Genomic DNA, 455,496 nt, shown 5'->3' on the forward strand with positions numbered 1-455,496 from the left:
GGCCGGTGACCCGATCGGGTCACCGGCCGCTGGTGTGTCCGGCGCTCGTCGTCAGCTGGGGGCCGGGGCCGGCGCGCGCAGCGCGCGGGTGATGCCGCGCGCCGCGGACAGCAGCAGCGGGACCAGATCGGCGCCCCGGCCGTCGTTGGGCACGACGACCGACAGGGCGGCCACCACCTCGTTCCGAGCGTCCCGGACCGGGACCGCGACGCCCGTCGCGTCGGGGTGCTGGTGCCCGGCCAGCACCGCGGACTGGGTCCGCCGGACCTCGGCGAGCTGAGCCCGCAGCTGTGCGGGGGTGTGGAGGCCGGCCGGGGTGACCGGCCGCAGCGGGCCGGCCAGGACCCGTTCCTGCACCGGGTGCGGCGCGTGGGCCAGCAGCACCAGGCCGGACGACGAGGTGGCCAGCGGGAGCCGGCCGGCGATCCGCGAGAAGTTGATGACCGAGTCGCGGGCGCTCAGCCGCTCGACGAAGAGCACGTCCTCGGCGTCGATGATGCCCAGCTGCGCGTGGTGGCCGACGACCGCGTGCACGTCCTCGAGGAAGGGCATGGCGGCGTCCCGCAGCGACACCGTGGGGGAGGCGCGGGCGCCGAGCTCCCAGAGTCGGACGCCGATCCGCACCTGGCGCCCGGGGCCGCGTTCCAGCAACCCGTGGGCGACCAGCTCGGCGACCAGGCGGGACGCCGTGGCGACGTGCAGGCCGCTCCGCCGGGCGACCTCCCCGACGGCCAGCGTGGGTTCGTCGGCGGTGAACGCGTCGAGCACCCGCACCGCGCGGGCGAGCACCGACTCTCCGGTCGGGGTGCGGGCCACCCGGCGAGTGTGACACCGATCTCTCGTCCATTGAGAAGCGGCTGGGTCGGCGCGTGACCTGTGTCGCACGCTCGTCGCAACGACGACGAGGAGGTCGGTGTGCTCGGAGTGCAGCAACGGCGGGCTGGGGGCACGGGCGTGGACCGCGCGGTGGTCCGGGTGGAGGAGAAGACCCCGGTCGCCGACGGCGTGGTCACCCTCACCCTGGCCGCGCCGGACGGCGGGCGGCTCCCGGACTGGACGCCGGGCGCGCACGTCGACCTGACCCTGGACAACGGCCTGACCCGCCAGTACTCGCTGTGCGGGGATCGGTGGGACGCGCGCTCCTACCGGGTGGGCGTGCTGCTCGAGCCGGCCGGCCGGGGCGGGTCCGCCTACGTGCACGAGCAGCTCGAACCCGGGCACGTGGTCGGCCTCGGCGGGCCGCGGAACAACTTCCCCCTGGTGCCCGCGGACTCCTACCTGTTCGTGGCCGGGGGCATCGGCATCACCCCGATCCTGCCGATGGTCGTGCAGGCCGAGCTGCTGGGTGCGGACTGGCGGCTGCTCTACGGCGGCCGGCAACGCAGCTCGATGGCCTTCCTCGACGAGCTCGCGGCCCACGGCGGCCGGGTCCAGGTGCGCCCGCAGGAGGAGCACGGCCTGCTGGACCTGCCCGGCTTCCTGGGCGAGCCCCGGGCCGGGACGAGGGTGTACGGCTGTGGCCCCGCGCCCCTGCTCGGCGCGATCGAGAGAGCCTGCGCGGGCTGGCCGCCGCACACCCTGCACACCGAGCGGTTCGTCGCCGCCGAGCGGGGTGCACCCGTGCGGACGACGCCCTTCGAGGTCGAGCTGCACCGCTCCGGGCGGACCGTCGTCGTCGCACCGGGGACCTCGGTGCTGGACGCGATCGCCGGCGCCGGGGTCGAGGTCCTCTCCTCCTGCCGGCAGGGCACCTGCGGCACCTGCGAGACCACCGTGCTCGCCGGGCAGCCCGACCACCGGGACGCACTGCTGGACGACGAGGAGCGGGCCGCGGCCGACTGCATGTACCCGTGCGTCTCTCGCTCCTGCAGCGACCGCCTCGTCCTCGACCTGTGACCACCGACCCCGCCCCGACGAGGAGCTCCGCATGACCCGCACCGCGAGCCCGACGGCCGGCCTGCCGGTCAGCGACGCCGACCCCTTCAGTCACGAGGTCCTCGAGGACCCGCTGCCGCTGCACGAGCAGTTGCGCGAGGCCGGGCCGGTGACCTGGCTGAGCCGCTACGACGTCCACGCGCTCGCCCGGTACGAGGAGGTGCACGCCGCGCTGGTCGACTGGCAGCAGTTCCAGTCCGCGGCCGGGGTGGGCCTGAGCAACTTCCGCACGGAGGAGCCGTGGCGGCCGCCGAGCCTGCTGCTCGAGGCCGACCCGCCCCGGCACGACGCACCGCGGCGGGTGCTGACGGCGGTGCTCGGTCCGCGGGCCCTCCGCCAGCTGCGGGAGCGCTGGGCGGCCGACGCCGAGGAGCTGGTCGACCAGGTGCTCGCCGAGGGCACCGAGTTCGACGCCGTGCCGGCGCTGTCCCAGGCCTTCCCGCTGCGGGTGTTCCCCGACGCGGTGGGCCTCGGCCCGGACGGCCGGGAGAACCTGCTGCCCTACGGCGACCACGCGTTCAACGCCTTCGGGCCGCCCAACGACCTGGTGGCCAGGGGCGCGCCGCGGGTGGCGGAGCTGTCGGCCTGGGTGGGGGAGCAGTGCCGGCGGGAGTCGCTGGCCGAGGGCGGCTTCGGTGCGGCGATCTGGGCCGCCGCCGACCGCGGTGATCTCACCCCGCAGCAGGCGCCGCTGGTCGTCCGGTCGCTGCTGACCGCCGGCGTGGACACCACGGTGCACGGCATCTCCGCCGTCCTGTACGCCTTCGCCACGAACCCGGCCCAGTGGGCGCGGCTGCGCGCCGACCCCGGGCTGGCCCGGGTCGCCTTCGACGAGGCGATCCGGTGGGAGTCGCCGGTGCAGACCTTCTTCCGGACGACGACCACCGCCGTGCGGATCGGGGAAACGGTCGTCCCGGAGGGCCACAAGGTCCTGATGTTCCTCGCGGCGGCGAACCGGGACCCGCGGCGCTGGACCGCCCCCGACGCCTTCGACCTCGGACGCGACCCCTCGGGCCACGTCGGCTTCGGGATGGGGCTGCACCAGTGCGTCGGGCAGCACGTCGCCAGGCTGGAGGCGGAGTCGGTGCTCACCGCGCTGGCCCGGCGGGTCGCCAGGATCGAGCTGGCCGGCCCGACGCGGCGCCACCACAACAACACCCTGCGCGCATGGGACAGCCTGCCGATGTCGGTGGAGCTGGCCTAGCCCCCGGCTGCTGTGCACCCGGTTGCTGTGCTCCCGGTTGCTGTGGCCACGACCTTCCCCCCGGGTGAGTTGCCGACTGCGGTGGGTGACTGGCTCGGTGAATCCCGGTGTCACGGGGCCGAGCCGATTGACAGCGATGGGTGACGTCCCGACGATCGCAGTCCTGCGGCACCCCAGCGCACGTTCCTCTCCCACCTCCGAGGGGTGCCGAGGAGAGTGACTCGTGGACGCCTCCCCGACCACGCACGTGGCCCTGCTCGACGGGTTCGCCCTGCACCGGGACGGGTCGGGGCCCGACACCGCCCTGGGTGAGCTCCCGCACGGCGTCCAGCGGGTGGTGGCCCGGCTCGGCATGGTCGGCCGGCTGGCACGGACCGCCGCCGCCGGCCAGCTGTGGCCCGACGTCCCGGAGGAGCATGCGCTGGGGAGCCTGCGCTCGGCGCTCTGGCGCCTGCACAAGGTCGCCCCCGGCCTGGTGGTCGCGTCCGGGGGAGTCCTCAGCCTGGCGGCCGGCGTCCGCGTCGACGTCCGGGAGCTGACCGAGTGGGCGCAGGGCGTGCTCGGCCGGCAGGCCCCCGTGGACGGCGTCGCCGCCGTGCCGGACGTCGGGCTCCGCGGCGAGCTGCTCCCCGGCTGGTACGACGACTGGGTCCTGCTGGAGCGCGAGCGGCTGCGCCAGCTGCGGATCCACGCCCTGGAGGCGCTGGCCGACCGGCTGATCACCGCGGGCCGCTTCGGCGAGGCGTCCCAGGCTGCTTACGCCGCGGCCCAGGCCGAGCCGTTGCGGGAGAGCGCGCACCGCGCCGTCGTCCGGGTGCACCTGGCCGAGGGCAACGTGGTGGAGGCGGTGCGCGCCTACGACTCGTTCCGGGTGTTGCTCGCCGCCGAGCTCGGCGTCGCCCCCACCCCGCAGATGGACCAGCTGGTCGGCGCCCTCCGGCGGGTGCGGACACCTGCGGTCTGAGGGCCCGTCGGAACGCCCCTCCTGGTGCAGACGGGGGCGTGACGCGGTGCTCACGCCGCGGTGACGGGAGCGTGGCGGTCCCGGCCGATGCTGTGCCACGGACACCCGTCTGCCAGCCACCGGAGGGGGCACGTCATGGCCCGTGACGCCGACGACGTCGAACGACCCGACACGATCTTCCCGTCGATCACCACGCCCACGGAGCCGAAGCACCACGCCCGCCCCCTGCGGGGTGTGGACGTGCTGCCCTCGTCGTCCCACGCGAGCGGGCCGTTCGGGCGGATGTTCCGGCACCTGCCGGTGTTCGAGCACCAGCCGCAGGCGCTCGCCGCGCTCGCGGCCCGGATGAACCCCGGCGGGCGTCCGGTGGAGAACCCGGGCATCCCGTCCGGCTACACCTACCTGGGCCAGTTCATCGACCACGACATCACCTTCGACCCGGTCTCCAGCCTGCAGCGGCAGAACGACCCCGATGCGCTGCACAACTTCCGGACACCCCGCTTCGACCTGGACTCGCTCTACGGCCGCGGCCCGGCCGACCAGCCCTACCTGTACGACGACTCCGGCGGGCTCATGCGGTTCAGGCTCGGGGAGGACGTCGGGGTGGTGCCCGACGAGCCGAGCGGCGCCGGACCCGACCTGCCGCGCAACGAGCCGCGCCGGCGGGGTGAGGAGGAGGTCTTCTTCGGCCGCGCGCTGATCGGCGACCCGCGCAACGACGAGAACACGCTGGTCTCCCAGCTGCACTGCACGATGCTGCGGTTCCACAACCAGGTGGCCGAGCTGGTGGTGGCGACGACGCCGTTGACCGGTGACAACGCGTTCAAGGAGACCCAGCGGCTGGTGCGCTGGCACTACCAGTGGGTGGTGGTGCACGACTTCCTGACGCGCATCGTGGGCCGGGCGGTGGTCGACGACGTGCTGCGCCCGGAGACCCTCGTCGTCGGCACCCGGGGGGAGCAGGTGACCCTGCCCCGGCCGCACTTCCAGTTCTACGCACCGCAGCAGACCGCGTACGTCCCGGTCGAGTTCTCGGTCGCGGCCTACCGGTTCGGGCACTCGATGATCCGCGGCCGGTACGACATCAACCAGTTCGTCAAGGGCGCACGCGGTGACCAGGGACCGATCCCGGTCTTCGGGCCGGAGCTGCCACCGGACGAGCTGTCCAACCTCAACGGCTTCCGCCGTCTCCCGCCCCAGTGGGCGGTGGAGTGGGACCTGCTGTTCGACATGCCGGGATCGCAGGTCGAGGCGCAGCCGAGCCTGGCGATCGACACGTCGCTGGCCGGGCCGCTCGCCTCGCTGCCCGCATCGGTCGCCGCGGACCCGCCGCACTCGCTGGCCGAGCGGAACCTGCAGCGAGGCCTGCGCCTCGGGCTGCCGGCCGGCACCACGGTCGCCCGCGCGATGGGCATCACCCCGCTCACCGCGAAGGAGCTGGGCCTGGACGACCTGGACGGCGAGCTGGCGATGCACCCGCCGCTGTGGTTCTACGTGCTCAAGGAGGCCGAGCTGCTGGAGGGCGGCCGGGCGCTCGGGCCGGTGGGCGGGCGGATCGTCGCCGAGGTGCTCCTCGGGCTGCTGGCGCACGACCCGCTGTCCTACCTGAGCGTCGAACCGGCCTGGCGCCCGCAGCCGCCCCTGGCCCGGGACGACGGCTCGTTCGACATGCCGCAGCTCCTCCGTCTCGCCCAGCAGCCCTGAGCCGGAGCCACCGTGGCTCTGCTGGACGACGTCCGGGCCCTCTGCGACCGGCTGGCCCCGCACGGCTGGGCGGACCTGCTGGTCGCTCACGGCCTGGACATCGGCGCCGCGGACCTGGCCGCCGAGCTGGCCCGCCCGCTGCCCGGGGTCGACCGGGAGGTGCCCGGCTTCGAGGACTTCGCGGCGGAGGGGCGGCGCGGGGTGGAGCCCCGGTCGCCGGCGCGCAGCCTGCTCCTGCACGCGCTGGCCTCGCCGAACGTGACCCGGCGTCCGGACGGCCGGGAACTGACGGGGTTCGCGACGCCGGCCGAGCTGTCCGTGGTGGAGGACCACGTCTTCGGCGTGCGCCCACCGTCGCTGGCCGAGCTCCTCGTGGCGGCGGGCACGGGGAACCTGGCGATCGTCGTGTTCGCCACCGAGTACCGCCCGTCCGCGCAGACACCGCACCAGCGGCACGCCGACCTGGTGTTCGCGCGCACCGGGGTCTCCCGGGTCGGTACGGCCCCGCCGCGCTGGGACGGCCGGCTGCGCGGCTTCCTGCCCACCGTGGCGGACGACCCGCACGGGGTGCGGGTGCTGCCCGCCCGATACGCCCCCTACCTGGCCGTCCTGGTCCCCGGGGACCAGGCAGGCGCCGTGCCGATGCGGTTCCGGCCGGCGGACGGGTCGGGTCCCGGGGACGCGGGCCGACGGTTCTGGGTACCGCTGCACAAGCTGTTCCCGGGTGCCGAGTGCATCCGCGGGCGGACGCTGTCGGTCCGGCTGACGGTCACGCACACCAACGAGAAGCTCCGCCGGATCCACCTGGCCCTGGGGCCGGACGCCTCGTGGGGGCGCCCTGACGTCGACCGCCCGCCCTTCCGGTTCTCCGACGGCATCGCCGAGCTGTCCGAGGACCCCGGGCTCGGGCCCGGCACGGTCGTACCGGTGCCGCACGCGCGGCTGGTCGAGCCGGCCGAGTACCAGGGCCGGCCGCTGACCTTCCGGGTGCCGCCGAACCAGCCGCTGTCCTCCAGCCTCAACATCCCGGCCGAGGGGTTGTGGCGGCACGGGCCGGAGTACGTGCACGTGCGCTCCGCGGTCGCCGACGACGGGACCGAGACCGACCTCAACACCCGCCCCGACGTGGCCGGCGTGGTGGCCGCCGGGGGCTATCGGGCCCGCCACCACGTGGACTTCACCGGGGACGGCTGGGTCGCCGCCGTCGTCCCGGAGCTCGCGCCCGAGCTGCCGCGCAGCCGCAGCGCCTACTCGTTGGTGGCCGCGCCGGACTTCTTCCCCAGCACCGACCAGCGGGAGCTGACCGAGTGGGCCGCGACCCGCGTGCCGAGCCGGCTGCGGACGACGATCTGGCGGGTCCCACCCGATCCGCTGTCCGACGAGCGGTTCCCGGCCAACCTGACCCTGTCCGGCAGCGGTTTCCGCCCCGACGACGACACCGTGACCGCGATCGTGTGCCGGCCCCAGTCCCCGCCGGGGGAGCGGACCCGGCTGGAGACGTCCCACACCGAGCGCCACTCCCACCTGCCCGACGACGCCGCCGGCGTCTTCGCCCCCGGCTGGGACGTCAGCGTCGACGGCCGGGTCGGTGGCCCGGTGCACCTGGCCGCCTACGGTCTGGGCAGCCCGTTCCCCGAGGACTCGAAGCTGTGCGCCGCGCTGAGCGCCTTCTGGCCGGCGGTGGCCCCGGACGCCGCGCGCACCTTCCAGCCGATGCCGGACTGGCCGACCGTGGCACCGCTGACCGACGAGGAGATCGGGGTCGTCGGAGACCTGCCGTGGGACGGCGTGCCCGGTCCGCGCCCGGCCCGGGTCGACGGCGCCGACGTCGTGGACTACCCGAGCCTGGACCACGCCGACTACGTGGCCACCTCGCTGCGCGGCGCCATGACCCTGGCCCTGACCGGCGCCGTCCGGGAGGACGAGTACCGGTCCCGGGTGCTGGCCATGGCCCGCGCCTACGAAGCGCTGGGGGTCGACACCACCCAGGACTTTCGCACCGTCGTCCGGGAGAAGGCCCGGTGGTCGGTGCTGTCGTTCCGGGCCCTGGACCCGGCCGACGCCGAGGCGGTGTCGGCCGGGACGGCGGCCGGCGTGCGGCTCACCGGGCCGCTGTACCGGGTGGTGGTCTTCCTCCGCGGCGCGGTGCGCCCGCATCCCACCGCGGTCGACCGGGTGCACGTCGAGGTCCGCCGCCGGGTCGACCTGCTCGTCGACCCGGTGGTCGTGCTGACCCGGGAGGAGCCGGGCGGGTGGGCGAGCAGCGGCTGACCGGCGGGCCCGTCGACCTGGTGGTCGTGGGCGCGGGGCCGGCCGGGACCGCGGCCGCCGTCACGGCGGCGGTCGCCGGGCTGTCGGTGGTCCTGGTCGAGGCCTCGGCGGTCACCCGGGAGCGGCCAGGGGAGACCCTGCACCCGGGCGCCGAGGGGGTGCTGCGGCAGCTCGGGATCACCCGGGAGGTCGCGGCCAGCGGGTGGCTGCGGCACCCCGGGCACTGGGTCGCCTGGGGCGGACCGGCGCGTTTCGTGCCGTTCGGCGGGCCACCGGGAGCGCCCTGGACCGGGTACCAGGCGCCACGGCGGGAGCTGGCGGAGCTGCTGCTCGGGCGAGCGGCCGCGGTCGGGGTCACCGTGCACCGGGACTGCCGGGCCCTCCGGCCGACGGTGTCCCCGGCCGGGCGGGTCGACGGGGTGCACACCAGCCGGGGCTGGTTCCCCGCCGCCTGGGTGGTCGACGCCAGCGGTGGGCGGCACTGGTCGGCCCGTGCGCTCAGCCTCCCCGTCCACCGGGTCAGCCGGCCGCTGGTCGCGTCGTGGGGCCACCTCGCGGGCAGCTGGCCGGAGCGGGCCGTGCCCCACCTGCGGGCTGACCGGGCGGGCTGGACCTGGACCGCACCGGTGCGTCCGGACGTGCACGCCTGGGTCCGCCTGGACGTGCGCCAAGGCGCAGGCCTGCCGGGTCCGCCGCCGCACCCGGGTCACCTGCAGCCGGTCACCGGGCCGCACGCGGCCACGGTGACCTGGCGCCGCGCCACCGTCCCGGCGGTCCGGGGGCTGCTCGTCGCCGGTGACGCCGCGGGGCTGCTCGACCCGTGCTCCGGCTCGGGGGTGCTGCGGGCGCTGGTCACCGGGGCCGTGGCCGGTCGGGCGGTCGCGGACACGCTGCGAGGGCTGCTGCCGGAGGAGGCGGTGCTCGACGGGTACCGGCGCTGGCTCGCGGACTGGTTCGGCGCCGACGTGGCCCGGCTCGACCAGCGCTACGCCCTCTTCCCGGACTGGTCCCCGGCCCACCGGGCGGACTCCGACCCACTGCCTGACCGCGACCGGCCCGCCGTCAGGCCACGCACGGCAGCCGCACCGGGCGGTGCCCGGCGGGGTCCACCAGCGCGGTGAGCCGGACCCCGACCCGGTCGGCCAGCTGGGCGCCGAAGCGGATCGGCCGACCGTCGAGCGTGATGTCCCCGACCGCGTAGCCGCGCTCCGGGGGGACGGCGTAGCCGGCCCGCAGGGCGTGCTCGGCGTCGCCGCGCTCGATCGTCCAGAACGTGGCCGGGTCCTCCCCGTCGGGGGTGCGCATGCCGGCGGTGAGCAGGCCGTCGAGGTAGAGGCCCATCGGGTCCAGCAGCGACACCTCGGCACCGGTGGCCGCGGCGTCGTTGGTCGCCGCGGCGATCTGGGGGTCGCTGTTGCGCAGCGGCTCGCCGAGACCCCCGCACCGGACGAGGGCCTGGGCGGTGGTGACCGGCTCGCCGGCGGCGTCGTGCCGCAGCACGGTGGCCTCCGCGGCGAGCACGATCGCCGCGCCCAGGGTGTTGTTCCGCTGGACCAGGTGGACCAGCCGGCCTTCGGTGGAGCGGTTGTGCACGTTCTCCCGGACGTACCGGCCGCCCACGATCAGCTCGTCCGGCTGGACGTGCGGGCCGACGAGCTCCCGGTACAGCGCGAGGAGGCGGTCGGGGTCCTGCGCGGCCAGGTGCTCGTAGTACTCCGGCACCTCGGTGGTGAAGGTGACCCGGGTGACGGTGCCCGCGCCGTCGCGCTCGACGCTCCACTCGCAGTACTCGTCCTGGCGGTGCCGGCTGGCGTCGGCGGTCCGCCAGCGCTGCTCCTGCGAGGTCGCGGACTGGAGCAGGGTGGCGGGGAACGCGTTCCACACGATCGGCGGTGCCACGGCATCGGCCGACACGTCGGTGGCCGTGGGGTCGAAGAACTGCGTGAACCGGGCCGCCAGCGGGGCCACGAGCCCCGCGACGCGCGCGCTCCACGCGTCCCGGCCCGCGTCGTCCGGCTCCGGCAGCCGCGCCGGGGTGTCGAACCTGTCCAGCACCGGCACCGCTCAGCCCTCCACGATCGTGGCGTCGGCCCGCATCGTCCGGTCCCCGGGTGGGACGTCCGTGCGGGCGAACAGCAGGGGGGTCTCGGAGATCGGCATCGTGCGCACCCGGGCCCGTCGCGATTCCGCCAGCCGGACGACGTCGTCGTAGCCGTCCTGGGTCGCCAGCCGCGCCGTCACCGCTCCGTAGTAGTCCTGCAGCTCGGCGTCGAAGGACGCCTGGAAGTCCTCGCCGAGCGCCCACCGGGCCGCGAACTCCCGCTCCGGGCTGCCGGCCGGCGTGCCCTCCGCGGCTGCGGCCACCGCGTCGCCCATCTCCTGGGAGAAGCTGCTCGCCCCCTCGGTCACCACCGCACGCGCCGGCACGTGCGCCAGCAGGGCCTCCCGGCGGGCGGAGAACACGGGGTTGGGGAAGTCGGTCATGAGCAGGCAGGCGGCCAGCCGGCGGGTCAGCAGACCGGTGCGGAGGGCCTCCTCCAGCACGGCGCGGTCCTCGAAGGCCCGCTCCGGGACGGCGAAGGCGAAGTGCGTGTCGCCGGCGCGCTCGAAGCCCCGCCCGTCGGTCAGCCGCACCCGGAAGGAGGCCAGGTTGGCCGTGTAGAGGTCGCCGGAGACGGTGAACGGCGGCGGTTCCTGCAGTCCGAGCACCTCCGTCAGGCCCTCGGAGTCGACGAAGAACGTCTGCGGCAGGTCGACGACGCCGCCGGCGGCGGCCCGGCTCTCGGTCTGACTGCTGATGAGGTTGACACTCGGCGTGCCGAGCACCTGCACCATGACCCGGGCCGGGTCCTCGACGACGCCGCCGTCGGCCAGCAGCTGCTGGAACCGGGTCCTGGTCCACCGCAGGATGCCGGGCTTGGCGACCGCCACCTCACAGGTGAGCGCGCCCCGGGGGTCCCGGCCGGTGACCCAGGGGTGGTCGGCGAGCGGTGGGTCGCGGGGCAGCACCGAGGGGAGGACGTTGGCCGCCTGCGAGTGCCAGTGCAGCCACGGGAAGCGCAGCTCCTTCATGACGAAGTTGCCGCTGAGGTGGCTCTCGAACGGGCCCTTCCCCTGGGTCGGTGCGCGCAGCGCGTGCCGGGAGTTGCCCGCGAACACCCAGGCCGACGTCGCGCCCACCGTCTGGAAGTAGTTGAAGCCGCCGGTCCGCTGGTCCCAGGCCATCAGCTCGACGTCGCCCTCATCCGGGTGGAAGGCGCTGATCAGGACCTCCGCCCCGTCGGGCCCGGCCCCGCGGGTGGCCAGGAAGCGCAGCCGGCGGTCGACCGAGGCGGTGGCCGCGCTCATCGGGATCTGGCTGCCCTCACCGACCAGGAAGAAGAACCCCTGCCGCAGCGGGTCGTCCGCCGGGGTGGCCCGGTCGAGCTCGTCGAGCACCTCGCCGGCCGTCCGCGGGAACACGCCGCGCAGCAACAGCAGCGTGGCGAAGGGGTCCGCGAGCTCGGCCGCGGCCTCCTCGCCGGTCAGCACCCGCACGGCGTCGTCCTCGCCGACGACGAAGCGGTGCACGGCGCCGGGCCGCAGGGCCTCGGACGGCAGCCGCCGGAAGGCGGCGCAGCTGGTGTCGGTGGGAGCCGGGGAGCCCATGGCGATCGCTCCAGGTGGCCGACGTGGCGGCCGGCCGGTGGTCAGAAGAGCGGGACCCGGAGGACCTGCCCCGGGAAGATGAGGTCCGGGTCCATCAGGCTGTCCCGGTTGGCCTCGAAGACGTCGCCGACGGTGGTGCCCTGCCCCTGGTCCCGGGCGATCGCCGAGAGGGTGTCGCCGGGCACGACCTCGTGCAGCCGCCAGCCCTGCATGCCGGTGAAGAGCGTCACCCGGACCTGGTTCAGGTCGGTGCCCGGCGGGTTCTCGCCGGACGCGTCGTCGCCGAACACCTGGAGGAGCGCGTGCTCGCCGCGGGCCTGCACCCCGCCTGGCAGCGCGACCTCGAGGGCGAAGTCGTCGACCACCCCCATGGAGCCGACCCCGGGGACCAGCCCCTCGCCCAGCGGCGCCCCGCCGGCGCCGAGCAGCCGCCAGGTGACGGTGGCCTCGAAGCCGGAGCCGAAGCCGGCCAGGGCGAACCTGGCGGCCACGAGGTCGTGCTCCCGGGGCTGCCGCACCTCGATCAGACGGGCCACCGTCCACCTCCTTGTCGTCAGGACCAGGCTCCGGTCGCGACGTCACCGGGTCGTCACCCGGCCGTCATCCCGCGGGTCGCACGGTGAGCACCACGGCCGCCCGGGGGCCGAGGAACGCGCCACCCGCGGGCAGCGGCACCTCGGCCCGCCACGAGCCGGCGGCCGGGTCGAGGTCGGTCAGCGGTTCCCCGGCCGCCTCGTAAGCCCGCAGCGGGACCTCGATCCGGGAGCCCCACTCGGCCCAGGCGGCCAGGCCGCCACCGGGCCGTTGCCCCACGTCGACGACGAGGTGGTCCTCGAAGTCCAGGCTGCCCTCGGTGTGGTCGGTCCAGGAGAAGACCCGGTGGTCCTCGCGCAGGGACAGCAGCCGCAGCGAGATGGTGTAGCGCATGCGCGCGACGGGGCGGGCGGCCCCGCTCCACAGGTAGGTGGTGATCAGCGGCACCGGGCGGTCCGCGGGGTCCTCAGGTGCGGGCTGCTCGATGAGGATCGGGCAGTGGTGTGCGGCCTTCTGCGCGTGCAGCAGGACCGGGAGGCCACGCACCGAGACCCAGGCCTCGGCCTGCCAGGTCAGCTCCTCGTCGCAGGGCAGTCGCAGGCCCAGCAGGTCGGCGGTCACGCGCACGTCCCCGAACAGGAAGCGCACCAGGTTCTGGTAGCCCTCCTCGGAGTTCACCAGGCCGAACCGGCCGCTGTGGCTCCGGTGCACGTGGGCGGAGTTGGCCCCGGTCACCAGCGCGTTCTCCACCTGGACGAGGCCGTCGCTCTTCACGCCGACGACCCGGGCGGACAGCCCGTGGGCTGCGGCGTAGTCGGTGGCGTTGGTGCCGATCAGGCAGAAGATCCGTTCGGCCGGGAAGTTGTCCTCGTCCGGGTTGGTCCGCGGGTTCCAGTCGTCGGGCACCCGCGCCTGCCGCCGGGCGGTGGGGGTGAGGTACTCGTACATCCGCTCCCGGCCGAAGACGTCCCCGCCGCCGATGCCGAACTCGTCCCGCAGCGCCTCGAGCAGCCCGAACCCCACCTCGAACTCGATCCCGCCGTGCGGGGTGCCGTAGGTGAACAGCCGGTCCACCAGGTCCCGGGCCCGGACGCCGTCCCGACGGTCGGGCACCACCCGCTGGATCATCGAGCGGCAGATCAGCCCGCCCATCGAGTGCGCGACCAGGTGCACGCGGGGCGCCCCGGTCTTCGCCCGGACCTGCTCCACCAGGTCGAGCAGGTCCTCGGCCGCCTCCTCGATGGAGAACGGCTGCGGGCGGGGTGCGCGCCACGTCGTGGCGGAGCGGTCGTAGAAGCGGTGGATCCACAGGGTGGCCGGCTCCAGGGACCCGTCCGGCTGGCACGCCAGGAACGTCTCCTGGCCGCCATCGACGTGCAGCCGGTAGCCCCGCTCGCCGAGCAGCCGCAGCAACGGGCCCTCGAACTGGTAGAAGACCGGGTCACCCTCGCCGCCGACCCGGACGTGGGTGGAGCCGAGGTTGAAGCCGTAGAGCGGGTCGTCGACCGCCTTGTCGATGCCGGACGTGTCGCCGGCGAAGCCACGGACGTAGACGATCGGCAGCGTTCCGGGCACCGCGCACCTCCCGTCGACCGGGCTCCACGCCGAGCCGGTCGGGCACCGTGACGCGCACGCACACCGGCTGCCGCCCATGCTCGGTCCCGGCCGTCACCGATCCGTCACGGCCGCCGGAGGGCCCGGCGTGGCGTCCGGCGGGTCCCTCGCCGGCGCGTGCACGGGTCTGGCGCCGGCCCGGCCGGACGCGGACACTCCGGCCATGCCGCTGCCACAGCTGCAACCGACGGGCGGGCAGGTCGCCGTCCAGGAGACCGCGTTCAGCACCGACGCGCTCGGCCGTTTCGCGTGCAGCACCTGGGCCGAGGCGACCGGCAACGGGGGAGCGCCGTTCACCACCGTGGTCGTCGGCGGGGGTGCCTACGGCGCCCACCTCGCGGCCGCGCTGTACCGGGCCCGGCCCACCGCGCGGGTGCTGCTGCTCGACGCGGGCAGCCTGCTGGTGGCCGAGCACGTGCAGAACCTCGGCCGCCTCGGCCTGGACGTCCCGGCACCGGTCGAGGTCGACCCCGGCACGGCGCGCGACCTGGTGTGGGGCCTGCCGTGGCGGGGGAACGTGGCCTTCCCGGGGCAGGCCTACTGCCTCGGCGGCAAGTCGCTGTACTGGGGTGGGTGGTGCCCCCGGCTGCTGGACGGCGACCTGGCCCGTTGGCCGGCCGCGACGGCGGCGGACCTGCGCACGCGCTACACCCGGCTGGAGAGCGAGACCGGCGTCGTCCCGGGGACGGACTTCGTCTTCGGGGAGCTGCACGACGCGCTCTCCCCGGCGGTCGCCGCCGGCGTGGCCGCGGTCGACGGGCTGACCGCGGTGGAGCCGGCGCCGCTGGCCGTCCAGGGGAGCTCACCGGTCTCCGGGCTGTTCGGCTTCGACAAGTTCAGCAGCCTGCCGTTGCTGATCGACATGGTCCGCCGGGACGTGCGCACCGCGGGCGGCTCGGACGCCGCGCGCCGGCTGTTCGTCGTCCCGCGGGCGCACGTCCTCGCGCTGCACGCCGGCGGCGGCCGGGTGCAGACCGTCGAGGTCGACGTGGCCGGGGACCGGCAGCTGCTCGGCCTCGGGGCGGACTGCTCGGTGGTGCTGGCCGCCGGCGCGATCGAGAGCACCCGGCTGGCCCTGCACTCGTTCCCGACGCCGCTGATGGGGCGCAACCTCATGGCCCACCTGCGCAGCGACTTCGCCGTGCGGGTCCACCGGGACGCCCTCGGACCGGTGGGCGACCGGGTCCAGACCGCCGCCCTGCTGGTCCGCGGGCAGGCGCAGACCGGGGCGTTCCACCTGCAGCTGACCGCCTCGACCAGCCGCGGCGACTCCGACGACCTGCTCTTCAAGATGGTGCCCGACGTGGAGGAGCTCGAGGCGCACCTGGCCGACCCCGACCCGCAGTGGGTGCCGCTGACCCTGCGCGGCGTGGCGGAGATGACCGGCGACGCCGGGACGCCCGTGCCGCACCCGGAGCGCAGCTGGATCGACCTCAGCCCGTTCGAGCACGACGAGTTCGGCGTCCCCCGCGCGTTCGTGCACCTGATGACCTCCGGCGCCGACCTGCAGACCTGGCGGGAGATGGACGTGGCCGCGCTCGCGCTGGCCCAGCACCTCGCGGGCGGGCCCGGCCGCATCCAGTACCGGTACGACGGCGGCTGGCAGGACCAGCCCTTCCCGCTGGAGCGGCCTTTCCCGGAGTGGCACCGCGGGCTGGGCACGACCTACCACGAGTCCGGGACGCTGTGGATGGGCGAGGACGCCGCGACGTCGGTGACCGACCCACTGGGCCGGTTCCACCACCTCGCCAACGCCTACAGCTGCGACCAGGCCGCCTTCCCGACCGTCGGCTCGGCCAACCCGGTGCTGACCGGGCTGACCCTCGCCGACCGGCTGGCCCACCAGCTGCCGGTCCCCTGAGCGGACGCACCGGGCAGGCGGCAGCGCGAGGACCGGGACCGAGCTGCTGAGCCGGGATCAGGGGGCCAGGCGCTGGGCCTCGTACAGCTCTCCGTCCAGCCGGAAGGTGCGGTCGTCCAGGTCGAGGGGCGGTGCGGGGGCCTGCGCGCCGTCGAGGCTCACGATCCCGACCTGGCTGCCGTCCGGGAGCACGGCCCAGCCGACCCGGGTGTCGGCCCCGTCCACCTGGACGTCCGCCCGGTAGACCCCGGCCGGCTCCTCCGCCGCCCGCGCCACGAACGGGGTCGTCACGTCCGGTGTGCTGACCTCGCCGGAGATCAGCTCGCCGCTGACGGTGCCGGTCAGGGTGGCGCCGTCCCGCCCGGTCAGCGCCAGGCGGTCACCGACGACCGTGCCCGTCAGCCAGGCCTCGATCGCCCGGCCGTCGCACAGGTACGCGGCCGCCTCCCCGTCCCCGGTCACGATGGCCAGGCTGATCCCCGCCTCCGCCGTCCGGCCGCCGAACACGGCTTCGCCCACGGCAGCCGTGGGGGAGGGGGCCGGTCCGGCCGTCGGCGCCGGCGGGGCGGTCGGTGCCGGAGGCGCTGCCGGACCCGGCTCCGCCGCCGCCCCGGACATGCCACGGGCGAGCCCGACGAGCACGGCGAGCAGCAGGACGGCGGCGACGATCGGGACGACCGCCAGGCGCGCCGCGGAGTCCGTCCAGCGCCGGCCGGCCCGCGCGCCACCGCCGCCCGCGGCTGACCCCGATCCCCGGTCCTGCCACACCTCTCGGACGAAGGGGATCGTGGCCACGATCTCCCGGTACTCCGCGGCGGCGTCGGCGACCGCCAGCCCGCCGAACCGCAGCCGGGCGTCCAGGCCGTCCAGCAACGCGCCGGCCGTCTCCGCCGCGGCCAGCCGGGCGGTCAGGTCGTTCGCCTTGTTCAGGTTGGCCGAGACCGCGGCCGTCAGGGACACCGCCAGTGCGGCGAAGCACAGCACCCGCCACACCGTCTGCGACCGGTCCAGGGACAGGCCGTCCTGCACCGTCTCGGCGAAGCTCGGTCCGCCCAGCGCCGGTCCCGCCGTCAGCGCCGCCGCGACCGCGCTGCTGACGATGCTGATCGTCGACAGCCGCGAACTGGCGGGGGTCTTCTCGTCGACGTAGGCGTGGACGCCCTGGCGCCTCGCGCGGATGGCGTCGAGCAACCCCGCCTGCCCGTTCCCGCTCTGATCGTGCACGGCCAGCTCCAGCGGTCCGCCGGGATCGTCGCGCCGCCGGCGCTGCACCCGTCCTGCGCAGGATCCCGTCTCGGCGCGTGCGACCAGTGTGCGCCCGCGGTCGCCGGTGCGGGGCCGTTCCGCTCGCGGGCGCACGGCCCCCAGCCGCACTCAGCCGCGGGCGCCCTGGTGCTCGGCGAAGGTGTCGGCGACCCAGTCGGCGATGTAGGTGCTGACGTGCGGGAGGTGGTCCAGGCCGATGTGCTCGGTGGCCCCCTCCGCGGCGGTGAAGACGCGCAGCTCCCGCTTGGGGGAGTTGACCGCCTGGTCGTAGGAGCGGTGCGCCATGGACACCGGGATCTGCCGGTCGTCGGCGCCGTGGGCGACGAGGAACGGCACGGTGATCTGCTCGACCACGCCGTCGAGGTTCACCGCGTCGGCGAAGTCGAGGAACGCATCGAGGTGAGCCTCGTCGCCGTCGTGCCCCCACACCCAGAGCACGTGCGACCAGTAGTGGGGGACCGGCCGCTCGCCCTCACGCTCCCGCCGGCGGCGCTGCACCGCACCCCAGTCGTGGTTGGCGCCCCAGGCGACGCAGAGCGCGAAGCGCTTCTCGAAGGCCGCGGCCCGCGGGGCGTAGTAGCCGCCCAGCGACCAGCCGACGATCCCGATCCGGCTGGCGTCGACGTCGTTGCGCGTCTCCAGCCAGTCGATGCACGCACCGGCCCACACCTCGGCGTCGATCCGGGCGGTGAGCCCCTGCAGCCGCAGCGCCTCACCGGTGCCGGGCTGGTCGAGCATCAGGCAGGAGATGCCGCGGGCGGCCAGCTCCGCCCAGTGGTCGGAGGCGTACATGTGCTCCTTGGTGGAGTCCAGCCCGTTGACCAGGACGACGACCGGGGCCGGCCCGTCGTCGGTGGCGGGGGCGGCGCTGAAGTACGCCGGCAGCGTGGTGCCCTCGTACGGGATCTCCACCCGGCTGACCCGCGGGCTGTGCAGCTCGAACGCCTTCTGCGCGATCTCGAGCATCCGCCGGTAGGTGGGCACCCGGTTCGGGTCGGCGTGGGAGAGCATCCGCTCGGCCTGGGCCAGGTAGTTGCTGGCCCGGAACCACAGCTGGCCGGCGGTGCGGGTGTGCCCGGCCTTCTCCGCCTCCTCGGCCTGGCCGGCGAGCTGGTCGGTGAGTGCCCGCCAGGCGCGCAGGAAGTCCGGGGTCCCGGCGTCCTCGCCGGCGTTCGCGGCGTCCTTGATCGGCCGGCAGGCCCGGTCGACCTCGTCGATCAGGCCGCCGGAGTTCAGCGTCGCGACGACGCCGAGGTTCCAGGTGTAGGGGCCGGTGGGGAAGTACTCGAACACGGTGTCTCTCTTCCGGTCAGGGAGTGCGCTGGCGGGTGCGCGGGCGGGCTGGGGCCACCGGCGGCAGCTGCACGCCGGGGACGACGCGGTTGCGGACGGTGCCGATGCCCTCGACGGTCATCTCGACGACGTCGCCGGGTCGCAGCGGCGGCGGGGCCTGCTCGCCGCGGCGGCCCCACAGCTCGGCCAGGCAGCCGCCGTTGCCGCACGTGCCCGAGCCGAGCACGTCGCCGGCGCGGACGACGGTGCCGCGGGAGGCGTAGGCGATGAGCTCCTCGAACGGCCAGCCCATGTTGGACAGCAGGTCTCGGCCGATCTCGACGTCGTTGACACTGACCTGCATCTGCAGGGCCAGGAAGCCGTCGTCGTCCCGGTACGGCTCCAGTTCGTCGGCGGTGACCAGCCAGGGGCCGAGGGTCGTGGCCGAGTCCTTGCCCTTGGCCGGGCCGAGGTTCACCTTCATCTCCCGGGCCTGCAGGTCCCGGGCCGACCAGTCGTTGAGCACGGTGTAGCCGAAGACGTGCCCGCGGGCCTCCTCCGGCGTAAGGGACGCGCCGTCGATGCCGATGACGGCGGCGACCTCCAGCTCGAAGTCGAACCGCTGCGAGCCCGGCGGCACCGGGACGTCGTCGTGCGCGCCGACGAGCGCGTAGGGGTTGGTGAAGTAGAAGGTGGGCGCCTCGTACCACTCGGGCACCACGCCGCCGCCCTGTCCCATCCCCGCGACCACGCCCTCGACGTGCTCCTCGAACGCGACGAAGTCACGCACCGTCGGCGCCTCGAGCGGGGGGAGCAGCCGGACGTCGGCCAGCGCGACCGACGGGCCGTCCAGCGCGGCGGCGCCGGCCTCCAACGCGGCGGGCAACCCGGCCCGCACCAGGTCCAGCACGGAGGTCCCGGCAGGGAGGGCGTGGACGCCGGCGTCGGACACGACGCCCGCCCGGACCGAGCCGGCGTGTGCCCAGGTGGCGAACCGCATCAGACCGGCGGGGCCACGAACAGGCCCGTGTCGGGGTCGTTGAACGAGCGCTGGGCGACGAACTCGTTCATCGCGTTGGCAGTGCCCCACTGGTCGGAGACCTCGTGGTCGCTGAAGTCGTACACGTGCGGGTGCCAGGTGTCCTCGTCCAGCACGTCGAGCTCCGTCGTGTACTCGACGGTGTTGCCGTGCGGGTCGAGGAAGTAGCTGAAGGTGTTGTTGCCGGCCAGGTGCCGACCCGGGCCCCAGATCTTCTCCACGCCCTGGCGCAGCAGCCGGCCGGTGCCGCGCATGTACTCGTCGATGCCGCGCAGCTCGAAGGAGGCGTGGTGCAGCGAGGGGTGCGGGCCGCGGGCGACCGCCATGCTGTGGTGCCAGGCGTTGGTGCGCAGGAACCACATCATGCTGCCCATCCGCGGGTGCATCAGGGTGTCGGACAGGGCGAAGGCCAGGTGCTTCTCGTAGAAGGCGACGGTGCCCTCGGGGTCGGCGGAGTTGAGGACGACGTGACTCAGCCGCACCGGGATCGACTCGCCCTCCTCGACCGTCCGGTGCTGCCGCACGGCGACGTCGGAGCTGATCTCGACGGTGCGGCCCTCGTTGTCGAAGAACCGGAAGCCGTAGCCGCCGCCGGGGGTCTGCAGGGTGTCCGGCTCCCCGATCAGCTGCACCCCGTCGGCGGCGAGCTGCCCGGCGAGGGTGTCGACGTCGGCGGCGGCGGCCGTGCCGAAGGAGATCAGGTCGACCCGCTTGTCGGCCGACTGCCGCAGCCGCACGATGTACTGCTCCGGGGAGCCCTCAGCGGCGAGGAAGGCCAGGCCCGAGTCGGTGTGCTCGGTGCTCAGGCCCCAGGTGCCGGAGTAGAAGTCGAGCTGCTTGCCGAAGTCGGGCACGGCCAGGTCGACGTGCCGCAGGTGGGTGATCAGGCGCTGCTGGGTCATGATGGTCCTCCCGTTCAGGCGGGCTGGCTGGTGAGCGTGGCGATCTGGCGGAAGAGCGCGGGCGCATCGCCCTGCACGTGGTCGAGCTGCCACTGGGCGAGGGTGTTGGAGGCGTCGACGACGGTCTTCGCGCGCTCGTACCGCCGGGCGTGGAAGGCGTCCCAGAGGTCCTCGTCCAGCGCGGTCCGCTCGGTGAGCAGCTCGGCCAGGACGACGGCGTCCTCCAGGGCCATCGCGCCGCCCTGCGCAATCGTCGGCGGGCAGGTGTGCGCGGCGTCGCCGATCAGCACGACGCGGCCGCGGTTCCACGGCTCGTCGAGCACGTGGGTCTCGAACCAGGTGTAGTTGACCCGCGAGGGGTCGGTGAGCGTCTCGCGGATCTCGTCCCACGGGCCGTGGTAGGCCTCCGACAGCTCCCGCATGGTGGCCAGCTGCTCGTCCGGGGAGAGGCCGCTGCGGTCCTGGGCGGGCTCGACGATGTAGGCGTAGAGCGAGTCGTCGCCGGTGGGGCAGTAGCCGGCGATGAACGACGGCCCGCCGTAGTACAGGTCGGTACGCGTGACGCTGGCCGGACGCGGGCCGAACGCCCGCCAGATGCCCATGCCGATCGAGCGGGTCTCCAGGTTGATCCCCAGCGCCCGGCGGGTCCAGGACCGGAGTCCGTCGGCGCCGACCACCAGGTCGTAGCGGCCGGTGGAGTGGTCGGAGAAGGTGACGTCGACGCCGTCGTCGTCCTGGGTGAGCTCGGTGAACGTGGTGCCGTGGCGGAGCTTCACGCCGACCTCGGTGGCCCGGTCGCAGAGGATCCGGGCCAGCTCCGGGCGGGGCATGCCCATCGCCGCGGGCAGGTCCGGGCCGCCGGTCTTCGCGTCCGGGATCTCCGCGAGCACGGAGCCGTGCGGGTCGGGGGCCCGGATGCCGGTGACGTCGAAGGCGTAGCCGGCCGCGGCGACCTGCTCCCAGACGCCCAGCGTGCGGAGCTCCCGCAGCGCATTGCCCTGCAGGGTGATGCCCGAGCCGAGGGCGGCGACGTCCGGCTTGATCTCGAGCAGGTCGACGGCGACACCGCGGCTGGCCAGGTGGATGGCCGTGGCGGCACCGGCCAGGCCGCTGCCGACGACGAGGACGTCGTTCACTGCGGGCACGGGGGACTCCTTCGTCACTTGACCGCGATGGGGTTGACCGGTGCGCCGACGGCGCCGGTCACGGGCAGGGGAGCGGCGGTGAGGAAGAACTCCCAGACGCCGTCGGCCGCGCAGTCGGCGGCGAGCGCGTCGAGGTCCCACATCTCGCCGAGGAACAGGCCCATGTTGGGGATGCACACCTGGTGCAGTGGCTGGAAGGCGACGTCGAACTCGTTGGGCCGCACCTCGAAGCCCCAGGTGTCGGTGGCGATGCCGGCGATCTCGGTGCCGTGCAGCCAGTCGGCGGTGGTGAACGACAGGCCGGGGGCGTCACCGCCGGCGTAGTCGCCCCAGCCGCGGCCCTCGGCGATGTCCCGCCGGGCGCGGGCGAGCCGGCCGGTGCGCACCAGCAGCAGGTCGCCGCGGCCGACCCGAGCGGTCTCGCCCTGTGCGGCGATCGTGGCCGCCAGGTGCTCGGTGGTGATCGCGAAGCCGTCGGGCAGCTCGCCGTCGGTGCCGAGCGCCCGGCCGACGTCGAGCAGGACGCCGCGGCCGGCGAGGAGTGCGGCGACGGTCTCGATCCCGGTGACCGCGTCGCCCGCGCTGGTGACCACGTCGCCGGCGCGGCGGCCGTTCCAGGCCATGCCGTGGTCGAAGATGTGGCCGAGCCCGTCCCACTGGGTGGAGGCCTGCAGCGGCATCGAGATGACGTCATCGGCTCCGCCGATGCCGTGCGGGAAGCCCTGCACGCCACGCTCGGCATCGGTGCCGGTGTCCAGCATGGTGTGCACCGGGTTGGTGCGTCGCCGCCAGCCCTTCTGCGGGCCGTCCATGTCGAAGGACTGGGCGAGGGAGAAGCTCGCCCCGCGCCGGACCAGCCGGGCGCCCTCCAGACGCTTGGCCTCGTCGAGGAAGTTCAGCGTGCCGAGGACGTCGTCGGCACCCCAGCGGCCCCAGTTGGAGCAGCGCTTCGCAGCCGCGGCGATGGCGGACTCCGGGTCGGAACGGTCGAGCTCGGTCGGTGCATCGTGGGTCACGTCGGTTTCCTCCTTGAAGCGACTCACGTGACGTTCGGCGACGGCGAGCGATCAGGGAAGACGAGAGTGCTGATGCGCGGCATAGACGGCGTGGATACTCGCCGTCCATGAACCTGGCCCGGCTGGACCTCAACCTGCTGGTCTCCCTCGACGCCCTCCTGCAGGAGCGCAGCGTGACCCGGGCTGCGGCGCGGATGGGCCTGAGCCAGCCGGCGCTGTCGGCGTCGCTGGCCCGGCTCCGCCGGCACTTCGACGACGAGCTGCTGACCCGGGCGGGGAACGAGTACCGGCTGACCCCGCTCGCCGTCCAGCTGCGGGAGCTGTCCCGGTTGGCGCTCGCCGGGGCGGAACGGGTGTTCACCGCCCAGCCGGAGTTCGACCCGTCGTCCTCGACACGGGAGTTCACCGTGCTGGTCAGCGACTACGTGGTGGTGGTGCTGGGCGACACCCTCGCCGGGCTGCTCGGCGAGGAGGCGCCGCACACCCGGCTGCGCCTCACCCCGCACTCACCGGCCCTGGTCGAGCGGGCGGAGCAGACGCTGCTGGGCGCCGACGTGATGCTGCTGCCGCACGGCTTCGTCAGCGACCTCTCCCACCAGGACCTCTACCGCGACGAGTGGGTGTGCGTGGTCTCGTCGGACAACCCCGTGGCCGACGAGGGGCTCACCGTGGACCACCTGCGGACGCTGCCGTGGGTGGTGACCTACCACGGGCAGACCGCCTCCACCCCGGCCGCGCGGCAGATGCGGATGCTCGGGATCGAACCGCGGGTGCAGGTGGTGACCGAGGACTTCATCACCGTGCCGACCCTGGTCGCCGGCAGCAACCGGATCGCGCTGCTGCAACGGCGGCTGGTGGACATGCTCCCGCTCGGCGTCGGGATCCGGGCCCTGCCCTGCCCGTTCGAGGCCGGCCCGCTGGTCGAGGCCATGTGGTGGCACCCGGCACTGGACGACGACCCCGAGCACCGCTACCTGCGCGACGTCATCGCCCGGGCCGCCCGGCAGGCCGTCGACGGCCCGCTGGGCATCGACGGAGCTGATGGCCGACCCCAGGAGAAGTGATTTCCGCTCGCCCGGCGCCGTCCTGACACTCCTCGGTCAGTGCTGCCGGTCACCGCCGACCGGCGCCGAACCCGAGGAGACGCCCGTGTCCGAGTCCGCACCGAGCCGCCCGCGGCTGTCCGAGCCGCCCAGCCCGGGCCGGGCCGTCGACCCCGTCACGGGCCGGCCCGCCGGGCGCCCGCAGGTCGCGGTGCTCCTGCTCTCCAGCTGCCTGGCCGTGCTCGGCTCGGTGCTGCTGGCGCCGGTGCTGCCCGCGATCGAGGACGCCTTCGCCGGCACGCCGGGAGTGCAGGCGCTCGCTCCGATCGTGCTCACCGCGCCCGCCCTGGTGATCGGGCTGACCGCGATGATCGCCGGCCGGATCGTCGACCGGGTGGGCCGCAAGCGGCTCCTCGTCGGCGCCCTGGTCGCCTACGCACTGGTCGGGACGGCGCCGCTCTGGCTGGACTCGCTGGAGCTCATCGTGGCCAGCCGGGTGCTCGTCGGGCTGACCGAGGCGGCGATCATGACCTGCTGCACCACCCTGCTGGCCGACTACTTCTCCGGCCCGGAGCGGGAGCGCTACTTCGGCTACCAGGTCATGTGCACCACCGTCGCGGCGACGCTCTTCTTCGGGCTGGGCGGCGCCCTGGGGGAGAGCAGCTGGCGGGCCCCGTTCTGGCTGTACGCGGTGAGCCTGCCGCTCGCCGTCCTGGCCGCGCGGCACGTCTGGCAGCCGGCGGCCGGCTCGGCTGTGCGCACCGGGAAGCTGCCCGCGCTGCCCTGGCACCAGCTGGCTGCGCCGGTCGGCGTGACCCTCTTCGGTGGCCTGGTCTTCTACGTGCTGATCGTGGAGCTGTCGTTCAAGCTCGACGCCCTGGGCATCGAGTCCACCGCCACGATCGGCGCGGTCAGCGCGATCGGCTCGCTGGGCACCGCGGCGGGAGCGTTCGCCTTCGGCCGGCTCACCCGGCTGGGGCCGGTGGTCACCATCCCGGTGGCGTTCCTCCTCTCCGGCCTGGGCCTGATCGGCCTGGCGATGGCCTCGTCTGTGCCGGTGGTGGCGGTCTGCGCCGTCGTCACCGGGCTGGGCAACGGGCTGCTGCTGCCGGCGTTGCTCAGCTGGGCGCTCGGTTCACTCGGGTTCGAGCAGCGCGGCCGGGCCACCGGGGTCTGGACGTCGGCCCTGTTCCTCGGGCAGTTCGTCTGCCCGCTGGTGGTGCTGGCGCTCAGCGGCGTGCTCGACGGTCTGGGGTCCGCGCTCACGGTGCTCGGCGCGCTGTCCGTAGTGGCCGCGGTCGGCGTCCGGCTGGCCCGGCCGACGGCGGTGGCAGCGCACTGACCTGATCGGCCGGGGCGGGGCCTGTGTCGCGCAGGCCCCGCCCGCGCCGGGTTTAAATCTGCTGGAGCAGCCGGCCGAAGGCTGGGGACCGCCGGAGCGTGACCGTCCGCCCGCCCAGGGCAGCGACGTCCAGGTGGTCGCGGACGAGCTCCAGCGCCGCGCCGGACAACGAGGTCACCGACCCGGCGTCGATCACGTCCACCCGCACCGGCTCGCGGCCGTAGCGCCGCTGGAACGCCAGGACGACGTCGGCGTCCACCGCGCCGGCCAGGCACAGCGCCCGCCCATCGGCGGTGTTCAGCAGCCGGACGAGACCGCGCGGGCCCGGCGGGGACGACGTCACCCGGCCAGTGTGCGGCGGGATCGACGTCGGGGCTCGTCCGGTGTGACCTGCGCCCACCGACTAGGTTCACTCCGACGATTGCACGGTCGGCTCGATGAGGTGGGTGCAGTGGGCAGGTCGGTGCTGGTGACCGGTGGCAACCGGGGGATCGGGCTCGCCATCGCCCGCTCGTTCGCCGAGGCGGGTGACTCCGTGGCGGTGACCCACCGCGGCAGCGGCGCCCCCGAGGGGCTGTTCGGGGTGCAGTGCGACGTCACCGACGCCGCCGCCGTCGACCGCGCCTTCACCGAGGTCGAGGAGCACCAGGGCCCGGTCGAGGTGCTGGTCAGCAACGCCGGGATCACCCGCGACGGGCTGCTGCTGCGGATGGGCGAGGACGCGTTCACGGATGTCATCGACGCCAACCTGACCGCCGCCTACCGGGTCGCCAAGCGGGCGGCGCCGAAGATGGTGCGCGCCCGGGCGGGGCGGATGATCTTCATCTCCTCGGTCGTCGGGCTGCTCGGTTCTGCCGGGCAGGTCAACTACGCGGCGAGCAAGTCCGGCCTGGTCGGGCTCGCCCGCTCGATCGCCCGGGAGCTGGGCGGGCGCAACATCACCGCCAACGTGGTGGCGCCGGGGTTCGTGTCGACCGACATGACCGCGGAGCTGCCCGAGAAGCGGCAGCAGGAGATCCTCGGGCAGGTGCCGCTGGGGCGGCTCGCCGAGGCAGACGAGATCGCCGGCGTCGTCCGCTTCCTGGCGGGCGAGCAGGCGGGGTACATCACCGGGGCGGTCGTCCCGGTCGACGGCGGACTGGGGATGGGGCACTGATGGGCATTCTGGACGGCAAGAAGATCCTGGTCGCCGGCGTGCTGACCGAGCAGTCGATCGCGTTCTCGGTCGCACGGCTGGCGCAGGAGCAGGGCGCCACCGTCGTCCTGTCCAACTTCGGCCGGGCCCTGTCGCTGTGCCAGCGGATCGCCAAGCGGCTGCCGCAGGAGGCGGCGGTGGTCGAGCTGGACGTGACGAACACCGAGCACCTGGCCACGCTGGCCGACCGGCTGCGCCCGCACCTGGGCGACGACGGTGCTGTTCTCGACGGCGTCGTCCACTCCATCGGCTTCGCCCCGCAGGAGGCGATGGGCGACGGCTTCCCGGAGGTGGCGTGGGAGCACGCGGCGACCGCGTTCCAGGTCTCGTCCTGGTCGCTGGCCTCGCTGACCCAGGCCTGCCGCCCGCTGTTCGGCGACACCGCCTCGGTGGTCGGGCTGACCTTCGACGCTACCGTCGCGTGGCCGGTCTACGGCTGGATGGGCGCGGCCAAGGCCGCCCTGGAGTCGACCTCCCGCTACCTGGCCCGGGAGCTCGGTCCCGAGGGCGTCCGGGTGAACCTCGTCGCCGCCGGCCCGCTGCGCACCATGGCGATGAAGTCGATCCCGGGCAGCGCGCAGTTCGAGGAGGCATGGGAGGGCCGCGCGCCGCTGGGCTGGTCGGTCACCGACACCGAGCCGGCCGGCAAGGCCGTCACCGCGCTGCTCTCGGACTGGTTCCCGGCCACGACGGGTGAGATCGTGCACGTCGACGGCGGCTTCCACGCTGTGGGGGTATGACGGTCTCGTGACCGACCTCGCAAGCCCCGGGAACCCCCTCCCCGCAGGTGCCTCCATCACCCCTCCCGGCCAGCAGCCCGACCAGGAACCGTCGCTGGCCGTGCGCAACAACGGCGGCGTGGCCCCCTCGGCCGAGCCGGCCCCGGCCGGGCGCCGCGAGGCGCTACTGGTGCTCGGCTTCGGCGGCCCCGAGGGCCACGACGACGTGATGCCGTTCCTGCTCAACGTCACCCGCGGCCGGGGCATCCCACCCGAGCGGCTGGAGGCCGTCGCCGAGCACTACCACCACTTCGGCGGGGTCAGCCCGATCAACGACCAGAACAAGGCGTTGGTCGCCGCGCTGGAGGCCGAGCTCGCCGGGGCCGGCATCGACCTGCCGGTGTACTGGGGCAACCGCAACTGGGCGCCCTACGTGGAGGACGCCTGGCGGCAGATGGCCGAGGACGGCATCGAGCACGCCTACGTGCTCGCCACCTCCGCCTACGCCTCGTTCTCCGGCTGCCGGCAGTACCACGAGGACGTCGCCCGGGCCCGCGTCGCGCTGGAGCTCGACCCCACCGCGCCGACCGGCCCCACCGCCGAGAAGCTGCCGCACTACTTCGACGCACCGGGGTTCGTCCAGGCCAACGCCGAGGCGCTGGCCGCCGCGATGGCCTCGCTGCCCGAGGAGGTCCGCGGCACCGCCCGGCTGGTGGCGACCGCGCACAGCATCCCGAACGCGATGGCCGCGGTGGCCGGGCCGGACGGCGGGGCCTACGAGGCCGAGCTGCAGCGGGCCGCCGAGCTGGTCGTCGAGGCGGCGGCACCGGGGCGGGGCTTCGACCTGGTGTGGCAGAGCCGCAGCGGGCCGCCGTCGGTGCCCTGGCTGGAGCCGGACGTGAACGACCACCTGCGGGCGCTGGCCGAGTCGGGGGAGACCGCCGTCGTCCTCTTCCCGGTCGGCTTCATCTCCGACCACCTCGAGGTCATCTGGGACCTGGACAACGAGGCGGAGGAGACCGCCGGCGAGCTGGGGCTGACCTTCGCCCGGGCGGCGACCGCGGGCACGCACCCGGCGTTCGTGGCGTCGCTGCGGGAGCTGCTGGCCGAGCGCCGGTCCGGCGGAGAGCCCCGGCTGGGCACCAACTGCCCGGCCAGCTGCTGCTTCGTGAAGCGCCCGGCCCGCCCGGCCGCCTGAGAGTCGCTCTCGCGCACCCCCGCCCGCTCTGACGCGACTGAAGCGGCGTCAGAGCGGGTGGAACGGCGGGAGAGCGCCGCGGCTCAGCCGCGCGGGACCCAGTTGTAGGCGGCGACCGTCGCCTCGCGGACGGCGGTGGCCAGCGGGCGCAGCGCCTCGTCGCGGGCCGCTGCCTGGGCGTGGGTGACCGCAGCCCCCGGCGCGTCGGCCATCGCCAGGTCCAGCACCTGGGACAACCGCTGCGCCCGGCCCAGCACCGACAGCGCCACCGGGTCGTGGTCGGCTGGCAGCCCCGGGGCGTGCACCGTGCGGGCCAGCCCGGCCAGCAGCCCGGGGACCTCGGGGTTCCACCGCGCCAGGTCCAGCGAGGCGAGCGTCCGGGCCGCGTCACCGACGGCGAGGTCCAGTGCCCCGGAGACCGCCCGCAGGTTGCCCTCCGCCGGCGGCGCCAGGGGCGGGCCGCCGTCGAGGGAGACCGCCGCCCAGGAGACCGCCTCGGGCCCCAGCGCCTCCGGGACCAGGGCGAGCCGGGACCCCACGGCGGCCTGCCCGGACTCCAGGCCGAGCGCCACCAGCTCCGGCACCGCCGGCAGACCGCGGGTGTCACCGGGGACCGGCAGCACCAGCCGCAGCCGTTGCTCGCCCAGCCCGCGCAGGGCGCTCAGCGCCCAGCCCAGCGGCACCGCCTCGTCGGTGCCGGGCAGCCCGACGACCCGGTGGGCGGTCTCGCCCAGCAGGACGTCGAGCGCCTCGTCGTAGGAACTGCGGCCGGTGAGCCAGGCGGTGGCCCAGACGGCGAACCGGCCGGCGGCGATGTCGTGCACGGTGAACGAGGCTACGACGGTCCCGCCACCGTCCGGCACAGACCGATCACGCCGGTGCGCCGCCGCGGCGGAGCCCGGTGCACCGCCGGGCGTGGGACGGGAGCCGGATCGCGCCTCCTCGTGCCAGACTCGGAGCGTGCCCGCCTGGTTGCTCTGGTTGATCGCCTCAGGCCTGTTCGCGGCCGGTGAGGTCGCCAGCCTGGACCTGGTCCTGCTGATGTTCGCCGGTGGCGCGCTGGGTGGCATGGGCGTTGCGCTGCTGGGCGGGCCGGTGCTGCTGCAGGTGATCGCCTTCATCGTCGTCTCGGTCGGGCTGCTCGTGCTCGTCCGGCCGGTCGCGAAGCGGCACCTGGTCGACCGGACGCCCGAGCAGATCGACGGCGTCGCGACCTACGTGGGCCGCGAGGCCGTGGTCAGCCAGCGGGTCGACAACGACGAGGGGCGCATCCGGCTCGGCGACGACGAGTGGACGGCGCGCACCCAGCTCGACGACGAGGCCTACGAGGTCGGTGCCGAGGTCCGCATCGTGCAGATCGAGGGCCCGATCGCCTACGTCAGCCACCTCTGAGCCCGCGATCGGGTGACCGGGGGCCCCAGGGGTGCCCGCGGGAAGCCGGACGGGGGAGGATCGGTTCGCCGCACCACTCCTAGGAACGGAGCACCGCCCTCGTGGAACCCGCCCTCATCGCTCTGATCGTGATCGCCGTGCTCGTGGCCTTCATCCTGGCCAAGAGCGTGACGATCGTCCCCCAGGCGCAGGCGAAGGTGGTCGAGCGCCTGGGCCGGTACAGTCGCACCCTCTCACCCGGTCTGGCGCTCCTCGTGCCGTTCGTCGACCGGGTGCGCGCCACGATCGACCTGCGCGAGCAGGTCATCTCCTTCCCGCCGCAGCCGGTGATCACCGCCGACAACCTGCAGGTCGGCATCGACACGGTCCTGTACTTCCAGGTGACCGACCCGCGGCTGGCGGTCTACGGGATCGCGAACTACATCACCGGCATGGAGCAGCTCACCACCACGACGCTGCGCAACGTCGTCGGCGGGCTGAACCTCGAGGGGGCGCTGACCGGCCGGGACGGCATCAACTCCCAGCTGCGCGACGTGCTCGACGGCACCACCGGTCCTTGGGGGCTGAGGGTGGCCAGGGTGGAGATCAAGGCCATCGACCCGCCGGCCTCCATCCAGGACTCCATGGAGAAGCAGATGCGCGCCGACCGCGACAAGCGCGCGGTCATCCTGACCGCCGAGGGGCAGCGGCAGTCGGCGATCACCACCGCCGAGGGCCAGAAGGCCGCCTCGATCCTCTCCGCGGAGGGCAAGAAGCAGGCCGCGATCCTGGACGCCGAGGCCGAGCGGCAGAGCCGGATCCTGCGCGCCGAGGGTGAGCGCGCCGCGCTCTTCCTGCAGGCGCAGGGGCAGGCGAAGAGCATCGAGACGGTGTTCCAGGCCATCCACGACGGCAAGCCCGACCAGGGGCTGCTGGCCTACCAGTACCTGCAGACGCTGCCGAAGATCGCCCAGGGCGACGCCAACAAGATGTGGATCGTGCCCAGCGAGTTCAGCAAGGCGCTGGAGGGGCTGTCCAAGCTGGGTGGCGGCGACGACGGCGAGGGGCAGCGCAGCTGGCTGGACGTCGACGCTCCCTCCGGCGGGCAGGGTGCTGGGGCGACCCAGCCGCCGGCGTCGTCGCTGGACACCAGCAGCTGGTTCGACTCGAACCTGCCGCCGGCCGCCGACCAGCCCGAGGCCAAGATCTCGCTGTCCAGCATCGTCGACCAGGCGGAGGGGACGGCGCCGCAGATCCCCAAGCCGCCGCCGCTGTCCCAGGTCAAGCAGGACGTGCAGGAGAGCGGCCCGGCCGCCGACCCGCGCAACCGCCCCGCGGACGACGACCCGCTGGAGCTGCCGCCCTCCTGACGCACGGAGACGCCGATGGCCCAGGACTCGACGAGTCCTGGGCCATCGGCGTCCGGCCCCCTTGCAGGGTCCCGCCGCGAGCCTGCGAGCGGTGGGGGGCAAGGGGGTCCTTCGTCAGTCCTTGAGCAGGCCCTCGCGGAGCTTGGCCAGGGTCTGGCTGAGCAGCCGGGACACGTGCATCTGGGAGATGCCGATGTCCGCGGCGATCTGCGACTGGGTCATGTTGCCGAAGAACCGCAGGATCAGGATCCGGCGCTCCCGCGGCGGGATGGTGGCCAGCAGCGGCTGCAGCGATTCGCGGTACTCCACGCCCTCCAGGGCGGCGTCCTCCTCGCCGAGCGTCGCCGCCAGGGTGGGGGAGTCCTCCTCGCCGGAGAGGCGCTCGTCCAGCGAGCTGCTGCGGTAGGCGTTGGCCACCGCGAGGCCCTCGAGGACCTCCGCCCGGGGGATGCCGAGGTGCTCGGCGAGCTCGGACGGCGTCGGTGCGTGGCCGTTCTTCTGGGACAGCTCGCTGACCGCTGCGTTGAGCGAGAGGTGCAGCTCCTGCAGGCGCCGCGGCACCCGCACCGACCAGCCCTGGTCGCGGAAGTGCCGCTTGATCTCACCGGTGATGGTCGGCACGGCGAAGGAGAGGAACTCCACCCCGCGGCTCGGGTCGAACCGGTCGATCGCCGCGATCAGGCCGAGGGTGCCGACCTGGAGGAGGTCGTCGAACGGCTCACCACGGTTGCTGAACCGGCGGGCGAAGTGCCGGACCAGCGGGAGGTGCTCCTCGACCAGGATCTCCCGCAACCGCTCGCGGCGCGGGTCGCCCTTGTCCAGCGTGGCCAACTCGGCGAACAGGGGCGCGGTCCGTTCGGCCCGCTTCCGGTTGTCCGACATGGGCGCCGGGTCGGCGGCAGCCTCCGAGGCGACCGCAGGGGTCTCGGCAGCGGACTCCGTGGGGGTCGGCTCCGTGGGTTCCGTCGTCATCTGGGTCTCCGGGGCAGCGCCGGCGCCCGCAGGGGTCTCGGCGGCCGGGGTCGGGGACCCGGTGGGCTCACCCGGGCCGAGGACGGCGTCGTCGGCAGCCGGGGAGTCCGGAGCAGCCGACCGGGTCACCGTGCGACCGACACGTCGGGGTCGGACTGCTCGGGCAGGGCGTCGATCGGGCTGTAGCGCCGCAGCTTCTTGACCAGGCTGATGCAGGCGACCGGCGTGGCCTGGCCGTTGCCGGCCGGCACGGCCGACTGGTTGCTCGGCCCGGCCTCGACCGTGTCGACCAGGGTGTGCAGCACCGCCCAGCCGAAGCCGTCCCGCGGCACGTCGACACCGGGCGCCGTCGGCACCCAGGCATCGATCCGCAGGCCGTCGCGCGCAGCCTCGAACACGACCGTCAGCGGTGCATCGCCCAGGGCGACGGAGGAGAGCGTCGCGCAGGCCTCGTCGACGGCCAGGCGGAGGTCCTCGACCGCGTCGAGGTCGAAGTCCATCCGCATCGCCAGATCACCCGTCATCGCCCGCACCGCGGGCAGCTGGGTGGGCGAGGTGGGGACCCGCAGCTCCAGCCGCTCGGTGCGCCGCTCGCCGGTGGCGGCGCCCGTCGTGTCGACCATGCGTCGTTCGCTCCTTCTTTCGCCTCCGCACCCCCGGACGGGAGCGCGGCTGTTCGTCGTCGCGCACCCGCCCTCGCGGCTCCAGCTCGGAGCGCGAACGACGAACGGTCGCTCGGCGACGGGTGCCGGGCCAGGCCCGGCTCCCTTGACGGTAGACCGACCGCCTGGCTGCGTTGCCCGCTGGGGCATCTCGTCAAACGTCCCGCCGGCGGTCACCGTGCACGACGACCGCCCGACCGGGAAGCGTGGTGACCGCCCGTGTTTGGGCCGACCCGGTCGTGCGCATCCTCCGGTCGTGAGACTGCGGCGCAGTGACGTGAACGCCCCGGGCTGGACCCGGCGTCGCGCCGGCAAGGGCTTCTCCTACCTCGATGAGGCCGGTGTCCCCATCAAGGACGACCGGCTGGACCGGTTGCGGGCGCTGGCGATCCCCCCGGCCTGGAAGGACGTCTGGATCTGCCCCTGGCCCAACGGCCACATCCAGGCCGTCGGCACCGACGCCGCCGGGCGGCGGCAGTACCGCTACCACGACGAGTGGCGAGTCAAGCGGGACGCCGCCAAGCACCAGCGGGTGCTGGAGATCTCCCACCAGCTGCCCGACGTCCGGGACGAGGTGGCGTCCGCGCTGCGCACCCGGGGGCTCAACCGTGAGCGGGTGCTGGCGTGCGCCGTCCGGCTCCTGGACCTGGGCGCCTTCCGGGTGGGCAGCGAGCAGTACGCCGAGGACAACGGCACCTACGGGCTCGCCACGCTGCGCCGCGAGCACGTCGAGGTGCGCGGGGAGCGGGTGTTCTTCCACTACACCGCCAAGGGCGGCATCGACCGGGAGGTCGAGCTGCTCGACCGGCCGACCGCGACCGTCGTCCGGCAGCTGCTGGAGCGGCCGGCGGAGGAGGGCGAAGAGCTCCTCGGCTACCGGCTGGCGGACGGGAACTGGCACGACGTGACCAGCGACGAGGTCAACGCCTTCCTGAAGGAGGTCAGCGGGGCGGAGATCACCGCCAAGGACTTCCGCACCTGGACGGCGACGGTGATGATGGCCGCCACGCTGGCCGAGAGCCCCACGCCGAGCAGTCGGACAGCGCGCAAGCGGGCGGTGCGGGAGGCCTACGTCAAGGTCTCCGAGCAGCTGGGCAACACCCCGACGGTCTGCAAGAACAGCTACGTCGACCCTCGCGTGGTCGACCGCTACGAGCATGGCGAGACGGTCGCCGAGGCACTGTCGGACGCCGCGCAGGCCCCGGACGACCGGACCGCGCAGAGGAAGATCGAGGCGGCGGTCTGCCAGCTGCTCAGCGCCTGAAGAACGACCCCGGACACGACGACGGCGCCCCACCCGGAGGTGGAGCGCCGTCGTCGTGGTGTGTGCGGCCCCTGGAGAGGGGGCCTTCCTCAGGCCTTCTCGGCGATCGTGAACAGGTCGATGAGGCCGGTGACCTCGAGCGGCCGGGTCACGGCGCGGGTGTTGGCCACCAGTCGCAGGCCGACGTCGCGGGAGCGCGCCGACTTCTGGGTCTCCACGAGCACGGCCAGGCCGGCCGAGCCGAGGAACTGGACGCCGCACAGGTCGATGACCAGCGCGGTCGGCTGCTGCTCGAGCTGGGTGTCCAGGGACGCCCGGAGGACGGGGGCGGTGAAGGTGTCGACCTCGCCGACGACCGTCACGGTGACCGTGCCGTCGTCGTCGGTGGACGTCGACAGCGTGATCACGTCGTCGAAGGGCGCGTCGTTCGAGTCAGCCGGGGCTGACACGTCGCGCGAGCCCTCGGCGGGTGAGTCGGATGAGGTCACGGACTGCAGCTCCTCTCAGCGGCGATGCCTGGCGGGCACGCGGGTGCCCGGACAATGTACTGCGGTACACCGTCCGGACCAGACGCGGCCCGGGACACCGAGGTTCGTGAACACCTCCCGAGGAGTCCTCGGGCAGGCCACGGCTGGCTGCTCAACCGTGGCGCCCAACCTAGCCGCGTCATGATCGCGGCACCAATCCAGTGCTCAACCGCTCGACCGACCGGCCACACCGGGCCGGTCCGTCGGGCAACGGCAGGGCTCAGGTGCCCTCGACGACGTGCACCGCGCTCTCCTCGGGGCCCTCGCCCCCGACCGGCGCATCGGCGAACGCCTCGACGTCGTCGCCGGTGCGGTTGGTCCCGGAGTCGCTGAGCCGGTCGGTGTCCTCGTCCTGGTCCAGCTGGGCGACGGCCCGGTCGGGGTCCTCGGCGGGGCGCACGTCGGGCGCGTCCTCCGGGATCTCCCGCTCCAGCCGGCCGCTCAGCGACTCGCCCTCGGACTGCTCGCGTGCCGTCGTCCCGAAGTCGACGGCCTGGTGCGCGCGGTCGCCGGGCTCGGGGGCGAACTCCGGGTCCTCGGCGCGGGCCATGGTGGGGCTGTCGTCCTGGGAGACCTCGGGGATGCCGTTGTCCTCGGGGAAGACGTCGCGGGCGGTCTGACCCTCGGGGCCGACGTCGCCGCGGGGGCCGTCCGCCGTGCCGGTGAGCCCACGCTCGTCGTCGGGGAACTCGGCGTCGTTGAGTGCGGAGTCGCGGGCGGCGCGGTCCGGGTCGGTCATGGGAGTGCCTCCGTTCTGCGCGCCACAGGGGCGGGCGCGCTCGTCCGTCCGGGGGGACGGGGGAGCCGGTCGGGCGACCGGCGTCGTGGTCGGCCCCTACCCGAGGCCCTGCCGGGCATGCGTGATCTGCCTCCCGCCGCCGCATGGCACCGGGGGGCGCGGGTACCGGCGCGGCATGGCGATCACAGACGAGGTCCAGCGGATCGGGCGGCCGGTCCGCCGCTGGGCCCGCACCCAGCAGGAGGAGTACACGCAGGGAGAGGCCCGGCCGCTGGCCGCGGACCTGGGGGCGATGAGCGTCTACGTGGGCCTGGTGGGCGCGGCGGCCACGGCGATCCGGGTGTCGGGGCGCGAGCTCCCCAGCCGGATCCCCCTGGGTGACGCCGTCCTGCTGACCGTCGGCACCTTCCGGCTGGCCCGGCGGATCGCCAAGGACCCGGTCACCGCCCCGGTGCGCGCGCCGTTCGTCAGCTACCAGGGGACGTCGGGTGAGGCCGAGGTCGCCGAGGAGGTGCGCGAGCACGGGGGCGTCAAGCACGCCGTGGGGGAGCTGCTGACCTGCCCGTTCTGCATGGCGCAGTGGGTCGGCACGGGTTTCGTGCTCGGCTACGTGACCGCACCGCGGGCCACCCGGCTGGCCGCGCTGACGATGACCATGGTGGCCGGCTCCGACGTCCTCCAGTTCGTCTACGACGCCATCCAGAACGGCGGGCTGCGGCCCGGTGGCGACGAGGACGCGGAGAGCCTCACCGGCCAGGAGGTCTGACCACGAGGCGGGCGTCACGCTGCGTGGCCGCCGGGTGCCGGCGATCCGCGGCGTGCCGCCGGGCTCCGTGGTCCCCGACCGGGTGAGGCGCTGCGCTCCGTGACCGTCTCGGGCTGCCGCGCCGGCACCCGGGCACCTATCCTGTGATCTTGTCGAGACGGCGGGCGTCACCGGACCCCGCGGACAGGAGGCGGTCATGCGGTCGATCTGGCGCGGCGCGGTCTCCTTCGGTCTGGTCAGCATCGCGGTGAAGCTGTACTCGGCCACCGAGGACCACGACATCCGGTTCCACCAGGTGCACAAGGCCGACGGTGGCCGGGTCAAGTACCGCCGGGTCTGCTCGGTCGACGGCGAGGAGCTCGAGTACGGCGACATCGCCAAGGGCTACGAGCTCCCCGACGGCCAGCTGGTCGTGCTGACCGACGAGGACTTCGACCAGCTGCCGCTGGGCACCACGCACGAGATCGAGGTGCTCCAGTTCGTCGACCAGGAGCAGATCGACCCGATCCACTTCGAGAAGACGTACTACCTGGAGCCCGACGGCGTCGCGACCCGCCCCTACGTGCTGCTGCGCACCGCGCTGGAGAACGCCGGCCAGGTGGCGATCACCAAGATCGCCATCCGGCAGCGGGAGTCACTGGCCGCGCTGCGGGTCCGGGAGGGCGTGCTGGTGCTGCACACCATGCGCTGGCCCGACGAGATCCGCCGGCCCGCGTTCAGCTTCCTCGACGAGGAGGTGGCCGTCCGCCCGCAGGAGCTGGCCATGGCGGAGTCGCTGATCTCCACGATGGCCGGGGACTTCGACGCCACCCAGTTCACCGACGACTACCGCGAGGCGATGACCGCGCTGCTGGAGGCCAAGCAGTCCGGCGGTGAGGTCCAGCCCGCGCCCGACGCCGCCGACGACGGCGGTGGCGCGGTGGTCGACCTGATGAGCGCGCTGCGGCGGAGCGTCGAGCGCGCCGGCGGCAGCACCCCCGCCGCCGGTCCGGACGACGGCGCGGACGACGAGACCGACGCCGCCCCGGCGAAGAAGACGACCGCGCGCAAGGCACCGGCGAAGAAGGCGGCCGCCGGGGAGAAGACCCCGGCGAAGAAGGCCCCGGCCCGGAAGGCGGCGCCGAAGAAGGCCGCGGCGGAGGAGGGCGACGAGCCGGCGAAGCCGGCCAAGCGCGCCTCCCGCCCGCGCAAGACCGCCTGACCCGCGGTGGCCGCCGCCGACCCGCTGGCGTCCTACCGGGCCAAGCGGGACCCGACCCGTACCGCCGAGCCGGTCCCGCCGGCCGGGCAACCCCTGCCGATCGGGGACGACGACACCTTCGTCGTCCACGAGCACCGCACGCCGCGCGGCCGCACCGGCGAGCGGGTGCACTGGGACCTGCGGCTGGAACGCGGCGGCGTGCTGAAGAGCTGGGCGGTGCCGAAGGGTCCGCCGACCGAGCCGGGGGTGAACCGGCTCGCCGTCCCCACGGAGGACCACCCGCTGGAGTACGCGTCCTTCTCCGGCACGATCGCCGCCGGCGAGTACGGCGCGGGCGTGTCGACCATCTGGGACGCCGGCCGCTACGCCGCCGAGACGTGGAAGGACGACCACGTCACCGTGGCGTTCGACGGGCAGCGGCTGACCGGGCGGCACGTGCTGTTCCGGCTGCCCGACGGCAGCTGGGCGCTGCGCAAGCTCGATCCCGACCCGGTGGTCGCCGGGCCCGTCGCCGACGGCGTGCCGGAGGACCTGCCGCCGATGCTGGCCGCGATCGGGGAGCTCCCTGCGGCCGGTGACCTGCGCTGGGGCTACGAGTTCAAGTGGGACGGCGTCCGGGCGCTGGCGCACGTGCGCTCCGGGCGGGTCCGGCTGCGGGCCCGCAGCGGCAACGACGTCACCGCCAGCTACCCCGAGCTGGGCCCGCTGCCGGATGCCCTGGCCGGGCACGACGCGGTGGTCGACGGCGAGGTCGTCGCGCTCGACGCGCGGGGCCGGCCGGACTTCGGGCTGCTCCAGGGCCGGATGCACCGCACCGGGCCGGAGGTGGCCCGGCTGGCCGCGGCCGCCCCGGTCAGCTACCTGGTCTTCGACCTGCTGGCGCTGGACGGCGAGAGCCTGCTCGGGCTGCCCTACACCGCCCGCCGCGAGCGGCTGGACGCGCTCGGCCTGGGCTCGGACCGCTGGGTCACCACCCCCTGGTTCCGCGGCGACACCGCCGGCGTGGGGCAGCAGGTGCAGGCGGCCAGCCGGGAGAACGGGCTGGAGGGCGTCGTCGCCAAGCGGCTGGACTCCGTCTACCGGCCGGGTGGCCGCGGACCGGACTGGCGCAAGGTCAAGAACCTGCGCACCCAGTCGGTCGTCGTCGGCGGCTGGCGCCCCGGGGCCGGGCGGCGGGCCGGCGGCATCGGCTCCCTGCTGCTCGGGGTGCACGACGAGGAAGGCCGGCTGGTCTTCGCCGGGCACGTGGGCACCGGCTTCACCGCGAAGGCGCTGGCCGACCTCGAGCCGCTGCTCACCCCGCGGGGGTCCGCGCCGTTCGCCGACCCGCTGCCGCGCGAGGTGACCCGGGACGCGCACTGGGTCGAGCCGGTGCTGGTCGGCGAGGTCGCGTTCACCGAGTGGACCCGCGAGGGCAAGCTGCGGCACCCGGCCTGGCGCGGGCTGCGCGAGGACGTGGCCCCGGCCGACGTCGTGGTGGAGCCCGGATGAGCCGGCAGCGGGTGCAGATCGAGGGCCGCCAGCTGGAGGTCTCCAACCTGGAGAAGGTGCTCTTCCCCGAGGTGGGGTTCACCAAGGCCCAGGTGATCGACTACTACGTGCGGATCGCGCCGGTGCTGCTCCCGCACGTGGCGCACCGGCCGGTCACCTTCACCCGCTGGCCGTCCGGCGTCGAGGGCAAGGCGTTCTTCGAGAAGAACAGCGCCCGGCACGCCCCCGAGTGGGTGCGGTCGGTGACGGTGCCCTCGCCCGGCTCGTCCCGGGGGCGGGAGACGCTGGACATGGTGCTGCTCTCTGCCGTCCCGGACCTGGCCTGGTCGGCCAACCTCGCCGCGTTGGAGGTGCACGTGCCGCAGTGGCAGGTCGACGACGCCGGGACGGCGCAGCTGCCCGACCTGCTGGTCCTCGACCTCGACCCGGGCCCGGGAGCCGGGGTGGTCGAGTGCGCGCAGGTCGCGCACCGGCTGCGGGACCGACTGGTCGCCGACGGGCTGGACCCGGTGGTGAAGACGTCGGGGTCCAAGGGGATGCAGGTCTACGCGCCGATCGAGTGCGCCGACAAGGACCACCCCAGCCGGTACGCCAAGGCGCTGGCCCAGGAGCTCGCCCGGCAGACGCCGGAGGCGGTGGTCTGGCGGATGGAGAAGGCGCTGCGGCCGGGCAAGGTGCTGGTCGACTGGAGCCAGAACAACACCGCGAAGACGACGGTCGCGCCCTACTCGCTGCGGGCCCGGCCGTTCGCCACGGTGTCCACCCCGCTGCGCTGGGCCGAGGTCGACGCGCTGCGCGAGGGCGGCGACCCCGAGTCGGTTCGGTTCCGCACCGACGACGTGTTGGCCCGGGTCGCCGAGCACGGCGACCTGTTCGACGTCGCCGCCCGCACCCGCGCCGCCCTGCCCTGACCGACCCACCCAGCGGCGCGGCGCGTCGCTGTTGAGACCATCTGGTGCATGTCAGCGCCACGAGAGCCCCACACGACCGACCTGGGGCGGCTGGTCGTCCGCTGCCCCGACCGGCCGGGCATCGTCGCGGTGCTCTCCGGGCTGATGGCCGAGGCCGGCGCCAACATCACCGAGTCCCAGCAGCACTCCTCGGACCCGCTGGGCGGCACCTTCACCCTGCGGCTGGAGTTCGTCCTCGCCGACCTGGCGACCCGACGCACCGAGCTGGAGGCCGCGCTCGCCGGCCTGGCGGGGGAGTGGCAGTTCACCTGGCGGCTGACCGAGGCGGCCCACACCCCGCGACTGGCGGTGTTCGTCTCCAAGGCCGACCACGTGCTGCAGGAGCTGCTCTACCGGGTCGACGCAGGTGACCTGCGGGCCGAGATCGCCGCCATCGTGTCCAACCACCCCGACCTGGAGCCCGTGGCCCGGGCTCACGGAGTGCCGTTCCACCACGTGCCGGTCACCCCCGACACCAAGGACGCCGCCGAGGCCCGCGCCCTGGAGCTGATCGGCGACGTCGACCTCGTCGTGCTGGCCCGCTACATGCAGATCGTCTCGGCCGACTTCTGCAGCCGCTTCCCGGAGCGGCTGATCAACATCCACCACAGCTTCCTGCCGGCCTTCGTCGGCGCGAACCCGTACCGGGCCGCCCACGACCGCGGCGTGAAGCTGATCGGGGCGACCGCGCACTACGTGACCGCGGAGCTGGACGCCGGCCCGATCATCGAGCAGGAGGTGGCCCGGGTCGACCACCGCGCCACGGTCGAGGACATGCGCCGCATCGGTCGCTACGTCGAGCGCCAGGTGCTGGCCCAGGCGGTCACCTGGCACGTCGAGGACCGCGTCGTCGTCGAAGGCGACCGCACCATCGTCTTCGCATAGTCACGGCCGGCCCCGTGCAGGGCCACCCGAGTGGCAAGGGGCACGTCCGCTTGTCTTGACTGAGTCAAGACAAGAGCGTTCACTGGTTGCTGATGGAGACGACCTGGGAAGAGCAGCTGCGGACGGCGGGGCTGCGCGTCACGCGGCCGCGGCTGTCCGTGCTCGGGGTGCTCGCCGAGCACCCGCACGTCGACGCCGACACCATCGCCACCGCCGCGCGCACCGTCCACCCCTCGATCTCGCCGCAGGCGGTCTACGGGGTGCTCAAGGCGCTCGTCGGCAGCGGGCTCGCCCGCCGCATCGAGCCGGCCGGTGGGCCGGCGCTGTACGAGCTGCGGGTCGGCGACAACCACCACCACCTGGTCTGCCGGGGGTGTGGGCTGATCGCCGACGTCGACTGCGTCGTGGGCCAGGCGCCCTGCCTGGCGCCCTCGGACGCGGCGGGTTTCGCCGTGGACGAGGCCGAGGTCGTCTTCTGGGGACTCTGCGCGAGCTGTCAGGTGTCGCGCGGAACGCACGGGTACGGAACGAGCAGTGCCACCGAAGAAGGAGTGATCGCATGACCGACGTCGCATCGCAGGGCCCTGCGGCCACTGAGGCCGAGCGGGCCGTCCTGACCAACCGTCAGGGACACCCGATCTACGACAACCAGAACCAGCGCACGGTGGGCTCGCGTGGCCCGGCCACGCTGGAGAACTACCAGTTTCTGGAGAAGATCAGCCACTTCGACCGGGAGCGCATCCCGGAGCGTGTCGTGCACGCCCGTGGCGCCACCGCCTTCGGCGTCTTCGTGGCCGACGGCACCGTCGGCGACGAGCCGATCAGCAAGTACACCCGCGCCAAGCTCTTCCAGGAGCAGGGCAAGGAGACCGAGGTCGCGCTGCGCTTCTCCACCGTCGCCGGTGGCCGGGACTCCTCGGAGGCGGCGCGTGACCCGCGCGGCTTCGCGGTGAAGTTCTACACCGAGGACGGCAACTGGGACCTCGTCGGCAACAACCTGGGTGTCTTCTTCATCCGGGACGCCATCAAGTTCCCCGACTTCATCCACTCGCAGAAGCCCGACCCGGTCACCTTCGAGCGCCAGGTCGCCAACCGGGTCTTCGACTTCTGGTCGCAGTCGCCCGAGGCGCTGCACATGATGACGCTCGTCCTCAGCCCCCGCGGCCTGCCGGCGAGCTACCGCACCATGCAGGGCTTCGGCGTGAACACCTACAAGTGGGTCAACGCCGCCGGTGAGACCAAGCTGGTCAAGTACCACTGGCTGCCCAAGCAGGGCGTCAAGTCCTGGACCGAGGCCGACGCCGCGGTCGCGCAGGGCAAGGAGCTCGGCGTGCACACGAAGGACCTCTACGAGGCCATCGAGCGCGGCGAGTTCCCGTCCTGGGACCTGCACGTCCAGCTGATGGACGACCACGACCACCCGGAGCTGGACTTCGACCCGCTGGACGACACCAAGGTGTGGCCGGAGAACGAGTTCCCGCTGCGCAAGGTCGGCACCATGACGCTGAACCGCACGCCGCAGGACTTCTTCACCGAGAGCGAGCAGATCGCCTTCGGCACCGGTGTGCTCGTCGACGGGCTGGACTTCTCCGACGACAAGATGCTGGTCGGCCGGACGTTCTCCTACTCCGACACCCAGCGCTACCGGGTGGGCCCGAACTACCTGCAGCTGCCGGTGAACCAGCCCAAGGGCGTCAAGGTCGCCACCAACCAGCGCGACGGGGCGATGGCCTACGGCGTGGACCTGGGTCCCGGGCAGAACCCGCACGTCAACTACGAGCCGTCGATCCTGGGCGGCCTGCGCGAGGCCGAGTACCCCACGCACGACGAGCAGGGCCCGGAGATCACCGGCCGGCTGACCCGCAAGCGGATCGAGCGCACCGACGACTACACCCAGGCCGGCCAGCGCTACCTGCTGTCCGAGCAGTGGGAGAAGGACGACCTCGTCGCCAACCTGATCGCCAACCTGTCGCAGTGCGACCGGCCGATCCAGGAGCGGATGATGTGGCACCTCTTCATGGTCGAGGACGAGCTGGGTCAGCGCGTCGGCGAGGGCCTGGGCATCTCCGCGGACGACGTCCGGGGGATGCAGCCGCTGCAGACCCAGACGCTGACCGAGGCGGAGCTGCAGCGTGCGGCCAACCTCGGCAAGAACGGCCCGCGCGACGTCTCGAGCCTGACGATGACGCACTGCGTGCCCAACGAGCACGTCGTCCTGGCGGGGTGACCCACCGGGGCTGAGGCCCCATCGCAGGACCTGCGGGCCGCGTCCGGGAGTTCCGGACGCGGCCCGCAGTGCTGTGCAGGGTCGGTCAGGCCTGCGCGGCGACCGGGTGGGCGGTGGCGTCCGGCGTCGGCTCGGCGGCCAGGTCGGCCTGCCACAGGTCGGGGCCGAACACCTCGTACTGGATGTCCCGGCCCGGCACGCCGCGGTCGATGAGCGCGCTGCGCACGGCGCGCATGAACGGCAGCGGACCGCACAGGTAGTACGCCGCCCCCTCGGGCAGGTCGATCGCCCCGACGTCCATCATCCCGGCGTGCATGCCGGCGACGGGCAGCGAGCCCTCCGCACCCTGCTCGTACCAGACGTGCAGCGAGGCGTTGGGCAGCTGCTGCACATCAGCGCTGATCTGCTCCCGCAGGGCGAAGGAGCTCTCGTCGACGTCGGCGTGCAGCAGGGTGATCGGCAGCCGCGAACCGGCCGCGGTCAGGTGCGAGATCATCCCGGCCATCGGGGTGATCCCGATGCCGGCGCTGGCGAAGACGACCGGGCGGCCGGAGTCGTCGAGGACGACGTCCCCGAACGGCAGCGACATCGTGAGGACGTCGCCGACCTGGACCTGGTCGCACAGCAGGTTCGAGACCTCGCCGCCGGGCTTGTCGCCGCCGCGCACCCGCTTGACCGAGAACTGGCGGTGCTCGCCGTCGTCGGCCCGGGTCAGGCTGTACTGCCGGGGCTGGTGGACGCCGTCGGGCATCAGCATCTTCACCGAGACGTACTGGCCGGGCAGGGAGGTCTTCACCAGCCGGTCGTCGATCCGCTTCACCCGGAAGGTGACGACGTCGGCGGTCTCCGCGGTCTTCTCGGCGACCTCCCACTCGCGCCACACGGTCTCCGGCCGCACCCCGCGGGAGCTGTAGAGGCCGCGCTCCATGTTGATCAGCGCGTAGGCCATCAGCCAGTAGACCTCGTCCCAGGCTGCGGCCACCTCCGGGGTGACGGCCTCACCGAGCACGTCGACGATCGCCCAGAACAGGTTGTCGTGGACGACGTCGTACTGCGCCGGGGTGATGCCCAGCGAGGCGTGCTTGTGCGCGATCCGGGCCAGCAGGTGCTCGGGGACCTGCTCCGGGTCCTGGACGAGTGCGCTGGCGAAGACGGCGACCGAGCCGGCCAGGGCCACCTGCTGGGTGCCCTCGGCCTGGTTGCCGCGGTTGAACGTCCCGTCGAGCAGCTCCGGGTGGGCGCCGAACAGGTGCGCGTAGAAGCGCCGGGCGATCTCCTCGATGTTCTCGGCGACGACCGGCAGGGTCGCCTCGATGACCGGACGTGATCGATCGGACAGCAACATGAGCTCCTTGCGTCGGGGTCGTGCTCTTCCCGCCCACCGGGTCCCGGTGGGCGGGGGCACCCCGAGTCTGGTGGGGGTCGCCCGGTTCCGCAGCAGGTCTTTGGTCATCACCGACGGTGGGCGCTCCGGTCGGGACCTGCTGTGAGGGCCGGCGCCGACCGAACGGGTTGCCAGGACCGGCAGGCAGCGGGCATGGTCCGGGGCGGTGCCGGGCCCAGTCCTCGCGCCGGGCGCGGGTCGTACCGGCCGCCCGAGGTCCCGGACGATGGAGAGGACGCGCATGAACGGCGAACGACAGGACGTGTGGGGGATGACCCGTGACCTGGCCGCCGCGGCGGCCGACGCGCACAGCGGCCGGGCGGCACACACGGTCCACGGCGGCCACGAGGCGACCCTGCGGCAGACCGTGATCGCGTTGCGCGGGGGCACGGGGCTCGCCGAGCACGAGAACCCCGGCGAGGCGACCCTGCTGGTGCTGGAGGGGCGGGTCCGGCTGACCTCCACCGCCGCTCCCCAGGAGCTCGGGAAGGGCGAGCTGCTCGCCGTCCCGGCCGAGCGGCACGCCCTGGAGGCGCTCGAGGACTCCGTCGTCCTGCTGACGGTGGCGAAGCTCCCGGCCTGAGCGCCCACACGTTCCGGTGACCGACGGACCTCAGGGAGCGGAGACCGAGGCCATGGGCGACTCGGACGCGGCAGTGCTGCTGGCCGCAGCCGGCCGGCTCGAGGAGCTGGCGGCGCGGACCACCGGGGGCAGCTGGACGGTCGGCGGGTTGCTGGCCTCCCGGCCGGAGGTGGTCGCCCGCTCGGCGGACGGCAGCACCGAGCACGTGGCCGAGGCCCGGGCACGGACGGCGGAGTGGATCGTCACCCTGTCCCCGGTGGTGGCCGGCCCGCTGGCCGCCTGGCTGCGCTCGGCCGCCACCGGGACGCCGGTCGACCCGCAGGCGCTCGCGGTCGCCCGGGTGCTCGCCGGCTGAGCCGCGGCGTCACTCGGCGGGGCGGTCGCCGTCCTGCTCGGCGAGGAACCGCTCGATCTGCGCGCCGAGCTCATCGCCGGTGGGCATCTCGCCACTGAACCCGAGCAGCCCGGTCTCCTCGCGGGAGGCGGCGAAGGAGTCGAACTGCTCCTCCAGGGCGTTGACCACCGCGGTGTTCTCACTGGAGCGGGCGATCTGCTCGTCGACCTCGGTGCGGTGTGCCTCGGCCGCCTCGCGCAGCGTCTCGACCGGCACGTGCAGGCCGGTGAGCCGCGTCAGGTGCTCCAGCAGGGTGAGCGAGGCCGCCGGGTAGGTGGCCTGGGTCAGGTAGTGCGGGACGTGCGCGGCGATGCCCAGGGCGTCGACGCCGGCCTCCCCGAGCCGCAGCTCCAGCAACGCCCCGACGCTCCCGGGGATCCGCATCTCCCCCCAGTAGAGCGGATAGGACTCGATGAGCTGCCGCCGCGTCGCGTGCGCGGTCACGGTCACCGGGCGGGTGTGCGGCACCGGCATCGGGATCGCGTGCAGCGCGACCGCCGAGGTCACGCCCAGCCGGTCGACCAGCTGCAGCACGGCGGCGACGAACCGCTCCCAGGCGTAGTCGGGCTCGGCGCCGTGCAGCAGCAGGAACGGCGTCCCGCCGTCGTCCTCCAGCGCGTACAGCCCGATCTCGGGGGAGGAGATCGACACGTACCGGTCGCCGGAGAACGTCATCCGCGGCCGGTGGCCCCGGTAGTCGACCAGCGCGTCGACGTCGAAGCGGGCGATGAGCCGGTTGGGCAGCGCATCGAGCAGGTGAGCTCCGGTGAGCGCCCCCGCGTGCGCGGCGTCGAACTCACCGGCCAGGTCGTGGACGAGCACCAGGCCCGTGCGCTGCTCGGGCGCGGACACGGCCGCCTCGCGGGCGAGGAACGGCTCTGCCTCGGGGAGCACCTCGACGAGGTCCTCCGGTCGCTGCGGCACGGGGCGTCCTCCTGACGGCTGGTCGGGCTGCACGTGGTCACCAGCCCCGCGGGCGGCCGGTGCATTCCCATCGTCCTCCCGCCGGGGGAGGTCGGTCAGCTGCCGGGCGTCGTGTCGGCCGGTTCGCGCACCAGGTGGGTGCCGGCGGCGTCGCGGGTCAGCTGCCCCCGGGTGCCGTCGTCGTCGACCTCGGGGTTGTTGCCGTCGAGCACGTCGCGGCCGTAGCGGTAGGCGACCGCGATCAGCGCGGCGACCGGCACCGCCAGGAAGGCCCCGATGATCCCGGCCAGGCTGGCCCCGGCCGTCACCGCCAGGATCACCACGGCGGCGTGCAGGTTCAGGCCGCGGCCCTGCAGGATCGGCTGCAGCACGTTCCCCTCGATCTGCTGCACCACGATGATCAGGCCGAGGACGATCAGCGCCGTGGTCAGGCCACTGTCGACCAGCGCGATGAGGACGGCGAAGCCACCGGCGACGAAGGCACCGATGATCGGGATGAACGCACCGAAGAAGGTCAGCACGGCCAGCGGCACCACCAGCGGCACGCCGAGCACGAGCAGCCCGACGCCGATGAAGAAGGCGTCCACGAAACCGACGATCGCCTGCTGGCGGATGAACTCCGACAGCGTGCGCCACGTCTTCAGCGACAGCGCCGCGACGTGCGGGGCGGCCTGCGGGCCGGTCTGCGCCGCCAGCCACGGCACCCACTTCGGGCCGTCCTTGAGGAAGAAGAAGGTCAGCACCAGCGCGAGCACCAGGTTGATCAGCAGGCCGCCGATCGTGGTCGCGGTCGTGACGGCGTAGCCGGCGATGTTCTGCGCGTTGCTCTGCACCGAGTCGACGATGGAGTTGACGGCGTTGCCGATCTGGTCGTCGTCGACGTTGAACGGCGGGCCGGCCAGGTAGTCCTGCACCTGCTCCAGGCCCTCGGTCACGCCGTCGGCGACCTCCTCGACCTGCCCGACCACCTGGGGCGCGATGACGGCGACGATCCCGCCGAACGCGCCCAGGAAGAGCAGCAGGACGACCAGTGACGCCAGCGCCGGCGGCCAGGAGTGGTTGCGCAGGAAGCGGGCCACCGGCCACAGCACGGTGGTGAAGAGCAGCGCGAGGACGACGGGGAGCAGGACGACCCACAGCTCGCCGATGACCCGCCCGATGATGAGCAGGGCGACGACGATGAGGATCAGTTCGCCCGAGACGACCGCCACCCGGCGGCTCGCGGCCTGCAGGCGCCGGGCCCGTTCCGGACCGGGGATCGGCGCACGGGTCGTCGCCACGTCGGGATCGTCGGTGGGCCCCGCCGCGGTCTCGGTGCTGACCCGGCTCGCGCCGGTGTCCCCGCCGTGCTCGTCGTCGGGGATCTCGGCGGCGGGGTCGGGGCGGCGTTCGTCGGGCATGGCCTGATCCCAACACACCCGGCCGTGTCCCACCGATCGGCTGGACGTGATCCTGTGCGGAGTGCGGGCCGACGCCGGGGCGCGGACCGTCGGAGGCACGTCGTAGGTTCCGGGCATGCCGAAGACCGCCACCGCCGACCGGGTGGACCGTGACGAACTGCTCGCCTTCCTGCGCCCCCGGCACAAGGCCCTCCTGCTCACCCGCCGCAGCGAGGGGAGCCCGCAGCTGTCCCCGGTGACCTGTGGCGTCGACGACCAGGGGCGGGTGGTGGTCTCCACCTACCCGCAGCGGGCCAAGGCGGTCAACGCCCGGCGCGACCCCCGGGTCTCGCTCTGCGTGCTGTCCGACGACTTCGACGGCCCCTGGGTCCAGGTCGACGGCCAGGCCGAGGTGCTCGACCTGCCGGAAGCGCTCGACCCGCTGGTCGACTACTTCCGGTCGATCAGCGGTGAGCACCCCGACTGGGACGAGTACCGGGCGGCGATGCAGCGCCAGGGCAAGGCGCTGCTGCGGGTCACCATCGAGCGGTGGGGGCCGGTGGCCACCGGCGGCTTCCCGCCGGCTCCGGCCGACTCCTGACCCGACGCTCCGGTCCGCGCCGCGCCGACAAGGTCAGGAGCTTGCTTCCAGCCGAGCAAGCTGATGGACTTGCCCCATGCCCTTCGTGCTCACGGTCGACCAGCGGGACAGTCGCAGCAGCCCGGACCGGGTGCCCGAGGTGCTGAGCGCACTGGCTGACGTGCCCACCGTGCTCCGCTTCGAGCGCACCGCCGGTGACGAGTTCCAGGGCCTGCTCGACGACCCGGCCGTGGTGGTCGACGTCGTCCGCCGGTTGGCGCGGGACGGGGGGTGGAGCCTCGGGATCGGGGTGGGCCCGGTGCACACGCCGCTGCCGGGCAGCACCCGGGCGGGGGCCGGCCCGGCGTTCGTCGCCGCCCGGGCCGCCGTGGAGGCGGCCAAGCGCCGCCCCGTGCGGCTCGCCGTGCGGGGGCCGGTGCCCGAGTCGGCCGCTGATGCGCAGGCGGTGCTGAGCGCGCTCGCCGTGCTTGTCGAGCGGCGCAGCGACCAGGCGTGGGAGGCGATCGAGCTGGTCGAGGCCGGGCGCACCCAGGCCCAGGCGGCCACCGAGCTGGGGGTCACCCGGCAGGCGGTGGGGCAGCGGCTGGGCGCCGGCCTGTGGGACGTCGAGCGGGACCTGCACCCGACGGCGGCACGTCTGCTGGCCCGGGCGGCGGGATGAGCGCAGTGGGCGGTGGGATGGGCATCGCGGCACTCGTGTGCCTCGGCGTCCTGGCCGTGGCCGGAGGCGCACTGACCCCGCAGACCGACCGGCGGGGCAGCCGGTTCGGCGGGCTGCTGCTGGTCCTGCTGCTGGGCGCCGCGGCCGCGCTCGCCTGGCGGGCGGGTCGGGTCGGCGACGGGGCGGCGATCGGCGGGGTGCTGCTGGCGGTCGCCTCGGCCGCGTTGGGCGGGGGGCCGGTGGCCACCGCCGTCCTCCGGGCGGCCGACCCCGACCGGGTGCCCGGGCGGCGGCGCGCCTCGGACCCGGAGGTGCTCCGGGGCGGCGCCTGGATCGGCGTGCTCGAGCGCACCGCCATCGCCGTCACCGTGCTGGCCGGGTTCGCCGAGGGGCTCGCCGTGCTGATCGCGGTGAAGGGGCTGGGCCGGTTCAACGAGCTGAAGGCCCCGGTCGCGTCCGAGCGGTTCATCATCGGCACGCTGGCCAGCGGTCTCTGGGCCCTCGGCTGCGTCGGCGTCGCCGTCCTGCTGCGCGTCTGACCGGGCCCCCTGTGGGGGCTAGTCCGAGAAGACCTCGATCCGGGCGCCCATCTCGACCAGCCGCTCGTAGAGCTGCTCGTAGCCGCGGGCGATGATGTCCACGTTCCGCAGCACCGAGTCGCCCTTGGCCGCCAGCATCGCCAGCAGGATGCAGACCGCCGGGCGCAGCGCGGGCGGGCAGACGATCTCCGCCGCCGACCAGCGCGTCGGCCCCTCCACCAGCACCCGGTGCGGGTCGAGCAGGCGCACGTCAGCGCCCAGCCGGGTCAGGTCGGAGAGGTGGATCGCCCGGTTGTCGTAGACCCAGTCGTGGATCAGCGTGCTGCCGGTGGCGGTCGCGGCGATCACTGCGAAGAAGGGCAGGTTGTCGATGTTGAGCCCCGGGAAGGGCATCGGGTGCACCTTGTCGATGGGCGCCCGCAGCTGGGAGGGGTGCAGGGTGATGTCGACGAGCCGGGTGCGCCCGTTGTCGGCCGGGTACTCCGGGGACAGGTCGAACTGCAGCCCCATCTCGGCGAGGATCGCCAGCTCGATCTCCAGGAACTCGATCGGCGCCCGGCGCACGGTGAGCTCCGAGCTGGTCACGATCCCGGCGGTCAGCAGGCTCATCGCCTCCACCGGGTCCTCCGAGAGCGGGTAGTCGACGTCGGCGTCGAGCACGGGCTTGCCGGTGACCACCAGGGTCGTCGTCCCGAAGCCCTCGATCCGTACGCCGAGCAGCTCCAGGTACAGGCAGAGGTCCTGGACCATGTAGTTCGGGCTGGCGTTGCGGATCGTCGTCGTCCCGTCGTGCCGGGCCGCGGCCAGCAGCGCGTTCTCCGTCACCGTGTCGCCGCGCTCGGTCAGCACGATCGTCCGGTCCCGGGCCACGGGCGGGGCGACGGTTGCCCGGTACTCCCCGGCGTGCGCCTCGACCTCCAGCCCGAAGGGGCGCAGCGCGATCATGTGCGGCTCGACGGTGCGGGTGCCCAGGTCGCAGCCGCCGGCGTAGGGGAGCCGGAAGTCCTCGGCCCGGTGCAGCAGCGGCCCCAGGAACATGATGATGCTGCGCGTGCGCCGGGCCGCATCGGCGTCGATGGCGGAGAGGTCGAGCTGCTCGGGGACGACGAGGGTGAGGTCCCGGCCGGCGGCGTCCCAGGTGGCCGAGACGCCGATCGAGGTGAGCACGGCCAGGATCCGGTCCACCTCGACGATGCGGGAGACGTTGCGCAACGTCGTCCGGCCGCGGTTGAGCAGTGCGGCGCAGAGCAGCGCGACGGCGGCGTTCTTCGAGGACTTGACCGTGACGCTGCCCGACAGCGGCGTGCCGCCGCTGACCCGCAGGTGGGTGGGGCCGCTGCGGCCGACGGTGATCAGCTCGCTGTCCAGCGCGGCCGACAACCGGCCCAGCAGTTCCAGGGTGAGGTTCTGGTTGCCCTGTTCGATCCGGGCGATCGCGCTCTGGCTGGTGCCCAGGCGCTCGCCCAGCTGCGTCTGGGTGAGCCCGTGGTGTCGCCGGGCGTCCCGGACGAGCGCACCGATCTGGCGCAGGGACTGGGTCGTCGTCTCCTCGGTCAGCGTCATCGCGGGCCAAGGTATCTCACAGATGAGATCCGGCCGATCGAGGTGCGGAGCTGTCCGGTCGGTCAGGATGGGTCATGGTCTTCTGGGTGGTGGTCGGCGTCGTGGTGACCCTCCTGCTCGGGGCGGCCTGGTGGATGGACCACTCGGCCCGCCGGCGCGGATCCCGCTCGCTGCACCACTCCGACGTCTGGCGCGAGGTCCGGGAGGGCCGGCGGGACGCCGAGGTCGTCAGCCCCTTCATCCGGGACCACTCGTGGACCAGCTGGAACCGGCGGAACCGTCGCTAGGCCCTTCCCGAGGGTGCCGGGTGTCGAACCGGTGGTCACCGGACATGATGGGGTGGCCGGAAACGGCCCTGCCTGCGAGGAGAACCCCGTGACCCAGACCCCGGCGCCGACCGGTTCCGTGTCCCACCCAGAGCTGCTGGCCGTCTACGTCAACGACCACCTCGCTGCGGCCGCCGGTGGCATCGAGCTGGTCTCCCGGATGATCGGGGTGCACCGCGGGACGGAGCGCGAGCAGCCCCTCCGCCAGCTGCTCGACGAGCTCCGTGAGGAGAAGGCCGCGATCACCGGGGTCGCGCAGGCGCTGGGCTTCCCGGTGCGCCAGTACAAGCAGGTGGCCACCTGGATCGCGGAGAAGGCGAGCCGGGCGAAGCTGAACGGGCACCTGCTCAGCCGGTCCCCGTCCAGCGAGCTGGTCGAGTTCGAGTTCCTCGCCTCCGCGGTGCGGGGCAAGCGGAGCGGCTTCGAGACGTTGCGGATCGCGGCCACCGTGGACAGCCGGATCGACGCCGACCTGCTGGACCGGCTGATCCGGCAGGCGAACCGCCAGCACGACTGGGTCACCGAGGTGCGCCGGGACGTCGCGGCGAGCGTCTTCGGGGGCGACCCGAGCGCACCGGACCGTGCCGCCGACGGCGGCAACGGGGACGGCGGTGGCGGCGACGCCGGCGGCGGGGCCGGCGACCAGGGCTGAGCTCCGGCTGCGCGCCGCGGGGGGCGGCGGTAGACACGTCGGCATGTGCCACGACCACGACAGCCGCCCGCCCGCGCCGCCCACCGTCGGGGCGGTCGCCGAGCGGGGCACCCTCACGCTGACCGCCGCCGACGGCACCCGGTTCTCCGCCGCCTACGCCGCCCCGGCCACCGCACCGCGCGCCGGCGTCGTCCTGCTGCCCGACATCCGCGGCCTGCACCCGTACTACGTCGCCCTGGCGGAGCGGTTCGCCGAGGCCGGGCTGGCCGCGGTCGCGGTGGACTGGTTCGGCCGCACCGCGGGGATCGCCGAGAACGGCACCCGCGAGGAGGACTTCGACTGGGGGGTGCACATCCCGCAGACCACGTCGGCCGGCGTCGACGCGGACACCACCGCCGGGATCGAGTACCTGCGCAGCCGTACCGACCCGGCGCTGCCGGTGGTCACCGTCGGGTTCTGCTTCGGCGGCAGCCACGCCTGGCGGCAGTCGGCCGGGGACCTGGACCTGGCCGGCAGCGCCGGCTTCTACGGCCGGCCCAGCCTGGTGGGCGATGCCGCGGACGGCGCCCGCAAGCCGGTGGTGATGATCATCGCCGGGGCGGACAGCGCCACCCCGGTGGCGGAGCAGCAGCAGCTGGCCGCGCGGATGCGCGCGGCCGGGGCCGAGGTGGACGAGGTGGTCTACGAGGGGGCGCCGCACTCCTTCTTCGACCGGTCGTTCGACGAGTGGGCCGAGGCCTGCGAGGACGCCTGGCGGCACGTGCTCGCCCTCACCGATCGGGTGAGTGGCTCCTGAGCGGGCGGTCGACCCACGCCACCGGGCCCCTACGCTCGGTGGCGTGACCGAGCCGCAGCCTCCTCAGCAGCCCATCGACCCGGGCGTCATCGCGCTCGCCGCGAAGGTCTTCGACCTGGCGCGGGAGGGCGACACCGAGCAGTTGGTGGCCTACCTCGACGCCGGGGTGCCGGCCAACCTGACCAACGACAAGGGCGACACGCTGCTCATCCTCTCCGCCTACCAGGGCCGGGCGTCGACGGTCGCGGCACTGCTGGAGCGCGGGGCGGACCACATCCGGGCGAACGACCGTGGGCAGACGGCGCTGGCCGCCGCCGTGTTCAAGCAGTCGGCCGAGACGGTGCGCCTCCTGCTGGCCGCCGGGGCCGACCCGGACCACGGCCAGCCCAGTGCCCGGGCGACGGCGCAGTTCTTCGACCTGCCGGAGATGACCGCCCTGCTGGAGCGCCCCACCGCCTGACCGCCGCGCGGGCGATCAGCTCTCGTCGTCCTGCTCGCGCAGGGCCCGCAGGACGCCGGAGAGACCCCCGTGCAGGGCCGCGAGCTCGGTCGGGTCCAGGGCCTGCAGCACGGCTGCGTCGGTCTCCACGTCCGAGGCCATCAGCCGCCGGACCACCCGGACCCCGGCCCGGGTGGGGGTGAGCACCCGGCCCCGGCCGTCCCGGCTGTCCGGGGTCCGGTCGACCATGCCGGCGCGGACCAGCCGGTCGACCAGGCCGGTGATGGTGGCCGGGCTCACCTCCAGCAGCTCGCTGAGGTGCTGCGGGGTCATCGACTCCTCGATCACCAGAAAGGTCAGCCCGCGCAGCTGCTGGAGGGTGAGCGGGGTGTCCAACAGCGGCCCGAGGCGGCGACGCATGCTGTAGTCGCCGATCTGCGCGCCGAGGCACAGCACCGCCAGGACCTCGGCGGGGAGGTCGCGCCAGCCCTCGGGCCAGTCGTCGGGCACGTCCTTGGGGTCGGGCACGCGGGGCTCGGTGGTCATCGTCGCCTCCTTCAGAGGGGTCGCCGGCGTGGACGAGTAGTTTGCTCGAAGCTAACTACTCGGGGCAAGCTGAGCGGGAAGTCCACTCCCGACACCGGCCCCGGCCGTGGAGGAACGCGTGTCCCGTCTCGCCGTCCTGTCCTTGCGCAACCGAGCCCTGGTGGCGCTGGCCACCATCGCGGTGCTCGTGTTCGGACTGATCTCGGCCGGCTCGCTGAAGCAGGAACTGATCCCCAGCCTGCAGATCCCCGCGGCCGCCGTCGTCGCCGCTCAGCCCGGCGCCTCGCCCGACGTGGTGGAGCGCCAGGTCGTGCTGCCACTCGAGCAGGCGATCAGCACCGTGGACGGCGTGGTCGCCACGACCTCCACGGCCAGCACCGGGTTGGGCACGGTCACCGTCGAGCTGGAGTACGGGTCCGACCTCGACCGGGCCACCGCCGCGCTGCAGACCGCGGTCAGCCGGGTGCAGGCACAGCTCCCCGCCGACGTCGAGCCGCAGGTGCTCGCCGGGTCACTGGCCGATCTCCCCGTCGTGCAGCTGGCGATCGCCGCGCCGGGCGACGCCGCCGCCCTGTCCGACCGCATCGAGGCAGCCGTCGTCCCGCTGTTCGAGCAGGTCGAGGGGGTCCGCGACGTGACGGTCACCGGGGCCAGCGAGCCCCGGGTGCAGATCGCGCTGGACGCCGCCGCGCTCGCGGCAGCCGGGATCCCGGCTGCCGCGGTCACGACCGTGCTGGAGGAGAACGGCGTGGTGCTGCCCGCCGGCACGGTGACGGAGGGGGAGCAGACCCTCTCGGTGCAGGCCGGTGACCGGCTCACCTCGGTCGAGGAGCTCCGCGCCGTCCCGCTGACCGGCGCCGACGGTGCCGTCGTCCCGCTGGGCGAGGTCGCCACGGTCGAGCTGGGCGAGGCGCCGGCGACGTCCTACTCGCGGGTCGACGGCCAGCCCGCCCTCTCGGTCGGGCTCACCCAGACCCCGGACGGCAACACCGTCGACATCTCGAACGCCGTGGCCGACCTGCTGCCGCAGGTGCGGGAGCTGCTGGGTGCGGGCAGCACGGTCGCCGTGGTGTTCGACCAGGCGCCGTTCATCGAGGAGTCGATCGAGGGCCTGGCCACCGAGGGCGGGCTCGGGCTGCTGTTCGCCCTCGTCGTGATCCTGGTCTTCCTGGGCTCCGTGCGCTCCACGCTGATCTCGGCGATCTCGATCCCGGTGTCGCTGTGCGTGACCTTCATCGGCCTGCAGGTGGCCGGCTTCTCGCTGAACATCCTCACCCTGGGCGCGCTGACCGTCTCGATCGGCCGCGTGGTCGACGACTCGATCGTGGTCATCGAGAACATCAAGCGGCACCTGTCCTACGGCGAGGGGCGCACCCGGGCGATCCTCGGCGGGGTCCGCGAGGTGGCCGGGGCGATCACCTCCTCGACCATCGCCACCGCCGCGGTCTTCCTGCCGATCGCGCTGGTGGGGGGCCTGGTCGGTGAGCTCTTCCGGCCGTTCGCGCTCACCGTCGCGATCGCCCTCCTCGCCTCCCTGGTCGTCTCGTTGACCATCGTCCCGGTCATCGCCTCGGCGTTCCTCAAGGCGCCGGAGACCGACCGCGAGGAGACCGCCGAGCTGGCCCGGGAGCGGGAGGCGGCCGAGGCGGTGGAACGGCGTACCTGGTTGCAGCGGCTGTACGTCCCGGCACTGCGCGGCGTGCTGGCGCACCGCCGCTGGACCGTCGCCGGTGCGCTGGCCGTCTTCGTCGGCACCCTGGCGCTCACCCCGCTGCTGCAGACCAACTTCATCGGCGACGCCGGCGAGGACACCGTCACCGTGACCGCCGCCTACCCGGCCGGCACCAGCCTGGCCGCGCAGGACGAGCGGGCCCGCGTGCTGGAGGAGGCGCTGGGTGAGCTGGCCGGGGTGGAGACCGTGCAGACCACGGTCGGCTCGGCCGGCGGGTTCGCCGCGTTTAACGGGGGCGGCGGCACGCCCACGGCGACCTTCTCCCTGACCCTGGCCGAGGACGGCGGCCCCGAGGAGACCCGCGCGGAGATCCGGACGGTCGCCGGGGACCTCGCCGACGTCGGTGACGTGACGGTGGCGGCGGCCGGGTCCGGGTTCGGCAGCTCCACGGTCGACGTGCTGGTCCAGGCGGCCGACGCCAACGTGCTGGCCGACGCCGCCGACCAGGTGCAGCAGGCCGTGGCGGAGGTCCCCGGGGCCACCGACGTGACCAACGACCTGTCGGCCGGGCTGCCGGTTGTGCGGGTCGACGTCGACCCGGTCGCGGCGGCCCAGGTCGGGCTGACCCAGGCGCAGGTGACCCGCACCCTGGCCGGGCTGACCAACGCCGTCCCGCTGGGGGAGATCGACGTCGACGACGCGACCACCCCGGTCTACCTGGACCCGGTGCAGGCCCCGGAGACGGTCGAGCAGCTCCGCGCGGTCGTGCTGCCGACGGCCGGGGGCCTGGTGCCGCTGACCCAGCTGGCGACCGTCGAGGAGGCCCAGGCACCGAGCTCGATCACCCGGGTCGACGGCGAGCGCAGCGCGACCGTGTCAGCGACCCCGGCCGACGCCGACCTCGGCGCGCTGACCACCGCGCTGCAGGCGGCGATCGACGACCTGGAGCTGCCGGCCGGTGCCGAGGTGTCGATCGGCGGTGTCGCCGCCGACCAGGGCGAGGCCTTCGCCGACCTGGGCCTGGCGCTGGTGATCGCGGTGGTGATCGTCTACCTGGTGATGGTGGCGACCTTCCGCAGCCTGGCCCAGCCGTTCATCCTGCTCGTCTCCGTGCCGTTCGCCGCGACCGGTGCGCTGCTGATGCTGCTGGTCACGGGCACCCCGCTGGGCGTGCCCGCGCTGATCGGCGTCCTCATGCTGATCGGCATCGTGGTGACGAACGCGATCGTGCTGATCGACCTGGTCAACCAGTACCGCGAGCGCGGCCGCCCGCTGGCCGAGGCGGTCAGCGAGGGGGCCCGTCAGCGGCTGCGGCCGATCGTGATGACGGCGGCGGCCACGGTGCTGGCGTTGACCCCGATGGCGTTCGGGCTCACCGGCGGCGGGGTGTTCATCTCCCAGCCGCTGGCCCTGGTCGTGATCGGCGGGCTGATCAGCTCCACGGTGCTGACCCTGCTGCTGGTGCCGGTGCTCTACACCTCGCTGGAGACCCGCCGCGAGCGGCGGGCGGCGAAGCGCGCAGGTGCCGGGCAGTCGGAGCCGGCGGTGGAGGAGGAGCTGCAGCCGGCCTGACGCCGAGTGCGCAGTTCCGGTCGCCCGACGCGGCGTGTCCACGCGTGTCGGCGACCGGAACTGCTCACTCGGACGCGGAGGCGGCGGGGAGGGGTGCGGGCACCGGGTCGGCAGCGCGGGCCCGGCCGGGCAGGAAGGCGGTCAGTACCGCCAGCGCGAGGCACGCCCCGCAGCCGATCGCGGCCAGGGCGGTGTAGCCGCTGGACGGCGGGAAGTCGGCGCCGGCCGGGGTCAGCGCCTCCAGCACCGTCGCGCTCAGCGCGCTGCCGAGGGCGAACCCGATGTAGCGCAGCACCTGGTTCAGGCTCATCGCACTGCCGGTCTCCCCGGCCGGCACGGCGCCGACGATGAGCCCGGGCAGCGCCGCGAAGGTGAGGCCCACGCCGAACCCGGCGACCGCCATCGCGACGAACAGCTGCCACAGCTCCTCGCGCACCAGGCCGAACAGCACCGTGCCCAGCAGCAGGACGATGGCGCCGGCCGGCAGGACCACCCGCGGCCCGGCGGCGCGGTCCAGCGGCCGGCCGACCCGGCTGGCCAGGAAGCTGGCGACGGAGAACGGCAGCAGGATCAGTCCGGCCACCACGATCGAGGTGCCGAAGCCGTAGCCGGTGGACTCGGGGGTCTGCGCGAGTCGGGGCACCGAGGACAGCAGCAGGTAGTTGGCCAGGCCGACGAGCAGGGCGGCGCCGTGCGCGGTCGCCGGGACCCGGCCGCGGGCCAGCCGCAGGTCGACCAGCGGGGCCTGCGCGCGCAGCTGCCACACCACCCAGGCGACCAGGGCGAGGACGGCGACCACGGCCAGCCCGAGCACCGAGGGCGAGGTCCAGCCCCAGGTGCCGGCCTCGCCGAGGGCCAGCAGCCCGGTGGACAGCGCGATCCCGAGCAGCACCGCGCCGGCGACGTCGAGCCGGCGGGGCGGCACGTCGGGCGAGGGCGGGTACACCAGTGCCGCGGCGGCCAGCGCCAGCACGCTGGCGCCGGCGCCGAACCAGAAGGCGGCGTGCACCCCGCCGAACTCGGCGATCGCCCCGGTCAGCGGGTACCCCACACCGACACCGGCGGCGACGGTCACCGACAGCGCCGCGACCGTGGTCCGGGACCGCTCCCCGGTCAGGGCGGTGCGGGCGGTGGCGATCGCGAGCGGGGTCAGCCCCAGACCGACCCCCTGCAGCCCGCGGCCGGCGATCAGCCAGCCCAGGCCCAGCGGCAGCGCGGCGAGCACGTTGCCCAGCAGCACCACGGTGAGCACGACGAGCACCACCGTGCGCCGGTGCCGGCCGTCGCCGAGCCGCCCGATCACCGGCGTGGCCACCGCGCCGACCACGAGGGTGACGGTGAGCGACCACTGCGCGCTGGTGATCGAGACGTCGTTGGCCGCGGCGATCGCCGGGACCAGCGGTGCACCGAGGCTGCTGATGACCGCGACGAGCATGGCCAGGTAGATCAGCACCGGCACGAGGGCCGGCCGGGCCGGCGATGCGGGAGGAGCGCTCACGCCGGCGACGGTAGTTGCGTTCTGCACAGAAGAGGGGGTGTCGCTTCCGCCCAGCGGCGTACCGGTGCCGACCGCTGGGTAGCGTCGCCGGTGCTGGTGGAGGTCGACGACGAGGGAGCGGGATGCCGGACTGGGTGCAGGACGCGGTGTGGTGGCACGTCTACCCGCTGGGCTTCGTGGGCGCGGAGCGGGAGGCGACCGACGTCGTGACGCACCGGCTTGACCGGCTCACCGCCTGGCTGGACTACGCGGTCGAGCTGGGCGCCAACGGCCTGGCCCTGGGTCCGGTTTTCGCCTCCAGCACGCACGGCTACGACACCGTCGACCACGGTCGGATCGACCCGCGGCTCGGCGACGACGACGACTTCGACGAGCTGGTGGCGGCCGCCCACGAGCGCGGCCTGCGGGTGCTGCTCGACGGGGTGTTCAACCACGTCGGCCGCGAGCACCCGGCGTTCCAGGCGGTCGTCGACCGGGGGCCCGACGCGCCCTCGGCGGCCTGGTTCCGGCTGCGCTGGCCGGACGGCTGGCAGCCCGGCGTCGTCCCGGAGTACGACACCTTCGAGGGCCACGGCCAGCTGGTCGCGCTCGACCACTCCGCCCCCGTGGTCGCCGACTGGGTGGCCGAGGTGATGACGCACTGGCTGGACCGCGGCGCCGACGGCTGGCGACTGGACGCGGCCTACGCCGTCCCGTCCTCGTTCTGGGCGACCGTGCTGCCCCGGGTCCGCGAGCAGCACCCCGAGGCCTACCTGGTCGGTGAGGTGATCCACGGCGACTACGCGCAGGTGGTGCGTGAGTCGACTATGGACGCGGTCACCCAGTACGAGCTGTGGAAGGCGATCTGGAGCTCACTCAACGACGGCAACCTGCACGAGCTCGCCCACGCCCTCGGCCGGCACGACGGGTTCCTGGACACGTTCGTGCCGCTGACCTTCGTCGGCAACCACGACGTCACCCGGATCGCCAGCCGACTCGACGACGTCCGCCACCTGCCGCACGCGCTGGCGGTGCTGTTCACCGTGGGCGGCACGCCGTCGGTCTACGCCGGCGACGAACAGGCCTTCACCGGGGTCAAGGAGGACCGGGCCGGCGGGGACGACGCCGTCCGGCCGCCCTTCCCCGACTCGCCGGAGGAGCTGGCGCCCTTCGGCGAGCCCACCCGCCGGCTGCACCAGGAGCTGATCGGGCTGCGCCGGCGGCACCGCTGGCTGCACACCGCCCGGGTCACGCCGCTGCACCGGGACAACCGGCAGCTCAGCTACGCCGTGACCGGCGACGGGCAGCGGCTGGTGGTGGCGCTGAACCTGGCCGACGGCGAGGTGACGCTGCCGGCGGGCGGGGCGGGGGAGCTGTTGGCCGGAGCAGGCGCCGTGCGGCAGCCGGGCACCGACCGCGCGGCCGTCTCGCTGCCCGCGCACGGGTGGGCCATCCTGACCGGGTGAGCAAGTGCACAGCCCGGTTCGGGAAGGGTGGCGGGTGGGACGGCGTCGTCCCTGTACGTGACTGAGTCAGCGATCCGGACGCCCTCCCGCGCCTACGTGATCTGGCTGATCGGCCTGGTCGCGTACGCGGTCGCGATCTTCCACCGCGCCTCGCTCGGGGTCGCCGGGATCGAGGCGCAGGAGCGGTTCTCCGCCGGGGCGTCGGCGATCTCGCTGTTCCTGGTCCTGCAGCTGGCCGTCTACGCCGGCCTGCAGGTGCCGGTCGGTGTGCTGCTGGACCGGTTCGGCTCGCGGAAGATGATCGTCGCCGGCGCGCTCACGATGGCCGTGGGGCAGTTGGTGCTCGCCCTGGCCGACAGCGTCCCCACCGCGGTCGTGGCCCGGGTGCTGGTGGGCGCCGGTGACGCGATGACCTTCATCAGCGTGCTCCGGTTGGTGCCGCTGTGGTTCCCCGGCCGCACCGTCCCGGTGGTCACCCAACTGACCGGGATCCTCGGTCAGGTCGGCCAGATCGTGGCCGCCTACCCGCTGGTCGCGCTGCTGCACACCGCCGGCTGGACGCCGACCTTCCTGGGCGCCGCCGCGGTCAGCGTGCTGGTCGGCATCCTGGTGCTGGTCGCGCTGCGCGACGCCCCGCCCGGCACCCCGCCTCCGACCGTGGCCGGGATGGCCGCCGTCCGGGCGAACCTGGCGGCTGCCTGGCGCGAGCCGGGCACCCGGATCGGGCTCTACACGCACCTGGTCACCCAGTTCTCCGGCACCGTCTTCGCGCTGCTGTGGGGCTACCCGTTCCTGACCGTGGGCCAGGGGCTGGCGCCCGGGACGGCGGCCGGGCTGCTGACCCTGCTGGTGTTGGTCGGGATGGCCTTCGGTCCGCTGCTCGGCCGGCTGGTCGGGAAGTGGCCGTTGCGCCGCTCCAACCTGGTCTTCGGCATCCTCACCGTCACCGCGGCGATCTGGACCGTCGTGCTGCTGTGGCCGGGCCGTGCGCCGCTGTGGCTGCTCGTCATCCTGGTCGTGGTGCTGGGCACCAACGGCCCCGGCTCGATGATCGGCTTCGACTACGCCCGCACCGAGAACCCGGTCGAGCGGTCCGGCAGCGCCACCGGGTTCGTCAACGTGGGCGGCTTCTTCGCCTCGCTGTGCACCGTGCTGGCGATCGGCTTCGTGCTCGACGCGATGACCCCCGGCAGCTCCACCGACTACTCGCTGGACGCCTTCCGGGCGGCGTTCGCCGTGCAGTACGTCTTCTGGGCGATCGGGCTGTTCGGGGTGCTGACCCACCGGCGGCACCTGCGCGCCCGGATGGCCCGGGACGGCGTCGTCATGGTGCCGCTGGTGACCGCGGTGAACGCCCGGCTGCGCGGCCGGTCGGCCTACGACACCCCACCGCGGGAGAAGGACTGACCGCTCAGATCGAGCGGGTCTCCCCGGCCCGGTCGGCGTAGGCGGCCACCAGGTCGCCGTCCAGGGCCAGCTGCACCCGCCGGCGCATGTCCTGCACCGCGTCGGCGTCGTCCTGCGCCGCCTGTTCGGGCAGCTGCACGACGGTGGCCTCCGCCGCCCGGGCGATCTCGGCCCGCTGGACGTCGTCCCGGCAGGAGACGGCGACGTCCCGGAGCGTCTGCAGGATCGAGGTGAGGACGCTGGGCTCGGCGCCGCCGAAGCGGCGCAGCTGCCCGCAGGTCAGCTCCAGGTAGTAGTGCAGGTCCCGGTCGGGGACGACCGCACGCCCCACGCCGTCCGGGTCCCGGTGCAGCGTGGGGCCCAGGTGCGAGCCGACGACCCGGCTCAGCAGGTCTCCCATGTGGCCGAGTGCGGTGGCCGCCGTCACCGGGTCGTTGATGCTCGGGGACACCGCCTTGACCGCGATGTCCTCCAGCTGCCGGAACCCGAACCCGGCGTCCTGGTCCAGCGTCCGCTCGTAGCCCAGGTCGACCGCGGCCCGCACCTCGTCGGCGAGTCGGTCGGGCACGCCGCCGCCGGCACCGGACCAGACCGTCGCGATCGGGGTCAGCCGGACGACGTGGTCGCCCGGCCGGGTCTCGATCCGGACCACCGCGTCGTGCTCGCGGGCGAGCTGGACCAGCCGCTCGACGTCGACCGACCGCACGTACCCGCTGGCCGTCGCGTGCACCAGCTCACCGGCGGCCTGGTCCAGGTCCAGCTGGCCGGGGTCGTCGATCGGCTCGTCGTAGCGGGGGTAGAACTCCTCGATTGCCTTCTTCGTCTCGTCGTGCACCTTGAGCATCAGCGTGTCCACCCGCAGCAGCCGGGTCATGTGCGAGATGAACGTGAGGCCGGCGGCGAAGGCGGCGATGCCGAGCAGCAGGGCGACCAGCGCGCTGACCACCGGCACCGGTGAGCTGCTGTCCAGCTGGCGGATCGCCACGATGCTGAAGACGAACGCGGCCGTGAGCACCGACAGCACGCCCTTGGAGATGCGGTCCCGGGTGACCTCGCGCAGCAGCCGGGGCGAGAACTGCTGGGAGGCGAGCTGCAGGGCGACGACGGTGAGGCTGAACGTCAGGGTGGTCACGGTCACCACCGCGGTGGCCACCACCTCGAACATGCTCGACGCTGCGGCTTGGTCACCCGGCCAGAGGTGCGTCAGCCAGCCGTCGGTCGGGCGGATCCGGGTCAGCCCGAGCGAGGCGAGTGCGGCCACCACCCCGGCCACCGTCGGCCACAGCCACAGCGGCGACCGGGAGCTCTCCGCGCTGCCCCCCGTCACCGCTGTCCACCGGCCCGGCGGGCGACGGTGATCGCGTAGTCGAAGCGCCGGCCGTCACGCTGCACCGGCAGCACCAGGTGCGCGGCGTCGACCGCGTCGGGCAGCGCGGACAGCCGGCCGGCGAGCTCCGGCGCAGGGTCGCTGGACCAGACGGCCAGCACGCCACCGGGCCGCAGTGCGGCGATCGCGGTGGCCAGCCCGGCCTCCTCGTACAGCGGCGCGTTCGTGTGGTGGACGAGGAACGCAGGCCCGTTGTCGACGTCCAGCAGCACCGCGTCGTAGCGGCCGGGGGAGCCGGCGAGGTGGTCGGCCACGTCGGTCACGTGCAGCCTCAGCCGCCGGTCGACGCCGCTCAGCGCGGGCAGCAGGCCGCGGCCCGCCCACCCCACCAGTGCACCCTGCAACTCCGCCACGTCGACCGCGGCCACCCGGGGGTCGGCCAGTGCGGTGGCCGCGGTCCAGCCCAGGCCCAGCCCGCCGACCAGCACCCGGAGCCGGTCGCCGGCGCAGCGGGCCAGTGCCTCGGTCGCCAGCGCCCGCTCGGTCGAGGTGTCCACGTCGTCCATCGCGAAGACGCCGTCCACGATGAGCTCGAGGTGCGTGGCGCCGTCCTCGGCGGTGCGCCGGCGCAGGACGACCTCGCCGTGCGGGCCGCTCGCCCGGCCGAGCTCGGTGACCGTCATCGCGCGCTGCCCGGGCGGAGCCGGCCAGAGGAGGGTGCGGGGCGGGGGAGCAGCGGGGCCTCCGGGGGTGGTTCCGCGTCGGCGTGGCTGACCGAGCAGGACGGACTCTGCCACGGGGCCGACCCCCGCACCCACCGGCGTCGCGTGCCGGGGGCAGCTCAGCGGGCCGGGCGCAGCCGCAGGGTCTGGCCAGGGCGCAGCTGCGCGCACCGGTCGACGTCCGCGTCGGTGACGTACCCGATCACCGGGTAGCCGCCGGTCACCGGGTGGTCGGCGAGGAACAGCACCGGCAGCCCGGACGGCGGCACCTGCAGCGCCCCGCGGACCATCCCCTCGCTGGGCAGCTCACCCGAGCGCAGCCGGTCCAGCGGCGTGCCGTCCAGCCGCAGGCCGACCCGGTTGCTCTCGCTGGTGACCGCCCAGGCCTGACCGATGAGCGCGGCCCAGACGGCCTCGCCGAACCAGTCGGCCCGCGGGCCGGGCAGCACGGTGACGGTGAGCTCGCCCGCGGCCGGCTCGGGCACCGGGGCCAGGTCGACCCCGGGGGCCGGGTCGACCGGCTCGCCGACCGGCAGCACGTCACCGACGGCGACCACCGCGGGGCCGAGACCGGCCAGGACGTCGGTGGCCCGGGAACCCAGCACCGGCGGGACGGCGATGCCGCCGCGGACCGCCAGGTAGGTGCGCAGCCCGGCGACCGGTGGGCCGAGCCGGAGCTCCTGTCCCCGGCGCAGCACCGTCGGGGCGGCGTGCGGGGCACCGGGGCAGCGCGCCCCGGCGGTCACCACGAGCAGGTCGGCCTCGGCGCGGACGGCCAGCCCGCCGAACGTCACCTCGAGCACCGCGGCGTCGGTGCGGTTGCCGAGCAGCCGGTTGGCCAGTGCGGCCGACGCCCGGTCGCAGACGCCGGAGCGGCCGATGCCCAGTGCGGCCTGTCCCGGGCGGCCGAGGTCCTGCACGGTGGTCAGCGGCCCGGTGGCCAGCACGGTCAGGCTCATCGCGGTGCCGCCACGAAACGCACCCGGGTGCCCGGCCGGAGCAGCGCGGCCGGTTCACGACCGAGGTCGAACACGGCGACGTCGGTGCGCCCGATCAGCTGCCAGCCGCCGGGCGACTCGCGCGGGTAAACGCCACTGAACTCCCCGGCCAGCGCGACCGAGCCCGGCGGCACCTTGGTGCGCGGGGTGGCCCGGCGGGGCACGTCCCACTGCCCGCCGGGCTCGGTGAGGTAGCCGAAGCCGGGCGCGAAGCCGCAGAAGGCCACCGTCCACTCGGCGCCGGTGTGCCGCTCGACCAGCCCGGCCGGGGTGAGGCCGAGCAGCTCGGCGGCCTCGCTCAGGTCGGCGCCGTCGTAGTGCACCGGCAGCTCGACGGTGTCGCCGACGGCCTGCGCGTCCGGGCGCGGGGTCGTCGCCCGCACGGCGTCGGCGACCGCGGTCAGGGTGGTGACCGCGGGGTCGGTCATCAGCAGCACGGTGCGGGCGGCCGGCACGACGTCGACCACCCCGGGCGGCGGGTCGGCGCTGAGCGCCGCGTACAGCGCCAGGACGTCGTCCAGCCCGTCCAGCTCGACCAGCAGGGCGGCGCTCCCGCTGGGGAGCAGCCGCATCAGCTGGTGAAGGGGGCCAGCTCGACCCCCGCCGTGGTCAGCGCCGCGCGCACCTGCCGGGCGATCTCCACCGCACCCGGGGTGTCGCCGTGCACGCAGATCGACCCGGGGTGCAGCGTCAGCTCGCCACCCTCGACGTCGGTGATCGGTTCACCGGTGGCCATGGCCACGCACCGGGCGGCGATCTCGGCCGGGTCGTGCAGCACCGCGCCGGGCAGCCGGCGGGACACCAGGGTGCCCTCCGGGGTGTAGGCGCGGTCGGCGAACGCCTCGTGCACCACGGTCAGCCCCGCCTCGGCGGCCAGCCGCAGCCACACCGACCCGGGCAGACCCAGCACCGGGAGCGTCCGGTCGTAGGCCACGACGGCTGCGACCACCGCGGCCGCCTGCTCCTCGTGGTGGACGATCGCGTTGTAGAGCGCGCCGTGCGGCTTGACGTAGCGCACCCGGTCGCCGGCGATCCGGGCGAAGCCCTCCAGCGCGCCGATCTGGTAGACGACGTCGGCGGTCAGCGCCTCGGGCTCCACGTCGATGAACCGGCGGCCGAAGCCCGGCAGGTCGCGGTAGCCGACCTGGGCGCCGATCGCGACGCCGGACTCGACGGCCTTGGCGCAGACCCGCCGCATGATCGAGGCGTCACTGGCGTGGAAGCCGCAGGCGACGTTGGCGCTGGTGACCACGCCCAGCAGCGCGTCGTCGTCGCCGAGCGTCCACTGGCCGAAGCCCTCGCCGAGGTCCGAGTTCAGGTCCACACGGGTCATGTCGACAGCCTCCCTCACGCGAACAGGTCGATGACCGGGCGGATCGAGTTGATCGCCAGGTACAGCGTGAGCAGCCAGGCGACCCAGCCGATCACCAGCAGCCAGCGCGGGTAGCGGTAGCCGTTGAGCAGGTCGGCGCGGCGGGTGGCCACCCAGAGCAGGACGGCGATCCCGATCGGCAGCAGCAGCCCGTTGAACGCCCCGGCGAAGACCAGCAGCGTCGTGGGTGCGGTGCCGATCAGCACGTAGACCAGCGAGGTGAAGGCGATGAACCCGACGACCAGCAGGCTGCGGGTGCGGTCGGAGGTCGTCGTCCGGGAGGTCACGAAGGACACCGAGGTGTAGGAGGCGCCGATGACGCTGGTGATCGCCGCGGCCCACAGCACGATGCCGAACACCCGCAGGCCCACCTCGCCGGCGGCCTGCTCGAAGGCCGACGCCGCCTGGTTGGTCGGGTCGAGCGCTGCGCCGCCGGTGACCACACCGAGGATCGCCAGGAAGAGGACCACCCGCATCACGGCGGTGATCAGGATGCCGGTGACCGAGCCGCGGGTGATGTCCCGGACCCGGCCGGGCCCGGAGATGCCCGAGTCGAGCAGCCGGTGGGCGCCGGCGTAGACGATGTAGCCGCCGATCGTGCCGCCGACCAGCGTGGTGATCGCCAGGATGTCGATGTCCTCGGGCAGCACGACGTTGCGCAGCGCCTCACCCACGGGCGGCCCCGAGGTGATCGCGACGTACGTGGTCAGCACGATCATCACCAGCCCGAGGACGACGACGATCCGGTCGACCGCCACCCCGGCCCGCTTGCTCAGGAAGATGCCGATGGCGATCAGCGCCGACAGCGCCCCGCCGATCTTCGGGTCCAGCCCGAGCATGGCGTTGGTGCCCAGGCCGGCGCCGCTGACGTTGCCGATGTTGAACACCAGCCCGCCGATCAGCAGGAAGGCGGCCATCACCCAGCCCAGACCGGGGGCGACCAGGTTGCCCAGCTCCTGGGCCCGCCGGCCGCTGACGCCGATCACCCGCCACACGTTCAGCTGCAGCGCGATGTCGATCAGGATCGAGATGACGATCGCGAAGGCGAACGCGGCGCCCAGCTGCACGGTGAAGGTGGTCGTCTGGGTGATGAAGCCAGGGCCGATGGCCGAGGTGGCCATCAGGAACATCGCGCCGAGCAGGGTGGAGCGGGTGCTGGAGGCCAGCCGCCCGGGGGGCGCGGTGGACGGCTCGGCTGGGGTGGAGGCCATGGCTGCTCCCGGGTCGGGTGAGGTGCTCCGGCGGCGAGGGGTCGCTGCCCGCGGGCTGGTGCCGCTGGCGACCGAACCTAGAGAGTTGTTGAACAATCCCTCAAGGGGATCGGACGACATTTAACTGCGCGGACACATCAGGAGACGGCAGGATGACGGCATGCCCGAGCCCGCCGACACCGCCTGGCTGCGCACCGTGGCGCACGAGGTGCGCAGCTTCGACCGGTCCAGCACCGCCGAGCGGGTCGCCGAGCTGCTCCGCTCCCGGGTGATCGAGGGCGACCTGCCGCCGGGCACCCGGCTGTCGGAGGAGCAGCTGGTCGAGGTCCTGCACGTCAGCCGGAACACGCTGCGCGAGGCGTTCCGGCTGCTCACCCACGAGGGCCTGCTGGTGCACCGGCTGCACCGCGGGGTCTTCGTGCCCGAGCTGGACGAGGACGACCTGGTCGACCTCTACCGGCTGCGGCGGACGATCGAGTGCGACGTCGTCCGCCGGCTGGAGGGGCTGGACGCCGTCCGGCTGCGGCCGCTGTACGACGCCGTCGCCGCCGGCGAGGACGCCGCCCGGCGCGGCGACTGGGGGGCGGCGGGCACCGCCAACATGCGGTTCCACCAGCAGCTCGTGGCGCTGGCCGGCAGCCGCCGGCTCGACGAGACGACGGCCCGGCTGCTCGCCGAGCTCCGGCTCGCGTTCCACGCCATCGCCGTCCCGCAGCGGCTGCACGAGCCCTACGTCAGCCGCAACCGCGGTCTGCTGGACCTGCTGACCGCCGGGGAGGTCGAGCAGGCGGCCAAGGAGCTCGAGGCCTACCTGCACGACTCGGAGGCCGAGCTGCTGGCCGCCCACCGCGAACGCCCGAGGAGCTGACCGTGACCACGATCGTCCCCGCCGCCCGTCCCGCCGCCGCCCGGGCCGCGTTCCGCGCCGGGCTCGCCGTGCCCTCGTCGGGCTGGGCGCCCGGGCACACCCAGGCCAACCTCGTCGTCCTGCCCCGGGACTGGGCCTGGGACATGCTGCTGTTCGGCCAGCGCAACCCGCAGCCGGTGCCGCTGCTGGACGTGACCGACGCGGGCTCCTGGGAGACCACGCTGGCCCCGGGCGCCGACCTGCGGACCGACCTGCCGCGCTACCGGGTGTGGCGGGACGGCGAGCTGGCCGACGAGCCCACCGACGTCACCGACCTGTGGACCGACGACCTGGTCGCCTTCCTGATCGGCTGCAGCTTCAGCTTCGAGACCGCCCTGCTGGACGCCGGGGTGCCGGTGCGCAACATCGAGCAGCGCCGGAACGTGTCGATGTACCGCACCGATCGGGAGTGCCGGCCGGCCGGGCGGCTGTCCGGGCCGCTGGTCGTGTCGATGCGCCCGGTGCCCGGGCACCTGGTGGCCACCGCGGTGCAGGTGACCGCGCGGATGCCCGCGGTGCACGGGGCCCCGGTGCACGTGGGGTCGCCGGCCGCGCTCGGCATCGCCGATCTGGCCCGGCCCGACTTCGGCGAGCCGGTCGACCTCGCGGACGGCGACGTCCCGGTGTTCTGGGCGTGCGGGGTGACGCCGCAGGCAGCGCTGATGGCGTCGCGTCCGCCGTTCGCGATCACCCACGCCCCGGGGCACGTGTTCGTCACCGACGTCCCGGACGCGGTGTACCGGCAGCCCTGAGCCGGCTCAGGGCTCCGCCGCGCGGAAGCAGGCGGCGATCTCGTGTTCCCGTGCAGCCTCCTCCGCGCTGCTCAACTGCTCGGACTCTTCCCAGCTCAAGCCGGGCCGGGTCTGGACGTCGAGACCGAGCTGCTCCAGACACGGGGCGACGAGGGCCTCGTCGACCGGGCCGGTCGGGAACGCCGGCCACGACGGCAACGGACCGCTGAGCATCGGGGACAGCGACTGCTGCCCGACCGGGCTGGTGACCTGCACCTCCCCGGCGTTCCAGGTGACCGGGGTGATGACCACCCCCAGCGGGACCCCGTCGACCAGTGGCAGCGGGTCGAAGTCGCGCACCAGCTCACCGCCGGAGGTCCGGTCCAGACTGGGGGAGTACTCGGCCTCGAGTCCGGGCTCGCCGAGCACGACCAGCGTGCTGGTCTCCGCAGAGCCGTCCATCAGGGCCAGCGGATCGGCCCACAGCGGCACTCCGCCGATCACCGGCGTCATCTCAGCGGGCTCCGCGCCGCGCGGCCCGGTGAACCACGTCCAGACCCATTCCGTCCCGGCGCGGGCGACCACCACCGCCCACCGGTGACCGCCGGGGACGTCGGCGGCGTACACCACCCGCTGGGTGCCCGGGTCCGGCGACGGTCCGCCCCAGTCGACCAACTGGCCGTCCGGCGCGGTCGGGTCGGTCCAGTCGGCACCCGCCATCGCGGTCAGGAACTCCTCGTCGTCGGCGAGCGAACCGCGGACGGGCGCCTCGACCAGCCCCGGGGTCGGCGCGACGTACGTGCTGGTGACCGGGGCCGGAATCGGGGTCGCCGCCGGCGGTGCCGCGGTCACCGCCGTGCGGGCGAACGAGGCACCGGAGACCAGCAGCACGACGGCCAGGACGCCGGCGGCCCAGCCGGTTCCCCGGCGCCGGCGGTGCCGGTCCAGCGCGACGGCGCGGGCCGCCGTGGGACCGTCGTCCACCCGGTGCGCGCCCTCGGCGAGCCGGCGCAACCGCTCCGCGACGGCCTGGCCGGCGTCCGCGGTCATGTCGGCCTCCGGTAGATCGCGTACGGGTCGTCGTCCGGGTGCGGCCGGACGGCGGCCGGCCCGGGCACCGAGCCGGCCGTCGGGGCTGCGGACCGTGCCGGTCGGGGGGCCGGTCCGGCCGACGAGGCGGGTGACGTTGCGGCCGACGAGGCGGGTGACGGCGGGGGTGGCGGTCGCAGGTCCGGTCGCGGGGCCGGGGTCCCCGGGTGGCGGTAGATCGCGTACGGGTCGGCGGGGTCCGCGCTGGGGACGGGGGGCCCTGGCCGGTCCGGGACCGCCGGCGCCGGCTGCGGGTCGACGACCTGGTCGGCCGGCTCCGTCGGCGGTGCGGGCTCGTCCACGAGGAGGGGGCTCAGGGTGTCCAGGGCGTCGGCGAGGGCGGCCCCGACCTCGGCGGGCGAGCAGCCGAGCAGCATCGCGACGGCGTCCTCCTCCTCGCCCTCGTGCAGCCGGAGCACGGCCACCGCCCGGGTGCGCGCGTCCAGCTCGGCGAGCGCTCGCAGCCACCGCCGGTCGGGCTCGTGCTGACGTCCCGCGACCAGTGCGCTGCCCCGGCCGGCCGCCGGGAGCCGCGTGCGGCCGAGGGCGGCCGACAGCAGCGCCTCCCGGGCGTCGGTCAGCGCGGCCGCCGGCGAGCCGAACCGCCGCCAGCGCCGGTGCGTCCGCGCCAGTGCCGCCACCAGCAGGTCGTCGGCCTCGGCCGGGTCGGCGGTGAGGAGGAGGGCGGTGCCGCGCAGCTGCTGTTCGTGCTCGGCGACGAACGCCGGGAAGCCGTCCTGCCGCTGGTCCACGCCCACCCCTCCCGGTCCGCCGTCGATGGCGGCACCATATCGGTGCGATCGCGTTCCGTCAGCCAGGCGGCACACTGGCCGCCGATGACCACCGCCCCGGATCCTGCTGTCGTCGCCCGGCTGCGCGCGGCGGGGTGCGTGTTCGCCGAGGAGGAGGCGGTGCTGCTGGCAGAGGCCGCCGCGTCGGCCGGCCAGCTCGACGGCCTGGTCGCGCGGCGGGTGGCGGGCGAGCCGCTGGAGCAGGTGCTGGGCTGGGCGGAGTTCTGTGGGCTGCGGTTCGCGGTCGAGCCGGGGGTGTTCGTGCCACGGCAGCGCACCCGGCTGCTGGTCCGGGAGGCGGTGGTCCGGGCGGCGCCGGGGGCGGTCGTCCTGGACCTGTGCTGCGGGGTCGGCGCGGTGGGGGCGGCGGTGGCGGCCGCGGTCCCGTCGGTCGAGCTGCACGCAGCGGACCTCGACCCGGTCGCGGTCCGCTGCGCCCGGCGAAACGTGTCCGGGTCGGTCTACGTCGGGGACCTGTACGACCCGCTCCCGGAGGCACTCCGCGGCCGGGTCGACGTGCTCGTGGCGAACGCGCCCTACGTGCCGACCGACGCGATCGGGCTCATGCCACCCGAGGCCCGTGACCACGAGGCGCGGGCCGCGCTGGACGGCGGGGCCGACGGGCTGGACGTGCAGCGCCGGGTGGCGGCGGCGGCGCCGGACTGGCTGGCGCCCGGCGGTGCGCTGCTCATCGAGACGGGCCGGCAGCAGGCGCCCGGGACGGTGGCTGCGTGCACCAGCGCCGGGCTCACCGCCCGGGTGGTCGAGGACGACGACCTGGCGGCCACCGTGGTCGTCGCCGTCCGCGAGGCCTGAGACGCGAACGGCCCCCTCCCGGTGCGGGAGGGGGCCGTTCGCGGCAGTCGGATCAGGAGGGCTCGACGCCGAAGGCGGTGGCCAGCTTCTCGATCTTGCGGGCCCGGCCGAGGCGGGGCAGGTCACTGCCGTCGCGGATGACCTGGCCGCGGGCGTCGAAGTCGGCCAGGAAGTCCCGGGCCCAGGCGACGTCCGACGGTGCCGGGCTGATGACCTCGTTGATCACCGGCAGCTGGTCCAGCTGCAGGCAGAGCTTGCCGGTGAGGCCCAGGGAGACCGTCAGCGCCGACTGCTCGCGCAGGATCGGGTGGCTGGTGCCCACCGTGGGGCCGTCGATCGGGCCGGGCAGGCCGCCGACCCGGCTGGCGATGACCAGGCGGGAGCGGGGGTAGGCCATCGCCAGGTCGTCGGCGCTGGTGCCGGTGTCGCGCCGGTAGTCACCGCTGCCGAAGGCGAGCCGGAAGGCGCCGCGGGCAGAGGCGATCCGCACGGCCTCCTCGATGCCCAGCGCCGACTCGACGAGGGCGAGCACCGGGGTGGAGCCGCCCAGCCGGTCGTAGGTCTCGGTGACGTGCTCGGCGGCCTCGGTCTTGGCGAGCATCACGCCGGCCAGGCCGGGCAGCCCGGCGAGCGCGGCGACGTCGTCGGCCCAGAACGGGGTCGCGTGGTCGTTGATCCGGACCCAGGCCCGGTTGCCGGGGACGGAGAGCCACTCGACGACGTCGGCCCGGGCATCCGGCTTGCGGGCCGGGTCGACCGCGTCCTCGATGTCGAGCACGATCTGGTCGGCGCGCGACTCGTGCGCCTCGTCGAACAGTTCCGTGCGGGCGCCGTTGACCAGCAGCCACGAGCGCGCGATTCCGGGGTCTACGTTCCTGCCTCTGTGCACCGGGACATTGTGGGGCCCCGGGGTGCGCCGGTTCCCGCGGGGGTGCTGCAGGGTGCCGCTCGCGATGCCCGGCGCCGGCCGGTCAGGCTGCGCGCCGGCCGAGCAGGTCGAGCAGGCCCACCCGCCAGTCGACGTCGACCCGGCGCCCGGCCCAGTCGCGCGGACGGACCAGGTCGAACCGGACCAGTTCCGGCTCCCGGCCGAGCGTGCGTTTGTCGGCCCACAGCAGCGCCAGGTGGTCGCGCCGGCGCAGATCGGGAGCGCCGTCGATCGCCAGCTGCAGGCGCTGCTGGGCGACCGGCGCCTGCCGGTAGAAGTCCCGCAGGCCCTGGGTGTCGGCGGCCGGCAGCTCGCCGTCGTCGGAGTGCCACACCCGCAGCACCTCGGTGGGGGTGCGCAGGATCAGCCCGCTCATCGGCAGCCCGAGGTTCTCGTTGCCGGGGTCGAGCAGCTCCAGCTGGGTGCCGAACGGGTGGTCGTCGTGCTCGGCGTAGGGGCGCAACCGCTCCATCGCCTCCCGGCGGACCAGCTGGTGGTCCAGGTGGCGGTCGGCGGCCGGCTGCCAGCCGTGCGCCGCGTGGATCTCCCGGCTGACGGTCAGGCCTCCGAGGAGTGCGTCGCGCACCTCGACCAGCAGCGGGTGCAGTCGCCGGAAGGCGGCTTCGGGGCTGTTGTCCACGTCGGGCAGTCTGCCGGGCGGGGGTGACAGTCCCGGCTCGTGGCGCGGCAGGATCACCGCGTGTCCACCCCGCCGCCCGCGCCGTCCGCTCCGTCCCGCCCGGTCACGGTGGTGACCGGCGGCAGCCGCGGCATCGGTGCGGCCACCGCCGTCCACCTCGCCCGGCAGGGCCACGACCTGGTCGTCGGGTACCGGTCAGGCCGCCTCGAAGCCGAGGCCGTGGTGACCGCCGCGCGCGACCTCGGCGTGCGGGCGGTCGCCGTCCGGGCCGACGTGGCCGACCCCGATGACGTCGACGCGCTCTTCGCCGCCGCGGCCGAGCAGCTCGGGCCGGTCACCGGGCTGGTCGCCAACGCCGGCCTGACCGCGCACCTCGGCGACCTGGCCGACACGCCTGTCGAGGTCGTCCGGCAGGTGATCGACGTGAACCTGCTGGGCGTCGTCCTGTGCGTCCGCCGGGCGGCGCAGGTCATGTCCCGGCGGCGGGGCGGGCCGGGTGGGGCGATCGTCACCGTCTCCTCCAGTGCGGCGACGCTGGGCTCGGCGCACGAGTACGTGCACTACGCAGCGGCGAAGGCGGGCGTCGACGCGCTCACCATGGGACTGGCGAAGGAGCTCGCGGACGACGGGGTCCGGGTCAACGCGGTGGCGCCGGGGCTGGTCCGCACCGACATCCACGCCGGTGCCGGCGACGCCGGTCGGCTGGAGCGGGTCACGGCCCGCGTGCCGATGGGCCGTCCCGGGGAACCGGACGAGATCGCGCCGGCGATCGCCTGGCTGCTGGGGCCGGAGGCCGGCTACGTCTCGGGCGCGGTGCTGCGGGTGGCCGGCGGGCTCTGATCAGGAGGCCCTAGCCCGGCCGGCGGCGCGCGTCGGTCCTCCGACCTTGTCTCGCTGTCTCGCTGTCTCGCTGTCTCGCTGTCTCGCCGAGTCGCCGAGTCGCCGAGTCGCCGAATCGCCGTGTCGGGACGTCGACTCGACGAGTTGTCGACTCGTGGGCCCGCCGACTCGTGAGGTCGCCGACTCCGACCCCCGCTCTCGGGATGCGTCCCATCCGCTGAGAACTGTCAGACCCTCTCCGTAGGTTCGGGGTGTGTTCGAGACGGGCGGGTTCGGGGTCGCGGTGACGGTGTCACTGGCCGATCCGGGGCTGCCTGCTGAGCTGGATCCGGCGCCTGCTGGGGTGACGCGGCGTCGGACGCGGTTGTCGGAGGTGGTGGCGTCGGCGCGGCTCTCCGATGCCGGGCTGGCGGGGGAGCTGCGCGCGGTGGTGGACATCGGTGCGCAGCTGGCCGCCTACGAGGCGGTCGTGGTGGCCGAGTTGGCGCGGCGTCGCCCGGTGGAGTGGGACCTGACCGAGCAGGAGCCGGGGCACGGGGTGGAGGGCTGGCGTCCGGTTCGGGTGCCGGCGGGGGTGAGTGAGTTCCCCGCCGATGAGCTGGCACTGCTGAAGGGCATGTCCCGGACGGCGGCGACCCTGTTGGCGGAGCGGTCGCTGGTGTGGGTGCACGAGCTGCCGGCGACGTGGGCGGCGTTGGCTGATTCGCTGATCGACCCGCCGCGGGCAACGGCGATCGCGAAGGCGTTGGGTGGGCAGTCGCAGGCTGCCGGTGGCCGGGTCGAGCCGGCGATCGTGGCCGAGGTGGAGGCCCAGGCGCTGGGCTGGGCGGTGGCGGGGGAGACGCCGGTGCGGTTGCAGGAACGGACGGCGGCGGCGTTGATCGCGCTGGACGATGCGGCGGCCGATCGGCGGCGGAAGAAGGCCGAGCAGTGTGCTGATGTGACCACCCGGGCCACCGCCGATGGGATGGGTCAGCTGGTGGCGGACCTGCCGATGCCGGTGGCCGCGGCCTGCCGGGAGACAGTGGACAGCTATGCGCGGATGGCGAAGGCCGAGGGCGACGGGCGGCCGATCGGGCAGCTGCGCACCCAGGTGATGGCCGATCTGATCCTGCGCCCGTGGGACACCAGCCGGGAGCCGGTGACCGCCCATCTGACGGGTCCTGGCGCCGCTGCCGGCGCTGCACACCCGCCCGTTCGACGGTCCGACCCCGCCGGGTGAGGGCCACGGCACGTCCGAAGAGGGCCACCAGGCGCCGGGCGAGGATCTCCTTGTGTCAGGCGAGGGTCACGCCTCGGGCGAGGATCTCCTCGCACCGGGCGGGGGTCACGCGGCGGGCGAGGGCGGGCTCCCGCCGTGCGATGACCGGGACGCTGCGACGGTGGACGGGGCGCCGATCACCGCCGGGCAGCTCCGGCAACTGCTGGCCCAGCTGGACGCGATCTGCCCCGGCGGGCTGCAGGCCCCGACCGGGGGCACGCTGAACATCGACCTGGTCGATCCGGTCACCGGGGCGCTGCGGGCGACGGTGACCCGCCCGGAACTGGAGCGGCTGGCCCGCCGCGGCTGCCCCGCTCATCCCGACCGGGACTGCGGGTGCGGGGTGCTGGACCGGCCACCGCCGATCGACCGCTACACCCCGACCCCGGCCCAGGCGCGGTTCGTCCGTGCCCGGGACCGCACCTGCCGGCATCCGGGCTGCCGTCGGCCGGCCGCGCGCACCGACCTGGACCACGTCTGCGCCCACCGCGCTGGTGGGGCCACCGACTGCACCAACTTGTGCTGCTTGTGCCGGCGACACCACCGGTTGAAGACCCACGCACGCCGATGGCGGTTCGTGATGACCGCCGACGGCGCCCTGTCGGTCACCACCCCCTCCGGGGTCACCCGGACCACCCGACCACCGGGCCTCCACCTGCCCGGCCACCGAACACCGAGCTCCCGAACACCGAGCTCGCGAACACCCGGCCGCCAGCCGCCGGGTCCCCGGCTGTCCGCCGCCGGACAGCTGACCGGAGGCGGGAGCCCACCCGACCCGGAGGACCCGCCGCCCTTCTGAGGTCCATGGCCTGTGGCCGCCCCGCTTTCTGAGGCCCCATGACATGTGCCCCCGCTTCCTGAGGCCCCATGGCGTGGGGCCGCCCTGGGATGGGGGAAGCCGCGTCGACTGTCCTCGACAGCGCGCGAGGAGGTCGCCTGGCGGGTCCATCCGGGGGCGAGAAGGCGAGACCTCTGGGGCGGGTGTGACACGAGTGCCCGGAGAGGAAGAACGGCAGCTCAGGGGCGCCAGTGCGCCCTGTTCGAGTCACAGCGAGCACACAACGGGCCGATAAGCACAGCGTGATCCGTCACCACCTCGCAGCGAGTTCGCCGCGGAGCCCTCAGTGGTTCGACCCGGCGCACCAGGCCGACATCCTCGCGGCCTTCGACAGTCAGCTCGCCGCCGGGCTGCACGATCGGAAGCCGCACAGCCCGCGACCGGAACGGGTCCGCGAACTGGGCCAGCTGGCTGCGGCCAGTGCGCTCCCGGCCCGGGCGGCTCTGCTCCGCTGGGGTGCGCTGCCCGCCTCGGTCCGCGCGCACCTGCTCACCAGCTGGTACGGCAGTCAGGTCGCCAGGAGCTCCGCCGCCTGAGCCGCTCGGCGGCCAGCACCGGCGGCCGGCAGTGGCGGACAGATCCTCGGCGCCTCCGCTGCCCAGACCCGGCAGGGACCCGTCCGCTCACCTGCCGCCGTTGCGGGTGACCTGATCGGGGACGGTCAGTCCCAGGGCTCCCCGCAGGTGGCGCAGCGGCCCGAGGGCAGCCGCTCGGTCAGGCGGCCGCACACCGGGCAGACCTGGTCGAGCCAGCACGCCGGGTCACCGCCCTCCGGCTCCGGCTGCTCTGGCTCCCGCGTCACGGCGCCCGTCGGTCCTCGTCGGGGGGCGCGAACCGGGCCAGGGCGTCGATCGACGGGCACGTGTAGTACGCCCCGCTCAGCGGGGTCAGGAAGCCGGTCAGCCCGTCGCGCACCCCGTCGGTCGCCCCGGCCATCCGGCGGAGCATCTCGGTGAGGCGCCACTGATCGCGGGCGAACCCGACGAACGCCGTCCCGTGGTCGGTGACCCCGCCGTAGGCGACGTTGCGCCGGAAGATCTGCTTCTCCTCGCCGTCCACCTCGACGGTGGTGCGGGCGACGTGCGCGCTCGGCAGCATCACGTCGTCGGGCAGCTCGACGCTGTCCGGCTTGGTCCGGCCCATCATCATCTCCTGGCCGTGCATCCCCAGCGATTCCCAGGCGGCGCTGTCGTGCCGCCACACCTGGTAGAGCACGATGCTCGCCCCCGCACCCGGCTCGCCGGCCGGCACTGCCGCGACCTCGGCGGCGGTCAGCAGTGAGGGGTTCTCCGTGCCGTCGATGAAGCCGGTCAGGTCCCGGTCGTGCTGGTACAGCCAGCCGGTGACCTCCGCGGTCACTCGTGCAACGCCGGCGAGGGCGGCGAGCACGGCCCGGGCGTTGTCGAAGACCGCGGTGCGATCGCCCCCGGCGACCCAGATCCAGGCGTCGTGCTGGGTCGCCAGCATCCGGTAGCGGCCGGCGCCGACGAGGTCCTCGGTCCAGCTGGCGGCGTCCGCCGGGGCGTCGGCCGGGGCGACGGCGGCCCACAGCTCCGGCCGGAAGCCGACCACCAGGTTCACGCCACCGGTGGAGGAGAGCGGACCGGTGAGCCCGGCCACCCCGCGGACCAGGTCCTCCGCGGAGCAGCCGGGCTCGAGGTCGAGCTCCAGGTAGCAGTGCTCAGGGGTGCCGAGGGCGAAGATGCCCGGCTGCGTCGTCACGCCGTCCACCCTGCCCGATCGGGCCTCAGCTGGTCGGCGGCTCGTCCTTGCCGGCCTCCTCGAGCGCGTCGGCCTCCTCCTTGGTCTTGTGCACCGCCTTGTCGGCGTGCTCCGGCGGGCCGTAAACCGTGTAGAGCACCAGCGGGTTCACCCCGGTGTTGAGGAAGTTGTGCTTCTTGCCGGCGGGGACGACGACGAGGTCACCCTGGGCGACGTTCTTCTTCTGCCCGCCGACGACGGCCTGGCCGGTGCCGCTGACGAAGGTGAGGATCTGGTCGATGTCCTCGTGCACCTCCTCGCCGATCTCCCCACCCGGCGGGATCGTCATGATCACCAGCTGGGTGTGCTCGCCGGTCCACAGCACCCGACGGAAGTCGGCGCTCTCCTCGGCGACGGTGGCGATGGTGAAGTGCTCCATGGCTGCCGTTCCTCCTCGATCCAGTCGCTCCTGCCGGCGCGCGCCGGCTCATGATCAGTGAAGAGCAGAGTGGCCTCCGCCGCGATCCGAAGCCCTCGGGTCGGGCGACACGGGGGAACAGGCCCTCCGACTCTGCCGTCGACCGGCCGGGTGGGGGAGGCTTCCCGGTGCCGGGTACCGGCGGAGCACTTGCACACGAGCACAGGAGGACGGCGTTGACGCAGCAGCCAGCAGACCGGTCGGGGAACGCAGCACTCGCTGCCGAGCGGGACGAGGCGGCCACCGAGCTGGCCGCGGTCGAGGGCGAGGTGTCGACCCGCGCCGCCGTCGAGGGTGGCGTCGTCGTCGGTCACGACGGCTCGGACTGCGCGCAGGAGGCGCTGCAGTGGGCGGCGACGCTGGCCGAGCGCGCCTCGTGGCCGCTGCACGTCGTCCGCGGCTGGCGGATCGCCACCGCCCCGCAGCCGCCGAGCTGGGAGCTCGGCTACGTCCCGCCGATCGGTGAGTACGAGCAGGCGGTGCAGGCCGACCTGGAGGCCGACGTCCGGGCCGCGCTGGGCGCCGAGCGGGCCGGGAAGGTCACCTGCCACGTGGTGCACGCCGCGCCGGTGCGGTCGCTGCTCGAGGCCGCGCAGCACGCCGACCTCCTGGTGGTCGGGGCCCGCGGGCGGGGCGGCTTCGCCGGGCTGCTGCTCGGCTCGGTGAGCGACCAGGTCACCCGGCACGCCCCGTGCCCGGTCACCGTCGTGCGCACCGAGCGCAAGGCCTGACCGGCGTGGCGGTCCAGCACCCCGTGCCACCGGCCTTCCTGCGGGCGCACACCCGGCTGGACCGCCCGTCGCTCGTCCCCGAGGTGCAGCTGCACGTCGCCGACGACGTCGTCGCGCTCTGGGAGGCGATGGAGACCGAGGGCGGCGGCGCCGGCGAGGACCCGCCGTTCTGGGCTGCCGCCTGGCCCGGTGGCCAGGCGCTGGCCCGCCACGTGCTCGACCACCCGGAGCTCGTCGCCGGCCGCCGGGTGCTGGACCTGGGAGCCGGCAGTGGCCTGGTGGCCGTCGCCGCGCTGCTGGCCGGGGCGAGCAGCGTGCTGGCCAGCGACGTCGACCCGTACTCGCACGCCGCGGTCGGGCTGAACGCCGAGGTCAACGGGGTCGCCGGGATCGAGGTCGTCGGGGACGTCCTGGACGAGGAGCTCCCGGAGATCGACGTCGTCCTGGCCGGCGACGTCTGCTACGACCGGGAGATGACCGCCCGGGTGCTGCCCTTCCTCGGCGCGGCCTGGCTCCAGGGGGCCACCGTCCTGCTGGGCGACCCCGGACGGGCCTACGTCCCTAAGGAGGGGCTGGTGGCCCAGGCGGAGTACGACGTGCCGGACGCCGCCGGGGGAGCGGTGCGCCGGACGACGGTCTGGCGGCTCCCCTGAGGCCCACCGGCACCAGCCGTCCCGCTGCTGCCGCCCCGCCCCGCCACCGGATGGGAGACGTGGCACATGGCGACGAAATCCGCCTCCGGGCATTGTCACGCCCAGGCGACGGCCTCTACCGTGGCCAGGTCCGGTCGGACGTCTCGTCCCCACCCGGGGAGCCCGCACCGGATGCCGCCGAATCGCTGCACGCAGCGAACCGGGGACCCACCGCACCACTGGGGTGAATCCCGCCCGGGCAGCCGCCCGGCTGGGTAGGGCGACTTCCCGCCCGAACCCGTCAGCTGACTCGGTAGGCGGCCGCGGAAGACCCACGGAGCCCCTCTCTTCATGTCCCGTCGCACCACCGCGTCCTCGTCCGACGAGCAGCTGCCCGCCACCGAGGTGCTCCCCGTGCTCTCGACCGGTGCCGATGACGCCCCGGTCGCCCGGCGGGCTCGTCGTCAGCCCCCGGGGGGCCTCCGTCGGCCCACGCTGTACCTCGGCGTCGCCGCCGCCGGCGCGATCCTGGTCAACGTCCTCGTCGGCGGTGAGCCCGGCACGCGGGCCGAGGCCGCCGTCGAGCCCGCCAGCGTCGCCGCCCAGCTCGACCTGAGCTCGCAGCAGACCGGGACGGCCCTCGTCGACGGCCCGCTGGCCGACCGGCTCGGCCAGCTCGCCGCCAACCGCAGCCAGCGCGAGGCCGCGCAGGCCGCCGCCGCGCAGGCGCAGGCCGCCGCCGACCAGGCTGTGCTCGACGCGCAGGCAGCCGCGGCAGCGCAGGCCGCCGCCGAGGCACAGGCCGCGGAAGAGGCGCGGATCGCCGCCGAGGCCCAGGCCGCCGCCGAGGCGAAGGCCGCGGAGGAGGAGGCAGCGGCTGCCGCCGCTCGGGCGGCGACCCCGGCCCCGTCCAGCACCACCAGGACGCCGGCTGCGCCTGCCCCCGTCGCGTCCTCGGGGTCGGGCTCGTTCCAGGACTACGCCCTGGGCAAGCTCGGCGGCGACCAGACGCAGTTCTCCTGCCTGGAGAGCCTGTGGGGCAAGGAGAGCGGCTGGAACCCGAACGCGCAGAACCCGAACAGCACCGCGTACGGCATCCCGCAGTTCCTGGACTCCACCTGGAAGAGCACCGGGATCGCCAAGACGTCGGACGGCTACCGGCAGATCGACGCGGGGCTGATCTACATCAACAACCGCTACGGCTCGCCGTGCGCCGCGTGGTCGCACTCGAAGGCCACCGGCTGGTACTGATCCAGCGGCGGTGCACGGCGAGGCCCGGGTCCGGCTGGACCCGGGCCTCGCTGCGTCCGGTGCAGTGCTGGCGTGCCGGGCTGATGGCCCTCCTGTGCACCGGCGGGGGACCATCGGGGAGGATCGAGGGGTTCGACCACCGAGACGAGGAGCGCTGACCCGTGGGCAAGCACCGCGCACCCGAGGGCGCCGCGACGGACTTCGACGCCGCCACCAGCGCCCTGGCCGACGTGACGGGCGACTACACCGTCGACGTCACGCACACCCGGATCGGCGTCCGGGCCCGGCACGCCATGGTGACCACCGTGCGGGGTGCCTTCACCGACTTCTCCGGCACCGCCCACCTGGACACCGCGACGCCGGCGGCCAGCAGTGTCCGTCTGCGGATCGCCGCCGCCAGCATCGACACCGGGACGCCGGACCGCGACGCGCACCTGCGCTCGGCCGACTTCCTGGACGTCGAGCAGCACCCCGAGATGGTCTTCGTCTCCACCGCGGTCGAGCAGGTCGACCGGGACGTCTACCGCGTCACCGGCGACCTCACGATCAAGGCGGTCACCCGGCCGGTCTCGATCGACTTCACCCTCACCGGCTCGGCGCTGGACCCGTTCGGCAACATGCGGGTGGGCTTCGAGGGCGCGCTGGCGATCAAGCGCAGCGAGTGGGACCTCACCTGGAACGCGATGCTGGACACCGGCGGCGTGCTGGTCAGCGACCGGATCCAGGTGGAGTTCGACGTCTCGGCGATCAAGGACGCCTGACCGGCGCACTGTGTCCCACGCCACCGTCGGCCGCTAGGGTGGCACTCAGTGCCACGTAGGGCGCCGGGGGACCGGCCGGCCCGCGACGGCAACCCCGGCGACGACGGCGTCGCCCGGGACGAGTCGAGCAGCAGGGGGTCCGCAGGTGGCGAACGCGTGGTTCGAGTCGGTGGCGGAGGCACAGCGGCGGGCGAAGCGGCGGCTGCCCAAGGGCGTCTACGGGGCGCTGGTGGCCGGCTCCGAGCGCGGGCTGACCGCGCAGGACAACCTCGCCGCCTTCGCCGAGCTCGGGTTCGCCCCGCACACCGCCGGGCTCAGCAACGAACGGCAGCTGGCCACCACGATCATGGGCCAGTCGGTCTCCATGCCGATCATGATCAGCCCCACCGGCGTCCAGGCGGTCGACCCCGAGGGTGAGGTCGCCGTGGCCCGCGCCGCCGCCTCCCGCGGCGTCGCGATGGGCTTGTCCTCCTTCGCCAGCAAGCCGATCGAGGAGGTCGTGGCGGCGAACCCGCAGACCTTCTTCCAGATGTACTGGGTCGGCACCCGCGAGGAGATGCTCGGCCGCATGCAGCGGGCGAAGGACGCCGGCGCGGTCGGCATGATCGCCACGCTGGACTGGTCCTTCGCCTACGGCCGCGACTGGGGCAGCCCGTTCATCCCGGAGAAGATCGACTTCGAGGCGGCCCGCCGGTACGCCCCGCAGGTGCTGGCCCGGCCGCGGTGGCTGCTCGACTTCGCCCGCACCCGCAAGCTCCCGGACCTCACCGTGCCGAACATGGTGGCGAAGCCGGGGGACGAGCCCCCGACGTTCTTCGGGGCCTACGGGCAGTGGAGCGCCTCGCCGATGCCCTCCTGGGACGACGTCGCCTGGCTGCGGTCGCAGTGGGACGGGCCGTTCATGCTCAAGGGCGTCATGCGCGTGGACGACGCGAAGCGTGCCGTGGACGCCGGGGTCTCCGCGATCTCGGTGTCCAACCACGGTGGCAACAACCTCGACGGCACCCCGGCGGCGATCCGCGCGCTGCCCGCGGTCGTCCAGGCGGTGGGCGAGCAGGTCGAGGTGCTGATGGACGGCGGCATCCGGCGTGGCGGCGACGTCGCCAAGGCACTCGCGCTGGGCGCCCGGGCGGTCATGATCGGTCGGGCCTACCTGTGGGGCCTGGCCGCCAACGGCGAGGCCGGGGTGGGCAACGTGCTCGACCTGCTGCGTGACGGGCTCGGCTCGGCGCTGGTCGGCCTCGGCCACCGTTCGGTCGACCAGCTCAGCCCGGCCGACCTCGTCGTCCCGCCGCACTTCGAGCGGCACCTCGGTGAGGACGGCGCCGACGCCCCGGCGGCCCAGCGGTCCTCGGGCAAGGGCACCACCGCCTGAGGGTCCCGGTGGCGGTGCGATGACTTCCGCCGGCCGCCGCCGTCCTCCCTGCTGAGCGCACCGTCCCCCGGACGCGGGGTGCGCCACCCCTCGGACGCAGGAGGCCGGCATGACCCAGCTGTCCCGGTTCGTCACCGTGTGGTCGGCCCTGCAGGCCCAGGTGGAGAGCGGCCGGCTGCCCGGCTACGCCGCCGCCGTGCGCCACCACGGCGAGGTCGAGGTGCACACCGGCGGCTCCCTCGAGCTGGGGGGCCGCACCCGGGTACGGCCGGACTCGCTGTTCCGGCTGGCGTCGCTGTCCAAGCCCTTCGCCGGCGTGCTGACGCTGTCGCTGGTCGAGGACGGGCTGCTGGACCTCGACGACCCGGCCGGGCGGTGGCTCCCGGAGCTGGCCGAACTGCGGGTGCTGGTCGACCGGGCCGGCGCACTCACGGACACGGTGCCCGCTGATCGCCCGATCACCGTCCGCCACCTGCTCACCAGCACGCCCGGCTTCGGTGGGCTGTGGGACGGCTCGCCGCTGGACCAGGCTCTGTACCGGGCCGGCCTCGGACCGGGTCCGCTGCCGCCGGAGCTGACGCCGGAGGAGTACCTGGCCCGGTTGGGCGAGCTGCCGCTGGCCGCGCAGCCGGGGGCCAGCTGGCTGTACCAGCTCAGCACCGAGGCGCTCTCGGTGCTGCTGAGCCGGGTCACCGGGTGCCCGCTGCGCGACCTGCTGCGCGCGCGGGTCACCGGCCCGCTGGGCCTGGCCGACACCGGCTTCTGGGCGACCGACCCCGCGCGGCTCGGCCCGGCGTACCTGCCGGCCGGTGACGGGTTCGAGCTCCTCGACCCGGCCGACGGGCGGTCGTCCGTGCCACCGGTCTTCGAGGGGCTGGCGGCCGGGCTGGTCTCCAGCGCACCGGACGTGCTGGCCTTCTTCGGCGCGCTCGCCGACGGGGGCGGGCCGCTGCTGAGCCCGCGATCGGTGGCCGCCATGACCACCGGAGCGCTGACCACGGCGCAGCGGGTGGAGGCCGCCGACTTCCTCGGCGCCGGCCGCTCCTGGGGCCTGCAGGTCGGCGTGCAGGTCGAGCCGGGGGAACCGTGGGCGCAGCCGGGCCGGTTCGGCTGGGACGGCGGGACGGGCACGACCGCCTACGCCGATCCGGACCGGGACCTCGTCGCGGTGCTGCTCACCGCGCGCGGCATGGCCGGGCCGGGCGACGGCCTGGACACGTTCTGGCGGGCGCTGTACCGCTGCCTCTGACCCACCCCTGCGGGAGCTCGCCCGACGGCTCAGCGGGGTCGGTCAGCACCCAGCGCGAGCACCGTGCGCAGCGCGGTGACCAGGGCGAGCGGCTGGTCCAGCATCGGGTGGTGCCCGCTGTCGGGCAGGTCGACCACGGGCATCCCGGCTCGGGTCAGCCCGACCATCTCGGTGGCCATCTCCGGGCTGACCAGCCCGTGCTCGCAGCGCAGGAAGGTCAGCGGGACGGCGACGCCGGGCAGCAGGTCGCGCAGTCGCAGCCGGGTGCCGAAGAAGTCCGGGTCGAACTTCCACGTCCACCCGCCCTCGACCGCGCGCAGCGAGCCGGCGGCCACGTGCTCGCGGACGAAGGGGAGCAGGACCTCCTGCGGCGGCAGGGTCCGGAAGCGGGCCCGGGCCTCGTCCGGGTCCGGGTACACCCGGTGCGGCCGGCGGCGCTCCCGCAGCCGCCGCTCGTCCGGCGGCCGGTCGTTGAGCGGGGAGTCCACGACGACGACCGAGCCGATGTCGCCCGGGTGCTCGACCCCCACGGTCACCGCCACCCAGCCACCCATGCTGTGGCCGACGACGACGGGCCGGTCGAGGCCCGCATCGGCGGCGACGGCCACCACCTCACGCGCCCACAGCAGCGGGTCGTAGTCAGCGCGCCGGTCGCTGTCGCCGTGGCCGGTCAGGTCGAGGGCGACCACCCGGCGGCCGGTGAGCAGGGGAGCGACGTGGTCCCACCAGCCGGAGTGGGCCGCCCCGCCGTGCACCAGGACCACGCCCGGTGCCCCGGCCGGCCCCCAGGCCCGGTAGTGCACCCGGGACCCGGCGACGACGACGTCCCGGTGTTCCGGCTGCTGGGCGAGGGCCTGGGTGAACCACGTCGGCGGGGTCATCCCCGGATCCTGCCCGACGGCGGCAGCTCGACGAGAACGGGCTGGGAGCTGCCTCCGGGACGCGGAGGCAGCTCCCAGCCCGATGTCGAGCTGCGGTGCGGGTCAGCGGCCCTTCAGCAGCTCCTCGAACGAGGTGGTCGGGTCGGCGAAGGGGTCCGCCGGGCGGGTGGCCGCGGGACGGCCGCTGACCAGACCGGCGAGTTCGCCGGCTGCGCGGTCGATGCGGCCGGCCAGCGACCGGTCGACGCCGCCGCCGGCCCAGTCCTCCGCGGCGGCGAAGACGCCGGTGGGGACGACGACCGCCCGCAGGTAGGCGAACAGCGGGCGCATCGCGTGCTCTACGACCAGCGAGTGCCGCGGCGTCCCGGCGGTGGCGCCGAGCAGCACGGGCTTGCCGGTCAGCGCGTCCTTGTCCAGGACGTCGAAGAACGTCTTGAACAGGCCGCTGTAGGAGGCGGAGAACACCGGGGTGACCGCGATCAGCGCGTCGGCGCCGACGACCGTGTCGATCGCCGTCTGCAGCGACCCGTTGGCGAAGCCGCTGGTCAGGTTGTCGGCCAGGTCGCGGGCGTGCCCGCGGAGCTCCACCACCTCGACGGTGGCGTCCTCCCCGCGGGCGCGCAGCGCCTCGACCGTGGCGGCGGTGAGCCGGTCGGCCAGCAGCCGGGTCGAGCTGGGGTCGCTCAGCCCGGCGCTGACGACGGCGATGGTGCGGGTGGTCATGCCTGCGCCGCCGTCTCCACGGTCCGGCCGGTCACGTCGTCGGCGGCGTGCACGGTGCTGTCGTGCCCGCCGCCGGCGGCGGCGACCAGGCTGGCGTGGGTGGGCGCGTCCGGCACGTGTGCCGGCTTGAGCGCGGCGAACTCGCGGCGGAGCACCGGCACGACCTCCTCGCCCAGGATGTCCAGCTGCTCGAGCACCGTCTTCAGCGGCAGCCCGGCGTGGTCGATGAGAAACAGCTGCCGCTGGTAGTCACCGACGTAGTCGCGGAAGCCGAGCGTCCGCTCGATCACCTGCTCCGGAGAGCCGACGGTCAGCGGGGTCTGCGAGGTGAACTCCTCCAGCGACGGGCCGCCGCCGTACACGGGCGCCTTGTCGAAGTAGGGGCGGAACTCGCGGACGGCGTCCTGGCTGTTCTTCCGCATGAACACCTGGCCCCCCAGCCCGACGATCGCCTGGTCGGCGCTGCCGTGGCCGTAGTGCTCGAACCGGCGGCGGTAGAACTCGACCATCCGCTCGGTGTGCTCCGGCGGCCAGAAGATGTGGTTGTGGAAGAACCCGTCGCCGTAGTAGGCCGCCTGCTCGGCGATCTGCGGGCTGCGGATCGAGCCGTGCCAGACGAACGGTGGGACGCCGTCCAGCGGGCGCGGCGTGGAGGTGAAGCCCTGCAGCGGGGTGCGGAACTGGCCCTCCCAGTTCACGACGTCCTCCCGCCACAGCCGGCGCAGCAGCTGGTAGTTCTCCACGGCCAGCGGGATGCCGTCCCGGATGTCCTTGCCGAACCAGGGGTACACCGGGCCGGTGTTGCCCCGGCCCATCATCAGGTCGACGCGGCCGTCGGCGACGTGCTGCAGGGTCGCGAAGTCCTCGGCGATCTTCACCGGGTCGGTGGTGGTGATCAGCGTCGTGGACGTCGACAGGACCAGCTTCTCGGTCTTGGCCGCGATGTAGCCCAGCGTGGTGGTGGGGGAGGAGACCACGAACGGCGGGTTGTGGTGCTGGCCCTGGGCGAAGACGTCGAGCCCCACCTCCTCGGCCTTGAGCGCGATCGTGATGAGCGACTTGACCCGCTCGGCCTCGGTGGGGGCCCGGCCGGTGGTCGGGTCAGGGGTGACGTCGCCGACGGTGAAGATCCCGAACTGCATCGCGTGCTCCCTCTCGTCTGAGCCGCACTGGTTGAGAGCGCAACTACTGGCTCGTGGAACCGTACGGCACCCGGGCGCATTCCCGGCCCCGGACGCGGCAGCGCCCCCCGGCCGGGTGGGCAGAGGGGCGCTGTCGAGCGGGTGCTGGTTACTGCAGGGCGTCGACCGTCTGGTGCTCGCCCACCGAGCCGGCCAGCCGGGCCAGCGCCCAGTCGCCGTCACCGAGGAGGTGGTCGATCGCGGTGAGTCGGCTGGTGTAGTGGCCCACCTTGTACTCGGCGGTCACGCCGATCCCGCCGTGCAGCTGGATCGCCTCCTTGCCGATGTGCCGCGATGCCCGGCTGGTCTGCAGCCGGGCCCGGTCGGCGGCGGCGACCACGTCACCGTCGGCGTCGACGACCAGCGTCGCCCACATGACGGTGCTGCGGGCCAGCTCCAGGGAGACGTACATGTCCGCCGCCCGGAAGGTCAGCGCCTGGAACTTGTTCAGCGGCACCCCGAACTGCTTGCGGGCCTTGAGGTACTCCGCCGTCGTGGTCAGCGCCGTCTCCATCGCCCCCAGCGCCTCGTGCCCGTAGGCGACCCGGGCGCGGGCCTGCGCCTTCTCGATGGCCGGTGCCTGGTCGCCGGTGCCCTCGCCCAGCGGCTGGGCCGGGGTGCCGGCGAAGGTGACCTTCGCCGAGCGGGTGCCGTCGTGGTTGCGGTACCCGGTGCGGGTCAGCCCCTCGGCGTCGCCCGGCACCAGGAACAGCCGGGTCGCGCCGCCCACGAGCGCACTGACCACCAGCAGGTCGGCGCGGGCGCCGTTCGGCACCGGCTCCTTGACCCCGGTCAGCCGCCAGGAGCCGCCGTCCTCGGTCGCGGTGACCGACTGGGCGGACGCCTGCCAGCGAGAGCCGATCTCGGTGTGCGCGAAGGCCGGGAGCAGCGTGCCCTCGGCCAGTGCACCGAGCACCTCGGCGCGCTGGGCGTCGGTGCCGAGGTCGGCCACCAGCCCACCGGCGAGGACGACGGCCTCCACGAACGGCTCGGGCGCCAGCACCCGGCCGATCTCCTCGGCCACGATGGACACCTCCACCGGACCTGCGCCCATGCCACCGTCGGCCTCGGCGAACGGCAGCCCGAGCAGGCCCATCTCGGCCAGCTGGCCCCAGGTCTTCTCGTCGAAGCCGGGGTCGGTGCCGACCACCCGCCGGCGCTGCTCGCTGTCCCCGTAGGCCCGGGACAGCAGAGCGCTCACTGCCTCCCGGAGACCGTTCTGCTCGTCGTCGTAGCTGAACTCCATGGTCAGATCACAACCCCAGGATCGAGCCGGCGATGATGGTGCGCTGCACTTCGTTCGAGCCCCCGTAGATGGAGACCTTGCGGTAGTTCAGGTACGACGGGGTGGCCACCTGCGCCCACTCCGGCACGTCGGAGTCCTCGTCGGCGAACGAGGCCACCGACAGCGGGCCGGCGATGTCCACCAGCAGCTCGGTGGCCGCCTGCTGCAGCTCCGAGCCGCGCAGCTTGAGCACCGAGGACGCCGGGTGCGGGCGGCCGCCGGCGGAGTTGGCCACCACCCGCAGGGCGGTGAGCTCCAGGGCCAGCAGCTCGTTCTCCAGCTCGGCGATCCGGGCGGTCATGTACGGGTCCTCCGACAGCGGGGCGCCGTTGACCGTGATGCCACGGGCGTGCTCCTTGGCCTCGATCAGCATCCGCTTGGTCGAGCCGATGCGGGCGATGCCGACCCGCTCGTTGCCGAGCAGGAACTTGGCGTAGTCCCAGCCGTGGTTCTCCTCGCCCACCAGGTTCTCCGCCGGGACGCGGACGTCCTCGAAGAAGACCTCGTTGACCTCGAAACCGCCGTCGAGCAGCTCGATCGGCCGCAGGGTCACCCCGGGGGTGTCCATCGGGAACAGCAGCAGCGAGATGCCGCGCTGCCGCTTCTCGGCGGTGGGGTCGGTCCGGACCAGGCAGAAGATCCAGTCGGCGTGCTGGCCCAGCGTGGTCCAGGTCTTCTGGCCGTTGACCACCCAGTCGTCGCCGTCGCGCACTGCGGTGGTGCGCAGCGACGCCAGGTCGGAGCCGGCGTCGGGCTCGGAGAAGCCCTGGCACCACCAGATGTCGAGGTTGGCGGTGGCGGGCAGGAAGCGCTCCTTCTGCTCCTGCGAGCCGAAGGTGGCGATGACCGGGCCGATCATGCTGGTGTTGAAGGCGAGCGGCTCGGGGACGCCGGCCAGCTGCATCTCCTCGCGCCAGATGTGGCGCTGCAGCGGGGTCCAGTCCCGACCGCCCCACTCCACCGGCCAGTGCGGCACGGCGAGACCGGCGGCGTTGAGCGCGCGCTGGGCCTCGATGAACTGCTCCTTGGTCAGCTCCCGGTGGGCAGCGACCGCGTCCCGGATCGACTGCGGCACCGCGGTGCTGAAGAAGGTGCGCATCTCGTCCCGGAAGGCCCGGTCCTCCGGCGACAGGTGCAAGCGCATGGGTCCTCATTCCTGACGGCAACCCTGCCGTCTCGACGTGGGGTGTCGAACATCCCACATCCGCTACCCGGCAGTAACTCGGGGTCGGCGGCGGCGCCGGGGTCACCCGCCGTGGTCCCCGGGGACCCACCCCGCCCGAAGGAGGGAAGTCCCCCCGATCGGCTGGAGCACCGACCCCGGCAGGACGACGCTGTGGACAGGTTGCGCCGAGGCGTGCGGCTGGACGGCGGGAGGAGGGGCGGCATGTCGGCACGGACCCGAACGGTGAGCGAGCCCCACGCGTCCCCCGAGGTCGTCGCCGCCGTCTTCCACGGGGTGACCGTCAGCGATGCCGCGGCGGTGCTCGTGGTGGAGCAGGTGGGCGCGGTGCTGCGGGTGGGCTGGAGCAACGAGCGGGTCGCGACCCTGCTCGGCTACGGGCCCGAGGACCTGCGCGCGGTGGCCGTCGAACAGCTGCTGCCCTCGCTCGGTGGTGGGGAGCTGAAGCTGCTGCTCCGCCGCGAGCGGACGGTGCACATGACGCTGCCGGTCCGGTGCGCCAGTGGTGCGCTGCTGGACTGCGTGGTCTCCGCCGTCCCGGTGCCGCCACCGGCCGGGCGGCGCTGGACGCTCCGGGTGACCTCCACGGCCAACGAGACCGAGCGGGCGCTGCGGGCGACCGCCGACGCCTCCGAACGCCGCTTCGCCACCCTCACGGAGCGCTCGCCGGTGCCCACGCTGCTGTCCGAGCAGGGCATGCGGCTGGCGCACGTCAACGACGCGTTCTGCGCGCTGGTCGGCATGCAGGCCGAGCAGCTGCTGGGCACCGGCTGGCTGGACGCCGTGCACCCCGACGACCTCGAGACGGTGATCGGCCAGGCCGTCGCCGTCCTCGAGGGTGGCGACCAGACGGCGCAGGCGCGGCTGGTCCGCCAGGACGGCAGCGAGCGCAGCACCGTGATCCGCTTCGCGCACGTCTTCACCCCGGGCGTGGGCACGGGGTTCATCGGCACGATCGAGGACATCACCGACCGGCTGGCCTTCGAGGCGCGGTTGGCGCACCAGGCCAACCACGACCCGCTGACCGGGCTGCCCAACCGCACCCGGCTGGCCGAGCACGTGGCCGCGCGCTTCCGGCCCGGCGCGGGCGGCCTGGCGTGCATCTTCCTGGACCTGGACAACTTCAAGGTGGTCAACGACTCCCTCGGGCACACCGCCGGCGACGCCCTGCTGGTCGAGGTGGCCGGCCGGCTGCGCGCGACGGTGCGACCGGGTGACCTGGTGGCCCGGTTCGGTGGCGACGAGTTCGTCGTCGTCTGCCAGCAGGTGTCCGAGGACGACGCGGTGGCCCTCGCCGAGCGGATCGGGGAGGCGCTGCACCGGCCGCTCACCCTCGCCGGGGTCGAGCTGCACCCCCGGGCCAGCGTCGGCGTCACGGTGCAGACCGCCGAGCACACCGCTGCGGAGGAGTTGATCCGCGACTGCGACATCGCCATGTACCAGGCGAAGGCAGCCGGCAAGGGCCGGATCACCGTGCTCGACTCCGAGGCCCGGGCCCAGGCCCGGGACAAGCTGCGGCTGGTCGCCGACCTGCGCGAGGCGATCGACCACCGGGAGATCACGCTGATGTACCAGCCGATCTTCAGCACCACCGAGCGGACCGCCGTGACGGTGGAGTCGCTGGCCCGGTGGCAGCACCCCGAGCGCGGCGCGATACCGCCCAGCACGTTCGTCGCGCTCGCCGAGGAGAGCGGGCTGGTGTCGGCGCTCGGCCTGCTGGTGCTCGACGAGACGTGCCGGCAGCTGGCCGAGTGGGACGGCCGGCTGGGGTCGGCGGCGCCCCAGCGGGCCAACGTCAACGTCTCGGCCCTCCAGCTGGACGCCAACCTGCACGGCCACGTGCGGTCGGCGCTGCTGCGGCACGGCCTGCAGCCGTCCCGGCTGTCCATCGAGATCACCGAGTCCGCCCTGATGACCGACCCGGCCGCGGCCCGCGCCGTGCTCCTGCAGCTGCGCGAGCTCGGGGTGCGGATCTCCATCGACGACTTCGGCACCGGCTACTCCTCGCTGGCCTACCTGCGGCACCTGCCCGTCGACTGCCTCAAGGTCGACCGGTCCTTCGTGGCCGAGCTGGCCGACGGGCACCCCGAGATCACCACCGCGGTCATCGCGCTGGCCCGCAGCCTCGGTCTGGACACCGTGGCCGAGGGCGTGGAGACCGAGCAGCAGGCCGACGAGCTGGCCCGGCTGGGCGCCACCTACCTGCAGGGCTTCAGTCTCGCCGCGCCGCTGTCCGGCGACGACGCCGCCACCTGGTTCGCCGACGCGCAGACCGCCGCCACCGGACCCGCCCGACACCCCGACCTGGAGCTGACGTGACCCCGTCCGCGGCACCGTCCCTGACCGTCGCCCCGGTCTTCGACCTGGAGCGGGTGCTGGGCAGCATCGACAGCATGGCCGCCCAGCGGCCGGTCGCCGCCCAGGTCGTCGCCGAGACGAACTCCGACCGGTCGAGCGCCAAGGAGCTGTCCCGGTTGCTCGGCGCCGACGTCGCGCTGGCCGGCCGGGTGATGAAGCTCGCCAACTCCGCCTTCTACGGGATGCGGGGGCGGGTGACCTCGTTGCAGTTCGCGGTCACCGTCGTCGGGTTCGGCACGGTGCGCACGATGGCGACGGTCGCCCTGACCGACCTGGACGACGAGTCGCGGCTGCCCGAGGACTTCTGGGAGGTCAGCACCACCCTGGCGCTGGCCGCGTCCACCCTCGCGCCGCGGTTCGCCGAGCGCCCGCAGGACGCGCTCTGCCTCGGGCTGCTGGCCCAGATGGGCGTCGCGCTGCTGCACCACAACGACGCGGAGGGCTACGCCGAGCTGTGGACCACTCACCGGTCGGCGGTCTCCCGGCGGACGGCGGAGGTGCAGCGGTACGGCATCTCGGCGTTGCGGCTGACCTCGGTGGCGCTGGAGCAGTGGGGCTTCCCGGCGGGGATGCTCCTGCCGCTCCAGCAGGTGGACGACGAGACCTCCTTCCAGGGTGCCCTGCTCCGCTCCGCCCTCGAGGTCACCGGCCGGCTCACCGACGGCGCGCACGAGGAGACCCCGATCGAGCGGGTCAGCTGCGGCCAGCTGCGAGAGCGCGACGTCGCCCCGCTGCTCGCCCAGGTCCGCACCGACGCCGAGGAGCTGCGCGCCGCCCTGCTCGGCTGAGCAGGGCAGCGCGCAGCTCGCCGCTCAGGTGGCGGGCTCGGGGTTGTCCGGCTGCGGGTCCACGCCCACCGTGGGCAGGTAGCCCGGCGCCTCGCGCGCCGCGGCCTGGTCCTCGAAGTCCGCGGCGATGTCCAGCACCCGGGCGTCGTCCCAGCGGGTCCCGAAGAACGAGACGCCCACCGGCAGCGAGTCCCGCGGGCCGGCGAAGCCGGCCGGGACGGTGACGTTCGGGTAGCCGGCCACCGCGGCCGGGCCGGAGGTGCTGTAGACGAACGCGTCGGCCCTGCCGTCCAGGTACTCGTACTCGGTCAGCCACGCGGGGGTGTTGGTCAGCCCGACGATCGCGGCCAGGTCGTCCTCCGGGCCGGCGCCCTGGGCGAGCACCTCGTCGATCGAGGCGCGGGCCAGCGTCCGGATCCGGTCCCGGGTCTCCCGGATCGCCGGGTCCTCGGCCGGCACCGTGGCCGCCTGGGCCTGCTCGAGCAGCTCCTGGCCGAAGTAGGCCAGCTCCACCGGGTCCTGCTCGTTGAACTCGATGATGCCGGCGAGGTCGGCCGGGTGGTCACCGGGCGTGGCGGCCAGGTAGGCGTTCAGGTCCCGCTTGAACTCCGCCAGCAGGGCCGGCAGCTCACCGGCACCGATCTCCTCCTGGTAGGCCAGCTGCACCGGGACGGCGGTCGCGCCGGCGGCCTCGATCTGCTTCACCGCCGCGGCGAACACCTCCTCGGTCCGGTCGTCGACGGCCGCCGACTGTTCGGGGGTGAGCGTCCAGACGCCGATCCGGGCGCCCTCCAGCGCGTCGAGGTCCAGGTCGGCGAAGTCGGTGTCCAGGTCGGCGGGGATCTCGGCGGTGGCGGCGTCGGCGTCGTCGGAGCCGGCCAGCACCTCCAGCACCAGCGCCGCGTCGACGGCGTGCCGGGCCATCGGGCCGGCGGTGTCCTGCTCGGCGGAGATCGGGACGATGCCGGTCCGGCTGACGAGGCCGAGGGTCGGCTTGACGCCGATCACGCCGTTGGCCCCGGCCGGGCAGACGATCGAGCCGTCGGTCTCGGTGCCGATCGCCACCTGGGACAGCGAGGCGGCGACGCCGACCGCGGAGCCCGAGGAGGAGCCGCACGGGTTGCGGTCGAGCACGTAGGGGTTGGCGGTCTGGCCGCCGACGCCGCTCCAGCCGCTGGAGGAGGCGCTGCCGCGCAGGTTGGCCCACTCGGAGAGGTTGGCCTTGCCCAGCACGATCGCGCCGGCGTCCCGGAGCCGCCGGGTGATCTCGGCGTCGTCCGGGCGGCTGTCCAGCATCGCCCGGGAGCCCGCCGTGGTCGGCAGCTGCTCGGTGTCCACGTTGTCCTTCAGCAGCACCGGGATGCCCTCGAGCGGCCGGCGGTCCTGGCCCCGCTGCCGTGTGCGGTCGCTGGCTGCCGCGTCGCGCAGGGCGTCGGGGTTGATGCTGAGCACGGCGCCGAGGTCGTCGTTGACGGCGGCGATCCGTGCCAGGTAGGCCCCGGTGAGCTGGACGGCGGTCAGTTCGCCGGCGTCCATCCGCTCCTGCAGCTCGGGGATGGTCGACGCGTCGAGGTCCAGGCCGCGGATCGGCAGGGTCCCGGAGCCGGCCGCGTCGGCGACGCCGGGGCCGGCCTGGCCCGTGTCGGCCGGCGCGGCGACGGCGCTGGCCGGGACCAGCAGGGCGGCGGCGAACGCGGCGGTCACCGCGGCCCTCCGACGCAGGGGAAGGGCGGGAACGCGCATGGGTCCTCCGAGGCAGCCGGGGCTGGGGTAGCTGCACGCTAAGCCGACCGCCCGGAGTGCGCTCGGTCAACCCGGAGGGCCGACGTCACAGGCCCGCCGGGTCACCCCGACCGGCCGTGGGAGGGCATGGTGGAGGGGTGTTCGACAGCGACTTCGGTCCGGACCTGATGGCCCTGCTCAGCCGGGAGGTGCTCCGCGAGCGCGTCGGTGCGCTGATCGCGGAGGCCTGCGCCTGGTCGGTCGGCCTCTCCGACCACGACCACCACCTGCGGGTCCGCGGCCGCGTGACGGCCACCGGGCTGACCCTCGGCGCCCGGGCGGTGACCGGCCAGCCGCTCAGCGGTGAGGAGGACGGCCGCCTCGAGCTGGGCGACGCCCGCCCCGGGAGCTTCCAGGACGCGCTGAACGCGGTCACCGCCGACGGCACCCTCTACGCCGAGCACTTCGACCGGGAGGTCGTCGAGCCGTTCGTGCTCGCCACCTGCGTCGCTGCGGCCGAGCGCGCCCGGACGACCCGTTCCGCCGACTGGGCCGAGCTCCTCGACGAGCTCGGCGAGGACGACGGCGACCTGGTCGAGGTCGTCCGGGTGGGGGAGTGGGAGGCGCCGCTGCGGATCGAGGCCGAGCACCTGGTGCTGGCGGCGCTGGGCACGGTGCCGCTGGTCGAGGTGGAGGCGGAGGGGCTGCCGCTGTCGCTGGTCCGCGCCGCGGAGGCGGTCACCCGGGCGGCGGCGCCGGCCGCCGTCCCGGAGGTCGGGCCGGCGGCGGACGAGCTGGCGGGCGCCCTGTTCCTGGCCGAGGCGGCGATCAGCTCCGCCGGGCTGCCGGTCCCCGTGCCGGTGTCCACCGCCGACCGGTTGCTGGACGTGCTGCTGGCCGAGGGGCTGCTGCCCGAGGAGGTGCCGGCGCTGCTGCCGCACCTGCCGGTGGAGCCGGGCACGGCGGCCGAGGTCCGGGCGACGATCGCCGCCCTGGGGCGGGGGGCCTGAGTCAGCCGGCGGTGGGCGGGGGCAGCCGGACGACGTCGGCGGTGACCCCGTGCTCGTGCAGCCGACCGGGCGCCGGGCTGTCGTAGACGACCAGCAGCTGCGGGCCGGCCGGGTCGTCGTCCAGCAGGCCGATGCCCTCCGCGTGGTCGACGCCGACGCCGAACGGCAGGTCGACCTCGCAGCTGAGCAGCTCGTCGCGCACCACCTGCGGGGTGTCCGCGGTCAGGGCGCCGTGCCAGCGGAACACGTGCACCGGCCCGTCCAGGTCCATCGTCGGGCCGGCGAGCACGAGCAGGTCGGCGCCGTGCGGGCACAGGTCCCGCACCCCGAGCCCGGCGAGGTCCAGCACGTGCTTGCGGTAGCGGCGGCCGTCGGCGAACGGCTCGAGCAGCAGCCGGCCGGGATCGTCCGGGTCGACCGTGGGGCGGAGCTCGAGCACCATCGCCCAGCCGCGCAGCACCGGGCCGCGCAGGCCCAGGTACACCCGCTCCCTGGCCACCGCGATGCCCTCGACGTCCAGGCCGTTGTCCTTGCCCGGGATCGCCAGGAACGGGGCCAGGTGCTCGTCGTCGGCGAGCAGGTCGCGCAGGTCCGGGCCGTGCGCCCCGAACACGGCGGCCCGCTGCGTCCGGCCGGCGACGGTCGTCTCCCGCACCGGCGTGGGCAGGCCGTCGACGTCGATGACCGGGATCCGCACGAGCACCTGCCGGTTGGCCTGCCCGGTCACCCGGGCCAGCCGGCGCAGCGCCTTCTCCCCGTCGTGGCGTGGCTTGATCCGCTTGCGCCGCAGGCTGTGCGACCCGACAGCCCAGAGGAAGTCCCCGGCCCGGGCGATCCCCTCGATGTCGGCCTCCTCGTCGGCGTCCTCGCCCGGGAGCTCGACGAGGTCGGCGAGCCGGCAGCTGGTCTGGTCGGCGTAGTGCCGCGGCTCCCGGGGGTCGTCGGCGACGAGCCGCTCGATCGTCGCGGTCTCGTCCCCGGCGACCCAGAGCACCGGGCCGTCGCTGCGGACGGCGGAGAGGTTCGTGTGGGTGCCCGACTCCCGGGCCCCGGCGGTGAAGGACAGCCGGACGGTGCGCTCGATGCTCACGCCCGCCACCTTGGCACGCCGGCGACGGCGTGCACGGGGGACTTCTCCCGGCCGCCGTCCGGGGTGACCATGGGAGGGCACGCATCCTCCTGGAAGGACAGTGCCATGAGCACCTCCGCCGACCGCCCTCGCCGGCCGCACCCCGACCCGCTGACCATGACCCCCGCCGAGAAGGTGATCGCCGAGTGGGAGGCCCGCCACGACGTCGCGGCCCGGGGCTCCCGGCCGACCTTCGGGACGGTGCAGCACTATCTGGCCGAGACCCGGTCCCGGGAGCGCTGCGACGAGGCGGCCCGGCCACGCGCCGCCGAGCGGGACAAGCGGCGCTGAGCCGGTCGGGGAACTCCGGGACGGCCGGCCCCGTTGGCGGGCCATGGACCTGGTCTGCCCGAAGTGTCAGGGGACGATGCGCACGTACGAGCGCAACGGCGTCCACGTCGACCAGTGCACCGACTGCCGGGGCATCTTCCTCGACCGCGGCGAGCTGGAGCGCCTGGTCGACGCGGAGAACGCCTGGCACGACGGCCCGGCCCCGGCCGCCCCGCCCGCGGCCCGGCCCTCGGCCCAGCAGCCGTTCTCGCACGCGCCGGCGCAGCACCCGCAGTCATCCCCGTCGAGCTCCCAGCCGGCCTCGCTGGGCGCCGTGGTCAGCGAGGTGCTGGGCCAGGTGCGGGCCAGCAGCTCCGGCTCGGCGCACGGTGCGTACGGCAAGCCGCGCAAGAAGAAGTCGCTGATCAGCGAGCTCTTCGGCTGACAGGGGCGCGCGCCCACTGATCGGCGTCGAGATCGGGCTGGTGGCGGTCTTGCCGTGCGGGAGGCAGCCACCAGCCCGATCTCGGCGGGCGGGCGGGCCGTACGGTCGCGGGGTGGCTGACGACGACCTCACCCCGTTCACCCCTGCCGGGGCCGAGCGGCTGCGTGCCGCCGCGGCCGAGCTGGCTGCGGCGGTGACCGCGCACGCCGAGGCGGTGGCGGCGGTGACCGGGGACGCCGGCATGCCCGAGGTCTTCGCTGCCAGCGACCGGCTGCTCCCTGCGGTGCTGGCCTACGCCGACGCGCAGTTCGACCTCACCGGCAACGACTTCCCGTTCGGCGTCCTGCACGGCTACGCCGAGGACGACGAGCAGGACGACGAGCCGCAGGTCGGTGACGCCGCGGTCGGCGACGTGGCGGACGGCGGGGGGACCGCCTCCGGGACGACCGACGTCTCGGTCCTGCAGCGGCACGACCTGCGGGTCACCGACGAGGCCGCGGTGCTGGCCGCCGGCCGCCGGGCGTACCTGCGTTCGCGGCCCGACGGCGACGCCGCCGCGGCGGCCGCCGACGTGACGGACCTGGGCCGGGCGCTGTCCCAGCTGGCCGACGCCGACGGCTGGGACGCCGTGGGGGAGACGCCGGGGCTGCGGGCGACGGGCCGGTCGGTGCTGGTCATCGGTCGGGAGCTCGACCCTGGCGCCGACCCGGACGACGACACCGAGGACGACGGCGGCGAGCTGCTGTGGTCGCAGCAGGACGTGTTCCCCGGCTGACCCGCGTGGGGTAGGGGAGCGGCATGCCTGACTACGACGTGAACGAGGCCGGGGTCGCCCACGCCCGGGAGCTGATCGACGCCGGGGAGTACGACGACCAGACCGAGTGGTCCGACGCCGCGCCGTCGACCGACGAGGAGAACGAGGAGCGGGACGACGAGGGCCAGGAGGGCTACGCGCAGTGGCACCTGGCGGTCGACCCGGACAAGGGCGAGGGCACCAAGGGCCGCTACCGGTTCCCCTACGGCGACTTCGCCAAGGTCAACCGGGCGGCGCTGATCCACGCCAAGCAGCGGGCCAGCCAGAACGACCACCCGGAGATCGAGAAGGCCGCCGACGACCTGCTGCAGCGCCTGGACGCCAAGCGTTCGTGACCCCGCGCGGTCGAGGCGTCAGCCCGGCAGCATGCTGCCGGTCTCCAGGTAGCGGGTGTGCCAGCTGAGCGCCTCGGCCAGCAGGTGCGGGGTGTGCCGGCCGTACGCGCTGCGCTCGGCCCGCTCGTAGTAGTCGGCCAGCAGCGGCCGGTAGTCCGGGTGCGCGCACTTGTCGATCACCAGCTGCGCCCGCTTGCGCGGCGGCAGGCCGCGCAGGTCGGCCAGCCCGTGCTCGGTGACGACGACCGACACGTCGTGCTCGGTGTGGTCGACGTGGGACACCATCGGCACGATCGAGGAGATCGCGCCGCCCTTGGCCGTCGACGGGGTGAGGAAGAAGGAGACGTAGGCGTTGCGGGCGAAGTCGCCCGAGCCGCCGATCCCGTTCTGGATGCGGCTCCCCATCAGGTGCGTGGAGTTCACGTTGCCGTACAGGTCGGCCTCGATCATCCCGTTCATCGCCAGCACCCCCAGCCGGCGGACGATCTCCGGGTGGTTGCTGATCTCCTGCGGCCGCAGCACGATCCGGTCCCGGAACTCGGCCACGTGCGCGTTGAAGTCCGCGATCGCGGTGGGGCTCAGCGAGAACGCCGTCGCCGACGTGGAGGCGAGCGTGCCCGAGCGCAGCAGGTCCAGCATGCCGTCCTGGATCACCTCGGTGTAGGCGGTCAGCTGCTCGAACCGCGACTCCTGCAGCCCGGACAGGACGGCGTTGGCCACGTTCCCGACGCCGGACTGCAGCGGCAGCAGCTCGGCTGGCAGCCGGCCCACGGTGACCTGGTGCTCGAGGTACTCGATCAGGTGCCCGGCGATGGCCCGCGCGGTGTCGTCCGGCTCGCTGAACGGGGTGTTCCGGTCCGGGGAGTGGGTCTCGACGACGGCGACGACCTTGTCCGGGTCGACCCGCAGGTGCGGCACCCCGATCCGGTCGCCGGGCCGGGTCAGCTGCACCGGCCGGCGGTTCGGGGGCAGCGCCGTCCCGTAGTAGACGTCGTGCATGCCGTCCAGCCCGGCCGGCTGCCAGCTGTTGACCTCCAGCACCACCCGTTCGGCGAGGTCCAACCAGGTCTTGTTGTTCCCGACCGAGGAGGAGGGGATCAGCTGCCCGTCCTCGGTGATCCCGCTGACCTCCACGACGGCGACGTCCAGCGGGCCGAGGAACCCCTCCCAGGCCAGCTGGGCCACGTGGGACAGGTGGACGTCGACGTAGTCGATCTCCCCGGCGTTGATCTTCTGCCGGGCGACCGGGTCGGACTGGTAGGGCAGCCGCAACCCGATGCCGTCCGCGGCGGCGAGCGCGCCGTCCAGCTCCGGGGCGGTGGAGGCGCCGGTCCACAGGTCGACCTGGAACGGCTCTCCGGCGGCGTGTGCGGCGGTGATCCGCTCGGCCAGCAGTCCCGGGACCGCCTTCGGGTGCCCGGCGCCGGTGAACCCGCTCATCCCGAGCGTGTCCCCGGGCCGGATCAGCGCGGCCGCCTCGTCGGCCGGCACCACCTTGCGGGCCAGGGCTGCGTTGCGGATCCGACCGGTGTCCATCGTCCTCCGACCTCGTCGTGGCGGGCCGCTCCGGCCCACCCGGACGACGCTACGGGCGGGACCATGGTCCCGCCCGGGGAGGCCGGCGGACCCGCGCGGTCGGGTCCGCCGGCCGGTGCTCAGGCCGTCCGGGGGGTGTCGGAGCGCGCCCCCAGCTCGGCCGTCGGGCCGCTGACCTTGCGCGAGCCCTTCACCGTGGCGAACGAGGTCTCGTAGCCGACCGTCGCCTGCGGGTCCAGCCGAGGGTCCACGGCCAGGCCCTTGTCGCCGTTGCTGCGGATGAACCAGAAGTCCGCCTGCACCCGCTCCGGGGTCACGTCCAGGACGACGAAGCCGTGGCCGATGCCCTCGAGGTAGCGGACCCAGGGGTTGGCGCCCTGGAAGGCGGCGGTGGTGGCGGTGGCGGCGGCCGCGGAGCCGACGGCCTCCTTGAAGCCGTTGCTGGTCACCGACGGGCAGACGAACTCCACGCCGACCGAGTTGCCGTCGCCGGGGTAGTCGGCCAAGTCGGTGGGCAGGTCGTTGGCCCAGGAGGAGTGGATGTCGCCGGTCAGCACCACCGGGTCGGTGTGCTGCGCGGCGGCCATCGCCTCCAGCACCGCGCGCTGGTCGGCCTGGTAGCCGTCCCACTGGTCGGTGTTGAACACCGAGCCGGGCACCGTGCCGGGCCGGGGGACGGAGAACACCCGCGCGAAGACCGTCTGGTTGCCGACCAGGTGCCAGTCGGTGCGCCCGGTGCGGATGCCCTTCGTCAGCCAGTCCAGCTGCGGCGGCTCGGGCAGGTGCCGCCGCGGGTCGGTCAGGGCCGGGTTGAGCGCGCCGTCGACCGTGCCCGGGACCTGCTCGCTGCGGTTCTGCCGGGTGTCGATGACCGACAGCTCGGCCAGGTCGCCGAAGCTGAAGCGACGGAAGAACTGCCGGCCCTTGCTGGCGTGCGGCTGCCACATCGCGGGCTCGCGGATCGGCATCCACTCGAGGTAGGCCTGGAACGCCTTGGCCCGGCGGAACAGGAAGTCGCCCTCGGGCTTGATGCCGTCGGGCTTGCCCGGCTCGGTGTAGGGGGTGGCCGGGTCGTCGTCCCGCTCGTGGTTCTCCGCGCCGAAGTCGTAGGCGTCGTTGGTGATCTCGTGGTCGTCGAAGATGACGATCCACGGGTGCTGCTGGTGCGCCCGCTGCAGGTCCGGGTCGGTCTTGTACAGCGCGTGCCGGATCCGGTAGTCCTCCAGCGACACCATCTCGTGGACCGGCTCGTGGTCACGGATGCCGATCAGCGCGTTCGGCCCGTACCGGTCGCCGGAGCCGGCCACGCCCGCCACCCGCGGGGCGTTGCCGTACTCGTAGAGGTAGTCGCCCAGGTGCAGCACGAAGTCCAGGTCGTCGCGGGCGGCGATCCCGCGGTAGGCGGTGAAGTACCCACCGGTCCAGTTGCTGCAGGAGGCGAACGCCATCCGCAGCGCGTGGGTCTGGCCGGGCTCGTCCGGGGCGGTCTGGGTGCGGCCGGCCGGGGAGGTCTGACCGGCGCAGGTGAACCGGTACCAGTAGCGGGTGTAGGGGGTCAGCCGGTTCACCACGACCTTGACGGTGTGGTCGCGGCTGACGTCGGCGACGACGTTGCCGCTGCGCACGATGCGGGTGAACGCCTCGTCCGCGGCGACCTCCCAGCGGACCGGGACGGCGGGCCCGCGGCGGCTGCCGGGGAGGGACTCGGGAGTGGGCGTCACCCGGGTCCAGATGAGCAGCTCGGTGGCCGTCGGGTCGCCGCTGGCGACGCCGAAGCCGAAGACGCCGGAGCGGGCGGTCTCGGCCACGGCCGCGCGGGCGGCCTCGCTCGTGAGCCCACCGAAGGTCAGGGCGGCGGCGGTGACCGCGCCGCCCTTCAGGACGGTGCGGCGGGACAGGGGTGCTTCGAGGGACATGCGGGCACTGTGGTTGCACCGGGCGACGAGTTGGCGGTGCCTGCGTGAACGGCCGGCGTCCCCCGCTCGGCCGTTTCCCCTCCGGAGGGGGCGGGCACGTGCACGAGGCAGGCGAGCTCTGCCGGGCCGCCGGAGCGCCTTCCGCGAGCGCCGCCGTCCGGCACCGACCCGCGACCAGCACGACGACGGGAGACCCCCATGGCGATCGCCACGATCAACCCCACCACCGGGGAGACGCTGAAGACCTACGAGCCGCTGTCCGACGACGCGCTCGAGGAGAAGATCGGTCGCGCAGCCGCCGCGTACCGCAGCTACCGGCGCACCTCGGTCGAGGACCGGGTGCGCTGGCTGCGGGCCGCGGCCGACGTGCTGGACTCCGACACCGACGGCGTCGCCGAGCTGATGACCACCGAGATGGGCAAGACGCTGTCCTCGGCGAAGGCCGAGGTCGGCAAGTGCGCGAAGGCGTTGCGCTGGTACGCCGAGCACGGCCCGGCGCTGCTGGAGCCGGAACCGAAGGACGCCGAGGCCGTCGGCGCGCAGCAGGCCTACGTCTCCTGGCAGCCGCTGGGCGTGGTGCTGGCGGTGATGCCGTGGAACTTCCCGCTCTGGCAGGCGATGCGGTTCGCCGCCCCGGCGCTGATGGCCGGCAACGTCGGCCTGCTCAAGCACGCCAGCAACGTGCCGCAGACGGCGCTGTACCTGGAGGAGCTGTTCCGCAAGGCCGGCTTCCCGGACGACGTCTTCCAGACCCTGCTGATCGGCTCGGGCACGATCGAGCGGGTGCTGCGCGACGACCGGGTGGTCGCCGCGACCCTCACCGGCAGCGCGCCGGCCGGACAGTCGGTCGCCGCGATCGCCGGTGACGCGCTCAAGCCCACGGTGCTGGAGCTCGGTGGGTCCGACCCGTTCATCGTGATGCCCTCCGCGGACCTGGCGGCCGCGGCGGGGGTGGCGGTCACCAGCCGCAACCAGAACAACGGGCAGAGCTGCATCTCGGCCAAGCGGTTCTTCGTGCACCGCGACGTCGCCGAGGAGTTCACCCGGCTCTTCGCCGAGAAGATCGGTGCGCTGACCGTCGGCGACCCGATGGACCCCGACACCGAGGTCGGCCCGCTGGCCACGGAGTCCGGCCTGCAGGACGTGCACGACTACGTGGAGGACGCCCGCAGCAAGGGCGCCACCGTCGTCGTCGGCGGCACCCGACTGGACCGGCCGGGCTGGTTCTACGAGCCGACGCTGCTGACCGGCATCACGCCGGAGATGGACCTCTACGCCGAGGAGGTCTTCGGGCCGGTGGCCGCGCTGTTCACCGTCGACAGCCTGGACGAGGCGATCGAGATCGCCAACAGCCACCCCTACGGGCTCGGCTCCAACCTGTGGAGCGAGGACGAGGGGGAGCGGGCACAGTTCATCCGGGACATCGAGTCGGGCATGGCGTTCGTCAACGGCATGACGACGAGCTACCCGGAGCTGCCGTTCGGCGGGGTGAAGCAGAGCGGCTACGGCCGGGAGCTGACCGAGCTGGGCATGCGCGAGTTCATGAACGGCAAGACCGTCTGGATCGGTGCCCCGAGCAGCGAGCAGGGCACCGGCGACACCGCCGGCTCGGCGAACGAGTGACCCGAGGCTGCTGCTGTTCGTCGTCCGCCGGTCAGCGGGGGAGGGGGACCTTGTCGGGCCGGTCCACGGGCCGCACCGGGGTGGGAACGACGTCCGGCCCGTGTTGGAGGCTGCCACGGTGGGCCAGTCGGGCGACGCTGAGCACGGCGTACACGGCGACGGCCATCAGCACGATCGTGCCGCCCGAGGGCGTGTCGGCGTAGAAGGAGACGGCGGTGCCGCTGACCGACACGGTCACCCCGATCAGCGCGGCGATCACCAGGCTGCTGCGGAAGCTGCGGGCCACCAGCTGCGCGCAGCCGGCGGGCAGCACCATGAGCCCGCTGATCAGCAGCAGGCCGAGCACCCGCATGGACAGCGTCACGGTGACCGCGGTGACCACGGCCAGCAGCAGGTTCAGCCCCAGCACGGGCAGCCCGCTGGCCCGGGCGTGCTCCTCGTCGAGCGCCACGGTGAACAGCGACCGCCCGAGACCGATGGTGACCCCCAGGACGACGGCGGCCATCCCGGCGAAGACGACGAGGTCGGCGCGGGTGGTGGTGGTCAGCGCGCCGAACAGGTAGCTGTCCAGGGTGATCGGGGTGCCGGCCGGCGCGCGGGTGACGACCACGACCCCGCCGGCCAGGCCGCCGTAGAACATGATCGCCAGGGCGACGTCGGTGCCGGTCGACCGGCGGGCCCGCAGCACCTCGACGACGACCGCGCCGGCCACGGTGGCCAGCAGGGCGGTGAGCACGGGGGCCGAGCGGGTGGCCAGGCCGACCGCGACCCCGAGCAGCGCGACGTGGCCCAGCCCGTCGCCGATCAGCGACAGCCGGCGCTGCACCAGGTAGACGCCCACGGTGGGTGCGGTGAGGCCGACGAGCACGGCGGCGGCGAGGGCCAGCCGCATGAACTCGTAGCTCAGCACGGGGCGCCCGCGCCCGGCAGCGTCACCGTCCTGGTCACCACCTCGGCCAGCGGGCCCAGCTCGTGCACGACCACGACGACGGCCGCGCCGGTCTCCGCGAGCCCGGCCAGGGTGCTGGCGACCACCCGCTGGCTGGCTGCGTCGACCCCTGCCGTCGGCTCGTCGAGCAGCAGCAGCTCCGGGTCGCCGGCCAGCGCGCGGGCCAGCAGCGCGCGGCGCTGCTGGCCGCCGGAGAGCTCCGCGACCAGCCGGCGGTCGAAGCCGCCCAGCCCGGCGCCCTCCAGCGCGCAGTCCACGGCACACCGGTCGGCCTCACCGAACCGCTGCCAGGTCCGCAGCCGGCTCAGCCGGCCGGAGGAGACCAGCTCGCGCACGGTCACCGGGACGCCGCCGGCCACGGTGTGCCGCTGGGGCACGTAGCCGACCCGGTGCCAGTCGCGGAACCGAGCCCGGGGGACGTCGAAGAACCGCACCTCCCCGGCCTGCAGCTCGCACAGCCCCAGCACGCCGCGGACCAGCGTCGACTTGCCGGACCCGTTCGGCCCGCGGACCGCGACCACCTCCCCGGGGCGCACGGACAGGTCGACACCGGTCAGGACGGCGTCCCGGCCGTGACCGAAACCGCCGCCGCGCACCGTCAGCGCGCTGCCGCAGGCAGCCGGGGCCGCGGTGGGCGCCTGCCGGGGCCGGGTGCTCAGGAGCACTGCTGCCCCGCCTGCAGGCTGGCCAGGTTGGCCCGCATGAGCTCCAGGTAGTCCCCGCCCGCCGACTGGTCGGTCAGCCCCTCGATCGGGTCCAGCTGCCGGGTCTCCGCGCCGGTCTCCCGCGCCACGGTCTCGGAGACGGCGGGGCTGACCAGCGTCTCGAAGTAGATGGTGCGCACGTCGTGCTCGCGGACGAACCCGGTCGCCTCGGTCAGCGCGTCGGTGGAGGGCTCCTCGTCCGGTGCCAGCCCGCTGATGCCGAACTGCTCGAGGTCGAAGGCGTCGGCCAGGTAGCCGAAGGCGGTGTGGCTGGTGACCAGCTCCCGGCTGGCGCAGTCGGCCAGGCCGTCCCGGAACTCCCCGTCCAGCTCCTCCAGCTGTCCCCGCAGGTCCGCGGCGTTGGCGGCGTACTGCTCGGCGTTGTCCTGGTCCACGCCTGCCAGGTGCTCGGCCAGCGCATCGCCGACCGCGGCCATCCGCATCGGGTCGTGCCAGAAGTGCGGATCGGTCACCGGCTCGTCGGAGTGCTCCTCGTCGGCGTGCTCATCCTCGGCGTGCTCCTCGTCGGAGTGCTCCTCGTCGGCGTGCTCGCCGTCGGCGTGCTCGTGCTCGTGGGCCTCGAAGGTGAGCGACAGGTCGGCCGGCTCGCCGGCGTCGAAGGCCCGGTCCTCGGCCTGCTGCTCGACGGCGGCGTCCACGGCGGGCTGCAGCGTCGGCAGGAAGACCACGACGTCGGCCTCGGTCGTGGCGGCGACGTCGCGCGGGGTGAGCTCGTACTCGTGCGGCTCGGCCCCGTCCGGGGTGAGCGAGGTGACGTCGGCCAGGTCTCCCGCCACCTGCTCGCTCAGCCAGGCGAGGGGGTAGAAGGCCGCCACGACCGTCAGCCCGTCGTCGCCGGCGACCGCCGCGTCGGCGTCGCCCGTCCCGGAGCAGCCGGCCAGTGCGACCGCCCCCGCGCAGGCGAGGGAGAGCGCGGACAGTGAGCGGGCGGGACGTCGTCGGGACGGTGACTGCATGGCTCGATCATCCGTGTAATGACAATCGTTGTCAAAGCACCACGGGTCAGGGGGACGAGGCCTGCTGTCATCCGACCGCGGCGGGCTGCTCCGGGGACGGGGCCGTCGTCCCTGTCGGGACCGCGACCGGCCCAGCCGGCCGGCGCGGGCGGCGGCTGAGCCCGGACAGCGAGACGGCGAGCACCGAGGCGGTGACCAGGGCCCCGGTCGGGGCGAGCACCGCCCAGGGCGCCCGCTCGACGTAGGGCATCCCCTCGGCCAGGAGCAGCCCCCACTCCGGTGCCGGCGGGGTGGCGCCCAGGCCCAGGAAGCCCAGCGCCGCCAGGGCCAGCGCGATGCCGGGCAGTCGCAGCACCGCGTTGCGGGCGGCGGCGGGCAGCACGGTCGGCACGGCGTACCGCCAGGTGACCGCCGCCGGCCCCACCCCGAGCACCGGCAGCACGGTGACGTGCCGCTGGCGCCGGACCTCCGCCGACGCGGCCGCCACGTACGCGGCGATCGGTGCCCAGGCGACCAGCGCGACGGCCAGCGCAGCGCCGGCCTGCGAGGTGCCCAGGGCGGCGGCGACCAGGACGCCGACGATGACCGGGGGTGCGGCGTTGGCCACCTCCACCGGCCCGACCGACGCCCGGGGCAGCAGCCCCACCAGGACGCCGACGACCAGCGTGACCAGCACGACGAGTGCAGCCGTGCCGACGGTCTGCACCGCGCCGTGCGCCACCCGGGCCAGCAGGTCGCGCCCGCTGGCGTCGGCGCCGAAGGGCAGCGCGGCGCTGGGCGCGGCCAGCCGGGGGTGGGCGGAGGCGAGCGGGTCGCGGCCGAGCCCGGCGGCCACCACGACCACGAGGAGCGCGGCCGCCCCGCCCGGCAACAGCCAGTCGCGTCGCCGGGACGGGCTGGTCCGGGCCGGCACCGGCACGCTCCCGCTGCGCAGCGCCCGGCCCAGCAGCAGTGCCCGGGTCACCGCGGCCAGCCCGCCGAACAGCGCCGAGATCCCGAGGAGCAACAGCATCCCGGCCTGCAGGGCCGGCAGGTCCTGGGCCTCGGCGGCGCCGAGCACCGCACGCCCCAGTCCGGGGATGGCGAACACCTGCTCGACGGCCACCGCCCCGCCGGTGAGGCCGACGAGCACCAGCGCCACCTGGGTGGTCAGCGCGGGCAGGGTGCGGCGCAGCAGGGCGCGGCCCAGCTGCCCGGGCGACGCCCCGGCGACCTGCCAGGTGGCGACCCAGCGCTCGGTGCCGGTGACGGTGAGCCCGTCGGCGACCAGCCGGCCGATCAGCCCGCCCGCGGGCAGGCCCATCGCCAGCGCCGGCAGCACCACCGAGGAGGGGCCGGTCCAGCCGTAGGGGTCGAACCAGCCCAGCCACACCGCGCCGACCAGCAGCAGCACCGAGGCCAGCAGGAACTCCGGCAGCGCCGTGAGCGCGGCCCCGGCCGCGCCGCCGGTGCGGCCCCGCTCGCCTCGGGCGACCCGGTGCAGCGGCGGCCAGCACAGCAGCGCCGCCGTGACGAGGGCGACCAGCAGGGCAGCGCTCATCAGCGTGACCGAGACACCGAGGGCGTGGACCAGTCCCGGACCCACCGGTCCGCCGGAGATCCAGGAGGTGCCCAGGTCGCCGCGGACCAGCCCGGACAGCCAGTGCCCGAGCAGCCCGAGCGGGCCGGCGTCCAAGCCGAGCTCGGCCCGGATCGCGGCCAGGGCCTCCAGGGTGGCCTCCTGCTCGGCCGAACGTGCCCGCAGGATCGACAGCTCCGGGCTGCGCCCGGACAGCCAGGGCAGCACCCCGATCAGCGCCACCACGCCGAGGACGGTGACCGCCCGGGAGGCAGCGGTCACCCATCCCCGCCGTGGCACGGCTCAGTCCTCGCTGACGGTGGTGTCGGCGTTGATCAGCGCCCGCTCGCGCGGGTCGCGCACGGCACCGGAGACGCCGGCGGCCTCGCCCTGGATGACCCGCTCGTGCAGCATCGGCACCGCGGCGCCGGTGTCCAGGACGGCCTGCTCGGCCGCGATGACCGCCTGCTGGCGCTCCGGGCCGGGGGTGGCGGCCGCGGCCGTCTCCAGGGCGGCGTCCACCGCCGGGTCGCACAGCTGAGCGATGTTGAAGGAGCCCTCGCAGGCGAAGTCGCTGTACATGTAGGCGACCGGGTCACCGGAGTCCAGCACCGTGGCGCGGGACAGGATGAACGCGTCGAAGGCCCCGGCCAGGGCGTCGGCCTCGATGAAGGCGTACTCCCGGACGTCCTGCTCCACGGTGAAGCCCACTGCCTCCAGCTGCTGCTCCAGCAGCACCGCGACCTCGGGCAGCTCCGCCCGGTCGGTGAAGGTGCCCAGGGTGATCGTCGTGCCGGCCGGCACGGCGGGCGCCGACGGGTCCGCCTGGTCCGCGCGCAGGTCGGCGGCCCAGGGGATCGCCGGGCCGAGCAGTCCCTCGGCGATGTCGGCGCGGCCCTCGTAGACGGTCTCCACGATGGTCGCCCGCTCGACCGCGGCCCGGGCGGCGGCCCGCACGGCCGGGTCGGCGAACGGCCCGGAGGCGGTGTTCAGGTAGAGGGTGTTGGTGCGCGGCATCGGCACCTCGTGCACCAGCTCCTCGTCGACCAGCCCGGCCTGGGAGACCGGCACCGCCTCGACGACGTCGGCGGTGCCGGTGCGGAGCGCCGCGGCCCGGGCGGTGCCGTCGGGCACGAAGGCCACGTCGATGCCGGCGGCGGCCGCGGGGTCGCCCCAGTAGCCGTCGAAGCGGTCGAGGGTGGCGCCGGAGGTGCCGTCCACGGCGACCAGCTCGAAGGGCCCCGTGCCGGTGCCGACCGGGTCGACCCGGCCGTCCGCCCCGTACGCGGCCGCGGCGAGCACCGCCAGCTGCGGGCTGGACATCCGCTGCGGCACCAGTGGGTCGGGCTCGCCGGTGGTGACCACGACGTCGGAACCGTCGGCGGTCGCGGTCAGCTCGACGCCGTCCAGGATGCGCGGCCGCGGCGAGGCCTCGTTCGCGGCGGTCAGCGCGGCGGCGGCCTGCTCGGCGGTCAGCTCCGTGCCGTCGTGGAACTCGACCCCCTCGCGGACGGTGAAGCGCCAGGTGAGGTCGTCGGTCTGGGTCCACTCGGTGGCCAGCGCCGGCTGGGCGTCGCCGTCGGCGTCCAGCACGACCAGGGTCTCGGCGGTGCTCCAGCGGGAGAGCTTGAAGGCGTCGTCGGTCAGCGGGTTCAGGCCCGAGCGCGGCGGCTGCAGCATGGCCAGCGAGATCCGGCCCTCGGCGGCCGGGTCGCTGCTGCCGCCGTCGGCGGAGCTGCTGAAGCAGCCGGTGGTCAGCAGGGCGACGGTGGCGCCGAGCACGAGCAGGCGGGGGGTGCGGGAGGGAGACATCGTTCCGTTCTCGGATGGGCGGTGCAGGGCTGGGGTCAGGCGGGGAGGGCTGGGACGGCGGCGAGCAGCTCCCGGGTGCGGGGGTGGGCGGGACGGGTGAGCAGGTCGGCGGTCGGCCCCTCCTCGACGACGAGCCCGTCGGCGAGCACGACGGTGCGGTCGCAGAGCCGGGCGACGACGGCGAGGTCGTGGGAGACCAGGAGCAGCCCCAGGCCCTCGCGGGCGGAGAGGTCGGCGAGCACCTGGACCACCTGGTCGCGCACGGGCAGGTCCAGCCCGCTGACCGGCTCGTCGGCGAGCAGCAGGACCGGGCCCGGCGCCAGGGCACGGGCCAGTGCGACCCGCTGCGCCTGGCCTCCGGAGAGCTCGCCGGGGCGGCGGCCGGCGAGCTCCGGGTCCAGGCCCACCCGGGTCAGCGCCGTCGTCACGGCGGCGGCGTGGTCGCCGGGCACGTGCAGGTGCCGCAGCGGCACCGAGACCAGCTCGCGGACCGTCGAGCGGGGGTCCAGCGACCCGGCCGGGTCCTGCGGCACGTACTGCACCAGCCGGCGGTACCAGCGCAGCGAGGCCGTCGATCCCGGCCGGACGGTGCGGCCGGCGAGGGTCACCGTGCCCCGATCGGGGCGCTCCAGCCCGAGCAGGCAGCGCAGCAGGGTCGACTTGCCGGAGCCGGAGGTGCCGACCAGCCCGACCCGTTCGCCGACCGCCACCTGGAGGTCGACCCCCTGCAGCGCCGCAGCGACGTCCCGGGCGCCCCAGGGGCGCCGCCGATGCAGTGCGTAGTCGTGCTCGATGCCCGCCGCGCTGAGCACCGGACCCTCTACGGGTCGGCTCACGACGCGGCACCGGCCCGAGTCGGGAGCGCGCCGGCCCGCGCGGCGGCCACCAGGGCGGCGCTCTGCTCGTGCTGCGGCGCGGTCAGCAGCCGGGTGATCGGGGCGTCCTCGACGACGGCGCCCGCGTGCAGCACCACCGCGCGGTCGCACAACGAGGCGGCCACCGCGAGGTCGTGGGTGATGAACAGCAGTGCGGCGTCCCGGCTGGCCTCGCGCAGCACCGCGACGACCTGGGCTTGGGTGACGAGGTCGAGCGCGGTCGTGGGCTCGTCGGCGACCAGCAGCCCGGCCCGGGAGGCGAGGGCCATGGCGATGCAGACGCGCTGCCGCTGTCCACCGGACAGCTCGCCGGGGGAGCTGCGCAGCACCCGCTCGGTGTCGTCCAGGCCGACCGCCGACAGCAGCTGCGCGCGCTGGCGCGCCAGTTCGGCGCCGCGCAGCCCGCGGTGGTTGCGCAGCGGCAGGGCCAGCTGCGCGCCGACCGGCACCAACGGGTTGAGTGCGGCGGCCGGGTCCTGGCCCACCGCGGCCACCCGGGCGGCCGTGGACCGGCGGGCCGGCGGCAACCGGGACACGTCGGTACCGGCCACCCGCACGCTGCCCCGGACCTCGGCGCCGATCGGGAGGGTGCCCAGGACCGCTGCGGCGGTGAGCGACTTCCCCGATCCCGACGCGCCGATCAGCGCCACCCGCTCGGTCGCCGCCATCTCGAACCGGACGCCGCGCACCAGCTCCCGGCCGCCGAGGGAGACCGTGAGGTCGTCGACGACGAGGGCCGCGTGTCGCTCCGCACACGTGGCCGGACTGATAATCATTGTCGGCAACCTACCCGGCGCGGCCACGTGGTCGTCAGCCGCCCGTCACGGGCCGGTCGCATTGCTGCGAACGAGTTGCAATACGGTGCTCGACGCGAGACGCCGCTCGCACCCCGGCCGGGTGACCTCGTGCCGCTGTCCCGATCCACACCTTGGAGGACCCCTTGGCCGCACGCACGCCCTCCGGCCGCCGGGTGGGCGCCGTCCGCCCCGAGCTGTCCGACCTGCTCCGCAGCACCGGGGTGGTCCCGCAGTCGGCGAGCACCCCCGAGGAGGCCCGGGAGCTGCTGGCCCGGGACGGTGCGGTCGTCGTCGCCGAGCCGACCCCCGGCCCCGAGGCGCTGCCGATCGTGGCGGCCCAGGTCCACGGCGACCGGCTGCGTCAGCTGTTCGCCCTCCGCCCGCTGCGCCAGCAGTCCGGCGAGCTGCTGGGGCTGCACAGCGACGGCGCCCACGTCGTGGTCGACGTGCACGGCCGCACGGTCAACCTGCGCGACCCGGACGAGGACGGGCTGCTGCAGCGCTGCGTCCGGCCCGCGCCCGAGGGCGGGGACTCCTTCCTGGTCGACGGGTACGCCCTCGTCGACGCGCTGGCCACCGGGTGCCCGGAGCTGCACGCCTTCCTGACCGGCACCGACGTCGACTACTTCGGCGGCTGGACCTCCGCACCGCACGAGGTGCCGCGCACCCCGCTGGTCCGCCGGCTCGTCGAGCACACCCGGGCCGGCCGCCGGGTGGTCCGGGCCAGCGAGACCGCCGTCCCGGTGCCGCGCGAGCCGCGTGCCGCCGAGCACGACGCGCAGCTGGACCTGTGGGCCGATGTGCTGGCCACGGCGGTCGACGTCGTGCCGCACTTCCGGCTGGAGGCCGGCGAGGTGCTGGTCGTCGACAACTACCGCTGCCTGCACGGCCGCGACCCGTTCACCGGCCAGCGCGACGTCGACGTGCTGACGGTGATGACCGCGGACGCCTGGTGAACGACGTCCCACCTCTCCTGCGCGTCCGGGACCTGACCGTCGGGTTCGGCGGGCACCCGGTCGTCGCCGGGGTCTCCTTCGACCTCGCTGCTGGCGAGCGGGTCGCCCTCGTCGGCGCCTCCGGCTCGGGCAAGACGCTGACCACCCTGGCGCTGCTCGGGCTCCTCCCGCCGGGCGCCGTCGTCACCGGCAGCGTCCGGGTCGACGGCACCGAGGTGGTGGGGGCCGTGGAACGGGACCTCCGGCCGCTGCGTGGCCCGGTCACCGCCCTGGTGCCGCAGGACCCGGGCACGTCGCTGAACCCGCAGGTCCGGGTGGGGCGGCAGGTCGCCGCGCCGCTGCGCCGGGCGGGGGCGCGACGACGGGTGGCTGCCGCGCGGGCCGCCGAGCTGCTGGCCGAGATGCGGCTGCCGGTCGGCAGCGCACGGCGCTTCCCGGTCCAGCTGTCGGGCGGGCAGCGGCAACGGGCCGCACTCGCCCTGGCCCTGGCCGCCGGCCCGCAGCTGCTGGTCGCCGACGAGCCGACCTCCGCGCTGGACGCGACCGCGCAGCACGGCGTGCTCGCCGTGCTCGGCCGGGCCACCCGCGAGCGCGGCGCGGGGCTGCTGCTGGTCACCCACGACCTGGCTGCCGCGGCCACCACCTGCGACCGGGTGCTGGTGCTGGAGGAGGGCGAGCTGCTCGCCGACGGGCCGCTGCGCGAGGTGCTGGCCGGGCACGCGCACCCCGCGGTGCGCGCGCTGGTCGAGGCCACCGCCGCGCTGAGCCCACCGGCCCTGGTGGGGGCCCGGTGAGCGCCGAGCTGCTGCTCGCCCGCGGGCTGACCCGGTCGTACCGGGGAGCCGCCGCGCCGGTGCTCGACGGGGTCGACCTCCGCCTGACCGCGGGCCAGCGGCTGGCGGTGGTGGGGGAGTCCGGCGCCGGCAAGTCCACGCTCACCCGGCTGCTGCTCGGGCTCGAGCGGCCCGACGCCGGAGAGGTCACCTACCGCGGCCGGCCGGTGCGGCCGGGCCGGGCCAGCGCGCTGCACTGGTTCCGCCGCGCCGTGCAGGTGGTGCCCCAGGACCCGGGTCGTTCGCTCAACCCGCGGATGCGCGTCGGCCAGGCCGTCGCCGAACCGCTGCGCTGCCTGCAGGTGCCGGGTGACCACCGGGCCCGCGTCGCCGAGCTGCTGCTCGCCGTCGGTCTGGACCCCGACGCCGCCGGCCGGTTGCCGCACGAGTTCTCCGGCGGCCAGCGGCAGCGGATCGCGCTGGCCCGCGCGCTCGCCCCGCGCCCGGAGGTGCTGATCGCCGACGAGCCGGTCAGCGCACTGGACGCCGCCGTCCGGCTGCAGGTGGTGGAGCTGCTCCGGGCGGTCAGCGACGCCGAGGGCGTTGCGCTGCTCGTGGTGTCGCACGACCTGGGCGTCGTCGCCGCCCTCTGCTCCGAGGTCGTGGTGCTGGCCGGCGGCCGGGTGGTGGAGTCCGGGCCGGTGGGCCGCGTGCTCACCGAGCCGGCGAGCCGTGAGGCGCACGCGCTGGTGGCCGCCGTCCCGCGGCTGGTGCTGGCATGACCGGGCTCATCACCTGGGAGCCGTTCGTGCTGTTCCGGCGGCTGCCGGCCGTGCCCCGGCTGCTGCTGCTGTCCCAGCTGGCGTTCAACATCGGCTTCTACCTGGTGGTGCCGTTCCTGGCGGTGCACCTGACCGAGGACCTGGCGCTGGCCGGTGGGCTGGTCGGCCTGGTGCTCGGGGTGCGCACCTTCAGCCAGCAGGGGCTGTTCTTCCTCGGTGGCGGGCTGGCCGACCGGTTCGGCGTCAAACCCGTCGTGGTCACCGGCTGCCTCATCCGGATCGCCGGGTTCGGCGTGCTCGCCGTCGCCACCTCGTTGCCCGCCGTGCTCGCCGGCACGGTGCTGGTCGGCTTCGCGGCCGCCCTGTTCTCCCCAGCGGTGGAGTCGGCGCTGGCCGACCAGGGCCACCGGCTGGAGGCCGCCGGCGTCGTCACCCGGGCCGAGGTCTTCGGGCTGGACGCCATCGCCAGCAAGCTCGGCTCGGTCACCGGGCCGGCGCTCGGTGCCGTCCTGCTCACCGTGCCGTTCAGCGTCACCTGCTGGGTCTCCGCCGGCGTCTTCGGCGTGGTGCTCGCCGCGCACCTGCGCTGGCTGCCGCGGGACCTGCGCACCGAGGGCAGCGGGGAGGAGAGCGTGCTCGCCGGGTGGGGGCACGTGCTGCGCAACCGCACCTTCCTGGCCTTCACCGCCTGCTACTGCACCTACCTGCTCAGCTACAACCAGCTCTACCTGGCCCTCCCCGTCGAGCTCTCCCGGGCGACCGGCGGCCAGGGGGCGCTGGGCTGGCTGTTCGTGCTGGCCGCGGTGTCGGTGCTGCTGTTCCAGCTGCGGGTCACCGCCCGCGCCCGGCGGGCCGGGGTGCAGCGGGCCCTGCCGTTCGGCTTCGCGCTGATGAGCGCGTCGTTCCTGCTGGTCGCGGTCTGCGCCCCGCTCGCCCCGCCCGCCGGGATCTGGGCGCTGGCGCCGGCGGCCGGCATGGTGCTGTTGCTCTACACCGGCCAGATGGTCGCCGTGCCCCTCGCCCAGGACCTGGTGCCCCGGCTGGCCGGGGAGCGGCGGCTGGGCGCCCACTTCGGCTTCCTGGCCTCCGCCGGCGGCGCCGCGGTGCTGGTCGGCAGCACCGGGGTGGGCGCGCTGCTCGACCTCGCCGACCGGCCGCAGCCGGCCGCCGCCGTCCCGTGGCTGGTGCTCGCCGCCCTGCCCGCGGCCTCGGCCATCGGCCTTGCGGTGCTGACCCGCCGGATCGCCCGCACCCCGGCGGCGGGGCCACCGGCGCCCGCCGTCCCCGCCGAGGAACCGGCGCACCCGTGACCCACCCACCGAGAAGAGGGCCCATGTCCCGCCCCGCAGGTGCCCTGCTCGCGTTGCCCCTCCTGCTCGCCGGCTGCTTCGCCCCGGCTGCGGAGGGGTCGGCCGACGGCGGGCAGCGGCTGGCACTGGCGCTGGCCTTCCCCCCGGTCGCCGCGCTCTCACCGTTCTCCGACGACGCGGTGCTCGTCACCCGGATGGGCGTGGGGGAGACGCTGGTGGGGCTGGACGAGGCCGGTGAGCCTGCCCCGCTGCTGGCCGAGAGCTGGAGCCGGGTCGACGACCGCACCGTCACCCTCGACCTCCGCGCGGACGTGGCGTTCCACGACGGGACGCCGCTGGACGCCGAGGCCGTCGTCGGCGCCCTGGCGGCGGCGGCCGCTGCGGTGCCGGCCCCCCGGTCGATCGACGGCCTGGGGCTCACCGCCCGTGCGGTGGACGAGGACACGGTCGAGGTCCAGGTGGCCGAGCCCGACCCGCTGCTGGTGCACCGGCTGGCGGCACCCGGGCTGGTGGTCCTGGCCCCCTCGGCCTACGCCGACCCGGCGGCGCCGGACCCGGTGGGCACCGGCACCGGGCCGTTCGAGCTGACCGAGCTGCGCGGCGCGTCGGGCGCGACCCTCACCGCGGACGCCGACCACTGGGCGGGCGCGCCGGAGCTGGCCGGCGTGGACGTCACCTTCCCCGCCGACGCGGCCGCGCGCACCGCCGGGCTGCGCGCCGGTGAGCTCGACGTGGCGGTCAACCTGCCCATCGCCCAGCTGCCGACCCTCACCGACACCGAGGTGCTCTCCGTCCCGCTGCCGCGGCTGGTCTCCCTCTCCCTGGACACCGCGGACGGCCCGTTCGCCGATCCGGGCCTGCGCGCGGCCGCCGCCGCGGCGATCGACCCGCAGCCCGTGGTCGACGCCGTCTACGAGGGCCGGGCCGACGTCGCCGAGGGGCTGGTGAACGACGACACCGCCGGGGGTCTGGACCGGCCGGAGGTGACCCTGCCCCGGGCCACCGACCCGGCCGGTGCGAACATCCGGCTGGCCACCTACTCCGACCGGCCGGAGCTGCCCGAGGCGGCCGCGGTGCTCGCCGAGCAGCTGCGGCAGGCCGGGTTCACCGTCGAGGTCGTGGTGGCCGAGTACGCCACCCTGGAGACCGACCTGCTCGCCGGCACCTACGACGCGGTGCTCGCCAGCCGGCTGTACCTGGGTGACACCGGGGACCCGGTCGGCTACCTGGCCGCCGACCTGACCTGCGCGGGCAGCTACAACCTGGCCCGGCTCTGCGACCCGGCGGTGGACGCCGCCGTCGCCGAGGCCGCGACCCTGGCCGACCCCGAGGAGCGCCGGGCCGCGGCGCTGCGGATCGAGGCCCAGGTGCTCTCCACCGGCGCCGTGGTGCCGGTGCTGCACGAGCGCACCCACACCGGGTACGCCCCGACGGTCAGCGGTCTCGTCGTCGACCCGTTCGACCGGCTGCTGCTCGGCACCGAGACGACGGTCGAGGAGTGACCGCCGCCGGCCGGGTGCGGCCGGTGGCGACGGCCCGGCCGCGGCGCACTCCCGGACGGCGCCGGTCACGCTTGCTCCGCCCCGTGCTGACCGGGCTGGGCGCGGTCGCCGGCACCGGGCTGCTGGTCGGGGCGCTGCCCTGGCTGTCCGGGGACGACCTGGCGCGGACCGTGCTGCGGGCCCGGGAGGTGGAGCGCGAGCCGGACCCGGCCGTCCTCGACGCGCTGCGCGAGCAGCTGGACCTCCCGGCCGACCCGGTCCGCGGCACGGTGTCCTGGCTCGGGCGGGCGGTTTCCGGCGACCTCGGCACCTCCTGGGTCAGCGGGCAGCCGGTCGCCGAGGTCGTCCCGCCGGCGCTGGGCGTGTCGGGGACGCTCGCCGGGACGGCGGCGGCCGTGGCCGTCGTGCTCGCGGTGCTGTTCGCGTCCCCCGCCGTCCGCCGGGCCGCCGACGGCCGCGCCGACGGCGGCGGCGCGGCCGGGGTCCTGGCCGCCGCACTCGCCGCGCTGCCGGAGTTCGTGCTGGCCGTCGTCGGCGTCGCGGTGGTGGCCGTGGGCTGGGGGCTGCTGCCGACGTCGGGGTTCACCGGCCCGGAGCACCTCGTGCTGCCCGTCCTGGCCCTCGCCCTGCCGGCCGGGGGACTGCTCGGCCGGGTGCTGGCCGGCGCCGTTCGGGAGACCGCGGGGGAGGCCTGGGTGCGCAGCTGGCGGGCTGCCGGTGTCTCCCGCTCGGCGGTGCAGGGGGCGGTCGCCCGGCGGGCGCTGACCGTCGTCGTCCCGCAGGTGCTGCTGCTCCTCGTCGGCCTGCTCGGGGCCGGCGCCGTGATCGAGGCGGTGTTCGACGTGCCCGGGCTCGGCCGGGTCGCGCTGGCCGCTGCGCTGGCCCAGGACCTGCCGGTCGTGCAGGCCGCCGTCGCGCTGCTGGTGCTGCTCGGTCTGGCGGCCGGCGGGGCCGGGGTGCTGGTGCACCGGGCGCTGCTCGGGCCGGCGGGCACCGACGGCGGGCTGTCGCCGGAGCTCCCGCCCCCGGTGCCCCGCGCCGGCCGATGGGCGGCCGGGCTGCTCGCCGTGCTGGCGCTGGTGGTCCTCGCCGGCCTGCTGCGCGACCCCACCGCCCAGGACCTCGGCGACCGGCTGGCCGCGCCGTCGTGGGCGCACCCGCTGGGCGCGGACGCGCTCGGCCGCGACGTGCTCGCCCGGTTCGGCGCCGGTGCCCTGCCCTCGGTGGGGCTGGCCCTGCTGATCAGCGCGGTGGTCCTGGTCACCGGCGTCGCCGCTGGACTGCTCGGCCGGGGGCGGGCCGGGCTGGCCGACGTGCTGAACGCGCTGCCGGCGGTGGTGGTGGGCATCGCGGTCGCCGCCGTCGCCGGTCCCAGCCTGGCGGGCGCGGCCGTGGCGGTGAGCCTGGTCGCCTGGATCCCGCTGGCGGTGCACACCCGGACCCTGGCCGCCGAGGTGCGCGCCTCGGGCTTCCACCTCGCGGCCCGCACCAGCGGGGCCGGTCGCGGGCACCTGGTGCGGCACCACCTGCTCCCGGCGGTCCTACCGCCCGTCGGCCGGCACGCCCTGCTGCGCGTGCCGCACACCGCGCTGGCGCTGGCCGGGCTGTCCTTCCTCGGCCTCGGGGCCGGTGCCGAGTCACCGGAGTGGGGGCGCAGCCTCGCCGACGGGGTGGTCTACCTGGAGCGGGCGCCCTGGCTGGTGGCGGTGCCCGCAGCGGGGCTGGTGCTGCTCGGGGTCGCCGCCGGGCTGGTCCGCACCGGCCGCTGACCCGGCGGACCGCCCTCGGCCTCTCGGGCGGCGGCCCGCCAGGCCGAGGAGCGCAGCAGTCGCAGCCCGTTCAGCGCGACCAGCACGGTCGACCCCTCGTGCCCGGCCACGCCCAGCGCCAGCGGCAGCGTGCCGATCAGGTCCCAGGCCACCAGGGCCACGATCACCGTGCCGGCGATCACCAGGTTCTGCACCACCAGCCGGCGGGCCCGGCGGGCCAGCGCGATCACCGTGGGCAGCGCCGCCAGGTCGTCCCGGACGACGACGGCATCGGCGCTCTGCAGCGCCAGGTCCGACCCGATGCCGCCCATCGCCACGCCGACGTCGGCGGTGGCCAGGGCCGGGGCGTCGTTGACACCGTCGCCGATCAGCGTGACCCGGTGCCCGGCCCGCTGCAGCTCGCTGACCGCGGCGGCCTTGTCCGCGGGCAGCAGCCCGGCCCGCACGTCGACCAGCCCGGCCTGGGTCGCCAGCACGCGGGCGGCGCCGGCGTTGTCCCCGGTCAGCAGCACCGGTTCCGCACCGGTCAGCCGGCGCAGCGCGGCGACGGCATCGGCGGCCTCCGGGCGCAGACGGTCGGCGAGCGCCAGGACGCCGGCCGGGCGGCCGTCCACGGTGACGACGACGGCGGTCCGGCCGGCCGCCTGCTCCTGCGCCACCAGCTCGGCGACCGCCTCCTGCCCGGGCGCCGGCGCGGCGACGCCGACCGCGCGCCCCCCGACCGTGGCGGCGACCCCCGACCCGACGGCAGCCCGGAAGTCGGTGGCCGGGGCGGGCGGGAGCCCGGCGACCCGGGCGGCGGTGACGACCGCGCGGCCGATCGGGTGCTCGCTGGGCCCCTCGGTGGCGGCGGCCAGGGCGAGCAGCTCGTCGCCGGTTGTCCCCGGCAGCGGGCGGACGGCGACGACCGCGGGCGTGCCGTCGGTGAGGGTGCCCGTCTTGTCCAGCGCCACCATCGTGGTGGCGCCCAGCTGCTCGAGCACCACGGCCGAGCGGACCAGCACCCCGTGCCGGCTGGCGTTGGCGATCGCCGAGAGCAGCGGCGGCATGGTCGACAGCACCACCGCACACGGCGAGGCGACGATCATGAAGGTCATCGCCCGCAGCAGCGCCTCCTGCAGCGGCTCCCCGAACAGCTGGGGGACGCCGAACACGGCCAGCGTGCTGACCACGACGCCCATCGAGTACCGCTGCTCCACCTTCTCGATGAACAGCTGCGTGCCGGCCTTGGTGGCGCTGGCCTCCTCGACCAGGGCCGCGATCCGGGCGACGACCGCCTCGGCCGCCGGCCGGTCGACCCGGACGGTCAGCACACCGGTGCCGTTCGACGTCCCGGCCCAGACCTCGTCGCCGGGCGCCTTGTCCACCGGCAAGGGCTCGCCGGTGATGGAGGCCTGGTCGACGTCCGAGCCGCCGTCGAGCACGGTCCCGTCGGCCGGCACCCGCTCACCCGGCCGGACCAGCACCACGTCGCCGACGGCCAGGTCGGCGGCGGGCACCACCCGCTCCTGCCCGCCGGCCAGCACGGTGGCCTGCTCGGGGGCGAGGTCGGTGAGCCCGCGGACGGCATCGGCGGTGCGGCGGGTGGCCACCGTCTCCAGCGCCCCGGACGTGGCGAAGATGACGATGAGCAGCGCGCCGTCGAAGACCTGGCCCAGCGCGAGCGCGCCGATCGCGGCCAGCACCATGAGCAGGTCGACGTCCAGGGTGCGGTCGCGCAGCGCGGTGAGCCCGGCCCAGGCCGGCTCCCACCCGCCGGTCACGTAGCAGCAGAGGTAGAGCGCCCAGGCCAGCGGCTGCGGCCCGTCCAGCAGCTGCACCAGGCCGCCGGCGAGGAAGAACGCCAGCGCGGCGGCGGCCCAGCGCACCTCCGGTACCGCTCCCCAGCCGGGCAGCCGCGGTCGCCGAGCAGGAGCGGGGACGGCCTGCTGCGGGGTCTGCGTCAGGGTCACCGTGGCACCCTATCTGCGCAGATGCGCAGGCACGCAAGTCGACGTCCGGCCTAAGGTGCAGGCATGGCACACACCGGCATCGACGGCTTCTCCATGCCGTCGGGTGATGCCGCCCGGCGGGCCGCGGACGCGCTGCGGATGCTCGGTGACCCCACCCGGCTCAAGGTGCTGTGGGCACTGATGCAGGGGGAGACGTCGGTCGCCTGCCTCGCCGAGCTGGCCGGCACCTCGCCCACCGCGGTCAGTCAGCACCTGTCCAAGCTGCGTCTGGCCGGCCTGGTCACCAACCGGCGCGAGGGCACCTTCGTCTACTACCAGCTGGCCGACCCGCACGTGGGTGCGCTGCTGCGGCAGGCGCTGTCCCACGCCGGGCACCCGGCCGGCGACGACCGGGTGCCCGAGCCCCGCTGACCCGACGGCGAGGCACAGCCGACAGGAGGCTGGCCGTCGCCGTCCGGCCGGCTGCCGCACCAACCGGGTTGAGTTCACCGGTACGGCGACCGACGAGGTGTTGTGCAGCACGGCGGCAGGCGCGGGGGAGAGGGCACCGCCGCCGGCGACGGCCAGCCCGACCCCGTGGACTGCGATCGACGTGCCGTGGTCCTGCCGCACCGCGCCCAGCGTCCACCGCCCCCGTAGTCGACAACAGTTCTCACATGCTCCTATCCTCATGCGAAGACCGCCGGGCTCTTCCGCACGACCACGCGGGCCGCCTCGACGAGGAGACGACCAGATGATCCGCAACACCCGCCAGCGCACCGCCGTCAACGCCGTCTTCGACGAGCTCGAGGGCTTCCACAGCGCGCAGGAGGTGCACGCCCGGATGCGCGCCTCCGGCGACTCGATCGGGCTGTCGACGGTCTACCGGGCCGTCCAGGCGCTGGTCGACGACGGCGAGCTCGACTCGATCCGCACCGATGCCGGCGAGGCGATCTACCGCCGGTGCAGCACCCGGCACCACCACCACCTGGTCTGCCGGTCCTGCGGCCGCACCGAGGAGGTCGAGGGCCCCACGGTCGAGCGGTGGGCCGACCGGGTCGCCGCCGAGCACGGCTTCGTCGACGTCACGCACACGCTGGAGATCTTCGGCACCTGTGCGGCCTGCCACAGCGCCGGAGCGCCCTCGGCCGACCAGCCGGGCTGAACCACCCGGCCGGTCGACGCGGAGGGGGTCACATCGCACCCTCCCGGGCGGCCTGCCACAGGTCGATGCCGGCGTCGACGGCGTGCTGGTCGATCGCGGACAGCTCCTCGGCGGAGAACTCCAGGTTCTCCAAGGCGGCGACGTTCTGCTCCAGCTGCCGCACGCTGCTCGCCCCGATCAGCACGGAGGTGACCCGCGGGTCGCGCAGCGCCCAGGCCAGCGCCAGCTGCGGCAGGCTCTGGCTGCGGGCCTGGGCGAGCTCGTTGAGCGCGCGCACGTGGGTGACGTACTCGGGGGTGATCATCCCGGGGTCCAGCGACTTGGACTGGCCGGCCCGCGAGCCCTCCGGCACGCCGTCCAGGTACTTGTCGGTGAGCATCCCCTGGGCCAGTGGCGAGAAGGCGATGCAACCGGCGCCCACGTCGGCGAGGGTGTCCAGCAGCCCTTGGGTCTCGATCCAGCGGTTGAGCATCGAGTAGGAGGGCTGGTGGATCAGCAGCGGCGTCCCCAGGTCGGCCAGGATCTCCGCCGCCTGGGCCGTCATCTCCGGCGAGTAGGAGGAGATGCCGGCGTAGAGCGCCTTGCCCGACTGGACGGCCGTGTGCAGTGCGCCCATCGTCTCCACCAGCGGCGTCGTCGGGTCGGGTCGGTGGCTGTAGAAGACGTCGACGTACTCCACGCCCATTCGTTGCAGTGACTGGTCCAAGCTCGACAGCACGTACTTGCGGGAGCCGCCGCCCTGCCCGTACGGACCCGGCCACATGTCGTAGCCGGCCTTGGTGGAGAGGACCAGCTCGTCGCGGTACGGGCGGAAGTCGTCGGCCAGGTGCCGGCCGAAGTTCGTCTCCGCGCTGCCGTAGGGCGGGCCGTAGTTGTTGGCCAGGTCGAAGTGGGTGATCCCCAGGTCGAAGGCGCGCCGCAGGATGTCCCGCTGCCGGTCGAAGGGGACGTCGTCCCCGAAGTTGTGCCAGAGACCGAGGCTCACCGCCGGCAGGTCCAGGCCGCTGGCGCCGGTGCGCCGGTAGGTCATCGAGTCGTAACGGGTGCTCTCCGCGCTGTAGCCCATGACCTGATCGTGCCGGGCAGGCAGCAGGTCAGCGACGACGGGGGCGTCGGCGGCCGCGCTCGGTGGGTGGAGCTGCGGTGGAGGTCGACCAGTGTGCGGGCCGGGTCAGCGACTCCGGCAGTGTCGTGCCCGCGTCGCCGACGGCGGCGGTCAGCTGTGGCTGGGTGAGGAAGAGCGCGCCGGTGAGGTCGGCCCCGCGCAGGTCGGCGGCCCGCAGGTCGGCGCCCAGGAGGTCGGTGTGGCGCAGGTCGGCGCCGCGCAGGTCGGCCCCGATCAGGTAGGCGCCGCGCAGGCTGGCCCCGCGCAGGTCGGCGCCGCGCAGCGCGGCACCGATCAGGTCGGCGCTGCGGCGGTCCCGAGCCCGGCCGGGCACGTCGGCCCGGGCGACGTCGCTGACCCGGCCGAGCAGCTCACCGACCTCGCGCCGCAGCTCCCCGGCGTCCAGGCCGGTCAGCTCGTCGGCGGGTGCCCTCGTCAGCTCGTCGGTGCGGGCGTGGGCCGCGGCGACCTCGGCGGCCAGCGGCCCGGCCGGCAGCAGGGTGCGCGCCTCGGTGAGGTGCCACAGCAGTTCGGCCAACTGCCGCATGACCGGGAAGACCGCGAACACCGCCGTCCTGGTGGCCGGGTCCGTGCGCCAGTCCGCGCCGCCGAACACGTCCTGGGTGACCCGCTGGCCGGCGCCGAAGCAGTCGAAGACGACGCAGCCGGGGAACCCGCGGTCGCGCAGCTGGTCGTGCACGCCGCAGCGGAAGTCCGGCTGCAGGTTCGGGCAGGGGGTGCCGGCCGGCTTGTCGATCGCGAAGTCAGCGGAGGCGGCGAAGGCCGGCGCGACGCAGCACAGCCCGGTACAGCGACTGCAGTCAGCGGTCAGGTGTCGCCGTGCCTCCGCGAGCAGGGGGAGGGTGGTGCGCGGGTCGGACACGGGTCCCTCTCTGCAGCGTGAGCGGCTGCCGGGGTCAGCCGATGCGGCAGGCGCAGCCGCGGTCCAGCGTGCCCGCGGCGGTGGCCAGGCAGAACCGGGCCCCGATCGGGTCGTGGGCGTCCATCGGGTGGGCGCAGGCCGGGCAGCCGGGCTCGTCGCCGGTGCGGTCGGCGGGGGCCGGGAGGGCAGTGGTGGGCGAGGGGGCGTACGTGGGTGCGGTCATGGCGAGGGCCTGACTCCGCCGACGGCTCGGCGGTGGTGCCCCGGGAGGGGATCGCCGCCCCGGACGGCTGTCCGGGACCGGCGAGGTGACCGTGGGCCCGACGCTACGCCGGTGGCGAGGCCGGGCGCGCCCGCCGGGCCGCGCCACGGCACGCACCCGGGCGGGAGCACTGCCTCGGCCGGGTGGGGCGGCGTACCGTCCGGCCCCTGGAGCCGACCGGTTCTGCGATGAGGAGTGGTCATGGTCGACAAGAACGCATCGAAGAAGTCCGGCTCGAGCATCAAGGAGAAGCGGGCTGCCAAGAAGGCGTCCACGGACACCACCTCCGGCATGGAGAAGCTCACGCACGGCAAGAAGTGAGCCCCCGCCCGGTCCCCCCAGCCGGGGGACCGGGCGTCAGGTGGTCAGGCCGACTGCTGGGCGACCAGCTCGCGCAGCGCGGCGACGACCATCGCGTGGTCCTCCACCTGCGGCAGTCCGGAGACCACCACCACGCCCACCGGGCCGACGTCGCGCACCAGCAGCGGGAAGCCCCCGCCGTGCGCCACGTACTGCTGTGGGTCCAGCCCGAACTGCTCCTCGAACGTCGTCCCGGCCTCGCGGGAGCGCTGGCCGACGTAGAGCGAGCTGTGCCCGAACCGGTGCACGGTGGCGGCCTTGCGCGCGATCCAGGCGTCGTTGTCCGGGGTGGCCCCGGTCATCGCGGCGTGGAACAGCTGGTGGGAGTGCCGGGAGATCTCGATCGCCACCGGCAGCCGGCCGTCCCGGGCGCGGGCGACCAGTGCCGAGCCCAGCGCCCAGGCGTCGTCGTTGGTGAAGCCGCGCAGCTGCAGCTCCTCCTCCTGGGCGGCGAGCTCGGTCAGGGCGGGGAAGTCGCTCATGGTCAGACCTCGGTCACGTCGAAGGTGCGGGTGGGGTTGACGTACTCGTCCTGGGCGGCGACCAGGAGGATCTCTCGCGAGCCGGCGTCGGCGGTGCGCTGCAGCAGGCCGAAGACCGACGCCGCGGCCCGGGCCAGCGCCTCGCCGGCCGACCGGGTGCTCAGCCAGTGCGCCAGGAACAGCGCGGCGATCGCGTCGCCGGCACCGTTCACCGACAGGTCCAGGCGCGGCGTGCGGACCAGGAAGTGCCGGCCGCCCTCCGACGCCAGCAGGTCCACGGCGTCGTCCGGGGTGTCCGCGGTGACCAGCGAGGTGGTCAGCACCACGCGCGGGCCGAGCGCCTGGACGGCGGCCACCGCGTCCTTGACCGAGCCCAGTGACCGGGTCTCGGTCTGGGAGAGCAGGTCCAGCTCGTAGTGGTTCGGGGTGACGATGTCGGCGGCCGGGACGGCGACCTCGCGCATGAACTCCGGGATGCCGGGCCGGACGAACACCCCGCGCCCGACGTCGCCGATCACCGGGTCGCAGCACCAGACCGCCGCCGGGTTGGCGCTGCGCACCTTGGCCACCGAGCCGAGCACCGCGTGCCCGATGTCGGCCGAGCCCAGGTACCCCGACAGCACGGCGTCGCAGCTGCCCAGCACCCCGCGGTCCTCGATGCCCTGCACCACCTCGTCGACGGCCTGGCCGTCGAACACCCGGCCGGTCCAGGCGCCGTAGCCGGTGTGGTTGGAGAACTGGACGGTGTGCACCGGCCAGACCTCCACGCCCAGCCGCTGCAGCGGGAACACCGCCGAGGCGTTGCCGGCGTGGCCGTAGGCGACGTGGGACTGGATCGACAGGACGTTCACCATGCGGCAGAACATCGCACATCGATCCCGGGCGGGTCAGCCGCGGGGCTGGACCTCGCCCATCGGGCCCCAGCCGGCCAGGTCGGGGGAGTCGACGTACATGATCGACGGCGTCGCCGACACCCAGTCGGGCATCTCGGAGATCGCCTTCCGGAAGTGGTCGGAGGAGGTGTGCACCGCACCGGCCTCGGCGTCGCGGAACCCCTCCACGAGCACCCAGGTGTGCGGCTCCTCCACGCTGCGGGACCACTCGAAGAAGACGTTGCCCGGCTCGGCGCGCACCGCCTCGGTGAACTCCCGGACGAGCTCGGGCCAGCGCTCGTCGAACTCGGGGCGGACCGGCCACTTCACCACGATGAGGATCACCGGGTCAGCGTAGGTCGCTCTCGCGCGCCCCACCCGCCGGTGGCGTCCCACCCGATGGGACGCCGTTGACCGGTGCTCGTGTGGTGGGGTTCACTCTCTCGGGCCACTTCCGATAATTCTCGGAACTGGTCAGGTCACGCAGCAGCGCTGCTCGCGCACCGACCCGAGGAGAACGACACATGGGACGACGACGTCTGGGAGCCGGGGCAGCGATGCTCGGCATGGTCGCCACGGCGGGGGTGGTGGCGGCGCCGGCAGCCGGTGCCGCGCCCACGACCGTGCACACGGCCGACTTCGAGCAGGACACCGGCGGCTGGTCCGGCCGCGGGACGGCGCAGGTCGCACCCGCCACCGCCCAGGCGCGCAGCGGTGCGCAGAGCCTGGCGGTCACCGGGCGCACCGACACCTGGCACGGCCCGGCGCTGGACGCCGCCGCGCTGCTGCCGGCCGGCAGCTGGGAGGTCGAGGCCTGGGTGCGGCTCGCCGACACCACGCCGGAGCCGGAGACCGACGTCGTCACGATGAGCGCGGCGCGGACGCCCACGGGCGGCTCGACCAGCTACGACACCGTGGCCTGGCAGGTCGCCGTCTCCGACAGCGCCTGGACCAGGGTCAGCGGCACCTACGAGTTCGGCACCAGCAACAGCGGCCTGGAGCTCTACCTGGAGAGCCCCGACGCGACCCAGGCGTTCTTCGTCGACGACGTGACGATCACCGGCGAGGCGGCCGGGCCGGTCGAGCCCGGCACCCGGGTGGACCTGGCCACCGACTTCGAGAGCGGCGCCGGCGGCTGGGGTCCCCGTGGGGACGCCCGGGTCAGCACCACCACGGCCGATGCGCACAGCGGGTCCACGAGCCTGCTGGCGACCAACCGGCTGCAGGCCTGGCAGGGGCCTGCTCTGGACGTCACCGACGGGCTGGCCGTCGGCGAGACCGTGCAGGTGTCGGTCTGGGCGAAGCTGGCGCCGGGTCAGGCACCGGCGTCGCTCAAGGTCTCCGTCCAGCGGGACCGGGCCGGCGCGACGACCGCCTACGAGGGCGTCTCCGGCGCTTCCGCCGTCGTCACCGCCGACGAGTGGACCCAGCTGCGTGGCACCTACACGCTCGGTGCGGCGATCGACACCGCGCAGGTGTACGTCGAGGGCGACGCGGGGGTCGACTTCCTGATCGACGACTTCGCCCTGACCGGCTTCGCCGAGACCCCGCTCCAGGACGTCCCCGGGCTGGCCGCCGTGCTGGGCGAGGACGGCTTCGAGCACGTCGGCGTGGCGATCGACCAGCGGGAGACCGTGGGCCGGCCGGCGCAGCTGGTGCAGCGGCACTTCGACGCGATCACCCCGGAGAACGACGGCAAGCCGGCCGAGATCCAGCCGGTGGAGGGCACCTTCACCTTCGGCGACCTCGACGCGCTGCTCGACTTCGCCGACGCCACCGGCACCGACGTCTACGGGCACGTGCTGGTCTGGCACAGCCAGACCCCGGACTGGTTCTTCCTCGACGGCGACCGCCCGCTCACCGACAGCCCGGCCGACCAGGCCCTGCTGCGCGCCCGGATGGAGGCGCACATCAAGGCGATCGCCGACCACGTCGACGCCCGCTACCCGGACGGCGACTCACCGATCTGGGCCATGGACGTCGTCAACGAGGTCATCGCCGACGGCGACACCGCCAACCCGCACGACATGCGGGACAGCCGCTGGTTCCAGGTCCTCGGCGAGGGCTTCGTCGACGAGGCGTTCCGGCTGGCCGACCGGTACTTCCCGGACACCGCGCTGTTCATCAACGACTACAACACCGAGATGCCGACCAAGCGGGCCGACTACCTCGACCTGATCTCGAGCCTGGTCGAGCGCGGCGTGCCGATCGATGGGGTGGGCCACCAGGCACACGTCGACTTCGCCCGCCCGGTGGAGTGGTTGGACGACTCGCTGACCGCCGTGGAGCAGCTCAGCGCCCGGACCGGGACGCCGCTGCTGCAGGCGATCACCGAGCTGGACGTGAGCAGCTCCAAGGAGAACAACGGCGCCGACGTCAGCAACGGCACCGTGCCGCAGCACTCGCCGGCGATGGCCGACCAGGACGCCGCCGAGACCGAGCTCGGGTACTACTACCGGGACCTGTTCGACATGCTGCGGGGCCACGCCGACTCCATCGAGGCGGTCACCTTCTGGGGGATCAGCACCGGCCGCAGCTGGCTGCGCACCTGGCCGGCGGCCCGGCCGTGGGAGTCGCCGCTGCCCTTCGACGACGACCTGCAGGTCCTGCCCGCCTACTGGGGCATCGTCGACCCGGCGCAGCTGGCGCCGCGTCCGGCCGACCAGCTCCCGCCGCGGATCGCCGGCACCGACGACGTGGCCGCCGACTCCACCAGCCCCGCCGGGGCCGTGGTGCGGTACGCGCTGCCGGAGGCCGGGGACACCCGGGACGGCGACGTGACGGCGACCTGCGCTCCTGCGCCGGGGGCGGTCTTCCCGATCGGCACCACCGAGGTGAGCTGCACGGCCACCGACAGCGCGGGCAACACGTCGAACCCGAGCACCTTCGACGTGGTGGTCACCCCGCCGGCGACGGAGACGGAGCTCTACCAGCAGATCAACAACGGGCCGGTCGTGCGGGCGAACGCCAAGCAGACCGTCCAGCTGGTCGTGCAGTTCGGCAACCGGGGCGCAGGCGTGCTGCTGGGCAGCTCGTTCGAGTACTCCTGCACCCAGACGGCAGGCCCGGCCCTGGCGCTGGACCTGGCGCCCGGGTCGGCCCGGCAGGTCGGCAACCGCGACTACCCGGCGGGCCAGAACGGGAACTTCACCCTGCGGGCCCGCCCCACGCAGGTGGGGCAGGCGACCTTCGACTGCACGATGTCGATGACCGACGGCCGCGGCGCCCCGGTGAGCAGCACGACGACGGTCACCATCGACGTCCGACGCTGACCACCGGCTGACCGCACAGAGCCCCCGCCCACCGACCGGTGGGCGGGGGCTCTGTGCGTGTCCCGTCCTCAGCCGCGCGCGGCCGCCAGCTCGGCGAGGGTCGGCGGGTCGGCCCCGGCGCGGGTGCAGGCGAGGGCGGCGACCAGCGCCGCGTCCTCCAGCAGGGCGGTCAGCTCGGTCTCGGGCAGGTCGCGCAGCTGGGCGGAGGTGAGCACGCCGCTGCGGGCGAGCCCGGCGAACAGCCCGGCGGCCAGGCTGTCGCCGGCGCCCACGGTGTCGACCACGGTCACCGACGGGGGCTGCACCCGCAGCACCGCGCCGCCGGGGCGGGCCGCCCGCAGCGTGTCACCGCCGTCGGTGACGACCACCAGGGCGGGGCCCTCGGCGGCCCAGCGGGCGGCGGCGGCGTCCAGGTCGGCCCCGGGTTCCAGCCACGCCAGGTCCTCCGCGCTCACCTTGACGATGTCGGCGACCCGGCGCAGCTCGGTCACCTGGGCGCGCACCGCGTCGGGGTCGGCGATGAGGGTCGGGCGCACGTTCGGGTCGAAGCTGACGAGCGCGGTGCCCTCGGCGCGCACCCGGCGCACCAGGTCGGCGATGGCCAGCGCACCCGGCGGGGTCCAGCTGGAGATCGACCCGATGTGCACGATCCGGGTGTCGGCCGGCCAGGCCGCCGCCAGCTCCGCAGCCGTCCACTGCCAGTCGGCGGCGCCCACGGTGTGGAAGGAGTAGCTCGCCGACCCCTGCTCGGCCAGCTCGACCACGGCCAGGCTGACCGGTTCGGGGGCGGTGAGCATGGCGTCGGTGGCCACGCCGTTGCCGGCCGCGTGCTCGCGCAGCAGCGCACCGAACGGGCCGGGGCCGACGCGGGACATCAGGTGCGTGACCGCGCCGAGCCGCGCGGCCGCCACCGCGACGTTGAGCGCGTTGCCGCCCGGGAAGGCGGTGTACTGCGGCGGTGCGCCCGGAGTCGGGTCCCCGGAGGGGATCAGGTCGATGACGAGTTCGCCGCAGACGGTGATCACGGCCACACCGTAGCCGCGGCCGGTCTCGCGACGTCCTCGGCCGTCGACGGGATGAGCTGTGAGGTGCCGGCTCAGCGGTCGTTCGGGTAGACCACCCCGAGCTGCTCGCGGATCCCGTCCAGCAGCCGCATGGTGGCCAGCGAGTGCTCCAGCGGCATCACCGGGCTCTCGATGAGCCCCTGCTGCAGGCAGCGGGTGACCTCCCGCAGCTCGTGCACGTAGCCCGAGCCGATCAGCCCGAACTCCTCGGTGCGGACGGCGCCGTCGCCGACCTGCACGTCCAGCCGGGTGGGCCGGTAGACCGAGTGGCCGCCGTCGGTGCGGATCCAGCCGTCGCCGCCGCAGATCAGCGCGCTGTGCGGCGAGCGGGCCAGCAGGGACGTGGTCAGCTGCGCCTGGGCGCCGGAGGCGTAGGTGAGCGTGAGGGCGTTCTGCGCGTCGACGCCCTCGGGGGTGACGGTGCCGGCGGCGCGTACCGAGTCGGGCAGCCCGAGGGTGCCCCAGGCCCACAGCAGCGGGTAGACGGCCAGGTCGAGCAGCGCACCGCCGCCGTCCGCGAGCGCCCAGATCCGGGCGGTGAGGTCGAGCGGCGCCGGGAACCCGACCTCCGCGGCGACCCAGTGCACGGTGCCGATCTCCCCGGAGGCGGCGATCTGCAGCGCGCGCTGGTACGCCGGCAGGAACCGGGTCCAGACCGCCTCCATCAGGAACAGCCCCCGCTCCCGGGCCAGGTCGACGAGCTCCTGGGCCTCCCGGGCGTTGATCGTGACGGGCTTCTCGCAGAGCACGGACTTGCCGGCGGTCAGCGCCGCCCGGACCACGTCGGCGTGCTGGGCGTGCGGGGTGGCGACGTAGACGACCTCGACGGCCGGGTCGGCGAGCAGCGCGTCCAGCCCCGACCGCGCCTCGTCGTCGGCGTACCAGGACGCGAAGCCGAGCTGCTCGGCGAAGGCCTGGGCCCGCGCCGGCTGCCGCGAGCTGACCGCCTGCAGGACGGCGTCGGGCAGCAGCGCCAGGTCGGCGGTCACGGTGGCCGCGATCGCGCCGGTGGCCACCACGCCCCACCGGACAGGCCGCCCGGTCGGGGCCAGCGGGTCGGCGTCGAGGAGCTCCGGCCGGGCGATGAACGACGAGGTGGGAGGCGCAGAGGTCATGCGGTCACGCTAGGGGAGGAGGCCGGCCAGCTCCCCGGCGCCCACGACCCGGGCCAGCAGCGCCTCGGCGTCCACCGGTTCCGAGCCACGCCAGGCGACGTGCTGGTCGGGGCGGACCAGCAGCAGGTCCGCCCCGTAGCGCTCCCGGAGGCCGGGCACGTGGGCGAGGTCCACCACCCGGAACGGGACGTCGCGCCGCGCGGCCGCCACGGCGAGCGCCTCGGTGGCCGCCGAGCGGTCCAGCCGGAGCAGGGTGAACTCCTCGCCGAGCAGGTCGTACAGCGAGCGCCCGTCCGGCAGCCAGGTGTGCGGCAGCCGCGCGCCCGGGTGGGCCGACGGCCGGAAGGCGACCAGCTCGGGGGCGGGCACCGGGAGGCCGTCGGGGACGACGACCGCCGAGTCGGGGTAGTCGTAGCCGAGCACCAGCCCGAGGCTGTGGAACTCCGGGTCCTTGACCTGCAGCCCCCGGGCCAGCGTGGCGCGCAGGGCCGCGCCCTCGGCGGTCTCGGCATCCAGGTCGCCGGTGGCGAAGGAGGGTGCCAGGAAGGCCTCCTGCGCCCCGGCCGCGGCGATGGTCCGCTCGGCCACGGGCCGGCGTTCGGCCTGGTAGCTGTCCAGCAGGTGCTCCGGTGCCCAGCCGCGCAGCACGGCGGCGAGCTTCCAGCCCAGGTTCACCGCATCACCGACGCAGGTGTTGAAGCCGTGCCCGCCCCACGGGGGGTTGAGGTGGGCGGCGTCCCCGACCAGGAACACCCGCTGGCCGCGGTACCGGTCGACCAGCAGCATCCGGGCCGACCAGGGGTCGGTGGCCAGCACCTCCACGCCGATCTCCGCACCGACGAGGTCCTGCACCAGGCGCACCGGGTCGACCTGTCCGGTCTCCGCGTCGACACCCTGGACGATCGCCCACCAGGTGCCGTCGAGGTCCAGCCGGCCCATCAGGCCGCCGCGCTCCGCGCCGATCACCCAGTAGTGGACGCCGAGTGCGCACAGCTCCCGCTGCTCCAGCTGCGGTGAACGAAAGGCGATGCTCACGTTCGGCAGGGTCCCCGAGGAGCCGGCGTACCGCGCCCCGATCGCTCGCCGGGTGACCCCGCTGCTGCCGTCGCAGCCCAGCAGCCAGTCGGCGGTGACCTGGTGGCGCTCGCCGTCCGGGCCCTCCAGGACCGCGGCTGCCTCGGTGGGGCCGTCGGTGACCTCGGTGACGCGCCAGCCGATGAGGACGGTGACCGAGGGCAGCTCGGCGACGGCGTCCCGCAGCAGCTGCTCGACCAGCGGCTGCGGGGCCTGCTGGCCGGGCTCGGCGAAGTCGTCACGCCGGTCGGTGGTGAGGCCGAACGCCTCGGGGAAGCGGGTGATCTCGTGCCCGAACAGGCCGGTGCAGAAGACGACGTCCTGCGCGTGCTCGACAGGCAGCGGCGCCAGGGCGCGCAGCCGGTCGGCCAGCCCCCAGCGGCGCAGGTGCTCCATGGTGCGCACGCTGGTGGTCTTGGCGCGCGGGCGGAGCGGGTCGAGGGCGGTGCGCGGTTCGACGACGAGCACGTCGATGCCGCGCCGGCCGAGCTCCAGCGCGGCAGCCAGGCCACTGGGCCCCCCGCCGGCGATCAACACCGGGACGTGGGCTGGCACGGCGGTCATGGGATCTCCTGTCCTGGGCTGCGGTGCCCAGTGGCTGGGAAGGGGAGGAGCGACGGGCATCCGGGCCGATCGACGCCCGTCCAGCATCCGTGGCGGGCGTCACGCCGCCGTAGCCCGATGCCATTGACCGGCAGAGCGAGACGGATCCGTCCTCAGGACCCGTGCACGGCCTGCCACTGCCGGACCCAGGCCCGGCCGTAGTCGTTGCCGTGCGGGGTGCGCAGCACGGTGTGCACGTGGAAGGGCTGCGGGGTGGAGTAGTCGAGGAAGACGCCGCAGTGGTGGTCGAGCTCGGCGATCAGCACCGGGGACTGGACTCGGTAGTAGAAGACGTCGCCGGGCTCGGCGCCGCCGATCCAGCTGAACCAGGTCTCGTCCAGGTGGTCGGTCACCTCGCGCATGCGGGCCCGGCGCGGACCGTCGGGCAGCAGGCCGACGAACTGCTCGACGATCCGCAGGACCAGCTGCCGGGCGTCTTCGGGCATGTCCGATACCCGGATGCCCTCGGGCGGGATGACCCGGTTGTCCTGGAAGGCGCCGGCCAGGTGCCGTTCGTCGCCGGGGTGCACCCGGCCCGGCGGCATGGCCGGGTCGACCATCTGCGCGTAGACGGTGGCCGCCCGCCGCTGCTCCTCGGGCAGGGCGGTCATCACCGCGAGGCCGGTGGCGATCCGCTCGGTGAAGGACTCGGTGCCGGCGTGCGGGCCCGCGTCGATCTCGTTGGGCTCGGCGCCGAGGAAGACCGGAGAGAGCTGCATCCTGCCCTCGACGACGAGGCAGTTGAGGGCGCAGTGGTGCCCGAACAGCTGCCAGCCCCAGGGCGCCCGGGGGTCAGGGGTGCCGTAGAGGGCGATGTTGTAGCTGAACTCGTTGAGCACGTTCTGCAGGCCGACGACCTCGCCGAGGAAGCCGTTGATCAGCATCATCGCGTGGGCGAGCTCGAAGCCCTCGGGGGACAGCGACGCGCGGACCAGCGCCAGCGCCCGCTCCCGCACCTCCGAGGGCTGGAACTCCAGCCGCAGGCCGGTGTCGAACTGCATGAACTCCGGGTTGGCCCAGGTCTGCCACTCCGGTGCGTCCACCGGGAAGGCGATCCGGTCCCGGCCGTCGTCGTCCAGGGCGGCGAGCAGGTCCTGCGCCGCGGCCACCATGGCCGCGACCGGCGCCTCCTCGCCCGGCTCGGCCGGGGTCAGGGGGTACAGCCCCTCGCGCAGCGTGCCGTCGGAGGTGACCCCGCGGAACTCCTGGAGGTACAGCGGCGTCCAGCCCTCGACCAGCCCGCCGGTGAAGGTGCCCGGGGTCCGCGCGTGCTCCCGGTAGGCGTAGGGGTCGAGCGCGCGGACGTCGGCCAGCCGGGGGTGGTCGTGCGGGAAGCGGTACTGCCGGAACTCACCGGTCACGGCGCGCCTCGTTGCCCACGACCGTGGTGGTCAGCACGCCGAGCTTCTCGACCTCGACCTCGACGACGTCCCCGGGCTGCATCAGCCACGGGGGTGTCCGGGCGTAGCCGACCCCCGACGGCGTGCCGGTGGCGAGCAGGTCGCCGGGGCGCAGGGTGAACGTCCGGGAGATCAGGGAGAGGGTGTCGCCGACGGTGTAGACCATCTCGTCGGTCCGCCCGTCCTGGACGGTCTCGCCGTTGACCCGGGTCTGCACCCGCAGCCCGTTGCGCAGGTCGCCGACCTCGGAGGCACCGACCAGCGGCCCCAGCGGGCCGGACTTGTCGCCGTTCTTGCCCAAGATCCACTGGCTGGTGAGCTTCTGCGCCCGCCGGGAGGTCAGGTCGTTGAAGGTGGAGTAGCCGACGACGGCGGCCAGCGCCTCATCGGGGGTGGCGTCGACCAGGGTGCTGCCGACGTAGGCCATCACCTCGCCCTCCCAGTCCAGGCCGGCCTCGTCGGCGGGCACGGGCACCTCGGCGCCGTCCACGGTCAGCGACTGGGTCCAGCGGGCGAAGAGCGTCGGGTAGGGCGGGACCTCCTGGTCGCGGAAGCTGCCCTCGGCGACGTGCTTCAGGTAGTTCAGCCCGATGCAGATCACCCGGGCGCCGGGCAGCACCGGCGGCACGAACTCGACGTCGGTGGCGGACAGCGTCTCCCCGCGGGGCTCGCGCGACAGGTACCCGGTGGCGTCGGCCCAGAAGTCGTCCAGCCCGGCGACCACGGTGACCGAGGCGCCGTCCTCGGCCAGTGCGGCGACCTGCACCTCGCCGCCGTCCCGGCGGATGCCGACTGTCCTCATGCTGGGTCTCCTTCGTCGATCAGGTGGCGCCGCAGGAAGGTGATCGTGCGGTCGAGTGCGTCGGTGGCCGCGTCCGGTGCGCCGAGCCACATGTGGTCGGCGTCGTCGTAGGTGTGCAGCTCGACGTCCGTCCCTGCCGCGGTCAGGGCGGCGTGCAGCCGCTGGCTCTGCACGGTTGCGACGAACCGGTCGGCCCGGCCGTGCAGCAACAGGACCGGCGGTGCAGCGGGGGAGACGTGCGTGATCGGGCTGGCCTGCGCCGCCAGGTCGGCGGCCGCGGACACCGGGGCGCCGATCAGCTGCGCCTCTCGGCTGGCCGGGTCCGCCGGGTCGTTGCCGATGTCGGTCGCCACCGCCGCGACGTCGCTCGGGGCGTACCAGGCGGCCACGGCGGAGACCGCGGACGACGGGCCGGTGACCCCGACCTCGCCCTCGAGGGCGGGGTCGGTCACCAGCCCGAGCAGCTCGGCCAGGTGGCCGCCGGCCGACTCGCCCCACGACGCGATCCGGTCGGCGTCCACCCCCAGCTCGGCGGCTCGGGCGCGCAGCCACCGGACGGCGGCCTTCGCGTCCTGCAGCTGCGCCGGCCAGACCTGCTCCGCGGACAGCCGGTAGTCGACGCTGGCCACGGCGACCCCGGCCTGCGCGACCTGCTCGAACGGCGTCGGGACGGCGTCCCGGTACATCGGGCCGACGGCGTGCCGGCTGCCCAGCCGCCACCCGCCGCCGTGCAGGAAGACCACGGCCGGCGCCGGGCCGGCACCGGCCGGCAGGTACAGGTCGAGCTCCAGTGGCCGGGCGCCGGGCAGCGCCGCGTACGGCACGCCGGACAGCACCCGGACGCCGCCGGCGCCCGTGCGGGCCGGGGGCAGCGGCGCCTCGTGGGCGGGTGGAGGGAGCGGGAGGGCGGGCGTGGGCACGGGTCTCCTCAGGGCGCGCTCCCGGCGCCGAGGGCGGCTGTGCTCTCGGCGCCGGGAACGGGGTGGTGGTCGGCGCGGGTCAGGCGGTGGGCTCGGGCCACTGGAAGTCGGGCTTGAACTGCATGTTGTGCTGCTGGGCAGCGGCCTGCATGCGCGGGAAGTCCGGGATGAACGGCGGCTGGTCGGCAGCCGTGGAGTCCGTCGGGGTGCCCATGTGCTGGAAGAACCGTTCGAACCCGCCGGAGAGCGTGCCCATCATCCGGGCGTGCTCGACGATCTGGTAGGCGTGCGCGAACCCGGCCGGGACGTAGCCGAAGTCGCCGGGGGTGAGCAGCTGCGACTGCTTGCCGCCCTCGGCGTCCTCGAAGAAGAGCCGGACCTTGCCCTCGAGCACGTAGAACGTCTCGTGGGTCTCGTTGTGCGAGTGCGTCGGGATGACGTCGCCGGCGGGGGAGTCCGCGGTGACGATGCCGAACTGGCCGTCGGTCTCGTCGCCGGAGAGCAGCACGGTGAACAGGTCACCGAACAGCTTGGCGTGCTCGCCCTCGCCGCGGCGCAGCACGTAGGGCTGGGGCTTGCCGGGCAGCACGCCCTGCCACTGCGGGCCCTTCGCGGGGTCGATCAGGTACTCGAAGCTCATGGGGTGCTCCCGGGTCGGTGTCGGCGTTGACGGTCCTGAGCCTCGGTGACCGGGGTCACCGAGGCCCAGGGTGGTGCCATTGGGCGGCAGGTGGATCAGGTGAGCCCGTTGCGCTTCGCGACCTCGCCCAGCCAGGCCAGGCTCGGCTTCGGCGTGCGCGCGAAGGTCTGCCGGTCGACGGCGACCAGGCCAAAGGTGGGTGCGAAGCCGAGCATCCACTCGAAGTTGTCCAGCAGGCTCCAGTGCACGTAGCCCCGGACGTCAGCGCCCGCGGCGATCGCCTCGGCCAGGCCGCGCAGCGCGTCGGTGGTGAAGGCGATCCGGTCGGTGTCGTCGGCGGTGGCGATGCCGTTCTCGGTGACCATCAGCGGTGTCCCCGGCAGCACCGAGGACGCGTACCGGATCGCGGCGCCGAGGGCCTCGGGTCGGCGCTCCATGCCGTGGGCCAGAGTCTGCCGGTCCACGGCCGGGGCGATGAGCCCGTCAGCGCCGAACCGCTGGGCGGTGTAGATCTGCAGCCCCACGAGGTCGTCGGCGGCCGCGGCCTGCAGGAACTGGTCCATCATCGCCGCGCGCGCGGCCTGCAGGTGCTCCTGGCCACCGCCGTCATCGACGTACTCGAGACCGACCAGGGACATGCCGGCCGGGGGGGAGCCGGCCCCCCGGAGCACCTCCATGCTGCGGCCGTGCAGCCCGATCAGCGCCTCGGCGACACCCTGGTCGGGCACCGGCAGGCCGTGGATCGGCTCGCCGCGCCGGGCCATCGCGCCGATCACGGGCTGGACCGCCATCAGGTTCGGCTCGTTGAGGGTGAGCACGTGCTCGGCGTGCTCGACCGCCGGCAGGGCCAGCTCGGTGAACCGGGCGATCCGGTCGCCGGCCTTCGGTCCGGTCCAGCCGCCGTCGTGCATCATCCAGCGCGGCATCGTGAAGTGGACCAGCGTGACGATCGGGGCCAGGCCGCGGTCACGGCAGCCGTCGACGATCCGCCGGTAGTGGTCCAGGGCCGAGCGGGAGAGCTCGCCCTCGGCCGGCTCGATCCGGCTCCACTCCAGGCTGAACCGGTAGGTGTTCAGCCCGGCCCCGGCGACGAGGTCGAGGTCGGCCTCCCACCGGTTCCAGGAGTCGCAGGCGTCGCCGCTGGACTCGACGAAGGGCGAGTGCGGGGCGTGCTCCATCTCCCAGTGGTCGTTGTTGACGTTGCCGCCCTCGACCTGGTGCGCGGCGGTGGCGGTGCCCCACAGGAAGCCGTCCGGGAACTGGGTCATGCGGTGGGCCTCCAGCGGTGTCGGGAGACCGTGCCACACGGGCAGGCACGGCGCTCCTCGTCGATCGACGTCCCGCGAGCATGCGTGACGCCGCTCACCGTGATCAGCACCGCTGCCGGCCAATGGCAGAGGAGTCGGATCAGGGGGTCCCGGGTGCCCGCCAGGCGCCGAGCCCACGGGAGATGCCCCGTGCGGCCGTGCGCACCGCCGGCCCGAGGAGTCGTGGCTCGGCGTTCTCCGCGGGCACCAGCACCGACAGCGCGGCGACGACGGTGCCCTGGGCGTCGTGCACCGGGGCGGCGACGGAGACGATCGGCTCCGGGGCGCCCCGGCGGAAGGTGGCCAGCCCGTCCCGCCGGATCTCCGCCAGCGTGCGCCGCAGCGCCGCGGGCGACACCGGGATCTGCTCCGGGAGGTGCATCAGCGGCTGCCCGAGCACGTGCTCCTGGAACCCGGACTCCGCGAAGGCCAGGAGCACCAGTCCGACTCCGGTGGAGTGCAGGGGCATCCGCCCGCCGGGCCGGTAGAGGGCGGCGACGGCCCCGTGGGACGAGAGCCGCTCCACCATCAGCGCCTCCTCGCCCTCCAGGACGGCGAGGAGCACGTGCTGCCGGGTCACCTCCTCCAGGTCGCCCATGAACGGGAGGGCCACCCGGCGGAGCTCGTGGCTGCGGGGGGTGAGCGACGCCACCTCCCACAGCCGCATGCCGATGGAGAAGCGGCCGTCGGTGCCCCGCTCGAGGGCGCCCCACTCCAGCAGCCGGCCGGCCAGCCGCAGCGCCGAGCTGGCCGGGATGCCCGTGCGCCGGCTGAGCTCGCTGAGGGTCAGGTACGGGCGGTTGCTGTCGAAGGCGCCGAGCAGGGCGAGGGCCCGGTCGACGACGGGATCGCCCTGTGGAGGGCGCCGGCCGCGGACCCGCGTGCCGGGGGAGACGTCGTCCGTCACGCAAGAGGCTCCTGGATCTCGTCGATGAGGCGCAGGCCACAGTTGTGTTCCATTGACCGGCATTGTGCCTGACGTCACGGCGAGGCCCATCGCACTGTTGCTGCCAAGCCGGTTCCCCGGCGCGGCCGAGTCCCCGGCCGACATGACCCCTCCGTAATGAAGCGAAGGAGCCAGACCGGTATGAAGCTGTTCCGGACTCGTGACCCCCTGGTCGTTCCCCGACCCTCCCTGACGCGAACCGGCGTCGCCGTCCTGGCCGCCGGTGCGCTCACCTCGCTCGCCGCGTGCGGTGGCGGCAGCAACGGCGGTGGCACCTCCAGCCAGAGCCCGAGCGACACGCTGACCTTCGCCTACGACGCGGACGCCGCCCCGACCGGCTACGACCCGCTGGAGTACTCGCAGGGTCAGTTCACCTTCTTCAGCGCCCTGTACGACTCGCTGTTCGTGACCCAGCCGGACGGCACCGTGGCGCCGAGCCTGGTCACCGAGTCCAGCAACAACGAGGACGACACCCAGACGACGCTGACCCTGCGCGAGGGCGTCACGTTCGCCGACGGCGCGGAGCTGACCGCGGAGATCGTCAAGGCCAACCTGGACCGGCGCAACGACGCCGACCTGGAGGCCTACGGCGCGCTCGCCACCGGAGGGGCCAGCGAGATCGTCGACGTGGCGGCGCCCGACCCGCAGACCGTCGTCATCACCTGGGCACAGCCGCAGGCCAGCCCGGAGAACAACCTCACCGACACGGCCGGCGTCATCGTCGGGCCCGACGGTCTCGCCGACCCCGCGTCGCTGGAGACCACCCCGGACGGGTCGGGCGCCTACACCCTCAACGCGGGGGAGACCACGCGGGCCAGCACCTACACGCTGGACAAGAACGACCAGGCGTGGAACGCCGGCGAGTGGGCCTACGACAGTGTCGTGTTCAACGTGATCACCGACCCCCAGGCGCTGGCAAACGCGGTCATCTCCGGTCAGGCCGACGTCGCCACGATCCTCAAGCCGACCACGATCGACATGGTCGAGCAGCGGTCGAGCCTGGCGAAGGTGGGCGGGACCATCGTCGGCTTCCCGGTCATCGACAAGACCGGTGCCACCAACCCCGCCTTCGCCGACGAGCGGGTCCGGCAGGCGATCAGCTACGCCATCGACCGGGAGGCGATCGTCGAGCAGCTGCACCCCGGCGCCCAGCCGACGGCCCAGCTGTTCCCGGCCGAGGCCGAGGGCTTCGACCCCGCGCTGAACGAGGAGTTCGGGTACGACCCCGAGCGCGCCCGCGAGCTGCTCGCCGAGGCCGGCCTGCCCGACGGGTTCTCCTTCGACATCACGGTGCTCGGCCAGCCGACGGAGGACCAGGTGGTCATCCAGCAGCAGCTGGCCGAGGTCGGCATCGCGATGAACTTCGTGACCGCCACCTCGACCGACCAGGTGTTCGCCGCGGTGCGCACCGACCCGCTGATCTTCGGGCCGATGGCGATCGGTGGCCAGCCGGCCGGTTGGGTCGCCGGGGTCCTCTACGGCGGCTTCATGAACATGCAGGGCGCGACCGAGCCGGAGATCCAGAGCGCGCTGGGCGCTGCCCTCGGCACGACCGGCGAGGCCAGGGAGCAGGCGCTCGGCGAGCTGAACCGGGCCATCGCGGAGAACGGCTGGTACATCCCGGTCTACGAGGACTACGCCTACACCGGCTACAACGCCGAGAAGGTGGTCGAGCCCTCCTACGCGGGGACGAACAACTACCTGGTCCTCTCCGAGGTCGAGCCGGCGGCCTGAGCCGCCCGGCACCGGCCGGTGGCCGCGGGACGTCCCGCGGCCACCGGCGTCCCTCACACCGCTCCCCGGACCCTGGCCCCTGGCTACCGGACCCGTACGCCGAAGGACCCCGTGATGCTCCCTTTCCTCGCCCGGCGGATGGCCATGGCCATCGGCACGGTGCTCGCCGCGGTGGTGATCAGCTTCCTGCTGGTGCACGCCACCGACACCTCCCCGGGCGCCGTCCGGCTGGGCACGAACGCGACCCCCGAGCGGATCGTCGCGGAGAACGAGGCGCTGGGCTGGAACCGGCCGCTGCCCACCCAGTTCTTCGACTACCTGGGTGACCTGGTGCGCGGCGACCTGGGCACGTCGCTCATCGACGGCCGTTCGATCGCCGCCGACCTGGCCGACCGGGTTCCGGTGACCGCGTCGATCGCGCTGTTCGCCACCCTCCTGTCCGGTGTCCTCGGCATCGTCCTGGGGGTCGCCGCGGCGTTCCGCGGCGGCCGGGTGGCCCGCCTCATCACCACCGGCAGCGGGGTGGCGCTGTCCCTGCCGGTCTTCTGGGTCGGCATCCTGCTGGTCTACGTGCTGGCGCTCCAGCTGGGCTGGCTGCCGGCCACCGGGTACGTGCCGTTCACCGTGGACCCGGTCGGGTGGTTCACCAGCCTGCTGATCCCGGTGATCGCGCTGACCATCGGCGGGGCGGCGATCGTCGCGCGGACGGCGAACGCCGGCCTGCGGCAGGCGCTGGGCCAGGAGCACGTCCGGACGCTGCGGGCGATGGGCACGCCGGAGTGGCGGATCCGCTACGTGCACGCGCTGCGGTTCGCCAGCCTCCCCGTCGTCTCCGTCCTCGGCATCCAGTTCATCGCCCTCTTCGGCGGCTCGGTGATCATCGAGAACCTCTTCGCACTGCCCGGGCTGGGACAGGCCGGGCAGGCCGCCGCGGCCTCCAGCGACTTCCCGGCCCTGGTGGGTGTCGTGGTGGTGGCCACCGTCGTCGTCGTGCTCATCAACCTGCTGCTCGACCTGGTCGTGGCGGCACTGGACCCGAAGGTGCGTGCATCGTGAGCGTGCTCCCGCTGGACGCGGCCGACGACGTCACGACGGAGCCCGGACCGCCGGCCCGCCGGCGAGTGCCCGACGTGCTTCGCCGGCCCGGGGGGCTGCTGGCCGCCGGCTGGCTGATCTTCATCGTCGTCGCGTCGCTGACCGCACCGTGGTGGCGGCCCTACGGCGTCGCCGAGCAGGACCTCGCCAACCGGCTGGCGCTGCCGTCGGCCGAGCACTGGCTGGGCACCGACCCGCTGGGCCGGGACCTGCTCAGCCGGATCTTCACCGCCGGTACCGAGCCGCTGCTCTCCTCCGCGGTGACCGTGCTGGTCGCCTTCGGGATCGGCCTGCCGCTGGCCCTGATCGCCGCCGAGCGCGGGCCCCGCGTGGAGCGGGTGATCAGCCGGGTGACCGAGGTGTTCCTCGCGCTGCCCTCGACGATCCTGCTGCTGGCCGTCATCGGCGTGATCGGGGTGCGGATCTTCATCATCATGGCCGTCCTCGGCGTGCTGATCTCCGCCGCGGTCTACCGGGTGATGCTGGGCGTGGCCCAGTCGGTCCGCACCCGGCTCTACGTCGACGCCGCCCGGGTCAACGGTCTGGGCTCGCTGCGGGTGAACGTGGTGCACGTGCTGCCGTCGATGGCCACCGTCATCGCCGTGCAGGCCGCCCAGCTGTACGGCATCGGCCTGCTCATCGTCGCGGGCCTGGCCTTCCTCGGCTTCGGTCCGGCCGAGCCCGACCCCAGCTGGGGGTTCATGATCCAGGACGCGTCCTCCTACGTGTTCAACGCGCCGTGGCTGATGGTGCCCACCGGGCTGGTCCTCGCCCTCACCGTGATCGCCGCCAACGAGCTGGCCGACGCGATCGCCGGCAAGGCCGCCGGGGAGACCGCACCGGTCCGCCGGCGCCGGTCACCGGCGCGGACCGCCCCGGCGGAGATCCCCCCGGCCGACCCGGCCGCGGTCCTGGAGGTCCGGGACCTGACCATCGCCGTCGACGACGGCCCGGACCTGGTCACCGGTGTCTCGTTCGCACTCCGACCGGGCCGGGTGCTCGGCCTGGTCGGTGAGTCCGGGTGCGGCAAGACGATGACCGCGCGGTCGCTGCTCGGTCTGCTGCCCGACGGGGTGTCGGTGCGCGGCGGGGCGATCCACTGGCGGGGCCAGGACCTGGTCGGCCGCACGGAGAAGGAGCTGAGCGCCGTCCGGGGGCGGGAGATCGCGATGATCTCCCAGGAGCCGATGGTGGCGCTGGACCCGATGTTCTCCGTCGCCTACCAGCTCACCCAGCCGATCCGCCGGTTCCGCGGCGTCGGCCGGGGCGAGGCACGGCGGATCGCCGCGGAGCTGCTGCGCAACGTGGGCATCGTCGACGCCGAGCGGGTGCTGAAGAGCTACCCGCACCAGCTCTCCGGCGGCATGGCCCAGCGCGTGTGCATCGCGCTGGCGCTGACCGGTGAGCCGGAGCTGCTGATCGCCGACGAGCCGACGACCGCGCTGGACGTGACCGTGCAGGCGGAGATCCTCACCCTGCTGCGGGCGCTGGTCCGGGACACCGGGCTGTCGGTGGTCATCGTCAGCCACGACCTCGGGGTCGTCGCCGACATCTGCGACGACGTGGCCGTGATGTACGCCGGCACGGTCGTCGAGTCCGGCACCGCGGCCGCCGTCCTCGACGGGCCGAGGCACCCGTACACCCAGGCGTTGTTGGCAGCCAACCCGCACGTGCCCGACGGTGTCGCGGTGCCGGCGCGGCTGGCGTCGATCCCCGGGACGGTGCCGCCGCCCGGCTCGTGGCCCACCGGCTGCCGGTTCGCCAGCCGCTGCCAGTTCGCCCAGGACCAGTGCCGGGCACCGTTCCCGGCCGAGCCCGCCCACGGCATCGGGTCGGTGCTCTGCGTCCGGGCCGACGAGCTCGCCGGCGCCCACCTCAGCTGGGACGCCGACCCCGTCGGCGCGGCGCCAACCCCCGCCACCACCCCGACCGCAGGAGCGTCCCGATGACCGCGCTGGCCGACCCCACCCACGAGGTGCACCCGGGCGAGCAGGCACCCGCGCTCCGGGTCCGCGACCTGGTGGTCCGCTACGGCACCGGTCGCCGGGCGCGCAGCACCCCGCCGGCGGTGGACGGCGTCAGCTTCGACATCGCGCCCGGGGAGACGCTCGGCCTGGTCGGGGAGTCCGGCTCGGGCAAGTCCACGATCGGCAAGGCCGTCCTGGGCCTGCAGCGGCCGACCGCCGGCACCGTGGAGGTGGCCGGGCAGGACGTCACCGCGATGTCGCTCAAGCAGCGCAGCCGCCAGGTGGCGGACCTGCGGGTGGTCTTCCAGGACCCGTACTCCTCGCTCAACCCCGCCCGCACCATCGGCCAGACCCTGGTGGAGCCGCTGCGACTGATGGGCGTGACCGGCGCCGAGGCGCTGGCGCGGGCCAGGTCCGGGCTGGAGTCCGTGGGGCTCCCGGCCGAGGCCGTCGACCGTCGCCCGGCGCAGTTCTCCGGGGGCCAGCGGCAGCGCATCGCCATCGCCCGGGCGCTGGTCTGCGACCCCAAGGTGGTCGTGCTCGACGAGCCGGTGTCCGCCCTGGACCTGTCCACCCAGGCGCAGGTGCTCAACCTGCTGGCCGACCTGCGGGACCAGCGCGGGCTGTCCTTCCTCTTCATCGCCCACGACCTGGGTGTGGTGCGCTTCCTGTCCCAGCGCACCGTCGTGCTCTACCGCGGCCAGGTCATGGAGACCGGCCCGGCGGAGCAGGTGGCCCAGCGGCCCCGGCACCCGTACACCCTCGCGCTGACCGCAGCCGCCCCGGTGCCGCGCCCCGCCGAGCAGGCCGCACGCCGCGCGGCCCGGGAGGCCGCGGGCTTCGGCACCGCGGGGGCTGCATCCCCGTCGGCCACCGGCTGCCCCTTCGTGCCGCGCTGCCCGTTCTCCACCGACGTCTGCGTGGACCAGCGGCCGCCGCTCCGGCTGCTCGACGGCTCGCTCACCGCCTGCCACCACGCCGAGCGGGTCCCGCAGCCGTGAGAGCGGACCCCGCTGCCCCCCACCACCCACAGGCTCCGGCCGGCTCCCTGCACCGGGGTCAGCCGGCCTCACCGGAAGCGGGGGAGGTGCCGCACCACCTGCGGGCCGAGCACCTCGACGAGCCCCTCGGCATCCGGAGCACCACCCCGCGGCTGTCCTGGCGGCTGCCGGCCGGCGCCCGCGAGCAGCTGGCCGCCCGGATCACCACCGACAACGGCTGGGACACCGGCTGGGTGGACGGCGACCGGACCCTGCTGGTCCCCTACGCCGGCCCGCCGCTGGGGTCGTCCCAGCGGGTGCAGTGGCGGGTGGCGGTCCGCACCGACCTGGGGGAGAGCGCTGCGTCGGAGCCGGCGTGGTTCGAGACCGGGTTGCTGTGGGCCGAGGACTGGCAGGCCTCGTGGGTCGAGCCGGGGGAGACGCCCGGCGGCCCGCCGGGGGAGCGGCCCGCCGCGCTGCTGCGGTACGAGTTCGACGTCGACCGGCCGGTGGTCACCGCCCGGCTGCACGCCACCGCCCAGGGGTTGTACGAGGCGTTCCTCAACGGCGAGCGCGCCGGTGACGCCGAGCTGACCCCGGGCTTCACCCAGTACGACGTCCGGCTGCAGGTGCAGACCCTCGACGTCACCGCCGCCGTCCGGCCGGGCCGCAACGCGCTGGCCGTGGTGCTGGCCGACGGCTGGTTCCGCGGCCAGATCGGCATCCTGCGCGCCGCTGACCAGTGGGGTGACCGGCTGGCCCTGCTCGCGCAGCTGCATCTGGTGCACGCCGACGGCAGCGTCACCGTCGTCGGCTCCGGGGCGGGCTGGCGCAGCGCCGAGGGCCACGTGGTGGCCGCCGACCTGATCGCCGGCGAGCGGGTGGACCTGCGGCGGCTGCCGCGCGGCTGGGACGTGCCGGGGTTCGACGACGCCGGCTGGGCACCGGTGGGCGTCGTCCACCACGGCTACGCCGGCCTCGTCGACTCACCGGCCCCGCCGGTCCGCCGGATCGAGGAGCTCACCCCGGTGTCGGTCACCCGGCTCCCGAGCGGGGTGCACGTCGTCGACCTCGGCCAGAACGTCAACGGCTGGCTGCGGCTCACCGACCTGGGCCCGGCGAACACCACCCTCACGCTGACGCACGGCGAGTGGCTCGGCCCCGACGGCGACGTCACCACCGACCACCTCCGCCCGGCTGTGCCGTTCCTGCCGGAGCCGCTGTCGGCCGGGCAGGTCGACCAGGTGGTGTCCGCCGGCGTGCCGGGGGAGGTGTTCGAACCGCGGCGGACGACGCACGGCTTCCAGTACGCGCGGATCGAGGGCCACCCCGGTGAGCTGACCGCCGACGACGTCCGCGGCGTGGTCGTGCACACCGACCTGCGCCGCACCGGCTGGTTCTCCTGCAGCGACGAGCGGGTGAGCCGCTTCCACGAGGCTGCCGTCTGGAGCCTGCGCGGCAACGCCTGCGACGTCCCCACCGACTGCCCGCACCGCGAGCGCGCCGGCTGGACCGGTGACTGGCAGCTCTACGTGCCCACGGCTGCGTTCCTCTATGACGTCGCCGGGTTCTCCACCAAGTGGCTGCGCGACGTCGCCGCCGACCAGTGGCCGGACGGCACGATCGCCAACATCAGCCCGTCCTCCCGCAGCGAGGGGCGGGAGGGCCCGGTCGCGGCGATGAACGGCTCGGCCGGCTGGGGCGACGCCGCGGTCATCGTGCCCTGGGAGCTGTACCGCGCCTACGGCGACGAGCAGGTGCTCGCCGAGCTGTGGCCGACGATGGTCGGCTGGCTGGACCGGGTGGAACGGACGGCCCGCGACCAGCGGCACCCGGCGCGGGTCGCGCGCCATCCGGATCCCGCGCCGCACGAGCGGTTCCTCTGGGACACCGGCTTCCACTGGGGCGAGTGGCTCGTGCCGGGGGAGGGCGTCGGCGACTTCGGCGCGTTCGCCGCAGCGGACAAGGGCGAGGTGGTCACGGCGTACTACGCGCACAGCGCCGGCTTGATGAGCCGGATCGCCGCCGTCCTCGGCCGGACGGCGGACGCCGACCGCTACGCGGGGCTGGCCGCCGAGGTGCGCGCCGCCTGGCAGGCGGAGTACCTGGACGACGAGGGGCGGCTGACCTGCGACACGCAGGCCGACCACGTGCGTGCGCTCGCCTTCGACCTCGTCCCCGCGGAGCTGCGGGCGGCCGTCGCGGAGCGGCTGGTCGAGCTGGTCCGCAAGGCCGACACCCACCTGGGCACCGGGTTCCTGGCGACGCCGTACCTGCTGCCGGTGCTCGCCGACGCCGGGCACCTCGACGTCGCCTACGAGCTGCTGTTCACCGACACCGAGCCGTCCTGGCTGACCATGGTCGACCGCGGCGCGACCACCGTCTGGGAACGCTGGGACGGGGTGAGCGCCGAGGGCGTGCCGCACGAGTCGCTCAACCACTACAGCAAGGGCGCGGTCGTCTCCTTCCTGCACCGGTACACCGCCGGCATCGAGCTGACCGACCCCGCCTACCGCCGGTTCCGGGTGCAGCCGCGCCCGGGTGGCGACCTGACCAGCGCAGAGGCCGCGCACGAGTCGCCGTACGGCCGGATCGAGTCGGCCTGGCAGGTCACGGACGGCGTCTTCTCCCTGCGCGTGGCGGTGCCCGCCGGCACCGAGGCGACCGTCGTCCTCCCCGACGGCACCACCCACCAAGCCGCCCCCGGCCTGCACACCTTCCGCTGCCCCGCCCCCGTTCCCGCCCCCGCCTGATGATCATGGAGCTGGCGGGAGGACACGCCGCGGTACCCCGGCGCGTCCGCACCGGTGCTCCATGATCGTCGGCCCGCTCGACCGAGAGGACCCCATGAGCACCACCGAGACCCCCGAGTGGGCCGGGCCCGCGCACTTCCTGGACCCGCACGAGCCCATCCGCCGCGCGGACGGCGCCCGGCACTTTTCCGGGCTGACCTACGCGGTCGCGTTCGGCTACCGGCCGCTGCAGCTGGACCTCTGGGTGCCCGACACCCCGGCGCCGGCGCCGCTGGTGGTCTACGTGCACGGTGGCGGCTGGATGATGGGAGACCGGCGGTACCTGCCCGAGACACTCCGCCCGGGGTCGTTGTTCGACGCCTTCCTCGACGCCGGCCTCGCGGTCGCGACCATCGACTACCGGCACGCGCACGAGGCCGCGTTCCCGGCCCAGCTGCACGACGCGAAGGCCGCCGTCCGTTACCTGCGGGCGCACGCCGACGTCCTCGGGGTCGACACCACCCGGATCGGGGCGATGGGCGAGTCGGCCGGCGGGCACCTGGCCGCGCTGCTCGGGCTCACCGCGCACCGCCCCGACCTGGAGGGTCGTCACGGGGTCACCGGACCGTCCAGCGCGGTCGACGTCGTCGTCGACTGGTACGGCGTGGCCGACCTGGACACCATGCCCCGGCAGGCGCCGCCGCCGGAGGTCGCTGCGCTGCTGCCGGTGGAGATGCAGGTGCCGCCGGAGGACCAGCTCCTCGACGGCCTGGACGGACAGCTCCGGGACGACGCCAGCCCGATCTCCCACGTCACCGCGGACGCCCCGCCGTTCCTGCTGGTGCACGGCACCGCGGACTGGCTGGTGCCCTGCTCCCAGAGCGAGCAGCTGCACGCCGCCCTCACCGCCGTCGGCGTGGACTCCCGGCTGGTGCCGGTGAAGGGGGCCGGGCACATCTGGCTCGGGTGCGACGACGTGGACGGCATCGTCGAGCTGTCCGTGAAGTACCTGGCGGAGGCGCTGGCATGAGCGACCTGACCGTCCTGCCCGTGACCGTCGAGCACCACCGCGAGCCGATGGGCATCGGCGACACCCGGCCGCGGCTGTCCTGGGTGCCCCGCACCGACCTCGACGGCTGGCGGCAGGCCGCGTACGAGCTGGAGATCGCACCCGAGGACGGCCCGGTCTGGTCGTCGGGCCGGGTGGCGTCCGACGAGTCGGTCCTGGTGCCCTGGGGCGCTCCCGAGCTGACCAGCCGGGAACGGCGCGCGGTCCGCGTCCGGGTGTGGGGGGCCGGTGCGAGCGAGCCGTCGGCGTGGAGCGAGGACACCGTCGTCGAGGCCGGCCTCCTTGCGCCGGCCGAATGGACCGCGACGCTGGTCCACCCGGTGATCCCGGTCGAGGCCGGCGACGAGCCGGCCGCGCTGCTGCGCCGGGAGTTCGTGCTGGACCAGCCGGTCACCCGGGCCCGGCTGTACGCCACCGCACAGGGCGTCTACGAGGCCGAGCTGAACGGGTCGGTCGTCGGCGACCACGTGCTGGCGCCCGGCTGGACGAGCTACCACCACCGACTGCGCTACCAGACCCACGACGTGACGGCGCTGCTCACCGAGGGCGCCAACGCGCTCGGCGTGCACCTGGCGCAGGGATGGTTCGCCGGCCCGCTCGGCTTCACCGGCAAGCGGGCCTTCTACGGCGACCGGACCGGCGCCTTCGTCCAGCTCGAGGTCGAGCACCCCGACGGCAGCCGCACCGTCGTGACCACCGACGGTTCCTGGCGCTCGGCGCCCAGCCCGCTCACCCGGGCCGGGCTCTACAGCGGGGAGACCTTCGACGCCCGCCGCGACCTCCCCGGCTGGTCGCAGCCGGCCTTCGACGACAGCAGCTGGACGCCGGTGGAGACCGGGACGCTGGACGTCGCCACCCTGGTCGCCCCGACCGGCCCGCCGGTGCGCCGGACCGAGGTCCTGCCGGTGCGGGAGATCAGCACCTCGCCGTCGGGGAGGACGCTGGTCGACTTCGGCCAGAACCTGGTCGGCCGGCTGCGCCTCTCGCTGCCGGACGCGCCGGCCGGCACGGAGGTCACCGTCCGGCACGCGGAGGTGCTCGAGCACGGCGAGCTGGGCACCCGCCCGCTGCGCGGGGCCGACGCCACCGACGTTGTCGTGCTGGACGGGCAGGGCCCGCGCACCTGGGAGCCGCGGTTCACCTTCCACGGCTTCCGGTACGCCGAGGTCAGCGGCTGGCCGGGGGAGCTGACGCCGGGCGACCTCGAGGCCGTCGTCGTGCACACCGACCTGCGCCGGACCGGCACCTTCGCGTGCTCGGACCCGGACGTGGACCGGCTGCACGAGAACGTCGTCTGGGGGATGCGGGGCAACTTCCTCGACGTCCCCACCGACTGCCCGCAGCGCGACGAGCGGCTGGGGTGGACCGGGGACCTGCAGGTCTTCGCCCCGTCCGCCTCCTTCCTCTACGACACCACCGGCATGCTCCGCTCCTGGCTGGCCGACCTCGCGGTCGAGCAGCGGGTGGACCACGACGGCATCGTGCCGATGTACGTGCCGTTCCTGCCGCTGCTGCCCTTCCCGCAGCAGGCGGAGGTGGGCTGGGGCGACGCGGCCGTCGTCGTCCCGTGGGTGCTGTACCAGCGGACCGGGGACGCCGGGCTGCTCGCCGACCAGTGGGGCTCCATGACCGCCTGGATCGACGTCTTCGCCGCGCGGGCGGGCGCCGACCTGGACTTCCCCGAGGGTGGGTTCTCCTTCGGCGACTGGCTGGACAGCGCGGCGCCGCCGGACAACCCCGCCGCGGCGCGCACCCCCTGGCAGTGCGTCGCCACCGCCTACCTCGCCCGTTCGGCGCGCACGGTCGCGCAGGCCGCGGAGGTCCTCGGCCGGGACGGCGCCCGGTTCGCCGACCTCGCCGCGCGGGCGACCGAGCGGTTCCGCGCCGAGTACGTCTCCCCGAACGGCCGGGTCGCCTACCCGTCGCAGACGGCGTACGCCCTGGCCCTGGAGTTCGACCTGCTCACCGCCGACCAGCGGGCGCACGCCGGCCGGCTGCTGGCCGAGCAGGTGCTGAAGGACGGCTTCCACATCGCCAGCGGCTTCCTCGGCACCCCGTTGGTCACCGACGCGCTGACGAACGCCGGGGAGCTGGCGACGGCCTACGAGCTGCTGCTCCAGCGGGAGAACCCGTCGTGGCTGTACCCGGTGACGATGGGCGCGACGACGATCTGGGAGCGCTGGGACTCCATGCTCCCCGACGGGTCGATCAACCCCGGGGACATGACCTCGTTCAACCACTACGCGTTCGGTGCGGTGGCCGACTGGCTGCACCGCACCGTCGCCGGCCTGGCCCCGGCCGAGCCCGGTTACCGGCGGTTGCGGGTCGCCCCCCGCCCCGGCCCGGGGATCACCTCCGCGGCGGCCACCCATGAGACGCCGTACGGGACGGCGGCGGTCTCCTGGACCCTCGACGGCGCCGAGCTGACGCTGGAGCTGACCGTCCCGCCGAACACGACCGCCGAGGTGTCACTGCCCGACGGCAGCGCACCGGTCCAGGTGGCGGCCGGGCGGCACTCGTTCACCCGCACGGTGACCGTCCCGGCGCCGGTGGAGAAGCCCGCGCTGTTCTTCGACCCGGATGCCCACCAGTGACGTCTGTGCCCGTGACCCCGGCGCCCGTCGTCCCCGGCTTCCATCCCGACCCCAGCGTCTGCCGGGTCGACGACACGTACTGGATGGTGCACTCGAGCTTCGAGTACGCCCCGGGCGTGCCGCTGTACCGCTCGACCGACCTGGTCTCCTGGGAGCAGGTCGGGCACGTGCTGGCCCGGCCGTCGCAGCTCGACGTCTCGGCCGCCCCGGGCTCTGGCGGCATCACCGCCTGCACGATCCGCCACCACGACGGCCGGTTCTGGATGGTCACCACCAACCTCGCTGATGGCGGCTGGCAGACGCTGGTCACGGCCGAGGACCCGCGGGGGGAGTGGTCGGAGCCGGTCCGGATGGACGAGGTCCGCGGGATCGACCCCGACCTCGCCTGGGACGACGACGGGACCCTGCTGGTCACCTATGCGGGCTTCGGCGCCAAAGGGCCGGCCGGGGTCGTGCAGCAGGCCGTCGACCCGGTCACCGGGTGGGCGCTGACCGAGCGGCAGCGCGTGTGGCAGGGCACCGGCGGCCGGTTCCCGGAGGGCCCGCACCTGTACCGGGTCGGGGAGCACTGGTACCTGCTGATCGCCGAGGGCGGCACCGAGCGCGGGCACGCGGTCACCATCGCCCGCGGCCCGTCACCGCAGGGGCCGTGGGAGCCGTGCCCGCACAACCCGCTGCTGACCCACCGGGGTGTCGAGTCGCCGGTGCAGAACACCGGCCACGCGGACCTGGTGCAGCGCCCCGACGGCAGCTGGGCGATCGTCTTCCACGGCGTCCGGCCGCGCGGAGCGAGCCCGCAGTTCCACGTCCTGGGTCGGGAGACCTTCGCCGCCGACGTGGTGTGGACCGACGGCTGGCCCCGGCTGGGGGAGTGGTTGACCCCGGCCGCCGGGCCGGTCGAGGTCGAGGAGCTGGGCGGCGCCGCGCTGCCGGTCTCCTGGGTGTCGCCGCGCCGGTTCCCCGGCGACGCGCTCACCCGGGGCGAGGGCGGCTGGCGGCTCACCGCCGGGGCCGCCGACCCGGCCTCGGACGACGCCGCCTTCGCCGGCCGCCGGCAGGAGCACCTGTACTGCCGGGCCCGTGCGGTCGTGGCCGCGGACGGCGACGGGGTCGGTGGACTGTCGGTGCGCATGGACCCCCGCCACCGCCTCGACCTCCAGGTCGCCGGGGGCGTGGTGCGCGCGGTCGCGCAGGTCGGCCCGCTCCGATCGCTGCTGGGGGAGGCCGCCGTCCCGGCCGGGGACGTCGTGCTGGAGGTCCGGGCCGTCCCGTCCGAGGGCCACTTCTCCTCCACTGCGCTCGGCCCGGACCAGCTGGTCGCCGGGGTCGTGGACGCCGGCGGCGTGTTCGCCGAGCTCGGCCGGATCGACGGCCGCTACGTCTCCACCGAGGTGGCCGGCGGGATGACCGGCCGGATGGTCGGCGTCTGGTGCTCGTCCGGGTCGGTCGTCGTCCGCTCGTTCCGCTACGTCGGCGCCGACGACCCGGCCGCCGTCCTCACCGCCTGACGCCTGGAGGAAGCACGTGTCCCTGCGCATCACCCAACGCTGCCGCGTCGTCGTCGACAACGACTCGGCCGGTGACCCCGACGGTCTGGTCGCCCTGGCCCACCACCTGCTCAGCGCCGCCAACCGGGTGGACGCGGTGACCAGCTCGCACCTGAACGCGGTGTTCGGGCCGCCCGAGGGCACGGCAGCCGCGGGCGCCCGGCGCGCGCAGGAGCTGGTCGACCTGGTCGGCACCCAGCGGCCGGTGGTGGCCGCCGGGTGCGACGTGCCGATCGGCGGCGGTGACACGTCGTCGGCGGCCGCGGATGCCATCGTCGCCGAGGCGCGGCGGGACGACCCGCTGCCGCTCTTCCTGGTCTGCGCGGGCCCGCTGACCAACGTCGCCCAGGCGCTGCGGCAGGCCCCGGACATCGCCGCCCGGTTGACCCTGGTCTGGGTCGGTGGGGCGCTGGACGCCGACGCGTTCGAGTACAACAGGGACACCGACGCCGAGGCCGCCCGCGAGGTGCTCGCCCGCGACGACCTGGCGATCTCGCAGTTCCCGCTGGAGACCTACCGGCGCTGCACGTACTCGGTGGCGGAGCTGGAGCAGGACGTGGGCGGCGCCGGGCGGCTGGGTGCCTGGCTCTGGCAGCAGTACGTCGAGCTGCCGGTCCCCGACTTCGTGGAGCAGGGGGAGACCTGGCCGCTCGGCGACAGCCCGCCGGTCCTGGTCACCGCCCTCGACGACGTGGCCTGCACGTGGACGGAGTCCCCGGACCGGCCGGGACGCCGGGTGTGCACCGACGTCGACCTCCGCCTGCTGGTCGCCGACCTGCTCGCCCGGCTCCGGCTGCACGAGCGCCGGAGCCGGGAGGCCTGAGCACGGCTCAGAGCGTGGTCATGCCGCCGTCGACGGCGAACGTCGCGCCGGTGGCGAACGCCGACTCGTCGCTGGCGAGGAACACCATGACGCCCTCGAGGTCGCCGGTCGTGCCGGCGCGGCCCATCGGGATCCGGCCGACGATCGCGGCCCGCGCCCCGGGGTCGGCGGTGAGGGTGCTGACCAGCCCGGTCTCGGTGTACGGCGGGACGACGGTGTTCACCCGGATGCCCCGGCGGGCGTAGGCGGCGGCGACCGTGCGGGCCAGCCCGTGCATGCCGGCCTTGGACGAGGCGTAGGCGGTGAACTCTGCCCCCTCGCCGCGGACGGCGGTGGGGCTGCCGGTGAACACGATCGAGCCGCCGCCGACGCCCAGCATCCCGCGGACGGCGTGCTTCACGGTCAGGAAGGCCCCGGTCAGGTTGACCTCGTGGGTGCGGCGCCAGACGTCGAGGTCCAGGTCGGCCACCTCGGCGTCCTGCCCGAACAGCTGCACGCCGGCGTTGACGACGACCACGTCGGGCACCCAGCCGTCCGCGGCGAGCGCGGCGAAGCCACCGGCGACGCTGTCCTCGTCGGTGACGTCCATCGGCACCGCGCGCCCGCCCGATGCCGCGGCGGCCGCCTCGGCGCCCGCGACGTCCCGGTCGGCGTAGGCCACCCGCGCTCCCTCGGCGGCGAACCGGTCGGCCACCGCCCGCCCGATGCCCGCCGCAGCCCCGGTCACCAACGCCGTCTTCCCTGTCAGTCGCCCGCTCATGGCACGAGTCTGCCCAGCGCCGGCACCGCCGGAGACCACCGTGCCGATCACCGGCAGCCCGGTTCCACCAGCGGCCCGACCACCCGGACGACGTCACGCCTTGCTGGCCAATGGCAAGGACGTCGCGGTGGTGACGGCGGTCACCGAGGATCGACGGTGCGCGGGTGCCCGCGGCGATCCAGCAGACGGCCGATCGCCGGGAACGCCGGCCCCGCGCGGGCATGGGGCGCTCCAGCCAGGACGCCATCCGTCGCGTGCTGACCTCGTTCCCCACTCGAGAGGGCAGCCATGCGCCGCACCCCGTTCACCACCGGCTGGCAGTTCCGGCCGCACGCCAACTCCTTCGCCGAGATGGTCGGGGCCGCCGCACCCTGGCAGCCGGTCACGCTGCCGCACGACGCGACGCTGGCCCAGCCGCGCGACGCCGCTCACGGTGCCGGGTCGGGGTACTTCCCGGGCGGCGTGTACGAGTACCGGCGGACGTTCGACGTCCCCGCGGACGCCGTCGAGCAGCGCTGGCTGCTGGAGTTCGAGGGCGTCTACCGCCGGGCGATGGTCTACGTGAACGGCAGCCTCGCCGGGCACTGGGCGTCGGGGTACACCGGCTTCACCGTGCCGCTGGACGACCATCTCCGGTACGGCGCGGAGAACGAGGTGCGGGTGGTCTGTCGCGCCGGCGCCGACTCCCGCTGGTACGCCGGCGCCGGCATCCACCGGCCGGTGCACCTGCTGGCCGGCCCGCTGCTGCGCGTCGCCCCGGACGGCGTCCGGGTGACCACGCTGGACGCCGACCGCGAGCTGGCGGTCGTCGAGGTGGTGACCACCGTCGTCAACGACCGGCTGCGGCTGGCCACCGTCGCGGCGGTCACCGAGCTGCGCGACGCCGCGGGCACCGTCGTCGCCGCCGATCGGGTGCCGGTCAGCGTGCGCCCCGGGGAGCCGGCGGTGGTGCGGCAGCGGCTCGTCGTCCGCGAGCCGGCGCTGTGGGGGCCGGACTCCCCGGCGCTGCACACCGCGACGGTCGCCCTGGTCGAGGAGGACGCCGTGCTGGACACCGAGACGGTGACCACCGGCATCCGCACCCTCTCCGTCGACCCGGTCCGCGGCCTGCGGGTCAACGGCGAGCCGGTGCTGCTGCGTGGGGCGTGCGTCCACTCCGACAACGGGGTGCTCGGCGCGGCGGCGGTCGACCGGGCCGACGAGCGCCGGGTGGAGCTGCTGCGGGCCGCCGGCTTCAACGCCCTGCGCAGCGCGCACAACCCGATGAGCCGGGCTGTGCTCGAGGCCTGCGACCGGCTCGGGGTCCTGGTGATGGACGAGCTGACCGACATGTGGACGGAGAGCAAGTCCGACTTCGACGCCGCGCTGGACTTCCCCGAGTGGTGGGCGCGTGACGTCGCCGCGATGGTGGCCAAGGACGTCAACCACTCCAGCGTGGTGATGTACTCGATCGGCAACGAGATCCCCGAGCTCGGCACCCCGCACGGCGCGCTGTGGTCCCGCCGCCTGGCCGAGGAGGTGCGGCGCCTCGACCCGACCAGGCCGGTGACCAACGGGGTCAACGGCATGCTGGCCGTGATCGGTGAGGCGACGGCCGACCTGGCGGACGCTGAGGGCGGCATCAACACGATGCTCGCCGACATGGGCGGCTTCATGCGCGAGCTCTCGCGGTCCGAGCTCGTCGGACGGCGGACTGCGGAGGCGTTCGGCGTGCTCGACGTCGCCGGGCTGAACTACATGGACACCCGGTACGAGAGCGACCGCGACGTCTTCCCTAACCGGGTGGTCGTCGGGAGCGAGACCTTCGCGACCGAGATCGACCGGCTCTGGCGGTTGGTGCAGGACAACCCGCACGTCATCGGTGACTTCACCTGGACCGGCTGGGACTACCTGGGCGAGGCCGGCATCGGGCGCACCGCCGACGCCGAGGAGCCGGGGGCCCGCGGGCTCTCCGGGCCCTTCCCGTGGCTGCTCGCGTGGTGCGGCGACATCGACATCACCGGGCACCGGCGGCCGGCGTCGTACTACCGGGAGATCGTCTTCGGGCTCCGGTCCGACCCCTACCTCGCCGTCCAGCGGCCGGAACGGTCCGGCCGGGAGACGGTGTCGCCGCCGTGGGCGTGGACCGACTCGGTGGGCAGTTGGGGCTTCGCCGGTGCCGAGGGCGCCCCGCTCACCGTCGAGGTCTACAGCGACGCCGATGAGGTCGAGCTGCTGCTGGACGGCCACTCGCTGGGCACCGCGAAGGCGGGGGAGGCCCACCGCTTCCGCGCCGAGTTCACCGTGCCCTGGGCGCCGGGCGAGCTGACCGCGGTCGCCCGCACCGGCGGGGCGGAGACCGGCCGGTGCTCGCTGCGCTCGGCAGACGGACCGGTGCAGCTGGCCGTCGCCGTCGACCGGCAGGTGGTCCGAGCCCAGGACACCGACCTGGCGTTCGTCGACCTCGCGCTGACCGACGCCGCCGGCACGGTCGCGCTGGGGGTCGACCGCGAGGTGACCGTGGCGGTGGCGGGCCCGGGCGTGCTCGTCGGGTTCGGCAGCGCCGCGCCGGTGACCGAGGAGTCCTACGGCGACGACGTGCACACCACCTTCGACGGCCGGGCGCTCGCCGTCGTCCGCCCGACCGGCGCCGGCGCCATCACCGTGACCGCGACCGCCGAGGGCTGCGCCCCGGTCACCGTGACGGTCGAGGCCCGCTGACCCGCGTCCCGTCGCGGTGTCGCCATGGGCGACACCGCACCGGGGCGCTCCTCGACGCGCAGCTACCGTGCCGGCATGACGGACGACGGCAGCCGGGTCCAGCCGTGGGGCGCGGGCACGTGGACCACGCAGCCGGTCGCGGCCACCGAGGACGGCGCCGACCTGCTGGTCACCGCCGTTGAGGGCAGCGACGCCTGGCGGCACACCTCCTACGGCTTCGTCCACGACGACGCTCATGCCCTGCTCGCCCCGCTGGACGGTGCGGTCGAGGTGACCTTCGAGGCCGACTTCGACCAGCAGTTCGACCAGGCCGGGCTGATGCTGCGGACCGACGCGGAGACCTGGCTCAAGGCCGGCGTCGAGTTCTCCGACGGCGCGCCGCAGCTCGGTGCCGTCGTCACGCTCGGGCACTCGGACTGGTCGGTCGCCCCGGTGCCGGACTGGGCCGGCCGCCGGGTCACCGTCCGGGCCAGTCGGGACGGCGACGCGGTCACGGTGCGGGCGCGGGTGGACGACGAGCCGTTCCGGCTGGTCCGGGTCGCCTGGTTCCCGCCGGACGCCGAGGTGCACGCCGGGCCGTACTGCTGCGCCCCGACCAGGGCCGGCCTCGTCGTCCGCTTCCGACGCTGGACGACCGGGGCGGCGGACGCAGCTCTGCACTGAACCCCTCCCGCTGGATGGCATCGGCGGCGACGCGGGCGGCCGGCGGTCGGCAGGATCGGGGAGTGACTGCCACCACCCCGTCCGACCCGACCGCGCTGCCGCTGGAGCAGAAGGCGGCCCTCCTCTCCGGCCAGGACTTCTGGTCGACCCCGCCGGTCGAGGCGGCCGGGCTGCCCTCGGTGGTGCTCACCGACGGCCCGCACGGGGTGCGCCGGCAGGTGGGCGACCTCGACCAGATCGGCCTCATCGAGAGCGTGCCGGCCACCTGCTTCCCGCCGGCCGTCGCCGTGGGGTCCAGCTGGGACCCGGAGGTGGCCGAGCGGATCGGGGCGGCGATCGGGGTCGAGGCCCGTGCGATCGGCGTGCCCGTCGTCCTCGGGCCGGGGGTGAACATCAAGCGGTCGCCGCTGTGCGGCCGCAACTTCGAGTACTACTCCGAGGACCCGCTGCTGGCCGGGGTGCTCGGCGCCGCGCACGTCCGCGGCCAGCAGGGCGCGGGCGTGGGCGCGTCGGTCAAGCACTTCGCGGCCAACAACCAGGAGACGCAGCGCATGCAGGTCAGCGCCGACGTCGACGAGCGCACGCTGCGCGAGATCTACCTGCCGGCCTTCGAGCGGGTGGTCACCGAGGCCCAGCCGGCCACGGTGATGTGCGCCTACAACAAGGTCAACGGGGTCTACGCCTCCCAGCACCACTGGCTGCTCACCGAGGTGCTGCGGGAGGAGTGGGGCTTCACCGGGGCCGTCGTCTCCGACTGGGGCGCGGTCGACGACCGGGTCGCCGCCCTCGAGGCGGGCCTGGACCTGCAGATGCCCGGTGACCACGGCGCCGGCAACGCCCTGGTGGTGGACGCCGTGCGCAGTGGCCGGCTGGACGAGGCCGTCGTCGACCGCAGCGTGCGCCGGGTGGCCGCGCTGGCCGGGTACGTCACCGAGCCGGCCCACACCTCCGACGCCGATGCCTTCGACGCCGACGCCCACCACGCGCTGGCCCGCGAGCTCGCGGCCGGCTGTCCGGTGCTGCTCAAGAACGACGGCGGCGCGCTGCCGCTGGTCGCCGGCCAGCGGGTCGCCGTGGTCGGCGAGTTCGCCCGCACGCCGCGGTTCCAGGGCGGCGGCAGCTCGCACGTCAACGCCACCCGGGTCGACGACGCCCTCACCGCGCTGCGGGCGACGCACCCGGACCTGGCGTTCGCCCCCGGCTTCACCCTCGACGGCGCCGGGGACGCCGCTGCCTTGCGGGACGAGGCCGTCGACCTGGCCCGGGACGCCGGCGTCACCGTGGTGTTCGCCGGGCTGGGCGAGGGCGACGAGTCCGAGGGCTTCGACCGCACGCACCTCGACCTGCCGGCCGCCCAGGTGGAGCTGATCCGCGCGGTCGCCGCGGTCAGCAGGAGGACGGTCGTCGTCCTCTCCTCGGGGGGCGTGGTCTCCCTGGAGGGCTGGCACGACGACGTCGACGCCGTGCTCGCCGGCTTCCTGCTCGGCCAGGCCGGCGGCAGCGCGCTGGCCGACCTGCTCACCGGCGCCGTCGACCCCTCGGGCCGGCTGGCCGAGACCATCCCGCTGCGGTTGGCGGACACCCCCAGCTTCCTCGACTTCCCGGGGGAGCAGGGCCACGTCCGCTACGGCGAGGGCGTGATGGTCGGCTACCGCCAGTTCGTCACCGTCGACCGCCCGGTGCGGTACCCGTTCGGCCACGGGCTGAGCTACACGACGTTCACCACGAGCGACCTGCAGGTCCGGGCCGTCGGCGACGACGCAGCGACGGTGACCCTGATGGTGACCAACACCGGCGCGCGGGCCGGCCGGCACGTCGTGCAGGTCTATGTCGCGACCACCGCCGGACCGGTGCGGCGGCCCGCCCGTGAGCTGCGCGCCTTCACCAAGGTCTCGCTGGAGGCGGGGGAGTCGACGACGGTGACGTTCGAGCTGGACCGCCGGGCGTTCGCGTACTGGGACGTCCGGGAGCACGCCTGGGTCGTCGCGCCGGGGGAGCACACCGTGCAGATCGGCTGCAGCGCCACCGACGTCGTCGACGAGCGGACGATCGACCTCGCCGGGGACGTCGTGGTGCGGGACCTGACCCTGCAGTCCTCGGTCGTCGAGTGGTTCGAGCACCCGGTCGCCGGCCCACAGCTGCTGGAGGGCTTCCTGGCGACGATGCCCGAGGGTGCCGGTGAGATGCACGCCGGGATGCTGCAGATGATCGGCTCGATGCCGATGCGCCGGTTCGCCGCGGACTTCGGTGCGGCGATCCCCGCCGCGGAGCTCGAGCGGCTCATGGCGGCGGCGCGGGCCGCCCGGTGACCAGCTACGTCGCCCTGGGCAGCTCCTTCGCCGCCGGCCCCGGCATCGACCCGATCCTGGTCCCCGGGTGCGCGCGGTCGGGCCGCAACTACGCGCAGCTGGCCGCCGGGCGGCTCGGGTACGACCTGGTCGACGTCAGCTCGGGTGGGGCGACGATCGACGACGTCCTCACCCGGCCGCAGGCGCTGCTGGCCGGTGGCACCGTGCCGCCGCAGGTCCAGGCGGTCGGCCCGGACGCCGACCTGGTGACCGTCACCGTCGGCGGGAACGACGTCGACTACCTGCTCACCCTGCTGCGCTGCTCGGCCCGGGCCGACCCGGAGGGTGTGCCGCTGCCGGCCCGGGCGTTCTTCGGTACGCCGATCGACCTGGCCGCGGTGCACGCCGCGCTGGCGGTCCTGCCGGACCGGCTGGCCCAGCTGGTCGGGGAGGTCCGCCGGCGGGCGCCCCGGGCCAGGGTCGTGCTGGTCGACTACCTGACCGTGGTGCCTGACCAGGCCACCCCCGCCTTCCCGATGAACGAGGAGCACCGCCTGCTGTGCGCCGACGTCGGCCGGCGGCTGGAGGCGGCGACCGCGGCGGCCGCGCGCGAGGCCGGGGCGGAGCTGGTGACCGCCTCGGCGGCCTCCCGCGACCACGCCGTCGGCTCGGCCGAGCCGTGGGTCACCGGCTGGGTGTTCGGGGACCTGCTGGGTGGCGGGGTCGCCCCGTACCACCCGAACGCGGCTGGCATGCGCGCCGTCGCGGACCTGCTGGTCGAGCAGCTGTCAGCCCACCCCGCGCGCTGACCGGCGGTTCGTCCCGGCGGGGGCGGGCAAGGAGGACGGGTCCGACCCGCACTCCGAGAGGAACACCGCCCCCATGCGCGGAGCAGTCCTGCACGCCCCCGGCGACGTCCGCGTCGAGCAGCTCGAGGACCCGCGGGTCGTGGAGCCCACCGACGCCGTGGTCCGGGCCTCCGCCACCTGCGTGTGCGGCTCGGACCTGTGGCCCTACCGCGGCATCAACGAGGTCACCGAGCCGACGCCGATCGGCCACGAGTACGTCGGGGTCGTCGAGGCGGTCGGGGACGACGTCACCACGGTCCGCCCCGGCCAGTTCGTGATCGTGCCGTTCATCGCCTCGGACGGCACCTGCGCGCACTGCCGGGCCGGGTACCAGAGCGCCTGCGCACACCGGGTGGGCATCACCGGTGCCCAGGCGGAGCTGCTGCGGGTGCCGCACGCCGACGGCACCCTCGTCGCCACGCCGGAGGTGCCGGCTCCCGAGCTGCTGCCCAGCCTGCTCACCCTCTCCGACGTCATGGCCACCGGCTGGTTCGCCGCCGTCGCCGCCGGGGTGCGGCCGGGGATGACCGTCGCGGTGGTGGGGGACGGCGCCGTCGGACTGCTCGGCGTGCTGTCGGCCGCCCAGCTGGGGGCCGAGCGGATCATCGCCATGAGCCGGCACGAGCCGCGGCAGCGGCTGGCCAGCGGGTTCGGTGCCACCGACATCGTGACCGAGCGCGGCGACGAGGGGGTGGCGCGGATCCGGGACCTCACCGACGGGGTGGGGGCCGACGCCGTCCTGGAGTGCGTGGGCACGGCTGAGTCGATGGACCAGGCGATCCGCTCCACCCGCCCCGGTGGCGGCGTCGGGTTCGTCGGCGTCCCGCACGGTGTGGAGATCACCGGGCGGCAGCTGTTCTCCACGATGGTGCGGCTGCACGGCGGCCCCGCCCCGGTGCGCCGCTTCCTGCCCGACCTCATCGACCGGGTCTGGTCCGGGGCGACCGACCCCGGCCGGGTGTTCGACCTGACCCTGCCGCTGGACCGGGCCGCCGAGGGCTACCGGGCGATGGACGAGCGCCGCGCGGTCAAGGCCCTGCTGACGCCCTGACCGATCAGGAGCTCCCCTCGGCTCGGGCGTGCAGCTGCAGCTTGGCGAACAGGTCCTCGATCATCAGCCGGCAGTCGAGGTGGGTGTAGACGCGCATCGGCCGCGCATCGGGAACGTCGGTGTACTGCCCGTCCGCAGAGATCCTCGGTGTGTCCCGGACGACGTGCCGACTCGAGGAGGGGTCCGGCTCGAACGCCGACTGCAGCGCGGTGAGCAGCACCAGCGGGTTGTCGCCGAGGATGTAGGTCTCGCCGAGGTCGAACCCGTGCTGGAGGGCCTCCGTACGGAGGCCGTCCAGCGCGGCGAACAGTCGCGCACCCAGCGGCCCCTGCTCGGCCATCCGCAGCTGCAGCTCGGCGAAGGTGGCCAGCGTCTGCCGGTAGGCGTCGCGCGGCACCTGCCAGATCGGGACGGCGGAGTCACCGAACACGATCGACCCGGCCAGCACGTCGATGAGCAGGTTGTACTCGATCGGCATCGCGCCCGCCGGCGGCTCGGCCAGGCCGGAGTGCTCGGGCCCGCCGATCCAGACCAGCGTGAGCCGCTCGGCGATCCGCGGCTCGATCAGCCAGGCACTGGCGACCTCGGTGAGCCCGGCACCCGCGCAGACGTACAGCGGGCTGTCGACGTCGGTGCGCATGGCCTCGGCGACCAGCGCCTCGGCCGCCGCGGACCGGATCGGCGTCACCCGGTCGGTCAGACCGACGTTGGACCCGGCGAGGACCGGGACGTCGGGGCGTCCGGCCAGCGCGAGCACCTCGCGGGCGAGCTCGGCGGCGTTGTCGGCGGTGGTGTCCGAGGGGTCGAAGTGGTCACCGGGCCGCAGGTGCGAGCCGATGACCAGCCGCAGGTCGACCGACGGTGAGAGCGCGTGGTGCGCGAGCTGGACGAGGCCGTCGGGGTCACCGCTGAAGTCGTTGTCGACGACGACGCGGATACGGGGCTGCTTCATCGGTCAGACCTCTACGTGAGAAGCGCCCTGGGCGCGGCGTGACGCGTCGTCGTCCTGGGCACCGCCCTGATCGACCACCAGGACGGGCTCGTCGGTCCCGGGGGCGGTGCGCAGGGCGGCCAGCTCCTCCTCCGACGACACCGCCTCACCGCGGGCCACCATCCCGGCGACGTCGGACAGCGGCACCTCGCGCAGCGCCAGGGCCAGCAGCAGCGCGAGGACCAGGATCGGCACCAGGTACCAGAACACCGGCGCCAGCGCGTCGGCGTAGGCGTCCACGATCGCGGTGCGCAGCGGCTCACCCGCGGCCTCGACCGCCGTCGGCACCAGCGTGTCGGGGGAGGTGATCCCCGCCTGAGCCGCCTGCTCGGGATTGCCCGCCAGGGCCTCGCCGAGCCGGTCGCCCAGCCGGCTGGTGAACAGGGTGCCGAAGACGGCGACGCCCAGCACCGCACCCACCTCGCGGAAGTAGTTGTTCGTCGAGGTGGCGGTGCCGATCTGCGCGGCGGGGACGGCGTTCTGCGCGGCCAGCACGACGTTCTGCATGATCAGCCCGAGCCCGGCGCCGAGCAGGAAGAACATCGCGCCGACGGTCCAGAGTGCGGTGTCCCCGGCCAGCGTGGTCATCCAGAGCATTGCCGCCAGGATCAGCGCGACCCCGGCGACGGTGAACACCTTGTAGCGGCCGGTGCGCATGATCACCGCGGCCGAGCTCTGGATGGTCAGGATGATCCCGGCGGTCATCGGCAGCATCAGCAGCCCGGAGTTCGCCGCCGACAGGCCCGAGCTCATCTGCAGGTAGGTGGGCATGAAGGCGATCGCGGAGAACATGCCCAGGCCCACCGCCATGCCCAGCGCGGTGGCCACCACGAAGGTGGGGTTGCCGAACAGCGACAACGGGACGATCGGCTCGACCGCCCGCCGCTCCACCAGCACGAACGCCGCGATCGAGCAGGCGAGCACGGCCAGCAGTGCCAGCACCTGCCAGGAACCCCAGCCCTCGCTGCCGCCGATGTCGGTGGCGAGCACCAGCGACGTGGTGGCGACCGACAGGGTGAGGATGCCGGCGAGGTCCAGCGGTGTGGTGTTCCGCTTGCGCGGCAGGGTCAGCGCGGCCCAGCCGACGGCGAAGGCGGCCAGCCCGATCGGGACGTTGACCCAGAAGCACCAGCGCCAGCCCAGTGCCGCCGAGTCGGTGAAGAACCCGCCGACCAGCGGCCCGGCGACGGCGGAGAGCCCGAACAGCGCACCGATCGGGCCCATGTACTTCGCCCGCTCCCGGGCCGGCACGATGTCGGCGATGATCGCCTGGGACAGGATCATCAGCCCGCCGCCGCCGAGGCCCTGCACGCCGCGCCAGAAGACCAGCCAGCCGAAGTCCGGCGCCAGCGCGGCCCCCAGGCTCGCGGCGGTGAACAGCCCGATCGCCACCAGGAACAGCGTGCGGCGGCCGAACAGGTCGCCGAACTTGCCGTAGACCGGCATGACCAGGGTGGTCGCCAGCAGGTAGGCGGTGGTCATCCAGGCCATGTGCGAGACGCCGCCGAGCTCACCGACGATCGTCGGCATCGCAGTGGAGATGATCGTCTGGTCCAGCGCGGCCATCAGCATGCCGGCCAGCAGCGCGCCGAAGATGGTGTTGATCCGCCGGCGGGTCAGGACGATGGGCGGCGCGGCGGTGGGCGCGCTGGACATGGAGCTCCTCAGGGGTGGTGCGGGGGGCGGGTCGGTCGGGTCAGTGGCGCGGGGCGGGGAAGCCCGCCTCGACCTGGTCCCAGCCCTCGGCGACGAGGGTGGGCAGCGATGCGGTGAAGCCGCCGGCGCGCCAGCGGTGCAGCGCGCTGCGCATCACCGAGCCCTGCACGGCGGCGAGCAGGGAGGGCTGGACGTCGAGCTCGGCCTGGGTGCCGGTGCGGGCGGCGAGCCACTCGGCCAGCAGCTGCTCGCTCCGGGCGAACGAGGCGGTGAGCCGGGCGGCCAGCGCCGGGTGTGCGTCGACGACCTGCAGCCGCAGCGGCCACAGCTCGGTCTCCGCGGCCATCCGCGCGGCCTCGGCGGCGTGTACCGCGCGCAGCGCTTGGACGGGGGTCTCGGTCGCCGGCCGGGCGGACAGTGCCTCGGCGAGGCGGAGCGGGTGCTCCGGGTCCAGGCCGATGACCGCGTCGTCCTTGGAGGGGAAGTAGTTGAAGAACGTCCGGGGGGAGACGTCGGCGTCGGCGGCGATGTCGTCGACCGACACCCGGTCCAGCCCGCGCTCGGCGACCAGTCGCAGCGCCGACTCGTGCAGCGCCGCGCGGGTGGCCTGCTTCTTGCGCTCGCGCAGGCCCGTGGTCACGTCGAGAGCATGGCAGGGAAAGTGCACGGACTGCAAACATGCGCAGACTGCACGGCGTGCCGGCTGAGGGCGGTGTCGGCGCGGAGGTCACCGGGTGGGCGGCACCGGCGGCCATCGGCGAGGATCGGCCGGTGACCGATCCCGAGCTCCCGCCCCTCGCCGTCACCGGGTCGACCGGACGGCTCGGCGGCCGGGTCGCCCGGCTGCTCGCCGATGCCGGGGTGAGCCAGCGCTTGCTGGTCCGTGACCCGGCCCGCGCCCCGCAGCTGCCCGGCACCACCGTCGCCACCGCGCCCTACGGCGACCGGGCGGCCGTGCGCGAAGCGCTGACCGGCGTCGGCACGGTCTTCATGGTCTCGGGCAGCGAGTCCGCCGACCGGGTCGAGCAGCACCGCAGCTTCCTCGACGCGGCGGCCGACGCCGGGGTCGGTCACCTGGTCTACCTCTCCTTCCTCGGCGCCGCGCCGGACGCGACGTTCCTGCTGGCCCGCGACCACTGGGCCACCGAGGAGCACGCCCGCTCGCTCGGGCTGGCCACGACGTTCCTCCGTGACGGGCTCTACGCCGAGGACATGCCGGAGATGGTCGGCGAGGACGGCGTGATCCGCGGACCCGCCGGTGACGGCCAGGCGTCGGTGGTGGCGCTGGACGACATCGCCGCCGTCGCCGCCCTCGTGCTGCAGGACCCGGTGCCGCACGCCGGGGCGGTCTACGACCTCACCGGGCCGGCGGCGCTGACCCTCGGCGAGATCGCCGAGACGATCACCGCCGTGATCGGCCGGCCGGTGCGCTACCAGCTGGAGACCGTGGCGGAGGCCCACGCCTCCCGGGCCCAGTTCGAGGCACCCGAGTGGCTGGTGGACGCCTGGGTCTCCACGTACACGGCGATCGCGGCGGGGGAGATGGCCCCGGTCAGCAGCGACGTCCCCGAGCTGCTGGGCCGCCCGGCCACCCCGCTGGCCGAGGTGCTGCGGCGGACGGAGGCAACGGCAGGATGAGCCGGTGACCCGGACACCGCACCTCGCCTCCCGGCTGCAGGGCTTCGGGACGACGGTCTTCGCCGAGATGAGCGCGCTGGCCGCCGCCACCGGCGCGATCAACCTGGGCCAGGGCTTCCCCGACGAGCCGGGCCCGGCCGAGGTCCTCGACGTCGCCCGGGCGGCGATCGGCACGGCGCACGACCAGTACCCGCCGGGCCCCGGTCAGCCCGACCTGCGGGCCGCGATCGCCGAGCACCAGCAGCGGTTCCGCGGCCTGACCTACGACCCGGTCGACGAGGTGCTGGTCACGGCCGGGGCGACCGAGGCGCTGACCGCCGCGCTGCTCGGGCTGCTCGAGCCCGGCGACGAGGTGGTGCTGTTCGAGCCCATGTACGACAGCTACGCCGCGGCGGTGGCGATGGCCGGCGGGGTGCTGCGCCCGGTTCCGCTCCGCCCGCCGTCCTCGGTCGCCGGCGAGGTCGCCACCGGACCCTGGACCTTCGACGAGGCCGAGCTGCGGGCGGCGGTCACCCCGCGGGCGCGGCTGCTGCTGCTGAACACCCCGCACAACCCGACCGGCAAGGTGTTCACCCGCGCCGAGCTGGCGGTGCTCGCCGAGGTGGCCACTGCCGCGGACCTGCTGGTGCTCACCGACGAGGTCTACGAGCACCTGGTGTTCGCCGGCGCCGAGCACGTCTCGATCGCCACCCTGCCCGACATGGCCGAGCGCACCCTGGTTGTGAGCAGCGGCGGCAAGACGTTCAACACCACCGGCTGGAAGACCGGCTGGATCTGCGGCCCGGCACCGCTGGTGGCAGCGGCCCGCACCGCCAAGCAGTACCTCACCTTCGTCAACGGCGGCCCGTTCCAGCCGGCGATCGCCGCCGGGCTCCGGCTGCCCGACGAGTACTTCACCCGCGCCGCCGCCGACCTGCAGCGCCGCCGCGACCTCCTCGTGGCCGGGCTGGCCGACGCCGGGCTGCCGGTGGTGAGCCCGGAGGCCACCTACTTCGCCACCGTCGACGTCCGCCCGCGGCAGCCCGACGGCGACGGCATCGCGTTCTGCCGGTCCCTGCCCGGGCGGGCCGGGGTGGTCGCCGTCCCGACCGTGGTCTTCTATGCCCCGGAGCACGCGGAGCTGGGGCGGCACCTGGTGCGGTTCGCGTTCTGCAAGCGTGACGAGGTGCTGGCCGAGGCGGCCGCGCGGTTGAGGAGGCTGGCATGAGGATCGCGGCGGTGCAGCACGACATCGTCTGGGAGGACCGGGCGGCGAACTTCGCCCGGCTGGCCCCGCAGGTGGCCCGCGCGGTGGGCGCCGGGGCGGAGCTGGTGCTGCTCACCGAGACCTTCTCCACCGGCTTCTCGATGACGCCCGGGATCGGCGAACCGGAGGGTGGGCCGTCGTCTCAGTTCCTCGCCGCGCAGGCCGCCGAGCACGGCGTCTGGGTGGCCGGCACCTGCCCGGAGACCGACGTCGAGGGGGAGCTGCCCTACAACACGTTCGTGCTCGCCGGCCCGGACGGCACCGCCCACCGCTACCGGAAGCTGCACCCCTTCGCCGACGAACGGACCCGGTTCCGCTCCGGCACCGGCCCGGTCACCGTCGACGTCGGTGGCCTGCGGATCACCCCGTTCATCTGCTATGACCTGCGCTTCGCCGACGTGTTCTGGGCGGCCGCGCCGGACACCGACGTCTACCTGGTGCCGGCGAACTGGCCCAGCCCGCGCCGGCACCACTGGTCGGCGCTGCTGCAGGCCCGGGCGATCGAGAACCAGGCCTACGTGGTCGGCTGCAACCGGGTCGGCACGGCCGGCGACGGCACCGAGCACGCCGGGGACAGCCGGATCGTCTCCCCGATGGGCGAGCTGCTGGCCACCGCCTCGGGGGTGGAGACGATCGTGCTGGCCGACGTCGACGCCGCCGAGGTGGCTGCCACCCGGGACCGCTTCCGTTTCCTGGCCGACCGCCGGAGCTGAGCAGGTGGTGCCCCCGGGGCCAATCCGGGGTACCGGCGCACCGTGCCCACCCGTCGCGCGTTCCTCGCCGCCTCCGGCCAGCTGACCGCGGCGGCCCTGCTGGCGGCCTGCGGCGCGCCCAGCCCGGGGGACAGCGGAGAGGAGGCGCCGGACCCGGCGACCCTGGCCGTGCGTCCGGGCAGCGGCCAGCCGACCGGGTCAGCACCGGCCCCCGGTACGCACCCGCTGGGCGTGGCCGAGGACCGGGACGCCCTGCTGTACGTGCCGCCGACGCTGCCGGCGGAGGGGTCGGTGCCGCTGGTGGTCACCCTGCACGGCGCAGGTGGGGACGCCGAGGGCGGACTGGCGCCGCTGCGCGGGCTCGCCGACGAGCGCGGTCTGCTCCTGCTGTCCCCGGCCTCACGCGGGACGACGTGGGACGCGCTCGGCACCGGCTGGGGCCCGGACGTCGACCACGTCGACCGGGCGCTGCGCGAGGCCCTCGGGCTGCTGCCCGTCGACCCCGGACGGATCGCCGTCGCCGGGTTCTCCGACGGCGCCTCCTACGCACTCGGCCTGGGGCTGGCCAACGGCGACCTGTTCAGCGACGTCATCGCCTTCTCGCCGGGCTTCGTCCCCCCGGCCTCTCGCACCGGTCGCCCTCCGGTCTTCGTCTCGCACGGGGTCGACGACGAGGTGCTGCCGGTGGAGCGGACCAGCCGGCAGATCGTCCCGGCGCTGCGGGAGGGCGGCTACGAGGTGACCTACCGTGAGTTCGACGGCGGACACACCGTGCTCCCGGAGATCGCTCGGGAGGCCGTCGACCAGCTCGTCCGGGCGGGCGGTTGACCGGCCAGATCGACCGCTGTGCACCCCGGTGAGCATGCCGGGTCGTCAGAGCGGGCAGGCTGGAGGACCCTGGTACAGGTAGGTACCAGGTGGGACGTCGAGATGTGCAGGAGCTAGAGGATGTCGCAGGGCACGGTCAAGTGGTTCAACGCCGAGAAGGGGTTCGGGTTCATCGAGCCCGACGATGGTGGGCAGGACGTGTTCGCGCACTTCTCCGCGATCGCCGACGACGGGGGCTTCCGCAGCCTGGACGAGGGGCAGCGGGTCGAGTACACCGCCAGCGCCGGCGACCGCGGCATGCAGGCGGACTCCATCCAGCCCCTGGGCGGCGGCGGTGGCCGGCCCGCCCGTGAGGAGCGCGGTCACCGCGACGACCCCCGGCAGGTCCGCGCGCCGCAGGCCCCCCGCAGTGGTGGCGGCGGCTCGGAGGGCACGGTCCGCTGGTTCAACGCCGAGAAGGGCTTCGGGTTCATCGAGCCCGACGAGGGCGGGGACGACGTGTTCGTGCACTTCTCCGCGATCGCCGACGACGGTGGCTACCGCAGCCTGGACGAGGGTCAGCGGGTCGAGTACACCGCCAGCCCCGGCCAGCGGGGCCTGCAGGCCGACACGGTCCAGCCGCTCGGCGGCGGCCGGGCACCCCAGCGCGAGGAACGCGGCCGCCGGGACGCGCCCGCCCCGCGCGGCGGGCGTGGCGGCTCCGAGGGCACGGTGCGGTTCTTCAACGCCGAGAAGGGCTTCGGGTTCATCGAGCCCGACGAGGGCGGGGACGACGTGTTCGTGCACTTCTCCGCCATCGAGGACGACGGTGGCTACCGCAGCCTGGACGAGGGTCAGCGGGTCGAGTACAGCGCCAGCCCCGGCCAGCGCGGCATGCAGGCCGACTCGGTGCGCCCGCTCGGCGGCGGCGGTCGCCCGCCGGCCCGGTACGACGACCGACGTGACGACCGGCGGGACGAGCGGCCCCGCCGGGACGACCGCGCCGCGCGCGCCCTGCGGGCACCCCGCGGCGGCGGTGCCGGCGCCCAGGGCACCGTGCGGTTCTTCAACGCCGAGAAGGGCTTCGGGTTCATCGAGCCCGACGAGGGCGGAGACGACGTGTTCGTGCACTTCTCCGCCATCGCCGACCAGGGTGGTTACCGCAGCCTGGACGAGGGTCAGCGGGTCGAGTACACCGCCAGCGTCGGCGACCGCGGCATGCAGGCCGACTCCGTCCAGCCGCTCTGACACCCTCCCGCTGACCGCCGGGCACCCGCGGCGGTCAGCGGGACGGACGGCCCGCCGCCGACCCCGGGTGCGCCGTCGCGAACGAGGGAACAGATGGTCACCGAGCCGCACCCCAGGACGCCGGAAGCGCCGGCCTGGACCCGGAGCTACGCCGAGGGCGTTCCGGCCGAAGTCGAGGTCCCCCGGGAGACCGTCCCCGACCTGCTGACCTCGGCGGCGCAGCGGTTCCCCGACCGGCCGGCGCTGGAGTTCTTCGGTGCCACGACCAGCTACGCCGAGCTACGGGACGCCGTCGCCCGGGCCGCGACGGTGTTGCGCGACCTGGGGGTGCGGCAGGGTGACCGGGTGGCCCTGGTGCTGCCCAACTGCCCGCAGCACGTGGTCGCCTTCAACGCCGTCCTCCGGCTCGGAGCGGTGGTCGTCGAGCACAACCCGCTCTACACGGCTGAGGAGCTCGGCTCGCAGTTCCGCGACCACGGGGCCACCGTCGCGGTGGTCTGGAACGTCGTCGCCCCCGTCGTCCAGCAGCTGGACGCCCCGGAGCTGCGCGAGGTGCTCGCGGTCGACCTGAGCCGGGCGCTGCCGCTGGTGAAGCGGCTGGCGCTGCGGCTGCCGGTGCCCAAGGCCCGGGCCACCCGGGCGGCGATGACGAAGCCGGCCCCCGGGACGACGTCCTGGGACGCCGTGGTGGCCGACGCGACCCCGCTGGAGGAGACCCACCCGGGTCCGGCGCACGAGGACGTGGCGCTGCTGCAGTACACCGGCGGCACCACCGGCAGCCCGAAGGCCGCCGTCCTCACCCACCGGAACCTGGTCGCGAACGTCACCCAGTCCCTGGCCTGGGTGCCCCAGTTGCGGGCGGGCGAGGAGGTCCTTTACGGCGTCCTCCCGATGTTCCACGCCTACGGGGTGCTGCTCTGCCTGGCTGCGGCGGTGCGCCTGGGGGCGGTGCTGGTGCTGTTCCCGCGCTTCGACGTCGACCAGGTGCTGGCCGCAGCGAAGAAGCGGCCGCCGACGTTCTTCCCCGGCGTGCCGCCGATGTACCAACGGCTGGCCGCCGCGGCCGAGGAGCGGGGCGTGGACCTGTCGGGCACCCGGGTGGCGATCTCCGGGGCGATGCCGCTGCCGCTGGAGACCGCCGAGCTGTGGGAGCGGGTCACCGGTGGGCTGGTCGTGGAGGGCTACGGCATGACCGAGGCTTCGCCCATCGTGATCGGCAACCCGGTCGGCCCGACCCGTCGCCCCGGCACCGTCGGGCTGCCGTTCCCGTCGACCCGGATGCGGGTGGTCGACCCGGAGGACCCGACGGTCGACCGGGCACCGGGGGAGCGTGGCGAGCTACTGGTGCAGGGGCCCCAGGTGTTCTCCGGCTACTGGAACCGGCCGGAGGAGACCGCTGCCGTCCTGCTGCCCGGCGGCTGGCTGCGCACCGGCGACGTGGTCGAGGTGGACGACGACGGGTTCGTCCGGATCGTCGACCGGATCAAGGAGCTGATCATCACCGGCGGCTTCAACGTCTACCCCTCCGAGGTCGAGGAGGTGCTGAAGGCAGTCGACGGCATCACCGACGCCGCCGTCGTCGGCCTGCCCGGCAAGAACGGGGAGGACGTCGTCGCCGCGGTCGTGCTGGAGCGGGAGCTCGACCTGGACGCCGTCCGCGAGTCCATCCGTGCGTCGCTGGCCGGCTACAAGGTGCCGCGGCGGATCGTGGCGGTCGACGACCTGCCCCGCTCCCAGATCGGCAAGGTGCTCCGCCGCGATGTCCGCGACCAACTGCTCGCCGACTAGCGGAACTGGTCGGGCCGGCTGCTCCCCGAGTGGTTCGGTGAGCTTCCCGAAACCGCCCTCCCAGCGAATCGGTGCTGGTGTCCCTGAGCGGCCCACTATGGGACAGGGGTCGAGGGGTGGCTGCGATGACGTGCTGCCGTCGCTGCGACGGTCCGACGCCGGGGGGAGGCGGTGCGATGGCATGGCGGCGCAGACTGGGCCAGTGAAGCTTGAGGAGCTGCGGCGGATCGCGGACCTGCTCAGGGAGCGCAACCGCCTCGACGGCGAGATTGCGGCGCACATCGGGAGACCGATGACGTCAGGCCACCTCGGCGAGTGGATCGCTGCTGAGATCTTCGATGTGGAACTCGAGCAGTCAGCCGCCGCGGCCGCTTGGGACGGCCACTTCCAGTCCGGTCCACTCAAGGGGCGTTCGGTCAACGTGAAGTGGTATCTGCGGCGAGAGGGCATCCTCGACCTGACGTCGCCACTGATACCGGACGAGTACCTGGTGATGACCGGCCCGGCTGGTGCGGCGACGAGTTCGCTTGGCGGAACGCGGCCGTGGCGCATCGACAGCATCTACCTCTTCGATGCCGTGGGATTGCGCGACGACCTGCTCGCACGCGGCAGAAAGGTCGGCACGGCCTCGAGCGTGCGGACCGCTCTGTGGGCACAGGCTGAGATCTATCCGAAGCCGGTCAACCCGCGGTTGGTCCTCGAGGAGGACCAAGTCGAAGCGCTGAGGTTGTTCGCGCGGGCCGAGTAGCCACCGCCCGTCCCGTAGCGGTCGCTACGGGCCGGCGCACTCGGCCTGGCGCCTTCTTCGCCACGGCGGGGACTGCGTCGGTGACTTGGAGGTCAAGTGCCACTGTCCCCGACACAGGGGGCAGAGGTATGCACCTGTTGGCGCCTTCCGGCCGCGCTCAAGATGCCGTCTCCGGATCGCGGCAAGTGCCCGGAGGGCAGCAGCCTGGGACGAGTAGCAGTTCTTCGGGCAACCCGACATCGCAGTGAATCTCTCGATGTGGGGTGCTCGACCGGCTCACATCCGGCCCGGCACCGCGGCCCCAGCCTGATGGCGGGCGGCCATATCACTCCCGACGGTGCGCTCGCACGGAGCTTAGACCGGCGTCCGCAGCGGTGTCCTCGAGGCCGCCCTTTGCCCGGCCGCTGGTGTCCCTGAGCGGCCCACTATGGGACACCGCAACGGGCGCGCCTGTCCCCGGCAGCACGTCCCTGCAGCATGTGAGGTGGCCCTTTGGCTACACAGCGTTCGGACGCGCTTTCAGGTTGCACCGGGTACACCCAGACCCCTCGCGCGAAAAGTGCGCGGGACGCCACGCTTGGGCGGCACATGGCCAAGCTGTTCAGCGGATCGGAGATCCCCATGCGGACTCGGCGTCTGATCATCGTCGGAGGCATCGCCACCGTCCTAGCCCTTGGCCCCACGGTCGCCGCTTCGGCCGCGCCCGCGCCCGGCGGCTGCCAGGAGTTCGGTAACAACATCGCCTTCTTGGCTAACGAGCTCCTGCCCCAAGGTCAGTTCGGGGCCGTTACCTCCACGACCGCACGACAGCTCGGTCCAGAAGGCCTCCCGAACGTCGTCTTTTCCGAGCAAGCCGCCTGCGACTGATCGACTGATCCGCAAGCAAGTGAGCCCGGGTCTCGGGTGTGCCTTAATGCCTGGCTCAATATCGCCCGTCCTAACAAGTTGAATGCGCGTGGCCCTGAACGGCCCACTATGGGACACAAACGAGCACCTTCGGCGCTGGTCCCAGCGCCCGTCGGATCTCGTGGCCTAGCGTTCGACACGTGAGCGACTCGCCCGGCCTGCTGACCACGCTGGAGCACTACCTCAGCGTTGGCCAAAGAGACGCGAGACGGGTCTCGGTGCCTACCAGCGGGCCTACGAGCTTGCGGTCTCGAACGTGCACGCTCCGGTGCAACGGGCGCTTGAGGACTTCGGCCCAGTCACTGTTGTGACAGACGAGAACATCGGCGACATCTCATGCATCTACGAGGTTGACGGGCCGAGTTCGGCGGCGGCGCTCGTCTTCATCTCCACCGCCTTGCCTTACTCGGCGGTGATTCTTACGGAGGGACGTCGCTACAGCCGGTTCGTGTCATGGGAGAAACCAACGAGTGGGCAAGGGCAATCGTTGATTGCCTGACGGAGCGCGGCTTCTTCGTCCTCCCCGATGACGCGTGCCGGGCGAAGCGCCCAGCACCAAGTGGGCCAGGCGGGTCGACGCCCTCGTACTTCGAGGACCTCTTCGAGGACGAGTTCGGGCCGCCCGAAGACTGGTTCTGGGTGGGTGACCCAGAGGCCGCCAACGAGACGCGCAACTGTCCCTGAGGCCGCCTTCAGGGCGCACTCGCCGGGCGCGGCGCCAAGTCATCGAAGCTTGCTCACGTCACCTCACCGATGGGGTCCGGCTCAGCGCAGGGGCAGCCCGGTGGCGGTGAGCACGGCGCCGTCGGTGACCAGCTGGACGGCGGCCTCGATCTCCGGGGCCAGGTGCCGATCCGGGCCGGGGCCGGGCACCCCGGCGGCTCGGACGGCGTCCCGCACCGCGCCCGTGGCCGCGGCCGGCTGCAGCGGGGTACGCAGGTCGAGCGCCCGGGCTGCGGTGAGCACCTCGATGGCCAGCACGCGGGTCAGCCCGTCCAGCGCCCGGCGCAGCTTCCGCGCCGCGGCCCAGCCCATCGAGACGTGGTCCTCCTGCATCGCCGAGGAGGGAATCGAGTCGACGCTGGCCGGCACCGCGAGCCGCTTCAGCTCGCTGACGATCCCCGCGGCGGTGTACTGGGCGATCATGTGGCCGGAGTCGACCCCCGCGTCATGGGCGAGGAAGGGCGGGAGTCCGTGGCTGCGGGAGGCGTCCAGGAAACGGTCGGTGCGGCGCTCGCTCATGCTGGCCACGTCGGCGACCGCGATCGCCAGGAAGTCCAGCACGTAGCCGACCGGGGCGCCGTGGAAGTTGCCGTTGGACTCGACCCGTCCGTCCACCGTCACCACCGGGTTGTCGATCGCCGCGGCCAGCTCCCGCTCGGCGACCGTGGCGGCGTGCGCCGCGGTGTCCCGGGCGGCGCCGTGCACCTGCGGGGCGCAGCGCAGCGAGTAGGCGTCCTGCACCCGGGTGCACTCGGGCCCGCGGTGGCTGGCCATCACGCCGCTGCCGGCCAGCAGCGCGCGCAGGTTGGCCGCTGAGTCCGCCTGCCCGGGGTGCGGGCGGAGCCCCTGCAGGTCGGCGGCGAACACCGCGTCGCTGCCCAGCAGCGCCTCCACGCTCATCGCTGCGGCGACGTCGGCGGTGCTCAACAACCGGCGCAGGTCGGCCAGCGCGAGCACCAGCATGCCGAGCATCCCGTCGGTGCCGTTGACCAGCGCCAGGCCCTCCTTCTCCGCCAGCTGCACCGGGGTCAGCCCGGCGTCGGCCAGCGCCTCGGCGGCCGGCCGCAGCTCCCCGGCGGCGTCCCGGACGGTGCCCTCGCCCATCAGCGCCAGCGCGATCGACGACAGGGGCGCGAGGTCGCCGGAGCACCCCAGCGAGCCGTACTCGTGCACGGTCGGCGTGATCCCGGCGTCCAGCATCGCCGCGTAGCCGCGGGCCGTCTCCGGCCGGACGCCGGTGCGCCCGGTCGCCAGCGTCGACAGCCGCAGCAGCATCAGCGCCCGCACCACCTCGCGCTCCACCTCCGGGCCGGAGCCGGCGGCGTGCGAGCGGATCAGGCTGCGCTGCAGCTGGGCCCGCTGGGCGACCGGGATGTGCCGGGTGGCCAGCGCGCCGAACCCGGTGGAGACGCCGTAGTGCGGGCGGTCGTCGTCGGCCAGCCGCTCGACGACCCCGCGGGTGGCGGCGATCCCGGCCAGCGCCTCCTCGGACAGCCGCACGCCGCAGCCGTCCCGGGCCACCCGGACGACGTCGTCGAAGGAGACCGGTCCGCTGCCGACGACGACCTGCTCTGTGTCCACCGCTGTGCTCATGGGTCCATCTGACCTGGCCCGCGGCAGCGGATCCAGGCTCGTGAGCCGAGTGCTGTCCGGTATCCCAGACGTTCAGCTGGGGCGGCGGCCGTTGATCCGGCGGGTCAGCTCGCCGGCGGCCCGGGCCACCCGCTGCGCCAGCTCGGTCCGCCCCGGGGCGTCGACGTCCTCGGTGGGGAAGGTGACCGCGACCGCCGCCGCAGGCCGGCCGGCGTGGTCGTGCACCGCCGCGGCGACCGAGGCGAAGCCGGGGGTGACCTCGCCGTCCTCGTCGGCGTACCCGGCCCGGTGCACCTCGCCCAGCAGCCGGCGCAGCTCCGAGAGCCGGCGGGGACCCAGGTCGTGCCGGTCGACGAACGCGGTCGCGTCGGGGAACAGCGCCCGCACCTGGGCCGGCGGCAGACCGGCCAGCAGGGCCCGGCCGCTGGCGGTCAGCTGGGCCGGCAGCCGGACGCCGACGTCGGTCACCAGCGGCGGCCGGCCCGGGGCCCGCTGCTCGACGACGTAGAGCACCTCCCGGCCGTGCAGCACCGCCAGGTGCGCCGAGTGGCCGACCGCGTCGACGAGCCGGGCCAGCACCGGGCGGGCCAGCCGGGCCAGCGGCTCCTGGCGGGAGTAGGCGCTGCCGATCTCGAAGGCGCTCACCCCGAGCCCGTACCGGCGTTCCTCGGGCAGGTGGACGACGAAGCCGGCGTCGATCAGCTCGGCGAGCAGGTGGTACGTCGTCGACCGCGGCAGTCCGAGGTCCCGGGCGAGGGCGCCGGCGGGGACGGCGCCGGGGGAGCGGGCCAGCGCCTGGAGCAGCGCCAGCGCCTGCCGGGCGGCCGGCACCCCGCCCCGCGGCGTCCGGGGTGAGGGGACCGGCTCCGGCACCGGGGGAGCCTACGGCGCGATCGACCCCGCGCTGCCCGCGGTCAGCGGGGCCGTTCGTGCCGCAGCAGGACGACGCCGTTGCCGAAGGTGCGGGTCTCGACCAGGCGCAGGTCCATGGGCTTCTCACCAGGACCGAAGAGCAGGCGCCCGGCCCCCAGCAGGACCGGGTTCACGTAGATCCGGTACTCGTCGATGAGGTCGTGCCGCCGGAAGGCCGCGCCCAGGCGCCCCCCGCCCAGCACCAGGTCGCCCCCGGGCTGCGCCTGCAGTGCCCGCACCTCGTCGGGTACGACGTCGCGCACCAGGGTGGCGTTCGGACCCGGGGCGGTGAGGCTGCTCGAGTAGACCACCTTGGGCATCTCCCGCCAGATGCCGGCGAACTCCGCCTCGGTGGGCGAGCTGTCGGGGTCCTGGTCCGCCGCCGGCCAGTACTGCTCCATCAGCTCGTAGGTCACCCGGCCGAAGAGGAAGGCGCTCATCATGGCCAACTGCTGGTTGAAGTGGTCGTGCAGCTCCTCGTCGACGTGGTGCCAGCCGATGTCGCCGTCCGGGCCCTCGAAGTACCCGTCGAGCGACACCGCCATCTGGGCCACGACTCTGCGCATGGTGTTCTCCGTCCCGGTCGCCTGCTCTACCGGGGACAGGACCGCCGAGCAGTGCTGGACTCATCGGTCCCGGGCAGAGCGCGGCTCAGCCGCCCGAGCCGATCTCCACCCAGCCGTCGCGGAGCCGCACCGGGTGGACCGGCAGCCGCACCGCCGGGTCGTCGGGGGTGTCGAGGCAGACCCCGGTGCGCAGGTCGAACACCTGCTTGTACATCGGCGAGGCCACCGTCGGCGCGTCGCCGCGGGTACCGACGAGGCCCCGGGCGATCACGTGCGCCCCGCTCACCGGGTCGCGGTGCCCGACGGCGTGCAGCGCGCCGTCGAAGAGCCGGAACACCGCGACCTGCTGGTCGCCGACCAGCGCGGCCACCCCGCGCTCGGGCTGCAGGTCGTCGTACCGGCAGACGGTCGTCCAGCCGGCCGGGGCCGTGGTCTCGGGGGGCAGGGTCGCGGTCATCGGGAGAACACCTCCAGTCGGGGGCCGGCCACCAGGACGGCGCCGGTGGCCTCGCCGGCCGTCCGTTCCGCCGCGGTGCTCGGGCGGGGCTGACCCCGCTCCACGACGTAGGACAGCGATGGGTCGGGAGAGTCGGGGGCGTTGACGAAGGAGGCGAAGCGGCGCAACTTCTCCGGGTCCTCCAGGGTGGCGCGCCACTCGTCGGTGTAGCCCTCGACGTGGTCGGCCATCGCCGCGTCCAGGTCGGCGGCGATGCCCAGGCTGTCGTCCAGGACGACGGCGCGCACGTGGTCCAGCCCGCCCTCGATCTCCTCCAGCCACGGCGCGGTGCGCTGCAGCCGGTCGGCGGTGCGCACGTAGTAGACGAGGAAGCGGTCGATGGTGCGCACCAGCGTCTCGGTGTCCAGGTCCTCGGCCAATAGCTTCGCGTGCCGGGGGGTGAAGCCGCCGTTGCCGCCGACGTAGAGGTTCCACCCGTTGTCGGTGGCGATGACCCCGACGTCCTTGCCGCGCGCCTCGGCGCATTCCCGCGCGCAGCCGGACACCCCGAGCTTGATCTTGTGCGGGGAGCGCAGCCCGCGGTACCGGAGCTCGAGTGCGATCGCCAGGGCCACCGAGTCCTGCACGCCGTACCGGCACCAGGTCGAGCCCACGCAGGACTTCACCGTGCGCAGCGACTTGCCGTACGCGTGCCCGGACTCGAAGCCGGCGGCCACCAGCCGCTCCCAGATGGCCGGCAGCAGCTCCATCCGGGCGCCGAACAGGTCGATCCGCTGACCGCCGGTGATCTTGGTGTAGAGGCCGAAGTCGCGGGCCACCTCACCGATCGCGATCAGCCCCTCCGGCGTCACCTCCCCGCCGGGGATGCGCGGCACCACCGAGTAGGTGCCGTCCTTCTGGATGTTGGCCATCACGTGGTCGTTGGTGTCCTGCAGCGTGGCCCGCTCGCCGTCCAGCACGTGCCCGGAGTCCAGGCTGGCCAGGATGGAGGCGACCACCGGCTTGCAGATGTCGCAGCCGCGGCCGCGGCCGTGCCGGTCGACCAGCTCGCTGAAGCTGGTGATCCCGGTGACCCGGACGACGTCGAACAGCTGCGCCCGGCTGACGTCGAAGTGCTCGCACAGCGCGGAGCTGACCGTGACCCCGGCGGCGGCCAGCTCGGTGGTCACCAGCTTCTTCACCAGCGGCAGGCAGGAGCCGCAGCTCGTGCCGGCCTTGGTGCACGCCTTCACCGCGCCCAGGTCGGCGCACCCGTCGCAGCGGACGGCGTCCCGGATCGCCCCGGCGGTGACGTTGTTGCACGAGCAGACCGCGGCGTCGTCGGGCAGCTCGGCCGACGCGGGCCCGCCCTCGGCGCCCTCGGGCAGCAGCCAGGCGGCCGGGTCGCCGCCGAGCTCGCGGCCGACGAGTGGCCGCAGCCCGGCGTAGGCGCTCGCGTCGCCGACCAGGATGCCGCCGAGCAGCGTGCGCGCGTCGTCGGAGAGGACCAGTTTCTTGTAGACCCCGGCGACCGGGTCGCCGTAGACGACCGACAGTGCGCCCGGTGAGGTGCCGAACGCGTCGCCGAAGCTGGCGACGTCGACCCCGAGCAGCTTCAGCTTGGTGGACAGGTCCGCGCCGGGGAACTCGGCGGCACCGCCGAGCAGCTGGTCGGCGACGATCTCGGCCATCGTGTAGCCGGGCGCCACCAGGCCCCAGGTCCGCCCGTCCAGGCAGGCGACCTCGCCGATCGCCCACACGGCCGGGTCCTCGGTGCGGCAGCTGGGGTCGACGACCACGCCGCCGCGCGGGCCGACCGGGAGCTCGCAGGCCCGGGCCAGCTCGTCGCGCGGGCGCACACCCGCGGCGAACACGACGACGTCGACGTCCAGGTGGGTCAGCCCCGCCGCGGACCCCTCGGCGGCGTGCATCCGGGCGACCCTGCCGTCCCGACCCGCGGTCAGCTTGGCCGTCGCGGTGCCGGCGTGCACCTGGACGCCGAGCGCGCCGACCAGCCGCTGCAGCGCTTCGCCGCCGCCCTCGTCGACCTGCAGCGGCATCAGCCGGGGGGCGAACTCGACCACGTGGGTCTGCACGCCCAGGGCGGTCAGCGCGCCGGCGGCCTCCAGCCCGAGCAGCCCACCGCCGACGACGGCGCCGGTGACCGGTCGGGGGCTGCCGTCCTCCTGCCGCCGGGTGTCGACCTCGGACACGTACTGCCGGAGTGCGGCGACGTCGTCGATCGTGCGGTAGACGAAGCAGCCGGGGAGGTCCTTGCCCTCGACCGGGGGCACGAACGGCGAGGAGCCGGTGGCCAGCACCAGCGCGTCGTAGCCGTGCTCCCGGCCGCCCGCCGTCCGCACCACGCGGGCCGCGCGGTCGACCTCGGTCACCTGCTCGCCGCGGCGCAGCTGCACCCCCGGGGTGTCCCAGAGGCCCGGGTCGCCGAGCGCCAGGTCCTGCGGGTCCCGGCCGGAGAAGTACGAGGTCAGGGCGACCCGGTCGTAGGGGGCGCGCGGCTCCTCGGCCAGCACGGTCACCTGCCAGCCCCCGTCGGCCACCCCGCCCCGGTCGACGAGCGCCTCGACCAGCCGGTGGGCGACCATCCCGCCGCCGACGACGACGAGCTGACGAGGTGCGGGGGTGCTCATGCGCAGGGTGCTCCTTCGACGGCGGCGGTGCGGCGGGACGGCGGCCCACTGCCGAGCGAAGTTATGTACGAGGTGTTTCCGTCGCCGTCGCGACGCGTTACGGAGCGGGAAGGTCGAACGCACAGTGCCGACGGTGCCGGCGTGAGCCGCTCAGCCCTGCGGCCCGGACCCGAAGTCGCCGAACGGCTCACCGGCCATCGGCGCCACCGGGACCTGCCTCAGCGGCTGGCCCGCGGCGTCCAGGGTCCGCACGTCCCGGGTGCCCTCGGGGAGGGGGACGACCGTGCCGCCCCCGGTCAGCGGCAGCCGGGACAGCGTCCGGCCGGTGGCGCCGAGCACCTCGACGGCGGTCGCCTCCGGTGGCGCGGTGACGACCAGCCAGCTGCCGTCCCCGGACTGCCCGAGCCCCGGCAGGTCGACCGTGCACGTCCGGGCCACGGTCAGGGACGCCACCGGGGTGCTGCCGGCCGGGGTGACGGTGCCGCAGGCGAGGGCCCCGCCGCCGCCCCCGGCCCAGGTGGTGACGACCAGCGCACCGCCGGGGCTGCGGCCGACGACGACGGCGACGGTGCCCGGGCCCCGGCTCAGCGGCAGGGTGCCCGACCACAGCAGCTCCGGCTGCAGCCCGGCGGGCTCGACCCCCAGCGGCACCGCCAGCCCGACCAGCGCGGCGGCGACCACCCTCGCGTCGGGCTCCTGGGTCACCGGGCGGATCGGCTCCAGCACCGGGAGCGGGGTGGTGCGGCCGGGCCGGTCGCCGGGCCAGTCGACGGCCGACCGGTGCACCAGCCGCCCCTCCCGGGTGACCCGGACGCTCAGCGCCGGCCCGTCCTCGGTGGTGGTGGCCGGGACGACGGCGACACCCTCGGTTGCGTCCACCGCCGTGTAGCTGCGGGCGACGGTTCCGCGAGGGCCGACCATCAGCCGGTCGGAGACCTCGATCGTGTCGCCCCGTCCGGCGACCACCACCAGCGACGCCGGGCCCGGCCCGCCCAGCAGCAGGGTGACCGGCCGGCTGCGGGCCAGCCCGGGTGGCAGGTGCGGGACGAGCGCCTCCGCCGGGGCCCCGGCCGGCCCGATGAGCCAGGTGCCGCGGAAGTCCTCGTCGACCGTGCCGACGACCAGCGCCGCGCGCCCGGAGGGCGTGTCGCCGGCGAAGACGACCGTCCGGTCGGGGACCGGCGGCGCCACCAGCCCACCCCAGTCGGCCTGCTGCACGGCGGCGAGGAACGCGGGGTCGTCGGCGAGGGAGCCGCGGGTCGGACCGGTGAGCACGGGGGCGGCGCGGACCGACGGCCCGGCGTCGACGGCGGGGGTGGCCGGGGTCGCCGCCGCGGGGGGCTCCGGGGCCGGCCGGGTCAGCGTGCCGACCGCACCGGTGAGGACCAGGGCGGCGACCGCCGCCGCGGCGAGCACCCGTCGCCGCCGCCCGGTCCGGCGGTGCCCGACGTCGGCGACGGCCTGGGCGGTGTCCAGCCGCCACCGGCCCGGGGCCCCGGCCAGCCGGCCCAGCCCGTCGCGCAGCCGCTGGTCGTCCGTCGTCGGCTGCTCGCGCCGGAAGGGGTCCGGACGCGCGGCCGGCCGCAGCTGCGCGGCGCCCGCGGCGGCCGCCGCCTCGACCTCCGCCACGGGGCGGCCGAGCAGCGCGGCGACCGCAGCCGCCTCCAGACCCTCGGCGATGTGGAACACCGTGGCGGCCCGGGTGCGCGGAGGGAGCTCCCGCAGCGCCCGGGCCAGCTCGTCGTCCACCGACGGGGCGAGCGGATCGGGCAGCTGCTCGATGACCTGCTCGGTGCGCAGGCCCCGGCTGGTAGCGCCGGTGGCCAGGGCCCGGCGGGCGGTGGCCAGCGGATCGTCCGTGGGCCAGCCGCGCCGGGTGCGGGTCAGCGCCCGCTGCACCAGCTCCTCGGCGGTGGTCCGGTCCCCGGTCAGCAACAGCGCGGTGCGCAGCAGACCCGGACGGCGCTCGGCCACGAAACTCGCGAAGGCCGCGTCCTCGACTGCGTCGTCGTCCCGCACCGTGCGCATCCCGGGCTCAGGTCGCCGCGTAGGCCTGGGTGAGCCGGGCGAAGCCCTCGTCCAGCGACACCTGCGGGGTCCAGTGCAGCGCCTCGCGGGTACGGCGCTGGTCGAACCAGTGCGCGGTCGCCAGCTGCTCGGCGAGGAACCGGGTCAGCGGGGGCGTGTCCCGGCGCTGGGTAGCAGCCCAGAACGCCTCGACCAGACCCCCGGCGGCCCAGGCCGCTCCGAACGGCACCCGGCGGCTCGGTCCGGGGACCCCGGCGGCGCGGCACAACCGGTCGATGACCTCGGCGACCGGCCGGGGCTCGCCGTTGGAGACCACCAGCGCCTCCCCGTGCACCGGCCCGCAGGCGTCGACCGCGGCCAGCAGCGCGTCGGCGGCGTTGTCCACGTAGGTGGTGTCGATCAGCGCGGCACCCGAGCCGATCACCGGCAGCCGCCCGGCCCGGGCCCGCTCGACGATCCGCTCGACCAGCTGGGTGTCCCCGGGCCCCCAGACCAGGTGCGGCCGCACGACCAGGACGGCGAGGGCGGCGTCGTCCGCCGCCAGTGCCAGCTCCTCGGCGACGGCCTTGGAGCGGGAGTAGTTGCCGCGGGCCCGCGCCGGGTCGGCCGGTTGCGCGCCCACCCCGACCAGTGCCGAGCCGCCGTGCGCCACCGACGGCGAGGAGACGTGCACCAGCCGGCCCACCCCCGCCTGCCGGCAGGCGTCGACCACGGTGCGGGTGCCCTCGATGTTCGCCCGCGCGTACTCCGCCCACCGGCCGGTGACGTCGACCTTGGCGGCCAGGTGCACCACGGCGTCCTGTCCGGTCACCGCGCGGGCCACCACGGCCGGGTCGGCGACGTCCCCGCGCACCTCCCGGCAGGGCAGCCCGGCCGGCCGGCGCTGCAGCACGGTGACCTCGTCGCCCCGGCTCAGCAGGCCCTGCACCGTGGCCCGGCCGAGCATGCCGCTGGCCCCGGTGACCAGCACCCTCATCGGGTGCGCGCCCGCGCACCGGCGAGCGTGCGGGTCGCCTGCCGGGCCACCTCCCGCCGGTCGATCTTCGACTGGTGCCGGATGTCGACCGGCAGCCGGCCGGTGACCAGGACGGCGGCGACCTCGGTTCCGACAGCCGCGCGGACGGCGTCGGCCAGGGCGGGGCCGGCGAGCTCGAACCCGGCCCGGCGGCGCACGCCGTCGGCCGGGACGACGACGACCACCACGACCTGGGCGCCGGCCGGCCCCACGCCGACCACGGCAGCGGAGGAGACCCCGGCCAGCAGCTCCACCCGCTGCTCGACGCCGACCGGCGTCACCACCCCGGAAGCGGTGGTGACCGCGTGCGGCAGCCGGCCCTCGACCCACAGCCGGCCCTCGGCATCCAGGTGCCCGACGTCGCCGGTCCGGTGCCAGCCCGGGTCGCGGGACGCGGCGCGCTCGGTGGCCCACAGCGCGTCGTAGCGGTCCTTGACGTGCGCGGCCCGGACGGCGATCTCGCCGGTCGTGCCGACGGTGTCGGTGAGCTCGCCGTCGGCCGCCCCGGTGGCCGACAGCGGGCTGACCCGAACCTCGACGCCGGGCAGCGGACGGCCGACGCAGACCCCGTTCCCGGGCCCGGCCGCCTCGATCTCGGTCGCGCAGACGTCGGTGACCGGCAGCGCCTCGGTCATCCCGTACGGGGTGTGCGCGGCGGCCGCGGGCAGCACCTGGCGCAGCTCCCGGAGCAGCGGCAGCGGCACCGGTGCCCCGGCCGACATGAGCAGGCGCACCCGGCCCAGCGCGGTCCGCTGCGGCCCGGTCAGCTCACCGGCGGTGGCGACGACCCGGCGCAGCGCGGCCGGTGAGGCGAACACCACCGTCCCGTCGATCGCGGCCGCGGCGTCGGCGAGCGCGGCGGCGGTCAGCGACCCGGGTGCGGTCACGTCGACGTCGGGCACCGCGGAGCCGATGCCGAGGGCCGGGCCGAAGAGGGCGAACGGCGGGAACCCGGCGACCAGCCGGTCGTCGGGGGACAGCCCGTAGGTGGCACCGACCAGGTCCAGCTGGGCCATCGCCTGGCGCCGGGTGTAGACGACGCCCTTGGCCGGTCCGGTGGCGCCGGAGGTGAACAGGACGGCGCAGTCGGTGTCCAGGTCGGACTCCGGCGGCGCGGGCGCGGTGCTGCCCGCACGCTCCAGCTCCGGCAGCGTGTGCGCCACCCCCAAGGCGCGCGCCGCGGCCGCGGGCAGCGCGGTGGCCGCGATGCGGGTGGCGTCCAGCCGCATCGCGCGGGCAGCCGCCAGCCCGGGGGCACCGCCGACGACCGCGTCGACCCGGGCGCTGTGCAGCGCCCGGCGCATGCCGCGCAGGCCCAGGCCCTTGTCGGCCACGACGATGACCGCACCGGCCCGCCAGACGGCGTAGACCGCAGCGGTGAGGTCCACCGAGGGCTCGACGAGCAGCGCGACCCGCTGCCCGGGGCCGATACCGGCGGCGGTCAGCCCGGCGGCCAGGTGCTCGACCCGGCGGTGCAGCTGCGCCCAGCTCACCGTGGCGCCGCCGACCTCCACCACGGCGGGGGAGTGGTCACCGGCCCGGTCGGCCAGCGCCGAGCCGAGGCCGCGCTGCTGGGCGCCGGTGCTGCGCGGCCGGTCGGTGGGGGGCCGCCCGGTGGCCAGGTCGGTGACCCACTGGGCGACGGCGTCGGCGTACTGCGGGGCGTCCTCGGGCAGCAGGTGCGAGGCGCCCTCGTAGCGGTGCAGCTGCGCGTGGGGGAGCCGCTCGCGCAGGTCGGCCAGGTAGCGCTCGCCGAAGACCGGGTCGCGGGGGCCCCAGAGCAGCAGCGCCGGGACGTCGAGGGAACGGATGCCCTCGGCGATCTCCTCCTGCGCGGCCCGAGAGGGGTGTCCGGGGGAGAACGGGATGTCGGCCACGAAGTCGCCGACCGACCGCCGGCGGGCCGCCGTCCGGTAGGGCGCGGCGAAGGCGTCCCGGACGTCGGCCGGCAGCCTCGGGGAGGACAGCGCCGTCGTCGCCCGGACGAACAGCGGCGTGCCCACGGTGGCCACCGACCGGACCCCGGGGGCGTGCGCCAGCCGGATCACCGCCGGACCGAGGTCGCCCTCGGGCATGGAGACGGCGGTGTTGCCCAGGACGACGCCCCGCAGCTGCTCCTGGTGGGCCAGCGCCCAGCCCAGCGAGATGACCCCGCCCCAGTCGTGCCCGACGGTGATCACCGGGCCGGTGACCCCCAGCGCGGCGGTCAGGTCACCGAGGTCGGCGACCCGCTGCGTCAGCGGCCGTGGCCCGGGGAGCCGCTCCGAGAAGCCCATGCCCAGCTGGTCGGGGGCGATCACCCGCCACCCGGGCGGGGCGGCGGCGACCAGCCGGCGCCAGAGGTAGGACCAGGTCGGGTTGCCGTGCACGCAGAGCAACGTGCCCACCGGGTCGGGGACGCCGTTGTCCAGCAGGTGCCACTCGTGCTTCGTGCCGGTGGCGTCGGCGACGGTGAGCCGGCGGGACCAGGCCGGATCGAGCCCGGGCAGGTCGGCGGGGAGGTCGGTCGGGACGCTCACCAGGCGATCTCGAGGCAGGAGGCGTTGAGGCCCGAGCCGATGCCCATCAGCAGGACCCGGTCGCCGTCGACCAGTTCGTGCTGCGCGCTGGCCAGGGTGTAGGGCACCGAGGCCGGGCCCAGGTTGCCGCGGGTCGGGAAGGTCTTCGGCACCCGTGACTCGTCGATGCCGAAGCGCTCGCACATGGCGGCGGTGTGCACCTTGGACACCTGGTGGATCACGTAGCGGTCCATGCCGCGCTGCCAGTCGAAGTCCGCGGCGGCCTCCTCCCACATGTCCATCGACAGGTCCAGGCCGGCTTCCAGCAGGCCCTTGAGGTCGGTGCGCATCTCGTCGTTGTCACCGACGCACAGGTCGTGGTGCTCGGTGCCGGCCCGGCTGACCGAACCGACCAGCCGGTGGCCCTCCGGGTGCTGGTCGGACCGGCCGAGGACCATGGCGACGGCCCCAGAGCCCAGGGTCAGCGTCGCGAACTGGGCGATCACGTCCCGGGCGGTCGTGCCGGGCTGGTTGAGCCGGTCGATGGTCCGGTCCTGCACGGTCTGGGCGTCCTCGCCGTTGACGATCACGGCGTGCTCGATCATGCCGGAGTCGATCATCGCCGCGGCCAGCTCCATGCCGTTGACGAAGCCGAGGCAGGCGTTGGTGACGTCGAAGTTCTGCGCCGAGCGGGGGAGCCCGAGCGCGTGGTGGACGGCGACGGCCGTCGAGGGCTCCAGGTGCCGGCGGCTGACCGAGGTGTTGATCATCAGGCCGATGCCGGCCGGGTCGACGCCGCTCTCGCTGATCGCCTTGGCACCGGCCATGGCGGCGCCGTCGGTGAAGGTGACGCCGTCCTCCCACCACCGGCGCTCGCGGATGCCGGCCAGCCGTTCGAGCAGGCCAGGGCGCAGCCCGACCCGCTTGTAGGTGTCGGCGAGCCGCTCGTCGATGGCGTCGGAGGTGACGACGTGGGAGGCATCGGCCGTCTGCACGGTCAGGATGCTGGTGTTGCTGAAGCGGTGCGTCGCGTTTCCACTCATGGGCGGGGTCCAGTCCTCGAGAAGGGCCGACTCTTCCATGTGTGTCGCCGGCGTTCCGTTGGGCACTACCCGACGAGGACACCGGTATGCCGTCCGGTGTTCACCCGCGGCACAGCTCACACAGCGTCCCAGGGCGTGCTCAGAACCGGACGGGCAGCTCGTCCAGGCCGTAGACGAAGGACAGCTCGCGGAAGGACAGCTCCTGCTGCGGCACGGCCAGCGCCAGGTCGGGGAAGCGGCGGAGCAAGGCCGGCAGCACGACCCGCAGCTCCATCCGGGCCAGCTCGGCGCCGATGCACCGGTGGATGCCGTGGCCGAAGGCCAGGTGGCCGGAGGTCGGCTGCCGCCGGGGGTCGAAGACCTCCGGCTCGGCGCCGGCCGACCGGGGGTCACGGTTCGCGCCGCTGAGCGAGGCCAGCACGACGTCCCCGGCCTTCAGGGGCACGCCGAACAGGTCCAGGTCGTGCTTGGCGAAGCGGGGGAACGCCATCTGCACCACCGACAGGTGGCGCAGCAGCTCCTCGACCACCCGGTCGACGTCCGCGCGGGAGCCGTCGCGCACCAGGGCGGCGTGCGCCGGGTCCCGCAGCAGCACCATCGTGCTCAGCGAGATCATCCCGGCGGTGGTCTCGTAGCCGCCGGTGAAGACCCCGTCGGCCAGCCCGGCGAGGTCGACGTCGGAGATCCGGTCACCCTCGTCCCGGATGATCTGGCCGATCAGCCCCGGCCCGGGCTCCACGCGCTGCCGGGCGACGGCGTCGAAGAGGAACTCGCGCTGTGCCGAGACGGCGCCGAAGGCCGCGGCGGCGCCCGCCGTGGCGTCGAAGCGCTGGACGCCGAGCCGGGCGAAGGCGTCCCGGTCCTCCAGCTCCAGGCCCAGCAGCGCACAGATGGTCTGGAACGGCACCGGGAAGGAGACCAGCCTGGACAGGTCGGCCGGGGACCCGGCGGCGGCCAGCGCATCGAGCCGCTGCGCCACGATCGTCTCGATCATCGGCTCGAGCCGGGCCAGCCGGCGCATCGTGAACTCCGGCGTGATGATCTTGCGCAGCCGGGTGTGCAGCGGCGGGTCGGTGAAGCCCAGGCCCCCGACCTCGTCCGCGCTGCTCGGCCCGGCGCCCGGCAGCAGGTGCCGGATGTCGTTGCTCCAGCTGTCCCGGTCGGCCAGCACCGCCCGGACGTGCTCGGCGCCGGTCACCAGGTACACGGAGAAGGCGAACGGCAGCTTCAGCCGGTGCACCGGGTCGTCCTCCCGCAGCTGGGCCAGCCGGGGGACGGGGTCGATGCCGTGCCGCTGGAGCGGCACCTTGGTCCGCTCGGGGATGAAGGTCAGGCTGGACAGGTCGATGCCGCGCTTCTGGATGCGCCGCGCCAGCAGCTTGCCGGTCCAGGCCCGGGCCCGGGCGCGCACCCCGGGACCACCCCGCGCGCCGACGGGCTGCCGCGGACCGGGGACGGGGTACCTGGACAGGGCGGCGGTGCGGGGTGCGGGGTCGGTGACCCCTCCCGCTGGTTCGTGGTCGATGGGGTCTTCGTACTGCAGGACGCCGTTCGTGATCAAGGCCGCCACGCGCCGTCGGTGCAGCGTTCACCTGGCGGTCCCCACCGCCCGGCGCGCGGGCCGGTGGGTTTGCCCGGCCGGGACGGCCGGGCACCAGCGGCCCCATGGACGCCGAGATCACCCTGCGGGTCGACGGCGAGGCGCACCGCCTCACCGTCGACACCCGGACCTCCCTGCTGGACGCCTTGCGCGAGCGGCTGGGCAACACCAGCCCGAAGAAGGGCTGCGACCACGGCCAGTGCGGCGCCTGCACCGTGCTGCTGGACGGCGACCGTGCGCTGACCTGCCTCGCCCTGGCGGTGGCGCACGACGGGGCGGAGGTCACCACGGCCGACGGCCTGGCCCCGGCCGGGGAGCTGCACCCGGTGCAGCAGGCGTTCCTGGACTTCGACGCGTTCCAGTGCGGCTACTGCACCCCCGGGCAGGTCTGCTCGGCGGTCGGGGTGCTGGCGGAGTTCGAGCGCGGCTGGCCCAGCCACGTCACCGAGGACCTCACCGGCCGGCCGGAGATGAGCCACGACGAGGTGGCCGAGCGGATGAGCGGCAACCTCTGCCGCTGCGCCGCCTACGTGAACATCACCCCCGCGGTGCAGCAGGCCGGCGGTGCCCGGTGAAGCCGTTCGCCTACGCCCGCCCCGGCGACGTCGCCGAGGCCGTGCGGGACGTCGCCGCCGAGCCGCGCGCGGTCTTCCTGGCCGGGGGCACCAACCTGGTCGACCACCTCCGGCTCGGCGTGGCCCGGCCCGACCTGGTGGTCGACGTCCGCACGCTGACCTCCCGCGAGGTGACCGACCTCCCGGACGGCGGGCTGCGGCTGGGCGCGGCCTCGACCAACAGCCAGGTCGCCGCCGACCCGCGCGTCCGGGAGCGGTGGCCCGTGCTGGCCCAGGCGCTGCTGGCCGGGGCGACCGGGCAGCTGCGCAACATGGCGACCACGGGCGGCAACCCGCTGCAGCGCACCCGCTGTGTGTACTTCCAGGACGTGACCACCCCGTGCAACAAGCGGGAGCCGGGCAGCGGGTGCAGCGCGGTCGGGGGCTACACCCGCTACCACGCCGTCCTCGGGACGCCGGGTGCGCTGCCGGACGCGAATGCGCCCGAGACCTGCATCGCCACCCACCCCTCGGACATGGCGGTGGCGCTGGCCGCCCTCGACGCGCAGGTGCAGGTGCTCGGCCCGGCGGGGGAGCGCACCGTCCCGTTTCCCGAGCTGCACCGGCTGCCCGGCGACGACCCGTCCCGGGACACCGTGCTGGAGCACGGCGAGCTGATCACCGCCATCGACCTGCCCGCCCTGCCGGTCGGCACCCGGTCGGCCTACCGCAAGGTCCGCGACCGGGCCTCCTACGCCTTCGCGCTGGTCTCGGTGGCCGCCGTCGTCACGCCGGACGGCGAGCTCCGACTGGCCCTCGGCGGGGTGGCGCACAAGCCGTGGCGGGCCACCCGGGCCGAGGAGGTGCTCCGCGGGCAGCAGCTGACCGAGGACGCCGTCCGGGCCGCGATCGCCGCCGAGCTGGCGGCCGCCCAGCCGCAGCCGGGGATCGACAGCGGCAACGGCTTCAAGATCCCGCTCGTGGCCCGCACCGTGCTCGCCACCGTGCGCGGCCTCCTCCCGGAGGAGCAGTCATGACCGACCTGCTGGAACCGCGCGCCATCGGCCAGGACCTGGTGCGCCGGGACGGCGAGCTCAAGGTCCGCGGCACCGCCACCTACGCCTACGAGACCCCCGTCGAGCACCCGGCGTACGCCCATCCGGTGCAGGCCACGATCGCCCGGGGCCGGGTCACCGCGATGGACACCGCCGCGGCCGAGGCCCTGGACGGGGTGCTGGCCGTGCTCACCCCGTTCAACGCCGAGCGGCTCGCCTCCACGGAAGACGCCGAGTACGCCGTCCTGCAGGGGCAGGACGTCGGCTTCCGCGGGCAGCTGATCGGGGTGGTGGTCGCCGAGACCTCCGAGCTGGCCCGGGAGGTGGCCGACGGCATCACGGTCCGCTACGAGGAGCAGCCGCACGACGCGGAGCTGTCCGCCGACCGGCCGGACCTGTACGCCCCGGAGCAGGTGAACGCCGGGCACGAGACCGACACCGCCGAGGGCGACGTCGCCGCTGCCATGGCCGCCGCCGAGATGACGCTGGAGCGCACCTACTCGACCGCGATGTACCACAACAACCCGCTCGAGCCGCACGCCACGACGGCGCTGTGGGAGCCGGCCGGCGACGGGTTCCTGACGCTGTGGGACTCCACCCAGGGCGTGCACCCCGACCGGGCCGCGGTGTGCCAGGTCTTCGGGCTGGAGCAGGAGCAGGTGCGGGTCGTCTGTCCCTACGTCGGCGGCGGGTTCGGCTCCAAGGGGCTGCCGCACGCCAACGTGATGCTCACCGCGCTGGCCGCCCGGGCGCTGCCCGGCCGGCCGGTGAAGCTGGCGCTCACCCGCCAGCAGATGTTCTTCCTGGCCGGCTACCGCACCCCGACCATCCAGCGGATGCAGCTGGCCGCCGACTCCCGCGGGCGGCTGTCCGCGATCGCCATCGACGTGGTCGAGCAGACCTCGAAGGTCAAGGAGTTCGCCGAGCAGACCGGCGTGCCCACCCGGATGATGTACGCCTCGCCGAACCGGCGGTCCACCCACCGGCTCGCCGCCCTCGACGTGCCGATCCCGTCGTGGATGCGCGCGCCGGGGGAGTGCCCGGGCATGTTCGGCCCCGAGGTCGCGATGGACGAGCTGGCCGAGGAGCTCGGCATCGACCCGATCGAGCTGCGCGTCCGCAACGAGCCGGAGGTCGACCCGGAGACCGGGAAGCCGTGGTCCAGCCGGAACCTGGTGCGGTGCCTGCGCGAGGGCGCCGAGCGGTTCGGCTGGTCCGGGCCGCGGGCGCACCGGGACGGCGACTGGCTGGTGGGCACCGGGGTCGCCTCCTCGGTCTACCCGACCATGCGGCAGGCCACCTCGACGGCGAACCTGCGCTACGAGGACGGCCGGTACGTCGCCGAGATCGGCGCCGCGGACCTCGGCACCGGGGCCTGGACGATCCTGCCGCAGATCACCGCCGACGCCCTGGGCGTCGACGTCGCCGACGTCGACGTGCGGATCGGCGACACCCGCTACCCGGTCGCCTCGGTCGCCGGCGGCTCCTCGGGCACCAACACCTGGGGCTCGGCGCTGGTGGTGGCGGCCCGCGAGTTCCGCACCAAGTTCGGCGCCGACCCGAGGGACGGCGACGAGGCCAGCGGGGACGTCGACCAGGCCGGGCAGGACGACACCCACGCCCCGTACGCGTTCGGCGCCCAGTTCGTCGAGGCCCGGGTCAACGCCGACACCGGGGAGGTCCGGGTGCCCCGGCTGCTCGGCGTCTTCGGCGTCGGCCGGGTGATCAACCCGCGGACCGCGCGCTCGCAGCTGATCGGCGGGATGACCATGGGGCTGTCGATGGCGCTGCACGAGAACAGCGCCTGGGACCCGCGGGTGGGGCAGGTGGCCAACCACGACCTGGCCGAGTACCACATCACGGTCAACGCCGACGTCGGCGAGGTCGAGGCCCACTGGATCGACGAGCACGACCCGTACGTGAACGCCATGGGGTCCAAGGGGATCGGCGAGATCGGCATCGTCGGCACGGCGGCGGCGGTGGTCAACGCCGTCCACGCCGCCACGGGCGTGCGCGTCCGGCACCTGCCGGTCACCCTGGACAAGCTGCTGACCGCCCTGCCGTGACCGATCCCGCGGGTCGGCGGCGCTGCGGCAGGACAGCGGCTGCCGACCCCACCGTCCCGGGAGGACCTCCTGCCTGCTCAGCCCGTGCGCACCGACCCCGGTGCCCCGGAAGGCGCCGATCCGCGGCGGTGGCACGCCCTCTGGGTGACGCTCGTCGTCGGCTTCATGACGCTGCTGGACGTCAGCATCGTCTCGGTCGCCCTGCCGTCCCTGCGGTCGGACCTCGGTGCCACGCCCGCGACGGTGCAGTGGGTGGTCTCCGGTTACGCGCTGGCCTTCGGCCTGGCGCTGGTGCCGGCCGGCCGGCTCGGTGACGCCTACGGCCGCCGCCGGATGTTCCTCATCGGCCTGGTCGCCTTCGTGCTGTGCAGCGCGGCTGCGGGGGCGGCGCCGTCCATCGAGCTGCTCGTCGCGGCCCGGCTCGCCCAGGGCCTCGCGGCCGGCTGCCTGGCCCCGCAGAACTCCGCACTGATCCAGCAGCTCTTCCGGGGCGCCGAGCGGGGCCGGGCGTTCGGGTTCTTCGGCGCGACGGTCGGGATCTCCACCGCCGTCGGGCCGGTGCTGGGCGGGGTGATCCTGGCGCTCGCGTCCGGCCCGGGCGGCTGGCGGTGGATCTTCTACGTCAACGTGCCGATCGGCGTGCTGGCCTTCGTGCTGGCCGTCCGGCTGATCCCGGGGCGCCCGCCGGGGGAGGAGCACGGCCGGATCGACGTCCCGGGGATGCTGCTGCTCGGTGGCGGGGCGTTCGCGCTGCTGCTGCCGCTGGTGCAGGCGGAGTCGGGCGGCCTGGCGCGGCTGTGGTGGTGCTTCCCGGTCGGGATCGCGCTGCTCGTCGCGTTCGTCGGCTGGGAACAGCGCATCGTCCGGGCCGGCAAGGACCCGGTCTTCGACCCGCGGCTGGTCACCGCCACCCGCGGCTACGGGCCCGGAGTGGCGCTGGGCACGGTGTACTTCCTCGGGTTCAGCGGCATCTGGCTGACCTTCGCGCTGTACTTCCAGACCGGGCTGGGCTGGTCGCCGCTGCAGTCCGGGTTGGCCGTCACGCCGTTCGCGGTCGGCTCGGCGACCGCGGCGGTGGTCGCCGGTCGGCTGGTCGAGCGGTACGGCCGGGCGCTGACCGTGGCCGGCCTCAGCGGTGTCGTGCTCGGCCTGGCCGCCACGGCGATCGTGATCGCCACCGTGCCGACTCAGGTCACCGGCTGGGCGATCGTCCCCACCCTGCTGCTGGCCGGCGTCGGCGGCGGCTTCGTCATCTCGCCGAACATCACGCTCGCGCTGCGGAACGTGCCGGTGGCGATGGCCGGCTCGGCCGGTGGCGCCCTGCAGACCTTCCAGCGGTTCGGCGGGGCGATCGGCACCGCGGCGCTGCCGGCGTTGTTCTACCTCGTGCTCGGTGCCACCGACCAGCAGTACCCGCTGGCCGCCGCGGCGGCGCTGTCCGTGGCCGTGGTCGCGTCGCTCGCGGCCCTGGTCATCGGGGCGTTCGACTGGCGGCACGACCGCCGGATCGACCGCGCCGAGGCCGAGGACCAGGGCGAGGACCAGGGCGAGGACCAGGGCGAGGACCAGGGCGAGGACCAGGGCGAGGACCAGGGCGAGGACCAGGGCGAGAGCCAGGGTCGGGATCGCGACGACGACCGCCCCGAGCCCGACCCCGATCACCGGCACAGCCACGACCACGCGGCTCGGACGGGCTGAGCAGCTTTTCGGTGTGCCACGTCACATCGGGCGGCGCCCGATCTGCGGCCGTGGTCGCGCACGGTGCTCGCCGCGCCGGCACCGGGTCCGTCGCCGGGGGGCGGCATGGACGGCGATGCGCGGCGCCCCCTGGGATGAGCCCGACGCCGCCCCCCTGCCTTGGAGTCCCGTTGCCCGGAGTCGTCGTGCCCTCCTCGTCCCGGCGGGTGCGTCGGCACCCGGCCGGCCGCCGTCCGGCCACCCGTCGTCCGGTCGTGGTCGGCCGCGCCACCGTGCTCGCCGTGGTCGGCGTCTGCGGGGTGTTCGTCCCGGCAGCACGGGCGGACGGCGCCGAGCCCGCCGCGCCGGTCCCTGCACCGCCGGTCGTCGAGCAGCCGGCGCCCTACGTCGGCCAGACGGTCTGCGACCCGGCGGCCAAGCCCGGCACCGCGGATCTCGCCGCACTGGTCCTCGCCGCCTACGCCGCCGGGGCCAACGGGGGCATCAGCCGCGACTGCGCGGTCGGCGGCACGAGCGAGCACAAGGAGGGGCGTGCCTGGGACTGGATGCTGCGGGCCGACGTCCCCGAGGAGCGCGCTGCCGCCGACCGCTTCCTCGGCTGGCTGACCGCCGACGGCCCGAGCGGGGAGTCGGCCTACCAGGCCCGGCGGCTCGGGGTCATGTACGTCGTCTGGGACCGCCGGATCTGGTCGGCCGACAACGCGGCCGCCGGCTGGCTGCCCTACACCGGGACCGATCCGCACACCGGGCACGTGCACTTGTCGCAGTCCTGGAGCGGTGCGCTGGGCCAGACGTCGTGGTGGACGGGGGTGGCCTCCCGGGTCGACCACCGCAGCTGCGCGGAGGTCGTCGAGGGCCTCGCCGATCCGGGGGCGCTCGCCACCGTCTGCGCGCCGATCCCGGTCCCCGAGCCGGTGGCACCGGCACCGGCGCCGGCGGTGACCGGCAACCACACGGTGGTGCCCGGGGACACGCTCGGGCAGATCGCGCTGGACCAGGGGACGACGGTCGCCGAGCTGATGGCCATCAACGGGCTGACCAGCACCGTGATCGGTGTCGGTCAGGTGCTGGCCGTGCCCGGTCCGCCGGCCGCCGCGCCGGCGCCGCAACCGGCGCCTGAGCCGGCACCCGTGGTGGCGCCGACGACCCACACCGTCGTCCCGGGGGACACGCTCGGGCAGATCGCGCTGGACCAGGGGACGACGGTGACCGAGCTGATGGCCGCCAACGGGCTGACCAGCACCGTGATCCTGGTCGGCCAGGTGCTCGTCGTGCCCTCGCCGTCCTGAGGAGGGCAGCGCCGTCGCCTGCCTCGCTCAGGCAGGCGACGGCGCCCGCGGCTCAGGGGGCGATGACCGCCTTGGTCCAGCCGCTCTCGCGGTGGTCGAAGGTCTCGTAGGCCTGCAGGACGGACGGCATGTCCTGGACCTGGGTGAGCACCGTGGACGGGTCGATGGCGCCGGTGCGCACCAGGTCCAGCAGGTGCGGGATGTAGCGCCGGTGGTTGCAGTTGCCCATCTTGACGCTCAGGTTCTTGTTCATCGCAGCGCCGATGGGGAAGGAGGTCATCTGCGGCGGGTAGACGCCGACGATGCCGATGCTGCCGGCCTTGGCCACCGCCTCCACGGCCCACTGCAGCGACTGGCTCGGCGCGTCGCCGGTCACCTCGCTGCCGGGTGCGGCGGCTCAGCCGAGAGTGCCGTCGCCGGTCAGCGCGGTCACCAGGCCGGCGCCGAGCCCGACCGCCAGCACCCCGAGCGCACCGGCCAGCGCGGCCCCGTGCGCCCAGCCGGCGGTGGGTGCGGGTTCGCCGGGGCGGAACGCCTCGACCAGCCAGCGCAGGTAGTAGAAGAGGCTGACCAGGGTGTTCAGCGCAGCGACCACGACCAGCCAGGCGAGCCCGCCGTCCCAGGCGGCGGTGAAAACGGTCAGCTTGCCGAGGAAGACCGCCGTCGGCGGGGTGCCGACCAGGCTGAGCAGGCTGATCCCCAGCGCGGCCGCCAGCCAGGGCCGCTGCCGGGCGAGGCCGCGGAAGTCGGTGAGCGACCGGGCGCCGGGCACCGCGGCGAGCACGGCGAAGGCGGTCAGGTTGGTGACCGCGTAGCCGGCCAGGTAGACCAGCAGCGCCGGGGTGGCGGCGGAGGTGCTGGTCACCACGGCGACCGGCATGAGCAGGTAGCCGACCTGGCTGACCGTCGACCAGCCCAGCAGCCGGCGGGCGTCGGTCTGGGCCAGCGCCGCCAGGTTGGCCAGCGTCATGGTGGCGGCGGCGAGCAGGCCCACCAGCAGCGGCCAGGACAGGGCGCCCGGCAGCACGTCGACCAGCCGCGCGGCGGCGACCAGCGCACCGACCTTCGGCACGGTGGTGAGGAACGCCGCCGCGGCGGTGCCGGCACCCTGGGTGGCGTCGGGCACCCACTGGTGCAGCGGCACCCCGCCGGCCTCGAACAGCAGCCCGGCCAGCACGGCCAGCGCCCCGACGGCCACCGCGGCGGCCGGCGCCGCCGCGAGCCCGGTGGCCAGGTCGACGTAGGCGGTGCCGCCGGCGATGCCGGACAGCACCGTGGCCCCGAGCAGCAGCAAGATGCCGGACAGCGCCCCGAGCAGGTAGGTCTTCAGCGCCGCCTCGGCCGCGCCCGGACTGCGGACCATCCCGACCAGGGCGTACACCGGGATGCTGGCCAGCAGGAAGGCGACGGCGAGCACCAGAAGGTCGTCGGTGGCGGCCAGCACGATCGCGCCCAGCCCGCCGAGCAGCAGCAGCGCGTAGGTCTCGCTCTCCCGCGCCGTCCCGGCCAGCTCGTCGACCCCCAGGCCGATCACCAGCAGCACCGCCGCGACGACCACCAGCCGGGTGACCCCGGTCGCGGTGTCCAGCACGAACGCCCCGAACACCGTCTCCGCCGGGGGGCCAAAATCGCGACTTCGGCCCCCCGGGAAGGCGAGGGCGGCGGAGACGGCGGCGGCGAGGAGGGCGGTGACCGCGATCAGCCGGGCCACCCACTGCCGCTGTCGGGGCAGGAAGGAGCCGGCCAGCAGGGTGGCCACCGCGCCCGCGAGGAGGCAGAGCTCGGGGAGCAGCGCCAGCGGCGACTGCTCCATCATCATCGCCGGCTCCATCACCTGCCCACCAGGTCGACCAGGACGGCGGACGCGGGGGTGATCAGGTCCAGCAACAGCCAGGGCAGGACGCCGATCGCCAGGGACAGCAGCAGCAGCCCGGTCACCGGCACCGCCTCGACCGCCCGCACGTCGGAGAAGCTGATCGACCGCCCACCGGGCAGCCCGGTGACCAGCAGCTGCAGCGCCCGCAGGAACAGCGCCGCGGTGATCAGGATCCCGGGCAGCGCGATCGCCGCCCAGGCGGTGGTGCCGATGCTCCCGGCGAAGACCTGGAACTCGGCGATGAAGCCGCTGAACGCCGGGATCCCCAGTGAACCGAACGCCGCCACCGCGAACAGCCCCGACCACAGCGGAGCGGTGCGGGCCAGGCCGCCGTAGTCGCGCATCGCGTAGCTGCCCGTGCGGTCGTGCAGCACCCCGGCCAGCAGGAACAGTGCGCCGGTGAGCAGGCCGTGGCTGACCATCTGGGTGACGGCGCCGGTCACTGCGAGCTCGCGGGCCGCCGTCCCGCCGCCGAGCAGACCGGCCGCGCCGACTGCCATGACCACGTACCCCATGTGGTTGATCGAGGTGTAGGCGATCATCCGCTTGACGTCGGTCTGGGCCAGGGCGACCAGCGCGCCGTAGAGCACCGAGGCGATCCCGACGGCGAGCACCACCCAGGCGGCCCCGCGCCAGGCGTCGGGCAGCGCGGGCATGGCGATCCGGACGAAGCCGTAGGTGCCCATCTTCAGCAGCACCGCGGCCAGCACCGCCGAGCCGATGGCCGAGGCGTCGGTGTGCGCCGGGGGCAGCCAGGTGTGGAAGGGGATCGTCGGCGTCTTGACGGCCAGACCGACGAGCAGCGCGGCCAGCACGAACCCGCCGGCGACCGGGTGGTCCTGCAGCGGCGCCGCGGCGATCAGCTCCGGGATGTCGAAGGTGTGCGGGTCGGCGGCGAGGTAGAGGCCGATGAAGCCCAGCAGCAGCGCGAGGCTGCCCAGGAAGGTGTAGAGGAAGAACTGCAGCGCCGAGCGCCCGGCCTCACGCCCGTGCCCCCAGCCGGCGATCGCGGCGTACATCCCGACGATCGACAGGTCGAAGAAGAGGAAGAACACGATCAGGTCCTGGGCGGCGAAGAGCCCCAGGCAGGTGGTCTGCAGCGCGAGGAAGAGGGCGGCGTGCTGGCGCGGGCGCCGGTCCTCGCGCAGCCCGTAGACCGCGCAGGCGCAGAAGACCACCGCGGTCAGCGCCAGCAGCGGCACCGACAGCCCGTCGACCCCGACGTGCCAGCTGCTGTTGACCGACGGGATCCACCGGGCGCGCTCCTCGAACGCGAGGCCGCCGTCCGCGGGCGTCTCGTACCTCGCGATCAGCACGCCGACCAGCGCGAGGTCGGCGGTGGTGACCGCGATCCAGGTCCAGCGGGCGACCCGGTCGGGCACCCGGAGCACGGCCAGCAGGGCCGCGGCGACCAGGGGCAGGAAGATGATCGAACTGAGCACGGAGCTACCTCACTGCCAGCAGGAGGGCCAGCGCGGCGGCGAGCACCACGGCGGCCGAGACGTAGTACTGGTGCAGCTGGCCGGTCTGGGTGCGCCGGGCCCAGCCCCCCAGCCAGCGGGTGCCGGCGGCCAGCGACCGCACGGCGGCGTCCGGCCCGGCCAGGTCGGCCCGGCCGGTGGCGTCGGCCAGCCGCACGCCTGCGGTGGCCGAGCCGGCGACGGCCCGGTCGAGCACTCCGTCGTCGAAGCGGGCCGCGGCGCGTGCCGTCCGCAGCGCGCCCCGGCCGGCGCCGGTCACCGCGCGGGCGAGCACCCGGTCGTCGAACCGGGCCAGCGCCTCGGCCGTGTGCAGCACCGGCCGGACGACGACCACGTCGGTCGCCCGGGCCAGCCCCAGCCAGCCCTCGAGCCAGCCGGGCAGCGGCTGCAGCGGCCGGACCCGCACGAGGAGCAGCACCACCACCGCGACGACCGCGGAGACGGCCAGCTCCACCAGCCCCGGGGTCGGGCCGCTGCCGTCGAGGGCCTGGCGCAGCGTGTCGCCGACCGGAGGGAGGGCCAGCAGCCCGAGGACGGCGGCGCCCGCGGCCAGCACGACCAGCGGCGCCTGCTGCAGCGCCCGCACCTGACGGGTGCCCTCCTCCTCGGTGTCGTAGCCCGCCTCGGCGTCCGCGGGCAGCCGCTGCCAGACCAGCCACAGCACCTTGCCGGCGTAGCCCGCCGACAGCGCGGCGGCGGCCAGCCCGACCAGGTAGAGGGCCAGGGACTCCTCGTGGGCCCCGGCGAGGACGGCGTCCTTGGTCGCCCACAGCGACAGCGGCGCCACCCCGGCCAGGGCCAGTGCCCCCACCGCGGCGCAGACGCCGACCAGCGGCCAGCGCCGGGCGGCGCCGCGCAGCGCCGGCAGCTGCTTGGTGCCCAGCGCGGTCAGCCAGGCCCCGGCGGCCAGGAAGAGCAGCGCCTTGGTGGCCGCGTGCGCGACCAGGTGCGCGGTGCCGCCGGCGACGGCCGCGACCCCGGCGCCCAGCACCACGAATCCGAGCTGCGCCGCGGTCGAGGCGGCCAGCAGCTGCTTGAGGTCGCGCTGGGCGAGCGCCACTGCGCCGAGCAGCAACGCGGTCAGCGCGCCCACCCAGGCCGCGGTCGGCCCGGCCCAGCTGGTCGCGCCCAGCAGCGGGGAGACCCGCAGCAGCAGGTAGCCGCCCATCGCGACCATCGCCGCGGAGTGCAGCAGCGCGCTGACCGGGCTGGGGCCCTGCATCGCCGCGGAGAGCCAGGCGGTGAACGGCAGCTGGGCGGCCTTGCCGAGGGCGGCGACGAGCAGCCCGGCGGCGGCGACGTCCCGCCAGGGCGCCGGCAGCCCGGGCAGGTCGGCCAGCGCCAGCCCCGATCCACCGGCCAGGGCCGCCCCGGCGGCCAGGTACAGCCCGAGGTCGGCGGTGCGGGTGGTGAGGAAGGCGGTCAGCCCGGCGCCGACCCGGTGCGGCTCCTGCCAGCGGAAGCCGATCAGCGCGTACGACGTCGCGCCCATCACCTCCCAGGCGAACAGCAGCGCCGGCAGCGTGGTGGCGCAGACGGTGACCACCACGGCCGCGGCGAACAGCAGCAGCAGGCCGGTGTAGCGGGCCCGGGCACCGGAGACGTCGGCGGCGGAGAAGACCAGCACGAGCAGGGTGACGGCGGCGACCGCGGGCAGCACCACGGCCGCCAGGGCGTCGACCGCCAGCCCGAACACCGCGCCGGGCAGGAAGGGCGCCGAGGTGGCCGGCCGGCCCAGCGCCACGGCGACCGACAGCGCCAGGACGACGCCCGCCGTGACGATCCCGACGGCCGGCGCCACCCGGTCCGCGCGCCGCCCGGAGACGCACAGCCCCGCACCGACGACCGCCGGCACCGTGGCGCAGGCCCACAGCAGCCCGGTCACCGGGACAGGTCCGTGGCCATGTCGGTCATGTCCGACTGCCGGGAGCGGTGCAGCAGGGTGGCCACGGCGAAGCCCATCGCCATCTCCACCGTCATCGCGGTGATCACCACGAGCAGCAGCACCTGGCCGTCGGGGGTGGGGGAGAGGAACCACCAGAAGGCCGCGGCGGCGAGGATGACGCCGTTGAGCATCAGCTCCAGGCCCATCATCACCATGACCACGACCTGCTGGGAGATGGCCCCGTAGAGCCCCACGCTGAACAGCGCGGCCGCCACCAGCAACATCGTCTGCAGCGTCATCGCGGGGCCTTCCCCGCGCGCAGGTCGTCGCCGAGCCGGTCGTAGCGACCCCGCGGCAGCGCGAGGACGAGGGCGGCGACGATCGTGGCGAAGAGGACCGGCGAGACGGTCATCATCACCAGCATCTTCGACTCCATGATCGCCTCGCCCAGCGAGGTGACCAGGTCGGCGGCGGGTGCGCCCCGGCGGGTGGGCCACGGCACGAGCAGCGCGCCGGCGGCCAGGACGACGAACGTGCCGATCGCGACCGCCAGCGCCGGGCGCTTGCCGTGCACCATGTCCATCGGCATCAGCGCCGGGTTCATCCCCATGAACATGATCATGTAGATGCCCATCACGGCCATCTCCATGGTCATCATCAGCACGGTGATGACGCCGAGGAACTCCAGGTCGACCAGCAGCAGCACCAGGCCGACGGCGATGAAGGACGCGGCCAGCGCGTAGGTCGCCCGGGCCATCGAGTCGGCCCGGAAGACGGCGACGCCGGCGGCGACCGCCACCACGGCGAGCACCCAGAACACGATCCCGGTGAGCACGGTCTCCCCCTCCTCAGGCCTGGACCACGACGACGACGGACACGACGAGCACCTGCAGCAGCACCAGCGGCAGCGCGACCAGCCAGGCAGGGGCGGCCAGCTGCTCCGGGCGGATCACCGGGAGCCGGCGGCGCAGCGCGACGAGGACGGCGAGCAGTGCGGCGGTCTTGACCAGCAGCCACAGCCACGCCGGTAGCAGCGGCCCGTGCCCCCCGCCGAGGAAGGCGGTCGCCCCGAAGGCGGCCCCGGCGGTGAGCAGGGCGTACCGCCCGGCGGAGAGCAGCCAGCGGTCCACGCCGGCCGCCTCGACGAGCACCCCGCCGGCCGTGGTCGCCCCGGCGGGCGCGCCGAGGGGCCCCCAGACGGAGAACCCGGCGACCGCCGCGCAGAAGACGGCGAACGCCACCGGCATCCAGACGACGAACCACAGCCCGGACTGCGCGGCCACCACGTCGCCCAGCCGGAGGCTGCCGGCGGCGACCGCCGGTGCGGTCAGCGCGAACATCAGCGGCAGCTCGTAGGACAGCGCCTGGGCCAGGAAGCGGTACCCGCCGACCAGGGCGTGGGCGCTGTTGGGGCCCCAGCCGGCCAGCCAGACCGCCGCCCACACCAGCACGTCCATCGCGTTGAACCAGACGACGCCGACCGTCAGGTCGGCGACGGTCCACCGGCCGAACGGGACGACGGCGACCATCAGCAGCGCCGCGGTGAGCAGCCCGGCGATGCCGATCCGCTGCAACGGGAGGTCCGCGGCCACGGTGGTCCGGCGGCGCTGACCGAACAGCCGCGCGGTCTCGGCCACCGGGGTGAGCAGGCCACTCCCCAGCGGCTGCCCGGCGGACCGCGCGGCCAGCGCGCCCTCCAGGCTCGCCGCGGCGGCCGCGACGGCGAGGAGCAGGGCGGCCGCGAGCGGCACCCAGCCGGCCGACACCTCGGTCACGGTCACGAGCCCGCCTCCACCGGCACGGTCACCCGGTCGGCGGTGTCCAGGTCCAGCGAGGCGACCACCAGCCGGGCGCTGGCCAGGTCCAGCCCGGTGACCAGGTCGGCCACCGCGGAGAGCTCGGTCGACCGGCGCTGCTCGGTGCCCGCCAGCCAGTGCCGCAGCCGGTCGTGCGCATCGCCCTCCGGCAGCCGGCCCAGGCCACGCAGCGACCAGCGGAGCAGCCGGGAGCGGGTGATCCGGCGGGCCAGCCGGTCGGCCTCGGGCGGCTGCCCGCCGGCCAGCAGCTCGTCGCGGACCCGCGCAGCCCGGACCGCGGCGTCGTCCCAGCCGGCCAGGGCGAGCAGGGTGGCCACCGCGTCCCAGCGGCCGGCCGCGGTGCCGTGCACCGGCGGGTCGGTGGGGGAGCCGTCGGCCGGCAGCAGCACCTCGGCCCGGGCGGCGACGACCAGGTCGCCCTGGAGCGTGGTGTGCAGCAGCAGGCCGGCCGGCCAGTGCGGGAGCACCGGGCCGAGGGGGACGTGCAGCACGTCGAGGTCGAGGCTGTCGGGGTCGGCGAGCTGGTCGTCGCCACCGCCGCCGGCCAGGCCGATCCCGCCCGGCATCGGCATGTCCATGTCCATGTCGCCGTGGTCCATGTCGCCGTGGTCCATGTCGCCGTGGTCCATGTCGCCGTGGTCCATGTCGCCGTGGTCCATGTCCCCGGAGTCGTCGTCCATGTCCATGTCCATGTCCATGTCCATGTCGCCGTCGCCGTCGCCGTCGTCGCCGGTGGCGGTGGCGGTGGTCCCGGGGTCGGGCTCGGCCGGCCGGCCGTCGGCGTCTCGCCGCTGGGCCGCGCCGTCGGCGAGCTCGGCCGTGGCCCGGTCCAGGGCGGCCGGCACGGCCTCGGCGGTGGTCACCTCCGCCCGGGCACGGGGGCCGGGCAGCTGACCCCAGACGTGCTCGACGGCGGCGGTCAGCCGGGCCCCGGGGCGGCCGCAGACGACCAGCAGGTCGGCGTCGGCGGGGGAGTCGGCCAGCCGCCAGCCCCGGGTCCGGACGTGCTGCTCGAGCGCGCAGCGGGTGCGGCCCCAACCGGGCACCTCGACCGCGAGCACCGCGGTGCGCCGCGCCGCCAGTGACCTCAGGTCCACCGCAGCGCACCCTCGCGCCAGGCCCACAGCACGCCGGTCATCAGCACACCGAGCAGCACGAACATCTCGACGATCGCCGATGTCCCGATCGAGGCGACGACGGTCGCCCACGGGTACATGTAGAGCATCTCCACGTCGAAGGCGAGGAACAGCAGCGTCATCGGGTAGTACCGCGCCTCGAACCGGGACAACGCGTGCTCCTCGGGCCGCCAGCCGGAGAGGAAGGGGAGGCTCGCGACCGCCCCCGGTGCCACCGCCGTCCGGCGGTGCAGCAGGTACGCCAGCAGCACACCGCCCACGGCGATGCCCAGCATCGCGGCGAGGCTCAGGTAGGCCGACACCCGTTCCCTCCCCGTCCGCGTCGCCTGAGGCCGTGTCTGACCGGAGCCGCGCATACCCGTGTGGTCGTGCGGGTAACCGTGCTGACCGTGGCAGATCATCCACATCCGGTCGACCCGGTACGCGTGGCCGCGGCGAGGGCCCGGGTGCCCACGCGCGAGGACGCGGCGAGCCTCTCGACGATGCTGAGCCTGCTGGCCGACGGGACGCGGGCCCGGGTGCTCTACGCCCTCGACGTCGTCGACGAGCTCTGCGTGGGCGACCTGGCGATGGCGCTGGAGGCGACCGAGGACGCCGTCGGCTACGCCCTGCGGCTGCTCCGCACCGCCGGCTTCGTCACCAGCCGCAAGGAGGGCCGGGTCGTGTACTACCGGCTCGCCGAGGGCTTCCCCCAGCCGTTGCGCGAGGACTGCCTCCGGGGCCTGATCGAGCTGTCCCGGCGCCCCACCCACGCCGACGGCTGACCCGGCTGCGAGCCGGGGCCCGCCGGGTCAGCCGGCCGCGGAGCCGGCCAGCGCCGCCCGGACCTCGTCGTCGGTGGTCGGGCGGAAGTCCCGGTAGCCCTGGCCGACGGCGGAGAACGACTCGGGCGCCCAGAGGCAGACGACCTCGTCGACCTCGTCGGCCAGCTGGGCGCACACCCGCGGCGAGGCCACCGGGACGGCGACGGTGAGCCGGCTCGGTCCCTGCCGGCGGACCGCCGTGAGGGCTGCCCGCATGGTGGACCCGGTGGCCAGGCCGTCGTCCACCACGAGCACCGGGCGGCCGGCCAGCGGCGTGACCGGGCGGCCCTGCCGGTAGGCGGCCTCGCGGCGGCGCAGCTCGACGACCTCCCGTTCCCGGGCCCGGGCGAAGGTCTCCTCGTCGACGTCCACGTGGGCCAGGACGCGCTGGTCGTGCACCGTCTCGACGTCGGAGTCGACCGCGGCGATGGCGCCCATGGCGAGCTCCGGTTGCCAGGGCACCCCGATCTTGCGGACCACGACGACGTCGAGGGCCCCGCCGAGGGCACGCGCGACCTCCCCGGCGACCACCACCCCGCCCCGCGGCAGTCCGAGCACCACGAGGGCGGGATCGGCGTGCCCGGGGAGGCGGGCAGCCAGGGCCCGGCCTGCCTCGACACGGTCGGCGAACGGCTCGGTGGTCGCGGACATCGCTCCTCCTCGGTGGTGGTCCCGTCGATCGACCCGCTGTCCCTTACCCGTTCTGCGCGGCGGTGCATCGCCCGGGTGCCGGTCGGGTAGGCACGACCACGCCGGTGGCCGCCGAGTCGAGGCGCCCGGCCGGCCCGGCCCGGAGTCGGTCCGCCGTCCGGGCCCGGACGGGAGGGCCGCGGTGCGGCCCACGACGTCACGGAGACGTGGATGACCGGATCGGCACGTGACCCACAGGTGCGGGAGCTGGCCCGGCCGTTGCGGGACCCGGGCGACCTCGACCCGCTGCTCGAGCGGATCGGGTCGGCGCGCATCGTGCTGCTCGGTGAGGCCTCGCACGGCACGCACGAGTACTACGCCTGGCGCGCGGCGCTGACCCGCCGGCTGGTGACCGAGGCCGGCTTCTCCTTCGTCGCCGTGGAGGGGGACTGGCCGGACTGCCACCGGGTGAACTGCTCGGTGACGCTCGCCTCCGGGCCCGAGGACCCCCGCGAGGTGCTGCAGGGGTACGCCCGCTGGCCGACGTGGATGTGGGCCAACGAGGAGGTCGCCGACCTGACCCGCTGGTTGCGCGAGCACAACGCCGGCCGGCCGCGCGCCGAACGGGTCGGGTTCCACGGGCTGGACGTCTACAGCCTCTGGGAGTCGCTGCAGGCGGTGCTGGACCACCTGCGGGAGCACGACCCCGAGCACGTGGCGACGGCGCTGGCCGCCTTCCGGTGCTTCGAGCCCTACGCCGAGGACCCGCAGGCCTACGCGCGGGCCACCCGGCTGGTCCCGACCAGCTGCGAGGACGAGGTGGTGGCCCTGCTCGGCGACCTCCGTGCCCGCACGGCCACCGACGGGCGCTGGGAGCGGGACGCCGCCTTCGACGCCGAGCAGAACGCGCGGGCCGCGGCCGGCGCCGAGGCCTACTACCGGGCGATGGTCCGCGGCGGGCCGGCGTCCTGGAACGTGCGCGACGTGCACATGGCCGACACCCTCGACCGGCTGCTGGAGCACCACGGTCCCGGCTCCCGCGCGGTGGTGTGGGAGCACAACACCCACGTCGGGGACGCCCGGTACACCGACATGGCAGATGCCGGCATGGTCAACGTCGGGCAGCTCGCGCGGGAGCGCCACGGCGCGGACGACGTCGTCATCGTCGGCTTCGGCAGCCACCACGGCAGCGTGATCGCCGCGGACGAGTGGGGTGCAGCGATGGAGCGGATGCCGCTGCCGCCCGCCCGGCCGGGGAGCGTGGAGGCGTTGCTGCACGACTCCCTGGCGGAGCACAGCGCGCTGTTCGTCGTGCCGCCCGAGCTGCCCGGCTGGCTGGCCGCCGAGCGCGCCCACCGGGCGGTCGGGGTGGTGTACCACCCTGGTGCCGAGCGCTGGGGCAACTACGTGCCGACGGTGCTGGGCCGCCGCTACGACGCCTTCTGCTGGTTCGACGAGTCCCGGGCGCTGACCCCGCTGCACGACGTCCGTGCCTCGGGTGGCGAGCAGGAGACGTGGCCCGATGCCGTCTGACCGCCGCACCGTGCAGCTGGACGCCGCGGGGGTGCTGCTGACCGGGGACCTGGTCGTCCCGGCCGCAGCCCAGGGGATGGTGCTGTTCGCGCACGGCAGCGGCAGCAGCCGGCACAGCCCGCGCAACCGGCAGGTCGCCCAGGCGCTGGAGGCGGCCGGCTTCGGCACCCTGCTGCTGGACCTGCTCACCGAGGACGAGGAGCGGGTCGACGAACGCACCCGGGAGCACCGCTTCGACATCCCGCTGCTCGCCGCGCGGCTGACCGCCGCCGCCGACCGGCTCAGCGAGGGGGAGGAGACCGCACAGCTGCCGGTGGCGACCTTCGGCGCCAGCACCGGGGCCGCGGCCGCGCTGATCACCGCGGCCGACCGGCCGGACCGGGTCCGGGCGGTGGTCTCCCGCGGCGGGCGGCCCGACCTCGCCGGCGCCGCGCTCTCCCGGGTCCGGGCGCCGACGCTGCTGCTGGTCGGCGGGGCCGACGAGCAGGTGCTCGGGCTGAACCGGGACGCCGCCGCGCAGCTGCCGGGTGAGCACGAGGTCAGCGTGGTCCCGGGCGCGACGCACCTGTTCCCGGAGCCCGGGGCCCTCGACCAGGTGGTCGAGCGGTCGATCGCCTGGCTGCGGCGCTGGCTGCCCGGCGGGGTTGGCGCGCCGGGCGCCGGGTAGCGGGGCCGTGATCACGGTGCCCGGACCGCCGGGTGAGGCACGTGCAGCACGAGAGGGGAGCTCATGAGCGAGGTCGTCGTCGTCACCGGTGCCAGCGCCGGGATCGGCCGGGCCACTGCGGTGGCCTTCGCCCGCCGGGGTGACCGGGTCGCGTTGCTCGCCCGGGGCGAGAAGGGGCTGGCGGCCGCCGCCGAGGAGGTGCGCGCCGCCGGGGGGACCCCTCTGGTGATCCGGGTCGACGTCGCCGATGCCGCTGCCGTCGATGCCGCCGCCGATCGGGTCGAGGCCGAGCTCGGGCCGATCGACGTCTGGTGCAACTGCGCGTTCTCCACGGTCTTCGCCCGGTTCGCCGACATCACCCCCGAGGAGTACGAACGGGCCACCGCCGTCACCTACCTGGGCTTCGTCAACGGCACCCGGTCGGCCCTGCAGCGGATGCGGCCGCGCGACCGCGGGGTGATCGTGCAGACCGGGTGGGCACTGGCCCACCGCGGCATCCCGCTGCAGAGCGTCTACTGCGGCGCCAAGCACGCGATCAAGGGGTTCACCGAGTCCCTGCTCACCGAGCTGGAGGACGAGGGGAGCGGCGTGCTCCTCACCGTGGTCAACGCCCCCGGCGTGAACACCCCGCAGTTCGACTGGGTGCTCAACCGGCTGCCCAAGCGACCGCAGCCGGTCGCGCCCCTCTACGCACCGGAGGTGGTGGCCGGGGCGATGGTGCACGCGGCCGAGCACCCGCAACGCCGGGCCTGGTACGTGGGGGTCCCCACCGTGCACACCATCCTCGGGGCGAAGGTCTGGCCGCAGTTCATGGACCGGTACCTCGCCCGCAACGGGGTGCAGGGCCAGCAGACCAGCCGGGACACCCGGCCCGACGACCCGGTCAACCTGTGGGAGCCCGCCGATGGACCCGACGGCCAGGACTTCGGCCCGCGGAGCCGGTTCGGCGAGCAGGCCTGGACCCGGGACCCGCAGATCTGGGCCAGCCGGCACCACGGGGCGGTCGCCGGGCTCAGCGCCGCCGTCCTGGCCGGGGCCGTGACCCTGCGGCGCCGGCGGTGAGCCGGACCGTGCACCGGGGGAGGGCCCGCCGCCGGGTGCTGCCGCTCCTGGTCTCCACCGCGTGCGTCGGCTGGGGAGCCGCGCAGCTCCTCCGGCCGGAGGAGGTCGCCCGCGCCGTCTGCGCCGGCCGGCGGCAACCGCCGACCTGGGTGACGCAGGTGCTCGGCGCCCGGCTGGTGGGCCAGTACGTCGCTGTGCTCGTCCGGCCCACCCGCGGGATGGTGCTCACCGGCGCCGCCGTCGACGTCCTGCACGCGCTCAGCATGGTGCCGGTCGCGGTCTGGTGGCCGGCGTACCGACGGGCGGCGGTGGTCAGCGGCGGGACGTCGGCCGCCGCTGCCGTCCTGGGCGCGGCCGCCGCTGCCCGGTCCGAGCGGTGAGCGGGTGCGGGCGACGACCGCGGTCCGTCCGCTGATCGCCGACGGCAGGCCCGCGCCGTGCAGCTGAGCGGCGCCGTCGTCCTGGTGACCGGGGCGAGCGGCGGGATCGGCGCCGCCACCGCCGAGCTGCTGGCCGCCCGGGGCGCCCGGGTGGTCTGCGCCGGGCGGGACGAGACCGCGCTGACCGTGGTCGCCGCCCGGTGCGGCGGCAGCGTGCTGACCGCGGACCTCCGTGCGCCGGGTGCCGCCGACGCGCTGGTCGAGGAGGCGCTGACCCGGTACGGCCGGCTCGACGCCGTGGTCGCCAACGCGGGCGCCGGGCACGCCGGCGCGGTGGCGGCGATGACCGCGGAGCAGGTGACGTCGCTGGTCGACCTGAACGTCCGGTCGACCATGCTGCTCGGGCGCGCGGCCGCGGCCGCGCTCACCGCCCAGCCGCCGGCGGACCGGGCGGTCTGCTTCGTCACCTCGATCGCGGGGGCCGTCGGGGTGCCGGGGGAGAGCGTCTACTCCGCCACGAAGGCCGCCGTCGAGGTGTTCGCGCTGCTGCTCGGCGAGGAGCTGCGCGACCGGCGGGTGCACGTGGGCACGGTGCTGCCCGGGGTCGTGGACACCGCGTTCTTCGACCGCCGCGGCGCCCCCTACGACCGGCGGGTGCCCCGCCCGGTGCCGCCGTCCCTCGTGGCCCGCGCGGTGGTCGACGTGCTGACCGGGCGCCGCCGGCGCGCCGTCGTGCCGCGCTGGCTCGCCCTCCCCGCCTGGCTGGCCGGCGCCGTCCCCGGCCCCTACCGCGCCCTGGCCCGCCGCTTCGGCTGACGGCCCACCTGCGCCGGGCCGAGCGCGGTCAGCACCCGGTGCACCACGCCGTCGACGTCCAGGCCGGCCGTGGCCAGCAGCTCCGCGCGGTCGCCGTGGTCCAGGAACCGCTGACCCAGACCGAGCGTCTGCGCCGGGGTGGTCACGCCGCCGGCCCGCAGCTCCCGGCAGAACGCGTCGCCGTAGCCGCCGGCCACGCCGTTGTCCTCCAGCGTGACCACCAGCTGGTGGGCACCGGCCGCGGCCACCAGCGCCGGGTCGACCGGCAGCAGCCAGCGCGGGTCGACGACGGTCGTCGGCACCCCCGCGGTCGCCAGTCGCTCGGCGGCGGCCACCGCGGTGGCCGCCAGCGGCCCGGTCCCGACCAGGAGCACCCGGGACGGCGCCCCGGCCGGGCGGTGCAGCACGTCGGCGGTGCCCAGCCGAGCCAGCGCCGGGAGCTCCGGGCCGACCGTGCCCTTCGGGAAGCGCAGCGCGGTGGGCCCGTCGCCGTCGGCCACCGCCTCGGCCAGCAGCTCGGCCAGCGTGCCGGCGTCCCGCGGTGCGGCCACCCGCATGCCCGGCACCATGCCCAGCAGCGACAGGTCCCACATCCCGTTGTGGCTGGCGCCGTCGCTCCCGGTGACCCCGGCCCGGTCGAGCACCAGGGTGACCGGCAGCCGGTGCAGCGCCACGTCCATCAGCAGCTGGTCGAAGGCCCGGTTCAAGAAGGTGGCGTAGACGGCGACCACCGGGTGCAGCCCGGCCATCGCCATGCCGGCCGCCGAGGTCAGCGCGTGCTGCTCGGCGATGCCGACGTCGCGCACCCGGTGGGGGTCGGTGCCGGCCAGCGGGGTCAGCCCGGTGGGGTCCAGCATCGCGGCGGTCAGCGCGACCACCTCGGGCCGGGCGGCGGCGACCTGCTGCAGGGCGGCGGAGAAGACCCCGGTCCACGACGGCCGCGGGGTGGCGGTGACCGACGCCGGGGCCTTCGCCGGGGCGACGGCGTGCATCCGGTCCGTCTCGTGGAGCTCGGCCGGCCGGTACCCGCGGCCCTTCTCGGTGACGCAGTGCACCACGGTCGGCGTGCGCCGGTCCCGCGCCTCGGTCAGCGCCGCCTCGACCGCGGCGACGTCGTGGCCGTCGACCGGCCCCAGGTAGCCCAGCCCCAGCTGCCCGAACACCGTGGCCCCGGTGCCGGGGCGCTGGCGCAGCTCGCGCAGGTGCGCGCCCAGCCCGCCGACGGTGGGCGCGTAGGAGCGGCCGTTGTCGTTGAGCACCACGACGACCGGGCGGCCGGCCGCGGCGCCCAGGTTGTTCAGCGCCTCCCAGCTGAGCCCGCCGGTCAACGCACCGTCGCCGACCACCGCGACCACGTGCCGGTCGTGCTCCCCGCGCAGCGCCAGCCCGGCGGCGAGCCCGTCGGCGTAGGCCAGCGCGGTGGAGGCGTGCGAGTTCTCCACCAGGTCGTGCACGCTCTCGGCTCGGGACGGGTAGCCGGACAGCCCCCCGGTGCGGCGCAGGGTGTCGAACTCCGCGGCGCGGCCGGTGAGCAGCTTGTGCACGTAGGTCTGGTGGCCGGTGTCCCAGAACACCGCGTCCCGCGGGGAGTCGAACACCCGGTGCACGGCCAGGGTCAGCTCCACCACGCCCAGGTTCGGCCCCAGGTGCCCGCCGGTGCGGCAGACCGACGCGATGAGCACCGCCCGGATCTCCGCGGCCAACGCGGCCAGCTCGGCCGGGCCGAGGCCGCGCAGGTCGGCCGGGCCGGTGACGTCGGCCAGCCGGTGGACCGCCGGCGGGTCGGCGAGGGTGCCGGTCACAACGACGTCGCTGCGCGCAACGACTCCCTCAGCGAGCCCATCGTGGCGAAGACCGCCGAGGGCTCGTACCCGCAATGGGCCATGCAGTTGTCGCAGCGCGGGTCCTTGCCGCGGCCGTAGGCGTCCCAGTCGGTGGTCTCCAGCAGCTCCTGGTAGCTGCTCACGTAGCCGTCGCTCATCAGGTAGCACGGCTTCTGCCAGCCCTTGAGCGAGTAGGAGGGGATGGCCCATGCCGTGCAGGCGAGGTCGACCTTGCCCTCCAGGAAGTCCAGGAAGACCGGCGAGTGGTTGAGCCGCCACTTCTTCCGCCGGTCGTCGCCGAACGCCTTCCTGAACAGCTCCCGGGTCTGCTCCACCCCCAGCCAGTGCTCCTGGTCCGGGGCCTTCTCGTAGGCGAAGCCGGGGGAGATCTGCATGTTGTCGATCCCGAGGTCGTCGTTGAGGTAGTCGAGCACCTCGATCACGTCCTGCGGGGTGTCGGTGTCGAAGAAGGTGGTGTTGGTCATCACCCGGAACCCGGCCGCCTGGGCCTGCTTGATCGCGTCGACCGCCTGGTCGAAGACGCCGTCCTTGCAGACCGACGCGTCGTGCCGCTGGCGCAGCCCGTCGATGTGCACCATCCAGGAGAAGTTCTTGTGCGGGGCGAACTTGTGCAGGTGCTTGGGCATCAGCACCGCGTTGGTGCACAGGAAGACGATCTTGTCCAGGTCCAGCAGCTGCCGGACGATCTCGTCGATCTCCTTGTGCATCAGCGGCTCACCGCCGGCGATGGAGACCATCGGGGCGCCCGACTCGACGACGGCGCCGACCGCCTCCTCCACCGGCATCCGCCGCTTGAGCATGGAGGCCGGCTCCTGGATCTTGCCGCAGCCGGCGCAGGAGAGGTTGCAGGCGAACAGCGGCTCGAGCTCGACCAGCAGCGCGAACTTGTCCTTGCGCAGCACCTTCTGCTTGAGCAGGTAGGAGCCCAGACGAGCGGTCTGGCGGAAGGGCATGGCCATGTCAGGAGACCTCCGGGGGGAGCGTGAACGTGACGTCCTCGTCGGTGACGTGCACGTCGTGCACGTGCACCGGACCGAGGCCGGACAGGCAGGTGACGAGGTCGTCGACCAGGTGGGGTGGGGCGGACGCCCCGGCGGACAGGCCGATCCGCCCGGCGCCGGCGAGCCAGCGCAGGTCGACCTGGGCGGCGTCCTCGACCAGGTGGGCGGGGCAGCCGGCGCGGTGGGCCACCTCGACCAACCGCACCGAGTTGGAGGAGTTCGCCGAGCCGACCACCAGCACCAGGTCGGCCTGCGCGGCCAGCGCGCGGACGGCCTGCTGGCGGTTGGTGGTGGCGTAGCAGATGTCGTCGCGCCGGGGTGCCCGCAGTGCCGGGAAGCGGTCCCGCAGGACGGCGGCCACCGCCTCGGCCTCGTCGACGGCCAGGGTGGTCTGCACCGCGTAGCTCACCCGCGCGGGGTCGCGGACGGCGACGGCGCGGGCCTCGTCCACGTCGGCGACGACGACCACGTCGTCCGGGGCCTCACCGACGGTGCCCTCGACCTCCTCGTGCTCGCGGTGCCCGATGAGCAGCACCGTCTCCCCGCGGCGGGCGGCCCGGCGCACCTCGGCGTGCACCTTGCTCACCAGCGGGCAGGTGGCGTCGACCACGGCCAGCCCGCGGTCGGTGGCCGCGGCGTGCACCGCCGGGGCCACCCCGTGCGCGGCGAGCACCAGCGGCGACCCGGCCGGGACGTCGTCGACCTCCTCGACGAACACCGCCCCGCGCTGCTCCAGGCTGCGGACGACGTGGGCGTTGTGCACGATCTGCCGGCGCACGTACACCGGGCCCTGGTGCCGCGCCAGTTCCCGCTCCACGGTGTCGATGGCCCGGGTGACCCCGGCGCAGAACGAGCGCGGGCTGGCCAGCAACACCTCGCGCGGGCCCAGCGCGGCGAGCCACTCGGCCATCGCCGGGGCGGCTGCCCGGAGGGCGCGCAGCGCCGTCAGCCCGCGGCCCGGCGTGCCGGGGTGGAGCAGGGGAGCGGTGGGGGTGTCCACCACCGCGCGGAGGGCGGCGAACGGCGCACCTCCGGCAGCCGACGCGAGCGGCAGCGTCTCGGTGTCCACGGCCAGCGCGCCGGTGGCGGCCAGGGCGGTGCGCGCGGCGCCGGTGACCACCGAGGGGCTGGTGGCCAGGGTGCCGACGTGCACCGGGAGCCCCCGGCGGGTCAGCGCGCCGGCCAGCAGCGGCGCGGCGGGGGAGGGGACCGTCGTCGTCCCGTCGGTGACCTGGTCGGCGACCACCAGGTCCCCGGGGCGCAGGTCGGGGGAGAGCGCGCCGGCGACGCCGGCGACCAGCACCGGCCCGGCCGCACGGTCCCGGGCCCAGGTCGTCGACCGGGCCCCGCGGCCGGTGTGCACCACCGGGGTGCCGCGCAGCGCGGGCGCGACCGCCGCGTGCTCCGTGCGCAGCGGGGTCGCGACCACCGGGGCAGCCGCGCGGTCGGCCGCCCCGCTCACCGGGACGCCTCCAGGTAGCGGCCCAGCGCCGAGACCGGGAAGACCAGCCGGTAGAGGTGGTAGTTGATGTAGAAGAAGCCGGGGAAGCCGACCCCGGTGAACTGCGGCTCGTCCCAGGTGCCGTCGGCCCGCTGGTGCTCCACCAGCCAGCGCACCCCGCGCTCGACGACCGGGCCGGTCTCGCCGGCGGCCAGCAGCGCCAGCAGCGCCCAGGCGGTCTGGGAGGCGGTCGGCTCGCCCCGGCCGATCCAGGCGGGGTCGGTGTAGGAGCGCAGGTCCTCGCCCCACCCGCCGTCGGCCTGCTGGTGGGCGGCCAGCCAGGCCACCGCCCGGCGGACGGCCGGTGCCTGGGTCGGGGTGCCGGTGGCGACCAGGGCCGGGACGACGGCGCCGGTGCCGTAGAGGTGGTTGGCGCCCCAGCGGCCGTACCAGGAGCCGTCGGCCTCCTGGTGGTCCAGCAGCCACTGCACCCCGCGACGGCACTCGGGCGAGCCGGCGCGGCCCTCCGCGGCCAGCATCTCCACCACGTGCGCGGTCACGTCGGCCGACGGCGGGTCGGTGAGGTTGCCGAAGTCGCAGAACGGCAGCCGGGCCGGCATGGCGCCGGTGTTGTCGGCGTCGAAGGCGCCCCAGCCGCCGTCCCGGCTCTGCATGCCGACCGTCCACGCGACGCCCCGGTCCAGCGCGGCGCGCAGCCGGGCCGGGTCGGGGACGGCGACGCGGCGGAGCGCCAGCACGACCTCGGCGGTGTCGTCGGTGTCGGGGTAGACGTCGTTGGCGAACTCGAACGCCCAGCCACCGGGTGCCAGGTCCGGACGGCGCACGGCCCAGTCGCCGCGGACCCGCACCTCCTCGCCGAGCAGCCAGTCGGCGGCCCGCAGGACCGCGGGGTCGTCGGCCGGCGTCCCGGCGTCCCGGAGCGCGGTCACCGCCAGCCCGGTGTCCCACACCGGGGACTGGCAGGCCTCCAGCCGGCGGACGACGCCGTCGGGGGTCTCCTCCCGCACGACGAAGCCCTCCAGCCCCGCCAACCCGGCGCGCATCGCCGGGTGGTCCAGGGCGTAGCCCTGCACGTGCAGGGCCAGCAGCGAGTACACCCACGGGGGCTGGATGCCGCCCCAGCCGCCGTCGGCCTCCTGGCGGGCCAGCACCCACTCGACCGCCTTGGCGGTCGCGGTCCGCCGGAGCCAGCCCACCGGGTGCCGGCCGTAGGCGGCCAGCACCCGGTCCAGCCGCTGGAACGCACCGGCCCAGGTCCACGGCCGGTCGAACGGTTCCGGCTCCGCGCCGCTGCGCAGCTCGTCGATGCCGAACGGCACCGGGTGCACCGGCCGGGCGCTGCCCACGACGGTCAGCGGCACCACCGTGCCGCGCGCCCAGCAGCCCCAGTCGTAGACGTTCAGCGGCACCGAGGGTGGCAGCAGCACCAGCTCCGGCGGCATCACCGGCAGCTCGTCCCAGGACCAGAGCCCGACCAGCGCCAGCCAGATCCGGGTGAACACCCGGCTGCGTTCCACCCCGCCCAGCGCGTGGACCACCTCGGCGGCCCGGGCCAGGTGCGGGTCGGTCGGGGCGTCACCGGCCAGCCGCAGCGCGACCCAGGCCTCCACCGTGGTGGACAGGTCGGCCGGGCCGCCGGCGAACGTCGCCCAGCTGCCGTCGGTGCGCTGCTGGGAGCGGATCCAGCGGGCCGCCTCGGCGGTCTCCTGCGCGGTGCGGATGCCCAGGAACTCCCGCATCAGCAGGTCCTCGGCGTCCATGGTGACGTTGGTCTGCAGCTCGCCCTTCCACCAGCCGTCGGGGTGCTGTCGGCCGCGCAGGTGCGCCACGGCGCGGTCCAGCGCCATCGCCGGGTCGACGGCAGCGGCCGCCGGGCGCTCGGTGGTGACGGTCATCAGCACTCCCTCCGGGTGAGCCAGTGGCCCAGTTCCAGCAGGTCGGCGTGGGGGGCGGGGGGCAGGGGCAGGTCCTCCAGCACCGCGGCCGCCCGGTCCAGCTGCTCCTCGGCGGTGGCCTCCGCCCAGGCCCGGGCGCCGGTGGCCGCCACCAGGTCGGCGGCCCGGTGCAGGTCCGGCTCGGTGTCACCGGCCGGGTCGGTGGCGTACCACCGGCCCAGCTCGGCGGCGGCCGGGCCGTCGGCGGCGAGCGCGCGGGTGACCGGCAGCGACTTCTTCCGCGCCCGGAGGTCGGCCAGCACCGGCTTGCCGGTGGTGGCCGGGTCGCCCCAGATGCCCAGCAGGTCGTCCACCAGTTGGAAGGCCGTGCCCAGGTGCCGTCCGTGGGCGTCCAGCGCGGCGATCAGCTCCGGTGGTGCACCGGCGAGCACCGCGCCGATGGCGCAGCTGGCGCCCAGCAGGGACCCGGTCTTCCCGGCGACCATGCCGAAGCACTCGTCCAGGGTGATCGAGGCCCGCCGCTCGAAGGCCAGGTCGGCGACCTGGCCGCGGATCAGCTCGGCGGTGGCGGCGGTCAGGCACCGGGCGGCGGCCGCGGCGTGCGGTGACCCGCTGTCCAGCACGACCTCCTGGGCCAGCCCCTGCAGCGCGTCGCCGGTGAGGATCGCGCAGGGCACGCCCCACAGCGACCAGACCGTGCGCCGGTGCCGCCGCTCGTGGTCGTGGTCCATCACGTCGTCGTGCAGCAGGGAGAAGTTGTGCACCAGCTCCACCGCGACGGCTCCGGGCATCCCGACGCTGCAGTCGGCGCCGGCCAGCTCGGCAGAGAGGACGGCGAGCGCCGGGCGCACCGCCTTGCCGCCGCCGGCGGCCCGCGGGGTGCCGTCCGCCTCGGTCCAGCCCAGGTGGTAGGAGGTGACCTCCCGGGTGACCGGGTCCAGCCGGTCCACCGCGGCGCGCAGCTGCGGCTGAACCTGCGCCCGGCAGCGCCCCAGGGTCTCGGGGGACAGGACGGCGGTCATGCCGCACCCACCACGTCGGTCCGGTCCTGCTGCGCACCGGCGCGCTCGTCGAGCACGCGGGCTGCTGTCTCACCACTGCGCACGGCACCCTCCATCGTCGATGGCCACCCGGTGGCGGTCCAGGCGCCGGCCAGCACCAACCCGGGTCGCGTGGTCACCGCCGCCGGACGGCGGTCGGCCTGGCCCGGGGAGGGGTCGACGGTCGCCGCCGGCTCCCGGGTGACGAAGCCGTCCAGCACCCGCGCCGAACGGGCGGCCGGGAGCAGGTCGGCCAGCGCGGCCTGCATCTGCGCGGTCAGGGCAGCGGCCCGGGTCCGGACCGTCTCCTGCGCCGCGGACAGCGAGATGACCAGGTACTGGCCCGCGCGCACCCCGGCCGAGGTGGTCCGGTCGAACACCCACTGCACCGGACTGCCCACCGCGGCCAGGAACGGCACGTCGAGCACCGGCCGGTCGTAGTGCAGGTGGACGTTCACGATCGGCACCGCCCCCAGCCGCCCGGCCCAGCCCGGGGCCAGCGGTACCGCCCCGACGGGCAGGAGGTCCTCCACCACCGCGGGCGGCGCGGCAAGCACGACGGCGTCGACCTCGTGCTCGGTCCCGCCGCGCTCGGTGACCACCCACCCGGCCCCGGCCGCACGCAGGGCCTGCACCCGGGCGCCGGTGCGCACCTGGCAGCCGGCCTCCTCCAGCGCCCGCCGGGCCGCGGTGCCGTGCAGGTCGCCCAGCGGCGCCTCCGCCCAGCCGATGTCCGCGCCGGCCGGGTCCTCCAGCAGCGCCGTCCGGAAGACCGTCCCGGCCAGCGCCAGGGAGGCCCCGGTCGCCGGGGCGTTGAGCGCCGCCACCCCGATCAGGTCCCACAGCGCCGCGACCGTGCGGTCGTTCTGCCCGTGGGCGGTGAGCCAGTCGGCGAAGGTCTGCGCGTCGGCGGCGGGGTCCGCGGGGTCCAGCTGCCGCAGGGCCAGCCCCGCCCGGGCGGCGCGCACCCGGTCGGCCGGGGAGAGCAGCCGGTGGCCGGCGAGCATCCGGCCCAGCGCCAGCGGAGCGGGACCCGCCGTCCGGCGCAGCGTGGCCCGCGCCGCCCCGCCCGACGGCCCGGGCCGCAGCACGGGGATGGACATCCTGTCCTGCAGGACCACCCGGTCGGCCACGCCCAACCGGTCCAGCAGCGCCCGGTAGGAGGTGCAGCAGCGCAGGAACACGTGCTGGCCGGAGTCGACCGGACGGTCGCCGCGGGAGAACGAGCCGGCCAGCCCGCCGAGCCGCGGCCGGCTCTCCAGCAGGGTGACCCGGTCGCCGCGGTCGGCCCGGGCGAGCGCGGCCGCGGTGCCGGCCAGGCCGCCACCGACCACCGCCGTCCGGCGCCCGTTCATGTCCGTCCTGCCAGCGCGCGGCCGGCGACCAGCGCCTTCTCCCGGCCGGACAGCGCCAGCCGCCGGTCGAACACCGTCTCCGGCCGCTCGGCGATCCGCTCGGTGAGCCGCCGGTAGATCCCGGACATGGCCAGGCAGCAGGCAGCGCTGCGCCGGTCCAGCAGCGGGACCAGCCGGAGCCCGTCGTCGTACCAGGTGGTCGCCCGGCCGCAGGCGAACCGGAGCAGCGCGGAGAGCGCACCGTCGTCGTCGACCAGGTCGCCGGACTCGTCCAGCCGGAGGTCGACCCCGAACCGGTCCAGGTCCTCCTGCGGCAGGTACACCCGCCCGTTGAGCAGGTCCTCGCGGACGTCCCGCAGCACGTTGGTCTGCTGCAGCCCGATGCCCAGCTGGTCGGCGTAGCCGGGGGCGCGCGGGTCGGGCCGGCTGCCGAAGACGCCCAGGCACAGCCGCCCGACCGAGCCGGCCACGCACCGGCAGTAGCCGACCAGGTCGGTGAAGGTCGCGTACCGCAGCCCGGCGGTGTCCATCGCGACGTCCTTCTCCACTCCGTCGACCAGTTCACCGAAGGCGTCCAACGGGATGGGGTAGCGCCGGGCGGCGTCCGACAGCGCGAGCAGCACCGGATCGGCGAGGTCCCGGCCCGCGGCCAGCTGGTCGACCGCGGCGCGCACGGCCGCCAGCCGGGCGGCCTTCTCCGCCGGCGGCAGGTCGCCGTCCCCGATGTCGTCGATCCGCCGGGCCAGGGCGTAGACCGCGCACAGCACGGCCCGCTTGTCCGGCGGCAGCAGCCGGATGCCGTAGTGGAAGTTGCGGGCCTGGTCCCGGGTGATCTCCTCGCAGGCGGTGTATGCCTCGGTCAGCGTCGGGTTCATCGCCGCCCCCCGGCCAGCGCGCGCACCAGGTGCGCCAGCACGTCCCGGCGCCGGGTCCGGGCCGGCTGCCCCAGCACGTCGCCGTCCACCCGGCGGACGGCGTCCACCGCCGCCCGGCCACCGGCGAGGTAGCCGGCGACGGCCGGCCGGGCCCAGCCGTGCAGCGACGCGACCAGGGGGCCGCCGGCGTCCAGCAGGTCGTCGACCCGGTCGGCCTCGTGCAGCACCAGCCGGCGCAGCGCAGGCGAGGCGGTCCCGGCGTCGAGGTCGTCCTCGTGCACGCCGAAGGCGGCCAGGTCCTCCGTCGGCAGGTAGACCCGGCCGGCCCGCCGGTCCTCGCCCACGTCCTGCAGGTGCTCCACGACCTGCAGACCGGCGCAGACCCGGTCGGAGAGCCGTCGGCGCTCCGGGTCCACGGCGTCGAACAGGTGCAGGACCAGGGCGCCGATGGGCGCCGCGGACAGCCGGCAGTAGTCCAGCAGGTCCGCGAAGCTCGCGTACCGGCTCACCCGCTGGTCCTGCAGGTTCGCCTGGACCAGCTGCTGGAACGGCTCGGGTGGCAGCGCCCGGCGGCGCACGACCGGGACCAGCCGGCCCAGCACCGCCCGGTCCGGCGTCCCCGTGGTCCAGACCGTCGCCAGGTCGTCGGCGAAGTCCAGCAGCGCGGTCGTGCGGCCGCCCTCGGTCGTCAGCGGCAGCTCGTCGCCGAGGTCGTCGATCGTGCGGACGACGTCGTAGACCGCCTGCAGGTCCTGCCGCAGCGTGGCCGGCAGCAACCGCAGCGCCACCGGGAAGTTCTCGGCGCGTTCGAGGTCGCGCAGGTCGCCGCGGACCGTCCCGGACGGGGCGACCGCGGGAGACCGGGTCCGAGGCGATGACATGGACCGAGGATCCGTCCGGATCCGGTCCGGTGTCTGCTCACCGGGAGGCGGAATCGGCGCGGACGAGTTGTCGCCCGGTGACAAGACCGGTGTACTGGACCCAGGTCGGAGCCAACGATCCAGCTGCCACTCCCGGGAGCAGGATGACCTCTCTCAAGGCCGAGTCGCCCCTCCTGCGGCTGCTGCCCGCGCTCCTCGCCGGGGTCCCCGACATGTTGGACGGGGTCACCCGTGCGCTGGCCGAGGTCGACCAGGGGTACGCGGACTTCCTGGCCCGCGGCCGTGCCCAGGCGATCGCCCCGGCGGAGCTGGCGATCCGCCGGCTGGTCTGGGGGGCGGAGCAGGCCTCGCGGCCCGACCGCCCCGGGACGACGGCGCCGCAGGCCGGAGGCCGCCGGGCGGACGGGCCCCCGGGGGACCAGGAGATCTGGTCCCTGTTCGGCGAGCTCGGGCGGGAGCAGCGGCGCTGCGACCTGCCGGTCGGCGACCTGCTGTCGGCCTACCAGGCCGGGGGGCGTGCGGCCTGGCGGCACATCGCCGCCACCGCGGTGGCCGGACGGGTGCCGGCCGCAGCCCTCGCTGCGCTCGCGGAGGAGCTGTTCTCCCTCGTCGACCACCTGGGGGCGGTGACCATCGCCGGCTACGTCGCCGAGCAGGTCGGTGCGGCGGAGCTGCGCGAGGAACTGCGTGACGCGCTGGCCGAACGCCTGCTGTCCGACCGCTCGGACGGCGGAGCGGTCGAGGTCGCGGCCCGGCGGGCGAGCTGGCCGCTGCCCTCCGGAGCGGCCGTGGTGTTCGTCCAGCCGGACGACCAGGCCGGGAGGCAGTCCCTCGCCCGGCTGGGCAGCGACTGCCTCCAGCTCCGCCACACCCCGCTGCCCGGTGCGATCGTCCCGGACCTCGCCGCCCCCGGGCGGCGGAAGCGCCTCGAGGCAGCGCTGCGTGGCTGCACCGCGCTGGTCGGGCCGGTGGTGGAGCTGCGCCGGCTGCCGGAGAGCGCCCGGCTCGCCGAGGCCGCCGTCCGGACGCTGCCGCCCCGGCGGCCGGAGGACGGCCCGGTCTTCGTGGACGAGCACCTGGACACGTTGATCGTCCACCGCGACCCGGAGCTCCTCGAGGCGCTGCGGCAGCAGGTCCTGCGCCCGCTGGCCGACGCTGCGCCGGCGAGCCAGGAGGCGTTGCGGCAGACGCTGCGCTCCTGGCTGACCCACATGGGCAACCGGCGCGCGGTCGCCGACGAGCTCGGCGTCCACCCCCAGACGGTGCGGTACCGGCTGGGGCGGCTGCAGGAGCTGTTCGGCCCCGCCCTGGAGGACCCGGCCGGCCGGTTGCAGCTGCTGCTGGCGCTGGCCTGGGAGCCGGCGTCACCGCGCGCCCGCCGGCGGTCGGCGCCGCCGGCCGGGGTGCCGCGCCGGACCGCTGCGGCCCGCAGGACACGGCCGTTGCCCGCCGGTGACCCCCCGGTCGTCCCGGTGCTGCACAACGGACGGACGACGCCCGACGCACGTCCCGCCGCCGCCCCCACGGCGCCCCGCCGGGCCGGCTCCGCCCGGTGACCCTGCCGGCTCAGCCGCCCCGGCGCTCGGCGGCCACCGAACGGCGCTGCGTCTCCGCCCGGGTGCGCAGCTCCGCGGCCTCGGCGGCGAGCCGGCGGTCACGGGCCCGGGCCTCCTCCTCGTAGCGCGCCAGGGTGGCCGCCAGTTCCTCCCGGACCTGCCGTCGCGCCGGCGTGGCCGAGCCACTGCGCACGCCGTCGCCGGCCGGCTGCTCGGGCAGCGGCGTGCCCGCCTGTTCGGCCGCCTGTTCCGCGGACTCCACCGCGGCCTGCCCCCCGGCGTCGGCCAGCCGCTCCAGTGCCGCGTCGAGCCGGGGGACCAGTTCGTCGAGGCGCTGCAGCCGGCGGTCGACGGCCGCCTGTCCCGGTCGCCGGGTCCGGGTGCGGCACTCCTCCAGCCAGGACACCGTGCCGGCCAGGTCGTGCAGCAGACCCTCGACCTCGCGTTCGCGCTCCGCGACCTCCTCCTCCGCGGCCTTCCGGGCGATGACCTCCGACTGCCCGGTGACCAGCGGCGAGGTGGCCAGCAGGTAGATGCCGACGGTCATCACGGCCAGGGCGACCAGGAAACCGGCGAGCGGGAGCACGCCCACGGCCAGCGCGGTGCCCAGCACGACGACGCTGATCCCGATGGCGGCCAGCGGCTCGGTGGCGGCCAGCGCCGGGTAGGACGCCGCCAGCGGGGCCATCTCGTAGGCGCTCTGCGCCAGCAGGGTCCCCGCGACGGCGGTGACGGCGACGGCGTACGTGGTCCAGGAGCTCAGCAGCCCACCGATGCCGTCGTCCAGGAAGGCGCTCACGGCCACGTGGGTGAACGCCGACTGGAGCGCGAACAGCATGCCGGCGCCGGCCCCGAGCATCGGCGCCTCCCGGGCGGGGGCGAGCTTCCGCGCGGTGGCCACCAGCCCGCCCACCAGGGAGCCGATCACCGCGAGCACGACCAGCCACTGCCACAGCGGCGGCTCGACGTCCGCCCCCTCCTCCGGGCGGGCGATGACCAGGAAGCCGGCCAGGCCGCCGGCGGTGGCCAGCATGCCCAGCCAGTCGCGTCGCGTCAGTCGCTGGCGCGCCCAGACCGCCGAGATCGGGAGGGCGAACAGCAGGCGGGCCACCAGCAGCGGTTGCACGAGCGCGACCGAGCCCATGCCCAGCGCCGCCCCGCTGAACAGGTTGCCGACGACGGCGGTGCCCACCCCGATCAGCCAGGGCGGCTGGCGCACCAGCCACCACAGCAGGCTGAGCCGCAGCGTCTTGCCGGGCGGGGCGGTGAAGGCGACCCGTTGCTGCACCACCGATCCGATGCCGAACAGCAGGGCGGCGCCGAGTGCCAGCAGGTAGACGGTCACGGCAGCGGGGTACCCCGCTCGCCGGTGGGGTAAGGCAGCGCCGGCAGCTTCCGGGGGCCTCGTGTCCCGCTGCCCCCGCCGGTTCCCCCAGGAGGCCTCGTGCTGATCGCCGTCATCGCCGCCATCGCGGCGGGGGCCTGTTTCGCGGCCGCCGGGGTCCTGCAGCAGCGCGCGGCCAGCAGGCTGGACTCCGACGAGTCGCTGTCCCCGGCGCTGCTCCGTGACCTGGCCCGGCAGCGGCTGTGGGTGATCGGGATCAGCCTGGCGGTGCTGTCCTACGGCTTCCAGGGCCTCGCGCTGGCGAACGGCCCGCTCTCGCTCGTCCAGCCGTTGATCGTCATGGAGGTCGTCTTCGCGCTGCCGGTCGCCGCCCGGCTGCACGGCATGCGGATGCAGGCCCGGGACTGGCTGGGCGCCCTGATGGTCACCGCCGGGCTCGCCGTGGGCCTCGCCGCCGCGTCACCCTCGGAGGGGACGACCGAGGCACCGCTCGACGACTGGCTGTTCCTGCTGCTGGCGGTGGGCGTTCTCGTGGTCGCGGCGCTGGCCGTCGGCCGGCGGCGGAAGGGGCCGCTGCGGGCCACGATGTTCGCGCTGGCCGGGGCGTCGGTGATGGGGACCCAGTCCGCGCTGTTCGACGCCACCATCGACCGGTTCAGCGACGGCTTCGCCGCGGTCTTCACCGCCTGGCAGACCTACCTGCTGGTGGTCGCCAGCATCGGCGGGCTGTTGCTGATCCAGAGTGCGTTCAACAGCGGGCCGCTGGTCGCCAGCATGCCGGTGATCGACGCTGTCGAGCCCGCCGTGGCCGTCACGATCGGCGTGATGCTCTTCGGGGAGTCACTGGCCCCCGGGGTGGGCCGGCACCTGCTTGCCGCGTGCGGTGCAGCGGTCGCGCTGGCCGGCATCGTCGTCCTGGACACCTCGCCCCTCACCAAGCGGTTGCACCAGTCGGAGGAGGACGACAAGGGCGACGGCGACCACGAGGGCGAGGGCGAGGGCGAGGGCGAGGGCGAGGGCGAGGGCGAGCGGGCGCCCACCGCGGTGGCCAGCGTGATCCGGCCGTCGCCGACCGCAGACGTGACCACCGCGGGGTCCGGCGCCACCCGGCCCCGCCAGCTGCGGGCGCCGTCCCGGCGCGGGTGGGTCAGGCGCTGAGCCGGGGGGCGGCCGAGCCGGCGGACGCCGCGGCGCGCCACACCGGCAGGAGGTCCTCGCGGACGACGTCGGACCACCGCGGCACGGTGCCCTCGACGGTCCGCCGGGCGGCCTCGCCGATCCGGGCCCGGCGTGCGCCGTCGGTCAGCAGCGGGCGCAGCGCCGCTGCCCAGGCGTCCGGGTCGTCCCCGCTGACCAGCACGCCGTCCTCCCCGGGCGCGGTCAGCCACTGGGCGGTGCGCTCCCCGGCGGGCAGCACCACCGGCAGCCCGGCGGCCATCGCCTCGAGGACCACGTTGCCGGCGGTCTCGCTGCGGGAGGGGAAGGCGAAGACGTCGCACCCGGCGTAGACCCGGGCCAGCTCGGCCTGGGGCAGGTGCCCCAGGTGCGTCACCACGGGGCCCAGCAGCCGGCGGACCGGGGCCACCGCCGCCCCGTCACCGGCCAGCACCAGCTGGACGGGGACCCCGGCGCGGTGCAGCCGGTGCACCGCCTCGGCCAGCAGCGGTGCGCCCTTGGAGACGTCGACCCGGCCGGCGAAGAGCACCAGCGGGCTGGTGGGGGACAGGCCGTACGCGTCGCTGAGCCACTGCCGGTCGCCGTCCCCGCGGGAGAACAACCGCGTGTCCAGGCCCCGGCGCAGCCGGGACACCGTGGTGTCCGGGGCCGCGGCGGCGAACTCCGCGGCGTCGTCCGGGCTGGAGGCGAGCACGTGGCTGCACGCGCGCAGCAGCCGGTCGCGCCGGCGCCGGGCGAGCCGGGCCACCACCGCCTCGGGACCGAGGCGGTCCAGTTGGTCGACCACGGCCGCCGGCAGCCGCCCGAGCACCTGCCGGGTGTAGAGCGCGGCCAGCGCCGGGACGTCGGTGTGCACCGACCCCACCAGCGCGGGCCGGTACCGGGCCTGCAACCGCAGCGCGGTGGCGGTGAACGCGAAGGAGTGGGTGGCGTGCCAGATCTGGTGCCGCGGCAGCCGCCGGGCCAGGCCGGGGTGGAACGGGGTCAGGTCGGAGCCGTCGACGCCACCGACCAGGCCCTGCACGGAGGAGCTCGTCAGCATCGGGCGCAGCGCGACGAACCGGACGTTGTCGGCGATCGGATCGGTGCCGGGCGGGGCGCCGAGCACGTACACCGTCAGGTCCACCCCGGGCATCCCCGCGACCGCACCGGCCAGCCGCTCCCAGCACTTCACGTGTCCACCGGACGCCGGCCCGCGGACCAGTTCGACCAGCACGGCGACCGAGAGCGGGGCGGCAGGCACGGGGTGTTCCTATCCCGCCGACGGCCACCCGACCACCCGGACGCATCCGTTGCCCGGCCCCGGAGGGACGTGCTTCGATGGCCCGGTCCGGCGGTTCGTGCTGAGCACAGGCAGTCATGCCGCCCGACCAGCACAGGGAGCCCCCATGGGTGCCAACGCGCGCGTCGCACTGCTCAGCCTCGCCTCAGCCAGCCTGGTCGCCGTCATGATCGACTTCATGCTGAAAGAGCTCGGACGGTCTTCGGCCAAGTGACGCAGCACCCGGCGCGGGGGACCGGGCAGGACCAGGTCGGTCCGCCGACGTCGGAGCCCGGGTCGTCCCGGGTCCCGGTGGCCGACCCCGGTCCCGCGCGCCGGGTGCTCTGCGTCTTCCCGCGTTACGCGAAGTCGTTCGGGACCCTGGACCACGCCTTCCCGCTGGTCGGGGCCACGGCCTTCATGCCACCCCAGGGGATCCTCACGATCGCGGCGTACCTGCCGGCCGGCTGGTCGGTGCGCTTCGTCGACGAGAACGTCCGCCCGGTGGCCGACGCGGACCTGGCCTGGGCCGAGGTCGTGTTCCTCACCGGCATGCACGTGCAGCGGGCCCGGGTGGAGGAGCTCATCGACCGGGCGCACCAGGCCGGTGCCCTCGTCGCGCTGGGCGGTCCGTCCGTCTCCGCCTGCCCGGAGCTCTACCCCGGTCCCGACCTGCTGCACGTCGGCGAGCTGGGTGACGCCACCGCGGCGCTGATCGCCCGGCTGACGGACGACGTGAGCCGCCCGGCCGCCCAGGAGGCATACCGGACCGAGGAGCGGCTGGAACTGGCGGACTGCCCGCCACCGGCCTACCACCTCATCGACCTGGACGACTACCTGCTCGCCAGCGTGCAGTTCTCCAGTGGCTGCCCGTTCCGGTGCGAGTTCTGCGACATCCCGGCGCTGTACGGCCGCCGGCCACGGATGAAGACGGTCGGGCAGGTGACCGCGGAGCTCGACGCGATGCTCGCCGTGGGCGACCCGGGCACGGTGTACTTCGTCGACGACAACTTCATCGCCGACCCGCACGCCGCCCTGTCCCTGCTGCACGGGTTGGTCGACTGGCAGCGCAGCCGCGGCTACCCGCTGTCGTTCGCCTGCGAGGCGACGATGAACCTGGCCCAGCGCACCGACGTGCTCGAGCTGATGCGCGAGGCGTCCTTCGTCCAGGTGTTCCTGGGTGTGGAGTCACCGAGCACGTCGGCGCTGCAGCTGATCAAGAAGCAGCAGAACCTGCGCCGCCCGGTGCTGGACGCGATCGGCACCATCAACGACCACGGGCTGGAGGTGGTCGCCGGGATCATCCTGGGCCTGGACACCGACGACGCGGCGACCGTCCCCGACCTGCTGGCCTTCGTCGCGGCGTCGCAGGTGCCGATGCTGACGATCAACCTGCTGCACGCGCTGCCCCGCACCGCACTGTGGGACCGGCTGGTGGCCGAGGGGCGGCTGCTCGACGACCCGGGCGACCGGGAGTCCAACGTCGACTTCCTCCGGCCCTACGACGAGGTGGTGGCCGGCTGGCGGGACGTGGTGCTCGAGGTGTTCACCCCGGACGCCCTCTACGCCCGGTTCGCCCACCAGCTGGAGCGCACCTACCCGAACCGTCGCCCGCGGCCGCAGCGCCCGGTCACCCGGGCCGACCTCCGCCGCGGGCTGTCGGTGCTGACCCGGATCGGCTGGCACGTCGGCGTCCGCAGCGACTACCGCCGGGCCTTCTGGCGGATGGCGCTGCCGTTGCTGCGGCAGGGCAGGGTGGAGAAGGTCGTCCACTTCGCCACGGTCACCCACCACCTGGTGACCTTCGCCCGTGAGGTGGCCGCGGGCACGGCGGACAAGTGCTTCTACAACCCGGCTGGTGCGCGTCCGCTCACCGGCGGTCTGCCGGTCGTCCCCGGCTGAGGGCGCTCAGGTCCCCCCGGCGCCGAGGGCCTCCCCGGCCCCGAGGGCGATGGTCAGCTGCAGCACCGTCTGCGGGTCCTCGAGCCGGTCGCCGTACAGGTCGCGCAGCTGACCCATCCGGTACCGCACGGTCTGTGGGTGCACGAACAGCTCGGCGGCGACCTGCTCGCGCCGGCCGTGGTGCAGCAGCCACGAGCGCAGGGTCTCCGCCAGCTTCTCCCGGGTGGCCGGGGTCAGCCCGTCCAGCGGTGCCAGCGCCGCGGCCCGCAGGTCGGCCAGCGCGTCCTCGTCGGCCCGCAGCACCAGCTCCGGCAGCCGCTGCTCGGTGTCCAGTGGCGCCGACCCGGTGGCGCGCAGGCCGAGCCGCAGGGCGCGCAGCGCGCGGGCGTAGGAGCCGGCGACCGCGGACCAGGGCCGGGCCGGGCCGACCACCGCCGTCCGCCCCTCGAGGGCGCGCAGCAGGGCGGTCCGGGCGCCGTCCCCGGCGTCGGGCACCAGCAGCACGCTGAGCTCCAGGGCCGGGTCCAGGCCCGGCGGGTCGTCGTCCAGCTGGAGGGTGCGGGAGTCCAGCAGCGCGACGGCGCCGCGCGCCCGCACCTCCGGCAGCAGCACGGCGGTGAGCGTCCGCGGCGGCGGCCAGCCGGCCCGCTCCGCGGCCGGGGTGAGGTCGTGCAGCGGGCGGCCGGCCAGCAGCAGCGCGCCCAGCCGCTCGCGGTGGTGCCGGCGGACCCGCCCGGTCGTCTCCAGCTCGTCGGTGTGCCCGGCCACGCTGGCCGCGGACAGCTGGTCGATGTAGGCGAACACCAGCTCGGCGAAGCGGGCCAGCGACCCCACCGAGAGGCCGGCGCCCACGGCGGTGTCGCTCATGTGCCGCCAGGACACCCGGGCGCCGACCCGGTAGGCGGCCAGCAGGGCGTCCATCGACCGTCCGCTGCGCGCCTCGCCCCGGCCCAGTGAGTACGCGCCCTCCAGCGCCGGGCCGATCGGCCGGCTCGCATCGGCGCCCCCGGCGGTGGTGGCCAGCTCCAGGAAGCCGCCGAGGGCGAGCTGGACGGCGTTGGAGATGGCCCGGCCCATCTCCCCGGAGAACGCACCGGCGTAGCTGGGCACCTCGACCACGATGCTGGCCACGGTCTGCTCGGCGACGGCGGGGAGCTGAGCCCGCATCGCCGTGACCACCGGTGGCGGGAAGGTGACCTGGTCGCTCATCGTCCACACCTCCTCTTTGTTCGCGGAGAACAGAACCTACCGCCCGATTCACGTCACGAGCACAGTTCTTCGCCCCCCGTGCGGGTAAGACTCAATGCATGACCGCCACCGTTCCGCGTCCGTCGCCGGTTCGCCCCGTGCTGACCACGCTGCGCGACCGGGTGCTCAAGGTGGCCGAGCTGGTCACCACCCCGCTGCTGCCCGCCGACTACCTGGACCTGGTCGATCCGCTGCGCTCCGGCGCCGCGCTGCGCGGCCGGATCGAGGCGGTGCACCGCGAGACCCGCGACGCCGCCAGCATCGTGATCCGCCCCGGCCGCGACTGGCTCCCGCACACCCCGGGCCAGTACGTCCGGATCGGCATCGACATCGACGGGGTGCGCCTGTGGCGCGCGTACTCGATCACCTCGGTGCTCGGCCGCGCCGACGGCCGGTTCACCATCACCGTCAAGGCGATCCCCGACGGCAAGGTCAGCAACCACCTGGTGCACCGGGCCCAGCCCGGTACGGTCGTACAGCTGGACCAGGCGACCGGTGACTTCGTGCTCCCCGAGCAGCGGCCGGCCAAGGCGCTGTTCGTGACGGCGGGCTCGGGCATCACACCGGTCATGGGCATCCTGCGCAACCTGGGCGAGGACGCCGGGTGCGACGTCGTCCTGGTCCACTCCGCACCGACCGTCGAGGACGTCATCTTCGGTGCCGAGCTCCGCGAGCTGGCCGCAGCCGGCCGGATCCGGCTGGTCGAGCACCACACCCAGGACGCCGGGCTGCTGGATGCCCCGGCGATCGCCGACCTGGTGCCCGACCTGGCCGAGCGGGCCACCTGGGCCTGCGGCCCGGTCGGGCTGCTCGAGGCGCTGGAGGAGCACTGGGCCGACCAGGGCATCGCCGACCGGCTCTACACCGAGCGCTTCCGCCCCCGGGTGCTGGTCACCGGCGAGGGCGGCACCGTCACCTTCGCGAAGTCCGAGCGGGTGCTGGAGGTCGATGGTGCGACCCCGATCCTGGACGCCGCCGAGGAGGCCGGGCTGCTCATGCCCAGCGGCTGCCGGATGGGCATCTGCTACGGCTGCGTGCTGCCGCTGCGCGAGGGCGCCGTCCGTGACCTGCGCAACGGGGAGCTGACCACCGCCGCCCCCGGTGACGGCGTCCTGATCCAGACCTGCGTCAGCGCTGCCGCTGACGCCTGCGACATCGACCACTGATCCAGAACCGCTGTCCCACCAGCTGAGGAGCTGCACATGACCGTCCTGCAGAAGAAGTCCGACAACCCGATCGCCCACCTGTCCGAGGCCGACGTCGAGGCCATCGGCCGCGAGCTCGACGCCATCCGGCAGACCGTGGTGGACAGCCGGGGCGAGGACGACGCCGCCTACATCCGCCGGGTCATCGACGTGCAGCGCAAGATGGAGCTGGCCAGCCGGGCCGTCCTGCTGTTCTCCAGGTTCCCGCCGGCCTGGGTGCTGGGCACCGCGGGGCTCTCGGTCGCCAAGATCCTGGAGAACATGGAGATCGGGCACAACATCCTGCACGGCCAGTGGGACTGGATGCGCGACCCGAAGATCCACTCCACGACCTGGGAGTGGGACATGGCCAGCCCGTCGGAGCAGTGGAAGCACTCGCACAACGTGCTGCACCACACCTACACGAACGTGATCGGCAAGGACAACGACCTCGGCTACGGCATCATGCGCGTCGACGAGGACCAGAAGTGGGTCCCGCTGTACCTGTTCCAGCCGGTGTGGAACTTCGTCAACGCCTGCTTCTTCGAGTACGGGATCGCCGCCTACGACCTGGAGCTGGGCAAGAACCTGGCGACCAAGGAGCGCCGCGCCGACCCCGGCTTCCGCGCCCGCGGCAAGCAGGTGCTGAAGAAGATCGGCAAGCAGATGACGAAGGACTACGTCGTCCACCCGGCGCTGTCGGGTCCGTCGTTCCTGCCCACCCTGGCGGCCAACTTCACCGCCAACGTGGTGCGCAACGTGTGGTCGCACTCGGTGATCATGTGCGGGCACTTCCCGGAGGGCGTGGAGACCTTCGAGAAGAAGTCCATCGACGGGGAGACCCGCGGTGAGTGGTACCTGCGCCAGATGCTCGGCTCGGCCAACATCTCCGGCAGCAAGGCCATGCACATCATGACCGGGAACCTGTCCCACCAGGTCGAGCACCACCTGTTCCCGGACCTGCCGAGCAACCGGTACGCCGAGATCGCCCCGCAGATCCGTGACCTGTTCGCCCGCTACGGGCTGCGGTACCACTCCGCGTCGCTGCCGCGGCAGGTCGGGTCCGCCTGGCACAAGGTCATCCGGCTCTCGCTGCCCAACGGCTGGCTGGCCCAGACCACGCCGGCCAACGCCCCGGCCCAGGTCGTCAAGCTCTACAAGATGACCACCGGTGGCCCGAAGGTGCGCCGGGCGCTCCAGGCCGCCGCCTGACAGACCGGCCCCGCACACAGCACGAGGCCCGCCAGGAGATTCTCCTGGCGGGCCTCGTGCCGTCCCGGGTGGGTCAGCCGGCGGTGGGGTGCGGCTTGACCGCGAGGACCGGCCGGTCGGCGTCCAGCAGGATCCGCTGGGCGCTGCTGCCCATCAGCAGCTTGCCGACGGGGGAGCGGCGGCGCAGGCCGATCACGATCACCGACGCGTCGACGGAGTCGGCCACCCGGAGCAGCTCGTCGGCCAGGTCGCCGGTGTGCGGGGTCTGCCGCAGCTCCAGGGCGATGCCGTCGGTCTCGGCGCGGGAGGTCAGCGACCGGACGAGCTCCGGTGGTGCGACGTCGGCGCTGACCGGTGCTCCGCCCCGCGGGGTGTTGAGCACCAGCAGCCCCTCCTGGCGGCGGCGGGCCTCGGCGAGACCGGCCGTGAAGGCCGCCTCGCCCTCGGGCGTGGGGACGAAACCGACGAGGACGGTCACACGAGCTCCTTGGTGTTCGGGTCGGAGGTGTCCTGCGCCTGCTCCTGCCGCCGGCGGTTCCGCAGGGTCGCCACGAAGGGGTACACGGCCACGAGCAGGAACACGACGAGCAGGGTGCCGGAGATGGGACGGGTGAAGAAGCCGGTCGCGTCGCCGTCGAAGATCAACAGCGAACGGCGCAACCCGTCCTCCAGCAGAGCACCCAGCACGAAGGCCAGCAACAGCGGGCCGGGATCGAAGCCGGCCTTCTTCATCAGGTAGCCGAGCACGCCGAAGACGATGACCAGCACGATGTCGAAGACGCTGTTGTTGACCGTGTAGACGCCGATCAACGTGATGAGCACGGTGATCGGCGCCAGGATGGCCGGCCGCACCCGGAGGATCTTCACGAACAGCCCGACCAGCGGGATGCTCATGATCAGCAACAGGATGTTGCCGATGTACATCGAGTTGACGACCCCCCAGAACAGCTCCGGCTCCTCGGTGACCAGCTGCGGGCCGGGGGTGACCCCCACCACCAGCAGGGCGCCGAAGATCACCGCCATGGTCGCGTTGGCGGGGATGCCCAGCGTGAGCAACGGGATGAAGGACGACGTCGCGGCGGCGTTGTTCGCCGTCTCGGGCCCGGCCACGCCCTCGACCGCCCCCTTGCCGAAGCGCTCCGGCGTCTTGGAGCGCCGCTTCTCCACCGCGTAGGCGGCGAGCGAGGAGAGGGTCGCACCACCCCCGGGGAGGATGCCGAGGAAGAAGCCGATCACCGACCCGCGGCCGATCGCGCCGGAGGACTGGCGCAGGTCCTGCCGGGAGGGCCAGACGTTGGCGACCGTGGTCGGCGCCTGGGTGGCGTTGTGCCGCTGCTCCAGGTTGTAGAGGATCTCGCCGAGACCGAAGAGGCCCATCGCGATCGGCACGAAGTCCAGGCCGTCGGCCAGGTTCAGGTTGCCGAAGGTGAACCGCTCGGTGGCGGTGAAGCCGTCGCGGCCGACCGTGGCGAGCAGCAGGCCGACACCGGCCGCGACGACGGCCTTGAGCCGGCTGCCACTGCTGACGGTGGCGACCAGCAGGATGCCGAGCAGCGCCAGGGCGGTGTACTCCGGCGGCCCGAAGTCCAGCGCGAAGCTGGCCACGAGGGGAGCGAGGAAGGACAGCGCGACGATCGAGATCGTGCCGCCGGCGAACGAGCCGATCGCAGCGATCCCGAGCGCGGTCCCCGCCCGGCCCTGGCGGGCCATGGCGTAGCCGTCGAAGACCGTGACCACCGACGACGCCTCGCCCGGGAGCTTGAGCAGGACGGAGGTGATCGTGCCGCCGTACTGGGCGCCGTAGAAGATGCCGGCCAGCATGATGATCGCGGTCACCGGCTCGATGCCGATGGTGATCGGCAGCAGGATCGCGATGGTGGCGGCGGGGCCGAGGCCCGGCAGCACGCCGACGAGCATGCCGACGACGACGCCGATCAGGCAGTAGAGCAGATTGGTCGGTTCCAGGACGACGGCGAAGCCGTCGAGCACCGGGGCGAGGTCCAACGGACTCTCCTCAGAAGAGGTGCGGGACGGGGACCGAGAGGGCCGCGACGAAGACGAGGTAGAAGGCGACCACGACGGCGACGCTGACGATCGCGGACGTCCGCCAGCTCTCGCCGCCCAGGAAGCGGAGCCAGACGAAGGCCAGCAGCACGGCAGGGATCTCGAAGCCGATGGTGCCGATGAGGGCGACGAAGACGAGCATCGTGGCCAGCCCGGCGAGGACCAGCCAGGAGGACCTCGAGAACTGCTCGGTGTCGGTGGTCCGGCGGGCGGTGGCCGCCAGTGCCAGGCCCAGCACGACCAGCAGCACGCCGAGGAGCAAGGGCCAGAGTCCCGGTCCGGGTGTGCGTGCGGTGCCGGCGCCGAGCGCCAGGGCGCCGACGGCCGCGGCTGCCCCCAGCGCGACCACGAGCGCCGCGATCACCAGGTTCGCGGCCGGGCCGGCCGGTGGCGGCCGGTGTTCGGCGTCGTCCTCGACCTCCTGTGCCAGGTCCTCGAGGTCGTGCAGCGTCGAGGGGGTGTCGGTGGCCGCCGGTGCGGTGTCGTCCGGGTGGGGGGCCACGTTCCCCTGGGGGGTGGCCCCGGCGGCCGTGCGGCCGCCGGGGCTCCCCGGGGTGTGCGCCCCGTCGCGCGCAGAGCTCACGAGTTCTCCTCGCTCCTGCTCGGGGTCATCGGGACGCGGGTCGCGCCCCGGGCCATCGTGGACCCGAGGGTCACGCATCTCCACCGAGGTCGATGCCGTACTCCTCGACCACGGCCCGGTAGTTGTCCAGGTTCTCGGTCCACCGCTCCCGGATCTCCTCACCGTCGACCTCGAGGGGGGTGAGCAGGTTGTCCTCGTTCAGCTGCTGGTAGCCCTCCGTCTCGAAGGCGGCCTGGAACCCGTCGCGCAGCGCCTGCATGACGTCGTCCGGCACGCCTTCGGGGGCGAACACGGCGCGCGACTGCTGCACCGGCACGTCGTAGCCGGCCTCGACCGCGGTCGGGGTGTCGGGCAGGTAGCTCGGGCGCTCCTCGGCGAAGGTCACGATCGGGGTGAGGCCGCCGGACTCGATCTGCTCGATGGCCTCACCGAGCTGGACGGAGCCGACGTCCACCTGCCCGCCGAGCACGGCGGTCAGCGTGGGGGAACCGCCGTCGAACGGGACGGCGGTGGCGTCGATGTCGGCCTGGGCGAACAGCAGCTCCTGGGACAGCTGGCTGCCGGTGCCGACCCCGGTGGTGCCGAAGGTGATCGGGCGACCGGCCGCGGCCAGGTCCTCGACCGAGCTGAAGCCCGAACCCGGCGCGGTCACCAGGACGTAGTCGTCCAGAGAGAGGCCCGTGACGATGTCGAAGTCGGCGATGTCGGGGGCCTCGCCCTCGCCCACCGCGAGCGGGGTGATGTAGGCCAGGCTGCCGTTGTAGACCATGAGGGTGTGGCCGTCCGGGTCCTCGCCGGCCAGCTGCTGGGCGGCCAGTGCACCGTTGGCGCCGGGCCGGTTCTCCACGGTCACCGGGACGCCGAGCTCGTCGGAGAGGCCTTCGGCCGCCGCGCGGGCGATCAGGTCCGTGCTGCCGCCGGGGTCCTGCCCGACCAGCATCGTGATCGGGTCGCCGCCGGGGAACTCCTCCTCGGAGTCCGACCCGCCGCCGACGTTCCCCCCGCAGGCGGTGAGGGAGAGGGCCAGGGTGAGTCCGGCTCCGGACAGTGCCCAGCGACGGGCGCGGTGGTTCGTGGTCATGGTGGTTCTCCTCTTCGAGAAGCCGTCGGTCCGGCCTGGGGGTGCTGTGAGTGCCGTCACGAACGCGGGGACGATCGAAGAGTAGGAACGGCCGCTCATGCCTGTCCAAATCCATTGCGGCATTGATTGATACCTTGGGTGCATGGCGTTCACCTTGGAGCAGCTCCGCGGTTTCGTCGCCGTCGCCGAGGAGCTCCACTTCGGTCGCGCGGCGGAGCGGCTCTCGATGACGCAGCCGCCGCTCAGCCGGCAGATCCAGAAGCTGGAGCGGGTGGTCGGCGCCCAGCTGCTCGAGCGGGACAACCGGCGGGTCGAGCTCACCGCCGCCGGTGAGGTCTTCCTGGTCGAGGCCCGCCGGCTGCTCACCCTGGCCGACGGCGCGCCGGAGCTGGCGCGCCGGGTCTCCTCCGGGTCCAGTGGTGTGCTGCGGATCGGCTTCACCGCGGCGTCCGCCTACGGCGTGCTCGGCCGGCTGCTCGACGACCTGGGCGCCGCGCTGCCCGACGTGGACGTCGACCTCGCCGAGATGGTGACCCGCGAACAGGTGGCCGGCCTGCTGGCGGAGGAGATCGACCTCGGGCTGGCCCGGCCGCCGTTCGACGCCGAGCGGTTCGGTTCCCGGCTGCTGCACCGCGAGTCCCTGCTGGTCGCCGCCCCGCTGGGGCACCGGCTGCTCGCACTGGACCGGCCGGTGACGGCGACCGACCTGGCCGGTGAGCCGGTGGTGATGCACTCACCGACCAAGGCGCGGTACTTCTACGACCTGGTGGTCGGGGTCGTGCCGGCGGCCTCGGAGAACACGGTGCACACCGTCAGCCAGGTGCTCACCATGCTCTGGCTCGTCGCCGCCGGCCGGGGGGTCGCGTTCGTCCCGGAGTCGGCCGCCGGGCTGACCATCGCGGGGGTCGGGCTGGTGCGCCTGGAGACCCCGGTGCCCGAGCCGGTCGAGCTGCACCTGCTGTGGGCCCGGGAGTCCAAGAACCCGGCCCTGTGGCGGGCGCTGGACGCCCTGGCGAGCGGGCAAGCGCTTTCATGATGCTCAGCGTGCATCGAGTGATGCGGAACTGCTCTTGGACAGGCATCGCGGGCCGTTCCTAGGGTGACGTCGACCACCGCCCACGACCTCCGGTCGACCAGTGCGCGGACCCGTCGAACCCAAGGACACGAGCTGTGACGTTGCTGCCCCCGGATGCTCTCGCTGACCGGCTGAAGTCCGGTCTGCTCTCGTTCCCGGTCACCCACTTCGACGGCGAGCTGCAGTTCGACGAACCCCGCTACCGAGAGCACCTGGCCTGGCAGTCGAGCTTCGACGTGGCCGGCCTGTTCGCCGCCGGCGGCACCGGGGAGGGCTTCTCGCTCACCCCCGCCGAGATCGACCGGGTGGTCCGGGTGGCCGTCGACGAGATCGCCGGCCGGGTGCCCGTCATCGCCCCGGCCACCGGCGGCACCGCCGTCTCCGTGGCCCAGGCCCAGGCCGCCCAGGCGGCCGGCGCCGACGGCCTGCTGCTCTTCCCGCCCTACCTCACCGAGGCCAGCCAGGCCGGTCTGGTCGAGCACGTCAGCGCCGTCTGCCGGGCCACCGACCTCGGCGTGGTCGTCTACAGCCGGGCCAACGCCGTGCTCACCGACGGCGCCGTCGCCGAGCTCGCCGACCGGAACCCCAACCTCATCGGGCTCAAGGACGGCGTCGGCGACATCGAGCAGATGACCCGCACCTACGCCAAGGTCGGCGACCGGCTCATCTACGTCGGTGGCCTCCCCACCGCCGAGACGTTCGCGCTCCCGCTGCTGCAGCTGGGGGTGAGCACGTACTCCTCGGCGCTGTACAACTTCGTGCCCGAGTTCGCGCTCCGGTTCTACGCCGCCGTCCGCGCCCAGGACCGCGTGGCGGTGTACGGGATGCTCAACGACTTCGTCCTCCCGTACCTCGACATCCGCGACCGGGCCCGCGGCTACGCGGTCTCGATCGTGAAGGCCGGTCTCACCGCGGTGGGCCGGGACGGCGGCCGGGTGCGCCCGCCGCTCACCGACCTGACCGAGGCCGAGCTCGGCGAGCTGACCACGCTGGTCTCCAAGGTCTCCTGAACCAGGTCTTGCTGGACCCGCTGCCCGCCGTCTGCTGAGAGGAACCCGATGACCGGCACCACGCCGACCGTCGCCCGCGTCGAGGTGGTGCCCGTCGCGGGGCACGACAGCATGCTGCTGAACCTCAGCGGCGCGCACGGCCCCTTCTTCACCCGCAACATCGTGATCGTCACCGACAGCGCGGGCCGCGAGGGCGTGGGGGAGGTGCCCGGCGGTGAGGAGATCCGGCGGACGGTCGCCGACGCGGGCCCGCTGCTCGTCGGGCAGCCGGTGGCCGCCTTCGGCCGGCTGCTGCGCTCGGTCGCGGACACCTTCGCCGACCGGGACGCCGGCGGCCGAGGTCTGCAGACCTTCGACCTCCGGACGACGATCCACGCGGTGACCGGGCTGGAGTCCGCGCTGCTGGACCTGCTCGGGCAGCACCTGGGGGTCCCGGTCGCCGAGCTGCTGGGCGACGGGCAGCAGCGCGACGCCGTGCCGATGCTGGGCTACCTCTTCTACATCGGGGACCGGACGGCGACCGACCTGCCCTACGTCGCCGAGCCGAACCCGGCCGACGACTGGGAGCGGCTCCGCCGGGAGCCCGCGCTCACGCCCGAGGCGGTCGTCGCCCTGGCCGAGGCGGCCCAGGCCCGCTACGGCTTCACCGACTTCAAGCTCAAGGGCGGCGTGCTCGCCGGCGAGCAGGAGGTCGCCGCCGTCCGGGCACTCGCGCAGCGGTTCCCCGACGCCCGGATCACGCTGGACCCCAACGGGGGCTGGCTGCTCGCCGACGCCGTCCGGCTGCTCGGCGACCTGCACGGGGTGCTCGCCTACGCCGAGGACCCGGTCGGGGCCGAGGGCGGCTTCTCCGGGCGGGAGGTCATGGCGGAGTTCCGGCAGACCACGGGGCTGCCGACGGCCACCAACATGATCGCCACCGACTGGCGGCAGATGGCCCACGCCGTCCGGTCGCACGCCGTGGACATCCCGCTGGCCGACCCGCACTTCTGGACCATGCGCGGTTCGGTGCGGGTGGCCCAGCTGTGCGCCGACTTCGGCCTGACCTGGGGATCGCACTCCAACAACCACTTCGACATCTCGCTGGCGATGTTCACCCAGGTGGGGGCCGCCGCGCCGGGGGAGATCACCGCGCTGGACACCCACTGGATCTGGCAGGACGGCCAGGCGCTCACCCGGTCGTCGTTGCAGATCCGGGACGGGGCGATCGCCGTCCCCACAGCGCCGGGGCTCGGTGTCGAGCTGGACCGGGACGCCCTGGCCGCGGCGCACGAGCTCTACCGCGAGCACGGGCTCGGCGCCCGGGACGACGCGGTCGCCATGCAGTACCTCGTGCCCGACTGGGGCTTCGACCCCAAGCGTCCCTGCCTGGTGCGCTGACCCCGATGCCTGGAGCTGCCATGACGACGACCGCCGCCCCGACCACCACAGCCCCGGCCGTCCTGGACCGGATCGAGTCGATCTCGCTCTCCTCGGTCACGCTGCCGCTGCCCAACCCGATCAGCGACGCGAAGGTGTTCACCGGCCGGCAGCGGCCGATGACCGAGGTCGCGTTCCTCTTCGCCGAGATCCGCACCGAGGCCGGGCTCGAGGGGGTCGGCTTCAGCTACTCCAAGCGCGCCGGCGGGCCCGCGCAGTTCGCGCACGCCCGGGAGATCGCCCCCGACCTGATCGGCGAGGACCCCAACGACATCGCCCGGCTGTGGACCAAGCTCGTGTGGGCCGGGGCGTCCGTCGGCCGCAGCGGTGCCTCCACCCAGGCCATCGCCGCCTTCGACGTCGCGCTCTGGGACCTCAAGGCGAAGCGCGCCGGGCTGCCGCTGGCGAAGCTGCTGGGCGCGCACCGCGACTCGGTGCGCTGCTACAACACCTCCGGCGGCTTCCTGCACGAGTCGGTGGAGCAGGTGCAGGACAACGCCACTCGCACCCTGGAGAGCGGCGTCGGCGGCATCAAGATCAAGGTCGGGCTGCCGGATTCCGCGGAGGACCTGCGCCGGGTGCGCGCCGTCCGCGAGCACCTCGGTGACGGGGTGCCGTTCATGGTCGACGCCAACCAGCAGTGGGACCGGCCGACGGCCATGCGGGTCAGCCGCCGGCTGGAGGAGTTCGACCTGGTGTGGATCGAGGAGCCGCTGGACGCCTACGACGCCGAGGGCCACGCCCAGCTCGCCCGCTCGCTGGACACGGCGATCGCCACCGGCGAGATGCTCACCAGCGTCGCCGAGCACCGCGAGCTCATCCGGGCCGGCTCGGTCGACATCCTGCAGCCCGACGCCCCGAGGATCGGCGGCATCACCCAGTTCCTGAAGCTGGCGGCGCTCGCCGACGACGCCAACCTGCAGATCGCCCCGCACTTCGCCATGGAGATCCACGTGCACCTCGCCGCGGCCTATCCGCACGAGCCGTGGGTCGAACACTTCGACTGGCTGTACCCGCTCTTCAACGAGCGGCTGGAGACCCGCGACGGCCGGATGCACCTGTCCGACCGCCCCGGTCTCGGTGTCACCCTGACCGAGCAGGCGCGCGCCTGGACCGTGGACCGCGTCCACGTCGACGCGCCCCGCTGAACCCGTCCCGCTGAACCCGTCCTGCGAAGAGGAGCACCCCCGACATGAGCGACGTCGTCAGCATCGACCCCCGTACCGGACAGACCGCCGAGGTCGTCGCCCAGGAGACCAGCCCCGAGGAGGTGGCCCGGCTCTGCGAGGCGGCGCTGGCGGCCGCTCCGGCCCTGGAGGAACTGGGCCGGACCGGCCGCGCCACGTTGCTGCGCAGCCTGGCCGACGCGCTGGAGGCCCGCCGGGACGACGTCGTCGCCGTGGCCGACCGGGAGACCGCGCTGGGCTCGGGTCGGCTGAACGGTGAGCTGACCCGCACCTGCTACCAGCTGCGGCTGTTCGCCGAGGTCCTCGAGGAGGGCAGCTATCTCGAGGCGACGATCGACCACGCCGGCGACAGCCCGATGGGCCCCCGCCCGGACCTGCGCCGGATGCTGCTGCCGATCGGGCCGATCGCGGTGTTCGGCGCCAGCAACTTCCCGCTGGCGTTCTCGGTGCCCGGCGGTGACACCGCCTCCGCGCTGGCCGCCGGCTGCCCGGTCGTCGTCAAGGCGCACGGCTCGCACCCGGCGACGTCCCAGCTCTGCTTCGAGGTGCTCACGGCGGCCGCCCGCGACGCCGGCGCCCCCGAGGGGACCCTCGGCCTGGTGCACGGCCTGCAGGCCGGTGCCGACCTGGTCGCCCACCCGGCCATCCGCGCCGTCGGCTTCACCGGTTCGGTCAACGGCGGCCGTGCGCTGCTGCAGATCATCGAGCAGCGCCCCGACCCGATCCCGTTCTTCGGCGAGCTGAGCAGCCTGAACCCGGTGGTGGTCACCCCGCAGGCCGCCGCCGAGCGCGGGACCCAGCTCGGGGGCGAGCTGGTCGGCTCCTTCACCCTGGGCGCCGGGCAGTTCTGCACCAAGCCCGGCCTGGTGCTGGTGCCCACCGGTGCCGCCGGTGACGAGGTCGTGGACGCGATGGCCGAGGCGGTGCGCGGCAGCAGCCCGCAGGTCCTGCTCAACGAGGGCATCGCGGCGTCCTTCGGGAAGCTGTCCGCCGCCATCGCCGGCGCACCCGGCGTCACCGCTGTCGCCCGCGGCACCGAGGCCGACGGCGCCGGCTTCACCGCGACGCCGCTGCTGCTCACCACCCCGGCCGCCCAGCTGCCCGAGCAGGTCACCGAGGAGGTCTTCGGCCCGGTGACCGTGGTGGTCCGCTACGACGGCGAGCCGGAGCTCTTCGCCGCGCTGGGGAAGATGCCGTCCTCGCTCACCGCCACCGTGCTCCGGGGCGCGGGGGAGACCCAGCTGCCGCTGGCGGTCTCCCAGGAGCTGCGCACCCGGGCCGGCCGGCTGGTCTACGACGCCTACCCGACCGGGGTGGCGGTCTCCTGGGCCCAGCACCACGGTGGCCCGTGGCCGTCCACCAACTCCCAGCACACCTCGGTCGGCACGTCCGCGATCCGCCGCTTCCTGCGCCCGGTCACCTGGCAGGGTGCACCGGCCGAGCTGCTGCCCGCCGAGCTGACCGACCAGGGCACCGGCATCCCGCGGCGGGTGGACGGCGTCCTGCAGCTGCCGGCGTGAGCGCCCGGGTCGCGCTGGTCAGCAGCGAGCGGGGGCTGCGGGTCGACCCGGACCTGCCGATCGCCGCCTCGGCGCTGCACGGCGCCGGCCTGGCCGTCGAGCTGGTCCGCTGGGACGACGGGGACGTCGACTGGGCCGGCTTCGACCTGGCCGTCGTCCGGTCCTGCTGGGACTACGCCTGGCGGCGGGCGGAGTTCCTCGCCTGGGCGGCCGCCGTGCCCCGGCTGCGCAACCCGGCAGCGGTGCTGGCCTGGAACACCGACAAGACCCACCTGCGCGACGTGGCCGCCGCCGGGCTGCCCGTCGTGCCCACCGTCTGGGGTCCGACCAGCGCCGACGAGCTGCCGGACGCCGGGGAGTGGGTGGTCAAGCCGTCGATCTCGGCCGGCTCCCGGGACACCGCCCGCTGGACCGATCCGGCGGCGGCGCTCGGGCACGTCGCCGAGCTCACCGCCGCCGGCCGGACGGCGATGGTGCAGCCCTACCTGGCCAGCGTGGACGACGCCGGGGAGACCGCGATGCTCTTCCTCGGCGGCCGGTTCTCCCACGCCGTGCGCAAGGGCCCGCTGCTGCAGCGTGGGGAGGGCGTGCGCCAGGACCGGGACAGCCGTGGTGACCTGCGCGCGGTCGACCCGACGCCGGCGCAGCGGGCGGTCGCCCAGGCCGTCTTCGACTCGGTGCCGGACCTGGTGCCGGGGGCCGAGCCGCCGCTGTACGCCCGGATCGACCTGGTGGCCGACGACGCAGGCCGCCCGGTGCTGCTCGAGCTGGAGCTCACCGAGCCCAGCCTCTTCCTGCCGCAGGCGCCGGAGACGGCGCTGGCGCAGTGGGTGACCGCGGTGACGGCCGCGACCCGGTGACGGGTGCACCGGTGCCACCGGCGACGACGTGACGGCGGTGCTGGGCGGGTTCGCCGCCCTCGCCGCGGTCATCGGCGTCGGCTGGGTCACCGCCCGCACCGGGGTGCTGGGGGCAGGTGCGACCGGTGTGCTCTCCCGGCTGTCCTACTACGTGGCCACCCCGGCGCTGCTGCTGCTCACCCTGGCCGATGCCGACCCGGCCGCGCTGCTGACCTCGGCGCTGGTGGCCACCGGCGGCAGCGCGGTGTGCGCCGCGCTGGTCTACCTCGGACTGGCCCGGTGGTGGTGGCGGTTGCGCCCGGCCCAGCTCACCACCGGGGCCCTGGCGTCCTCCTACGTCAACGCGGGCAACCTCGGCGTGCCGATTGCCGTCTACGTGCTGGGCGACGCCTCCTACGTGGCCCCCGTGCTGCTGTTCCAAGTGCTGGTGCTGGCCCCGATCGGGCTGTCCGTGCTGGCCGGGTCGCAGGGCACCGCCGAGGACGCGCCGTCGCGGTGGCGGGTGGTCAGCCAGCCGGTGCGCACGCCGGTGGTGCTCGGCTGCGTGCTCGGGCTGCTGCTGGCCGAGACGGGGCTGCGGCTGCCGTCGCTGGTGCTGCAGCCGATCGAGCTGCTGGCCGCCCTCGCCGTCCCGGCCGCGCTGCTCGCCTTCGGCTCCGGGCTGCTGGGAGCACCGCGGCCGGCCTCCGGGGACGGCGGGGGCCAGGTCTGGCTGGCGGTCGCGCTGAAGACGCTGGTGCAGCCCGCGGTGGCCTACGCGCTCGGCCGGTGGGTGGTCGACCTGTCCGGCGTGCCGCTGCTCGCGGTCACCCTCACCTCCGCGCTGCCGACCGCGCAGAACGTCTTCGTCTACGCCACCGCCTACGACCGCGGCACCGCGCTGGCCCGGGACGTCGTCCTGGTCACGACCGTGCTCTCGGTGCCGGTCCTGGTCGGGGTGGCGGTGGTCCTGGGATGACGGGGACGGGGACGACGGGCACGAGCGCACGGGGACGAGAGGAGCTGTCATGACGAGCACGGCACCGGAGGAACGGGACGTCGTCCTGATCGGCGGCGGGGTGATGAGCGCGACCCTCGGGGTGCTGCTCAGCGAGCTCGAGCCGGGCTGGACCATCACCGTGGTCGAACGGCTGGACGCGGCTGGGCTGGAGAGCTCCAGTGCGTGGAACAACGCCGGCACCGGGCACGCCGGGCTCTGCGAGTTCAACTACACGCCGCGCCGGTCCGACGGCACGGTGGACGTGACCAGCGCGGTGCAGATCGGCGAGCAGTTCCTCACCTCGCTGCACCTGTGGGCCGGGCTGGTCGAGCGCGGCCTGCTGGGGGAGCCGCAGGACTTCATCCGGTCGGTGCCGCACATGGGCTTCGGCCGCGGCGCCGACGGCGTGGCCTACCTGCGCGCCCGCTGGGAGGCGCTGCGCGACCACCCGCTCTTCACCGGTCAGGAGTTCTCCGCGGACCGTGCGGTGCTCCAGCGGTGGCTGCCGCTGGTGTTCGACCAACGGCCGGCCGGTGAGCCGGTGGCGGCCACCCGATCGGTGCAGGGCACCGACGTGGACTTCGGGGTGCTGACCCGCCGGCTGCTGTCCGCGCTGGCGGAGCGCGGTGCCGACGTGCGGTTCGGGCAGGAGGTGCGCTCGTTGCGCCGCCGCGGTGACCGGTGGCACCTCGACGTCCGCGACCGCGGCACCGGTGCACGCCGGCAGCTGCGGACGCCGTACGTCTTCGTCGGCGCCGGCGGGGGCACGCTGCCGCTGCTGCAGTCCGCCCGGGTGCCCGAGGTGCGCAGTCACGGGGTCTTCCCGATCAGCGGCCAGTTCCTGCGCACCGACCGCCCGGAGCTGGTGGCCGCGCACGCGGCCAAGCTCTACGGCCACGCGGCGCCGGGTGCGCCGCCGATCTCGGTGCCGCACCTGGACCGCCGGGTGGTCGACGGGCGTGAGCACCTGCTGTTCGGCCCGTTCGCCGCCTTCTCCCCGCGCTTCCTGACCCAGGGCCGGCTCACCGACCTGGTGCGATCGGTGCGGCGGGGCAACCTGCCGACCCTGCTGGCAGCCGCCCGGGACAACCGCAGCCTGATGGCCTACCTGGTGCGGCAGGTGACCCAGACCGCGGCGGCGCGGACGGCCGCCCTGGCCGAGTTCGTGCCGTCGGTGCGCGCCGAGGACTGGGAGCTGATCACCGCCGGCCAGCGGGTCCAGGTCCTGAAGACCGCCGACGGCCGCGGGACCATGGTCGGCTTCGGCACCGAGCTGCTCACCTCCGCCGGCGGTTCGCTGGCCGCGCTGCTCGGCGCCTCCCCGGGGGCGTCCACGGCGGCGGCGACGATGGTCGACGTGCTGGCCGCCAGCTTCCCGCAGCGCATGCCGGGGTGGGCGCCGCAGCTGCGGCAGCTGGCCCCGACGGGCGACGTCGTCCGCGGCTGGGACACCGCCGAGCTGACCGCGACCCTGACGCACGCCCGGCGCGTGCTGCAGCTGACGCCGATCGACCCCGGGAAGGGCTCCGCGTGACCGCACTCCACGGCTCGCTGCTCACCGCGCTGCGGGAGGCCGTCGGGCCGGCCGGCGTGGTCACCGACGCCGACCAGCTGCGCAGCCACCTGACCGACTGGCGGGGCGCGTACTCCGGCGCCGCCGCCGCGGTCCTGCGCCCGGGCAGCACCGACGAGGTCGCCGCGGTGGTCCGGCTGTGCCGGGACGCCGGGGTGTCCGTCGTCCCGCAGGGCGGCAACACCGGCCTCTGCGGCGGGGCGGTCCCCGACTCCACCGGCCGGCAGGTGGTGCTCTCGCTCAGCCGGATGCGGCGGGTGCGGGAGCTCGACCCGGCCAACCAGACGATCACCGTGGAGGCCGGCGCCGTCCTGCAGTCGGTGCAGGAGGCGGCGGCCGCCGCGGGCCGGCTGTTCCCGCTGTCGCTGGGCGCGGAGGGCAGCTGCACCATCGGCGGCAACCTGGCCACCAACGCCGGCGGCACGGCCGTGCTGCGCTACGGGACGATGCGCGACCTGGTGCTCGGCCTGGAGGTCGTGCTGCCCGACGGCCGCGTCTGGCACGGGCTGCGCGGCCTGCGCAAGGACAACACCGGCTACGACCTCAAGCACCTGTTCGTCGGCGCGGAGGGCACCCTCGGGGTCATCACCGCCGCGGTGCTCAAGCTGTTCCCCGCCGTCCGCAGCCGGGCCACCGCCTGGGTGGCGTTGCCCGACCCGGCGGCGGCCGTCGCGCTGATCGAGGTGGTGCGCGCGCTGGCCGGCGACCGGCTCACCGGCTTCGAGGTGATGAGCCGGCAGAGCGTCGAGTTCGTGCTCGCGCACGCCGCCGGTGTCCGCGACCCGTTGACCGAGACGCACCCCTGGTACGCGCTGGTCGAGCTCAGCGACACCCTGCCCGACGCCGGGCTGGCCGAGGTGGTGGAGACCGCGCTGGGCGAGGCGTTCGAGCAGGACCTGGTGCTCGACGCCGTCCTCGCGTCCGGCTCGGCGCAGGTCGCGTCGCTGTGGGCGCTGCGAGAGGGCATCTCGGAGGCGCAGAACCGGGAGGGCCCGAGCCTCAAGCACGACATCACGGTGCCGGTCAGCCGCATCCCGGCGTTCGTCGAGCAGACCGACCGGGCGCTGGCCGCCGCCGTCCCGGGCATCCGGGTCGTCGCCTACGGGCACGTCGGCGACGGCAACCTGCACTACAACCTGAGCAAGCCGGTGGGCAGCGACGACGCGGCCTTCCGGGCCCGGGCCGATGAGCTGGCCCGGGTCGTCTACGACTCGACCGCCTCCTTCGCCGGCAGCATCAGCGCCGAGCACGGCGTCGGGGTGGCCAAGCGGGACCTCCTCGCCGACTACGAGGACCCGCTGGAGCTGGAGCTGATGCGCGGGGTCAAGGCCCTGCTCGACCCGGCCGGGCTGATGAACCCGGGCAAGGTCCTGCCGGCGGGTTGAGCCGGCGACCCGCTGGACACCGGAGCGAGGGTGACGACGCGGCTGCGGTTCGACGGCTGGATCCTCGGGACCGGCACCACCTCCGGCACCCGGCTGGTCCTGGGGCACTGGCCGTCCTCGCCGCTGGGCGCGTTCTCCGACGTCATGGTGCAACGGCCGGACGGGCACCGGGTGCTGCTCGCCCCGACCGCGGAGGTGGCCGGGTTCGTCGGGTCGACCTACACCTTCGACGAGGTGCAGCTGACCGACGTCGCGGTGACCCGCCCGGACGACGCGACCTGGGCGGTGCAGGCCGGCCCGCTGGCGCTGTCGGTGCGCGTCGGCCGCCGTCCCGCGCTGGGCTGGGCGCTGCGCGCCGTGCCGGCGCCGCTGGCCCGCCACCCCGGGTGGGTGGGGCTGTTGGACCGGCCGGCCCGCCTGCTCACCGGGCTGCGCACCACGGGATCGGCCGGCAACGGGCGCACCGAGTGGTACGGCGTGCAGGACCTGCACGCGCTGGTCTCGGTCGAGGCGTCCTGGGACGGCGAGCCGCTGGGCACGGCCACCCCGGTGCGGCCGCCGGTCACCTTCGGGTTCGGCTCGGTCCCCCCGCGGCCGTCGGTGGTCCGGGTGACGACGACGGTGCAGGTGCCCTGACCAGGCCCCCAGCCGCCCGGCCCCGGGGGCGCGGGACCGGACGGCGGGTGGTCAGCGGCGGCCGCCGCGCGCGGTGATCGACGCCAGGGCCGGGTCGACCTGCAGGTCCTCGTCCACCCGGATGACGACGTGCTCGTTGTCGTCGGGCACACCGGCGGTCCGCCCGGCCGAGCCCGGGTAGTTGTTGTCGTTGCCGACGACGATGTGGTGGTCGTCGAGCACGGCGATCTGCTCGATGGTCACGAACGGGAAGGTCGCGAACCCGCCCGCCGGGCCGGCCACGCCCTGCGGGTCGGGCATGGCCATCAGGTTCACCAGCAGCCGCTTGTCGGCGTAGCCGTCCCGGTCCTTGTCCCGGGTGTCGATCAGGTAGACGGCCTTGAGCTGCGAGGCCGGGCCCTGCGCGTTGTCCCGCTCCAGGATGAGGAAGCGGTTCTGGTCCAGCGCGACCATGTCGCCGAGGGCGTCGCCCGGGACCTCGAACCGCACCTTGGCCTTCAGCCCGGTGAACGCGCCGCGCCGGGTGTCGAAGCCGTAGATCCGGCGGGTGGCCGGGTCGTCGCCGGCGACGGCCCCCTCGAGCATCGGGTAGAGGGTGTGGCCGTCGACGCCGAGGGCCATGCCCTCGAAGCCCTTGCTGCCGCCCAGCGTCGGGGCCGCGCCGCCCAGGTCCCACGCCTCGGGGGCGCGGACGCCGTCGGGCTGCACCGGTGCCGACAGCACCCGGCCCTGCCCGTCGACGTGCACCAGGCTGGGGCCGAACTCCTCACCGATCCAGAAGGTGCCGTCGGGCATCCGCTGGAACGACTCCGGGTCGAGGTCCGCACCGGTGAGCCGGCGGTCGCTGCGGGTCAGCGGGAACGGCAGCTTGCGGTCCGGGTCGGAGAGGCTGAACCCGCCCTCGAGGACCGTCGTCTGCTGGGTGGTGGTGTCGATGTGCACGCGGATGACGCGCAGCAGGAAGTCGCCGCTGTTGGCCTTGGTGCCGTAGCCGTTGTCCTCCAGGACCAGCCAGTCGTCGCCGTCCGCCAGCAGTCCGGAGAAGCCCTGGATCGGCTGGGCGGCGAACGGCGGGGTGACGCCGTTGGCGGGGGCGGCCAGCGCGCCGGAGGGGACCTGCTCACCGAAGGTGGCCGACGGCAAGACCGAGCGGCCGACCAGCTCGGCCTGCTGCGTGCCGTTGCCCTGGGGCACGGTGGGGGCGGGGCCGGCGAGAGCCGGTACGGCGACGGCGGCGAGCAGGCCGGCGGCGGTGACGGTCACGGCGGCACGGCGGGATGGACGGCGCACGGGTGGCTCTCCCTGGGTCGGGCGGCGGAGCGGGGCCCGCTGACCGTGCCGTGGCGAGACGGACGGCACCCGGCATCCCTGTGACCGTTCTGTGAGGGCCGCGTGAACGGCTCAGCCGCCGACGACCACGGCCCACTCCCGCACGGTCCAGCCGGTCACCAGGCCCTGCACCACGTACGGGTCGGCGGCGACGAAGCGCTCCACCACCTCCCGCGGTGCGGTCCAGACCAGCAGTGCCCGGTCGTAGGGGTCGGGCAGTGCCCCGGCGAGCAGCACCTCACCGCGTTCGTGGGCGGCGCGGACCAGCCCGAGGTGGTCCTCGCGCAGCGCCGCGCGGCGCTCCAGGTAGTCGTCGGCCAGGGCGTACTCGAGCACCAGGTACATGCCTGCACCCTCACACACCGGTGCGGCCGGCGGCGATTGCCGGCGCCACGCGCGGGGCACCACGGGCGGACGAGCCGCTCCAGGAGGCACCATGCGCGCGATGACGTACCGAGGCCCGTACAAACTGCGGGTCGAGGAGAAGGACCGGCCCCGGGTCGAGCACCCCAACGACGCGATCGTCCGGGTGACGCTGGCCGCGATCTGCGGCTCTGACCTGCACCTCTACCACGGGCTGATGCCGGACACCCGGATCGGGCACACCTTCGGCCACGAGTTCATCGGCGTCGTCGACGAGGTGGGCCCGTCGGTCCAGCACCTGCAGGTCGGTGACCGGGTGATGGTGCCGTTCAACATCTTCTGCGGCTCCTGCTGGTTCTGCGCCCGCGGCCTGTACTCCAACTGCCACAACGTCAACCCCAACGCCACGGCGGTCGGCGGCATCTACGGCTACTCGCACACCACCGGCGGGTACGACGGCGGGCAGGCCGAGTACGTGCGGGTGCCCTTCGCCGACGTCGGGCCGGTGAAGATCCCCGACTGGATGCACGACGAGGACGCCGTGCTGCTCACCGACGCGGCCGCGACCGGGTACTTCGGGGCACAGCTCGGCGAGATCGCCGAGGGCGACACGGTCGTGGTCCTGGGCGCGGGGCCGGTCGGGCTGATCGCCGCGCAGTCGTCCTGGCTGATGGGCGCCGGTCGGGTGATCGTCGTCGACCACCTCGCCGAGCGGTTGGCGAAGGCCCGGGAGATGGCGTACGCGGAGACCCTCGACTACGACGAGCACGACGACGTGGTGGTGGAGCTGAAGAAGCAGACCGACTTCCTGGGCGCCGACGTGGTGATCGAGGCGGTCGGCGCGGAGGCCGACGGCAACCTCGCCCAGCAGCTCACCGGGCCGAAGCTCAAGCTGCAGGGCGGGTCGGCGACCGCGCTGAACTGGGCGATCGACGCCGCGCGCAAGGGCGGCACGGTCTCGGTGGTGGGCGCCTACGGCCCGGTGCCCAACGCGGTGAAGTTCGGCGACGCGATGAACAAGGGCCTGACCCTGCGGATGAACCAGACGCCGGTGAAGCGGCAGTGGCCGCGGATGTTCGAGCACGTCCGCAACGGTCACCTGACCCCGCGGCAGATGGTCACCCACCGGTTCCCGCTGGAGGACATCGCCGAGGCGTACCACGTCTTCTCCGCCAAGCTCGACGGCTGCATCAAGCCGCTCGTCGTGCCGGGCGCGAACTGAGGGAGGGACCACCATGACCGAGCCCGACGTCCCCAGCGCCTACGTCCGCGACAAGCGCACCGCACCGCCCAGCCGGGAGGAGCTGCGGGCCCGCATCCCCGGGTGGGGGGCCGACCTCGACCCCGCCGACCGGCCGTCCCACCCGAAGCTCCAGTACCCCGCCGACACGGGTGCGCACTGGCACTTCCCCGACCGGCAGCCCGGGTCCGCGGGGCGGGAACGCTCGATCGAGCACGCCTTCGTCACCCCGGTGTTCGGCACCGCCCAGCCGCTGCACGGCCTGTCCGGGTCGATCCGGCGGCTGGCCTACGACCGGTTCGGCGAGGGGCGGCTGGCGCACTGGCTGCTGCTCATCGCCGGTGACCGGGTCGACGCCTGGGAGAGCCACCTCCGGTCGCTGGTCACCGGCCACCCGGACCAGCCGGTCACCGAGACGGGGGTGCGCACCGAGCGGACGCACGGTGGCCTGCGCTCGCGGACCGGCCGCTCGGACCGGCGTCACCAGGTGCTCGACCCGGTGCTGGTGGCCGGTCCCTGGGTCGCCGGCGCCGGGGCCGGCGCACTCGCCGTGCGCCGGCTCGCGCGGCTGCTGCGCCGCTGATCAGCGGGCCGTCCGGGCCCGGTCAGCGATCGGTTGCGAGAGTGCAACCACCCTGTGAGGGTGAGGTCCGGAGCTGCCTGGGCCGCCCCTCGGGGTGGAGCACGGGCAGGACGCGCTGAGCAGTGGCGCGCGGACGTCGTCCGAGTCCGACCGTGGCGTCGGCACCCCACCGGGGGCCGCTTGCCGCAGATCGGTCAGGACCGGACGACGAGCACCGCAGAGGGCTGACTCGATCGGGAGACATGGCATGCAGATCGACCGCATCGCAGAACCGTGGGGCACCCGGACGCCGTACGGACCGGGGGAGGACTGGCCCACCCGGGTCGACACCCACCTGACCGACGGGGTGGCCGCCGAGGACGTGGACCGCTGGGTCCAGTCGGCGACGATCCTGCACTCCAACGGCGACGGCCTGGACATCGCCGTCAAGGACGGCGAGATCGTCGGCGTCCGGGGCCGCGCCGAGGACCGGGTCAACCACGGCCGGCTCGGGCCCAAGGACCTCTTCGGCTGGCAGGCGAACAAGTCGCCGGACCGGTTGACGAAGCCGCTGATCCGGCGCAACGGGGAGCTGGTGGAGACCGACTGGGACACCGCGATGGACGCGGTCGCCGGCCGGGCCAAGGAGCTGCTGGCCGAGCAGGGCCCCAGCGCGATCAGCTTCTACACCACCGGGCAGCTGTTCCTGGAGGAGTACTACACCCTCGGGCTGATCGCCCACGGCGGCATCGGCACCAATCACGTCGACGGCAACACCCGGCTGTGCACGGCGACCGCGGCCGCGGCGCTCAAGGAGTCCTTCGGCTGCGACGGGCAGCCCGGTTCCTACACCGACATCGACCACGCCGACGTGATCGCGCTCTTCGGGCACAACATGGCCGAGACGCAGACCGTGCTGTGGACCCGGGTCCTGGACCGGCTGGCCGGCCCCAACCCGCCCCAGGTCATCTGCGTGGACCCGCGGGAGACCCCCGTCGCCCGGGCGGCGACGGTGCACCTCGCCCCGCGCCCGGGCACCAACGTCATGCTGATGAACGCCCTGCTGCACGAGGTGATCGCCAACGGCTGGGTCGACGAGGAGTACGTGCAGGCGCACGCCGTCGGGTTCGCCGAGCTGCAGCAGCGGGTGGCCGACTACCCGCCGGAGCTCGCCGCGCAGATCTGCGACGTCCCGGTCGAGCAGATCCGGGAGGCGGCCCGCATCGTCGGCACCGCCGAGCGGCTGATGTCCAGCGTCCTGCAGGGCTTCTACCAGTCGCACCAGGCCACCGCGGCCGCCGTGCAGGTCAACAACCTGCACATCATCCGCGGCATGCTCGGCAAGCCCGGCTGCGGGCTGCTGCAGATGAACGGCCAGCCCACCGCGCAGAACACCCGCGAGTGCGGCGCCGACGGCGACCTGCCCGCCTTCCGCAACTGGTCCAACGAGCAGCACGTGAAGGACCTCGCGAAGGTCTGGAACCTCGACCCGATGCAGATCCCGCACTGGTCGCCGCCCACGCACGCCATGGAGATGTTCCGGTACGCCGAAGAGGGCTCCATCAGGTTCATGTGGGTGCAGGCCACCAACCCGGCGGTCTCCCTGCCCGAGCTGGGCCGGATCCGGGAGGTCCTCGCCCAGGAACGGCTGTTCCTCGTGGTGCAGGACATCTTCCTGTCCGAGACGGCGCAGCTCGCCGACGTCGTGCTGCCGGCGGCCACCTGGGGGGAGAAGACCGGCACGTTCACCAACGTCGACCGCACCGTGCACATCTCGGACAAGGCGGTCGAGCCCCCGGGGGAGGCCCGACCCGACCTGGACATCTTCATCGACTTCTCGCGTCGCATGGACCTGCAGGACAAGGACGGCCAGCCACTGGTGAAGTGGTCGACGCCCGAGGAGGCCTTCGAGGGCTGGAAGGAGTGCACCCGCGGGCGGCCCTGCGACTACACCGGCCTGAGCTACGAGAAGCTGCGCGGGGGCAGCGGCATCCAGTGGCCGTGCAACGAGGAGAACCCCGACGGAACCGAGCACATCTACGTCGACGGTCAGTTCTGGTCAGCGCCCGACTACTGCGAGAGCTACGGCCGGGACCTGGTGACCGGCGCGCCGGTGTCACCGGTCGAGTACAAGGCGCTGAACCCCACCGGCAAGGCGGTCCTGAAGGCGGTCGAGTACCTCCCGCCGCACGAGGTCGTCAGCCAGGACTTCCCCTTCCAGCTGATCACCGGCCGCACGCTCTACCACTTCCACACCCGGACGAAGACCGCCCGGGCGCCGCAGCTGCAGAAGGCAGCACCGGAGGTGTGGGTGGAGCTGTCGGCCAGTGACGCCGCCGACCGTGGCTTCACCGAGGGCGACCTGCTGGAGATCAGCACCCCCCGGGGCCGGGTGGAGGCCCGGCTGCGGATCAGCGGGATCCGTCCTGGCGTGGCCTTCCTGCCGTTCCACTACGGGTACTGGGACGAGCCCTCGGGCCACGAACCAGACGGGAAGCGGGGCCGGGCGGCCAACGAGCTGACGCTCACCGACTGGGACCCGGCGTCCAAGCAGCCGATCTTCAAGACCGCCGCCGCCCGGGTGGAGCGCCTGGAGAAGAGCACCGGGCAGCCGTCGGCCGCGCCCACCACCACCGCGTCCCGGCCGGTCAGCGGGGACGTCCCGCCGACGGTGGGCGGCCCTGCCGCCTCGGCCACCGAAGAGCTCACGACCGTTTCCGGAGGCACGCGATGAAGCTCGGACTGGCCATCGAGGAACTGCACCGTTCGGAGAACCACCTGGCGCGGGCGCTGCTGGCCGCCTCCGACCGGCACAAGACCGACCACGAGGTCTTCTACGTCGCACGCGACATCGCCCGGTGGTCGCAGGACCACGTGCAGGCGCTCGCCGCGATCGGCGCCGACTACGGGGTCGAACTCGACGCGGAACCCGAGGACGACCCGGGCATGCTGGCCGGCCTGCGGCAGAAGGCGGCCGAGGCCGTGGGGCGCCGGCCCGAGCCGGGGATGCTCATGCTCGCCGACCTGCGGCACATCCACCGCGAGGCGGCCGGCGTCTCGCTGGACTGGGAGCTGCTCGCCCAGGCCGCCCAGGGAGCCAAGCAGAAGAAGCTCCTGGAGCTGGCGCAGCGCTGCCACCCGGAGACCCTCCGGCAGATGCGCTGGGCGAACGGCAAGTTGAAGGCGTCGTCGACCCAGGTGCTGGTGAGCTGATGGCGGAGGGAGGTCCGGCGGCTCGGGTCGTCCTTCGTCCCCTGGCCACCCCCCTGCCGCTGGGCTTCCTGGCGTTGGCGCTGGCCACGACGGTGTTCAGCGCCGCCCAACTCGGCTGGGTCTCACCGGACCAGGCCAGGATCGCGGCGATCACCGCCCTGGCCGCGACGGTCCCGTTGCAGTTCCTGGCCGCGGTGTTCGGGTTCCTCACCCGGGACCCGGTCGCGGCGACCGGGATGGGGATCCTCAGCGGCACCTGGGCGGTGGCCGGGGTCGCCACGCTCACCCTCCCGGCAGGCGGGACCAGCCCCGGGCTCGGTGTGCTGCTGGTGGTCGCCGGCATCGCGATGACGGTGCCGGCTGCGGCGGCGATCAGCAGCAAGGTGATGCCCGCGCTGGTGATGGTCGTCGCGGGCAGCCGGTTCGTCACGACGGGGGTCTACGAGATGACCGCCTCCGCGGACTGGAAGGCGGTGGCCGGCTGGGTCGGGATCGCGCTGGCCGTGGTCGCCTTCTACACCGCGCTGGCCCTGGAGCTCGAGGGCGCGCAGGAGAACACGGTGCTGCCGGTCGGGCGGCGCGGCCCGGGCCGGGCCGCGATGGACGGCGAGGGACCGCTCGGGCCGGGCTCCCTGGCGGAGGAGGCCGGTGTCCGGCCGCAGCTGTGACGCCGCTGCGCGGTCAGGACGTCGGCGAGGCGGAGGCGGTCAGCAGCTGCTCGTAGTCGGCGGCCGAGAGGGGCTGCGACGTCAGCTCGCCCGAGGGCAGTGGTGCCTCCACCGGCTGCCCGGCCCGGGTGAGCAGCACCGCCTCCACCTCCGGGAGGCTGGTGGCGGTCAACACGATCTGGGCGACCGCGCGGCGGCTCTCCTGACCCGCCGGTGCCTCGGCGGCCCCGCCCAGGTCGATCGTCACCGTCCCGTCGGACAGCTCGTCCACCGCCAGTGACGTCTCCGGCCGCAGCGCGGTGGACAGCCGGTCGGTCAGCTCGCTGGCCGTCGGGCCGGTCGCCAGGTCGTCGAGCAGCTGGTCGAGCTGGTCGATCAGCGCATCGGAGCGCAGCGACCGGCCGCGGGGGACGAGGGCGCCGTCCTCGGCCACCAGGTAGACGCGCGGCTCGTCCAGGCGTGCGGCGGCGGAGGGGGCCCCGGTGGCGGTCGGGCTGGGGGACCCGAGGTCGTAGGGCACCTGGGAGGTGGGGATCGGCTCGGGTGCGCCGCCGGTCGGGACGCCGCAGCCGGCGAGGGCAGCGGACAGCACCAGCCCCCCGGTCCAGCGCCTCGCGTGGAGCCGGCTCACCGCGGTGCGCCGGGGAGGGAGAGGGTGAAGCGCGCCCCGCCGAACGGGCTCTCGGAACACCAGGCACCGCCGCCGTGCCCGGTCGCGGTCTCCTCCACGATCGCCAGCCCCAGGCCGGCGCCGGGCAGCGACCCGCGGGCGGCCCGCGGGCCCCGGGCGAACCGCTCGAACACCCGCTCCCGCTCGACGAGGGGGACGCCGGGACCGGCGTCGTCGACCATCACGACCACCGAGCCCTCCCGGCGTTCCACCCGCACCGCCGCGGCCCCGGTCGCGTGCCGGTCGGCGTTGTCGAGCAGGTTGGTCACCGCCCGCTCCAGCCGGTTCTTGTCGCCCTGCACGACCGTCTCCTCGTCGGGGTCGGCGGAGAGCAGCACCTCCGGGCCGCCGCGGTGGGCCAGAACCTCGCGGACCAGCGCGGCCAGCGAGACGGGCTCGCCCACCGCCGTCACGGGATCGCCGTCCACCCGGGCCAGCTCCAGCAGGTCGTCGAGCATCCGGCGGAACCGGCCGAGCTCGCCCTGGATGAGCGCCAGCGCCTGCTGGCCGCGGGGCGAGAGCTCCTCACGGCGGGCGCCCAGCACCTCGACACTGGTGACCAGGCTGGTCAGCGGACTGCGCAGCTCGTGGCTGACGTCGCCGACGAACCGGGTGTCCCGCTCGATCCGGGAGGCGAGCGCGTCAACCATGCTGTTGAAGCTCGCGACGATCGCCAGCAGGTCGGGGTCCTCGGTGGGCGGCAGCCGGATGTCCAGCTCGCCCCCGGCGATCCGGGTCGCGGCCCCGGCCACCTGCTCCAGCGGCTGGACGACGCGCCGGCTCGCCCAGGACCCGAACAGCGCGCCGGCGAGGGTGGCGGTCAGCGCACCGGCGCCGAGCACCGCGGCCAGCGTGCGCAGCGCGGTCTGCAGCTCGACCAGCGGGGCGACCTCGTAGAACTCGACGCCCGCCGCGGCGATCGGGATGCCGATCACCAGGTGCGGGCCGGTCGGGCTGCTGACCCGGGCGGTGCCGGCCTGGCCGGAGGCCACCAGCTCCTGCAGCGCGCCCGGGACGTCGCGGGCGCCGACGTCCAACCGGGAGGAGTACCAGGCGCCGTCACTGCGCACCACGACGTCCGCGCCACCGGAGGGCACCAGGTCGTCGAGCTCCTCGCCGACCTCGCTGCCCGCCGTGGAGAGCCGGCTGGCCAGGACGTTCGCGTCGGTGAACGCCTGCCGGGTGGCGGCGCTCTCCCGCTGGTCCAGCAGGTAGCTCCGGGCGAGCCCGAAGGTGGTGGTCACCAGGACGGCGGAGACGAGCAGCGCGCCGACGGCGAAGGCGAGCACGATGCGCGCCCGCAGCCGTCTCGGCGCGAGCGCCAGCCTCACTGAGGATCCAGCCGGTAGCCCAGGCCCCGCACGGTCACCACCAGCGTCGGGGCGCCCGGGTCCCGCTCGACCTTGGTGCGCAGCCGGCGCACGTGCACGTCCACGAGCCGCTCGTCGCCGAAGAAGCCGTGCTCCCAGACCCGCTCCAGCAGCGCCTGCCGGCTGAGCACGCGGCCGGGGGAGGCGGCGAGCTCGCACAGCAACCGGAACTCCGTGAGGGTCAGGTGCAGCTGGTCGGTGCCGCGGTGCACGGTGCCCCGGTCGGGCCGGAGCACCAGCGGCGCCGCCGGGTCGCCGTCGAGGACGAGTTCCTGCGGTCGCTCGTCGCCGCCGGAGCTCGCGCCGACCCGGCGACGCAGGGCGCGCAGCCGGGCGGTGATCTCCTTGACCTGGAACGGCTTGGTCACGTAGTCGTCGGCGCCGGCCTCGAGCGCGGCGACGATGTCGTGGGTGTCGGCCCGGGCGCTGACCACGACGATCGGCAGGTCGTTGGCGCGGCGGACCTCCCGGATGACGGCGTAGCCGTCCATGGCCCCCAGCATCAGGTCGACGATCATCAGGTCGGGTGCGGCGATCGCCACCTGCCGGCAGGCGTCCTCACCGCTGGCGGCCTCGGCGACCTCGTAGCCCTCGTCCTCGAGGGCCCAGCGCAGGGGCATGCGGATGTGGTCGTCGTCCTCGACCAGCAGCAGACGCGGCGACACGCGGCCCATGCTGCCATCGCTCCGCTGCGCCCTCCGCGCCGGTCGTCCAGCCGTCACAGGATCGCAAACCAACGAGCGAGGGATCGCAAGGTGCGGCACCCATCCTCGGAGGGGTCCACCCGACCACGCAGAGCCGCGGGGAGCACTGCCGATGACCGTCACCGCCGTCCACCGTCCACCGACGGGCACGGAGGCCGACCAGGCCGCCCCCGTGACATCGGCGGTCCCGGCCCGGCCCGGCCGGGACGGGCAGGTGGTCGTGCACCTGTCCGACGAGCTGCTCGCGGACGGGCTGGCGGACCTGCGCTGGCTGCTGCACGACGCCCTGCTGTCCGGCGCACGCCGGCTGGTGGTGGACCTCAGCGACGTCCGGCAGCTCTCCAGCACCGCGGTGGCCAGTTTCCTGTGGGCACACCGCACCTGCCGGGCCCGTGGCGGCGCCGTGGTCCTGCGCGGGGTGAACCGGCGCACCGAGGACCTCTTGCACCGCACCGGTCTGTGGCGGGTCATGCAGCTGGAGGACCCGGCTCACCCGACGGAGGGCTGACCGGCCCGCCGCACCGCCGCGGCACAGGCCGGTGGGCGACACTCCCGGCATGTCCAATCCCGACTCCCACCGCGGCGGGCTGCTGAGCCGGCTGGTCGGCATGGTCCGGGGCAGCCTGTGGCCGATCCCGGCGCTGGGTGTGATGCTGGCCGTCGCCCTCGGCGTCCTGCTGCCGGAGCTGGACCAGCACTGGGCCACCCGCGAGCACCCGCTGACCTTCGCCTTCGGCGGCGGGGCGTCCGCGGCGCGCGACCTGCTGGCCGCGATCGCCGGCTCGCTGATCTCGGTCACGGGCGTGACCTTCTCGCTCACCGTCGTCGCGCTGCAGCTGAGCAGCAGCCAGTTCACGCCCCGGCTGCTCCAGACGTTCTCCACCGACCGCACGGTGCAGCTGACCCTGGCCCAGCTCGTGCTCACCTTCGTCTACGCGCTCACCGTGCTGCGGACGGTGCGCACCGAGAGCGCCACGGAAGACGAGAGCGCCTTCGTGCCGCGGCTGTCGATCACGGTGGCCTACCTGCTGGCGCTGGGCAGCGTGCTGGCGCTCGTCCTCTTCCTGGGGCACCTCTCGCGGCTGCTGCGGGTGGAGACGATGTTGCGCGACGTCCACGACGAGGCCACCCAGACCGTCGCGCGGGAGCTCGACGAGCCGGACGGTGGGGCCCGCGACACGGTGGGGCACCACGCCGCCGGGCCGCCGGTGCCGCTGGTGGCCCGGTCCAGCGGCTTCCTCGTCGGGGTGGACGAGCGGGCGGCCGTCGCCGCCGCGCGCGAGGCCGGCGTGGTCGTCACCCTGGCCGTGCGGATCGGCGACTCCGTCGTCGAGGGGACGCCGGTGGCCCACGCCCGGTCGCTCGCGCCCGGCGGCAGCCCGGACACCGAGACGCTGGAGGAGGCGCTGGACTCGAGCTTCCAGCTGCACTACGAGCGGACTCCCGACCGGGACCTCGCCTACGGGCTGCGCAAGGTCGTGGACATCTGCGTCCGCGCGCTGTCCCCGGGCACCAACGACCCGACGACGGCGGTGCACGCCCTCTCGCACGCCTCCGCGATGCTCGGGCGGTTCGCCGAGTGCCCTGTGGAGCCCCGCGCCTGCCGCGACGAGGAGCAGCGGGTCCGGCTGGTCGTGCCGCCGTGGGAGCTGCCGGAGCTGCTGCAGCTGACGATCGAGGAGCCGCTGCAGTTCGCCGAGGGGCAGCCCACCGTGCTCCGCCGGCTGGCGGGGCTGCTGCGAGAGTTCGCCTGGCGTGCGCAGGGCCGCTCCGTCGACGACCTGGTGTGCCGCTACGTCGACGCGGTCGCCGATCAGGCGCTGGCCTCCACCGGGATCACCGAGTCCGAGACCCGGGCGTGGCGGCAGAAGGTCCGCCAGGCGCTGGCCGGGAGCTGGCCGGCCGAGGTCGGCTGATCGTTCGTCGTCGCCGGTGCGTTTCCCGCCGGAGCGCGTTGGCTACGGGGAGCGGGACCCACCGGACGCAGCTGGTGCGTTCCTGCTGACCCGGCGCCAGGAGGGGAGCGGGCGAGCGGGCGAGCAGAACAGAGGAGAGCGCGTCGATGTGGTTTGACTCGTGGGCCGACCTGGGCCGGATCCTCGCGGTGGGGGCGGCGGCCTACGTCACCGTCGTCGTCGTCCTCCGCTTCTCCGGGAAGCGGACGCTGGCCAAGCTGAACGCCTACGACCTGGTCGTCACGGTGGCGCTCGGCTCGACCCTGGCCACCATCCTGATGAGCTCGGACGTCTCCTGGGCCGAGGGGGCGGTGGCGCTGGTCCTGTTGGCCGGGCTCCAGGCGCTGGTCGCCTGGGTGTCGGCGCACCGGTCCGGGGCGCGCAACGTCGTGACGTCGCGGCCGACGCTGCTGTTCCGGGAGGGACAGCCGCTGCCGCAGGCCCTGAGAGAGCAGCGGATGACCCTCGGCGAGATCCGGCAGGCCGTGCGCGCCACCGGCTCCGGTGACCTGGCCGACATCGCCGCCGTGGTGCTGGAGAGCGACGGCACGCTCAGCGTCATCCCGCGCAGCAAGATCGGGGACTGGTCGGCGTTCGAGGGCGTGGCCGGGGCGGAGCAGGGCACCGCGGGCGACTGGGCGACCTGACCGCCGCAGCCGGTCCGGCGCCGCCGTCTTTTGCGATCCTGTGACGCTTCCCGGACACGCAGGCGGGGCTCTACCGCCGGGCGGCCTGGTCACTCAGGGTGTGCGCATGGTCTCCGTCTGGATCCAGTCCTTGCACAACCTCCACTGCCCCGAGTGCGACACCCGGCTGATCGAGCGCGCCGGCCGGTTCGAGGTGCCCGGACGCCCGCGCCCGGTGCTCGTCGGCGAGGTCGGCACGCTGTGCTGTCGGGGCGGGCACCCCCTGCCCAGCCGGCAGGATCTCTACGAACACCGCGAGCAGCGCGGCCACGCCCGGACGGCGGCCGTCCGGGAGGTCGCGCCCCCGACGTCCACCGATGTCCAGCTCGTGGCCGCCGGTGCACCGCTGGCCGACGCGTGAACCGGCGATGACCCTCTCGATCGCACCGACGAGCAGGACCGCCGCGTACCACCCCCCGGGCGGTTCGCGGCGGCGTGCCCGGCGGGTCAGCCCAGGGAGCTGATCAGCTCGCGGCAGGCCTGCTCGCACCGCCGGCAGGCCTCCGCGCAGACCCGGCAGTGCTCGTGCATCTCGGCGTGCCCGCTGCACTCGTCACCGCACGCCTTGCAGGCGGCCGCGCAGGCCTCGAGCACGGCCCGGACCACATCGGCGTCGGGCTGGGTGCGCCGCGACAGGACCCGCCCGGTGGTCTCGCAGACGTCGGCGCAGTCCAGGTTGTTCCGGATACAGGCCCGCAGGTCGGTCACCATCTCCTCGGCCAGACAGGCGTCGGCGCACGCGGTGCAGGCCTGCGCGCACTCCAGGCACGCCTCGATGCAGGCGACCAGCTTCTCCCGGTCGATGCCCGCGAGGTCCTGCGGGTGGGTGTCCAGCATCTGGGTGACGACGGTCATCTCTGCTCCTCCACGTCGGCGGGGCGGCCGGCTGCCGCATCTCCTGCGGGCTGCCCTACCCACCCGGTCGTCGGGGGCACGCACGACATGGCGTCGCCATCTGGGCGCGGTGGCAGCGCAGTGGTGCGGGGCGGGACCTTGGTCCTGCACCGGCCCTCGGTCCGGCCGCCTAGATTCGCTGCCGGAGGCGTGCGTCGGAGCGCGCCGGCAACGACGACCCAGCCGTGTCGCCACGGCACGGCGGAGAGCACGAGGTACCGCGTGACCACGGACGCTGCGTCCGGCCCCATCCGGGTGTTCCTGCTCGACGACCACGAGATCGTCCGGCGCGGTGTCGCCGAGGTGCTGGAGACCGACCCGGGCATCACGGTCGTCGGTGAGGCGAAGAACGCCGCCGAGGCGCTGGCCCGGGTGCCGGCGCTGCGCCCGGACGTCGCCGTCCTGGACGTGCGGCTGCCCGACGGTGACGGCGTCTCGGTCTGCCGGGAACTGCGGTCGCGGCTGCCGGACCTGAAGGCCGTGATGCTGACCAGCTACAGCGACGACGAGGCGCTGTTCGAGGCGATCATGGCCGGCGCCTCGGGCTACCTGCTGAAGCAGATCCTGGGCCAGGACCTGGTCAGTGCCGTGCGCACGGTGGCCGGCGGTGGGTCGCTGCTCGACCCGGCCGCGGCGGCCGCGGTCATGCAGCGGATGCGCCGGGCCGCCGAGCCCAGCGGCCCGCTGGCCAAGCTCAGCGACCAGGAGCGCACGGTGCTGGAGCTGATCGGGGAGGGGCTGACCAACCGGCAGATCGGCGAGCGGATGTTCCTGGCCGAGAAGACGATCAAGAACTACGTGTCCCACCTGCTGGCCAAGCTGGGGCTGGAGCGGCGGACCCAGGCCGCGATCCTGGCCACCGAGCTCCGGCGCCCGGGCCCGGCGGCGTCCCACGGCTGACCCGGGGGCGCGCCAGGTGTCGTGACGGTCAGGGCAGCGGGGCGTGCCAGCGGACGAGCGTGCCGCCCTCGGGCAGCGGCTGGACCACCGACTCCCCGCCCCGCCGCCGGGCCCGTTCGGCCAGGTTGCGCAGGCCGCTGCACGCCACGGTCGGGTCGATGCCACGGCCGTCGTCCCGGACCTCGACGACGACGGCGTCGGCGACGTCCAGGGTGACCGTGACGTGCCGGGCGCCGGCGTGCCGGGCGGCGTTGCTCACCCCCTCGCGGACGACCGCGGCCACGTCGACGGCCAGGTCGCCGGTCACCAGGCTGTCGACCGCGCCGGACATCCGGACGGTGGACTCCAGGTGCTCGCCGGCGGTCTCGGTCACGATGTCCAGCACCTGCCGGCGCAGGCTCTCGGAGTGGTCGGCGCCGTCGGTGGTGTGCAGGTCGAAGATCGTGGTGCGGATGTCGCGGACGGTCTCGTCGAGCTGGTGGACCACCTGGCGCAGCCGTTGCCCGACGACGTCGTCCGGCACGCGGGTGGCCGCCGCCTGCAGGCTGAGACCGGCGGCGAACAGCCGCTGGATGACGTGGTCGTGCAGGTCGCGGGCGATCCGGTCCCGGTCCTCGTACACGTCCAGCCGCCGGGCGACCTGCTGACGGGCCGCCATGTCGAGGGCGAGCGCCACCTGGTCGGCGAACTCGCCGATCAACGGCCCGATGGTGGGGTCGAAGCCGGGGCGGCCGCCGCGGCGGGCGGCGATCACCACCGCGGCCTGGGCGTCGGTGCTCGGCAACGGCACACCGATCGCGGGGCCCCAGGGGGCGGCGTCGGGACCGTCGAGCGGGACGCCGGCCAGGTCGACGGGGGTGAGCCTGCGCGGGCCGGCGGCCGGCTGCCGGGTGGGCGGCTCCCCGAGGTGCACGCGGCGCCCGATGACGTCGGTGAGCCCCCCGCCGGACTGCGCCTGCACCTCGTAGCTGCCGTCGACCGGGTCGGGGCCGGACATCAGCCAGGCGCCGTCGGCCGCGGTCAGGTCGGCGACCCGGTCGACGACCAGCTGCAGCGCCTGCTCCGGTGCCAGCCCACTCAGCAGCGTGGAGCGGATGTCGGCGACCGCGGTGAGCCAGCGCCGGCGGACCTCGCCCTCCGCGTAGAGCCGGGCGTTGTCGATCGCGATGCCGGCGGCTCCGGCGAGGGCCACCAGCACCGCCTGGTCCTCGTGGGTGAAGTGGCCGCCGCCGTGCTTCTCGGTCATGTAGAGGTTGCCGAACACCGTGCCGCGGACCAGCACGGGCACGCCGAGGAAGGTGCGCATCGGGGGGTGCCCGGGTGGGAAGCCGACCGAGGACGGGTGGTCGCCGAGGTCGACGATGCGCAGCGCGTGCGGGTCGGTGATCAGCTGGCCCAGCACGCCCTTCCCCTCGGGCAGGTGACCCATCCGGGCGCGCGTCTCCTCGTCGATGCCGACGGTGATGAACTGGCCCAGACCGCCCTCCGGGCGCAGCACGCCGAGGGCGCCGTACTCGGCGTCGACCAGCCGGGCGGCCGCCTCGACGATCTGGCGGAGCGTGGTGTCGAGGTCCAGGCCGGCCGAGACGCTGAGGAAGGCGTCCAGGAGGTCCTGCACCCGGGCCTGGGTGCGGGCCACCGTGGACAGCCGGTCCTGCACCTCCTCGAGCAGCTCGGTGAGCCGCATCGCCGCCAGCGGGGAGGTGGCGTCGGTGCCGCGCGGTGCGCTGGGGGACCGCGGTGTCGTTCCGTGCTCGCTCATCCTCCTCAGCTTGGCAGCCCCGCCCCGGCAGAGGACAGGCCCGGCGTGCCCTCTGCCGTCGCCGGGCGGTGCCCGATCCACCGGCCGCGCACCAGCCGGACCTGGACCCCGACGTAGCAGTGCGCGCCCGAGGGGACCCACGGGCCGATCCCGAGCCCGTCGAGGCGCCGGACCTCGGCCGGGTCCGTGATCAGCCGGGACGGGCCCACCACGGTGACGTTCCAGCCGGTGCGGGCGCCGACGTCGACCTCGTCGACCTCGAACGCCACCACGGCGCCCCGGCTGGCCACGGCCACGGCGCTGCCCTGGTGGGTGGGGACGTAGATCTCCCGGTCGCCCCGGGTGAAGGTGACCGGCTGGACGGCGGGCAGCGCACCCTCGGTGAAGGCGATCCTGCCGATCGGTGCCGTGTCCAGGAGGCGCAGGCACTCGGCCTCGTCCAGGGGCTGCACGTCGCGGTCGTCGTCCAGGGTGTCCACCGGGCCTCCTCGGGGTCCGTGCTGAGGCCGGTGTGCGGGCCTGCCGTCCTCGCCCATCGTCCGGCGTCGAGCCGATCGCTGCCGATGTCCTTGGTCCTCTCCTGGCCGCCGTCGGGCCCTCGGGGCGCCGGTGCTTGTGATCGGCACCACAAGGTGGCTAGCCTGTGGCGGATTTCGTACGGAGCGCTCGATATCCGAGCTGCGGTCAAAGGAGACCTCATGGGACGAAGGACCGCGACGACGCGTGCCGCCGCAGTGCTGGCGGCGATGACCCTCAGCCTGGCGGCTTGCGCCGAGTCCGAGGAGGGCGGTGGCGGCGGTGGCGGCGCCAGCGCCGACGAGACGGGCCCGATCAAGATCGGCGCCGTGCTGGACATCACCGGCGCCGGGGCGTCGCTGGGCGTGCCGGAGCGCCAGGCCCTCGAGCTGCTCGCCGGGCAGCTGGAGGAGGAGGGTGGCATCGACGGCCGCGAGGTCGAGCTGATCATCGAGGACAACCAGTCCACCGAGGACGGCGCCGCCAAGGCGATGAACAAGCTGGTCAACGAGGACGAGGTCGACATCGTCCTCGGCGCCAGCCGCACCGGCCCCAGCCTGGCGATGCGGCCGATCGCGGAGTCCACCGAGACGCCGATGATCTCCCTGGCCGCGAACCAGGCGATCGTCGAGGACTCGGAGTGGGTCTTCAAGACCGCCCAGAACGACCGGGTCGTCATCGAGCGCATGATCGACTACATGGCCGAGCAGGGCTGGAGCACCGTCGGCCTGGCCCGGGACGCCTCCGGCTTCGGCGAGGGCGTGCAGGAGATGTTCGACGAGATCGGTGCAGAGCAGGGCATCTCCGTCGTGGCCACGGAGAAGTTCGCCCCGGACGCCACCGACTTCACCGCGCAGATGGTGAACCTGCGCGACGCCGGCGCCGACGTGAACGTCATCTGGGGCATCCCGCCGGCCGCCGGGCTGGCGCAGCGGGCGTACGACCAGCTGGGCATCGAGACGCCGGTGATGCAGAGCCACGGCATCGGCAACCAGGTCTTCCTGGACACCGCCGGGGAGGCTGCCGAGGGCATGGTGGCACCGCTGGGCCGTCTCGTCGTCGCCGAGCAGCTGCCCGAGGACGACCCGCAGAAGGAGATCATCACCTCCTTCATCGAGGACTACACCGCTGAGTACGGGGCCGGGCCCTCCACGTTCTCCGGGCACGCCTACGACGCCTGGCAGCTCGCCGTCGACGCCCTGAGCGAGGAGGGCACCGACCCCCAGGCCATCCGCGACCACCTGGAGAGCGTCACCGACTTCACCGGCATCAGCGGGGTCTTCACGATGACCCCGGAGGACCACGCGGGGCTGTCGAAGGAGGCCCTCGCGCTGGTCACCGTGGAGAACGGTCAGTGGCAGCTGGTCCCGGACCAGGGCGACTGACGCCCGCCGTGAGCGTCGTCGCCAGGTCGTGCAGGGGGCTGTTGCCCCCGGTCCCGCCGGTCGGCGGGTGCCCTGCGGACAGCGGTGAGGTGGTGGGTCGGTGACCGACCTGCTGCAGCTGCTGTTCGCCGGGCTCAGCCAGGGTGCGGTCTACGCACTCGTCGCCATCGGCTTCGTGGCGATCTTCACCGTCAGCGGGGTCATCAACCTGGCCCAGGGCGAGTTCGCCGCCCTGGCCGGGCTGGTGGCCATCTCCGCGGTGGGCAGCGGTCTCCCGCTGCTCGCCGCGGTGGTGCTCGCCGTGGTGTCGGTCGCCCTGGTGGCCGTGATCATGGAGCGGCTGGTCATCTTCCCGGTCAAGCGGATGACGACGCTGGTGTCGCTGATCCTCACCCTGGGTGTCTCCACCGGCCTCAAGGCCCTGATGCTGCTGGTCTACGGCCCGAACGCGGAGGGGCTGACGCCGCTGACCCCCGGCGGGTTCTCCCTGGGTGGGGTGAGCATCCGCTACCAGGAGCTGTGGATCCTGCTGATCGCCGGGGTGGTCTCGCTGGCGGTCTACTGGTTCTACGAGCGGACCCTGGCCGGCAAGTCGCTGCGCGCCTGCGCCGAGCAACCGGTGGCCGCCCGACTCGTCGGCATCTCGCTGACCAAGGCCTCGCTGCTGAGCTTCCTGATCGCCGGGACCGTCGGGGCGATCGCCGGCGTGCTGGCCAGCCCGCTCTACTTCACGTCCTGGGAGTCCGGGCTCACCCTCGGGCTCAAGGGCTTCGTCGCCGCCACCCTGGGCGGGCTGATCTCGGTGCGGGGAGCCGTGCTCGGTGGGCTCCTGCTGGGCGTGCTCGAGACGCTCACCGCCGGCTACATCAGCACCGGCTTGCGGGACGCGGTGGCCTTCCTGCTGCTCATCATCGTGCTCGTCGCCCGGCCCGCCGGGATCTTCGGGCGTACCGCGGAAGCGAGGGTCTGACCCGTGACCCGTCGACTGCCCCGCATCGGGGCCCACCGCCGCCGCAGCCGGCGCGGCGACGTCATCGGCATCGCCGTCGTCGCGCTGCTCATGCTGGCGCTCCCGCTCGTCGCCTCCTCCAGTGTCATCAACGTCGGCGTCTACGCGCTCATCTACGCCCTGGCCGCACTCGGGCTGTCGCTGCTGATGGGGCTGGCCGGCCAGGTCAGCCTCGGGCAGGCCGGCTTCTTCGCGATCGGGGCCTACACGCAGGCGGTGCTCGTCACCAAGTACGAGTGGAGCGGGCTGCCGGCCTCGGTGCTGGCGGTGGCGGTGACGATGACGGCGGCGCTGCTCGTCGGGCTGCCGCTGCTGCGGCTGCGAGGCCACTACCTCGCCCTGGCCACCCTCGGCTTCGGCGTGATCGTCACCGTGCTGGCCACCGAGTCCGACTTCCTCGGCGCCACCTCGGGCATCTTCGGCATCACCAAGCCGGAGATGAACGGCCGCACGTACAACTCACCGACCGAGTACTACCTGCTGCTGGTCCCGGTCGTGCTGCTCGGCCTGTGGCTGGCCCGCAACATCGTGGAGAGCCGGATCGGCCGCGCGCTCGGCGCGGTCAACGACTCCGAGGTCGCCGCCGAGTCCCTCGGCGTGGACACCTTCCGGCTGCGGGTGCAGGTCTTCGTGCTCTCGGCCGCCTACGCCAGCGTCGCCGGGACGGCGTTCGCCCACTGGCTCGGGGTGATCAACCCGAACGCGGCGAACTTCCCGCTGTCGGTGAAGTTCCTGCTGATGGCGGTGCTCGGCGGGGTGGGCAGCGTCTACGGCGCGGTCGTCGGGGCCTTCGCCGTCGAGGGGCTGGACGACGGGCTGCGCCGGCTGATCCCGGAGCTGCTGCCCGGCGCGGTCGGTGAGGTGCAGCTGATCGGCTTCGGCATCCTGCTCACCACGATCATGATCTTCCTGCCCGGTGGTCTGCACCAGCTGTGGACCGGGGCCCGACGACGGATGGCCGGCAGTGCGCCCGAGCCCGACGACGACGAGGAGGAGATCCACCTGGAGCCGGTGGCCGACGACGTCCCGCTGCTCGCGCGGGAGGGCCGGCCGGCCCCGGGCACGCCGTTGCTGGAGGTGCGCGGGCTGACCAAGCGCTTCGGCGGGGTCACCGCCGTCGACGACTTCGACCTCACGGTGGCGGCCGGGGAGATCGTGGCGCTGATCGGGCCCAACGGCGCCGGCAAGACCACCGCCTTCAACATGATCAGCGGGGCGGTGACCCCGACCGCGGGCGAGGTCACGATGGCCGGCACCCGGGTGGAGGGGCGCAAGCCGCACGTGTTCGCCCGGGCCGGGGCCACCCGCACGTTCCAGAACCTGCAGATCTTCGCCTCGGCGACGGTGCTGGGGAACGTGATGGTCGGCCGCCACCTGCGCAGCCGTTCCGGGATGCTCGGGGCCGCGCTGGTGCTGCCGGCCCGGCGCGAGGAGCGCGCCGTCGAGGAGTCCGCACGCGAACTGCTGGACCTGCTCGGGCTGGGGGAGGACGCCGACCGGCTGGCGGTCGACCTGCCCTTCGGTCGGCAGCGGCTGGTCGAGATCGCCCGGGCACTGGCCCTGGACCCCGACCTGCTGCTGCTGGACGAGCCGATGGCCGGCCTGTCGGGCACCGAGCGGCGCGAGCTGGCCCGGTTGCTGCGCCGGCTGCGCGCCGGCGGCATGGCGATCGTCCTGGTCGAGCACGACGTGGAGGCGGTGCTCGCGCTCGCCGACCGGGTCGCCGTGCTGGAGGACGGCGTCCGGATCGCGCTGGGCACACCGGACGAGGTGCGGCACGACCCGGCGGTGCTGGCGGCCTACCTGGGCGTCGAGCCGGAGGACGAGGCCGCGACCGCGGGCGCCGAGGCGGGCACCCCGTGAGCCGGCCGGGCACGGACGGACCGGCCCGCCCGGTCCCCGAGGAGGGACGGTCATGAGCCTGGGGGTCCGGGGACTGCACGCCGGGTACGGCCGGCTGGCCGTGCTGCACGGCATCGACCTGACCGCGGGGGAGGGCGAGCTGGTCGCCGTCATCGGCGCGAACGGTGCGGGCAAGTCGACGCTGCTGCGGGCGCTGTCCGGGCTGCTGCCGCTCACCTCCGGGACGGTGCACCTGGCCGGCACCGACGTGACCGGGTACGGGCCGGAGAAGCTGGCCCGCACCGGGCTGGCGCACGTGCCGGAGAACCGGCTGGTGTTCCCGTCGCTGAGCGTCGCCGACAACCTGGTGCTGGGTGGCTACACCCGGCGGCGGGGGCCGGCGGCCGCCCGGAAGGAGGCCCGCGACCGGGCGATGGCGCTGTTCCCGCGACTGGAGCCGCGACTGGAGCAGGCGGCCGGCACGCTGTCCGGCGGCGAGCAGCAGATGCTGGCGATCGCCCGCGGGCTGATGGCCCAGCCGCGGGTGCTCGTGCTGGACGAGCCGAGCGTCGGGCTGGCACCGCGGCTGGTGGGGGAGATCTTCTCCGCCCTCGGCCAGCTGCGCGACGACGGGCTGACCCTCGTGGTCGTGGAGCAGAACGCCCGGGCCGCCTTCGCCGTCGCCGACCGGGTCTCGGTGATGGACCGCGGACGGGTCGTCCTGGAGGGCGACCCGGCGGCGCTGTCGACCGACCCGCGGGTGGCCGGCGGCTTCCTCGGCGGCGGCTTCGCCGCGGACGCCGACGCCGGTGCCGACGCGGCCGGGGCGGCCACTCCGGGGGTGGCGAGCGGAGCGACCCGCGCGACCGAGCGGACGTGAGCCCGGCGGAGATGGTCGCGCTGCTCCGCGTCCAGCGGCCGGAGCTGGACGGCGACCGGCGTCGGCTGGCCCGCTGCCACACGGTCGCGGACCTGCGGACGACGGCCCGCCGGCGGCTGCCGCGCGCGGTCTTCGACTACGTCGACGGCGCCGCCGAGGACGAGGTCACGATGCGCCGCAACCGCACCGCCTTCGACGAGTGGGAGCTGGTGCCCTCGGTGCTCTGCGACGTCGGGGAGGTCGAGCTCGGCAGCGAGGTGCTCGGTGCCCGCTCGGCCCTGCCGCTGGTGCTGGGCCCGACCGGGTTCACCCGGATGGTCCACCCGGACGGCGAGCTGGCGGTGGCCCGGGCGGCCGCGGCCCGCGGCATCCCCTACACCGCCGCCACCCTGGGCACGACGTCGCTGGAGGACATCGCCGCAGCCGGGGGCAGCCCGCCGCAGTGGTTCCAGCTGTACGTCTGGCGTGACCGGGGACTGTGCAAGGAGCTGATCAGCCGGGCCCGGGAGGCCGGGTACCGCGCGCTGGTGCTGACCGTGGACACCCCGGTGCCCGGCGCGCGGGAGCGCGACCTGCGCAACGGGCTGACCATCCCGCCGGAGCTCGGGCTGCGCACGCTGGCCGACGGTGCCCGGCGGCCGCACTGGTGGTGGGGGCTGCTGCGCTCGGAGGCGGTCACCTTCGCCAACGTGCGGCACGTGGCCGGTGGGCCGCAGGCGGTGATGGAGTTCGTGGGCCGGCAGTTCGACCCGACCGTGACCTGGGACGACATCGGCTGGATGGTCGAGGCGTGGGGCGGGCCGTTCGTGGTCAAGGGCGTGCTGACCGCCGCTGACGCCCGGCGGGCCGCGGAGGTCGGGGTGGACGCCGTCGTGGTGTCCAACCACGGGGGGCGCCAGCTGGACCACGTGGGGGCGACGCTCACCGCGCTGACCGAGGTGGTGGACGCCGTCGGCGACGACCTCGAGGTGCTCGTCGACTCCGGCTTCCGGCGGGGCACCGACATCGCCACGGCGCTGGCCCTGGGCGCCCGCGCGGTGCTGCTGGGCCGGCCGCAGCTGTACGGGCTGGCCGTCGCGGGTCAGGCCGGCGTCGAGCGGGCGGTCGACCTGCTGGCCGCCGAGCTGCGCCGGGCGCTGCAGCTGCTCGGGGTCACCGACGTCGCGCAGCTCGACCGCTCGGTGCTGCGCCGCCGCTGAGCCGGGGCGCAGCACCGAGGGGCAGTTCAGCGGGGTTGGGCTGCCCCGTCCCGGGCCGACCGCGCGGCCGGGCCGATCCGCTGCTCCAGCAGCTCCTCGGGCATCACCACCTGCACCGTCGTCCCGCGGCCGAGCTCCCGGCCCTGGGCGTCGGTGGCCGTGCAGGCGCAGGTCAGCCGGTTGCCCGAGACCTCCGTGCAGCGGGCCACCACCGTGACGGTGTCGCCGACCCAGCTGGGCCCCAGGTGCTCGACCGCCACCGACCGGCCGATCCCCGCCGAGCCGGGTTCGAGGTACTGGAGCAGCAGCTTGCGGCCGGCCTCCTCGAAGTGCTTGGCCATGCTGTAGGTCGCGTAGACCGGGTGCACCGGGCCGAGTTCGTCGAAGTGCACGGTGAGCTCGGGGGTGACGACGACGTCCAGCGTCGCGGTCGCCCCCACGGGGACGGTGAGCACGGGGCCCTCCTCGGGCGGCGGGGCCGGCAGGGACCCGGGGGTCCCCGCCGGCCGGGTGGGCAGCGGTCGGCCGGTCACAGCCGGGGGATGGCCGACGCCGGGTCCTCGATCGCGTCGGCCACCGCCCGGATGAACCCCGACGCGGTGCCGCCGTCGCAGACCCGGTGGTCGAAGACGAACGACATCTGGGTGATCTTCCGGACGACGATCTCCCCGTCGACCACCCACGGCCGGTCCAGGATGCGGCCGAAGCCCAGGATCGCCACCTGCGGGTGGTTGATGATCGCCGCGCTGCCGTCGACCCGGAAGCCGCCGTAGTTGTTCAGCGTGAAGGTGCCGGCGTTCAGCTCCTCCGCGCTCGCCTTTCCCTCGCGCGCCCGGGCGGTGAGCGCGCGGATCTCCCGGTCCAGCTGCTCGGTGGTCATCGTGTCGGCCCCCAGCACCGCCGGGACGACGAGCCCGCGGTCGCTCTGCACGGCCAGGCCCAGGTTGACCCGGTCGTGCTCCACGATCTCCTGGCGCTCGGTGTCCAGCCGGGAGTTGAGCACCGGGTACTGACGCAGACCGGCGACGACGAACCGGGCGAGGTAGGCCAGCAGCCCCGGCCCGGGGTCGGTCGCGGTGCGCGCGCTCTCCCGCAGCTCCACCAGCGGGGTGGCGTCCACGTCGACCCAGACGGTCGCCTCGGGGATCTCCGACCGGCTGCGGGACAGCGCGGCCGAGACGGCCCGGCGGAACCCGTTGAGCGGGATCCGCCGCTCGCCGCCCTCGGGTGCGGCCGGTGCCGGGTCGGCGGCGGCGGGAGCGGCCGGCGCAGCCGGTTCGGCGGGGGTCGGCTCGGCGGAGGCCAGCTCGACGTGGGCCCGGGTGATCACCCCGCCGCCGTTGGCCGCGGCCAGCTCGTGCAGGTCCACCCCCTTCTCCCGCGCCAACTTGCGGACCAGCGGGGAGACGACCTGCGGCACCCCACGGGGACCTCCGGACCCCTCAGCAGCGACGGCAACGGGGTCCGGAGCCGGGTCGGGCACCGGGGCGGCGGCCGCTGGTGCGGCGGCGGGCTGCCCCGACGACCGGGGGCGGCGCCGTCGTCCCGACCCCGTGCTGGCCGTCGTGCCGTAGCCGATCAGCACGTTGCCCGAGCCGGCCTGCTCCTCCTCCCGGTACGCCTCTGCCTCGGGGGAGTCGGCGGCGTCCGGCTGGACCGGTGCGGCGACCGGCGACGGCGCGGACTCCGCCGCGGCCACGGTGATCAGCGGCCGGCCGGTCAGCACGGTCTCGCCCTCGGCGGCGTGCAGCGTGGCCACCCGCCCGGCGAAGGGGGTGGGGACGTCGACCACCGACTTCGCCGTCTCGACCTCCACCACGATCTGGTCGACGGCGACGACGTCGCCCTCGGCCACCAGCCAGCGGACCACCTCGACGTCGGTCAGGCCCTCGCCCAGGTCGGGGAGCAGGAAGGTCTCCTCGCTCACGACAGGTCCCACTGCAGGTCGTCGACGGCGTCGAGCACCCGGTCCACCCCGGGCAGCTGCACGTGTTCGAGCTTGGGGGCGGGGAAGGGGATGTCGAAGCCGACCGCCCGGCGGACCGGCGCGGCGAGGGAGTGGAAGCACCGCTCGGTGACCCGGGCGACGATCTCGGAGGCGACGCTGGCGAAGCCGGGGGCCTCGGCGACCACCACGGCCCGCCCGGTGGAGCGCACCGCGGCGCAGACCGTCTCGTCGTCGAACGGCACGATCGACCGCAGGTCGACCACCTGCAGGCTGCGCCCCTCCTGGGCGGCGACCTCGGCGGCCTCCAGGGCGACCGGGACGGACGGGCCGTAGGCGATCAGCGTGGCGTCGGTGCCCTCGCGGCGGATCATCGCCCGCCCGATGCCGGGCAGCTCGGCGCCGAGGTCGACCTCCTCCTTGGTCCAGTAGAGCTTCTTGGGCTCCATGAAGACGACCGGGTCCGGCGAGGCGATCGCCGCCCGCAGCAGCCGGTGGGCGTCCGCGGCGTTGGCCGGGGTGACGACGTGCAGGCCGGGGGTGTGCGCGTAGTAGGCCTCGGAGGAGTCGCAGTGGTGCTCGACCCCGCCGATCCCGCCGGCGTAGGGGATCCGGATGACCATCGGCAAGGACACCTTGCCCCGGGTCCGGTTGCGCATCTTCGCCACGTGGCTGGTGATCTGCTCGAACGCCGGGTAGGCGAAGGCGTCGAACTGCATCTCCACCACCGGCCGCATGCCGTTCATCGCCATCCCGACGGCCATGCCGACGATGCCGGACTCGGCCAGCGGCGTGTCGAAGCAGCGGGTGTCGCCGAACTCGGCGGTGAGCCCGTCGGTGATCCGGAAGACGCCGCCCAGCGCGCCGACGTCCTCCCCGAAGACGACCACCGAGTCGTCGGCGGCCATCGACTCCCGCAGGGCGCGGTTCAGCGCCTGCGCCATGGTGAGCTTCTCGTGCCCCGTCGTCGCAGTGCTGGTCATCGGTGCGCGTCCTCTCGGCTCAGCTCGTCGGCCACCACGGCGGCCTGCTCGACCAGCTGGGGTGTCGGGGTGGCGTACACGTGCGCGAACAGCTCGGCGGGCTCCGGGGTGGCGTCCCCGGCCAGCTCGGTGCGCATCCGCGCGGCGAGCTGGTCGGCGTCGGCGGTGACCGCGGCCAGCCGGGCGTCGTCGAGCAGGTCGTGCTGGCGCAGCCAGGTCTCCAGCCGGGCCAGCGGGTCGCGCTCCGCCCAGCCCGCGACCTCGTCGTCCTTGCGGTAGCGCCGGGAGTCGTCGGCGTTGGTGTGCGGCTGCATCCGGTAGGTGTGCGCCTCGACGAGCTGCGGGCCCTCGCCGGCCCGGGCCCGGGCCATGGCGGTGCCCAGCACGGCGAGCAGCGCGGCCACGTCGTTGCCGTCGACCCGCTCGCCCGGGACCCCGTAGCCGATGCCCTTGTGTGCCAGCGACGGGGCGACCGACTGCCGGGCCAGCGGGACCGAGATGGCGTACTGGTTGTTCTGCACCAGGAACACCACCGGCGCCCGGAACACCGCGGCGAAGTTCAGCGCCTCGTGGAAGTCGCCCTCGCTGGTGGCGCCGTCGCCGCACAGCGCGAGCGCGACGGTCGGCTCGCCGCGCAGCCGAGCGGCGTGGGCCACGCCCACCGCGTGCAGCAGCTGGGTGGCCAGCGGGGTCGCCTGGGGGGCGGTCTTGTGCTCGTGCGGGTCGTAGCCGGAGTGCCAGGCACCTTGCAGCGGCAGGAACGCCTCGGCCACGTCGACGCCGCGCATCACCACGGCCGCGGTGTCCCGGTAGGTGGGGAAGAGCCAGTCGTCGTCGGTGAGCACCTGGGCGGCGGCCACCTGGCACGCCTCCTGCCCGTGCGAGGAGGGGTAGACGGCGAGCCGGCCCTGGCGGGCGAGGGCGGAGGCCTGGTCGTTGATCCGGCGGGCGGTGGTCAGCCCGGCGAAGGCGCGCAGCAGCGCGGCGTCGTCCGGCAGCTCGCGCGTCGCCTCGGCCACGGTCTGACCGGTCGGGTCGATCAGCTCGACGGGGTGAGGTGACGGCAGGAGGAGATCCAGGTCACGTGTCATGGTGGGATCGTCGTTGAGGCGTCATCTGCACGCCAGGACCTGGCCAGATGTGAGATGTTGTCGCGCCGGACCGGGCACCATCGAGCCAGGTGTCCAGCGCGGAACAGCGAAACGCACGGAGGAGAAGACACGTGGCCAGTGGCCTGGACGACATCGACCGCCGCATCCTCGACGAGCTGACCGCCGACGGCCGGATGCCCATGCGGGCGCTGGCCGAGAAGCTGCACATCTCCCGCGCCAACGCCTACGCCCGGGTGGAGCGGCTGCGGACCACCGGGGTGATCCGTGGCTTCTGCGCCGACGTGGACCCGGTCGCGGCCGGGCTGGGCACGTCGGCCTACGTCACGCTGAACACCCGGCAGGCCGACTGGCGGCACGTCCGGGAACGGCTGCGCGCCCTGCCGGGCATCGCGCACATCGGCCTGGTCGGGGGCGAGTTCGACGTGATCCTGCTGGTGCGGGCGCGGGACAACGCCGACCTGCGGCGGCTGGTGCTCGACGAGATCCAGGGCATGCCCGGGGTGCTGAGCAGCCGCACGCTCCTGGTGTTCGAGGAGCCCCCGCCGCTGGCCTGCACCCGGGTCTGACGGACTGGCAGTCCAGCAGCGGTCGGTGGCGTTCCTGCCGCTGGCACTCCGGCGTCGGTGGGGTCATCGTGGGGACACGACGCCACACCCGAGGCGCCGGTCTGGGAGACGGGGGAGCCTGGTGGAGCTGTTCCTGTTCCTGGCCCTCGGGGTGCTGGTGTTCCGCACCCTGGGCCGGAGCTCCCGGCCGGAGTCCCCGCGGGCCCGCCCGCGCACCGACACCTGGCTGGACGGCGTGGTCGACCCCGTCGTCCGACTGGCCGGTGACGTCGCCCGCGGGGTGCGCATGCTCACCCGGCTGGACGCCGCCAACCGGGAACGGAAGGGCCGGTCGCCCTGGAGCTGACCGGCCCGCCCGCCCTCAGGCCAGCACGCCGAGCAGCAGCGTCACCGTGCCGAACACCAGGCCCGAGGCGATCAGCGTGACCGTCGTGTATCCGAGGATGTCGCGCATCTTCAGCCCGGCGATCGCCAGCACCGGGAGCGCCCAGAACGGCTGGATCATGTTCGTCCACTGGTCGCCGTAGGCGATGGCCATGATCGCGACCGCCGGGTCGACACCCAGGCTCTGCGCGGCGTCGATCATGACCGGCCCCTGGACGGCGAACTGACCGCCGCCGGAGGGGACGAAGAAGTTGACGACGCCGGCGGAGAGGAAGGCGAGCAGCCCGAACGTCGCCGGGGAGGCGATGTCGACGACGGCGTCGGAGAAGACGGCGATCAGGCCCGTCGTCGACATGATCCCCATGATCCCGGCGTACAGGGGGAACTGGAGCAGGATCTCCCCGACGTTGGCGGCGGCGTTCTTCACCAGCGCGATCAGCTCGAACGGGTTGCGGACGAGCAGGAAGATCAGTGCCAGGAACGTCCAGTTGACGATGTCCAGGCTCGCGGTGCCGCCGTCGACGTAGTGGTGCACCAGGTAGGCGACCAGCGCCAGCCCGACCAGGGTGGTGACCAGCCGGCTGCCGTCGACCCGGTCGGCCGGGGTGACCACCTCGTCGTCCAGCGCGACCCCCTCGGCGTCGCGCACGTCGGCCGGCAGCTCGATCACCCGGTCACCGCCGCGGGGTGCGACCGCGGCCAGCGCGAGGCCGACGACCAGGATCGTGGCCACGGCCGCGGTGATGTTCCACCAGGTGAAGATGGTCTCGCTGATCGGGATGGTGCCGCCCAGCGCCTCGGCGAGGAAGGAGTCCTCGGTCGCGGCGGTGAGCGGGCCGGAGCCCGAGTAGCCCATGTGCCAGATGACGTAGCCGGAGTACCCGGCGGCCACCAGCAGCGGGAAGTGCAGCCGCTGGCCCCGCTCCCGGCCCTGGACGGCCAGCTCCCGGGCCAGCAGCGCGCCGACGACCAGGCCCAGGCCCCAGGTGATCAGCGAGGCGAGGGCCGCGATGACGAAGACGTAGAGGTAGGCCTGCAGCGCCGTGCGGGGCACGGCGGCCAGCCGGGTGAGCAGCCGCCGCACCGGCCCGGTGTTGGCCAGGGTGTGCCCGAGCAGCAGGATCAGCGCCATCTGGGTCATGAACGCCAGCAGCCCCGACAGCCCGTCGCCCCAGCCGTCCAGGACGTCGATCGGGCCGGCGTCGGTCAGCAGCAGCGCGAGCGCGGCGACGACGAAGGTCAGCACCACGGCGAAGACGAGCGCGCTGGGGATGTAGCGCTCGACGACGGCGTTGACCGGCCGCATCAGCGCGGAGAGCCCGCTCGACCGTCCGGCCTCGCTCTCGGGCTGTGGGGTCGGCGTCCGTGGGGTCCTGGTCATCGCAGGCTCGCTCTCGGGAAGGCCGGGTGGCTGGGCCACGCCGGGATCGGCGGTCGGGGCACCGGCTGCACGGCGAGGGGTCCGACGACGGCAGCGGCGACCCAGGGATCCTGGCACCCGCAGGGGCCGCCGCGCGCGAGCGGTGAGACGGCAGACTGATCGGGTGCCGGTCGGTGAGCGTGCAGATGGTGGTGGGCCGGTGGGCCCGGGTGGCGTTGGTGCCCTGCGGGCCCGGTGGGCGGCCGGGGAGGCCTGTCACGGGATCTGGAGCCAGCTGCCCGGCGCGGTGACCGCGGAGCTGCTGGCCGGCACCGGCGCGGACTTCGTCGTGCTGGACCTGCAGCACGGGGCGCTCGCCGAGGCAGAGCTGCCCGGGGTGACGGCGGCGGTGACCCTGGCCGGCGCGGTGCCGCTGGTGCGCACCCGCAGCGCGCACTTCACCGACGTCGGCCGGCCGCTGGACCTGGGCGCCCACGGCGTCCTGGTGCCGACCGTGTTCGGCGCCGACCACGTCCGGGAGGTCGTCGCCGCCTGCCGCTACGCGCCGCGGGGCAACCGCTCGGCCGGGCGGCTGTCCGGCGGGGCGGACGAGCCGCTGGTGCTCGTGGTCCTGGAGACGGCCGAGGCGCTGGCGGAGCTGGACGCCGTCCTGGCCGTCGACGGCCTCGACGGGGTCTACGTCGGTCCGGTCGACCTGGCCGCTTCCCTGGGGCTGGCCGGGGACGTCGAGCGGCTGCAGGAGGTGCTGTCCTCGGTCCTCACCCGGGCCCGGGCCGCCGGGGTGCCGGTGGGCGTGCACGCGTTCGAGGGGGCCGGCGCGGCGGCCCACGCGGCGGCAGGGGCGACGATCGTCACCGCGGCGATGGACACCACCGCGCTCCGGACGGCGCTGGCCGAGCAGCTGCGGCTGGCCCGCGGCGCCTGAGGTCGTCAGCACGCTGGATCAGGCCGCCCGACCTGCGGGGCGGGCCGTGCAGTGATGGGGTGGTCCCCGTCATCGAGGACAGGAGCAACGCGTGAACACCGACGTGTCAGAGGTCGTCGAGCAGATCTACCAGGACGTCCTGCGACGGAACCCCGGGGAGACCGAGTTCCACCAGGCGGTGCGGGAGGTGCTGGACTCGCTGGCGGTCGTCCTGGCCCGGCACCGCGAGTACACCGAGATGAAGACGATCGAGCGGATCTGCGAGCCGGAGCGGCAGGTCATCTTCCGGGTGCCGTGGCAGGACGACCGGGGCGAGGTGTGGATCAACCGTGGCTTCCGGGTGGAGTTCAACTCGGCGCTGGGGCCCTACAAGGGCGGGTTGCGGTTCCACCCGTCGGTGAACCTGGGCATCGTGAAGTTCCTGGGCTTCGAGCAGATCTTCAAGAACGCGCTCACCGGCATGCCCATCGGCGGCGGCAAGGGTGGTTCGGACTTCGACCCCAAGGGCCGGTCGGACGCCGAGGTGATGCGGTTCTGCCAGTCGTTCATGACCGAGCTCTACCGGCACCTGGGCGAGTACACCGACGTCCCGGCCGGGGACATCGGGGTCGGCGGGCGGGAGATCGGCTTCCTGTTCGGCCAGTACAAGCGGATCACCAACCGGTACGAGTCCGGGGTGCTCACCGGCAAGGGGCTGGGCTGGGGCGGTGCGCAGGTGCGGACGGAGGCGACCGGCTACGGCGCGGCCTTCTTCGCCGCGGCGATGATGGAGGTGCGCGGTGACTCCTTCGACGGCAAGCGGGTGACCGTCTCCGGCTCGGGCAACGTGGCGGTCTACGCGATCGAGAAGGTGCACCAGCTCGGCGGCACGGTGGTGGCCTGCTCGGACTCGGCCGGCTACGTGGTCGACGAGAAGGGCATCGACCTCGACGTGCTCAAGCAGGTCAAGGAGGTCGAGCGGGCGCGGATCAGTGGCTACGCCGACCGGGTGTCCTCGGCCCGCTTCGTCGAGGGCGGCAGCATCTGGGACGTCCCGTGCGACGTCGCGATCCCCAGCGCCACGCAGAACGAGCTGGACGCCGACGCGGCCCGCGCGCTGATCGGCAACGGGTGCGGCTACGTGGTCGAGGGCGCCAACATGCCGACCACGCCGGACGCCGTACGGGAACTCCGCGGGGGCGAGGTGGCGTTCGCGCCGGGGAAGGCGGCCAACGCCGGCGGGGTGGCCACCTCCGCGCTGGAGATGCAGCAGAACGCCTCCCGCGACCGCTGGACCTTCGAGCACAGCGAGCAGCGGCTGGAGGAGATCATGCGGGGGATCCACGCCCGCTGCCACGAGACGGCCGAGGAGTACGGCGCCCCCGGCGACCTGGTGCTGGGCGCGAACGTGGCCGGCTTCCTGCAGGTCGCCGACGCCGTCCACGCCCACGGCCTCGTCTGATCGACGCTCCGCGGCCGGCCAGGCCGCGGGGCGTCGATCAGCTCAGGAGGAGGGGCGGGATGCCGGGACGGCCCCGGCCGGCTCGGTGTCGTCGGCGGTCGCGTTGGCGGCGAAGGCCACGTCCGGCCGACCGCGCTCCAGCTGCTGGGGCCGGGTGCCGCGCGGCGGCGTGGGGAGCGCGCCCGGATGGGCCCGTCCCCACTCGGTCTCCACGTCGCTGAGCAGCGCCTCGAGGTAGGAGCGGAGCTGCACCCGGCAGGCCTGGCTGAAGGCCTTGAGGTAGGCGACCTGCTCCTGCAGCTCCTCGGACTCCGGCTGGCCACCGCTGACCACCGGGACGCCGTTGCCCCGGATGGCGGCACCGGCCTCCTGCGCCGCCTGGATGATCGCGCCGGCCTTCTCCCGTGCGGCGGTGAGCTGCTCCTCGTACTGGGCGCGCGCCTCGCTGGTCATCTGCCGGCTGAAGTCCTCCGCCTCGGCGACGTACTCGTCGGCGGTGAGCTGGGCGGTGGCCAGGATGCCGACGGCCTGGTCGCTGGGGGAGGGGCGGGCCGCCACGGCGTCCACCTGCTCCTGCAGCTCCTGGACCTGCGCGCGCAGCCGGGCGTTCTCCTCGGCGAGCTGGACGTTCTCCCGCGCGAGCCGGCCGTTCTCGTCGCTGAGCTGGGCGAGCCCGTCGGCCGCCCGGGCCAGAACGGCGTCGACCTCCCGGTCGGTGTAGCCGGGGTGCAGCATGCTCGCCGGGGTGAAGTGGACGGCGCGGAGGTCGTCGGCCGTGGGCGGCCCTGCCTCGTAGCCGGAGCCGGTGTCGCTGGTGGTCATTCGGTCACCTTCCCGTCGAGAGTCGGGCTCGGTCGGCTGGGGGCGAACACCTCGGTGCGGATGCGCGCCATGGGCACCCCGGAGTGGATCAGACGGGTCACGGTGTCCTCGATCATGGCCGGGTTCCCGGCGACGTACACGTCCCGGCTGTTCCAGGGGCCGTGCCGCAGGACGACGTCACCGATGTCCCCGTGCTCGGCCGGCGAGCCCTTCTCCTGGGAGACCGCCGGCGTCACCGTCAGCCACGGGTGCTCCTGCTCCAGCCGGCGCAGGTCGGCCCGGTCGTAGAACGCGTCCTCGGTCCGGGCGCCCACGAAGAGGTCGACCCGCCGGGCCGGTCCGTGCCGGGCGACCTGGTCGACCAGGGCCTTGAGCGGGGCGAGCCCGGTGCCGCCGGCGACGAGCAGCAGGTCGCGGTCGGACTCGGTGTCCAGGGTCAGGTGCCCGACCGGTGGCCCGAGCCGCATGACGTCGCCCACCTGGGTCAGCCGGACCAGCGCGGAGCTGACCGGGCCGCCGTCCCGGGCCTTGACGTGCAGCTCCAGGACGCCGTCGGGTCGAGGGGCGTTGGCGGGGGAGTACCACCGCCAGAGCCGCGGGCGCTGGTCGATCTCCAGGGAGACCGCCTGCCCCGGCAGGTGCTCCAGGGGCGTCCGCGGGCGCACCTGCAGGACGGCGACGTCCAGGGTGCGGCGCTCGTGCGCGACGACCTCGGCCTCCCACCAGGCGGGCTGGTCGGCGGCCTCGTCAGCCGCGCCGATCATCACGTCGGCGATCAGGCCGTACGCCTCGGTCCAGGAGGCGGCCAGTTCGTCGTCCCACTCCTCGTCGAAGTGCTCGAGCGTGGCGAGCAGGCTGGCCCCGACCGCCGGGTAGTGGGCGGCGAGCGCGCCGAACTTGCGGTGGTCCCGCCCGAGCTGCTGCAGGATCGGCACCAGGGCGTCGAGGTCGTCGACCCGGGACATCACCTCGCCCAGGGCGGCGAACAGCCGGTCCCGCTGCGTCGCCATGGAGACCGGGAACATCTCCCGGGTCTCCGGGTGGGTCAGGAACAGGTGGGAGTAGAACCACAGCGGGACCTGGTCTCCGTGGGCGGCCGCCTTGGCGAAGCTCGCCCGCATCGCGGGGATGTCCACTCGCTCGGTCCTCCTCCTGGTCGGCGTTCGGTGCGCCCCTCAGCGCCGGCGCTGGCTGCCGGTGCTCACCGCCGGTAGCCGAAGGGCCACGGACACGACGGCGAGTCTGGTCGCTCCGCGCGGGCGGTGCCAGTCGTGGATCACCAGGTGGACCGGGCGGTGGGCGACTCGGTGGAGCCCCACCGACCGGCACCGGAGCCGGGCCGTGGTCAGCGGTCTCCGGCCGGTCCGGTGGAGCCTGCGGGGTAGGACTGCAGCGGGGGCTCGCCGGCGGCCCAGGCCTGCAGCACCGGGTCGACGAACCGCCAGGCCTCCTCGGCCTCCGCCGCGCTGACCGCGGTCCGGGTGCCGCCGGACAGCAGGTCGGTGAGCACCGCGCTGTAGGCGGTGCGCTCACCCGGTGCGCGCACCGCCACCCCGGCAGTGTCCTGCTCGGCGCCATCGAGCGGGATCTCCAGCCGGTCGTCGGCGACCCGGGTGACCCCCGGGGGAAGGGCGCTGGGTGCGGGCGCGCGCAGGTGTAGCACCACCCGCTTGCGGTCGGCCGCCAACGCCTTGCCGGTCCGCAGCACGAACCGGGTGCCGGCCCAGCGGGGCGTGTCGACCACGAACCCCAGCTCGGCGAAGGTCTCGGTGCACCGCGCCGGGTCGACGCCGTCCTCCTCGACGTAGGCCCGGGTGGCCGGGCCGGCGGTGTAGTGCGCCCGTCGGGTGGCCGTCACCTCGGGCACCCGCACCGACCGGAGGAGGTCCAGCCGGGCCCGGTGCAGGTCGTCCTCGGCCGTCGTCCCGGGCAGCTCCATCGCCAGCACGGTCAGCACCTGGACCAGGTGGTTCTGCAGCACGTCGCGCACCGCGCCGGTCCGGTCGTAGAAGCCGGCCCGGCCGCCGACGTCCAGCGTCTCCTCCCAGACGACGTCGACCCGGGCGAGGTGCTCGCCGCTCCACCGCCCGGCCAGGGCGCCGCCCGGCCGGCGGAGCCCGAGCAGCTCGGCCACGGCCGGCATGCCCAGGAAGTGGTCGACCCGGAAGGCCGCCTGCCCGTCGTCGCCGGTCGCCTGCGCCAGCAGCGCGTTCAGCGCCTGCGCGTCGGCCAGGTCCCGGCCGAAGGGCTTCTCCACCGCGATCCGGCTGCCCCGCGGGAGTCCGGCTGCGCCCAGCGCGCGGACGGTCGCTGGGAACAGCACGGGCGGCAGGGCCAGGTAGGCGGCGACCGGGCCGCTGCCGGTGAAGGCGGAGACCGCGGTCGCCACGGAGCCCGGCTCGGTCAGGTCGACCCGGCGGTAGCGGGCGGCGTCCACCAGCGCCTGCCGGGCAGCTGCGGGCAGGTCGCCGGCGTGCTCCCGCAGCCGGGTGGCGACGTGCTCGGCGAACCGGGCGTCGTCCCAGTCCTGCTCGGCGGCGCCGACCAGCTGCAGGTCCGCCGGGAGCCGCCCCGCGGCGAGCACCCCGGCCAGGGCGGGCAGCAGGAAGCGGCCGGCGAGGTCGCCGGTGGCGCCGAGCAGGAGGAGCCGGGTGATCACCGGCCCACGGAGTCGCGCCAGGAGTGCTCGGGGGCGAACCCGAGCACCCGGCGGGCCTTGTCGATCGACAGCAGGGTGTCGTGGGTGCCGAGGTCCCGGTGGTGCGGGACGTCGGGGAACTGGGCCGCCAGCAGCTCGGCGTTCGGCCGGGCGGAGACCGTGTCGGCGTTGGCGACGATGAACACGTCGGCCCCGGGCTCGCCGTGCTCCAGGCCGCGCCGCACCGCCTGGGCGCCGTCGCGGGCGTCGATGTAGCCCCACAGGTTCCAGCGCCGCAGGGCCGGGTCGGCGTCGTAGCCGGCGAACGCGGCGTAGTCCTCGGGGTACATCACGTTGCTGAACCGCAGCCCGGTCATCGACAGGTCCGGGTGCCACCGGCACAGCTGCCGGGCCAGCTCCTCCTCCAGCGTCTTGACCAGCGAGTAGGTGGTCGTCGGCCGGGGCGCGTACTCCTCGTCGACCGGGACGTAGGGCGGGTCCTCGTCGAAGGGCAGCCCGAGCACCGTCTCGCTGGAGGCCCAGACGATCTTCCGGACGCCGGCCCGCAGCGCGGCGCTGTACACGTTGTACGAGGCGGTCACGTTGTTGGCGAACGTGGCCGAGTCGGGCATCAGGCCCGGGGCCGGGACGGCGGCCAGGTGCACCAGTGCGTCGATCGGCGTGCGGTGCTCGTCGAACCCGGCCAGCGCCTCGATCGCCTGGCCGGCGTCGGTGAGGTCGACGACCGCGGACTCCACGTCGGCCCGGGGGCTGGGCGTCCGGTCCAGCGCCAGGACGTCCCAGCCGTGCTCGAGCAGATGGGTGACCACCGCCCGGCCGAGCTTCCCGCTGCTGCCGGTGACCGCTGCCCGCGCCATGGTTCTCCTCTGTCCGTCGACCGATGTGCCCGGGACAGCCTGGCCCGTGGTCGGCGTGCCCGCACACCGGGGGGCGGGACACTGGACGTCATGACCGAGCCCGAGACCGGTGCCGGCCGGCCCAAGCCGGTGCCCGACCTGATCGCCCCGGGGCTGGACGTGCTGTTCTGCGGGATCAACCCGTCGCTGCGCTCGGCCGAGACCGGCACCCACTTCGCCCGGCCGGGCAACCGGTTCTGGCCCGCCCTGCACCTGGCCGGTCTCACCCCGCGCCGGCTGACCCCGGCGGAGGGGCAGGAGCTGCTGCGCTGCGGGATCGGGGTGACCAACGTCGTCGACCGGCCGACCCGGACGGCGGCCGAGCTCGACCCGGCCGAGCTGCGCGCCGGCGCAGCGCAGCTCGAGGCGCTGGTGGCCCGGTACCGGCCGCGGGTGCTCGCCGTCCTGGGGGTCACCGCCTGGCGGCTGGCGTTCGACCGGCCGCGGGCCACGCTGGGGCGCCAGCCCGAGCGGATCGGCGGGGTCACCACCTGGGTGGCGCCCAACCCCAGCGGGCTCAACGCCCACCACCAGCTGCCCGACCTGGCCCGGCTCTACCGGGAGCTGCGCGATGCGCCGTCGGAGGTCAGCGGCTGAGGTCGCCGAGCACCCCGCGGGCCTGCCGGTCCAGCACGATCTCCTCGTCGGCGGGGACGACCAGCGTGCGCACCGTGGCCCCGGCACCCGACAGGTCGCCCGGGCTGGGCGCCGCGGCGTCCAGGACGACGCCGAGGTGGGCCAGCCGGGCGGTGACCGCGGCCCGCACCGTCGCCGAGTGCTCGCCCACGCCGCCGGTGAACACCAGGGTGTCCAGGCCGCCGAGCACCGCGGTGTACCCGGCGACGGTCACCGCCACCGACCGGGCCAGGACGTCGAGGGCCAGCCGGCTGTCGGCGTCCCCGGCGTCGGCTCGGGCGGTGATCTCCCGGACGTCGGTGGAGCCGGCGATCCCGGCCAGCCCCGAGCGGTGGTCGACCAGGTCGCGGAGCTGCTCGACCGACCAGCCCCGGTCGGCCAGGAACAGCAGCGCGTCGGGGTCCAGGTCGCCGCTGCGGCTCGCCGACGGGATCCCGCCGGTCGGGGAGAAGCTCATCGTGGTGGCCACCGAGCGCCCCTCCGCCACCGCGGTGACGCTGCAGCCGCCGCCGAGGTGGGCGACGACGGCCCGGCCGAGGTCGGGCACCGTGTCGACCACGTGCTCGAGGTTGAGCCCGTGGAAGCCGTAGCGCCGCACCCCGAGTGCGTCGACCTCGGCCGGCAGCGGCAGCCGCCGGGCCTCCTCGGGCAGGCCGGCGTGGAAGGCGGTGTCGAAGCAGGCGACCTGCGGCAGGCCGGGCCACTGCGCCCGGGCGGCCTCCATCTCCGCGACGTCCCCGTGCAGGTGCAGCGGGGCGAAGGGCGCCAGCGCCCGCAGCGAGGCCAGCAGCTCGTCGTCCACCGGTGTCGGGCGGACGTGCTCCGGCCCGCCGTGCACCACCCGGTGGGCGACGGCGACGAGCTCGATGCCCTCGGCGGCCACCCGGTCGGCCAGCTCGGCGACCGCGGCGCGGGCGTCGTCGACCGGCCGGGTGACGTGCACGTCGAGCAGCCGCTGCCCGGCCGCGTCGTGCACGGCGGCCTTGAGCGATCGGGAGCCGGGGTTGATCGCCAGGACGGCGGCGGTCACCGGCGCCCCGCCCCCCACGTCCAGTCCCGGACCTCCGGCATGTCCTCCAGGTGCTCGCGGACGTACCCGTGGTGCCGGTCGAGCTGGTCGTGGCAGAACCGGACCAGCTCCGCGCCCCGCTCCGGTGCCCGCCGGGAACGGCGCAGCGCCTCGATCACCAGGTGGTACCGGCTCATCCGGTTGAGCACCACCATGTCGAAGGGGGTGGTCGTCGTCCCCTGCTCCTCGAAGCCGCGCACGTGGAAGCGGCCCGGGTCGGGCCGGCCGTGCAGCAGCTGGTGCACCGCGCGCGGGTAGCCGTGGAAGGCGAAGACGACGTCGGTGTCGGCGGTGAACAGCTGGTCGAAGTGCTTCTCGGAGAACCCATGCGGGTGGTCGTCCGGGGGGAGCAGGCCCATCAGGTCGATCACGTTGACCATCCGGACCCGCAGCGCGGGCACCCACTCCCGCAGCAGCTCGGCCGCGGCCAGGGTCTCCATCGTCGGCACGTCGCCGGCGGCAGCGAGGACGACGTCCGGTTCCGCCTGCCCGTCGTCCTCGGTGCCGGCCCAGTCCCACACCGACGCCCCGGCCGCCGCGTGGGCGTGCGCCTGCTCCAGCGTCAGGTACTGCAGGTGCGGCTGCTTGTCGGCGATCAGCAGGTTGACGTGGTCGGTGCTCTGCAGGCAGTGCTCGGCGACCGACAGCAGGGTGTTGGCGTCCGGCGGCAGCCACACCCGCACCACCTGCGGGGACAGCGGGATCACCGTGTCCAGCAGGCCGGGGCCCTGGTGGCTGAAGCCGTTGTGGTCGTTGCGCCAGCAGGTGCTGGTCAGCAGGATCGTGAGCGAGGAGACCGGCGCCCGCCAGGGCAGCGTGGCGGCGTGCTGCAGCCACTTCACGTGCTGGATCACCATCGAGGCGCTCACCATGGCGAAGGCCTCGTAGGTGGCGAAGAGGCCGTGCCGGCCGGACAGCAGGTAGCCCTCCAACCAGCCCTGGCACAGGTGCTCCGACAGCACCTCCATCACCCGGCCGTGCGGGGAGAGGTGGTCGTCGGTGGGCAGCACCTCGGCCTGCAGGCAGCGGTCGGTCACCTCGAACACCGACTGGAGCCGGTTGCTGGCGGTCTCGTCCGGACAGAACAGCCGGAAGGTCCCGCCGCCGTCCTCGGTCGTGGTGCGGGCGTAGACGTCGCGCAGCAGCTCACCGAGCGGGTGGGTGGTCTGCGCGAAGGTGGTCCCCGGCGCGGGGACGTCGACGGCGTAGGGCTCCAGCGGGGGCAGGTCCAGCGGGGTGCGCCGGCGCCCGCCGTTCGCGTGGGGCGTCGCGCCCATCCGCAGGTCGCCCTCGGGGGCCAGCGCCGCCAGCTCGGGCACCAGCGCGCCCCCGGCGGTGAAGAGGGTGTCGGGGGAGTAGGAGCGCATCCACTCCTCCAGCTGGGCCAGGTGCGCCCCGTCGGTCTGCACGCCCGACAGCGGCACCTGGTGGGCGCGGAAGGTGCCCTCGACCTGCACGCCGTCGACCTGCGCCGGGCCGGTCCAGCCCTTGGGGGTGCGCAGCACGATCGCCGGCCAGCCCGGGCGCACGTCCTCCGCCCCGCCGCGGGCGGCGGCCTGGATCTCCCGGATCCGGTCGTGCGAGGTGCGCACCGCGGCCTCCAGGTCCCGGAACACCGCGCGCGGGTCGTCGCCGGCCACGAACACCGGTGCCCAGCCCTGGCTGCTCAGGTAGCCGCTGATCTCCTCGTCCGACGAGCGGCCCCACACCGTCGGGCTGTTGATCTTGTACCCGTTCAGGTGCAGCACCGGCAGGACGGCGCCGTCCCGGCGGGCGTCCAGGAAGGCGGGGATCTTCCAGGAGCCCGACAGCGGGCCGGTCTCTGCCTCGCCGTCCCCGACCACGCACGCCACCAGCAGGTCGGGGGAGTCGAAGGCGGCACCGGCGGCGTGCACCAGCGCGTAGCCGAGCTCACCGCCCTCGTGGATGCTGCCCGGGGTCTGCACGCTCACGTGGCTGGGGACGCCGCCGGGGGTGGAGAACTGCCGGAACAGCCGGTGCACCCCCTCGGCGTCGCCGCTCACCTGCGGGTAGACCTCGCTGTAGCTGCCCTCCAGGTAGGTGGCGGCCACGAGCGCCGGGCCGCCGTGGCCCGGCCCGGCGACGTAGAGGCAGGGCGTGCCGGTGCGCCGGATCAGCCGGTTGAGCTGCACGTACAGCGCCGACAGGCCGGGGCTGGTGCCCCAGTGGCCGAGCAGTCGCGGCTTGACGTCGGTGTGCGCGAGCGGCCGGCGGAGCAGCGCGTTGTCCCGCAGGTAGATCTGGCCGACGGTGAGGTAGTTGGCCGCGGCCCACCACCGCAGGTCCAGTTCGAGCTCGTCGTCGGGGTAGTCCGCCGTCGTTCCCTGCTCCGTCATGGGCTCCACACTGTCGGTCGCGGGTGAACGCCGGGGGTCCGGCACCGGTTGCGATCGTGTGCGGACCAGGCCACCGGGCGCACGGGTCGAAGGTCCCGTCAGCCCAGCAGGTCGGCCAGCTCCAGGACGCCGCCGGCCGCCTCGAACTCCGCCTTCGCCGCGGCGAGCACCGCCGGGTCGGCCAGCGCGTCGAGCGCGGTGAGCGCCAGGCCCACCGCGCCGTCCAGCACGGCGCGGTCACCGGCCGGGGAGGCGGCGGCCGCGGCGAAGCCGGTCGTGTGCATCGAGGTCTCCGGCCCGGCGATGGCGATCATCGGGTGGATCGAGGGCACCCGGACGCTGACGTTGCCCAGGTCGGTCGACCCGGCCAGCGACGCCGGGGTCACCCCGGGCGGCAGGGCGGTGCGGCCACGGCGGGCCTGGTGCCGGGTCCACCGGGCGGCGAGCTCCAGGTTGGCCCGGATCGGCAGGTAGGCCGGCAGCTCGTCCCAGAACAGCTCGTACCCGCAACCGGTCATCGCCGCCGCGCCGGCCATGACCGCCTCCATCCGGCGGCTCAGGTCGGCCAGCGTCTCCGGCGTCGCGGAGCGCACGTAGTACAGCGCCTCGGCGGTCTCCGGGACGACGTTGGGCCGCTGCCCGCCGTCGGTGATCACCCCGTGCACCCGGTCGGTGTCCGGGACGTGCTGGCGCAGCATCGCCACGCCGTTGTAGCCGGCGACCACGGCGTCCAGGGCGTTGCGGCCCATGAACGGCTGGGCCGAGGCGTGCGCGGCGATGCCGGTGTACACGACCCGCAGCTGGCGGCGGCCGAGGAAGGGCTGGACCGCGGCGTCGTAGGAGAACGGGTGCAGCATCACCACGGCGTCGACGCCGTCGAAGGCACCGGCGCGGGCCATCAGCTCCTTGCCGCCGCCGCCCTCCTCGGCCGGGGTGCCCAGCAGCAGCACGGTGCCCTCGACCCCGCCGTCGGCCAGCACGGCGGCCAGCCCGAGGAACGCCCCCACGGCGGACGCGCAGATGACGTTGTGGCCGCAGCCGTGGCCGATGCCGGGCAGCGCGTCGTACTCGGCCAGCACCGCCACCGTCGGACCGCCGCTGCCGATGCTGGCCCGCAGCGCCGTCTCCAGCCCGAAGACGCCGACCTCCGCCTCGATGCCGGAGCGCGCGAGCAGGTCGGCCACCGCCTGGGCGGACCGGTGCTCCTCGTACCCCTCCTCGGGATGGGCGTGCAGGTCGTGGCTGAGCGCCAGCAGGTCCGCCGACGCCGACTCGATCGCCTGCTCGGTGCGGGCCAGCAGCTCCTCGGGCGCACCGGCGTGCGGGGAGGAGAGCGGTTCGGCGGTGGCGGCCGCGCGGTCGGTGGCCGCCCGCAGCTCGTCCAGGTGGGCGGGGTCCGCCGGGCGGGGGAGCCGGGCGTCGACGGGGTCGGTCATGTGCCGTGTCTACCCGGTCGGGTGGCGCCGCGGAGACCGGCCGGGAACGATCTCGGTCGGAAAGTGGTTGAGCGCTTGACGGACGCCGGCCCCTCGTCGTCCGCTATCCCCTCTGGAGGACCCCATGCACCTCGGCGTCGACAGCTTCGTCTCCGCAGTGACCGACCCGACCACCGAGCGCCTCGTCGGGCCGGAGGAGCGGATGGCGGACCTGCTCGAGGAGATCGAGCTCGCCGACCGGGTGGGGCTGTACTCCTTCGGCATCGGTGAGCACCACCGCAGCGAGTACTACGACTCGGCGCCGGCGATCATCCTCGCGGCGGCCGCGGCGCGGACCTCCCGGATCCGGCTGGGCAGCGCGGTGACCGTGCTCAGCGCCGCCGACCCGGTGCGGGTCTTCCAGCAGTTCGCCACCCTCGACCTGATCGCCAAGGGCCGGATCGACCTGGTCGTGGGGCGCGGTTCGTTCACCGAGGCGTTCCCGCTGTTCGGGCTCTCGCTGGGCGACTACGACACGCTGTTCAGCGAGAAGCTCGACCTGTTGCTGAAGATCCGCGACTCCGAGCAGGTCACCTGGTCCGGCCGGCACCGCCCGGCGCTGACCGGTCAGGGCGTCTACCCGCGGCCGCTGCAGGACCCGCTGCCGGTCTGGGTCGGCGTCGGCGGCAGCCCGGAGTCCTTCGCCCGGGCCGGGCTGCTGGGCCTGCCGCTCATGGTGGCGATCATCGGCGGCGAGCCCCGCCAGTTCGCCCCGCTCATCGACCTCTACCGCCGCGCCGGTGCGCAGGCCGGGCACGCGCCCGAGAAGCTCCAGGTGGGGCTGCACGTGTTCGGCTTCGTCGCCGACAGCACCCAGGCCGCAGCGGACACGATCTACCCGGGGTGGCACGAGATGTTCGCCAAGATCTCCCGCGAGCGCGGCTTCTCCCAGCCGTCCCGGGCTCAGTTCGACGCCACGAGCGGCCCGAACGGCGCCTTCTTCATGGGCGACCCGGACACCGTGGCCGAGAAGCTGGTCCGCATCTCCGGGCAGCTCGGCGGCGTCGACCGGATCTCGCTGCAGATGACCAACCCGCGGCTGGCGCACGCCGACCTCCTGCGCGGCATCGAGCTGCTGGGCACCGAGGTCGCCCCGAAGGTCGCCTGAGGCGCCTCTTCTGGCCCTCGACTCATGTGAGCCCTCGCTCTAGCGTCGTCGACGTGCACGCGTCGACGTCCTCGGCGACCCGGTCCGCCGGCCGTGCGCGCACGACACCACGGGGGCCAGGCGTCGCCGTCCCAGGAGGGGACGGCGGCCGACACCGAGGAGTGCGCATGAGGAACGTCCTGGACGAGTTGGCGGCGGCGGAGCGGGTGGTCACCCGGCGGGAGTCCGACGGGACCGAACTGGTCTCCGTGCTGGTCCGGCGCAGCTACGAAGCGGCCGTGCCGGACGTCTGGGGTGCCGTGACCGATCCCGAGCGGCTGGCCCGCTGGTTCGCCCCGGTCAGCGGGGACCTCCGCCTCGGGGGAGCGTTCGCCGTCCAGGGGAACGCCGAGGGCGAGATCCAGGGCTGTGAGCCGCCGCGCCGGCTCACCCTCACCTGGGGCGGGCCGGTCAGCATCGTGGAGCTACGGCTGTCCGAGCGCGGCGGTGGCACCCTCCTGGAGCTCGAGCACACCGTGCCGGTCGAGTTCGTCGGCAGCGGGGCCGGGGCGCTGTACGTCGGCCCGGGCTGGGACGTCGCCGTCCTCGGGCTGGCCGGCTTCCTCCGCGAGGAGGTCGTCGACGACCCGGCCGCCTGGGAGAACACGCTGGAGGGGCAGCAGGCCGCCGCCCGGTCGATCGACGCCTGGGCCGACGCGGTACGCGGCGGCGGCACCGCGACCGAGGAGGAGATCGATGCGGGGACCGCGGCCGCGCGAGCCCAGTTCACCCCGGACCTGGTCGGCGAGGCCTGACCGGCGGCGGGAGCCAACCCGACCCGGACGACCCGCCGCCCCTCGGAGCCGGCGAGGAGAGGTCGGGAAAGGCGGCGCCGGCGGCCCGTGACCGCGGGCACACTTCCGGTCGAGCGCGGTCGGAACCCGACCCTGCTGTGCGCCCGGCCCGGGCCGACGGCGAACATGTGCAGGTGAACGGAGGAGGAGTGTCGGGGGCGCCGCAGGCGCAAGACCCGCCCTCTGGGGCCTCCCCGACCGGCCGCCGGAGCGCTCGCCGGCGGGTGCGGAACATCGTGCTGCGGGCCGTCCTGCTCGTGGCAGTCGGTGCCGGGATCGTCGTCTTCCGGGACCGGATCGCCGAGTGGTGGGACGGCCTGGTCGGCATCGCCTGGTCATGGGTCGCCCTCGCCGCTCTGACCCAGTTCCTCTCCCTGCACTTCCTGGTCCTGCAGCAGCTCGTGCTGGTGCGCGCGGGCGGCGGCAACGTCCCGCTGCGGCACGCCACGACCACCATCTACGCGGGCAACACCATCGCCTCGACGGTGCCGGTGGCCGGAGCCCCGGCGAGCGCGGCGTACACCTACCGCCGGCTGCACGCGCTCGGCAACAGCCCTGCGCTGGTGGGCTGGGCGCTGGCTGTCTCCGGGATCGCAGCAACGGCCACGTTGGCGGTCGTCCTGGCTGTGGGGTCCGCGGCGACCGGGTCACTGTGGGGTGCACTCGGCGCCTTCTTGGCCACCGCGGCCGGGGTCGTCCCAGTGCTGGGCCTCGTGCTGGTGGTGCGGCACGAGCGGTCGCGCACCGTCGTCGTCCGGCTCGCCACGCGCGTCGTCACCGCGCTGGCCCGATGGATCCGGTCGCTGCGCGGACGGGACGTCGCGCGGCGGATCGACGAACTGCTGACCTCACTGGGCGCCTTCCGGCTGTCCTTCGGTACCGCGACGGCCGCCGGCCTGTTCGCGTTGGCCAACTGGGTGTTGGACGTCGCTGCCCTGGCCCTGGCCCTGGTGGCCGTGGGCGCGCCGATCCCGTGGCAGGGCCTGCTGCTCGCCTGGGCCGCCGGCGCACTGGCCTCCTCGGCGCGGCTGACCCCCGGTGGCATCGGGGTCGTGGAGGCGGCACTGGCCTCCGCGCTGATCGCCGTCGCCGGCCTGCCGGCCAGCGAGGCGGTGCCGGCCGTGCTGGTCTACCGGCTGGTCAGCCTGTGGCTGCCCGTCGGCATCGGGGCGCTCCTCCTCCTGGCGGACCCGGGCTCGACGGCGCGCGGAGGCCGCCGCCGGCACGCCAGCACCCCCGCGAGCTGACCGCCACCACCACCGGGGGCACCGTCCGCGGACGCCCTCCCGTTTCGCCCGGTCCCTGGCGGGCACACCGGCTGCGTGCCTGACCTCCCCGAGCACTCCTCGTCCGGCCCGGCCACCTCACGCAGCGACCGGGCACCCGGCGTCCCACCCACGTTCGTCGACGGCACCCGGCTCTGGGTCGACGCCCGCCTGCGCGCTCTGGTCCAGGCTCGCATCGAGGCCCGGCTGCTGCTCCGGCTCGGCGGGCCGGTGCCCGGCGGTCGGGTGCTGGAACTCGGCACCGGCCGGCGCGGCACCGGCCTGCGGTCGGCGCTGGACACCTTCGGGGCCGCGCACGCCGACGGGGTGGAGCTGTTCCCCGCCAGCGTGGCGGACTGCCGGGCCGCGGTGCGCGACCTCGGCGACCGGGTGCAGGTCAGCGAGGGCGATGCGACCCGGCTGAGCGCAGCCGACGCCTCCTACGACGCGGTGTTCGGCTGGCACGTGCTGCACCACACCGACGACTGGCGGGCCGTGGTGGCCGAGGCGGCGCGGGTGTTGCGCCCCGGCGGCCGGCTCTACTCCTGCGAGATGACCGCCCGGTTCATCGACAGCCGGGTCCTCCGTGCGGTCGCCGCGCACCCGGCCGACGGCGACCGCCCCACTCCGGCGGCCATGGCGGAGGCGTGCCGCGCCGCCGGGCTGACGGTCACCGCCCAGGAGACCCGGCTGGCCGGCTGCTGGACGGCGCTCGTCGCCACCAGGTCGTGAGCGAGGGCAGCCCAGCGCAGGGAACGGTCGGCACGCTCGGCACGGCGCTCCGGCTGCTGCGCCGGCACGCCCCGGCCGCCTTCCTCGCCGCCGCGGCCGCCGCCGCGGTCAACGCCGTCCCCGACGTGCTGCGGCACGTCCTTGTCTGGGACGACCCCCGGCTCTGGACCGCGCTGGCCGTCGACGTCGTCGGGTTCCTGACCGGTCTGGTCGCCCAGCTGTGGGTGACCGGGGCGGTCGCCGGCCTGCTCGACGGCGGGCGGCTCACCCCCTCCGGTGCGCTGCGGCGCGGGGTCGCGCTCGCGGTGCGGGCCGTGCGGCGCGCCCCCGGAACGGTGCTGGCCGGGGTGGTCACCGGGGGAGCGGTGTCCGCGCTGCTGACCCTGCCGGCGTCCGTGGCGGCGCTGGGCTTCGACCGGGTGCTGGGGCCACTGGACTCACCCGACGTCGGGGCCTTCGCCGTCGCCACCGTGAGCGACTTCGTGGCCAGCACGGCCACGCTGCCGTATCTCGCGTTCGTGCTCGTCCTGGTGGCGACCGGTTGGCGGGCCGGGCAGCCGGGCACCAGCCGGTCATGACGTTGAACTGGGACGTGACCCGCAAGAGCATCGGGACGTTGTCGATCTGGCTCGGCACCGGCGCGCTGTTCGCCCCCCGGGCGATGACCCGGGTGCTGGGGGTCGACGAGCGCGCCAGCAGCACCGACGTCGCCCTCCCGCTGCTGGTCCGGCTGATCGCGGCGCGGAACATCGCGATGGGCGCGGCCCTGCTGGTGACCCCCGTGCCCCAGGCCCGGCGCACCACGGAGGTCACCCTGCTGCTCACCGCGCTGGACGGAGCCGCCGTCCTGGTGGGCCGGCGCGGCGGCGACGTGGCCGACCGGAGCGTCGGCCTGTCGATGACCGTCCTCGGGCTGGCCGCCGCCGGCGCCGCCCACTGGCACCGCCGCTGACCGGCCCCGGTCAGTCGGCCGTCGGCCCACCGGCGAGCAGGGCACGCACCGCGTCGATCGTGTCGGCCTCGGCCGGGGTCTTGTCCGGGCGGTAGCGCAGCACCCGGGCGAACCGCAGGGCCACCCCGCCGGGGTAGCGGGTGCTGCGCTGGGCGCCGTCCACGCCGATCTCCACCACCAGCTCGGGGCGCAGCAGCACGCCCCAGTCCGGCTGCTCGGCGGCGTGCTCCGGGAACGTCCGGGTCTGCCAGGCCAGCAGCTCGTCGGTCATCCCCTTGAACGTCTTGCCGACCATCACCGGCTCGCCGCCGTCGGGGTCGCGGGCCCCGAGGTGGATGTTGGAGAGGGAACCCGCGCGCCGCCCGTACCCCCACTCCGCGCCGAGCACGACCAGGTCGAGGGTGTGCACCGGCTTGACCTTCTGCCACGCCTTGCCGCGGCGGCCGGCGGCGTAGGGCGCGTCCAGCGCCTTCACCACCACGCCCTCGTGGCCGGCGGTCAGCGCGTCGTCCAGCACGCCGGCGGCCTGCTCCGGGGTGGGCCGGCGCGCCCCGGGCATCCGCAGCGCCGCGTGCGCGTCGTCGGCCAGCAGCCCGGCCAGCGCGTCCAGCCGCACCGCCAGCGGCTCGTCGAGCAGGTCCCGGCCGTCCAGGTGCAGCACGTCGAAGAGGAAGGGGCTGAGCAGCACGCCGGCGTCCGCGCTGTCGCTGCCGAAGCGGCTCATCGTGTCCTGGAAGGCGCGCGGCCGGCCGTCGTCGTCCAGCGCGAGGGTCTCCCCGTCGAGCACGGCGGTCTCGCACGGCAGCGCCCGGATCCGCTCCACCAGCTCCGGCACGCCGTCGGTCACCTCCCGCAGCGACCGGGTCCACACCCGGACGACGTCGCCGTCCCGGTGCACCTGGATCCGGGCGCCGTCGAGCTTGAACTCGACGGTCACCTCAGCGCCGAGGTCGGCGAGCGCCGCGTCCAGCGAGGACCCGGGGCTGGCCAGCATCGGCCGCACCGGGCGGCCCACCTCCAGCCGCACCGCCGACAGCGCCGCCACCCCACCGGACAGCGCCAGCGCGGCGGTCTCCGGCAGCCGGCCGGACAGCATGAAGGCCCGGCGGACGACGGCGGCCGGCACCTCGGCCGCAGCGGCGACCGCGTCCAGCACGACGCCCTCCAGTGCGCCCTGGCGGAGTTCGCCGGTGAGCAGCCGGACCAGGAAGTGGTGCTCCTCCGGGGTGGCCGCGGCCAGCAGCCCGCCGAGGACGGCGTCGCGCCGCGCCGCCGACCCGGCACCGGTCGTCCCGGCCAGCTCGGTCAGCGCCGCGTCGACCTCCGGGACGGTCAGCGTCGGTGCGTCCGCGGCACCCCCGCCCAGCCGGGACAGCGTGCGCCAGCCGACCCCGAGCCGCCCCTGGCGCGGTTCCCCGGCCAGCCACCCGGTGACCGGCAGGACCTCCTCGGGGTCCGAGGCCCGCAGCAGCGTGGCGATGGCCGCGGCCTTGGCCGTGCGGGACCGGGTGGCCGTGACCGCGGTGGACGCAGCGAGGACGTCGGTGAGCAGCACCCGATCATGTTCCCAGTCCGCCCGGCCGCAGGACTCCCGTTCCGTGCTCGCGCAGGCCAGGATGCGCCCATGGACGTCGACGCACGGCTCCGCGAACTGGGCCTGGAGCTGCCCACCCCGATGGCGCCGGGCGGCAACTACCTGCCCGTCATGGCCGCCGGGGACCTGCTGTTCCTCTCCGGGATGGGCCCGGTCCGACCCGACGGCACGCTGATCACCGGCAAGGTCGGCGACGGGGGCCTGGACCTGGACACCGCCCGGGAGGCCGCCCGGCTCACCGGGCTGCAGCTGCTCGCCGCCCTGCGTGCCGAGCTGGGAGACCTCGGCCGGGTGCGCCAGGTGGTCAAGCTCTTCGGCATGGTCAACTGCCGGCCCGGCTTCAACCGCACGCCCGCCGTGATCGACGGCTGCTCGGACCTCTTCGTCGACGTGCTCGGGGACGCCGGTCGGGGCGCCCGGTCCGCGGTCGGCATGGCCGAGCTCCCGTTCGACATCGCCGTGGAGATCGAGGCCGTCGTCCGCATCACCACGTGAGCCCGTGCCCCGACGAGACCCCACAGGAGACGACGTGCTGCTCGAGACGATGACCTACGAAGAGGTGCAGGCCGCGCTCGCGGACGGACGGTGCGACGTCATCGTGCCGTGCGGCGCGGTGGAACAGCACGGCCCGCACCTGCCGCTGGACGTGGACGCGGTGCACGCCGACCGGCTGGCGGTGGAGCTGGCCCAGCGGCTGGGGACGGCGCTGGTCGCACCCACCATCCGGGTGGGCGTCTCGCCGCACCACATGGGCTTCGCCGGCACGATCAGCCTGCGCCCGGAGACCTTCGAGGCCGTCTACACCGACTACTGCCAGAGCCTCGCCGCGCACGGTTTCCGGTCGATCCTCTGCTTCTCCGCCCACGGCGGGAACTTCGCGCCGTTGGCCGAGATGGCCGAGCGGCTGGACGCCGCCGTGGGGCCGGACTGCCGGGTGGTCGTCTGGTCCGACCTCCTCGGCCTGGTCGACATCTGGCGGTCCGCCGTCGCCGACGCCGGTGGGGACCCCGCGGGGGTCGGCGGTCACGCGGACGTCGCGGAGTCCTCCGTCTACGCCGTCCTCCGGCCCGGGCAGGTGCGCACCGAGCGGCTGGTCCGCGGGTACACCGGCCCGGTCGACGACGCCTTCCTGCAGCGCATGTTCACCGGCGGCGTCCGGGCGATCTCCGACACCGGGATCATGGGCGACCCGCACGGGCTGTCCACCGCCATCGGGGAGCTGTGCGTGGAGCGGGTCGCCGACGCGCTCGCCGCCCACTTCACCCAGCAGCTGGAGGCCGTGCGGACCCTGCCCTGAGCGGGGGAGGATGCCGGGATGCCGCGCCTGCTGGTCGTCCACCACACGCCCTCGCCGGCCCTGCAGGCGGTGTTGACCGCCGTCCGCGAGGGCGTCGCGCTGGTCGAGGACGTCGAGCTGACCGTGCGGCCGGCCCTGTCGGCGGGGGCGGCGGACGTGCTCGCCGCCGACGGCGTCCTGCTCGGGACGCCGGCCAACATCGGCTACATGTCCGGTGCGCTCAAGCACTTCTTCGACACGGTCTTCTACCCGTGCCTGGACGCCACGGCGGGGCTGCCGTACGGGGTGTACGTGCACGGCAACGACGACACGGCCGGAGCCCTGACCAGCGTGCAGCGGATCACCGGGGCACTGGGCTGGCGACAGGTGGCGGCGCCGCTGAGCCTGACCGGGCCGCCGGGTGCCGAGGACCTGGAGGCGTGCCGGGAGCTGGCGGCGACGGTCGCGGTCGGGCTGTGACAGCGCGCGCACGATGACCGCCGCCGGGTCACCGCCGCGCGTGCCACCATGACGACGTGGCTTCCACCTCTGCCTCGGCCAGCGCGCTGCTGCACCACGTGCGCACCGGGCGGGCGCGGAGCCGCGCCGAACTCGTCGCGCTGACCGGCTCGTCCCGCAACACGGTCAGCGCCCGGGTCGACCAGCTGATCGCCGCGAACCTCCTCGAGGAGGGCGGCCGCGGCTGGAGCACCGGCGGGCGCCCGCCGACGCTGCTGCGCTTCAACAGCCAGGCCGGCTGCGTGCTCGCCGTCGACCTGGGCGTGACGAGCGTCGACGTCGCCGTCACCGACCTGTCCGCGGAGGTCCTGGCCACGGTGGGCCACCCCATCGACATCGCCGAGGGGCCCGGCCCCGTGCTGGCCGAGGTCGACCGGCTGGCCCAGCGGGTGCTGGCCGAGGCCGGCCTGACCCCGGCCGACGTCTGCGCCGTCGGCGTCGGCGTCCCCGGGCCGGTGGAGTTCTCGACCGGCCGGCCGGTCCACCCCCCGATCATGCCGGGCTGGCACGACCACCCGATCCCGAGCGCCTTCGGCCGGTACGACTGCCCGGTCTTCGCCGACAACGACGTGAACGTGATGGCGCTGGGCGAGATGGGCATCGCCGGGTCGACCGAGGACGTGCTGGTGATCAAGGTCGGCACCGGCATCGGCTGCGGCATCGTCGTCGACGGGCAGGTCTACCGCGGCGCCCAGGGCAGCGCCGGCGACATCGGGCACATCTCCGTCCCGCCCCCGCAGGGCCGGCCGGTGCTCTGCCGGTGCGGCAACGAGAACTGTCTCGAGGCGATCGCCGGTGGCGGCGCCCTGCTCCGCGACGCGCTGGCGGCGGGGCTGCCGGTGACGACGACGCGCGAGCTGGTGCAGCTGGCCGCCCAGGGTGACGGGCCGGCCCTGGAGCTGGTCCGCAACGCCGGCCGGACCATCGGCACCGTGCTGGCCAGCCTGGTCAACTTCTTCAACCCGCACCGGATCGTGATGACCGGGGGCGTGGCGCAGGCCGGGCCGCCGCTGCTGGCCGGCATCCGGGAGGCCGTCTACGGGCGCTCACTGCCGCTGGCCGCCCGCGCGCTGGACATCTCCGTGAGCGCGGCCCCGGACCTCTCCGGGCGGCTGGGCGCCGCGCTGATGGCGATCGAGGGCTTCCTGGAGGAGGACTCGGTCTACCAGGTGGCGCAGGACGCCGGCTCCGCCGAGGCGCCCACCGCCCGCTGATCGCGGGCTCCACCTCTCCTCGGCCGCGGCCACCTGCCGGGCCCGGCCCCCGGTCGGCTCCCGGCCCGGTGCGGCCTGCTCCGGTTGCGGTTCGGTAACGCCGCAGCGGTGTCTTGACCCAGATGTGATGCCAGACATAGTGTCCCGCCTGACGTACTTCTGTTCAGTGCTGAGCATAAGTCTGGAGTTGGTGGCATGTCCGGCGTCCTGCCCGCCCGGCGCGGAGAGCGCGCGTGACCGCGTCCTCGTCGACGCCGCTGCTGGAGATGCACGGCATCGTCAAGCAGTTCCCCGGCGTCCGGGCCCTCGACGGCGTCGACCTCGACGTCCGGGCCGGTGAGGTGCACTGCCTGCTCGGCCAGAACGGCGCGGGCAAGTCCACCCTGATCAAGGTCCTCGCCGGCGCGCACCAGCCCGACGAGGGCCATATCAGCTGGGACGGCGCCCCGGTCACCCTGGGCGACCCGCAGGCAGCGATGTCCCTGGGCATCGCCACCATCTACCAGGAGCTCGACCTGGTCGCCGGGCTGACCGTCGCGGACAACGTCTTCCTGGGCCGGGAGCGGTCCCACCTGGGGATCACCCGGCCGGCGCAGGCGAACCGGGCCGCCGGGGAGCTGCTGTCCCGGCTGGGACACCCGGAGATCCGGCCCACCGCCGAGGTCGGCTCGCTGTCGGCGGCCGCCCAGCAGATGGTCAGCATGGCCCGGGCGCTGTCCCAGGACGCCCGGCTGATCGTCATGGACGAGCCCTCCGCGGTGCTCGACAGCGAGGAGGTCGAGCACCTCTTCCAGGTCATCCGCGACCTCACCGACTCCGGCGTCGCCGTCGTCTACATCTCCCACCGGCTGGAGGAGATCCGCGAAGTCGGTGACCGGATCACCGTGCTCAAGGACGGCCGGACGGTCGCCACCGGCCTGCCGGCGGCTGACACCTCCACCCGGGAGGTCATCACCCTGATGACCGGCCGGACGATCGAGTACGTCTTCCCGGAGCGCCGCGAGTTCCCCGGCCAGGCCGCCGAGCCGGTGCTGCAGGTCCGGGACCTCTCGCTGGTCGGCAAGTTCAGCGACGTCTCCTTCGACGTCCGGCCGGGGGAGGTGCTGGGCCTCGCGGGGCTCGTCGGTTCCGGCCGGTCGGAGATCCTCGAGACCGTCTACGGCGCCCGGCGGGCCTCCACCGGCACGGTTCAGGTCGCCGGGCGCAGGCTCCGGCCCGGCGACGTGGCCGCGGCCGTCGGCGCGGGCGTCGGGCTGGCACCCGAGGAGCGCAAGAGCCAGGGCCTGCTGCTGGGTGAGCCGATCTACCGCAACATCACGCTGGCCAGCCTGGCCCGGTTCGCCCGCGGGGGCCTGTTGTCCGGGGGAGCGGAGAAGCAGGCCGCCCGGGACCAGGCCGAGGCGCTGGACCTCCGGCCCGTGGACGTCGAGCGTGAGGTCCGCACCCTCTCCGGCGGCAACCAGCAGAAGGTCGTGCTGGCCCGCTGGCTGCTCCGCGACTGCACGGTGCTGCTGCTCGACGAGCCCACCCGCGGCGTCGACGTCGGCGCCCGCTCGGAGATCTACGCGCTGATCCGCAAGCTGGCCGACCGCGGGGTCGCCGTGGTCGTCGTCTCCAGCGAGATCCCGGAGGTGCTCGGCCTGGCCGACCACGTGCTGGTCGTGGCCGACGGCGCCGTCATCGCCCGCGGCCCCGCCGACGAGCTCGACGAGCACCGGGTGCTCGACCTGGTCATGGAAGGAGCGGCCCCGACAGCGGGCGCCGCCCGCGAAGGAGACGTGGCATGAGCGAGACCACCACCGCGACACCGCCGGCGGACAGCAGGACCGGCTCCGCCGACGGCGACGGCAAGGGACCCGGTCTGCTGGCCGGCCCGCTGGGCCGCAACCTCGGGCTCGTCGTGGCCCTGCTGGTGCTCTGCGTGGTCGGCGCCATCACCGCGCCCGGCCGCTTCGTCGACGTGGACAACGTCCTGACGATCCTGCGGCTGGCCGCCGTCGTCGGCGTGGTCAGCGTCGGGATGACCTTCGTGATCATCGGTGGCGGCATCGACCTGTCGGTGGGTGCGCTGGTCGCGCTCTCCTCGGTCTGGGCGACCACGCTGGCCACCCAGGCGATGGCGGCGGACTTCCACTGGATCGTCATGGTGTTCACCGCGATCGCGGTCGGCGCCGGGGCGGGGTTGATCAACGGGATCGTCATCGCCTACGGGAAACTGGTCGCCTTCATCGCCACCCTGGCGATGCTCGCGGCCGCCAGGGGGCTGGCGGAGATCATCGCCAACCGGCGGACCCAGATCGTCCAGGACCGGGGCTTCATCGAGTTCTTCGGCGGCGACGTCCTCGGCATCCCCACCCTGGTGATCATGTTCGCGCTGGTCGCCGGAGCCGGCTGGGTGCTGCTCAACCGCACCACCTTCGGCCGCCGCACCTTCGCCGTCGGCGGCAACGCCGAGGCCGCCCGGCTGGCCGGCATCCGGGTGCAGCGGCACACGGTGTGGCTGTACGTGCTGTCCGGGGTCACCTGCGGGATCGCCGCGGTGATGCTGATGGCCCGGACGACGACCGGCAGCTCCACCCACGGCACCCTGCTGGAGCTGGACGCGATCGCCGCCGTCGTCATCGGCGGGACGCTGCTGGTCGGCGGGCGCGGCACCATCGTCGGCACCGTGCTGGGCGTGCTGATCTTCACCACGCTCGGCAACGTCTTCACGCTGAACAACCTGTCCAGCTCGGCGCAGGCCGTCGCCCGCGGCGTGATCATCGTGCTCGCCGTGCTGCTGCAGCAGCGGCTGGCCGCCGGCGGCGCCCGCCCCCGCAAGAAGGCCCGCGGCGGCGGCGGCGCGGCGCGCCCGGGGAACCCGGCCGGGTCCCTGCCCGGCGGCTCGGCCGCCCCCGGCGGACCGGCCGGAGCCCGCCCCGGCGACTCCCACAGTCGCCCCCCGACCTGAACCCGCCGTCGCGGTCACCCGCGGCCCCCGACCTCCGGCCGGCCACCCCGGCCCGCCGGCGCACCACCCCGACTCCTGGCGGCGCAGCCAGGGCGGCGATCTGCGAGGAGAGAACATGTCTGCAACGAGGCAGCGTCCGTACGGTCGCCTGCTGACCACCGCCGTCTGTGTGGTCGGAGCCGGTGCCCTGGTGGCCGGCTGCACCAGCAACACCCCGGAGACCTCCGGGTCCGACGAGGGCGGTGGCGACGTCGTCGCCAGCTCCAACGACGAGACCGGTGAGACGGTGCGGATCGGCTTCTCCGCGCCGGCCGCCGACCACGGCTGGATGGCCGGCATCAGCAACGCCGCCCAGGCCGAGGCCGAACGGCACGAGGACGTCGAGCTGGTCATCGCCGAGGGCACCAACGACCCCAGCACCCAGATCTCCCAGGTCGAGACCTTCATCAACGAGGGCGTCGACGCGATCGTGCTGCTGCCCTTCGACGGGGCCGCGCTCACCCCGGTGGCGCTGCGGGCGATGGAGGCCGGCATCCCGGTGATCAACGTCGACCGGGAGTTCTCCAGCCCGTTCGCCGCCCGGGCCACCATCCTCGGCGACAACTACGGCATGGGCGTCTCCGCCGGCACGTACATCTGCTCCCGGCTGGGCGACCAGCCCGACGCCGTCGTGGCCGAGATCGCCGGCATCGACTCGCTCCCGCTGACCCAGGAGCGCAGCCAGGGCTTCGCCGACGCACTGGCCGACTGCGGCCTGGACGTCGACAACCGGGTGGCCGCGGAGTTCACCGTCGAGTCCGGTGAGGAGGCGGCGGCCAACCTGCTGCAGGCCGCACCGCAGATCGACGCGCTGTGGAACCACGACGACGACCAGGGCGTCGGCGTGCTGGCCGCGATCAACAACGCCGGCCGCGACGAGTTCTTCATGGTCGGCGGGGCCGGCTCGGCCAACGCCATGCGGGACATCCAGTCCGGTGACTCCGTGCTGGAGGCGACCGTCATCTACCCGGCGACCCAGGCCGCCGACGGCATCGCGCTGGCCCGGCTGATCGCCCAGGGCAAGAGCATGTCCGACCTGGTGTCCCAGGAGGTGCCGCGGGAGATCGTGCTCAACGCGCCGGTGGTCACGGAAGAGAACGTCGACCAGTACATCGACGACGCGTTCGAGTCCTGATCCTCCCGTCGGGGTGCCGCCGGTGACCACGACCGGTCACCGGCGGCACCGGTCCCACTCCTGGAGCATGTGATGACCCACCCTGCCCGGCCGGCGCTGCGCGTCGGCCTGATCGGCCACGCCTTCATGGGCGCGGCGCACTCCCACGCCTGGCGCACCGCGCCGCGCTTCTTCGACCTGCCCCTCACCCCGGAGCTGACCGTGCTGGCCGGCCGGAACCCGGAGGGGGTCGCCGCCGCGGCCGGCCGGCTCGGCTGGGCCGACACCGAGACCGACTGGCGCCGCGTGCTGGAGCGGGACGACGTCGACCTCGTCGACATCTGCACCCCCGGGCACACCCACGCCGAGATGGCGATCGCGGCGCTGGCGGCCGGCAAGCACGTCCTCTGCGAGAAGCCGCTGGCCAACTCCGTCGCCGAGGCCGAGGCCATGGCCGAGGCGGCCGAACGGGCCGCCGGCTCCGGGGTGCGGGCGATGGTCGGCTTCACCTACCGGCGGGTCCCGGCCATCACCCTCGCCCGGCAGCTGGTCGCCGAGGGGCGGCTGGGCCAGATCCGGCACGTCCGGGCGCAGTACCTGCAGGACTGGATCGCCGACCCCGCGTCGCCGATGTCCTGGCGGCTGGAGAAGGACAAGGCCGGGTCCGGCGCGCTGGGCGACATCGGTGCGCACATCGTCGACCTCACCCAGTTCATCACCGGTCAGACGCTCACCGGCGTCAGCGCGATCCTTGAGACGTTCGTGGCCAAGCGGCCGCTGCCGGCCAGCAGTGGGAAGCTCGGCGGGGTCGGTGGCGAGGGGATGGGCGAGGTCACCGTCGACGACGCCGCCGTCTTCCTGGGTCGCTTCACCGGGGGAGCGCTGGGCACCTTCGAGGCCACCCGCTTCGCCCTCGGCCGGAAGAACGCGATCCGGATCGAGGTGAACGGCTCGGCCGGCAGCCTGGCCTTCGACTTCGAGGACATGAACGTCCTGCAGTTCTTCGACGGCGGGGAACCGGCCACGACCGCCGGCTTCCGCCGCATCGTGGTCACCGAGCCCGAGCACCCCTACGTCGGTGCCTGGTGGCCGGCCGGTCACGGGCTGGGCTACGAGCACGGCTTCACCCACCAGGTCGTCGACCTGGTCACCGCGCTGGCCGCCGGCGAGCAGCCCACCCCGTCGTTCGCCGACGGCCTGCAGGTGCAGCGGGTGCTCGACGCCGTGGAGCGCAGCGCCGCCGACAACTCCGCCTTCACCGAGATCTGAGGAGACCGCTGATGCCCCGCCCCGTCACGTTGTTCACCGGCCAGTGGGCCGACCTGCCGTTCGAGGAGGTGTGCCGGCTGGCCTCCGGGTGGGGCTACGACGGCCTGGAGATCGCCTGCTGGGGCGACCACCTCGACGTCGTCCGGGCCGCTGAGGACCCCGGCTACGTCAAGGAGCGGCTCGAGCTGCTCGACCGGCACGGCCTGTCGGTGTTCGCCATCTCCAACCACCTCAACGGCCAGGCCGTCTGCGACGACCCCATCGACGAGCGGCACCGCGGCATGGTGAACGCCCGGGTGTGGGGGGACGGCGACCCCGAGGGGGTCCGGCAGCGGGCCGCGGAGGAGATGAAGGCCACCGCGCGGGCCGCCCGGGCGCTGGGCGTCGACGTCGTCGTCGGGTTCACCGGGTCGAAGATCTGGAAGACCGTGGCGATGTTCCCGCCGGTGCCCGAGTCGATGATCGAGGAGGGCTACGCCGACTTCGCCGCCCGCTGGAACCCTGTCCTCGACGTGTTCGACGAGGTGGGCGTGAAGTTCGCGCACGAGGTGCACCCGTCGGAGATCGCCTACGACTACTGGACGACGGTGCGCGCTCTGGAGGCGATCGGCCACCGGGAGGCGTTCGGGCTGAACTGGGACCCCAGCCACTTCGTCTGGCAGGACCTGGACCCGGTCGGCTTCCTCTGGGACTTCAAGGACCGGATCTACCACGTCGACTGCAAGGACGCGAAGAAGCAGGTGGGCAACGGGCGCAACGGCCGGATGGGGTCGCACCTGCCCTGGGCCGACCCGCGCCGCGGCTGGGACTTCGTCTCCACCGGGCACGGCGACGTCCCGTGGGAGGCCTGCTTCCGGATGCTCAACACCATCGGCTACACCGGGCCGATCTCGGTGGAGTGGGAGGACGCCGGGATGGACCGGCTGATCGGCGCGCCCGAGGCGCTGGAGTTCGTGCGTCGCCTGGCGTTCGACCCGCCGTCCGCGGCCTTCGACTCGGCCTTCTCCAGCGGCAACTGACGGCAGCACCTCGCCGGTGCCCGCGCACGGGGGCGGGCACCGGATGGGGCGTTCGCCCGATGTGCCGGCCGATCCTCGGCGAGCACCCTCGGTCGCACCACGACCGAGGGAGGACCCGATGACCGCCACCGTCAGCGACACCGAGCTCAAGGCACGCCACCGCGCCATGTGGGCCACCGGGGACTACCCCCGGATGGTCGACACCTTCCTGACCCCGCTCGGGCCCCGGTTGGTCGACGCCTGTCAGCTGACCGACCGGGACCGGGTGCTCGACGTCGCCGCCGGCACCGGCAACGCCTCCCTGCCCGCGGCCGCCCGTGGTGCCCGGGTCACCGCCAGCGACCTCACCCCCGAGCTGCTCGACGACGGACGCCGGCGGGCCGAGGCCGCCGGGCTGCACCTGGAGTGGACCGAGGCCGACGCCGAGCACCTGCCCTTCGACGACGCCTCCTACGACGTCGTGATGTCCGCGATCGGCGTCATGTTCGCTCCGCACCACCAGGAGTCGGCCGACGAGCTCCTCCGCGTCTGCCGGCCCGGCGGCCGCATCGGCCTGCTCTGCTGGACGCCCGACGGCATGCTCGGCGCGCTGTTCGCCACCATGAAGCCGTTCATGCCGCCCCCGCCGCCCGGCGCCCAGCCGCCGCCGTTGTGGGGGAGTGAGGAGCACCTGCGCGGGCTGTTCGGCGGCCGGGTCGAGTGGACGACGCTGGACCGGGACACCCTGGAGGTCACCGCGTTCCCGGAGGCGCACGGGTACGGCCGGCACTTCACCAGCTGCTACGGCCCCACGATCGCGGCGCGGGCCAACGCGGCCAGGAACGGGCTGGAGCGGGAGTTCGACGCCGCGCTGGACGCCTTCTGCGAGGAGTGGGACCGCGGCGCACCGGGCGCGGCCCGCTACGAGATGCAGTACCTGCTCGCCGTCGGTACCCGGCACTGAGCACGCAGAGGGTCCTCACCGGGCCCCGCACGTGGGACGCTCGTCGCGTGCCGGGGTCCGGCGGGGCTGCGCTGCTGGGAGCAGGCAGGCAGGCGCTGGAACGAGCGGACTGGGAGTCCGCCCGCTCCGCGTTCGCCGCTGCCCTCACCGCGGGCGGCGGGGCCGACGCCCGCGACGGGCTGGCCCAGGCCCAGTGGTTCCTCGGCCGGGTCACCGAGGCGATCGCGCTGCGCGAGCAGGCGTTCGAGGAGCACCTGCGGGCCGGGCGCTGCGCCGAGGCCGCCCGCAGTGCGGTCTGGGTGGCGCACCAGCACCTGCTGAGCGGCCGCGGCTCTGCGGCGCGCGGCTGGCTGGCCCGGTCCGAGCGGGTCATGGCCGGCCAGCCGCTCTGCGCCGGGCACGGCTGGGTGGCGGTCGAGTCCGCCCGGCAGGCGGCGACGGTGGGCGAGCAGGCCACGGCCGCGGCGCAGGCCCTGGAGGTCGCCCGGGCCGTCGGGGACGGCGACCTCGAGGTGCTGGCGATCAGCCTGCTCGGGTGTGCCGAGGTGCGAGCCGGGCGCTGGGCGCCCGGGCTGCGGCTGCTCGAAGAGGCCATGGCGGCCGCGACGGCCGGCCGGGTGACGGACCTGCACACGCTGGGCGAGGCCTACTGCAACCTGGTGCTCGGCTGCTCTTGCGCGGGGGAGTGGACTCAGGCCGCTGAGTGGTGCGAGCACGTGGCGTCCTTCGCCCGCGGCTCGGCGATCGCGCCGCTGTTCGGTGCCTGCCGCACGGTGCACGCCGACCTGCTGATCGCCGGCGGCCGGTGGTCCGACGCGGAGGCGGCCCTGCAGGAGGCGCTGGCGGTGCACGCCGAGCAGCTGCCGGGGGTGAGCGCACCGACGGTCGCCTCGCTGGCCGAGCTGCGGGTGCAGCAGGGGCGGCTGCGCGAGGCCGCGCAGCTGCTCGCCGGCCGGGAGGAGTACCCGGCGGTACTGCGCGCGCGGGCGCTGCTGCGGCTGGCCGACGGGCACCCCGGGCAGGCCACGGCCCTGCTGGAGCGGGGCCTGCGGGCGGCTCCGGACGACGCGGTGGCCGCCGGTGGCCTGCTGTCCCCGCTGGTGCACGCCCGGCTCGCCCTCGGCGACGTGCCGGGTGCCCGGACGGCGGCCGACGAGCTCGCGGCGCTGGGTGCGGCGACCGGCATCCGGCTGCTGGCGGCCCGGGCCGCGCTGGCCGCAGCCGCCGTCGAGCTCGCCGCCGGGCGGACGGGGGAGGCGGCGGAACCGGCCCGTCGTGCACTCCGTGGGTTCAGCGGGCTGCTCATGCCCTTCGACGCCGCGCTCGCGCGGCTGGTGCTGGCCCGGGCCGTGGCCCACGACGACCCGGGCACCGCGGCCGACGAGGCCGGTGCTGCCCTGGCCGCCCTCGAGGGGCTGGGCGCCGCACCGGCGGTGGGTGCGGCCACGGCGCTGCTCCGCGAGCTCCGGGAGCCCGCGCGCCGCTCGGTCCGGGGCGCCGGCGAGCTGTCCGCCCGGGAGGAGGAGGTGCTGGCCCTGATCGCCCGGGGGCTGTCGAACGCCGCCATCGGCCGGACCCTGGTCATCAGCGAGAAGACCGCCGGGCACCACGTCAGCCACATCCTGACCAAGCTGGGGGTGCGCAACCGGGCGGAGGCGGCCGCCCACGCCGTCCGCCGCGGCACGCCGGCCGGCTGAGCCGGACTCGCGACTGGCCACGTCCGCCGCGGCCGGGTGCACGCCGCTTGCCGCCGGGCGATCGGCGCGTGATGCTCGTCACATGGTCAGCGCACCGGGTCCTACGTCGTCGGTCGAGGAGATGCCGGAGTCCACCGGCAAGGTCGACGACAAGTTCTACGAGCAGGAGTTGTCCCGGCTGCAGACGGAGCTGGTGAAGCAGCAGGAGCACGTCCGCGCGCGGGGTCTGCGGGTCGTCGTCCTCTTCGAGGGCCGCGACGCCGCCGGCAAGGGCGGTGCGATCCAGCGCATCACCGAGAGCCTCAACCCGCGGCATGCGCACGTCGTCGCGCTCCCGGCCCCGACCGAGCGGGAGAAGGGGCAGTGGTACTTCCAGCGGTACGTGGCGCACCTTCCCGGCCCGGGGGAGATGGTGCTGTTCGACCGGTCTTGGTACAACCGCGCCGGCGTCGAGCGGGTCATGGGCTTCTGCACCGACGAGGAGTACGAGGAGTTCCTCCGCTCGTGCCCGGAGTTCGAGCGGATGCTGGTGCGCAGCGGGATCACGGTCGTGAAGTACTGGTTCTCCGTCAGCGACACCGAGCAGGAGAAGCGCTTCCAGAAGCGGCTGAAGGACCCGACCAAGCGCTGGAAGCTGAGCCCGATGGACCTCGAGGCGCGAAACCGCTGGGTCGACTTCTCCCGGGCCAAGGACGCGATGTTCGCTGCCACCGACATCCCCGAGGCGCCCTGGTGGGTGGTCGAGGCCGAGGTGAAGAAGCGCGCCCGGCTCAACGTGATGGCCCACCTGCTGACCCAGGTGCCCTACGAGGACCTCACCCCGCCGGCCCCGGAGCTGCCGCCCCGGCCACCGGTGGAGGAGGACTACCTCCGGCCGCCCAAGGAGAGCCAGCACATCGTGCCCGACCTCGTGCCCTGAGCCGGCTGGACGAGCTGGTGCCGCCGTCCGGCGACGGCGTCCCTGAAGGCCTGTGAGACAGCCCCTGTTTCGGTAGACCACTCCTCCATCTCCAAGAGCACGTCCGCCACTGCTCCTGCTGACCGCGGACGTACCGACATGGACAGAATGACGCCATGGACCGCCGCCCCATCCGCCGCCTGCGCCCCGATCCTGGGGCCACGCCGATCGCCGACGGGCTCTGGCCGGCCACCGTGCCGGCCGTGGCGCACGTCCTGCGCAAGGGCATCGAACTACAGGCGGGCGTGACGGTGCTGGTCGGCGAGAACGGGTCGGGCAAGTCGACGCTGGTCGAGGTCATCGCGGCCGCCGTGGGGCTCAACGCGGAGGGCGGGTCGGGAGGTGCCCAGCACCGCACGCGCGCGAGCGAGCCAGGATCGCTGGGCCTGATCGTCGAGCGCGGCCCAGGCGCACCCCGTTGGGCCTACCTGCTACGCGACGAGACCTTGCACGGGCTGTACAGCTACTTGGAGGAGAACCGCTCCTGGCACCGCGTTGAGCCGCGATTCCATGAGCTCTCCCACGGCGAGGCCTTCCTGAGCATCTTCCACGACCGGGCCACCCAACCGGGCCTGTACCTCTTGGACGAGCCCGACGCCGCCCTGTCGTTCACCGCCACGCTCTCACTCCTGGCCGCCCTGAAAGACCTCGCCGCCGACGGCGCTCAGGTCGTCATCGCCACCCACTCACCGGTGCTGGCCGCCCTGCCGGGCGCGCACCTACTGGAGGTGGGTCCGTGGGGCATCCGGGCGGCGGCCTGGGACGAGCTCGAGCTGACCGCGAACTGGCGCCAGTTCCTCCGCGCGCCAGAGTCGTTTCTCAGACATCTGGGCTGAGGGCGGCGCGACTGTTGGCGGCAGCTCGAGCGGGAGGCCAGCTGCGCGTTACCAACGCTCGCTCCCCAGCGGCACGGGCGGCGGGCGGCAGCGCGAGGCCGGGGTCGCTCTGAGGTGCCGTACGAGGACCTCACCCCGCCGGCGCCGGAGCTGCCGCCCCGGCCGCCGGTGGAGGAGGACCACCTCCGGCCGCCCAAGGAGAGCCAGCACATCGTGCCCGACCTCGTGCCCTGAGGCCCGGGCGGTGCGTGCCCGGCGCCGGTGGCTGCCGACGCCGGGCCCGGGGTCACTGCCCGGCGCCGGCGACCTCCGGCTGCCGGTCCCGGCCGACGAGCGAGGCGTAGCAGGCCGTCTCGAACTCCAGGTAGCTGCCGAAGGACGTCGCATCGCCGAAGGGCAGGATCTGCGTCGCCCAGAAGCCGGCGTACCCGTTGTCGCGGTCGATCCAGTAGAAGAGGTTGGCCAACCCGGCCCAGCTGAGTGCGCCGGCGGGCCGTCCCGTCGGTGCCTGCTCGTCGTTGATCATGAACGGCAGCGACCAGGACTTCGGCATGCCGGGGAAGAACTCCGCGTCGTTGGACAGCGACGGGATCACCCCGGGGAGCCCGGTCACCTTGAGGTCGCCGAGGTGGTTCTGCACCGCCATCTGCACCGTCTCGGGCCGGAGGACGACGCCGTGCTCACCCCGGCCGTCGTTGAGCCACATCCGGAGGAAGCGCAGGTAGTCACCGACCGTGCCGTAGAGGCCGTGCCCGCCCATGTCGACCTCCGGGGGCGAGGGCAGCTCGAAGTCCATCGGCGTCAGCGACCCGTCCGCGCCGCGGGCGTGCATCGAGGCCAGCCGGCTGCGCAGCCGGTCGTCCAGCACGAAGGACGCGTCGGTCATGCCCAGGGGCTGGAACACCCGCTCGGCGACCACCTCGCCGAGGCGCTTCCCGGTGATGCCCTCCACCACCTGCCCGACCCAGTCCAGGTTGCTGCCGTACTCCCACCGCTCGCCCGGGTCGAACAGCAGCGGGGTGGTCAGCGCGGCCTTCGTGGCGGTGATGACGCTGGGCTGGCCCTGCTCCTGGGCCAGCCGGTTGTAGTGCTCGTTGAAGAAGTCGTACCCGAAGCCGCCGGTGTGCGTCAGCAGCATCCGGGTGGTCACCTCCCGCCGCGGGTCGCGCAGCCGTGGGGTGCCGTCCTCGCCGAATCCGTCGAGCACCTTCAGCTCACCGATGGCGGGGGCGTGGGTGCGGGCCGGGGCGTCGAGGTCCAGCCGCCCCTCCTCGACCAGCTGCAGCGCCGCCGTGGCGGTGACGGCCTTGGTGGTCGAGAACAGGGCGAAGACGGTGTCGGGGGTCATCGGCTGGTCCCCGCCGAGGCGTCGGGCGCCGGCCGCGCCGGAGTAGACGGTCTCCGAACGGTCGGTGACCATCGCGACGACCCCGGCGACGGGGGCCTCCGCCCGGGTGGCGCGGTCGAGGATCGCGTCGGCGGCGGCGCTGAACGGGTGGGTCATGGCAGTCCTCCAGGTGGGTGCGGCTGAGTGCGGGGTCAGCTGGTGCGGGTCAGCGGATGTCGAAGCCGGGGTAGCCGGCCGAGGCCGACTCGGCGCACAGGTCTCGGTAGGCGCCGACGCCGCCGGTGTAGGACAGGACGCGGCGGGGCTTGCCCGGCACGTTCGCCCCGAGGTACCAGGACGACGTCCGGGAGATGAGGTTCACGCCGGCCGTCTCGTCGTGGTGCGCGACCCAGGCGTCCTCGACGTCCTTCGTCGGCTCGATGACCGACTTCCCTCCGGCCCGCAGGTGGGCGATCAGGTCGCTGATCCACTCCGTCTGCTGCTGCAGGCAGGTGGTCATGTTGCACAGCGCCGCCGACGGCGCCAGCGGGACGGCGGTGGTCAGCAGGTTCGGGTACCCGTGGACCATCAGCCCCATCGTGGTGCGGATGTCCCGGCCCCAGTCCTCGGTCAGGGAGCGGCCGCCGCGCCCGCGGATGTCGATGCGGGTCAGCGCCCCGGTCCCGGCGTCGAAGCCGGTGGCCAGGATCAGCACGTCCAGCTCGTGCACCGTCCCGTCGGCCAGCACCAGCCCCTCGGGGACGACGTGGGAGATGGCGTTGTCCCGCACGCCGACCAGCTCGACGTCCGGGCGGTGGTAGACCTCGAGGTAGTCGGTCTCCAGCGGGACCCGGTGGGTGCCGAAGCCGTAGTCGGTGGGGATCAGGACGTCGCAGAGCTGCGGGTCCCGCAGCCGCTCGCGCATCTTCTCCCGGACGAACTCCGAGATCTCCTCGTTGACCTCCTCATCGAAGAACATCTCCGCGAACGAGGCGAGCCACAGCTTCAGCGATCCGTTGGCGTGGATCTCCTCCAGCTCCTCCCGCCGCTGCTCGGGGGTCAGCTCGGCCCAGGTGTGCGCCCACTCGTACTCGAAGCCGGTGAACGTGCGGGGGAGGGTGTCGCGCAGTTCGGGGAACCGCTCCTTGTAGCCGGCGACGTCGTCCGGGCCGAAGTGCGGGTTCTTCATCGGCAGCACGTACTGGGGGGTGCGGGCGAAGACGGTCAGGTGCCCGACGTGGCCGGCGATCGTCTGGATCACCTGGATCCCGGTGGCGCCGATGCCGACCACACCCACCCTCTTGCCGTCGAGCTCGACGCCCTCGGCCGGCCAGCGCGAGGTGTGCACGACCGTGCCCCGGAAGGTGTCCTGACCGGGGAAGACCTCGGCCAGCGGCGCCGACAGCATCCCGGCGCAGGTGACGAGGAACCGGGTGTCGATCGTCTCGCCGCGGTCGGTCGTGACCGTCCACCGTCCGCGTTCCTCGTCGAACCGGGCGGCGGTGACCGTGGCCCCGAACTCGATGTCCCGGCGCAGGTCCAGGCGGTCGGTGACGTAGTGCATCCACCGCTCGATCTCGGGCTGGTCGGGGAACCGCTGGCTCCAGCTCCAGTCCTTGTACAGGTCCTCGTCGAAGAGGTACTGGTAGATGTAGGCCTCGGAGTCGAACCGAGCACCGGGGTAGCGGTTCCAGAACCAGGTGCCGCCGACGTCGTTGGCGGCGTCGTAGGCGCGGACCTGCAGCCCCTGCTCACGCAGCTGGTGGAGCTGGTAGAGGCCGGCCACCCCGGCGCCGATGATCACGGCGTCGAGCTCGCGGGTCGCAGGTGCGCGGTCGGTGCCGGTGTCCGCGGCTGCCTGCACGGTCATCTGATGCCCTACCCTTCGATGTGGTCTGGATCACGTCTGTGATCACATCGTCGGGGTTCTGGGGCCCGGCGGACCGTCCCAGATTGGGACAGTGCGCGGCCGGTCGTGGCTCGGGCGGACGCGTCCGGGCGGGGGGACACCGTGGAGGTGACCGTGCACCAAGGGCGGGACGCTCTTCGGCACGTGGCCGCTGCCCGGGCCGAGTTCCTGGAGCGTGGCGTGGCCGGGGCGACCGGGGTCCGCGACCTGGTCGCGGCCTCCTGGCGGCGCAGCCGCTCGGCCGGCGTCGACGCCGCCGAGTACCGGACCAGCTACCACGAGGACGTCGACCTGGACTCCCGCCTGGTCCGCAGCGCACGTCCGGTGATCGACCGGCTGGCCGTCGAGATGGTCGACGTGCCGGTCGCGATCGCCCTGTCCGACGCGCAGGCGCGCATCGTGCACCGGCTGGACTGCTCGACCGCGGTCGGCCGCCAGCTCGACCGGGTCGACTTCAACGCCGGCTTCGACTTCGGGGAGGGCGGCGTGGGCACCAACGGGATCGGGACCGTCTTCGAGACCGGGGCATCGGTCAGCGTCGTCGGGGCGGAGCACTTCACCGAGGCGCTCGTGCGGTTCGCCTGCACCGGGGCTCCGATCATCGACCCGGTGACGGGCCGGGTCGACGGGGTGCTCGACGTCAGCTCGCTCGCCGAGACCTGGACGCCGCTGATGCACACCCTCGTCCGGCGCGCGGCCGTGGACATCGGCCGCAACCTGCTGCTGGACCGCAGCCAGGCCAAGCGGGCGCTCTTCGAGACGTTCCTCCGAGCCGATGCCCGGCCCCGGCAGGCCGTCATGGCCGTGGGCGACTCGCTCACCGTCAACCGGCGGGCCCAGCAGCTCTACTCGGCCGCCGAGCAGAGGGCGGTCCACCAGCACGCGCTGTTCCTGATGAGCCGGCGGGACCGGGTCACGGACTCCGTCACGCTGGACTCCGGTCGCACCGTCCGGCTGCGGGCTACACGCATCCTGGTGGGCGAGGAGGTCGCCGGCATCGTGCTGGTGCTGGACGACGAGCCCAGCGTGCCGCGGCCCGACGTCGCGTCGTCGGCGGCCCGCCCTCGGTCGCCCGCGGGCACGGACGGGCCGGCGCCGCCGGCCCCGGCACCGAGTGGCCGGTCACCGGCGTGGACGGCGGCGTGCGCGCAGGTCCGAGCCGGCCTCGATCGGGGCGACCGGCTGCTCGTCCTGGGCGAGCCGGGCGCGGGCCGGCGCACGATCGTCGCAGAGCTCTTCGGCGGCCTGCACCCCGCGGGAGCGGTGGTGGCGGGCGAGGTGGAGCAGGTGGTCGCGGAGGGTGTGCCGGCCGGGGCAGGGCCCACCCTCGTCGTCCTGCGGCACCTCGACCGGATCGGTCGGGACACGGCTGAACGGCTCCCCGCCTTCCTCGCCTCGCTGGACCGGGACCAGTACGCAGTCGCCGCGACGCTGGACGACGCACGTACCGGTGCGGACCTGCCGTTCCGGGCCGTGCTGCGGGAGTTCGCGCAGGCGGTCCGGTTGCCACCCCTGCGCCACCGCACCGACGACCTGCCACAGGTCGTCGAGCGGCTGCTCACCGAGCTGGCCCCCGACCGCGGGGTGCGGCTGCACCCCGCGGCGAGCCGGCTCATCGAGCGGCACCCCTGGCCGGGGAACCTCGTCCAGCTGCGGGAGGCCCTGGCGGCCGCCCTGCAGCGGCGGCCGGTGGGCGAGCTCCGCCCCGACGACCTGCCGGCCTGGTGCCGGACGGGCGGCAGCAGCCGCACCCTGACCCCGCTCGAGTCGGCCGAGCGGGAGGCGATCGTCACCGTGCTGCAGGAGTGCCGGGGCAACCGGGTGCACGCCGCGGCCTCGCTCGGGATGGCCCGCAGCTCCCTCTACCGCAAGATCAAGAGCTACGCGATCACCGACGCGTGAGCGGTCAGCCCACGTCGAGGACGTGCCGCTGCAGCCAGTCGTTGCGGAAGGCGCCGCGCGGGTCGAGCCGGTCGACCAGGGCGACGAAGTCAGCGTGGCGCGGGTACCGGGGGGCGAGGGTGGCCGCGTCGGCGAGGAAGAGCTTGCCCCAGTGCGGGCGGGCACCCAGCGGGAGCAGCCGGGCCTCCAGCTCGACCAGCAGCTCCTCGACCTCGGCCTGGGCGGGCAGCCAGGTGAAGTGCAGGCCGAGGGTGTCCTCGCCGTAGGCGGTGCTCATCCACAGCTGGTCGGCGGCGATCGTGCGGATCTCGCAGATCTGCAGCAGCGGCCGGATCCGGTCGCCCAGCCCGCGCAGCGCCTCCAGCGCCTGCACCCCCGCAGCGCGCGGCACCAGGTACTCGGACTGGATCTCGTTGCCGTTGCTCGGGGTGAAGCCCATCCGGAAGTGCGGCAGCCGGTCGGACCAGAGCCCGGGGCTGGCCAGCTGCGCGGTGGTGGGCGCAGGGTCGATGCCGGGCAGCGGGTGCAGCTCGGTGGTGGCCTCGACGGCGCCGAACAGGTCACCGGCGGGGGAGCCGGCGGCGTCCGTGCGGGACTTCACCCAGACCATGTCCACGCTCGGTCCCAGCCCCGTGAACAGGCTGACGCTGTAGCCACCGGACAGCACCTCGTCGAGGTTGTCGTAGAGGGACGTCCAGGCCAGCCGCTCGAACACCCGCTGCTGCACGTCGAAGGCGGGCTCGACGTCCAGGGTCACCCGGGTGACCGCCCCGAGGGCGCCCAGCCCGACCACCATGCCGTCGAAGTCGGCGTCGCCGCGCGCACACCGGACCAGCTCCCCGCTGGAGGTCACCAGCTCCAACCCGGCGACCGCCGTCGCCAGGTTGCCGTTGCCGACACCGGAACCGTGGGTCGCCGTGGCCACCGCACCGGCGATCGAGATGTGCGGCAGCGAGGCCAGGTTGTGCAGCGCCAGGCCCTCCCGGTGCAGGACGGCGGCCAGCTCGCCGTACCGCAAGCCAGCGTCGACGGTGACCGTGCGCCGGTCGCTGCTCACGTCGACCCGGTCGGAGGTCATCGCCTCCAGCGAGACCAGCTCGGCGCTGTCGCCGATGGCGGTGAAGGAGTGCCGTGAGCCCAGCACCCGCACCTGCCGGGCGTTCGCGATCGTCTCCTGCAGCTGGGCCAGCGACTCCGGCCGGTGCAGCTGCGTCGCGCGATAGGTGTGGTTGCCTGCCCAGTTCGTGGTCGCCAGTGCGACGGGTGCCTCGGTCACGCCCCAGTGTCCCGCACCACGGCCGCTCCCGTCGGTGGGCCCTCCGCTCAGAGCAGTCGGTCGAGGTCGTCGGGTCCCGGCCCGGTGCCACCGGAGTCGCGGACGGGAGAGGACTCGGGCACGTCGTCGTCGGGTGGCTCGTCGGCCACTGGGCCCTCGGCGTAGAGGGTGCTGGGGTCCTTGGGGTCCATCTCACGCACGACGGGTGCGTACCCCGGTCCAGCGGGCCGAACCGCGGCGCCGGCTCACCAGAAGCCCTCACCGCCACCGAGGTACACCGTGATGAACAACCAGCCGAAGATCACCAGCAGGATCAGGACCTCGAGGGCGTACAGCTGCCAGCCGCCGTTGGCGAGCTGCTCCCGGAGGCCGGGGGCGTCCGAGTTCCCGGAGTCGGGCTCGTCGGTCATCGGTCTCTCCTCCCAGGACGGGAGCCCACACCGCGGCGCGCTCGTGGACCAGGTCCACGCCGGGCCGCCGGAGGGGCTCGGTCTCCGGGCTCGGCTCGCCCGGGTCGCCATGCACCATGCCCAGCCCGGTCGCGGTCCAGACCTGGATCTCGCGGCCCGTGCCGGGACCTCGGGGGGACCGCGCTCCCCGACCTCCCATTGACACCCCTCCACCGGCGTCCCTACGGTCGGCCCCGTTCCACCGGAGTGATCGAGGGCACATCCCGTTCGCCGTCCATGATGTCGACGGGGTGGCCCGCACCACCGTGCGATGACGCCGGTGGACCACCACGGACACCGGAGTCCCGCCATGCCTGGACACGTCACCCCGCCCTCCTCCGCTCGGCCGGCCGCAGCAGCGACCCGACGGCGCCGACGGCGCCACTGGCCCCTGGTGGCCACGATCAGCACCGGGCTCCTCGTCGGCAGCGCAGCGGCGCCGGCGGCGGCGACCGAGGACCGGCCCGGGCGGGGAGGCGGCTCCGACGGCGGCTCCGCGAGCACGACCGTCGAGCCCTTCGGCACCGCGCCCGACGGCACCCCGGTCGAGCGCTGGACGCTGAGCAACGGCGACATGACGGTCCGGGTGCTCACCTACGGCGGTGTCATCCAGACCCTGGAGGTGCCCGACGAGGACGGGGACGTGGAGAACGTCGTCCTGGGCTTCCCCGACGTGGCCGGCTACGCCTCCGACGCCGACCCGTACTTCGGGTCGCTCATCGGCCGCTACGGCAACCGCATCGCCGGCGGCACCTTCGACATCGAGGACGAGACCTACCAGCTGCCGCTCAACGACGGCCCGAACACGCTGCACGGCGGACCCGACGGGTTCGACGACCGGGTGTGGACGGCGACCCCGGTCGGCAACGAGCGCGTGGCGGCGCTGCGGCTGGAGCTGGTCAGTCCGGCCGGCGACCAGGGCTTCCCCGGCACCCTCACCACCGCGGTCACCTACGCCATGGACGCGAACAACCGGCTGGCCGTCCGCTACGAGGCCACCACCGACGCACCGACGGTCGTGAACCTCACCCAGCACACCTACTGGAACCTCGGCGGCGAGGGGTCCGGCACCATCTACGACCACGAGCTGAAGATCGACGCAGACGCGTACACCCCGGTCGACGAGACGCTCATCCCCACCGGGGAGATCGCGCCGGTCGAGGGCACGCCGTTCGACTTCCGTGAGCCCACCGCGATCGGGGAGCGGATCCGGGTGGCCGACCAGCAGATCCTGTACGGCCAGGGCTACGACCACAACTGGGTGCTCGACCGCGAGGACGACGGCGCGCGCGAGGGCTCGGACAGCGAGGACGCGCTGGAGAAGGCGGCCGTGCTGCACGACCCGGACAGTGGCCGGACCCTGACGATCGCCACCACCGAGCCGGGCCTGCAGTTCTACTCGGGCAACTTCCTCGACGGCACGATCGTGGGCACCGGCGGGAGCGTCTACCGGCAGGGTGACGGGCTGGCGCTGGAGACCCAGCACTTCCCGGACTCCCCGAACCAGCCCGAGTTCCCCTCCACCGAGCTGCAGCCGGGCGAGGAGTACCAGAGCACCACGGTGTTCATGCTCTCCAACTGAAGTGGTGCGGCCGGCTGCGGACGGGCTCCCCCCGTCCGCAGCCGGGCGCCTCAGGCGTCGTAGTCGACGGTGACCTCATCGGTCAGCGGAAGCGACTGGCAGGTGAGCACGTACCCGGCGTCCACCTCGCCGGGGTCCAGTGCGTAGTTGCGGCGCATCTCCACCTCGCCGTCGGTCACCCGGGCCCGGCAGGTACCGCACACCCCGCCCTTGCAGGCGAACGGCAGGTCCCCGCGCACCTGCTGCGCCGAGTCGAGCACCGGCACCCCGCGCGGCAGCGTCAGCGTGGTGGTGCGCCCGTCCAGCACGATCGTCACCGAGCTGCTGGGGCCCTCGACGGTCTGGTCGTCGCCGCGGACCGGCTCCGGCGGCAGGTCGTCGACGTAGAACAGCTCCTGGTGCACCCGCTCGGTCGGCACGCCCAGCTCGGTGAGCAGCTCCCGGGCGTCGGTGACCATGCCGTGCGGTCCGCACAGCCACCAGTGGTCGACGTGCTGGGCATCGGTGAAGGCGTCGACCAGGGTGCGCAGCCGGTCGCCGTCCAGCCGGCCGCTGGTCAGGTCGGCGTCCCGGGGCTCGCGGGAGAGCACGTGCACCAGCTGCAGCCGGGTGCCGTAGCGGTCCTTCAGGTCGGCGAGCTCATCGGCGAACATCACCGTGTTGGTGCGGCGGTTGCCGTAGAAGACGGTGACCGTCGACTCGCCGTCCCGCAGCACGGTGGCGGCCAGCGAGAGCACCGGCGTGACCCCGGAACCGGCGACGACGAAGACGTGGTCACCGGGCACCGACAGGTCGGCGGTGAACGTGCCCGACGGGGGGAGCACCTCGATCTCGTCGCCCGGCCGCACCTCGTTGACCAGGTAGGCGGAGAAGAAGCCGCCGGGCACCTCGCGGACCCCGACCCGGGGAGCCGCGCCGACCGGGGCGCAGATGGAGTACGAGCGCCGCTCGTCGCGGTCGCCGTCCACCCGGCGGAGGGTCAGCGCCTGGCCGGGGCGGAACGAGTAGTCCTCGGCCAGCTCAGGTGGGACGTCGAAGGTCACCGCCACGGCGTCGTCGGTGAGCCGCTCGACCTTCGCGACCCGCAGCGGGTGGAACTGCGGTCTGCGGCGGGTGCTCGCCGTCATCAGATCTCCTTGAGGTGCTCGAAGGGCTCCCGGCAGACCCGGCAACGGCGCATCGCCTTGCACGCGGTCCCGCTGAACTCGCTGATCTCCTCGGTGTCCGGCGACCCGCACTGCGGGCAGGTCGCCGTCCGCCGGGACGGGCCGAGCTGCAGGGGCACCGGGCCGGAGCGGCGCACCGGCGCGTCCCCGGGCGGTGCGATCCCGCCGGCGGCCAGCTTGCTGCGGCCCGCTGCGCTGATCCAGTCGGTGCTCCAGGCGGGGGAGAGGACGGTGCGGACGTCGACGTCGGCGAACCCGGCCCGGTGCAGCGCGTGCACCAGGTCGGCGCGCATGACGCCCATCGCCGGGCAGCCCGAGTAGGTCGGGGTGATCTCCACGACCACCGTGCCGTCCTCGTCCCGGACGTCCCGCAGCACTCCGAGGTCGGCCAGCGTCAGCATCGGCAGCTCGGGGTCGGTGACCGTCTCCGCCACCGCCCGCGCGTCGGAGGGGCCAAGATCGCGACTTTGGCCCCTTGGGGTCGAGGTCATCGCGGTCACCAGGTCGCGGCCGGGTGCTCGCGGGCGGTGGACTGCAGCTCGGTGAGCAGCGCGGTGAACTCGGCGCTGTGCTCGCCGGCGCGGCCGCGGCTGGGCTGCGGGGTGGGCCACTCGGGCACGGTGAGGGTGGCCCGCTCGAGCACGAGGGTGAGCACGTCGCGCACCTCGTCGACGAGCTCGGCCGGGTCGGCGGCCACCCCGGCGGCGGTCAGCCGGGTCTCCACGTCGGTGGCGGTGAACAGGTCGGCGAGCAGCGGCCAGACGGCGTCGACCCCGGCCTGGGTGCGGCGGTGCGACTCCGGCGTCCCGTCGCCGAGCCGGAGCACCCAGCGGGCAGCGTGGTCGCGGTGGTAGGTCAGTTCGGGGACGCCCTTGGCCGCGATCGCGGCGAGGACCGGGTCCCGGGACTCCCGCAGCCGGGTGAGGAGCGCCAGCCGCCAGGCGGAGGCGGCCAGCAGCCGGACGACGGTCTGCCCGAAGTCGCCGTTGGGGGCCTCGACCAGCCCGGAGTGGCGGAACTCGTCGGGGTCGCGGAAGTAGGCGAGTGCGTCCTCGTCCGGGATGCTCGCCGTCGCCCGCTCGCGGCTGCGGCCGAGCACGCCGACCGACCCCGCCCGGGCCAGCAGCAGCCGGGCCTGGCCGAGCAGGTCCAGCCCGCAGTTGGCCAGGGCGACCTCCTCCTCCAGCTCGGGGGCGTTGGTCACCCACTGGGTGAGCCGCTGGCACAGCACCAGCGCGTCGTCGCCGAGCATCAGGCAGTAGGCGCCCAGGTCAGCGGGGTCGATGCCCTCGGGCACGGTGGTGTCGACCCCGGCCAGCGGCTCGTCGAAGCCGGTGCCGAACGCCCACTGCCCCTCGCCCCCGTGCGCATGGTCCAACGCCTCGTACACGGTCTCTTCGTGCGCCAACGAGGTGCTCCCTTCCCGTCGAGGTCAGCCCGCCGCATCCGGAACGGATGCGCCGTCTTGCGGCCCCCTCGCAGGGGCCCGCTCGCCGAGGAACGAGGCGAGTGGGGGGCGAGGGGGTCCTTCACATGTGGGGGACGTTCTCCGGGATCTCGTAGAACGTCGGGTGCCGGTAGACCTTGTCGCCGCTGGGGGCGAACAGCGGGTCCTTCTCGTCCGGGCTGGAGGCGGTGATGTCGCTGGCCCGCACGACCCAGATGCTCACGCCCTCGTTGCGCCGGGTGTAGAGGTCGCGGGCGGCGTGCACGGCCATCTCGTCGTCCGGGGCGTGCAGCGAGCCGACGTGCACGTGGTTCAGCCCGCGCTTGCCGCGGACGAACACCTCGTACAGCGGCCAGTCGCGCTTGCTGACCGTCGGCTGATCGGCCACCGGCACGCCCGGCCCGGTGGGGACGGCGCCGTGCCCACCCTCGGCGGTGACGTCGCCCATCGACCCGCCGGCAGCTGCGTCGCTCATCAGGCGCTCACGGCCGCGTGCTTGTCGGCGTAGGCGGTGGCGGCCTCGGTGACCCACGCGTTGTCATCGCGGGCGGCCCGGCGGCGGGCGATCCGCTCGTCGTTGCACGGGCCGTTGCCGGCCAGCACCTGCTTGAACTCCGACCAGTCGATGGCGCCGAAGCGATAGCGGCCGGTCTCGGGGTCCAGGGCGAGCTCGGGGTCGGGCAGGGTCACGCCCAGCACCTCGGCCTGCGGCACGCTCATGTCGACGAAGCGCTGGCGCAGCTCGTCGTTGGTGTGCCGCTTCACGCCCCACGCCATCGACTGGGCCGAGTTGGGGCTGTCGTCGTCCGGCGGGCCGAACATCATCAGCGAGGGCCACCACCAGCGGTCGACGGAGTCCTGCACCATGGCGCGCTGGGCGTCGGTGCCGCGCATCATCGTCATCAGCAGCTCGTAGCCCTGCCGCTGGTGGAAGGACTCCTCCTTGCAGACCCGGATCATCGCGCGGGCGTAGGGGCCATAGCTCGACCGGCACAGCGGCACCTGGTTGCAGATCGCCGCGCCGTCGACGAGCCAGCCGATGACGCCGACGTCGGCGTAGGTGAGCGTCGGGTAGTTGAAGATCGAGCTGTACTTCTGCTTGCGCTCGATGAGCTTGTCGGTGAGGTCGGCGCGGTCGGCACCGAGGGTCTCGGCGGCCGAGTAGAGGTACAGCCCGTGGCCGGCCTCGTCCTGCACCTTGGCCAGCAGGATCGCCTTGCGCCGCAGGCTGGGGGCGGCGAGCAGCCAGTCGCCCTCGGGCTGCATCCCGATGATCTCCGAGTGGGCGTGCTGGGCGATCTGCCGGATCAGGCCCTTGCGGTAGCCCTCGGGCATCCAGTCGCGCGGCTCGATGCGGTGGTCGGCCGCGATCGTGGCGTCGAACTGCTGCTGCAGCGCGGTCTCGTCAGGAACAGGGCGGTCCAGCGTCGGCGCAGACATGTCGTCCCCTCGTCGGGCGATCATTTACTGACCATGTGGTCGGTATTCAGTGTCCACCCTGACCCGGCGCGGCACAAGCCGTCCCCACCGGACGGCGCGGCGCGGGTTGACAGCCGTCCCGGCGAGGAGTTGGTTACTGACCACCTGGACGGTATTTGGGTGCCCCATGCGCCCTGCCGGCCGGCCGGCAACGACGCTCGGCGACCGCGGAGGACACAGCGCATGACCACAGCGACCGGGACCACGGGCACGAACGAGAGCTCCCGCCGGCTGGGCTCGGCGCCCGACCCCGCCCAGCTCGACCCGGCGGAGCGGATGGGCGTCGACGAGCTGCGTGCCCTCCAGCTGGAGCGCCTGCAGTGGACCTTGCACCACGTCTACGCGAACGTCCCGCACTACCGGGCGGCGTTCGACGCCGCCGGCGTGCACCCTGACGACTGCCGGGAGCTGGCCGACCTGGCACGCTTCCCGACCACGAGCAAGGCCGACCTGCGGGAGAACTACCCGTTCGGGATGTTCGCCGTCCCGCAGGAGGAGGTCCGCCGGGTGCACGCCTCCTCCGGCACGACCGGGCGGCCGACCGTCGTCGGCTACACCGAGGCCGACATCGACACCTGGGCCACCGTCATGGCCCGGTCCATCCGCGCGGCCGGCGGTCGCCCGGGGGACAAGCTGCACAACGCCTACGGCTACGGGCTGTTCACCGGCGGGCTCGGGGCGCACTACGGCGCGGAGAAGCTCGGCTGCACCGTCATCCCGGTCTCCGGCGGCATGACGCCCCGCCAGGTGCAGCTGATCCAGGACTTCCAGCCGCGGGTGATCATGGTGACGCCGTCCTACCTGCTCACGATCATCGACGAGTTCGAGAAGCAGGGCCTCGACCCGCGCGCCTGCTCCCTGCAGATCGGCATCTTCGGCGCCGAGCCGTGGACCGAGGAGATGCGCCGGGAGATGGAGGAGCGCCTGGACATCGAGGCGATCGACATCTACGGGCTGTCGGAGGTCATGGGCCCCGGCATCGCCCAGGAGTGCGTCGAGACCAAGGACGGCCTGCACATCTGGGAGGACCACTTCTACCCGGAGGTCATCGACCCGGACACCGGCGCGGTGCTTCCGGAGGGCGAGCAGGGCGAGCTGGTGTTCACCTCGCTGACCAAGCAGGCGATGCCGGTCATCCGCTACCGCACCCGCGACCTCACCCGGCTGCTGCCGGGCACCGCCCGGCCGGGCATGCGCCGGATGGAGAAGGTGACCGGCCGGACCGACGACATGATCATCCTGCGCGGGGTCAACGTCTTCCCGACCCAGATCGAGGAGGTGGTGCTCCGGACGCCGGGGCTCTCGCCGCACTTCTCCCTCGAGCTGACCAGCCGCGGCCGGATGGACCACCTGACCGTGCACGTGGAGGCCCGGCCGGACTGCCCGGCCGACCGGCGCGCCGCTGCGGGCCGGGAGGTCGGCGCGGCGGTGAAGGACACCATCGGGGTCACCGTCGACGTGTCGGTCGTCGACCCGGAGACGCTGGCCCGCTCGGTCGGCAAGCTGCAGCGGCTCACGGATCGCCGGGAGCGCTGATGACCGTGATCCCGGCGCGGCGGGGGAGGCCCGGGCACTCGCTGGACTCGTTGCTGGACACCGCGGTGGCCGTGTTCATCGAGCGCGGGTACGAGGCGACGAGCATGGACGAGCTGGCGGCCCGGCTCGGCGTCACCAAGTCGGCGATCTACCACCACGTGCCGAGCAAGGTGGAGCTGCTCCGGCTCGCCCTGGACCGCGCGCTCAATGCGCTGTTCGCCGTCCTCGACGAGCCGGGGGCGCTCGACGGCCCCGCCATCGACCGGTTGGAGCACGTCGTCCGCGGGTCGGTGCGGGTGCTGACCACCCACCTGCCGTTCGTCACCCTGCTGCTGCGGGTGCGCGGGAACTCCGCGGTCGAGTCCGAGGCGCTGGAGCGGCGCCGTGAGTTCGACCGGATCGTCACCGACCTGGTCCGCGCGGCCGAGTCCGACGGCGACGTGCGGCCCGACGTCGACCCCGCGGTGACCAGCCGGCTGCTGTTCGGCACCGTCAACTCCCTCACCGAGTGGTACCGACCCGGTCGCGGCCTGGACGCCGAGGCGCTGGCCGACGCGCTCGTCACGACCACCTTCAGCGGCCTGCGCACGGCGGCCGTCCCCGTCACCCCGGAGGCACTCCGATGACCGCACCGCTGCTGCCGAGCTACGTCGCCGGCCGCTGGTACACCGCCCCCGACGAGGGGACGCCGATCGCCGACGCCGTCACCGGCGAGACCGTCGTCCGGATGTCCAGCACCGGGCTCGACGTGCCGGCGATGCTCGACCACGCCCGCTCGGTGGGCGGCCCGGCGCTGCGCGAGCTGACCTTCCACCAGCGTGCGGCGCTGCTCAAGCAGCTGGGCCTGCGGCTGATGGCGGAGAAGGACGCGTTCTACGCGCTGTCCCGGCGCACCGGCTGCACCGACCGGGACACCGCCGTGGACGTCGACGGCGGCTTCGGCACGCTGCTGTCCTACGCCAGCAAGGCGCGCCGGGAGCTGCCCGACGACACCGTCGTCCTGGACGGCGCCCCCGAGCCGCTGGGCCGGGGCGGCACCTTCCTGGGCCAGCACCTGTACACCCCGATGCGCGGGGTCGCGGTCCAGGTCAACGCCTTCAACTTCCCGGTCTGGGGCTTCCTGGAGAAGTTCGCCCCCGCCTTCATCGCCGGCGTCCCGACCGTGGTGAAGCCGGGCAGCCAGACCGCCTACCTGACCGAGGCCGTCGTCCGCTCGATCGTGGACAGCGGCCTGCTGCCGGAGGGCAGCGTGCAGCTGCTGGCCGGCAGCGCTGCCGGCGTCCTGGACGGGCTGGCCGGGCAGGACCTGGTCTTCTTCACCGGCTCGGCGTCCACCGCCCGCAAGCTGCGCAGCCACCCGGCGGTGGTGGCGAACTCCGTCCGGTTCAACGCCGAGGCCGACTCGCTCAACTGCGCGGTGCTCGGCCCCGACGCCGGCCCGGACACCCCCGAGTTCGGCCTGTTCGTCGACCAGCTGGTCACCGAGATGACGGTCAAGGCGGGGCAGAAGTGCACCGCCATCCGCCGGGCGCTGGTGCCCCGCGACCTGGTGGACGACGTCGTCGAGGCGACCCGCGCGAAGCTGGCCGACGTCGTGGTCGGTGCGCCGGGCGCCGAGGGCGTCGCGATGGGCCCGCTGGCCAGCCTGGACCAGCGGCAGGAGGTGCTCCGCGCGGTGAAGGCGCTGCGCGGGGTCGCCGACCTGGTCGCCGGTGACCCGGACGACTTCTCCGTGGTCGGTGCCGACCGTGACCGGGGCGCCTTCCTGCCCCCGATGCTGCTGCGCTGCGACGACCTGTCCGCCGGCGAGCCGCACGACGTCGAGGCGTTCGGGCCGGTGAGCACCGTGCTGCCCTACGACGGCGTCGAGCAGGCGGTCGAACTGGCCGCCCGCGGGCAGGGCAGCCTGGTCGGCTCGGTCGTCACCCACGACCAGGGGTTCGCCCGCGCCTTCGTGCGGGGTGCGGCGCACTCGCACGGTCGCATCCTGGTGCTGGACCGGGACGACGCGAAGGAGAACACCGGGCACGGCTCGCCGCTGCCGGTGCTGGTGCACGGTGGCCCGGGCCGGGCCGGTGGTGGGGAGGAGCTCGGCGGCATCCGCGGGGTGCTGCACCACATGCAGCGCACCGCCGTGCAGGGCTCGCCGGACATGCTCACCACGATCGGCGGGCGCTGGGTGACCGGCGCCCAGCGGCGTGAGGACGACGTCCACCCCTTCCGCAAGTCGCTGGCCGAGCTGCGGATCGGGGACTCGGTGACCGCCGGGCCCCGGGCGGTCACCCTCGCCGACATCGAGCACTTCGCCGAGTTCACCGGCGACACCTTCTACGCCCACATGGACGAGGCGGCCGCCGCGGCCAACCCGCTGTTCGGCGGGCGGGTCGCGCACGGCTACCTGATCGTCTCCTGGGCCGCCGGGCTGTTCGTCGACCCCGACCCGGGCCCGGTGCTGGCCAACTACGGGGTGGACGCCCTGCGGTTCCTCACCCCGGTGAAGCCGGGGGCGGAGCTCACCGTGACGCTCACCTGCAAGCAGATCACCCCCCGGGGTGGCGCCGAACACGGCGAGGTGCGCTGGGATGCGGTCGTCGTCGACGGCGACGGGCAGCCGGTGGCCACCTACGACGTGCTCACCATGGTGGCCAAGACCTGGCCGCCGGCGGCCGACCCGAGCTGAGCGGCGACCAGCGACGGACCGGGGTCAGCCGGCGGCGGTCGAGTCGTCCGGCCGGCGGGCGACCTCGACGTGCGGCCGGGTCTGCCACAGCGCCCACTCGGCGCTGACGTCCCCGGCGGTGCGCAGCAGCCGGGGGAGGTGCTCGGTGAGCAGCTGGTCGGTCGAGGTCTCCGCGGCGTGCACGGTCACGTTCATCGCGGCGCGCACGGCGCCGGCCCCGTCCCGGACGGGCACGGCGACCGAGCGGACGCCGGGGGCGAGCTCCTCGTCGGCCAGCGCCCAGCCGCGGGCGCGCACCTCGGTCAGCTCGGCCTGCAGCTGGTCGGCGGAGCGGCCGATGTAGGCCGGGAGCCCGGCGCGGCTCGGCTGGGCCAGCGTGGCGTCCAGCTCGGCGGGGGAGAGGGCGGCGAGCAACACCTTGCCCTGCGAGGTCTGCACGGCGGGGAACCGCGTGCCGATCTCCACCCGCAGCGTGATCAGCTTCGGCACGGCCACCCGGGCGACGTAGACGATGTCCGAGCCGTCGAGCTGGGCCATCGAGGAGGACTCACCGGTCTGCACGACCAGCGCCTCCAGGTGCGGGCGCGCGATCTCCCACAGCCCCAGGGCCCCGACGTAGGCCATGCCGAGAGTGAGCACCTTCGGGGTGAGCCGGAAGGCGCCGGTGGACGAGCGGACGAACCCGAGCTCCTCCAGGGTGAGCAGCAGCCGACGCGCGGTCGGCCGGGCCAGTCCGGCGGCGGCGGCGACGTCGCTGAGCGACATGACCGGATGGTCGGCGTCGAAGCAGGCCAGCACGTCCAGACCGCGTGCCAGCGCCTCCACGAAGTCGGGCCCCGTGCCCCGTCCTGCCACCGTGCGCCACCTTCCGTCCGATTGCTGCTGGTGCGTCGCACCGCGCCGGGCCGGCGCGGTGCGACGGGTGCTCAGTGTGAGGTGTGCTGGTCGAGCGAGGGCTCGCCGAACACGTTGCCCCGGGCTCCGTGGGTGGAGTGGGACTTGTACTCGGTGTAGGTGTACGGGTTGTCCAGCACGTCGTCGTCCGGCAGCGCCGGGTTCATGCCGGCTGCCCATGCCTCCGGGCCGAGGGTCGACTGCAGGTGCTCGACCGTCGCGTCGACGGTCCGCCGCACTGCGGCCAGGTCGGCGCCGACCAGCTGGTGCTCGTGCTTCACCACGCGGCCGCCGACGAGCACGGTGTGCACGTCGCCGCGCTGGGCCTGGAAGGCCACGTGCCCGTAGGGGTTCAGCAGCGGGAAGGAGACCGGCGACCGGTCGTTCTTGATCAGCACGACGTCGCCCTGCTTGCCCGGCTCCAGGCTGCCCAGGTCGTCGCGGCCCAGTGCCTGCGCGCCGCCGCGGGTGGCCCAGTCGACGACCTGCTCGGCCCGCAGGTGCACCTGGGTGACCGTCTGCCCCTGGGAGTGCGCCTCCAGGTGCTCCCGCGACCGGTCGGCGCCCAGCGTGCTGCGCATCGCGGAGAACAGGTCGCTGCTCCACCACACGCTGGTGTCCATCGACAACGAGACCGGGATGCCGTGCTTGCGCACCTGCCAGGTGGGCGGGTAGCCCTGCCCGGCGCTCTGCTCGGACTCCGTGGACACCGAGATGGAGCCGCCGGTCGCGGCGATCCGGTGGTAGGAGTCGGTGGTCAGCGTGGCGGCGTGCACGTACACCGTCTCAGGGGTCATGAAGCCGTTCTCGTGCATCAGCCGGATGCCCTCGTCGCCGGTGGCCCCCCAGACGCCGGCGTGCGTGGTGACCGGCAGGCCGAGCTCGCGCGCCACCTCGAAGGCCGGCTTCTCCGGGAACGCCGGGTCACCGGTGACGTCGAAGGCCAGTTGCAGGCCGAGCTTGCCCTCGTCCTGGCGACGCTTCAGGAACGCCTGCACGGCCGGGTCGGTGGCCCACTCCCACGGGCCGGCCTGGATGTTGCCGTAGGCCAGCAGGAACCGGCCGGGCACCGCGAGCAGGGCGTCGGCGGCGGCCTCGGCGTGGTCGACGGTCTGCAGCCCGTGCGACCAGTCGACGGTGGTGGTCACCCCGGCCTCGACCGCGTCCCAGGCCGAGAGCAGGTTGCCGGCGTAGACGTCGTCGGGACGGAACGCCTTGCCGTGCTCCAGGTAGTACCAGACGAAGTACTGGGTGAGCGTCCAGTCGGCGCCGTAGCCGCGCATCGCGGTCTGCCACATGTGCCGGTGGGTGTCGATCATGCCGGGCATCACGACGCCGCCCTGTGCGTCGATCTCCAGGGTCCCGGCCGGGACGTCGAGCTGCCGGCCGACGGCGGCGATCTTCCCGTCCACGACGAGGACGTCGGCGTCGGGCAGCACGGTGTGTGCGTCGTCCATGGTCAGCACGGTGCCGTTGCGCAGCACGACCGGGCGGTCGGTCGCCTGCCCCGCGACGTGGGTGTCGGGCTGGGACATCGTCTTCCTCCAGGCCGTCACCGGGACTGTTGCGGACGATTGTCCGCAGAACGGTCAGCCTGGCGACCGTCCCACTCTCGGGGTGATCGCGGCCACATGTCAAGGCGGGCCTCGGAGGCTCGCTTGTAGTTGACAGTGACGCTGCGCGGTGGTGAGACTCGACGCAGTTCCGGACGCCCGTCCGCTTGACGGCGAAACACCGCTCGAGGGGCCACACCCGATGACCGAACACCCACTGCCGCCCGGCAGCTCGCCGGGCCGGGGGCCGCTCTCCGGCCTGCTGGTGGCCGACTTCTCCCGGGTCCTCGCCGGGCCCTACGCCAGCATGCTGCTGGCCGACATGGGGGCCGAGGTGGTCAAGGTGGAGAGCCCCGCCGGCGACGACACCCGCAGCTGGCAGCCGCCGGTGCGCGAGGGCGTCTCGACCTACTACCTGGGCGTGAACCGCAACAAGCGGTCCATCGCCCTGGACCTCAAGGACCCCGACGACGCCGCCGCGGCCCAGGAGCTGGCCCGGCGCGCCGACATCGTCATCGAGAACTTCAAGACCGGCGGGCTGGGCCGCTTCGGCCTGGACTACGCGACGGTCAGCGCGACGAACCCCGGCGTCGTCTACGCGTCGATCACCGGCTTCGGCAGCGGGCCGGCCGGAGCGCCGCTCCCGGGGTACGACCTGATCGTGCAGGCGATCTCCGGCCTGATGAGCCTCACCGGCGACCCCGAGGGCGAGCCGTTCCGGGCCGGCATCTCCGTCTTCGACGTCATGGCCGGCCTGCACGCCACCATCGGCGTGCTCTCGGCGCTGAACGTCCGGCACGAGACCGGTCGCGGCCAGCACGTCGAGGTCAACCTGCTGTCCTCCGCCCTGTCCGGGCTGGTCAACCACGCCAGCGCCGTCGTCGCCGGTGGCGTCGTCCCGTTCCGGATGGGCAACAGCCACCCGAGCCTGTTCCCCTACGAGCCGCTCCCGTGCGCCGACGGCGACCTGATCATCACCGCCGGCAACAACGGCCAGTTCCGCCGGCTGGTCGAGGTGCTCGGCGTGCCCGAGCTCGCCGACGACCCGCGGTTCGCCCGCAACGAGGACCGCACGGCCAACCGGGACGAGCTGCGCCCGCTGCTGGTCGAGCGGCTCAGCACCCGGTCCAAGCGGGACTGGTTCGACGACATCATCGCCGCGGGCGTGCCCTGCGGGCCGATCAACACCGTCGACCAGGGGGTGGCCTTCGCCGAGTCGATCGGCCTGGACCCGGTGGTGACCGTGGGGGAGGGCGAGGCGGCAGTCCCCTCGGTCCGCCACCCGATCACCTTCTCCGAGACCCCGGCCGACTACCGGCTGCCGCCGCCGGCCCTGGACGAGCACGGTGCCGAGCTGCGACGGTGGCTGGCCACCGAGGAGGACGCGTGACCACCCCCGAGTACCCGACCGCGCTGGGCGCCTCCAGCCGCGAGTCGATCACGCTGCTGGGCACCGACCTGGCCCGCGACGTCATGGGCACCGTCGGCTTCGGCGAGCTGGCCTTCTGGCTGGCCACCCAGCGGCGGCCCACGCCGGGGGAGACCCGGGTCTTCGAGGCGGTGCTGGCCGCGCTCGCCGACCACGGCTTCACCCCGACCGCGATCGTCACCCGGCTCACCTACCTGTCGGCACCGGACTCGGTGCAGGGGGCGCTCGCCGCCGGCCTGCTCGGCGGTGGCTCCCGGTTCCTCGGCGTCACCGAGGACTCCGGCCGCTTCCTGGACGACGTGCTGAAGGGCGTGGACGGCGCGCTGCCGACCGACGACGCGGGCTGGGACGGCCTGGCCCTGGAGACGGTGACCGCCCAGCGGGCGGCGCGGCGCTTCGTCCCCGGGCTCGGCCACCACGTGCACAAGGACGGCGACCCGCGCACCCCCCGGCTGTTCGAGATCGCGACCGAGGAGGGGCTGTTCGGCCCGCACCTGTCGCTGTTCGCCGCGATCGGCCGGGTCCACCCCCAGGTGCTCGGCAAGACCCTGCCGCTCAACGGGGCCGGGGTGTGCGGTGCGGCGCTGGCCGACCTGGGCCTGCCGCTGGAGCTGCTCCGCGGCTTCGCCCTGCTCGCCCGCACGGCCGGGCTGATCGGGCAGCTGGCCGAGGAGCTGCGGCACCCGGTCGCCAACGACGTCTTCCTGTCCGTGGACCTCAACAACCGGTCCGTCGCCCCCGACCCGTACGTCCCTGACCTCAACGGAGACAGTCATGGCTGAACTGGCCGCGGTCATCGCGTCCACCCACCACCCCTTCTACTACCGGGCGAGCACGGCCACCGGTGCGGACCGGCCGCCGTTCGCCGACGAGTGGGTGGCGAAGATCGAGGCGTTCCGGGAGACGCTCACCCGCGCGGAGCCCGACGTCCTGGTGATGGTCGGCAGCGACCACTTCCACCAGCTGTGGCTGGACAACATGCCGCAGTTCCTGGTGGGCAAGGCGCCGTTCTTCGACGCCAACTTCCACAACGAGGAGCGGGAGTTCGGGCTGCCGAAGATGACGTTGCGCGGTGAGGAGGACCTGGCGGCGCACCTGCTGCGGGACGGGCTGGACCGGGACTTCGACCTGGCGTTCAGCAACGAGCTGCGGATCGACCACAGCATCACCTGCCCGATCATCACGCTGCGCCCGCAGGCGGACCTGCCGATCGTGCCGATCTACACCAACATCTTCGCCCCGCCGCTGCCGCAGCCCAAGCGGTTCGTGCAGCTGGGCCGGGCGATCCGGGAGATGGTCGAGTCCTGGGAGAGCGACAAGCGGGTGGCGGTGATCGGCACCGGGCACCTGTCCCTGGAACTCGGCGGGCCGCGGCAGTTCGGTGAGCACGGGCCGGACCCGGAGTTCGACCGCAAGGCCGTCGAGTGGATCGCCAGCGGTGACATCGAGGGCTGCCTGGCCGAGGTCTCCCTGGAGTCCCTGCACCACCCGGGCAACGCCACCCACGGGTTCATGGACTTCATGCTGATGATGGGCGTGGCCGGGGAGGGCGCGAAGGCCGACCACGTGGACACCCTGGACCTGTTCCACACCATGGAGGCCTACTTCACCTGGTACCCCAACGGGGTCCCGAGCGGCAGCGGGGTGTCGGCATGAGCAAGTACCTGCTGGACAAGTTCCTCTACACCGTGGACCGGGACCCGGAGCTGACCGAGCGCTACCGGGAGGACCCGGCCGGCACGGTCACCTGGTGGGAGGCCGAGATGGCCAACACCGTCCTGAACTGCATCCCGGCGGAGAAGACCACCTGGCTGGCCTTCACCGACGCCGAACGGCGGGCGCTGGCCGAGCACGACCACGTCGCACTGTTCGAGATGGGCGCGCACCCGTTCCTGACGCTCACCCTCTTCATCGCGCTCTTCGAGCGCGACCACGGGCCGATGGAGTACCAGCGCGCCTACGGCAAGGCGATGGAGCACATCTCCATGCCCTACCCCGACATCGCGACCTGAGCCGGTGCGCGCCGCCGTCCTGACCCGGCCGGGCGAGACACCGGCCCTCGCGGAGCACCCGGACCCGGTGCCCGGCGAGGGCCGGACCCTGGTCCGGGTGACCGCCGCACCGATCGTGCCGCTGGACCTGCTCTGCGCCTCCGGGACGTCGTACTTCGGCCGCCCGGCCGTCCCCTACGTGCCCGGCGTGCAGGGGGTGGGGGTCGTGGTGTCGTCGGCGGTGCTGGCGCCCGGCACCCGGGTCTGGTTCGCCACCTCCGCGGGCATGAGCCCGGGCGATGGCAGCCTGGGCGAGCTCTGCGGCGTGCCGGACGCCGACGTCGTCCCGCTCGCCGGGGACCTGCCCGACCCGGTCGTGGCAGCGCTGGGGCTGTCGGCCGTCGCCGGCTGGATGGCGTTGACCTGGCGCGGCCGGTTGCAGCCGGGGGAGCGGGTGCTGGTGCTCGGTGCCGGGGGTGCAGTCGGCCAGGCCGCGCTGGGGGCCGCCCGCGCGCTGGGGGCCGGGCGGGTGGTCGGGGTCTGCCGCTCGCCGTCCGCAGCGGACCGTGCCCGCCAGGCCGGCGCCGAGGACGTCGTCCTCACCGGGGACGGCGGCGACCTGGCTGCCCGTATCCGGCAGACGGTCGGCTCGGACGTCGACCTCGTCGTCGACCCGGTGTTCGGTGCCGTGGCCGCGGCGGCGTGCTCGGTGCTGGCGCCCGGTGGGCGGCTGGTCAACCTGGGTGGCGCGGCCGGGGACGCCGCCGAGTTCTCCTCCGCCGTGCTGCGCAGCCGGAGCATCGACGTGCTCGGCTACACCAACAACGCGCTCACCGGCGAGCAGCGGGCCGCCGCGCTGACCGCGGTGCTGCGGCACGCCGCGGCCGGGCAGCTCCGCGTGGAGCACGCCGTCCTCCCGCTGGCGCGGGTCGAGGAGGCCTGGGCGGCCACCGCGGCCGGGGGCGGGAGCCGGTCCGTCGTCGAGCTGCCGGTGCCTTGACCGAGGACCGCCGGTGGTGACGGATGGGACGGGTGTGTCCGGAGAGTGACGCGACCACCGTCACCCGATGAAATGCGGGCGACGGATTGTCACGACTACATAACGCCGTTAGGTTTGCCGGGTCCAGTCGGTCGCCACGTCCCCACCCGGGGAGCCCGACCGGACGCCGCCGAGTCGCCCTCCGGGGCGAGCCGGGGACCCACCGCACCACTGGGGTGAATCCCGCGCCCGGACGAGGAGTCCGGGCAGGGTAGGGCTGCTTCCCGCCCGAACCCGTCAGCTGACCTGGTAGGCGGCCATCGGAAGACACCTGTACGGAGCACTCCTGCCCATGCGCGCCCGCACCACCACCTCCAGCTCCACCAGCCGCCGGCGTCCGCCGGCCGGCGTCCGCCGGCCCGGGCTCTACCTCGCCGTCGCGGCGGCCGGTGCCGTCCTGGTCAACGTCGTCGTGGGCGCCGGCCCGGCGGCCCAGGCCGACCCCGTGGCCTCGGAGCCGGTGAGCGTCGCCGCGCAGCTGGGGCTGGCCGCCGAGTCCGGCGCCGTCGACGGGACCGAGGACCTCCGGCCGCTCGAGGAGCTGGCAGCCAGCCGGGCCACCCGGGAGGCCGAGCAGACCGCCGCCCAGCAGGCCCAGGCCGCGGCCGACCAGGCCGTGCTCGACCAGCAGGCAGCGGAGGCGGAGGCAGCACGCCTCGCCGCCGAGGCCGCGGCCGCCGCTGAGGCCGAGGCCGCTCGGGTCGCCGCCGAGGCCGCCGCTGCTGAGGCCGAGGCGCAGTCAGCCGCCGCCGCTCCGGCCCGGGCCGGGACCGCGGCCAAGCCCTCCGCCGCGGCGCCCTCGAGCTCCGGCACCGCGGTGACCGCGACCGCGAAGATCAGCAACTCCGCCGGACCGATCAAGCCGCAGGCGCAGGCCGCCGCGAACGCCGTGGTCAGCAACGTGCCCGGCGCCGGCTCGATCACCCTGGGCGGCACCCGGCCCAGCGCTGCCGACCCGCACGGTCACCCGTCGGGGCTGGCGGTGGACTACATGGTCATGTCCAACGCCGCCCTCGGTGACGCGATCGTCGCCTACCACGTGGCCAACTGGGCCGCGCTCGGCGTCGACTACATCATCTGGGAGCAGCGGATGCTCTCCTCGCCCGGCGGCTCCTGGAAGCAGATGGAGGACCGGGGCAGCGTGACGGCGAACCACTTCGACCACCCGCACGTCAACTACCGCTAGACGGCGCTGGCCCGGCCGCCGGCAGCGCGCCACCATGGGGTGGTGCTGCGGTCGGTGCTCCGGGCCGCGTTGATCGGTGCGATCGTGCTGGTCGTGGTGGTCGGCCTGCTGTGGACGTTCCAACGCCGGCTGGTGTACCTGCCCGACGACGGCCCGGTGCCGGCCGCCGCTGACGTCCTCCCCGGTGGCCGGGACGTCGAGCTGACCACTGCGGACGGGCTGACCCTCGGCGCGTGGTTCGTGCCCGGCGCCACGGCCGACGCCCCGGCCGTGCTCGTGGCCAACGGCAACGGCGGTCACCGCGGGGTGCGGGCCCCGCTGGCCCGGGCGCTGTCGGACGCGGGGCTGGGGGTGCTCCTGTTCGACTACCGCGGGTACGGCGGCAACCCGGGCAGCCCGAGCGAGGCCGGGTTGGCCCTGGACGTCCGCGCGGCGCGCGACTGGCTGCTGACCGACGGCGGGGTCCCCGCCGAGCGGCTCCTCTACTACGGGGAGAGCCTGGGCGCCGGCGTCGTCACCGAGCTGGCCGTCGCGCACCCGCCGGCCGGGCTGGTGCTGCGCTCACCGTTCGTCGACCTGGCCGCCGTCGGCAGCGAGCACTACCCGTTCCTGCCGGTCCGGTTGCTGCTGCGGGACCGCTACCCGGTGGAAGAGCTGGTCTCCCGGGTCGAGGAGCCCACCACCGTCGTCCTCGGCACCGCCGACTCGATCGTGCCGCCGGAGCAGAGCAGAGCGGTGGCCGCTGCCGCCGGGCAGCTGCACCGCACGGTCGAGGTGCCCGGCGCCGACCACAACGACGCCGTCCTGCTGGACGGCGACCAGCTGGTCGCCGCCGTCGTCGAACTGGCCCGCCTGACCACCGACCCCTGACCCACCAAAATGGCCATTCTGGTGGTTGGGACGGCCGGGCTCGACCACCACAATGGCCATTTTGGTGGTGCTGGGTCAGGTGCCGCAGAAGGTCTGGTAGGTGGCGCCGAAGTCGGCGGGGGCGGGGGTGGCGTACCGCTCCAGGCCCGGGCGCTCGGCGTACGGGTGGGTCACGGCGTCGAGCAGGGGACCGAGCGGGGCGAGGTCGCCTGCGGTCGCCGCGGTGAGCGCCTCCTCGACGAGGTGGTTGCGCGGGATGTAGAGCGGGTTGACCCGGTCCATGGCGTCGGCGTCCGGGGCCAGTGCGCGCCAGCGCTCCGACCACGCGTCGAACGAGGCCAGGTCCAGGGAGAGGTTGCGGACCGGGTCGACGTCGCCGCGGGCGGCGGCGCCGAGCAGCCGAAACGCCGACGTGTGGTCGACGTGGCCGGCCTGGAGCAGGCCGAGGAACTCCTCGACCAGCGGCGCGGCCACCGCGTCGTCCAGCCCGTCGGGCAGGCCCAGCTTGGCCCGCATCCCGGCCGACCAGGCTGCGTCGTACTGCGGCCGGAACTCGCCCAGAGCCGCCACCGCCAGCTCGATCGCGCGCTCCTGGTCCTCGGCGAACAGCGGCAGCAGGGCCTCGGCGAGCCGGGCGAGGTCCCACTCGGCGACGATCGGCTGGTTGCCGTAGGCGTAGCGCCCGCCGGTGTCGATCGAGCTGTACACCGTGGCCGGGTCGTGGGCCTCCAGGAAGGCGCACGGCCCGTAGTCGATCGTCTCGCCGGAGATGGTCACGTTGTCGGTGTTCATCACGCCGTGCACGAACCCGACCTGCATCCACCGGGCCACCAGCTCGGCCTGGGCGGTGACCACCGCGGCGAAGAGCGCGAGGTACGGGTTCTCGGCCTGCGCGGCGTCCGGGTGGTGCCGGCTGATCGCGTGGTCGGCGAGCCGGCGCAGCAGCTCGGCGTCCCCGCTGACCCGGGCGTACTGGAAGCTGCCCACCCGCAGGTGGCTGCTCGCCACCCGGGCCAGGACGGCGCCGGGCAGCAGCGTCTCCCGGCGCACCGAGCGCCCGGTCGCGACCACGGCCAGGGAACGCGTGGTGGGGATGCCGAGGGCGTGCATCGCCTCGCTGATCACGTACTCGCGCAGCATCGGGCCGACCGCGGCCAGCCCGTCGCCGCCGCGGGCGAACGGGGTGCGCCCCGAGCCCTTGAGGTGCAGGTCGCGCAGCCGGCCCGCCACGTCGGTCAGCTCGCCGAGCAGCAGCGCCCGGCCGTCGCCCAGCCGCGGGACGAAGCCACCGAACTGGTGCCCGGCGTAGCCCTGGGCGACGGGGGTGGCCCCGGCCGGGACGGCGGTGCCGACCAGCAGGCGCAGCCCCTCGGCGGTCCGCAGCGTGGCGGGGTCGAGCCCGAGCTCGGCGGCCAACGGCTCGTTGAGCAGGAGCAGCCGGGGATCCGGGGCGTCGTCGGCCTGCCAGGCGACGGCCAGCTCCGGCAGCTCCCGGGCGAAGCGATGGTCCAGGCTGAGGGTCGGTGCCGGTGCGAGACTCACCCCACCGAGGCTACGTCCGATCCCGGGAGCTGCCAGTCGCAGCAGCGTCGGCTCAGAGGTGCGGCGCCAGCTGCTCGACGGCCCAGGAGCGCAGCGTGGTCGGCGTCGTGGTGAGCACCGAACGGGGATCAGCCGGCATGAAGTCCTCCCGCAAGCCGCGGCCCATCCCGACGAACCCCTCGACCTGGGCCTCGGACAGCCCCGCCGCCCGGAGGCCGGCGCGCAGGTCGTCGTCGCCGATCTGCTCCGCCCGGACCCGCCGGCCGGTGACCGCAGCCACGATGCCGGCCACGGTCTCGAAGGTGAGGTCTGTCGGCCCGTGCACGGCGAGCACCCGCCGGCCGGACCAGCCCGGGGACAGCAGGTTGGCCACCGCCACCTCCCCGATGTCCCGGGGGTCGACCCAGGGCATCGGCCGGTCGATCGGCATGGTGGTGCGCAGCACGCCCTCCCGCAGCCCGTCGAGGTCGGACAGCAGGTTGGTGAAGAAGTACCCGCAGCGCAGGTGGAGCACCGGGGCGCCGGTCTCCTCCAGCTGCTCCTCGGTGCGCGCGAGCCCGTCGATCTGCCCCACGCCGTGCCGCTTCTCGGCGCCGACGCTGCTCTGGAACACGACCCGGGACACCTGGTTCTCCCGCACCGCGTGTGCGGCGACCGCGCCCATCCGGGTGGACGTGGCGACCGGGTCGTCGTCCAGCGTCGGTGGATCGACCCAGTAGAGGGCGTCCGCGCCCTCGGTCGCCCGCAGCACGGTGTCCAGGTCGTCCTGGTCACCGACCACGAGGTCGACCAGCTCCCGCGTCTGCGGGTCGAGCTTCTCCGGGGAGCGCAGCAGCAGGGTGGGCCGCCGCCCGGCCTGCAGGAGCAGCCGGACCACGCGGGAGCCCACGTGCCCGGTCGGGGTGGTGACGACGATCCTCATCGACAGCCTCCGGTGGATGCGTGTGTGCTGTGGCGTACCCGGCCATGCCAGCAGGGGGTGCCGACAGTTCTCCGACGGCCCGGCCGCGCCTCGTGCCCGGACCTCCCGGACGTCCGGGAGACTCCGCACAACGGCGGTCGACGAGGACGGTGCGACATGAGCGCGGACGGACGGCGGACAGCGGCCGGGGTGGCCGGGCTGGTGTTCCCGGCCCTGCTGCTGGCGGGGTGCACGGACGACGGCGAGGCCGAGGCCATCCGCTCCTACGAGGTCGACCTGGTGGCCGACGCCGACGGCTCGCTGGAGGTCGAGGAGACGATCGCCTACGACTTCGGCGACGAGGAGCGGCACGGGATCGAGCGGCTGATCCCCGAGCGCGCGCCCTACGAGCAGACCCGCGACCGGCTCTACCCGATCAGCGACGTCGTCGTGCAGAGCCCCACGGGCGCCCCCGCGGACACCGAGGTCACCAGCGAGGACGGCGTGCTGACCGTCCGGGTCGGGGACGAGGACACCGAGGTCACCGGCGAGCACACCTACGTGCTCCGCTACCGGGTCGCCGGCGTCGCCGACCCGGGGGACGACGGCGACCGGGTGGCCTGGAACGCCGTCGGCACCGGCTGGGAGGTGCCGATCGAGCAGGTCGACGTCCGGCTGACCGGCCCGGCGGGCGCAGCGCCGGTCGCGGGGGACTGCGTGGTCGGCACGGACGACGCCCTGATCGCCTGCCCCATGGACGTCGAGGCCGTCGGTGCGGTGCGCGGGGAGGCCGGCGGGCTCGACCCGGGGGAGGGCGTGACGGTGAGCGCCACCTACCCGGCGGGCACCTTCGCCGGCGCGGAGCCGGTGCTCGAGGAGACGTTCAGCCCGGCGCAGGCATTCCGCCTCAGCCCGGCGACCGCGGGGCTGGCCGTCGGCGGGCTGCTGCTCCTCGTCGTCCCGCCGCTGCTGCGGGCCCGGCGGAGCCGCCCGGCCAGATCGGGTCCGCGGGCGCCGCAGCTCACCCCGCCACACGACGCCCGGCCGGCCCAGCTGGGCACCGTGCTCGACGGTCGCGCCCAGCGGCACGAGGTCCTCGCCACCCTCCTGGACCTGGCCGTCCGCGGGCAGCTCCGGATCGAGGAGGTCGCCGTGGAGCCCGCTGACGACGAGCCGGACACCGACGTCCCCCCGGACTGGCGGCTGGTCCGCACGCCGGCCGACCCGCGAGGGCTCCGCCCCTACGAGCAGCAGCTCCTCGACGACGTCTTCGCCGACGGTGAGGTCGTGCTGCTGTCGGACCTGCAGTCGCGGTTCGCGGCCGTGGAGAGCCGGGCGTGCGCGGCGATGTACCGGGACGTGGTGGAGCTGGGCTGGTTCCGCGCCGACCCCGCCGCGGTCCGGCGACGTTGGTACGCCCTCGGCACCGGGGTGCTCGTCGCCGGCGTCGTGCTGACCGTCGTCCTGGCCGTCACCAGCACCTGGGCGCTGGCCGGCACCGGCGTCGTCCTGGCCGGGCTGGTCCTGCTGGGGCTGGCCGGGCGGATGCCGCAGCGCACCCCGGAGGGCGCCCAGGTGCACGAGCGGGCGGCCGCGTTCCGCGACCAGCTCGCCACCTCCGACGGGCCGTGGTCCGCCGACGCGGACCAGCTGGCCGACCTCGCCGGTGCGGCGCGCACCGACCTCCGGGTCCGGTACCTGCCGCACGCGGTGGCCCTGGGGGTGGCGGAGGAGTGGACCACCGCGGTGCAGGCGGCCGGCCCCGGCGCCACCCCCGCCTGGTACGTGCCCGCGCACGGTGCCGGGTACATCGGCGTGTGGCCGGCGCTGCTGGCGTTCTCCGCCCCGGACAACCCGGCGCTCTCCCCGCCGGCGACCGCGGGCAGCGGGACCGGCTCGACCTACGTGGGCGGCGCGGCCGGGGGAGGGGGCGGCGGCAGCTGGTGAGCCGGCGTCACACCGGCTCGACGACCGCGCCCTCCGCGGGGACGCCCAGCGGGACGACGACCGGCGGGCCCCCGTCGCGGGGCCAGGACCGGTGGTCGCGGAAGGCCAGCGGCAGCCCGCGCGCGGTGAACGGGTCGGCTGCGTCCATCGCCTGGACGTGCACGTGCGGCTGGGTGGAGTTGCCCGAGTTGCCGCACTCGGCCAGCTGCTGCCCGGCCGTCACCAGATCGCCGGGGCGCACCTGCAGCGACCCCTCGCGCAGGTGGGCCAGCACGACGTGGGCGCCCCCGGGTTCCAGCTCGAGCACCACGTGGTTGCCGGCCAGGGCGCCGCCGCGGGCCCGGCTCGCCTGGGTCAGGGCGTAGGGCACCCGGGCGGCCTGCGAGCGGCGCGCCACGCCGTCCGACTCGCCGTCGTGCACCGACACCACCCGCCCGGTCGCCGGGGCCAGCACCGGCTGCCCGAAGCCGACGAACCGGTCCACCGGCTCCGTGCCCAGCAGCGACCGCCAGTCGCGGGTGGTCGCCGTCCGCCGTCCCCGCACGGCGGTGAAGTCGATGGCGTACGTGGTGGCGAACAGGTGCGTGCCGTGGCTCGGCACCCGCCGCGCCGGGCTGTTCTCCACCCGCCAGGTGCCCCGGAACGGCAGCGCCAGGACGACCGCGCGGAGGTCGGCCATCAGAGGTCGCGGCGGACGAAGGACATCGCGGCCAGCGCCCACACCATGACCACCCACAGCACCGCCCAGCCCAGGTAGGTGGCGGTCAGCGGCGCCGTGCTGAGGAACGGGAACGCCCCGGCGCCCTCGTCGGCGCCGCCGAACTGGAGGATCGCCGACGGGTCCTGGAAGGCGTTCATCGCCCCGCGCCAGAGCCCGTCGGTGGGCAGCAGCACCCGCGACACGCTCCCCACCCGGCCGACGGCGTCGTTGCCCAGGGCCTCGCCGATCGCACCCACCACCCCGGCCACCCAGGTCGTGCAGAACAGGCCGACCGCCACCACGCCCGAGGCCATCGGCGAGATGACGGTCGCCAGCAGCACGGTGAGGGTCAGCAGCACCACGGTCTGGGCGGCGAGCAGCGCCAGCGCGGTCGCCGGCGCCGGCGGCCAGTAGTCGACCGTCACCCGGACGACGAGGACCTGCGCCAGCCCGGCGAGCACGACGAAGCCGCTGCCGAACGCCACCAGCCCCAGCCACTTGCCCAGCAGGAAGGCCGAGCGGCGGATCGGCCGGGCGAGCATGGACAGCGCGATGCCCGACTCGGTCTCCCCGGACAGCGTCGGGCCGGCCAGGAAGGCGGTGCCCAGCGCGGCGACCAGGCTGTAGCCGAACATCACCAGGTTGAGCAGGATCGAGGCGGTCAGCCGGGCCTCGCCGCTGGTCAGCGACTCGGCCGCCAGCCGGGAGAAGCCCCAGCTGCTCAGCGCCAGCAGCCCGACGGTGAGGGCGACGAGCGCGAACAGCACCCGCCGGCGGGAGGCCTCGCGCAGGGTGAGCGCGGCGATGGTCAGCACCGTCCGGGCCGTGCTCACGACGGGCCCGCCGCACGGCTCGCGGCGCCGTCCCGCAGGATGCCGAGCAGGCGCTCCTCCAGGCTGATCCGCACCGGCTCGACCGCGTGCACCCGCACCCCGAGGGAGACCAGGTCACGCACCAGGTCGGGCACCGCCGTCCCGTCGTCGTCGGCCAAGGCGACGGTGGACCACTCGCCCTCCCGGTCGACCCGGCCGAGGGCGGCGAGCCGCTGTTGCGCGGCGGGGGAGAGGTCGGTCAGGTGCAGCCGCACCTCCCGCTGGCCGAGCAGTTCGGCGAGGGTGCCGGAGGCGGCGACCCGGCCGCGGTCCAGGACGACGACCCGGTCGCAGACCCGCTCGACCTCACCGATCAGGTGCGAGTTGAGCAGCACCGCGACACCCCGGGACCGCAGGTCCAGCACGATGTCGCGCACGTCGGCGCGGCCCAGCGGGTCCAGGGCGCTGGTCGGCTCGTCCAGCACCACGAACTCCGGCCGGCCCACCAGCGCGACCGCCAGGCCCAGCCGCTGCTGCATGCCCTTGGAGAACCCGCCCACCCGGTCGTCGCCCCGGCCGGACAGGCCGACCAGCGCCAGGCACTCCCGCTGCTCGGCGGCGGGCACCCCGGCGCCGGAGAGCCGGGCGTGCAGCGCCAGCACCTCGGCCGCGGTGAGCCAGGGCTGGTAGCGGAAGAGCTCCGGCAGGTAGCCCACCCGGGCGCGGGCGGCCGGGTCGGCGGAGCGCTGCCCGAGCAGCATCGCCTCGCCGGCGTCCGGGCGGACCAGGCCGAGCAGCATCTTGATCACGGTGGTCTTGCCCGCGCCGTTGGGCCCGAGCAGCCCGACGATCTCGCCCCGGCCCACCTGCAGCGACACGTCCTCGACGGCCAGGTGCTTGCGGTACTGCTTGCGCAGCCCGGTGCACCAGGCCGCCGGTGCCGGGGGCAGGCCGGCCACCAGGTCGGCGGCGGCCTGCACCCCGGCACCGCTGTCCACGGTGCTCACGCTCAGCCCAGGTCCCGGGCGACCGACAGCAGCTCGTCGGGGTCCAGCGAACCGGCCACGGCGGTCACCACGCCGTCGGACACCCACACCACGGCCGCCATCGCGCCGTCCCGGCCGGTCAGCACCGTGGCCTCGGCGCCGTCGACGTCCGCCGTCGAGCTGGTGGCCAGGTCGGCGGGGACGGGGATCGGCAGGGTCGAGCCGTCGGCGGTGAAGCTCCGCAGCTGTGCAGCGACGTCCTCGGGGAGGCCGGGCAGCGACAGCAGGTGGTCGCGCACCGTCTCGAACGGGACGCCGGAGGAGTACGCCGACGGCGCGACGGCGCGGCCCACGACCAGCGCGGGGAGCCCGCTCTCGGAGGACCAGACCTGGGCCACGCCCGGGCCGGCGACCAGCCGCACCGAGCTCCCGTCCAGCCCCGGCGGGGGCGGGGGCAGCGTCTCCCCGGCCGCGGCGGCGGCCTGCGCGGTGCGGTCGGCCGAGTAGGTGAAGGTGGCGCTGAGCTGGCCGCCCACCGAGATCGTCGGCTCGCCGGCGACACCGCGGGGCAGGTCCGCCACCTCGGGCACGTCCAGCCCGGACTCCTCGGCGGCGGTGGCCGCGTCCGGGACCTCGTGCACGTCCGGGTCGCCGGTGAGCTCCACGTCGCCGTAGGCGCTCAGGTCGGGGAGCGCGACCAGGTCGCTGGTGGTGAGGCTGAGCGGGGCGATCTCCTCGGTGCGGAACACCTGCAGCCAGTCGTTGGCGGCCGCGGTCCCGGCGCCGGCCAGGACGACGCCGAACGCGAGGACGGCGGCGGCCGGTCGCCGGAACCCGCGGGACCGGCTCGGGCGGATGCGCTCGGGACGGGCGGCCGGTGCGGCAGTGGGCAGCGAGGCGGTCAGCCGCCGCCAGCCGGCGTCGACGTCGGAGGTGCCCTCGGTCGCCAGCGCGGCGCCGACGAGGTCGGCGTCCCGGCGGGTGGCGGCCAGTGTGGCCAGGCACTGCGAGCACTCGGCGACGTGCGCCCGGTCGGGGTCGGGGACGCCGGCCGGCTCGTCGAGCAGGCGGCGCAGCGTGCCTTCAGTCGGATGACGCATGACGGGTCAGCTCCTTGCGCAGGGCGGATTCGGCGCGTCGGACGGTGGTGCCGACGCTGCCGGGGGACATGTCGAGCGCCGCGGCGACCTCGGCGTAGCTGAGGCCGCTGTGCCGGAGCACGAGGGCGACGGCCTGCGTGCGGGGCAGCTCGCCGAGCGCGGCCCGGACGCGGCTGCGGTCCTCGCGGGTGAGCACCGCCTCGGCGACGTCGGGGGCGGTGACGTCGCCGAGGCGGTGCACGGTCTCCTCCCGGGCCGCGCGGCGGCGCCCGGAGCGGATCAGGTTCAGTGCGGTGTGCACGGCGGCGACGCTGAGCCAGCCCGGCGCCTCGGCGGCCGGCACGGTGGACCGCCCGAAGGCCAGGAAGACCTCCTGAGCGACGTCCTCGGCCTCGTCCCGCGAGCCGAGCACCCGGGCAGCCACGGCCACGACCTGCGGGTAGTCGCGGCGGAACACCTCACCGAGGTCGGCCCGCACGGCACCGTTCCCGGCACCCGCCACCGTCCCGCCCTTCCTCTCGACCCGGCCCGCTGTGCGACCCGGCACCGGCAGCTGGAGCGCAGCCGGGGGTCCGTACCGAACGAGGTCCATGCACCTACAGCACCGCCGCGGCCGCGGATGTGACATCCCGCTGCCACGAGCATGCCCGGTTCAGCCGGCGACCCAGCGGATGGGCAGGCGCTTCACCCCTCGCTGGAAGCTGGACCGGAGCAGCGCGGGCGGCCCGTCGAGCTGCAGCACGCTGGTGCGGCGCAGCAGTTCGGCGAACAGCGACCGCATCTGCACCCGGGCCAGCTGGGCGCCCAGGCAGAAGTGCGGCCCGTGGCCGAAGGACAGCTGCGGGTTGGGCGCCCGGCGGACGTCGAAGCGGTCCGGCTCGGGGAACACCCGCTCGTCCCGGTTGGCCGAGGTGAAGGAGACGACCACCTTGTCCCCGGCCCGCACCCGGGCGTCGCCGATGGTCACGTCGCGGGTCGCCGTCCGGCGGAAGACCATCACCGGCGTCCACCAGCGCAACATCTCCTCGACCGCGCCGGGCAGGAGGCCCGGGTCGGCCCGCAGCCGGGCCAGCTCCTCGGGGTGGGACAGCAGCGCGATGAGCCCGCCGGGCAGCCCGTTGCGCAGCGTCTCGTTGCCGGCCACCGCGAACAGCCAGAACATGTTCTCGAACTCGGCGTCACTGACGGGTGCGTCGTCCCCGTCGGTCTGGGCCAGCAGGATCGACATGACGTCCCGGCCGGGTGCGCGGCGCTTCTCCTCGGCCAGCAGCCGGGCGTAGGCGTAGAGGTCGGGCATGCCGGCGCGGGTGCGCGGGTCCGGCAGCCGCCCCTCGGCATCCGGCAGCGGGCGCAGCGCCACCGCCTGCCGGGCCAGGTCGGTGCCCCGGCTGGCGTCGAACGCCGCGGAGGAGGCGTAGTCCGGGTCCTGCCAGCCGATCACCCGGTTCGACCAGTCGAACATCAGCCAGCGGTCCTCGGCCGGGACGCCGAGCACGTCGGCCAGGGTGACCAGCGGCAGGTCGGCGGCGACGTCCTTGGCGAAGTCGCAGCGGCCCTCCCCAGCGCCAGCGATCATCCGGTCGACCAGCCCTGCCGCGGTCGCCTCGATCGAGGCGGTCAGCGCGGCCACCGCGCGCGGGGTGAACGACCGGGTCAGCAGGCGGCGCAGCCGGGAGTGGTCCGGCGGGTCCTGGTTGAGCATCATCTGGCGGACCCAGGGCAGGTCCCCGGCGTCACGGACCTGGGTGGCCCCGAGCCAGGAGGAGAAGGTGGCGGGGTCCTTCAGCACCCGCTCGACCTCGGCGTGCCGGAGGACCAGCCAGCAGCCGGGACCGTCGGGTTCGTCGACCCAGGTGACCGGGCCGGCGGCGCGGAGTCGGGCCAGCTCCGCCAGCGGCGGGCCCGTCTCGTAGGTGGCCGGGTCCAGGAGGGCCGCGGTGTCCTGCGGCTGGGTCACAGGCCGTCCAGGAAGTGCTCCACGGTGGTCAGCAGCGCCACGGGCGTCTCGATCATCGCGTAGTGGCCGGCGTTGGGCAGCACCTCCAGCGAGGCGTTCGGGTACTGCTGCAGGAAGGTCTGCTCCATCACCGCGGCGCTCAGCGCCGGGTCGTGCTCGCCCACCACGACCCGGACCGGGACCGGGTTGCCCTGCACCTCGGCGGAGAAGTCGGTGCCCGCCCAGGCGTCCAGGTACGCGCCGAAGGCCGCCGGGTCGGACTGGTCGAGGGAGAACTGCACCATCCGCTCCAGCCAGGTGCGGCTCAGCCGGTTGCCGGTGGTCAGGTCGAGGATCGCGTAGCGGTTGCCGCGGTCCGCCGCGGCCCCGCGGAAGAGCTGCTCCGCCTGCTCGTCGAAGGGGACGCCGGTGGAGGGGACCGGACTCACGCCGAGCAGCCCGTCCACCCGGCCGCCGGCGTCGACGAGCACCCGCTGCATCGCGCTGCCGCCCATCGAGTGCCCGACCACGGCGAAGGAGGACCACCCCTGGCCGTCGACGGCGGCGAGGGCGTCCGCGGAGATCTCGGCCAGCGTGTGCTCGCCGGCTTCCCCGCGCCGGGCGCCGTAGCCCCGGTAGTCGAGGAACAGCCAGCTGTACCGGTCGCCGTCGAGCAGGTCGGGGAGGTGACCCCAGCCGGCCGCTGAGCCGAACCAGCCGTGCAGGGCCAGGACCTTCCGGGGGCCGGTGCCGATCACGAGGGGTGCGTTCGCCATCCCGGGAGTGTCGTGGGCCACACGGTGGGGAGGCAAGGCCGTCAGTCGCGGCGCCGGAGCTCCAGCCACAGCCAGCCGGCCAGGGCGACCGGGACGGCCAGGAACGCGGTCATCGCCGGGACCGTGCCGAACGTCGAGCCCAGCCAGGCCAGCAGCAGCGGGGTGCCGAACCCGGCGTAGGCGAAGGCGTAGAAGGCGCTGTTCATCGCCCCCCGCGCGTGCGGGGGAGCCAGCCGGGCGGTGAGCGTCAGCCCGGCGGTGAGGCAGAGCCCGCCCGCGCCGCCGAGCAGCGCCGCCGCGGGCAGCAGCAGCGCCTCGGACTCGGTGACGATCGCTGCGACGCCGAGGGCGTGCCCGACTGCGGCGAACACCATCCCCAGCGGTGCGGCGCCCCGCTCCGCCCGCCGGCCCAGCCGGGCGGCGACCGCACTCGCGCCCAGCGCCAGCCCGGCGACCAGCCCGGCGTAGGCGACGCCGACCCCGTCGGGGACCACCAGCAGCGGCAGCAGGGTCGCGGCGATCGTCGGGAAGGCGAACACCCCGACGGCGGTGGGCGCGAGCACCGCCCAGAACGGGCGGCGGGCCTCCGGGGGCAGCCCCAGCGTCATCAGCGGGCCGCCGTGCCGGGCCTGCACGGTCTCCGGCACGGTGACGAGCGCGCCCAGCCCGACGACCAGGACGGCGACGTGCACCAGGTACGGCAGCGTCGTCGGGGCCGGGCCGTACTGGGCGAGCAGCCCGCTCATCGCCGGCGCGACCGCGAAGCCCAGCGACGTCGACACCGCGCCCCGGGTGGCCGCCGACTGCTGGCCCTCCGGCCCGGCGAGCTCCTGCAGCCAGGCGTTGGCCACCGAGAACACCACGCCGGAGACGACGCCCTGCAGCAGCCGCCCGGCGTAGAGCAGCGGCAGGTGGTCGACGGCGGGCAGGAACAGCAGCGAGACCAGGCCGGCGAGGACGGCGAACGGCAGCACCAGGGCCCGCCGGCCGAACCGGTCCGAGGCCGGCCCGGACAGCGTCAGCGCAGCGATGAGGCCGATGGCGTAGCAGCCGAAGACGGCGGTGACGTCGGCATCCGAGAGGCCCAGGGTGCGCCGGTAGACCAGCAGCAGCGGCGTGGGGATGTTCGTGCCCAGCGCGACGGTGAACAGCCCGAAGGTGAGCGCGTCGAGCCTCCGCCGCGCAGGGTCGCGCTGGAGCGTGGCCGCCGGCATCCTCGGGACGCTACCGGGATGCGGCGAGTCGATTGACTTTCGATAGCTGGACATCGAGGATCGATCCATGACACCCGACGAGCGCGCGGACGTGCTGGTCGTCGGCGCCGGCCTGGCCGGTCTGCACACCGCCACCCTGCTCGCCCGGCGCGGCCACGACGTGCTGCTCGCCGAGCGGCGCCCCGGCCTCACCGGCGCCATCCGCACGACCGGGATCTTCGTGCGCAAGACCCTCGACGACTTCCCGCTGCCGCCGGACCGGCTGGGGCCGCCGATCCGGCGGGTGGTGCTCTACCCGCCGTCGCTGCACCGGCCGGTGACGCTGGACAGCGCCCGCGACGAGTACCGGGTGGGGGACATGGCCGGGTTGTACCTGGCCGCCGCCCGCGCCGCGACCGACGCCGGCGTGCGGCTGGCCCTGGCCACCCGGTACCGCGGTCGGGCAGCGGGCCACGCGCTGCTGACCGGCCCGGACGGCCCGGTGCGGGTGCGCGCCCGGTTCGTCGTCGGTGCCGACGGCGCCCGCTCCGGGGTCGCGCGGGACCTGGGGCTGGACCGCAACCGGCACCTGCTGGTCGGGGGCGAGGAGGTCTTCGCCGTGCCCGGCAGCGCGGACCCGCCGGCCTTCCACTGCGTGCTCGACCCCTCCCTGGCGCCGGGCTACCTGGCCTGGGTGGTCAACGACGGGCAGCACGCCCACGTGGGCGTGGCCGGCTACCCCGATCGCTTCCCCGACGGCCTGCGCCGGGCGGTGCGGCGGTTCGGCGCTCGTGCACCCGGGCTGTCCGGCGTGGTCCGGCCCGACGACGTCGAGCTGCGCGGGGGGCCCATCCCGGTCGGGGGTCTGCTGCGCCGGATCGGCTGCCCGGACGGGCTGCTCGTCGGTGACGCCGCGGGCGCGGTCTCCCCGCTCACCGCCGGCGGGCTCGACCCCTGCCTGCGACTGTCCGAGCACGCCGCCGACGTGCTGGACGAGGCCCTGCGCACCGGGCGGCCCGGGGCGCTGGACCGGTACGACGGCGCTGCGCTGCGCCGGAGCTTCCGCGGGCGGCTGCTGTTGCGCCGCGGGCTGGCCCAGGTGCGCACCCCGGCCATGGCGGCCGCGGCGTTCACTGCGCTGCACACCCCGCCCGGCCGGGCGCTGGCGCGGCACGTCCTCTTCGGCGACCGGTCCTTCCCGGCCCCCGGCTGACCCGCCCGGTGCTCAGACGGCGGTGCTCAGACGGCGGTGCTCAGACGGCGACGGCGGTGACGAACACGCAGACGCCTTCGCCGTCCGCGGGGTGCGCCCGCAGCCCGACGAGCCGGAGCAGCGCGAGCTCCGCGCGGTGGACCAGGCGGCGGAGCCCGTGGTACTCCATCGAGCCGGCCGTCCGGACCTCCAACTGGTCGAACCCCGCCTGCCGGACGTGCTCGGTCAGCATCCAGTCGGGGAGCAGCGTGATGTGCCCGGGCTGGTAGTAGTGCCCGGGTCCGAAGAACACCGGGGCGCCCCGCAGCACCGTCTTCAGCAGCGAGTGCGGGTGGGTGACGTTCGGGGTGCTGACCAGCAGACGGTCCCCGGCCCGCAGCATCGACCGGATCGACCGCAGCACCTGCCGCGGGTTCTCCACGTGCTCCAGCGTCTCGACGCAGACGACGATGTCGAAGGGGCCCCGGGTCTCCTCCGTCAGCTCGGGGTGGTCCAGGTCCAGCCGGGTGATCCAGTCGTGCGGCGGCTCGAGGTCGGTCGGCACCACGTCGAAGCCGGCGTCCTTCAGCCGCAGCGCCAGCGCACCGCACCCGGCCCCGACCTCCAGCACCCGACCGCCCTGCGGGAGGGCGGCCTGCACCAGGGTCACCGCGTACTCGTGGACCCCCGGTGCGGCGTGCACGGAGTGGCCGGCGTAGGACCGCACGCTCGCGGTCCGCTGGACGGTCTCGCGCTCGACCCGGGTCACCGGGACAGGGTGACAGGACACCGCCCGGACGGCGATCCGGGGATCGACCCCGTCCGCGGGGGGTCCCAGCTGCCGTGCCGCCGCCCGCGGGAGGTGCGGGCGATACGTTGGGCCCATGTCGAACAGGTCGTCGCGCGATGTGCCCGGGAGCACCGTCCGCGAGCTGGGCCTGCCCGCCCGGGCGGTGTCCGCGCTGAACCGGGCGGGGGTCGACAGCGTGGCCGACCTGGCGGCGCTCACCCGGTCGGAGCTGGCCGGGATCGCCGGGCTGGGTCCCGGGTCGATCGCCGCGATCCGCGCCGTCGTCCCCGAACCGTCCACCGGCTCCGGCCGCGCCGCCCAGGAGCAGGTCCAGCCCCCGCCCGAGCCGGTCGAGGAGGAGTCGCCGGATGCGCCGGCGATCCCGTCGTTCGACTCGCTGCGGGACCCGCGGCGGCGGACGGCGTTCGACCTGCTCGTCCCCGAGCAGCCGGCTGCCCCGGCGCCCGCACCGCCTCCCGCTGCCGCCCCCGCGTCGTCCCCTGCACCCCCGCCTGCGCCGACCCGGCACGCGCCCCCGGCCGAGTACGGCGACCTGCTGCGGTGGGCTGCCCACCTGGCCGCTGCGGCGGTGGTCGTCCCGCTGCGGGTGGCCCGGTGGTCGGTCCGGGCATCCGTGCGCCGACTGCTGGGCGACTGACCGGCGCCCGACGCCGTCCGGCGGGAGCGCCGCGGCTCAGAACTGGAAGACGATGCGGGCGGGGACGTGCCCGGAGAGCACGTCGGCCATCGCCTCGTTGACGTCGTCGAGCTTGCGGTCGGCGGTGACGACCCTCGTGCGGCCGGCGGCGTGCAGGGCGAACACGTCGGCGAGGTCGTTGCGGGTGCCGACGATCGAGCCGATGACGGACTTGCCGGCCAGCACGGTGTCGAAGATCGGCAGCTGCATGGCGCCGTCCGCCGGCAACGCCACGCAGACCAGCCGACCACCGCGGCGCAGGGAGCGGTAGGCCTGGTCGAAGGAGGCCGGTGCGGCGGCGAGCGCGACGGCGACGTCGGCGCCACCGAGGGCCTGGATCGCGGCGACGGGGTCGGTCGTGGCCGCGTTGACCACCTCGTCGGCGCCGAGCTCGCGGGCCATCTGCAGCTTGTCGTCCTGGACGTCGACGGCGATGACGAAGCCGCCGGCGATCCGGGCGTACTGCAGCGCCAGGTGCCCGAGTCCGCCGATGCCGAAGACGGCGACGGTCTCGGCCGGGGCGACCCGGGCCACCTTGATCGCCTTGTAGGTGGTGACCCCGGCGCAGGTCAGCGGGGCGGCGTCGAGGCTGGAGACCCCCTCGGGGACGGGGGTGGCGAAGTCGGCGGCGACGACGGCGTACTCGGCCAGCGCCCCGTCGACGGAGTAGCCGGAGTTCTGCTGGGACTCACACAGGGTCTCCCAGCCGCCGATGCAGTGCCGGCAGTGCCCGCAGGCGGAGCCCAGCCAGGCGATCGCCACCCGGTCACCGACCGCCCGGGAGGTCACGCCCTCGCCGAGCTCCTCGACGATGCCGATGCCCTCGTGCCCGGGGATGAACGGGGGAGTGGGCTTGACCGGCCAGTCCCCGCGCGCGGCGTGGATGTCGGTGTGGCAGAGCCCGCTGGCCTCCATCCGGACCAGGACCTGCCTCGGCCCCGGTTGCGGGACGGGCACGTCCTGCACCTGGAGGGGGGCACCGAGCTCGGTGACGACGGCGGCCTTCATGGCGTTCTCCGTTTCGACGGTGGGGCGCTGTGGCGTCGACGATCACGGCCCGCAGCGCCGCCGGGCAGGGGCCAACGTCCCTGACCGGCAGGACGACGGCCTCCTGCGCCGGGTGCGCGGCGCGGCGACCGTGGGAGGTGCGGGCGCCGGTCCCGCCGTCCGGAGCGAGCCGCGCCCGGCGCACCGCACCGGGACCTCACCGCACGCCGAACGGAGCACCTCCTGGACACCGTCGCCTACGTCGCCGTCGTCATCGCACTCTGGGTCCTCACCGGCCTCGCCGCCGTGGTGGTGCTGCTCGCCCGGCAGGGCTACCGCGCCGGGGGGTGGTACCTGATGGGCGCCGTCCTGGGCCCGCTGTTCATCCCGATCGCCGCCGAACGCGCCCGGCGGGACGTCGCGGTGCTGGAGCGCGGCGAGGGCGGGCGCCCGGACGGCGACCCGGGCCGGCTGACCGTCGTCGTCGGGGTGGACGGCTCGGCGGAGTCCGACCAGGCGGTCCGGGCGGCCGGGCGGCTGTTCGCCGGCGGCGGGGCGGCGTTCGTCCTGGTGAACGTGCTGGACCCGGACGAGGGCGAGTTCCCCGACGACCCCCGGCGCCGGGCCGCGCACGACCTGCTCGCCGACCGGGCGGGCTGGCTGCCCGAGGGGGCTGTGCTGGAGATCGGCTGCGGGCAGCCCGCCCGGGTGCTGCAGGAGATCGCCTCCACCGAGGCCGCCGACGTCCTCGTGCTCGGCCGTCGCGGGCGCGGCTTCTCCCGCCGGCTGATGGGCAGCGTCGCCGCACGGCTGGCGCACGAGGCCGCCGTCCCGGTGGTGGTCGCGCCCGACGCGGCCGTCCGGGAGGGGGAGAGGCGAGCCGCCGGCCGGACGGAGCGGCCGGCCCGCCGCTCCTGACCGGCCGCGGGTCAGGCCCGGGGGGCGGGGGACCGGCCTGCCACCAGGCCGGCCAGCTCCTCGGCGATCTCCTCGGCCCACGCCTGCACGGCCGCCCAATCCCGGAAGTCGCCGACTGGGGCACGCATGGCGGTGACCATCGCCCGCTCGCCGATCCCCAGGAGGTGCGGGTCCAGGCGCCCCGGGAACACCCGGTGCCCCCGGGCGCCGACGGACGACCGGATCGGGTCGGCGTCGTGCGGCTCGTCCGGCGGGAAGGGCGGTGCGCCGATGGGCCCGCTGCTCAGCAGCCAGACCGGCCGGCCCCGCAGCGCCGTGGCGTGTGCGGCGGCGTAGTGCCGGGCGGGCTCCAGCCACCGGCCGGCGTAGACCCCGCTGCCCAGCACGACCGCGTCGTAGCCGGACGGGTCGGGGTCGCGCTCCACCGGGACGGCGACCGCGGTGAGCCCGCAGCGCCGACCGGCCGTGGACGCCTCCAGGTCACGGGCGACCGCGCCGGCGATCTCGGCGGTGGAGCCGTGCCGGCTGGCGGCGGTCACCAGCAGCCGCGGTGCGTGTGTGCTCATCGTCGTCCCTCTCGGCGTCGCGACCTGACCGGTGTGCTCCGGTCAGCGTCGGCGCACCCGGGTGCTGCGCGCCGGGGTCCCGGGTCCCGCCGGCCCGGGACCTTCGGCCCCAGCGCGGGCAGGCGGCCCGGTGGTCACCGTGGTGCGGCGCTGCCCGGGGGACCGGGGACGTCGGTGAGCACGCGCGCGGCCACGATGCCGGGCACGGTGCGGGCGAGCGTCGCCACGGCGGACTCCACGGCCTCCCGGTCCCCGGCGTCGACGGTGACCCCGCCGGCCCGTTGGACGGTTGCGACGCCATCGAAGACCTGGACGTCCCAGCCGCCGGGCTCCTGGGTGTAGCCCTCCACCAGGCGCAGCACGTCGGCCCGGATCTCCGCGTCGGGGCGGACCAGGGTGCGCAGCAGGTCCCGGCGACTGACGATGCCGGCCAGCCGCTCCCCGTCCAGCACGGGCGCGCTGCGCAACCGTTCGTCCACGAACAGCCGGGCGACGTCGGCCACGTCCGCGGCCACCGGCACCGTGCGGACCGACGTCGTCATCACGCCGCGGACCAGCAGGGCCGGTGGCGCATCGGGCACCGGCGTCCGGCGCAGGTGCAGCCGGGGATCGGCCGGCAGCCGGTCCCGCAGCACGTCGGCCTCGGCGACGATCCCGATCAGCACGCCGTCCTCGTCGACCACCGGCAGGGCGGCGAACCCCTGCTCGGCCATGACCTCGGCGGCGTACTTGGCCGAGGTGTCCGGCCCCACGGTGACCACCTCGCGCGTCATCACGTCCCTGACCTGCACGGCCCCTCCTCGTCCTCGGCGGTGCCCCCGACGGTAGAGCCGCGGCCGGGGTCGCGGCAGGGTCCGGTGCGGGTGCCGGTCGGGACCTTGGGCCCCGCAGCCGGGGACGTGCGCCCGTCCCCGTGGCCACCGGCACCGGGTGATCGTCGGGTCGAGCCCGGCAGAGCCGCCGGACCGGACGACGCGAGGAGGCCGCGGTGGAGCAGGCAACGGAGCAGGTCGGGGGCGGGCGCCGGCCGCGGGTGGTGGTCGGCGTCGACGGGTCGGCGGGGTCGCGGGAGGCGCTGGCCTGGGCGCTCGCGGCGGCCGGTCGCCGGGGCGCGGTGCTCGAGGTCGTGTCCGTGTTCCCGGTGGACCTGTGGTGGGCCGACGCCCAGGTGGCCGACCCGACCCGGGTCGACGCGCTGCGGGCGGACGCCGACGCCCGGACGCGCGCCCTGGTCGAGGAGGTCCGGCCGGACCCGGGGACCGGCGCCGACGTCCCGATCGAGGTGGTCGTCGTCCCGGGTCCGCCGGCCGAGCACCTGGTCCAGGTGGCCGAGGGGGCGAGCCTGCTCGTCGTCGGCAGCCGGGGCCGGGGCGCCGTGCGCAGCACGCTGCTCGGGTCGGTGGCGCTGCACTGCTCGGCCCATGCGTCGTGCCCGGTCGTCGTCGTCCACCCGCAGGAACCGGCGGGCCCTGCCCACGTGGTGGTGGGGCTGGACGGGTCGGCGCCGTCCCGGGCCGCCCTGGTGCACGCCGCCGCCATGGCGGCCGAGCTGGGCGCCGAGGTCGAGGGCGTCGCGGCCTGGCGGATGCCGACCTACTGGAGTTACGGCGCCGTGCTGCAGATGGAGTCGGCGACCGACCTCCGGGACGCGGCAGCGCGCAGGGCGCAGGAGATGGTCACGGAGGCGCTCGGCCCGGAGCCGCGGCTGCCCGTCTCGATCATGACCGTGCAGGGCACGGCGGGTGACGCGCTCGTCGAGCGCGCGGCCGGCGCAGCACTCCTGGTGGTCGGCAGCCGGAGCCGCAGCCGGCTGTCGGGGATGCTGCTCGGCTCGGTCGCCCTGCACTGCGTGGTGCACGGCCGCTGTCCGGTGCTGGTCGTGCACCCGGGGGACGAGGCGGCGGTGCCGCAGCCGCCGCTGGCGGACGCCCGGAGCTGAGCGGCGCGCCAGGCCGCCCTTGCCGAAACATGTGAAGCCTGCTTCACTGGTCCTCGTCGTGGAGGGGAGTACCCCAGCGCCAGCTCGTCGTCAGCACGGCCCTCGTGGCCCGGCGGGGTGGGGCTCTCGGGCTGGTGTCCGGGAGCGGGGGAGACCTCCGGTCGCAACCTGACCGGGAGGTGCCCTGTGAACGTCCCCCTGTGGATCTGGCTGGCCGTGCTGGCGGTCATCCTCGTCATGCTCGCCGTCGACCTGTTCGCCCACCGGCACGCACACGTGATCGGCGTGCGGGAGGCGGCCGGTTGGTCGGCGGTCTGGGTCGTGCTCGGCGTCGCGTTCGGCGCCGTCGTCTGGTGGCAGGCCGGCAGCGAGTACGGCCAGCAGTACTTCGCCGGCTACCTGATCGAGAAGTCCCTGGCCGTGGACAACGTGTTCGTCTGGGCGATCGTGCTGACGTACTTCGCCGTACCGCGGGAGTACCAGCACCGGGTCCTGTTCCTCGGCGTCCTCGGGGCGCTGGTCTTCCGCGGCATCTTCATCGCCGCCGGGTCGGTGCTCATCGCCAGCTTCAGCTGGGTGCTGTACCTGTTCGCCGCGTTCCTGCTCGTCACCGGTGTGCGGATGGCCCGGCAGCGCAACGAGCACCTGGACCCGGAGCGGTCGCGGGCGCTGCGCGCCTTCCGCCGCTTCGTGCCGATGACCGACGCCTACCACGGCCAGCGCCTCGTGGTGCGGATGGGCGGGCGACTGGTCGCCACGCCGCTGCTGGCCGTGCTGGTGGTCATCGAGGTCACCGACGTCGTCTTCGCGGTCGACTCGATCCCGGCCATCTTCGCGGTCACCGACGAGCCGTTCTTGGTGTTCACCGCCAACGCGTTCGCCGTCCTAGGCCTGCGCGCGATGTACTTCCTGCTCGCCGACCTGATGCACCGGTTCGTGTACCTCAAGGCCGGCCTGGCGCTGGTGCTGGTCTGGGTCGGGGTCAAGATGATGCTGAAGGTCGACCTGTTCTACGTGCCGACGACGATCTCGTTGGCCGTCGTCGCCACGATCATCGGGGTCTCGGTCGTGGCCAGCCTGCGGGCGACGCGCGGCCAGGGCCGGGCGCCGGTGGCCGCGGGCGCCGCAGCGCCCTTCCGGGTCGCCTCGGCCGAGGAGACCGCGGCGCTGGAGCCGACCTGGCGGCGGCAGCGGCAGCCGGTCGGGACGACGGGAGAGGGGCGCGACGAGCGATGACCGGTGAGCGGCGGTGGACGTTCCTGACCAACCACGGGCACGTCCTGCTGGCCGTCGCCGGCGCCCCCGACCTGCGGGTCGCGGAGATCGCCGCGCAGGTGGGCATCTCGTCCCGCGCTGCACTGGCGATCCTCCGCGACCTGGAGGACGACGGGTACGTCCTGCGGACACGGGTCGGGCGGCGCACCCACTACGCCGTGCAGCCGCACCAGCCGTTCCGGCACCCCGCGACGGAGGCGCACGAGGTGGACGAGCTGCTGGCGATCTTCGGCCGCCCACCGTCAGGCCGAGCCGGGAGCGCGGCCGAACAGTGACGTGCACCACTCCCGCCCCGTAGGCTGCGCGCATTCCTGACCGATCGGTCGGGAACCACCGGGGAGGAGTGACCGGCGCCCGGGAGGCCCCCGGACCGGCCGCACCGTCCCTGCTCGGAGAGGAGCACCTGTGCCCGTCACCACCCGCGTCTCGCTCGTCCGCAAGGCCCCCGGCACCTACGAGACGGCCACCGTCGAGCTCGACGACCCGCGCCAGGGGGAGGTGACGGTCAAGCTCGCCGCTTCGGGCCTGTGTCACTCCGACGACCACGTCGCCACCGGGGACGTGCCGGTCGCGGTCTACCCCTACGTGGGTGGGCACGAGGGCGCCGGCGTCGTCACCGCCGTCGGGCCGAACACCCCGGGCTACGAGGTCGGCGACCACGTGGTCTTCTCGTTCCTGCCCGCCTGTGGGCACTGCGAGTCGTGCGCCCAGGGGCAGAGCAACCTCTGCGACCTCGGGGCCTCCCTGCTCACCGGCGCCCGGGCCGAGGACCCGACCAGCTTCCGGATGACCGAGGACGGCAACCCCGTCGGTCAGCAGTGCGGCATCTCCACCTTCAGCGAGTACACGACCGCCTCGGTCGACTCGGTGGTGAAGATCAGCAAGGACGTGCCGCTCAAGGCCGCTGCGCTGGTGGGCTGCGGGGTGCCCACCGGCTGGGGGTCAGCGGTCCGCTCGGCCAACATCAAGCCGGGGGCGACGGTGATCGTGATGGGCATCGGCGGCATCGGGGCGAACGCGCTGCAGGGGGCGGTGCACGCCGGGGCCAGCACGGTCATCGCGGTGGACCCGGCACCGTTCAAGCAGGAGAAGGCCAAGGAGTTCGGGGCCACGCACGTCTTCCCCGGCATCGAGGAGGCGACCGAGTACGCCCGGTCGATCACCAACGGGCAGGGCGCCGACGCCGTCATCATCACCGTCGGCGTGGTGCAGGGCGAGCACGTGGCCCAGGCGCTGGCCGCGATCCGCAAGGCCGGCACCGTCGTGCTGACCGGGCTCGGTGACGTCACCGCCACCGGCGCCCCGATCGCCCTCGGCGACCTCACGCTCATGCAGAAGCGGCTGCAGGGATCGCTGTTCGGCGAGTCCAACCCGCGGCACGACATCCCGGCCCTGCTGCGGATGTACCAGGCCGGCCAGCTGAAGCTCGACGAGCTCGTCACCCGGGAGTACACGCTGGACCAGGTCGCCGAGGCCTACGAGGACATGCACGCCGGGAAGAACATCCGCGGCGTCATCGTCTTCGACTGACCGCACCGCCCACCACGCCCCAGCACCCCGCGCAGGTGCTGGGGCGTGGTGGTTCAGGACGACGCCGGGCGGCCGATGGTGGTGAGGAAGTCCTCGAGGAGGGCCGTCTGGCGTTCGGGTGTGTTGTGGCGTGGGGAGAAGCAGGCGTTGATCTGCAACCCCATCGTCAGGGCGAGCACCGCGTCGACGATCAGGTCGTGCGAGCGGCCCGGTGCCAGCTCGCCGGCGACCTGGGCCTGGCCCAGGTACATCCGCATCTCCGCGCGCCAGGTCTCCATGGCGTTGTCGTAGAACGCCACGAGCTCCGGCTGGCCGGCGGCGTAGTCCCAGAAGCCGATGACCACCCGGGCCTCGGCGAGCCGGACCTCGTCCAGCGGCATGATCTCCAGGCACAGCAGCCGGAACGCGGTGAGCCCGCCGCGGTCGCCGATCGCGGCGCGGGCCCGCTCGTTCGTGGCGTCGAAGGCCCGCTGGAACGCCGCCCGCAGCACGGCGTCCTTGTCCGGGAAGTAGCGGGCCAGGGCACCGTTGGCGTACCCCGCCTCCGCGGCCAGCTCCCGCATGGTGACCGCGATGAAGCCCTTGCGGACGATCAGCGACCACACCGCCTCGATGATCTCGGTGCGGCGGGCGGCGTGGTCGACGATCTTGGGCACGGGGCTCCTCGGGCGACGGGGGTGCTCAGGTGAGCATCGCGGTCATCCCCGACAGCATCACCAGCCCCCCGGTGAACCGCAGGGCACCCAGCGCCCGGCCCGCGCGATCGGGCCGCTCCGGGACGGCGTCGTCCCGGCCGGCGCGGTGGTCGCGCGGCCCGCCCTGGCGGGTGACGTGCCGCACGGCGAGCCAGACCACCAGGACGGCGACGGCGTAGGGGAGCGTGCCCTCGGCGCCGGTGTGGTGGGCACCGTGGACACCGCCCGCCGCCGTCCCGCCGCCGACCCCGGCGAGCGCGATGAGCGCGGCCATCGCCGCGGTGTCGACCGCACCGGACCAGCGGGCGGCCGGCGTCCGCACGCGGCGCAGCTGCCAGGCCAGGAGCGCCGCCAGCGCGAGCAGCGCCAGCGGCTCTCCCAGCGGGCGGGCGGCGGGCAGCCAGGCCACCACCATCGCCACCAGCCCCAGGGCGTGCGGCACCCACAGCGGCGGCCGGTGCGGGAAGTGCCCGATCATCGCCAGTCCGGCGCCCGCGCCGCAGACCACCAGATGAGCGGTCACGGCTCAGCCTACGACGTCGCGCAGCGCCGGTCGCTGGTCGGCGTTCCGCGAGAGCACCGTGCCGACCACCAGCCCGACCAGGAACAGCACGAAGGGCAGCAGCACCAGCGTCCAGCCGGTGGCGCTGAGCTGCCAGGCCGTCACGGTCGGGTCGACGCCCTCGGGGACGGTGCCGGCCAGCAGGCCGAACCGGCCGATCAGCAGGTAGAGCCCGGTGGCCAGGCCGAGGGCGGCGAGCACCGGTGCGGCCAGCGTCGACCACCAGTGGCCCCCGCGCCGTGTTCCCCGGAAGTGCACCAGGACGGCCACGCAGACGAGGATCTCCACCAGCACGACGGAGATGACCGCCATGCCGGACGACCAGTAGAAGAGGTTGAGCACCGGGTCCAGGCCGGCCAGGGCGAAGACCACGATCACCGTGCCGGTGAGGACGCTGGTCACGATCGCCCCGATGCCGGGGGCGCCGTGCCGGTTGGTGTTCTGCAGCGCCCCGGGGAAGACCCCGGCGCGGCCCAGGGAGAAGAAGTAGCGGGCGCTGCAGTTCTGGAAGGCCAGCAGCCCGGCGAACAGGCTGGAGAGCACGAGCCAGCTCATCACCGTGGCCAGCCAGTCGCCGACGTAGGTGGCGGCGACGGAGAACAGCACCGCCGCGGGATCGGCCAGCGGCACGCCGTCGACCGAGGACTCCTCGAGCACCCGGGCGACGACGTCGTCGGTGCCCAGTCCGCTCACCACGGCCCAGGAGGCCGCCGCGAAGATGACGGTGATCAGGCCCACCGCGGCGTAGGTGGCCCGCGGCACGGTGCGCTCGGGGTCCTTGCTCTCCTCGCCGTAGATCGCGGTGGCCTCGAAGCCGATGTAGGAGGCGAACGCGAAGGCCAGCGCGATGCCGGCCGAGCCGGCCAGGCCGCCGACGAAGACGTTCTGCGGAGCGAAGGACTCGACCAGGTTCGCCCCGTCGGGGCCGCCGCCCTCGAGCATGACGGCGACGGCGACGACGGCGAGGCTGAGCAGCTCGAGCACCATGAGCGTGCCGAGGACCTTGGCGCCGACGTCGACGCTGACCACCGAGAGGGCGAGCACCAGCGCCCAGGCGGCGAGCGTCCACAGCCACCACGGGGCGTCGATGCCGAAGGTGGCCTCCATCTGCCCGGCCATCAGACCGCCGAAGAACCCGTAGACCGCCAGCTGGATGGTCAGGTAGGCGAACACGGAGACGAACGCCGAGCCGACGCCGGCGGACAGGCCCAGGCCGCGGCCGACGTAGGCGAAGAACGCCCCGGTGTTGGTCACCACCCGGCTCATCGCCGAGAAGGCGGAGGCGAACACCATGAGGACGATCCCGACGGCGACGTAGGCGCCCGGGGCGCCGGCGCCGTTGCCGGCCGCGATGGCCACCGGCACGGCGCCGGTCATGCCGACCAGCGGGGCCGCGGCGGCGACGACGAAGAAGACGATGCCGAGGACGCCGAGCCGGCCGGACCTCAGCTGCTCGCCGTCGCTGCGGCCGGCCGGCGCGCCGGGGGAGGTCAGCGCGGTCGCGCCGGTCGAGGTGGTCGGGCGCTCACTCACCGGAGGCCTCCGTGGTCGTGCAGGAGGCGGCGCCGCCCGCGCAGTGCGCGGAGGTCGAGGCCGGCACGTCGAGGGTGGGGTTGCGGTCGAAGAAGCCGAACGGCTTCAGCCGGAACCCGGTGTAGTCCACCGGCATGATCGGCCAGTCCTCCGGCCGGGGCACGTGGGTGAGCCCGAAGGTGTGCCACACCACCAGGTCCTGGCCGTCGATGTCCCGGTCGGCCGCGGCGTACTCGGGCAGCCCGGAGCCCCCGCTGTGCTGGTTGACGAAGTCCCCGGCCGAGTAACGCTCGGCGGGGTCGTAGCGGGTCACCCACAGGTGCCGGGTGGCGAACGCCGCCCGCTGGGCGATCGAGGACCCCGGGTCCGACAGCAGGGTCGGCAGCCCCTCCGGGTACAGGGCGTAGCCGACGGGCTGGCCGACGTGGTTGAGCCGCTCGGGGTTGACGATGTGCCAGACCCGGTCGGTGGCCGGGGAGGCGTCGCGCTGGGCCGCGGACTCGGTGGCCAGGGTGGTGCAGGAGGTGGTGAACGCGTTGCCGCGCTGGTTCTCCGGCCCCATCGGGACCCGCACGACCTCCACCTCGTCGACCCGGTTGGCGACGCCGTCGACCGTCATGTCCAGGCGGGCGCTGAACAGGTGCTGGTGCAGCGGGGCGCCCAGCCCCGGGGCGATCTGGGAGGCGTAGGGGTACTCGCCGCCGGCGTGGGCGGAGGTGAAGACGACGCCGGTGGCCTTGGCCTCGAACTCGATCGTGCCGTCGAGGTAGAGGTACCAGTAGAAGCCGTAGTCGTAGTTGCCCACGGTGGTGAAGAAGGAGATCACCAGCCGCCGCTGCCGGCGGGTCTGCTGCGAGCCGCTCCACAGGTCGGTGTGCTTCCAGAGGATCCCGAAGTCCTCCTCGTGGATGCAGACCGCGTTGGGCAGCGTGCGGGGGTCGCCCTGCTCGTCGGCGATGACGGCGTCCAGGTAGGTGATGTCGCCGAGGCAGTCGCAGCCGAGCTCCAGGGCGTTGGCGTAGCGGCCGACCAGGTACTCGCCGGTGTCGAAGTAGTTCTGCCAGGAGCGCACCGGGTTCGGGTCGGCGTAGGGGACGACCATCTCGGCGATCGAGGCGCGGTAGACGATCGGCCGCACGCCGGCGCCCTCGTCGAACCCGATCTGGTGCAGCACGAGGCCCTCCCGGGTGTCGAAGCCGACCCGCAGCGACCACTTCTCCCAGGTGAGCACGTTGCCCTCCAGGGACAGGCTCGACCCCTGGGGCTGGGTGATCTCGATCGGCTTCTGGGTGGTCCGCGGCGGGCCGCTGACCGCCGGGTCGTCGTAGTTGCCCGAGCCGGTGGGCACCGGGACGGCGCCGGTGTCGATGACCTGGTCGACGACCCGGTTGATCGTGTCGACGTAGGCGACCAGGCCGTCGATCGGGTGTGCCCAGGCGGAGTCCGTCGGCGTCTCCTGCCAGAAGGCCAGCCCGCGCAGGACGCGGCGCCCCGCCTCGTCCGGGTACTCCTCGTACGCGCCGGCCGACAGGGGGGCCACCCGGACCTGGGCGACGTCCAGGTCGCGGGCGGCCAGGGCGGCCAGCCACCGCTCGTCGGTGGACAGCAGCTGCTCGACGAGCTCGAACTCCTCGTCCAGCACCGGGAGCTGACCGGAGGTGGCGGTGTCCAGCTCGACCGCCGTGACGACCTCACCGGCGGTGGCGTCGACCACGACGTCCCGGGAGACCTGCGAGGCCAGGTCCAGCAGCAGGACCCGGAAGCACCGGGTGACCGGCTGCCCGGGGCGGTGGGCCAGCACCTCGGCCTTCGGCGGCTCCTGGAGGCCGACGTAGACGAAGCGGGTGCTGTCGACGACCAGGCCGGCCGCGGTGGTGATCCGCCGGACCTCCTCGATCTCCGCGGCCTGGATGGGGTCCAGGGGATGGGTCAGCTGTAGCTGGGTGGTGGTCATGGCTGCACCTCGGAACGTCTACGGATGTTGACGAATGCGGGTGCGCGGCGAAGGGGTCGTCCGCGCGGTGTGCCGGACAGGGTGCCCCACGTCACGTTTCAGCGGAAGACCCTCGTGTGACGTTCAGGTCAATTCCTCTGAAGGCATGGCCCACGGGGCGGCTCTCCGCGCTGCGGGCGGGCGGTCAGCCGCCGTCCGGACGGTGGGCGCGCGGTGTCCGGGGCATCGGCGCGTTCCAGCCGAAACGGACGCTGAGCATCCGGATCGTGAAGCACACGGCCGCCGCGCCGACGGCCGTGGCCACCCCGTAGGCGTCCAGCTGGGCGGCCACCACGGTGACGGTCGCACCGATCAGCGCCGGGATCGCGTACAGGCCGCTGCGGAAGACGGACGGGACCTGCCCGATCAGGACGTCGCGCAACGTGCCCCCACCCACCCCGGTGAGCGCGCCGAGCAGCACCGCCTGCGTCGGGCCCAGCCCGAGGGCGAGCGCCTTGCTGGCGCCGGTGACCGCGAACAGGCTCAGCCCCGCGGCGTCGAGCACCGTGATCGGGGTGTTCAGCCGGTCCAGCCCGGGCCCGAGGACGAAGGCGACCAGCCCACCGCCGGCGGCCACCGCCAGGTAGCGCCAGTCGCTGAACGTCGCCGGCGGCAGGGCGCCGAGCAGGACGTCCCGGATGATCCCGCCGCCGAGGGCCGTGGTCATCCCCAGCGTGATGACGCCGACGATGTCGAGCCGGGTCACCCGCAGCGCGGTCAGCGCACCGTTCAGCGCGAAGGCGAACGTGCCGACGAGGTCGAGGGTGAGCAACAGCGTCGCCTCGGTGCTCACCGGTCGGTTCTACCAGCGGGCTCCCCGGCGACCGCACCGGCCGGGCGCCCGTGCGCGACGGGCCTCCCGCGGTCGAGGTGCGCCCTAGGCTCTCGCACGTGGCCGGTGGACCCGTCTCGGAGCAGCGTCTGGCCGACCTGGTGCTGCTGCGCCGGGTGCGGGACCGGATCGACCGCGAGTACGCCCAGCCGCTCGACGTCGCCGCGCTGGCCCGTGGGGTGCACGTGTCGGCCGGGCACCTGAGCCGGGAGTTCAAGCGGGCCTACGGGGAGTCGCCGTACGCCTACCTGATGACCCGGCGGATCGAGCGCGCCATGACGCTGTTGCGGCGGGGGGACCTCAGCGTGACCGACGTCTGCTTCGCCGTCGGCTGCGGTTCGCTGGGCACGTTCAGCACCCGCTTCACCGAACTGGTCGGGATGCCGCCGAGCGTCTACCGCGAGCAGGCCGCCCGGGGGAGTGCGGGGATTCCGCCGTGCCTGGCCAAGCAGGCGACCAGACCGGTCAGGAATCGAGAAGCCCGGACGTCCCTGCCGCCCCTAGCGTGGCCGACATGACCTTGATCATCCACTACGCGTTCCTGCCGCACACCGACCCGGAGGCCTCGGTGGCCTTCTACCGCGACGTCCTCGGTTTCGAGGTCCGCAAGGACGTCGGCTACGAGGACATGCGCTGGGTCACCGTGGGCCCACCCGACCAGCCGCAGACCTCCATCGTCCTGCACCCGCCGGCCGTCGACCCGACCATCACCGACGAGGAGCGCCGCACCGTCCTCGAGCTGATCGCCAAGGGCAACTACGCCGCGATCACCCTGGCCACCGACGACCTCGACGGCACCTTCGGCAAGATCGCGGCCAGTGGCGCCGAGGTGCTCCAGGAGCCGACGGACCAGGACTACGGTGTCCGCGACTGCGCGTTCCGCGACCCGACGGGCAACCTGATCCGGATCAACCAGCTGACCTGACCCCGCCGGGGCCCTACGGTGCGGTGGCATGGTGCCCCGCTCCACACTCGTCGCCGTGTCGGCGGCCCAGTTGGCCGCTCAGCTGGCCGGTCACGTCGTCGCCCTGCGGCGCCGCCGGCACTTCGACGTCCCCTTCCTCGTGGGGAGCCCGGACCACGTCGTCCGTGACTGGCTCTGGTTCGGCACGGCCTTCAGTGCACCGCCGTACCTGCTCGGGCCGCAGGTCTGGGCGACCGCCCGGCTGCTCCGCGGGCCGGACGACCGGGCCCGCTGGGTGCTCCGGTGGCTCGGCACCGGGCTGACGTTCGGCTACCTGAGCGAGCGCTGCACCCGCCTCCGGGTCAGCCCCGGCGGGTTCGACCCGGTCGAGACCCCGGTGGTGGCGACCGGGTGGGGGTGCGCGGTGGCCCTGGCCGTCCTCGCCCGCCGCTGACGACCGGTCAGCCGAGCAGCGGGGCACCGGCGAGTCACCGGGCTCGACGCGACCGCCGAACGACGGATCGCCGAGGTCGTCCGGCCCGCCGCAGGCTGACCCCGGCGGCGACAGGGAGCCGTGCGGTCACCCGTCGGCGTGGTGGTCGAGCACCTCGGCCTCGCGCCGGAGCCGGCCGGCGGCCTCGTGCTGCCCGAGGCCGTCGTAACGGTCGGCCTCGGTCCGGCGGTCCGTGGTCTCTGCGCGCAGGAGGGCGCGGACATCGCCGATCGACAGGGCGCGGCGGTCCGCCTCGGTGGAACCGACCCCGGTCCGGGTGCCGGCGAGGTGTGCGTTCGTGGCTCCGGTCGCGGTCTCCGGCGCGACGACGGCCTCGGCGTTGTCGATCGCCGCCAGGGCGCTGCGGAGCGCGGCGACGGCGTCGGCCCGGCGCGACCTCATCGCGGCGACGAGCTCCGTGCGCAGCGCCGCACGCAGCGACCGCGCGTCGTCGGTGGAGTCGGTGTTCCCGTCCATCCGTCCTCCCTGCCTCTGCCGGTGTGGTCCACGGTCCCGCCGCAGCCGGTCGGGTCTGGTCGAGAGCACCCTCCCAGCCGCCGGGCCGATCATCAGCTGAGTTCTGTCGCTGGGGGACGGCGGCGCTGCCCGGCCGTGTCCCCGGTTCGAGGGAGTCGGTCCTTGGTGCCGTGCCGGACGACGGGCACACTCCCGACGTGATGGACGACGGCCAGGCGACGACCGACCCCGACACCGACCCTGGCGTCGGGCTCCCCGCCTCCCGTGACGGAGGTGCCGTCCCGCCGGAGGCGGGTGCGCGCATGTTGATCCCGGGGGAGACCTGCTGGCGGATCGAGCGGGCCGACCGCTTCGCCGTCTTCGTCGACGCGGCCGAGTACTTCGCCACCCTCAAGCGTGCCGTGCTGAGCGCCGAACGGCGGGTGCTGTTCATCGGCTGGGACTTCGACCCGCGCATCCGGCTGGACCCCCTCGCCGGCGGCCGGCCGAAGGACGACCGGCTCGGCGCCGTGCTGGAACGGGCGGTGGCGCAGAACCCGCAGCTGGAGATCGGCGTCCTCCAGTGGGACCTCGGCATGCTCCGCGCGCTCGGCCGGGGACTGCAGCCCATCGTGCTGCTGGACCGGCGCACCTCCGACCGCCTCACCCTGGCCATCGACACCCACCACCCGGTCGGCGGGGCACACCACCAGAAGATCGTGGTCATCGACGACTGCCTGGCCTTCACCGGCGGCATCGACGTCACCGCCGACCGGTGGGACACCCCCGACCACGCCGACGTCAACCCGCACCGGCGTTCCCCGGCCCCCGGCCGGGCCGAGGGGCGGCTGGCCGGACCGTGGCACGACGCGACGAGCATGCTGACCGGGCCCGCTGCCCGCGCCGTCGCCGAGCTCGCCCGCACCCGGTGGGAGAGCGGCACCGGGGAGCGTCTGGAGCCGCTGACCGAGGAGCGGACGTGCTGGCCCGAGGAGGTCGAGCCGCTGCTCACCGACGTCGACGTCGCCATCGCCCGCACCCGGCCCGAACACGACGGCGCGGAGCTGGTGCACGAGATCGAGCTGCTGTGGCTCGCCGGCATCGCCGCCGCCCGACGGTCGATCTACGTGGAGAGCCAGTACTTCGCCAGCCGCCGGATCGCCGAGGCGATCGCCGAGCGGCTGCGTGAGCCCGACGGCCCGGAGGTCGTCGTGCTCAACCCGTGGACCGCCGACGGCTGGCTGTCGGAGAAGGCGATGGGCACCGCGCGCGCCCTGGTGCTGGAGATCGTCCGCGAGGCCGACGTCCACGACCGGTTCCGGCTCTACTGTCCGGTGACCGAGCAGCGCGAGCCGATCTACGTGCACGCCAAGGTGGCCGTCGTCGACGACCGCCTGCTCCGGCTGGGCTCCAGCAACCTGAACAACCGGTCGATGGGCCTGGACACCGAGTGCGACCTGGCGATCGAGGCGGTCGAGGGCCGGGCGGGCGCCGACCGGGTGGCCGCGACCATCCTCGCCTTCCGTGACCGGCTGCTCGCCGAGCACCTCGGGTGCACGCCGGACGACGTCGCCGCCGCTGTCGCCGACACCGGCTCGCTGGTGCAGGGCATCGAGCGGCTGCGCCGGCCGACCGGTCGTTCCGTGGTGCTCTTCGAGCCGCCGGAGCTCGGTCCGGTCGACCGGGCGCTCGCCGAGTCCGAGGTGCTGGACCGCGAGAAGACCCCCAACCGCTGGCGTCGGGTCGAACGGTGGTTCGCCGGCGGTCGGCGACCGCGGAACCGGGTCCGCCCCTGACCTCGCGGCTGCGCCGGCTCGTACATGGACTGCGCAGTCCCTGGGTATGGCCTGGTCCAACCGACCCGGAGGAGGAATCGACATGGGGATCGTGTCCGGACTGATCAAGGCCAACCTGCTCAAGAAGCTGCTCAGCCGCCTCACCGGCAGCCGTCGCAGCAACTGAGCCACCCCGACCGGCGGCGCCGGTCGGAGCCGGTGCCTGCAGGCACCGGGCACCAGCCCCCGCGGCGTGACGCCGCGGGGGCTGGTCCGTGTCCGGGGGCCGCAGTCACCCGGGGACGTGGGGCGGCCGACGTCAGCGCGGGGCCGTCAGGGACGGTCCAGAGTCGGCCAGGAACGCCTCCAACGACCGCGCCGGCCGTCGGGTCACGTGCTGGACGGCGTCGGTCACGACGGCGAAGCTGCCGGCCTGCACGCGCTCGAACGTCACCTCGGTGATCTCCCGCTCGAAGCCCTCGGTCCCGGCCAGCGCCTCGGCGATGGTGATCTCCCGGTGGGCCATGGAGCGACCGGTGGCCCGGGAGATCAGCTCCGCGGTGCGGGGCAGTGAGAGCGCCGCCGGACCGGTGAGCTCGTACACCTGGCCGGCGTGCCCCTCCTCGAGCAGCGCACGCTCGGCCACTGCGGCGATGTCCCGGGCATCGATCCACGCGAGGCTCGCGCCCCCACTGGCGAACGGCAGCTCGCCGGTGCCGGTGAGCTGGTCGAGGTAGAAGCGTGGGTCGGTGAGCACCTGCATGAACCAGCTCGGCCGCAGCACCGTCCAGCTGTGGCTGCCGGTGCGCACCGCGCGTTCGGCCCGCGGCGCCCACCCGGCCGGACCGGTGTGGTCGGCGTCCTGTTCGGACAGCAGGACGACGTGCGCCCGGGGTGGCGTCACCTCGAGGAGCGCCCCGATCAGCTCCGGCGCGTCCGCACGATCGGACCGGACGACGAAGAGCGCGTCGGCGCCGCTGGTCGCCGCGGGCCAGCCGGCCGGCCGGTCCCAGGAGAACTCGATCGGCCGGACCCCGGCCACGGCCACCGACTCCGGGTTGCTGCTGCCGCCGAGCACCTCGACGCCCGGCCGGGCGACGAGCAGCTCCGCCAGCGGGGCGCCGGTCTTGCCGCGCACCCCGGTGACCAGGACGCGGGTGATCGCCGTGCTCCCGTGTTCGACCGCCATCTGGATCTCCTCCGATTGATTGAGTCACTCAAGTTCTTGCTGTCATGGTGGCACGACTACTTCAGTCCATCAAGTAACCTCGGCGCCGTGGCAGAGGACGCGAGCGCGCTGCAGCAGCAGGTGTGGGACTTCGTGTACGCCTACGACGCGGCGTACGACCGCGCGGCGCAGGCGGTCGGGTTGAGCGCTGCCCAGGCCTGCCTGCTCGGCCAGCTCACCGTGGGGGAGCGGGCGATGGGGGAGCTCGCCGTCGAGCTGCTCTGCGACCCGTCGAACGTCACCCAGCTCGTCGCCCGGCTGGAGGCCCGCGGGCTGGTGACCCGGGTGCCCGACCCGGCGGACCGGCGGGTCAAGCGCGTCTCGATCACCCCGGCCGGGCGGCGCGAGCACCACGCCGTCCGGCGTGCCTTCGACTTCCCCGACGACCGGCTCGGCCGTCTGGACGAGGGGGAGCAGCTGCAGTTGTCCTCGCTGCTGGCGAAGCTGTTGGATCGTCCCGGCCAAGATGCGGCGGGAGAGTGAGAGCCCACCGCCCCGGATCGGGGAAACCGCTCGTGACGGGGTCGTGACCGAAGGGATCGACCAGTTCGGCAGCGCCGCTCGGCGTCGGTGCCGTGGCGGCCACGTCCGGGGTGGCTCCGCGTCCTCGGGGTGACGCTCTCCACAGCCGGGAGGGAGTCACGAGGCGTTCGGCGTCGGAGGGCAATCCGGTTCACGCCCGAGGCCGAGTCACAGACCGTCTTCGCAGCGGTCGGGCGACCTGGTCACCGCGGACGAGGGCGACCTGGCCAGAGCCCAGCGGGGCCGGGGTGGAGCGCCGTCGCGCCGGAGGGGCCGGTCCCTTTCGCGTCCGGGGCCACCGACAGGCCGCCCCTCACCGCCGACGGCGAGGTGCCCCGGCGGACGCAGTGGCGAGGGAACCGGAGGTCGCGCCGCCGGTCGACCGCTCTCAGAGCAGCGACGCGCGCGCTTCCGCGCGCGCCTTCACCGGGCGGTGCTGAGCGGATCTGTCGGGGGAGCTGTGCTCGGAGGCGCTCTTCACCGTCGCACGGGAGGCCTGCCCAGGAGGAGGACAGCCCGGCAGGCGCCGGGGACGGCGGTGCGGGCCGTGCACGCGGAGGGGCGCTCCGGCCCGAGCAGGCGGGAAGAGTCCCGTGCAGCAGTGTCCGGCGGTCAGGGCGTGCCGGCGTCCACCCGTGTCTCGGCACGGCCCGCACGACCGCGCCGGCGGCGCCTGGCAGCAACGGTGAGGTAGCCGCTGACCGCCAGGTAGTACACCAGGTAGGCGAGTGAGACGGTCACCAAGATCGGGTCCACGGACGGGAACTGGAGGAGGAGCAGCGCATACGTGCCGATCCAGATCGCGGTGAGCACCAGGCTGAGGGGTCTGAACGTCTGAGTGCGTGAGGGGTACAGGTAGCGCACCGGCACGAACACCAGGATCGAGCAGACGACCAGGATGGTCGCGACGGTGACCCGGTCGAGTTCGAGCACGATGACGTAGAAGGCGACGACGTTCCAGTAGCTGGGGAACCCGAGGAACGTGTGGTCCTCGGTCTTCGCGTCCACCCGGCAGAACTGGTAGCTGGAGGAGAGCAGCGGCAGGGCGGCCAGCACCCACCCGGACGCTCCATCCGGCAGGGCCCCGGTCGTCCAGAGGAGGACCACGGGGGCGAAGACGTAGGTCAGGTAGTCGACGATGTCGTCGAGGCGGGCGCCGTCGAACCAGGGGATGGTCTCCTTCACCCGCGCGCCGCGGGCGAGCATCCCGTCCGTGCCATCGACGACGAGTGCGACCAGGCCGATCCAGAGGGCCATGACCACGTGACCGTCGAACGCAGCCAGCACGATGAGCAGCGCGAGCACGGAGCCGCTCGCTGTGTACACGTGCACGAGTGCGCCTGCCAGGCGCCGACTCAGGGAGAACAACTGCGGCCAACCGCCTCTGGGTCCGGGGACGGAGCGGAGCCGGTGACCCCGTCCGGGTGGCGTGTCCTGCTACGGGGACCTTTCCATGCCCGCGGCTCGTCGGCCGGATGACCGTGTCGCGCAGGCCGGATCGTCCGCTCTCGCTGGGGCGGCGGGTGCTGAATCGGCGCCAGCATGGCCCAGACCGGGCCCCTCCCACTCGCGATCCACGTCATGACTCCGTCCGCTCCGCGTGCGCCGGTTCCGGCAGGGCCCGCGCGAGTTCCCCGAGGACCGGCTGGGCAACCTGACGGGGGAGGAGCAACGGCAGCTGTCCGCGCTGTTGGCGAAGGTGCTGGCTCCCGGCTCCGGCACTCCCGGAGGGAGTGGGTCCACCGCCCCGGGCGCCGAACGCCCCTCATGATGGGGGCGTGGTCGACGGGCGATCGACCGGTTCGACAGCACCGCTGGGCGTAGGAGCCGCGGCCGCCCGACTGGGCGTGGCCCCCGAGACGCTGCGCAGCTGGGGCCGTCGCTACGGGCTGGCGCCCAGCGGGCGCACCGCCGGGGGGCACCGGAGGTACGACGACGAGGACATGGCCCGGCTGGTCCTCATGCAAGGGCTCGTCGCCTCCGGTACGGCCCCCGCCGAGGCGGCCCGCCAGGTCCTCGCGGGTGACTCCCAGCCGCTGGGTGGCGGTGAGCGCGGCGCTCGCCGTCCTGGTGGCGCTTACCTTCCCGCACGTCCTGACCGTCCAGGCGCTGGACCGCTGGGCCGCCGAGCAGGGCCGCACCGGCCCCTGACCGGTGGGACCGCGTCCCCGCGGCCCTTGGCAGGCGGTGTGCGACAGCGGATCATCCGTCGCAGCGGCGGGAGGTGTGGTGATCCAGTCCCCGGAACCGGTCGAGCTCCGCCCGGGTCTCCTCGTGACCCCGGTGCAGCGGCAGGTCGAGGAGGCGCTCGTCCCGGCGGCGGCGGAGCACCGCGTCCTGGTGAACGTGGGCCGGCCCTACCGCCTGCTGGAGACCCTGGACTCCCGGGAGCGCGCCACCGCAGGCCTGCCCGGGGACGTCGCCGTCGTGCCGGCCGGGTTCGACCTGGCGGCCCGGTCGCGGGACGGCACCCCGCAGGGCGTCTCCACCGTCGTGGTCGCCGTGGCCCCGCAGGTGCTGGACGAGGCGCTGAGCGCGGCCGGGAGCCACCGGACGCCGGGCCTCACTCCGGTCGTGGGCGCACGCTCCCCGGCCGTCGCACCCCTGACGCGGCTCCTGCAGGCCGGGCTGGACGACACCTCCGGTCTCGGCCGGCTGGCGCTGGAGTCGACGGGGCTGGCGCTGGTCGCCGCCCTCGCGCGGGACCACACCTCGGCCCGGACGCCGACCACCCCAGCGCCGGCCGGGCTCTCCCGGGGTCAGCTGGAGCGGGTGGTCCGGCACGTCGAGGAGGACCTGGCGGGGCCGCTGTCCGTCGCCGAGCTGGCCGCACTGGCCGCCGTGAGCGAGTTCCACTTCAGCCGGCAGTTCCGCGCCGCGACCGGGGCGAGCCCGCACCAGTACGTGCTCAGCCGGCGGTTGGCCCGGGCCCGCCAGCTGCTGACCTCGACCGACCTCCCGATCGCGGCCGTCGCCGCGCGGTGCGGGTTCGCCGACCAGAGCCACCTGACCCGGCACCTGCGGCGGGCGGGCGGTGCCACCCCGGCCGCGGTGCGTGCGGCCGGCCGCGGTCGCTGAGCAGGAACGTCCCAGGACCGAGCAGGAACGTGCACGCCCTGCCGCGGCCGTCGGCGGGACCGTGGTCCCACCGACAGAGCGGAGGAGGGCGACGATGCAACAGGCAGAGCAGGACCTGACGCTGGTGCGTGAGGTGTACACGGCGTTCGAACGGGCGGACGTCCCGCGGATCATGGCGCTGTTCGCCGACGACGGGACGGTGACCCAGTCCCCGGAGCTGCCCTGGGGCGGCGTCCACGTCGGGCACGAGGGGCTCGGGCACTTCCTCGCCACGCTGACCGGTCACCTCGACTCGCACCCGGAGACCGAGCGGTTGTTCGCCGCCGGCTCCGGCCACGTGGTCCAGGTCGGGCGGACCCGCGGTGTGGTGCGGGCGACCGGCGCACCGTTCGACGTGCCCGAGGTGCACGTCTTCACCGTCTCCGGCGGCCGGGTGCAGCGCTTCGAGGCCTACCTGGACACCGCGGCCATGCGCGCGGCGCTGGCCGCCCCGGTCCGCGTCCCCGCCGGGACCTGACCGGCGCCGCCGCGGTCGTCGGGCACCATCCGGCGGCAGTGGTGCGCTGCCTCAGTGGTGCGTTGCCTCAGTGGTGCGTTGCCTCAGCGGGACGGGGGACGGACGTCGGCGCTGGCCGAGGAGGGCGGTGGCGCAGCGGACGGGGGAGGCAGCAGGGGCGTCACCGGTGGGGCGGTGAGCTCCTGGTAGGCGGCGGTGTGCGCGCGCAGCGCGGTGACCGCGTCGGCGACGTCGGCCGTCGTCCGGCTGGTCGGGGCGACGGCCCGCTCCGCCTGGAGCACCGCGTCGCAGACGTCGGCGACCGTGTCCAGGTACGCCCGGGCCTCCGGTCCCGGGTCGTCCCGGTCCATCGGCTCCGGGGCCAGGGCCCGCTGCCGCAGGCGCTGCTCGAGCCGGCCGCCCTCGGCCTCCAGCGACGGGAGCAGGTCCGGCACCTCGCCGAGGTGGGCCCCGGCGGCCTGCGCGGCAGCCACCTGGCGGCGCAGCCGGTCACGGGCGCGGGCGACCTCGAGCTGGAGCTCCGCGGCCGTGCGCCGCCGGCCCGGCGGCAGGCGGCGGGCAGCGACCGCGGTGGCGCCCTGCGCGCCGAGCTCGCGGCCGCGTGAGGCGAGTTCCCGGCTCCGGGCCACGAGGGGGCTCCGCCGCACCCGTCGGACGACCAGCCACCCGGCGAGCAGGGCCACCAGCAGGAAGGTCACGAGCACGCCCCCGAGGACGGCGAGCACCGTGCTGTCGAGTGAGAGCAGCCAGGACAGCTCGTCGTCGGCCCGCACGTCCAGTGCGCCGGCCGGGCTGGTCGGCAGCGGGGTGGTCATGGTGCTCCTCGGAGGGACGACGGGCCCGTCGTCCAGACGACGATCGGCTGCCGGGCCAACGTCCCGGCGGCCTCCAGGGGTTCCCGGCCGTGCCGGGTGCCCCCGACGACGGCTGACCGGGCCCCCCGCAGCGCGGCTGGTGCCGTGCGGCCGCCTCGGTTTCGTCGCAGTGGGTGCGGGCACGGTCTCGGGAACGGCGGACGCCGGCGGGTGTGGTGGGCATGCCCGAGGGAACGGGAGGGGACCCGGGATGGACATCGCCGAGCGGTTCGCCGAGGCGCTGGCCGCCGAACTGCCCGACCGCGCCGGCGACCTGGACCACCTGCCGATGCGACTCGTCCGCGCCGCCGCGGCAGTGCTGGAGGTGGACGGAGCCGGGGTGGGCATCCACGGTCGCCCCCACCAGCGGACACCGCTGGCGGCCAGCGACGCGACCGCGGCGCTGGTGGAGGAGCTGCAGTTCACCATGGGCGCCGGCCCGTGTCTGCAGGCCGTGGAGTGCGGTGCCCCGGTGCGGGCCGTGGAGGCGCGCCTGGTGAGCGAGTGGCCGGCGTTCCACGACCAGCTGGTCGCCCGCACCCCGATCCGCAGCATGCTGGCCCTGCCTCTGCCCGGTTCGCTGACGGGGCTGGGCTGCTTCTCCCTGTACTGGGTCGACCCCGTCGGTGCGGACACAGCAGCAGAGTGCGCGGCCGAGCGGGTCGCTGCCCTCATCGCCCAGCAGCTGGAACAGGCCGCCGCGTGGAGCCCGTGGCTGGCCCCCGAGGTCCCGGATGCGCCCGCCAGGCCGGAGGCGCGCCGCCGAGGCCGGCTGTGGATGGCAGTCGGCATGGTCATGCTGGCTCGACGGCTGGAGGCCACGGACGCCCTGGCGCTGCTGCGGGCCCAGGCCTACGCCGGCGACCGGACCGTCGACGACCTGGCGGACGACCTCGTGGAGCGACGCGTCCACCCCGACTGCTCGGCCGGTGACGACCCCATCGGCTCCTGAGCGTTCCTCGAGCCCAGGGCGGAGGAGTCCGGGTCCGGTCGTCGGGCCACGTCCTCGGCTGCCGATCACTGCATCCGCGGTGTCGGGGGTGGGCGAAGAGCCAGGTGTTCGTGATCGAGCAGAGGCACGAGGCCGCAATCCCGCAGGAGACCGCGTGAACGTCGAGAACACCTTCACCTACGACTTCTTCCAGTACACGATCGTGTCCCACGTCTTCACCGTCGGCTACGCCGCGATGGCGGCCGGGCTGGTGTACTTCGTGCTCACCAGCAAGAACTCCCTGCCGAGGTACCAGCTCTCCTCGACCCTGTCCGCGGTCGTGATGGTGTCGGCGTTCCTGGAGCTGTTGGTCATCTCCCAGAAGTGGGAGAGCTCCTTCCGCTGGGACGGCGAGGCCTTCAGCCAGGCGGACGCGTTGTTCTCCAACGGCTACCGGTACATGAACTGGTCGATCGACGTCCCGGTGCTGCTCCTGCAGATGCTGATCGTGCTCGGGGTGACCGGCGCCGCCTTCCGTCGCGGCTGGATCGTCTTCACCGTCGCCGGGCTGGGGATGGTCTACACCGGCTACGTCGGCCAGTTCTACGAGGTCGAGCGCAGCGCCCCCTTCTGGGTCTGGGGGTCGATCAGCACGGTCTTCTTCCTGGTCATCCTGGCGCTGGTGTACCGCACCGTGTACGGCAACGTCGGCCGGCTGCCGGCTGAGGTGCGCCCGCTGGTCAAGGCCGTGTGGTGGCTGCTGCTGGTCTCCTGGATGCTCTACCCCGGCGCCTACCTGATGCCGGCGATCTGGGACTCCGCCGACGGCGTGGTCGCCCGGCAGATCACCTACACGGTCGCCGACGTCACCTCCAAGGTGGTCTACGGGATCCTGCTGGCGGTCATCGCCCGCAAGGTGAGCAAGCACGAGGGCCACGACGAGGCCGTCGCCTCCGACGTCACCATGCCCCGCGGTGGCATCACCGAGGTGGCTGCTCGCGGCCGAGCCGCCTGATCCGGAGGACGGCGTCGTGACCGGGGGCGCACCGCGGGTGACCGCGCTGACGACCCGGCTGTCGGTCGGGGTCGTCGGCGCGGCCGTTGCGGCGGCCGTGCTGCTGCCTGAGCAGGTCTCCGGGTGGGCGCTCGGGATCCTGGCCGCCGGGGTGCTGCTCGGGTTGCCGCACGGTGCGGTCGACCACCTGGTCCCGGACTGGGTGGCCGGCTGCCCGGGGCGGATGCTGCGGCCGGGGGTGCTCGCCGGCTACGCCGCCACGGCACTGCTGGCGCTGGGTGCCCTCCTCGTGGCGCCGGTGGTGAGCCTGCTGCTGCTGTTCGCCGTCTCCGCGGTGCACTTCGGCATGGGGGAGGTGGCGTTCGAGGCCGAACGGTCCGGAGACCCGTGGCGGCCGGGTCTGCGGGACGTCGCGCCGGTGGTGGGCCTGGGCGGGCTGCCCGTCGCCGTCCCGCTCGCGTGGTGGCCCGCCGAGGCCGACCGGGTGCTGGCGGCGCTGGCTCCGGAGCTGCCGGCCCTGCTGACCCCCGGGGTCCGGCAGGTCGCGCTCGCGGTCGTCGGCGTGACCCTGCTCGGCTCCGTGCTCGACGCGCTGGCGCGTGGCCGGCCGGGATGGGCGGCCGAGGCCGGCCTGCTGGCTGCGCTGTTCACCCTCGCGCCACCGGCCGCCGCGTTCGGGGTGTACTTCGGTGGCTGGCACGCGGTACGGCACATCGGGCGCCTGCTGGTGCTCGACCCGCGCAACGGGGACGACCTCGCCGCCGGCCGGCTCGGGGCCCCGCTGTGTCGCTACGCCGTCGCGGCTGCGGCTCCCACCGCGGTGGCTCTCACCGGGATCGTGTTCCTGGTCCTCAGCGCGCAGCGGCCCGACTGGACGGCGGGCGCCCTGGCCGTCCTGCTGGGTCTCACCGTGCCGCACATGGCCGTGGTCACGCTGCTCGACCGGCGGACGGGCCGGCCACGCGCCGGCCAGCGGGCGGCGGCCGCGGGATGAGCGCCCAGCCGCCGCCCGTGTCCGGCCACCCGGGTGGCTCAGGAGTGCGCGCAGCGGTCGCGCAGCACGGGCACGCCGGGGCCGGTCAGGTCCTCGCAGAACGCCGCGCGTCCGGCCATGGCCATCGTCAGCGCCAGGGTCGTGCCGGTGACCAGCGGACCCGCACCCGCGGCGAAGGGCCCGTCGTCGGCCTGCAGCCGCAGGCCGTCGGCGGCGGTGCGGCTGTTCACGGCGAAGTCCCGCGCGGCGTAGAAGCGGGCGACCTCGGTGACCACGGGAACCGGGGGTCGGCCGGGCAGACCGAGCGGGCGGCGGACGTCCTGGGCGTGGACGACGACCTCACCGAGCCAGGCGGCGGTGTGCCCGCTGGGGGCGGTGGTGCTGTCGCCGACCGCGCGGAAGCGCTGCAGCGTCTCGGTGGGCGTGCCGCCGCGGTGCTCGACCAGGCGGCGGTCGTTGTGCACGTCGGCGTCGAAGCGCGCGCCCATCATGCTCACCAGCCAGCGCGCCCGCCCGGTGCTGGCCGCTGCGCTCAGGTGGGCCACGACCTCCTCGACGTTCCACCGCCCGCACAGCGACGGCTCGGCCCACTGCGCGTCGTCCAGCTCCGCCAGGTCGCCGGCCAGGGCGGCACGTTCGGCGTGGGCCGCCGCCCACAGGGCCTGCCGGGTGGTGTCGGGCACGAGGGCCTCCAGTCGCATCGGTCGCTGTCAGCTCTTCGACTCGGTGGCTCCGCGGAACTCATCGCTCACCGCAGTGCAGCCCTCGTCGGCGCGCCCCGTGGGATGGGCGGCCGGTGCTCGCCGATGGGGTGGCGCGAGGAGCTCCGGAGGTGTCCGATGTGTCCCTGCGCATCGATGACGCCCGAGGAGTCTCCATGTCGCGTCCACGTACCACCCTGGTTGCCCTGACCGCGCTGACCGCCGGTGCCTTCGCGGCCGCAGGCCCGGCCGGCGCCGTTCCGCCCGAGCCCGTGACGGAGAAACGTGCACTGGCGGTCGGTACCGGCGGTGCGGTCGCCACCGTCGACCCCGACGCCACCCGGGTGGGCCTGGAGGTGCTGGCCGCCGGCGGCAACGCCGCGGACGCCGCCGTGGCCACGGCCGCCGCGCTGGGCGTGACGGAGCCCTACTCGGCCGGGATCGGCGGTGGCGGGTTCTTCCTCTACTACGACGCCGACACGGGCGCGGTCACCACGATCGACGGCCGGGAGACCGCGCCGCTCGCGATGGGCGCCGACGCCTTCCTCGACGAGGCAGGCGAACCCCTCCCGTTCGCCGAGGCGGTGCAGAGCGGGCTGTCGGTGGGCACGCCGGGGACGCCGCGCACCTGGGCGACGGCGCTGGAGGAGTTCGGCACCTGGTCCCTGTCGGAGGCGCTGCAGGGGGCGATCGAGCTGGCCGACGAGGGCTTCGTCGTCGACGAGACGTTCCAGCAGCAGACCGCGGAGAACGAGGAGAAGTTCCGCCGCTTCGAGCCGACCGCCGAGCTGTTCCTGCCGGACGGCGCCCTGCCCGAGGTGGGGTCCACCTTCACCAACCCCGACCTCGCGGAGACCTACCGCCTCCTCGCAGACGACGGCGTGGACCCGTTCTACGACGGCGAGCTGGCCGAGGACGTCGTGCAGACCGTCCAGGACCCGCCCGAGGCAGCGGGCGCGGGCGAGGTCCGCCCGGGTCTGCTCGAGGCGGTCGACCTCGCGCTGTACGAGGCCCCGCTGCGCGAGCCCACCCGGATCGACTACCGGGGGCTCGAGGTCTACGGCATGGCCCCGCCGTCCAGCGGTGGCTCGACCGTCGCGGAGGCGCTGAACATCCTGGAGCAGTACCCCCTCGGCTCGCTGCCCGCCGTGCCGGTGCTGCACCACTACCTCGAGGCCAGCGCGCTGGCCTTCGCCGACCGCAACGCCTACGTCGGCGACCCGGCGTACAGCCAGGTGCCGCTCGCCGAGCTGCTCTCGGACGGCTTCGCCGGTGAGCGGGCGTGCGCGATCGACCCGGCGGTGGCCCTGGCGAAGCCGACGACCGCCGGGGACCCGGACGGCGAGTACGGCCCGTGCCCGGTGGAGGGGGAGCCCACGGTGGCGGAGGGCCCCGAGGGCCCGTCCACCACGCACCTCACGGTCGGCGACGCCGAGGGGAACATCGCCAGCTACACGCTGACCATCGAGCAGACCGGCGGCAGCGGGATCACGGTGCCCGGCCGCGGGTTCATCCTGAACAACGAGCTCACCGACTTCACCTTCGCGGCGGCCGATCCCACCCAGCCGGAGCCGAACCTGCCGGCCCCGGGCAAGCGGCCGCGCAGCAGCATGGCGCCGACGATCGTGCTGCACGACGGCGAACCGGTGCTCGGCCTCGGCTCGCCGGGCGGCAGCACGATCATCACGACGGTGCTGCAGACCCTGGTGAACCGCATCGACCGCGACATGGACCTCGCCGAGGCGATCGCCGCCCCCCGGGCGAGCCAGCGGAACACCACCGCGGTGAGCGCCGAGCCGGCGTTCATCGAGGCCTACGGGCCGCCCCTGGAGGCGCTCGGGCACGAGTTCACCGTCGTGGAGGAGCTCGGTGCGGCCACCGGCATCGAGTACCTGCCGGGCGGTCTGATGCTGGCCGCCGCGGAGGTGGAACGGCGCGGCGGGGGCAGCGCGGGCGTGGTGCACGACGTCCTCGGCCGCCCGGAGGGACCAGGCGCGGACGACCCCGGCCTCGCCCCCCGGCGCGGGGACGGATGACGGTCGGCCGGACAGCCGGGACGACAGGAGGAGGAGCGCTGTGACCAACCCCGATGCACCGGACCCCGACGCCGGCCGGCCGGCTGCCGGCCCGACACCGGAGAAGGACGCGCCCGGCGTGGAGCTGGGCCTGTCGGAGGAGGCCGGCGGCACGTTCGAGCCCGAGGAGGACCCGGACGACGCCGACGGCCCGCCCGCCTGACCCGAACCGACCTACGAGGCGTCCCGGCGCAGCAGCGACCAGCCGCCCGCCACCAGCGCCGCGACGGACCAGCCGACCAGCAGCGCCGCCGCCTGGGCTGCCGTCATGTCCGGCTCACCCAGCAGGGTCCAGACGGCGCCCGTGCCCGGCAGCAGCTCACCGAGGTCGGCCATCCACTCGACGCCGAACCCGGGGAGCAGGGCGGGCAGGACCAGCTGGAGCAGGAAGACCGTGGCCAGCGCGCCCGCCGTGCTGCGCAGCAGCAGGCCGACCCCGACGGCCAGCACGCTGCCGGCGACCAGCACCGCCGCGACCCGACCCAGGCTGCCGGCCAGCTCGCCGGCCGACAGGGTCAGCTCCGGCGCGATCAGCCAGGCGGCGACGTCGGCGACGAGCGCCAGGAGCACCCCGGCCACCGTCGCGACCACGACCGGGACGGCGACCCGTGCGGCCAGCAGCACCCCGCGGCGCGGCGTCCACTGCAGGGTCGGTCCGATCGAACCGCTGGCGTGCTCCTGCGTGACGGCGACCAGGGCGAGCACCAGCAACCCGAACTGGCCGAGCAGCACACCGAACTCACCGGCGATCGTCGCCGGCAGGGCCGCGGTCGTGGCGGCCGGCTCGGTGGCCTCGTCGAAGGCCGCGGTCGCGCCGATGCCCACGACGGTCACCGCGGCGGCGAGCAGGCACCACCACGTCGACCGCACCGTGCGCAGCCGCAGCCACTCGGCAGCGGCGGTGCGGGCGAGGAGGGTCGCCGTCCCCGGCTCCGGGCCCGCCGCCGTCGTCGCCGTCCGGTCGGCGGTCTGTGCGGCGGTCATCGCCGCACCAGTTCGGCCGGCTCGGGCGCACTGGCGACCCGGTACTGGACGGTGTCACCGGTGAGGTCGAGGTAGACCTGCTCGAGCGAGGCATGCTCCTCGGTCAGCCGGTGCACCGCCACGCCCAGCTGGAGCGCGACATCGCCGACGGTCTCGGCCGTCGCGCCTTCGACCAGCAGGTCGCCCTCGTCGGTGGGGTGCACCTGCAGCCGACGGCGCCGCAGGGCGCCGGCGAGGTCGCCGGGGGAGGGGGTCCGGACCCGGACCTGCCGCTGCGCGTCCTCCCGGCGCATCACCTCCTGCATCGAGGCGTCGGCGATCAGCCGGCCACGGCCGATGATCACCAGGTGGTCGGCCGTCTGCTCCATCTCGCTCATCAGGTGGCTGGACAGCAGGACGGTCCGCCCCTCGTCGGCCAGCCCGCGCACCAGCCGGCGGACCCACCGGACGCCGTCGAGGTCCAGGCCGTTCATCGGCTCGTCGAACAGCAGGACGGCGGGGTCCCCGATCAGCGCGGTGGCGATGCCGAGCCGCTGGCGCATTCCGAGGGAGTAGCCGCGCACCCGCCGCCGGGCCGCCGGGCCGAGCCCCACCTGGTCGATGACGTCGTCCACCCGGCGCAGCGGGATGCCGTGCGTGCGGGCCGCGACCCGCAGGTGGTCGCGGCCGCTGCGCCCGGGGTGCACCGCGCCGGCGTCGAGCAGTGCACCGGCCACCCGCAGCGGCTCGGCCAGCTCGCCGAAGCGGCGGCCGGTCACCAGCGCGGAGCCGGCGGTGGGCCGGTCGAGGCCGAGGACCATGCGCATCGTCGTCGACTTGCCCGCGCCGTTCGGACCGAGGAAGCCGGTCACCTTCCCCGGCTGGACGTCGAAGGTCAGGTCGTCGACGGCCCGGACCACGCCGGCCCCACGCAGCGTGGACCCGGTGCCGTACTCCTTGGTGAGGCCGCGCACCTGGATCATGTTCGCGGCCCGTCGGGGGTGTGCCGGCGTCGCCGCCACGGGAGGGGTGCAGTCATGACACGGAGCGTGTCGGTCCGGCCGGCCCGGGCGGATCACCCCGCGGTGCCGACCGGGTTCCCCCGCGTGGGGGAGGGGAGCGGGGCGCCGAAGGGGGAGTCGCCGGGCGCGGCGGTGGGCCAGGATCGAGCCGTGCCCCCGACGACCTCCCCGCACTCGGCGATCGGGATCGCCACCCGACTGCGGGAGCTGCTGATCGCCGCCCGCCCGGGGTGGCGCGGCCGGGCCCTCTACGCGTTGGCGAGCGTGCCCCTGGGTGCGCTCTACCTGGCGCTGTACCTGGGGCTCATCGGTTCGGTCGTGGCCCTGGTCTACGGCGTCGGCGTGCTGCTCATCCTGCTGGTGCTGGCGGTGACCCGTGGGCTGGCCGGCATGGAGCGCCGGCTGGCCCGACGCCTGCTCGGGGTCGACATCCCCGAGGGTGAGCGGGTCCGCGACCAGCGCGGCGTCGTCCGCAAGCTCCGGCGGCTGGTGCTCGCGCCCGACACCTGGCGTGCCCTGGGCTGGCTCGGGGCACGCCTGCTCTTCGGCGTCGCCACGTCCGCCGCCCTCCTCTTCGGTGCCGCCCTCTTCGCTGTGATCGGCTGGGACCCCGAGTGGAACCCGATCAACGCGCTCCCGCTGCTCGCGCTGATGGTGCTGGACGTCGTGCTCACCCTGGCCGTGGTCGACCTGCTGGTGCGGCTGTCGGCATCCGTGGTGCCCCGGCTGCTCGGCACCGCGCCCGAGCAGCGGATCGCCGCGCTGCAGCAGCGCACCCGACGGCTGGCCGACCGGAACAAGCTGGCCCGCGACCTGCACGACACCATCGGCCACGCGCTGACCGCCAGCCTGCTGCAGGCCACCGCCGCCCGCCGGACGCTGACCCCGGCAGGCGACCGGCCGCTGGAGCCGGACTTCGCGCGGCAGGCGCTCGGGCACATCGAGACCAACACCCGGGCCGCGCTCGCGGAGCTCGACCGGGTGCTCACCGTGCTCCGGGCGGAGGACGGGGGCCGGGACCCCGTCCCGTTCGCCGCGCCGTCGCTCGACGACCTCGAGGACCTGCTCGCCGGCCTCCGCGACGGCGGCCTGCCCGTCGCGCTCGTGGTCGACGGCGACGTCGACGACGTGCCCGCCGAGCTCCAGGAACTGGCCTACCGGGTGGTCCAGGAGGGGACGACGAACGTGCTGCGGCACGCGGGCACGCCGCTGACGGTCGCCCAGGTCGTCCGCAGCGAGGGCACGCTCGTCGTCCGGGTGTGCAACGAGGGGGTCGTCCAGCTCGACGGCCGCCCGGGCCCCGGCGGCGGACGCGGGCTGGCGGGCCTCCGGGAGCGGGCGGTCGCCGCCGGCGGGACGCTCAGCGCCGAGCACACGCCCTCCAGCGGGTTCGAGCTGTGCGTCACCCTGCCGCTGTCGGGCGCCGCGTGAGCGCCGTGCGGCTGCTGCTCGTGGACGACGACGTGCTCGTCCGTTCCGGGCTGCGGGTCATCCTGGAGAGCGAGCCGGACATGACCGTGGTGGGCGACGCCGGCACCGGTCGGGAGGCGCTGGCCGTCGCCGCCGACACCGACCCGGACGTCGTCCTCATGGACGTCCGCATGCCCGACATGGACGGCATCGCGGCGACCGCGGAGCTGGTCGCCCGGGACGCGCAGCGCCCCCGTGTGCTGGTCCTGACCACCTTCGAGGACGACGACTACCTGTTCCGCTCGCTGCAGGCCGGGGCGAGCGGGTTCGCGCTGAAGCGGTCGGACCCCGAGGAGCTCGTCGACGCCATCCGGGTCGTCGCCCGGGGGACGTCACTGGTGCTCCCGGACCTGACCAGGCAGTTGATCGCCTCGCACGCACCGTCCCGCGTACGGGGGTCGGCCGCCCTGCCTGAGCTGACCGGCCGTGAGGCCGACGTGCTCCGGCTGGTGGCGGGCGGCCTGTCCAACGCGGAGATCGCCACCGAGCTGTTCCTCAGCCGCGAGACGGTGAAGACCCACGTCAGCAGCGTGTTGCTCAAGCTCCGGGCGCGCGACCGCACCCAGGCGGTCATCGCCGCCTACGAGAGCGGCTTCATGACCGGCTGATCAGCGCCGGCACCCGGCGGGGAGCCGGCCCCCTCGCTGGAGCTCGGCGCACCGGACGTCCCCGTTCCGGCCGATCCGGGCGTACGGTCGCGGACAGCCGGCGACGCTCCAGAACAGCGGGCCCGCGGTCAGGCTCCATCGGTTGAGCCCTGCCGGTGGGGCCGCCCGCCTTGCGGGCCCCTTCCTGGCCGGCCTTCGCTGCGTTGCTGAGCGGCAGTGCCCGCCTGAGCAGCGGGGGCACGTGGCCACCCGTGGCGGTACCGTCGGAGCGTCTCGGGAGCGCGTCCCGACGGCCCGGGTGCGTCAGACATCGGCGCACCTCAGCCGGACACCCGCGGGTGTCGACGCCGGGGGACTGGCCCTCGGCGACGACCGGGAGCGCCCACTGTGCCCGACACCGGCGAGTCGTTGTCCTCAGGGACCGACTCCGCTCTGCACGGGATCAACTCGTTGCTCCTGGCCGAGCACTCCATGAACTCGCTGTTGCAGGCGGTCGTCGACGCCACGAAGGCCACTCTGCCCGGGTACGTGGACGCGTCGATCTCGGTCCTGATCGGCACTCGCCCGGCCACCGCCGTGTACTCCGGACAGCTCGCCCTCGACCTGGACGAGACCCAGTACGCGCGGGGCCACGGGCCCTGCCTGCACGCCGCCGTCAGCGGCGAACTCGTCGAGATCACCGACGCCCGGAGCGACACCCGATGGCCGGACTACATGGCCCGGGCAGTGCAGCGGGGGAGCCTCAGCTCCTTGTCGCTGCCGCTGCCGATGGACGGGCTGCACGGGGGGATGAACGTCTACGCCACCGAGGCGGGCGCCTTCGACGAGGACGCCCGGACGGCCGCCGCCAGGTTCACCCGCAGTGCGGCGCTCGCGATCAGCAACATGCACGCCTACCAGACCGCTCGCGACATCGCGGACAACCTGGACGCGGCGCTCCGGTCCCGGTCCGTCATCGACCAGGCCAAGGGCATCCTCATGGAGCGGCAGCAGCTGACCGCGGACCAGGCCTTCCAGTACCTGGCCCACGCCTCGCAGGCGACGAACCGGAAGCTGCGCGACGTCGCCGAGCACCTCGTCCGGACCGGGGAGGTCCTGCAGCCGAGGCGCCGCCGCTGAGTCCGCCCCGGCGGATGCGTGACCCGACGCACCCGCCGGCTCGGCGACGCCGGCGTCAGGTGGCCAGCGAGCCGGCGAAGACCTGCCAGGCGAGCACGCTCTTGGCCACCAGGCTCAGCACCAGGTAGGCCTTCTCGCCGTGGGCGTAGCTGCGCCACGGGCCGATCTCCCGGTACTGCAGCCACTGGTTGACCGCGAAGCTCATGAAGAAGACGAACAGCGACACGAAGATCCCGATGACGAAGCCCGGGAGCTGGGCGGCGCCGACGATGTTGGCGGTGATCGCCACCCAGGGCGCCGCCCCGGCGATGCACCCGAACCAGAACGGCAGCATCGTCGTCCGGGTGCGGCCGGGCGGGTTCATCCGCTCCTGCAGCCAGCCGAACAGGATCATCGCGACGTTCGCACCGGCGATGCCGATCAGTGCGCTCAGCCCGGTGATGCCGGTGTAGGTGCAGATCAGCAGCACCATGATGGTCGAGCTGATCGAGTACTCCGACCAGCGGAACCGGTTGATGCCGCCGCGCAGGTCGTCCTCGTACCGACGGCGGAGCACGGTGCCGGTCAGCAGGTGGTCCACCGCGGCGAGGGCGAGGAAGACCGCGATGGCCGCCCCCACGCCGATGTCGACCAGGGGTTCCGGCGCCGGCACCGCCGTCCCGGGCGGACCGGCCGGGAAGGACGTCGTCACCGTGATGGCGAAGCTGCTCGCCAGCAGCAGGACGGCGACGGCCTGGGCGGCGTGCAACACGGTCAGCGCCAGGTTCCAGCGCCGGAGGCCGGCCAGCCGCGCGTCGTCCACCCCGGTCGCGACCGGTGCCGATCCTGGACTGTCGGGCTCGCTCACGACGACCTCCTGGTAGGGGGGAGGGCCGGACCGCTGTGCGCGGTGGCCCGAGCATCAGTCTCCTGATGCTCGACGGTAGCGCGCCGACCAGGGTGGCGACGGCGGCCCCGGCGATCCGGTGGTGACGGTCACCCGGCGGGCAGCCGGGCAGCGCCGTCGTCCGGTCGCTGGCAGGGTGCACGGCATGGTCACGTCCTCTCCCGTCGTCGTGGTGACCGGTGCCAACGGACTGGTGGGCACCGCCGTGTGCCGGGCGCTCGTCGAGCGGTCGGCGCAGGTGCGCGCGGTCGTCCGCCGGGCCGGCAGCGCGCCCGTGCTCGACGGGGTCGCCGAGCTCGTCGGCGACTTCGCCGACCAGCAGCTCGCCCGCGAGGTGACCCAGGGCGCTGACGCGGTCGTCACGACGGTCCACCCGATGGGCTCGCCCCGAGAGGTCCAGCACCGGGTGGGCGTCGAGGGCACGCCCGTGATCGCTCGGGCGGCGCGGGACGCCGGCGTGACCCGGCTCGTGCACATGTCCACGGCCGGGGTCTACGACCGTTCGGCCGGCGTCGGGGACGTGGCCGAGGACGGCGCCCTCCTGCCCGAGGGCAGCGGCGACTACCCGGACACCAAGCGGGCCACCGACGCGGCGCTGGAGCAGGTCGGTGGGCTCACGACCGTGCTGGTCCGCCCGCCGGCGATCATGGGCGCCGGCGACACGTCGGTCTGGAACACGCTGCGACCGCAGGCGATGCGCGACGGAGATCGCCGGGCGAACCCGGCGAAGACGTTCGCGTGGGTGCACGTGGACGACCTGGCGGCCTTGATAGCCGACCTCGCCACCGGCGCCGTCGCGACCGCCGACGACCCCGATCGGGGCCCCGTGGCCGGGGGGACGACGCCGGTCGTCGTCGCGGGTGACCCCGGGACGTGGCGCGACTACCTCGGCACGGTGACCGACGCGTGGGGGATCGCGCCGGAGTGGACCGACGAACCGGTCTGGACCGGACAGCTGCGCACCGACCGCGCACGGGCGTGGGGCTGGGCGCCGCGGGTGGGCCTGGAGCAGGCGATGGACGAGCTGCGGCGGGTCTTCTGCGCCGCGCGTGACCGCGCTGCGGTCCCCTGATGTCCCCGGGTCTCGAAACAACAGGGGCCGACGACCCTGCCGCTGCGCCCTGAGGTGCGGCATGCTCGGGCGGTCGGACTCCCGTGTTCCTCTTCGCCCCGAGTCGCGCCTCCGCCGACCCGGATGACCTCCTCCCGACCCGATCCGAGGAACCCCATGACCAGCTCAGCACCGCGACCGGCCGAGACCGAGCGCCTGGACGTGCACAACCCGAGCATCGACTCGTCGGCCGCGGACGCCGGCCACTGCGGCATGACGGACCTGCACACCGGTCGCGTCTGCCAGGAGCCGCAGGACCACGCCGGGAGCTGTGTCTTCGTCGCGCCGTCCTCCTGACCGGCTGCCGCGACGCACGCTCGGCCGGTCGGTGCCCGAGAGGGACACGCTCACCGACCGGTCCCGCCGGATCAGCTGGGCCCGCCACCGCCACGGGGTGAGCGGCTCAGGAAGTCGTCGGCGATCTGGTCGAAGGTCGCCCAGCGGACGCCCTCGTGCCCGTTGATGTGCTCGATGAGCCGTTCCAGCATGAGCAGCACCTGCGGGCGTCCAGAGACGTCGGGGTGGATGGTCATGGTGAAGGCCGCGCGGTCCATCTCGCGGTGCACCCAGTCGAACTGGTCACGCCACATCTGCTCGATGTCCCGCGGGTTGACGAAGCCGTGGCTGTTCGGGCTGGACTTGACGAACATCATCGGCGGCAGGTCGTCGAGGTACCAGTTGGCCGGGATCTCGACCAGGTCGGTCTCCTCCCCGCGGACCAACGGCTCCATCCAGCTCTCCGCCGACGCCGAGTAGTCGATCTTCGTCCAGGAGTCGCCCACCCGGACGTGGTACGGCTCGAAGTCCCGGTGCATCAGCGAGTGGTCGTACTTGATGCCGCGCTCGAGCAGCAGTTCGTTGGTGACGCCGCTGAACTCCCACCAGGGGGCGACGTAGCCGGTGGGCCGGCGCCCGGTCCGCTCCTCGATCAGCGCGATGCAGCGGTCGAGCACCGCCTGCTCCTGCTCCCGGCTCATCGCGATCGGGTTCTCGTGGCTGTAGCCGTGCACGCCGATCTCGTGCCCGGCGGCGACGCAGGCGTCGAACTGCTCCGGGAACGTCTCGATCGAGTGCCCGGGCCAGAAGAACGTCTGGGTCAGGCCGTATCGCCGGAACATCTCGAGGATGCGCGGGACACCGACCTCGCCGGCGAACACGCCCCGGGAGATGTCGTCCGGGGAGTCCTCCCCGCCGTACGACCCCAGCCAGCCGCCGACGGCGTCGATGTCGACGCCGAAGGCCACGAGGATCTCCTTGCTCATGGTCGTCGCGCTCCTTCGGGTAGGTCGCCCCGCGGGCCGGGGCGGTGCTCTCAGACGGCGAGGTGCTGGGCCAGCACCCGCAGTGGGTCGTCGGGGGCGACGGCGAGGGCCGCAGCCAGCAGCAGCCGCCCCTGCCAGGGGCTGAGGTCACCGGCGAACACGGCCCCGCCCCGGGCCAGCCGGGCTCCGCCGGCGGCATAGATCGGTGCCACGGGACCGGACGGCACCCGGGAGCAGACGAGGACGGGGATCCCGCCGGCGACCAGGTCCTCGGTCGCCTCGGCGACCGCCGGGGGGACGTTCCCGGCGCCGAGGCCCTGCAGGACCAGCCCGGCGGCGCCGGCCGCGACGGCGGCGCGCACCAGTGCCGCGTCCACGCCCAGGTGGCAGGCGATGACGTCGACCCGGGGCAGTTCCGCCCGCAGGTCCAGCGGGAGCGGCGCGGGCCGCTCGGGTCTGGCCAGCGGCCGGACCGACTCCCCGGCCAGCCGGAGCACCGGCCCCCGCCCGGGAGCCCCGAAGGCACCACTGCGCAGGGTGTCGACCTTGCGCACCCCGCGGGCGGCGAAGGCGAGGCCGTCGAAGCACACCAGGACACCGAGGTTGCGGGCGGCGGGTGCGGCGGCGACCCGCAGGGCGTCGGCGAGGTTGGCGGGACCGTCGGGAGCCGGGCTGTCGAACGGGCGTTGCGCGCCGGTGAAGACGATCGGGCGCGGGTCGTCGTGCACCAGGTCGGCGAGGTAGGCGGACTCCTCCAGGGTGTCGGTGCCGTGGGTGACGACGACGCCGTCCACGCCCTCGCCCAGGCAGCCGCGGGCGGCGGCCACCAGCTCCCGCAGGTCGGCGGTGGTGAGGGCGAAGCTCGCGACGGTGCCGAGGTCGCTGGTCGTCACGGTCAGCCCGGCCGGGGAATCGGCGGCGGCGAGCAGCTCGGCGGCGGGGGTGACCGCCGCGAGCCCGTCCGGCCCCTGCCGGCTGGCGATGGTGCCGCCGGTGGCGAGCAGGTGGACCCGGTGCACGGGACCTCCGTCCGGGGTCTGGCGCGGCCATGGGGGTGCGGACGTGCCCCACGTTCCTCCGCTGCTGGCCCGTCGGCGACCGGAGGTGCCCCGGCGTCCGCGGGACGGTCTCGTACCCTCCTCCGGCATGCAGCCCCCTGGAGCGGTCGACTCGGCCCGGGCCTGGGTGATGGTCGCCGCGGCGTTCGCCGGGATGTTCGTCTCCTTCGGGATCGCCTACTCCTTCGGCGCGTTCCTCGAGCCGATGGCCGAGGAGTTCGGCTCCAGTCGCGGCACCACGTCGGCCTTCTTCGCCCTGACCTCGCTCACCTACTTCGGCCTGGGCGCCCTCAGCGGCGTCGCGGTGGACCGTTACGGCCCTCGCCGGGTGCTGCTCGTGGGTGGCGTCGCCCTGGGCGTCGGGCTGGCCGCGACGTCCCAGGCCGGTGAGCTGTGGATCGGTCTGGTCACCTACGGCCTGGGGGTCGGCATCGCCGTGGCCTGTGCCTACGTGCCGATGGTGGCGGTCGTCAGCGGGTGGTTCGAGCGACGGCGCACGCTCGCGATCGGGGTGGCAGTGACCGGGATCGGCCTGGGCACCCTCACCGTCGCGCCACTGGCCGCCGCGCTGATCGGCGAGCTGGGGTGGCGGGACACGCACCTGGTGCTCGGCTCGGCCGGTGCGGTGGTCCTGGTGGTCTGCGCGTTGGTGGTCACCCGCCCGCCGGTGCAGGCCGGGCCGGCGGCGCTGACGCTCCGTCAGGCGGTGCGGGACCGCGACTACCGGCGGCTGTACCTGGCCTCGGGGCTGATGGCCGTGGCGCTCTTCGTGCCGTTCGTGCACCTGCCCGGGTACGCCCAGGAGGCCGGGGTGGACCCGGTCGCGGCCGCGGCGCTGGTCGGGGTGATCGGCGCGGCCAGCACCGCCGGCCGGCTGCTGCTCGGGCTGGTCGCGGCGAGGACGGGTGCGCTGCGCGCCTTCCAGGGCTGCTTCCTGACCATGGCCGCGAGCTTCCTGCTGTGGGGTGCCGGTGGTGGTTACGGCGTGCTGATCGCCTTCGCCGTCGTGCTGGGCGTCGGTTACGGGGGATTCGTCGCGATCGGTCCCGCGGTCGTCGCCGAGCGCTTCGGCACGACGCGGCTCGGTGGGCTGCTGGGGGTGCTCTACACCAGCGCGGGGATCGGCTCGGCGGTGGGCGCTCCGCTCGCCGGTGCGGCCGTCGATGCCTCCGGTACCTACACCCTGGTCATCGCCGGCTGTCTCGTCCTCGGGCTGGCCGGCTACCTGGCCGTGCTCAGGGTCGGTCGCTCCTGAGCGCCGCGAGGCGCCGGGATGCCCCCTCGTGCGGCCAGGGGTGCTGCTCGGCGCAGCGCGGCGACCGCGGGTGAGCCGTCGGCCGCCCGGGTGCACAGTGACATCTGGCACGGCTCGACGCCGGTGACGGCGACGAACGCGACCTCGGGATGCCGGTACCTGTCGGGGACGAAGCCCCCCGTCATCGCAATGGCCTGGCCGGCCGCGACGACCTCCAGCAGCTCGTCGAGGGTGTGCACCGAGGGGCCGTAGCGGACGGGCGCGCCGCTGGGGCGCGGATCGGCGGCCCACCAGTGCACCCACGCGGGGTCGGCCTGGTCGTCGGTGACGTGGGGGTCGTCGTCGAGCTCGTCGATGTGCACCGAGGCACGGTCGGCGAGCCGGTGGGCGGCTGACAGCGCCACCACGCGCGGCTCCAGCAGCACCGGTTCGAAACGCAGGCCCGTCGTGTCGGTCACCGGCGGCCGTACCAGCGACGCGTCGACGATGCCGTCTCGCACGGCCGAGGCCTGCTGTGGCCAGGCCAGCTCCACCAGGTGCACGGCCGCGTCGGGCACCTCCTGACGCAGGTGGTCGAGCACCAGTCGCAGGGGTGGCCGGGTCCAGGGGGCGATGAAGCCCACCCGGAGGGCGGTGACCTGTTCGCGGCGGTGCGCGGACACGGTGGCCACGGCACGGTCTGCCGCGGCGAGCGCTTCGCGCGCCTCGGCCAGGAAGCGCTCCCCGGCCGGCGTGGGCCGCACCGGGTGGGCGGAGCGGTCGACCAGCGTGACGCCGAGCATCCGCTCCAGCTTGCGCACCTGCTGACTCAACGCCGGGGCGCTGATGAACAGCCGTTGCGCTGCCCGGCCGAAGTGCCCCTCGTCGACGACCGTCGTGAGCTGGCGGACGAGATGGAGGTTGAGGTCCACGACAACTCCTTCCGGTGCCGACCGCGACGCCTGTCGCGCACGGCGGGCCGGGCAGCGAAGTGAAGCAATCGGTTCATGCACCTGTCCAGATGCGACATGGCCTCCTGTGACCCAGGCCACCACCATGGCAGCGGCCCACCGAACTCGACGAGGAGACCCCATGAGCCGCTACGACGACGCGATCGGCGCGCATGCCCGCGAACTGGAGAAGGTGATCGGGGACATGGACGACCCGCGTCACCGCGCGATCCTGGCGAACTACCGCATGCACGGCCTCTTGGAGGTCTCCGGTCGCTACCGGGAGCTGCTCGCTCCGGAGATGACCGTGGAGCACCCGCACTACCGCCTCCACGAGGGCGGGCAGTCGATCATCCTCGACGGGATGGCCCAGGTCACGGCGTTCTACGAGTCCCTGGCGGCGGCGAACGCGCTCGTCATGTGGGTGGGGGACAACGACCTGGCCGTGAACGACCACGGGTTCTCCGGCGAGGTCGAGTTCTACGGGTTCATGCCCGCCCCCATGCTGGCCGGGGAGAGTGCCTTCGCGAACGTGCAGGCCGGGGACGACCCCGATGAGATCTACCTGCTCAAGCGCACCCTGGCCTTCGTCTGGCCCTACGACGAGCGCGGCCGGATGATCGGCGAGCACGTGTACGAGGACGGAGCCTCCCGGGAGATCATCGAGCCGGACCCCTCCGACGTCATCACCGCCGCGCGGGCCAAGGAGCTGCTCGCTCCGGAGATCGACAAGGTGCTCCCCTGAACAGTCGGGGCCTCCTAGAGGACGGCGCGCGCAGGCGGGTCCCACTGCGCGCCGGCGGGTACGGTCGGACCCTCCGTCGAAGGGCCGTCCGATGCCCGTCTTCATGATCGAGCGCCGGTACGCCGACGACCTGGAACTCAGCGTCGACGAGGTGGACGGCGTCAACCGGATCAACGCCGATGAGGGCGTCGAGTGGCTGTACTCCTTCCTGTCCGCCGACAAGCGCAAGACGTACTGCCTCTACGAGGCCCCCTCGGCCGAGGCGATCCGGCGCGCCGCCGTCCGCGCCGGGCTCCCGGCCGACGTGATCGTCGAGATGGCGGCGACGATTCGGCCCGACGGCACGACCGCGCCGCTGTGACCGCCCCTGTTGCGTCACTCACCTCTGGTCGAGCAGCCCGTGGGCGGCGGCGAACATGGCTGCCTGCGTCCGGTTCCCGGAGTGGGTCTTCGCCAGGATGCTGCGCACGTGGTTGGCGGCGGTGTTCTCGCTGATCACCAGCCGCTGGGCGATCTCCCGGTTGAGCAGGCCCTCGCCGAGCAGTCGGAGCACTTCGGTCTCCCGCGGTGTCAGGTCACCGGGACATCGCGTCGGTCCAGGTGACCCCGGTCCGCCGAGGAGCCGCAGCGCCCGGCGGAGTCCGAGCGGCCCGGCCAGCTGCCGGGCCCGTCCGGTGAGCTCCGCCAGCTGCTGGGGGTCCGCGGCGGACCGGCGGGCGTGCTCCACCAGCGCCACGAGGGTGTGCACCTCGTGCACGGTCGCGCCCATCCGGACGTCCATCCCCAGCGCCGAGGCCAGCAGGTCCGCCGCTCCCGCCTCGCCCAGCAACGAGTCCAGGGCACCGAGGTAGCGGTCGGCGCTGCCGAACACGGCGACGAACTGCCCGGCGACGAGGTTCGTGCCGGTGTACTCGGCCAGCAACGGCCGCAGCGTCCGCGCGGCCCCCTCGTCCTCCAGGAACAGCGCCGCCTCGGTCGCGTAGACCAGGACGCAGGGCCACTGGGCGGAGTCTTGGTGCCGGGCCAGGCGGCCGTCGAGCAGCCAGGCGAGCAGGCGCGCCGCAGGCCTGGCCAGCTCCAGCTCCGTGTAGAGGGCCAGCAGGCCGGGCGCCCAGTGGTCCTCCGGACGCTCGTCACCGGTGATCAGCGCACGCACCCGCTCGACGGCCCCGCTCTCCCTGCGGACCATGTAGCTCTGCACCGCACACGGGCCCTCGGTGTCATCGCTGCCGAACGAGGTGCCCAGGTCCAGCAGGACGTCGCAGGTGCGCTGTGCCGCGGCGAAGTCCCCCGCGACGAACTGCCGCGCGTAGCTCATGCACCCGGCCATGTAGTCGAAGAAGGTCTGCCCCGTGGCCCGGGCCATCCGGGTCAGGTCGTCATGGGCCTCCGCGAGGGCGACCGGCTCACCCTGCAGATAGGAGATGACCCCCCGGTAGTAGGCCGCCGGGCCCAGGTGTCCCATCGCCCCTGTCCGGTGGGCCAGCCGGGACAGCTCCCCTGCGCGGTCGAACTTGTCCGGTGCGTCCTGCGGGCGCAGCCCGTTCCAGAGGCTGGCCTGCAGCGCATCGGCGAGCAGCTCGTCGTCCCCGAGGGCCCGTGCCAGCGCGATCGCGCGCCGGCCGAGGGAACCAGCCTGTTCCGTGGCGCCGGTGAACGCCAGGGCCCGGCCGAGACTGGCCAGGCCCCGGACGTACCCGGGATCGGCCGGGTCCGGCTCGATCCCGGCCAGGGCGTCGGCCAGCAGCTGCACCGCCCGGTGCCCGGGCAGGCCGGGCCGCCAGGAGGCGTCCTCGAAGAGAACGGCACCGTTCAGCCGTGCGTCGGCGTCCACCTCGCCGGCGGCCACCTGTTCGGCGAGAGCCCGGGCGCGGGCGAAGTCCCCGGCCAGGAGGTGGCTGTCGGCGGCCGCCAGCACCAGCCGGCTGCGCTCGGGGCCGTCGGCGACGAGTCCGGCGGCCTGTTCGAACCAGCCAGCGGCGTCCTCGTGGGCCAGGCTCCGCGCAGCGGCACGGGCGGCCGCGGTGAGGTACTGCACCGCCTTCCCGGCGTGGCCGAGGGCCTGCGACTGCGCATAGTGGAAGGCCAGCTGCTGGGTCCGCCGCTCGGAACCGGGCGCCGTGCACTCGACCGCGCGCGCGACCTCCGCGTGCAGGTTGAGACGGCGGGAGGCCGGCATCAGGTCCAGCACGGCCTGGCGGGACAGCGCGTGCGGGAACCTGAGCACGTCGTCCGTCGGGGGCACGGGCTCGAGCAGTCCGAACGCGACGGCCTGGTCCAGCGCCGCCAGCGTGGTCTCCCGGCCCCACTCTGCTGCCGCGAGCACCGTCGCGACGTCGACGTCCTCGCCCACGACGGCGGCCAGCTCGACGGTCTGGCGCTCGGGTGCCGTCAGCTGCTCCAGCCGGTCGAGGATCGTGTCGCGGACCGAGGCCGGCGCCTTCCTCGCCGCCGTGCCGGGGAGGAGGGCGCCTCGCGTGGAGTGGTCGCGCACCAGCTCACGGAGGAAGAACGGGTTCCCACCGGTCTGGTCGCGCAGCACCGTCGCGGCCCGCCGTGCCGCGCGCGGGGAGAGCCGGCCTTCCGCCACCAGGTACTCGGCGATGTCCTCGGCGGCCAGGCCGGCCAGGTCCAGTCGGCGGACGCCGTCGAGCCGGTGCAGCTGCGCGACGGTGCGGACCAGGCCGGCGGAACGGTCCGGCGCCGTCGTGCGGTGGGTGGCGAGCACGAGCATCGGGCAGTCCGCGGTCTGCTCGATGAGGTGGGCGAGCAGCTGCAGCGCGGACGGGCCGGCAAGGTGGAGGTCCTCCAGCGCCAGGACCAGCGGCTGGCGGGCGGTGACGTCGCAGACCGCGTCCACCGCCGCGTCGTACAGCGTCCGCCGGTGCTCGTGGGAGGGCGCGTCGGCGTCGCCTGGCGGGCCCCGCCCGGCCAGGGTCGACAGCCGCTCGGCGTGGCGGGGCTCGGTCCGCGTGCCCAGCAGCGCCTCGAGCGGTGCGCCGAAGGGCTGGTAGGGCGGCCCGAACTCCGCCGCGCACGTGCCGACCAGCACGGCCGCCCCGTGTCCGTGCAGCGTCGTCGCCACCTCGGCCAGGAGCCGGGACTTCCCGGCACCCGGCTCCCCACCCACGAAGACCACCTGCCGGCTCCCGGCACGGACCGCCGACCAGACCTCCTCGAAGGCGCTGAGCTCGGCCCACCGGCCGACGAAGGGCGGGCGCGCGGGTGCGGACCAGCGCGCCGGGAGGGGTGGTGGCGCCCAGCCGGACACGGGGCCGACGCTAGCCCTGCCCGGTCCCGGCGTCGATGACCAGAACTGATCATGCGCGGCCTGCGGACACGTCACGCACATCTGGTCATGTGCGACCCACCCGGCCGCTCCTAGCGTCGGGTGCACACCGCGAGTCCGCGGCGCACCGGCATCCACGCCCCGAGGGGGAACCATGGCCATGCCAGCACTCGACAGCCTGATGACACAGGTCGACGGAACCGTCGTCCGGCCGGGGGACGAGGCCTACGAGGAGGCCCGGCACGTCTACAACGCGATGATCGACGCGCACCCGGCCGGGGTGGTCCGCTGCGCAGGCACCGCCGACGTGGTGGCGACCGTCCGCTGTGCAGCCGAGAGCGGCAGTCCGCTGGCCGTACGCGGCGGGGGGCACAGCGTGCCCGGTTTCGGCACGGCGGACGACGCAGTCGTGGCGGACCTGTCGGGCATGCAGGCGGTGGACGTCGACGACGAGAGGCGCACGGCCACCGTCGGGGGCGGCGCCACCTGGGGCCGGTTCAACGACGTCACCGCCGCGCACGGCCTTGCGACGACCGGCGGGATCGTCTCCACCACCGGCGTCGGCGGCCTGACCCTCGGCGGCGGCATCGGCTACCTGGCACGCGGATACGGGCTCTCCTGCGACAACCTGCTCTCGGCGGAGGTGGTGACCGCCGATGGGACGGTCGTGACCGCGAGCGCCTCGGAGCACCCCGACCTGTTCTGGGCGCTCCAGGGCGGTGGCGGGAACTTCGGCGTGGTCACCCGGTTCACCTTCCGGCTGCACCCGGTGACCACCGTCCTCGGCGGGCCGATGTTCTTCGAGCTGGCCGACGGGCCGGCGGCCCTGGCCCACTTCCGGGACTTCATCCGGACGGCGCCGCGGGAGTACGGCGGCTTCCCGGCCTTCCAGATCGCGCCGCCGTTGCCGTTCGTGCCGGAGGACCGGGTGGGGGAGCCGTTCGTCGCCGTCGTGTCCTGCTGGACCGGCTCAGCGGCGGAGGGGGAGCAGGTCCTCGACGGTCTCCGGCAGGTCGCCCGTCCGGTGGCCGAGCACGTCGGCCCCATGCCCTACGCCGCGCTGAACAGTGCTTTCGACGGCCTGGTGCCTGCGGGGCTGCAGCACTACTGGAAGGCCGCCTTCGTCCGCGAACTGACCGACGACGCGATCGCCGCGCACATGGAGCACGGGCCGAAGGTGCCCACCGTGAACTCGACCGTGCACCTCTACCCGATCAACGGCGCCGTCCACGACGTGGCGGCCGAAGCCACGGCGTTCGGGCACCGCGATGCCTCGTTCGCGCCGGTGATCGCCGGCATGTGGCCCGATCCCGCGGACAACGAGCGCAACACCGCCTGGGTCCGCGAGTACCACGCGGCGATCGCGCCGCACTCCGAGGAGGGCGGCTACGTCAACTTCGCGTCCGCCGACGACCAGCCGCGCGCCGGTGCCAACTACGGCGCCAACCACGGGCGCCTGCGGGAGGTGAAGCGGCGCTACGACCCCGACAACCTGTTCCACCTCAACCAGAACATCCAGCCCTGACCCGGTGCCGCCGCGGCACCCCGACCGAGGAGACGAGATGCGCATCATCGACCGCACGGACCTGCCCATGGCCATCGAGGGCGGAGGTGTGGAGTTCCGGACCGACCGGGCCGGGGAGAACAACGTCGCCTGGGTCCGGCTGCCGGCCGGAGCAGACCTCCGGCCGGGCCTGGCCGGCCTCCCGGGCGACCTCTGCCCCTGCCCGCACTGGGGGTACATGATCTCCGGCCGGCTGGTCATGCACACCGCGGACGGCGACTCGACCTACGAGGCAGGGCAGGCCTTCTACTGGGCACCCGGGCACGCCCCGGAGGCGCTCGAGGACTGCGAGTACCTCGACGTGTCGCCGACCAGCCAGCTCGAAGAGGTCGTCCGCCACCTGCAGGGCGGTCAGTCGGCGTAGAGCTCGTCGATCACCGCCTTGGCGAGCTCGACGGCGGGGTCGATGCCGTCGGGTGCAGGCGCGGTGGAGGTCCAGGTGACGACGGTGATGTCCCGGTCGGGGTCGTGGCCCATGAAGGAGTTGGTCCCGGGCAGTTCCCCGGTGTGCCCGTACAACGGGCCGAAGCGGGCGAGGGCGAGTCCGTAGCCGGCGCTGGCCGGGTCGTCTGGGTCCACCGGCTGGACGCTGTCGAGCCGCTGCTGCTGCAGCTGCGGGCTGAGCAGGCACCCGTCGACCAGTTCCTCCACGTAGTCGGCGAGGTCGCGGGCGGTGGAGATCCCGGCGCCGGCGGTCCACGCCCAGGAGGGGTTGGTGTCGGTGGTGTCGATCGGCTCGAGGGTGCCGGCGCGGGCTGCGGCCTGGACCTCCGGCGGGAGCACGAGACTGTCGATGGTCTCCACGTTGGTGCCGAACGTGTACATCTGCGGGTGCGGCTCGGGGATCGAGGCGTCGGTCAGGGCCGGGAAGGAGGTCTCGTCCAGCCGCAGCGGGTCGAAGATCCGGTCCTGGAAGGCCTGCTCCACCGGGAGCCCGGTGAGCTGTTCGATGATCAGGCCCAGCAGCACGTAGTTGGTGTTGGAGTACAGGAACCCCTCGCCCGGAGGGAAGGCGGGCGGCATGGCGAGCCCGATGGCGAGCAGCTCCTCCGGGTCCCACACCCGGCCGGGGTTGCTGTCCAGCTGCTCGTTCAGCCCGAGGTCGGTGGTGTAGTTGGCCAGCCCGCTGCTCATGTCCAGCAGCTGGGCGATGGTGATGTGGTCCCCGTTGGGCACGTCCGGCCGGTACGTCGAGACGGGGTCGTCGAGGCTGATCCGGCCCTCGTCGACCAGCTGCAGGACCACCGTCCCGGTCCAGGTCTTGGTGTTGCTGCCGATCCGGACGTGGTCGGCGAGGGTGACCGGCTCGGTGCCGTGCCAGGTCCGGGTGCCCATCGTGGTGGTCCAGTCGCCGAGCTCGGGGGACCGCACGAGGACGGCGGCGCCGGTGACCGCCAGGTCCCGCATGAGCTGGCGGAGTTCGGGCTGGACCGCCGCGGCGTAGGCCGGGTCCTCCGCCTGCCACCACGCCCAGCGCGGTGACGCATGGGCCTGGGCGGGAGCCACGACCAGCAACGCGACCGCCGTCGTCGTCGCGATCGAGGTGGCCAGTGCACCGGGTGACCGGTGGCGACGCGACCCGCACGAGCGCTCTGCAGCTGTCATGGTCGACCTTCCGAGGGGTGTCCGGTCCGGGGTGGACGGGTGGCTGTGGCGTGGATCGGGGGTCGTGTATCGGGCGGCGGACCGGCGGCTTGCGCAGCCGGTGTCACAGCGCCTGCTGGAACGCGGCGGCGACGGCCGCGACGTCCTCGTTCGCCTGGTGCAGACCGGTGGGCAGGTCGGCGTAGGTGGCCCCGCTCATGGACAGCGAGAACACCAGCCGCTCGCCCCGCTCGGTCGTGAGGTACCCGGCGAGGCTCTGCACCTCGTAGTAGATCCGGCCCGTGGTGGGGTCGACGTCGACGCTGGTCCCCGTCTTGGCCGCGACCTGGCCCGCGGCGGGACCGCCCTGACCGGTGCTCGCCAGCGTCCCGCTCACCCCGAGGACGGGCTGGCCGGTGGCGAGCTCCTCGCCCCAGGGCTGGGTCTGTGCCCACCTCAGCCAGGTGACCATCTGGTCGGGGGTCGTCGAGGCCGGGTCGGCGCCCTGTCCGTCGAACAGCACCACGTCATCGGTGTCGACGCCGGCCAGCGCGAGCTGGTGGTGCACCGCGGCCAGCCCGTCGATGCAGTCCGTCGAGCCGCCGTGCACCGCGAGCAGGCACATCAGGGCGTTGGCCCCGGTGTTGTAGCTGGTCTCCAGGATCATCCGGCCGAGGGCCGACAGCGGCGGGGAGGTCAGGGCGGCCACCCGCTGCCCGGCCGGGTACGGACCCGCGGGCGGCAACGCGGCCTGGTCGTTGGGTCCGACGGCGGGGGTGGTGACCGTGACCCCGGCGCGACCGAGCGCCTCGACGAACAGGGTGCGCGCCCAGGAGGCGGCGTCGGGGACCCGGTGGATGGTCAGCTGGGACTCACCGGCCGCGATCGTGCCGCTGACCGTGACCGAGGTGGGGTCGCCCGGGTCGGCGGTGACGGTGAGCGCCGTCGGCGTCGCCGCGTCGGTGGTGGTCACCGTCGACTCCACGGTGACGGCCCGGGTCTGCGGCCGGAGGTCGAGGACGGCGGGCTGACCGATCCCGGCCGCCGTCACGGTGATGTCCAGGATGTTGTCGTTGACGTAGATGGACGGGGCCGGTCCCTCCTGGCCGTCGAAGGTCTCCCACAGCCGGGTGTCGACGACCACGTCGCCGGCGACGTCGGTGACGCCGGTGGCGGCGACCTGCCGGGCGAGGTCGTCCAGGCCGGCCAGCGGGTCGTCGGGGACGAGGGCCGCGTTCGGGGCGATGTCGCCGTAGACGTGGTCGATCGTGTCGGCGGTGAACGTGTGGTCCACGCGGCCGCTCATGGCGCCGCGACCGCCCATGGTGAGGTCGCCGGACGCCACCAGCACCAGGTCCCCGGCGACGACGCCACCCACCGGCTCGGCCGTCGCGTACACCGGCGTGGTGAGCGTGGTGTCGGTGCCCAGCGTCGCGTACGCGGTGCCGACGGTGAAGTTCTTCGCCGTCGACGCGGTGAAGACGAACTCCCCGGCGCGGCCGGCCAGCACCACTCGACCCGTGTCCGCCTCGGCGACGGAGTACAGCCACCGCGCCGTGTCGTACTCCGGCCGGGACATGATCGCGACGGCGGCCGCGGGGAGCTCGCCGACCTGCGCTCCGATGCCTGGCCCGCCGCCCGGCCGGGTGGCGGACCCGGCCGACGAGGGGGACGCGACCAGCACGGCGGCCGACACGAACAGGGGGAGGGCAGCCACCCGGCGCTTCATGCAGGCGACCCTGGCGACGCCGTGACCGCCGGGCAATGCACCTGGGTGCCCCCGCCCACGTGTACTTGGGTACAGGGGGCCCGCGGGCGTCGCGGCCGGTGCGATGCCGCACCGAGGCTGCCCCGCCGGTGCCATGCTGGCCCGATGCCGCCTGGGGGAGAGGTGCGGTCGTCGCTGACGCTGAGCCTCGCGCTGATCGGCACGTCCGGTGCCCTGGTCGCCGGCGTCGAGATGGCGCTCTTCGCCGACCAGCGGGTGGCCCCGTGGTGGCTGCTCGCGTCGTTCCCGGCCGGGGGTCTCGTCCACCTGGCCGCGGGTCTGGTGGCGTGGCGGCGCAGGCCGGGCAACCGGACCGGACCGATCATGGTCATCGGGGGCCTGTCGTGGTTCGCGGCCGCGCTGGCCAACACCGCGGCGCCCGCCCTGGTGGCGGTGGGTGTCGTGCTGGCCACCACCCCGCTCGCCGTGGCGGTGTGGCTGCTGCACGCCTTCCCGTCCGGTCGCCTCCGCTCGCGCACCTCCCGCCTGACGGTGGTGGGGGCCTTCGTGGTCTCGCTCGTCCTCGAGGCCCCGCGCTACCTCTTCGACCCGGGCGCCAGCCCGGACGGGGTGCTCGCCGTCGGCCATCGGGCGGACCTCCTCCAGGCCGGCACCTGGCTCCAGAGCGGCGCGGGGATGCTCGTCATGCTGGTGACCGCTGGTGTGCTCGTCGACCGGCTGCGCACCGCCGAGCCCGGCCACCGCGGGGTCCTGCTGCCGCTGTACGGCTACGGGACGCTGGCCGTCCTGGCGACCCCGCTCGGTCCGCTGCTGGGTCCAGCCGCCGGGCTCTCGGTCGCCCAGGTGGTCGGGCTGCAGATCGTCCTGCTGGCCGGGGTGCCCATCGCCTTCGCGGCGGCGATGCTGCGCGGCGGGTTCGCGCGGACGGCCGACGTCCAGGAGCTCAGCGCCTGGCTGGCGTCGTCCGCCGCCACCCCGGCGCTGCTCGCCGATGCCCTCGGCCGCACCCTCGGGGACGCGTCCCTGCAGGTCGTCTATGCATCGCGGGACGGGCGCGCCCTCCTGGACGGCGACGGCGCCGCCGTCGACACCTCGGCGCTGGGCGAGCACCGCGCCCTGGTCGACATCGAGCTCGGGTCGCGACGGATCGGCGCGATCGTCTACGACGCGACGGTCGTGGACGACGCCGAGTCGGTCCGCCGGGTGGGGCAGCTGGCTGCCCTCGCCATCGACCACGACCGGCTGACCGCCGAGCTGCGGGCCAGCCATGCCGACCTGCAGCGGTCGCGCGCCCGGCTCGTGGACGCCGGCGACCGGGCGCGGCAGCGGATCGCCCAGGACCTGCACGACGGTCTGCAGGTGGAGCTCGTCCTGCTGGCCCTGGAGGCACAACAGCTGGCCCGCGTGGAGCAGGCGGCCCATCTCCCCGACGCGGCGACGCACCTCCGGCTCGGCATCGACGGTGCCGCCCGGGAACTCCGGGGGATCGTCCACGCCCTGATGCCGGCCGCCCTCGTCGAGCGGGGCCTGACCGCGGCGATCGAGGACCTGGTCGACCGGATGCCGCTGCCCACCCGGCTGGCGGTGGCCGAGGTCGACGGGCGTCTGCCGGCGACGGTCGAGCGGACGGCCTACTTCGTGGTCGCCGAGGCGCTGACGAACGCGGTCAAGCACGCCGCGGCCGACACGTTGACCGTGACGCTCGAGCACGTGCCGAGGCGGCTGGTCATCGGCGTGATCGACGACGGGGTGGGCGGTGCCACCCAGCAGGCCGGGGCCGGGCTGCACGGGCTCGCCGATCGGGTCGACGCCCTCGGCGGCCGGTTCAGCATCCACAGCCCGGCCGGCGGAGGCACCCACCTGCGGGTGGAGCTGCCGTGCGGGTCGTGATCGGTGAGGACGAGGCGCTGCTGCGGACCGGTCTCACGCACGTGCTGCAGGCAGCCGGGTTCGACGTCGTCGCTGCGGTCGGTGATGCACGGGAGCTGGTCCGCAGCGCGGCGGAGCACGTGCCCGACCTCGTCGTCACCGACATCCGGATGCCGCCCGATCACCAGGACGCGGGTCTGCAGGCGGCGCTGGAGATCCGCCGGGCGCACCCCGGGATCGCCGTCCTCGTGCTGTCGCAGCACCTCCAGCGGGCCTACGCCGTGGAGCTGCTGGGCGATCGTGCGTCGGGCGTCGGGTACCTCCTCAAGCAACGGATCGCCGACGTCGACACGTTCACCGACGACCTCCACCGGATCGCCGCCGGCGGCACCGTCCTCGACCCCGAGGTCGTGGGCCTCATGGTCGCCCGCGCCCGGGGGCAGCACGATGCGCTCGACCGGCTGACCCCACGCCAGCAGCAGGTGCTGGCCCTGATGTCCCAGGGGCGGACCAACGCGTCGATCGCCCGCACCCTGTCGATCAGCGAACGGGCGGTCGTCCAGCACACGTCGCACATCTACGACCAGCTCGACCTGGCGCTCAGCGACGACGACCACCGCCGGGTGCTGGCGGTGATCCGGTACCTCTCGTCGTGAACGGCGCACCGAGCTCCGGTGACGCTCCGGTGACGCTGCCGCTGCGAGTCTCGCCGCAACGGTGACGCCCGGTCGGCCCGAGGCAGTCCGGGGAGGTCGGGATGTCCGAGGGGCGACCGTCGTTCTGGACCACTCTGCCGGGGATCCTGACCGGCCTCGCGGCGCTCGTCACGGCGCTGGTCGCGGCCGGTGCGCTGTTCCTCGGCCAGGACCGGGACGGCGGCGAGGAGGCGGTGGCCGACAGCGGTGCCACGGAGGCCGGCCGTGCCGGGGACGGCGACCCGGACCAGGAACCGACGTCCTCCGGCGAGAGCTCCTCCGGCCCGGACGAGGCGGCCCCGGCCGACGGCCGCACAGCAGACAGCTCGCCGGTCCGGCTGCTGCCCGGGGACCACCTCGACGTCGACGCCGGCATCCAGGGCGACAGCGGGCTCACCGGGTCGGACCTGGTGTGGAACAACGTGGTGAGCCTCAACGGGACCCGGAACGCGATCGTCCCGGCGGAGACCGACGAGGCCGGCTGCACGGCGGCGCTGCAGACCAGGTCCGACCGCCTGGTGACCGCCGACCAGCTCTCACGCGGGGCGGTCGTCTGCCTGACCACCGACGCCGGCGCCCTCGTGCTCGCGAGCTTCGCGCCCCCCGACGTCGACGGCAGTCTCGGCGTGACGCTGACCGTCTGGCGCTGACCGGCCGGCGCTGCCCGATCCGACCAGGTCACGGCACCCGGTGGGCGCCGTTCCTGTGCTCGCGCCCCGGGCGTCCGGCTCAGGGCGCCCTGCCCTCTCGGGCCGGGGACGGCGGCACGGGCGGCACCGCGGCGAACAGGTCGACCAGCGCGTCCCAGTGGTTGCGCCGGCCCGGCGGGAACCGGCGACGCGAGCGGGCCGCCCGGCGGCCGCCCGGCCGGTACCGACGGCGCGCCCAGGGGCTGGCCGGCCGCGCCAGGCGCACGGACGCGACGGCAGCGACGAGCGGCACGAACACGCCCACGACGCCCAGCACCACCCGGCCCTTCAGGATCGCGACGACGGCGAAGCAGAGGTTGACCAGGACGGTCAGGGTCAGGACGCCCTCACCCCGCGACCCGTCGGCGTCGAACGGGTTGGCGCCGATGAGGAGCAGCACACCGACGACGGCGGCGATCAGCACGGCGTCCACCGAACTGCGGCCCTCCCTCGACCAGTACACGTCCTGCAGGTGCAGCCACAGCGCGAACTCGTCCAGGGTGAGCGCCGCCCCGGCACCGAAGAGGACGGCGAGCAGGTCGCCCCACGCTCCGGCCGGGCGATAGGCGAACTCCACCGTCCCGGTGAGCAGCAGCAGGAAGATCCCGTACACCTGGTGGTGGACGTGCACGCCGCCCACGCTGGCGTCGCGGAAGGGGCCCCGGCCGCTGCGGATCGCGTGCGTGACGAAGCGGGTGAGCAGGAAGGTGGCCAGGAACCCGAGCACCAGCCACGCGACGAGCTCGCGCCGCCCGGTGAGCGCCGGCAGCAGCTCCGGTTCCCAGATCACGGACCGACCGGGTCGCCGGCCGGCTCGACCGGCCGGCGTCCCAGCACCACCGCCAGGGCCGGCAGCACCAGGACGGTGACCACCCCGGCCCCGACGAGGGCGGCGGCGATCTCGGTGAGCGCGACCAGGACCGGCAGGGCGGTGGCGCTGACCAGGGCCGTCTGCCAGCGCGCACGACGGGGGAGGACCCCGCGGTACACCAGCAGCACCGGCCCCCCGCGGACGACCAGCATCAGGACGAGGAACAGCAGCAGCTGCAGCGGCGCGGAGGCGATCGCGGCCAGGTCCAGGCCCATCCCCGAGTAGACGAAGAACAGCGGCACGAAGAACCCGTAGCCGACGGCGTCCAGCTTCGACTCCAGGACGGGCGCGGCGGTGCCCACCCACTGCCGGAGCACCAGGCCGGCGAGGAACGCACCGAGGACGGCGTCGAGGTGGAACCGGTCGGTGACCGCGACCAGCACGAGCAGCAGCAGCAGCGTGGCGCGCAGGGTGATCTGGGCGGTCTCGTGCTGACCGGCCCGGACCACGTCGGCCAGTCGGCTGCCCTCCCGGATCCCGTGCCGCAGCAACCCGAGCGCGACCGCGAGGACGGCGACGCCGAGGAGCGCGGCGAGCGCTGCGCCCCGCCCCTGGCTGCCCAGGAAGACCGCGATGACCAGCACCGGCAGCAGTTCGCCGACCCCACCGGTCGCCAGCAGGTGCCGGCCCAGGCGACCGCGGAGCAGCCCGGCCTCACGGAGCACGGGCAGCAGCGTCCCCAGGGCCGTGGTGGTCAGCCCCAGGGCCACCGGCAGCAGCGCCTCGACGAGCCCCGCGGCACGGAGCACCGCCACCACGCCGGCGGCCAGACCGAAGGAGACCGCCCACGAGGCGAGCGCACGCCGGCCGGCGTCCTCCCGGAACAGGCGCAGGTCGATCTCGTAGCCGGCCAGCAGGAAGACGAACCCCAGGCCGACGTCGGCGAGCACGCGCACGTCGGCGGCCGACCCGAGGCCCAGGACGTCCGGGCCGAGGACGACGCCGCCGGCCAGCAGCAGCACCACCTGGGGAACGGGCAGCCGGGGCAGCAGCCCCACCAGCACGGCCGCGAGCAGGGCGACAGCGGCCACGGCGGCGAGCGTGTCGATCGACACGGCGTCGTCCACCGGCTCCTCCCCTCAGCTCCACGGCCGGGGCCGTGGTCCCCGGCCGATGGTGGCGGCGGCTCCTCCAACTGCACTCCGACCGGCCGCCTGCGGGCGCGGCCGGGGGTGCAGGGTGCACCGAGGCCGAGAATCGTCCCTCGAGTGTCTGGGGTGGCCGGTGGACGGCAGCGTGGGCGGCACGTGGGCTCACGGCAGCGGACGGCGAGGGCCATGGCTCGTTGCGGCGCCGTGCCACACCCGGCGCGGAGCGTTACGCCCTCGGGCGGTCCCTGCGCAAGCAGGTGCCCCGGTCCGAGCTCGGGCGGTGGACCCCGCCGGACGACCGGCCCGACGTCGTCGACCAGATCCGGGAGTCCCACGTCGGGCGCGTGGAGCGGCTCGTCCCCGTGCGGGTGGCCCGGATGGCCGCCTCGCCCTACGGTTTCCTCCGGGGCACGGCGGTGGTCATGGCCGCCGACCTCGCCGGCCTCCCGGCCACCGGGATCCGGCCGATGATCTGCGAGGACGCCCACCTGGGCAGCGTCGGCTCCTACGCCTCTCGTGGTCCCGAAGTGGGAGCGCGACAGCTCGAGCACGTTCACCGGTACCACCGCCCTGGAGGCCGGAGATGCGGCGGCTTCACGGGTGCGGCCCCCGAGGTGGCTCAGCCTGGCACGTCCAGGTTCCCCCAGCAGCCGGGGCGGCCTGGCGTCCCGCACCGACCGCGTCCAGTCGGAGCGATGACGCGGCGCCTGCACCCGCGCGGGCCGACCCACGGCGCGAGTCCCGTGAGCGCGGGCCGGCTCGGGTGGTCCGGACCGGGGACCCGCCCTCGGGCTGCCGGCCCCGTTCCCCAGCACCCCGCCGGCCAGAGTCGCGCACGGACGCGGATGGATCGGCGCCGGACCTCCACCCAGTGCGGACGCCGCCGGCGCCGGCCCCCGACGGGACCGGCGCCGGCGGCCGACGGATGGACGAGGTTCCCCTGGGGGCCGGGTCAGCGCAGCACGCCGCACGCCGCCGGATCGGTCGCCTCGGCCGGCAGCGAGGGGTCGAGTTCGCTGGCGCCGGCGGAGGCGAAGTCGTACCGGCCGTTGTGGTTGTAGTCCACGCCGTGGATCACGACGACGCCCTCCCCGTCCCGGATGGCGTCGGCGATCTGCTTGGCAGTGCCGGTGCCGCCGGCCCCCGGGTAACCGGTGCCGGCGACGTCGGTGAACTCGATCTTGTCGCGGCTGTAGTGCAGGGCGCCGTCCGTCGAGACCGGGAAGCGGCTCACCGCCAGCGCCGATGCCGGGCTCGTGTCGCCCGTCGTGGTCAGGGAGACGACGATCGGGCCGTACGCCGGCAGGCCGTCGACGGTGCTGAGCCGCGAGGTGCCGGCCTCCCCGCGGGTGTTGGTGGCATCGGCCGTGGTCGGGCACTCGTTGCGTGCATCGTCGCCGTAGTGGATGTGCATGGCGTGCGGCGCGTCCGGGCTCAGGCCCTGGGCCTGGACCTCGATCGAGCGGATCAGCTGGTTCCGCACGACCGCACTCGCGGTACCGGTCGCGCCCGAGTCGTTGAGCTCGTGGAGCGAGGCGTCGAGCTGCACCGTCTTGGCCTGCCCGGGCGGGCTCGACGGGTGGGCGCTGGCGGCCGGGAGGCCGAGCAGCATGCTGCCCCCGAGCAGCCCGGCGGTGGTGGCGGTGATGAGCAGTCGCTTGTTCATGAGGAGCTCCCTGGTGGTGGTGTGGTGCTACAGGGCGTTCGTGGACCGGACCGCCACGGATGGGAAAAATGTGATGCAGGTCGCAAGTTGGTGACTCTGCCGGCGCGTTGCACCTCTGCGTGAGGAGATGCGGACAGGAATGGTGGCCGAGGTCGGTGCGGCCGGCCGACACGGTCGCCCGGTGACGCACGCGCCCGGACGAATCCCCGGGCGGCGCACATCCGGTGTGGCCCAGACGGGGTCGGCTGGTGGTGGGCGAGGAAGGCCCTGAGCGTTCGTGCCGGGCGGCCGGTCACACGTTGGACCGTGTTGGTCACGACGGAAGCAGGCCCTGACGGTCGTCCGCACTGGGAGGAGGATGCACCGGGGGCCGAGGACGGCCCGTCGAGTGTCTGGGGTGGCCGGTGGACGGTGAACGAGAGAACGGGCACGTCGTGCTCACGGCAGCGGACGGCGAGGGCTACGGCTCGTTGCGGCGCCGCGCCACACCCCGTGCGGAGCGGTACGCCCTCGGGCGGTCCCTGCGCAAGCAGGTGCCCCGGTCCGAGCTCGGGCGGTGGACCCCGCCGGACGACCGGCCCGACGTCGTCGACCAGATCCGGGAGTCCCACGTCGGGCGCGTGGAGCGGCTCGTCCCCGTGCGGGTGGCCCGGATGGCCGCCTCGCCCTACGGTTTCCTCCGGGGCACGGCGGTGGTCATGGCCGCCGACCTCGCCGGCCTCCCGGCCACCGGGATCCGGCCGGTCATCTGCGGGGACGCCCACCTGGGCAACTTCGGCTTCTACGCCTCTCCGGAGCGTGACCTGGTCATCGACCTCAACGACTTCGACGAGGCGCACCCGGGCGGCTGGGAGTGGGACCTCCGCCGGCTGGCCGCGAGCGTCTGGGTCGCGGGGCGGCAGAACTCGGCCACCGAGGAGCAGTGCCAGGACGCGGTGGCGTCGATGGCGCGCCGCTACCGGGAGCACGTGCGCCGGCTGGCCGGGGAACCGCTGCTGGCGCGGTCGTTCGAGCGGTTGGACGTCACCCGGCTGCACACCACGGTGGAGGACGGGTCGCTGCGGAAGGAGATCAAGCGCGCCTCGCGGCGCGCCCGCAAGCGGGTGAGCGACCGGGCGCTGCCCCGGTTCACCGAGGAGCGGGAAGAGGGGCGGCGGATCGTCGAGGAGCCCCCGTTGATCACCCGGCTCGACGAGGACGAGGCCGCCGCGGTGGCCGACGGGCTGGACGGCTACATCGACACGCTGCCCTCCCACTGGCGACGGGTCCTCAGCGGCTACACGCTCGTCGACGTCGCCCACAAGGTGGTCGGGGTGGGCAGCGTCGGGCTGCGCGCCTACGTGGCGCTGTGCGAGGGGAGCAGCCCCGACGACGTGGTGTTCCTGCAGCTGAAGCAGGCCCGCCGGTCGGTCGTGGCCGAGCACGTCCACGGCGAGTCGGCGTGGCACGCCCACCAGGGGCAGCGGGTCGTGGAGTACCAGCAGGCGCTGCAGACGGTCAGCGATCCGCTGCTGGGCTGGACGACGATCGGGTCCCGGCAGTACTACGTCCGCCAGTTCAGGAACATGAAGGGCACCATCGCGATCGACTCCCTCGACGCCGCCGCGCTGAGCGACTACGCGGGGGTCTGCGGCCGGCTGCTGGCCAAGGGGCACGCCCGGACCAGCGGCGCCTCGATGATCGCCGGCTACCTGGGCCACTCCGACAAGGTCGACGTGGCGCTGTGCCGGTTCGCCCGCGCGTACGCCGATCAGACGGAGCGGGACCACGAGACGCTCGTCCAGGCGGTCGCCCGCGGCGCCCTGCCCGCCGAGCCGGGGGCGTGACCAGCGGGCCCAGCATCGAGAGTATCGAGCCGTGGAACCGCCCCTGCTGGTCACGCGTTGACCACTGGGCACAGCCGGACACCGCTGGACACCGGAGGCTCCCGTGTCTCGTCGCCGCATCCGCCACCTGCTGTTCGCCCTCGTGGCGGTCCTGGGCACGATCGCGACGCTCACCCTCCTCGATCGCCCGCAGGCCGTCCGGGCCGCACCGGCGGGACCTCCTCCCGACGCGGCTGTGCAGGTCGAGGGGGTCGGCACGGCCACGGGCACACCCGACGTCCTGCGGGTCACCGTCGGCGTCGAGGCGACGGCCGAGACGGTGCAGGAGGCCCTCGACCAGGCGGACGCCGCGGTGCTGCGCGTCTTCGAGGCGCTGCGCGCCGAGGAGGTGCCCGAGCGCGACGTCCAGACGGTGGGCCTGTCCATCGATCAGGCCTACGCCGAGGACGGGCGGGAACCGACCGGGTACACCGCGCGGCAGGACCTCGGGGTCACACTGCGCGACGTCCAGGAGGCAGGGGAGACGATCGGGGCGTTGGTGGACGCCGGCGGTGACGCTGCCCGACTGCGGGGTGTCTCCTACGCGCTGGAGGACGACGCGGGGCTGGAGGCGGAGGCCCGTGCGGAGGCACTGGCCGCTGCCCGGCAGAAGGCCGAGCACTACGCGGAGCTGACGGGCCGGGAACTCGGGGAGGTCGTGGAGATCCGGGAGCAGGTGTCGTCGCCCGGCCCCATGCCGTTCGCGGGCGCCGACGCGGCGATGGCCGAGGCGGTGCCGTTGGCTCCCGGGTCGTCGACCGTGACGGTCACGGCTCAGGTCCGCTGGTCGCTGCGCTGACCGGCCTCGGTGCATCAGGCGGTCTGATCGGCCGCGGCGGAGGTGGTCCGCCAGGACCAGGGGCCCACGTCGATCGGTCCGGGAGTGATCGTGTCGACGCGCAGTCCCACGGTCACGGTGGGTCGACGGCGTGCTGGTCCCGCGGGCGTCGGTGGGCAGCGGCGGGCGTGGCGGAGAGACGCGACTCCCCGACTCGCGGAGCGGCTCGGGATCCTGGGGCCGTGCCGTCCGCTCCCGCTGCTGTCCACCATCCGGTCTTCGCCCGTGTCTTCGGCCGGCTCGCCGCGGCGGGGGAGCGGTCCGGGTTGGCCGAGGTCCGGGGGAGGGTGCTCGCCGACGCGGCCGGCCGGGTGCTCGAGGTCGGGGCGGGATCCGGCACCAACTTCGCGCACTACCCGCCCGCGGTCACCGAGGTGGTCGCCGTCGAGCCGGAGCGGTACCTGCGCGGGCTGGCAGAGCAGGCCGCTGGACGAGCACCCGTGCCGGTGCGCGTGGTGGACGGCACGGCGGAGGCGCTGCCCGCAGGCGACGGCGAGTTCGACACCGCCGTCAGCACGCTGGTCCTCTGCAGCGTGGCCGACCAGTCGCGCGCGTTGTCGGAGCTGCACCGGGTGCTGCGTCCCGGCGGGCGGCTGGTCTTCTGGGAGCACGTCCGGGCCGAGGGGCAGCCGCTGACGGTCGTGCAGGACGCCCTCGACCGCACCGTGTGGCCGCTGTTCGCCGGCGGGTGCCACGTCGGACGCGACACCGCCGCGGCGATCACCGCGGCCGGCTTCACCGTGGAGCGCATGCAGCGCTGCCGCATGCCGGACACCCGGGTGCCGCTGCCCATGGCACCGCACGTCATCGGCACCGCCCGGCGGGCGTAGCCGGAGCCCCGGTCGCTCGTCCCCGTCGGTCAGGCCGTCTCCGGGGAGCCTCGAGCAGCGCGGCGGCGTGGCTCGCGCCCTGGGCGCGGCCGGGATCGGGCGCGGCCGGGATCGGGCGCGGCCGGCCAAGAGCCGTGCGCGCATCTCCATGTCCGTCCCCGTGCGGACCAGCACGCTCGACCGATGTCCCCGCCCGGGTGCTGGGGAGCACGTCCCCGCACCGCGGCGCTCACTCCACACCGTCCCGGACCTCGACGTCGAGCTCCGGGGAGAAGGGAAGCGGAATGGCCACGCCCACCTCCGGCTCCACCTCACGACTCGCCCCCGACCAGCTCGGCGTGCCCGGGGTCGTGTTCCTCGTGCTCGCCGCGGTCGCGCCCCTCACCGGGGCCATCGTCGTCATGGCGCTGGCGATCGCGCTCGGCAACGGGAGCGGCCTCGTCGTCGCCGTGCTCGCCGTCGCCGCGATCCTGCTGCTCTTCGCGGTGGGGTACGCGCAGATGTCCCGCGAGCTGGTCAACGCCGGCGGCTTCTACGCCTTCGTCGTCAAGGGGATCGGCAGGCCCGGGGGGCTGGTCGCGGGCTTCATCGCGACCATGGGCTACAACTTCTTCGTCGCCGGCGCCGTGGGCACCACCGGGTTCTTCACGTCGATCATCGTCGCCGACCTGGTCGGGGTGGAGCTCAACTGGTTCCTGGCCGGCGCCGTCCTGATGGCCCTGTCCTTCCTCCTGGCCCGGGGCGGGATCGACATCAGCGCCAAGGTGCTCGGCGTCGCGCTCGTCCTGGAGACCCTCACCCTGCTGGCCTTCTGCGTCGCGGTGCTGGTCGACACCGGGCTGAGCATGGAGGTGTTCACCGCGGACGTGGTGTTCGGCGGGTCCGTCGGTGTCGCCCTGCTCCTGGCCGCGACGGCGTTCCTGGGCTTCGAGGCGACCTCGTTGTTCAGCGAGGAGTCACGCGATCCGCAGCGCACCGTGCCGCGGGCGACGTACACCGCGATCATCCTCATCGGCCTCGTCCACGCGCTGACGGTCTGGGCCATCGTGAGCGCCGCCGGGGTGAGCGAGGCGCAGCAGGTCGCGCTGGACCGGCTCGAGACCGGTGACCTCCTCTTCGTGCTGTTCGAGGAGCACCTCGGCGCCACGATGCTCGTGGTGGCACAGGTGCTGCTGATCGTGAGCCTGTTCGCCGCCCTGCTGGCCTTCCACAACATGGCCGCTCGGTACCTGTACTCCCTGGGCAGGGTGGGCATCCTCCCGGGCGGCCTGGCCCGGATGCGAGCCAACGGCGTGCCGCAGACCGCACTGGTGACCAACCTGGTCTTCGCCCTGGTGGTGGCCGGGTTCTTCGCGGTCCTGGGGCTCGACCCGATCACGAGCCTGGTGCCCGTCATGATCGGCTTCGGCACGCTGTGCGTCCTCGTGCTGCAGCTGCTGGCCGCCTTCTCCATCGTCGTGCACTTCCGGCGTCGTCGGGACGGGCGCTGGTGGACGACGTTCGTGGCCCCCGGGCTGGGGATGCTGGGGCTGCTGGCGATGTGCGTCCTGGCGCTCGGCAACTTCCCGCTGCTGGCTGGCTCCGACGCCGGCTACGTGCGGCTCCTGCCCTGGTTGCTCGTCGTCGCCCTGGTCGGTGGCCTGCTCTACGCACCGGTCCTGCGCAGCCGCCGCCCGGAGGTCTACCGGCTGCTGGAGACCGACCTCGAACGCCTCGACCCCTCGCCGGCGCCGCCGGCAGCGGACGTGGCAGCCCGGGAGTGACAGCGGGGCAGGCGGCGCCGTGCCGAGCGCGCCGCCTGCCCCTACGAGATGCTGGACGTCACGCGCGGCCGCTGTGCTGCCGGGACATCAGCTCCTCGTTGGCGCGGCAGCAACACCCGGCGCCCTTCGTGCTGCACGCCACCGACGACTGGTGCCGGTAGGCGGCGACCTTCGCGGCGCCGGCGCGCATGCCCGGCGCCGTCGACGTGGTGGCGTCGTACACCACCTGGCCCCCGAACACCGTGCCGATGACCTGGTGCCCGGTGATCTCCTCCGCGGTCCTCGCCTGGAGGAGGTCGCCGTCCAGGATCGCCACGTCGCCGGCGAAGCCGGGCCGCAACTGGCCCTTCCAGCGCTCGGCGTGGTCCTGCCAGGCGGGGGTGCTGGTGTAGGAGCGCAGCGACTCCTCGATGGAGATGGCCTGCTCGATGCCGCCCAGCTTGCCGTCGAAGCCGAGACGGGTGACCGCGCCGGCGACACCGATGAGCCAGTCGGGGGTCACGACGGCAGCGTCGGACGCGCTCGACGCCTTGACGCCGGCGTCGAGGGCCGACCGGAAGGGCCACTGGTAGTCGACGCGCTCGGGCCCGATGGTGGAGTCGAAGAAGCGGCTGTAGACCTGCTTGATCGTCGGGTTGAAGCTGACCCCGATGTCGTTCGCGGCCATCAGCTCCAGCGTCTTCAGCGGCGTGAGGTCGCCGTGGATCACGTAGTGGCGCAGCGCGTTGGTCCTCGTGGCGAGGTACCCCGCGACGACCGCGTCGATGGCCGCGTCCCCGGTGGCGTGGGTGCCGACCTGGAAGCCGTTCGCCGCGGCGACCGCGATGATGGCCCGCAGGGACTCCAGACGCTCGGCGTCGTCCTCCCCGGCGCTGAGCAGGTGGCCGTTGCGCCCGTCGAGGAACGGCTCGTACAGCCACGAGGTCGCGGCGTCGGTGGGCACGCCGTCCGCCAGCACCTTGACCTCGCGGACGCGCAGCATGCGCGGGTCGTCGTCCCGCGTCGACGTGAGGCCGCTCAGGGTCTCCTGGAGCGCGGCGGCCGTCTGGCCCGCCCGGAGCATGAGGTTGAAGCGCAGCTTCAGCGAGCCGTCCCTGATCTTGCCGCGGTAGAGCTCCACCTGGTCGAGGCTGACGCCCGGGTCCGTGAGGCTGGTGATGCCCAGCGAGTGCAGGACCGAGGCGGCGAAGTCCATCGCCTCGGAGATCTCGGCCGGTGTGTACGGGGGGACGGCGGCGGCCACGAGACCGCTGGCGGACTCGCGGAAGATGCCGGTGGGCTCACCGGCGGCGTCCTTCTCGATGGTGCCGCCGGAGGGGGTGGGGGTGTCCCGCGTGATGCCCGCGAGCTGCATCGCCTTGGAGTTGGCGGCCAGCGCGTGGTGGGAGATGTCGGACATGTAGACCGGGTGGTCGCCGGACACGGCATCGAGGACGTCGCGGGTCGGCAGCCGGTCCAGCCGGGTGCCGTCCCAGCCGCTGGCCCGGATCCACGAGTCCGGCGTCGGCGCCTCGGCGACGGCCTGGGCGATGACCGCCGCGATCTCCGCGACCGTCGGCTTGGCGACGTCGTAGCTGTAGATCTTCGGGCCCGCGAACCCGAAGTTGCTGGCCTCGAAGCCGAACCCGTTGAAGTGGAGGTGGCCGTCGTTGATGCCCGGCAGGACGGTGCCCCCGCCGGCGTCGACCACGTTCGTGCCGCGGTGCACGAGCCTGGCCATCTCCCGGTTGCTGCCGACCGCGACGATGAGCCCGTCCTTCATCGCCACCGCTTCGGCGCACTCGCGCCCGCGGTGCATGGTCAGCACCTTGCCGTTCATGACCACGGTGTCGGCTCCCCGGCGGGACCGGGGACCGGCGTGTGCCGCGGTGGGGCTCGCGACGGCGAAGCCCGTTGCCGCGGCGACGCTGGCGGCGACCTTGAGTGCGTTGCGGCGGGTGATCTGGTGTTCGTCCATGGATCGCTCTCATCCGTCGAGTTGGCCGATGTGCCTCGTGCGCCCACTGCGATCCCGATCGAACGGCTAGGTTCGCGCTGCGAGGTGTCCAAGTTCATACGGGGGAGAGACGACCCCGGGGTCAGACCGTGCCGCCCCGGACGAGGGCAGTGCCGCCGGGGTCAAGGTCGCTGGAGGTCATCGACAGCATGGGCCGAGGACGACGACCGGTGCGGGTGCTCGAGGGCTACCTCGACACCGGCCGGGGAGACCACCGAGCGCGCGACGCCGTCGTCGTGCAGTGCGACACCGACGTCCGGGTCGCCAGGCAGTGGCGGATGCGGGACGTCGACTGCTGTCTTCTCGAGGGCAGCGTCGTCGACGTGGCCCCGTACCGGCACGAGCCCGCCGAGGCGGTCGTCGCCGAGAACCCCGGGTTCGTCTTCGGCTACGTCGTCGCCGGGGCGATGCGGATCACCCAGGACCGTCGGGCGGTGGAGCTGGGCAGCGGGCAGGTCGCCCTGTACGACGGGGTGACCCCGTTCGCCCTGCACTCCGAGGCGCCACACCGGTACCTGGTCGCGCACGTCCGCGACCACGCGCTGCGCATCCACCGGGACGACCGCGACGCACTCGTGGCTCGCGACCTGTCGGCCTTCGCCGGCGCTGCGGCGCTCGGTGCGCTGCTCGCGACGATGGTCGACGCGGACCGGCCTCCACCGCCGGCGGCCGGGCAGCACCTGGGCGACGCCGTGCTCGCGTGTCTGTCCGCGATCGTCGCCGAGTCCCGGGGAACGGCGGTCGGGGAGCGCTCCACGATGCTGTTCGGCGAGCTCACGGACTGGCTGGACGTCCGGCTGGCCGACCACCTGCTGACCACCGAGTCCCTGGCAGCCGCCCACTTCCTGTCGACGCGCTACATCCGGAAGCTCTTCGCCGACCACGGGACGACGGTCACGGGGTACGTCCGGACCAGGCGGCTCGAACGCATCCGCGAGGACCTGCTCCACCCGAGGAACGTCGACGTCCCGGTGTCGGCCATCGCGGGGCGGTGGGGCTTCCGGGACCCGAGCGTGTTCTCGCGGGCGTTCGCCCGTGAGTTCGGGCAGGCACCGCAGACGTTCCGCAGGACGGCGCTCCAGCACGGCCAGGCCCCTCTGTCGACGGGGGACCCCCGGCCCTGACCCGCTCGGACCGGTGCCCGGTTCAGCGAGCGGACGTCGTGCGCAGGTCGCCGACGGGACCGACGGCGGCCCGCTCGCGGTGCTCCCGAGGGCTCAGGCCGTAGCGGGTCCGGAACGCCTTGCTGAGGTGGGACGCATCGACGATCCCCCAACGGCGGGCGATCGCGGCCACCGGCTCTCCCCGCCGGGCAGGGTCCCCGAGGTCACGGCGCACCAGGTCCAGCCGCCGGGCGCGGACGTGACCGGCGACGGTGAGGGCGTGCCGGCTGGAGACCTTGTGCAGCTGCCGGGTGGAGACGTGGTGTGCGGCGGCGATCGTGCCGGGGGAGAGGGCCGGGTCGCCCAGCCGGTCGTCGATCCACCGCAGGACGGCCTCGAACAGCTCGTCGTGGTGACCGCCGCCTCGCCACGCCGCCCGGACGTGCCCCGCCAGCAGTCCGGTCACCGCGTCTGCGGTCATCAGGCGCTGCTGGGCCGACAGCCCGGCGAACTGGTCGGGGAGCTGGGCCAGCAGCCCGGCCAGCACCCGGGCCGAAGGAGATGCGGCCAGCGCGTCATCGGCAGCGGCCGCGTGCAGCACCTCCCGGCCGACGCCCAGCACCGACGGGGTCACCTCGAGGACGAGGTACCGGTAGGGACCGCGGACCCGCAGCCGGAACGGCCGGTTGCGGGAGTAGAGCACCACCCGGTCCGGGCCCAGCAGCACCGTCCGGTCCACGCCGTCCGGCCCGCACTGCTGCAGCGTCCCCTCGCCCTCGAGCAGCACGCCCAGACAGTGGCCGGGGAGGCGGCGGGTGGCGGGGACCGGGGTCACGACCACGTCGGCGCGGTCCCGGAAGTCGCAGGCCGGGAGCCGGCCCAGGTGCCAGGAGCGTGCGCTCAGCCCTGTCCACCGGGCCGGGCCGTGCAGGAGGACGGCGTCCGGCGCCACCGATCCTGCTGCCTCGCACAGGTAGCCCTGGACGACGGTGCCGCGCGGTCCCCTCAGCTGCTCCACGGACACCCCCGTCTCACGGCGTCTCCTCGACCTCGGCGGATGTCCGGGTGTGGACGCCGTCCGGGCCGGTGAGGTGGCCGGCTTCCCGGCCGGCCCGTCGACCTGCACAGATGGCAGCACACCGGCCCGTGCGGGACCTTGTCCGTGGCGGCCCGGCGGTTGACCCTGATGGCCCACTTGCCCTGGAGGCCCACTTGCCCTGGAGGCCCACGGTCGTGGACACGATGAGGCGGACACAGGCCGGGTCACCGCGGTCCGGTCGGTGACCAGGGAGCGAGACCGTCCTCCCACGGGGCGAGCGGGTTAACCGACGCGAAACGCCTGGGGTCGAACCGCGAAACGACCCGCTCCTAGCTTTCGGTCGAACCCCATGCCGGACGGCACCCCCCACCCCGCTGCGGGTGTGGCTGAGAGACGGAGCACCCCATGACCTTCCGCCACCGCGCCGTGCGCGCCGGAGCACTGCTCACCGCCGCTGCCCTCGTGCTCACCGCCTGCGGGTCCGACGACGAGACCGCAGCCGCCGCCAGCGGCGGGGAGGGCGACCTCGGCGACCTCACGCTCCAGTTGTCGTGGATCAAGAACGCCGAGTTCGCCGGTGAGTTCTTCGCCGACAGCCAGGGCTACTACCAGGACGCCGGGTTCGGCTCGGTGACGATGGACCCCGGTCCGGGGGCCATCGAGACGCTCGTCGCCACCGAGGACGCCGACTTCGGTCTCAGCAACGCCGTCTCCGCCGCCCAGGTGATCGCCGAGGAGGACGCGCCGCTCAAGATCGTGGGCACCAAGTTCCAGAAGAACCCGTTCACGATCCTCTCGCTTGCGGACGGCGGGAACATCGCGACGCCCCAGGACCTGGTCGGCAAGACGATCGGCGTGCAGGCCGGCGGCAACGAGACGCTCTTCGACGCGCTGCTCGAGGTCAACGGCATCGACCCGGCCGACGTGACGAAGGTGCCCGTGGAGTACGACCCGGCACCGCTCGTCGACGGCGAGGTCGACGGCTTCCTGGCCTACCTGACCAACGAGTCGATCACCGTCCAGTCGCTGGGCATCGAGGTGACCAACCTGCCCTTCGCCGACAACGGGCTGCCCTTCGTCGCCGAGTCGGTCATCACCACCGACCGCATGATCGCGGAGGAGCCGGAGAAGGTGAAGGCGTTCCTCGAGGCGGAGATCCGCGGCTGGCAGGACGCGCTCGCCGACCCCGCCGAGGGCGCGCGGATGGCGGTCGAGGAGTACGGCAGCGACCTGCAGCTGGACATCGAGAAGGAGCTCGAGCAGTCGGAGGTGCAGGCCGGCCTGATCGTCACACCCGACGTCGAGGCGAACGGCCTGTTCACCATCTCCGACGAGCTGATCGAGCAGAACATGACCACCCTCGAGGCGGCCGGCATCGACCTCGAGGCCGCCGATCTCTTCGACCTGTCGCTGCTCGAGGAGCTGCTCGAGGAGAAGCCCGAGCTCACCGAGCTGCCCTCCTGACCCGGCCGGACGCGACGGAGAGGTTCGACATGGCCCAGGTCGCAGAGGCGTCGACGAGCGCCGGTACCGGGGGAGCGGCTCCCTCGATCGGCACCGGCGTGCGGATCGACCACCTGAGCAAGACCTTCCGGGTCGGCCGCCGTACCGTCGCCGCTCTGGAGGACGCCACCCTGTGGACGGACAAGGGCAGCTTCCTGTCGCTGCTCGGTCCGTCGGGCTGCGGCAAGTCCACGATCCTGCGGATCCTCGCGGGGCTGGAGGAGCCGACGTCCGGCTCCGCGCTCGTGGAGGGCCGGACGCCGCTGCAGCTCCGCCGCGGCAACGAACTGGGGATCGCCTTCCAGGACTCCGCCCTGCTGCCGTGGCGGTCGGTGCTGTCCAACATCCGGCTGCCCTTCGAGGTCTCGGGGCAGAAGCCGGACGACGCGCTGGTGGCCGAGCTGATCGAGCTGGTCGGCCTCCAGGGCTTCGAGAAGGCGAAGCCGGCCCAGCTGTCGGGCGGCATGCGCCAGCGCGTGTCGATCGCCCGGGCCCTCGTCGTCACCCCGTCGGTCCTGCTGCTCGACGAGCCCTTCGGCGCGCTGGACGACATGACGCGGCAGCGGCTCAACGTGGAGTTGCTGCGGATCTGGACGGAGAAGCCGGCGACCACCCTGATGGTCACCCACAGCATCTCGGAGGCGGTCTTCCTCTCCGACCAGGTCGCCGTGATGAGCGCGCGCCCCGGGCGGGTGCAGGAGGTCCTGCAGGTCGACCTGCCCCGACCGCGGACCCCCGACCTGATGCGGACACCGGAGTTCCACGCCCTGCACGACCGGGCCTCGGAACTGCTGTTCGGCGGGGCGTCCGCCGTGCCGGGTGAGGACTGAGCGTGCGCCTCTCCCGTGAGTCGATCCGCTCTCTGCGCACGGGCGCGGTCGGCATCCTCGCGCTGGTCGCCGGGTGGTGGCTTGCCGCGCTCACCGTGCTGTCCGGCGCTCGGGTGCCGACCCCGGACGGCGTGCTCACCACCGCGGTCGAGGCCGGCTGGGGCTTCTGGTCGCTGCACTTCGGGATGACGCTCCAGGAGGCCTCGGTCGGCTTCCTCTACGGCACCCTGGCCGGCCTCGTCGTCGCCTCCCTGGTGCTGCTGCTCCCCGTCGCCGAGCCGGTCCTCATGCAGGTGGCGGTGATGAGCTACTGCGTGCCTCTGGTCGCCATCGCACCGGTGCTGTTCATCGTCATCGGCAATCCGGACGAGGGCGAGCGCTCGGGCACGGCCACCGCGCTCGCCGCCCTGGCGGTCTTCTTCACCACCGTCGTCGGCACCGTGCTCGGGCTCCGCTCCGCCGATCGGGCCAGCCTCGACGTGGTGCGGGTCTTCGGTGGTGGCAGGGTCCGGCAGCTGCAGAAGGTGCAGCTGGTCTCGGCCCTGCCCTCGATCCTCGCCGCCATGCGGATCGGCGCGCCGGCTGCCTTCCTCGGCGCGATCCTCGGCGAGTACGTCGGCGGGGTGCAGCGCGGCGTCGCGCTCATCCTCAAGATCGCCCAGCAGAACGTCGACGTCGAGCAGGCGTGGGCGGTCGGGATCGGCTGCGCGCTGATGGCCGGGACGGTCTACGCCGTGCTGGGGCTGGTCGGCCGGGTGGTCACGCCGTGGTCGAAGGGCGCGGCGTCGTGAGCACGATGCTGCCCGGTACCGACCGGGTCACCGGCGGGACCGGGTCGCTGCTGCGGTCCGTGCTCCGTCAGGTGGCCACCACCGCCCTCGTGCTGGGCGTGGTGGTGCTCCTCTGGATCGTCGCGCTGCGGGTCTGGGACGTCTCGACGTACGTCGGCAAGACCCCGGCGGAGGTGTGGACCAGCCTCTTCGGGGACGCGGACTCGGCCGAGCTCCGCGCGGAGATCTGGACGCTGCTGCAGCAGACGTTGATCGACGCCGCCGTCGGGTTCGCCGCCGGCATGCTGACCGCGATCGTGCTGGCGGCGGTCGTCGTCCGGTACCAGCTGCTGGAGGGGGCGGTGATGCCGGCCGCGGTGGTGCTGCAGACCGTCCCGCTCATCGCGCTGGCGCCCATCCTGATCCTGCTCGTCGGCCGCGGCTACGCCGTCGTCGCGCTCATGAGCGCCATCGTCGTCCTCTTCCCGGCCCTGGTGAACATCGTGGCCGGGCTGCGTTCGGTCACCCCGCAGATGCGGGACCTCGTGCTCGTCTACGGCGGGTCGCCGTCGACCGTGCTGCTCAAGGTGGGCTTCCCCTCCGCGCTGCCGGCCCTCTTCGCCTCCGTGCGGATCGCGGTGCCCGGTGCCCTGACCGGCGCACTGCTCGCCGAGTGGCTGGCGACCGGGAAGGGGGTCGGGTACGCCGTCGTGTCCGCCGCCAACCGGTCGCAGAACACGCGCGTCTGGGCGCTGGTCGTGGCCATCACCCTGACCGCGCTGCTGCTCTACCTCCTCGCCCAGCTGCTGGAGACGGCCGTGCTCAGCCGGTTCGGGCGCGCGGTGGGGCAGCGGTGAGCCTCGCGACCGGGGTGCACTCCACGCCCGCGCCGGCGGACCCGGCCATCGACGCGATGGTCGCTGCGCTGCCGAAGATCAGCCTGCACTGCCACCTCATCGGCAGCGTGGCACCGCAGACCGTGCTCGACCTCGCCCGGAAGCACGGCGTCGCGCTCGGCCGGTCCGCCGCAGAGCTGTACGACCACCACAGCTACGCCGACCTCGGAGAGTTCCTCCGCGTGCTGGACGTGGTCGGCTCGCTGATCCGCGACGTCGACGACTTCCACCGGGTCACCTACGAGTCGCTGACCACCGGTGGAGCCGACCACGGGGTGCTCTACCGGGAGGTGCACCTGAGCCCGCCGGGCCACCCCGGCGTGCCGTACCCCCGGATCCTGGAGGGCGTCCTCGCCGGGGCCCGGGACGCGGAGGCCGACACCGGCGTCCGGGCCGCCTTCCTCGTCGGCCTCTGCCGGGAGCGCAGCGGCGCCGCCGCCGTCGAGCTGGTCGAGCAGGTGGTGGAGCACCGCGCCGACGAGGTGCTCGGCATCGGGCTGGACTACGCCGAGGTCGACGGGCCGCCGGGCCGTTTCGTCGAGGCCTACCGGCTGGCGGCGCGGCACGGGCTGCAGCGGACGGCGCACTCGGAGTCCGGCCCGCCGCAGCACGTCGAGGTCCTGCTCGACCAGCTCGGCTGCAGCCGGGTCGACCACGGCTATCACGTGGTGGACGACCCGGTCCTCACCGCGCGGTGCGTGGCCGAGCGCGTGCCGTTCACCTGCACCCCGGTCAGCTCCGACATCGGTCGCTACTCCGGCAGCGGGGACGGCAGCCACCGCCGGATCGCGGAGATGGTCGACGCCGGGCTCTGCGTGACCATCGACAGCGACGACCCACCGATGTTCGGCACCGACCCGACCCACGACCTCCGCGTGCTCGCGCACGCGCTCGGCTACCGCCGCGACCAGCTCGCCGCGTTCACCCGCAACGCCGTCGAGGCCTGCTGGCTCGACGAGACGGACAAGGCCGGCCTGCTCGCCCGGGTCGAGGCCGCGGTGGCCACCACCCCCGACGCACCCCCACCCGTCCAGGAAGGCCGAGCATGATCCCCGCGTTCCACGTCCCGACCGTCGACATCTCCTCCTACGTCGGCCCCGGCACCCCGGAGGAACGCGCAGCCACGGCGGCGGCCTTCGACGAGGCAGCCCGCACCGTGGGCTTCGTCCAGGTGCTCGGCCACGGCGTCCCGACCGTTGTCACCGACGCGTTCGCGGCCGCCCTCGACGAGTTCTTCCTCCTGCCGCTGGAGGTCAAGGAGCAGTACCGGACGCCGCCGGAGATCAACCGGGGCTACGCACCTCCCAAGACGGAGTCGCTCAGCCTCAGCCTCGGGCTCGCGCCGTCCAACCGGATGCACGACTTCTTCGAGGCGTACAACGTCGGGGCCGCGGTGTCGGACTTCCCGGGGCTCGACCTGCCCGCGGCCGACTACCCGGAGAACGTGTGGCCGGCCGAGGCCTCGTCGTTCCGCGGCGCCGTCTCGGCCTACTCCGCCGAGGCCTCCCGCGTGGCCCGGACCCTGACCTCGGTGTTCGCCGACGCACTGGGCCTGCCGGCCGGCTTCTTCGAGCAGTACACCGACCACAGCCTCGACGTGCTGAGGATGAACAACTACGCCCTCGAACCCGGCGAGCTGGAGCTCGACGGCGATCTGACCGGCATGGGGGAGCACACCGACTACGGCATCGTCACCGTGCTCTGGGCCGACCAGGTCGCGGGGCTCCAGGTGCTGGGGCGCGACGGGGGCTGGCACGACGTCCAGCCGGCCGACGGCGCACTGCTGATCAACCTGGGCGACCTGATGGCGCGGTGGACCAACGAGCGCTGGATGTCGACCCTGCACCGGGTCAAGCCGCCGATCGTGGACGGCAGCATCCAGCGGCGGCGCAGCGCGGCGTTCTTCCACGACGGCAACATCGACGCCGTCATCGAGACCCTGCCGACCTGCGTGGGCGGCGGGTCGCCGTACTCGCCGATCACCGTCGGCGAGCACATCCGCGCCAAGCTCGCCGGCTCCCGGGCGGGGGTGGCCAACACCGAGGCCGAACGCGAGGCCGCCCGGGTGCTGGCAGCGCAGGGCAGCGCCTGAGGGCCGGACGGGCGGTCAGCCGCGACCGCTGGCTACGGGGTCGGAGAGCCCGGGGACCTGCGGTGCGACAGGAGGTGAGCGCTCAGCAGCACCACCGCGAAGACGCCCATCACCACGAGCGCGGTCGCCCCGGACCACGGCAGCGTGTTCCCCGGAGCCTCCTCGTTCGCCGTGTTCACGTCCGTCGCCGTGTCGGCGCCGGACGCTGTGCCCGTCCCGGTCGGTGCATCCGAGCCGGACGCCGTCCCAGCGCCCGTCGGCGCCGCGGCGAGGGACCGGAGCTGTTCGCTCAGCGTGACGAGCGCGTCGGTCCACTCTCGCGCCGCCAGGTCCGGGCTCACCTCGCTGGTCAGCACGGCGTCGACGTCTGCCACGGGCAGCGGGAACCCCTCGGCCACCCACCACCCGTACTCGTAGGTGCCCCCTCCGACGGCCACGGCGAGGAGGAGGTCGGAGTTCCCGAGCCCGGACAGCTCGGCGGTCCGTTGCGCCCACTCACCGGCCGGCACGGCGTCGAAGTCGGAGACGAGGACGGCGTGGAGCCGGACGTCGCGTTCCGCCCGCAACCGGTCCACGGCCTGCTGCACGAGCTGTCGGCCGGCCGCGCCGATCACGACGCTGTCGTCCGTGAGCTGCCCCGACACCTGCCTCGGCGGGCCGGCCGACGCCGGCCCGGCAGCGAGGAGCACGAGCACCAGTGCACCGAGGACCGTCCATGTCCTGCGCATCCCACCAACTCCGGGGTCCAGGCGACGTGAGAACCGATCACGGGTCGGATGACCCGTGCAGGGTTCGGCGCGGCCGTCGTCTCCGGATGGGTCGTCGTCCTCACCGGACTGCCTCTGGGACATCCACTGGGTGACCGCGCTGCGAACGCTCTCCGTGCGCGGGACGACGACTCGGTCCTGGCACCGAGTCAGGATGCCCAGCCATGCGGAGAGTGAGCCAATGTCATCGTCACGCGACATCGGGCCGGTGCAGCCGGCGAGGCCGGGATCGACGGTGACCGCGGCGCCGGCGGTGGTGCCGTCCGTCGGGGACGTCCAGGGGCTCCCGCACGCGTGCGACCCGGTCCCGCCGGGCGACGTGTCCGGGACGCCGTCGAGCACTGCGGAGGCGGTGCGGTCGACGCCCCGACTGGTCGGCATCGACGCTGCCCGTGGCATCGCCCTGGTCGGGATGATCGCGGTGCACCAGTTCGACGCGACCGACGCGGACGGGACGGCGTCCCTGGCCTGGACCCTGTCGGCAGGCACGTCGGCGGCGCTGTTCGCCCTGCTGGCCGGGGTGGGCATCGCCTTCACCAGCGGTGGCCGTCGGCGACGGCCGACGGGACGGACGTGGACGGCCCAGGCGGCGGCACTGCTGGTCCGCGCCCTGATCATCGGCGCGGTGGGGCTGGCCCTCGGCCACCTGGTCCCGACGGACGACGCCGCGGTGATCCTCCCGTACTACGCCGTCCTGTTCGTGCTGGCCGTCCCGCTGCTGTCTCTGTCCAGCCGTGCCCTGGTGGCGCTGGCGACGGTGGTCGTGCTCGCCGTGCCCGGGCTCAGCCATCTGCTCCGAGCCGGCACGGAACCGGTGGTCGTCCCCAACATGACCGTCACCGACCTGGTCGACCACCCACTGCAGGCGCTGATCGAGCTGACCGTCACCGGCCAGTACCCGGCGCTGGCGTGGCTGGCCTACCTGTGCGTCGGACTCGCCGTCGGCCGCGTCGCGCTCTCCAGCCGGGCGGTCGTGGGGGCGGTGATCCTGGTCGGTGCCGCACTGGTCGCCGTCTCGATGACCGTGTCCTGGCTGTTGCTCGACGTGTTCGGTGGCCGGTCGCGGCTCGAGCAGGTGGCCCTGCAGTCGATGACGCCGCAGGAGTACGCCGACGTCACGACGTCCGGGTGGAACGGGACGACCCCGACGGACACCGGCTGGTGGCTGGCCACGATGGCGCCGCACTCCAGCACGTCGCTGGACCTCGCGTACACGATCGGCGTCGCGCTGGTGGTGCTCGGCGCCTGCATCCTGCTCGGGCGCATGACGACCACGCTGCTGCGACCCCTGGCCGCAGCCGGGAGCATGACGCTGACCCTCTACTGCATGCACCTGGTGATGCTCAGCGCGCCGGCCGTCCCCGGTGGGCCGACCGGCTTCCTGGTGCAGGTCGCGGTCGTGGTGGCGTTCGCGCTCCTCTGGAGCCGCGCCCACGCCCGGGGCCCGTTCGAGGAGCTCGTCGCCGAGGCTGCCGGCGTCGTCCGCAGGAAGGTCCTGGCCGCACCGACGACGAGACGCCGTGGCGCCCACCGCAAGGGCTGAGCCAGGGGGGACGGGTTCGTGCTCCGGACCTCCCGTGCCTCAGGCGTGCTCGTCGGCGTCGGCGGACACGACGGCTTCCTCGCGACTGGGGAACGGCCCTGCGGTGCGGCCGTCCGCGCGGCAGGTCCACCGGTAGCCGCCCGGGGTCTGTTCGATGAGGTAGCCCTCCGGGTCGGCGGGGCCGTGGCCCGGGCGTTCCTGCGGGTCGGTCATGTGAACACCACGTTCCTGAATCGGACCCCGGCGAACGCGCTGCCGAGGTGGACGACGGGCACGGGTCGGTGGGCGGCGTCCGCCACGGTCAGGGCCTCGGCGATGGTGTCCGAGCGTGCGAAGGAGAGCCCCGCGGGCGTGACGGTGATCCGCAGCTGGACGTAGGTGTCCGGCGTCGGCGCCGTTCCTCCCGTCGAGGACGCCAGCGTGGTGGCGACGCCCTCGACGACCCGATGGACGTCCAGGTCGCCGTCTCCGCGCAGCAGGAAGCGGTAGCCGTTGGCGCCGGGGGACGAGCCGGACGCCGGTCGGTACCGGTGGTCGTCGGTGCTCAGGAAGACGAACGCACCGCTCCGGCAGCTGTCCTCCCACGTCTGGTCCACGCGCACGTCGAGGCGGAGCGTGAACGCCTCGGGGTCCGGCGGTGCGAGGAAGCCCATGAGCGTGGAGTGGACGGTGTCGGAGACGTCGAGGCCCCAGGACGAGTCGTCCGGGTGGAACCGGCCGCGGCTGGTGTCCGGCAGCATCCCGGGCAGCCAGGTCTGATCCGCGAACAGGTCCGATGTGCGACGACACGCGTCCCCGGCGATGTAGCGGGGGTCGTCGGAGAAGATCGCGTCCACGCCGGCCGCGACGACGGCGTCCCGCTGGTGTCGCCGGTTCACCGTGTAGGTCGCCACCTCGACTCCTGCCGCGTGTGCCGCCGTGCAGACCGCCGGGGTGATGCGGCCCGCTGCCGGGCCGATCCAGCCGATGCCCTCCGCGGCGGCCCGGGCGACGTCGGTGTTGCCGAGCCAGATGACCGGCCATCCCCGCGAGCACGCCAGCCGACAGTCGGCGAGGGCGAAGGACTGGAGCAGCATGGACTCCGGGCTGACCCCGTGTTGCTCGAGCGCGTCGATCATCGGCCCCATCGCGTCGCTGCTCTTGGCCTCGGCGCAGAGGAGGACGCGGTTGCCGAACTCGGTGAGCACCTCCTCGAACAGCGGCGGGCGGAGCCCGTCGGGCCAGCCTCCGCCGAGGATGACCGAGGCGTCGATGTGGAGCTGCCGCCACGACACCGAGGTGTGGTCGGCGACGTTGCCGGTGGAGGTGGTCATGCGGTCCACGGTTCCGTCGTGCATGACGGCGAGGCCGCCGTCGGCGAGCCTCGACACGTCCTGCTCGATGACCTCGAGGCCCTGGTCCACGGCGAACCGGTAGCCCTCCATCGTGTGCTCGGGCACCTGCAGCGACCCGCCGCGGTGCGCGATGACGAACGGCCGGCTCAGGTCGGCGAAGTCCACGCGCGACCTTAAGCCTGCCCCTGGGGCTGCGCGCCGGCGGGCACGACCACCGCCGCCCTGCTGTTCTCCCCTACGGCGCCGGGAGGCGTTGTCCCAAGGGGGGCGCAGGGGTGATGCTGGTGCATGGCGTCGCAACCGTCGTACGAGCAGTCGAAGCAGGTCGCCGAGTCCAGCCGCGAGACCGAGTGGACCCAGCCGTCGTTCGGCAAGCAGTTGTTCCTCGGCAACTTCCGGCTCGACCTGGTCCACCCCCAACCGGAGCTCGACGTGGCCGCGGTGGAGAAGGGCGAGGCGTTCCTCGAACGCCTCCGCACGTTCCTCACCGAGCGCGTCGACCGGCAGCGGATCGAGCGCGAGGCGAAGATCCCCGACGACGTCCTCCGGGGCCTCGGGGAGCTGGGTGCGCTCGGCATGAAGATCCCCGAGGAGTACGGGGGCCTCGGGCTGAGCCAGGTGTACTACAACCGGGCGCTGGCCATGGCCGGCACGTGGCACTCGTCGATCTCGACGCTGCTGTCGGCACACCAGTCGATCGGCCTGCCCGAGCCGCTACGGCTGTTCGGCTCCGAGGAGCAGAAGCGCCACTGGCTGCCCAGGTTGGCCAGGGACCACATCTCGGCGTTCCTGCTCACCGAGCCGGACGTCGGCTCGGACCCGGCGCGGATGAGCACGACCGCCGTCCCGAGCGCCGACGGCACCGGCTACCGGATCAACGGCACGAAGCTGTGGGCGACCAACGGCGCCATCGCCGACGTCGTCGTGGTCATGGCCGTCGTCCCGAGGTCGGACGGCCATCGAGGCGGCATCACCGCGTTCCTCTGCCCGTGCGACCGCGCGGGCATCACGGTCGAGCACCGCAACGAGTTCATGGGGCTCAAGGGCATCGAGAACTCGGTGACGCGCTTCGACGATGTCCTCGTCCCCACCGAGGACGTCATCGGCGGCGAGGGCAGGGGCCTGCGGATCGCCCTCACCACGCTCAACACCGGCCGCCTGTCACTGCCGGCGTTCTGTTCCTCGGCGGTGACGTACTCGCTGAAGATCGCTCGCGAGTGGTCGTCCGAACGGAGGCAGTGGGGGCGGCCGATCGGTGAGCACGACCCGGTCGCGCAGAAGCTCGCCTGGCTGGCGGGGACGGCGTTCGGCCTCGAGGCGGTGCTCGACGTGTCCAGTCGCCTGGCCGACGACAAGCGCAACGACATCCGCATCGAAGCTGCTCTGGCCAAGCTGTACTCGTCCGAGCTCGGCTGGACCGCCGTCGACGAGATGGTCCAGATCCGCGGCGGTCGCGCCTACGAGACCGCCGAGTCGCTCGCGCGGCGCGGCGAGAAACCGGTGCCGGCCGAGCAGTTGCTGCGGGACATGCGCATCAACCGGATCTTCGAGGGGTCCACGGAGATCATGCACCTGCTGATCGCCCGGGAGGCCGTCGACGAGCACCTGAGGGTGGCGGGGGACCTGGTGCTCGGGGACGCCAGCCCAGTCGACAAGGCCAAGGCCGCCGCGAAGGCGGGGACCTTCTACGCCCGGTGGCTCCCCACGCTGGCCACCGGCGCCGGGCAGCGCCCAGGCTCCTACGCCGAGTTCGGGGAGCTGGCCAGGCACCTGCGCTACGTCGAACGCCATTCCCGCAAGCTCGCCCGCTCGACCTTCTACGCGATGGGCCGACACCAGGCCCGCCTCGAGCAGAAGGGCCACCTGCTCGGCCGGATCGTCGACATCGGCGCCGAGCTGTACGCCATCTCGTGCGCCTGCGTGTACGCGGACACCATCGGGAGCGAGCAGCCCGCCCGCCGGCAGGAGGCCGCAGAACTGGCCGACCTGTTCTGCCGTCAGGCCCGTCGCCGGGCCGATCGGCTGTTCGCGGAGCTGTGGGACAACGACGACCGAGATCAGTACCGGGCCGCCAAGCAGGTGCTCTCCGGCCGGTACGCGTGGTTCGAGGAGGACGTGCTCGACCCGGCCGGTGACGGCCCGATGATGCCGACACACGAGCCACCGGCAGCCGAGCAGTTCGACGAGCCTGCGCCCACGGTGCCGGCCGCGCCCGCCTCGTAGCGCGCTGCGGGAGCGGAGACCGATGAGCTGGGCGGGCCCGCGCCGTCTGGACTCTCGTCACGCAGCGCACGGGCGGCGTGTCGAGCGTCGTGCTGCGTCGCAGGACCCGGTCAGGCGTTCGGCTGGGCGTCGAAGACGGTGATCGGTGGCGCAGCCGGTGTGCTGAGCGAGGAACCGGCGACGACCTGACGTGCCGACTTCCCGATCATGGTCAGTCCTCCGCGGGCGCAGTGGTGCGCGAAGGCGAGCAGCTGCTGGTGGTCGTGCGCGGCCTCCTGCACCAGGGTGCGCTCGCCGAGGCCGTCCGCCGGGAAGGTGATCTCGAGCCGACGGGGGAGGGTGCCGGTGACGACGCCGACCTCGACACCGGACTGCTGCCGGACGCGTTCGGCGACGTGTCTCCGGCCGGCAGCAGACAGGTCGGTGGAGCAGGGGCGGGCGATCACCATGGCTGCCTGCTGGGCAGCTGTCGGGCCGGTGGTCTCGGGGACTGCTGTCCAACGGAGCATCGCTGGGGCCAGGCCCAGGTCGGTCAGGGCTTCCTCGAACGCGGCGTCGACCGCGGGCAGGACGAGCGCTTGTGCACCGAACACCTCGATGCGCTCCTGGGCCTCGCCGGGGACCGGGAACCCGTACGAGACACCCGCCCAGGGCATGGGTTCGGCCGGCGTGCTCTGCGCAGCCAGGCGTGCGGGATCGGAGCGGCTGATCTCCTCGGCCACGTCGAGGAAGAAGTCCTCCATCGCCCGGCGCAGGGCCAGCTCCTGCCGTCGTTCGACGAAAGGGTAGTCGGCCCATCGCGTCAGTTCGGTCACCGGCACGCCCGCCCGGCGGAGGAGGTCCACCGTGATGCCCTGGCGCAACTGCGCGGGGGAGTAGCTGCGGTAGTTGGTCTGCGGGTCGACGGCGTCGGGGGAGAGGACCCCTCGCTCCCCGTACAGCCGGAGGGCCTTGGCCGACAAGCCGGTCAGCGCGGTGAACTCACCGGCGCTCAGATGGGTGTGCACGGTTCTCCTGGCCTGGGTCGGGACTGTCCTCAGCACAGCGTGGGCCCGGCCCCTGGGGCAAGGTCAACCACTGTGCCGTCGGAACCCGGCAGGTGGTGGACACCCCGGTCGCCAGCCGCGACGATGACCCCAGGTCGGGAGCGATGCGGCGGAGGGGTGCCCGTGGGGCTGCGGAAGAACGCGGAGAACCTGACGCCGGCGGAGCTGGTCGACCTGCGCGAGGCGTTCCAGGCGTTCTACGAGATCGACGACGACCGCGGCTTCGGGTTCTTCGCCGGGATCCACGGCCTGCCGCTCCCGGTCTACTGCGAACACGGGACCGCGCTCTTCCTGCCGTGGCACCGGGCGTACCTGTACCACGTCGAACGGGCGCTCACCGCCGCCCTGCGCCGAGCGCGTGGTGACGACACGGTCGAGGTGGCTCTCCCGTGGTGGGACTGGTCGTCGGCGGTCTCCCACGACCGAGGGCTGCCCACTTCGTTCAGCTCGTCCACGGAGGGCTCGACGAACCCGCTGAGCGCCGGGCCGGTCGTGCTCGGCCCCGACGATCTCGAACTCGTGCGGGAGAACCTGCCCGGCGCGATCAGTGAGGGCCCGGACCCCATCACGTTGCGCGACCCGGAGGAGCCCGACGAACTGCCGCGGGACCCGACCGTGCAGCGGGCGCTGCGCGCCACGACCTTCACCGACTTCAGCCGGATCCTGGAGGGCATCCACAACGGCGTCCACGGCTGGGTCGGCGGCGCGATGTCCGCAGCGCCCACCGCGGCCTTCGACCCGGTCTTCTGGGCGCACCACTCGATGATCGACCGGCTGTGGTACCTCTGGCAGCTCTCCCCGCGCAACGGCGCTCCACCGGCCAGGGTGCTCGACCGCGCGCTGCCACCGTTCCCCACGACGGTGCGCGAGACCCTGGACATCTCCAGCCTGGGTTACGAGTACGCCGCCCAGGTCATCGGCTGAGGAGGCTGCGATGGCGACCCTCGAGCAGGCACGCACCGGACGGGACGACCAGACCCGCGTCATCGACCTCGTCTTCCCCGGCGACGTCCCACCGGCGCCCTTCAGCCGCGCCGACCTGGTCGTCACCGGCGTCGACCACTCGAGCACGTCGTACGAGGTCCGGGTCTTCCTCAACGACCCCGACGCCACGGCCAGCACACCGCGCACGGCCGAGCAGCGCTACGCCGGCCGCTACACCGTCTTCGGCCACGGCGGGTGCTACGGCGGCGAAGGGCACTGCGACGCCCCGGCCCTCGGCGAGGACCTCCGGCTCGCGCCACCGCTGACCTCCTTCGACACCTACGTCACCATCACCGAGGCCCTGCAGCGCCTCCTCGCCGACGGCGATGCGTTGCAGACGATCACCCTGGTGCCGGTGTCCCTGCCCCCTCGCCGCGCCGACCGCAGGCCTGCCCCGGAGCTCCTGCACTTCGACGAGGTGACCCTGCAGACCTACCTCACGGCGACCGACGCCGACCAGATCACCACCTGATCCCGCCCACGACCGTGCCCGCCAACGGACCGCCCGGGCGTGGCGTGACCCGCCTACTGCGTGGCGCCGTAGGCGGCACGGCCCTGGACGGCGGACGTCCCCAGGTCGCTGCTCGTGAGGGCCGCACCCCGCTCGACGGCACTGCTCCACGTCGCGGTGGTGGCGACGGCGGCGAAGTTGGAGTTCAGCACCGCCATGAGGGTCTCGTGGACCTGCTGGGCCGAGGCGCTGCCGGCGTCGTTCACGATGTCGATCGCGCCGGTGGCGTCGGAGAGCACCTCGACGGCGATGCCGAGATCCTCGGCGGCGGCTGCGGTGCCGATGACGCAGTTGTTGGTCATGTACCCGACCAGGGTGATGCAGTCGACCTCGTTGGCCGCCAGCCACGAGGCGACGTCGGTGTCGGAGAAGACGCTGGCGTTGCTCTTGGTCACCTGCTTGCACGTGTCCGTCGTGCGCTTCTCGACGTCCGGGTGCAGCGCCTGCCCGGCCGAGCCGGCCGCGAAGACCGGCGCCCCCTCAGGGAGCTCGTGCCGGACCACGACGACCGGGAGCTCGTGCTCAGCGGCGACGTCCATGGCGCTCACGATGCGGGCGAGGGAGTCCTCCCGCGGCGGGTACTGGATCTCCAGCGGCCCGTCGAAGTAGTCGTTCTGCACGTCGATGACGACGAGGGCACGGCGGGGCGTGGACATGGCTCGTTCTCCCTGACTGGACTGCGTTGACGCCCACCAGGCTGCCCGCCGAGCCGGGGGTACCGTGAGTGGCAGGCCAGACGACGATCGATGAGATCAGGACGAGCGTGGAGATCGCGGTGCATGCCTTCGACGGCATGACGATGTTCCACCTGGCGACACCTCTGCTCGTGTTCGGCGAGGTCTCCAGGCTCGGCCTCGCGCCCGGCTGGCGGACCTCCGTGTGGACGCAGGACGGGCGCGGCATCCGCACGGCTGAGGGCCTGCGGGTCGAGGACGTCGCGGGACCAGAGGTCGTCCCGGGGTCCGACATCGTGGTGCTGCCATCCTGGCCCGCGGATCTCCGGCCGGCCGGTGACGACCTGGTCGAACTGGTCACGCGTGCGCACCTCGACGGCTCGACCGTCGTCGGACTGTGTCTGGGTGCGTTCCCCGTGGCCGACAGCGAGCTCCTCGACGGCCGGGGCGCTGTCACGCACTGGGCGGCGGCACCGCTGTTGCAGCAGCGGCGGACCGCGGTGCAGGTGAACGCCGCTGCCCTGTACCTCGACCACGGCGACGTCCTCACGTCAGCCGGCACCGCCTCGGGCCTGGACGCCTGTCTGCACGTGGTCCGCACCCGTCTCGGGAGCGCTGCGGCCAACACGCTGGCCCGGCACCTCGTGGTGGCACCGCACCGCGACGGAGACCAGGCCCAGTTCGTCCAACGGCCCGTGCCCGAGCCGGGCGGGGGAGGCCCGATCGGCGCGACCATGGAATGGGCGCTGGCCAACCTCGACCGGGACCTGACGGTCGACCAGCTGGCCGGCCACGCCCGGATGAGCGGGCGCAACTTCACCCGCCGGTTCACCGAAGCGGTCGGGACCACCCCTGCCCGCTGGGTCCTGACCCAGCGGCTCGAGGAGGTCCGGCGGCTGCTGGAGACCACGACCTGGTCGATCGAGCGGACAGCGCGCGCGTGCGGCTTCCGCAGCGCCGTGACCCTCCGCCAGAACTTCACCGCGGCCTACGCCACCACTCCCACGTCCTACCGGCAGCGGTTCCGCATCTCAGACGGCGCGTGACGCCCGTCAGGTGGCCGCGATGTCATCTCGCGCGTCGCACGCTCCGCACGCCGACGACCACCGCACCGATGACGAGCGCGGCCCCCAGCCCCTGGAGTCCCGGTGAGTCGTCGGCCCCGCCGAGTACGACACCGGCGATCCCGAGGGCGATGACGAGGAGGACGGCGGCGGCGAGCACGGGCTTCACGGCACCATCCTCCCGGACGTCGTGCGCATCAACGGGCCAGGAAGTGCACGCCGAGCCAGAGCCAGGTGAGCAGGACGACTGCGCGGCCGGGCGTCGTCCGCATGGCGGCGCCCAGGGCTCGGCCCGCGGTGGCCGGACCCAGTCCGAGCCGGGCACAGACCTCGATCGCCACACCGACGACGAGCAGCCCCAGGAAGCCGGCAGCGCTCAGCAGGACGCCGGTGGTCATCGCTGTGGCCGGCGCCGCGGGTGATCGAGCAGCCAGGCCCCGACGGCCAGCCAGCACACGGTGGCGGCGCCGCGCAGCAGCGGTTCGGCGAGAAGGGGATCCGCGAGATCGCTCGCCGTCGGCAGCTCGTCGTCGGCGAGCGTCACGAGTTCCCAGGACACGGCGGCGGTCACGAGGGCGAGCCACGGCAGCCCTCGTCGCCCCACTGGTGGGGCGGTCTCGCCCGACTGCCGGACCAACGCCACCACGACGACGGCGGTCCCGGCGGTGCCGATCACGACGAGCGCCTCCACCGACAGTTCGCCCCAGATCATCACAGCAGCGACGCAGGGCAGCGCCGCGGCCGCGAAGGTGAGCCGGCGCGCAAACGGGGAAGACCTCACGCGTGCATGTTCGCCCAGCAGGCCGCCGGGGCGCGCTCCTGTTCGCCGCCTCCGTCGCCGTGCTCCTCGCCGCCTGGAACAACGTCGTCATCACCCGGACGCCGGGCTACCCGCAGTCCTACGTCCCGGTCAATCTGGCGGCGACCGGCCTGCTCCTCGTGGGGGCTCGGTCCGTCGGCTTCACCTGGAAGGAACTGGGACTCGATCCGCGGAGGGCTCGGGCCGGACTGCGATGGGGCGGAGCCTGCTCGGCCGTGGTCGCCGCTGGCTACGCGGCCGGCCTCGCGGTCCAGGGGGTCCGTCCCCTCCTGGCGGATGCACGGCTCGCCGGCGCCAGCTCCGCCGAGGTCGCCTACCAGGCGCTGGTCCGGATCCCGTTGGGCACCGTCGTGTGGGAGGAGACAGCCTTCCGTGGCGTGCTGCTGGCGGCACTCATGCGGACGGTCCCGCCGCGTGCGGCCATCGCGGTCTCGGCGGCCCTCTTCGGGATCTGGCACATCCGTCCCACGCTGAGCGCGGCCACGGCCAACACCCTGACCGACGGGTCCGCGGGACTCGTCGTCGCCGTGCTGCTGGGATGTGCGTTCACGGCGGCGGCGGGGGTCCTCTTCGCCTGGCTGCGCCTCCGGAGCGGCAGCCTGCTGGCCCCCGCCCTCCTGCACCTGGCGACGAACAGTCTGGGTGCGCTGGCCGCAACCGCCGCCCACCGTCTGGGATGAGCCGCCGCGCACACGCCCCGGGTCAGCTCGGTACCTGTGAGCGCCAGCCGTCGTCGCGGCTGGGCATCAGCAGGTCGGCTCGTTGAGCTCGCCGGCAGGGCTGATCTCGACCCCGCACTCGCCGAAGTCGGTGCGGGAGAGACTCCGGACCATGTCCAGCGCTTGCTGGGCGGGATCCACCTCCGGCACTCCGGGGTCGACCATCACGGTGCCGACCAGGTGCCCGGCGTCCCAGGACCCGTCCGGGGCCAGGCGCAGCGTGAGGACTCCGCCGACGCCCGCCGGGCCGTCGTTCGAGAGGCTGGCGTAGCCGGTGAAGTTGCCCATGCTGTAGGCGATCAGCCGACCCCGGTACCACTCCATCCCCCTCAGCACGTGGGGACCGGCACCCAGCACCGCGTCCGCCCCGGCGTCGATGACCGCGCGGGAGAAGGCCATGGGGTCTCCGCGGTCCTCGCCGAGGAACATCTCGGTGCCGGGGCGGACGTGGCTCTGGTCCCGACCTTCCCCGCCGGCGTGGATGGTGACCAGGACGAGATCGGCGTCCTGGGCGGCCCGGCTGACGAGCTGCCGGGCGGCGGGGATGTCCAGCAGGCTCTGTGTCCAGCCGTAGGGTGCGAAGCCGATGATCGCCACCCGCAGCGCGCCCACCTGCTGCAGCGTGATCTGCCCGGGCATGCCGGTGTACTCCAGGCCCGCATCGGTCAGCGCCGCTCGGGTGTCCCGCAGACCCGCCTCGCCGAAGTCGCGTGAGTGGTTGTTGGCCAGGTTGATGACGGTGAACCCGGCGGCACTCAACGCCTCCGCGTACGACGGCGGGGTCCGGAAGGCGTAGCAGCGAGCGCTGTCCGCCCCGCACTTGGTCGATGTCGCCAGGTCGGTGAGCGCCTGGTCCAGGTTCGCCAGCACGACGTCCCCGGTGAGCCGGTCGGCGACCGCGTCGAACAGGTGGCGACCGTCGTCGGGCGGCAGCTCCGGTGCAGCGCCCATGACGATGTCCCCGACGGCGGTGATCTCCACGCTCGTCCCGCCCGTCGCGGGAGTGGCCGCGGACTCTGTCGGGGAACTGGCTGGGGGTTCTTGCCCGGTGGCTGGGTCGGCGGCAGCGCCGGCGGAACAGGCCGTCGCCGCGCAGGTGGCCAGAGCGGCCAGCAGGTACGTCGCCGGTCGGACCCGGGCCGGCAGTCGGCGCAGCCACGTCCTCACCGGGTCATCGTTCTCCGACCTCGATGCCCGATGACGCATGGCGGCGACAGTGGCCGAACACGGGGGCGTCGTCGGACAGGACGCCGTCGCGGCGCACGGCCGAGAGGCACTGCCCCGCGTGGCCAGCACGGTCCGCTACTGGTCGGAACACCAGACGGTGCGATGGACCGGGTGCCGCCCCGGCACCGAAGGCGCGTCGTCCTCAGGCCTGCAGGCCGAGGACCACAGGCAGGGACTCGTAGCCACGCAGGACGACGGTTCCGCGACGGCGCGCGGAGCCCGCGGGCCGCAGGCCGGGGAAGCGCTCGAACAGCGCTCGCAGCGCGACCTCGCCCTCCATCCGGGCGAGCGCGGCGCCGAGGCAGAAGTGGATGCCGCTGGCGAAGGCCAGGTGATCGCGGGCGTTCGCGCGCGCGACGTCGAAGACGTGCGGATCGGGGAACACCCGCGAGTCCCGGTTGGCCGCGGCGAGCAGGAGGACCAGCCACTCGCCCTCGGCGACGGGGACCCCGTGGACGGTGGTGTGCTCCCTGGCCCGGCGGCCGGTCCGCTGCACGGGGGGATCGAAGCGGAGCACCTCGTCGACCGCGTTCGGCCACAGCGACGGGTCCTCGGCCAGCCGCCGGCGCTGGTCGGGATGGGCGAACAAGAGGGCGGCCCCGTTGCCGATGAGGTTGACGGTGGTCTCGAAGCCGGCGCCGACGACCAACGCGGCGGTGGCCCGCAGCTCTGTCTCGGTGAGGCCGCCACCGTCGTCGTCGACCATGGTGACCAGGCTGGAGAGCATGTCAGTGCCTGGGTTCCGGCGCAGTGACTGCAGGTGCCCCCGCCACCACACGTCGAGCTCGACGAGGCTGCGCTCGACCTCGCGGTGGGTCGACCAGTCCAGGCCCATGTCCAGGACCGGCGCGGCGCGGTCGCCCCAGGCCAGGAACTGTTCCCGCATCCCCACCGGGACGCCGAGCATCTCGGAGATGACGGTGACCGGGAGGAGGCTGGCGTAGCGGGAGACGAGGTCCACCTGCCCGCCGTGCGCCGCGGCCTCGTCCTCGAGCCCGTCGAGGAGTGCGTCGGCGATCTCACGGGTGCGCTCGCGCAACCCCGCGACGGCCCGGGCGCTGAACGCCCGGCTGACCAGCCGCCGGTAGCGGGTGTGCGCGGGCGGGTCGACGGCGACCATCGACGGCTGGTCGATGGGGCTCACCCCCGGTCGGGTGCCGGCCAGCCGGAGCGCCAGCCGGAACACCGACGGCAGCCTCTCGGTCTGGAACCCGCCGATCTGCCCGAAGTCCTCGCTGCGCAGCACGTCGCTGCAGACGTCGTGGTGGACGCTGATGCGGGCGAGGGCGCCGTCGGTGAACGGGGCCGCCGTCCGCAGCCGTTCGTGGTGCGGGTACGGGTCCGCGCGGAGGGCCGGGGCGACGAGCACCTGGGCGTCGCAGTTGCCTCCGCGGGCCCGTGCCCGGAGCGCCAGCCGCATCGCTCCGTGGGTGGCGCCCCAGCGGACCCCGCTGCGCACCAGTTCCTCCATGGTCCCTCGCCCGTCCCCTCCGCAGTCGAGTCCTGTTCGCGGCCGGCGTGCCCCTCATCCTCGCGGGCACTGCCCACCCGATCCAGGGTCGACGGCGCCTGGATCGGTCACCGCAGCGTCGTGCACTGCGGCGCGCGGCCGTGATCGCCACCTGCTGGTCCAGGCCGGTCGCGACACCGCGAACGGAGCTCGCAGGCTGCCCGCCGACTCGCCGCTGCCGCCCGGGAGCGAGCAGCTCCCCGCTGCCCTACTGCTGACCGGCCGGCTCACGGCCGGGGTCGGCGACCACCGGGACTCCGGGTGACGTGGGCCGTGGTCCGCTCGCGTGCGGCATGTCGTGGAGGTGGGCGACGACGGCCCGCCGGACCTGCGGGTCCAGCGTCGAGGTGTAGGGCTCCCGCCGGAGCTCGCGGACCAGGTTGACGCAGATGGCGATGAGCACGATGACGAAGGGCGTGGCCACCAGGATGGTGGCCGACTGGATGACCTGGAGACCTCCGGCGAGGGTGAGCGCGGAGGCGACGGCCGCGATGCACACGCCCCAGAGGATGACCACCGCGCGGGCGGGGGAGGTCGTGCCCCGCTGCGAGAGCATGCCGAGGACCATGGAGGCCGAGTCGGCGCTGCTGACGAAGAACAGCGTGATGAGCACCATCACGAGCAGCACGGTGAGCGTGACCAGCGGGAACTCGCCGAGCAGGGCGAACAGTGCGCCCTCGGTGCCGTCGTCGAGCAGGGCCTGGCTGAGCTCGGCCTGGTCGGTGAGCTCGAGGTGGGTGGCGGTGCCGCCCAGCACGCCGAACCACACGATGCTGACCATGGTCGGGATGATCATCACGAACGTGACGAACTGCCGGATCGTCCGGCCGCGGGAGATGCGGGCGATGAACGTCCCCACGAACGGCGTCCAGGACATCCACCACGCCCAGTAGAACAGCGTCCACCCGGCGAGCCACTCCTGGCCGCCCCAGGCCCCCGAGGCCAGGCTCATGGCGGGGAGGGCGGTCAGGTAGTCCCCGGTGGCGTCGGTGATGGTGTTGAAGACGTGCGTGGTCGGGCCCAGCACGAAGATGAAGGCCACGAGCACCGCGGCCAGCACCACGTTCGTGTTGCTGATCAGCTTGATGCCCTTGTGCACGCCGCTGACCGCGGACAGGACGTAGAGCAGTGCCAGGCCGGCGATGATGGCCACGGCCACGCCGTTGTTGCGCGGGACGCCGTAATTGGCTGCCAGCCCGCTGTTGACCTGCAGTGCGCCGAGACCGAGCGAGGTGGCCGCGCCGAACACCGTGGTGAAGATGGCGAGGACGTCGACGGCACGGCGGACGCCCGAACGCTTCTCGTTCACCAGCGGGACGACCGCGGAGCTCACCAGGCTCGGCCGGCCCTTGCGGAAGACGCCGTAGGCGAGGGCCATCGCCATGACGGCGTACATCGCCCAGGGGTGCAGGCCCCAGTGGAAGATCGTGTACTGCAGCCCCAGCCGGGCGGCCTCCGGGGTCCCGCCCTCCTCGAGGCCGAGCGGGGCGGCGGCGAGGTGGGAGAGCGGCTCGGCGACGCCCCAGAAGAGCAGCCCGATGCCCATGCCGGCCGCGAAGAGCATGGAGATCCACGAGCCCGTGCTGAACTCCGGACGCTCGTCGTCCTTCCCCAGCCGGATGCGCCCGTAGCGGGACAGCGCGAGGAACGCCGCGAGGGCGACGAACCCCGAGCTGGTCACGACGAAGACCCAGCCGGCGTTGGTGATGACCGTCTCGAACGCGATGCCCACCGCGTTCGAGAGGTTGTCGCTGGCGAGGACCCCCCAGAGCGCGAACCCCAGCACCAGCGCCAGGGAGACGCCGAAGACGACCCGGTCGGTCTGCGGCGGGGCCGAGGGCTCCCGGGCGACGGTCGACGCGGCGCCGGTCGCAGGGTCACCCGTCGGCCCGGCACTCGGAGAGCTGGAGGGTGCGGCCTGCTCGGGACCCGGGTGTTCCATGGCTTTCTCCTCGTGTTGCGTACTACGAGACCAGGTGCGCATGAGGGAACCAGACGGCCCACCGTGGAACAAGAGACAAAAGTGACCTGGAGCACAAGTGTTGCGCGAGTGGACCCAGCGTGCGGGGGCGGTGACGAACCGGCGAGGGTCCTCGCGAGGACATCTCCCCGGCGGCTCCACTCGATGGGCGCCCACAGGTCCGGGCAGGGCGGCGCTGCCGACGGACCGACCGGGGTCAGGAGTGCGTGAGAACGGCGGCACGCAGCTGTCGGCGCCAGCGGGTGAACAGGCGGGGCTGGTTCATCCCGAGGACGGCGACGGGGTGCCCGTGGCGCTCGTAGACCGCCAGGAAGCTGCGGTCGGCGCAACTGCCCTCCAGTACGCGGACGACGTCGTCCTCGCGGCGCGACCCCGCGAACTGGATGCGTGCGCCGTACTGGTCCGACCAGAAGTAGGGCACGGGCGTCTGCGCCGGTCCGCCGGTGCCCAGCAGGGTGGCGACCGCGGTGGCCGGCCGTTCGAACGCGTGGGTCCAGTGCTCGGTGCGGACGTGCCGCTCCCCGGAGGCCGACCACGCCGCCGCGCAGTCACCGACGGCGACCACGCCCGGGACGTCGGTGGCGCAGTGCGCGTCGGTGAGGACGCCGTTGCCCAGGGCCAGGCCGGAGTCGGCGAGCCACTCGGTGTTCGGTGTGGCGCCGATCCCCACGACCACCACATCGGCGGGCAGGCGAGTGCCGTCGGTCAGCTCGACTGCCTGGACCCTGCCGGTGCCGACCAGGCCGGCGACACCGGTACCGACCAGCAGGCGGGTGCCGTGATCGGCGTGCAACTGGGCGCACACGGCACCCATGTGCTCCCCCAGCGGGCCGGCGAGCGGGACGGGCTGGGTCTCGACGACGGTGACCTCCAGCCCCAGCGTGCGGGCTGTGGAGGCGACCTCGGCACCGATGAACCCCGCGCCGATCACCACGAGACGTCCGGCCGTGGCCAGGTCCTCGCGCAGGGCGACCGCGTCGTCCAGCGACCGCAGCACGTGCACCCCGGCCAGTCCCTCGCTGCCGGGCAGGCGTCGGGCGCGGGCTCCGGTGGCGAGGACGACGCCGTCGGCCCGCACCTCGCTGCCGTCGTCCAGCAGCACCGAGCGGCCCAGGCGGTCGAGCCCGACCGCCGTCGTGCCCAGCCGCCAGTCGAGGTCGAGGCCCGCGTCATCCGGCGCGCCCAGTGCGATGTCCTCCAGCGACGCCGCTCCCGCCAGGAACCCCTTGGACAGGGGTGGCCGGTCGTAGGGGGCGTGCGCCTCGTCGCCGATGACCACGATGCGGCCGTCGTAGCACTGCTCGCGGAGCGCTCGGGCCGCCGAGAGGCCGGCCAGGGAGGCTCCGACCACGGCGACCGTGCGGCTCATGCGGCACCGTCCGCGGCGGTGTCCGGCTGCACGTAGATGGTCCCGCCGTGCACGACGACCCGGTGGGTGCGGACCGGGGTCTTCGCCGGCGGGCCGGACACCTTCCCGGTGCGCAGGTCGAAGCACGAGGCGTGCAGGGGGCACTCCACCGCACAGCCGTCCAGCCAGCCGTCGGCCAGCGAGGCGTCCTGGTGCGTGCACGTGTCGTCGATCGCGTAGAAGTCGCCGTCGACGTTGAAGACCGCGATGGGCTGAGCGGCCTCCACGCGAATCGCCTCGCCGGGTGACAACGCTGTCGTGGGGCAGACCGGGATCATGGGAACTCCAGGCGGACGTGTTGTTGCGATCACCGCAACGCTGCGCTGATAGCGCAACAGCATGCGCGGGCTTCGCGCCATCGTCAAGCGCAGCCGAAAGGGTGCTCCACGGTCGTCCACCTAGGCTGGGTCCATGAGCGAGCCGCAGGACGAAACTGCAGATCGCGGCCCGGTCGCTGGCGTCCAGTCCGTCGACCGTGCGCTGAGCGTCCTCGAGATCCTCGCGGCCGCGGGCGAGGCCGGCGTCACGGAGGTGGCTGCCGAACTCGGGGTGCACAAGTCCACGGCCTTCCGGCTCGTGGCGACGCTGGAGAGCCGGGGCTTCGTCGAGCAACTGGCTGATCGGGGCAAGTACCGCTTGGGCTTCGGGGTCGTGCGCCTGGCCGGCGCGGCCGTTGCGCAGCTGGATATCGCCCGAGAGGGGTGGCCGATCTGCGAGGCGCTGGCCGCCGACCTCGGGGAGACGGTCAACATCGCCATCCTGGACGGCGATCGTGCGGTGAACGTGACCCAGGCCCGCGGGCCGGCGGCGCTCAGTGCGCACAACTGGGTGGGTCACGGCACCCCTCTCCATGCGACGTCGAGCGGCAAGGTGCTCCTGGCCCACGCTCCCGACGCCGTCCGCAAGGACCTGCTCTCCCGGGGGATGCAGAGCTTCACCCCGGCGACGATCACCGACCCCGAGGCGCTGCGCCAGAACCTGGACCGGATCGTCGAGCAGGGCTGGGGCTGCACCGTCGAGGAGCTCGAGGTGGGGCTGAGTGCTGTGGCCGCGCCTGTCCGGGGCGCCGACGGGGAGGTCATCGCCGCCCTCAGCGTCTCGGGGCCGGCCTTCCGCATGGACGAGGAGGACCATCCCGCGCTCGCCCGGCGGGTGATGGCGGGCGCGGACGAGCTGAGCCGGAGGTTGGGCTTCTACGGTCTGCCTCGCTGACCCGGGGAGCTCGTCCGGCCGCGAGGTCGACACGCCGGTCCGACCTCGTCGCCGCTCCACCCGTCGTCCTCGAGGCCTGCACCTGAGGCGGATGGGCGCCGGGGCACTGCTGCACGCCCTCAGGATGTTGTTGCGTACAGCGAGACTGAATGTGTAATGTGAAACACACCGGTTCTCGTGAACTCGCCGACGGGGTGACGACCGTGGCTGGTCGCAGGGCCCTGTGTTGTCCGACTTCCGGCGTTCCCTCCGGGTCGCCGACGCCATCCGAGGTGCCGCATGACCACCACCGAGCAGCCCGCGAGCCTCATCTCCACGTTGCCGGGCCACTACTACACCGACCCCGCCGTCTTCTCGCTGGAGCAGTCGCACGTCTTCGAGGACATGTGGTTCTGCGCCGTGCGGTCGAGCGACCTGCCGACACCCGGCTCCTTCGAGAAGGTCCAGGTGGGGAGGGAGAGCGTCCTCGTGGTCCGCAGCCGGGACGGGCAGCTGCGGGCCTTCCTCAACATCTGCCGGCACCGCGGTGCGCAGATCTGCACGGAGGACTCCGGCACGGTGAAGCGGGCCTTCCAGTGCCCGTACCACGCCTGGACCTACGACCTCGAGGGCAAGCTGATCGCGGCCCCCAACCTGACCAAGATGCCCGACGTCGACCGGGTCGAGTACGGCCTGGTCCCGGTGGCGCTGCACGAGTGGCTGGGCTACGCGTGGGTGTGCCTGGCGAAGGAGCCCCCGTCCTTCGAGGACGACGTGGTGGGCGCCGTCGTCGAGCGCCTCGGGAGCGTGGAGGTGATCGACAGCTACGACGTCGACTCGCTGTCCGTGGGGCGCCGCATCACCTACGACGTCAAGGCGAACTGGAAGCTCATCATCGAGAACTTCATGGAGTGCTACCACTGCGCGACGATCCACCCGGAGCTCACCGAGGTGCTCCCCGAGTTCGCCGACGGGTACGCGGCACAGTTCTTCGTCGGGCACGGCGCGGAGTTCGGGGACGACGTCAAGGGCTTCACCGTCGACGGCAGCGAGGGGTTCGACCGGCTCCCGGGCGTCGACGAGGACCAGGACCGCCGCTACTACGCCATCACGGTCCGGCCGACGGTCTTCGTCAACCTGACACCGGACCACGTCATCTTCCACCGCATGTTCCCGGTCTCGGCCGACCGGACGATCGTGCAGTGCGACTGGCTGTACACGCGCGACGTGGTCGAGTCGGGCAGGGACGTGTCGCGGTCGGTGGAGCTGTTCCACCGGGTCAACCAGCAGGACTTCGACGCCTGCGAGCGGACCCAGCCGGCCATGTCCTCCCGGGCCTACGTCAACGGCGGCGTCCTCGTGCCCTCCGAGCACCACATCGGCGCCTTCCACGAGTGGCTGACGCAGCGCCTGTCGGGCTGAGCGGGCACCGACCGCGCCACGCAGGTCGTCCAGGGCCTCCTGGACGTCGTCCAGACCGATGGCCTCGAGTCCCGACGGCCACGTCCGTGACGCCGGCGCCGATCGCGGAGACGACGCCGACCGCTCCGTGCCCCAGCAGGAACGGGCAGGACGTCGCTGCCACAGATCCCTTGACCCCGCTCGACGTCGACCCTACTGTGGTGAACGACTGATATACCAGTCGTCGATCTCCATTCCTGACAGGAGGAGCCGGATGGTGGCGCAGGCCGAAGGCGCTCTGCGGGCCGTGGCCGTCCCGGACCCCGTGCTCGACCGTTCACTGGCGGACACCGACCCGGAGGTCCACCGCGCGATCTCGGCCGAACTGACCCGGCAGCAGGAGACGCTGGAGATGATCGCCAGTGAGAACTTCGCGCCGGTGGCCGTCATGCAGGCCCAGGGCTCGGTGCTGACCAACAAGTACGCCGAGGGCTACCCGGGGCGGCGCTACTACGGCGGGTGCGAGCACGTCGACGTGATCGAGCAGCTGGCCATCGACCGGCTGAAGGGGCTGTTCGGCGCGGAGTACGCGAACGTGCAGCCGCACTCGGGTGCGCAGGCCAACGCCGCGGCCATGTCGGCCCTGCTGGACCCGGGCGACACCATCCTGGGCCTGGACCTGGCGCACGGGGGTCATCTCACCCACGGAATGCGGCTCAACTTCTCCGGCAAGCTCTACGACGTCGCCGCCTACCACGTCCGACCCGATGACCACCTCGTGGACATGGCCGAGGTCGAGCGGCTGGCCCACGAGCGGCGGCCCCGGCTCATCGTGGCGGGCTGGTCGGCCTACCCCAGGCAGCTCGACTTCGCCGAGTTCCGGCGGATCGCCGACGAGGTCGGGGCCCAGCTGATGGTCGACATGGCGCACTTCGCGGGGCTGGTCGCCGCCGGGCTGCACCCGTCGCCCGTCCCGCACGCGCACGTGGTCACCTCGACCACCCACAAGACGCTCGGCGGGCCGCGCGGCGGCGTCATCCTCGCCACGGGGGAGCTGGCCAAGAAGCTCAACTCCGCCGTCTTCCCCGGTCAGCAGGGCGGCCCGCTCGAGCACGTGATCGCCGCCAAGGCCGTCGCCTTCAAGCTCGCCGGCGAGCCGGCGTTCCGGGAGCGCCAGGAACGCACGCTGGCCGGCGCCCGGCTGCTGGCCGAGCGGCTGCTCGCTCCGGACTCCCGCGAGGCCGGCATCGACGTGGTCAGCGGCGGCACCGACGTCCACCTCGTGCTGGTGGACCTGCGGCACTCGGAGCTGGACGGCCGGCAGGCCGAGGACCGGCTGCACTCGATCGGCATCACCGTCAACCGCAACGCGGTGCCCTTCGACCCCCGACCGCCGATGGTCAGCTCCGGCGTCCGCATCGGCACCCCTGCCCTGGCGGCGCGCGGCTTCGACCTCGACGACTTCGCCGAGGTCGCCGACGTGATCGCCGCCGCGCTGCGGCCCTCGGTGGGCGAGGAGCAGCTCGAGGGGCTCCGCGCGCGGGTCACCCGGCTGGCCGGCCGGCACCCGCTCTACCCCGACCTGACGGAGGTCCCCCGATGAACCCCGGTCCCTCCCACGCCCCACGCACCCCCGGCGCGGACCTGCCCGAGCACCCCGACTTCCTCTGGCGTGACCCGGAGCCGAAGCGGTCCTACGACGTGGTGATCGTGGGCGGCGGCGGGCACGGCCTGGCCACCGCGCACTACCTGGCGAAGAACCACGGGATCACGAACGTCGCCGTCCTGGAGAAGGGCTGGCTGGGCGGCGGCAACATGGCCCGCAACACCACGATCATCCGCTCCAACTACCTCTGGGACGAGAGCTCGGCCATCTACGAGCAGTCGCTGAAGTTGTGGGAGGGGCTGGAGGAGGACCTCGGCTACCCGATCCTCTTCAGCCAGCGCGGCGTGCTCAACCTGGCCCACACCCTGCAGGACGTCCGGGACAGCGTGCGGCGGGTCGAGGCCAACAAGCTCAACGGTGTCGACGCGGAGTGGCTGGAGCCCGACGAGGTCCGCAAGGTCTGCCCGATCGTCAACACCTCCACCGACATCCGCTATCCCGTCCTGGGGGCCACCTACCAGCCCCGGGCCGGCATCGCCAAGCACGACTACGTCGCCTGGGGCTTCGCCCGCCGCGCCCACGAGGCCGGCATCGACCTCATCCAGGACTGCGAGGTCACCGGCTTCGCCACCGACGGCAACCGGGTCACCGGTGTGCAGACCACGCGCGGCACCATCGCCGCCGGCACGGTCGCCCTCTGCGCGGCCGGCCACACCTCGGTGCTCACCGACATGCTGGGCATCAGGGTGCCGGTGCAGAGCCACCCGCTGCAGGCGCTGGTCTCCGAACTGCTCGAGCCCGTGCACCCCACGGTGGTCATGTCCAACGCCGTGCACGTGTACGTCTCCCAGGCGCACAAAGGCGAGCTGGTCATGGGCGCCGGCGTCGACTCCTACAACGGCTACGGACAGCGCGGCGCCTTCCACGTCATCGAGCGTCAGATGGCCGCCGCGGTCGAGCTCTTCCCGGTGTTCGCCCGCGCCCACCTGCTGCGCACCTGGGCCGGGATCGTCGACACCAGCCCCGACGCCTCGCCGATCGTGGGCCGGACCCCCTACGACAACGTCTACCTGAACTGCGGCTGGGGCACCGGCGGGTTCAAGGCCACCCCCGGCGTCGGCTGGGCCCTGGCGCACACCATCGCCCACGGCGAGCCCCACGCGAACGTGGCGCCGTTCACCCTCGACCGCTTCGTCACCGGCGCGCTGGTCGACGAGCACGGCGCCGCCGCCGTGGCCCACTGACCCAGGGAGTCCCCGTGCAGCTCATCGAATGCCCGTGGTGCGGCCCCCGCGAGGAGGTCGAGTTCCACTACGGCGGCCAGGCCCACGTCCCGTACCCCGACGCCCCCGCCGAGGTCTCCGACGAGGAGTGGGCGCACTACGTCTTCTTCCGCGACAACACCAAGGGCCGCTTCGCCGAGCGCTGGTGCCACAGCGCCGGCTGCCGGCGCTGGTTCAACGCGATCCGCGACACCGCCACCTACCGCTTCGAGAGCGTCCACCGCCTCGACGCCCCCCAGCCGCACGCGACCGAGCTCGCGAGGTCACGCAGGAGCACAGCCCCATGACCAGCCCCTTCCGCACCGCCGAGGGCGGCCGCATCGACCGCGCCACCACCCTCGAGTTCACCTTCGACGGGCAGACCCACACCGGCCATCCCGGTGACACGCTCGCCTCGGCCCTGCTCGCCGCCGGCCGGCACCAGATCGCCACGAGCATCAAGCTGGGCCGACCCCGCGGCATCGCCGCGGCCTGGGCCGAGGACCCGGGTGGCCTGGTGCAGATCGAGGAGCCCTTCCCCGAGCCCATGCTGCTGGCCACCACGGTGGAACTCCACGACGGGCTGGTCGCCCACGGTCTGCCGGGGCAGGGCCGCCTCGCCGAGATCTCCGACTCCGCCCGGTACGACGCCGTCCACCACCACGTCGACGTGCTCGTGGTGGGTGCCGGGCCGGCGGGCCTGGCCGCCGCGCTCACCGCCGCCCGCTCCGGTGCCCGCGTCGCCCTCGTCGACGACCAGTCCGAGGCGGGCGGCTCGCTGCTGGCCGGCACCGACCGCCTCGACGGCGCCCCGGCGCCGGAGTGGGTCGCCGCGGCGGTCGCCGAGCTCGCCGGCCACCCCGAGGTCCTGCACCTGCAGCGCACCACCGCCTTCGGCAGCTACGACGACGGCTTCGTCCTGGCACTGGAGCGGCGCACCGACCACCTCGGGACGGCGGCGCCCAAGCACGTCTCCCGCCAGCGGGTGTGGCGGCTCCGGGCCCGCTCCGTCGTCGTCGCGACCGGAGCCCACGAGCGACCGGTGGTCTTCAGCGACAACGACCGCCCGGGCACCATGCTCGCCGGCGCCGCGCGCACGTTCCTGCACCGCTACGGCGTGCTGCCCGGCCGCGAGGCCGTCGTGTTCACCACGAACGACAGCGCCTACGACGCCGCCCTGGACCTGCACCGCGCGGGCGTGCGCGTCCAGGCCGTGGTCGACGCCCGGCCGGTGGGCTCGCCGCGCCGGGAGGAGTGCGAGCGCGCCGGGATCCGGGTCCTGTCCGGGGCTGTCGTGACGGGGACGCAGGGCGTCGAGCGGGTCACGCACGCCCTCGTCGCCCGGTTCGCGGACGGCGAGGTCGGCGCCGGCAGCGCGATCGCCTGCGACCTGCTGCTGGTCAGCGGTGGCTGGAACCCGGCGGTGCACCTGTTCAGCCAGGCCCGCGGCCGGCTGCGCTACGACGAGGTCCTGGGGGCGTTCCTCCCCGCGGAGGAGCTCGAAGGCCTGTCGGTGACCGGCGCGGCGGCGGGTGTGTTCGACCTGGCCGGGTGCCTGGCGGACGGGCAGCGCGTGGCCCGCGCCGCCCTGACCGCGCTGGCGGTCCGGCCGCCGGGGGAGGACCGGCTGCCCACGGCACCGGAGCCGGTCACGCCAGCGGCGCCCCTGGTGCTGTGGCGGGTGCCGGACACCTCCGGCGCCGGCGGGCACACCTCGTTCGTCGACCTGCAGCGCGACGCCACGGTCGCCGACATCGAACGGGCGGTCGGCGCCGGCCTGCGCTCCATCGAGCACATCAAGCGCTACACGACGATCGGGACCGCGCACGACCAGGGCAAGACCTCCGGCGTCCTCACCTCGGGGATCACCGCCGAGCTGCTCGGGATCCCGGTGCAGGCCACCGGGACCACCACGTTCCGGCCGCCCTACACGCCGGTGGCCTTCGCTGCCCTCGCCGGCCGCGACCGCGGTCGGCTCTTCGACCCCGAGCGGGTCACGTCGCTGCACGACTGGCACGTGGCGGCCGGCGCGGTCTTCGAGGACGTCGGTCAGTGGAAGCGTCCCCGCTTCTACCCGCGCCCCGGCGAGGGCATGGAGGCGGCGGTCCTCCGCGAGTGCGTCGCCGCCCGCACCGGCGTCGGGATCCTCGACGGCTCGACGCTGGGCAAGATCGACGTCCAGGGTCCCGACGCCGCCGTCCTGCTCGACCGGCTGTACACGAACATGATCAGCAGCCTGAAGGTCGGCTCCGTCCGCTACGGCGTCATGTGCGGCGTCGACGGCATGGTGATCGACGACGGCACCGTGCTGCGCCTGGCCGAGGACCGCTTCCTGCTGCTCACCACCACCGGCGGTGCGGCGAAGGTCCTCGACTGGATGGAGGAGTGGGCCCAGACGGAGTGGCCGGACCTGCGGGTGCACTGCACCTCGGTCACCGAGCAGTGGAACACGTTCCCCGTCGTCGGCCCCCGCTCCCGCGACGTCATCGGCGCCGTCTTCCCCCAGGTGGACGTCGCCAACGAGGCGTTCCCGTTCATGACCTGGCGGGACACCACCCTCGACGGGGTGCCGGTCCGGCTGGCCCGGATCAGCTTCTCCGGCGAGCTCGCCTTCGAGGTCTACGTCAACCCCTGGTACGGGGTCGCGGTGTGGGAACGCCTGCTCGGGGCCGGCCGCCCGTGCGGCATCACGCCGTACGGCACCGAGACCATGCACGTCCTCCGGGCGGAGAAGGGGTACCCGATCATCGGGCAGGACACCGACGGCACCGTCACCCCGCACGACCTGGGCATGGCGTGGGCGGTGTCGAAGAAGAAGCCCGACTTCGTCGGCAAGCGCTCCTTCGCCCGCCAGGCCAACCAGGACCCGCTGCGCAAGCAGCTGGTCGGGCTCCTGCCCGTCGACCGGCGGACGGTGCTGCCGGAGGGCTCGCAGATCGTGGAGCTCCACCCCGACGGCCAGCTGCCACCACCGCCGGTGCCCATGCTCGGCCACGTCACCTCCAGTTACCGCAGCGCCGAGCTGGCGCGTCCCTTCGCCCTCGCCCTGGTCAAGGGAGGCCGGTCGCGCATCGGTGACACCGTCCACGTCCCCGTCGACGGCACCCTCGTCCCGGTCGAGGTCACCGGCTCGGTGCTGGTCGACCCCGAAGGAGCCCGTCGCGATGGCTGAGCTGCTGCGCACCCACCCGCTCCAGGCGTGGAGCACCGCCCTGGAGCGGCTGCCCGACACCGTCGGCATCACCGCCGAACCGTTCGTGGCGATGGCCGTCGTCCGGCTCGGCGCCGCGGCGTCGGAGGCGCTGGACGCCGCCCTGCCGACGGTGCCCAACACCTGGGCGCAGCACGGCACGGGGCGAGCGGTCTGGCTCGGTCCGGACGAGTGGCTGCTGAGCAGCACCACGGAGACCCCGGAGCAGCTCGAGGCGCGGATCCGTGCCGCGGTCGTCCCGCTGGGCGGGTCGGTGACCGACGTCTCCGCCCAGCGGATCGGCCTGCGGCTGACCGGCGCGCGGGTGCGTGACGTGCTCGCCAAGGGCTGCTCGATCGACCTGCACCCGCGGGTCTTCGGCCGGGGGAACAGTGCGCAGACGTTGCTGGGTCAGGCCGGCGTCGTGCTGCTGGCCCTCTCCGACGTCGGCGACGACTTCTTGGTCCTCGTCCGCGCGTCCTTCGCCGGCTACCTCGCCGACTGGCTGCTGGACGCGGCCCTCGAGTTCACCCCCACCCACGACAGCTGAACGACCCTCGTCGTCCGTCCCCGGATCCACCGGCACGTCAGGAGCGAAAGCCATGTTCAGCACCCCACGTGTGGTCGTCATCGGAGCGGGGATCGTCGGCGCCAACCTGGCCGACGAGCTGACCGCCCGTGGCTGGGACCGCGTCACCGTGGTCGATCAGGGACCCCTCCCGCTGACCGGGGGCTCCACCTCGCACGCGCCCGGGCTGGTCTTCCAGACCAACGCGTCCAAGACGATGACGGCGCTGGCCAGCTACACCGTGGAGAAGTTCTCGAGCATCGACGTCGACGGCGCCTGGTGCTTCAACCAGGTCGGCGGGCTCGAGGTCGCGACCACGCCGGAGCGGCTGGCTGACCTGTACCGCAAGCAGGGCTGGGCCACGTCCTGGGGGGTCGAGGCACAGGTGGTCGACGTGGACGAGTGCGTGCGGCTGCACCCGCTGGTCGACCGCGACCGGATCCTCGGCGGCCTGCACATCCCCAGCGACGGCCTGGCGAAGGCGTCCCGGGCGGTCGTCGCGCTGGCCCGACGCGCGGAGGCCCGCGGAGCCCGCTTCCAGGGGTCGACCCGCGTGACCGGTGTCGAGCAGACCGGCGGCCGGGTGACCGGCGTCCGGACCCCGGACGGCGTCATCCCCGCCGACATCGTGGTGTCCTGCGCCGGCTTCTGGGGGGTGGAGCTCGGCGCCATGGTCGGGATGGACGTGCCGCTGCTGCCGCTCGCCCACCAGTTCGCCTGGACCGGGCAGGTGCCGGAACTGGTCGGCCGCAACGACGAGCTGAGCGAGGCGAGCCTGCCGATCCTGCGCCACCAGGACCAGGACCTCTACTTCCGCGAGCGCGGGGACTGCCTCGGCATCGGCTCCTACGCCCACCGGCCGATGCCGGTCGACCTGCGCGAGCTGCCGCAGGGGGACGGTGTGCGTGAGTCGTCGATGCCCTCCATGCTGCCGTTCACCGAGGAGGACTTCGCCCCGGTCTGGGAGGAGAGCCAGCTCCTCCTGCCCTCCCTCCGCTCGTCGAAGATCGACACCGGCTTCAACGGGGTCTTCTCCTTCACCCCGGACGGCGGCCCGCTGGTCGGCGAGTCCCGCGACGTCAGGGGCTTCTTCATCGCGGAGGCGGTCTGGGTCACCCACTCGGCGGGGGTGGCCAGGGCGGTGGCCCAGCTGCTCGTCGACGGGCGGTCGGAGGTCGGCCTGCACGGGTGCGACGTCCACCGGTTCGAGGAGGTCCAGCTCGCGCCGGAGTACGTGAGCGAGACCTCGCAGCAGAACTTCGTGGAGGTCTACGACGTGCTGCACCCGCTGCAGCCACGGCTGTCCCCGCGCGACCTGCGGGTCAGCCCCTTCCACGCCCGGCAGCGGGAGCTCGGCGCCGTCTTCCTCGAGGGGGCCGGCTGGGAGCGTCCGCACTGGTACGAGGCCAATGCGGCGCTGCTGGCGGAGCTGCCGCCGGAGTGGACCCCGCCGGCGCGTGACCCCTGGAGCGCGCAGTTCCACTCGCCCATCGCGGCGGCCGAGGCGTGGCGCACGCGCACGGCCGTGGCGATGTACGACATGACGCCGCTCAAGCGGCTCGAGGTCAGCGGTCCCGGCGCCCTCGGCCTCCTGCAGCGGCTCACGACGGGGGAGATGGACAAGTCGGTCGGGGCGGTCACCTACACCCTCGTCCTGGACGAGGCCGGCGGTGTCCGGAGCGACCTCACCGTCGCCCGGCTGGGCGAGCAGCTGTTCCAGATCGGGGCCAACGGCCCCCTCGACCACGACCACCTGCACCGCCAGGCGCCGGACGACGGCACGGTCCAGATCCGGGACATCACCGGCGGCACGTGCTGCATCGGCCTGTGGGGCCCGCGGGCCCGGGACCTGGTCCAGCGGGTCAGCGCCGACGACTTCACCAACGACGGGCTGAAGTACTTCCGCGCCAAGCCGGCCCGGATCGGGGGAGTGCCGGTCACGGCGATGCGGCTGTCCTACGTCGGCGAGCTCGGCTGGGAGATCTACACCAGCGCCGACAACGGTCAGCGGTTGTGGGACGTGCTGTGGCGGGCCGGCCAGGACCTCGGCGTCGTCGCCGCCGGCCGGGCCGCGTTCAACAGCCTCCGGCTGGAGAAGGGCTACCGCGCCTGGGGCCACGACATGACCACCGAGCACGACCCGTACGAGGCCGGTCTCGGCTTCGCCGTCCGCACGCAGAAGAAGACCGACTTCGTGGGGCGCCAGGCCGTCGAGGGGCTCAGCGCGGACACGGTGAGCCGCCGGCTGTCCTGCCTGACCATCGACGACGGACGCAGCGTCGTCCTCGGCCACGAGCCGGTGTTCGTCGACGGGCGTCCGGCCGGCTACGTGACGAGCGCGGCCTTCGGGCACACCGTCGGCCGGCCGATCGCCTACGCCTGGCTCCCGGCCTCGGCGACCGTCGGCACCGCCGTCGAGATCGAGTACTTCGGCAGTCGCATCCGGGCGACGATCGCCGCCGAACCGCTGGTGGACCCGGAGATGTCCCGGATCCGCGGCTGAGACCGCACCCCCTCCTCGGCATGCCGCCGGACGGCGTGCCGGGGGACAGACAGATCGGACGACGTCATGGCCCTGGCGCACGCTGTGCCCGGTCTGGCGGCGGGCGGTGCCGGCTCGCCGCAGTCCCTCGGCGGGGCTCTCGCGGCGGGGCGGCCGTTGGTCTGCGGCATCCTCAACGTCACTCCCGACTCCTTCTCCGACGTGGGGCGGTGTCCCACCGTCGCCGCAGCCGTGGAGCACGGGTGCACGCTCGCCGACGAGGGGGCGGACCTCATCGACGTCGGCGGGGAGTCCACCCGGCCCGGTTCCCGACCGCCGACCCTCGCCGAGGAACTGGACCGCGTCGTCCCGGTGGTCGAGGCACTGGTGCGGCGGGTCGCGGTGCCGCTGTCCGTGGACACCTCGCGGCCCGAGGTGATGCGGGCGGCCGTCGCCGCCGGCGCGAGCATGATCAACGACGTCCGGGCACTCCGGTCACCGGGTGCGCTGGAGGCCGCCGCGGAGTCGGGGGTGCCGGTGTGCCTGATGCACATGCAGGGCTCGCCGGACACCATGCAGCGCGCGCCCGGCTACGAGGCGGTCGTGCCCGAGGTGCGCGCCTTCCTCGCCGAACGACTGCGTGTCTGCCTCGAGGCCGGCATCCGGCCGGAGCACCTGGTGGTCGATCCGGGCTTCGGGTTCGGCAAGGACCTGTCGGACAACCTCGCACTCCTGGCGTCCCTCGACAGTCTCAGCAGCCTCGGTGTGCCGATCATGGCCGGGCTGTCCCGCAAGTCCATGCTCGGCCAGCTCACCGGTCGGGCCGTGGGGGAGCGGCTGCCCGCCTCCCTGGCCGCGGCCGTCCTCGCCGCCCAGCGGGGTGCTGCGGTGCTGCGCGTGCACGACGTGGCGGCCACGCGGGACGTCCTCGCCGTCCTGGCGGCCGTCGAGACGGTCTGACGGAGCGCGGCGGCGGTCAGATCACCGCACGGATGGCCCGCTCGAAGCCCAGCACGTGCTCACGGGCGAGGTCGCTGGCCCGGTCGGGCTCACCGGCCGCGATCGCCCGGAGCAGGTCCACGTGTTCCCCGACGTGCTCGTCCACCCTCGGCAGGCGGTCCAGGAACAGGCAGAAGATGCGCGTCGCCAGGTTGTCGTAGCGGATCAGCACGTCCTCGAGGTGCGGGTTGCCGGCGGCCCGGTAGATGGTCCGGTGCACGGCCAGGTCCCAGCGCATCAGCTCCGTCCGGTCGAGCTGGCCCACGTCGAGGTGCTCGATGCGCAGGGCCAGCTCCTCGAGCTCGGCCGGCCCGGTGCGGGAGGCACGGTCCGCGGCGCGGCGGGCCGCCAGTGGCTCCAGCTGGGCGCGGATGTCGGAGATGTCGGCCAGATCGGAGATGTCCATGCCGGTCGCGAACGTGCCGCGTCGTGGGTACGACACGACCAGACGGTCGACCTCCAGTCGCTTCAGCGCCTCGCGGACCGGGGTCCGGCCCACGCCGAGGTCCTGTGCGAGTGCGTCGTCGTCGATGGGATCGCCCGGGCTGATGGCCAGCATGATCAGCCGGTCCCGGATCGCCACGTAGGCCTTGTCCGCCAGGGACGTGACGGCAGACGGGTCCAGGTCCAGCGGTACGGCGGTCACGCCCTGATCGTAGGGGCTGACGATCGCCGAGGCTTGCCTCCATGTAGTGAAAGACATACGCTCATCCTACAACTGGTATATCAACCAGTGATCGCGATCGCTCCGGCCGCCGGTGCTGCGAGGAGCCTGCATGACCATCAGCGCCTTCGACCTGTTCAAGGTGGGGATCGGCCCGTCGAGCTCGCACACCGTCGGCCCCATGCGTGCGGCCTGCTCCTTCGCGTCCCGGCTCCGTGACGAGGCACTGCTGACGCGTGTCGCCGGCGTGCGTTGCGAGCTCTTCGGGTCCCTCGGTGCCACCGGACACGGACACGGCAGCGTCAAGGCGGTCGTCCTGGGCCTCGAGGGCGAACGACCCGACCTCGTCGACCCGGTGGCCGCCCAACCCCGGGTCGACGCCGTTCGTACCGAGGGGGAGCTCCGGCTGGCGGGAGAGCACCTCATCGCCTTCTCCATCGACGACGACGTCGTGCTCCACCGGCGCAAGCGCCTGGACTTCCACAGCAACGGCATGCTCTTCCGGGCGCTGGACGCGCAGGGCGAGGAGATCAGCCGTCGGGAGTACTACTCGGTGGGCGGCGGGTTCGTCCTCGACGAGGACGACGCGGGCAACCCGGCCATCGTCGAGGACCCGACACCGGTGCGGTACCCGTTCCACACCGGTGACGAGCTGCTGGCCCGGACGCGGGAGACGGGTCTGCGGATCAGCGACGTGATGCTGGCCAACGAGCTGGCCTGGCGCACCGAGGCGGAGGTCCGCGCCGGACTGCTGCACATCTGGTCGGTGATGCAGGAGTGCGTGGACCGCGGCACCCAGGTCTCCGGCGTCCTGCCCGGGGGGCTCAAGGTGCGCCGGCGCGCCGCCGCACTCCGCACCCAGCTGGAAGAGCACCCGGACGAGTCCGACCCGCTCCGGGCGATGGAGTGGGTGACGCTCTACGCCCTCTCGGTGAACGAGGAGAACGCGGCCGGCGGACAGGTGGTCACCGCTCCCACGAACGGCGCCGCCGGCATCGTGCCCGCCGTCCTGCACTACTACCGCGACTTCGTCGACTCCTGCTCCGAGGACGGGGTGGTGCGCTTCCTGCTCACCGCCGCGGCGATCGGGCTGCTGTTCAAGGAGAACGCGTCCATCTCGGGTGCGGAGGTGGGCTGCCAGGGGGAGGTCGGCTCCGCCTGCTCCATGGCCGCCGCAGGCCTCGCCGAGGTCATCGGGGGGACCCCGGAACAGGTGGAGAACGCCGCCGAGATCGGCATCGAGCACAACCTCGGCCTCACCTGCGACCCCGTCGGCGGGCTCGTGCAGATCCCGTGCATCGAGCGCAACGCCGTCGGCTCGATCAAGGCCATCACCGCGGCCCGCATGGCCGTCCGGGGCGACGGCCGGCACCACGTCTCCCTGGACAAGGCGATCAAGACCATGCGCGAGACCGGCGCGGACATGAAGGACAAGTACAAGGAGACCGCCCGTGGCGGGCTGGCGCTCAACATCGTCGAGTGCTGAGGAGGCACCCGTGTCCCACCCCTTCACCCTCACGCTCAGTTGCGCCGAGCGCCCGGGCATCGTGCACGCCGTCAGCTCGTTCCTGTTCGAGCAGGGCTGCGACATCGTCGAGCACCAGCAGTTCGACGACCCGCTCCGCGGGCAGTTGTTCCTGCGCACGGCGTTCGTCTGCGCGGAGGACAACGACGTCGACCGCTTGTCCCGGGCATTCCGCGCGGTGGCCGACCAGTTCGGGATGTCGTACCGGGTCGCCGGCGATCAGCCGGAGCGGATCCTCGTGATGGTCTCCAAGCTCGGGCACTGCCTGAACGACCTCATCTTCCGGTGGCGGGCGGGCAACCTCGGCGGAGAGCTGGTCGCGGTGGTCTCCAACCACGAGGACCTGCGGCCGATGGCGGAAGCCGCCGGCCTGTCCTTCGAGCACGTGCCCGTGACCCCGACCACGAAGCGCGACGCCGAGGCCAGGCTGCTCGAACTGGTCGACGCCTACCGCGTCGACCTCGTGGTGCTCGCCCGGTATATGCAGGTCCTCTCCGACGAGACGTGCGCGGCGCTGTACGGACGGGCGATCAACATCCACCACTCGTTCCTGCCGGGATTCAAGGGCGCCAAGCCCTACCACCAGGCGTTCGACCGCGGCGTCAAGCTGGTGGGGGCGACCGCCCACTACGTGACACCCGAGCTGGACGAGGGCCCGATCATCGAGCAGGAGGTCATCCGGATCGACCACACCCACGACCCCCGCGCCCTGGCCACGGTGGGCCAGGACGCCGAGGCGCTCGCACTCTCCCGGGCCGTGCGCTGGCACAGCGAGCGGCGGGTGCTGCTCAACGGTCACAGCACGGTCGTCTTCCGCTGATCCCGGGTCGGCCGGGGGTGGGGCGGTGCTCGCTCACGCACGCGACCCCACGGCGTCGTCGGACGACGGCGTGCGATGGCCGTTCCGTCGGGACCCGCTCAGCACGTGCCAGAGGAGCTGCGGGCGCATCAGTCGTTGCGGGCGGTCGAGCATCCCGATGACCCTGATGACCGCCGTCGCCACCACCGGGTCGTGATGGGCGACGGGCAGCAGGCGTTGCAGGTAGGCGGTGGTGAGTCGCCACGACGGTGGCCGCGGCCCCTCGACCTCGGGGTGGGCGAGGTCGCCGCCCGCCGCGAGGTCCCAGGCATCCTGCACGGCCCACTGCGCTGACGACAGCACCCTCGGACCGATGCGGTCCAGGCCGTGAGCCTCCAGGACGCGGCGCAACTCCAGGGCCTCGATGATCGCCACGGTCATGCCCTGACCGAAGCGCGGATCGAAGGAGCAGACCGCGTCGCCGGCGACGAGGTACCTCCCGGGCATGCGCCGCAGCCGGTCGTAGCGGTGGCGGGAGAAGGAGGGGAAGGCAGCCCGGACCGCGTCCCCGATCGGCGTCCCGCCCGAGACGACCTCGTGGACGTCGCCGTTCCAGAGCCCGGCGGCGTAGTCGGTGAAGCCGGTCAGGTCCGCGGGTGGACGCTCGCCGAGCATCCCGATGAGCGTGACGAGCCAGCGCCCCTCCTCGATCGCCAGGGCCACGCCACCACGGCGTCCGTCGGGCGGGACGTCCACCAGTACGTTGCGGCTGCCGCCCAGATCGCCGGGACTCCTGCGGAACAGGCGCGTGGTGTAGTGGACGTCGACCTTCAGGCGCTCCTCGGCCGGCGGCGCGTACCCCAGGTCCGCCAGCCAGCGCGGTGACCGGGAGCCCCGGCCCGTGGTGTCGGCGACCAGGTCGGCCTCCAGGGTGCGCTCGTCGGCCGGATCAGCCTCCGATCGCAGCCGCACGCCGGTGACGCGGCTCCGGTCGTCGGTCGTCAGCAGCTCGCGGGCAGTCCAGCCGTCGAGCACCTCGACACCACCGAGCGCCAGCACCCGGGCGCGGACGACGTCCTCGATCAGGGGGCGCGTCGCCCCGGTGATGCGGAAGTCCGAGCCCCGCAGAGCCAGCCGGCCCCCGCCCATGTGGAATCGCCACTCCGGCGACCCGATGAGCTCGGCCCCGTGGCCGGACAGGTCGTCGACCACCCCAGGGAGCAGTGCCTCCAGGCGGGCCAGCCCTCCGGGCACGAGCAGGTGGATGTGCTGCCCCTGCGGCACGCCGCGCCGGGCCTTGGCCCGGTCGGGCAGGGGATCCCGCTCGACCAGCGTTACTCGGTCGAAGTGCTCGGCCAGCGGTACGGCGTGCGCGAGCCCGGCCATGCCGGCGCCGAGCACGACTGCGTGGTCTCCCAGGCGGTGGTTCACGGCCCCTCCTCGCGTCGGCGGTGCTGTGTCCACCCACGCTAGGAACCGCCCGGCCTGCGCCGCGTCGGCCGATCGGTGCAACTGTGCGTCGGTTGCGGCTACACCGTCCTGTCCATGCGGCCCTGCACCAGGTGGTGCTCGTAGGCGTAGGCCGTGGCCGCTGCCCGGTTCGGGAGGTCCAGCTTGGTGAAGGCGTTGTGCAGGTGGCGGGCGACCGTCTTGTCGCTGATGACCAGCTGCTCGGCGATCTCACGGTTGGTTCGCCCTGCGGCCACCAGCCGGATGACGTCGAGCTCCCGGGGCGTCAGCTGAGTCGCAGGACCGCCGGCCGGCGGGGCGGGCAGACGCTCGAGATCGGGAGCGGCACCGACCGCCTCGAAGACCCGTCTCGCCGCCGCGTCCTCCATCGATGCGGTCCCCTCGTCGCCGAGCGCGCGCAGGGCCCGGGCGAGCAGGACGCGCGTCCGGGCCAGCTCGTAGGGGGCCTGCAGGTGCGTCCAGTCCGCGCGGGCATCGGTCAACGCCCGGAGTGCCGATGCGTACCGCCCCTCGTCCAGCTCCACCATTCCGCGGGCACGGGCGGAGATGGCCCGGAGAGCGCCGGTGCGGGGGACGTCGGCGTCCCCGTCCAGGTCCCCGCAGGCGGTGCGGGCCGCCGCGACGTCCCCGGCCGCGAGCATGACCTCCACCTGCGCGGCCAGCAGCAGCGAACGCGGCCGGGGTGCGCGGAGCTCGCTCACGACGCCCGGGTGAGCGGGAGAGGTCCCTTCGACGGCGCAGCGCATCGCGCCCGCTGCCGCCTCCGTGCGGCCCTGGGCCAACCACAGCAGGGCGAGGCCGGGGTGCGGGTCGTGGCCGAGGGCGAGGGCCTCCTCGTAGGACGCCTCGGCGAGCGCGTGCTCTCCTCTCATGCGGTGGAGTTCGGCGCGCTGGTAGTGGGCCATCCCGGCCGCCGGATCCGACGCGTCGGCCAGCCACCGGCAGGCGAGGTCGGCCTCGATGACTGCCTGATCCCAGTCGCCCCGCCACTGGGCCAGTTCGGACCGGTGGACCAGGCACTGGCCCCGGAAGGGAACGAGATCGGGATGCGCGTCGCACCAGTCGTCCAGCGCCGCCGTCCACTCCTGGGCCCGCCGCAGGTCGAAGACCTGCTGGCACGCGATGATGGCGGCGCAGTGGACGATGCCGACCGCGATCGGCGACGCGCGCCCGGCCCCGACGGTCACGATGGCCTCGTCGAGGTGGGCCAGCCCGGATGCCGTCTCGCCGGTGCGGATCAGCGACTGCCCCTGCCCGAGGCGACCGAGGGTGGACAGGTCCGCGTCGCCGAAGCGCTCGCCGATGGCAGCCGCCTCCGAGAATGCGCGGAGCGCGCCGTGCGGATCGCCGCCGTCCAGGTCCCGGAGGGCCACCGGGAGGAGGAGGTACCCCCGCTCGGCGCAGTCCTCGGGCCCCCGTTCACGGAGGACCCTGTGCGCTCGGGCGAACCAGCCGCTCCCGCGTGCCTCGTCGCCTCGGGCGGCGCTCAGCACGAGGCCCAGCCAGAACGCGCACCGGACGGCCGGCAGCACCTCTCCCCGGTCGAGGAAGGCCCCGTACGCCCGCTCCCAGCCGGCGTCGGCCACTTCGTCCCGGCCGGTGAGAGACGCGCTCAGCGCCAGCCGCTGCAGGTCCTCCGGTTCAGCGAGCCCGCCTTGGTCGTCCACGGCGACGAGCAGCGTGCGGGCGACGTCCCAGGCCTGGACGTCCATGGCCGCGCGGGCCTGCTCGAGCGCTTCCACCACGCTCCCCATGGTGCGGCGGCGTGGCCGTCAGCGGTACCGGATCGTGCGGCCCGAAGACGCCAGGACCCACGATCAGCGACCGTGGGCTCTCTGCTGGTGTCCGAGGGGGGAGTTGGACACTCAGAAGTGGGAGCCGTCCCACCTGCTGTCTCCGCGGGGCCGGGGGCGGGGGAGCGCGGGCCGCGCCGCGGAGCCGTGATGTGTTCTTGCGCGGGATTCGCAGGAGATCGTGCACGTGCCCACTGCTTGCAGCAGGCTCGCCATCCGCTTGCCGCGCCCGGCCCGCCCGAACGGGCCGACTGACGTCGCCCGGCGTTCAGGCGCCCGGCTCGACGAGCCCCGCCTCGTAGGCGAACACCACCACCTGGGCGCGGTCGCGCAGGCCGAGCTTGGTGAGCACGCTCGACACGTGCGACTTCACCGTCGCCGCGCCGATGTACAGCTCGCGCGCGATCTCGGCGTTGCTCCGCCCCCTCGCGACGGCGGTGACGACGTCGCGC

421 protein-coding genes, 2 pseudogenes and 2 riboswitches (1 of these 425 only partly in view) are annotated in these 455,496 nt (G+C 74.3%); of the genes and pseudogenes, 228 read left to right on the plus strand and 195 right to left on the minus strand.

All coding sequences use genetic code 11. The features are described 5' to 3' along the window. Positions 1-51: 51 nt before the first annotated feature. Positions 52-816: an IclR family transcriptional regulator gene (locus tag O2W20_RS06990; RefSeq protein ID WP_269173362.1), complete on the minus strand. Its 765-nt coding sequence runs from the start codon at positions 814-816 to the stop codon at positions 52-54. A 147-nt stretch (positions 817-963) separates the two neighbouring features. On the opposite strand from O2W20_RS06990, the pseudogene O2W20_RS06995 reads away from it, so the two are divergent. The 6 genes and pseudogenes from O2W20_RS06995 to O2W20_RS07020 all read left to right on the plus strand — a co-directional run. Further along, positions 964-1,896: pseudogene (locus tag O2W20_RS06995) on the plus strand (PDR/VanB family oxidoreductase); the annotation flags it as partial. Between the two features lie 31 nt (positions 1,897-1,927). Further along, the gene (locus O2W20_RS07000; protein WP_269173360.1) at positions 1,928-3,139 is read left to right on the plus strand and encodes a cytochrome P450; all 1,212 of its coding nucleotides are present in this window, start codon (positions 1,928-1,930) and stop codon (positions 3,137-3,139) included. A 223-nt stretch (positions 3,140-3,362) separates the two neighbouring features. Next, positions 3,363-4,103 (plus strand): AfsR/SARP family transcriptional regulator, encoded by a 741-nt coding sequence (locus tag O2W20_RS07005; protein WP_269173359.1) that lies wholly within the window; start codon positions 3,363-3,365, stop codon positions 4,101-4,103. A 135-nt stretch (positions 4,104-4,238) separates the two neighbouring features. After that, the gene (locus O2W20_RS07010; RefSeq protein ID WP_269173358.1) at positions 4,239-5,807 is read left to right on the plus strand and encodes a peroxidase family protein; all 1,569 of its coding nucleotides are present in this window, start codon (positions 4,239-4,241) and stop codon (positions 5,805-5,807) included. Positions 5,808-5,819: 12 nt separating this feature from the next. Next, the gene (locus O2W20_RS07015; RefSeq protein ID WP_269173357.1) at positions 5,820-8,078 is read left to right on the plus strand and encodes a hypothetical protein; all 2,259 of its coding nucleotides are present in this window, start codon (positions 5,820-5,822) and stop codon (positions 8,076-8,078) included. Beyond that, on the plus strand, positions 8,060-9,199 hold the full coding sequence (locus tag O2W20_RS07020; protein ID WP_269173356.1) for an NAD(P)/FAD-dependent oxidoreductase: 1,140 nt from the start codon (positions 8,060-8,062) through the stop codon (positions 9,197-9,199). The genes O2W20_RS07015 and O2W20_RS07020 overlap by 19 nt, the downstream gene beginning before the upstream one ends. Here the strand turns inward: O2W20_RS07020 and O2W20_RS07025 are convergent. The 4 genes from O2W20_RS07025 to O2W20_RS07040 all read right to left on the minus strand — a co-directional run bounded on the left by O2W20_RS07025 (position 9,141) and on the right by O2W20_RS07040 (position 13,835). After that, a complete protein-coding gene (locus tag O2W20_RS07025; protein WP_269173355.1) occupies positions 9,141-10,139 on the minus strand; it encodes a hypothetical protein in 999 nt (332 codons plus the stop codon). The genes O2W20_RS07020 and O2W20_RS07025 overlap by 59 nt on opposite strands. A gap of 3 nt (positions 10,140-10,142) precedes the next feature. Continuing rightward, the gene (locus O2W20_RS07030; RefSeq protein ID WP_269173354.1) at positions 10,143-11,726 is read right to left on the minus strand and encodes a hypothetical protein; all 1,584 of its coding nucleotides are present in this window, start codon (positions 11,724-11,726) and stop codon (positions 10,143-10,145) included. A gap of 41 nt (positions 11,727-11,767) precedes the next feature. Next, positions 11,768-12,262, minus strand: coding sequence for a LysM peptidoglycan-binding domain-containing protein (locus O2W20_RS07035; RefSeq protein WP_269173353.1), 495 nt, complete (start codon positions 12,260-12,262; stop codon positions 11,768-11,770). Positions 12,263-12,326: 64 nt separating this feature from the next. Then, positions 12,327-13,835 carry an esterase/lipase family protein gene (locus tag O2W20_RS07040; protein ID WP_269173352.1) on the minus strand — a complete coding sequence of 503 codons (1,509 nt, stop codon included), beginning with the start codon at positions 13,833-13,835 and terminating at the stop codon, positions 12,327-12,329. A gap of 202 nt (positions 13,836-14,037) precedes the next feature. On the opposite strand from O2W20_RS07040, the gene O2W20_RS07045 reads away from it, so the two are divergent. After that, the gene (locus tag O2W20_RS07045) at positions 14,038-15,735 is read left to right on the plus strand and encodes a GMC oxidoreductase (protein WP_269173351.1); all 1,698 of its coding nucleotides are present in this window, start codon (positions 14,038-14,040) and stop codon (positions 15,733-15,735) included. Between the two features lie 57 nt (positions 15,736-15,792). Here the strand turns inward: O2W20_RS07045 and O2W20_RS07050 are convergent, their stop codons facing one another. The 6 genes from O2W20_RS07050 to O2W20_RS07075 form a co-directional block, all read right to left on the minus strand. Continuing rightward, positions 15,793-16,959, minus strand: coding sequence for a hypothetical protein (locus tag O2W20_RS07050; RefSeq protein ID WP_269173350.1), 1,167 nt, complete (start codon positions 16,957-16,959; stop codon positions 15,793-15,795). A gap of 150 nt (positions 16,960-17,109) precedes the next feature. Continuing rightward, positions 17,110-18,294, minus strand: a complete 1,185-nt coding sequence (locus O2W20_RS07055) for an alpha/beta hydrolase family protein (RefSeq protein ID WP_269173349.1) — start codon at positions 18,292-18,294, stop codon at positions 17,110-17,112. A 16-nt stretch (positions 18,295-18,310) separates the two neighbouring features. Then, complete coding sequence (locus O2W20_RS07060) at positions 18,311-19,273, minus strand: fumarylacetoacetate hydrolase family protein (RefSeq protein WP_269173348.1); 963 nt, start codon at positions 19,271-19,273, stop codon at positions 18,311-18,313. After that, positions 19,273-20,214, minus strand: coding sequence for a VOC family protein (locus O2W20_RS07065; protein ID WP_269173347.1), 942 nt, complete (start codon positions 20,212-20,214; stop codon positions 19,273-19,275). Before O2W20_RS07065 ends, O2W20_RS07060 begins: the two co-directional genes overlap by 1 nt. A gap of 14 nt (positions 20,215-20,228) precedes the next feature. Beyond that, positions 20,229-21,359, minus strand: coding sequence for an FAD-dependent oxidoreductase (locus O2W20_RS07070; protein ID WP_269173346.1), 1,131 nt, complete (start codon positions 21,357-21,359; stop codon positions 20,229-20,231). Between the two features lie 14 nt (positions 21,360-21,373). Further along, entirely contained in the window at positions 21,374-22,375 is a 1,002-nt protein-coding gene (locus O2W20_RS07075) for a cyclase family protein (RefSeq protein ID WP_269173345.1), read from the minus strand. A gap of 107 nt (positions 22,376-22,482) precedes the next feature. On the opposite strand from O2W20_RS07075, the gene O2W20_RS07080 reads away from it, so the two are divergent. Further along, a complete protein-coding gene (locus O2W20_RS07080; protein WP_269173344.1) occupies positions 22,483-23,439 on the plus strand; it encodes a LysR family transcriptional regulator in 957 nt (318 codons plus the stop codon). Between the two features lie 85 nt (positions 23,440-23,524). Continuing rightward, positions 23,525-24,760: an MFS transporter gene (locus O2W20_RS07085; RefSeq protein WP_269173343.1), complete on the plus strand. Its 1,236-nt coding sequence runs from the start codon at positions 23,525-23,527 to the stop codon at positions 24,758-24,760. A 52-nt stretch (positions 24,761-24,812) separates the two neighbouring features. Here O2W20_RS07085 and O2W20_RS07090 read toward each other — a convergent pair whose 3' ends face one another. Next, a complete protein-coding gene (locus O2W20_RS07090) occupies positions 24,813-25,103 on the minus strand; it encodes a hypothetical protein (protein ID WP_269173342.1) in 291 nt (96 codons plus the stop codon). 108 nt (positions 25,104-25,211) lie between these two features. Here O2W20_RS07090 and fabG point away from each other — a divergent pair, with 108 nt between their 5' ends. From fabG to O2W20_RS07105, 3 genes are read left to right on the plus strand one after another with little or no spacing between them, the layout of a single operon-like run. Beyond that, on the plus strand, positions 25,212-25,916 hold the full coding sequence (gene fabG, locus O2W20_RS07095; RefSeq protein WP_036338415.1) for a 3-oxoacyl-ACP reductase FabG: 705 nt from the start codon (positions 25,212-25,214) through the stop codon (positions 25,914-25,916). Then, positions 25,916-26,695: an enoyl-ACP reductase FabI gene (gene fabI, locus O2W20_RS07100; RefSeq protein WP_269173341.1), complete on the plus strand. Its 780-nt coding sequence runs from the start codon at positions 25,916-25,918 to the stop codon at positions 26,693-26,695. Before fabG ends, fabI begins: the two co-directional genes overlap by 1 nt. A gap of 7 nt (positions 26,696-26,702) precedes the next feature. After that, positions 26,703-27,872, plus strand: coding sequence for a ferrochelatase (locus tag O2W20_RS07105; protein ID WP_269173340.1), 1,170 nt, complete (start codon positions 26,703-26,705; stop codon positions 27,870-27,872). An 83-nt stretch (positions 27,873-27,955) separates the two neighbouring features. Here O2W20_RS07105 and O2W20_RS07110 read toward each other — a convergent pair whose 3' ends face one another. Beyond that, entirely contained in the window at positions 27,956-28,696 is a 741-nt protein-coding gene (locus O2W20_RS07110; RefSeq protein ID WP_269173339.1) for a hypothetical protein, read from the minus strand. Positions 28,697-28,832: 136 nt separating this feature from the next. Here O2W20_RS07110 and O2W20_RS07115 point away from each other — a divergent pair, with 136 nt between their 5' ends. Beyond that, a complete protein-coding gene (locus O2W20_RS07115) occupies positions 28,833-29,264 on the plus strand; it encodes an NfeD family protein (RefSeq protein ID WP_269173338.1) in 432 nt (143 codons plus the stop codon). A gap of 101 nt (positions 29,265-29,365) precedes the next feature. Beyond that, a complete protein-coding gene (locus tag O2W20_RS07120) occupies positions 29,366-30,613 on the plus strand; it encodes an SPFH domain-containing protein (RefSeq protein WP_269173337.1) in 1,248 nt (415 codons plus the stop codon). A 114-nt stretch (positions 30,614-30,727) separates the two neighbouring features. Here O2W20_RS07120 and O2W20_RS07125 read toward each other — a convergent pair whose 3' ends face one another. Continuing rightward, positions 30,728-31,585, minus strand: a complete 858-nt coding sequence (locus O2W20_RS07125) for an RNA polymerase sigma factor SigF (RefSeq protein WP_269173336.1) — start codon at positions 31,583-31,585, stop codon at positions 30,728-30,730. A 125-nt stretch (positions 31,586-31,710) separates the two neighbouring features. Next, a complete protein-coding gene (locus O2W20_RS07130) occupies positions 31,711-32,208 on the minus strand; it encodes an ATP-binding protein (protein WP_269173335.1) in 498 nt (165 codons plus the stop codon). A gap of 295 nt (positions 32,209-32,503) precedes the next feature. On the opposite strand from O2W20_RS07130, the gene O2W20_RS07135 reads away from it, so the two are divergent. Continuing rightward, positions 32,504-33,511 (plus strand): DNA topoisomerase IB, encoded by a 1,008-nt coding sequence (locus tag O2W20_RS07135; protein WP_269173334.1) that lies wholly within the window; start codon positions 32,504-32,506, stop codon positions 33,509-33,511. Positions 33,512-33,600: 89 nt separating this feature from the next. On the opposite strand, the gene O2W20_RS07140 is transcribed toward O2W20_RS07135, so the two are convergent. Together O2W20_RS07140 and O2W20_RS07145 are read right to left on the minus strand one after the other, a co-directional pair. Then, positions 33,601-33,999, minus strand: coding sequence for an STAS domain-containing protein (locus O2W20_RS07140; RefSeq protein ID WP_269160889.1), 399 nt, complete (start codon positions 33,997-33,999; stop codon positions 33,601-33,603). A 259-nt stretch (positions 34,000-34,258) separates the two neighbouring features. Beyond that, the gene (locus tag O2W20_RS07145; protein ID WP_269173333.1) at positions 34,259-34,777 is read right to left on the minus strand and encodes a hypothetical protein; all 519 of its coding nucleotides are present in this window, start codon (positions 34,775-34,777) and stop codon (positions 34,259-34,261) included. A gap of 175 nt (positions 34,778-34,952) precedes the next feature. On the opposite strand from O2W20_RS07145, the gene O2W20_RS07150 reads away from it, so the two are divergent. The 7 genes from O2W20_RS07150 to O2W20_RS07180 all read left to right on the plus strand — a co-directional run bounded on the left by O2W20_RS07150 (position 34,953) and on the right by O2W20_RS07180 (position 42,297). Further along, positions 34,953-35,543 carry a DUF1360 domain-containing protein gene (locus O2W20_RS07150; protein ID WP_269173332.1) on the plus strand — a complete coding sequence of 197 codons (591 nt, stop codon included), beginning with the start codon at positions 34,953-34,955 and terminating at the stop codon, positions 35,541-35,543. Positions 35,544-35,739: 196 nt separating this feature from the next. Further along, positions 35,740-36,744, plus strand: coding sequence for a non-homologous end joining protein Ku (gene ku / locus O2W20_RS07155; protein WP_269173331.1), 1,005 nt, complete (start codon positions 35,740-35,742; stop codon positions 36,742-36,744). Between the two features lie 6 nt (positions 36,745-36,750). Next, positions 36,751-38,235 carry a non-homologous end-joining DNA ligase gene (gene ligD, locus O2W20_RS07160; protein ID WP_269173330.1) on the plus strand — a complete coding sequence of 495 codons (1,485 nt, stop codon included), beginning with the start codon at positions 36,751-36,753 and terminating at the stop codon, positions 38,233-38,235. Then, a complete protein-coding gene (ligD, locus tag O2W20_RS07165; protein WP_269173329.1) occupies positions 38,232-39,146 on the plus strand; it encodes a non-homologous end-joining DNA ligase in 915 nt (304 codons plus the stop codon). Before ligD (O2W20_RS07160) ends, ligD (O2W20_RS07165) begins: the two co-directional genes overlap by 4 nt. A gap of 48 nt (positions 39,147-39,194) precedes the next feature. After that, a complete protein-coding gene (gene purU / locus O2W20_RS07170) occupies positions 39,195-40,070 on the plus strand; it encodes a formyltetrahydrofolate deformylase (protein WP_269173328.1) in 876 nt (291 codons plus the stop codon). A gap of 92 nt (positions 40,071-40,162) precedes the next feature. Next, positions 40,163-40,633: a Fur family transcriptional regulator gene (locus tag O2W20_RS07175; protein WP_269173327.1), complete on the plus strand. Its 471-nt coding sequence runs from the start codon at positions 40,163-40,165 to the stop codon at positions 40,631-40,633. Beyond that, positions 40,630-42,297: a catalase gene (locus O2W20_RS07180; protein WP_269173326.1), complete on the plus strand. Its 1,668-nt coding sequence runs from the start codon at positions 40,630-40,632 to the stop codon at positions 42,295-42,297. The genes O2W20_RS07175 and O2W20_RS07180 overlap by 4 nt, the downstream gene beginning before the upstream one ends. Before the next feature lie 85 nt (positions 42,298-42,382). Here the strand turns inward: O2W20_RS07180 and O2W20_RS07185 are convergent, their stop codons facing one another. Next, the gene (locus O2W20_RS07185; protein ID WP_269173325.1) at positions 42,383-43,642 is read right to left on the minus strand and encodes an FAD-binding oxidoreductase; all 1,260 of its coding nucleotides are present in this window, start codon (positions 43,640-43,642) and stop codon (positions 42,383-42,385) included. A gap of 280 nt (positions 43,643-43,922) precedes the next feature. Between O2W20_RS07185 and O2W20_RS07190 the strand changes: the two genes are divergently transcribed. Then, a complete protein-coding gene (locus O2W20_RS07190; protein ID WP_269173324.1) occupies positions 43,923-44,264 on the plus strand; it encodes a cupin domain-containing protein in 342 nt (113 codons plus the stop codon). A 52-nt stretch (positions 44,265-44,316) separates the two neighbouring features. Continuing rightward, complete coding sequence (locus tag O2W20_RS07195; RefSeq protein ID WP_269173323.1) at positions 44,317-44,619, plus strand: hypothetical protein; 303 nt, start codon at positions 44,317-44,319, stop codon at positions 44,617-44,619. Positions 44,620-44,628: 9 nt separating this feature from the next. On the opposite strand, the gene O2W20_RS07200 is transcribed toward O2W20_RS07195, so the two are convergent. After that, on the minus strand, positions 44,629-45,582 hold the full coding sequence (locus O2W20_RS07200; RefSeq protein WP_269173322.1) for a proteasome assembly chaperone family protein: 954 nt from the start codon (positions 45,580-45,582) through the stop codon (positions 44,629-44,631). 95 nt (positions 45,583-45,677) lie between these two features. Next, on the minus strand, positions 45,678-46,982 hold the full coding sequence (locus O2W20_RS07205) for an AI-2E family transporter (RefSeq protein ID WP_269173321.1): 1,305 nt from the start codon (positions 46,980-46,982) through the stop codon (positions 45,678-45,680). Positions 46,983-47,097: 115 nt separating this feature from the next. On the opposite strand from O2W20_RS07205, the gene O2W20_RS07210 reads away from it, so the two are divergent. The 3 genes from O2W20_RS07210 (at position 47,098) to O2W20_RS07220 (ending at position 48,762) form a co-directional block, all read left to right on the plus strand. Next, entirely contained in the window at positions 47,098-47,562 is a 465-nt protein-coding gene (locus tag O2W20_RS07210) for a PPOX class F420-dependent oxidoreductase (RefSeq protein ID WP_269173320.1), read from the plus strand. A gap of 76 nt (positions 47,563-47,638) precedes the next feature. Further along, positions 47,639-48,223, plus strand: coding sequence for a hypothetical protein (locus O2W20_RS07215; protein ID WP_269173319.1), 585 nt, complete (start codon positions 47,639-47,641; stop codon positions 48,221-48,223). Next, positions 48,220-48,762 carry a hypothetical protein gene (locus O2W20_RS07220; protein ID WP_269173318.1) on the plus strand — a complete coding sequence of 181 codons (543 nt, stop codon included), beginning with the start codon at positions 48,220-48,222 and terminating at the stop codon, positions 48,760-48,762. Before O2W20_RS07215 ends, O2W20_RS07220 begins: the two co-directional genes overlap by 4 nt. Before the next feature lie 18 nt (positions 48,763-48,780). On the opposite strand, the gene O2W20_RS07225 is transcribed toward O2W20_RS07220, so the two are convergent. Further along, complete coding sequence (locus O2W20_RS07225; RefSeq protein ID WP_269173317.1) at positions 48,781-50,325, minus strand: helix-turn-helix domain-containing protein; 1,545 nt, start codon at positions 50,323-50,325, stop codon at positions 48,781-48,783. 74 nt (positions 50,326-50,399) lie between these two features. Here O2W20_RS07225 and O2W20_RS07230 point away from each other — a divergent pair, with 74 nt between their 5' ends. The 4 genes from O2W20_RS07230 to O2W20_RS07245 all read left to right on the plus strand — a co-directional run bounded on the left by O2W20_RS07230 (position 50,400) and on the right by O2W20_RS07245 (position 52,559). Next, positions 50,400-50,612, plus strand: a complete 213-nt coding sequence (locus tag O2W20_RS07230; protein WP_269173316.1) for a hypothetical protein — start codon at positions 50,400-50,402, stop codon at positions 50,610-50,612. Between the two features lie 88 nt (positions 50,613-50,700). Next, on the plus strand, positions 50,701-51,303 hold the full coding sequence (locus O2W20_RS07235; protein ID WP_269173315.1) for a hypothetical protein: 603 nt from the start codon (positions 50,701-50,703) through the stop codon (positions 51,301-51,303). 43 nt (positions 51,304-51,346) lie between these two features. Further along, positions 51,347-52,099, plus strand: a complete 753-nt coding sequence (locus O2W20_RS07240; protein WP_269173314.1) for a dienelactone hydrolase family protein — start codon at positions 51,347-51,349, stop codon at positions 52,097-52,099. Positions 52,100-52,142: 43 nt separating this feature from the next. Beyond that, the gene (locus tag O2W20_RS07245) at positions 52,143-52,559 is read left to right on the plus strand and encodes an ankyrin repeat domain-containing protein (RefSeq protein WP_269173313.1); all 417 of its coding nucleotides are present in this window, start codon (positions 52,143-52,145) and stop codon (positions 52,557-52,559) included. Positions 52,560-52,574: 15 nt separating this feature from the next. Here the strand turns inward: O2W20_RS07245 and O2W20_RS07250 are convergent, their stop codons facing one another. Further along, positions 52,575-53,084 (minus strand): MarR family winged helix-turn-helix transcriptional regulator, encoded by a 510-nt coding sequence (locus tag O2W20_RS07250; protein WP_269173312.1) that lies wholly within the window; start codon positions 53,082-53,084, stop codon positions 52,575-52,577. Positions 53,085-53,202: 118 nt separating this feature from the next. Between O2W20_RS07250 and O2W20_RS07255 the strand changes: the two genes are divergently transcribed. Then, positions 53,203-56,328 carry an efflux RND transporter permease subunit gene (locus tag O2W20_RS07255; RefSeq protein ID WP_269173311.1) on the plus strand — a complete coding sequence of 1,042 codons (3,126 nt, stop codon included), beginning with the start codon at positions 53,203-53,205 and terminating at the stop codon, positions 56,326-56,328. Between the two features lie 64 nt (positions 56,329-56,392). On the opposite strand, the gene O2W20_RS07260 is transcribed toward O2W20_RS07255, so the two are convergent. Beyond that, on the minus strand, positions 56,393-57,826 hold the full coding sequence (locus O2W20_RS07260) for an MFS transporter (protein WP_269173310.1): 1,434 nt from the start codon (positions 57,824-57,826) through the stop codon (positions 56,393-56,395). Between the two features lie 122 nt (positions 57,827-57,948). Between O2W20_RS07260 and O2W20_RS07265 the strand changes: the two genes are divergently transcribed. Together O2W20_RS07265 and O2W20_RS07270 are read left to right on the plus strand one after the other, a co-directional pair. Beyond that, entirely contained in the window at positions 57,949-59,271 is a 1,323-nt protein-coding gene (locus O2W20_RS07265) for an alpha-amylase family glycosyl hydrolase (RefSeq protein ID WP_269173309.1), read from the plus strand. Positions 59,272-59,328: 57 nt separating this feature from the next. Next, positions 59,329-60,678, plus strand: a complete 1,350-nt coding sequence (locus tag O2W20_RS07270) for an MFS transporter (RefSeq protein WP_269173308.1) — start codon at positions 59,329-59,331, stop codon at positions 60,676-60,678. Between the two features lie 4 nt (positions 60,679-60,682). Here the strand turns inward: O2W20_RS07270 and O2W20_RS07275 are convergent, their stop codons facing one another. The 6 genes from O2W20_RS07275 to O2W20_RS07300 all read right to left on the minus strand — a co-directional run bounded on the left by O2W20_RS07275 (position 60,683) and on the right by O2W20_RS07300 (position 66,308). Then, positions 60,683-62,005 carry a DUF2254 domain-containing protein gene (locus O2W20_RS07275; protein ID WP_269173307.1) on the minus strand — a complete coding sequence of 441 codons (1,323 nt, stop codon included), beginning with the start codon at positions 62,003-62,005 and terminating at the stop codon, positions 60,683-60,685. Further along, positions 62,002-62,688 (minus strand): spermidine synthase, encoded by a 687-nt coding sequence (locus O2W20_RS07280; protein ID WP_269173306.1) that lies wholly within the window; start codon positions 62,686-62,688, stop codon positions 62,002-62,004. Before O2W20_RS07280 ends, O2W20_RS07275 begins: the two co-directional genes overlap by 4 nt. Positions 62,689-62,846: 158 nt before the next feature. After that, on the minus strand, positions 62,847-63,686 hold the full coding sequence (locus tag O2W20_RS07285; protein WP_269173305.1) for a biotin-dependent carboxyltransferase family protein: 840 nt from the start codon (positions 63,684-63,686) through the stop codon (positions 62,847-62,849). Then, positions 63,683-64,297: a 5-oxoprolinase subunit B family protein gene (locus O2W20_RS07290; RefSeq protein ID WP_269173304.1), complete on the minus strand. Its 615-nt coding sequence runs from the start codon at positions 64,295-64,297 to the stop codon at positions 63,683-63,685. Before O2W20_RS07290 ends, O2W20_RS07285 begins: the two co-directional genes overlap by 4 nt. Then, a complete protein-coding gene (locus O2W20_RS07295; protein ID WP_269173303.1) occupies positions 64,297-65,058 on the minus strand; it encodes a LamB/YcsF family protein in 762 nt (253 codons plus the stop codon). Before O2W20_RS07295 ends, O2W20_RS07290 begins: the two co-directional genes overlap by 1 nt. Positions 65,059-65,072: 14 nt before the next feature. Next, positions 65,073-66,308: an NRAMP family divalent metal transporter gene (locus O2W20_RS07300; protein WP_269173302.1), complete on the minus strand. Its 1,236-nt coding sequence runs from the start codon at positions 66,306-66,308 to the stop codon at positions 65,073-65,075. A 160-nt stretch (positions 66,309-66,468) separates the two neighbouring features. On the opposite strand from O2W20_RS07300, the gene O2W20_RS07305 reads away from it, so the two are divergent. Both O2W20_RS07305 and O2W20_RS07310 read left to right on the plus strand, forming a co-directional pair. Beyond that, positions 66,469-67,176: a GntR family transcriptional regulator gene (locus O2W20_RS07305; RefSeq protein ID WP_269185490.1), complete on the plus strand. Its 708-nt coding sequence runs from the start codon at positions 66,469-66,471 to the stop codon at positions 67,174-67,176. A 2-nt stretch (positions 67,177-67,178) separates the two neighbouring features. Next, positions 67,179-67,967 carry a putative hydro-lyase gene (locus O2W20_RS07310; protein WP_269173300.1) on the plus strand — a complete coding sequence of 263 codons (789 nt, stop codon included), beginning with the start codon at positions 67,179-67,181 and terminating at the stop codon, positions 67,965-67,967. A 6-nt stretch (positions 67,968-67,973) separates the two neighbouring features. Here O2W20_RS07310 and O2W20_RS07315 read toward each other — a convergent pair whose 3' ends face one another. Together O2W20_RS07315 and O2W20_RS07320 are read right to left on the minus strand one after the other, a co-directional pair. Continuing rightward, complete coding sequence (locus O2W20_RS07315) at positions 67,974-68,996, minus strand: hypothetical protein (RefSeq protein ID WP_269173299.1); 1,023 nt, start codon at positions 68,994-68,996, stop codon at positions 67,974-67,976. Next, positions 68,993-69,787 carry a hypothetical protein gene (locus tag O2W20_RS07320; RefSeq protein ID WP_269173298.1) on the minus strand — a complete coding sequence of 265 codons (795 nt, stop codon included), beginning with the start codon at positions 69,785-69,787 and terminating at the stop codon, positions 68,993-68,995. Before O2W20_RS07320 ends, O2W20_RS07315 begins: the two co-directional genes overlap by 4 nt. A gap of 84 nt (positions 69,788-69,871) precedes the next feature. On the opposite strand from O2W20_RS07320, the gene O2W20_RS07325 reads away from it, so the two are divergent. Then, positions 69,872-70,642, plus strand: a complete 771-nt coding sequence (locus O2W20_RS07325; RefSeq protein ID WP_269173297.1) for a putative protein N(5)-glutamine methyltransferase — start codon at positions 69,872-69,874, stop codon at positions 70,640-70,642. 52 nt (positions 70,643-70,694) lie between these two features. Here the strand turns inward: O2W20_RS07325 and O2W20_RS07330 are convergent, their stop codons facing one another. Further along, a complete protein-coding gene (locus tag O2W20_RS07330; RefSeq protein ID WP_269173296.1) occupies positions 70,695-71,531 on the minus strand; it encodes an HpcH/HpaI aldolase/citrate lyase family protein in 837 nt (278 codons plus the stop codon). An 82-nt stretch (positions 71,532-71,613) separates the two neighbouring features. Continuing rightward, positions 71,614-72,210, minus strand: a complete 597-nt coding sequence (locus O2W20_RS07335; protein ID WP_269173295.1) for a hypothetical protein — start codon at positions 72,208-72,210, stop codon at positions 71,614-71,616. Between the two features lie 60 nt (positions 72,211-72,270). Between O2W20_RS07335 and O2W20_RS07340 the strand changes: the two genes are divergently transcribed. The 4 genes from O2W20_RS07340 to O2W20_RS07355 all read left to right on the plus strand — a co-directional run bounded on the left by O2W20_RS07340 (position 72,271) and on the right by O2W20_RS07355 (position 75,685). Next, positions 72,271-73,050: an SDR family oxidoreductase gene (locus O2W20_RS07340; protein WP_269173294.1), complete on the plus strand. Its 780-nt coding sequence runs from the start codon at positions 72,271-72,273 to the stop codon at positions 73,048-73,050. 253 nt (positions 73,051-73,303) lie between these two features. Continuing rightward, positions 73,304-74,272, plus strand: a complete 969-nt coding sequence (locus O2W20_RS07345; RefSeq protein WP_269173293.1) for a hypothetical protein — start codon at positions 73,304-73,306, stop codon at positions 74,270-74,272. Between the two features lie 160 nt (positions 74,273-74,432). Continuing rightward, on the plus strand, positions 74,433-75,110 hold the full coding sequence (locus O2W20_RS07350) for an HNH endonuclease signature motif containing protein (protein ID WP_269173292.1): 678 nt from the start codon (positions 74,433-74,435) through the stop codon (positions 75,108-75,110). A 281-nt stretch (positions 75,111-75,391) separates the two neighbouring features. Then, positions 75,392-75,685 carry a hypothetical protein gene (locus O2W20_RS07355; RefSeq protein WP_269173291.1) on the plus strand — a complete coding sequence of 98 codons (294 nt, stop codon included), beginning with the start codon at positions 75,392-75,394 and terminating at the stop codon, positions 75,683-75,685. A 125-nt stretch (positions 75,686-75,810) separates the two neighbouring features. On the opposite strand, the gene O2W20_RS07360 is transcribed toward O2W20_RS07355, so the two are convergent. The 3 genes from O2W20_RS07360 to O2W20_RS07370 are packed head-to-tail and all read right to left on the minus strand — an operon-like array spanning position 75,811 to position 77,289. Continuing rightward, complete coding sequence (locus O2W20_RS07360) at positions 75,811-75,951, minus strand: hypothetical protein (RefSeq protein WP_269173290.1); 141 nt, start codon at positions 75,949-75,951, stop codon at positions 75,811-75,813. Further along, the gene (locus tag O2W20_RS07365; RefSeq protein WP_269173289.1) at positions 75,948-76,871 is read right to left on the minus strand and encodes a Dyp-type peroxidase; all 924 of its coding nucleotides are present in this window, start codon (positions 76,869-76,871) and stop codon (positions 75,948-75,950) included. The genes O2W20_RS07360 and O2W20_RS07365 overlap by 4 nt, the downstream gene beginning before the upstream one ends. Before the next feature lie 25 nt (positions 76,872-76,896). Beyond that, on the minus strand, positions 76,897-77,289 hold the full coding sequence (locus O2W20_RS07370; RefSeq protein ID WP_269173288.1) for a cupin domain-containing protein: 393 nt from the start codon (positions 77,287-77,289) through the stop codon (positions 76,897-76,899). Positions 77,290-77,504: 215 nt separating this feature from the next. Between O2W20_RS07370 and O2W20_RS07375 the strand changes: the two genes are divergently transcribed. From O2W20_RS07375 to O2W20_RS07400, 6 genes are all read left to right on the plus strand, one after another. Next, complete coding sequence (locus O2W20_RS07375; RefSeq protein ID WP_269173287.1) at positions 77,505-78,059, plus strand: universal stress protein; 555 nt, start codon at positions 77,505-77,507, stop codon at positions 78,057-78,059. A 5-nt stretch (positions 78,060-78,064) separates the two neighbouring features. Further along, positions 78,065-78,712, plus strand: coding sequence for a class I SAM-dependent methyltransferase (locus tag O2W20_RS07380; protein ID WP_269173286.1), 648 nt, complete (start codon positions 78,065-78,067; stop codon positions 78,710-78,712). Positions 78,713-78,877: 165 nt separating this feature from the next. After that, positions 78,878-79,026: riboswitch (cyclic di-AMP (ydaO/yuaA leader) on the plus strand. A gap of 16 nt (positions 79,027-79,042) precedes the next feature. Then, entirely contained in the window at positions 79,043-79,942 is a 900-nt protein-coding gene (locus tag O2W20_RS07385; RefSeq protein WP_269173285.1) for a transglycosylase SLT domain-containing protein, read from the plus strand. 161 nt (positions 79,943-80,103) lie between these two features. Continuing rightward, complete coding sequence (locus O2W20_RS07390) at positions 80,104-80,703, plus strand: YceI family protein (RefSeq protein WP_269173284.1); 600 nt, start codon at positions 80,104-80,106, stop codon at positions 80,701-80,703. A gap of 145 nt (positions 80,704-80,848) precedes the next feature. After that, the gene (mftD, locus tag O2W20_RS07395; RefSeq protein WP_269173283.1) at positions 80,849-82,078 is read left to right on the plus strand and encodes a pre-mycofactocin synthase MftD; all 1,230 of its coding nucleotides are present in this window, start codon (positions 80,849-80,851) and stop codon (positions 82,076-82,078) included. A gap of 109 nt (positions 82,079-82,187) precedes the next feature. Continuing rightward, entirely contained in the window at positions 82,188-83,327 is a 1,140-nt protein-coding gene (locus O2W20_RS07400; RefSeq protein ID WP_269173282.1) for a serine hydrolase domain-containing protein, read from the plus strand. Between the two features lie 29 nt (positions 83,328-83,356). Here the strand turns inward: O2W20_RS07400 and O2W20_RS07405 are convergent, their stop codons facing one another. The 5 genes from O2W20_RS07405 to O2W20_RS07425 form a co-directional block, all read right to left on the minus strand. Then, positions 83,357-84,208: an alpha/beta fold hydrolase gene (locus tag O2W20_RS07405; protein WP_269173281.1), complete on the minus strand. Its 852-nt coding sequence runs from the start codon at positions 84,206-84,208 to the stop codon at positions 83,357-83,359. 102 nt (positions 84,209-84,310) lie between these two features. Then, positions 84,311-84,931 (minus strand): FMN reductase, encoded by a 621-nt coding sequence (locus O2W20_RS07410; RefSeq protein WP_269173280.1) that lies wholly within the window; start codon positions 84,929-84,931, stop codon positions 84,311-84,313. Next, positions 84,928-86,073: an LLM class flavin-dependent oxidoreductase gene (locus O2W20_RS07415; protein ID WP_269173279.1), complete on the minus strand. Its 1,146-nt coding sequence runs from the start codon at positions 86,071-86,073 to the stop codon at positions 84,928-84,930. Before O2W20_RS07415 ends, O2W20_RS07410 begins: the two co-directional genes overlap by 4 nt. Before the next feature lie 148 nt (positions 86,074-86,221). Next, a complete protein-coding gene (locus O2W20_RS07420) occupies positions 86,222-87,358 on the minus strand; it encodes an acyl-CoA dehydrogenase family protein (protein WP_269173278.1) in 1,137 nt (378 codons plus the stop codon). A 7-nt stretch (positions 87,359-87,365) separates the two neighbouring features. Beyond that, complete coding sequence (locus O2W20_RS07425) at positions 87,366-88,541, minus strand: acyl-CoA dehydrogenase family protein (protein ID WP_269173277.1); 1,176 nt, start codon at positions 88,539-88,541, stop codon at positions 87,366-87,368. Positions 88,542-88,805: 264 nt separating this feature from the next. Here O2W20_RS07425 and O2W20_RS07430 point away from each other — a divergent pair, with 264 nt between their 5' ends. Together O2W20_RS07430 and O2W20_RS07435 are read left to right on the plus strand one after the other, a co-directional pair. After that, entirely contained in the window at positions 88,806-90,899 is a 2,094-nt protein-coding gene (locus tag O2W20_RS07430; RefSeq protein ID WP_269173276.1) for a putative bifunctional diguanylate cyclase/phosphodiesterase, read from the plus strand. Next, positions 90,896-91,726, plus strand: coding sequence for an HDOD domain-containing protein (locus O2W20_RS07435; protein ID WP_269173275.1), 831 nt, complete (start codon positions 90,896-90,898; stop codon positions 91,724-91,726). The genes O2W20_RS07430 and O2W20_RS07435 overlap by 4 nt, the downstream gene beginning before the upstream one ends. Before the next feature lie 24 nt (positions 91,727-91,750). Here the strand turns inward: O2W20_RS07435 and O2W20_RS07440 are convergent, their stop codons facing one another. Next, a complete protein-coding gene (locus O2W20_RS07440) occupies positions 91,751-93,430 on the minus strand; it encodes an amidase (protein ID WP_269173274.1) in 1,680 nt (559 codons plus the stop codon). Positions 93,431-93,606: 176 nt separating this feature from the next. Between O2W20_RS07440 and O2W20_RS07445 the strand changes: the two genes are divergently transcribed. Beyond that, a complete protein-coding gene (locus tag O2W20_RS07445; RefSeq protein WP_269173273.1) occupies positions 93,607-94,458 on the plus strand; it encodes a hypothetical protein in 852 nt (283 codons plus the stop codon). Between the two features lies 1 nt (position 94,459). Here the strand turns inward: O2W20_RS07445 and O2W20_RS07450 are convergent, their stop codons facing one another. After that, on the minus strand, positions 94,460-95,548 hold the full coding sequence (locus O2W20_RS07450) for a DUF3616 domain-containing protein (protein ID WP_269173272.1): 1,089 nt from the start codon (positions 95,546-95,548) through the stop codon (positions 94,460-94,462). A gap of 105 nt (positions 95,549-95,653) precedes the next feature. On the opposite strand from O2W20_RS07450, the gene O2W20_RS07455 reads away from it, so the two are divergent. The 4 genes from O2W20_RS07455 (at position 95,654) to O2W20_RS07470 (ending at position 97,451) form a co-directional block, all read left to right on the plus strand. After that, positions 95,654-95,878, plus strand: a complete 225-nt coding sequence (locus tag O2W20_RS07455) for a hypothetical protein (RefSeq protein ID WP_269173271.1) — start codon at positions 95,654-95,656, stop codon at positions 95,876-95,878. A gap of 76 nt (positions 95,879-95,954) precedes the next feature. Further along, entirely contained in the window at positions 95,955-96,302 is a 348-nt protein-coding gene (locus O2W20_RS07460) for a TFIIB-type zinc ribbon-containing protein (protein WP_442928952.1), read from the plus strand. Positions 96,303-96,414: 112 nt separating this feature from the next. Continuing rightward, on the plus strand, positions 96,415-97,077 hold the full coding sequence (locus O2W20_RS07465) for a hypothetical protein (RefSeq protein WP_269173269.1): 663 nt from the start codon (positions 96,415-96,417) through the stop codon (positions 97,075-97,077). A 23-nt stretch (positions 97,078-97,100) separates the two neighbouring features. Further along, a complete protein-coding gene (locus O2W20_RS07470; protein WP_269173268.1) occupies positions 97,101-97,451 on the plus strand; it encodes a hypothetical protein in 351 nt (116 codons plus the stop codon). Positions 97,452-97,469: 18 nt separating this feature from the next. On the opposite strand, the gene O2W20_RS07475 is transcribed toward O2W20_RS07470, so the two are convergent. Then, positions 97,470-98,987 (minus strand): acetyl-CoA hydrolase/transferase family protein, encoded by a 1,518-nt coding sequence (locus O2W20_RS07475; protein ID WP_269173267.1) that lies wholly within the window; start codon positions 98,985-98,987, stop codon positions 97,470-97,472. Between the two features lie 119 nt (positions 98,988-99,106). Then, a complete protein-coding gene (locus O2W20_RS07480; RefSeq protein ID WP_269173266.1) occupies positions 99,107-100,903 on the minus strand; it encodes an alkaline phosphatase D family protein in 1,797 nt (598 codons plus the stop codon). Between the two features lie 198 nt (positions 100,904-101,101). Between O2W20_RS07480 and O2W20_RS07485 the strand changes: the two genes are divergently transcribed. Beyond that, on the plus strand, positions 101,102-102,526 hold the full coding sequence (locus tag O2W20_RS07485) for an NADP-dependent succinic semialdehyde dehydrogenase (protein ID WP_269173265.1): 1,425 nt from the start codon (positions 101,102-101,104) through the stop codon (positions 102,524-102,526). Between the two features lie 31 nt (positions 102,527-102,557). Here the strand turns inward: O2W20_RS07485 and O2W20_RS07490 are convergent, their stop codons facing one another. The 7 genes from O2W20_RS07490 to O2W20_RS07520 form a co-directional block, all read right to left on the minus strand. Continuing rightward, the gene (locus O2W20_RS07490; RefSeq protein WP_269173264.1) at positions 102,558-103,436 is read right to left on the minus strand and encodes a metal ABC transporter permease; all 879 of its coding nucleotides are present in this window, start codon (positions 103,434-103,436) and stop codon (positions 102,558-102,560) included. Further along, positions 103,430-104,140, minus strand: coding sequence for a metal ABC transporter ATP-binding protein (locus O2W20_RS07495; protein WP_269173263.1), 711 nt, complete (start codon positions 104,138-104,140; stop codon positions 103,430-103,432). Before O2W20_RS07495 ends, O2W20_RS07490 begins: the two co-directional genes overlap by 7 nt. Continuing rightward, positions 104,131-105,156, minus strand: a complete 1,026-nt coding sequence (locus tag O2W20_RS07500) for a metal ABC transporter substrate-binding protein (protein ID WP_269173262.1) — start codon at positions 105,154-105,156, stop codon at positions 104,131-104,133. The genes O2W20_RS07495 and O2W20_RS07500 overlap by 10 nt, the downstream gene beginning before the upstream one ends. A 67-nt stretch (positions 105,157-105,223) precedes the next feature. Beyond that, positions 105,224-106,996, minus strand: coding sequence for an ABC transporter permease subunit (locus O2W20_RS07505; RefSeq protein WP_269185491.1), 1,773 nt, complete (start codon positions 106,994-106,996; stop codon positions 105,224-105,226). 21 nt (positions 106,997-107,017) lie between these two features. Next, entirely contained in the window at positions 107,018-108,526 is a 1,509-nt protein-coding gene (locus O2W20_RS07510) for an ABC transporter substrate-binding protein (RefSeq protein WP_269173260.1), read from the minus strand. Positions 108,527-108,561: 35 nt separating this feature from the next. Next, positions 108,562-109,362, minus strand: a complete 801-nt coding sequence (locus O2W20_RS07515) for an ABC transporter ATP-binding protein (RefSeq protein ID WP_269173259.1) — start codon at positions 109,360-109,362, stop codon at positions 108,562-108,564. Then, positions 109,359-110,177: an ATP-binding cassette domain-containing protein gene (locus O2W20_RS07520; RefSeq protein WP_269173258.1), complete on the minus strand. Its 819-nt coding sequence runs from the start codon at positions 110,175-110,177 to the stop codon at positions 109,359-109,361. Before O2W20_RS07520 ends, O2W20_RS07515 begins: the two co-directional genes overlap by 4 nt. Positions 110,178-110,341: 164 nt before the next feature. Between O2W20_RS07520 and O2W20_RS07525 the strand changes: the two genes are divergently transcribed. The 6 genes from O2W20_RS07525 to O2W20_RS07550 all read left to right on the plus strand — a co-directional run bounded on the left by O2W20_RS07525 (position 110,342) and on the right by O2W20_RS07550 (position 117,290). Continuing rightward, on the plus strand, positions 110,342-111,154 hold the full coding sequence (locus tag O2W20_RS07525) for a TauD/TfdA family dioxygenase (RefSeq protein WP_269173257.1): 813 nt from the start codon (positions 110,342-110,344) through the stop codon (positions 111,152-111,154). Continuing rightward, positions 111,151-111,948 carry an ATP-binding cassette domain-containing protein gene (locus O2W20_RS07530; protein WP_269173256.1) on the plus strand — a complete coding sequence of 266 codons (798 nt, stop codon included), beginning with the start codon at positions 111,151-111,153 and terminating at the stop codon, positions 111,946-111,948. The genes O2W20_RS07525 and O2W20_RS07530 overlap by 4 nt, the downstream gene beginning before the upstream one ends. Continuing rightward, positions 111,945-112,709, plus strand: a complete 765-nt coding sequence (locus tag O2W20_RS07535) for an ABC transporter ATP-binding protein (protein ID WP_269173255.1) — start codon at positions 111,945-111,947, stop codon at positions 112,707-112,709. The genes O2W20_RS07530 and O2W20_RS07535 overlap by 4 nt, the downstream gene beginning before the upstream one ends. Continuing rightward, positions 112,706-114,019, plus strand: coding sequence for an MFS transporter (locus O2W20_RS07540; protein ID WP_269173254.1), 1,314 nt, complete (start codon positions 112,706-112,708; stop codon positions 114,017-114,019). The genes O2W20_RS07535 and O2W20_RS07540 overlap by 4 nt, the downstream gene beginning before the upstream one ends. 23 nt (positions 114,020-114,042) lie before the next feature. Beyond that, complete coding sequence (locus O2W20_RS07545) at positions 114,043-115,521, plus strand: ABC transporter substrate-binding protein (RefSeq protein ID WP_269173253.1); 1,479 nt, start codon at positions 114,043-114,045, stop codon at positions 115,519-115,521. Positions 115,522-115,592: 71 nt separating this feature from the next. Further along, positions 115,593-117,290 carry an ABC transporter permease gene (locus tag O2W20_RS07550; protein ID WP_269173252.1) on the plus strand — a complete coding sequence of 566 codons (1,698 nt, stop codon included), beginning with the start codon at positions 115,593-115,595 and terminating at the stop codon, positions 117,288-117,290. Here O2W20_RS07550 and O2W20_RS07555 read toward each other — a convergent pair. Then, complete coding sequence (locus O2W20_RS07555; protein WP_269173251.1) at positions 117,197-119,242, minus strand: heavy metal translocating P-type ATPase; 2,046 nt, start codon at positions 119,240-119,242, stop codon at positions 117,197-117,199. The genes O2W20_RS07550 and O2W20_RS07555 overlap by 94 nt on opposite strands. Before the next feature lie 63 nt (positions 119,243-119,305). Here O2W20_RS07555 and O2W20_RS07560 point away from each other — a divergent pair, with 63 nt between their 5' ends. Together O2W20_RS07560 and O2W20_RS07565 are read left to right on the plus strand one after the other, a co-directional pair. After that, positions 119,306-119,653 carry an ArsR/SmtB family transcription factor gene (locus tag O2W20_RS07560; protein WP_269173250.1) on the plus strand — a complete coding sequence of 116 codons (348 nt, stop codon included), beginning with the start codon at positions 119,306-119,308 and terminating at the stop codon, positions 119,651-119,653. A gap of 322 nt (positions 119,654-119,975) precedes the next feature. Then, positions 119,976-120,386 carry a Fur family transcriptional regulator gene (locus tag O2W20_RS07565; RefSeq protein WP_269173249.1) on the plus strand — a complete coding sequence of 137 codons (411 nt, stop codon included), beginning with the start codon at positions 119,976-119,978 and terminating at the stop codon, positions 120,384-120,386. Between the two features lie 28 nt (positions 120,387-120,414). Here O2W20_RS07565 and mgrA read toward each other — a convergent pair whose 3' ends face one another. From mgrA to O2W20_RS07595, 6 genes are all read right to left on the minus strand, one after another. After that, positions 120,415-121,452 carry an L-glyceraldehyde 3-phosphate reductase gene (gene mgrA, locus O2W20_RS07570; RefSeq protein ID WP_269173248.1) on the minus strand — a complete coding sequence of 346 codons (1,038 nt, stop codon included), beginning with the start codon at positions 121,450-121,452 and terminating at the stop codon, positions 120,415-120,417. A 28-nt stretch (positions 121,453-121,480) separates the two neighbouring features. After that, complete coding sequence (locus tag O2W20_RS07575) at positions 121,481-122,374, minus strand: pentapeptide repeat-containing protein (RefSeq protein ID WP_269173247.1); 894 nt, start codon at positions 122,372-122,374, stop codon at positions 121,481-121,483. A 34-nt stretch (positions 122,375-122,408) separates the two neighbouring features. After that, positions 122,409-122,597, minus strand: coding sequence for an RGCVC family protein (locus tag O2W20_RS07580; protein WP_269158160.1), 189 nt, complete (start codon positions 122,595-122,597; stop codon positions 122,409-122,411). Between the two features lie 404 nt (positions 122,598-123,001). Then, complete coding sequence (locus O2W20_RS07585; protein WP_269173246.1) at positions 123,002-123,478, minus strand: heme-degrading domain-containing protein; 477 nt, start codon at positions 123,476-123,478, stop codon at positions 123,002-123,004. Between the two features lie 2 nt (positions 123,479-123,480). Further along, positions 123,481-124,332, minus strand: a complete 852-nt coding sequence (gene pdxY, locus O2W20_RS07590) for a pyridoxal kinase PdxY (RefSeq protein ID WP_269173245.1) — start codon at positions 124,330-124,332, stop codon at positions 123,481-123,483. 33 nt (positions 124,333-124,365) lie between these two features. Continuing rightward, on the minus strand, positions 124,366-124,695 hold the full coding sequence (locus O2W20_RS07595; RefSeq protein ID WP_269173244.1) for a putative quinol monooxygenase: 330 nt from the start codon (positions 124,693-124,695) through the stop codon (positions 124,366-124,368). A 179-nt stretch (positions 124,696-124,874) separates the two neighbouring features. Between O2W20_RS07595 and O2W20_RS07600 the strand changes: the two genes are divergently transcribed. Continuing rightward, entirely contained in the window at positions 124,875-127,622 is a 2,748-nt protein-coding gene (locus tag O2W20_RS07600) for an endo-1,4-beta-xylanase (RefSeq protein WP_269173243.1), read from the plus strand. Between the two features lie 68 nt (positions 127,623-127,690). Here O2W20_RS07600 and O2W20_RS07605 read toward each other — a convergent pair whose 3' ends face one another. The 9 genes from O2W20_RS07605 to O2W20_RS07645 all read right to left on the minus strand — a co-directional run bounded on the left by O2W20_RS07605 (position 127,691) and on the right by O2W20_RS07645 (position 137,454). After that, complete coding sequence (locus tag O2W20_RS07605) at positions 127,691-128,647, minus strand: carbohydrate kinase family protein (RefSeq protein WP_269173242.1); 957 nt, start codon at positions 128,645-128,647, stop codon at positions 127,691-127,693. A gap of 71 nt (positions 128,648-128,718) precedes the next feature. After that, on the minus strand, positions 128,719-129,801 hold the full coding sequence (locus O2W20_RS07610; protein ID WP_269173241.1) for a Gfo/Idh/MocA family protein: 1,083 nt from the start codon (positions 129,799-129,801) through the stop codon (positions 128,719-128,721). 9 nt (positions 129,802-129,810) lie between these two features. Then, positions 129,811-131,439: an FAD-dependent monooxygenase gene (locus tag O2W20_RS07615; protein WP_269173240.1), complete on the minus strand. Its 1,629-nt coding sequence runs from the start codon at positions 131,437-131,439 to the stop codon at positions 129,811-129,813. A gap of 152 nt (positions 131,440-131,591) precedes the next feature. Beyond that, positions 131,592-132,839, minus strand: a complete 1,248-nt coding sequence (locus O2W20_RS07620) for a DUF3500 domain-containing protein (RefSeq protein WP_269173239.1) — start codon at positions 132,837-132,839, stop codon at positions 131,592-131,594. Next, positions 132,829-133,680 (minus strand): fumarylacetoacetate hydrolase family protein, encoded by an 852-nt coding sequence (locus O2W20_RS07625; RefSeq protein ID WP_269173238.1) that lies wholly within the window; start codon positions 133,678-133,680, stop codon positions 132,829-132,831. Before O2W20_RS07625 ends, O2W20_RS07620 begins: the two co-directional genes overlap by 11 nt. Further along, positions 133,677-134,600: an alpha/beta hydrolase gene (locus O2W20_RS07630; protein WP_269173237.1), complete on the minus strand. Its 924-nt coding sequence runs from the start codon at positions 134,598-134,600 to the stop codon at positions 133,677-133,679. The genes O2W20_RS07625 and O2W20_RS07630 overlap by 4 nt, the downstream gene beginning before the upstream one ends. Before the next feature lie 79 nt (positions 134,601-134,679). Continuing rightward, positions 134,680-135,240: a quercetin 2,3-dioxygenase gene (locus O2W20_RS07635; RefSeq protein WP_269173236.1), complete on the minus strand. Its 561-nt coding sequence runs from the start codon at positions 135,238-135,240 to the stop codon at positions 134,680-134,682. A gap of 95 nt (positions 135,241-135,335) precedes the next feature. Then, positions 135,336-136,508 carry a glycoside hydrolase family 1 protein gene (locus O2W20_RS07640; protein ID WP_269173235.1) on the minus strand — a complete coding sequence of 391 codons (1,173 nt, stop codon included), beginning with the start codon at positions 136,506-136,508 and terminating at the stop codon, positions 135,336-135,338. Positions 136,509-136,647: 139 nt separating this feature from the next. Then, positions 136,648-137,454, minus strand: a complete 807-nt coding sequence (locus O2W20_RS07645; protein WP_269173234.1) for an IclR family transcriptional regulator — start codon at positions 137,452-137,454, stop codon at positions 136,648-136,650. Between the two features lie 180 nt (positions 137,455-137,634). Between O2W20_RS07645 and O2W20_RS07650 the strand changes: the two genes are divergently transcribed. The 9 genes from O2W20_RS07650 to O2W20_RS07690 all read left to right on the plus strand — a co-directional run bounded on the left by O2W20_RS07650 (position 137,635) and on the right by O2W20_RS07690 (position 152,034). After that, positions 137,635-139,227 (plus strand): ABC transporter substrate-binding protein, encoded by a 1,593-nt coding sequence (locus O2W20_RS07650; RefSeq protein WP_269173233.1) that lies wholly within the window; start codon positions 137,635-137,637, stop codon positions 139,225-139,227. A 114-nt stretch (positions 139,228-139,341) separates the two neighbouring features. Further along, on the plus strand, positions 139,342-140,283 hold the full coding sequence (locus tag O2W20_RS07655) for an ABC transporter permease (RefSeq protein WP_269173232.1): 942 nt from the start codon (positions 139,342-139,344) through the stop codon (positions 140,281-140,283). Continuing rightward, entirely contained in the window at positions 140,280-142,271 is a 1,992-nt protein-coding gene (locus O2W20_RS07660; RefSeq protein ID WP_269173231.1) for a dipeptide/oligopeptide/nickel ABC transporter permease/ATP-binding protein, read from the plus strand. Before O2W20_RS07655 ends, O2W20_RS07660 begins: the two co-directional genes overlap by 4 nt. After that, positions 142,268-143,290: an oligopeptide/dipeptide ABC transporter ATP-binding protein gene (locus O2W20_RS07665; RefSeq protein ID WP_269173230.1), complete on the plus strand. Its 1,023-nt coding sequence runs from the start codon at positions 142,268-142,270 to the stop codon at positions 143,288-143,290. Before O2W20_RS07660 ends, O2W20_RS07665 begins: the two co-directional genes overlap by 4 nt. 86 nt (positions 143,291-143,376) lie before the next feature. Continuing rightward, positions 143,377-146,022, plus strand: a complete 2,646-nt coding sequence (locus O2W20_RS07670) for a family 78 glycoside hydrolase catalytic domain (RefSeq protein ID WP_269173229.1) — start codon at positions 143,377-143,379, stop codon at positions 146,020-146,022. A 94-nt stretch (positions 146,023-146,116) separates the two neighbouring features. Continuing rightward, positions 146,117-147,031, plus strand: coding sequence for an alpha/beta hydrolase (locus O2W20_RS07675; RefSeq protein ID WP_269173228.1), 915 nt, complete (start codon positions 146,117-146,119; stop codon positions 147,029-147,031). Continuing rightward, positions 147,028-149,664: a glycoside hydrolase family 78 protein gene (locus O2W20_RS07680; RefSeq protein ID WP_269173227.1), complete on the plus strand. Its 2,637-nt coding sequence runs from the start codon at positions 147,028-147,030 to the stop codon at positions 149,662-149,664. Before O2W20_RS07675 ends, O2W20_RS07680 begins: the two co-directional genes overlap by 4 nt. Before the next feature lie 11 nt (positions 149,665-149,675). Then, positions 149,676-151,172, plus strand: coding sequence for a glycoside hydrolase family 43 protein (locus O2W20_RS07685; protein WP_269173226.1), 1,497 nt, complete (start codon positions 149,676-149,678; stop codon positions 151,170-151,172). A 16-nt stretch (positions 151,173-151,188) separates the two neighbouring features. Continuing rightward, positions 151,189-152,034 (plus strand): nucleoside hydrolase, encoded by an 846-nt coding sequence (locus O2W20_RS07690; protein WP_269173225.1) that lies wholly within the window; start codon positions 151,189-151,191, stop codon positions 152,032-152,034. Between the two features lie 7 nt (positions 152,035-152,041). Here the strand turns inward: O2W20_RS07690 and O2W20_RS07695 are convergent, their stop codons facing one another. Continuing rightward, the gene (locus O2W20_RS07695) at positions 152,042-152,794 is read right to left on the minus strand and encodes an SDR family NAD(P)-dependent oxidoreductase (protein WP_269173224.1); all 753 of its coding nucleotides are present in this window, start codon (positions 152,792-152,794) and stop codon (positions 152,042-152,044) included. A 288-nt stretch (positions 152,795-153,082) separates the two neighbouring features. Here O2W20_RS07695 and O2W20_RS07700 point away from each other — a divergent pair, with 288 nt between their 5' ends. From O2W20_RS07700 to O2W20_RS07720, 5 genes are all read left to right on the plus strand, one after another. Next, positions 153,083-155,494: a glycoside hydrolase family 2 TIM barrel-domain containing protein gene (locus tag O2W20_RS07700; protein ID WP_269173223.1), complete on the plus strand. Its 2,412-nt coding sequence runs from the start codon at positions 153,083-153,085 to the stop codon at positions 155,492-155,494. Between the two features lie 75 nt (positions 155,495-155,569). Continuing rightward, positions 155,570-156,157, plus strand: coding sequence for a DUF1349 domain-containing protein (locus tag O2W20_RS07705; RefSeq protein ID WP_269173222.1), 588 nt, complete (start codon positions 155,570-155,572; stop codon positions 156,155-156,157). A 62-nt stretch (positions 156,158-156,219) separates the two neighbouring features. After that, positions 156,220-158,466, plus strand: a complete 2,247-nt coding sequence (locus tag O2W20_RS07710; RefSeq protein WP_269173221.1) for a glycoside hydrolase family 3 C-terminal domain-containing protein — start codon at positions 156,220-156,222, stop codon at positions 158,464-158,466. After that, a complete protein-coding gene (locus O2W20_RS07715; protein ID WP_269173220.1) occupies positions 158,463-159,254 on the plus strand; it encodes an SGNH/GDSL hydrolase family protein in 792 nt (263 codons plus the stop codon). The genes O2W20_RS07710 and O2W20_RS07715 overlap by 4 nt, the downstream gene beginning before the upstream one ends. 73 nt (positions 159,255-159,327) lie before the next feature. Continuing rightward, on the plus strand, positions 159,328-160,344 hold the full coding sequence (locus tag O2W20_RS07720; protein ID WP_269173219.1) for a zinc-dependent alcohol dehydrogenase family protein: 1,017 nt from the start codon (positions 159,328-159,330) through the stop codon (positions 160,342-160,344). 4 nt (positions 160,345-160,348) lie between these two features. Here the strand turns inward: O2W20_RS07720 and O2W20_RS07725 are convergent, their stop codons facing one another. Genes O2W20_RS07725 through O2W20_RS07735 form a run of 3 tightly spaced genes read right to left on the minus strand, consistent with a single transcriptional unit; the run spans position 160,349 to position 163,631 of the window. Beyond that, the gene (locus O2W20_RS07725) at positions 160,349-161,296 is read right to left on the minus strand and encodes a nucleoside hydrolase (protein WP_269173218.1); all 948 of its coding nucleotides are present in this window, start codon (positions 161,294-161,296) and stop codon (positions 160,349-160,351) included. Between the two features lie 3 nt (positions 161,297-161,299). After that, on the minus strand, positions 161,300-162,991 hold the full coding sequence (locus O2W20_RS07730; RefSeq protein WP_269173217.1) for an MDR family MFS transporter: 1,692 nt from the start codon (positions 162,989-162,991) through the stop codon (positions 161,300-161,302). A gap of 40 nt (positions 162,992-163,031) precedes the next feature. Further along, a complete protein-coding gene (locus O2W20_RS07735; protein WP_269173216.1) occupies positions 163,032-163,631 on the minus strand; it encodes an acyl-CoA-like ligand-binding transcription factor in 600 nt (199 codons plus the stop codon). 131 nt (positions 163,632-163,762) lie between these two features. Between O2W20_RS07735 and O2W20_RS07740 the strand changes: the two genes are divergently transcribed. The 9 genes from O2W20_RS07740 to O2W20_RS07795 all read left to right on the plus strand — a co-directional run bounded on the left by O2W20_RS07740 (position 163,763) and on the right by O2W20_RS07795 (position 172,584). Next, positions 163,763-164,629, plus strand: coding sequence for an SDR family oxidoreductase (locus O2W20_RS07740; RefSeq protein WP_269173215.1), 867 nt, complete (start codon positions 163,763-163,765; stop codon positions 164,627-164,629). Between the two features lie 4 nt (positions 164,630-164,633). Then, positions 164,634-165,836 carry a pyridoxal phosphate-dependent aminotransferase gene (locus tag O2W20_RS07745; protein ID WP_269173214.1) on the plus strand — a complete coding sequence of 401 codons (1,203 nt, stop codon included), beginning with the start codon at positions 164,634-164,636 and terminating at the stop codon, positions 165,834-165,836. Continuing rightward, entirely contained in the window at positions 165,833-166,588 is a 756-nt protein-coding gene (locus O2W20_RS07750) for a nitrilase-related carbon-nitrogen hydrolase (RefSeq protein ID WP_269173213.1), read from the plus strand. Before O2W20_RS07745 ends, O2W20_RS07750 begins: the two co-directional genes overlap by 4 nt. 42 nt (positions 166,589-166,630) lie before the next feature. After that, complete coding sequence (locus O2W20_RS07755; RefSeq protein ID WP_269173212.1) at positions 166,631-167,416, plus strand: alpha/beta hydrolase; 786 nt, start codon at positions 166,631-166,633, stop codon at positions 167,414-167,416. 120 nt (positions 167,417-167,536) lie between these two features. Beyond that, positions 167,537-168,643, plus strand: a complete 1,107-nt coding sequence (locus tag O2W20_RS22760) for a cold-shock protein (protein ID WP_442928951.1) — start codon at positions 167,537-167,539, stop codon at positions 168,641-168,643. A 93-nt stretch (positions 168,644-168,736) separates the two neighbouring features. Continuing rightward, positions 168,737-170,431 carry a long-chain-fatty-acid--CoA ligase gene (locus O2W20_RS07780; RefSeq protein WP_269173211.1) on the plus strand — a complete coding sequence of 565 codons (1,695 nt, stop codon included), beginning with the start codon at positions 168,737-168,739 and terminating at the stop codon, positions 170,429-170,431. 202 nt (positions 170,432-170,633) lie between these two features. After that, positions 170,634-171,179: a hypothetical protein gene (locus tag O2W20_RS07785; RefSeq protein WP_269173210.1), complete on the plus strand. Its 546-nt coding sequence runs from the start codon at positions 170,634-170,636 to the stop codon at positions 171,177-171,179. A gap of 588 nt (positions 171,180-171,767) precedes the next feature. Continuing rightward, entirely contained in the window at positions 171,768-172,046 is a 279-nt protein-coding gene (locus O2W20_RS07790) for a hypothetical protein (RefSeq protein ID WP_269173209.1), read from the plus strand. A gap of 295 nt (positions 172,047-172,341) precedes the next feature. Beyond that, on the plus strand, positions 172,342-172,584 hold the full coding sequence (locus tag O2W20_RS07795) for a hypothetical protein (protein ID WP_269173208.1): 243 nt from the start codon (positions 172,342-172,344) through the stop codon (positions 172,582-172,584). Between the two features lie 266 nt (positions 172,585-172,850). Here O2W20_RS07795 and hutH read toward each other — a convergent pair whose 3' ends face one another. The 10 genes from hutH to O2W20_RS07845 form a co-directional block, all read right to left on the minus strand. Next, entirely contained in the window at positions 172,851-174,401 is a 1,551-nt protein-coding gene (hutH, locus tag O2W20_RS07800) for a histidine ammonia-lyase (RefSeq protein ID WP_269173207.1), read from the minus strand. 72 nt (positions 174,402-174,473) lie between these two features. Further along, positions 174,474-175,274, minus strand: a complete 801-nt coding sequence (locus O2W20_RS07805; RefSeq protein ID WP_269173206.1) for an IclR family transcriptional regulator — start codon at positions 175,272-175,274, stop codon at positions 174,474-174,476. Positions 175,275-175,315: 41 nt separating this feature from the next. After that, positions 175,316-175,879 carry a dihydrofolate reductase family protein gene (locus tag O2W20_RS07810; RefSeq protein WP_269173205.1) on the minus strand — a complete coding sequence of 188 codons (564 nt, stop codon included), beginning with the start codon at positions 175,877-175,879 and terminating at the stop codon, positions 175,316-175,318. Between the two features lie 85 nt (positions 175,880-175,964). Next, positions 175,965-176,336, minus strand: coding sequence for a nitrite reductase small subunit NirD (gene nirD, locus O2W20_RS07815; RefSeq protein ID WP_269173204.1), 372 nt, complete (start codon positions 176,334-176,336; stop codon positions 175,965-175,967). Continuing rightward, positions 176,333-178,966, minus strand: coding sequence for a nitrite reductase large subunit NirB (gene nirB, locus O2W20_RS07820; RefSeq protein WP_269173203.1), 2,634 nt, complete (start codon positions 178,964-178,966; stop codon positions 176,333-176,335). Before nirB ends, nirD begins: the two co-directional genes overlap by 4 nt. Positions 178,967-179,116: 150 nt before the next feature. Then, positions 179,117-180,994: a hypothetical protein gene (locus O2W20_RS07825; RefSeq protein ID WP_269173202.1), complete on the minus strand. Its 1,878-nt coding sequence runs from the start codon at positions 180,992-180,994 to the stop codon at positions 179,117-179,119. A 7-nt stretch (positions 180,995-181,001) separates the two neighbouring features. Beyond that, a complete protein-coding gene (locus tag O2W20_RS07830) occupies positions 181,002-181,970 on the minus strand; it encodes an NAD-dependent epimerase/dehydratase family protein (protein WP_269173201.1) in 969 nt (322 codons plus the stop codon). Beyond that, complete coding sequence (locus tag O2W20_RS07835; protein WP_269173200.1) at positions 181,967-184,528, minus strand: alpha/beta fold hydrolase; 2,562 nt, start codon at positions 184,526-184,528, stop codon at positions 181,967-181,969. The genes O2W20_RS07830 and O2W20_RS07835 overlap by 4 nt, the downstream gene beginning before the upstream one ends. After that, the gene (locus O2W20_RS07840) at positions 184,525-185,550 is read right to left on the minus strand and encodes a 3-oxoacyl-ACP synthase III (RefSeq protein ID WP_269173199.1); all 1,026 of its coding nucleotides are present in this window, start codon (positions 185,548-185,550) and stop codon (positions 184,525-184,527) included. Before O2W20_RS07840 ends, O2W20_RS07835 begins: the two co-directional genes overlap by 4 nt. Before the next feature lie 139 nt (positions 185,551-185,689). After that, positions 185,690-187,120 (minus strand): cytochrome P450, encoded by a 1,431-nt coding sequence (locus tag O2W20_RS07845; protein WP_269173198.1) that lies wholly within the window; start codon positions 187,118-187,120, stop codon positions 185,690-185,692. A 95-nt stretch (positions 187,121-187,215) separates the two neighbouring features. Here O2W20_RS07845 and O2W20_RS07850 point away from each other — a divergent pair, with 95 nt between their 5' ends. The 5 genes from O2W20_RS07850 to O2W20_RS07870 all read left to right on the plus strand — a co-directional run bounded on the left by O2W20_RS07850 (position 187,216) and on the right by O2W20_RS07870 (position 193,812). Then, positions 187,216-187,725 (plus strand): 2Fe-2S iron-sulfur cluster-binding protein, encoded by a 510-nt coding sequence (locus tag O2W20_RS07850; RefSeq protein ID WP_269173197.1) that lies wholly within the window; start codon positions 187,216-187,218, stop codon positions 187,723-187,725. Beyond that, the gene (locus O2W20_RS07855) at positions 187,722-188,741 is read left to right on the plus strand and encodes an FAD binding domain-containing protein (RefSeq protein ID WP_269173196.1); all 1,020 of its coding nucleotides are present in this window, start codon (positions 187,722-187,724) and stop codon (positions 188,739-188,741) included. The genes O2W20_RS07850 and O2W20_RS07855 overlap by 4 nt, the downstream gene beginning before the upstream one ends. Next, positions 188,738-190,825, plus strand: a complete 2,088-nt coding sequence (locus O2W20_RS07860; RefSeq protein ID WP_269173195.1) for a xanthine dehydrogenase family protein molybdopterin-binding subunit — start codon at positions 188,738-188,740, stop codon at positions 190,823-190,825. The genes O2W20_RS07855 and O2W20_RS07860 overlap by 4 nt, the downstream gene beginning before the upstream one ends. A gap of 84 nt (positions 190,826-190,909) precedes the next feature. Then, entirely contained in the window at positions 190,910-192,523 is a 1,614-nt protein-coding gene (locus tag O2W20_RS07865; protein ID WP_269173194.1) for an MFS transporter, read from the plus strand. A gap of 185 nt (positions 192,524-192,708) precedes the next feature. Further along, positions 192,709-193,812 carry a LysM peptidoglycan-binding domain-containing protein gene (locus O2W20_RS07870; protein WP_269173193.1) on the plus strand — a complete coding sequence of 368 codons (1,104 nt, stop codon included), beginning with the start codon at positions 192,709-192,711 and terminating at the stop codon, positions 193,810-193,812. A gap of 52 nt (positions 193,813-193,864) precedes the next feature. On the opposite strand, the gene O2W20_RS07875 is transcribed toward O2W20_RS07870, so the two are convergent. The 9 genes from O2W20_RS07875 to O2W20_RS07915 are packed head-to-tail and all read right to left on the minus strand — an operon-like array spanning position 193,865 to position 202,309. Further along, positions 193,865-194,188 (minus strand): hypothetical protein, encoded by a 324-nt coding sequence (locus tag O2W20_RS07875; RefSeq protein ID WP_269173192.1) that lies wholly within the window; start codon positions 194,186-194,188, stop codon positions 193,865-193,867. Between the two features lie 21 nt (positions 194,189-194,209). Then, entirely contained in the window at positions 194,210-195,643 is a 1,434-nt protein-coding gene (locus tag O2W20_RS07880; RefSeq protein ID WP_269173191.1) for an NADH-quinone oxidoreductase subunit N, read from the minus strand. Continuing rightward, positions 195,643-197,130, minus strand: a complete 1,488-nt coding sequence (locus O2W20_RS07885; protein WP_269173190.1) for a complex I subunit 4 family protein — start codon at positions 197,128-197,130, stop codon at positions 195,643-195,645. Before O2W20_RS07885 ends, O2W20_RS07880 begins: the two co-directional genes overlap by 1 nt. A gap of 4 nt (positions 197,131-197,134) precedes the next feature. Continuing rightward, positions 197,135-199,054, minus strand: a complete 1,920-nt coding sequence (locus O2W20_RS07890; protein WP_269173189.1) for a proton-conducting transporter transmembrane domain-containing protein — start codon at positions 199,052-199,054, stop codon at positions 197,135-197,137. Then, positions 199,051-199,353, minus strand: coding sequence for an NADH-quinone oxidoreductase subunit NuoK (gene nuoK, locus O2W20_RS07895; protein WP_036334437.1), 303 nt, complete (start codon positions 199,351-199,353; stop codon positions 199,051-199,053). The genes O2W20_RS07890 and nuoK overlap by 4 nt, the downstream gene beginning before the upstream one ends. Further along, the gene (locus tag O2W20_RS07900; protein ID WP_269173188.1) at positions 199,350-199,889 is read right to left on the minus strand and encodes an NADH-quinone oxidoreductase subunit J; all 540 of its coding nucleotides are present in this window, start codon (positions 199,887-199,889) and stop codon (positions 199,350-199,352) included. Before O2W20_RS07900 ends, nuoK begins: the two co-directional genes overlap by 4 nt. Before the next feature lie 13 nt (positions 199,890-199,902). Continuing rightward, positions 199,903-200,835, minus strand: a complete 933-nt coding sequence (locus O2W20_RS07905; protein WP_269173187.1) for an NADH-quinone oxidoreductase subunit H — start codon at positions 200,833-200,835, stop codon at positions 199,903-199,905. Then, entirely contained in the window at positions 200,832-201,968 is a 1,137-nt protein-coding gene (locus O2W20_RS07910; protein WP_269173186.1) for a hypothetical protein, read from the minus strand. Before O2W20_RS07910 ends, O2W20_RS07905 begins: the two co-directional genes overlap by 4 nt. Beyond that, complete coding sequence (locus O2W20_RS07915) at positions 201,959-202,309, minus strand: NADH-quinone oxidoreductase subunit A (RefSeq protein WP_269173185.1); 351 nt, start codon at positions 202,307-202,309, stop codon at positions 201,959-201,961. The genes O2W20_RS07910 and O2W20_RS07915 overlap by 10 nt, the downstream gene beginning before the upstream one ends. Positions 202,310-202,453: 144 nt before the next feature. On the opposite strand from O2W20_RS07915, the gene O2W20_RS07920 reads away from it, so the two are divergent. After that, positions 202,454-202,771: an ArsR/SmtB family transcription factor gene (locus O2W20_RS07920; RefSeq protein WP_269173184.1), complete on the plus strand. Its 318-nt coding sequence runs from the start codon at positions 202,454-202,456 to the stop codon at positions 202,769-202,771. A gap of 27 nt (positions 202,772-202,798) precedes the next feature. Here O2W20_RS07920 and O2W20_RS07925 read toward each other — a convergent pair whose 3' ends face one another. After that, positions 202,799-203,461, minus strand: a complete 663-nt coding sequence (locus O2W20_RS07925; protein WP_269173183.1) for a phosphoribosyltransferase — start codon at positions 203,459-203,461, stop codon at positions 202,799-202,801. A gap of 210 nt (positions 203,462-203,671) precedes the next feature. On the opposite strand from O2W20_RS07925, the gene O2W20_RS07930 reads away from it, so the two are divergent. The 5 genes from O2W20_RS07930 (at position 203,672) to O2W20_RS07950 (ending at position 207,898) form a co-directional block, all read left to right on the plus strand. Next, positions 203,672-204,973, plus strand: coding sequence for an erythromycin esterase family protein (locus O2W20_RS07930; RefSeq protein ID WP_269173182.1), 1,302 nt, complete (start codon positions 203,672-203,674; stop codon positions 204,971-204,973). Next, positions 204,963-205,640, plus strand: a complete 678-nt coding sequence (locus O2W20_RS07935; RefSeq protein ID WP_269173181.1) for a dienelactone hydrolase family protein — start codon at positions 204,963-204,965, stop codon at positions 205,638-205,640. The genes O2W20_RS07930 and O2W20_RS07935 overlap by 11 nt, the downstream gene beginning before the upstream one ends. A gap of 63 nt (positions 205,641-205,703) precedes the next feature. Next, on the plus strand, positions 205,704-206,702 hold the full coding sequence (locus tag O2W20_RS07940) for an SDR family oxidoreductase (RefSeq protein ID WP_269173180.1): 999 nt from the start codon (positions 205,704-205,706) through the stop codon (positions 206,700-206,702). Positions 206,703-206,710: 8 nt separating this feature from the next. Continuing rightward, positions 206,711-207,082: a hypothetical protein gene (locus tag O2W20_RS07945; RefSeq protein ID WP_269173179.1), complete on the plus strand. Its 372-nt coding sequence runs from the start codon at positions 206,711-206,713 to the stop codon at positions 207,080-207,082. 57 nt (positions 207,083-207,139) lie between these two features. Next, on the plus strand, positions 207,140-207,898 hold the full coding sequence (locus O2W20_RS07950; RefSeq protein ID WP_269173178.1) for an SDR family NAD(P)-dependent oxidoreductase: 759 nt from the start codon (positions 207,140-207,142) through the stop codon (positions 207,896-207,898). Here O2W20_RS07950 and O2W20_RS07955 read toward each other — a convergent pair. Genes O2W20_RS07955 through hpnC form a run of 8 tightly spaced genes read right to left on the minus strand, consistent with a single transcriptional unit; the run spans position 207,868 to position 218,251 of the window. Further along, the gene (locus tag O2W20_RS07955) at positions 207,868-209,700 is read right to left on the minus strand and encodes a 1-deoxy-D-xylulose-5-phosphate synthase (protein WP_269173177.1); all 1,833 of its coding nucleotides are present in this window, start codon (positions 209,698-209,700) and stop codon (positions 207,868-207,870) included. The two genes, O2W20_RS07950 and O2W20_RS07955, sit on opposite strands and share 31 nt — an antisense overlap. Beyond that, positions 209,697-210,701, minus strand: a complete 1,005-nt coding sequence (gene hpnH / locus O2W20_RS07960) for an adenosyl-hopene transferase HpnH (RefSeq protein WP_269173176.1) — start codon at positions 210,699-210,701, stop codon at positions 209,697-209,699. Before hpnH ends, O2W20_RS07955 begins: the two co-directional genes overlap by 4 nt. Before the next feature lies 1 nt (position 210,702). Continuing rightward, complete coding sequence (gene ispH / locus O2W20_RS07965) at positions 210,703-212,205, minus strand: 4-hydroxy-3-methylbut-2-enyl diphosphate reductase (protein WP_269173175.1); 1,503 nt, start codon at positions 212,203-212,205, stop codon at positions 210,703-210,705. Then, entirely contained in the window at positions 212,202-214,100 is a 1,899-nt protein-coding gene (gene shc, locus O2W20_RS07970) for a squalene--hopene cyclase (protein ID WP_269173174.1), read from the minus strand. Before shc ends, ispH begins: the two co-directional genes overlap by 4 nt. After that, positions 214,100-215,122, minus strand: a complete 1,023-nt coding sequence (locus O2W20_RS07975; protein WP_269173173.1) for a polyprenyl synthetase family protein — start codon at positions 215,120-215,122, stop codon at positions 214,100-214,102. Before O2W20_RS07975 ends, shc begins: the two co-directional genes overlap by 1 nt. Beyond that, positions 215,119-216,495 (minus strand): hydroxysqualene dehydroxylase HpnE, encoded by a 1,377-nt coding sequence (gene hpnE, locus O2W20_RS07980; RefSeq protein WP_269173172.1) that lies wholly within the window; start codon positions 216,493-216,495, stop codon positions 215,119-215,121. The genes O2W20_RS07975 and hpnE overlap by 4 nt, the downstream gene beginning before the upstream one ends. Continuing rightward, entirely contained in the window at positions 216,492-217,370 is an 879-nt protein-coding gene (gene hpnD / locus O2W20_RS07985) for a presqualene diphosphate synthase HpnD (RefSeq protein WP_269173171.1), read from the minus strand. The genes hpnE and hpnD overlap by 4 nt, the downstream gene beginning before the upstream one ends. Next, positions 217,367-218,251: a squalene synthase HpnC gene (hpnC, locus tag O2W20_RS07990; protein WP_269173170.1), complete on the minus strand. Its 885-nt coding sequence runs from the start codon at positions 218,249-218,251 to the stop codon at positions 217,367-217,369. The genes hpnD and hpnC overlap by 4 nt, the downstream gene beginning before the upstream one ends. Before the next feature lie 143 nt (positions 218,252-218,394). Between hpnC and O2W20_RS07995 the strand changes: the two genes are divergently transcribed. After that, the gene (locus tag O2W20_RS07995) at positions 218,395-219,807 is read left to right on the plus strand and encodes a PucR family transcriptional regulator (protein ID WP_269173169.1); all 1,413 of its coding nucleotides are present in this window, start codon (positions 218,395-218,397) and stop codon (positions 219,805-219,807) included. A 10-nt stretch (positions 219,808-219,817) separates the two neighbouring features. Here the strand turns inward: O2W20_RS07995 and O2W20_RS08000 are convergent, their stop codons facing one another. Beyond that, positions 219,818-221,152, minus strand: coding sequence for a DMT family transporter (locus O2W20_RS08000; RefSeq protein WP_269173168.1), 1,335 nt, complete (start codon positions 221,150-221,152; stop codon positions 219,818-219,820). Positions 221,153-221,251: 99 nt separating this feature from the next. Between O2W20_RS08000 and O2W20_RS08005 the strand changes: the two genes are divergently transcribed. Further along, the gene (locus O2W20_RS08005) at positions 221,252-222,310 is read left to right on the plus strand and encodes a DMT family transporter (RefSeq protein WP_269173167.1); all 1,059 of its coding nucleotides are present in this window, start codon (positions 221,252-221,254) and stop codon (positions 222,308-222,310) included. Here O2W20_RS08005 and O2W20_RS08010 read toward each other — a convergent pair. Then, entirely contained in the window at positions 222,300-223,571 is a 1,272-nt protein-coding gene (locus tag O2W20_RS08010; protein ID WP_269173166.1) for a glycosyltransferase, read from the minus strand. The genes O2W20_RS08005 and O2W20_RS08010 overlap by 11 nt on opposite strands. Before the next feature lie 249 nt (positions 223,572-223,820). Here O2W20_RS08010 and O2W20_RS08015 point away from each other — a divergent pair, with 249 nt between their 5' ends. After that, positions 223,821-225,491, plus strand: coding sequence for a B12-binding domain-containing radical SAM protein (locus O2W20_RS08015; protein ID WP_269173165.1), 1,671 nt, complete (start codon positions 223,821-223,823; stop codon positions 225,489-225,491). 6 nt (positions 225,492-225,497) lie between these two features. On the opposite strand, the gene O2W20_RS08020 is transcribed toward O2W20_RS08015, so the two are convergent. Further along, positions 225,498-226,700, minus strand: coding sequence for a PucR family transcriptional regulator (locus O2W20_RS08020; RefSeq protein WP_269173164.1), 1,203 nt, complete (start codon positions 226,698-226,700; stop codon positions 225,498-225,500). Positions 226,701-226,798: 98 nt separating this feature from the next. Here O2W20_RS08020 and O2W20_RS08025 point away from each other — a divergent pair, with 98 nt between their 5' ends. After that, positions 226,799-227,905, plus strand: coding sequence for a ferredoxin reductase (locus tag O2W20_RS08025; RefSeq protein WP_269173163.1), 1,107 nt, complete (start codon positions 226,799-226,801; stop codon positions 227,903-227,905). A gap of 36 nt (positions 227,906-227,941) precedes the next feature. Beyond that, positions 227,942-229,135 carry a fatty acid desaturase family protein gene (locus O2W20_RS08030; RefSeq protein ID WP_269173162.1) on the plus strand — a complete coding sequence of 398 codons (1,194 nt, stop codon included), beginning with the start codon at positions 227,942-227,944 and terminating at the stop codon, positions 229,133-229,135. Between the two features lie 73 nt (positions 229,136-229,208). Here the strand turns inward: O2W20_RS08030 and O2W20_RS08035 are convergent, their stop codons facing one another. From O2W20_RS08035 to O2W20_RS08050, 4 genes are all read right to left on the minus strand, one after another. Then, positions 229,209-229,613 carry a universal stress protein gene (locus tag O2W20_RS08035; protein ID WP_269173161.1) on the minus strand — a complete coding sequence of 135 codons (405 nt, stop codon included), beginning with the start codon at positions 229,611-229,613 and terminating at the stop codon, positions 229,209-229,211. Then, positions 229,610-231,139, minus strand: coding sequence for a tripartite tricarboxylate transporter permease (locus O2W20_RS08040; protein WP_269173160.1), 1,530 nt, complete (start codon positions 231,137-231,139; stop codon positions 229,610-229,612). The genes O2W20_RS08035 and O2W20_RS08040 overlap by 4 nt, the downstream gene beginning before the upstream one ends. A gap of 10 nt (positions 231,140-231,149) precedes the next feature. Next, positions 231,150-231,782: a tripartite tricarboxylate transporter TctB family protein gene (locus O2W20_RS08045; RefSeq protein WP_269173159.1), complete on the minus strand. Its 633-nt coding sequence runs from the start codon at positions 231,780-231,782 to the stop codon at positions 231,150-231,152. A gap of 70 nt (positions 231,783-231,852) precedes the next feature. Next, positions 231,853-232,863, minus strand: a complete 1,011-nt coding sequence (locus O2W20_RS08050) for a Bug family tripartite tricarboxylate transporter substrate binding protein (RefSeq protein ID WP_269173158.1) — start codon at positions 232,861-232,863, stop codon at positions 231,853-231,855. 142 nt (positions 232,864-233,005) lie between these two features. Here O2W20_RS08050 and O2W20_RS08055 point away from each other — a divergent pair, with 142 nt between their 5' ends. From O2W20_RS08055 to O2W20_RS08100, 10 genes are all read left to right on the plus strand, one after another. Continuing rightward, positions 233,006-233,899: a LysR family transcriptional regulator gene (locus O2W20_RS08055; protein WP_269173157.1), complete on the plus strand. Its 894-nt coding sequence runs from the start codon at positions 233,006-233,008 to the stop codon at positions 233,897-233,899. A gap of 134 nt (positions 233,900-234,033) precedes the next feature. Beyond that, entirely contained in the window at positions 234,034-234,948 is a 915-nt protein-coding gene (kdgD, locus tag O2W20_RS08060) for a 5-dehydro-4-deoxyglucarate dehydratase (RefSeq protein ID WP_269173156.1), read from the plus strand. A gap of 48 nt (positions 234,949-234,996) precedes the next feature. Continuing rightward, positions 234,997-236,328 (plus strand): enolase C-terminal domain-like protein, encoded by a 1,332-nt coding sequence (locus O2W20_RS08065; RefSeq protein ID WP_269173155.1) that lies wholly within the window; start codon positions 234,997-234,999, stop codon positions 236,326-236,328. Positions 236,329-236,348: 20 nt separating this feature from the next. Then, complete coding sequence (locus O2W20_RS08070; RefSeq protein WP_269173154.1) at positions 236,349-237,515, plus strand: L-talarate/galactarate dehydratase; 1,167 nt, start codon at positions 236,349-236,351, stop codon at positions 237,513-237,515. Between the two features lie 44 nt (positions 237,516-237,559). Beyond that, complete coding sequence (locus O2W20_RS08075; RefSeq protein ID WP_269173153.1) at positions 237,560-239,074, plus strand: aldehyde dehydrogenase (NADP(+)); 1,515 nt, start codon at positions 237,560-237,562, stop codon at positions 239,072-239,074. Continuing rightward, on the plus strand, positions 239,071-239,934 hold the full coding sequence (locus tag O2W20_RS08080; RefSeq protein WP_269173152.1) for an ATP-grasp domain-containing protein: 864 nt from the start codon (positions 239,071-239,073) through the stop codon (positions 239,932-239,934). The genes O2W20_RS08075 and O2W20_RS08080 overlap by 4 nt, the downstream gene beginning before the upstream one ends. 28 nt (positions 239,935-239,962) lie before the next feature. After that, on the plus strand, positions 239,963-240,892 hold the full coding sequence (locus O2W20_RS08085) for an AEC family transporter (protein WP_269173151.1): 930 nt from the start codon (positions 239,963-239,965) through the stop codon (positions 240,890-240,892). Positions 240,893-240,941: 49 nt separating this feature from the next. Next, positions 240,942-242,447, plus strand: a complete 1,506-nt coding sequence (gene mqo, locus O2W20_RS08090; protein WP_269173150.1) for a malate dehydrogenase (quinone) — start codon at positions 240,942-240,944, stop codon at positions 242,445-242,447. Then, positions 242,444-243,871 (plus strand): FAD-binding oxidoreductase, encoded by a 1,428-nt coding sequence (locus O2W20_RS08095; protein ID WP_269173149.1) that lies wholly within the window; start codon positions 242,444-242,446, stop codon positions 243,869-243,871. The genes mqo and O2W20_RS08095 overlap by 4 nt, the downstream gene beginning before the upstream one ends. A gap of 30 nt (positions 243,872-243,901) precedes the next feature. Continuing rightward, a complete protein-coding gene (locus O2W20_RS08100) occupies positions 243,902-244,507 on the plus strand; it encodes a hypothetical protein (RefSeq protein ID WP_269173148.1) in 606 nt (201 codons plus the stop codon). 51 nt (positions 244,508-244,558) lie between these two features. Here O2W20_RS08100 and O2W20_RS08105 read toward each other — a convergent pair whose 3' ends face one another. Together O2W20_RS08105 and O2W20_RS08110 are read right to left on the minus strand one after the other, a co-directional pair. Next, positions 244,559-245,770 carry an esterase-like activity of phytase family protein gene (locus O2W20_RS08105; protein WP_269173147.1) on the minus strand — a complete coding sequence of 404 codons (1,212 nt, stop codon included), beginning with the start codon at positions 245,768-245,770 and terminating at the stop codon, positions 244,559-244,561. Between the two features lie 138 nt (positions 245,771-245,908). Then, positions 245,909-246,181 (minus strand): YciI-like protein, encoded by a 273-nt coding sequence (locus O2W20_RS08110; protein ID WP_269173146.1) that lies wholly within the window; start codon positions 246,179-246,181, stop codon positions 245,909-245,911. A 100-nt stretch (positions 246,182-246,281) separates the two neighbouring features. Between O2W20_RS08110 and O2W20_RS08115 the strand changes: the two genes are divergently transcribed. The 5 genes from O2W20_RS08115 (at position 246,282) to O2W20_RS08135 (ending at position 251,882) form a co-directional block, all read left to right on the plus strand. Then, the gene (locus tag O2W20_RS08115; RefSeq protein WP_269173145.1) at positions 246,282-247,421 is read left to right on the plus strand and encodes a zinc-dependent alcohol dehydrogenase; all 1,140 of its coding nucleotides are present in this window, start codon (positions 246,282-246,284) and stop codon (positions 247,419-247,421) included. A 13-nt stretch (positions 247,422-247,434) separates the two neighbouring features. Beyond that, positions 247,435-248,022, plus strand: coding sequence for a hypothetical protein (locus tag O2W20_RS08120; RefSeq protein WP_269173144.1), 588 nt, complete (start codon positions 247,435-247,437; stop codon positions 248,020-248,022). Positions 248,023-248,269: 247 nt separating this feature from the next. Next, positions 248,270-250,735 carry a molybdopterin oxidoreductase family protein gene (locus tag O2W20_RS08125; protein ID WP_269173143.1) on the plus strand — a complete coding sequence of 822 codons (2,466 nt, stop codon included), beginning with the start codon at positions 248,270-248,272 and terminating at the stop codon, positions 250,733-250,735. Continuing rightward, positions 250,732-251,214, plus strand: coding sequence for a hypothetical protein (locus O2W20_RS08130; protein WP_269173142.1), 483 nt, complete (start codon positions 250,732-250,734; stop codon positions 251,212-251,214). Before O2W20_RS08125 ends, O2W20_RS08130 begins: the two co-directional genes overlap by 4 nt. Beyond that, positions 251,214-251,882, plus strand: coding sequence for a GPR1/FUN34/YaaH family transporter (locus O2W20_RS08135; RefSeq protein WP_269173141.1), 669 nt, complete (start codon positions 251,214-251,216; stop codon positions 251,880-251,882). Before O2W20_RS08130 ends, O2W20_RS08135 begins: the two co-directional genes overlap by 1 nt. 13 nt (positions 251,883-251,895) lie before the next feature. On the opposite strand, the gene O2W20_RS08140 is transcribed toward O2W20_RS08135, so the two are convergent. From O2W20_RS08140 to O2W20_RS08150, 3 genes are read right to left on the minus strand one after another with little or no spacing between them, the layout of a single operon-like run. Further along, positions 251,896-252,474, minus strand: coding sequence for a GerMN domain-containing protein (locus tag O2W20_RS08140; RefSeq protein ID WP_269185492.1), 579 nt, complete (start codon positions 252,472-252,474; stop codon positions 251,896-251,898). 35 nt (positions 252,475-252,509) lie between these two features. Next, positions 252,510-253,883, minus strand: coding sequence for a sensor histidine kinase (locus O2W20_RS08145; RefSeq protein WP_269173139.1), 1,374 nt, complete (start codon positions 253,881-253,883; stop codon positions 252,510-252,512). Continuing rightward, positions 253,880-254,596, minus strand: coding sequence for a response regulator transcription factor (locus tag O2W20_RS08150; RefSeq protein ID WP_269173138.1), 717 nt, complete (start codon positions 254,594-254,596; stop codon positions 253,880-253,882). Before O2W20_RS08150 ends, O2W20_RS08145 begins: the two co-directional genes overlap by 4 nt. Before the next feature lie 142 nt (positions 254,597-254,738). Here O2W20_RS08150 and O2W20_RS08155 point away from each other — a divergent pair, with 142 nt between their 5' ends. From O2W20_RS08155 to O2W20_RS08170, 4 genes are all read left to right on the plus strand, one after another. Further along, positions 254,739-255,134 (plus strand): STAS domain-containing protein, encoded by a 396-nt coding sequence (locus O2W20_RS08155; protein WP_269173137.1) that lies wholly within the window; start codon positions 254,739-254,741, stop codon positions 255,132-255,134. A gap of 49 nt (positions 255,135-255,183) precedes the next feature. Further along, positions 255,184-256,542 (plus strand): DUF2254 domain-containing protein, encoded by a 1,359-nt coding sequence (locus O2W20_RS08160; RefSeq protein WP_269173136.1) that lies wholly within the window; start codon positions 255,184-255,186, stop codon positions 256,540-256,542. Positions 256,543-256,688: 146 nt separating this feature from the next. Then, entirely contained in the window at positions 256,689-257,228 is a 540-nt protein-coding gene (locus O2W20_RS08165; protein WP_269173135.1) for a DUF421 domain-containing protein, read from the plus strand. 106 nt (positions 257,229-257,334) lie between these two features. Next, positions 257,335-257,628 (plus strand): hypothetical protein, encoded by a 294-nt coding sequence (locus O2W20_RS08170; RefSeq protein WP_269173134.1) that lies wholly within the window; start codon positions 257,335-257,337, stop codon positions 257,626-257,628. An 86-nt stretch (positions 257,629-257,714) separates the two neighbouring features. On the opposite strand, the gene O2W20_RS08175 is transcribed toward O2W20_RS08170, so the two are convergent. Then, positions 257,715-258,122, minus strand: coding sequence for a four-helix bundle copper-binding protein (locus O2W20_RS08175; RefSeq protein WP_269173133.1), 408 nt, complete (start codon positions 258,120-258,122; stop codon positions 257,715-257,717). A gap of 261 nt (positions 258,123-258,383) precedes the next feature. On the opposite strand from O2W20_RS08175, the gene O2W20_RS08180 reads away from it, so the two are divergent. Continuing rightward, positions 258,384-259,061, plus strand: a complete 678-nt coding sequence (locus O2W20_RS08180) for a response regulator (RefSeq protein ID WP_269173132.1) — start codon at positions 258,384-258,386, stop codon at positions 259,059-259,061. Between the two features lie 28 nt (positions 259,062-259,089). Here O2W20_RS08180 and O2W20_RS08185 read toward each other — a convergent pair whose 3' ends face one another. Then, the gene (locus O2W20_RS08185; protein ID WP_269173131.1) at positions 259,090-260,823 is read right to left on the minus strand and encodes a sensor histidine kinase; all 1,734 of its coding nucleotides are present in this window, start codon (positions 260,821-260,823) and stop codon (positions 259,090-259,092) included. 5 nt (positions 260,824-260,828) lie between these two features. Further along, a complete protein-coding gene (locus tag O2W20_RS08190) occupies positions 260,829-261,302 on the minus strand; it encodes a pyridoxamine 5'-phosphate oxidase family protein (protein ID WP_269173130.1) in 474 nt (157 codons plus the stop codon). A gap of 219 nt (positions 261,303-261,521) precedes the next feature. Here O2W20_RS08190 and O2W20_RS08195 point away from each other — a divergent pair, with 219 nt between their 5' ends. The 5 genes from O2W20_RS08195 to O2W20_RS08215 all read left to right on the plus strand — a co-directional run bounded on the left by O2W20_RS08195 (position 261,522) and on the right by O2W20_RS08215 (position 267,654). Then, entirely contained in the window at positions 261,522-262,724 is a 1,203-nt protein-coding gene (locus tag O2W20_RS08195) for an ABC transporter substrate-binding protein (RefSeq protein ID WP_269173129.1), read from the plus strand. Between the two features lie 100 nt (positions 262,725-262,824). Continuing rightward, positions 262,825-263,694 (plus strand): branched-chain amino acid ABC transporter permease, encoded by an 870-nt coding sequence (locus O2W20_RS08200; protein WP_269173128.1) that lies wholly within the window; start codon positions 262,825-262,827, stop codon positions 263,692-263,694. 3 nt (positions 263,695-263,697) lie between these two features. Then, the gene (locus tag O2W20_RS08205) at positions 263,698-265,596 is read left to right on the plus strand and encodes a branched-chain amino acid ABC transporter ATP-binding protein/permease (RefSeq protein ID WP_269173127.1); all 1,899 of its coding nucleotides are present in this window, start codon (positions 263,698-263,700) and stop codon (positions 265,594-265,596) included. A 52-nt stretch (positions 265,597-265,648) separates the two neighbouring features. Beyond that, a complete protein-coding gene (locus O2W20_RS08210) occupies positions 265,649-266,455 on the plus strand; it encodes an ABC transporter ATP-binding protein (RefSeq protein ID WP_269173126.1) in 807 nt (268 codons plus the stop codon). Continuing rightward, a complete protein-coding gene (locus tag O2W20_RS08215) occupies positions 266,452-267,654 on the plus strand; it encodes an alpha-hydroxy acid oxidase (RefSeq protein ID WP_269173125.1) in 1,203 nt (400 codons plus the stop codon). The genes O2W20_RS08210 and O2W20_RS08215 overlap by 4 nt, the downstream gene beginning before the upstream one ends. Before the next feature lie 26 nt (positions 267,655-267,680). Here O2W20_RS08215 and O2W20_RS08220 read toward each other — a convergent pair whose 3' ends face one another. The 4 genes from O2W20_RS08220 to pdhA form a co-directional block, all read right to left on the minus strand. Further along, on the minus strand, positions 267,681-268,109 hold the full coding sequence (locus tag O2W20_RS08220) for a thioesterase family protein (RefSeq protein WP_269173124.1): 429 nt from the start codon (positions 268,107-268,109) through the stop codon (positions 267,681-267,683). 74 nt (positions 268,110-268,183) lie between these two features. Continuing rightward, on the minus strand, positions 268,184-269,581 hold the full coding sequence (locus tag O2W20_RS08225) for a dihydrolipoamide acetyltransferase family protein (RefSeq protein ID WP_269173123.1): 1,398 nt from the start codon (positions 269,579-269,581) through the stop codon (positions 268,184-268,186). Continuing rightward, positions 269,578-270,582: an alpha-ketoacid dehydrogenase subunit beta gene (locus tag O2W20_RS08230; protein WP_269173122.1), complete on the minus strand. Its 1,005-nt coding sequence runs from the start codon at positions 270,580-270,582 to the stop codon at positions 269,578-269,580. Before O2W20_RS08230 ends, O2W20_RS08225 begins: the two co-directional genes overlap by 4 nt. Continuing rightward, the gene (pdhA, locus tag O2W20_RS08235) at positions 270,579-271,673 is read right to left on the minus strand and encodes a pyruvate dehydrogenase (acetyl-transferring) E1 component subunit alpha (protein WP_269173121.1); all 1,095 of its coding nucleotides are present in this window, start codon (positions 271,671-271,673) and stop codon (positions 270,579-270,581) included. Before pdhA ends, O2W20_RS08230 begins: the two co-directional genes overlap by 4 nt. 131 nt (positions 271,674-271,804) lie before the next feature. Here pdhA and O2W20_RS08240 point away from each other — a divergent pair, with 131 nt between their 5' ends. Next, positions 271,805-272,260, plus strand: coding sequence for an Lrp/AsnC family transcriptional regulator (locus O2W20_RS08240; protein WP_269173120.1), 456 nt, complete (start codon positions 271,805-271,807; stop codon positions 272,258-272,260). A 121-nt stretch (positions 272,261-272,381) separates the two neighbouring features. Beyond that, the gene (locus tag O2W20_RS08245; protein ID WP_269173119.1) at positions 272,382-272,606 is read left to right on the plus strand and encodes a hypothetical protein; all 225 of its coding nucleotides are present in this window, start codon (positions 272,382-272,384) and stop codon (positions 272,604-272,606) included. Between the two features lie 15 nt (positions 272,607-272,621). Here O2W20_RS08245 and O2W20_RS08250 read toward each other — a convergent pair whose 3' ends face one another. Further along, positions 272,622-274,025 carry a short-chain fatty acid transporter gene (locus O2W20_RS08250; RefSeq protein ID WP_269173118.1) on the minus strand — a complete coding sequence of 468 codons (1,404 nt, stop codon included), beginning with the start codon at positions 274,023-274,025 and terminating at the stop codon, positions 272,622-272,624. Positions 274,026-274,224: 199 nt separating this feature from the next. Here O2W20_RS08250 and O2W20_RS08255 point away from each other — a divergent pair, with 199 nt between their 5' ends. Both O2W20_RS08255 and gdhA read left to right on the plus strand, forming a co-directional pair. Then, complete coding sequence (locus O2W20_RS08255) at positions 274,225-274,950, plus strand: HpcH/HpaI aldolase family protein (protein ID WP_269173117.1); 726 nt, start codon at positions 274,225-274,227, stop codon at positions 274,948-274,950. Between the two features lie 91 nt (positions 274,951-275,041). Then, complete coding sequence (gdhA, locus tag O2W20_RS08260) at positions 275,042-276,391, plus strand: NADP-specific glutamate dehydrogenase (protein WP_269173116.1); 1,350 nt, start codon at positions 275,042-275,044, stop codon at positions 276,389-276,391. A 42-nt stretch (positions 276,392-276,433) separates the two neighbouring features. On the opposite strand, the gene O2W20_RS08265 is transcribed toward gdhA, so the two are convergent. The 4 genes from O2W20_RS08265 to O2W20_RS08280 all read right to left on the minus strand — a co-directional run bounded on the left by O2W20_RS08265 (position 276,434) and on the right by O2W20_RS08280 (position 280,729). Continuing rightward, positions 276,434-277,213 carry a DivIVA domain-containing protein gene (locus O2W20_RS08265; RefSeq protein WP_269173115.1) on the minus strand — a complete coding sequence of 260 codons (780 nt, stop codon included), beginning with the start codon at positions 277,211-277,213 and terminating at the stop codon, positions 276,434-276,436. Continuing rightward, a complete protein-coding gene (locus tag O2W20_RS08270; protein ID WP_269173114.1) occupies positions 277,210-278,349 on the minus strand; it encodes a globin domain-containing protein in 1,140 nt (379 codons plus the stop codon). The genes O2W20_RS08265 and O2W20_RS08270 overlap by 4 nt, the downstream gene beginning before the upstream one ends. Before the next feature lie 209 nt (positions 278,350-278,558). Then, on the minus strand, positions 278,559-279,872 hold the full coding sequence (locus tag O2W20_RS08275; RefSeq protein ID WP_269173113.1) for a glucose-6-phosphate dehydrogenase: 1,314 nt from the start codon (positions 279,870-279,872) through the stop codon (positions 278,559-278,561). Next, a complete protein-coding gene (locus O2W20_RS08280; protein WP_269173112.1) occupies positions 279,869-280,729 on the minus strand; it encodes an NAD-dependent epimerase/dehydratase family protein in 861 nt (286 codons plus the stop codon). Before O2W20_RS08280 ends, O2W20_RS08275 begins: the two co-directional genes overlap by 4 nt. A gap of 90 nt (positions 280,730-280,819) precedes the next feature. On the opposite strand from O2W20_RS08280, the gene mug reads away from it, so the two are divergent. Beyond that, positions 280,820-281,365 carry a G/U mismatch-specific DNA glycosylase gene (gene mug, locus O2W20_RS08285; protein ID WP_269173111.1) on the plus strand — a complete coding sequence of 182 codons (546 nt, stop codon included), beginning with the start codon at positions 280,820-280,822 and terminating at the stop codon, positions 281,363-281,365. On the opposite strand, the gene O2W20_RS08290 is transcribed toward mug, so the two are convergent. The 3 genes from O2W20_RS08290 to O2W20_RS08305 all read right to left on the minus strand — a co-directional run bounded on the left by O2W20_RS08290 (position 281,355) and on the right by O2W20_RS08305 (position 286,266). Then, entirely contained in the window at positions 281,355-282,434 is a 1,080-nt protein-coding gene (locus tag O2W20_RS08290) for an acetate/propionate family kinase (RefSeq protein ID WP_442928950.1), read from the minus strand. The two genes, mug and O2W20_RS08290, sit on opposite strands and share 11 nt — an antisense overlap. Continuing rightward, complete coding sequence (locus O2W20_RS08300; RefSeq protein ID WP_269173110.1) at positions 282,431-284,830, minus strand: phosphoketolase family protein; 2,400 nt, start codon at positions 284,828-284,830, stop codon at positions 282,431-282,433. Before O2W20_RS08300 ends, O2W20_RS08290 begins: the two co-directional genes overlap by 4 nt. 98 nt (positions 284,831-284,928) lie before the next feature. Further along, entirely contained in the window at positions 284,929-286,266 is a 1,338-nt protein-coding gene (locus O2W20_RS08305; RefSeq protein WP_269173109.1) for a M20 family metallopeptidase, read from the minus strand. A gap of 124 nt (positions 286,267-286,390) precedes the next feature. Here O2W20_RS08305 and O2W20_RS08310 point away from each other — a divergent pair, with 124 nt between their 5' ends. The 6 genes from O2W20_RS08310 (at position 286,391) to O2W20_RS08335 (ending at position 291,195) form a co-directional block, all read left to right on the plus strand. Continuing rightward, on the plus strand, positions 286,391-287,413 hold the full coding sequence (locus tag O2W20_RS08310; protein WP_269173108.1) for an Atu2307/SP_0267 family LLM class monooxygenase: 1,023 nt from the start codon (positions 286,391-286,393) through the stop codon (positions 287,411-287,413). A 167-nt stretch (positions 287,414-287,580) separates the two neighbouring features. Beyond that, positions 287,581-288,207 (plus strand): SRPBCC family protein, encoded by a 627-nt coding sequence (locus tag O2W20_RS08315; protein WP_269173107.1) that lies wholly within the window; start codon positions 287,581-287,583, stop codon positions 288,205-288,207. Positions 288,208-288,470: 263 nt separating this feature from the next. Beyond that, positions 288,471-289,493 carry a lysylphosphatidylglycerol synthase transmembrane domain-containing protein gene (locus tag O2W20_RS08320; protein WP_269173106.1) on the plus strand — a complete coding sequence of 341 codons (1,023 nt, stop codon included), beginning with the start codon at positions 288,471-288,473 and terminating at the stop codon, positions 289,491-289,493. A 75-nt stretch (positions 289,494-289,568) separates the two neighbouring features. Next, positions 289,569-290,243 carry a class I SAM-dependent methyltransferase gene (locus O2W20_RS08325; protein ID WP_269173105.1) on the plus strand — a complete coding sequence of 225 codons (675 nt, stop codon included), beginning with the start codon at positions 289,569-289,571 and terminating at the stop codon, positions 290,241-290,243. Further along, a complete protein-coding gene (locus O2W20_RS08330) occupies positions 290,240-290,821 on the plus strand; it encodes a hypothetical protein (RefSeq protein ID WP_269173104.1) in 582 nt (193 codons plus the stop codon). The genes O2W20_RS08325 and O2W20_RS08330 overlap by 4 nt, the downstream gene beginning before the upstream one ends. Then, positions 290,818-291,195, plus strand: a complete 378-nt coding sequence (locus O2W20_RS08335; RefSeq protein WP_269173103.1) for a DUF4267 domain-containing protein — start codon at positions 290,818-290,820, stop codon at positions 291,193-291,195. Before O2W20_RS08330 ends, O2W20_RS08335 begins: the two co-directional genes overlap by 4 nt. 10 nt (positions 291,196-291,205) lie before the next feature. On the opposite strand, the gene O2W20_RS08340 is transcribed toward O2W20_RS08335, so the two are convergent. Next, entirely contained in the window at positions 291,206-292,750 is a 1,545-nt protein-coding gene (locus tag O2W20_RS08340) for an ATP-dependent DNA ligase (protein ID WP_269173102.1), read from the minus strand. A gap of 69 nt (positions 292,751-292,819) precedes the next feature. Here O2W20_RS08340 and O2W20_RS08345 point away from each other — a divergent pair, with 69 nt between their 5' ends. The 13 genes from O2W20_RS08345 to O2W20_RS08405 all read left to right on the plus strand — a co-directional run bounded on the left by O2W20_RS08345 (position 292,820) and on the right by O2W20_RS08405 (position 306,623). After that, positions 292,820-293,284: a RidA family protein gene (locus O2W20_RS08345; RefSeq protein WP_269173101.1), complete on the plus strand. Its 465-nt coding sequence runs from the start codon at positions 292,820-292,822 to the stop codon at positions 293,282-293,284. Positions 293,285-293,318: 34 nt separating this feature from the next. Next, entirely contained in the window at positions 293,319-294,086 is a 768-nt protein-coding gene (locus tag O2W20_RS08350) for a creatininase family protein (protein WP_269173100.1), read from the plus strand. 18 nt (positions 294,087-294,104) lie between these two features. Beyond that, positions 294,105-294,545 (plus strand): flavodoxin family protein, encoded by a 441-nt coding sequence (locus O2W20_RS08355; RefSeq protein WP_269173099.1) that lies wholly within the window; start codon positions 294,105-294,107, stop codon positions 294,543-294,545. A 56-nt stretch (positions 294,546-294,601) separates the two neighbouring features. After that, the gene (locus tag O2W20_RS08360) at positions 294,602-295,798 is read left to right on the plus strand and encodes an ROK family protein (RefSeq protein ID WP_269173098.1); all 1,197 of its coding nucleotides are present in this window, start codon (positions 294,602-294,604) and stop codon (positions 295,796-295,798) included. A 233-nt stretch (positions 295,799-296,031) separates the two neighbouring features. Next, positions 296,032-297,585: a sugar ABC transporter ATP-binding protein gene (locus tag O2W20_RS08365; RefSeq protein WP_269173097.1), complete on the plus strand. Its 1,554-nt coding sequence runs from the start codon at positions 296,032-296,034 to the stop codon at positions 297,583-297,585. Continuing rightward, positions 297,582-298,748 (plus strand): ABC transporter permease, encoded by a 1,167-nt coding sequence (locus O2W20_RS08370; protein ID WP_269173096.1) that lies wholly within the window; start codon positions 297,582-297,584, stop codon positions 298,746-298,748. The genes O2W20_RS08365 and O2W20_RS08370 overlap by 4 nt, the downstream gene beginning before the upstream one ends. 115 nt (positions 298,749-298,863) lie before the next feature. Then, positions 298,864-299,922: a substrate-binding domain-containing protein gene (locus O2W20_RS08375; RefSeq protein WP_269173095.1), complete on the plus strand. Its 1,059-nt coding sequence runs from the start codon at positions 298,864-298,866 to the stop codon at positions 299,920-299,922. Positions 299,923-299,994: 72 nt separating this feature from the next. Then, positions 299,995-301,170 carry a Gfo/Idh/MocA family protein gene (locus O2W20_RS08380; RefSeq protein ID WP_269173094.1) on the plus strand — a complete coding sequence of 392 codons (1,176 nt, stop codon included), beginning with the start codon at positions 299,995-299,997 and terminating at the stop codon, positions 301,168-301,170. A gap of 11 nt (positions 301,171-301,181) precedes the next feature. After that, a complete protein-coding gene (locus tag O2W20_RS08385; protein WP_269173093.1) occupies positions 301,182-302,189 on the plus strand; it encodes a sugar phosphate isomerase/epimerase family protein in 1,008 nt (335 codons plus the stop codon). A 118-nt stretch (positions 302,190-302,307) separates the two neighbouring features. Continuing rightward, on the plus strand, positions 302,308-303,132 hold the full coding sequence (locus O2W20_RS08390) for a class I SAM-dependent methyltransferase (RefSeq protein ID WP_269173092.1): 825 nt from the start codon (positions 302,308-302,310) through the stop codon (positions 303,130-303,132). Positions 303,133-303,179: 47 nt separating this feature from the next. Beyond that, the gene (locus O2W20_RS08395) at positions 303,180-304,829 is read left to right on the plus strand and encodes a response regulator transcription factor (RefSeq protein WP_269173091.1); all 1,650 of its coding nucleotides are present in this window, start codon (positions 303,180-303,182) and stop codon (positions 304,827-304,829) included. A gap of 82 nt (positions 304,830-304,911) precedes the next feature. Further along, positions 304,912-305,748 carry a polyphosphate kinase 2 gene (ppk2, locus tag O2W20_RS08400; protein ID WP_269173090.1) on the plus strand — a complete coding sequence of 279 codons (837 nt, stop codon included), beginning with the start codon at positions 304,912-304,914 and terminating at the stop codon, positions 305,746-305,748. A gap of 155 nt (positions 305,749-305,903) precedes the next feature. Next, positions 305,904-306,623 (plus strand): AAA family ATPase, encoded by a 720-nt coding sequence (locus tag O2W20_RS08405; RefSeq protein WP_269173089.1) that lies wholly within the window; start codon positions 305,904-305,906, stop codon positions 306,621-306,623. Positions 306,624-306,909: 286 nt separating this feature from the next. On the opposite strand, the gene O2W20_RS08410 is transcribed toward O2W20_RS08405, so the two are convergent. Further along, entirely contained in the window at positions 306,910-308,127 is a 1,218-nt protein-coding gene (locus O2W20_RS08410) for a serine hydrolase domain-containing protein (RefSeq protein ID WP_269173088.1), read from the minus strand. 49 nt (positions 308,128-308,176) lie between these two features. Beyond that, positions 308,177-309,820, minus strand: coding sequence for a flavin-containing monooxygenase (locus O2W20_RS08415; protein WP_269173087.1), 1,644 nt, complete (start codon positions 309,818-309,820; stop codon positions 308,177-308,179). 183 nt (positions 309,821-310,003) lie between these two features. On the opposite strand from O2W20_RS08415, the gene O2W20_RS08420 reads away from it, so the two are divergent. After that, positions 310,004-311,761 carry a sigma-54-dependent Fis family transcriptional regulator gene (locus O2W20_RS08420; protein WP_269173086.1) on the plus strand — a complete coding sequence of 586 codons (1,758 nt, stop codon included), beginning with the start codon at positions 310,004-310,006 and terminating at the stop codon, positions 311,759-311,761. Positions 311,762-311,765: 4 nt separating this feature from the next. Here O2W20_RS08420 and O2W20_RS08425 read toward each other — a convergent pair whose 3' ends face one another. From O2W20_RS08425 to O2W20_RS08435, 3 genes are read right to left on the minus strand one after another with little or no spacing between them, the layout of a single operon-like run. Then, the gene (locus O2W20_RS08425; RefSeq protein ID WP_269173085.1) at positions 311,766-313,037 is read right to left on the minus strand and encodes a D-arabinono-1,4-lactone oxidase; all 1,272 of its coding nucleotides are present in this window, start codon (positions 313,035-313,037) and stop codon (positions 311,766-311,768) included. 47 nt (positions 313,038-313,084) lie between these two features. Beyond that, entirely contained in the window at positions 313,085-313,237 is a 153-nt protein-coding gene (locus O2W20_RS08430) for a hypothetical protein (RefSeq protein ID WP_164699637.1), read from the minus strand. A 45-nt stretch (positions 313,238-313,282) separates the two neighbouring features. Continuing rightward, positions 313,283-313,447 carry a hypothetical protein gene (locus O2W20_RS08435; RefSeq protein ID WP_269173084.1) on the minus strand — a complete coding sequence of 55 codons (165 nt, stop codon included), beginning with the start codon at positions 313,445-313,447 and terminating at the stop codon, positions 313,283-313,285. A 433-nt stretch (positions 313,448-313,880) separates the two neighbouring features. Between O2W20_RS08435 and O2W20_RS08440 the strand changes: the two genes are divergently transcribed. After that, positions 313,881-315,068 (plus strand): aldose epimerase family protein, encoded by a 1,188-nt coding sequence (locus O2W20_RS08440; protein ID WP_269173083.1) that lies wholly within the window; start codon positions 313,881-313,883, stop codon positions 315,066-315,068. A gap of 50 nt (positions 315,069-315,118) precedes the next feature. Here the strand turns inward: O2W20_RS08440 and paaE are convergent, their stop codons facing one another. The 5 genes from paaE to paaA all read right to left on the minus strand — a co-directional run bounded on the left by paaE (position 315,119) and on the right by paaA (position 319,145). Then, the gene (paaE, locus tag O2W20_RS08445) at positions 315,119-316,195 is read right to left on the minus strand and encodes a 1,2-phenylacetyl-CoA epoxidase subunit PaaE (RefSeq protein ID WP_269173082.1); all 1,077 of its coding nucleotides are present in this window, start codon (positions 316,193-316,195) and stop codon (positions 315,119-315,121) included. Then, the gene (paaD, locus tag O2W20_RS08450; protein WP_269173081.1) at positions 316,195-316,725 is read right to left on the minus strand and encodes a 1,2-phenylacetyl-CoA epoxidase subunit PaaD; all 531 of its coding nucleotides are present in this window, start codon (positions 316,723-316,725) and stop codon (positions 316,195-316,197) included. The genes paaE and paaD overlap by 1 nt, the downstream gene beginning before the upstream one ends. A gap of 5 nt (positions 316,726-316,730) precedes the next feature. Next, positions 316,731-317,642, minus strand: coding sequence for a 1,2-phenylacetyl-CoA epoxidase subunit PaaC (gene paaC / locus O2W20_RS08455; protein ID WP_269173080.1), 912 nt, complete (start codon positions 317,640-317,642; stop codon positions 316,731-316,733). Positions 317,643-317,763: 121 nt separating this feature from the next. After that, the gene (gene paaB, locus O2W20_RS08460) at positions 317,764-318,156 is read right to left on the minus strand and encodes a 1,2-phenylacetyl-CoA epoxidase subunit PaaB (protein ID WP_442928949.1); all 393 of its coding nucleotides are present in this window, start codon (positions 318,154-318,156) and stop codon (positions 317,764-317,766) included. Continuing rightward, positions 318,156-319,145, minus strand: a complete 990-nt coding sequence (gene paaA, locus O2W20_RS08465) for a 1,2-phenylacetyl-CoA epoxidase subunit PaaA (protein ID WP_269173079.1) — start codon at positions 319,143-319,145, stop codon at positions 318,156-318,158. The genes paaB and paaA overlap by 1 nt, the downstream gene beginning before the upstream one ends. A 198-nt stretch (positions 319,146-319,343) precedes the next feature. Between paaA and paaK the strand changes: the two genes are divergently transcribed. Genes paaK through paaZ form a run of 3 tightly spaced genes read left to right on the plus strand, consistent with a single transcriptional unit; the run spans position 319,344 to position 323,376 of the window. After that, the gene (paaK, locus tag O2W20_RS08470) at positions 319,344-320,696 is read left to right on the plus strand and encodes a phenylacetate--CoA ligase PaaK (protein WP_269173078.1); all 1,353 of its coding nucleotides are present in this window, start codon (positions 319,344-319,346) and stop codon (positions 320,694-320,696) included. Beyond that, positions 320,696-321,322, plus strand: coding sequence for a TetR/AcrR family transcriptional regulator (locus O2W20_RS08475; protein ID WP_269173077.1), 627 nt, complete (start codon positions 320,696-320,698; stop codon positions 321,320-321,322). Before paaK ends, O2W20_RS08475 begins: the two co-directional genes overlap by 1 nt. Continuing rightward, positions 321,319-323,376 (plus strand): phenylacetic acid degradation bifunctional protein PaaZ, encoded by a 2,058-nt coding sequence (gene paaZ, locus O2W20_RS08480; RefSeq protein WP_269173076.1) that lies wholly within the window; start codon positions 321,319-321,321, stop codon positions 323,374-323,376. Before O2W20_RS08475 ends, paaZ begins: the two co-directional genes overlap by 4 nt. 24 nt (positions 323,377-323,400) lie before the next feature. On the opposite strand, the gene O2W20_RS08485 is transcribed toward paaZ, so the two are convergent. Together O2W20_RS08485 and O2W20_RS08490 are read right to left on the minus strand one after the other, a co-directional pair. After that, positions 323,401-324,231 (minus strand): IclR family transcriptional regulator domain-containing protein, encoded by an 831-nt coding sequence (locus tag O2W20_RS08485; protein ID WP_269173075.1) that lies wholly within the window; start codon positions 324,229-324,231, stop codon positions 323,401-323,403. A 71-nt stretch (positions 324,232-324,302) separates the two neighbouring features. Continuing rightward, positions 324,303-325,805, minus strand: a complete 1,503-nt coding sequence (locus O2W20_RS08490; RefSeq protein ID WP_269173074.1) for an amidohydrolase family protein — start codon at positions 325,803-325,805, stop codon at positions 324,303-324,305. Positions 325,806-326,025: 220 nt separating this feature from the next. On the opposite strand from O2W20_RS08490, the gene O2W20_RS08495 reads away from it, so the two are divergent. From O2W20_RS08495 to O2W20_RS08525, 7 genes are all read left to right on the plus strand, one after another. Beyond that, complete coding sequence (locus tag O2W20_RS08495; RefSeq protein ID WP_269173073.1) at positions 326,026-327,213, plus strand: CaiB/BaiF CoA transferase family protein; 1,188 nt, start codon at positions 326,026-326,028, stop codon at positions 327,211-327,213. Continuing rightward, a complete protein-coding gene (locus O2W20_RS08500; protein WP_269173072.1) occupies positions 327,210-328,034 on the plus strand; it encodes a citryl-CoA lyase in 825 nt (274 codons plus the stop codon). Before O2W20_RS08495 ends, O2W20_RS08500 begins: the two co-directional genes overlap by 4 nt. After that, entirely contained in the window at positions 328,027-328,908 is an 882-nt protein-coding gene (locus tag O2W20_RS08505; protein WP_269171469.1) for an extradiol ring-cleavage dioxygenase, read from the plus strand. Before O2W20_RS08500 ends, O2W20_RS08505 begins: the two co-directional genes overlap by 8 nt. After that, positions 328,905-329,264 carry a hypothetical protein gene (locus tag O2W20_RS08510; protein WP_269173071.1) on the plus strand — a complete coding sequence of 120 codons (360 nt, stop codon included), beginning with the start codon at positions 328,905-328,907 and terminating at the stop codon, positions 329,262-329,264. Before O2W20_RS08505 ends, O2W20_RS08510 begins: the two co-directional genes overlap by 4 nt. A 4-nt stretch (positions 329,265-329,268) precedes the next feature. Further along, positions 329,269-330,243: a quinone oxidoreductase family protein gene (locus O2W20_RS08515; protein ID WP_269173070.1), complete on the plus strand. Its 975-nt coding sequence runs from the start codon at positions 329,269-329,271 to the stop codon at positions 330,241-330,243. Positions 330,244-330,400: 157 nt separating this feature from the next. Beyond that, positions 330,401-330,553, plus strand: a riboswitch (cyclic di-AMP (ydaO/yuaA leader). Positions 330,554-330,574: 21 nt separating this feature from the next. Beyond that, the gene (locus O2W20_RS08520; RefSeq protein ID WP_269173069.1) at positions 330,575-331,468 is read left to right on the plus strand and encodes a hypothetical protein; all 894 of its coding nucleotides are present in this window, start codon (positions 330,575-330,577) and stop codon (positions 331,466-331,468) included. Positions 331,469-331,510: 42 nt separating this feature from the next. After that, complete coding sequence (locus O2W20_RS08525) at positions 331,511-332,338, plus strand: alpha/beta hydrolase (protein ID WP_269173068.1); 828 nt, start codon at positions 331,511-331,513, stop codon at positions 332,336-332,338. 75 nt (positions 332,339-332,413) lie between these two features. Here O2W20_RS08525 and O2W20_RS08530 read toward each other — a convergent pair whose 3' ends face one another. Together O2W20_RS08530 and O2W20_RS08535 are read right to left on the minus strand one after the other, a co-directional pair. Then, a complete protein-coding gene (locus O2W20_RS08530; RefSeq protein WP_269173067.1) occupies positions 332,414-333,880 on the minus strand; it encodes a protein adenylyltransferase SelO in 1,467 nt (488 codons plus the stop codon). 52 nt (positions 333,881-333,932) lie between these two features. Then, positions 333,933-334,802: an NmrA family NAD(P)-binding protein gene (locus O2W20_RS08535; RefSeq protein WP_269173066.1), complete on the minus strand. Its 870-nt coding sequence runs from the start codon at positions 334,800-334,802 to the stop codon at positions 333,933-333,935. Between the two features lie 156 nt (positions 334,803-334,958). On the opposite strand from O2W20_RS08535, the gene O2W20_RS08540 reads away from it, so the two are divergent. Further along, a complete protein-coding gene (locus O2W20_RS08540) occupies positions 334,959-336,728 on the plus strand; it encodes a DUF2207 domain-containing protein (RefSeq protein WP_269173065.1) in 1,770 nt (589 codons plus the stop codon). Positions 336,729-336,735: 7 nt separating this feature from the next. Here O2W20_RS08540 and O2W20_RS08545 read toward each other — a convergent pair whose 3' ends face one another. From O2W20_RS08545 to O2W20_RS08580, 8 genes are read right to left on the minus strand one after another with little or no spacing between them, the layout of a single operon-like run. Further along, positions 336,736-337,407, minus strand: a complete 672-nt coding sequence (locus tag O2W20_RS08545) for a M23 family metallopeptidase (RefSeq protein ID WP_269173064.1) — start codon at positions 337,405-337,407, stop codon at positions 336,736-336,738. Beyond that, positions 337,407-338,261, minus strand: coding sequence for an ABC transporter permease subunit (locus O2W20_RS08550; RefSeq protein WP_269173063.1), 855 nt, complete (start codon positions 338,259-338,261; stop codon positions 337,407-337,409). Before O2W20_RS08550 ends, O2W20_RS08545 begins: the two co-directional genes overlap by 1 nt. Then, a complete protein-coding gene (locus O2W20_RS08555) occupies positions 338,258-339,247 on the minus strand; it encodes an ABC transporter ATP-binding protein (protein WP_269173062.1) in 990 nt (329 codons plus the stop codon). The genes O2W20_RS08550 and O2W20_RS08555 overlap by 4 nt, the downstream gene beginning before the upstream one ends. A gap of 2 nt (positions 339,248-339,249) precedes the next feature. After that, positions 339,250-340,326: a hypothetical protein gene (locus O2W20_RS08560; protein WP_269173061.1), complete on the minus strand. Its 1,077-nt coding sequence runs from the start codon at positions 340,324-340,326 to the stop codon at positions 339,250-339,252. Beyond that, the gene (locus tag O2W20_RS08565) at positions 340,310-340,918 is read right to left on the minus strand and encodes a sigma-70 family RNA polymerase sigma factor (RefSeq protein WP_269173060.1); all 609 of its coding nucleotides are present in this window, start codon (positions 340,916-340,918) and stop codon (positions 340,310-340,312) included. The genes O2W20_RS08560 and O2W20_RS08565 overlap by 17 nt, the downstream gene beginning before the upstream one ends. Positions 340,919-340,978: 60 nt before the next feature. After that, a complete protein-coding gene (locus O2W20_RS08570) occupies positions 340,979-342,283 on the minus strand; it encodes a cytochrome P450 (protein ID WP_269173059.1) in 1,305 nt (434 codons plus the stop codon). Then, a complete protein-coding gene (locus O2W20_RS08575) occupies positions 342,280-343,038 on the minus strand; it encodes an alpha/beta fold hydrolase (RefSeq protein WP_269173058.1) in 759 nt (252 codons plus the stop codon). Before O2W20_RS08575 ends, O2W20_RS08570 begins: the two co-directional genes overlap by 4 nt. A 41-nt stretch (positions 343,039-343,079) precedes the next feature. After that, complete coding sequence (locus tag O2W20_RS08580) at positions 343,080-344,252, minus strand: MFS transporter (protein WP_269173057.1); 1,173 nt, start codon at positions 344,250-344,252, stop codon at positions 343,080-343,082. A gap of 67 nt (positions 344,253-344,319) precedes the next feature. On the opposite strand from O2W20_RS08580, the gene O2W20_RS08585 reads away from it, so the two are divergent. Further along, entirely contained in the window at positions 344,320-345,444 is a 1,125-nt protein-coding gene (locus O2W20_RS08585) for an NAD(P)/FAD-dependent oxidoreductase (RefSeq protein ID WP_269173056.1), read from the plus strand. Positions 345,445-345,484: 40 nt separating this feature from the next. Here the strand turns inward: O2W20_RS08585 and O2W20_RS08590 are convergent, their stop codons facing one another. After that, positions 345,485-346,192 carry a class I SAM-dependent methyltransferase gene (locus tag O2W20_RS08590; protein ID WP_269173055.1) on the minus strand — a complete coding sequence of 236 codons (708 nt, stop codon included), beginning with the start codon at positions 346,190-346,192 and terminating at the stop codon, positions 345,485-345,487. A 115-nt stretch (positions 346,193-346,307) separates the two neighbouring features. On the opposite strand from O2W20_RS08590, the gene O2W20_RS08595 reads away from it, so the two are divergent. Beyond that, positions 346,308-346,871, plus strand: coding sequence for a DNA-directed RNA polymerase subunit alpha C-terminal domain-containing protein (locus tag O2W20_RS08595; protein WP_269173054.1), 564 nt, complete (start codon positions 346,308-346,310; stop codon positions 346,869-346,871). Positions 346,872-346,907: 36 nt separating this feature from the next. Here the strand turns inward: O2W20_RS08595 and adhP are convergent, their stop codons facing one another. Continuing rightward, positions 346,908-347,918 carry an alcohol dehydrogenase AdhP gene (gene adhP / locus O2W20_RS08600; RefSeq protein ID WP_269173053.1) on the minus strand — a complete coding sequence of 337 codons (1,011 nt, stop codon included), beginning with the start codon at positions 347,916-347,918 and terminating at the stop codon, positions 346,908-346,910. Between the two features lie 285 nt (positions 347,919-348,203). On the opposite strand from adhP, the gene O2W20_RS08605 reads away from it, so the two are divergent. After that, positions 348,204-348,815: a universal stress protein gene (locus O2W20_RS08605; RefSeq protein WP_269173052.1), complete on the plus strand. Its 612-nt coding sequence runs from the start codon at positions 348,204-348,206 to the stop codon at positions 348,813-348,815. Between the two features lie 11 nt (positions 348,816-348,826). Here O2W20_RS08605 and O2W20_RS08610 read toward each other — a convergent pair whose 3' ends face one another. Next, the gene (locus tag O2W20_RS08610; protein WP_269173051.1) at positions 348,827-349,381 is read right to left on the minus strand and encodes a flavodoxin domain-containing protein; all 555 of its coding nucleotides are present in this window, start codon (positions 349,379-349,381) and stop codon (positions 348,827-348,829) included. Positions 349,382-349,515: 134 nt separating this feature from the next. Further along, entirely contained in the window at positions 349,516-350,172 is a 657-nt protein-coding gene (locus O2W20_RS08615) for a CBS domain-containing protein (protein ID WP_269173050.1), read from the minus strand. 197 nt (positions 350,173-350,369) lie between these two features. Between O2W20_RS08615 and O2W20_RS08620 the strand changes: the two genes are divergently transcribed. The 4 genes from O2W20_RS08620 (at position 350,370) to O2W20_RS08635 (ending at position 354,125) form a co-directional block, all read left to right on the plus strand. Next, positions 350,370-351,320: a universal stress protein gene (locus O2W20_RS08620; RefSeq protein WP_269173049.1), complete on the plus strand. Its 951-nt coding sequence runs from the start codon at positions 350,370-350,372 to the stop codon at positions 351,318-351,320. A 186-nt stretch (positions 351,321-351,506) separates the two neighbouring features. After that, complete coding sequence (locus O2W20_RS08625) at positions 351,507-352,556, plus strand: TerC family protein (protein WP_269173048.1); 1,050 nt, start codon at positions 351,507-351,509, stop codon at positions 352,554-352,556. After that, positions 352,553-352,870 carry a helix-turn-helix transcriptional regulator gene (locus O2W20_RS08630; protein ID WP_269173047.1) on the plus strand — a complete coding sequence of 106 codons (318 nt, stop codon included), beginning with the start codon at positions 352,553-352,555 and terminating at the stop codon, positions 352,868-352,870. Before O2W20_RS08625 ends, O2W20_RS08630 begins: the two co-directional genes overlap by 4 nt. 130 nt (positions 352,871-353,000) lie before the next feature. After that, the gene (locus O2W20_RS08635; protein WP_269173046.1) at positions 353,001-354,125 is read left to right on the plus strand and encodes an NDMA-dependent alcohol dehydrogenase; all 1,125 of its coding nucleotides are present in this window, start codon (positions 353,001-353,003) and stop codon (positions 354,123-354,125) included. A 53-nt stretch (positions 354,126-354,178) separates the two neighbouring features. On the opposite strand, the gene O2W20_RS08640 is transcribed toward O2W20_RS08635, so the two are convergent. The 5 genes from O2W20_RS08640 to O2W20_RS08660 form a co-directional block, all read right to left on the minus strand. Then, positions 354,179-354,781: a TetR/AcrR family transcriptional regulator gene (locus tag O2W20_RS08640; protein ID WP_269173045.1), complete on the minus strand. Its 603-nt coding sequence runs from the start codon at positions 354,779-354,781 to the stop codon at positions 354,179-354,181. Positions 354,782-354,806: 25 nt separating this feature from the next. Next, positions 354,807-355,343: a hypothetical protein gene (locus O2W20_RS08645; RefSeq protein ID WP_269173044.1), complete on the minus strand. Its 537-nt coding sequence runs from the start codon at positions 355,341-355,343 to the stop codon at positions 354,807-354,809. A gap of 3 nt (positions 355,344-355,346) precedes the next feature. Beyond that, a complete protein-coding gene (locus tag O2W20_RS08650; RefSeq protein ID WP_269173043.1) occupies positions 355,347-356,915 on the minus strand; it encodes an APC family permease in 1,569 nt (522 codons plus the stop codon). Further along, the gene (locus tag O2W20_RS08655; protein WP_269173042.1) at positions 356,908-358,869 is read right to left on the minus strand and encodes a primary-amine oxidase; all 1,962 of its coding nucleotides are present in this window, start codon (positions 358,867-358,869) and stop codon (positions 356,908-356,910) included. Before O2W20_RS08655 ends, O2W20_RS08650 begins: the two co-directional genes overlap by 8 nt. A 184-nt stretch (positions 358,870-359,053) precedes the next feature. Further along, positions 359,054-359,701 (minus strand): trimeric intracellular cation channel family protein, encoded by a 648-nt coding sequence (locus O2W20_RS08660; RefSeq protein ID WP_269173041.1) that lies wholly within the window; start codon positions 359,699-359,701, stop codon positions 359,054-359,056. 98 nt (positions 359,702-359,799) lie between these two features. Here O2W20_RS08660 and O2W20_RS08665 point away from each other — a divergent pair, with 98 nt between their 5' ends. The 3 genes from O2W20_RS08665 to O2W20_RS08675 are packed head-to-tail and all read left to right on the plus strand — an operon-like array spanning position 359,800 to position 361,098. Next, complete coding sequence (locus O2W20_RS08665; RefSeq protein ID WP_269173040.1) at positions 359,800-360,258, plus strand: helix-turn-helix transcriptional regulator; 459 nt, start codon at positions 359,800-359,802, stop codon at positions 360,256-360,258. Further along, entirely contained in the window at positions 360,255-360,665 is a 411-nt protein-coding gene (locus O2W20_RS08670) for a VOC family protein (protein ID WP_269173039.1), read from the plus strand. The genes O2W20_RS08665 and O2W20_RS08670 overlap by 4 nt, the downstream gene beginning before the upstream one ends. A gap of 28 nt (positions 360,666-360,693) precedes the next feature. After that, positions 360,694-361,098 (plus strand): hypothetical protein, encoded by a 405-nt coding sequence (locus O2W20_RS08675; protein ID WP_269173038.1) that lies wholly within the window; start codon positions 360,694-360,696, stop codon positions 361,096-361,098. Positions 361,099-361,224: 126 nt separating this feature from the next. Here O2W20_RS08675 and O2W20_RS08680 read toward each other — a convergent pair whose 3' ends face one another. Further along, the gene (locus O2W20_RS08680; protein WP_269173037.1) at positions 361,225-361,614 is read right to left on the minus strand and encodes a hypothetical protein; all 390 of its coding nucleotides are present in this window, start codon (positions 361,612-361,614) and stop codon (positions 361,225-361,227) included. A gap of 302 nt (positions 361,615-361,916) precedes the next feature. Between O2W20_RS08680 and O2W20_RS08685 the strand changes: the two genes are divergently transcribed. Continuing rightward, on the plus strand, positions 361,917-363,389 hold the full coding sequence (locus O2W20_RS08685) for a phospholipase D-like domain-containing protein (RefSeq protein WP_269173036.1): 1,473 nt from the start codon (positions 361,917-361,919) through the stop codon (positions 363,387-363,389). A 298-nt stretch (positions 363,390-363,687) separates the two neighbouring features. On the opposite strand, the gene O2W20_RS08690 is transcribed toward O2W20_RS08685, so the two are convergent. Next, on the minus strand, positions 363,688-364,557 hold the full coding sequence (locus O2W20_RS08690; RefSeq protein ID WP_269173035.1) for a nucleoside-diphosphate sugar epimerase: 870 nt from the start codon (positions 364,555-364,557) through the stop codon (positions 363,688-363,690). Positions 364,558-364,644: 87 nt separating this feature from the next. Here O2W20_RS08690 and O2W20_RS08695 point away from each other — a divergent pair, with 87 nt between their 5' ends. Further along, a complete protein-coding gene (locus tag O2W20_RS08695) occupies positions 364,645-365,079 on the plus strand; it encodes a MarR family winged helix-turn-helix transcriptional regulator (protein ID WP_269173034.1) in 435 nt (144 codons plus the stop codon). Positions 365,080-365,730: 651 nt separating this feature from the next. Here the strand turns inward: O2W20_RS08695 and O2W20_RS08700 are convergent. After that, on the minus strand, positions 365,731-366,444 hold the full coding sequence (locus tag O2W20_RS08700) for a CDP-alcohol phosphatidyltransferase family protein (protein ID WP_269173033.1): 714 nt from the start codon (positions 366,442-366,444) through the stop codon (positions 365,731-365,733). Positions 366,445-366,896: 452 nt separating this feature from the next. On the opposite strand from O2W20_RS08700, the pseudogene O2W20_RS22765 reads away from it, so the two are divergent. The 4 genes and pseudogenes from O2W20_RS22765 to O2W20_RS08715 all read left to right on the plus strand — a co-directional run. Next, positions 366,897-367,112, plus strand: a pseudogene (locus O2W20_RS22765) (MerR family transcriptional regulator); the annotation flags it as partial. Between the two features lie 28 nt (positions 367,113-367,140). Beyond that, positions 367,141-367,269 carry a hypothetical protein gene (locus O2W20_RS08705; RefSeq protein ID WP_269173032.1) on the plus strand — a complete coding sequence of 43 codons (129 nt, stop codon included), beginning with the start codon at positions 367,141-367,143 and terminating at the stop codon, positions 367,267-367,269. A 78-nt stretch (positions 367,270-367,347) separates the two neighbouring features. Beyond that, positions 367,348-368,196, plus strand: coding sequence for a helix-turn-helix domain-containing protein (locus O2W20_RS08710; protein WP_269173031.1), 849 nt, complete (start codon positions 367,348-367,350; stop codon positions 368,194-368,196). Between the two features lie 94 nt (positions 368,197-368,290). Next, positions 368,291-368,713, plus strand: a complete 423-nt coding sequence (locus tag O2W20_RS08715) for a nuclear transport factor 2 family protein (RefSeq protein ID WP_269173030.1) — start codon at positions 368,291-368,293, stop codon at positions 368,711-368,713. A gap of 83 nt (positions 368,714-368,796) precedes the next feature. Here the strand turns inward: O2W20_RS08715 and O2W20_RS08720 are convergent, their stop codons facing one another. Then, positions 368,797-369,528 carry a hypothetical protein gene (locus tag O2W20_RS08720; RefSeq protein WP_269173029.1) on the minus strand — a complete coding sequence of 244 codons (732 nt, stop codon included), beginning with the start codon at positions 369,526-369,528 and terminating at the stop codon, positions 368,797-368,799. Positions 369,529-369,778: 250 nt separating this feature from the next. Between O2W20_RS08720 and O2W20_RS08725 the strand changes: the two genes are divergently transcribed. The 3 genes from O2W20_RS08725 (at position 369,779) to O2W20_RS08735 (ending at position 372,507) form a co-directional block, all read left to right on the plus strand. Next, entirely contained in the window at positions 369,779-370,519 is a 741-nt protein-coding gene (locus O2W20_RS08725; RefSeq protein WP_269173028.1) for a GAF and ANTAR domain-containing protein, read from the plus strand. A 154-nt stretch (positions 370,520-370,673) separates the two neighbouring features. Next, entirely contained in the window at positions 370,674-371,513 is an 840-nt protein-coding gene (locus O2W20_RS08730; protein ID WP_269173027.1) for a bacteriorhodopsin, read from the plus strand. Next, positions 371,473-372,507, plus strand: coding sequence for a Brp/Blh family beta-carotene 15,15'-dioxygenase (locus O2W20_RS08735; RefSeq protein WP_269173026.1), 1,035 nt, complete (start codon positions 371,473-371,475; stop codon positions 372,505-372,507). Before O2W20_RS08730 ends, O2W20_RS08735 begins: the two co-directional genes overlap by 41 nt. Before the next feature lie 38 nt (positions 372,508-372,545). Here O2W20_RS08735 and O2W20_RS08740 read toward each other — a convergent pair whose 3' ends face one another. Continuing rightward, positions 372,546-373,190 (minus strand): maleylpyruvate isomerase family mycothiol-dependent enzyme, encoded by a 645-nt coding sequence (locus O2W20_RS08740; protein ID WP_269173025.1) that lies wholly within the window; start codon positions 373,188-373,190, stop codon positions 372,546-372,548. A 194-nt stretch (positions 373,191-373,384) separates the two neighbouring features. Here O2W20_RS08740 and ggt point away from each other — a divergent pair, with 194 nt between their 5' ends. Beyond that, positions 373,385-375,244 carry a gamma-glutamyltransferase gene (ggt, locus tag O2W20_RS08745; RefSeq protein ID WP_269173024.1) on the plus strand — a complete coding sequence of 620 codons (1,860 nt, stop codon included), beginning with the start codon at positions 373,385-373,387 and terminating at the stop codon, positions 375,242-375,244. Positions 375,245-375,284: 40 nt separating this feature from the next. Further along, positions 375,285-375,446 carry a hypothetical protein gene (locus tag O2W20_RS08750; RefSeq protein WP_269173023.1) on the plus strand — a complete coding sequence of 54 codons (162 nt, stop codon included), beginning with the start codon at positions 375,285-375,287 and terminating at the stop codon, positions 375,444-375,446. An 11-nt stretch (positions 375,447-375,457) separates the two neighbouring features. On the opposite strand, the gene O2W20_RS08755 is transcribed toward O2W20_RS08750, so the two are convergent. Further along, complete coding sequence (locus O2W20_RS08755; RefSeq protein ID WP_269173022.1) at positions 375,458-376,267, minus strand: hypothetical protein; 810 nt, start codon at positions 376,265-376,267, stop codon at positions 375,458-375,460. Then, a complete protein-coding gene (locus tag O2W20_RS08760; RefSeq protein ID WP_269173021.1) occupies positions 376,264-377,229 on the minus strand; it encodes an ATP-binding cassette domain-containing protein in 966 nt (321 codons plus the stop codon). Before O2W20_RS08760 ends, O2W20_RS08755 begins: the two co-directional genes overlap by 4 nt. Before the next feature lie 189 nt (positions 377,230-377,418). On the opposite strand from O2W20_RS08760, the gene O2W20_RS08765 reads away from it, so the two are divergent. The 3 genes from O2W20_RS08765 to O2W20_RS08775 all read left to right on the plus strand — a co-directional run bounded on the left by O2W20_RS08765 (position 377,419) and on the right by O2W20_RS08775 (position 380,465). Beyond that, positions 377,419-378,699 (plus strand): sensor histidine kinase, encoded by a 1,281-nt coding sequence (locus O2W20_RS08765; RefSeq protein WP_269173020.1) that lies wholly within the window; start codon positions 377,419-377,421, stop codon positions 378,697-378,699. After that, complete coding sequence (locus tag O2W20_RS08770; RefSeq protein WP_269173019.1) at positions 378,696-379,346, plus strand: response regulator; 651 nt, start codon at positions 378,696-378,698, stop codon at positions 379,344-379,346. Before O2W20_RS08765 ends, O2W20_RS08770 begins: the two co-directional genes overlap by 4 nt. A gap of 408 nt (positions 379,347-379,754) precedes the next feature. Beyond that, positions 379,755-380,465, plus strand: coding sequence for a GAF and ANTAR domain-containing protein (locus O2W20_RS08775; RefSeq protein ID WP_269173018.1), 711 nt, complete (start codon positions 379,755-379,757; stop codon positions 380,463-380,465). A gap of 55 nt (positions 380,466-380,520) precedes the next feature. Here O2W20_RS08775 and heR read toward each other — a convergent pair whose 3' ends face one another. Continuing rightward, a complete protein-coding gene (gene heR / locus O2W20_RS08780; RefSeq protein ID WP_269173017.1) occupies positions 380,521-381,312 on the minus strand; it encodes a heliorhodopsin HeR in 792 nt (263 codons plus the stop codon). Between the two features lie 184 nt (positions 381,313-381,496). Between heR and O2W20_RS08785 the strand changes: the two genes are divergently transcribed. Both O2W20_RS08785 and O2W20_RS08790 read left to right on the plus strand, forming a co-directional pair. Beyond that, positions 381,497-382,423, plus strand: a complete 927-nt coding sequence (locus O2W20_RS08785; RefSeq protein WP_269173016.1) for an NAD-dependent epimerase/dehydratase family protein — start codon at positions 381,497-381,499, stop codon at positions 382,421-382,423. Positions 382,424-382,579: 156 nt separating this feature from the next. Further along, positions 382,580-382,759 (plus strand): hypothetical protein, encoded by a 180-nt coding sequence (locus tag O2W20_RS08790; RefSeq protein WP_269173015.1) that lies wholly within the window; start codon positions 382,580-382,582, stop codon positions 382,757-382,759. Positions 382,760-382,830: 71 nt separating this feature from the next. Here O2W20_RS08790 and O2W20_RS08795 read toward each other — a convergent pair whose 3' ends face one another. Both O2W20_RS08795 and O2W20_RS08800 read right to left on the minus strand, forming a co-directional pair. Continuing rightward, complete coding sequence (locus tag O2W20_RS08795) at positions 382,831-383,724, minus strand: polysaccharide deacetylase family protein (RefSeq protein ID WP_269173014.1); 894 nt, start codon at positions 383,722-383,724, stop codon at positions 382,831-382,833. 50 nt (positions 383,725-383,774) lie between these two features. Then, positions 383,775-384,743 (minus strand): asparaginase, encoded by a 969-nt coding sequence (locus tag O2W20_RS08800; protein WP_269173013.1) that lies wholly within the window; start codon positions 384,741-384,743, stop codon positions 383,775-383,777. Between the two features lie 127 nt (positions 384,744-384,870). Between O2W20_RS08800 and O2W20_RS08805 the strand changes: the two genes are divergently transcribed. Next, positions 384,871-386,037 (plus strand): MFS transporter, encoded by a 1,167-nt coding sequence (locus O2W20_RS08805; protein ID WP_269173012.1) that lies wholly within the window; start codon positions 384,871-384,873, stop codon positions 386,035-386,037. On the opposite strand, the gene O2W20_RS08810 is transcribed toward O2W20_RS08805, so the two are convergent. Further along, positions 386,004-386,948, minus strand: coding sequence for a LysR family transcriptional regulator (locus O2W20_RS08810; protein ID WP_269173011.1), 945 nt, complete (start codon positions 386,946-386,948; stop codon positions 386,004-386,006). The two genes, O2W20_RS08805 and O2W20_RS08810, sit on opposite strands and share 34 nt — an antisense overlap. Positions 386,949-387,108: 160 nt before the next feature. On the opposite strand from O2W20_RS08810, the gene O2W20_RS08815 reads away from it, so the two are divergent. Together O2W20_RS08815 and O2W20_RS08820 are read left to right on the plus strand one after the other, a co-directional pair. After that, positions 387,109-387,711 carry a hypothetical protein gene (locus O2W20_RS08815; RefSeq protein WP_269173010.1) on the plus strand — a complete coding sequence of 201 codons (603 nt, stop codon included), beginning with the start codon at positions 387,109-387,111 and terminating at the stop codon, positions 387,709-387,711. Positions 387,712-387,802: 91 nt separating this feature from the next. Next, positions 387,803-388,072, plus strand: coding sequence for a DUF4242 domain-containing protein (locus O2W20_RS08820; RefSeq protein ID WP_269173009.1), 270 nt, complete (start codon positions 387,803-387,805; stop codon positions 388,070-388,072). 18 nt (positions 388,073-388,090) lie between these two features. Here O2W20_RS08820 and O2W20_RS08825 read toward each other — a convergent pair whose 3' ends face one another. Further along, entirely contained in the window at positions 388,091-390,982 is a 2,892-nt protein-coding gene (locus tag O2W20_RS08825; protein ID WP_269173008.1) for an ATP-binding protein, read from the minus strand. 172 nt (positions 390,983-391,154) lie between these two features. Here O2W20_RS08825 and O2W20_RS08830 point away from each other — a divergent pair, with 172 nt between their 5' ends. Beyond that, positions 391,155-392,525, plus strand: a complete 1,371-nt coding sequence (locus tag O2W20_RS08830) for an FAD-binding oxidoreductase (protein WP_269173007.1) — start codon at positions 391,155-391,157, stop codon at positions 392,523-392,525. 37 nt (positions 392,526-392,562) lie between these two features. Beyond that, a complete protein-coding gene (locus O2W20_RS08835; protein ID WP_269173006.1) occupies positions 392,563-392,928 on the plus strand; it encodes a hypothetical protein in 366 nt (121 codons plus the stop codon). On the opposite strand, the gene O2W20_RS08840 is transcribed toward O2W20_RS08835, so the two are convergent. Next, positions 392,916-394,169, minus strand: a complete 1,254-nt coding sequence (locus O2W20_RS08840; protein ID WP_269173005.1) for a serine hydrolase domain-containing protein — start codon at positions 394,167-394,169, stop codon at positions 392,916-392,918. The two genes, O2W20_RS08835 and O2W20_RS08840, sit on opposite strands and share 13 nt — an antisense overlap. Positions 394,170-394,272: 103 nt before the next feature. Further along, the gene (gene dacB, locus O2W20_RS08845; protein ID WP_269173004.1) at positions 394,273-395,877 is read right to left on the minus strand and encodes a D-alanyl-D-alanine carboxypeptidase/D-alanyl-D-alanine endopeptidase; all 1,605 of its coding nucleotides are present in this window, start codon (positions 395,875-395,877) and stop codon (positions 394,273-394,275) included. Between the two features lie 144 nt (positions 395,878-396,021). Here dacB and O2W20_RS08850 point away from each other — a divergent pair, with 144 nt between their 5' ends. The 3 genes from O2W20_RS08850 (at position 396,022) to O2W20_RS08860 (ending at position 399,091) form a co-directional block, all read left to right on the plus strand. After that, positions 396,022-397,767 carry a sensor histidine kinase gene (locus tag O2W20_RS08850; protein WP_269173003.1) on the plus strand — a complete coding sequence of 582 codons (1,746 nt, stop codon included), beginning with the start codon at positions 396,022-396,024 and terminating at the stop codon, positions 397,765-397,767. Next, positions 397,755-398,402 (plus strand): response regulator transcription factor, encoded by a 648-nt coding sequence (locus tag O2W20_RS08855; protein ID WP_269173002.1) that lies wholly within the window; start codon positions 397,755-397,757, stop codon positions 398,400-398,402. Before O2W20_RS08850 ends, O2W20_RS08855 begins: the two co-directional genes overlap by 13 nt. Positions 398,403-398,503: 101 nt before the next feature. Continuing rightward, the gene (locus tag O2W20_RS08860; protein ID WP_269173001.1) at positions 398,504-399,091 is read left to right on the plus strand and encodes a hypothetical protein; all 588 of its coding nucleotides are present in this window, start codon (positions 398,504-398,506) and stop codon (positions 399,089-399,091) included. 79 nt (positions 399,092-399,170) lie between these two features. Here the strand turns inward: O2W20_RS08860 and O2W20_RS08865 are convergent, their stop codons facing one another. Further along, complete coding sequence (locus tag O2W20_RS08865; RefSeq protein ID WP_269173000.1) at positions 399,171-399,920, minus strand: hypothetical protein; 750 nt, start codon at positions 399,918-399,920, stop codon at positions 399,171-399,173. Next, the gene (locus O2W20_RS08870; protein ID WP_269172999.1) at positions 399,917-401,068 is read right to left on the minus strand and encodes a cation:proton antiporter; all 1,152 of its coding nucleotides are present in this window, start codon (positions 401,066-401,068) and stop codon (positions 399,917-399,919) included. Before O2W20_RS08870 ends, O2W20_RS08865 begins: the two co-directional genes overlap by 4 nt. Before the next feature lie 368 nt (positions 401,069-401,436). On the opposite strand from O2W20_RS08870, the gene O2W20_RS08875 reads away from it, so the two are divergent. After that, positions 401,437-402,153, plus strand: coding sequence for a DUF2252 family protein (locus O2W20_RS08875; RefSeq protein ID WP_269185498.1), 717 nt, complete (start codon positions 401,437-401,439; stop codon positions 402,151-402,153). On the opposite strand, the gene O2W20_RS08880 is transcribed toward O2W20_RS08875, so the two are convergent. Then, positions 402,045-402,758 carry a hypothetical protein gene (locus tag O2W20_RS08880; protein ID WP_269172992.1) on the minus strand — a complete coding sequence of 238 codons (714 nt, stop codon included), beginning with the start codon at positions 402,756-402,758 and terminating at the stop codon, positions 402,045-402,047. The genes O2W20_RS08875 and O2W20_RS08880 overlap by 109 nt on opposite strands. 404 nt (positions 402,759-403,162) lie before the next feature. On the opposite strand from O2W20_RS08880, the gene O2W20_RS08885 reads away from it, so the two are divergent. From O2W20_RS08885 to O2W20_RS08900, 4 genes are all read left to right on the plus strand, one after another. After that, complete coding sequence (locus O2W20_RS08885) at positions 403,163-404,584, plus strand: DUF2252 domain-containing protein (protein ID WP_269172991.1); 1,422 nt, start codon at positions 403,163-403,165, stop codon at positions 404,582-404,584. 103 nt (positions 404,585-404,687) lie between these two features. Next, a complete protein-coding gene (locus O2W20_RS08890; protein ID WP_269172990.1) occupies positions 404,688-405,422 on the plus strand; it encodes an SIMPL domain-containing protein in 735 nt (244 codons plus the stop codon). Between the two features lie 221 nt (positions 405,423-405,643). Further along, positions 405,644-406,291: a class I SAM-dependent methyltransferase gene (locus O2W20_RS08895; RefSeq protein ID WP_269172989.1), complete on the plus strand. Its 648-nt coding sequence runs from the start codon at positions 405,644-405,646 to the stop codon at positions 406,289-406,291. Between the two features lie 284 nt (positions 406,292-406,575). Next, the gene (locus tag O2W20_RS08900; RefSeq protein ID WP_269172988.1) at positions 406,576-408,054 is read left to right on the plus strand and encodes an APC family permease; all 1,479 of its coding nucleotides are present in this window, start codon (positions 406,576-406,578) and stop codon (positions 408,052-408,054) included. 58 nt (positions 408,055-408,112) lie between these two features. Here O2W20_RS08900 and O2W20_RS08905 read toward each other — a convergent pair whose 3' ends face one another. Continuing rightward, positions 408,113-410,011 carry an amidohydrolase gene (locus tag O2W20_RS08905; protein WP_269172987.1) on the minus strand — a complete coding sequence of 633 codons (1,899 nt, stop codon included), beginning with the start codon at positions 410,009-410,011 and terminating at the stop codon, positions 408,113-408,115. Positions 410,012-410,220: 209 nt separating this feature from the next. Here O2W20_RS08905 and O2W20_RS08910 point away from each other — a divergent pair, with 209 nt between their 5' ends. Beyond that, the gene (locus O2W20_RS08910) at positions 410,221-411,174 is read left to right on the plus strand and encodes an AraC family transcriptional regulator (protein ID WP_269172986.1); all 954 of its coding nucleotides are present in this window, start codon (positions 410,221-410,223) and stop codon (positions 411,172-411,174) included. Between the two features lie 22 nt (positions 411,175-411,196). On the opposite strand, the gene O2W20_RS08915 is transcribed toward O2W20_RS08910, so the two are convergent. Beyond that, complete coding sequence (locus O2W20_RS08915) at positions 411,197-412,171, minus strand: helix-turn-helix domain-containing protein (RefSeq protein WP_269172985.1); 975 nt, start codon at positions 412,169-412,171, stop codon at positions 411,197-411,199. 426 nt (positions 412,172-412,597) lie between these two features. Between O2W20_RS08915 and O2W20_RS08920 the strand changes: the two genes are divergently transcribed. Genes O2W20_RS08920 through O2W20_RS08945 form a run of 6 tightly spaced genes read left to right on the plus strand, consistent with a single transcriptional unit; the run spans position 412,598 to position 418,283 of the window. After that, on the plus strand, positions 412,598-413,656 hold the full coding sequence (locus tag O2W20_RS08920; protein ID WP_269172984.1) for an ABC transporter substrate-binding protein: 1,059 nt from the start codon (positions 412,598-412,600) through the stop codon (positions 413,654-413,656). A gap of 29 nt (positions 413,657-413,685) precedes the next feature. After that, complete coding sequence (locus tag O2W20_RS08925; RefSeq protein WP_269172983.1) at positions 413,686-414,525, plus strand: ABC transporter ATP-binding protein; 840 nt, start codon at positions 413,686-413,688, stop codon at positions 414,523-414,525. A 2-nt stretch (positions 414,526-414,527) separates the two neighbouring features. Then, positions 414,528-415,316 carry an ABC transporter permease gene (locus O2W20_RS08930; RefSeq protein ID WP_269172982.1) on the plus strand — a complete coding sequence of 263 codons (789 nt, stop codon included), beginning with the start codon at positions 414,528-414,530 and terminating at the stop codon, positions 415,314-415,316. A 5-nt stretch (positions 415,317-415,321) separates the two neighbouring features. After that, entirely contained in the window at positions 415,322-416,152 is an 831-nt protein-coding gene (locus O2W20_RS08935) for an ABC transporter permease (protein WP_269172998.1), read from the plus strand. Continuing rightward, complete coding sequence (gene add, locus O2W20_RS08940) at positions 416,149-417,240, plus strand: adenosine deaminase (protein ID WP_269172981.1); 1,092 nt, start codon at positions 416,149-416,151, stop codon at positions 417,238-417,240. Before O2W20_RS08935 ends, add begins: the two co-directional genes overlap by 4 nt. Further along, positions 417,237-418,283: an isopenicillin N synthase family dioxygenase gene (locus O2W20_RS08945; RefSeq protein WP_269172980.1), complete on the plus strand. Its 1,047-nt coding sequence runs from the start codon at positions 417,237-417,239 to the stop codon at positions 418,281-418,283. The genes add and O2W20_RS08945 overlap by 4 nt, the downstream gene beginning before the upstream one ends. 32 nt (positions 418,284-418,315) lie before the next feature. Here the strand turns inward: O2W20_RS08945 and O2W20_RS08950 are convergent, their stop codons facing one another. Beyond that, complete coding sequence (locus tag O2W20_RS08950; RefSeq protein WP_269172979.1) at positions 418,316-419,011, minus strand: TPM domain-containing protein; 696 nt, start codon at positions 419,009-419,011, stop codon at positions 418,316-418,318. Positions 419,012-419,285: 274 nt separating this feature from the next. On the opposite strand from O2W20_RS08950, the gene O2W20_RS08955 reads away from it, so the two are divergent. Further along, a complete protein-coding gene (locus O2W20_RS08955; protein WP_269172978.1) occupies positions 419,286-420,593 on the plus strand; it encodes an acyltransferase family protein in 1,308 nt (435 codons plus the stop codon). A gap of 39 nt (positions 420,594-420,632) precedes the next feature. On the opposite strand, the gene O2W20_RS08960 is transcribed toward O2W20_RS08955, so the two are convergent. Both O2W20_RS08960 and O2W20_RS08965 read right to left on the minus strand, forming a co-directional pair. Then, on the minus strand, positions 420,633-420,806 hold the full coding sequence (locus O2W20_RS08960; protein ID WP_269172977.1) for a hypothetical protein: 174 nt from the start codon (positions 420,804-420,806) through the stop codon (positions 420,633-420,635). Next, complete coding sequence (locus O2W20_RS08965) at positions 420,803-422,092, minus strand: glycerophosphodiester phosphodiesterase (RefSeq protein ID WP_269172976.1); 1,290 nt, start codon at positions 422,090-422,092, stop codon at positions 420,803-420,805. Before O2W20_RS08965 ends, O2W20_RS08960 begins: the two co-directional genes overlap by 4 nt. Positions 422,093-422,215: 123 nt before the next feature. Here O2W20_RS08965 and O2W20_RS08970 point away from each other — a divergent pair, with 123 nt between their 5' ends. Beyond that, positions 422,216-424,150 carry an acyl-CoA dehydrogenase family protein gene (locus O2W20_RS08970; RefSeq protein WP_269172975.1) on the plus strand — a complete coding sequence of 645 codons (1,935 nt, stop codon included), beginning with the start codon at positions 422,216-422,218 and terminating at the stop codon, positions 424,148-424,150. Between the two features lie 110 nt (positions 424,151-424,260). On the opposite strand, the gene O2W20_RS08975 is transcribed toward O2W20_RS08970, so the two are convergent. Next, a complete protein-coding gene (locus O2W20_RS08975; RefSeq protein ID WP_269172974.1) occupies positions 424,261-425,157 on the minus strand; it encodes a MerR family transcriptional regulator in 897 nt (298 codons plus the stop codon). Between the two features lie 162 nt (positions 425,158-425,319). Between O2W20_RS08975 and O2W20_RS08980 the strand changes: the two genes are divergently transcribed. Both O2W20_RS08980 and O2W20_RS08985 read left to right on the plus strand, forming a co-directional pair. Further along, a complete protein-coding gene (locus O2W20_RS08980; RefSeq protein ID WP_269172973.1) occupies positions 425,320-426,120 on the plus strand; it encodes a tyrosinase family protein in 801 nt (266 codons plus the stop codon). A gap of 10 nt (positions 426,121-426,130) precedes the next feature. Beyond that, positions 426,131-426,652, plus strand: coding sequence for a hypothetical protein (locus tag O2W20_RS08985; RefSeq protein WP_269172972.1), 522 nt, complete (start codon positions 426,131-426,133; stop codon positions 426,650-426,652). A gap of 53 nt (positions 426,653-426,705) precedes the next feature. Here O2W20_RS08985 and O2W20_RS08990 read toward each other — a convergent pair whose 3' ends face one another. Beyond that, a complete protein-coding gene (locus O2W20_RS08990; RefSeq protein WP_269172971.1) occupies positions 426,706-427,347 on the minus strand; it encodes an isochorismatase family protein in 642 nt (213 codons plus the stop codon). A 107-nt stretch (positions 427,348-427,454) separates the two neighbouring features. Here O2W20_RS08990 and O2W20_RS08995 point away from each other — a divergent pair, with 107 nt between their 5' ends. Further along, complete coding sequence (locus O2W20_RS08995; protein ID WP_269172970.1) at positions 427,455-428,411, plus strand: GlxA family transcriptional regulator; 957 nt, start codon at positions 427,455-427,457, stop codon at positions 428,409-428,411. Between the two features lie 22 nt (positions 428,412-428,433). Here the strand turns inward: O2W20_RS08995 and O2W20_RS09000 are convergent, their stop codons facing one another. From O2W20_RS09000 to O2W20_RS09010, 3 genes are read right to left on the minus strand one after another with little or no spacing between them, the layout of a single operon-like run. Further along, positions 428,434-428,598, minus strand: a complete 165-nt coding sequence (locus O2W20_RS09000; RefSeq protein WP_269172969.1) for a hypothetical protein — start codon at positions 428,596-428,598, stop codon at positions 428,434-428,436. Positions 428,599-428,626: 28 nt separating this feature from the next. Then, positions 428,627-428,827 (minus strand): DUF6186 family protein, encoded by a 201-nt coding sequence (locus O2W20_RS09005; protein WP_269172968.1) that lies wholly within the window; start codon positions 428,825-428,827, stop codon positions 428,627-428,629. Further along, entirely contained in the window at positions 428,824-429,210 is a 387-nt protein-coding gene (locus O2W20_RS09010; protein WP_269172967.1) for a hypothetical protein, read from the minus strand. Before O2W20_RS09010 ends, O2W20_RS09005 begins: the two co-directional genes overlap by 4 nt. Before the next feature lie 2 nt (positions 429,211-429,212). On the opposite strand from O2W20_RS09010, the gene O2W20_RS09015 reads away from it, so the two are divergent. Then, on the plus strand, positions 429,213-429,929 hold the full coding sequence (locus O2W20_RS09015) for a CPBP family intramembrane glutamic endopeptidase (RefSeq protein WP_269172966.1): 717 nt from the start codon (positions 429,213-429,215) through the stop codon (positions 429,927-429,929). A 66-nt stretch (positions 429,930-429,995) separates the two neighbouring features. Here the strand turns inward: O2W20_RS09015 and O2W20_RS09020 are convergent, their stop codons facing one another. The 5 genes from O2W20_RS09020 to O2W20_RS09040 all read right to left on the minus strand — a co-directional run bounded on the left by O2W20_RS09020 (position 429,996) and on the right by O2W20_RS09040 (position 436,372). Next, complete coding sequence (locus O2W20_RS09020; protein WP_269172965.1) at positions 429,996-430,949, minus strand: CapA family protein; 954 nt, start codon at positions 430,947-430,949, stop codon at positions 429,996-429,998. A 388-nt stretch (positions 430,950-431,337) separates the two neighbouring features. Beyond that, complete coding sequence (locus O2W20_RS09025; RefSeq protein ID WP_269172964.1) at positions 431,338-432,666, minus strand: cytochrome P450; 1,329 nt, start codon at positions 432,664-432,666, stop codon at positions 431,338-431,340. A 247-nt stretch (positions 432,667-432,913) separates the two neighbouring features. Continuing rightward, positions 432,914-434,647, minus strand: a complete 1,734-nt coding sequence (locus tag O2W20_RS09030) for a BCCT family transporter (protein ID WP_269172963.1) — start codon at positions 434,645-434,647, stop codon at positions 432,914-432,916. Between the two features lie 235 nt (positions 434,648-434,882). After that, positions 434,883-436,055 carry an NAD(P)/FAD-dependent oxidoreductase gene (locus tag O2W20_RS09035; protein WP_269172962.1) on the minus strand — a complete coding sequence of 391 codons (1,173 nt, stop codon included), beginning with the start codon at positions 436,053-436,055 and terminating at the stop codon, positions 434,883-434,885. Further along, positions 436,052-436,372: a bifunctional 3-phenylpropionate/cinnamic acid dioxygenase ferredoxin subunit gene (locus O2W20_RS09040; RefSeq protein WP_269172961.1), complete on the minus strand. Its 321-nt coding sequence runs from the start codon at positions 436,370-436,372 to the stop codon at positions 436,052-436,054. The genes O2W20_RS09035 and O2W20_RS09040 overlap by 4 nt, the downstream gene beginning before the upstream one ends. 133 nt (positions 436,373-436,505) lie before the next feature. Here O2W20_RS09040 and O2W20_RS09045 point away from each other — a divergent pair, with 133 nt between their 5' ends. From O2W20_RS09045 to folP, 9 genes are all read left to right on the plus strand, one after another. Then, complete coding sequence (locus tag O2W20_RS09045) at positions 436,506-437,306, plus strand: IclR family transcriptional regulator (protein WP_269172960.1); 801 nt, start codon at positions 436,506-436,508, stop codon at positions 437,304-437,306. A 279-nt stretch (positions 437,307-437,585) separates the two neighbouring features. Next, positions 437,586-438,707 (plus strand): aromatic ring-hydroxylating oxygenase subunit alpha, encoded by a 1,122-nt coding sequence (locus O2W20_RS09050; RefSeq protein WP_269172959.1) that lies wholly within the window; start codon positions 437,586-437,588, stop codon positions 438,705-438,707. A gap of 253 nt (positions 438,708-438,960) precedes the next feature. After that, a complete protein-coding gene (gene glyA, locus O2W20_RS09055) occupies positions 438,961-440,289 on the plus strand; it encodes a serine hydroxymethyltransferase (protein ID WP_269172958.1) in 1,329 nt (442 codons plus the stop codon). Further along, complete coding sequence (locus tag O2W20_RS09060) at positions 440,286-441,536, plus strand: sarcosine oxidase subunit beta family protein (RefSeq protein WP_269172957.1); 1,251 nt, start codon at positions 440,286-440,288, stop codon at positions 441,534-441,536. Before glyA ends, O2W20_RS09060 begins: the two co-directional genes overlap by 4 nt. Before the next feature lie 14 nt (positions 441,537-441,550). Then, the gene (locus O2W20_RS09065; RefSeq protein WP_269172956.1) at positions 441,551-441,862 is read left to right on the plus strand and encodes a sarcosine oxidase subunit delta; all 312 of its coding nucleotides are present in this window, start codon (positions 441,551-441,553) and stop codon (positions 441,860-441,862) included. Next, on the plus strand, positions 441,859-444,726 hold the full coding sequence (locus tag O2W20_RS09070) for a 2Fe-2S iron-sulfur cluster-binding protein (RefSeq protein WP_269172955.1): 2,868 nt from the start codon (positions 441,859-441,861) through the stop codon (positions 444,724-444,726). The genes O2W20_RS09065 and O2W20_RS09070 overlap by 4 nt, the downstream gene beginning before the upstream one ends. Next, positions 444,719-445,294, plus strand: coding sequence for a sarcosine oxidase subunit gamma (locus O2W20_RS09075; RefSeq protein ID WP_269172954.1), 576 nt, complete (start codon positions 444,719-444,721; stop codon positions 445,292-445,294). The genes O2W20_RS09070 and O2W20_RS09075 overlap by 8 nt, the downstream gene beginning before the upstream one ends. 52 nt (positions 445,295-445,346) lie before the next feature. Next, entirely contained in the window at positions 445,347-447,815 is a 2,469-nt protein-coding gene (locus O2W20_RS09080) for a GcvT family protein (protein ID WP_269172953.1), read from the plus strand. Between the two features lie 66 nt (positions 447,816-447,881). Continuing rightward, positions 447,882-448,754 (plus strand): dihydropteroate synthase, encoded by an 873-nt coding sequence (gene folP, locus O2W20_RS09085; protein ID WP_269172952.1) that lies wholly within the window; start codon positions 447,882-447,884, stop codon positions 448,752-448,754. Between the two features lie 16 nt (positions 448,755-448,770). On the opposite strand, the gene O2W20_RS09090 is transcribed toward folP, so the two are convergent. Further along, complete coding sequence (locus O2W20_RS09090; protein WP_269172951.1) at positions 448,771-449,439, minus strand: GntR family transcriptional regulator; 669 nt, start codon at positions 449,437-449,439, stop codon at positions 448,771-448,773. Between the two features lie 130 nt (positions 449,440-449,569). On the opposite strand from O2W20_RS09090, the gene O2W20_RS09095 reads away from it, so the two are divergent. Beyond that, complete coding sequence (locus tag O2W20_RS09095) at positions 449,570-450,943, plus strand: L-serine ammonia-lyase (RefSeq protein ID WP_269172950.1); 1,374 nt, start codon at positions 449,570-449,572, stop codon at positions 450,941-450,943. A gap of 10 nt (positions 450,944-450,953) precedes the next feature. Next, positions 450,954-451,802: a formyltetrahydrofolate deformylase gene (purU, locus tag O2W20_RS09100; protein ID WP_269172949.1), complete on the plus strand. Its 849-nt coding sequence runs from the start codon at positions 450,954-450,956 to the stop codon at positions 451,800-451,802. A gap of 33 nt (positions 451,803-451,835) precedes the next feature. On the opposite strand, the gene O2W20_RS09105 is transcribed toward purU (O2W20_RS09100), so the two are convergent. The 3 genes from O2W20_RS09105 to O2W20_RS09115 form a co-directional block, all read right to left on the minus strand. Next, a complete protein-coding gene (locus O2W20_RS09105) occupies positions 451,836-453,212 on the minus strand; it encodes an FAD-dependent oxidoreductase (RefSeq protein ID WP_269172948.1) in 1,377 nt (458 codons plus the stop codon). A gap of 98 nt (positions 453,213-453,310) precedes the next feature. Continuing rightward, positions 453,311-454,996, minus strand: coding sequence for a LuxR C-terminal-related transcriptional regulator (locus tag O2W20_RS09110; RefSeq protein ID WP_269172947.1), 1,686 nt, complete (start codon positions 454,994-454,996; stop codon positions 453,311-453,313). Between the two features lie 316 nt (positions 454,997-455,312). Further along, positions 455,313-455,496: the 3' portion of a response regulator gene (locus O2W20_RS09115; protein WP_269172946.1), read on the minus strand. Its footprint extends 479 nt past the window's final position; the window shows 184 of its 663 coding nt (coding positions 480-663); its start codon lies off the right edge, out of view; it ends in the stop codon at positions 455,313-455,315.

Origin of the sequence: Modestobacter sp. VKM Ac-2982 (assembly GCF_026967935.1) — a bacterium.
Classification (GTDB): domain Bacteria; phylum Actinomycetota; class Actinomycetes; order Mycobacteriales; family Geodermatophilaceae; genus Modestobacter.

What these genes read in the sequence shown, in the direction of transcription:
- O2W20_RS07000 (WP_269173360.1), top strand. Translation starts at nt 1,928, where the DNA reads ATGACCCGCACCGCGAGCCCGACGGCCGGCCTGCCGGTCAGCGACGCC.
- O2W20_RS07010 (WP_269173358.1), top strand. Translation starts at nt 4,239, where the DNA reads ATGGCCCGTGACGCCGACGACGTCGAACGACCCGACACGATCTTCCCG.
- O2W20_RS07030 (WP_269173354.1), bottom strand. Translation starts at nt 11,726, where the DNA reads ATGGGCTCCCCGGCTCCCACCGACACCAGCTGCGCCGCCTTCCGGCGG.
- O2W20_RS07045 (WP_269173351.1), top strand. Translation starts at nt 14,038, where the DNA reads ATGCCGCTGCCACAGCTGCAACCGACGGGCGGGCAGGTCGCCGTCCAG.
- O2W20_RS07060 (WP_269173348.1), bottom strand. Translation starts at nt 19,273, where the DNA reads ATGCGGTTCGCCACCTGGGCACACGCCGGCTCGGTCCGGGCGGGCGTC.
- O2W20_RS07065 (WP_269173347.1), bottom strand. Translation starts at nt 20,214, where the DNA reads ATGACCCAGCAGCGCCTGATCACCCACCTGCGGCACGTCGACCTGGCC.
- O2W20_RS07080 (WP_269173344.1), top strand. Translation starts at nt 22,483, where the DNA reads ATGAACCTGGCCCGGCTGGACCTCAACCTGCTGGTCTCCCTCGACGCC.
- fabI (WP_269173341.1), top strand. Translation starts at nt 25,916, where the DNA reads ATGGGCATTCTGGACGGCAAGAAGATCCTGGTCGCCGGCGTGCTGACC.
- O2W20_RS07125 (WP_269173336.1), bottom strand. Translation starts at nt 31,585, where the DNA reads ATGACGACGGAACCCACGGAGCCGACCCCCACGGAGTCCGCTGCCGAG.
- O2W20_RS07130 (WP_269173335.1), bottom strand. Translation starts at nt 32,208, where the DNA reads ATGGTCGACACGACGGGCGCCGCCACCGGCGAGCGGCGCACCGAGCGG.
- O2W20_RS07145 (WP_269173333.1), bottom strand. Translation starts at nt 34,777, where the DNA reads ATGACCGACCCGGACCGCGCCGCCCGCGACTCCGCACTCAACGACGCC.
- O2W20_RS07150 (WP_269173332.1), top strand. Translation starts at nt 34,953, where the DNA reads ATGGCGATCACAGACGAGGTCCAGCGGATCGGGCGGCCGGTCCGCCGC.
- ku (WP_269173331.1), top strand. Translation starts at nt 35,740, where the DNA reads ATGCGGTCGATCTGGCGCGGCGCGGTCTCCTTCGGTCTGGTCAGCATC.
- ligD (WP_269173329.1), top strand. Translation starts at nt 38,232, where the DNA reads ATGAGCCGGCAGCGGGTGCAGATCGAGGGCCGCCAGCTGGAGGTCTCC.
- purU (WP_269173328.1), top strand. Translation starts at nt 39,195, where the DNA reads ATGTCAGCGCCACGAGAGCCCCACACGACCGACCTGGGGCGGCTGGTC.
- O2W20_RS07175 (WP_269173327.1), top strand. Translation starts at nt 40,163, where the DNA reads ATGGAGACGACCTGGGAAGAGCAGCTGCGGACGGCGGGGCTGCGCGTC.
- O2W20_RS07180 (WP_269173326.1), top strand. Translation starts at nt 40,630, where the DNA reads ATGACCGACGTCGCATCGCAGGGCCCTGCGGCCACTGAGGCCGAGCGG.
- O2W20_RS07185 (WP_269173325.1), bottom strand. Translation starts at nt 43,642, where the DNA reads ATGTTGCTGTCCGATCGATCACGTCCGGTCATCGAGGCGACCCTGCCG.
- O2W20_RS07190 (WP_269173324.1), top strand. Translation starts at nt 43,923, where the DNA reads ATGAACGGCGAACGACAGGACGTGTGGGGGATGACCCGTGACCTGGCC.
- O2W20_RS07195 (WP_269173323.1), top strand. Translation starts at nt 44,317, where the DNA reads ATGGGCGACTCGGACGCGGCAGTGCTGCTGGCCGCAGCCGGCCGGCTC.
- O2W20_RS07205 (WP_269173321.1), bottom strand. Translation starts at nt 46,982, where the DNA reads ATGCCCGACGAACGCCGCCCCGACCCCGCCGCCGAGATCCCCGACGAC.
- O2W20_RS07210 (WP_269173320.1), top strand. Translation starts at nt 47,098, where the DNA reads ATGCCGAAGACCGCCACCGCCGACCGGGTGGACCGTGACGAACTGCTC.
- O2W20_RS07215 (WP_269173319.1), top strand. Translation starts at nt 47,639, where the DNA reads ATGCCCTTCGTGCTCACGGTCGACCAGCGGGACAGTCGCAGCAGCCCG.
- O2W20_RS07220 (WP_269173318.1), top strand. Translation starts at nt 48,220, where the DNA reads ATGAGCGCAGTGGGCGGTGGGATGGGCATCGCGGCACTCGTGTGCCTC.
- O2W20_RS07225 (WP_269173317.1), bottom strand. Translation starts at nt 50,325, where the DNA reads ATGACGCTGACCGAGGAGACGACGACCCAGTCCCTGCGCCAGATCGGT.
- O2W20_RS07230 (WP_269173316.1), top strand. Translation starts at nt 50,400, where the DNA reads ATGGTCTTCTGGGTGGTGGTCGGCGTCGTGGTGACCCTCCTGCTCGGG.
- O2W20_RS07240 (WP_269173314.1), top strand. Translation starts at nt 51,347, where the DNA reads ATGTGCCACGACCACGACAGCCGCCCGCCCGCGCCGCCCACCGTCGGG.
- O2W20_RS07250 (WP_269173312.1), bottom strand. Translation starts at nt 53,084, where the DNA reads ATGACCACCGAGCCCCGCGTGCCCGACCCCAAGGACGTGCCCGACGAC.
- O2W20_RS07265 (WP_269173309.1), top strand. Translation starts at nt 57,949, where the DNA reads ATGCCGGACTGGGTGCAGGACGCGGTGTGGTGGCACGTCTACCCGCTG.
- O2W20_RS07280 (WP_269173306.1), bottom strand. Translation starts at nt 62,688, where the DNA reads ATGACGGTCACCGAGCTCGGCCGGGCGAGCGGCCCGCACGGCGAGGTC.
- O2W20_RS07285 (WP_269173305.1), bottom strand. Translation starts at nt 63,686, where the DNA reads ATGAGCCTGACCGTGCTGGCCACCGGGCCGCTGACCACCGTGCAGGAC.
- O2W20_RS07290 (WP_269173304.1), bottom strand. Translation starts at nt 64,297, where the DNA reads ATGCGGCTGCTCCCCAGCGGGAGCGCCGCCCTGCTGGTCGAGCTGGAC.
- O2W20_RS07295 (WP_269173303.1), bottom strand. Translation starts at nt 65,058, where the DNA reads ATGACCCGTGTGGACCTGAACTCGGACCTCGGCGAGGGCTTCGGCCAG.
- O2W20_RS07300 (WP_269173302.1), bottom strand. Translation starts at nt 66,308, where the DNA reads ATGGCCTCCACCCCAGCCGAGCCGTCCACCGCGCCCCCCGGGCGGCTG.
- O2W20_RS07305 (WP_269185490.1), top strand. Translation starts at nt 66,469, where the DNA reads ATGCCCGAGCCCGCCGACACCGCCTGGCTGCGCACCGTGGCGCACGAG.
- O2W20_RS07315 (WP_269173299.1), bottom strand. Translation starts at nt 68,996, where the DNA reads ATGACCGCGGACGCCGGCCAGGCCGTCGCGGAGCGGTTGCGCCGGCTC.
- O2W20_RS07325 (WP_269173297.1), top strand. Translation starts at nt 69,872, where the DNA reads ATGACCACCGCCCCGGATCCTGCTGTCGTCGCCCGGCTGCGCGCGGCG.
- O2W20_RS07370 (WP_269173288.1), bottom strand. Translation starts at nt 77,289, where the DNA reads ATGGAGCACTTCACCATCGCCACCGTCGCCGAGGAGAGCGCCGACTTC.
- O2W20_RS07385 (WP_269173285.1), top strand. Translation starts at nt 79,043, where the DNA reads ATGTCCCGTCGCACCACCGCGTCCTCGTCCGACGAGCAGCTGCCCGCC.
- O2W20_RS07400 (WP_269173282.1), top strand. Translation starts at nt 82,188, where the DNA reads ATGACCCAGCTGTCCCGGTTCGTCACCGTGTGGTCGGCCCTGCAGGCC.
- O2W20_RS07405 (WP_269173281.1), bottom strand. Translation starts at nt 84,208, where the DNA reads ATGACCCCGCCGACGTGGTTCACCCAGGCCCTCGCCCAGCAGCCGGAA.
- O2W20_RS07410 (WP_269173280.1), bottom strand. Translation starts at nt 84,931, where the DNA reads ATGACCACCCGCACCATCGCCGTCGTCAGCGCCGGGCTGAGCGACCCC.
- O2W20_RS07415 (WP_269173279.1), bottom strand. Translation starts at nt 86,073, where the DNA reads ATGCAGTTCGGGATCTTCACCGTCGGCGACGTCACCCCTGACCCGACC.
- O2W20_RS07420 (WP_269173278.1), bottom strand. Translation starts at nt 87,358, where the DNA reads ATGGAGTTCAGCTACGACGACGAGCAGAACGGTCTCCGGGAGGCAGTG.
- O2W20_RS07425 (WP_269173277.1), bottom strand. Translation starts at nt 88,541, where the DNA reads ATGCGCTTGCACCTGTCGCCGGAGGACCGGGCCTTCCGGGACGAGATG.
- O2W20_RS07455 (WP_269173271.1), top strand. Translation starts at nt 95,654, where the DNA reads ATGAGCACCTCCGCCGACCGCCCTCGCCGGCCGCACCCCGACCCGCTG.
- O2W20_RS07460 (WP_442928952.1), top strand. Translation starts at nt 95,955, where the DNA reads ATGCGCACGTACGAGCGCAACGGCGTCCACGTCGACCAGTGCACCGAC.
- O2W20_RS07470 (WP_269173268.1), top strand. Translation starts at nt 97,101, where the DNA reads ATGCCTGACTACGACGTGAACGAGGCCGGGGTCGCCCACGCCCGGGAG.
- O2W20_RS07475 (WP_269173267.1), bottom strand. Translation starts at nt 98,987, where the DNA reads ATGGACACCGGTCGGATCCGCAACGCAGCCCTGGCCCGCAAGGTGGTG.
- O2W20_RS07480 (WP_269173266.1), bottom strand. Translation starts at nt 100,903, where the DNA reads ATGTCCCTCGAAGCACCCCTGTCCCGCCGCACCGTCCTGAAGGGCGGC.
- O2W20_RS07485 (WP_269173265.1), top strand. Translation starts at nt 101,102, where the DNA reads ATGGCGATCGCCACGATCAACCCCACCACCGGGGAGACGCTGAAGACC.
- O2W20_RS07500 (WP_269173262.1), bottom strand. Translation starts at nt 105,156, where the DNA reads ATGCAGTCACCGTCCCGACGACGTCCCGCCCGCTCACTGTCCGCGCTC.
- O2W20_RS07510 (WP_269173260.1), bottom strand. Translation starts at nt 108,526, where the DNA reads ATGTCTCCCTCCCGCACCCCCCGCCTGCTCGTGCTCGGCGCCACCGTC.
- O2W20_RS07520 (WP_269173258.1), bottom strand. Translation starts at nt 110,177, where the DNA reads ATGATTATCAGTCCGGCCACGTGTGCGGAGCGACACGCGGCCCTCGTC.
- O2W20_RS07540 (WP_269173254.1), top strand. Translation starts at nt 112,706, where the DNA reads ATGACCGGGCTCATCACCTGGGAGCCGTTCGTGCTGTTCCGGCGGCTG.
- O2W20_RS07545 (WP_269173253.1), top strand. Translation starts at nt 114,043, where the DNA reads ATGTCCCGCCCCGCAGGTGCCCTGCTCGCGTTGCCCCTCCTGCTCGCC.
- O2W20_RS07560 (WP_269173250.1), top strand. Translation starts at nt 119,306, where the DNA reads ATGGCACACACCGGCATCGACGGCTTCTCCATGCCGTCGGGTGATGCC.
- O2W20_RS07565 (WP_269173249.1), top strand. Translation starts at nt 119,976, where the DNA reads ATGATCCGCAACACCCGCCAGCGCACCGCCGTCAACGCCGTCTTCGAC.
- mgrA (WP_269173248.1), bottom strand. Translation starts at nt 121,452, where the DNA reads ATGGGCTACAGCGCGGAGAGCACCCGTTACGACTCGATGACCTACCGG.
- O2W20_RS07580 (WP_269158160.1), bottom strand. Translation starts at nt 122,597, where the DNA reads ATGACCGCACCCACGTACGCCCCCTCGCCCACCACTGCCCTCCCGGCC.
- O2W20_RS07585 (WP_269173246.1), bottom strand. Translation starts at nt 123,478, where the DNA reads ATGAGCGACTTCCCCGCCCTGACCGAGCTCGCCGCCCAGGAGGAGGAG.
- pdxY (WP_269173245.1), bottom strand. Translation starts at nt 124,332, where the DNA reads ATGGTGAACGTCCTGTCGATCCAGTCCCACGTCGCCTACGGCCACGCC.
- O2W20_RS07600 (WP_269173243.1), top strand. Translation starts at nt 124,875, where the DNA reads ATGGGACGACGACGTCTGGGAGCCGGGGCAGCGATGCTCGGCATGGTC.
- O2W20_RS07610 (WP_269173241.1), bottom strand. Translation starts at nt 129,801, where the DNA reads ATGACCTCTGCGCCTCCCACCTCGTCGTTCATCGCCCGGCCGGAGCTC.
- O2W20_RS07615 (WP_269173240.1), bottom strand. Translation starts at nt 131,439, where the DNA reads ATGACCGCCGTGCCAGCCCACGTCCCGGTGTTGATCGCCGGCGGGGGG.
- O2W20_RS07625 (WP_269173238.1), bottom strand. Translation starts at nt 133,680, where the DNA reads ATGAGGACAGTCGGCATCCGCCGGGACGGCGGCGAGGTGCAGGTCGCC.
- O2W20_RS07635 (WP_269173236.1), bottom strand. Translation starts at nt 135,240, where the DNA reads ATGAGCTTCGAGTACCTGATCGACCCCGCGAAGGGCCCGCAGTGGCAG.
- O2W20_RS07640 (WP_269173235.1), bottom strand. Translation starts at nt 136,508, where the DNA reads ATGACCCAGTTCCCGGACGGCTTCCTGTGGGGCACCGCCACCGCCGCG.
- O2W20_RS07650 (WP_269173233.1), top strand. Translation starts at nt 137,635, where the DNA reads ATGAAGCTGTTCCGGACTCGTGACCCCCTGGTCGTTCCCCGACCCTCC.
- O2W20_RS07655 (WP_269173232.1), top strand. Translation starts at nt 139,342, where the DNA reads ATGCTCCCTTTCCTCGCCCGGCGGATGGCCATGGCCATCGGCACGGTG.
- O2W20_RS07665 (WP_269173230.1), top strand. Translation starts at nt 142,268, where the DNA reads ATGACCGCGCTGGCCGACCCCACCCACGAGGTGCACCCGGGCGAGCAG.
- O2W20_RS07675 (WP_269173228.1), top strand. Translation starts at nt 146,117, where the DNA reads ATGAGCACCACCGAGACCCCCGAGTGGGCCGGGCCCGCGCACTTCCTG.
- O2W20_RS07680 (WP_269173227.1), top strand. Translation starts at nt 147,028, where the DNA reads ATGAGCGACCTGACCGTCCTGCCCGTGACCGTCGAGCACCACCGCGAG.
- O2W20_RS07695 (WP_269173224.1), bottom strand. Translation starts at nt 152,794, where the DNA reads ATGAGCGGGCGACTGACAGGGAAGACGGCGTTGGTGACCGGGGCTGCG.
- O2W20_RS07700 (WP_269173223.1), top strand. Translation starts at nt 153,083, where the DNA reads ATGCGCCGCACCCCGTTCACCACCGGCTGGCAGTTCCGGCCGCACGCC.
- O2W20_RS07705 (WP_269173222.1), top strand. Translation starts at nt 155,570, where the DNA reads ATGACGGACGACGGCAGCCGGGTCCAGCCGTGGGGCGCGGGCACGTGG.
- O2W20_RS07720 (WP_269173219.1), top strand. Translation starts at nt 159,328, where the DNA reads ATGCGCGGAGCAGTCCTGCACGCCCCCGGCGACGTCCGCGTCGAGCAG.
- O2W20_RS07725 (WP_269173218.1), bottom strand. Translation starts at nt 161,296, where the DNA reads ATGAAGCAGCCCCGTATCCGCGTCGTCGTCGACAACGACTTCAGCGGT.
- O2W20_RS07730 (WP_269173217.1), bottom strand. Translation starts at nt 162,991, where the DNA reads ATGTCCAGCGCGCCCACCGCCGCGCCGCCCATCGTCCTGACCCGCCGG.
- O2W20_RS07750 (WP_269173213.1), top strand. Translation starts at nt 165,833, where the DNA reads ATGAGGATCGCGGCGGTGCAGCACGACATCGTCTGGGAGGACCGGGCG.
- O2W20_RS22760 (WP_442928951.1), top strand. Translation starts at nt 167,537, where the DNA reads ATGTCGCAGGGCACGGTCAAGTGGTTCAACGCCGAGAAGGGGTTCGGG.
- O2W20_RS07780 (WP_269173211.1), top strand. Translation starts at nt 168,737, where the DNA reads ATGGTCACCGAGCCGCACCCCAGGACGCCGGAAGCGCCGGCCTGGACC.
- O2W20_RS07790 (WP_269173209.1), top strand. Translation starts at nt 171,768, where the DNA reads ATGGCCAAGCTGTTCAGCGGATCGGAGATCCCCATGCGGACTCGGCGT.
- hutH (WP_269173207.1), bottom strand. Translation starts at nt 174,401, where the DNA reads ATGAGCACAGCGGTGGACACAGAGCAGGTCGTCGTCGGCAGCGGACCG.
- O2W20_RS07810 (WP_269173205.1), bottom strand. Translation starts at nt 175,879, where the DNA reads ATGCGCAGAGTCGTGGCCCAGATGGCGGTGTCGCTCGACGGGTACTTC.
- nirD (WP_269173204.1), bottom strand. Translation starts at nt 176,336, where the DNA reads ATGACCGCGACCCTGCCCCCCGAGACCACGGCCCCGGCCGGCTGGACG.
- nirB (WP_269173203.1), bottom strand. Translation starts at nt 178,966, where the DNA reads ATGAGCACCCCCGCACCTCGTCAGCTCGTCGTCGTCGGCGGCGGGATG.
- O2W20_RS07825 (WP_269173202.1), bottom strand. Translation starts at nt 180,994, where the DNA reads ATGCGCACGGTGCGGGACGACGACGCAGTCGAGGACGCGGCCTTCGCG.
- O2W20_RS07830 (WP_269173201.1), bottom strand. Translation starts at nt 181,970, where the DNA reads ATGAGGGTGCTGGTCACCGGGGCCAGCGGCATGCTCGGCCGGGCCACG.
- O2W20_RS07840 (WP_269173199.1), bottom strand. Translation starts at nt 185,550, where the DNA reads ATGAGTGGAAACGCGACGCACCGCTTCAGCAACACCAGCATCCTGACC.
- O2W20_RS07850 (WP_269173197.1), top strand. Translation starts at nt 187,216, where the DNA reads ATGGACGCCGAGATCACCCTGCGGGTCGACGGCGAGGCGCACCGCCTC.
- O2W20_RS07860 (WP_269173195.1), top strand. Translation starts at nt 188,738, where the DNA reads ATGACCGACCTGCTGGAACCGCGCGCCATCGGCCAGGACCTGGTGCGC.
- O2W20_RS07880 (WP_269173191.1), bottom strand. Translation starts at nt 195,643, where the DNA reads ATGGAGCCGGCGATGATGATGGAGCAGTCGCCGCTGGCGCTGCTCCCC.
- nuoK (WP_036334437.1), bottom strand. Translation starts at nt 199,353, where the DNA reads ATGACGCTGCAGACGATGTTGCTGGTGGCGGCCGCGCTGTTCAGCGTG.
- O2W20_RS07925 (WP_269173183.1), bottom strand. Translation starts at nt 203,461, where the DNA reads ATGTCCGCGACCACCGAGCCGTTCGCCGACCGTGTCGAGGCAGGCCGG.
- O2W20_RS07930 (WP_269173182.1), top strand. Translation starts at nt 203,672, where the DNA reads ATGACCGGATCGGCACGTGACCCACAGGTGCGGGAGCTGGCCCGGCCG.
- O2W20_RS07935 (WP_269173181.1), top strand. Translation starts at nt 204,963, where the DNA reads ATGCCGTCTGACCGCCGCACCGTGCAGCTGGACGCCGCGGGGGTGCTG.
- O2W20_RS07940 (WP_269173180.1), top strand. Translation starts at nt 205,704, where the DNA reads ATGAGCGAGGTCGTCGTCGTCACCGGTGCCAGCGCCGGGATCGGCCGG.
- hpnH (WP_269173176.1), bottom strand. Translation starts at nt 210,701, where the DNA reads ATGGCCATGCCCTTCCGCCAGACCGCTCGTCTGGGCTCCTACCTGCTC.
- shc (WP_269173174.1), bottom strand. Translation starts at nt 214,100, where the DNA reads ATGACCGTCACCACCGAGCGCCCGGCGGCCGCTGCCGTCGACCCGGCG.
- O2W20_RS07975 (WP_269173173.1), bottom strand. Translation starts at nt 215,122, where the DNA reads ATGACCGCCGTCCTGTCCCCCGAGACCCTGGGGCGCTGCCGGGCGCAG.
- hpnE (WP_269173172.1), bottom strand. Translation starts at nt 216,495, where the DNA reads ATGAACGGGCGCCGGACGGCGGTGGTCGGTGGCGGCCTGGCCGGCACC.
- hpnD (WP_269173171.1), bottom strand. Translation starts at nt 217,370, where the DNA reads ATGAACCCGACGCTGACCGAGGCATACACCGCCTGCGAGGAGATCACC.
- hpnC (WP_269173170.1), bottom strand. Translation starts at nt 218,251, where the DNA reads ATGTCATCGCCTCGGACCCGGTCTCCCGCGGTCGCCCCGTCCGGGACG.
- O2W20_RS07995 (WP_269173169.1), top strand. Translation starts at nt 218,395, where the DNA reads ATGACCTCTCTCAAGGCCGAGTCGCCCCTCCTGCGGCTGCTGCCCGCG.
- O2W20_RS08020 (WP_269173164.1), bottom strand. Translation starts at nt 226,700, where the DNA reads ATGAGCGACCAGGTCACCTTCCCGCCACCGGTGGTCACGGCGATGCGG.
- O2W20_RS08025 (WP_269173163.1), top strand. Translation starts at nt 226,799, where the DNA reads ATGACCGCCACCGTTCCGCGTCCGTCGCCGGTTCGCCCCGTGCTGACC.
- O2W20_RS08030 (WP_269173162.1), top strand. Translation starts at nt 227,942, where the DNA reads ATGACCGTCCTGCAGAAGAAGTCCGACAACCCGATCGCCCACCTGTCC.
- O2W20_RS08050 (WP_269173158.1), bottom strand. Translation starts at nt 232,863, where the DNA reads ATGACCACGAACCACCGCGCCCGTCGCTGGGCACTGTCCGGAGCCGGA.
- O2W20_RS08055 (WP_269173157.1), top strand. Translation starts at nt 233,006, where the DNA reads ATGGCGTTCACCTTGGAGCAGCTCCGCGGTTTCGTCGCCGTCGCCGAG.
- O2W20_RS08065 (WP_269173155.1), top strand. Translation starts at nt 234,997, where the DNA reads ATGACCGGCACCACGCCGACCGTCGCCCGCGTCGAGGTGGTGCCCGTC.
- O2W20_RS08070 (WP_269173154.1), top strand. Translation starts at nt 236,349, where the DNA reads ATGACGACGACCGCCGCCCCGACCACCACAGCCCCGGCCGTCCTGGAC.
- O2W20_RS08075 (WP_269173153.1), top strand. Translation starts at nt 237,560, where the DNA reads ATGAGCGACGTCGTCAGCATCGACCCCCGTACCGGACAGACCGCCGAG.
- mqo (WP_269173150.1), top strand. Translation starts at nt 240,942, where the DNA reads ATGACGAGCACGGCACCGGAGGAACGGGACGTCGTCCTGATCGGCGGC.
- O2W20_RS08110 (WP_269173146.1), bottom strand. Translation starts at nt 246,181, where the DNA reads ATGTACCTGGTGCTCGAGTACGCCCTGGCCGACGACTACCTGGAGCGC.
- O2W20_RS08115 (WP_269173145.1), top strand. Translation starts at nt 246,282, where the DNA reads ATGACGTACCGAGGCCCGTACAAACTGCGGGTCGAGGAGAAGGACCGG.
- O2W20_RS08120 (WP_269173144.1), top strand. Translation starts at nt 247,435, where the DNA reads ATGACCGAGCCCGACGTCCCCAGCGCCTACGTCCGCGACAAGCGCACC.
- O2W20_RS08125 (WP_269173143.1), top strand. Translation starts at nt 248,270, where the DNA reads ATGCAGATCGACCGCATCGCAGAACCGTGGGGCACCCGGACGCCGTAC.
- O2W20_RS08130 (WP_269173142.1), top strand. Translation starts at nt 250,732, where the DNA reads ATGAAGCTCGGACTGGCCATCGAGGAACTGCACCGTTCGGAGAACCAC.
- O2W20_RS08135 (WP_269173141.1), top strand. Translation starts at nt 251,214, where the DNA reads ATGGCGGAGGGAGGTCCGGCGGCTCGGGTCGTCCTTCGTCCCCTGGCC.
- O2W20_RS08150 (WP_269173138.1), bottom strand. Translation starts at nt 254,596, where the DNA reads ATGGGCCGCGTGTCGCCGCGTCTGCTGCTGGTCGAGGACGACGACCAC.
- O2W20_RS08155 (WP_269173137.1), top strand. Translation starts at nt 254,739, where the DNA reads ATGACCGTCACCGCCGTCCACCGTCCACCGACGGGCACGGAGGCCGAC.
- O2W20_RS08160 (WP_269173136.1), top strand. Translation starts at nt 255,184, where the DNA reads ATGTCCAATCCCGACTCCCACCGCGGCGGGCTGCTGAGCCGGCTGGTC.
- O2W20_RS08165 (WP_269173135.1), top strand. Translation starts at nt 256,689, where the DNA reads ATGTGGTTTGACTCGTGGGCCGACCTGGGCCGGATCCTCGCGGTGGGG.
- O2W20_RS08170 (WP_269173134.1), top strand. Translation starts at nt 257,335, where the DNA reads ATGGTCTCCGTCTGGATCCAGTCCTTGCACAACCTCCACTGCCCCGAG.
- O2W20_RS08175 (WP_269173133.1), bottom strand. Translation starts at nt 258,122, where the DNA reads ATGACCGTCGTCACCCAGATGCTGGACACCCACCCGCAGGACCTCGCG.
- O2W20_RS08185 (WP_269173131.1), bottom strand. Translation starts at nt 260,823, where the DNA reads ATGAGCGAGCACGGAACGACACCGCGGTCCCCCAGCGCACCGCGCGGC.
- O2W20_RS08195 (WP_269173129.1), top strand. Translation starts at nt 261,522, where the DNA reads ATGGGACGAAGGACCGCGACGACGCGTGCCGCCGCAGTGCTGGCGGCG.
- O2W20_RS08210 (WP_269173126.1), top strand. Translation starts at nt 265,649, where the DNA reads ATGAGCCTGGGGGTCCGGGGACTGCACGCCGGGTACGGCCGGCTGGCC.
- O2W20_RS08230 (WP_269173122.1), bottom strand. Translation starts at nt 270,582, where the DNA reads ATGACCAGCACTGCGACGACGGGGCACGAGAAGCTCACCATGGCGCAG.
- pdhA (WP_269173121.1), bottom strand. Translation starts at nt 271,673, where the DNA reads ATGACACGTGACCTGGATCTCCTCCTGCCGTCACCTCACCCCGTCGAG.
- O2W20_RS08250 (WP_269173118.1), bottom strand. Translation starts at nt 274,025, where the DNA reads ATGACCAGGACCCCACGGACGCCGACCCCACAGCCCGAGAGCGAGGCC.
- O2W20_RS08265 (WP_269173115.1), bottom strand. Translation starts at nt 277,213, where the DNA reads ATGACCACCAGCGACACCGGCTCCGGCTACGAGGCAGGGCCGCCCACG.
- O2W20_RS08280 (WP_269173112.1), bottom strand. Translation starts at nt 280,729, where the DNA reads ATGGCGCGGGCAGCGGTCACCGGCAGCAGCGGGAAGCTCGGCCGGGCG.
- mug (WP_269173111.1), top strand. Translation starts at nt 280,820, where the DNA reads ATGACCGAGCCCGAGACCGGTGCCGGCCGGCCCAAGCCGGTGCCCGAC.
- O2W20_RS08300 (WP_269173110.1), bottom strand. Translation starts at nt 284,830, where the DNA reads ATGACGGAGCAGGGAACGACGGCGGACTACCCCGACGACGAGCTCGAA.
- O2W20_RS08305 (WP_269173109.1), bottom strand. Translation starts at nt 286,266, where the DNA reads ATGACCGACCCCGTCGACGCCCGGCTCCCCCGCCCGGCGGACCCCGCC.
- O2W20_RS08310 (WP_269173108.1), top strand. Translation starts at nt 286,391, where the DNA reads ATGCACCTCGGCGTCGACAGCTTCGTCTCCGCAGTGACCGACCCGACC.
- O2W20_RS08315 (WP_269173107.1), top strand. Translation starts at nt 287,581, where the DNA reads ATGAGGAACGTCCTGGACGAGTTGGCGGCGGCGGAGCGGGTGGTCACC.
- O2W20_RS08335 (WP_269173103.1), top strand. Translation starts at nt 290,818, where the DNA reads ATGACGTTGAACTGGGACGTGACCCGCAAGAGCATCGGGACGTTGTCG.
- O2W20_RS08345 (WP_269173101.1), top strand. Translation starts at nt 292,820, where the DNA reads ATGGACGTCGACGCACGGCTCCGCGAACTGGGCCTGGAGCTGCCCACC.
- O2W20_RS08355 (WP_269173099.1), top strand. Translation starts at nt 294,105, where the DNA reads ATGCCGCGCCTGCTGGTCGTCCACCACACGCCCTCGCCGGCCCTGCAG.
- O2W20_RS08370 (WP_269173096.1), top strand. Translation starts at nt 297,582, where the DNA reads ATGAGCGAGACCACCACCGCGACACCGCCGGCGGACAGCAGGACCGGC.
- O2W20_RS08375 (WP_269173095.1), top strand. Translation starts at nt 298,864, where the DNA reads ATGTCTGCAACGAGGCAGCGTCCGTACGGTCGCCTGCTGACCACCGCC.
- O2W20_RS08380 (WP_269173094.1), top strand. Translation starts at nt 299,995, where the DNA reads ATGACCCACCCTGCCCGGCCGGCGCTGCGCGTCGGCCTGATCGGCCAC.
- O2W20_RS08385 (WP_269173093.1), top strand. Translation starts at nt 301,182, where the DNA reads ATGCCCCGCCCCGTCACGTTGTTCACCGGCCAGTGGGCCGACCTGCCG.
- O2W20_RS08390 (WP_269173092.1), top strand. Translation starts at nt 302,308, where the DNA reads ATGACCGCCACCGTCAGCGACACCGAGCTCAAGGCACGCCACCGCGCC.
- ppk2 (WP_269173090.1), top strand. Translation starts at nt 304,912, where the DNA reads ATGGTCAGCGCACCGGGTCCTACGTCGTCGGTCGAGGAGATGCCGGAG.
- O2W20_RS08405 (WP_269173089.1), top strand. Translation starts at nt 305,904, where the DNA reads ATGGACCGCCGCCCCATCCGCCGCCTGCGCCCCGATCCTGGGGCCACG.
- O2W20_RS08410 (WP_269173088.1), bottom strand. Translation starts at nt 308,127, where the DNA reads ATGACCCACCCGTTCAGCGCCGCCGCCGACGCGATCCTCGACCGCGCC.
- O2W20_RS08415 (WP_269173087.1), bottom strand. Translation starts at nt 309,820, where the DNA reads ATGACCGTGCAGGCAGCCGCGGACACCGGCACCGACCGCGCACCTGCG.
- O2W20_RS08435 (WP_269173084.1), bottom strand. Translation starts at nt 313,447, where the DNA reads ATGACCGACGAGCCCGACTCCGGGAACTCGGACGCCCCCGGCCTCCGG.
- paaE (WP_269173082.1), bottom strand. Translation starts at nt 316,195, where the DNA reads ATGACGGCGAGCACCCGCCGCAGACCGCAGTTCCACCCGCTGCGGGTC.
- paaD (WP_269173081.1), bottom strand. Translation starts at nt 316,725, where the DNA reads ATGACCTCGACCCCAAGGGGCCAAAGTCGCGATCTTGGCCCCTCCGAC.
- paaB (WP_442928949.1), bottom strand. Translation starts at nt 318,156, where the DNA reads ATGAGCGACGCAGCTGCCGGCGGGTCGATGGGCGACGTCACCGCCGAG.
- paaA (WP_269173079.1), bottom strand. Translation starts at nt 319,145, where the DNA reads ATGATCGCCCGACGAGGGGACGACATGTCTGCGCCGACGCTGGACCGC.
- paaK (WP_269173078.1), top strand. Translation starts at nt 319,344, where the DNA reads ATGACCACAGCGACCGGGACCACGGGCACGAACGAGAGCTCCCGCCGG.
- O2W20_RS08475 (WP_269173077.1), top strand. Translation starts at nt 320,696, where the DNA reads ATGACCGTGATCCCGGCGCGGCGGGGGAGGCCCGGGCACTCGCTGGAC.
- paaZ (WP_269173076.1), top strand. Translation starts at nt 321,319, where the DNA reads ATGACCGCACCGCTGCTGCCGAGCTACGTCGCCGGCCGCTGGTACACC.
- O2W20_RS08490 (WP_269173074.1), bottom strand. Translation starts at nt 325,805, where the DNA reads ATGTCCCAGCCCGACACCCACGTCGCGGGGCAGGCGACCGACCGCCCG.
- O2W20_RS08495 (WP_269173073.1), top strand. Translation starts at nt 326,026, where the DNA reads ATGACCGAACACCCACTGCCGCCCGGCAGCTCGCCGGGCCGGGGGCCG.
- O2W20_RS08505 (WP_269171469.1), top strand. Translation starts at nt 328,027, where the DNA reads ATGGCTGAACTGGCCGCGGTCATCGCGTCCACCCACCACCCCTTCTAC.
- O2W20_RS08510 (WP_269173071.1), top strand. Translation starts at nt 328,905, where the DNA reads ATGAGCAAGTACCTGCTGGACAAGTTCCTCTACACCGTGGACCGGGAC.
- O2W20_RS08520 (WP_269173069.1), top strand. Translation starts at nt 330,575, where the DNA reads ATGCGCGCCCGCACCACCACCTCCAGCTCCACCAGCCGCCGGCGTCCG.
- O2W20_RS08535 (WP_269173066.1), bottom strand. Translation starts at nt 334,802, where the DNA reads ATGAGGATCGTCGTCACCACCCCGACCGGGCACGTGGGCTCCCGCGTG.
- O2W20_RS08540 (WP_269173065.1), top strand. Translation starts at nt 334,959, where the DNA reads ATGAGCGCGGACGGACGGCGGACAGCGGCCGGGGTGGCCGGGCTGGTG.
- O2W20_RS08545 (WP_269173064.1), bottom strand. Translation starts at nt 337,407, where the DNA reads ATGGCCGACCTCCGCGCGGTCGTCCTGGCGCTGCCGTTCCGGGGCACC.
- O2W20_RS08560 (WP_269173061.1), bottom strand. Translation starts at nt 340,326, where the DNA reads ATGCGTCATCCGACTGAAGGCACGCTGCGCCGCCTGCTCGACGAGCCG.
- O2W20_RS08565 (WP_269173060.1), bottom strand. Translation starts at nt 340,918, where the DNA reads ATGGACCTCGTTCGGTACGGACCCCCGGCTGCGCTCCAGCTGCCGGTG.
- O2W20_RS08575 (WP_269173058.1), bottom strand. Translation starts at nt 343,038, where the DNA reads ATGGCGAACGCACCCCTCGTGATCGGCACCGGCCCCCGGAAGGTCCTG.
- O2W20_RS08580 (WP_269173057.1), bottom strand. Translation starts at nt 344,252, where the DNA reads ATGCCGGCGGCCACGCTCCAGCGCGACCCTGCGCGGCGGAGGCTCGAC.
- O2W20_RS08585 (WP_269173056.1), top strand. Translation starts at nt 344,320, where the DNA reads ATGACACCCGACGAGCGCGCGGACGTGCTGGTCGTCGGCGCCGGCCTG.
- O2W20_RS08595 (WP_269173054.1), top strand. Translation starts at nt 346,308, where the DNA reads ATGTCGAACAGGTCGTCGCGCGATGTGCCCGGGAGCACCGTCCGCGAG.
- adhP (WP_269173053.1), bottom strand. Translation starts at nt 347,918, where the DNA reads ATGAAGGCCGCCGTCGTCACCGAGCTCGGTGCCCCCCTCCAGGTGCAG.
- O2W20_RS08610 (WP_269173051.1), bottom strand. Translation starts at nt 349,381, where the DNA reads ATGAGCACACACGCACCGCGGCTGCTGGTGACCGCCGCCAGCCGGCAC.
- O2W20_RS08630 (WP_269173047.1), top strand. Translation starts at nt 352,553, where the DNA reads ATGACCGGTGAGCGGCGGTGGACGTTCCTGACCAACCACGGGCACGTC.
- O2W20_RS08655 (WP_269173042.1), bottom strand. Translation starts at nt 358,869, where the DNA reads ATGACCACCACCCAGCTACAGCTGACCCATCCCCTGGACCCCATCCAG.
- O2W20_RS08670 (WP_269173039.1), top strand. Translation starts at nt 360,255, where the DNA reads ATGACCTTGATCATCCACTACGCGTTCCTGCCGCACACCGACCCGGAG.
- O2W20_RS08675 (WP_269173038.1), top strand. Translation starts at nt 360,694, where the DNA reads ATGGTGCCCCGCTCCACACTCGTCGCCGTGTCGGCGGCCCAGTTGGCC.
- O2W20_RS08680 (WP_269173037.1), bottom strand. Translation starts at nt 361,614, where the DNA reads ATGGACGGGAACACCGACTCCACCGACGACGCGCGGTCGCTGCGTGCG.
- O2W20_RS08685 (WP_269173036.1), top strand. Translation starts at nt 361,917, where the DNA reads ATGTTGATCCCGGGGGAGACCTGCTGGCGGATCGAGCGGGCCGACCGC.
- O2W20_RS08690 (WP_269173035.1), bottom strand. Translation starts at nt 364,557, where the DNA reads ATGGCGGTCGAACACGGGAGCACGGCGATCACCCGCGTCCTGGTCACC.
- O2W20_RS08715 (WP_269173030.1), top strand. Translation starts at nt 368,291, where the DNA reads ATGCAACAGGCAGAGCAGGACCTGACGCTGGTGCGTGAGGTGTACACG.
- O2W20_RS08720 (WP_269173029.1), bottom strand. Translation starts at nt 369,528, where the DNA reads ATGACCACCCCGCTGCCGACCAGCCCGGCCGGCGCACTGGACGTGCGG.
- O2W20_RS08725 (WP_269173028.1), top strand. Translation starts at nt 369,779, where the DNA reads ATGGACATCGCCGAGCGGTTCGCCGAGGCGCTGGCCGCCGAACTGCCC.
- ggt (WP_269173024.1), top strand. Translation starts at nt 373,385, where the DNA reads ATGTCGCGTCCACGTACCACCCTGGTTGCCCTGACCGCGCTGACCGCC.
- O2W20_RS08755 (WP_269173022.1), bottom strand. Translation starts at nt 376,267, where the DNA reads ATGACCGCCGCACAGACCGCCGACCGGACGGCGACGACGGCGGCGGGC.
- O2W20_RS08760 (WP_269173021.1), bottom strand. Translation starts at nt 377,229, where the DNA reads ATGATCCAGGTGCGCGGCCTCACCAAGGAGTACGGCACCGGGTCCACG.
- O2W20_RS08785 (WP_269173016.1), top strand. Translation starts at nt 381,497, where the DNA reads ATGGTCACGTCCTCTCCCGTCGTCGTGGTGACCGGTGCCAACGGACTG.
- O2W20_RS08790 (WP_269173015.1), top strand. Translation starts at nt 382,580, where the DNA reads ATGACCAGCTCAGCACCGCGACCGGCCGAGACCGAGCGCCTGGACGTG.
- O2W20_RS08795 (WP_269173014.1), bottom strand. Translation starts at nt 383,724, where the DNA reads ATGAGCAAGGAGATCCTCGTGGCCTTCGGCGTCGACATCGACGCCGTC.
- O2W20_RS08805 (WP_269173012.1), top strand. Translation starts at nt 384,871, where the DNA reads ATGCAGCCCCCTGGAGCGGTCGACTCGGCCCGGGCCTGGGTGATGGTC.
- O2W20_RS08815 (WP_269173010.1), top strand. Translation starts at nt 387,109, where the DNA reads ATGAGCCGCTACGACGACGCGATCGGCGCGCATGCCCGCGAACTGGAG.
- O2W20_RS08820 (WP_269173009.1), top strand. Translation starts at nt 387,803, where the DNA reads ATGCCCGTCTTCATGATCGAGCGCCGGTACGCCGACGACCTGGAACTC.
- O2W20_RS08830 (WP_269173007.1), top strand. Translation starts at nt 391,155, where the DNA reads ATGGCCATGCCAGCACTCGACAGCCTGATGACACAGGTCGACGGAACC.
- O2W20_RS08835 (WP_269173006.1), top strand. Translation starts at nt 392,563, where the DNA reads ATGCGCATCATCGACCGCACGGACCTGCCCATGGCCATCGAGGGCGGA.
- O2W20_RS08840 (WP_269173005.1), bottom strand. Translation starts at nt 394,169, where the DNA reads ATGACAGCTGCAGAGCGCTCGTGCGGGTCGCGTCGCCACCGGTCACCC.
- dacB (WP_269173004.1), bottom strand. Translation starts at nt 395,877, where the DNA reads ATGAAGCGCCGGGTGGCTGCCCTCCCCCTGTTCGTGTCGGCCGCCGTG.
- O2W20_RS08850 (WP_269173003.1), top strand. Translation starts at nt 396,022, where the DNA reads ATGCCGCCTGGGGGAGAGGTGCGGTCGTCGCTGACGCTGAGCCTCGCG.
- O2W20_RS08860 (WP_269173001.1), top strand. Translation starts at nt 398,504, where the DNA reads ATGTCCGAGGGGCGACCGTCGTTCTGGACCACTCTGCCGGGGATCCTG.
- O2W20_RS08880 (WP_269172992.1), bottom strand. Translation starts at nt 402,758, where the DNA reads ATGAACAAGCGACTGCTCATCACCGCCACCACCGCCGGGCTGCTCGGG.
- O2W20_RS08900 (WP_269172988.1), top strand. Translation starts at nt 406,576, where the DNA reads ATGGCCACGCCCACCTCCGGCTCCACCTCACGACTCGCCCCCGACCAG.
- O2W20_RS08905 (WP_269172987.1), bottom strand. Translation starts at nt 410,011, where the DNA reads ATGGACGAACACCAGATCACCCGCCGCAACGCACTCAAGGTCGCCGCC.
- O2W20_RS08920 (WP_269172984.1), top strand. Translation starts at nt 412,598, where the DNA reads ATGACCTTCCGCCACCGCGCCGTGCGCGCCGGAGCACTGCTCACCGCC.
- O2W20_RS08925 (WP_269172983.1), top strand. Translation starts at nt 413,686, where the DNA reads ATGGCCCAGGTCGCAGAGGCGTCGACGAGCGCCGGTACCGGGGGAGCG.
- O2W20_RS08935 (WP_269172998.1), top strand. Translation starts at nt 415,322, where the DNA reads ATGCTGCCCGGTACCGACCGGGTCACCGGCGGGACCGGGTCGCTGCTG.
- O2W20_RS08945 (WP_269172980.1), top strand. Translation starts at nt 417,237, where the DNA reads ATGATCCCCGCGTTCCACGTCCCGACCGTCGACATCTCCTCCTACGTC.
- O2W20_RS08950 (WP_269172979.1), bottom strand. Translation starts at nt 419,011, where the DNA reads ATGCGCAGGACATGGACGGTCCTCGGTGCACTGGTGCTCGTGCTCCTC.
- O2W20_RS08960 (WP_269172977.1), bottom strand. Translation starts at nt 420,806, where the DNA reads ATGACCGACCCGCAGGAACGCCCGGGCCACGGCCCCGCCGACCCGGAG.
- O2W20_RS08970 (WP_269172975.1), top strand. Translation starts at nt 422,216, where the DNA reads ATGGCGTCGCAACCGTCGTACGAGCAGTCGAAGCAGGTCGCCGAGTCC.
- O2W20_RS08985 (WP_269172972.1), top strand. Translation starts at nt 426,131, where the DNA reads ATGGCGACCCTCGAGCAGGCACGCACCGGACGGGACGACCAGACCCGC.
- O2W20_RS08990 (WP_269172971.1), bottom strand. Translation starts at nt 427,347, where the DNA reads ATGTCCACGCCCCGCCGTGCCCTCGTCGTCATCGACGTGCAGAACGAC.
- O2W20_RS09005 (WP_269172968.1), bottom strand. Translation starts at nt 428,827, where the DNA reads ATGACCACCGGCGTCCTGCTGAGCGCTGCCGGCTTCCTGGGGCTGCTC.
- O2W20_RS09025 (WP_269172964.1), bottom strand. Translation starts at nt 432,666, where the DNA reads ATGGAGGAACTGGTGCGCAGCGGGGTCCGCTGGGGCGCCACCCACGGA.
- O2W20_RS09030 (WP_269172963.1), bottom strand. Translation starts at nt 434,647, where the DNA reads ATGGAACACCCGGGTCCCGAGCAGGCCGCACCCTCCAGCTCTCCGAGT.
- O2W20_RS09035 (WP_269172962.1), bottom strand. Translation starts at nt 436,055, where the DNA reads ATGAGCCGCACGGTCGCCGTGGTCGGAGCCTCCCTGGCCGGCCTCTCG.
- O2W20_RS09040 (WP_269172961.1), bottom strand. Translation starts at nt 436,372, where the DNA reads ATGATCCCGGTCTGCCCCACGACAGCGTTGTCACCCGGCGAGGCGATT.
- O2W20_RS09045 (WP_269172960.1), top strand. Translation starts at nt 436,506, where the DNA reads ATGAGCGAGCCGCAGGACGAAACTGCAGATCGCGGCCCGGTCGCTGGC.
- O2W20_RS09050 (WP_269172959.1), top strand. Translation starts at nt 437,586, where the DNA reads ATGACCACCACCGAGCAGCCCGCGAGCCTCATCTCCACGTTGCCGGGC.
- glyA (WP_269172958.1), top strand. Translation starts at nt 438,961, where the DNA reads ATGGTGGCGCAGGCCGAAGGCGCTCTGCGGGCCGTGGCCGTCCCGGAC.
- O2W20_RS09060 (WP_269172957.1), top strand. Translation starts at nt 440,286, where the DNA reads ATGAACCCCGGTCCCTCCCACGCCCCACGCACCCCCGGCGCGGACCTG.
- O2W20_RS09070 (WP_269172955.1), top strand. Translation starts at nt 441,859, where the DNA reads ATGACCAGCCCCTTCCGCACCGCCGAGGGCGGCCGCATCGACCGCGCC.
- O2W20_RS09075 (WP_269172954.1), top strand. Translation starts at nt 444,719, where the DNA reads ATGGCTGAGCTGCTGCGCACCCACCCGCTCCAGGCGTGGAGCACCGCC.
- O2W20_RS09080 (WP_269172953.1), top strand. Translation starts at nt 445,347, where the DNA reads ATGTTCAGCACCCCACGTGTGGTCGTCATCGGAGCGGGGATCGTCGGC.
- folP (WP_269172952.1), top strand. Translation starts at nt 447,882, where the DNA reads ATGGCCCTGGCGCACGCTGTGCCCGGTCTGGCGGCGGGCGGTGCCGGC.
- O2W20_RS09095 (WP_269172950.1), top strand. Translation starts at nt 449,570, where the DNA reads ATGACCATCAGCGCCTTCGACCTGTTCAAGGTGGGGATCGGCCCGTCG.